Genomic DNA, 461,373 nt, shown 5'->3' on the forward strand with positions numbered 1-461,373 from the left:
CAAGCCTATGAGTTCATCAAGCTCGGATTTTGCTTGGGTTTTGGTGGGGCAATGACTTATACCGGCTCGCAGCGGATACGACGTTTGGCGCAGACCATACCACTTGAAGCCATCGTATTGGAAACCGATGCCCCAGATATCCCCCCGAGCTGGTTGGCGAATCACACCAAGCCACGGAATGAACCCAATCAATTACCACTATTTTTAAAAGTGCTGGCTGAGCTGCGCGCGGCGCCAGAAGACCTCCTCGCACAGCAAATTATCGCTAATACTCGGCGATCTTTATGGTTGGATGCTAAGGTATAGCTCTGTATATCATTATTCATAATGCTTTTATCTACATACCCAATCCATGTTTTGCCTTGTGATGCTTTTTGAGACGGATTAGAGCGCCGCAGTTTCAGATCGAAATTTCACTTTTCGCCACCAATTCGTTGCCGCAGTATCGTGGCTAGCCCCCGTTTGCATACTCAGTATTCCGCCGACCTTGTCGTGGCCTGTGCGCATTAGATGTATTTTGTAATTCAAAAAGTGGTATTTATTTGGTGGATGAATCTCAGTAAAAACTTTTGATGTGCTGACAAAAATATTAATTTGACCTGAGTAAATAGTTGTGTTCAAATCGCGTCAATAATAAAAAACGTGTTAAATCAATAGTTTAGTAGTTTATTATTTACTTATGGAGATGTTTGATATGCGTATGACTCAACTGGCTGTTGCAGCCGCACTGGTATTGTCTGCTGGCGTTTCTCAAGCTGCCGTGACTTATTCAAAAGACTTTACTTTTTCTCCAGCAGGTCTTTTTGCTTTTGAGCAATCGCTCAATGTGACTGGACCTTCTAAACTGACATTTACCTTAACTCCTGATGCAAATGCTAAGGGCGATTTGGCTAATTTATTTGGTTTTACATGGAGAATTGCGCCGACTGTTGATAATGGTCCATATGTTTCAACCGTTTTTGCACCCGGGCAAAAAACATATAGCAATACATTTGACTTAAACACCGCTGGAACTTACGGCTTCCTGTTTACTTCAGCTGGTGCTCATAACTGGACTGGCAAGTTGAATGTGAGTGTTGCTCCAGTTCCAGAGCCAGAAACATACGCATTGATGGGCATGGGTTTGCTTGGCCTGTTGGCAGCTCGTCGTCGCAAAATGAAACAAGCCGCCTAAGTTATAAGTGCGTGCTTTGAAATATCAACCCTGCCACGGCAGGGTTTTTTTTAACGAAGGCAAGTAGTTCGGAGTGATCTCCACAAGAAACAAAATCTCCGACGAGTGGTTAGCAATATCATTGAATCCTGTTTGTTTTGCCAATTCCATATCCGTATGATTCGCCAATTAATGTAGTGGGTTCTGATGTAGATTTTCAGTCGGCTAAACCACTGCAATATGGATTGAAAGATATATTGAATTGACTTTGGGATATGAAAATGAAATTGCTTAAAAAATTGGTTTCTGCCTCGTTCTTACTAACAGCTTTTGTATCTGCTCAAGCTGCGGTATACGATTTTGGTTCTTTGTCTACGCTGAAAACCATTAGCGCCAACGTCAATCCTGGTGATGTGAATGACACTTTCGCTTTTAGCTTGGGTCAGCAAAGTAACGTTACAGGCGCAGCAGTTTCTGTGCTTTTTGCAAATCCATTTAATCCATCTGTTCCTCTTTTGAACCTGAGTAATGGTAAAGTGGAATTGTTCCGTGCAGACAATAGCTTTGTAAATTCATTTACATTTGATAACAAAGCGCAAGCAGGCACAGCATTTAATGGGTTGGCTGCGGGTTCTTATTTCTTTAAAGTAACTGGCAAGGCAGATGGCGCATTTGGTGGTTCATATACACTTTCTTCTGCTGCGGTTACCGCCCCAGTTCCAGAGCCAGAAACTTATGCTTTGATGGGCATGGGTTTAGTGGGTTTGTTGGCTGCTCGTCGCCGCAAAGCGCAACAAGCTGCTTAATTGCTGGTTTGCATCATAAAAAAAGCCGCTTATTGCGGCTTTTTCTATTGGTGCTTGCTGAAAGTGACTTGCCTAGACTTTATGCGCATTGCCACACACTGGGCAGGCGGGGTCTTTTTTGTAGCGCATTTCACGCCAGCGAGCGCTACGTGCATCATAAAGTTGCAAGCGCCCAATTAAGGGCTCACCGCAACCAGAGATTACTTTGAGCACTTCCGCCGCTTGTCCAGTGCCGATCATGCCTACGAGTGGGGCAAACACACCGAAAGTGGCACAAGGGCTGTCGCTGGCTTCGCCTTCTTCACCAAACAAGCAGTGATAGCATGGGGCGTGGGCTTGGCGGGTATCAAAGGTGGTGAGTTGGCCATCGAATCGAACCGCAGCGCCCGAGACCAGCGGCTTTTTGCCCTGCACGCAGGCGCGATTTACTGCGTGCCGAGTATCAAAATTATCACAACAATCGACCACCACGTCGGCTGCGCTAATTAATTGGGCCAGACGTTCGTCATTCGCGCGTTCGGCAATGGCGTTGATGGTAATGTGCGGATTGAGCGCATTGAGAGTGCTTTTAGCCGAGGTGGCTTTATTAATACCAATGCTAGCTTCAGTGTGGACAATTTGCCGCTGAAGATTGGTTAGATCGACTTCATCATCATCAATGATGGTTAAGGTACCAATACCTGCGCTGGCCAAATAGAGCGCCAGCGGGGAGCCTAGGCCGCCTGCTCCAATAATCAAGACATGGGCATTGCAGATTTTCTCTTGCCCTTCAACACCAAGCTCATCGAGCAAAATATGCCGGCTATAACGAAGCAGCTTGTCATCATCAAGCTCGATATTGGCACTGCGGCTGGGGCAAAAGCTCATGGTCGTAAGTCGCCTGAAGGTAGGCTTTGATTATATCAAGCCAAACACTGGCTGGCTTAAGCCATATCAATTTCAGCGCGATCGGTTTTATTGCCCAATTACAAGTAGCGTCGTAACTCTTCGGGTGTGTCGTCGTGATCGCCATGTAAATGCTTGTCCCAGACCTGCACGTAGACATCACGGCTTTTAATATTGTGCTCGGGGATGGCCAAGTTATCGCAGTGAACTTCTTCGCAATAGTGTGCCAAGGCGCGTTTTAACTTTTGCAGAATGCTGTTGTCTAAATGAAAACCCGCTTCTAGCAAGCGATTTTCAAGTGCAATCAGGCTGTGTTGGCTGAGGTGGTACTGGATAGAAATGCGATTTTGGTCGGCAAAGACAAGGCATTGCACCCCATTAAGACGAGAGAGTAATCGCGCTGCCTGACTAGCTTGCTCAAGCGGCAAATTACTGAACACAATGTCACGATGTTTCAGGTCGCTCACGGTGTGTTTCATATCGCCCCCTTTAGATAAGGCTTATCGTGCTATTAGATTAAACCTTTTTTGACCTCTTTGCATGGGTTTCAACTCGGGTGTGTATTGGGAAAATTGAATATCCCAACGGTATAAGTTGGGCTTGGGGTATTTATTCCAAATCTTTTATTTTCAAGGCTTTGAAGTAGATACCCCCAAGGCTGCTGTTGCAGGCTTGGGGGCGGAGTGAAGCAATTAAGTACTTATTTGCTGGCTGGTTTATTCAGTAGCAATTGCTGTACTTTCAGTACATTCAATGCTTGCTGCAATTGATAGTCTGATTTTGAAGCTAACTCACGTGGGTTTTCTTCGCTATCCACCGAGCTGGCGGGTTTTGCCGTTGGTTTGATCGTGGCTTTGGGTTGCGGGGTAGCGACTACTTTGCCCGCATCTTTATCCGTTGGGTTGTCGAGGTGACGACCCAAATCTGCTTCGCGCAGACGGAAACCACTCTCTTCCTTGCCGTTCAGTGTTGCCTCTTCGACCGCGATATCGGGGGTAATGCCTTTCGCTTGGATAGAGCGGCCATTTGGCGTGTAGTAACGCGCCGTCGTGAGCTTCAGTGCGCTCTTGGCATCAATCGGCAAGATGGTTTGAACTGAACCTTTACCAAAAGTTTGCGTGCCTACGACCAGTGCGCGTTTGTGGTCTTGCAAGGCGCCAGCAACAATTTCAGAGGCCGAAGCTGAGCCACCGTTGACGAGAACGACCAACGGTACATTTTTAACGTCTTTAGGTAAGTTCTTGAAGTATTCCTTGCCTGATTCGCGCTGATAGAACTGCGAACTTGCAGTGAATTTCATTTTGGCATCGGCAGTACGGCCTTCGGTGTAAACAACCAAGACATCTTTTGGCAGGAATGCGGCAGATACGCCAACTGCACCGTCGAGCAAGCCACCTGGATCGTTCCGTAAATCGAGCACCATACCTTTGAGCGGTGCTTTATTTTCTTTATAAAGTGCTTCAATGGCCTGAGCGAGGTTTTCGGTCGTGTGCTCTTGGAATTGAGTAATCCGGATATAGCCGTAGCCTGGCTCTGCGAGTTTGAACTTCACGCTTTGCGTTTTGATAATCGCGCGTTTCAGCGTAACGACGATGGGTTTGCCTTCGCCTTTACGCATCAAGGTCAGTGTCACAGAGGTGCCAGCTTTACCGCGCATTTTTGACACGGCTTCATTGAGTGACAAGCCTTGAACCTGTAGCTCGTCGATTTTAACAATGTAGTCACCGGCTTTAATTCCCGCGCGATAGGCAGGGGTGTCTTCGATCGGCGAAACAATTCGAACCAGACCGTCTTCCATATTTACCTCAAGACCGAGTCCGCCAAATTCACCTTGGGTATTTACTTTCAAGTCTTTGAAGGCTTCTTCATCTAGGTAGCTGGAATGCGGATCCAGACCGGATACCATGCCTTTAATTGCTTCGGTTATGAGTTTTTTGTCTTCAACAGGTTCAACGTAGCTTTGTTTGATCAGGCCAAAGACAGTTGAAAAGGCACGCAGCTCATCAATAGGGAGAGGGTTACTACTGGTTTCTTTATCAGCGGTCGCATTAAATGACAGACTCAGTACGGCACCAAGACCGGCACCTGCGGCCAAAAGACTGATTTTTTGCCAGCGGCTGTAAGGCTTATTGGACATCCCTGTTTTTTCCTGTTCGTGCGGTGTTATTTGGCCCACTGCAATGGGTCGAGTGGGCGACTGTTTTGTCGGATTTCAAAGTATACGCCAGATTCTGCCATGCCACCGCTATTGCCAACGGTAGCAATTACATCGCCGGGTTTGACGCTATCGCCGACGCGTTTAAGGACACTTTCATTCGCGCCATAGAGGCTCATATAGCCTCCACCATGGTCGATAATCATCAGATTGCCAAAGCCGCGCAGCCAGTCGGCAAATACCACGCGACCAGAGGCAATGGCATGGACCGATTGCCCATTGGCCGCTTTAATCATCAAACCTTTCCATGTGCCACCTTCACCGCGCAGGGCGCCAAAGCGGCCAATCACTTCACCTTTGACGGGTAAGGCCAACTTGCCTTTCAGTGAGGCAAAATTGGCGCCAGCCAAAGCGGGATCTGGCAGCTTTTCATTCACTGGGCCAGATTCTTCTTTTGGCTCAGGCTCGGGTGTTGGTGCAGGTTTGCCGGCTGCTTTGGCTTGCTGGACCTGTTTTGCTTGCCGTGCTTCGCGTTCGGCTTTGGCTTTCGCTAGTTGCTCAGCGCGTTTTTTGGCTTCTTGTTGCTGCTTGGCCAACTGACGCGCGCGCTCGGCTTCCTGCTTTTTAATCAGGGCATTGAGTCGTTCGGTCAACTCGGTGAGGCGTTTTTCGTCGGCGGCCAGCTTCTGGATTTGATTGCGCTGACTGCTGATTTCTTTTGATAGTTTGGTAACAACCGCTTTCTTTTGCTCTTGCTCGTCGAGCAATTGCTCGCGTTGTTGCTGTTTGCTGCGCGCAATTTCTTGGAGCTCGGCATTTTTTTGCTGAATTTGCTCCGACAGCTGATTGAGCTCATTGAGCTGCCGTTCGAGTTGATTGGCTAATACTTGTTGCGAGCGAGCAAGATGCTTGTAGTAGGTTAAATCACGCGTAACTTGATTGGGGTCTTTCTGGTTGAGCAAAAGTCGCCAGGCTTCAAGTTGGCCTAATTTATAGTGATTTTTTAAGAGATCGCCGAGGCGCTTTTGGCTGGCGCGAATATTGACACGAGTACGGGCAATGTCGGCTTCGAGTTTGGCGAGCTCGTTTTGAGTTAATTCGCGCTCGTGCGCTAATTCATTGAGCACCCGATTGGCTTCGGAGATCGATTGTTCTGACTCTTTTAAGGCATCTGCCGCTTCATTGCGATTTGACTCATTGGCAGATAATTCTTTTTGTAGCTGCTGGATTTGCCCGCGCAGATCTTTTAGCTCAGCTTGCTTGGCTTCGCTCTCTTTGGTGCTGACGCGAATTGACTGACTGGCTGCTGGAGCAGCCAGAGTCAATGGGCTACAAATCAAGCTGGTGAAAATTAGCGAAACAAGTAAACGTACATGCACAGCTTTAGCTCAGAATACTGTCAGAGTGCATAACTTTACTTGATTCGCCCGATTCACTAAACCCAATTCATACTATTTACAGAAAATTGATCAGCGACTGGCCGGTCATTTCTTCTGGTTGAGACAAGCCCATCATGGCAAGCAGCGATGGTGCGATGTCTTTCAGTGCGCCACCCGGTGCGAGGCGGGCAGGGCGACCGATGTAGCAGAATGGCACTAAGTCGGTCGTATGCTGCGTATGTGGCTGACCTGAGTCTTTGTCATACATCATTTCACAATTGCCGTGGTCGGCTGTGATTAAGACTTCACCGCCAATCGCCAATTGAGCCGCTACGACTTTACCCACACACTCATCCAGCGTTTCAACGGCTTTTACTGCCGCATCAAAAATACCGCTATGGCCAACCATGTCGCCGTTGGCATAGTTACAAATAATTGCGGCGTATTGCTTGCTATTGATCGCCGCGATCATTTTTTCCGTCACTTCATGCGCTGACATTTCTGGTTTCAGATCGTAAGTGGCAACTTTAGGTGATGGCACCAAGATACGGTCTTCACCTGCGTATTCTTTCTCTTCACCGCCTGACAGGAAGTAAGTTACGTGTGGATATTTTTCAGTTTCTGCAATCCGCAATTGTTTCAAACCTAAACTCGCGACGTATTCACCAAAGCCGTTTTTCACTTTCTCTTTGGTGTAGGCCACAGGGTGGTTGTACGCTGAGCCGTAATCGGTCGCGGTGCAGAAGAAGCCAAATTGTGGCTGACGCTGTGGGTGCTCAAAGCCTTTGAATGTAGGCTCGGTCAGTGCTGTGGTTAATTGACGCGCGCGGTCGGCGCGGAAATTCATAAAGATCACTGCATCGCCATCTTCCATGCGAGTTGGCGTACCAATCACCGTTGCTGAAACGAACTCATCGTTTTCATCACGGGTATACGCGTCTTTAAGGCCATCTAGCGCGGTTTCAGCGCTATACAGACCTACGCCATCGACGATCAATTTGTAGGCTGGCTCAACACGTTCCCAGCGTGTGTCGCGATCCATTGCCCAGTAACGGCCAACAATGCCGACAATCTTCGCGTGATTGGCATCACAGACGCTTTGTAAGCGTTGCAGGTAGAGTTCGGCGCTACGCGGGGGCGTGTCGCGGCCATCGAGGAAGGCATGCACACGAATGTCTTTGACGCCCGCTTTGGCCGCCGCTTCGATCAGGCCAAATACATGATTTTCATGGCAATGTACGCCACCATCGGACATCAGACCCATGATGTGCAAGGCTTTGTTGTTCGCCAGAGCCGTGTCAAGGGCTTGTTTAAATACAGGGTTATTGCCGATGGTTTTGTCTGCCACGTCACAATCGATACGGCTAATGTCCTGTTGAACGATACGACCTGCGCCAATATTGAGGTGACCCACTTCCGAATTACCAAACTGACCTGCAGGCAAACCGACAAATTGTTCTGATGCGTTAATCGTCGTAAATGGGTATTGGGAGAATAAGCGATCAAAATGATGTTTGCGTGCGTGTAAAATGGCATTGTCATTCCCGCCGGTGCGGTAACCAAAACCATCAAGAATCAGTAGTAAAACGGGAGTGATTGATTGGGACATGGCAAATTCCTATGAGATTCACTATAAATTGCTGAAATTTTCTGCAAATCGCGGTTGCGAATTGATTTCAAACACGGTTAGTATTCTAACTCATGCTGATGTTATATCGCCGCTATTTGGCATAATGATGATTGTGCTCAACCCTGAAGCTGTTACAAAAATAAAAGATTACCGATGATAGACTCAATTGCACAGATGGATGATGAACACATCGACCAAGCTTCACGGGCGATGAAAGCAATGTCTCACCCTTTACGCTTGAAAATTTTATGCGTGTTAGCCGATCAAGAAGTCAGCGTTCAAGATATTGTCGATCGCGTGGGGACAACGCAATCCAATATTTCACAACATTTGGCGCTGATGCGCGAAAAAGGCGTGCTACGTACCCGTAAAGATGCAAATCGTGTTTATTACCGCGTTGGTGACGTGCGGACACTGGAAGTGATTTCTATGCTGCGCGATGTATTCTGTGGCTTCTAATTAAATATCGATACGCATAAAAATACGCCTCATGGGGCGTATTTTTTTATCTGCGTTTCGATCTGCTCTTTGCTGATCTTGCCCACATTGATCGCCACTTGTTTGCCTTTGGCATCAAAAAAAACCGTGAAGGGCAGACCGCCCAGATTGTTGCCTTGCGCGCGCATCAAGTCCATCGCGCTATTGCTGCCAATCAAGGTTGGATAATTGACGCCGATCTCTTTGGCAAATTTGGCGCTCGGTTCAGGGTCATCAATCGCGATGCCAATAAACTGCACCTTGCCTTGGTATTTTTTCTGTAATTGCACCATTTCGGGCATTTCCTGCCGGCAAGGGCTACACCATGTGGCCCAATAATTGAGCACTACCATCTTGCCTTGCCATTGCTTGGTGGGCTGTGGTTTGCCCGTTAAATCAGGAAAGCTCATGCCCCAAAAATCCGGCGCAGCCCAGCTTGCGCTACTTGCTACCAAGCTCAAGATCGCTAGCCATTGTTTAATCATGGTTGTGCTTCCAGTTTTTTAAGGGTCGTTAAAAACTCGTCTGGGCCTTGATAACCGATCACTCGGTTTGCTAACTCTTTGCCGTCTCGGCCGTAAAAAATCAGCGCGGGCGGGCCGTACAATTTGAAGCGAGCCAGCAGCGCCGCATCATCAGGGCTATTGGCGGTGACATCGACGCGAATCAACTCGTAACCTTGCAGTGCTGTTTGTACCGAGGTTTGGCTCAGCGTATTTCGTTCAAATTCGATGCACGACACGCACCAGTCGGCATAAAAATCGACCATCACAGGTTTGCCTTTCGCTTGGGCAAGGGCCTGATCCAGCGCACTGGTGCTGCGGACAGTTTGAAAAGCCAGAGCGTGTGGCTTTTCAATACCTAGGTGGGGTTCCCATAATGGACGCGATACCCAGATTGCCATTGCGAGCAATACTACCCCAAAGACGATTTTGACTCCTTTCATTACTCCGCCAGAAATCTTGGGTAAGATCGTCGAGCCGAAGGCGCCAATTGCCAGTAGCGGTGAGCCCAAACCAAGCGCCATCGCATACAGCGCGGCACCGCCAAGCAGTAGATCGCCAGTTTGACCAATATAGGCCAGCGCAGCCGCGAGTGGCGGTGCAATGCAAGGGCCGATGATCAACGCTGAGAGTAAGCCCATCAGTAGGACTGAAGTCCATTTGCCGCCCGGCAGCTTCATGCTGGCGTTATTTAGTTTACTTTGCAGTGCGCTAGGCAGCTGCACGTTAAATAAACCAAACATCGATAGCGCCATCGCGACAAAAAACAGCGCAAATAGCGCGATCACCCACGGCTGTTGCAGCGCGACGACCAAGAGTGTGCCCGTTGCTGCCGCCGCAACGCCAATAGCAGTGTAGGAGATCGCCATGCCTTGTACGTAAACAAAAGTGAGGCTAAACGCATGCCAGCGCTTGGCAGCTTTTTGTCCGATCACGATACCAGAGACAATCGGGATCAGAGGATACATGCAAGCAGTCAGGGCAAGGCCGATGCCCGCAAGAAAGAAAATGCCGAGCGTGCCAAAAAAACTGCCCCCGAAAAACATCTGGTCGGGGGCTGAGTTGTTGGCGTCGTTCGCTCCGAAGAGCTGCTTGAGCGCCGGGGTTTTGGATTCCCCCAGCTTGATCGTCTGCGTCTGTGGCGGGTAACAAATGCCCGCTTCAGCACAACCTTGGAATTTCAGTGTAATCGCTTGCTGCGCAGCAAGAGGTTGTTTGCTGGTGAGTTTCACAATCAGCTGATTGTGAAATACCGATACCTTGCCAAAGCTAGGGTCGTCTTTCATTTCGCCCGCCGGAATTTGGCTACTGAGCTCTAGCCCGGGTGCGCTGACTTTAATGCGGTCGCGGTATAAATAATAGCCCGGCGCAATCGTGAAACGAGCTTCGACAGTTTGGTCGTCAATTTGCACTAAAGTGGCGCGAAAGGCTTTTTCGGGCGGTAAAAAGTCAGCATTTGCCCAGCTGAGCATTGAAAAAAAGCCAAACAGCAAGCAAGTAATAAAACGATTCATTGTGCACGGCCATCCGTTTCTTGCGCTATCCATGCCAGATAGCTTGGCGCGCCAGCCACGATCGGTAGCGCGATAATTTCAGGTACTTCATAGGGGTGGTGGGTCAGTAGCCATTGTTCCAGTTGCGCATAACACGCTTGGCTGGTCTTAATCATTAGCGGAACTTCTGACGCAGTTTCGATTCCACCATCCCAGTGATACGTAGATTGTACCGCAGGCAATTGGTTCACGCAGGCCGCTAAACGGGCTGAAATAATGCCACTGGCCAGCGCCTTGGCACTGGTTTCGTCGGGGCAATTGCACCATACTACGAGCGATTGATGAGGAGTATTCATGCCGTATTTAGTTTTTGCCAGTTTATTGGCTTATCCATTTCTAGAAATTATGTCACTAATCTGGTTGGCCGATGCCATTGGTACTTTCCCAATGCTGCTCATCGTGTTGCTCAGCTTTGGCGCTGGCGTGTTGATGTTACGTCATCAGCGCCTTGGCATTGGCTTGACGCTAATGAACGATATTCGCACGGGGCGTTTGGGCTTGCATAGTCTGTTCAGTGTGGCTCGTTACTATATCGCTGCGGTGTTATTGATTGTGCCGGGCCTGATTGGCGATGTCATTGCTTTGATTTTACTCTTGCCATGGGGAAAGTCAGCACCAACGGTCAGTACGACAGGCGGTATGCCGCCGCAAGATGGCGTGATTGATGGCGAATACCGTCGTGTCGATCCTCAATCAGATGTTGACCATACCCAGCCACGTATTGATCGCTAATCATTTTTTCGCATGCTTTTGAATGGAATACCCCTGTCTGCTTATGTCTGCAGTTTAGTAGCAACGGGTTTTCTGGCTTTAGTTTCGGCTTTTTGCTCAATAGCCGATGCGATATGGCGAAAAGCTAAATTAGCCGAACTATCGGGTTAAGTCGGCATTTCCCATGCAGAGTATGGAGGCGAGGCGAGTTTTGCTTGTTTTGCCATTTCGCCTCATGCACTCGCGTCAGAGAAGGGCGGCTCGGAATGACTGCATCAGCCGAGCCGCCGACTCCGATTTAGCCGATCATTCTTACGCTTTGTAAAATCATCGGCTCAAGCTGGGCGATGACCACATTCAAAATTAATTGAATCACCAAAATCAGCAGCAATGGCGAAATATCTACGCCCCCAATGGGCGGGATGATCTTTTGGATCGGGCGCAAAAATGGTGCAGTTAAGCCAGTGAGTGTCGGCATTAGCGGGTTATAAGGCGATAGCCAACTCATTAAAGCTTGGCCAATCACCGCCGCAAACAGTAGATACAGCGACATTTTGATTAGCTCCAGCGTCGCTGTCAGCACGAGCGCGACGATGGATGCGCCAGATGAAAAATCAAACGGCCACGGCGTAATGGCCAGTAACACCGAATGCATCACAAAAGCGGTAATCCACGCCATCATCAAGCTGGTGGTGTCATAGCCTTTGATCGGCGGGATTATTTTGCGCACGGGCAACACGACCCAGTTGGTCAGCGCCAGCACAAATTGCCCCAGTGGGTGACGAAACGAGACTTTGGCCGCTTGCAAATAAAACCGCGCCAAGAGCAACAGAATCAGAAACTCAAGTAGGTTACGGATTAAAAAATCCAGCACACTGGTGAGCATGGCAAACTCCTTATGGCTCGATATCTCGACCTAATTCCTCGCCCAATTCACGCGAGCGGGCTGCGGCAGCTGATGCCGCGGCAATAATCGTCTGGCGCACTTCGCTTGATTCAAGTGCCTTGATTGCGCGTTCGGTCGTGCCCCCTTTGGAGGTGACTTTTTGCTGCAGAGTTCCCGCATCATCTTCGCTATTGAGTGCGAGTTTGACCGCGCCAGCAAAGGTTTGATAGGCCAGTTTATGGGCTACTTCAGGCGCAAAGCCTTGCGCGCGTGCGGCAGCTTGCAGTGCTTCCATAAAATAGAAAATATACGCTGGGCCGCTGCCCGAAATCGCGGTAATGCCATCAATTTGGTGTTCATCATCGACCCAGACTTGTTCGCCTATCGAGTCCAAAATGCGGCTGGTCAGTGCGCGGTCGGCTTCTGTTACGGCTTCGCTCGCATAGACGCCTGAAATGCCTGCTTGAACCAAGGCAGGGGTATTGGGCATAACGCGAATAATGCGTTGGTGCCCAGACATAAACCTAGATAGGGTATCGACGCGAATGCCCGCTGCAATCGAGATGACTAAGGCGTCGCCTATTTGGGGCTGAAGTTCGCTGGCAACAGCCTTGAGCTGCTGAGGCTTAACCGCAAATAATACCGCCGTGCTGTTTGGAATGGCTTCGCCGGGGGCTGAAGTGCCAATGCCATACTGAGACCCCAATGCAGCACGTTTGACATCATCAGGCTCCACCACATGGATTTCTTGGCCCGTAAAGCCTTGTGCCAACATACCGCCTATCATGGCTGTGGCCATATTGCCGCCACCAATAAATGTAATGATCATTGCTTTTCCTGCTGGTAATGGCGGGCGCCGAAAATCGCACTGCCCACGCGAACTAAAGTTGTGCCACTGGCAATGGCCAGTTCTAAATCTGCCGACATGCCCATCGAGAGCGTGTCGAGCTTAAATCCTTGATCTTGCAATGCAGCCTGACAGTATTTCAGGCTTTGAAATTGTTTGGCGAGCGTATCTTCATCGCTCGTGGCTTCGGGTATACACATCAAGCCTCGTAACTGCAGGTGAGGTAATTGCCTGATTGCAGTGGCCAGCTCGAGCAATTGATCAGGATGAATGCCCGATTTACTGGCTTCGCCCGAGACATTCACTTGAATACAGACATTCAGCGCCGGCAGATGTGCTGGACGCTGGTTATTGAGGCGCTCGGCGATCTTAAAGCGATCAATAGTATGAACCCAGTGTGCTGATTCAGCCACGATTCGTGTTTTATTGCTCTGCAGAGGGCCAATAAAGTGCCATTCAATGTCGCTGCAATCGGCAAGGTCGATGCATTTCTGCGCCAGTTCCTGCGCATAATTTTCGCCAAAGCAACGTTGGCCGTGGATGTATAATTCCCTTACGGCTAAGGCAGGGAATGTTTTACTCACGGCAAGTAAGGCTACTTCCGTCGAATTTCTACCGCAGGCTGTGCACGCAGCGTCTATCCTACCTTGTACGCCTTGCCATGCTTCAAATAACGTTGCCATAATGAACAAAATCTTGTCAGGATGCTTGTTGATGAGCCAGTGAAAATGGCGCGAAGCAGACCTGAGTCGTGAATAAGAGGAAGAATTATAAATGGAAATCTCGGAACTCTTAGCGTTTTCGGTCAAGAATAAAGCATCTGACTTGCACTTGTCGGCAGGTTTGCCACCGATGATCCGTGTTCATGGCGACGTTCGCCGAATTAATTTGCCCGCAATGGATCATAAAGACGTACACGATATGGTGTACGACATTATGAACGACGGACAACGTAAAGTTTATGAAGACACACTGGAGTGTGACTTCTCGTTCGAGATCCCCAATCTGGCTCGTTTCCGTGTCAATGCCTTTGTGCAAAATCGGGGTGCTGGCGCGGTTTTCCGTACGATTCCGTCCAAGGTTTTAACGCTCGAAGAACTCAACGCGCCTAAAGTCTTTCAAGATATTGCGATGAATCCGCGCGGGCTGGTGCTGGTTACTGGGCCAACGGGTTCGGGTAAATCGACAACATTGGCGGCGATGGTCAACTTCATTAATGACAATGAATATGGTCATATTTTGACGGTGGAAGACCCGATTGAGTTTGTGCATCAATCTAAAAAATGTTTGGTCAATCAACGTGAAGTCGGCCCACATACATTGTCTTTTGCGAACGCTTTGCGCTCAGCTTTACGTGAAGACCCTGATGTGGTGCTCGTCGGTGAGATGCGCGATTTGGAAACGATCCGCCTGGCGCTGACCGCCGCAGAAACGGGTCACTTGGTGTTCGGTACTTTGCATACGAGCTCTGCCGCTAAAACCATCGACCGTGTGGTCGACGTTTTCCCTGCTGCGGAAAAAGAAATGGTGCGGGCGATGTTGTCTGAATCATTACGCGCCGTTATTTCGCAAACGCTGCTAAAAACCAAAGATGGCACCGGCCGTGTGGCTGCGCATGAAATCATGATTGGTATTCCTGCGATTCGAAATCTAATTCGCGAAAATAAAATTGCCCAGATGTATTCGGCGATTCAAACTGGCTCGGCACACGGTATGCAGACGCTGGATCAATGCCTGCAAAATCTAGTTCAGCGCAATATTGTTTCAGTTGCAGAAGCCCGTAATAAAGCAGCTATTCCGGATAACTTCAAAGGTTAATCCGTTTGCAGGGAAAGTAAAAAATGGAAAAAGAACAAGCCGCTAAATTTATGCATGATTTGCTGCGCCATATGCGCGGCAAAAATGCGTCCGATCTGTTTATTACCGTTGATTTTCCGCCTGCGATGAAAATTGATGGTCGCGTAACCCCGGTTTCGAATCAACAGCTCACGGCTCAGCACACCAAAGAGTTGGCGAGAGCGATTATGAACGATAGGCAAGCCGAGGACTTTGAGGCGAATAAAGAATGTAATTTCGCCATTAGTCCGGGCAATATGGGGCGCTTTCGGGTCAACGCCTTTATGCAGCAAGGCCGTGTTGGCATGGTTTTGCGGACAATCAATTCGGAAATTCCGAAGCTGGCTGAGCTCAATCTGCCGCCCGTACTCGAAGATATCGCCATGACCAAGCGTGGCTTGGTGATTTTCGTCGGTGGTACAGGCTCGGGTAAATCAACATCGTTGGCGGCGATGATTGGGCATCGCAATGAAAATGCTTACGATCATATTATTACGATCGAAGATCCTATCGAATATGTGCATGAGCACAAAAATTCGATTATCACGCAGCGCGAAGTCGGCGTTGATACTGATTCGTGGATGGCCGCACTGAAAAACACCCTGCGACAAGCGCCAGATGTGATTTTGATTGGTGAGATTCGTGATCGAGAAACAATGGATTACGCAATTGCCTTTGCTGAAACGGGCCATTTGTGTATGGCCACCTTGCACGCCAACTCGGCCAATCAGGCCCTTGATCGGATTATCAACTTTTTTCCCGAAGAGCGCCGTCAACAGTTGCTGATGGACTTGTCTTTGAACTTGAAAGCCTTTGTGTCCCAGCGTCTGGTGCCGCATGCTTCCGGCAAAGGTCGGGTTGCCGCAGTTGAGGTGATGCTCAATTCGCCATTGATTTCAGAGCTGATTTTCAAAGGCGAAGTACATGAAATCAAAGAGTTGATGAAAAAATCGCGCGAATTGGGGATGCAGACTTTCGATCAATCCTTATTCGATTTGTTTGAAGCTGATCGCATTACTTACGAAGATGCTTTGCGTAATGCAGACTCGGTCAACGATTTGCGCCTGCAGATTAAGTTAAATGGCTCGGATGCGAAGCAAAGAGACGTTTTGTCGGGACTTGAGCATCTGGATATTGTTTAATTCAGGTGGCGTTTTATTGAAATGGCGTACAAATCAAATCCTGTAGGGTAATGAAACATTGAATTTTCTTCTGAAACAATCCGTTGTTGCGCTCATCTGTGCGGGGCTGAGTCATGTAGCCCAATCGGCCATGCTGGGTGATATTCATGTGCGCTCAGCACTAGGGGATCGTTTTGATGCGACTGTAACCGTAGCCGCGGCGGAAGATGAAGACCTGAACTCGGCTTGTTTTCGACTGGTGTCACCACAAGAAGAACGCGATGGCTCAAATGTTTTGCGGCGCGCCCAACTGATTTACCAGCATGAAACCAATGGTGGTCGATTACTGATTCGCGGCGAAGATACGACGCAAGAGCCACTCTTGATGGTGAGTATTCGGGTGAAATGCCCAGGTGAAGAGGAGCGTGTTTTTCAGCGCGACTATCGTATCTTGCTCGACCCTCGCGAATACCGCCCTCTGCTCTCCTTACCCACCTCGGGCGCAAATAAAAGTGCGAAGTTAGCGATCCGCCGTAAATTACCGCCGCTCGGATCTGCTTGGCTGAGTGAAGAGGGCGATTCAGTTGCAAAAATCGCAGCTAATTATTATCCGAATGATAAGGTGCGTCAGCAGGCCTTGGTGCAAGGCATTTATGAGCTCAACCCTGACTTGCCCCAAAATACCAATGCGCGCTTGGGCGGCGATTGGCGTATTCAATTACCTGGGGCCGTGAGTAAACCGACGCCCGTACCACGAGCGCCAGATTTAAGTCAGTTTACTTCCACCACGCCCAAAGACCTCGTGCCGCTGCCGCGTCTGAGTTTGGATTCGGATGTCTCTGCGGCAAGCTCAGCAGTCGATTCGAAAACGAGCACACCCACGCAAACTATCAATGCAGGAGGTGGGGAATTTAGATTACGCTTATCCGATAGTAATCTGGATACCCAGCGCAAGAATGATCTGACCCCTGAACAGACTTTGCAATTACGCGAGCGTTTACTCTCGCTGGAGTCGGACGAGCAAGCGGCTCAAATGCTGCAACTTAAATATCAGATCGCAGAGTTGGAAAAACAGCTTGCAAGTATCAAGGGCAATACAGGAAATACCGATAACAAAGCGATTGAGCTCAAGAATAATCTGGATGGGAATGACTCTAACGTAAGTGGTAGTTGGTTGTGGGGCTTGTTAGGCTTATTTTTTGCAGCCCCACTGGGCTTGTTGTACTGGCGTCGCCGTCAAGCACGTCAGGCATTGGCTGAAGAACCGTTCTCAATGATCTCGCCTTCTACTGCCTACATGGGGGGAGGTCAGCATTATGCTGCGAGTGCAGATAGCGGAATTTATGGCCGAATCAATACTTCTGGCGGCTTGGATACCGGTCAGATTGGCACGCCGATACATCGGGATCATCAAGAAGACTGGCATAGTGATGATGTTGACGTGGTTTCCCCAGGCAACGTAACCGAAGAAGCGCAACTGCTCCTCGATCACGGTTTGACGCCGCAGGCGATCAATCTACTCACACACGAGATTAGCCAATATCCAGCGGCGCTTGCATTATGGATGAAATTATTTGAGATATTTGCCGCCAATAAAATGGCTGAAGCATTCCAAGAGCGCGCAGTCGCATTTAGATTGCAGTTTGCTAGCGATGCTTTATGGCAAAAAGTACAGGAATTGGGACTTTCCTTGGATCCTGCCAACCCGCTGTATCGTTCACTGGATACCTCCTCGGATGAAGCATTGCAATTTGGCGTAGATTCCACCCTTGCTGCGAAAAATGAAGATTTGGACTTTGCCAATGCAATGTATATGGATGCGGGGCTAGATGCTCCCGTCGAGGTGGTCGGGCTTGATCAAGTGCCCACAGAACATTTTAATATCGATATGGAAGTCGATGAGCCAGAATTGGCACAATTGCATTTCAGCGACGAACAAACCAGCGTAGGTGAAGTGAACCAAAATGAATCCTTTGAATTAACTGCCTTAGATTTTGGTGATGAGGCGGTAGGGCGCATTGACATTCAGGAAGTGCAATCCCCAGACCCGGTGCCAGAATTGCCGCTGCTTGCACCCAAAAAGGCCGCAAGCATGGAGAGCTTCCAGTCTGATGATCCAAGTTTGCAGGCGGTTGCACAGTTGATTGAGGCAGGGCAACGCAAAGAGGCATTCAAGCAACTGGAAGAGATGCTTTACAAGGGCAATATGTCGCAGCGACTGACCGCATCGAAATGGCTAGATAGAATGATCGGATCCTTCGGGCAAAACTAATCATCCATGCCATCCAAAGGCCTCGAGTTATGTCTCGAGGCCTTTTTCTATTTTCGCCAGCCAATTGCTCGATGCCATGGCAGGGCGGATTTTTCACCCAGTCATTGTGCACATTTCACTCATCCGAAGATGGGGTGTTTTCGGTGTAAAATTGCGGATCTGGATTGGGGCTGCACGATTTCCTTGCCGCGATCATGCTTGCTGATTAAGGACATAAAAAATGACATTCTCTATTCGCGTGGGCCAAGGTTGGGATGTGCACCGTATGGTCGTAGAACGTCCGTTGATATTGGGTGGTGTGCACATACCCTATGAAAAAGGTCTGCTTGGCCATTCGGATGCCGATGCGCTATTGCATGCCATCACCGATGCAATTTTGGGCGGTGCGGGACTCGGTGATATTGGCCGGCATTTTCCGGATACGGCGGTGGAATTTAAAGGGGCAGATAGCCGGGCCTTATTGCGTGAGGCAGTAAGCAGGGTCTTGATCGCGGGGTGGCGTATTGGCAATATCGATGCTTCAATCTTGATCCAGCAACCGAAAATGGCCCCGCATATTCCTGCCATGGTGGCTAATATTGCTGCCGATTTAGGTATCGATCCGAGCTGTGTCAATGTCAAAGCCAAAACTTATGAAAAGCTGGGCCCTGTCGGGCAGGGTGAGGCGGTTGAAGCGCAGGCGGTTGCGCTGCTGATTCAGGTTTAATCTTTCTGGTCATTGGGGCAAGGGATAGGGGCGCAGATTGCGCCCCCTTTTTTCACTGCTCGCGCCGAACAAATCGCACAAGGCATTTTCGACCTTCTTCCAAGAGCCAAATCGATGACGCAACGACGATACATAATGGCCAATCACGCCAACTCATGCCATGGGTTGCGAATAATTGCTGTGCGATGGGCCAGTGAACCGCAATAATCTGCAAGGCCAGTACCGTGAGTAGCGAGGCCCAAAGCATCGCATTGCTAAAAAAGTGGCGATTTAATGCGCTATGCCGCTCATTACGGGCATTAAATACATTAAAAAACTGAAAAAGTACAAAGGTGGTAAAGGCCATCGTCGTGGCGCGTTCGGGGCTGCCGTTGGCCAATCCTAAATGCAGGACTGCCAATGTACCGACCATCATCGTCATGCCATATGCCAAAATCCGCGCTATCCGCGCGGCAGTGAGCACGGCCTCGCTTTTGCTGCGCGGGGGCTGCGCCATGATGTCGGCGCGGGCAGGATCGAGTGCCAGAGAAATCGCTGGCGGGCCGTCCATAATGATCGCGATCCATAAAATTTGTATGGCCGTAAACGGCGTGGGCAGACCTACGAGCGGCGCAAAGAACACCGTTAATACTGCACCAATGGTCGTGGAGAGTTGAAAACGAACAAATTTCAGGATGTTTTCATATAGCGTTCGCCCCTGATGAATCGCCGCAACGATAGTGGCGAAATTATCATCAGTTAAGACCATGGTGGCCGCTTCCTTAGCTACCGCGCTGCCGTTGAGCCCCATGGCGATGCCGATATCGGCGCTTTTAAGCGCTGCTGCATCGTTCACGCCATCGCCTGTCATCGCCACAATATGATCTTTGGCTTGCAAGGCGTTCACAATATTGACTTTGTGAGCCGGCGATACGCGCGCAAATACCGCAATATCATCGATCTGGGCCGCCAGTTGTGCGGTGCTCATTTTTTCAAGTTCGCTACCTGTTATGCAACGGCCTTGTAAACCCAATTCGGCGGCGATGGCCATGCCAGTGGCTTGATGATCCCCCGTAATCATTTTGACGGCGATCCCTGCATGTTGGCAGCGGGCAATGGCCAGCCGAGCTTCTGCACGGGGTGGGTCATAGAGCCCGATCAGTGCAATCATCGTGAGCTCGCTCATGTGATTCATCAGCGGCGTGTGTTCATTAAACTCATGCGTGGGAATAAAACGGCAGGCAATCATCAAGCCGCGCAAGCCTTGTGCGGCCATGGTTTGATACGCCTGCCCAATGGCATCGCGCCCAGCCTGTTGCAGCGTGGGGCACTGATCACCCTGTAATGTGTGGCTGCAGAGCCTGAGTAAAATATCCGGGGCGCCTTTAACAAAAATGGTGGTGCCTTCGCTACTGCGATGAAAGGTCGCCATGTATTTGTGCGCGCTGTCAAAAGGGATTTCTGCAGTGCGCGTTGGAATATCGTCGGTGTTGTGTGGCGCGAGCTTGCTGGCCAATACCAGCAGTGCAGCCTCCATCGGGTCGCCGAGCATGGTGTTGTTTTGCAGCTGGCTGTCATTGCAGGCCTGCAATGGGCGGGTGAGTGAGCTAAACGAGGGCAGGGCTTGCTCATCGTCGGCGGTGACATTGCCGGCAAGTTGATAGCCCTCGCCCGAGATGTGAAACAGGCGTGCTTGGAAATACAGTGCTCGGGCGGTCATCTGATTTAAGGTGAGCGTGCCTGTTTTATCCGAGCAAATGACCGTGGTGCAGCCCAGTGTTTCGACACTGGCGAGTCGTTTCACAATGGCATGTTGTCTGGCCATTTTATGCATGCCCAGTGCCAGTGTGACGGTGACAACCACGGGCAGCCCTTCGGGGATGGCCGCAACACCCAGCGCGATGGCACTGAGCAAAATATCGGGCAGCGGCGTGCCGCGTAACCATTCCAAAAAGGCCAATAAACCGACCAAGACAATGGCAATCAGCCCGAGTTTCTTACCCAGCATATCCAATTGTATTTGCAGTGGTGTTGGCGCTTCCTCGGTATTGGCGATGGTATTGGAGATTTGCCCCATTTCACTGTGGGCGCCCGTGGCGGTGACGACCATTTCGGCCCGCCCTCGCGTCAGCAGCGTATTCATAAAGGCCATATTTTGTCGCTCAGCGAGCGGGGCGTCGCGGTCAACTTGATGACTGCTTGATTTGGGCGTCGGCATCGATTCACCCGTCAAGGACGACTCATCAATTTCAAGCCCGATAGCCAGTACGAGTCGCCCATCCGCAGGAACACGGTCTCCCGCCTCCAAGAGCACAATGTCACCGGGCACGAGCTGGCTCGCTTCAATTAATCGATCTTGGCTATCCCGCCGAACGTGCGCTTTGGGGGGGAGCATGGCTTTGAGCGCGCTGAGGCTCTGTTCTGCTCGGTATTCTTGATAAAAACTCACCAAGGCATTGATGAGGACCACGGTAAAAATGATGCCGGCGTCTTTGGTGTTGCCAATGGCCGCAGATAAAATCGCCGCGCCGATAAGGACCAAAATCAGAGCGCTGCGAAATTGGCTAATAAATACACTGAAGGCGCTGCGTTCTTGAGCTTGCGGTAGTGAGTTTGCGCCAAAAGTAGCGCGATGACGCGCAACGGTCGTGTCATTCAAACCATGCTGAGCTTGAACTTCAAGTCGAGCCAGTATTTCGGCCAAGGGCAGGGCATGCGCATGGTGAAATGCCGCTGCCGTACGTGAATGATTGAGCGCCGGTTTCATTGCAGTACAACCAAGGTGACCATAGTTCAGTTTAGTGCGGGGAATGATTTCTAGGCGAAAACTCCGAGATCGGCCAGAATGAAAGGCAAATTAGCGTACCAATACGCACAGCGCTGCTGTTGCTGCCGTCGTTGTGAGTGTGGCGAAATGGGTTTTTATTTGGGTATATTTATGAGTTCATTATTAAATATTGTATTGGCAGCAATACTTCTGGTGGGTATGTTTTCGTCGGCGTTTGCCGATGTGGTTGATAGTTTTGCGCCCAAACATAAATTAGCCACTCAGCTCGCTCTTGTGTTGCAGGAGGCGTTCCCCAAAGCCAGCATTCGCGCTTTTTCTGGGCAACTGGTCGTCAGCGCTCCTGATCAGGCGGTTTTTGCGCAGATTCGTGCCATGGCTGATCAGCTCGACACACCCACCCGTAGTTTGCGAATTAGTGTCGAGCAAAGAGACTCTAGTCAGCGCAACGCTCAATCGCTAGATGCCAATGGCGCTGTGATTGTCAGTAATCAAGGCAGCCGTGCGGCAATCAGCGTGACGGCGGGTGAAGGCCAATCTCAGCGCACGCAGACACAGCAACAAATGCTGACGGTGCTCGATGGTGCTCAGGCCATGATTATGCTGGGGCAGCAACGATTTATACCGATGATTGGCTTTCGTTACCGCCCCGGCTACACCATCGTGCAGCATGGCGGGGCTTGGCAAAGTGCGGGGAGTGGGTTTTATGTGGCTCCTGCCTTATTAGGGGATGGCCGAGTGAGCCTTAAAATCGCGCCACAAAGCAGCAGTTTTAATCGCGATGGCAGTCTTGATTTGCACGCTACTTATAGCGAAGTTGAAGGTCGTCTGGGCGAATGGCTTCCTATTGGACAAACCAAAATGGAAGGCTCAAACGACAGACGTCGCATTTATGAGGTGGATGAGCAGCAAGTGCAAACCAGCTACACCGTGTGGGTGAAAGTTGAATTAAGCCGCTAACAGGGCGTCGTGCCCTGTCGCTGCTTAATGAGCAATAAATTGCAGGATTTCGGCTTCTTGCAGCGCATAAAACGGGTTGTAGCGCAGGCGTAGCATTTCGTTGCTGCTAATGGTGAGCAAACCTCGCTCACCTGATAGCGTCTGATTCAGGTGGACACTGCGCTGGTTGCGTGTCAGGCGCGGGTCACCAAAAAGCGGATCAGCGGGCTCAAATGGCATGGCGATGTGTGATAGCGCGTAAATATCCATCGGCCATGCATACTGCGTGGTGCGGCGCTCGAGCTGTTTTGAATCGGCATTGCGCTCTTCGATGCTCACTTGCTGGCTTTCAGGCGTACTGCGATTGCTGATCAATTGCAAACGATAAGGGTGTGTTTGCGGACTATCAATTAAATTGATCGCCCATTGCGCGGCCTGTGTTTTCAGCAAGGGCGAAAATTCGGCATTTCGATTCAAATCAAACAGCATCAGCTGATGCCGCCCGGTGCCCAATTGATTCATAAACAAGCTCACCACCGGCTCGGCCAACACCGTATTATCGACGGTGCTTAAAAATACATTGGTCGGCGGCCAATCATTGAGCGGCGCATGTTTTGCAAAGCCTTGCTGAATTTTGCTAGTCAGCAGATTGATTTGTACTGCGGCATTGAGTGGAAACGAGTTGTATTTATACGGGTTGTACTCCGGCAGGATGTCGCTCCACGCCGCAGCACTGACGCCACTAATGGGTTCCAGCTTGCTCGCTAAACTGGCATATTTGGCCGCAGCGGAAACTGCAATTGCGGGGGAAATCAGCGTCATACTGGCAATAGTAGGCAGGGCTTCACCGTCCAGTTTGGCCAATTGATATTCGCAGGCCAGCGTGGCTCCGGTGGAATAGCCAATGTAGTGAATGGGCTTTTTGCGTAGCGATAGCTCATTCATCGCCAGACGCACCGCTGCTGCCGCATCTTGCCAATGTAATTCGGTCAGCGCTGAGGGTGCAGTGCCATGAGCTGGCAGGCGCAAGCCCAGTACCGTGTAGCCTTGGGCGTGCAATTTCAGCGCCAAAGCGCGCAGGCTGTAGGGCGAATCCGATAGGCCGTGCACCAGCAGCACCGAGGCTTTATCCGGATCGCCCGTGAGTAGATAGCTGCGATTCCAATTAGTTTTATAGTGCAGCGGATTAGTGAGTGAATCGGGTGCATAGCGATTGATCTTGCGCTGATCGCTGCTGCTGGCCACATCAACAATATGGCTGGAGACGTCTTTCAGTAATTGAACTTCTAAGGCCTGATATTGGGCAAATGTTTTGATATCGGTACGCTCGGCGGTAAATTCATGCGCGGGCACATAGGTATGCCAGATCGACAGCTCGGGAAGTTGTTTAACCCAGAGCGCGATGAGGACCAGCACTGGAATGAGTGCGCCAAGCAGCAATAACAGTACCGTACGGACTAAAGGGTGTCGCAGCATATCGGATCTTTGTTGAGAATGATTCAATGCCAATATCTTAAAGCAACATTACAATGTCGGTGCGTTTGCTCAAGTGGGTGAGCGATTTACCCCGCAATTGCGGGTGAAAAACAACAAGTCGCAGGTATGACGCAAGCTGCGACGGTTTGAGTGGAGCTCAACATGGCGATTCTGGCTTTGGATCATATTAATTTTCGTGTACCCGCTGAGTTGCTGGACAGCATGAAGGATTTTTACGTCAATGTTGTGGGCTTGACTGTGGGCGATCGGCCTGCGTTTGGCACGGTAGGCTACTGGCTGTACGCTGGTGGACATCCCGTGGTGCATTTATCAATTTATAAAACGGCGAGCGGGATTGATCCTTGCGCTAGAAACGCCATCGATCATCTGGCGTTTCGTTGTGACGATGCTGCTGCGGCGCAATTGCAGCTCCAAAATTTAAACGTGGGTTTTTCGATTCGCCATTTTCCTGCGGAGGGCTTAAGTCAGATCTTTTTTGCTGACCCCGTTGGCAATACCGTAGAACTCAACTGCCCATATCAGGTTGCGGCATGAGCGAACGCAGTACCCACCCCCGCAGCGCGAAAATTATTCCATTTCCCACGCCAAAGCGCGGTTTGCGCGCGTGGTGGGCTAGGCTAGCGGCAAGTCGTCAAAACGCTACTCGACGGGATAGCACCAAAACCGCCTGTCCGCGCTGCCAAGCGCCGGTGCTAGTCACCGCTTGGCAATGCCCTAGCTGTGCGGTGCATTATTCGGTGCCGCTTGGCGAGATGGCGAGTGACGCTGAACCGCCGCTGGCAAGGTGGCGCCAAACCGTGATCTGGCTGGTGCTGATTGGTTTGGCGCTGCCGATGGTGAGTATTTTGCTGTGGTATCTGCTGTTTTAATTGTGCAGTTGGGCGAGCGCTTTCATCCCGATCAACTTAAATCCTTCGCGCTCAATCACGGCACGAAAGTCGGGGTTAGCAAATAAATCACGATCGGCCACGCGGGTTGGCCAATCGGGAGCAATCGCGCGCAATTCAGTACCATCGTTGGCCGGGTGACCAATCAGCGCATATACCCCAGGCGCGGTGAAGTAATGTTGCAATACCATGCTCGCCCAATGGAGCCGCTCGTCAGCGCCGAGATATTGGCCAAAAGGCAGCACAGCCCAAGCATCAATCGGATTGAGCTGGCCCGCTTCGGCCGCTGTTTTTAATTGCGCCGAAGTGCGTTCGCACCAATCGAGTGGCATGGTGCTTTCTTTGGCCAAGAGGCTGGCATCACTGTAGCGTGGCACCAAGATGGGCAAATTGGCGCTGTGCCCCAGTTGCAGCATATGCCCGACGACATCGGGGTGTAGCGCTGTCATCATATGACAATCAATATGCGTCAAGGGCAGGCCCAGCGTTCGGGCGCGTTTTAGTTGTGCCGCTAGCTCGATTTGGCTGTGAGCTAAATCTGCATTGGCATAGGTATCTGCCGCCAGAGGATAAAAATAGCCGTCTTCGGCGCATAACTTAGCGGGGGTATCTGTGCCCGTGATCGGCCCCCAGCGATAGCCTGCTCGCCATTCGCAATTGAGGACGAGGTGTAAACCCATGTCCGCCGATTCGCCCGCTTCCTGCACCGCTTTAACCGCAGCAGGGAACCAAGGACAGGTGGCCATGGCGGAGGCGGAGGTCATCGCGCTTTGCCCGTGTAGCTCGCGCCATGCGCTGACCGTGGCCTCACACATGCCAATATCGTCAGCATGCACAATCAGCAATCGGTCGGTGGCGGCAAATCCAAGGCGTTCTTGCAGGCTACTCATATTGAACTCCATTTGGTGAATACGAAATCAGTTTCCATTGGCTTGAAGGCTGGCGACGGCGGCTTTGCCATCGGCGTTGAGGATTTTGTTTATTTTGGCATAAGGCATGAGTACTTCAGCGCTGCATGCGCTCATTGCATGGGGAAGCTTAGGGGTAAACACCAAACCTCGCGCATCAGGATAAACCGTCCAGCGCTCTTCATCTTTGACGACTTGCAAGCATTCGGCATCGGTTGGTGGCCAAGCTTTGAGGATTAAATTGCGCAGCAAGGGCGTGGGTGCGGCGGTCATGGATTGATTGCCTTTCTTTAGCTCGACCCCTATGGGGCTGAGCCATTGCCAAGGGTTAATCTCTGCGCCACTTGGGCGGTTGATGGTGCGATAGGTCACGTCAAAATAGGGATGTGCGCCGGCGCAATCGCCGCTTTGAGTGTGTTTAATGACCAGCCATTGCGGCGCGATGAGTACGGCTTCTTCGCGATCGGTCAATTCGCCGAGTCGCCCATATTGGCCCAGACTGGCCAGATCACATTCCAGAGCCTCTGATTGCGCTTTACTCATTTCTGCTTTGAGCATTCGGCCAGAGCGAAAGCGCAGCTCGTCTTCTCCGAGTAGCGCAATGCGGCTAATGTTTTTGTGGCTGTCGGGAGGGTAGTTCGCAGTCATGATGCGATAGCTTTGCCCATTTAACGCCAGCGTCTTGCTGCGTAGCGTGGCGGAACTCAGCAAGGCTTGGCTGAACCCCTCGCTGGCGCAAATACCGGCTGTTTCGTAGCCTTTGGCCCAGCGTAGTGGGACAGCTTGCAAGCTAATTGGGCGAGTTTCATTGTCGTTGCGCCAGACGCCAGTGAGCAGCCCATTTTGTAGCTGCAGCAAAGTCCAGCGCGGGTTGCCGGCTTCATCGCCCTCAATCCAGTCGGGGATCGAGACTTTACCCGCGTGATTGCCATATAGGCGCAGTGATATCGTCGCTCGACTACCTTGGAGGTAATAGGCCCCGTAACTGCTGTTGTCGCGATATTGCAAGCAGACGGTAATGGGCTGTGCGCCGAGCTGCCCTTGCCAAACGCCCTGCCAAGCGGCGTCGTCTGCATAAACACAGTGGGTGAGCAGTGCGGCGGCCAAACCAAGTCGAAGCATGAGGTTTCCGGATGCGGGGCAGGGGTGTCTGTATTTTAGCGCGCAGTGCGCCAGTTGGCGGATATTTAGGCCGCGACTTGAGGTACAGCAAAGGGCTGATTGTGCAGCGTGTACAAAGCCAAGCCGTGTTCATCTAAACGCAAGTAGCCACCTTCACCCTGATGCCAGTCGGGAAGAACCCAGCGCTGCCCCTGTGGGTATATGTGTGTAGATGGCTTGTGTGTATGTCCGTGGATTAATACTTGGGTGGTGTATTTGATTAATTCGGCTTGAATGGCGGCGGAATTGACATCCATAATGGCCATCGATTTGCGCTGATTCATTGACATGGATTTGGCGCGCAGTTTAGCGGCTTCTTGATTGCGTAGCTTTTTTGGCAAGTGTAGCCAAATCCACTGCACAATCGGGTTTCTGGCTAATTTGCGATAGCGTTGATAATCAAGGTCGTCCGTGCAGTAGGCGTCACCGTGGGCGAGCAAGATTTGCTGCCCCGCCACTTTGATGATGCTGGGGTCAGGCAGAATAGTCAGGCCAGCTTCGCGTGCAAACCGTTTGCTAGGCAAGAAGTCGCGATTGCCCGCCATAAAAAATACCGCCACGCCTGCTGTCTGTAGCGCCGCAATCTGACGGGCAATGTCACCATAAAAGACATCGTCAAGTTGATCGTCACCGAGCCAATACTCAAATAAATCACCCAAAATATATAAGGCAGCCGCTTGACTGGCGGTGTCGCGCAGGAAAGTGCGAAACGCCGCGACGGTCGCTGCATCGGCAGGGCAGAGGTGCAAATCTGAGATGAAAAGTGTCGGGCGGTGCATAGACTTTACAGATTAAAAAAGCGCGGCAAACCGCGCTTTTGTTGGATTAAGACTCGGCGCCATTGAAGGGCGCCGAACTCAATTACTCGGCCAATACTTCAGCTTTAACGATCAATACGTCTTCTTTCGGTACGTCTTGATGGAAGCCATTGCTGCCGGTTTTTACTTTTTCAATTGCATCAACCACGTCTTGGCCTTCAATCACTGCGCCAAATACCGCGTAGCCCCAGCCTTGCGCTGATTTGCTGCGGAAATTCAGGAAGTCGTTGTCGGCTGCATTAATGAAGAACTGAGCTGACGCAGAGTGTGGATCAGGTGTACGCGCCATCGCGATGGTGTAGATGTCGTTTTTCAGACCGTTGTCAGCTTCATTTTGAATGCTGGCGCGGCCGTCTTTTTTCTCTTTCATGCCGGGCGCAAAACCGCCACCTTGAATCATAAAGCCATCAATCACGCGGTGAAAAATAGTGCCATCGTAGTGGCCATCGGTCACGTATTGCACAAAGTTAGCCACGGTAATCGGTGCTTTTTCTGCGTTCAATTCCAGAACGATGTCACCTTTGCTGGTGCTGAGTTTTACTTTAGTCATGCTGCATGCTCCTGATCGTGTATTGAATGTTTATTTGCTGGTTTTATTGGTTTTGCTGGCTTTGTCTGCTTTGGCCGCGCCCGCTGGCAATTCTTTGGCGCTGATCAGCATGACGTTTTCGGCTGGCTGATCGCCCGGTACGGTTTGCACTTTGGCAATTTGATCAACCACATCCATGCCACTGACCACTTTACCGAAAACAGCGTAGCCCCAGTTGTCAAAAGAAGGATAGTTCAAAGAATCGTTATTTTTCAGATTGATATAAAACTGGCTGGTGGCCGAGTGCGGCGCGCCCGTGCGCGCCATCGCCAATGTGCCTCTATCGTTTTTCAGGCCTTTTTCAGCGGCCATTTGGGCTTCATTCTGAATTGGGTCACGCGTTGGTTTTTGCACCATCTTGGCGTCAAAGCCACCGCCTTGCACGACAAAACCATTAATCACACGGTGAAAAATCGTATTGTCGTAATGTTTGTCTTTCACGTACTGCAGAAAATTCGCCACGGTTTTAGGCGCCGCTTCCGGATAAAGCTCGACGACCACTTTACCTTTGGAGGTGACCATCTCAACTTGTGGATTGGCGGCCAAGGCGGCCATGCTAGACAGTGCCAGTGCGGCGGCAACAACAAAGCGTTTCATCGATCTTCCTGCGAATTAGATATGTGTATGGGTTGAGGGTGAAAAATATCAAACAATCATACCACGAGGGCGGTGTAGAATTGTGCGTCTGATGGAGCCCCGCTATGTTGAAATTACCCACAATTGACCAGTTTATTGGCGAATTCGATACGGTTTTACGCACTTTGGCCGCGCCAGCCGCCAGCGTTCGCCCTCATCCCGATCGTGAGTTGGCTGAAGCCGATCTCACTGAGGCGGAAAAAACGCACGCAGCTGGTTTAATGCGCGTTAATCATTGTGGTGAAGTGTGCGCGCAAGCGCTGTACCAAGGGCAAGCATTAACCGCGCGTGAACCCGCCGCTCGCGAAGCATTGAAGCAAGCTGCAGCAGAAGAAGTCGAGCATCTGGCGTGGACGCGTCAACGCCTTGACGAGCTGGGCAGCCATCGCAGTGTCTTTAATCCATTGTGGTATGCAGGCTCATTCGCAATGGGCGTGACCGCTGGTTTGATTGGCGATAAATGGAATTTGGGTTTCTTGGCCGAAACCGAGCGTCAGGTCACCGCGCATCTGGAAAGCCATTTGACGCAATTGCCTGAGCAAGACGCGAAAAGCCGCGCAATTGTGACGCAAATGGCGATCGACGAGACGAGCCATGCCGAGCAGGCCGTGGCTTTGGGCGCCGCCGAATTGCCTAGCCCAGTGGCGAAATTAATGACTTTAACGTCCAAAGTCATGACCAATTTGAGTTACCGCATTTGAGTTAAATCAGAGCATGGCGATAAATCGATATGCCGTGTGGATTATTGACTATGTTTGCCGGTGCTAACGCGATATAAACGCGCTATGAATATTGCTATTTTTAGGTGAGCCGTATGTCGGGATCGTCAGGGATGTTAGCGCCAGCAGGGATTGTGGATTACGTCGAGCATAGCGCACTCGATAAAGTAGCTTTGCCGTTTCAACGCTTGTTTGTCATGGCGATGATCGGTGGGATGTTTATTTCTCTCGGTGGTTTGTTAGCGGTGGTGATTGCAGGCGGCTCGCCCGGCTTGCAGGCCAGCAATCCTGGCTTGCTCAAATTTGTATTTGGCGCGGTATTCCCGCTAGGCTTTATTGCCGTGGTGTTGACCGGGGTGGATTTATTTACCTCCAACTGCGCAACGCAAATGGTGCCTTTGCAGCGGCAGAAAATTACCGTCGTGGATGTGCTCAAAGTCTGGGTCATCTCTTATGGCGGTAACTTTATTGGTGCGCTGTTTACGGCTTGGGCTTTTGCTTATATGACTGGCCTATTCAAACCCGGTGAACCTGCGACGCTGTATTTATTGTCTCTGGCGCATCACAAGCTCGAAAACCCATTTGTAACGACCTTCTTTAAAGGCATTCTGGCCAATATTCTGGTGTGTGTCGCCGCATGGCAAGCGTATTCAGCCAAAGATACGATGGGTCGCATGATGGCGATCTGGCTGCCTGTGATGGCGTTTGTGGCGCTGGGGATGGAGCACAGCATTGCTAATATGTTTTTTATCCCAGCCGCCATGCTCGCTGGATTAGATGCGAGTTGGGGTGATTTTGTGTTTCATAATCTGATCCCCGCGACATTAGGCAATATCGTCGGTGGTGCGCTGGTGATCGGATTGCCCTATGCGTGGATTTATCAGCAAGGCGTCGCAGAGCACTAATAATGGGGTATTGCCCTGAAGATATTTAGTTGCATGGATTTGAGGGGGATACCCTTAACACAATTAAAAAAGGCCGCAGATGCGGCCTTTTTTATTACCAAATGACTTATTAATTCGCTTCGCGCACTTCAAAATCATGCGTGATCGGCACCACTTGACCCAGCATGATCGACGCCGAGCAGTATTTCTCTGCTGATAGCTTAATTGCACGTTCAACCACCTCGGGCTTAAGTGCTTTGCCCATCACAATAAAGTGCAGATGGATTTTGGTGAAGACTTTAGGATCGGTCTCGGCGCGTTCGGCATCAACCTCAACGACGCAGTCGCGCACGTCAGCACGGCCTTTCTTTAAAATATGGATCACATCATAGGTCGAGCAGCCCGTCATGCCCATCAGCAGCATTTCCATCGGGCGCGGGCCGAGGTTGCGGCCACCACCACTGGGCGGGCCATCCATCAGTACCGCGTGACCTGATTCCGATGTCGCCAGAAAACTTACTTCCTCAACCCATTTAACGCGTACTTTCACGGCAAACTCCTTCGAATATTTACAAGGCCAGTCGGGCTGGCGGGTGCTGCTATTTTAGCGGGAAATCAGTCTGCTTGTCCTTTACAGGGCAATGCATTGTTATAGTGCTGCCGTTTATCGCGACGCACCAAATTGGCTTGCCTTACGCGAGGATGTCATGGATAATCGCCGGTGACATCAAGCCTGCTTGGTGTCGTCTCCTCCATCCTCCATTTTTGGTGGATTTCGCGCAATCTAGGTCAAACTAGATTGCGTTTTTTTTGCACCATCGATGTGGTTTACACACATTGATTGCATAAACTCTTTGACAGAGTGGCAAGTTCTCCGCTAGAATTCGCGACTTTCTCAAATTCAAAAACGTGGACTAGCAGTCATGAAAACCTTTTCTGCCAAGCCGCACGAGGTGAAGCGCGAGTGGTTCGTTGTTGACGCCACAGACTTAGTGCTGGGCCGTCTCGCTGCCGAGATCGCCAAACGCCTGCGTGGCAAACATAAAGCCGAATACACCCCGCACGTCGATACCGGCGACTACATCGTTGTGGTTAACGCAGATAAGATCCGCGTTACTGGCGATAAAGCTCAATCGAAAAAATACTACCGTCACACTGGTCACCCAGGCGGTATTTACGAGCGTACCTTCACTGAAATGCAAAACAAATTCCCAGGCCGTGCTTTGGAGTTTGCTGTTAAAGGCATGCTTCCAAAAGGCCCATTGGGTTACGCAATGATCAAGAAGATGAAGGTTTATGCCGGTGGCGAGCATCCGCACGCTGCGCAAGAACCTAAATCGCTTGCAATCTAAGCAGAACGTAAAGGAATTGCATCATGGTAGGTAAATACAACTACGGTACCGGTCGTCGCAAGAGCTCTGTAGCTCGTGTGTTCATCACCAAAGGTACTGGCAATATCGTGGTAAACGGTAAAGCTCTGGATCAGTACTTCGCTCGCGAAACTGGTCGTATGATCGTACGTCAGCCACTGGAACTCACTAGCAATCTTGAAGCTTTTGACATCATGGTAAACGTAGCTGGCGGCGGCGAATCTGGCCAAGCTGGTGCTGTTCGCCACGGTATCACTCGTGCTTTGATCGAATTCGATGCGGCTCTGAAGCCAACATTGAAATCAGCTGGTCTGGTTACGCGTGACGCTCGTGAAGTTGAACGTAAAAAAGTTGGTCTGCGTGGCGCACGTCGTCGCAAACAGTTCTCAAAACGTTAATTCGTTTTTTGTACTGGACCAAGAAAAGCCATCCTTCGGGGTGGCTTTTTTATTGCCTGTTACTTGGCGTTTACTGTCTTTTACGCGTAATTTTTGTGCGCTAGCCTGCCTACGCGGGGTTATTTTGTTTTATGATCGTTCTGACACTAACTGAGGATAAAGGCATGATCAAAGTAGGGATTGTTGGCGGTACGGGCTACACCGGTGTTGAATTATTGCGTCTTTTGTCGCGCCACCCGGATGTTGAATTGCGCGCCGTTACTTCACGCAAAGAAGCGGGCATGAAAGTGGCCGAAATGTTTCCTAGCCTGCGTGGCCGCGTTGATATTGCTTTCTCTACGCCTGAAGATGCCAAACTCACTGAATGCGATGTGGTGTTCTTTGCTACGCCACATGGCGTAGCCATGGCGCAAGCGCGCGAATTGCTCGAAGCGGGCGTCAAAGTCATCGATCTGGCCGCCGATTTCCGTCTGAAAGACCCTGCTGAGTTTGCCAAATGGTACGCGATGGAGCACAGCTGTACCGATTTGCTCGCTGAAGCCGTGTACGGTTTGCCAGAAGTGAATCGCGCAGCGATCCAGAGTGCGCGTTTAATTGGTATGGCCGGTTGCTACCCAACCTCAGTGCAGCTGGGTTTGTTGCCCTTGCTGGAAAATGGCAAAAAATTGATTGAAACAACAGGTTTGATTGCCGATTGTAAATCGGGTGTTTCAGGCGCAGGCCGCAAAGCCGAAGTCGGCACCTTGTTTGCCGAAAGCGCGGATAATTTCAAAGCCTACGGCGTAAAAGGCCATCGCCACTCGCCTGAAATCATGCAAGGCTTGAGCGAAATTCACGGTGCACCCGTACAGCTGACCTTTGTACCGCACTTAACGCCCATGATTCGCGGCATTCATTCAACGATATATGCGCGTTTGACCGAAGAAGGTAAAAACACCGACATCCAGAAATTGTTTGAAGAGCGCTTTGCGAACGAAGTCTTTGTCGATGTGATGCCTGCTGGCTCTTGCCCAGAAACGCGTTCGGTTCGTGGTAGCAATACCGCCCGTATTGCCGTACACCGCCCAGGAAATGGCGATTTGCTGGTGATACTGGTGGTAGAAGACAATCTGGTCAAAGGCGCATCAGGTCAATCGGTGCAGGTGATGAATTTGATGTTTGGCCTCAATGAGCAGCATGGCCTCGACGTTGTGCCATTGTTGCCATAAGCGCAATGCCAATTAAGCGTCTTTACCGCGCCCATCGGGCGCGGCTCACCGCTACGCCGATGGCGCTACGCCCACAAGATACTTGGCGCATCAAGATACTGCGCGGGGTATTGCTTTGTAGTCTTTTATTGCTAACGTTTGGTGGTGGATACTGGCTAGCGCAGCAGCAATTGCGCTCTGAGCAAGCCAGTGCCAATAGTCAGCAGCAAAACGTGACGCAGAAAAACGAAACGCAAATCGCATCATTAAGCGCCGAAGTGGCCTTGCTTTCGCAAAAAGTCACCATCATGACTGCCGAGCGCAATACTTTGGTGCAGCAGCAAACCCAAGCGCAGCAAGATGTCGCTGCCTTGCGTGAAACGCTGTCTTTTTTTGAGTCGCTATTGCAAAGTAATGATCGCTCGCGCATAGCTAGCTTTGTCGCCTGCGATTTGCAAACAATAGAGCCCGGTAAATACCGCTATCGTTTGCTCTTGGTGCAGGGAATGAATCGCACTGATGAATTACTCGGGCGCTTGCAGGTGAATCTGCAATACAGCGAAGGCGGTAAAAAAGGGCGTATTAGCCAAGGTTTAGACCCGCAAATCCCCGTCAAAGCCAAGCACTATGCCAAGCTGGAAGGCGAGCTTAGCCCGCCAGCGGGGGCGAGTAATTTGGTGCTGGATGTGCAGTTTTTTGGCGAGCAGGGCAATCAGGTTCAAGCGAGTTGTCAGAAAAAAATCTAAGGAGACATCGTGTTTAACAAGAAAAAAGGCAGCACCAAGATTGATAGTCTGATTGGTCAGGGTACGACGCTGACTGGCGATGTGTCATTTGCGGGTGGTTTACGCGTTGATGGCGTCATCATTGGCAATGTCAGCATGGCCGATGAGAAAAACGGCACTTTGGTCGTGAGTGAAAAAGCGCGCATCGAGGGTAAAGTGATTTGCAGTCATTTAATCTTGAATGGCGAAATTCGCGGCCCGATTGAAGTGAGCCATTACGTTGAGTTGCAAGCCAAATCACGTATTGTCGGCGATCTGTCGTATAAAACCTTGGAAATGCATCCCGGTGCAATTATTGAAGGCCGTTTGGTGCACGTCCATAATGGCAAGCGTGAAGAAGTGGCCGCCGATTCTGTGCCGCGTACCGAGCCAAAAACCGCGTAAATATCTGTGATTGCCGCTTTGCTCGATTGACCTAAACTCGACAGAAGCGGATAATCCATAGTGTTTTAGTCAACTATTATCTTCGGAGCTGTGATGACCACCGATACCGACATGCCAATGCCTTTTGTTTTCACCGATAACGCTGCTGCGAAGGTGAGCGAGTTGATCGCTGAGGAAGGCAACCCAGATCTGAAATTGCGCGTATTTGTGACTGGCGGCGGCTGTTCTGGCTTCCAATATGGCTTCACATTTGATGAAATCACCAATGAAGACGACACGCCAATTACCAAAAACGGTGTGACCTTGCTGGTTGATCCAATGAGCTACCAATATCTGGTGGGCGCTGAGATTGATTATGTTGAAAGCCTCGAAGGCTCGCAATTTACAATTAAAAACCCGAATGCCCAATCAACCTGCGGTTGTGGCTCGTCATTCTCGGTTTAAGCTCTGCCGTTTGATCAAAGCGCCCTAATTGGGCGCTTTTTTTATGTCAGCAAGGAAATACATGGCCAGTTTATTGCTTCGCCGTATCGGCGCCATTGTCCAGCCAGCACATTTTGAACAATGGCTGGATGATCATCAGCGCGTGCGCCTATCGCAAATGGCCAATCCTGCTAGGCGGCAGCAATTTATCGCCGCGCGTAGCCTCGCAATTGAATTACTACAGGCTCAAGGGGTTGAACCGCAATTGCAACAGCATGCTGCTGGGCGCCCTGTGGCGAGCGCTTGGCATGCCAGTGAAGGCTTGTCGTGGAGCCACACCGAATATTGGGCTGCTGCGGCCTTAGGTGAAGGTCGGGTTGGCGTGGATGTGGAGCTCATTCGTACCCGTGCGACGCTGCTGAATATCGCTGAAAAATATTTCACCCCCAATGAGTATCTCTGGTTGGCGAGCCTGAGCGAATCCGCGCAGCCGCAAGCATTTGCCACCTTGTGGGTCGCCAAAGAGGCGCTATTGAAAGCACTGGGTACAGGGCTGGTCGGTGGCTTGGCGCGCTTTGAACTCACGTACAACGATGATGGGCGATGGCAATTGCGCAGCACCGACGAGCAAGCTTGGTATGTGCAGGTCTGGTTGATTGCAGGGCAGGCGATGCTGGCCGTGGCCAGTGATCGCCAGCAAACGTGGTCGTGCGATAGCCCTGATGTGCAGCTGGTACTCAATTGCCAGCATCATAATGGGCTCTGAGCTAGCGACTAGCGTTTACGCCTTCTATATTGATCTGATCAGCATACTAGGTGTTTGTAATGGTCAATATCCCACAAGGTGGCTCTGCGGTACAAAATCCAGATTTAAGCTGGAGCCAAGTGCAGGAAACGATTTTGATGCTGGGGATTGTTGTCGCACAAATTCGGCATGCCATGGATGACAGCAGCTCATCCTTAACGACCTTGGCTGATTCATTTGCGGGCACCGCGCATCACATTGAGGCGCTGAAAGAAGCGTTATTGGAAGTTGGCCATCAATTGCCGAGCGATTTAAATATCGAAGCGCGTGTCGCGGAAATTAATGAGCAAAATCTAAGGGCCGTGGTGGCGTTTCAATTTTATGATCGCCTATCGCAGCGCCTCGATCATGTCTGCGGTACCGTAAGCGCCTTGGCGGGCTTGGTTTCTGATCGCCAAGATCGCTATGTGCCCGAAAAATGGCTGAGTTTGCAGGAACGGATCCGCTCGCAATACACGATGGAGCAAGAGAAAATGCTGTTTGATGCCATCATAAAAGGGATGACGATCAATGATGCGATTGCCTTGGCTGGCAGCGTCACGCTCGCAGAATCGACCGCCTTGGAAGGCGATATCGAATTATTCTAATCGCACGGATGTAGCCAACAAAAAAGCAGGCCTCGGCCTGCTTTTTTATGGTGTTCAACTGAATCTAGCACGGGCATTTGCTGATTTTGCCACTTTTGCCCGGATAACGATTGTCGATCGCCGCGCGATAAAACTCGGCACGCGTCATCGGCGTGAGCTCGGGGTGTTTGAGCTGCATATGCTCGACATAACGATCATAGTCTTGCACACCCACCATCAAACGCAAACCTTGGCTAATGCGTTGTGCCACGAGTTTGAATCCTTGCATGTAAACTCCTATTGGGTATAGCGATGAAATCTATGTGCTGATTAGATTTAAAGGCCATACCCTGTATTGATTAGGCGTTGGCATTCGCTTCGCGCAATTGCGGCACGGCTTCAACGACGGTGTGATGCTCAACGGCCAAGGCTTTGCGAATAATGCGCAAACCCGCTAGCAGCATTACCACCACAATCGCCATGAAAATCGCGCACAGCGTGGCATCAACATAGTCATTGAAAATGATCTGCTGCATTTGCACTGCTGATTTGGCCGGTGCGATCAGCTCGCCTTTTGCTGCGGCGGCGCTAAATTTATCGGCATGTGCCAAAAAGCCAATTTTTGGGCTGGGGTTAAACAATTTGTGCCAACCTGCGGTCAAGGTCACCACCAGCAGCCACAAGGTCGGCACAGCCGTGATCCAGACAAAACGCTCTTTTTTCATTTTCACCAGTACGGTCGTCGCTAAAATCAGCGCCATGCCGGCCAGCATTTGATTGGCGATGCCGAATAATGGCCACAAGGTATTGATGCCGCCGAGTGGATCAATTACGCCTTGATAGAGGAAATAGCCCCAGCCGCTGACCGCCAAGGTCGTGGCAATCAGATTGGCTGTCCAGCTTTGGGTGTTGCCCAGCGCCGGAACAAAAGTACCTAGCAAGTCCTGAATCATAAAGCGGCAAACGCGGGTACCTGCATCGATGGTGGTCAGGATGAACAGCGCTTCAAACAAAATTGCAAAGTGATACCAGAACGCCATCGCCGTTGCGCCACCAAACACTTGGCTTAAGATGTGCGCCATGCCTACCGCCAGCGTGGGCGCGCCACCTGCACGGCTCAGGATCGTCGTTTCGCCGACGTCTTTGGCCATCTGGGTCAGCATTTCGGGCGTAATCACAAAGCCCCAGCTAGAAATCGTCGTCGCCGCTTCAATCGCGGTTTTGCCAATCACGGCCGCTGGCGCATTCATTGCAAAGTAAATGCCCGGATCAAGTACACACGCTGCGATCAGCGCCATGATGGCAACAAACGATTCCATCAACATCGCGCCATAGCCAATCGTGCGGATATGGCTTTCGCGCTCGATCATTTTTGGCGTAGTGCCCGATGAAACCAGCGCGTGGAAGCCAGAAACTGCGCCGCAAGCAATGGTGATAAACAGAAATGGGAACACATTACCGGCAAAAACAGGGCCAGTGCCGTCGATGAATTTAGTCACACTCGGCATTTGCAATTGCGGCGCAACGAAGAGAATCCCCAATGCCAAGCCCACAATCGTGCCGATTTTCAGGAAAGTCGACAGGTAATCGCGTGGTGCAAGCAGCAACCACACCGGCAATACCGAAGCGATAAAACCATAAATGATCAGCGACCAAGCCAGCGCTTCACCTTTGAGGGTAAATAGCGGAGCCAGCGTTGGATTTGCCGCAATATCGCCGCCGTACACAATCGCTGCCATCAGCAAAATAAAACCGATAATCGAGATTTCCGCGATATGCCCTGGGCGGATATAGCGCATATAAATGCCCATAAAGAACGCAATCGGGATCGTCATTGCAATCGTGAATGTTCCCCACGGGCTACCCACCAGTGCTTTCACCACCACCAGCGCCAATACCGCGAGCAAAATCACCATAATCAGCAAGATACCAATCATCGCGATCACACCGGCCGTGTGGCCCAACTCGGCTTTGATAATCTCGCCGAGCGATTTACCATCGCGACGCGTCGAGATAAACAGAATCAGCATATCCTGCACTGCACCGGCGAGCATCACGCCTGCCAGCAGCCACAGCGTCCCGGGCAGATAGCCCATTTGCGCCGCCAGTACCGGGCCGACCAGTGGGCCAGCGCCGGCAATCGCCGCGAAATGGTGGCCAAACAGCACCCATTTATTGGTTGGCACATAGTCCAGACCATCATTGTGTTTCTCGGCCGGCGTGAGGCGATTGTCGTCGAGCTTGAGGACTTTATTGGCAATAAAATTGCTGTAAAAGCGATAGGCAATCGCATAAGTCGAAATCGCAGCCACCACCAGCCAGATCGCGTTGATCGATTCACCGCGATTGAGCGCAATCGTGCCAAACGCACTCGCCCCCGCTAAGGCGATGATCAGCCAGATCATCTTTTCCTTGATGCTATTCATCTATTTTCCCCGTGAGTGTAAAGAAACTGGCTTTTTTTGTAGTTATTGCCAATGGGCTACATTTTGCGACTGAGGGTGGGTTAGCTGTCAAACTTGTCAGCTTGAGTGTGGCTTTTTAAAGGTGGTATGTGCTGGTTTGCAATGATCTATGACTTGGGCAAGTGCATGACGTATGGCTAGCAAAGGTTTATAGAATTTGATGTGTGCCATGATACTAAGCATGGGTATGCACGCGGTTAGTTTATCAAGTCGCCATCACTAGGGACGCGCGGGCTGCAGTGCGGAGTCGGGCAAGGTATCATGGCCGCCCACGCAGATTATCCATCCACAAAGATTATCTATATCGCCATGCATACTCTTGAGCAACTTCGTAGTGGCCAATTGGCCGGCATTACCCGACTTGACCTGAGTGCCGATCTCAAAGAATTTCCGCGCGAGATTTTTGCGCTGGCCGATAGCTTAGAAATCCTCAACCTCACCGGCAATCAGCTCGATAGCCTGCCCGATGATTTGCCGCGCCTTTCCAAGCTGAAAATCATTTTCTGCTCGGAAAATCAATTCACTGCATTGCCCACCGTGCTCGGGCAATGCGAACAACTCGAAATGGTCGGCTTCAAAGCCAATCAAATCCGTCATGTGCCCGCCGAATCGCTGCCGACTCAATTGCGCTGGCTGATCCTGACCGACAATCAAATCACACAATTACCCGCGCAAATTGGCCAATGCGCTCGGCTAAAAAAAGCTGATGCTGGCGGGCAATTTACTAACCGAGTTACCCAATTCATTAGCGCAATGCGTCCATCTGGAACTGATCCGCATCGCCGCGAATCAATTTACTGCCTTGCCTGAGGTCGTACTGCAATTACCCAAACTCGCGTGGCTGGCCTACGCGGGCAATCCATTTTGCGACGCGTTGGAAAGCGCCAGCCGCGCCCAATATCCGATCCGCGACATCGATTGGACGACGCTCACCTTGGGGCGCAAGCTCGGCGAAGGGGCTTCGGGCGTGATTTATCAAGCGGATTGGCATGATGGCGAGCAAATCGTGCCCGTCGCGGTGAAATTATTCAAAGCCGCCGTCACCAGCGATGGCGTACCGCACAGCGAAATGGCGGCCTGCATTGCCGCGGGCCAGCACGCGAACTTAATCGCTGTACATGGTCGGATTTGTCATCACCCAGAGGCTGCGCTGGGTTTGGTGCTTGATTTGATTGATGATCAGCACACCATCCTCGTCGGCCCGCCGAGCTTGGCCTCGTGTACGCGAGATATTTATCCTGATCATGTTCGCTTGAGCCGCGAGCAGGCAGACAATATCTATCAGGGTATTGCCTCAGCGATCAATCAACTCCATGCACATGGACTGATACATGGTGATGTATATGGGCATAATATTCTGAAAAACGAAGCAGGCCACGCCATCCTCGGCGATTTTGGCGCTGCGTCTTTTGTTGATTTGCGAAACACGGCGCAAGCCGATGCGCTACTTGAAATCGAGCTTCGTGCCTTGGCTCATTTGAAGGATGAGTTGAAACAGCGTGTGTTATTACAGCAAAAATGAAATGCAGCTAATACTTTGTATTTCTTGTAAATTCGAATCGAAAATTGTTGTGTGGTGAACTTCGCATGCGTTCAGAGTGGATTTCAATTGGGCCTAAACGGCAAAAAACAACAAATGCAACTACATTGCTTGCTCGCATTTTTGCAATGTTGTTGTGTTATGTGCTCGTTAAAATCGTCGTGGAGAATGACGATTGGTTTTTGTCGTTCATGTTGAGTTTGCTGTTATTGATATTTGGTTATGCTTTATGTTTAGTTTCAGAAATTAAGTTTAATGTTGTCAGCCGAACAATTGTTACTTCTGTTACATGGTTTGGTTGGCGAATTAAAAAGCGCATTGAATTACCAATTACGGATTTTTCTTATATTTATTTAATGTCCACTGGGAATGAAGCGAGAATTTGGCAAGTTAGTTTATTTAGCACTAAACATTCAGAAATTGGATTGTCGACCGCTATGTATGATAAAGAGCAAGCGTTAGCAGAGGCGGAGCGCCTATCGCATTTACTCGGAGTACCAAACCGAGGTTTTGTGACATTTAAAGGTGGTTTTTCGCAATAGCGATTGATTTATCTATGCTGTGGATCTTGCTCCAACTCAAATGCATCATTTGCTATGGCGTAGCTCGATAGCGCAAGGATTAGGGCGTTGAGGATGGCGTGGCCGATTTTCATGTTGTGCTCCTTAGCTAGATCACTCAAACCAGCCTAGTTCACAATTTTGCATTTAGCTGCGGCAAATAAAAAACCGACCCTGAGGTCGGTTTTTTATTGTGGGTATTGCTCTGTAGGTCAATATTAAATTGATCTACATGAATATACCCTTAGTTCTGCAACGCCAACATCAAGCCATTGAGGCGTTTTACAAATGAAGCAGGGTCTTCCAATTGGCCGCCTTCTGCGAGCAAAGCTTGGTCGAACAGCAATTGCGTCCAGTCACCAAACTTGTCACCCGCTGATTCCGCTTTGAGCTTGCTCACCAGCGGATGCGTTGGGTTCACTTCCAAGATCGGTTTGCTGCCTTTGACGTCTTGACCCGCAGATTTGAGCAGACGCTCCAGATTGGCGCTCATGTCTTGGTTTTCGACGACCAAGCAAGCCGGGCTGTCGGTCAGGCGGTGCGTGACGCGAATGTCTTTGACTGATTCGCCCAGCACAGATTTCATTTGCTCCAATACGTCTTTGAGTTCGGTCGCAGCGGCTTCTTGCTGCTTTTTCTCTTCTTCGTCGGTAAATTGCTCCAGATCGAGTTCGCCTTTGGCAACTGATTGCAGTTTTTTACCTTCAAATTCGGTCAAACCGCTAAACGCCCATTCGTCGACGCGATCGCTCAGCAGCAGTACTTCGATGCCTTTTTTGCGGAACACTTCGAGGTGCGGGCTGTTTTTGGCTGCGGCATATGAATCCGCGGTGATGAAGTAGATCTGCTCTTGGCCTTCTTTCATGCGGCCCAGATAGTCTTTCAACGATACGGTTTGCTCGGCGTTGTCGTTGTGAGTGCTAGCAAAACGGCATAGGCCCGCAATGCGCTCTTTGTTGGCGAAGTCTTCACCGACGCCTTCTTTGAGCACTTTGCCGAATTCCTTCCAGAACGTAGCGTATTTCTCTTGTTCAGCCGCTTCTTCCGAATTGGCCAAGCCTTCGAGCATGCCGAGGACTTTTTTCACGCAGCCTGATTTGATCTGCTCGATGTCTTTGCTGTGCTGCAAGATTTCGCGCGATACGTTCAGTGGCAAATCAGCCGAGTCGATCACGCCGCGGATAAAGCGCAGGTATTGCGGCAGCAGTTTTTCACTGTCTTCCATGATGAAAACGCGGCGAACATACAGCTTCACGCCATGACGACGCTCACGGTCGTACAAATCGAACGGCGCACGTTGCGGTACATACAAGAGCTCGGTGTATTCCTGGCGGCCTTCGACTTTGGCGTGGCTCCAGGCCAGCGGCGCTTCGTAGTCGTGCGCGACGTGTTTGTAGAACTCGGTGTATTGCTCTTCAGAAATTTCCGATTTGCTGCGCGTCCACAACGCATTGGCTTGGTTGACGGTTTCTTCACCTTCGGCCGGTTTGATCGAGCCGTCTTCGTTGTAACCGGCTTGCGCTGGCATCAAGATTGGCAAAGTGATGTGATCGGAATATTTGCGGATGATGCTGCGCAGGCGCCAGTCATTGAGGAATTCGTCTTCACCTTCTTTCAGGTGCAAGACTATTTCAGTACCGCGTGTTTCTTTGGCTACGTCTTCGAGCGTGAATTCACCGTCGCCGTTCGATACCCATTGCGTTGCGCCGGTTTCGCCAGCACGACGCGTGGTGAGGGTGACTTTGTCAGCGATGATAAAGGCCGAGTAGAAACCCACACCGAATTGGCCAATCAGGTGCGCGTCTTTTTGTGCGTCGCCTGAGAGCTGGCTGAAGAATTCTTTGGTGCCAGAGCGCGCGATCGTACCGATGTTTTTGATGACTTCTTCGCGGCTCATCCCGATGCCGTTATCGGCGATGGTGATGGTTTTGGCTGCGGCATCAAACGACACGCGGATTTTCAGTTCAGCATCATTGCCGTACAGGCTGTCGTTGTTGATCGCCTCGAAACGCAGCTTGTCGCAGGCGTCGGAAGCATTGGAGACCAGCTCGCGCAGGAAGATTTCTTTGTTGGAATACAAAGAGTGAATCATCAACTGCAGCAGTTGTTTGACTTCGGCCTGAAAGCCTAGGGTTTCTTTACTCATGTTTTATTTCCCTAATTTGTGGGTTACAGACAATGCCTACTAAATGGGGCTGTCAGGCAGCACTTCAAGACCTCTTTGTACGCAGGGTTTAGCGTGGCTTGGCGCTGCAGGCTTAGGTGAATGATTTAAAACGTTGTTTTGTGGGGAAAACCGAATTTACTGACAAGAGTTGTCGTAAAAAGCTTGTTATAGTGTCGTCAACAGCGGAAATCAGCCGAGGTAATCATGTTGCGACGTGTGGTGTTCAACCAAAAAGGCGGGGTGGGTAAATCCACCATTACGGTCAATCTGGCTGCGGTAGCTGCGGCACAAGGCAAGCGGGTATTGGTCGTTGATCTAGATCCACAGGGCAATTCAAGCCATTACCTACTGGGGGCATCGGCGGGTGATGTGAAGCCAACGCTGGCTGACTTTTTTGATCAGGTGCTCAATTTCTCGCTGTATGCCAAAGGGGCTGCCGAGTTTGTGCACGCGACGCCTTTTCCCAATTTATTCTTGATGGCATCCCACCCGGCGATTGCCGAGCAGCAAGTTAAGCTTGAATCACGCTACAAAATCTACAAATTGCGCGAAACGCTCGACGAGCTGACCGGCCAATTTGACGAGGTGTATATCGATACGCCACCCGCGCTTAATTTCTTTACGCTGTCGGCTTTGATCGCTGCCACTGGCTGCCTGATTCCATTCGATTGCGATACCTTCTCGCGCGATGCGCTGCTGGGGCTGATTGCCCGGGTCGAGGAAATTCGCCAAGACCACAATGGCGCACTCAAAATCGAAGGCATCGTGGTCAATCAATACCAGCCGCGCGCCAGCTTGCCGCAGCGTCTGGTGCAGGAATTGGAAGCGCAGCATTTACCGGTACTCAAAACGCGCCTGTCTAGCTCGGTCAAAGTGCGTGAATCGCATGATAAAGCAGCGCCCTTGATTGCGCTCGATGCGAAACATAAACTGGCTTTAGAATTTACTGCACTCTACGGCGAATTGTCTGGACAGCATAAAGCCGCGTATATTGCTGACAAATTGGGAAGTCTAGGAAGATCGCAATGACACCTGCATTAAGAACTGGCCGTGTGCTGATTGTTGATGATGAGCCGTTCAATTTAGAAATCCTCTCCGAGCATTTGCACGACGCAGGTTATGAAACTGCGACCGCCACCGATGGTGAAGACGCTTGGGAAGTTTTGCAGGCTGATCGCAAAGGTTTTGATACCATTTTGCTCGATCGCATGATGCCACGCATGGATGGCATGCAAGTATTGGCCAAGCTCAAGCAACACCCTGATTTCCAGCATATTCCCGTGATTATGCAAACTGCGGTTGGCGCGGCGGAAAATGTGCAGGAAGGCTTGGCCGCGGGCGCTTACTACTATTTGATTAAGCCATTTCAGCGCGAAATGTTGCTGGCGATTGTCGCTGCGGCGGTTGGTTTTCACCAAGAACGTGGCCAGCTTGAGCGTGAGATTTCCGAGCATGCGGATTCGTATAAATTACTGCTCAATGGGCAATTTAAATTCCGCACGCTCGATGATGCGCGCCAGCAGACTCTCTTGCTATCACGCGCTTGCCCAGACCCACAACGCGTGGCGCTCGGTTTGTCGGAATTGCTGGTCAATGCCGTCGAGCATGGTAATTTGGGCATTAGCTACAGCGAAAAAACCCGTTTACTGCAAACCGGACGCTGGCTCGATGAAGTCGAAATGCGCTTGAACGACTCTCAATACAAAAACCGCAGCGTGCTGGTTCATTTTGCCAGCGTCGAGGATGAAGTCCAGATTCGGATTGTCGATGAAGGTGCTGGGTTTGACTGGCAACCATTCCTCGAGTTTTCACCCGAGCGCGCGTTCGACCCGCACGGCCGCGGTATTTCGATGGCGCGGATGATGTCATTCGATAGCGTCGAATATCAGGGTAGGGGTAATGAGGTGCTGGTGCGGATTCGAAAATCTTAAACCAACTACAAACCAGAAAAAGAGTTCGTTTTACGAACTCTTTTTTATTTGAAAGGAGTCACCATGAATTCAGCACACTATTTTAGCCAAGCAGCGCAATCATGGGATCAAGACCCCATGAAATTAGCACGTGCTGATGCCGTTGCCTCGGCCATTGCTCAAGCCGTACCGCTGCAGACACAGATGGCCGCGATGGAGTTTGGCTGTGGTACAGGCTTGCTCAGCTTTGCGCTAGCAAAGCAATTGGGCTCGATTTTGCTGGTAGATAATTCCAGCGGCATGTTGGCGGTGCTGGAGGAGAAAATTGCAGCCCAGCAGATCAAGCATATGCAATTTGCCGAGCGTGATTTAACACAAGAGGATTTGCCTGAGCGCCAGTTCGACCTCATTTATTCAATGATGACTTTTCACCATATTGCCGATACTGCGCAAATACTCTCGACCTTGACGGGTTTACTGAGCCAACCGGGTTTTTTGTGTATTGCCGATCTTGATGCTGAAGATGGCTCGTTTCACGGTGCTGATTTTGACGGTCATAAAGGTTTTGATCGCGATGGATTACGCAAATTGGCCGAGCGAGCGGGTTTGAGCAATATTCGTTTTGAAACTGTGTTTACCATTCATAAAAATAAAGACATGGGGCAGGGCGAATTTCCGGTGTTCTTAATGGTGGCCGAGAAGGATTGAGTTTTGCCTTCAGACCATGGTGTGATGATAATCGGCAATAGAAAACCCGCTTATTAAAGCGGGTTTTTCTTGGGTATGGCCGTAAAGACCAGTTTCAGTATGACTTACAGCTTGATACGCTCAGCCAGATACGCCTTCACTTTCTCTGCGTCAGCGTCAATTGCATCAAAACGCTGTGGCAAATCTTCCAGGCCGACCAGGCCTGCTGGGCGTGCTGGTGGTTGGTTCAGCGCTTCTTGCATTGTGGTTTCAAACTTCGCTGGCAATGCGGTTTCCATAATCACCATCACGACGTTGTCGCGGCGATGTGCTTTGGCGGCTTTGTAGCCGTCAGCGGTGTGCGGGTCGATTTGGACGCCAAATTTCTCGAACACTTCGCGGATGTGCGCAACGCGGTCGGCGTGCGTGCTGGCTTCGGATTTAAAGCCATATTCATCACGCATTTGCGCAAACTCGGCTGGGCTGATTTCAAAGCCGCCGCCGGTTTCCACCGATTTCCACATCGCCGCTAGTTTGCTCGCGTCGCGACCAACCAAGTCAAACACAAAGCGCTCCAGGTTGGATGCTTTTGTGATGTCCATCGACGGGCTAGAGGTCTCGTAAGTGCGATCCAAACCGCGCGGGTGGTAGCCGCCGGTTTTGAAGAATTCGTCGAGTACGTCGTTTTCATTGGTCGCTACGACCAATTGGCCAATCGGCAAGCCCATCTGACGCGCGATATGGCCGGCGCAGATATTACCGAAGTTGCCCGATGGCACGCAAAAATCAACCACGTCGCCGACGTTCTTCCCCGCAGAATCAACTGCGGCGAAATAGCCTTTGAAATAGTAAACAACCTGCGCAACGATGCGGCCCCAGTTGATCGAGTTCACCGCGCCGATTTTGTATTTGGCTTTAAATTCAGCGTCTTTATTGACGTCTTTGACGATGTCTTGGCAGGCGTCGAAAAAGCCATGCACTGACAAATTGAAAATGTTTTCGTCTTGCAGGCTAAACATCTGTGCGCGCTGGAATGGACTCATTTTGCCGAACGGCGAGAGCATAAACACATTCACGCCCTTTTTGCCGCGCATCGCGTATTCAGCCGCCGAGCCGGTGTCGCCCGAGGTCGCGCCCAAGATATTCACTTGCTGACCCTTGGCAGCCAACACGTACTCGAACAAATTGCCGAGCAATTGCATCGCCATGTCTTTAAACGCCAGCGTAGGGCCGTTCGACAATTCTTGGATCACTAAGGTGTCGTCGAGCTTGATGATCGGCGTGATTTGGTCGGCATCAGCGGCGTTGCGGCCGTTGCAGTACACAGCAGCGGTGTAAGTTTTGTCGATTAGCGCTTTTAAATCCGCCGCTGGAATATCGTCCACAAAACGGCTGATCACGGCAAACGCCAGATCGCGGTAGTTTAGTTTCGACAGCGCTAGCAGTTCATCTTGTGAGAACTGTGGATAGCTTTCCGGAATCGACAAACCGCCATCGGCCATCAAACCGCCAAGCAGGATATCGCTAAATTGTTGGGCGGCAACGCCACCACGGGTAGAAATGTATTTCATGGGTATAGGCCCGTAGATATTTGTATGATTGGTCTGCGTGTTTATACCCATTTGGGTATTTCTTGCTGGTGTAGGGTGCAATAAGCAAGGCGCATTGCACCATCACCCTAGGTAATCGGCGCAATGCGCTTCGCTTATTGACGCCCTACTTAACCGTTGAGGTGTTCCAGACGCAGCTTCACCACTTTGCCATTGGTGCTTGGCAACAGCTCGATTTTGGCAATGGCCGCATTGATATTCTTTTCAATCGCGGTATGCGTCACGATCACGAGCTCAGCGCCGTCTTCTGCGCTTGCGGCTGGTTTTTGCAGCATCGCATCCACCGAAATCTGGCCTTCAGCCAAGATGGAGGTCACATTTGCCAATACACCGGGCAAGTCTTTGACCGACAAGCGCAGGTAGTAGCAGGTTTCTACTTCTGAGATCGGCAGAATTGGCAGGTTGGCCATCGCGGTTGGCTGGAAGGCCAAGTGCGGTACGCGGTGTTCTGGGTCGGCCGTGTGCAGACGAGTGATATCAACCAGATCCGCAATCACTGAAGACGCCGTTGGCTCAGCGCCAGCGCCCGGGCCGTAGTACATGGTCGCGCCGACTGCGTCGCCTTTCACCAGTACGGCATTCATCACGCCATCAACGTTGGCGATCAAGCGGCCAGCTGGGATCAACGTTGGCGACACGCGCAATTCGATACCGTTAGGGCGGCGGCGAGTCATGCCGAGCAATTTGATGCGATAGCCCAATTCAGCGGCGTATTTGATGTCGGCAGCGTCGAGTTTGCTGATGCCTTCCAGATAGGCTTTGTCGAACTGCACTGGAATACCAAACGCAATTGCGCTCATGATGGTGAGCTTGTGCGCTGCGTCGTGGCCTTCGATGTCGAAAGTCGGATCGGCTTCGGCGTAGCCAAGGCGTTGTGCTTCGGCCAATACGTCGGCAAAGGCCGAGCCTTTGTCGCGCATTTCGGTCAGGATGAAGTTGGATGTGCCATTGATAATGCCTGCCACCCATTCGATTTTGTTGGCAGTCAGGCCTTCACGCAGCGCCTTGATGACTGGAATGCCGCCAGCTACTGCTGCTTCAAATGCAACGATCACGCCTTTTTCTTGCGCGCGGGCGAAGATTTCATTGCCGTATTCAGCGATCAGTTTTTTGTTGGCAGTGACTACGTGTTTGCCATTTTCAATCGCAGCCAGCACCAAATCTTTGGCAATCGTTGTGCCGCCGATCAATTCAACGACGATATCGATGTCGGGATTGTTCACCACATCCATTGCGTTATCAGTCAAGGCAACGCCTTCACCAACCAGCTCACGCGCGCGATCGAGATCGCGATTCGCAGCCATGGTCACCACAATTGGGCGACCAGCGCGGCGGGCGATTTCTTCGCCATTACGCTTCAAAACGGTGGCAGTACCGCCACCTACAGTCCCCACGCCACACAGGCCTACATTGATTGCTTTCATGTTGTCTTTCCTGATTGATATTTTTAATTACGACTGATTAAACTTTGGCGGCTTGTTTTGCGGCAAATTCGCCTGTGCCGTGGCGTTTACGCCAGCCCGCGAGAAAGCGTGCGACACGGTTAATCGCTTCGGTCAGATCATCCAGATTGGGTAGGAACACCACGCGGAAATGATCGGGTTGATGCCAGTTAAAGCCTGTGCCTTGCACCAATAGTACTTTCTCTTCGGTGAGTAATTCCAGCATCAGCTGCTGATCGTCACTGACCGGGTAAATCGCCGGATCCAAACGCGGGAACATATACAGTGCCGCTTTGGGTTTGATGACGCTAACGCCAGGAATCGCGCTGAGCATTTCATATGCCAGATCGCGCTGTTTTGCCAAGCGACCGCCATCTTTGACCAAATCATCAATGCTTTGATAGCCACCGAGCGCGGTTTGAATCGCGTATTGCGCGGGTACATTGGCACACAAGCGCATGGTGGCCAGCATATTGAGGCCTTCGATGTAGTCTTTGGCAGGCTTTTTATTGCCCGATACAATCATCCAGCCAGCGCGATAGCCACAGGCGCGGTAGTTTTTCGACAGACCGTTGAAGGTCACAAACAGCACATCATCAGCCAGCGAGGCAATCGAGGTGTGCGTCACGCCGTCGTACAGCACTTTGTCGTAGATTTCATCGGCGTAAATAATTAGGCCGAATTCGCGCGCCAACTCAACAATTTGCAGCAGCAACTCATCAGGGTAGAGCGCGCCCGTAGGATTGTTCGGGTTGATCACCACAATCGCGCGTGTTTTATCGGTGATTTTGGCGCGCATGTCTTCGATCGACGGATACCAGTGATTGCTCTCATCGCACAGATAATGGCGTGGTTTGCCGCCCGCCAAGCTCACCGCCGCAGTCCATAGCGGATAATCCGGCATCGGCACCAACACTTCATCGCCATTATTCAGCAGCGCTTGCATGCTCAATACGATCAGCTCAGACGCGCCATTACCGATGTAGATGTCATCCACGGTCACGTCTTTGATGTTTTTCTGTTGCGTGTAGTGCATTACCGCTTTGCGCGCAGGAAATAGGCCTTTGGAATCCACATAGCCTGCGGCGTTGGAGAGGTTGCGAATCACGTCTTGAACAACTTCTTCTGGCGGCTCGAAACCGAAGGTGGCCAAGTTGCCAATATTCAGTTTGATGATGCGGTGGCCGTCTTCTTCCATCTGACGCGCTCGCTCAGGGATAGGCCCGCGAATTTCGTAGCAGATGTTCAGTAGCTTGTTCGATTTGAGGATGGCTTCCATCGTCGCGGCCCACGCAGAATTATTTAGGGGAAACCTCGTATTGTATCGAAACATTCGCCCAACGGAACAAACAATTAAGTATCAAAACGCACAGCACAGAACTTGGGCGATGAATTAAAATGCGCCAAACGATCAATAAGGGGTTCACCATGAAGTTGCATCAGTCCAAAGTCGCGCATCTGAACCAGATTACGGCGTACGATCATGAATCTGTGCACGTGAATCAAGAGCGCCATGCTGGCAGCATTTTGATTTTGCCCGATGCGGTTCAACCATGGCGGCCAACGCAATTTAGCGATTTGCAAGAGAGCGATTTTGCCGATTTGCTCGCCTTGGAGCCCGAGTTGGTGTTGCTCGGCACGGGGCCAACCATTCAGTTTCCTCACCCCAAACTCTATGCCGCTTTGTCGGCCAAGCACATTGGTATCGACACGATGGGCACGGGGGCTTTATGCCGTACGTTTAACGTCTTGGTGGCTGAAGATCGTCGGGTATTGGCGTTGGTTTTGCACGCGTAATATTGCTTTGCAGGCTCAGCCATTTGTCCTTGCCAAATAAGGGGCATCAAAGTCCCTGTTTCTGTCTTAACTGTATGGGATCGTAAATAAGGAAAAGTTACGTCTTGTTGAAGCAAAATACTCTTTGCTTCAACTCCATGCCGTGCATTGCTGCTCTTGAAGCTAGGCTCGTGCTTGAGTTTTGCTTTTGGCTTCATTCATTTTCGCTTTAGAGGGATGGATTGGTATTTTATTACCTTGGTCTTTTAGCTCTGAAGCGCGTCAATATTTCTCTGGTTTTTTCTGAGCTGCATGAATTGCCTTGTGCTGAAGGTGTGGCGACTTTCACGTCTTTTATGCCCAAATGTCACCATATTTCATGACATTTTTCAGACTCTGGTAAGATGGACTTGGTTTACAAAGCTGACACCGATGTGTCTAAAGCTGACGCGATGTGTTTGGGTTTGGTGTTTGTCGTTGATTGCAGTAATACCACTTTGAACCATCTTGATTGTTTGGCTTGATCAAAGAGACATGGCATGCCCTTTTTTGCGTTCAAATCAATTACACTGCGGCTGCGAATCGCATTCTTAATTGTTGCCGCGACGACACTATTTGCGGGCTTGGCTGCCATTTGGGCATTTCGTTCGGTTAATCAGACCTATAGCAATATTTCGAATGAAAGTTATCCCGCCACCCGTGCTATTGCCAATCTAGAAACCAATAGTCTGGAGTTGGCGCTATCTTTGCAGCATTTATCAGCAGCGACCGACAATCAAACCCGTCAAAAGGCATTCGAGCAATTGCAGCAATTGCTACAAGATGGACCTGAATATATTTCGGCTCTAAAAAATCTACAAAATACCCGTAGCAATGAATTAACAGATCAATTTTTAATTTTATCAAAGCAAGTCGTAGAAACTAATCGTATTGTTGAAGATTTAATCGAGATTGATGCCGAACATAAAATTCAATTGCGAGAGGTGGATCAAAAACGGCAAAGTTTCGAGGCTTTGATTAATCCATTATTGGATAAGGCCCAAGAAGATTTATTGTTGGCCACAGGTAAAACATCGTCCATGGCGGGGCAGGAATGGTCGGCATTGAATGAGCGTGAAAAAATTAATCGCGATGGCTTGTCTTTAATTCGCGCAGATGTATTTCGGCTTCAAACCTTAATTAGTGCGGAGGGGGAAGACGGTTACAAGAAAAAAAGCCCTGAGATACTCGCGCGATTGGAAAAAAATTTGCAGCAAATGGACCCAGACATTCGCTCCGAGGGACAAAAAATGCTGCAGATATTGCGTGCGCCGATGGGGCAGATAGGTCGCGAGGCCTCTGCAGCCATGCTGATTTTCTATCGAAGCCTGAGCAAAATCACGCAACGTCAGAACGATGAAGTTAGCCACAGCGGCGATGTGATTGCGCAAAATACCACGAGTGCAGTTGTGGCATTGGTCAATACTCAAGTGCAAACATTAACGGCCATTGAGCAAATAAAAAGTGATTATTTTCAGTTAGGTGGTGATTTGCGCCAAATGGCTTCAGCAGAGAATATGGCGCAATTAGATGCAAATGAAAAAGCATTTGAGCGCACCTTTTTGCATGCCATGCAAATGAGCCATCATATTAGTAGCACAAGAATGAAATCTAGCATGCAAGGTTGTTTGGCCTTATTTGCGGATTACAAAAAATTGAAGCAAGAAATCCATCAGTCAAGCGCCCGTCGAATTAATTTTAGTATTTTACTGGATAAAATTGTAAATGATAATCGACGAGTCACTAATGCTTTACTCAGTACCACTAAAAATCTGGCGCATGATGTATCGGGTAATTTGAATGGCAAGGTCTCCATGCTCGATACCGACTTAAAGCAAAGCACTCGACTATTATTTGCCTCAACGATATTGGGTATGTTGGTTGCTTTGGTCGTGGGCTGGATCTATGTGTCTCGCAATATCAGCCGGCGTTTGGAGCGGTTGGCGGGCTCAATGCGCTTGCTCTCACAAGGGCAGTTGGGTGATGAGATTGATGCGCGCGGTAATGATGAAATTAGCGATATCGAGCACGGGGTTGCTCAATTTCGCACCGTACTGCAACAGCAGCAAGCGCAAACCGAAGCTTTGCGCCAAGCACGCGATGATGCGCATGCCGCGGTTCAAATTAAAAGCGAATTTTTGGCCAATATGAGCCATGAAATTCGCACTCCGCTCACGGCCATCTTGGGTTACACCAATCTATTGGCAGAAAACGGCCTCAATAGCCAGCAGCAACAATATATTGCCCGCGCCCAAAACTCGGCTCAAATGCTATTAGGTGTGGTCAATGATGTGCTCGATTTTTCGCGTATTGAAGCCAATAAGCTGGAGATTGAGCAGCAGCCATTTAACTTGATGCAGCTGTTTAGTCAGCTGGCGGGGACAGTGGCCATACAGGCACAGGAAAAAGGTCTGTTTTTACGTTTTGAAATTGCACCTGATGTGCCGACGATGATTGAGGGCGATGCCCTGCGTTTGGGGCAAGTATTACTCAATTTGCTCAATAATGCGGTTAAATTCACCGAGCAAGGTGATGTTTGTTTGTCGGTCTTTTGTATTGAACACAGCAATACTGAAGTGCGATTGCATTTTGCAGTACAAGACTCGGGGATCGGTATTAGCCCTGAGGCGCAAGAGCGCTTGTTTAAACTATTTAGTCAGGCCGATTCATCGACCACCCGGCGCTTTGGTGGTTCAGGTCTAGGATTGGCCATTAGCCAGCAATTGATTCATCTAATGGGCGGTCATATCCAAGTACAAAGTCATGAAGGGCTAGGTGCGCAATTTAGCTTCGAGCTGGATCTGAATAAAGCGGGGGCCGATCAATTTAGCCCCATGCAATACGCGCCACGGCGGGCTTTGATTGCCGAGCGCAATCCAGAGATCGCTCGTCATCTAGCATTACACCTTCAGGCGATGGGTTTTGAGGCCACATTGCTCAATAATCAGGCGCAATTGCTGGCCTATTTTGCCGCTGGGCATGTAACCGATCTGTTGATTCTGGAAGTCAATTTATGTGGCGCGCAGCAGCATCCATTATGTGATGTACTGCAATCTCTGCATCAGGCTGGTTTGCCGATTATTTTATTGTGCTATGACCGCGATGATATTGCCGCGACACAAGAAAGCCAATTACGTCATTGCCAGTTATTAATTAAACCATTAATCCCAAGCCAAATACGTTCAGCCGTTGCGCAGTCACTGGCTGATGACGCAGCCGAGTTGCATGGCCAATTGCTGGATAAAGCCTCGCAATTTCCGCTGCAAGGCTTGCGTGTGCTTTTGGTTGATGACACCGATATTTTGCTGGATTTGGGCGCGACTATTTTGGGTAATATGGGCGCGCAAGTCAGCGCCGTATCGAGTGGTAATGCTGCGATTGCGGCGCTGATGTCGCAAGAAATCGATGTGGTGCTGATGGATGTGCAAATGCCTGGCATGGATGGTCGCGATACCACGCGCGCGATTCGAGCATTACCGGGGTTTGCCGACTTGCCGATTATTGCGTTAACGGCGCATGCGATGGAAGGCGAGCGCGAGCTTTGCCTTCAGGCCGGGATGAATGAGCATTTATCCAAACCGATCGATGCGGCCAAATTGCAAAACTGCCTTCGCGTCTATTTGCCTGCAACTCAGCCTGTGTCAGTGACTAGCTTGCCGACGGTAGAAGCAAGTACGCTAGTTACCGGCGTTGATTTTCTGGCGGCGATTCAGCGCATGGGCAGTTTGCGGATGCTGAAAAAAATGCTGCCTCGATTTGTCGAGCGTTTTGCTAATGCACCCACGGTATTGCGCGAGCTGATCGCAGATGGTCAGTTAGCTGAAGCCGAGCGTTTGGCGCATACCTTAAAAGGTGTGGCAGGGCAGGTCGAAGCCAACGAAGTTGCTGCCACTGCCGCCGATCTGGAGCAATGCTTGCATCAGGGGCAAGTGGACGTCACTGCGCAGATTGGCAAACTCGAGCTGTTATTGGGCGAAGCCTGTAGCTTGATTGAGCGCTGGTTGGCTGCCCATGAGCAGGAGCAGGAAGACAAGAGCTTGGCATAAACTCAATGCCAAATGGGTAATAGTGGCGTGCGAAGTGGGTAGTTTTTCGGCGTGATTTTTAGGCGCATGGAATATCCTAAAGTCATGAAATTTTAGGAGAATCATCATGCGTAAGTTAGTCAAAAAGCTGAACTTATTTAATAATAATTATTGCGAGCTGCGATTCAAAGCTCTGCGATAGCCTGGCAATTAAGCTGGGCTCAGGCAGCAGACAAATCGAGAAACTAGATTTATCCAGTCTCGGCAAAGCCGAGCCTAATCATTCGGGTTTTGAATTGGCGGCCTTCATGTTTTTTTCCCACCCCTACCGCCCCGTAGCCTTAGGCCACGGTCTTCGCTAGGGCGCCTTGTGCCGAGCTGCGCCACGCCTTGAGGGGAGCCTCGCTTCGCGAGTGGGGATGTCATTGAACCCCGCAATTTAGCGGGGCTTTGTTATGCCGGCGACAATTAGTCTTCTTCACCCAAAAAGCCGCCACTTTGATGCGCCCAGAGGCGAGCATAGATGCCGCCATGCGCCAATAGTTCGGCATGCGTACCTTGTTCGACAATCTGCCCCTGATCGAGCACGATCAAGCGATCCATCGCCATAATCGTAGAGAGTCGGTGAGCGATCGCGACCACGGTTTTGCCCTGCATCAGCGTATAGAGGCTGGCTTGAATCGCCGCTTCTACTTCCGAATCGAGCGCACTGGTTGCTTCATCGAGTAGCAAAATCGGCGCATCTTTCAAAATCACCCGCGCAATCGCAATCCGCTGACGCTGCCCGCCCGAGAGTTTTACCCCGCGCTCGCCCACATGGGCGTCGTAACCGACGCGTCCGCTTGGATCACTGAGCTGGGATATAAAATCATGCACTTCAGCGCGCTGTGCCGCGCGTATCATGTCTGCCTCGGAAGCATCGGGTTGCCCGTACAAAATATTGTCGCGCACCGAACGATGCAGCAGGGACGTATCTTGCGTCACCATGCCGATCTGATGGCGCAAACTATCTTGCGTAACGTGCGAAATGTCTTGCCCGTCGATGCGAATTTGGCCGCTGTGAATATCGTAAAAACGCAGCAGCAAATTCACAATCGTTGATTTACCCGCGCCAGAACGGCCAACGAGGCCGATTTTCTCACCCGGCTGGATGGTGAGATTGAGCTGATCGATCACCGCTTTTACGGCGCTATCGTGGCCGTAATTAAAGCGAACTTGATCAAATTCGATCAGCCCTTTGTTCACTTGCAATGGCGCAGCGTCAGTGTCATCGAGAACAGTCGACGGTTTGGCCAGCGTATTGATGCCGTCTTGCACCGTACCAATATTTTCAAATAACCCCGCCATTTCCCACATAATCCAGTGCGACATGCCACTGAGCCGCAGCGACATGGCCGTGGCGGCGGCCACCGCGCCAATGCCGACTTCTCCGCGCGTCCATAAATACAAGGTGGCGCCTGCTGTCGAGGCGATGAGCAACATGCTCAGAATATGGTTGGTGATTTCAAACAGGCTGACCAGCCGCATTTGACCATGCACGGTCTGCATGAATTCCTTCATCGCCGTTTTGACAAACCCAGCCTCGCGCTGCGTGTGCGAAAACAATTTGACGGTACTGATATTGGTATAAGCGTCGGTAATGCGACCCGTCATCAAAGAACGCGCATCGGCTTGGGCGCGCGACACACGACTCAGACGTGGCACAAAATACAGCATCGCCGCGATATACAGCGCCAGCCAGCCAAAGAAAGGAATCATCAGCCGCAAATCAAAGCCGCCAGCGACCGAGGCCATCGTGACAAAATAAATCACGACAAACACCAAGATATCGCAACTGGTCAGCACCGTATCGCGCACTGCCAAGGCTGTTTGCATGACCTTGGCTGAAATACGACCCGCAAATTCATCCTGATAAAAACTCATGCTCTGGCCGAGCATCTGGCGGTGAAATTGCCAGCGCAAACGCATCGGAAAATTACCCGCCAGTGTTTGGTGTTTGATTAGTGTTTGTAGCGCAATCAGGATGGGGCTGGCCAGCAAAATACCCAGCAAAAGTAATAAATGGTGTCGCTCATTTTGCCAAAGCGAGGCGGGCTCGGCTTTACTCAGCCATTCCACCACATTGCCCAGCATGCTGTAGAGCAAGGCTTCAAATGCGCCAGTGAGGGCGGTGAAAAAGGCCAGCAAGACGATGTATTTGCGCATGCCTGCCGTGCAGCTCCAGACAAAGCGCAAAAACGTCGTCGGGCGCTGTGGAATGGCATCGGGATAGGGTTGGATGAGTTTTTCAAACAAGGCAAACATGGGATGGCCAAACGGGAAATATGGAAAAATATTCTACCTGAAAATGACCGAGCTAATTGGTCGGATATTACGCTTTTTGCCCAACTGGATGTGAAGCTGCATTTTTGTTTTATGTAGGTATATGTTTAGGATCTTTTGTTAGTAATGTTTTCAACTATATACATGCTGATGTATGGATGGGTGTTGATTAAATTTGGAATACGAACGTAAAAAATGCCGCCCACACGAAGGCGGGCGGCAATGAGGCTGAAGCTGTTACAGGTGGAAGGCGTTGCGCTTATTTCTTCTGAGCCAGGCGTTTATTCCAGTCGGCCACGGCTTTATCGAGCGCCGCTTGTGCCGATTTACGACCCAAGATGGCGGCTTCAACTTCGGTGTGCAGCACGCGCATCATTGTGGTTTCATCTGGCAAGATGCCTGGTTCCATCAGCAAGGTTTTTGCATCACCAATCGAGCCTGCTGCAACGGCGCGGCCTTTGAGGACTGGATCTGCGCTTTTCGCGCCTTCAGTAAAGAAACCATCTTTAGCGGCCAGTTTGGTCGATGGGAAAGTCGTGCCAGTGGCTTTAGAGAAGGCCAGCTGATTGGCATCATTGGTAATAAAGGCACCCAATTTACCCGCTTCAGCAGGATTAGCCGCGCCTTTAGGGATAACAAAGTCCATCAGCCAACCACCAAAGGCAATCTTGCCTGCGCCAACGGGGAAGGGCGCAATATCGGTCACGTCATAGATCTTTTTCGCATCCGCTTGCGTGCGTTTCAGCGCCTGTGGTGCGGTGGTCATCATCGCCAGGCGGCCAGAATTGTAGCTGGAGATTTCCTGCTCAAATTCCATTTTGAATACATCGCGTGGAATCACGCCTTCTTTATAGAGCTGGGCAAATTGATTGAGCATCGCAACGTGTTGCGGTGAGTTAAACACGGCTTTGCCATCTTTGATGACAGGCAGACCCGCATAGACAAACCAGCCAGTAATGCCGCCGCCGCTGCCCGGTGCTAATTTTGGCGAGAATGCAGTGAGGCCAGTTTTCTGTTTGATGACGCGCGCTTGAGCAATAAATTCATCGTAAGTTTTGGGTTGGCCATTGACGCCCGCTTTGTTGAGGATGTCTTTGTTGTAGGCAATGATTGACACCGAGTTATACGAAGGGAAGGCGTAGATTTTGCCGTTGACGGTAACGTCTTTGATCGCATTTTCTTGATATTTGCTCGCGTCGATATAGGCGTCTACCGGCAAGATATTGCCTTGATTGGCAAATTCATGCACCCAAGGCACATTAAAGTTGACCAAGGCGGGTGGTTTGCCAGAAGCGATGGCGGCAATCAGTTTGGGCTGAATTTGATCCCAGTTCATGTCGACCCACTTGGCTTCTAGCGTGGGGTTTTGCGCGTTAAAGGCTTTGGTCACTTCGGTGAAGTAAGCGCTAAACGTTGGCGCCATACTCATCGTCCAGTATTCGAGTTGTATCTTTGGTGCGGCACTGGCGGCACCCGCTCCCAATAAACCTGCTGCAACGAGACTGCTAACGACGGCTGTTTTTTTGAACATGCGAGTTTCCTCTAAAAAGTTCGAGAGAGACAGAAAGCGAGGTCTATCTTCGGCCTCTTTATTACAAGCGGCTGTGACTTTTTGGCGCGGAATCTGGGCATTGCTACGGCGACAAATTACCTCGATTTGGGTATGATTACGCGCGTTAATATTATTAGCTCCTCAGCGGTGTGATTGAGGTATGCTTTTTAGTGTTTTATTCCAATTGGGTTTTATGCATATACCATAATTGGGTATGTGCGAAAGTGAATAAAAAAAACGGCAGCCTTGGCTGCCGTTTTTGTTTGGAATTGAGTGGCCTTAAGTCACTCGCTTATTTCGCGTTATTGATCACCACCACGCCGTCTTTTTTCACCTGACCGCGGAACATATAGTCCACGCAGGCTTTGTAATCGCCCGGTGTCGCGAGGCTAAATGGCATCTGGTAATCAACGAGCTGACAAGCCCAAGACACGCCGCCTGGATTGTTGGCGTTGTAGCCCCAGCTCTTATCGAGATAGGTTTTGGTCGCTGCGGCTGAGCCTGGCTGGAAGCCGCGTTGCGTTGCGCAGCTCAATTGCTCGCCAGTGATATCGACGCCCAGTTTGGCGGCAAATTGCTTGTAGGCTGCAATGCGGTTTTTCGCTTGCTGCACATCGCTACCGCCGCCACACTCGATCCCGCCATTGATGATGTTGATCGTTGAGCCAAAGCCTGGCTGCATATTGTTGGCGATATCCACGGAGTTAGGTACCCATGTGCCATCCACGACCCACGTCATTGGCGGTTTTGGTGATTGTGGGTACACCGCGAACCAGACCGCAGACGCAAAGTTCAGCCAGGTATCAGCCACTTTGCCCGGATTGTCGAGCAAGACTGCGGCGTCACCATACAGCGATTTACTAAATGGCCCGTAGTTGAAGTTGTACGACAACTGCTTGCTGCCGCGACCAAAGTAATCAAGGTTTTTGCCCTGGGCGTTTTGGCCGCAAGCATAGAAGATCGAGAAGATCGAGCTGCCAGCGCCAGTAAAGCAATCTTGGTACGCGCCCACGGCCGAGCCTTCGGCATAACCCATTTCACGCAGATACCACAGTGCTTGATTCCAAGTTGGAATGACGCTGCTTTGATCCATCGTGTCCAAAATCGGGTTGGCATTGGCTGGATACGCTTTTGCGCCAGCAGGCGTCAGCGTAGACCAGCTTGCCCCTGTTTCTTGGGTGAAGTGAGCAAATGACGTTGCGATCAATTTGGCACAAATTGCATCGGCATTGCGACCATCGGTGTAGTCATCACAATACGCAGGGAATTTGGCAATACCCCGCAAGAAATTGGTGTAGGTGTACGCTACGTTTCGAACTGGGAACAGCTGGTTGAACAAGCTTTCCGACACAATACGCTCGGCACGACGCGCATTGCTAGGATTGGCTGCGCGACCAGGTACGACTGCTTCCACCTCAGCATCAGGTAATACGCGCAGCGCTGAGCGGATGCGTGCGATGGCTTGCGTGTCTGTACCGGCTTGGCTCATCAATGCGGTTTCTGCCGCCGTCATTTGCGCGTCGCTCGGATAGCCTGCTGGTGCTGCTACATAAGTGATTTGTGGTTTGTACGATGCAACGGCTGGGGTTGCGGTAGCCAATGGCGTCGCAGTCGGAATGGCCGTAGGGGCGGGCGTTGCGCTTACTTGTGGGCTTGCTGTTGGCGTAATCGCTGGCGTTGCCGTTGGCGCCGGTGTTACACCACCCGCGTTGCACGTACCCAGATCGAGCCAGGGGGATTCCCAAGAGCTGCTAACAGTTTTAGGGGTGTCGCTGGCGGCGGCATACCATTGGGCTTTCCATGTGTGGCCGTTGTAGCTAACGATCGAGCCAGCGCTATAAACTGCCGCAGTCCAAGTCGGCGCTGCACAGCTACCTGCTGCTGGTGTTGCGGTTGGCGCTGCAGTCGGTGTAGCCGTTGGAATAGCAGTCGGTGCTGTCGTTGGGGCTATGGTGGGCGCGGCTGTAGGCGTGGCTGTCACTTGAGGTGTGGCAGTCGGTGCTGCTGTTACGACGGGCGTAGCCGTTGGTGCAATTGTTGGAGCCGTCGTTGGCGCGGCAGTAGCGCTGGTGGCGACGACAGTCCACAGTGTTGGGCTAGAAGCTGGATTCCAGTTAGCCCCCACATAAGCGGTGTGCGTGACCAAGGCGCTGTAGGTTTTGCCTTGATAGTCAACTTGAGTGCCAGCGGTGTAGGTTAATCCTTCTTGCCATGTTGCGGCAAAGACCGAGCTCATGCTCAATGCCATCAATAATGCGGCAGAGCGGGTGCGTAATGTTCTCATCCATCCATCCTTGTTTTTTAGGTTTAATGATGTGCTGCAATTGGTATTGTTGGCTGGATAAAAAGTGCTGTCAAATCAAAAAGATAAGTGTTTTTTGTGGCGGGGAATTGGTATTAGGCTGATGGCATATTTGGCATGATTGTGGGCTTGTAAGCTAAGCAAACCGTGGGCTGGGCGCCAAAACTTACGAAGGGTGCGTCGTTGTGCCGAGGACTTTAATGCCACCTGCCGTTGTAATGTGGATGCAGTATTTTGGTGCATATCCGCACAATAAATCGCAGCTTTGAATTGGCGTGCGCACTTAGCAGGAAAAGGCGTGCTGAAATAAAAAAACGGCAGCCTAAGCTGCCGTTCTGGATCGATCGGAAAGTTTAATTATTTGGTGTTATCAATCACCACTGCGCCTTTGTATTTCACTTGGCCGCGGAAGAAGTAATCTACGCATGCTTTGTAGTCACCCGCGTTCGCCAAGTTAAATGGCGTTTGGTAAGTGGCCAATTGGCAAGACCATGACACGCCACCTGGATTGTTGGCATTGTAATTCCAGCCTTTATCCAGATACGTTTTGGTTGCAGCTGCCGAGCCATCGGTAAAGCCTTTCGATGTGCCGCAAGTCAGTTGCTCGCCAGTGATGTCCACGCCGAGCTCTTTGGTGAACTCTTTGTACGCTGCAATACGGTTCAGAGATTGCGACGCTTCTGAGCCTTTACCACACTCGATACCACCGTTAATGATGTAGGTCGTTGCGCCAAAGCCAGGTGACATGCCGTTGGCAACGTCAACTTGGTTTGGTTTCCAAGTGCCGTCAACCACCCATGTCATTGGTGGTTTTGGCGATTGTGGGTAAACCGCAAACCAGATCGCAGAAGCAAAGTTCAACCAAGTATCCGCCACGACGCTTGGGTTATCGAGCAAGACGTTGGTGTCGCCATACAGTGATTTGCTGAATGGACCGTAGTTGTAGTTCCAAGACAATTGCTTAGAGCCGCGACCGAAGTAGCTTAGGAATTGGCCTTGGGCATTTTGACCGCAAGCGTAGAAGATCGAGAAGATCGAGCTGCCCGCGCCGGTAAAGCAATCTTGGTAACCACCCACGCCAGTACCTTCTTGCATGCCTTGCTCACGCAGGAACCACAAGCCTTGACGGAAGGTTGGGATCGCGGTGTTTTGATCCATAGTCGCCAATACGGCGTTGTTTTGATCCGCATAACCACGTGCAGTGGCTGGGGTCAGGGCAGGCCAGTTTGCGCCAGTTTCTTGCGCAAAGTGAGCAAATGACGTTGCCAGCAGTTTTTTACAAATCAGGTCTGAATCGCGGCCATCCGTATAGGTTTTGCAATACGCTGGGAATTTCGCTACGCCTTTGAGCAAGTTTTCGTAGGTGTATTTCACATTACGAACTGGGAAGAAGTAATCAAACTTCGCTTGGCTTAAAACGCGTTCAACGCGTTGAACGTTGTCTGGGTTGCTAGTTGCACCTGCTTTTACTGCATCAACCACCGCATCTGGGCGTACTTGCAATGCTTCGCGGATGCGAGTGATCACGCTGCTGTCAGCTCCAGCTTGGCTATACAGGGCTTGCTCGGCGGCAGTAAATTGCGCATCAGTTGGGTAACCCGCTGGCGCTGCAATGTAAGTAATTTGTGGCTTGTACGCCGCATTTGGCGCTGGTGTTGCTGTCGGCGCCGTGCTGGTCGTTGGTGTTGGCGCTGCGGTAACGACTGGAGTAGCCGTTGGCGTTGCGGTCACAACCGGAGTTGCGCTTGGCGCTGCTGTTACCACTGGCGTTGCTGTTGGTTTTGCTGTTGGTGTGGCTGTAACCACTGGCGTTGCCGTTGGCGCGGCAGTCACGACTGGTGTTGGTGCTGGCGTTGTGCCCGTTGCTGCGCAAGAACCGCCTACTTTCCACAGTGTAGGTGTTGAAGCTGGATTCCAGTTTGCGCCAACATAAGCGGTGTGGGCTGACAAGGCGGTATAGCTCACGCCGCTGTAGCTCACCACATCTCCTGCTTTATAAGTGCTGCCTTCGGCCCAAACGGCACAGCTGCCAGCGACTGGCGTTGGTGCTGCGGTCGGTGCGGCAGTGGGGGCTGTTGTCGGTTTAACTGTAGGAGCCGCAGTTGGTGCGGTTGTAGGGGCCGTTGTAGGTGCAGCGGTCGGCGCTGCGGTGACTACTGCAGTCGGCGCAGGAGTTGCGCCGCTGCTAGCAACCAGCTCCCATGGACCCCACTGTTCGGCGCCCGGAATATTGCCTTGTGCCCACCATTTGGCTTTGTAATCTTTACCCGCGTAAGTCACGACTTCGCCACCGGTGTAAACGGTCGTGCTATTCCAAGCTGGCGCAGCCATGACTTGAATTGAGCAGATCGCGGCAGGTATTGCAGCCAGCATCCAACGATTTAAATTCGACATACAGAGTCTCCATCCGTTTTGGTAGTGTTTCGAAACCTATGCACCCGCGATGTAGTTTTATTTGGCGAGTTACGAAATGTGAATATTAACCATGTTGAAATAGCGCTGACTAGTGTTCTGAATCGCTTTTTTGCCGTTTTTACTCGATAAATCAAACAATTAAATTTTTGTAAGATTCGAAAAAGATTGGGATCAATTTATTAGGTTTGTGCCTACGGGTTAACCCGTATTTTGACTGGTGGTGAGTGAGCTATTGGTTTGAACTGATTGGCTCTACTGGTATGGAATGATTCTTTGTATTGGCATTCCGTAAGCAGTCGAATGTCGACGTATCGCACGCAGATTTTAGTTTGCCAATGAGAGCGGCAATTGCTGCTCTGTGGAGTCTGACTTTGGCTCGCTAGGGCTGCGGCCAGTCGAGCTGCCAAGGCGAACTAAGTGTTTCAAGTTGCGTTGCTAGCGCGGTACTTTGAAAATGACTGCCCGATAACTTGGTACAAATATATTGATGGGTATTGCCATAAAAATCAAACGCAATAGCGTATGCATGCAGATACCCCCGGTCAGCGGGGCGGCCCGCATAGCGCTCATCACCGATGATGGGGCTACCTAGGCTTTTCATCGCGACGCGGAGCTGATGCGTGCGACCCGTCAATGGTTTGAGCAGAAATAGCCTCTCGCCATTGCCTAGGCCATAACTGAAAAATTGCGTGATTGCCAATTGGCCACCTTCGCGGACTAGTTTCCAGCTGCCATTGCGGCCTTTTTCCATTCCGCCGCGGATTTTGCCCTGTTTTTTACTGGGCTTTTTATCACTGAGCGCAAGGTAGTATTTTTGAATGCGGTGCTCGGCAAACAATGTCGAAAAATACCGCGCTGATTCGCTGCTGCGCGCCAATAGCAGTAAGCCCGAGGTCATTTTGTCGAGGCGATGTACTGTGTAGAGCTCGGCCAAGCCTGTTTGCGCTCGCACCAAATCGATCAGGCTGTCTTGCGTTTCGTTCTGGTGAAAATCCAAGCCCGCAGGTTTATTGATCAGGATAAAGTCGTCATGACTAGCGATGATTTCAATTGGCTCGATCATGACGAGGAGCCCAGTAAACGGTCACCAAAATTCACCAGCAAGACGCCCATAATCACTAGGGCGGCACCCAGTAGGCGAGGCCAGCTCAGATCGCGCAAGGGCATGCCCAGCCAGCCAAAACGATCAAATAGCAAACCAGCACACACTTGCCCGCCAATAATCAGCGCCAGCATCGACGCCGCACCGAGCTTGGGGGCTATGAGGGTGGTGCCAAAAACAAAAATGGCGCCGAGCACGCCGCCAACCAGCATCCACGGCTGTACTTTGGCCAAACCCATTAAGCCCGACATCTTTTGCCCTGTTGCCAACGACATGAGCAGCAAGGTCACGATGCCCACCGAGAAAGACACCAAGGCGGCCAGCAATGGGCTGCCGCCGATAAATGCGCGCAACTGGTTATTCACTGCGGCCTGCAAAGGCACGACGAGGCCAATAAATAGTGCTAATAAGGTGTAGACAGTTTGCATTTTCGATCTCGTGTGCACAGCAGTACGCGATTCTACTTGGGAATAGCAAAGCGAGCGGCAAGTTTTGCGTGAGTTTGCGCGCTATTTTGGGCGAATAGAAAGTAAAATGACTATGATTTAGACAAAGAATAGGTCGTGATTCATGCATCATATTTCCGCTCCCGAACTGAAAGCCTGGCTCGATGACGCCACGCTGGTGCCGCCGCAACTGCTCGATGTGAGGGAAAGTTGGGAGTTTGCACTGTGCCAAATCGCAGGCAGTATTCATATCCCAATGGGCAATATCCCTGGCGATCAAGCTCGGCTCGACCCTGATGCAACCTATGTGGTGATTTGTCATCACGGTGTGCGTAGCTATCAAGTCGCCGGTTTTTTGGAGCGCCAGGGTTTTGAAAAAATGATTAATCTGGATGGCGGCGTTGCGGCATGGGCTGCACAAGTTGATCCGGCAATGGCAACATATTGATGGGTATTGCTCTGCAGATCATTCATGGTAATGATTTGATGGCTATACCTGCTTGAGGTAATCGATGCTTCGCATTCCACTTTTTCTTGAATTACTTGAGCAAGAATTGCTAGATCAACCCGATCAGTACGCGGATCTGAAAGCGGTGATGCAATTTGAGCCGCATTCGCTGATGGCTTGGTTGCCTTTGCTGGATCTGGCGGAAAAGAAGCTGGGTAATTTAGAAACCGTGGTGCAATGGCTAACTTGCCCGCATCCAGAATTGAATGGCCAACCACCGACGATTCTGGTCGGTACTGTTGGCGGCGTTGAGCGCGCACGATCTTTGATCGAGCAATACCAGCCGCCACCGTGGCGGCAAGGATAAGCTCAGCAATGATTGAGTGAGGTTTACCAAATAAAACAGCCCGTGTAAGCACGGGCTGTATGTTATTTTAAGCTCAATTACTGACCAAGTGCTTTGGCAAAACCGTTGGCATATGGCAGACCTGTGGTGTCGCGCTCATAAGACCAGTAATGCAAACCAGCCAAGCCGTTGGCTTTGATGAATGCAGCTACATCCGGAATATCGCGGTCGGTTGAGAAATGCGCGCCCACGTCATCACTTGGAATTTCAGGCGTCAATTCGATCTGGTTATACGGTACGCCGTAGAAGTTGTGCAGATTCATTGCCGCTTGGATCGCTGATTGACCCATCTGGCAAGAGCCGCCACTGACCACACACACATTCGCTTTTGGTGCGCCGTAATCCATCGCCATCAAATTAATGATGTAGTTTTTCAGACCCGCCGCTTTAATTGCCGCCATGACCATTTGACCGTCGCTACCGAGTGGGTCTGGTGAGCCTGCACCTAAATCGGTGGCAACTGAAGCGCCATTGTTATTGGCCAATGTAGGAATCGTGAAGCTAAAGCGCATATTGGGGTAAGTCTGCTGCGCTGTTTTTACGCGCGCCACCATGCTGGCGATTTCAGCCGCAGTATTGCGACCGCCTTCGATGTCAAAATCCACCCCAACCATATTGGCCGAATTGTAATGACTCAGGAAGGTCGTAAAGCCTGCATCGGTCGCGCAAGTAAATTTACCCGCTGCGCCGCCTACAGCGACGATGTAAGTTTTGCCTGAGCTGATAAACGAGGGCATATTGCCAGCGGCAAAATCAACTGGATTCATGCCGGCAACATTTTCACCTGCAGGTGTTACCGCATTTGAGCCGCACTCACCAGTTACAAAAGCCCAAGTCAGCGTTTTCATGCCTGCTGGCATTGCTTGTGCAATCGGCAGCAATTTGCCAGAAGTATCGACGCCCTGCATCGCCAGATTATTCCAGTTGGTGCTTACTGTAACGTCTTTGTATGCGCCATAGCTGAACGACAAGGCATTACCTGGCTGCTGGCTTGGCGCTGGAGTCGTACTTGTGGTGGGCGTCGGTGTCGGTGATGTCGTCACGACTGGTGTTGGTGAGTTGGTCACAACCGGTGTTACTTTCGGTGTGGCCGTTGGTGTTGCAGTCGCTGGGCCACCGGTGCAGCTACCTAAATCAGACCAAGGTTGGCTAGTACCTGAGTGTGTGCTTGGGTCTTCGTTCTGAGTCCACCATTGCGCTTTGTAGTTGTGGCCGTTGTAGCTAGCAGTTTGTCCACCCGTGTATGCGGTGCCGCTATTCCAAGCTGCCACGCAACTGCCGGCGCTCACTGGTGTGGCAGTTGGTTTGGCTGTTGGGCTCGGGGTAGGTAAGCCAATCGGTGTGACCGCTGGCGTTACAGTTGGCGCCGGTGTTGCTGTTGGTGCAGGCGTGCTGCTGCTTGAATCGGGGCCAATTAGTTTCCACAGACTGGGTGTCGCGGCTGGATTCCAGTTTGCGCCCAGATAATCGGTCTGGGTCACCAGCGCCTGATAATCGTTGCCAGCGTAGCTCACAATCGTGCCTGCATTGTAAGTACCACCATCCACCCAAGCAGGGTAACCTGCATGAGCAAAGGCTGTAATCATGGCTGCCGGAATGGCCGCCGCGATAAAGCGGGTGAAATTAGACATAGTTCTCTCCATCCTGTATTCGGATTTATTAGCTTTCTAATTGAGGTTGAGTATCACAGTCATGCAGCGCAAGAGTGCTGCTAGGTAATACCAATTGTGGCGCTCGTAAGAACAAACTTACAGCGGCACGAAGCAGATTAAGCCGTTGGAGCAGATCGAAGTCAAGAATTGTTACAGGCGGGAGTGAGCGAAATTACATGAATAAAATCAGAATGTTATTTGCTACAACATTAACAATAGTTAATGTATTGCGCTGCAACATTTTTATGATTTTATTCAGATTTAGATTAAATATTTTATGTTGCGATGCAAAATAAACAAATTCTGATGTAGTGATTGAAGGATGTCGATTTATGTTTCTATCAAAATAGAATACAAAAAAACGACACCCACAAATTGCATATCCAAGCAGCGCTGAAGCTAATGGGGCGGGAAGAGTTTAATGCCCATAACCTTCCGGCTTGGCTTTGTAAAACTCGATCGTTTGCACATTGGCCGTGGTAGGAGCGGGGGCTTTGAGGATGTGAGGTTTCATTTTTCCCACCACATGCATCTCGCAGGGTTTGCAATCGAACACCAATTTATAGTTTTCCGAGCCTGAGCTCAGCGTCATCGGTTCGGCGCGAATCTGGCCTTTCACGCCAATAATACCTTTGCCTTGTTTCGGGCACAGATTGTAGCTAAAACGCAGGCAGTGCTTGGTGATCATTAGCGGTACTTCGCCGGCTTCTTCGTGTGCTTCGTAGGCCGCAGCGATTAGTTTGACGCCATGTTTTTCGTAGAAAGCGCGCGCCTTGGTGTTGTACACATTGGCAAGGAATGACAATGTTTCACCGGGGTATGGTACTGGAGGCTCAATTGCTGCCTTGCGTTCAGGGCGATACCATGCGGCAATGCGGGCTGCTTCGAGTTGTTCAACCACTTCGCGGCGCAGCGCATTAATTAGCGACGCGGGCGCAAACCAAGCTTGACTCAAATTGAGCGCCACATCTTCGGCGTAAAACATCGTGTTGCCGAGCTTGGCCAGATTATCGCGTAGCGTGCTCCATGCTTTATTGGCGTTTTGGGCAACTTCGAGTTTGAGCTCGGTATTGACCGTCGCGCTACAGCCATCAGCATCGGTGATCGTGAGTGATAAGCCCGAGGAGGTTTCATTCAAAGTGAGCCACGCGCCGATTTTGCGCTCGGCCGATTTTTTGTTTAAAGCTTGTTCCCACGCATGATCGCGGTTGCGGTGCAGCGGCGTGCCTGGTTTTAGGCCGACTAGCTCGCTCATCATTTCATTCGGAAATACACGCCAGATGCCGGCGTCTTTATTCACGCCTTCTACGGTATTGGCTTGAACGCCAATGACTTCGCGCTTTTTCATAAAGTTGAGGCCGTCGCCGTTCGCCATCGCGTCATTGTTGTCGGCGATTTCCAGCTCGAAATACTTATCAGCAACCTTGGTCACGGTGCCCAGCGGTACGCCAATGTATTTGGGCGAATCAAAAGCGCCGATGTCTTCTTTGCGACCCGTCGCAAAGTAATCGGTGTGGCCGCGGTGGAAAGATTTATCCACATCGGGGCGGAAGAAAATCTCGCTGCGACCACTTGAGGCCGGCGCAAATTCGCTGCGGTTTTCCATGATTTCGTCGAGCAACAAACGGTAATGCGCCGTGATATTTTTGACGTACTGCATGTCTTTGTAGCGGCCTTCGATTTTGAACGAACGCACGCCCGCGTCGATTAAGGCTTCCAGATTATTGGTTTGGTCATTGTCTTTCATCGACAGCAAATGCTTATCGAACGCCACCACGCGGCCTTGATGGTCGGTCAGCGTGTAGGGCAGACGACAGGCTTGCGAGCAATCGCCGCGGTTGGCGCTGCGGCCAGTGTGCGCGTGGCTGATATTGCATTGGCCGGAAAACGCGACGCACAGTGCGCCGTGGATAAAGTATTCAATCGTCGCTGCGTCGCCGACCACGTCGCTAATTTGGCGAATTTGCGGGATCGTCAGCTCGCGCGCCAATACAACTTGCGAGAAACCCGCGTCGGCCAGAAATCGCGCTTTATCTGCATTGCGAATATCGCATTGGGTGCTGGCGTGTAATTGAATCGGCGGAATATCGAGCTCCAGCACACCCATGTCTTGCACAATCAGCGCATCCACACCCGCTTCGTAGAGCTGAATAATCTGCTGGCGCGCAGGTTCAAGCTCGGTGTCGTGCAAAATCGTATTGAGCGTGACGAAGATGCGTGAATGATAGCGATGCGCAAATTTCACCAAGTCGGCGATGTCGGCAATCGAATTTGACGCATTATGCCGCGCACCAAACCCCGGTCCGCCGATATACACCGCATCCGCGCCATGCAAAATGGCTTCGCGGCCGATTTCAGCGTTTTTGGCGGGGGAGAGTAATTCGAGTTGGTGCGGCAATAGCATGGGGCTTCCGAGAGTATGGCATTAAGGCGCGGAAGTATAAGGTAATCAAGAGCTTGTGTGGAGATTAATGCAGGAAAAATGGCAATAATTTGGCTTTAGCGGCTACGATTTCGACGCTCGATTTTATCGCTGTACATGGCTTGGTCGGCATTGGCCAGCAGCTCATCGCTGGTGGTGGGCTGATCCGCGGAAAAAGGAGCGACGCCGATGCTAAAAGAAATGCCGTATTCTTGTTTCAATCCTTGGGCATCTGCGCTTAACTTCTCGATCCATCGCGCAGGGTTTTGCTGTGCGAGCAGGACAACAAATTCATCGCCACCCATACGAAATGCTTCGGCGCCGTCGTGGTGCAATTGCTTGGCGCAGAGTTTAAGTACCAAATCCCCCATATCATGACCAAATTGATCATTAACGGGCTTGAAGTTATTCACATCGATATATAGCAAGGTGCCGCTTTCTTGAGTGCTGAGTTTTTGATTGAGTCGATTGAATAAAGCACGCCGATTGCCCAGACCAGTGAGCTCGTCGCTATACGCTTGCAGGTATAGCGAGGCTTGTAATTGTTTGCTGGTGCTGATTTCGGCATTGAGCTGGGTGATGAGTTCTATCCGCTCTGAAATTACACGCAGAAAAGCAATGCCGATCAGAAAAAAACCTGTTGCAAAGAAAAGATCATCATAAGTATCTGCGATCAGACCCATCGTGCCCTTGCCCTTGTAGACTCCATCTATCCAATCGAGAAAATTTCCGACCCAGTAAATTGATACGCCCAAGAGAAAAGGGCGCAGCAGGGCTTCGTTATTGACATGACGCCAGATCAGAACAAAGACCAGTGAGGTGACGACTAGGCCAAATAAATCATGCGCATCAGGGAGTTGCAAAATATGCATCAGGCTACGAATCACAAATAAAATCGCGATCCAGTACCCGTAAGAGAGTTTATTCATAGCAAGCTCATCCCTAGCGCTGATTACCTCGTGCGGTTTCACTATAGCGCTCTACTTTGTATTAACTAGAAAATCCGTATACCCGTAGCAGGTATATTAATGAGGGCTAATTTAATTAAAGAGTTTGTTTGTATACCTTAGAGTATTTTGTGTTGTGTCTATGCTCGAAATAGCGGGTACTGCTCAATGCGAAGGCAATTCTCAGGTAAAGTTCCCTGATTCATGACTTTGTCTGTTTTCTGGATTTGTGTGTGCGGTATGGTTTATCGATTACAGCTGTGTTTGTGTGTGTTGCTTGTGCAAATTGGGATGCAGGCCCAGGCCACTGATCCGCGATCCTACGTCGTTGAAGCCGACGACACGTCGCGCACCTCGCTGAGATTTAAGGTGCAAGAAGCCGACACACCACGCGGCCCGAAAGAAGTCGAAAACACCACCAAGCACACTTATACCCTGCGGCATGCGCAGTATTTTGATCTGGCCGGGCACATGGCGACCGCCGCGATTCAGATTCCCTACGCCGTGATTGATCAAGATTTCAGCAACAGCCGCCGCAAAGGGGATGATCAATCAGGAATGGGTGACCCAATGATCGGTTTGGCCGTCGGCACATACCGTACGCCCGCGATCAGCCGGGAAGAATTGAAAACCTATGATGCGGATGGCTTGAGTAGTGGTTGCCAAGTTTATGCCAGCTTGCCGCTGGGCTCATATCAAGCCTTTCGCAGCAGCAATCCTGGGCAAAATCGCTGGATCGTTATCCCTGAGTGCCAGCTAGGTTGGACGCAGGGTAATTTGCTGCTCGAAGCGCTTGCAAACCTCAATTGGTTTTCAGATAACGACGAATATCGCGGTACGACTTTTAGCCAAGCCAATCAATACAATTTCAAATTCATGGCCAGCTACGGCTCGCTGCGCAGCAGTTATTTTGCCGGCACACTGGAATATAAAACTGGCGGCGAAACCAGCCGAGGCGGGCGCGCCGATCACAATGGCCTCAATAATTGGGTTGCAGGCGCGATGTTTTATGTCAAATTGCCTGGCAATAATAGTCTGAAACTCATCGGCGAATTACCTGTAAAAACGGCGGTGAATACGACCAAAGCCAGTGAAATCTCGCTGGTGCTATCGCATGTATGGCGGTAGTTTTTAGCTGATTTAGATTAGGCGCTTTAGGGTATGTTATTCAAGGTTAATATTTGATTGGGTTTTGGCGGTATACCCATTAAAAAGCCACGCATAATTTGCGTGGCTTTTATTTTGGAGCTTAATGTAATTTAAGCTTTATCGTACAGCTTTGCGCCGCCTTTAATGAATTCGATCGACTTAGTTTCCATGCCTTTTTTCAAAGCTTCTTCAGCTTCAATGCCTTGCTGCTCAGCGTATTCACGTACGTCTTGTGTGATTTTCATCGAGCAGAAGTGTGGGCCGCACATTGAGCAGAAGTGAGCGACTTTAGCGCTGTCTTTCGGCAATGTTTCGTCGTGGAATTCACGTGCGCGGTCTGGATCGAGGCCGATATTGAATTGATCTTCCCAGCGGAATTCAAAACGCGCTTTCGACAAGGCATTGTCACGAATCTGCGCGCCAGGATGACCTTTTGCCAAGTCGGCTGCGTGTGCTGCCAGCTTGTACGTGATAATGCCTTCTTTTACGTCGGCTTTGTTTGGCAGACCCAAGTGTTCTTTCGGCGTTACATAGCAAAGCATCGCGGTGCCGTACCAGCCGATTTGCGCCGCGCCAATTGCTGAAGTGATGTGGTCGTAGCCTGGGGCAATGTCGGTCGTCAATGGGCCAAGGGTATAGAACGGTGCTTCGTGGCACCATTCCAGCTCTTTATCCATATTTTCTTTGATCAATTGCATCGGCACGTGGCCTGGGCCTTCGATCATGACTTGTACATCGTGTTTCCACGCGATTTGCGTCAATTCGCCCAGGGTTTTCAATTCGCCCAATTGCGCTTCGTCGTTCGCATCCCATACCGAGCCAGGGCGCAGACCATCGCCGAGCGAGAAGGCTACGTCGTAAGCCTTCATGATTTCGCAGATTTCTTCGAAATGCGTGTACAGGAAGTTTTCTTTGTGATGCGCCAAGCACCATTTGGCCATGATCGAGCCGCCGCGTGACACGATACCGGTCATGCGGTTCGCCGTCATTGGCACGTAGCGCAGCAATACACCAGCGTGGATGGTGAAGTAGTCAACGCCTTGTTCGGCTTGCTCAATCAGTGTGTCTTTGAAGATTTCCCAAGTCAGATCTTCTGCTTTGCCGTTTACTTTTTCCAAGGCTTGGTAAATTGGCACGGTGCCGATGGGTACTGGAGAATTGCGCAAAATCCATTCGCGCGTTTCGTGAATGTTTTTACCGGTCGATAGATCCATGATCGTGTCGGCGCCCCAACGGATACCCCAAGTCATTTTGTCGACTTCTTCGGTGATTGAAGATGTCACGGCTGAATTACCGATATTGCCGTTGATTTTCACCAAGAAGTTGCGGCCAATAATCATTGGCTCTGATTCTGGGTGATTAATATTGTTTGGGATCACTGCGCGTCCAGCGGCGACTTCATCGCGCACGAATTCTGGCGTGATTTTTTCTGGAATATTCGCACCGTAGTTTTGACCTGGGTGCTGGAACAGCATCATTTTGGCGAGTTTTTTGCCTTTTTCGCCCAGCGCTAACAGACTTTCGGTGTATTTTTCGCGCTGCAGATTTTCACGGATTGCAACGTATTCCATTTCTGGCGTCACGATACCTTTACGCGCGTAATGCATTTGCGACACATTTTGTCCCGCTTTGGCTTTGCGCGGTTTGCGTTGCAACTCAAAGCGTAGGTCGTCTAGGCTCTTGTCGGCTTCACGGGCACGGCCGTATTCGCTGGTCATGCCATCGAGCAACTCTGTGTCATTGCGCTCTTCAATCCATGCTGCGCGGATCGGCGCGAGGCCTTTACGTACATCAATCGTTGCGTTTGGATCGGTATAAGGGCCAGAACAGTCGTAAACGTAGATCGGTGGGTTTTGCTCGCCGCCGAACATCGTGGGCGTATCAGCTTGGCTGATCTCGCGCATCGGCACTTGAATGTCTGGCCGTGAGCCTTCGACATACACTTTGCGAGAGTTGGGAAGCGGTTGGATCGCCGCAGAATCAACGACGGCTTCAGTGGCTAGAAATTCTACTTTGGCGTTCATACTCTTTCTCCAGTTCAAGCTCGCCAAGATGGCAGGCCTGCGCAGCTTGTTAGGCTGCAAATCAAAAATCGGTGTCGATTTCGCAAGGGGAGGAGATCAAGTGAAGCCAGTTGTTAGGGATCCAACGACGGCGCACTCGCTTTCCTACGCCGGTATTAACCGGATCAGGTTCAAGGGTATCTCTCATCCGATCAAAACAACTGATCAGAACCCCTAGCGATATGAATGAATGTGAAACTAAAAGAGTTGTGGGATAATTGCAAGATATATTCGATCAACAACGGCCAAAACTGGCCGCGCTTTGAGGTGACACAAACATGGATTGGGAAAAAGCACGCTATCTACTCGTTGAACAACAAATTCGTCCATGGAACGTTTTGGACTCCAACGTGCTCGATCGCATCCTTAACACTCGTCGTGAAGACTTCGTGCCTGCTGATAAAAAAGAATTGGCCTTTGTGGATGTTGAGTTGCCATTGGGCAATGGACAATTGATGCTCGCGCCAAAAGTTGAAGCGCGCTTCTTGCAAGAAATTGCGCTCAAAGCCAGCGACAAATTGCTGATTGTAGGCTCGGGTACCGCTTACCTTGCTGCTTTGGCCGCCGGTCTGTGCGCGCAAGTGGTGGTGATTGAGGCTGATACTAAACAAGCCGAATTGACCAATGCGGCGCTGAAAGCTGCGGGTATTAAAAATGTCAGCATTGAAGTGGGCGCGACCTTAGCTAGTAAGCAAGGCCCATTTAATGCCATCATCGCAGCGGCTTCATTCGAGGCTATTCCAGAAGAATTGAGCAAACAGTTGGTGGTTGGCGGTCGTCTGATTACTGTCATTGGGCAAGAGCCTATCATGCATGCCACAGTTGTTACGACACAAGGCAGTGGCGCGAATACAACGCGCGAAGTTTTTGATTACAACTTGCCACGCTTTCAAGCCGCTGCCAAGCCATTTGCGTTTTGATGTTTCAAAATTGATTTGCATGAAATTTGTGTGTAAAAACCCGCCTTGTTGCGGGTTTTTTTGCTTACAAAATAACAGTGCGGCTGTGTTGTTAGGTAGAATGCGCCTTTGCCGCATAATGTTGTTTTTCCATTATCTGTGGCCTTAAGCGAATTCATTTTAATTATTATTTTGAACCAAGAAGAAAATCCATGACCCTAGACTCGAAACCGAGCATGCCCGCTGAACATACAGCAGATGATGAAATCTCCTTGTTAGACCTCGCTTTGGTTTTGGCTAAGCATAAAAAACTGATTATTGGCTTGCCGATCATTGCTGGTTTAGTTGCTGCAGCTGTGAGCTTTAGTTTGCCCAATGAATATACCGCCACGTTCAAAATCGCACCGTCAAAAAATGCGTCAGTTTACAACTGGGTACTGACGAATGATCAGGTCTTGGAAGACATCTCCAAAGAAATGAAGCTGGCTGAGCATTACGATACCAAGGGACGTAAAGCAACGCGCAAGGAGATGGGGAAAAACGTTAAAGTAGCCCTCAATGCTAAAGATGCGTATTTGGATGTCAATGTCACCGATGAAAACCCTGAGTTTGCTGCCCAATTGGCTAATCGCATGGGGAGTGCCTTGCAAGAAAATCTCTATACGATGCGATTGCTTGATATCTCTAAAGGTCGTTACGATTTAGAGTTGCGTCGTGAAATTGCGGCTAAAAACAAAGCCAAATTTGATGTCACAATAAAAAAGCCAGAGATTGCAGCCACTATAGCTTTGCTTTCGCCTGCTGATCGTTATGGCATTACCAGTCTTGCCGCGATTCAGGCTGAATCGACCTTGCAAGGAGGTGTGTCAGATTTGATGCAAAATGAATTGGTGCGGATGCAAGACCAGCTTGGTAGTTTGCAGCGCTTAGTAGTTGATGGAATGAAAAAACAATCAGCTTCCGCCAATACGGGCTTATGGATTGCATCCGTTGATGCTTTGCAGCAACAATCGTATTGGGATGCTTTGATCGAGCGCTTAGATCGCCGTATTGATTTACTGAAAAAACAAGAGCGTGATGATCTAAAAATGACCGCTGCTGAAGTGCCGGATGAAAAATCAGGGCCGAAGCGTGGCTTGATTGTCTTGCTGACGGCCTTTGCTGCTTTGTTTGGCGCGGTACTGTGGGCATTTATAGCCGAAGCCTTTATTAAATCGCGTGAAAATGAAAATTCAACAGCGTTGATGAACAAGATTGCTACAGCATGGCGTGCAAAATAAGCATAGGTTGTATGGCTTAAATCTTGCTTCGTATCCAAATCAGTTTGGAATATTGCAATGACTATTTTAGTAATAGGTGGTGCTGGATTTATCGGCGGTAATTTTGTCCTCGATTGGCTCGCTGCTGGAGATGAAGCCGTGATCAAAGTGGATAAGCTGACGTATGCCGGTAACCTCGATACATTGCAAAGCTTGCAGGGCGATACCCGTCATCTCTTTGTTCGTGCCGATATTGGTGATCGTGAAGTCATTGGCCAATTACTGGCCGAGCATAAACCCCGCGCGGTTGTGAATTTTGCGGCTGAGTCGCACGTTGATCGATCAATTCACGGCCCTGGCGATTTCATTCAGACCAATGTCGTTGGTACATTCAATCTGCTCGAAAGCGTGCGCGCTTACTGGAATGAGCTACCAGCGGATGAGAAAGCGGCTTTCCGCTTTTTGCATGTATCGACCGACGAAGTCTATGGCACGCTGGCAGCGAATGACCCGCCGTTTAGTGAAACCAATACCTACGAGCCAAACAGCCCATACTCTGCATCAAAAGCCGCTTCAGACCATTTGGTGCGCGCTTGGCATCACACGTACGGCTTGCCGGTGTTGACCACCAATTGCTCAAATAATTACGGCCCGTATCACTTCCCAGAGAAGTTGATTCCGCGGGTGATTTTGAATGCCTTGAATGGCAAACCATTGCCCATCTATGGCGATGGCCAGCAAATTCGTGACTGGCTGTATGTGAAAGATCATTGTTCAGCGATTCGTCGTGTGCTCGAAGCTGGTACGGTTGGCGAAACCTACAACGTGGGTGGCTGGAACGAAAAAGCCAATCTGGACGTGGTTAAAACCATTTGCAGTCTGCTCGATGAATTGCAGCCCCGTGCCGATGCTCAAGGCTACGCCGAGCAAATCACCTATGTCACGGATCGCCCAGGACATGACCGTCGCTACGCCATTGATGCGCGTAAACTCGAGCGCGAATTGGGCTGGAAACCGGCTGAGACGTTTGAATCGGGTATCCGCAAAACGGCGGAATGATATCTGACGAATCAAGCCTGGCTGCAGAACGTCACCAGCGGTGCATACCGTGAGTGGGCGGAGAAACTGTGTGTGGTGAGTGGAGAGTAGGGAGTGGATAAACCGCATAAGCAATTGGAAACATGGCGGCAACCGATGCAATTAGTGAAAGATGTCTATGCACTGACTGGCCTGTTCCTAGGTGATGAGCTTTTTGGCCTGATCGGTCAGATGCGCCGAGCTGCAGTTTCTGTGCCATCAAATATTGCGGAAGGTGCAGCGAGAGGTACAAGTAAAGAATATTTGCACTTTCTCAATATCGCACGTGATTCCTTGAGTGAGCTTGATACTCAAGCTGAAATTGCTTTGATGTTAATGTATTTTTCTGAAGATCCGACGCTTTTTGAACAAATGAATTTGGTCGGTCGAATGCTGGGCGGCTTACATAAAAAAAATTGCACATAATTCTATGACGACTCCCAACTCCCTATTCCTCACTCCCCAGATCTTACTTACGTGTACAAACGGCCAGGTCGGTTTGGAGCTGCAACGCAGCCTTGCCGTTCTGGGCGAGGTCATCGCGTTTGATCGTGAAGACTGTGATCTGGGCAAGCCGTCCGCTATCCTTGAACTCGTGCGCTGCACACGCGGCGAAGAGTTTGATGTGGCCGTCGATCTACGTCAATCCTCTCCGACCCTTGGGAAGTGGATTGGTGTGACACTGAGTGAAGAAAACAAGCACCTACTTTGGATTCCCGAGGGCTTTGCCCATAGCTTTTTGGTGCTAAGTGACATTGCTAAATTTTTGTATAAAACGAAAAATTATTGGTTTCCAGAGGAAGAACGTACAATTTTGTGGTGCGACGATTATTTGAACATTTTTTGCTGCTGTCTCAATCCCCTGTTCATATTAAAAAAGATGAATATTTTTCTTTTTAAAAACAGATAATTTAAGTCAAATAGTTCGCAGTAACTGAATGGACGAAATGTTCTCGCTTACGTGTAAAACCAATAAATCAACATAATTTGCATATGAATTGCAACGTTTGATCAATGGCTTAAACGATGCTAGGTGGCAATATTTTATTGAGTAATGAGAGTTAAAAAATAAACCGGCGGTATCCAGTGTTTTATTATTATATTTTAAGGATTGTTCAAATTTTATGATGGCAGAGGTTTTGATTTTTTTTGAAAAATTAAAAAATAATAGCTTTTTAAAAGTGGCATCAGGGGATCTGCTATCCAAGGTCTTTATGGTGGCAGTTCAATTCTTTATCATTAATAAGCTAAGTGTGGCTCAATATTCCAATTTTTCGGTAATTTTGGCATCGATCATGCTGGGTTATCAAGTTAGTTGTGCTCCTATTGAGCGGATTTATATAACCCAATTTTCTCGATATGAAAATAAAATTTTGTTGTTAGGATTTTTGTTTTCAGGGGTAAGTGCTTTTTTTTCGGTGGCTTGGCTTTGGGGTAGTATAACAGCTAATGAGTGTTTCGTTATTTTTTTTGCTATATGCACATTGTCATATCAACAATTGCTGCGAATAAAAGCCCAGCAAAAAATGTTTTTCTTTTTATTTTCTTTTTCTGAGGTTATAAAAAATTGCATTTGGCTTGCCCTGGTTTTTTTGTTGGTTTCATTTGGTTTTGATGAACCTGTTGTTTTAATTGCGGCTCTAATAGTTGCAACATTGCCTTCGATATTGTGTTTTAAGGAGGTTGGTGAAAATAAAGTTGTTTGGAATCTTAGTGGTGTTGTTGATGACTTTTTAAATGTAAAATATATACTGCTTTATTCATTAATTGGATCCATAATTCCATATCTTCCGTTGATTATGTCTAAATCAGATTATTCTTCGACTGTTGTTGCTACTTATGGTGTGGCAATGAGATACCAGGCCATTTTAAGCATGGGGGCTTATGCTTTTAATGTTGTTTTTGTAGCAAAGCTAGCTTCGATGGATCTCGAGCAACGTAAAAGCGCCATAAAAAAAATCTACGCGTTCTCCCCATTACTTCTCATTGCATACTTTACTATTTCCAGTGGCGTATATTTGATTTCTCCGGTAGTTGATGGGGCGAGATATTTGTATGCCCAAAATGTTTTTTTACTATTGTCTGTGATTCCATTGGTTTCAGTGGTGGGGTCTGTATATATTAATTTTCTTCTGTTGGCTAATTTGACAAGGTTAGTTTTCTATTGTTTTTTTGTTGGTTTTTTTGTGAATTTTGCAAGTTATTTTCTTATTAAGAATATTGGCGGCTTGTATAGCCCTGCGTTGGCATCGGTTTGCGCATATTCCACAATAACACTGTTGATTGTTATTTGTTATTATTTTTCAAATAAAACGAGGAGGGAAAATTAATTGTGAGAGTATTAATAATAAATTACTACTATCGCCCGATGACTAATGCACATGCGTATCGATGGAGTGAAATAGCGGATTTTTTGGCTGCAGAAGGTCATTATATTGAGGTTGTTACAAGTCGATGTACTGGCAATTTCGTAGAATTGGATGTTGATGCCACTCTCAAAATTAACAGGGTAGGTTTTGGTGCAAATAATACTGATGTAAGTGTCGCAAATAATAAAAAATCTAAATATGATTTTTTCATTCGTCTTGCAAGAAGGATTTATCGAAAGGTTTACTGGCCTGATGCTCGTTGGCATTGGGTTTTATATCTAATAAAGTACGCGTTTTCTGCGAAAAATAAAAATTTTGATTTGATTGTGAGCTATTATCCATTTATGTCGAGTCATATAATGGGGGCTTTATTGAAATTTCTTAAAAAAGATGCTGTTGTGTGGATTTCCGATTATGGTGATCCATTTTCAGTGTCAAATACAATGCCTCCAAATAACTTTGCAATTTATAGTGCCCTTAATCACTGGCTGGAGAAATTGATAATCAATAACTCTGACTGTGTAACATTTACAAATAGTGAGACAAGAGATACATACAGTCGTGTGTTTGGTGGAGGGGGTAAATTAAGTGTAGTACCTCATTTGGTAGATTTAGATAAATATTATTCAACTGCTTTTGTGAGTAAAGAGGAAAAACCAATTAATGTTGTATATACTGGTGGCTTTCATAAATCTATTAGGGAGCCTTATGACTTAATAGATATTATGGAGGTGTTGGAAAAAGATACCCCTTCCAATTGTACCTTGACATTGTATGGACCAGATAACGGATTTTCCCTCGATCAGACAGGTATTGCTAATATTTTATACGCTGGAGAAATTAGTCGCAGAGATGTTATTGGTGTAATGAAAACTGCAGATGTTCTTGTAAATGTTGAAAATAAGAATTGCATGATGACTCCTAGTAAAATTGTTGAATATATTGCGACTGGGAGGCCAATTATAAATCTTGGGGATGCTGGAAAACATACCCCCCTACTTGTAGAATATGCAAAGATTGGGTATGCATTAAATTTAAGTGTGAAAGATGGCCCTGTGATTAATGCTTTTCGTATTAAAGAGTTTTTAGCGCAATCAACGATGTTGACCTGTCCAATTAGTGTGGTAAAAAATATTTTAAAATTTAATAGAATAGAAGAGGTTTCTTCTACATATTTGAATTTATATGAGGAAAGGAGGCGGGGGGGTGGATTACGTTAAGTTATTTATTGCGATATTGTCTTTTGCTATTGTTCTTTGTAGTTGGTCTAGCAATAAAGATTTGTTTTCTCCTGTTAAGATTTATATGCTGTACTCGGTGTTTTTTTATTCTGGCATATATGTTAATGAAGTTCAATGGCAAACTTTGTTTTGCTATTTGCTTACTATTTTATCTGTTGCTGTTTGCTTGTATTTTGAGCCGAAATTTAATGTGGAAAGTTTAAGCTCGAGTCATGTGTTGAATTGCAATAAAGTCTATGGCTTTATTTGGTTTTTAACAATTCCAGGAATTGTGGCAAAGTGTTATTTAATATATTTGTCTGGCGGTTTGGCTGAGTATATCTCGTCTCTTGTTTTTAGGGTCCGTGATTGGGCGGGATTGGGGCCTGTTACACTTTTATTTGGCATTGTTCCTGCTTTAAATTTGCTATACTTTAATTTTATTTTTATGGATACTCATAGAACAAAAACTAAAGTTTTTTTATATGGTGTTCATTTTTGTGTTTTTTTATCTATTGGTTTACTTACAGGATCTCGCTCTTTTATTGCAACGATTATTTTTGGTCAAGTTTTAAGTTATAATTATATTGTTAGGCCAGTTAAAATAAAGTGGGCCGCTATTGCTTTTGTTGGAATTTCTCTATTTGCCGGGGTACTGGGCGCTATTCGTGATGACTTTGGAAGCGTGGCAACAACAGGTGATCTTGATTTTGATAAAAAACTTGAATCAACCCATACAACGTATGGAATCATTCCTTTGGAGATAATTTTTTCAACAAATGTTGAGGAATTACAGCTTGGTGCGACATATTTAACGGTGTTTACTAACTTGATTCCTCGAGTTTTATATCCTTCAAAGCCAAACACTGGTGGGGTTGTATTTACTGAGGTTTATGCTGGAAATCAACTCCAAGGGCTATCTAATTTGGCAACTGGATCTATTACTGAGGGAGTAATGAATTTTGGTTTATTGGGCGGAGTTTTTTTTGGGGTTTTGATAAACTTATTGCTATTTATTGTGGGTTGTATTTTTTATAGGTTGATGGTTTTAAATAAAGGTTTAAAGTCATTTTTGGCTGTTAACGTTATTTTATATTTTTACCTTGTAATTGCTGTTTCGCGTTTTTCTTATTCGGAATTTACGGATGTTGTACTTACAACGTTAACTTCCGCATTGTTTCCTGTGTGGTTGGTCTATTTGTGGGTAAAATATAGAGGAAATGGAATTGTTCGTGGAAAAGTCTGTAATAATTAATGCAAGTAATTTAAATGTTGGTGGGGGGGCTCAATATGCAGCCTCAATAATAAATGAGATTGTGAATTCATCATCCTCTAGTGTTAGTGCTATTATCGTAAGTAGTGCGGTTAATCAGCAAGTCAAAATTCCAAAAAATTGGGAGGGGCGTGTTATTGAGGTGCCAATTTCACCAAATAGAGTTATGGCTTTTCAGTCAAGGAAAAAAATTCAAGAGATTATTGATGCGTACTCTCCAGATGTTTTTGTTACAATTTTTGGGCCCACTTATTGGAGGCCAAAAAATGTTATTCATCTAGTAGGATTTGCACAGGGATGGCTTATATATGATAATAGTGCTGCACTAAAGTTAATGCCTTTTTGGATGGCGCTAAAAAGGAGATTGCTGAATATTTTGCAAAAAAAATCGTTCGTTCGAAACTCGGATTATTTTTTTACTGAAACTATTGATTCTGCAAATCGATTGAGTGAAAAGTTTAAAGTTTCCCCTTGTAAAATATCTGTTGTTGAAAACACTGCTTCAGAGTATTTTAGAATTAAAGAAATGGATGATTCTAAAGTAATAGCAAAAAATATCCCAAGGGAGGTTGGTGATGTTATTTTATTGACAGTAGCTGTGCCGTACCCACATAAAAATTTATCTATTATAAATGATTTGGTGAGGCTACTTCCCTGTAATTATAAGTTTGTTGTTACTGTTTCTTCTGCGGATTATGATCGAATCTTTAATAGAAATGATGGACGAATAATTAATATTGGTCCTGTTAAAAATAGTGAATGTCCCTCAATTTATGATCAATGTGATGGTGTATTTTTGCCGTCTCTTATTGAATGCTTTAGCTGTAATTACCCAGAGGCCTTTGCTAGTAAAAAAATTATACTAACATCTAAACTTGGTTTTGCTACAGGGGTTTGTAAAGAAGCAGCTTTTTATTTTAATCCTCTGGATGCGAGGGATGTTGCAAGTACGATTGAACGTGCCTTTTTAGATTCAGCATTGATGAAGGAGAAAATAGATATTGGATTTGATATTCTGCATCAGTTACCTACGCCGACCGAGAGAATGGAAAAGTTAATTGCAGTTGCTTTGAGGTGCACTATAAGTAGTGTTGCATAAATCACTGGAAAAAATGCAATTTATCTTTCATAGTAGGCGGTTGTTTATTGGCTGCGCTACGGATGTGGGGAAGTATTTTTAATTTAGTTGCAAGGGACTGCTTGGGGGGCGGGGGCGGTGCTTTATTAAAAATATAAAATAAAATTTTAATCCTTACTTTGTGTTTGCATTTTGGTTGAATTAATTTTTATGTGTGTTTAATTTATGAAAATATTATTGGTTTCTCAGTATTTTTATCCGGAATCCTTTATTATTAATGATATTGTTCGTACCCTTGTTTTTCAAGGCCATTCTGTTAGTGTTGCTACGGGGAAGCCGAATTATCCAGATGGTAATATTTATCCTGGATACAGTGAGAAAAAATTCACGAAAGATTGGTTTTTTTCTTGTGTTCCGGTGTATCGAGCACCGCTAAGACCCCGCATGAATTCTGGGGCGAAAAATTTATTTTTAAATTATTTTTCCTTCGTTATTAATGGTATTCGTTTTTTTCCTAATGCAGTTAAAAATGAAAACTTTGATGTTGTGCTAGTTTTTGCAATGTCCCCTATTACTGCGGCTCTTCCTGCAATTTATCTTAAATGGAAGTTTGGGAAGCATCTTGCTGTTTGGATTCAGGATCTTTGGCCTGAAAGTTTGAGTGCCACTGGATTTGTTAAAAATAAATGGGCGTTGCGATTGGTTGGTTGCATGGTTCGTGCTATTTACGCGTTCACAGATACTTTATTAGTCCAGTCTCGAGCTTTTTATGAACCTGTGGCACGTTATGCAAAACCTAGTAAAATAATTTACTACCCTAATTCATATCTTGAATTGCCTATAAATGAAACACCTTCAACATTAATTCCAGCAGAGCTGTTATCTGTACTTAATGGGGGGTTTTGTTTGGTTTTTGCTGGTAACTTAGGCACAGCCCAATCGTTGGAAACCTTGGTTCAAGTCTCCGAAAGATTAAAGTATTTGAGTGAATTTAGGCTGATATTGGTGGGCAGTGGCAGCATGCTTAGCTGGATTGAAGAGCAAAAAGTACTAAAGAAATTGGATAATTTGGTTCTTGCTGGGCGGTTTCCTTCTTCCGAAATGCCACAAATTTTTAGTCGGGCCGCTGGGTTGTTGGTTACATTAAAGCGAGAGGAAATATTTGCCTATACGATTCCTAGTAAGGTTCAAGCTTACCTTGCAGCAGGACGTCCGGTGATTGCAGCGCTCGATGGTGAAGGTGCTCGTGTTATTGAGGAGGCTAATGCTGGCTTGACTTGCCCGGCAGAAGATGTAGATGGGTTGGTTCGATGTATTGAAACGCTCTTTCAAATGTCGCCTCTTGAGCGTGAAAAGCTTGGTCAATCTGGGCGGAATTATTTTTTAAAGCATTTTGAGATGGGGCGCCAATGCCAACGCTTAGTGGAAATTTTAGAAAGTCAAATTAATAAAAAAGGATCAGAAAAATGAAAATATTGGTATTAGGCGTGACTGGAATGCTCGGAAGTGCTGTGTTTCAATCTTTCTCTAATGATCCGCGCTATCAAGCATGGGGTACATTACGTAATGCACGCGGGTTAAGTCATTTTTCTAAGCAATTACATGAACAATTGATTTGTAATATTGATGCGCTTGATCAGGATGCATTAGTCCGTGTGCTTGATCGTGTTCGCCCAAATGTTGTGATTAACTGTGTCGGCTTAATTAAGCAACTTGCTGATGCAAAGGACCCGCTTTCTGCTTTACCAACTAACGCTATGCTGCCACATAGACTGGCAAAACTGTGTGGGTTGGTGGGAGCTCGTCTGATTCATATAAGCACAGACTGTGTGTTTTCTGGCTCTAAGGGGGACTATGTTGAGGCTGATATCTCAGATGCAGAAGATTTATACGGGAAATCAAAGTACATTGGTGAACTTCATGATGTTCCCCATGCAATCACAATGCGTACATCAATCATTGGACATGAGATGGGGTCAAATAGTTCTTTGATTGATTGGTTTCTTGCTCAGAATGGCAGTGTTAAAGGCTATGAAAAAGCGATTTTCTCTGGATTTCCTACTGTAGAGCTAGCGCGGATAATGAAAAACTATGTAATTCCAAATCCTAGTCTGTATGGTTTATATCATGTGTCGGCAGATCCAATTGACAAATTATCATTGTTGAAATTGGTTGCTAATGAATATAAAAAGAAGATAGATATTATTCCTGATTCTATCGTATGTATTGATCGTTCTTTGAATTCTACACGCTTTCGTCAGGCTACTGGATATGTGCCGCCAGCTTGGCCGGATCTTGTCAAAATGATGCATGGGCATTGTTAATTTTTAATTTTTCGAGTTTGGTGATAATTTATGTTTGAAAACAAAGTTTTGATGATTACGGGTGGCACTGGTTCATTTGGTAATACAGTGCTGAAGCGTTTTCTTGATACCAACGTTAAGGAAATCCGAGTATTTAGTCGCGATGAAAAGAAGCAAGAAGATATGCGCATCGCCTTGGCTAATGACAAAGTGAAATTTTATATTGGTGATGTACGTGATTACAGTAGTGTTGCACAAGCAATGGTTGGAGTTGATTATATTTTTCATGCAGCAGCGTTAAAGCAGGTACCTTCATGTGAGTTTTATCCAATGGAGGCCGTGAAAACTAATGTAATAGGTACAGATAATGTCCTAAGTGCGGCAATTGCCAATGGTGTAAAACGTGTAGTGGTTCTAAGCACTGATAAAGCTGTTTATCCGATCAATGCTATGGGAATTTCAAAAGCAATGTCGGAAAAATTGATGGTTGCTAAATCCCGGATGATTCCAGGAGCTGGTCCCGTGATCTGTGCAACTAGATATGGAAATGTGATGGCTTCGCGTGGTTCGGTAATTCCACTGTTTATCAGTCAACTAAAGAGTGGTGAGCCGCTGACGGTTACTGATCCAAATATGACGCGTTTTCTAATGTCGCTTGAGGATTCCGTTGATTTGGTATTGCACGCTTTCGAGCATGCAGAGCAGGGAGACATCTTTGTGCAAAAAGCGCCAGCTTCAACGGTTGAGGATCTTGCTCAAGCACTAAAAGAGCTGTTTTCAAGTGAAAACCCCGTTCGAGTTATTGGCACTCGGCATGGTGAAAAGTTGTATGAGTCGCTTATTTCTAGAGAGGAGATGGCTAAAGCCGAAGATATGGGGCGCTATTACCGAATTCCCGCAGATAATCGTGATCTTAATTACAAGAAATTTTTTGTTGAAGGTGAACAGCAGATTTCAGAATTGGATGATTATACCTCTCACAATACTGAGCGTTTGAATATTCAGGGTATTAAAAATGTATTGTTGAAATTGGATTACATTCAGGAGCAGCTTAATGCTTAAAGTTATGACACTGGTAGGTACGCGACCAGAGCTGATTAAAATGAGTCGTGTGATTACTGAGCTTGATAAACAAGTTCAGCATGTTTTGGTGCATTCTGGGCAAAATTATGATTTTGAACTAAATCAAGTTTTTTTCGATGATCTTGAAATTCGTAAGCCGGATTACTTTTTGGGTGCTGTTGGTGAGACAGCAGCGAAAACGATTGCGGAAGTGATTTCTAAGTCTGATGAGATTTTTGATAGGGAGAAGCCTGACGCACTGTTATTGTATGGTGATACAAATACATGCTTGGCCGTTATCGCTGCTAAACGTAGGAAAATTCCAGTCTTTCATATGGAGGCCGGAAATCGTTGTTTCGATCAACGAGTTCCAGAGGAATTGAATCGTAAGGTACTCGACCATCTGAGTGATATAAATATGGTACTCACTGAGCACGCTCGTCGCTATTTGATTGCAGAGGGTATTCGCCCAGAAACAATTATCAAGACGGGCTCACATATGGAGGAAGTCTTAGATTATTACATGCCGCGTATTCAGGCTTCGGATGTACTGCGACGAGAGAGCTTGATTGAGGGAAAATTCTTCATCATTAGTACGCATCGAGAAGAAAATGTAGATACCCCTGAGAATCTACGTGATCTATTAGAAACTTTGCGAGCACTTGCTGATAACTACCAATATCCAATTATTGTTTCAACGCATCCTAGAACACGAAAACGTTTAGAGGAGTTGGGTGAATCTTTGGATCACCCCTTGATCCGTTTTGTTAAACCATTTGGTTTGCTGGATTACATCAAACTACAAATGGAAGCATTCTGCATACTTTCTGATAGTGGAACCATCACGGAAGAAGCGTCTCTGCTGAGTCTCCCCGCAATTACAATTAGAAATGCTCACGAGCGGCCAGAAGGGATGGACGAAGGTACATTAATCATGAGTGGACTGAAAAAGGAGCGTGTGCTTGATGCTGTACGTGTAGTGACAACTCAGCATGATCGTTCTCAGCGTATGATCCCTATCGTAAAGGACTATCAGGGCGGGCCGGTATCACAACAGATCGTTAGAGTTGTGCTTAGTTACACTGATTATATTAATCGTACTGTTTGGTCAAAAAACTAAGTAATTTCGAGGTAATGAATGCGTATTTTGTTGACCGGCGCGTCCGGCTTTGTTGGGCAAGCATTACTAGACAGAATGCTCGTTTCAGGTGACCTTGAGCTGATCGCTGCGATACGTAAACCAGTGGCGCAGCTTCCTTCTGGTGTTACTGGCATACATATCGGTGGAATTGAGGGCGATACTGATTGGAGATTTGCATTAGAGGGGGTGGACTATGTGATTCATTGCGCCGCTCGCGCGCATGTGATGAACGATACTTCTCCTGATCCACTGGCCGAGTTTCGCAAGGTAAATGTAGAGGGGACATTGAATTTGGCAAGGCAAGCCTTGGCCGTTGGAGTTCGCCGGTTTGTTTTTATTAGCTCAATTGGCGTTAATGGTAATAGCACAACTTCTCCATTTTCTGAAAATGACAAACCAAATCCTGTTGAGCCTTATGCAATTTCAAAATTTGAAACTGAACTTGGCTTGCAGAAATTAGTGATAGGCACTGAAATGGAGTTGGTTATTATTCGTCCACCATTAGTGTATGGGCCAAATGCGCCAGGTAATTTTGGTCGATTAATTCGTACAGTTGCAAAAGGGCTTCCTTTGCCTTTAGGCGCAATTCAAAACAAGCGTAGTCTAGTATCACTGGATAATCTTGTTGATTTGATCTGGACTTGTATCATCCATCCAGCAGCTGCTAATCAGGTTTTCCTCGTGGGGGATGGTGAGGATTTGTCGACGACAGAATTGTTGCAACGCATGGCAAAAGCACTGGGCGTGTCCAGCCGCTTGATTCCGGTGCCGATGAAGGCGTTGAAATTCTGGGCTGGATTATTGGGAAAAGCCGATATGGCACAACGATTGTGTGGTTCTTTACAGGTGGATATTTCCAAGGCTCGTGCAGTGTTGGGTTGGACGCCTCCTGTTAGTGTTGATAAGGCGTTGCATAAGACGGCTCAGGACTTTTTAGCGCGCCAGCGTGACCGATCATGAGTTAATGAGGAATGCAATACTATTTGCTAAACATAAACATGTGTTGCTTTGTATTGTTCCTTGTGTAACGCTTTCGTCCAGATACCCGCCTATGCTTGTTCCTGTGCGACAAGTTACGCTTTTGTAACTCTTTGGGCTGCCCAGTTGTTAAGATTGCTAGAAATTGATTAGGTTATTGGATTAGGTTATTGCATGTTGAAACGTAGTTTTGATTTTTTATTGGCTTTGATTCTGCTTTTGGCATTTCTTATTCCTATTTTGCTAGTCGCAATTTTAGTTAAGCTAACTTCTAAAGGACCCGCTTTGTATTGGTCTGATCGCGTAGGTGTTCTGAATAAAATTTTCAAAATGCCAAAATTTCGTTCAATGCGGATTAATACACCAGCGGTGGCGACGCATTTATTGGCCGATCCCAAAGCGTGCCTAACGCCCATTGGTGGTTTTTTGCGCAAATCCAGCTTGGATGAGCTACCACAGTTGTGGTGTATTTTGATCGGCGATATGAGTTTTGTTGGGCCACGCCCCGCTTTGTTTAATCAGGATGATCTTATTGCGCTGCGTACCGAAAAAGGTGTGCATGAATTAGTCCCCGGCCTGACAGGCTGGGCGCAAATTAATGGCCGTGATGAGTTGCCAATTCCTGTTAAAGTTGGCTTTGATGTTGAGTATCTACAGCGCAGGTCTTTTTTGTTTGATCTGAAAATAATGTTATTAACTGCGTTAAAAGTTGTGCGCCGAGATGGCATTACACATTGATTTATGGCCTTTGACATTTTGTTGAATTGGATTTGTCTGCCTTATGTTTAGAAAAGCAATCGGTTTACCACGCACAGCCAAAAGCCTGATTATTCTGGCCGCAGATTTCGTTTTGCTCCCCGCCGCTTTATGGGCGGCCATCGCTTTGCGTATGGATGATTGGTCGTATCCGCGGCAATTTGCTTGGTGGGTTTTTTTGCTGCCTTCGCTTATTGCAACTCCTATCTTTATTAAGCTTGGTCTGTATAGAGCTGTTATTCGCTACATCGAGGATCGGGCAGTCATAACAATTGCTAGTGCAGTTTCTTTAGCAACACTCGGCTTTATTACCTCCTTGCAACTATTTCAAGTCATGGGTGTGCCGCGGGGGTCATTACTGATCTTCTGGCTATTGGCCATGGCTATCATTATCAGTAGTCGCTTTGTTGCACGAGCGATTTTGCGCCGCTTGGCACCGCTGTCAATGGAGCGCAAATCCGTGTTGATTTACGGTGCGGGTAGTGCAGGACGTCAATTGGCGGTCGCGCTCCGTACTGGGCAAGAATATGAGCCGGTGGGTTTTGTGGATGATGCGCGTGACCAGCAGGGTTTGCAGATTGGCGGTTTACGTGTACTTAGTAACGCCCAGATGCTCAATCAAATTGAAGCGGGAAATATCGATCAAGTATTACTGGCGATTCCATCTGCGCCACGTTCACGCCAGATCGAACTTGTTAATCAGCTTGAGCCCTTGGCAGTAGAAGTCCGGATCTTACCGGGGATGGCTGATTTGGTGAGCGGCGAGGTACGGCTCGCAGATGCACGTGAAGTCGGGGTTGACGAGCTTTTAGGACGTGAGCCAGTGCCACCAAATAAGGAGTTACTGGCTAGAAACATCGCAGGCAAAGTCGTAATGGTAACGGGGGCTGGCGGTTCGATTGGCTCTGAGTTATGTCGTCAAATTATCAAAAATCAGCCTGTCGCGTTGGTTTTATATGAATTATCTGAGTTCGCGCTGTATTCCATCGAGCAAGAGCTTAGTCATATGATTCGCGAGCAGGCGTTGCCTATTGCCGTTCATCCTGTGTTGGGGTCCGTGCAAAATGGCATGCGCTTGGCGGCGATTATGGCTCGCTATCAGGTTCAGACGGTTTATCACGCCGCGGCATATAAACATGTCCCTTTGGTTGAGTTTAATATCACAGAGGGTATTTTAAATAATGCTTTTGGCACCCGTTCAGCTGCGGCTGCGGCGATTGAGGCAGGTGTTGAATCGTTTGTGCTCATTTCCACCGATAAAGCGGTTCGTCCGACCAATGTAATGGGGGCGAGCAAGCGGATGGCAGAGTTGGCGTTGCAGGCGTATGCCCTCGACCCTACTGTTAAAACTCGATTTAGTATGGTGCGTTTTGGCAATGTACTGGGTTCTAGTGGCTCAGTTGTGCCACTATTTCGCAAGCAAATTGCGGCTGGTGGCCCCGTAAAGGTAACGCATCCAGAGATCAATCGCTTTTTTATGACGATTCCGGAGGCATCGCAACTGGTGATTCAGGCTGGTGCGATGGGGGGGAACGGCGAAGTATTTGTGCTTGATATGGGCTCGCCTGTGCGTATTGTTGATTTGGCACGACGCATGATTCACCTCAGTGGTTATCGGGTTCGCGATGATGCCAATCCAAATGGAGATATTGCAATCGAGTTTTCAGGTTTACGCCCCGGTGAAAAGCTCTACGAAGAATTATTGATCGGCGATAATGTCAGCGGCACTGAACATCCACGCATTATGAAGGCCAATGAGAGCTGTTTAACGTTGGACGAGCTTGAGCAAGTGATTGCCGACTTGGGGGTGGCCTGCGTGGCTAACGATTCACGCACAATTATCGAGATTTTACAACGCTGCGTCTCGGGTTTTAAACCCGATCAAGATGTGCGCGATCATTTGTATGAATTTTCTGATCATTTATAAGTGGTATTTCAATGCAGACCTTTCCTAGAGAGGTCTGCATTGAAATACTCTAGACGAGTACTACATCAAACTGTTCCTGCGTGTACGCGCTTTCTACCTGTAGGTAAATGGGTTTGCCAATGAAGTCCACGAGTTGGGCCAAGTTGGCAGACTCTTCATCCAAGAACATATCAATCACCGATTGCGATGCCAGGATGCGATATTCGCTGGCATTGAATTGTTTCGCTTCACGTAAAATCTCGCGCAAAATTTCGTAGCAAATTGTTTGCGGTGTTTTCACTTCGCCGCGACCTTGGCAGGTTGGGCAGGGTTCGCACAGGATGTGAGCGAGTGATTCGCGCGTGCGTTTGCGCGTGATTTCAATCAAGCCTAGGCTGGTGAAACTGCTGACGGTGATTTTGGTGCGATCGCGTGCCAACGCTTTTTTGAGCTCGGCCATTACCGCTAATTTGTGCTCTTCATTATCCATATCGATAAAATCGACAATAATAATGCCGCCTAAATTGCGCAGCCGTAGCTGCCGTGCGATGACTTGGGTGGCTTCCAAATTGGTTTTGAAGATCGTATCGTCAAAAGAGCGCGTGCCAACAAAACCCCCCGTATTGACGTCGACCGTCGTCATTGCTTCGGTCTGGTCGATAATTAAGTAACCACCGAATTTTAGGTTCACACGCCGACTCATGGCGCGCTCGATTTCGGCTTCAACGCCATACAATTCAAATAATGGGCGCTCACCAGCGTAGTGCTGAATTTTGGGTAATACATCAGACACGAAACGCGCAGCAAATTGGGTCATGCGAGCGAAGTTTTCGCGACTATCGACAAATACGGTTTCGATTTCTTCGGTTACCATGTCGCGTAATACGCGCAATTGCAGCGATAAGTCTTGAAATAACAGCGATTTGGCGGGCTTGGTTTGGGCGCTTTGTTTGATGTCGGCCCAAATCAGGTTGAGATAATCAATGTCAGCGCGCAACTCATCATCGCTAGCATGATCGGCATTGGTGCGGATGATGTAGCCGCAATGCTCACCGGGCAGCAGGCTTTCCATGCGTTTTCGTAATTGGTCGCGTTCGGCGTCGTCGCCAATGCGCTGTGAAATACCAATATGATTGTCTTGCGGCAAGAAAACTAAAAAACGGCCGGCAATGCTGATTTGGGTCGAAAGTCGTGCCCCTTTGGTGCCGATCGGGTCTTTAATGACTTGCACCATGACCGCTTGGCCTTCATGCAAAATACGTTCGATGCGCTGCGGCTCGTTTGGGTTTTGGCGCTGCTGAATGACATCGGCGATATGCAGAAAAGCGGCGCGCTCTAGGCCGATTTCGATAAAGGCGCTCTGCATGCCGGGCAGCACTCGTTTTACCATCCCCAAATAAATATTGCCGACCAAGCCGCGATGCGCGGTGCGCTCGATATGAATATCTTGCACAACGGCGTCTTCAATGGTGGCAACGCGGGTTTCTTGGGGCGTGATGTTTACGAGAATCTGCTCTTTCATATTCGGTTTTTTCTTTCAGAGTCAGCGTCGTGCTGGTTTGGGGTTAATAAGTAGTAGGGCGAGGTCGGTCAGCTCATGCCATACATCACCATCGCCGATGCCTTTGATCAGGCCATCAATTTTGCGCGCGTGTTGTAGGGCACTTTTTAGTCTTTTTGCATTGACGCGCTCAGCGGCACGCTCAATCAAGCGCTGTTTATTGCCCCAGATGCGCATCTCTTTTATGAGTTGAGCCGCGGGAGTGCCGCGCGAACGGCCTTGGGCAAATTTATAGAGTGTGCGGGTTTCTTCTGCCAGCGCCCAGAGCACCAATACCGCTGATTCGCCTTCAGCGCGCAGGCCTTCAATCATATGGCAAATACGGGCGGCATCGCCCGTTAATACGGCTTCGCCAAGGCTGAAAACATCGTATCGCGCGACGTTGGCAACAGCCGCTTCCAGATCTGCGAGGCTGAGTTCGCCTTTGGGGTGGAGCAGAGCGAGTTTCTGGATTTCTTGATGCGCGGCGAGCAAATTGCCTTCGACGCGTTCAACCAGCCATTCCATCGCATCGCTGGCCAAGCTTTGGCCTTGTGCTGCCAGACGTTGATTGATCCAGCTGGGCAGGGCACTGCGTTCAATCAGCTTGGCTTCGATCACTTCGCCCACTTTCGCGAGCGCCTGCATCCATTTACTATTCAGCGCCGTTTTGTCCAGTTTGGGTAAGGTGATAATGGTGAGTATGTCGCTGGGGATATTGTTCGTAAAGGCTTCCAGTGCCTTACCCCCTTCAATGCCGGGTTTGCCATTGGGGATGCGCAATTCAAGTAGGCGCAACTCGGCAAATAGCGACATCGATGCGCCGCTGGCTGTGAGTTGCGACCACTGAAAGTGCGCCGCATTCTCGACCGTCAATACTTCGCGTTCGCTAAAGCCCGCTTGGCGCGCGGCATCGCGAATCTGTTGTGCCGCTTCAAGTGCAAGCAGGGCTTCATCGCCATGAATCACATACAGCGGGGCTAATCCGCGCTGTAGTGATTTGGGGAGTTCGTCCGGACGCATTACTGGGCAGCAACGCCTGAAGCTGAAGAAGCGGCAGGAGTATTCGCTGTCTGATTTTTTTTCGCTGCCGAGTTGATTCGACGGATCATTTGCGAAGCGCCATCACGCTGCATTTCTTTGATCAGGTTGGCCTCTTCGCTTTCTTTCGATAATACGCTGCTTTCATCCCACGAGAGATTGCGTTGTAGCGTAAGGACATTGTCATCGAGCAAGGTTTCACCCGCTTTGAAGGCGCTAAAGCGGATGCGGTAGTAAATGCGGTACTCTGCAACTTGACCATTATTATTTACGCTAAGGACCTGTTTGTCGCTGGTTTCGCTCACGATCTGAATTTTAATTTCAGGATTTTGACTCGTGAGATTAACTTTCAGTAGCGTGAGTAATTTGCTGAGTTCTTGACCAGTGCCGCCATTGCCAATGACCTGAGCACTAGCAAATAGTGGTTTTGCGTTGGGCCCTTGACCGCGTAAATGAAAGCCACACGCCATCAAGCTCAAGCTGAGTATGGCGGCAAGTAGTGTTCTAAAGGTCAAAGGCATACTTTCTCCAACATATTATTTGTCAGTGTCATTCAGCAGGCATGAGCTTGCCCAAGCTGCTGAATGACGCTAGGTCTTAAGCGACGATATTGACTAGACGACCAGGTACGATGATGACTTTTTTCGGTGTACCTTCGAGGTGTTTTTTCACGCCTTCATCCGCCAGCGCAGCCGCTTCGATTTCTTCTTTGCTGGCACCGGCAGCAACGTGGATCTCACCACGCAGTTTGCCGTTGATTTGCACCATCAATTTGATTTCGTCTTGCGTTAATGCATCGCTTGCTGGTTCGGGCCAGCTAACGGTCGCAATGTCGCCACCGTAGCTCAGCTCGTTCCAAAGCGTATGGGCGATATGCGGCGCAGCCGGGTAAATCGCGCGCAGCAGGATGCCGAAGCACTCACGTACGACGGCATGGTTTGCGCCTTTGTATGCTTCCATCGCATTGAGCAACTTCATTACGCCCGATACCACGGTGTTGTATTGCAGACGTTCGTAATCCAGATTGATTTGCTTGAGCGTGTTGTGAACTTCAAAGCGCAAGGCTTTGTCATCTTTGCTAAGCTCAATACCCTCAAGGGTATTGCTCGCTGCTTTAATGGCATCAATCTGTTTAAAGCCATACGTCCATAGGCGACGCAGATAGCGATATGCACCTTCAACACCGCTGTCAGACCAAGCCGCGCTTTGCTCTGGTGGGCCAGCAAACATCGTGAACAGACGTGCGGTGTCGGCACCGAATTTCTCGATAATGTCCTTGGGCTCAACGACGTTGTTTTTCGATTTTGACATCTTCTCGATGCCACCCATGATGACGGGCTGGCCGTCTTCTTTGGCGATCGCTGCGAGAGGGCGACCTTTTTCATCGTGCTGAACTTCAACTTCAGCAGGGTAGAACCAGCGTTTTTTGCCGGAAGTATCTTCACGGTAATAGCAATCGCGCAACAACATGCCCTGCGTAAACAGGTTTTTGAATGGCTCGCCATAGTTGATTAGCCCCTCGTCGCGCATTGCCTTGGTCCAGAAGCGCGCATACAGCAAGTGCAAGACAGCGTGTTCAATGCCGCCGATGTACTGATCCATACCACCTGCCGCATCGGAGGTCGCGCCCATCCAGTATTTCGTGCCATCGCCGACCATTGCATCGCCATTTTTCGGGTCGCAATAGCGCATGAAATACCAACTTGAATCAACGAAGGTATCCATTGTGTCGGTTTCGCGTTTCGCTGGTGCGCCGCATTTCGGGCAATCAACGTTCAGGAAGTCGTCACGGTGTTTCAATGGGTTGCCCGAACCATCCGGAATGCAATCGGTTGGCAACACCACAGGCAATTGCTCGTAAGGTACCGGTACATCACCGCAGCAATCGCAGTGAATGATAGGAATAGGTGTGCCCCAATAGCGCTGGCGTGAAATGCCCCAGTCGCGCAGGCGCCAAGTGGTTTTCTTCTCGCCAGCATCTTTGGCGGCCAGATCGGCAGCCACGGCATCAACGGCGGCTTTGTGGGCCAGACCATCATATTTACCCGAGTTGATGGTTACGCCGCGAGTTTTGTCACCGTAGGATTCAGCCCAAGCATCCGTTGTGAAGGTTTCTCCTTCCACTGCGATGACTTGTTTGATTGGCAAATTGTATTTTTTAGCGAAAGCAAAGTCGCGCTCGTCATGCGCTGGCACCGCCATGACCGCCCCATCACCGTAGCCCATCAAGACATAGTTACCGATCCAAACTTCAACTTGTTCGCCCGTTAGTGGGTGTGTTACGAACAAGCCCGTTGGCATGCCGGATTTTTCTTGCGTCGCGATTTCCGCTTCGGAAACGCCGCCTTTTTTGCATTCTTCAATAAATGGCAGTAATTCAGGCTTGAGTTCCGCTGCGCGCGTTGCGAGCGGGTGCTCAGCGGCGACGGCGCAGAAAGTCACGCCCATAATCGTGTCGGCGCGGGTGGTGAAAACATACAGTTTGCCGTCTTGTACCAGATCGCCGTTAGCGTCTTTGATGTCGTGGCTGAATGCAAAACGCACGCCTTCCGATTTGCCGATCCAGTTGCGCTGCATCGCGCGCACCATATCGGGCCAGCCGGTCAGTTGATCGATGTCGCCGAGTAATTCTTCGGCGTATTGCGTAATACCGAAGTAGTAACCGGGGATTTCACGTTTTTCAACAATCGCACCCGAGCGCCAGCCGCGGCCGTCAACGACCTGCTCATTGGCCAGTACGGTTTGATCGATCGGATCCCAGTTCACGACCTGAGTTTTTTTGTAGGCAACGCCTTTTTCCAGCATTTTCAAGAAGAACCATTGGTTCCACTTGTAGTATTCAGGATCGCAAGTGGCGATTTCGCGCGACCAGTCAAACGCCAAACCTAGCGGCTTCATTTGCGACTTCATGTCGGCGATATTGGCGTAAGTCCATTCGGCGGGCGATTTTTTGTAGGCGATCGCCGCGTTTTCAGCCGGCAGACCAAAGGCATCCCAGCCCATTGGCATCAGTACATTAAAACCTTTCATCCGCAGATGACGCGCCAGCATGTCGTTAATGGTGTAGTTACGCACGTGGCCCATGTGCAATTTGCCCGAAGGGTAGGGCAGCATCGAGCAGGCGTAATACTTTGGACGGCTGGCATCTTCAGTCACTTCAAATGCACGCGTATCTTCCCAGTGGGCTTGCGCGGCGGCTTCGACGGATAGCGGTGAGTACTGTTCTTGCATGGTCGGCGGCGTGATCAAAATATCAAAAACGCGATTATACCTGAGCTAAAGCACTGCGGCGGCGGCATAAAGAAAACAACGTTCATACCGATATGCTTGTTAATGAAATATTTGCCCTCTATGCTTACAAGCAATGGCTAATATTCGCAATGCCAGTTCGCAATTGAGAGGTCGAGATGAAAAATAAACAACAAGGTTTTACGCTGGTTGAGCTGGCGATTGTATTAGTCATTATTGGCCTGATTTTGGGGATGGCCTTTAAGGGTAAGGACCTGATCGATGGCGCCAAAGTCAAAAATATGCAGGCGCAGTACAATAAAATTGTCGCTGCTTTTAATATCTACTACGAGAAATACGGCAACTACCCTGGTGATGGTTGTACTGTTGCAACCACTCCAGCAGAAGGCGGCGCGGCAACGTGTAGTGCACCAGGAACGCGCAATGGATTGTTAAATACTGCAGATGAAGTAGCTGCTTCTATGCGCTTATTGCAAAACGCTAATATTCTTACCAATGCTGATATCCAAAGCGTATTTGGGCAACCGTGGGTGATGTCAAATTCCGCTGACACCGTGGCGAATTTCGCCGCAAATACGAATTACATAACTTTAACCAGCACTAATACGGCCGCTGCCGATATTCGATTTGTCTGCGCTTTGGATCGATTGATGGATGATGGTGCGCCGGATAAAGGTATTGTTCGAAGTGGTGGGGTTTATTCGGCCACTGCGGATTGTTGGTCATTGTCTGGGCAGGTCTCAATGGGTATTCGTGTGTTGCCTTAATAATTCATGGTTGCAGTGAAAATACCCCTTGCTCAAGGGGTATTTTTTTAGGGGGTAGGTATGAAGCAAAAAGGCTTTACGCTAGTTGAGTTGGCGATTGTGTTGGTGATTATTGGTCTGATTTTGGGCATGGCGTTTAAGGGGAAAGACCTGATCGACGGCGCCAAGGTCAAAAACATGCAGGCGCAGTACAATAAAATTGTCGCTGGCATCAATATCTTTTATGAGAAATATGGGTTCTACCCTGGTGACGGCTGTCCAAGCGCAACGCCAGCGTCAGTTGCTGCTTGCAATGGTACCCGCAATGGGTTGATTGATAATGGCAATGAAGCTGCCGCCTTCTGGGTATTGCTGATTGATGTCACCAATATCCTGCAAAGTACCGATCGACGTAGTGTGCTGGGGCAGGATTGGACGGTTTGGAATCGCTCAAATGCTTTGTGGCTGGATTTTCAGGGCGCGGCCAATGCCGATATGCGCTTTATTTGCGCTTTAGATCGTTTGATGGATGATGGCAGTTCGAATACGGGTATTGTGCGTGATGGTGACCCAGCAACGACGCCTCCGTATGCCTCAACGAGCAATACCTATACCACCGCCAGTGATTGTTGGAGTTTGTCGGGTCAGGCGAATGTATTGATGAAAGTGATGCCATAAGGGTGAGTTGCAAAATGAAATTAAAGCAGTCAGGTTTTACTTTGGTCGAGCTGGCGATTGTGCTGGTGATTATTGGTCTAATTTTGGGAATGGCGTTTAAGGGGAAAGATCTGATCGACGGTGCCAAAGTGAAAAACCTTCAGGTGCAATACAATAAAATCATTTCTGGGATCAATATTTTCTATGAGAAATATGGCTTTTTCCCCGGGGATGGTTGTGTGAACGCTTCGCCTGCATCGGTGGCGGAATGCATGCCTGGTGGTGCAGGTTATAGCGCGGCGAATCGCAATGGGCGCTTAACGGGTAATGAGCAGGCCGCTTTTTGGGTGTTGTTGATTGATCGCACTAATATTTTGCAATCAGCAGATCGCCGCAGTGTCTTTGGTCAGGATTGGGGCTTGTGGGATGGCACTTTATCGGCGGGCGGTGCGGTCGCCAAAGCGGGAACTTGGCTGGATTTGCCCGGGGTGCCGCAGTCAGATCCGCGTCTGGTGTGTGCGCTCGATCGAGCGATGGATGACGGGGTGTGGAATACCGGTAGTATGAGAACGAATGGTGATCCCGCGGCTATCAATTACATTGCCACCACTGACTGCTGGTCTTTATCAGGGCAAAGTAATTTTCATATGGTGGTATTGCCCTGAAATCTAGATGCTGAATGGGGTTTGACTTAATACCTAGGTGTAGTATTTTGCTTGAGGCTGTCGCGCAGTAGGCTGAGTGTCACCTGCTTTTGTCGCGACAGCGCCAACTGATTGAGCTGTTCCAGTTGGAAATAGAGGCTGGGTAAATCGCGTGCGGCGTGATTGAGTAAGTATTCGCCCAAGTCATGCTGTAGCTCAAACCCAAGATGGCGAGAGCGGCGTTGTAATGCGGCAATTTTATCTTCGTCTGACAGTGATTTGAGCTGATACACCAAGCCCCAGCCCAGTCGGGTCGTTAAATCATCACGTAAGGCCAGCAGCATCGGGGGCAAAGTGCCGCTCACCAAAATCCGTCCGCCGCCTTCACGTAGCGTATTGTAATGATCAAACAGCGCGATTTGCTGCTCGGCATCGAGGCTTTCCACGTTATCGACCAATAATGCGGCATTGCCTTCAATCTGCTGGGGTAGCATTTCTTCGCGCGCATTCACAAAGTAGACTGGGTTGGTGTGATCTAATTTGGCTTCGCTCGCGCTCAAAAGATGGCTTTTACCCGCGCCACTTTCGCCCCAGATATACAAGGCGCGCACGTCACCCTGCGCCCACTCCCCAAGTTGAAAGAGCAGTTCGGCGTTTTCTCCGCGCACAAAATCATCAAATGTGCGTGGGGCGGGTAACAATAAATCTAAAAGTAATTGCTTCATTTAGGTGCGTTGCGAGCAAGAAATCACGTTGTGTGCCTTATCGGGCGAGTAAGAGGGCGGGTCTTGGCATTAAAGGCTTGCTTTGACATCGATTTAATCCGAAAACTAAGATCAACAGACGCGGCTAAATGCGATAAAATGCCACGTTTAGCAGATCTGGCGCTTATTTTAACCTACAGCGCCGCCCACTACGAGGCCTTTCCCGTGAGCGACCAAAATCTCAAGCAAAGTCTGAGCTACCGCGATGCCGGTGTTGATATCGACGCTGGTGACCAGCTCGTTGAAAATATTAAACCATTTGCCAAGCGCACAATGCGTCCCGAAGTGCTCGGTGGCATCGGTGGTTTTGGTGCGCTGGTTGAAATCAGCAAGAAATTTAAAGAGCCAGTTCTTGTTTCCGGCACTGATGGTGTGGGTACTAAATTGAAATTGGCATTCGAGTTGAATCGCCACGACACCGTGGGTATCGACTTGGTGGGCATGAGCGTGAACGATATCTTGGTGCAAGGCGCCGAGCCATTGTTCTTCCTCGATTATTTTGCCTGCGGCAAACTGGACGTCGATAGCGCGACTGAAGTGATCAAAGGCATTGCAGCAGGTTGCGAGCAAGCGGGTTGCGCATTAACTGGCGGCGAAACGGCTGAAATGCCAGGCATGTACCCAGTGGGTGAATACGATTTGGCTGGCTTTGCAGTTGGCGTGGTTGAAAAATCTAAAGTGATTACCGGCCAAGACATCAAAGCGGGCGACGTAGTGCTCGGTTTGGCATCGAACGGCGCGCATTCGAATGGCTACTCATTGATTCGCAAAATCTTGCATCTTGCTGATGCCGATTACGCGGCTGAATTTGATGGTGGTAAGAGCTTGGGTGACGTCGTTATGGCGCCAACACGTATTTATGTGAAGCCGCTGTTGAAACTCATGGAAACTATGACGGTCAAAGGCATGGCGCACATCACTGGTGGCGGCATTACTGAAAATGTACCACGTGTATTGCCAGAAAATGTCGTGGCGCAAATTGATGGCGCTAGCTGGACGATGCCAAAGTTGTTCCAATGGTTGCAGGCGCAAGGCAATGTAGCGCAACAAGAAATGTACAAAACATTTAACTGTGGCGTAGGTATGGTTGTCATCATGGCCGCTGAAGATGCTGCTGCTGCGACTGCGTTGCTGCAAGCTGAAGGTGAAACTGTGTACCAGCTCGGCGTTGTTCGCGCTCGTGTGGGTGATGAGCACCAGACCCAAGTCGCATAATTGACGTTAGTCTGAAAAAGGCGAGGTCAATGACCTCGCTTTTTGTTTTTATAGACTCGCAAATACCAAGATAAGGTATTGCTCTGAATATATTTTGGTATATGGGCTTGACGCATATACCCTCATGGATTGATGCATGAAGAACGTTGTTATTCTGATTTCCGGCCGTGGCAGTAATATGCAATCGATTGTGAATGCCCAGATTGCTGGCGCACATATCGCCGCGGTGATTTCCAATCGCCCAGATGCGGCGGGTTTGGCGTGGGCGGCTGAGCGCGGCATTCAAACAGCAGTGCTCGATCATAAGCAATTTGCCGATCGGGAAAGCTTTGATGGCGCTTTGGTTGAGCTGATCGATGCTTATGCGCCTGATTTGGTCGTGCTGGCGGGCTTTATGCGCATTTTGACGGCTGGGTTTGTCAATCACTACGCCAATCGATTGATCAATGTTCACCCGTCCTTGTTGCCTGCATTTACCGGCTTGAATACGCATCAACGTGCGATTGACGAGGGCGTGAAACTGGCAGGTTGTACCGTGCATTTTGTGACGGCGGAGCTCGATCATGGCCCAATCATCGCGCAAGCTGCGGTGCCTGTGCTTGATCAAGATACGGCGGACACTTTGGCTGCACGCATTTTGGTGCATGAACATCAGCTTTATCCGCAAGCGGTGGCATGGTTTGTGGCTGGGCAACTGCGTATAGCTGCGGGCAAGGTGAGTTTGCTGCAAACCGCAAGTGATCAACCATTTATTCAAAGCCCGACTTGCTAAGATGAAAGCAGTGCGCTGGTTTTTTTGGTCGGCTTTATTGCTTTCGCTCGTGCTGCATGTAGTCGCAGTACTGGGTGAGCCAGTCTATTTATGGATGACTGAAACCAAAAAAGAAGAACCTAAGGCCAAAGAAACCAAGCGTAAATTGCAAAGCCAACAATTAGCCGAAGACGACCCGCTCACCGAGCTCAAAAACGTCAAACCGGCCGAAAAGCAGGTGGTGTTTTTGCAGGTCGAGCCGTTGACGCAGCCTGCACCGAAGCCCGTCAAAGCATCGGCACCAAAGCGAAAACGGCTTGCGAGTACCGTGTTGGCCAGCGCTCCAGTAGCAAGTGCGCCCGCCGTGGCCAGTGAAGCGGCGCTTGCAGCACAGATGGCCTCTGCAACCGCGAGTGCACCGCTGGTGCAAAATGCGCTTGCTACTAGTGCTTCGAGTGCATCAAGTGCTACTGCGATCATTGCCTCTGCGCCAAATAGCATGAGTGCCAGCCGAGTTGCACGTGCGAGTGGCCCATCGGCCGCAACCAAGATCAATCACAGTGCTGCCCAGCGTTTCCCTAAGGAAGTGCAGATTGAATATCGCTATGCGGTGGTGACCGCCTATTTGAATTGGAAGCTAAGCAATAATGCTTACGATTTAGAGCTGAAAGTGCTTCCGATGGGCGTGCGTTTTATTAGCCGTGGTCGGATCGGTAAAGAAGGGGTGATGCCGGAGTATTTTGCTGATATTTCCAATGGACCAGATGTACCCAAAAACGAAGTTAAGTTTGATTGGGCGACCATGCAGGCAACCATCAATAATAAAGGTCAGATCACCGTTGAATCATTTGAGCCCGGCGATCAAGATGTGATGTCGGCCGCGTTGCATTTGGCGCTGATGGGCGGGGCGCAGCCTGAATACGAAATGTCGGTTTTTACGGGCAAAAAGCGTTACACCCATGTTCACTACGCCATTAAAGGTGAAGCACCGATTAAAGTGGGTGAGCATGAAATGACCGCCTTGCTGATGGCAGCAAAAGGCAATAGCAATCAAGCCGATTTCTGGCTGGCGCCCGATTGGAATAATCTACCAGTTCGGATGATTATTCATACCGAAAAGTATGGCCGCTTTGATTTATCGGCCTACAATCTAAGCCTAGATGGGAAAAAAGTATTAGAGACGATTGATCCGGGGGCGCGGCAGCAGCCACGCCGATGATCAGTTGGAAAAATGATGTCCATATCAGGTTCGCATGAGCGGGCGATGGGCAGGAAAACGCAATTGCACTCATGCAATTGCTCCGGCAACACAAGTTGGCGGATTGAATAAAGAGAGTATGTATGACACCAAAGCAATTATCCGCCACTTTAGATATTTTGAATTCTGCGCTCGGCTTTAATGCGCCTGCCGATGCGGTTGTTTCGCGCCATTTTCGTGAAAACAAGGACTTAGGCCCAAAAGATCGTGCGGTCATTGCCGAGACCGTGTTTGGCATTTTGCGCCACTTGCCACAGCTTGAATGGTTGGCGGGTAGTACGAATGAACGCTTAGCAAGTACCCGTGAATTATTGTTGGCGTTTTTTACGCGAATCAAGCATTTGAATGTCCGTGAGTTGCCATCGGTGTTTACCGATGAAGACAAGGAGCGCGCCGGTGCCATGAAGGGTATGGCGCTACGAGACGCGCCACTCAACGTTCGCGCAGCCATGCCCCAGTGGTTGGTGGATGCCATGCTCGCCGAAGGCAAAGACGAAGCCGCCATTTTGGCGATGGGTCAAGCCATGCTGCAGGCCGCGCCGCTCGATATCCGCGTGAATGGGATTAAAGCTAAGCGTGATGCCGTTGCATCCGAATTAAAAGCCGTTGGCGATATTAATACGACCCCAACACCCTATTCGCCATGGGGCTTGCGGGTTGAAGGCAAGCCCGCGATTAATAAATACAAATGCTTTATTGAAGGTCGCGTTGAAGTACAAGATGAAGGTAGTCAATTGTTGGGCCTGTTGTCTGGTGCGAAACGTGGCCAAATGGTGACTGATTTCTGCGCAGGTGCGGGTGGCAAAACCTTGCTACTGGGCGCAATGATGCAAAACACGGGCCGCTTGTATGCCTTTGATGTGTCGGAAAAGCGTCTCGCTAATTTGAAACCACGTTTAGCACGCTCTGGTTTGTCCAATGTGAATCCGCAATTGATTGCGTCAGAAACGGATCAAAAAATCAAACGTCTAGCCGGCAAAATGGATGTGGTACTGGTGGATTCGCCTTGTTCGGGAATGGGCACTTTACGCCGCAATCCTGACCTGAAAATGCGCCAGTCAGCGCAAAGCGTTGCGGAATTAAATGAGAAACAACGCGCTATTTTGAAGTCAGCGGCACGACTGGTGAAAAATGGTGGTCGTTTGGTGTATGCGACATGCAGTTTCTTGCAAAGCGAAAATCAGGGTATTGTGCGCGAATTTCTGGCGGCTCATCCAGATTTTCAATTGCTGGATGCGCGTGAGCTGTTGGCCAAAGAGCGAGTAGAGATTGAATTGGCGGATGAGTTTTTGCAACTAACACCACAACAACATCAAACCGATGCCTTCTTTGCTGCTGTATTGCAGCGGCTGAGTGTAGAAAAAGTCAAAGCGCAGGAAGAGTCGGCGATGTTGTCTGCCGAAGATGAAGCGAGCGAAGAAGTCTAATTCGTTGGGCTTTATGAAAAAACCCGCTGTAATGAGCGGGTTTTTTTTATTTTGGGCAATCGGATCATTGCTGAGCCTATTTCACCACGCGTAATTGCGGGCGACCGCTTGGGCGAGGAGGGGGCTCTTGCGGCGGTTCATCTGGGTGATTGCTAGATTCCGGTGCGCTTTCTGGTTCGCCATCCACGCCTTCATATTCAAAACCCATGCCTTCGCCATTTTCACGCGAGAAGATTGAAATGATCGCGCCTACGGGAATCTCAATATCGCGGGAAACGCCATTAAAGCGTGCTGAGAAGCTCACAAAGTCATTGGCTATGACGAGATTGCGACACGCGTTGTAGCTGACATTCAAGACAATTTCGCCGCCTTTTACATATTCCATCGGCACATGCATTTTGCCACGCACGGCCACGACGATGTAGGGCGTGAAGCCTTGGTCGGAACACCACTCGTGAATGGCGCGTAATAAGTACGGTTTGGTCGATACAGTTTGCATGGTCGGCCCCGCAAAAAATAATATGTTTCTATTGTAGCAGGCTTACATTACTTTGATGTAGCAGCCACGGCACAAAGCGAAAGACCCCTGCAAAGGGGTCTTGGATGTTGCTTATTTGCGCATTGCTTTTTCATTGGCGGTCAATGAATCGATAAATGCTTCACGGCTAAATAGACGTTCAGCGTATTTCATCACAGGCACCAGGCCTTTGGTGACTTCAATGCCGTAGTGTTCAAAGCGCCACAGCAGTGGTGCAATTGCAACGTCCAGCATTGAGAACTCTTCACCCATAATGAATTTTTGCTTGGTAAAGATCGGAGCAATTTGCGTCAAATTATCGCGAATAGCGACACGTGCTGCTTCAACCGCGGTTTTCTTCGCGCTGCTGTCTTCCAGTGTTTTAACGTGGATGAATAATTCACGCTCCAGATTAAACAGCATCAAGCGTGCGCGGGCGCGCATCACTGGATCTGCTGGCATCAATTGTGGGTGCGGGAAGCGTTCATCAATGTATTCGTTGATGATGTTTGACTCATACAGCTGCAAATCACGCTCAACCAAGACAGGTACTTCGTTGTACGGATTCATAATGGCCAAGTCTTCTGGCTTGCTGTGGATATCCACGTCCAGAATCTCAAAATCCATGCCTTTTTCAAATAGCACAATACGGCAGCGGTGACTAAATGGGCAGGAAGTACCAGAGTACAACTTCATCATGGCGTTTAAGTCCTTTGTGGGTTGTAAAACAATAGCCGCAATTGTAATGATATTGCAGTGCAATAGCTATAAAAACACCGATAAGATATTGATTTGTAATGGATAATTGTCTGTTTGTTGGTTGGGGGCTGTTGCGGGGCTTGTTCAGCGACTTGTGGGGTATTGGCCTGAAGTGATTGTGCTTGAAGGTATTTAGGCATATACCCATAGAAATAAAAAAGGGCGGAGAATCCGCCCTTTTGCTGAGTTACGCGATCTTAATGCACATCACGCCAAAATTCTTTCTTTAGCAAGTAAGTGATCGGGATCAGGAACAAGATCAAGAACAGTAAAACGCCATAACCAATTTGTTCGCGTTTTACTTGAGCTGGTTCAGCCATGAATGACAGGTAGTTCACCAAGTCACCTACACGTTGATCGTATTCGTGATTATCGAACGTGCCATTTTCTGCGCCGCGAGTCAAAGTGCCTGGTTTAACCAGTTTGAGCGTTTTTTCTGCGTGAGGGCCTTCGCCTTTCACTTCAAGAATTTGTTCGCCCTGCAATTGCCACAGTACATGTGGCATACCGACTTTATCAAATACCAAGTTGTTCCAGCCCGTTGGACGAGTTTCATCACGGTAGAACGAACGCAGGTAAGTGTATAGCCAATCTGTGCCACGCGAACGCGCAATCAAGCTCAGATCAGGCGGTGTGGCGCCGAACCAAGCTTTGCCATCTTTAGCTGCCATCGCTACTTTCATTTGATCGCCCACTTTATCGGTGGTGAACATCAAGTTAGCTTTGATCTGAGCTTCGGTTAGGCCAATGTCCTGCAGGCGGTTGTAACGCATTACAGCCGCACCGTGACAAGATAAGCAGTAGTTCACAAAAGTTTGCGCGCCACGCTGCAGGCTTTCTGCATTGCTTGGATCAATCGGTGCTTTGTCCAAATGAACGCCTTCGCTGGCAGCGAAGCTTTGGCCAGCTAAAGCCAAAGAGGCAATGGCGAGGAGGCTAGCGAGTGTTTTTTTCATGGCTGTCTCCTTAAACCAGATTTGCAAAGAGGTATGCGCCGCCAATTGCAATGGCAACATAAACCAGGAACATCATTTGCTGTTTGCTCGTTGAGAACGTCACACGCTCAGGTACTGGCGTGCAAGGCTTCTCGTTCTTGGTATAGAAAGGCATACCCAAGAAGAAAGCAAAATAGATAAATGACAGAATCTGAGCAATCACGGTGCGAACATTGGTCGATGGCATTGCGCCCAAGATACCCAGGCCGATGAATGCAATCAGGAACAGCACCAACATCACTTTGAAGCTCGTTGGACGATAACGGATCGATTTGATCGGTGAACGATCAAGCCATGGCAGGAAGGCGATCAGTACCACTGCACCGCCCATACCCAATACGCCCCAAACTTGGGTGCCAAGGAACGATGGAATCGCACGCAAAATCGCGTAGAACGGTGTGAAGTACCAAACTGGAGCAATGTGCGGTGGTGTTTTCAGCGCATCAGCTGGGTCGAAGTTTGGATGCTCCAAGAAGAAGCCGCCCATTTCTGGTTTGAAGAACAAGATCGCGCAGAACACAGCCAAGAACACCGCTACGCCGAAAATGTCTTTAACGGTGTAGTAGGGGTGGAATGGAATCCCATCACGTGGGATGTGTGTCACTGGATCTTTGTTTTTCTTGATTTCAACGCCATCTGGGTTGTTAGAACCCACTTCGTGCAATGCAACCAAGTGAGCAACAACCAGCGCCAGCAATACCAAAGGTACAGCAATCACGTGCAGCGCAAAGAAGCGGTTCAGCGTTGCATCAGAGACCACGAAGTCACCACGAATCAGCACTGACAGGTCAGGACCAATCACTGGAATTGATGCAAACAAGTTCACAATAACCTGAGCGCCCCAGAATGACATTTGGCCCCAAGGCAGCAAGTAGCCCAAGAAAGCTTCAGCCATCAAGATCAGGAAGATCAAGGTACCAAATACCCAAACCAGTTCACGTGGTTGTTTGTATGAGCCGTAGATCAAGCCACGGAACATATGCAGATACACCACAACGAAGAACATCGATGCACCTGTTGAGTGCATGTAGCGGATGATCCAGCCACCTGCCACATCACGCATGATGTATTCAACCGATGCAAAGGCCACCGAAATATTGGTACCAGGGATCAAGTTGCCATCTGGCTTGTAGTTCATGGTCAGGAAAATGCCGGTGACGATCTGGATAACCAGAACCAGCATGGCCAATGAGCCGAAGAAGTACCAGAAGTTAAAGTTTTTTGGTGCGTAGTATTCGGAAACGTGTGCTTTCCAGGTGCTGGTGAGCGGGAAACGCTCATCCACCCAGCCAAGTACCTTTTCCGGTAAACCTTGTTGTTGATTGCTCATGACTTAGCCCCTTATTTGTCTTCGCCGACCAGAATGGTTGCGTCGGTGAGGTATTTGTGCGGAGGGATAACCAAGTTGACTGGTGCTGGTACGCCGGTAAAGACGCGACCCGCCAAGTCGAACTTGGAGCCATGACATGGGCAGTAAAAGCCACCCACCCAATCCGGACCCAAATCAGCAGGCGCCAAGTCAGGACGGAAAGTTGGCGAACAGCCCAAGTGAGTACAAACACCCGTTGCAACCCAGATTTCAGGTTTAATCGAGCGAGTTGCGTTATGGCAATACTCTGGTTGTTCACTGGCATTAGACTTTGGATCTACGAGTTTAGGATCGTTTTTCGCTAAGTCTTTCAGCATCTCTGGGGTGCGTTTTACCACCCAAACAGGTTTGCCGCGCCATTCGACGGTAATTTTTTGGCCTAGCTCGAGTTTGCTGATGTCCACTTCAACAGGGGCACCCGCTGCTTTTGCGCGCTCGGAAGGAAAGAAGCTGGCGACGAACGGAATCGCCACACCAGCTGTCGCAACAGCGCCTACTGCGCTGGAAGCGACGACTAAAAATCGCCGCTTGCTATTATCTATTTGCTGCTCACTCATAACCCAATCCCTGATTTGTAGGAACGCAATATCGGAAACCGCCAAATTCTACCCGAAAGCACCATGGAACTTAAAGCGCATTGAGGCGTCTTAGCGACCATTTTGAAAAATAAAGTTCAAAAGCGAGTCTAATTGGTGACGTAGCGCGCTAATTCTTCATTTAATTTATCGGCAACACTCAAGGTAATGTCTTCTACTTTTTCATTTTTGCTTGAAGGGTAGCTGATTTGATAAACACGCGCGGTTAATTTCCAACCTTGCGGTGTTTGCATCAATGAATACTGAATTCTAGCCTCGGTCGGAATATTCGCTTTAGTGACCGCCGACATAAATTCAATTTGATTGGCTGAGCGTGACCGTATTTTCATGCCTTTGCTGCTACGGTAACGAATGATGTCTTCCATGATGGTTTTATTGCTGCGGCCGACAATGGTTGCGCTCGGATAACTTGGTTGCACATTTACGACAGGTTTGGTGGGCTCGGGCGGGGACTGCGTTGCGCAGCCGACGCACAGAAAGCTCAAAATACCCATTGTGAGCAGTGAGGTGAAATTCAATTTCATACGGGGTTATCCAAATCAAGGTGGATGTGCTCAAGGCCAAATTCTTCAGCCAGATGTTTACCTAGTGCAGCAATACCATAACGTTCGGTCGCATGATGGCCCGCTGCAATATAAGCAACGCCGCTTTCATTGGCTAAGTGCGTAACAAATTCGGAGGCTTCGCCGGTAATAAAGCAGTCAATATTCATATTGCTGGCTTCGCGGAAATAGCTTTGTGCGCCGCCGGTGCACCAGGCGACATTGCGAATGGTTTTATTCATATCGCCGAGCGTTAATGCTGGCCGTTTTAGTTGCAAGCCTATGTGCTGGCTAAAGGTGTCTAGTGACATTGGGACGGGCAATTCGCCCAGCCATGCCAATTCTTGCTCGCCAAAGCGAGCCGTGCCAATCAGGCCGAGTTTTTGCGCCAATTGCGCATTATTGCCCAACGTTTCATGAGCATCGAGTGGCAAGTGGTAGCCAAACAAATTGACATCGTTGAGTAGTAATTTGGCAATGCGTTGTTTTTTGGTGCGGGTGATGGTGGGGTCTTCACCTTTCCAGAAATAGCCATGATGAACCAAGATCGCGTCGGCACCTTGCTCGATGGCTGCTTCAATCAAGGCGAGCGAGGCGGTGACACCCGTCACAATTTTACTAATCTGTTCACGCCCTTCGACTTGTAGGCCATTTGGGGCGTAATCTTTGAATCGTGTCACTGCAAGCAGTTGTCCGATATAATTTTCTAACTCTTGACGTTGAATTGGCATAAAGATAAACGCACTATGAAAAAACTTTGGCTCATTTTCGCACAAACCACCACGATCGGTCTGGCGATCTGGTTTTTAGTGACTTTACTTAAGCCCGAATGGCGTATGCCAGTTGCACCGCCAACGCCGGTGGTTACTCTCAAACAAACTCAGGCCGTAGCCTCTGCCCCCGCAGAGTTTTCCTACAGTCAGGCCGCGAAAAAAGCCAAGCCCTCGGTGGTGAATATTTATACCGCGCAAGAAGCGCGCCAAGTGCGCAACCCTTTCTTGAATGATCCTGTGTTGCGGAAATTTTTTGGCGAACGTGGACAAGGCGGCAGGGGTGATGAGGCGCAACGACCGTCAAGTTTGGGCTCTGGCGTCTTGGTCTCTGAGCAAGGGTATATTGTTACAAACAATCATGTTGTTGAAGCCGCCGACGAAATTGAAGTGGCCTTGGCAGATGGGCGCACTGCTTCGGCCAAATTGATCGGTAGCGACCCTGACACCGATATTGCTGTGATTAAAATTGATTTACCCAATTTGCCAGCGATCAGCTTTGCTGATGTTGAAAAATTGGAAATCGGTGATGTGGTCTTGGCTATTGGTAATCCATTTGGCGTCGGTCAGACGGTGACGATGGGGATTATTTCCGCTTTAGGCCGTTCCGAGTTGGGCATCAACACCTTTGAAAATTTCATTCAAACTGACGCTGCGATCAATCCTGGTAATTCGGGTGGGGCATTGGTCGATGCGCGCGGTAATCTGATTGGGATAAATACCGCGATTTATTCCAAAACTGGTGGCTCTTTGGGAATTGGTTTTGCGATTCCGGCGACCACGGTGAAGCAAATTATGGAAGCGCTGATTAAAGACGGCAGCGTAACGCGCGGTTGGCTTGGCGTTGAAGTGCAAGATTTGACTGCCGATTTGGCTACGTCGCTAGGGGTAAAAGACGTCAAAGGCAGTTTGATTGCCGGCGTGGTGCGCAATGGCCCGGCGGCTAATGCTGGCGTTCGACCCGGCGATCTCTTACTGAGCATCGATGGCAAAGAGGTCACTAACTCGGCCAAAATGCTCGATATTATCGCCGCCCTTAAACCTGAGCAGTCAGTGCCGATGGTGTATGTGCGACAAGGACAGCAAGTCGAGACGACAGTTCAGGTCGGTAAACGCCCTAAGTTTAACCGTCGTTAGTGGGGTATTTGCTTTAATATGTTGCTGGATTTTTACTTGGGGTCTATACGGTGCGGGGGTATTCAGCTCGCTGACTTCGAAACTATTTGTTCGCGGCGGTGCTGCCGCTTGTTGCTCAAAAAGTGCAAAAGCATAGGCTGATTGTATTGCAGCGATTCAACAGAAACCGACAAGGGATGCTCTGCGGCTGGAGCGAAGCATGGTTAATTGCCTTGCAGCAGTAAGATTTCTGCCGCCGCTAGGTCTTCCTGTTCGCCAAGTAATACTACGACATCGCCATTTTGCAGCTGATAATCTTGGCTTGGTTGTACAGCCGGCTGATTACGTCGTCGGATACTGCGTACTTCGACGCGCAATTGTTCTAGCTTTAATTCACCGATGGTATAGCCGATAGCATAGGCATTTTGCGTCAGCTGTACGGTATGCAGGCGAGGTTGGTGGCGGTCACCATCCTCGTTTTCTTCGTGTATCCCGCGGTAAAATCCGCGTATGAGCTGATAACGTGCTTCGCGTACTTCACGGATGCGACGCACGACTTTATTGAGCGGAACGCCCAATAACATCATGGTGTGTGAGGCCAGCATCAGCGAGCCTTCCATGATTTCTGCGACCACTTCAGCCGCGCCAGCGTTTTTGAGTAAATCAATATCGCTATCGTCTTGCGTGCGCACAATCACCGGCAGCTCTGGCCGCAATTGGTGTACGACTTCTAAAATTTTCATCGCAGAATGGGTTTCTGCATAGGTCACAATCAAGGCGCGGGCGCGCATTAGACCCGCCGCGATCAGTACCTCGCGTTTGGCGGCGTCGCCAAAAACCACCGATTCACCCGCTGCACCCGCTTCGCGGACCATTTCTGGGTCGAGATCGAGCGCAAAAAAAGTGATATTTTCCGCGTGTAAAATGCGACCTAATGACTGACCACTGCGGCCGTAACCGCACAGAATCACGTGCCCGCTATTGGCCATGCTACGCACGGCGATCTGGTGCAAATTGGCTGCCAGATTCATCCATTCCGAGCTGGCTAGGCGCAATACCAATTTGTCGGAGTGCTGAATTAAGAATGGCGTGATCATCATCGAAACAATAATCGCCGCGATCGTGCTTTGTAGCAGAGTTGCGGGCATGAGATGCTGTCCCGCAGCCAAGGCGAGCAAAACAAAGGCAAATTCTCCGCCTTGCCCAAGTGCAAAACCCGTGCGCCATGAAGTGCCTGCCGAGTTGCCAAATAGACGTGCCAGCCCCGCAATAACCAAAACTTTGATTGGGCCGAGCACCATGACGAGGCCCAAAATTAAAGGCCATTGTGTTTGTAGAATCGCAAAATTCAGATTCATGCCCACGGTGACAAAAAATAGACCCAGCAGTAAATCGCGGAAAGGTCGGATGTCGTCTTCGACTTGATAGCGATATTCTGTTTCGGCAATCAACATGCCGGCTAAAAACGCGCCCAAGGCCAAAGAAAGCCCCGCTAATTCAGTCATCCAGGCGATGCCCAGCGTCGTGAGCAAAATATTGAGCATGAATAATTCGCTGGAGTGCTGGCGAGCAACCAAATTAAACCAAGGGCGCATTAATTTTTGGCCTAGCCACAGCAGTAATGTCAGGACTGCAATGATTTTGAGTGCGGCAAAGCCCAATGAAGCGGCTAATTGTTCGGCTGGTTGGCTCAAAACGGGGATCATAATCAGGAACGGCACAACGGCCAGATCTTGAAATAGCAAAATCCCAAAAGCATTCTGCCCATGGGGCGCATTTAATTCGTTGCGATCGGTGAGTAATTTGGACACCATGGCGGTTGATGACATGGCCATGGCCGCCCCTAAAGCCAAGCCCACTTGCCAGCTTAAACCGAGCAGCATGACGCCGCCGCCCACCAAGGCGAGTACACTCAATACTTGGCTCAGGCCAAGGCCAAATACAATGCGGCGCATGGCCTTGAGTTTGGCCAGATTAAATTCCAGCCCCAAGGTAAACATCAGAAATACGACGCCAAACTCAGCTAGGTGAATCGCTTCCTCACTGGAAGGAATGATCCCTAGGGCATGTGGGCCAATAAAAATACCAATCACCAAATAGCCGAGCATCGGTGGTAGCTTGATTTTGCGGCACAGTACGACCGTTAATACGGCGGTCGCCAATAAAAAGAGAAGATTTTTTAAAATTGAATCCATGCTGCGCGAGAGTGCCCTGTGGGGTAAGTGCTTTTAGTTTAGCTGTTTCAATGTGATAAATTGGGACGAGTGCTGCAAAACAGCAGATTGTTTGATGTAAGTATAACCGAAGCAAATGCTATTTATACCGCGCCGCTGTTACATCGCGCCGCGCTCTTTTATAATCCAGTCTCAATTTTTCCTAGCGATGCCTTGTTCATGCAAAGTGCACATCAAACTGCTCGTCGTGTTTTGGCCATGGAAGCAGCAGCCATCGAAGCGATCGGCGCTCGTCTGGATGATGGTTTGTTTGAGCAGGCCTGCCAGCTTGTCCTTGCTTGCCAAGGGCGAGTGGTCGTTATGGGAATGGGTAAATCAGGTCATATTGCGCGCAAAATTGCCGCCACCATGGCCAGTACCGGTACCCCTGCTATTTTTGTCCACCCCGGTGAAGCTGCACATGGTGATTTGGGGATGATTACGCGCCAAGATATGGTGCTGATATTGTCCAACTCGGGTGAAAGCGATGAAGTGCTGGCTATCCTGCCTAGCTTAAAGCGCCTTGCAGTGCCGATTATCTCGATGACGGGCGCGCCACAATCGACTTTAGCGCAAGAGGCGAATGTGCATTTGGACGCTGGCGTGGCCGAAGAGGCTTGCCCACTGAATTTGGCGCCGACTGCGAGTACGACGGCGGCCTTGGCGCTCGGGGATGCGCTGGCTGTGGCCTTGCTGGAGGCTCGGGGTTTTCAGGCCGATGATTTTGCCTTGTCGCATCCGGGCGGAAGCTTAGGGCGTCGTCTGTTGGTGCATGTGCGTGATTTGATGCATGCGGGAGATAAGCTGCCTGTCGTGCAGGAAACCATGCCTTTGCGTGATGCCTTGCTGGAAATTAGTCGCAAAGGCTTGGGCATGACTGCGGTAGTGGATGCGGCTGGCCAATTGCAAGGCGTGTATACCGATGGTGATTTACGCCGCACTTTGGATCGCGATGTAGACCTACGCGCAACCAAGGTGTCTGAGGTGATGACACGTAATCCTGCTACCATAGAGGCTCAGCGCTTGGCGGCGGAGGCGGCTGCAGTGATGGAAGGGCGCAGAATTAATGGCTTGCTGGTGCTAGAAAATGGTCAGCTGGTCGGTGCTTTGAATATGCACGATTTATTAAAGGCTAGGGTGGTTTGATTGGGTATGTCCCCCAAATCATTTTAGGCATTGGATTTGAATGATATACCCCATGTGGGTGGTAAATAATGACAGAACGCGCAAAAACAGTAAAATTGATGATCTTTGACGTTGACGGTGTGATGACCGACGGCGGCTTGTACTTTTCCGATTCTGGCGAAGAAATGAAAGCGTTCAATTCGCTCGATGGCCATGGCATGAAAATGTTGCAAAACAGCGGTGTTAAATTGGCCATTATTACGGGGCGCACGTCGCGCTTACTGGAGCACCGTACCCGTAATTTGGGGATCGATTACGTTTACCAAGGTGCGCACGATAAATTGGCGTCTTTTCAGGCTTTGATTGCAAAAGTTGGCGTCACGGCCGAAGAGTGCGGCTATATGGGCGATGATGTGATTGATTTGCCTGTCATGCGCCGCGTGGCATTTGCGGCCTCGGTACCCGCTGCGCCTGAATTGGTGCAACAGAACGCCCACTATGTCACGGGCCGTCAGGGTGGACATGGTGCAGTACGTGAAGTGTGTGAATTAATCATGGCAAGCCAAGGCACGCTGGATGCCGCTTTGGCACCGTATTTGCAATAGGGCCAGATTTTGCGCAGTTTAACCATATTGACCTTGCCGCTGATGTTGCTGTTGATGGTCGGCGCTCTGATCTGGTCATTGAGTCGGGTGGCGATGGATGCGGCGGTGGAAGAGAAAACCGACCCTAATTTGCCTGATTTATTTGCGACGCATGGTGTTTTGATGCGTTACGATGAAATGGGCAGCAAGCGTTCCGAACTGATTGCCAGTGAAGTCACGCATATTCCAACGCAAGATACGATGCTGTTTACCCAGCCCAAGCTGATCCAAACCGAGCCAGGAAAACCGACTATTACGGTAGTTGGTGTGCGTGGGAAAAGCATTTTGAAGGCGTCTCAGGTCTGGTTTTATGATGAAACGACCTTGCGCCGTGCGCCTTTTGGCGAGCAAGCTGAATTAATTGTGCACGGGCGTGACATTCGAATCGATCAAGGTACACAGCAAGCCCATTCCGATGCCCCTGTGGTGGCCGATATGGGCCCGCATCATGCCGAAGCAGTGGGTTTTGTCGCGGATAATGTCGCACAAACCTTAGTTCTTAAATCTCAAGTAAAGATGACCTATGTTCCGACCGCTCGTATTGCCCTTGTTGGCTCTGCTCCTCGTCAATAACGCTGGCGCTGAAACGGCTGACCGTGAAAAGCCGATGAATATCACGGCTGATAATTGCAGCTTGGATCAAAAAACACAGCAAAGTGTCTGCGTCGGCAACGTGGTTGTGACGCAGGGTACGCTGGTGCTGCGCGCTGATAAGTTAACGACTCGGCAAGATGAAAAAGGTAATCAATTTGCTCAAGGCGAAGGGCGTCCTGTCCGCTTTAAGCAAAAGCTGGATACGGGTGAAATGCTCGACGCTGAATCTCTGCGTTTTGATTATGACGGCGGTAAAGGCCTGATGACCTTGATCGACAAGGCTTGGGTGAAGCGCAATCAAGATATGGTGGTAGGTGATACCATTACCTACGACATGAACACCGAATACTACCAAGCGCAAAGTAAAACAGGTGGTCGTGTCAACATTACCCTGATGCCGAAAAAGAAAGAAGCCAGTAAATGACCACTTTAAAAGCGCAGCATTTACAAAAAAGTTATAAAAAGCGCACCGTTGTGCGCGATGTCTCGCTCGAAGTCAGCAGCGGTGAAGTCGTTGGTTTGTTGGGCCCTAATGGTGCCGGTAAAACGACGAGTTTTTACATGATTGTCGGCCTGGTCAAAATGGATCAGGGCATGATCGAGCTCGATGGCGTTGATGTCAGCCAATTACCGATTCATAAACGGGCGCGCTTGGGCTTGGGGTATTTGCCGCAAGAGGCGTCGATCTTCCGCAAAATGACGGTGGCCGAAAACATCAAAGCGGTTTTGGAGTTGCATTACAGCGATAAAACTGAAATCAACGATAGGCTTGATTTACTGCTACATGATTTGCACGTCGCACATTTGCGCGATAGCAATGCCATGAGCCTCTCAGGTGGTGAGCGCCGTCGGGTAGAAATCGCCCGCGCCTTGGCGTCTAATCCGCAGTTTGTCTTGCTGGATGAACCCTTCGCTGGGGTAGACCCAATTGCGGTGATCGATATCCAACGTATTATTGGCTTTCTCAAAGAGCGGGGCATTGGGGTACTGATTACCGATCACAACGTTCGCGAAACGCTGGGTATTTGTGATCGTGCCTATATCATTTCAGAAGGTGCGGTATTGACCGCTGGAAAACCCGCTGAAATCGTCAATAATGAAGAAGTTCGCCGCGTTTATCTGGGTGAACACTTCCGCATGTAGTTTTTTTGCCGTAGCTGGATATATGAAGCAATCCCTGCAGCTGCGCATGTCGCAGCAGCTCAATTTAACGCCCCAATTACAGCAGTCGATTAAGCTGCTGCAACTCTCCACGCTTGAATTTAATCAGGAATTAGATCAGTACTTAGCCGACAATCCATTACTCGAGCGTGACGAGCCTGAGGGCGATGCGGGCGAAGTGATCGAGTCTGTTACCGAGTCCAATGATACCGCTTCCGAAGAACTGGATGGATTGCGCTGGGACGATGTAAAAAGCGGCGCATCATTTGATGATGATGACGAGCATGACCCTACGCTGCGAGTGCCCATCGAGCTATCGTTGCGCGATCATCTGCTGGCCCAGGCTCGCCTGCTGGGTATTAGCGAGCGCGACCATGCCTTGCTTTCGCTTTTAATCGAGGCACTTGATGAAGACGGTTTACTGACCCAAAGCTTGGAAGAAATTTTCGAGCAACTACCTGCCGATTTAATTGCCGATTTGGAATTGGAACCCGAGGAGTTACTCACTGCACATCAGTATTTAATGCAGTTAGAACCATTAGGTGTCGGAGCTCGAACGCTTTCGGAATGCTTATTGCTTCAGCTCAAGGTTTACCCTGAGTCAGAGGTGCTAAATTTAGCTAAACGCTTGATTGAATCTAGTCTTGAATTGCTGGCGCTACGCGATTACACCAAGCTCAAAAAGTTATTGCATTGTGACGAAGAGCAATTACGTCAGGCGCAGCAATTGATACGGACACTCAATCCACGTCCCGCCGCCAATTGGGGGGGCGAAACGACCCGTTATGTCGTGCCTGATGTGTTAGTGCAAAAATTACGTGGTCGTTGGACTGTGAAATTGAATCAGGCGGCCCAACCTAAATTAAAAGTCAATGAAATCTACGCCAAATTGTTGCAAGGGGATGCTGGTGATAGTTTGGCTGGGCAATTGCAAGAAGCTAGGTGGTTGATTAAAAGCATAGAACAGCGGGGTAGTACGATTTTACGAGTGGCTCAAGCCATTGTCGCGCGGCAGCAAGCATTTTTTGAATATGGTGAAGTGGCGATGAAGCCACTCGTGTTACGCGACATTGCTGAAGAACTAGATTTACATGAGTCGACAATTTCACGTGTGACAACGCAAAAATTTATGCTGACACCACGTGGGGTTTTGGAGTACAAATACTTCTTCGGCAGTCATGTTGAAAACGAAAGTGGTGGTGAAAACTCGGCCACTTCGATCAAAGCTTTGATCAAACAACTGGTGCAGCAAGAAAATCCGAAGAAACCATTATCGGATAGTGCTATAACAGAAGAACTCGCAAGGCAAGGTGTCGCAGTAGCGCGGCGCACCGTGGCCAAGTATCGGGAGGCGTTAAATATAGCGCCTGCCAGTCAGCGCAAAAGCCTGTAAAGGCTATCAAAACGAAGGAGCAATAATATGAACCTCAACATCAGCGGTCATCATCTTGAAGTTACTCCAGCAATCCGTGAGTATGTCACTAGCAAAATCGAACGCGTTGTTCGTCATTTCGACAATGTGATTGATGCGACGGTGATTCTTTCGGTAGATAAATTACAGCACAAAGCCGAGGTCACAGTGCATGTGAGCGGCAAAGACATTCACGTTGAAGCGATTGAGGAAGATTTGTATGCCGCAATTGACGTTCTGATGGATAAATTGGATCGTCAAGTGGTTAAACACAAAGAAAAACAAACAGCACATCGTGGCGAAGCACTCAAACACCAAGCGGTGGTTGAAGAATAATTCGTTGCGTAGGCAATACAACGGGAACGCCGCGAGTCGTTCCCGTTTTTGTTTCCGGGGAAGGCAAGTACAATACCCCGACCATAAGGACCGCGATTGAGACCATGAGCCTGATTACCAAAATTCTGCCGACCAGCAATGTTTTTTTAGATCTGGACGTCGGAAGTAAAAAACGCGTTTTCGAACATGTAGGTATCGTGTTTGAAAATAGCCATGGCATTGCGCGCAGCGTGATTTTTGATAGCCTGTTTGCCCGTGAAAAACTCGGCTCAACAGGTCTTGGGCAGGGCGTAGCGATTCCGCATGGTCGTATTAAAGGCTTAAAAGAAGCGACCGGTGCTTTTGTTCGCCTTAGTACGCCGATTCCATTTGATGCACCTGATGGCAAACCTGTGTCATTGATTTTTGTTTTGCTCGTTCCGGCCAATGCGACCGACCTGCATTTGCAAATTTTGTCTGAATTGGCACAACTCTTTTCCGATAAGCAATTGCGCGAAGAACTCAATACCCTGCCCGAACCACATCAGGTATGGGAGCGGATCGCCAATTGGGAGCCCTACGGTTCCGAGATCGCTTAATTTGCTTGGGCTGGACGGAAAAATGCTGGCTCGTTACTATTGAAGCCTGCCTATCAGGCAGCCTGTTCATGAGAGCCTTATGCCACAAATCACTGCCCGCCAATTATTCATCGATAATGCCGAAAAACTGCGCCTCACTTGGGTGGCAGGGCAGTCTGGGGCGAATAATCTGTTATCCAACGACGCTAGCGAACAAAAACCTTCGCTATCGCTGGTTGGTCACTTAAATTTCGTTCACCCCAACCGTATTCAAGTCCTTGGTATTGCCGAGGTCGCTTACCTCAATGATTTATCGCCCGATGTACAGCTAAGCAGCCTTAATCAACTGTTTGCCAGCGAAATGGCCGCGATGATTGTGGCTAATGGCCAGATCGTACCCGCTGCTCTGCATGATGCTGCCGAGCGTCACCATGTACCCTTACTGACGAGCCCAGAGCAATCCCCATATTTAATGGAGGTATTGCGCTACTATCTAAGCAAGGCTTTGGCTGTATCAACACACCTACATGGGGTATTTTTAGATGTGCTGGAAGTCGGCGTACTGCTCACGGGTGAGTCGTCGATGGGTAAATCAGAGTTGGCACTGGAGTTGATTTCGCGCGGCCATGGCTTGGTTGCTGATGATGTGGTGGAAGTTTATCGCACCAACCCTGAAACTTTGGAAGGGCGTTGCCCGCCGATGCTGCGCGATTTTCTGGAAGTGCGCGGGATTGGTGTATTGAATATTCGAACCATTTTCGGCGAAACCGCGGTTCGCCCCAAAAAAACGCTGAAATTGATTATCCATCTGGCCAAAGCAGGTGGGGAGTCGATGGCGCCAGTCGATCGATTGCAAATGCAGGCGGCAACCCAAGCCATTTTGGATGTGCCGATTCGTAAGCTTGTCATCCCCGTTGCCGCAGGTCGCAATCTGGCGGTTTTGGTTGAATCTGCCGTGCGAAACTATATTTTGCAGCTGCGTGGGATTGATTCAACGCGTGAGTTTATCGAGCGACACCAGAAATTTATGGAGATGGGTGAATAATGTCTGGCTCACCTCATCAGCAAGTTGTGATTTTATCGGGCATGTCGGGGGCGGGTAAGTCTGTGGCCTTGCGTGCGCTGGAAGATTTAGGCTATTACTGCCTCGATAATCTGCCTGCGCCTTTATTGCCACAAGCGGTTTCCATGCTCGATCGTGATGGCTACCCAAAGGTGGCCATCGCTATTGATGCGCGCAGTGCGCATAATCTGACGTCGTTCCCTGAGCATCTGGATGCTTTATTGCAATTGGGCATGGATGTGCGTTTATTGTTCGTGGAAGCGAACGATGAAACCATTATTAAACGCTACTCGGAAAGTCGTCGCAGCCATCCACTGTCAAATGGCCAGCTCACAGTATCGGAGTGCATTGCCATGGAACGCGAGGTGTTGGGCGATATTCGCGAGCTCGGGCATTGTATGGATACTAGTGGCTTATCTGCGTCACAATTACGGATTTGGATTCGTGATTTTATTGCATCCGATCGCGCTAAGTTGACCTTGATCTTCCAGTCATTTGGCTTCAAACATGGCATTCCGCTGGATGCTGACTTTGTCTTTGACGCGCGTTGTTTGCCCAATCCCTATTACGATCCGGCGCTGCGCCCATTGACGGGTATGGACAAGCCTGTGGCGGATTTTCTGATGCGCCAAGCAAGCGTTGGCCCCTATCTGACGCATATTCTGGGCTTTCTGGAGCGCTGGTTGCCCGAGTTCGAGCGCGATCAACGTAGCTATGTGACGGTAGCCATTGGCTGCACAGGCGGACAGCATCGTTCGGTCTATTTGGCCGAAGAGTTGCGGCGGCATTTTGCCCGTTCGCGTCAGGTCTTGTTGCGCCATCGCGAGCAGCATGCTCGCTGATTCTTGGCGTCTGCTCAAATGGGGTGATGCCCTTTGTATTGTCGTTTTGCTTGCAGCGTGGTTGCTGATTACGGTTTGGAGCTGGTCGCAACCTCAAGCGACGCGAGTTCGTATCTATCAGGCGGGTAAAGTGTTTGCCGAGCTTGATTTACAAGCGTCCCATACCCTGCATGTCACGGGGCCATTGGGCGATACCGTCATTGAGGTCGCAACGGGTCGGGCTCGTATCGTTCGTGACCCTAGCCCACGCCAATATTGCGTGCAGGCTGGTTGGCTGCAACAAGCGGGGCAAAGCGCCATTTGTCTACCCAATCAAACCAGTATCGAGCTCATCGGCAATCAACCTCGCCCTTATGACAGCCTCAGTTACTAATTCGCCCTCACAACATGCGCTGCGAGTGCAGCCTAGCGATGCGTATATTGCGCGTCTTGCCGCGTATGCCATCGTTTTGGCCGTGCTGGAATCAGGTATTCCATCGCCAATTCCGGGCGTCAAGCCGGGTTTGGCCAATATTGTGACTTTGATCGCCTTAGAGCGCATGGGCTGGCGAGCGGCTGCTTGGGTGAGTTTGCTGCGGATTTTTGGTTCCAGCATTGTCTTGGGGGGGATTTTCTCGCCTGGCTTTGCGCTGAGTTTATCGGGTGGTATCGCCAGTTTGCTGGTGCTGGCATTGTGCCAATATCTGCCGCGCCGACATTTCGGTTGGGTGACGATTTCCCTGCTGTCAGCCTTGGGGCATACGGCGGGGCAATTGCTATTGGCACGACTTTGGCTTATCCCGCACAATGGGATTGTCTATTTAATCCCGCTGCTGGCTGGCATGGCCTTGGTGTTTGGCTTTGTTAATGGCGTGATTACCGAACGATTATTACGCGCTTATCCTGAGCGGCATAAAGTGTCTGCGGAGCAATTATGAGTAAAACCATCACACTGGCCTTTACCGGCGCATCAGGCTTGCCGTACGGGATACGCACTTTGGAGTGCTTACTGGCCGCAGGTTGCAAGGTGCGCTTGGTGTACACGCAAGTGGCGCAAATTGTGGCTAAGCAAGAGTTAGATCTAAATTGGCCATCGCGCGCCGCCGATTTGGCCGAAAAACTCCGCGAGCAATATCAGTTGGCTGATCCTGAGCAGCTGCAAGTCTATGGCCAGCAAGAATGGTTTGCGCCGATGGCTTCGGGCAGCAATCCGGGCGATGGCATGATTGTGGTGCCTTGTACCATGGGCGCACTCTCTGCGATTGCCAATGGCGCGTCGGATAATCTGCTGGAGCGTGCTGCGGATGTGATGATTAAGGAGCGAAAAACACTGATTATCGTGCCACGCGAAACGCCATTCTCCGCGATTCATTTGGAAAATATGCTCAAGCTGGCGCGGCTAGGGGTGGTGATTTTGCCGCCTAATCCGGGTTTTTATCATCACCCAACGCAGGTGAGTGATTTGGTCGATTTTGTTGTGGCAAGAATTTTGGATCAGCTTGATGTGCCGCATGAGCTGATGAAACGCTGGGGTGAGTAGGGTATTGGTCTGAATGTATTTATTTTATTTGGCTTAGAAGTAATACCCTAGTGAGTATTTAAATGCTTGAGGCTGACGCGCCTAAATAGCCACAATAAAGACAGCGCAGCGAACGTGAGCGCGATGACCAGCGCGATCCAAAATCCCTGCGCGCCATGCGCCGCAATTGGCCCAATGCCAAACGCTAGTGCATAACCCAGCGGCAAGCCGATCACCCAGAATGCCGTCATATGCAGCAACATTGGCAGCCGTGTGGCTTGATAACCGCGCAAAATCCCGCTGGCCACGACCTGCGTGGCATCTGAAAACTGGAATATCCCCGCCAGTACTAGCAATTGCGTCGCTAGCGCCAATACCGCGATGTCTTGGGTATACAAGCGTGCAATCTGCGCGCCAAAAATCATCGTAATCGCCGCACCGATTCCCGCAACGATCAGCCCCAAACGGACGCCATTTTGACCAATCAAGCGGGCTTGTTGCCAATTTCCAGCGCCTGCCGCATGGCCGACGCGCACTGTGAGCGCAGTGCTAATGGCCATCGGAATCATAAATAGCAAAGAGGCAAAATTAAGCGCAACCTGATGAGCCGCCACGGCAGTCGTGCCCAAGCGGGCAATCAACAGGGCGATCAGGCTAAAGGCGCTCACTTCAATAAAGAACATAATGCCTATGGGTATACCAAGCTTTGCCAATTGCCATTGGGCATTCCAGTTGATACCCCTTAATTTATCGAAGGGGTGCGTCCCGCGATAAATGGGGGCGTAGCAAATCCAAACGAACCACATCAATGCGCTCACCCACATGCAAAAAGCCGTGGCCCAACCGCAACCAACTGCCCCCAAGGCGGGAAAGCCCAAATGGCCGTAAATCAAAATCCAGTTCGCGGGAATATTGAGCGCTAATGCGATCAGGGAAATGATCATCATCGGCTTGGTTTGATTGAGCGCCGAGCTATAGCCATATAGGACGCGCGACACAGCGAGCGCAGGCAAACCCCAGCTAACGGCGGATAAAAAACGTCCTGCTTTATCCGCCACTTCACTGGCTAGGCCAAGATGGTTAAACACCGGCAATACCGCATGCGCAATCAGGATCGCGACCGTACCGGCCAACAAAGCCTGATAAAGCGCCTGCTGAGTCAACATGGGCAACGCGTCACGCTGATTGGCGCCGACCTTGGCCGAGGCCAGTGGGCTAATCGCGAGCAGTAAACCCATTAAGGTGACAATCAGTGTGGTCCAGATCGAGGCGCCAACCGATACCGCCGCTAAATCCGCCGCCGAAACATGGCCAGCCATCACCGCATCGACAAAAGCTGTGCCAGTTTGGGCGAGCTGACCCACCATAATGGGCCAAGCCAGCACTAAGGTGGCTTTGGCGTCTTTAAGTAAGGGCATAAAGTCCTATTGATCAGATGAATAATGCCCAACGGCAGGTTCAAAATGCGCTAATAAATCAGCAAAGCGTCTTTGAAACAGCAAGGCTTCTTCCAAGCTCAAATCAAAAATCACCAAGCTGCCATCGGGCATGTTTTGGCTGGGGAGTGAAAAAACACTGGCCGCAGCAAAAGCCAATTGCAAACGATGCGGCGCAATCTGTGGTGCGCAGCGTAGCAGTAAACGATTACGGTTGCGCCAATGCAGGCTGAGATGAAAGCGGGTTTGTGGGCGAGTAGGGCTGGTCACGGTAGGTAATTCTAGGCAATCGTACATGGGCAAACTCCAAATGGATTTGCCGGTAAAGCCAACTGGGCCTTACCGACGCTTTAGCGGTATTTCGACTGCGCCCCGCAAGTTGTCGATTAATAGGCGCATAGTGCTTATTTACTTTGAATTGTTTAATTGACCCAAAAACAAAAAAGCCACGGCGAGCGTGGCTGATGTTTCGGCACGCTTTAGCAGATTATTTAAAGCGCCCTGCAAGCTGTTTCAACTCAGCGCTTGGAAATGATTCTGCGCCGCAAAATCGGCGCGGTCAAGATACAGAATTACCCGTACATTTACTCCGGATTTTTCGAGTCAAGCCAAATGGTGACGGGGCCATCATTGGTGAGTGTCACTTTCATATCGGCACCAAATTGCCCGGTCGGCACCGCTTGGCCGATTTTTTGGCTCAGCGCCGCGACAAAAGCATTAAACATGGGCTCGCTCACCGCGCCTGGCGCTGCAGCGCTCCAGCTTGGGCGATTGCCTTTTTTATTGCTGGCATACAGCGTGAATTGACTCACAGCCAAGGCTTGACCTTGCGTATCGAGCAAAGAGAGATTCATCACATCGTTGGCGTCAGAAAAAATCCGCAGATTGGCTATTTTATTGACCAGCCATTGAATATCAGCCTCGCTGTCTTCATGCGTGACGCCGACCAGTAGCAGCAAGCCCGCGCCAATTTGACCGACGATTTGCTCGGCCACCACGACGTTCGCGTGGCTAACCCTTTGTACTAATACCCGCATTACCGTACCGCAAGTGAGGAAAGTTGACCGGGTTCGCTGGCAACTAAAGTGCGCTGAAATGAGCCTGTTTGATCCAACGATTGCATCCCCAGTGCCAGACGTTCGCGCAAAGTGGCAGCTTCACGCGGCACGAGCTGTTGCAGGCGAGCCAAGTCACGCATCAAGTGGCGCATAAAAACGGGGAGTCCATCGCTGTTTTCTAAGTGAACGTCCAGCAGCCTTGCCATGCCAGACATCAGCGCCATTTCGACCCGCAAAGACACGTCATCGCGTTGGCGCATCACGTTTTCAATTTCGGCTTTTTTGGCCGCGTCGAGCAGAATGGGGTTAGTGAATTTGCGCATGGTCATCGTTTTGGAGTTATTTGGCATTGCCAGCAAAATAAAGGTCAGGCTTTGTTAGCTGGTGTGAAGATTATATGAAACTTAATACCTGTCAGTCATAATATTTTAACTGCTAACCGATTAATGGCATTGTCATTGGTAATGGTCGGGTAAGCTATACGGCATTTCGCTAATAAAAAATGGCCAGAATGATATCTGGCCTAGTCGCTATCGAACTTGCTGTGCCCTATGTCTTGCTAGCGCACGGCAAGGTTAGAGAGATGTGGTTTGGGCGAGTCGTTGAGCTTGCCTTGGAAGGGCTCTTGGACTGTCGTGGTTTGCATCCGATCAACGATCAGTCGTTCACGCAACATAAGCGCTTCACGCGGCGCTGTGCGGTACAGTTGTTTGAGGTCGCGAATAATCTGATTGATCATCGGATGGCGCTTAGCGTGATTTAACTCGTGGTTACGCAGTTGCAACGCTAGGCCGTTCATTCTTACCATTTCAATGCGCAGTGATAGCTCGTCGCGGCAGCAAAAGAGTGCGTCGAGCTGCTTTTTTCTTGTGATTTCGAGCTGCTCAACTTGGATGTGTAACGGAAAGGACGGTTTTTTCTCGCTGGAAGGTCGTGCCAGATTCATGATTTTTAAAGACTTATTTCGCGCTTGATATGATCGCCGCTCATCGATTACTCGAAAAAATGACGATGTATTATTTTGGGCGCGAATTGTTACCTACAAGTCTCTAGCCAGCAATGCGGATTTTCTCTAATATCAAGGGCTTGCTGTTCGTATTTTGTAATCGATAAGGAAAACATAATGAAGCGGGTAGGTTTAGTCGGTTGGCGCGGTATGGTGGGCTCGGTCCTGATGCAACGTATGCAGGAAGAGAAAGATTTTGACGTGATTGATCCCGTCTTCTTCACCACATCGCAAGCAGGTCAAGCAGCACCTAATTTCGGTAAAGATGCTGGCACCTTGAAAGACGCTAACGATATTGCTGAATTGAGCAAGATGGATGTCATCATCTCTTGCCAAGGCGGCGACTACACGACCGCGATTTTCCCAAAACTACGCGCTAGCGGCTGGGAAGGCTACTGGATTGATGCAGCGTCGACGCTGCGCATGGAAGACGACGCTGTCATTATCCTCGACCCAGTGAATGACGATGTGATCCAAGGCGCTTTGGCTAAAGGCGTGAAAAACTACATCGGCGGCAACTGTACCAACTCGATCATGTTGATGGGTATGGGCGGCTTGTTCAAAGCCGGTTTAGTTGACTGGGTATCGTCAATGACTTACCAAGCAGCATCCGGCGGCGGTGCGAATCACATGCGCGAATTGCTCAAAGGTATGGGCGTGGTTTACAACTCGGTGGCCGATGAGTTGGCAACGCCATCGTCGGCGATTCTGGAAATCGACAAAAAAGTTGCCCACACGATTTCTAACGACGTACCGACTGAATTCTTCGGCGCGCCATTGGCGGGCGGCTTGATCCCTTGGATCGACAAACAACTCGACAACGGCCAATCGAAAGAAGAGTGGAAAGGCCAAGCCGAAGTGAACAAGATCCTTGGTACGGACGCAACGATTCCTGTTGATGGCTTGTGCGTGCGCATCGGCGCAATGCGTTGCCACAGCTTGGCTTTGACGATCAAACTGAAACGCGATCTGCCATTGGCTGAAATCGAAGCCATCATCAAATCGGGCAATGATTGGGTGAAATGGGTGCCAAATGATCGCGAAATCAGCGTGAAAGAATTGATCCCAGCGCAAATCACCGGCAAGCTCGACATCGGCGTAGGCCGTGTTCGCAAATTGAATATGGGCCCAGAGTACATCAGCGCATTCGTGATCGGCGACCAATTGCTGTGGGGCGCTGCTGAACCACTGCGTCGTATGCTGCGGATCTTGTTGGCAAAATAATCAATCATCATTGATTGAATAAAAAAAGGGATGCTGCTGCATCCCTTTTTTATTGGGTATTGCTCTGAAATCAAATTGCGAAAAGGATTTCAGAGTAATACCTGCAATAGTGGGCGCTACTTACATACCGGTATACATCGGCCCGCCGCTGCCCTCGGGGACGACCCAATGGATATTTTGCTGCGGATCTTTAATGTCACAGGTTTTGCAGTGCAGGCAGTTTTGCGCGTTGATTTGCAATTTTTGCTCGCCTTGTAACTCGACAATCTCATACACCCCAGCCGGGCAGTAACGGCTTTCTGGGCTGGCGTATTCATTCAGATTACAAATAATCGGCACTGCTTCATCGCGCAGTTGTAAATGGCTAGGCTGATCGTGTTCGTGCGAGACATTGGCCAGTGTGAGCGAATCGAGCTTGCTGAACGTCAGTACGCCATCAGGTTTGGGATACTTAATCGGCGTAACGGTGTTTGCTGGGCGCAATGTGGCGTTGTCGGGCGTGGTGCTGCGCAAAGTCCATGGCGTTTTAATGCCAAAGCGCGCCAGCCATAATTCAAAACCGGCATACATCGTGCCGCCCAAAGTACCGAATTTGGATAGCGCAGGTTTCACATTACGCACCGATTCCAGCTCGGCCCAGACCGGGGACGCGGCTAGTTTGGCGCTGTAGCTGCTCAATTCATCATTGCTGCGACCGGCCGCCAGCGCTTCAACCACGGCTTCAGCGGCGTAAATGCCGGAAAACATCGCGTTGTGTGTGCCTTTGATGCGGGGGAAGTTGAGCAAGCCTGCGCTACAGCCCATCAGCACACCGCCGGGGAAGGTCAATTTGGGTAATGATTGAAAGCCGCCTTCGGCAATGGCGCGCGCACCGTAAGCGATGCGCTTCGCGCCTTTAAATAGACCACGAATTTTGGGATGCGTTTTAAAGCGCTGTAGCTCATCAAATGGCGACAAATAAGGGTTTTGGTAATTCAGGTGCACGACATAACCGACGGCGACCTGATTATTCGGTAAATGATAGATAAACGCGCCGCCGCTGGTGTTGTTGTCGAGCGGCCAGCCTTGCGCATGTTGAACTTTACCGAGCTGATGCTGTTCCGGCGCAACTTGCCATACTTCTTTGACACCGAGGCCATAGTGCTGCGGATCGGCGTCTTTGCGTAAATCAAATTTAGCCTCTAAATCGCCCGCTAAGGAGCCACGTGCGCCTTCGGCAAATAGCGTGTACTTAGCAATAATCTCAATCCCACGCGCAAAATCGGCTTTGGGTTTGCCGTTTTTGGCAATGCCCATATCGCCAGTGGCGACGCCGCGCACCGCGCCCTTCGGATCATTCTCGTTATAAAGTACTTCGGCAGCCGCAAAGCCGGGGTAAATTTCCACACCGAGGCTTTCCGCTTGCTCAGCCAGCCAAGCGCACACTTCACCAAGGCGCACGATAAAACAGCCTTCATTATGCAATTGCGATGGCAAGAGCATTTGTGGCATGGGGTAGGCACTGTCTTCGTCGAGGATAAAAAACTCATCGCTGGTGACTGCGGTAGCGAGCTTGGGCGCTTGTTGTTGCCAATCTGGCAAAAGTTGATTCAGGGCGATCGGGTCGATCACAGCGCCGGACAAGATATGCGCGCCGACCTGTGCGCCTTTTTCCAGAATACAGACAGAAAGATCAGCATTGAGCTGCTTGAGTTTGATCGCCGCCGCCAAGCCTGACGGGCCTGCGCCCACGATAACGACGTCGTATTCCATTTGATCGCGCTGCAGATCGCTCATGACTAATCCTTATACCGATAGCTGTAAAAATTCTATATCTACTGAGTAGATTAAAGTTGTTAAGTTTTGTTAATTTACTTATATTCTACCTTTGTTTACAATATGCCGCAAAACCAACCGAAGACTAACGGTTTTAGTCTGTGTGTGTGAGCCCTAATTATGAAAATTTTGGTCAATATCAAGCGTGTGGTGGACTACCAAGTCACCGTGCGTCCAACTGCAGACGGCAAAGATGTCGAAACTGCGGGCGTTAAAATGAGTATCAATCCATTCGACGAAAACGCCCTCGAAGCGGCTGTTCGTTTGAAAGAGGCTGGTGTTGCGACTGAAGTGCTTGCGGTTGCGATTGGTGCCGCTGCAAATCAGGATGTATTGCGCCACGCCCTGGCGATGGGCGCGGATCGCGCCTTGCTGGTTGAAACTGATGCGCCAGTGCAAACACTGCAAACGGCCAAAGTTTTAAAAGCACTGGTTGAGCGCGAAGCGCCCCAACTGGTGATGACCGGTAAACAAGCCATTGACGACGATGCCGCTGAAACCGCGCAAATGCTATCTGCTTTGCTCGATTGGCCGCAAGCGACTTTTGCTTCGGACATTCAAATTGCTGATGGTCGCGCCACCGTCGTGCGCGAGATTGATGGCGGCCAAGAAACGATTTCTTTTGCTTTGCCAGCCGTGATCAGCGCCGATTTGCGTCTGAACGAGCCGCGCTTTATTAAATTGCCCGCACTGATGATGGCGAAGAAAAAGCCGCTGGAAAATATTGCTTTGGCCGATCTGGGCAATACTGCTGCGCCAAGCTTGACGCTGCAAGCGGTGAATGAGCCGCCAGCGCGTAAAGCCGGCCGCGTATTGAATAATGTTGCTGAATTAGTTGCTGCCTTGCGCGCAGAGAAGGTGCTGCCATGAGTATTCTAGTTATTGCCGAAATCGATAGCCACGGCATTAAAGCGGCGACGCGTTCGGCCATCGCGGCTGCTGGCCAATTTGGCGAAGAAGTTCATTTGCTGCTGGCTGGATCTGATTTGGCGGGCATTGCTGCTAAAGCTAAGTCTATCAATGGCTTGAGCAAGATACTGGTGGCCGATGCTGCTGAATACGCACATGGCGTAGCGGAAAACCTAACACCATTGCTGGTGAAACTGGCTCCGAGCTACAGTACCGTCGTGGCGGCGGCTACGAGCTTTGGTAAAAACCTCTTACCACGTGCCGCAGCCTTGCTCGATGCGGCGATGGTGTCGGAAGTCACCAAGATCGTGAGCGCACGCACTTTTGTGCGCCCGATTTATGCCGGCAATTTGAATGCAACGGTAGAAGCGCCAGCAGGTTTGGCCTTGATCACAATTCGCCCAACTGTGTTTGAAGCGGCGGCTGAAACTGGCGGCGATGCCGCGATTGAAAATATTGCCGCAACGGGTGACGCTGGGAAAACGACGTTTGTTAGCCGTGAGCTAGCCGTGTCGGATCGTCCAGAGCTCGCGACAGCGAAGGTGGTAATTTCTGGTGGCCGCTCGCTCGGTAGCAAAGAAGCTTTCCACGGCACGCTGGAGCCACTGGCGGCGCAATTGGGCGCAGCCATTGGAGCAACGCGTGCCGCAGTGGATAGCGGTATGGCGCCGAATGACTGGCAAGTCGGCCAGACGGGCACGGTGATTGCGCCTGATCTGTATATCGCCTTTGGTGTATCGGGTGCAGCCCAGCACGTGGGCGGCATTAAAGATGCCAAAGTAATCGTCGCGGTGAATACCGACCCCGATGCGCCGATTTTCCAAGTCGCTGATTATGGCCTGGTTGCTGATTTGTTTAATGTGGTGCCTGAGCTCACCGCAGCCCTCCAGCATTAAAACTGTTTAAGGTTAAGAAAATGTCAAAGTTTGCCCATGAAACCGTCCTGACCGTACGTCACTGGAATGATTCGCTGTTTAGCTTTACGACCACACGTGATGAGTCGCTGCGTTTCGAAAACGGCCAATTCGTGATGATCGGTCTGGAAGTGGATGACAAGCCGCTGGTACGTGCCTACTCAATTGCCAGCGCCAATTATGAAGAAAACCTCGAGTTCTTCAGCATTAAAGTGCCCAATGGCCCGCTGACCTCGCGTCTGCAGCACTTAAAAGAAGGCGACAAATTGTTGGTGAGCCGCAAGCCCACTGGCACGCTGGTGCTGTCGGATTTGAAACCAGGTAAAAACTTGTACTACCTCAGTACAGGTACTGGTTTGGCGCCATTTATGAGCTTGATTAAAGACCCAGAAGCCTACGAGCGCTTTGACAAGATCATTTTGGTGCACGGCGTGCGTACCGTGAGCGAGCTCGCTTATGCGGAATACATCCAGCACGATTTGCCAAATAACGAATACTTTGGCGATATGGTCAAAGACAAGCTGATCTACTACCCAACGGTGACGCGCGAGCCATTCCGTAATCAAGGTCGTCTGACTGATTTGTTTGAATCAGGCAAATTGACCGACGATATCGGCTTGCCACCGCTGAACCCAGAAACCGACCGGGCGATGTTGTGCGGTAGTCCAGCGATGCTGGAAGACACGTGCAAAATGCTGGATGCGCGTGGTTTCCAAGTATCGCCACGCATTGGTACACCAGGTGATTACGTGATTGAGCGCGCATTCGTAGAGAAATAATCTTTCAAAGCTTTGCTACAGCAGCGAGTGCCATATCAAACCCCGCAAGCGTTGCGGGGTTTTTTCTTGTGTTGTAGCTGCGTAGCCTCACAACGATTGCGTTTGCGCTAAACGCAAGCGCTGACTAGACTTTGACCTGAACGCATCTTTTAGGAATTGGGGCAGGGCATGCAAACTCAAATCAGTTTTGATCAGGGCCGCGGTCGTATCACTATGACGGGCAATTTTACGTTTGAATCACATCGTGAATTCAAACAAGCAAGCACTAGCGTGTTGGAACATCCTGGCTTAAATGAGATTGAACTGGATTTCGCGGCAGTGGATTATATGGATTCGGCCGCTTTGGGCATGTTGCTGCTCCTGAATGAACGCGCGAGTGGTCGCAAAGTGACTTTGATCCATTGCAAAGGCACGGTGAAGTCGGTGTTGGATATCGCCAATTTTGGCAAGATTTTTGAAATTCGCTAATCGATGTGTGCAAAATAAAAACCGGCCTAGGCCGGTTTTTTTATGGGTAATGATTAGATTTGTTCGTCAATGCCCAATTCTTGGATTTTTCTAGTCAGGGTATTACGTCCCCAGCCCAATAATTCAGAGGCTTCTATTCGCTTACCCCCAGTGTGTATGAGCGCGGCCTCAATCACCGCCCGCTCAAACATTGGCATGATTTCATCCAAAATGCGTGTATCGCCCCGTGTGATGCGCAAGTTAAGCTCGTGGCTAAGGGCTTGGCGCCAATCGCCGACCGCAAGCGGTGCTTGAGCAGATTGATCAATTAGCTCAGGCGGCAAATCAGCGGCCTCGACCACTTGGCCGGGCGCCATCACTGTAATCCAATGGCACACATTTTCTAGCTGGCGCACATTACCCGGAAAGGCAAAGCTCGAAAGCCAGGCCATGGCCGCTTCCGATAAACGCTTGGTTTCTACGCCCAACTCTTGGGCCGACTTTTGCAAAAAGTGTTTCGCCAAAATCGGAATATCCTGACTCCGTTCGCGCAGGGAAGGTAAACGCAGCCGGATAACATTAAGACGGTGAAACAGGTCTTCGCGAAATTGGCCTGCTTTAACTCGGTCTTCCAAGTTTTGGTGGGTGGCGGCAATCACGCGCACATTGGCTTTAATCGGTTGATGGCCACCGACGCGATAGAAGAAACCATCGGATAGCACTCGCAGTAAACGGGTTTGCAGATCCAGTGGCATATCACCAATTTCATCGAGAAACAGCGTGCCGCCTTCAGCTTGCTCAAAGCGGCCGGTGCGTTTGGCATCTGCACCCGTAAATGCGCCGCGTTCGTGGCCGAATAATTCCGATTCGAGCAAATCTTTGGGAATGGCCGCGCTATTGATGGCCACAAAGGGCTTGTTGGCGCGCTGGCTATGGCGATGCAGCGCGCGGGCGACTAATTCTTTGCCGCTCCCTGATTCGCCCGTAATCATCACGGTGGCGGCTGATTGCGATAGACGCCCAATAGCACGGAATACTTCTTGCATCGCGGGCGCTTGGCCGAGCATTTCGGGTAGATTGGTCGGCGCTTCGATGCTGTCGGCCAGTTGTTCGCTTTCTTGCAGCGCGCGGCGGATTAATGCAATCGCCTGATCGACATCGAATGGCTTGGGAAGGTATTCAAATGCCCCGCCTTGAAACGCCGAAACCGCACTATCCAAGTCAGAATGCGCCGTCATGATAATGACGGGGATTTGTGGCCAATCGCGCTTAACGATGTCCAGCAGCGCCAAGCCCGACTCGCCGGGCATGCGAATATCGCTCACGATCACCTGAGGTTGTTCGATTTGCAGGCGATTGAGGGCTTCAGTTGCCGATGGAAAAGTCGCATGCGCAATTTGTTCCCGACTTAATGCCTTTTCAAAGACCCAGCGAATCGAGCGATCATCATCAATTACCCAAACTGAATTCATGGTTTAGTCCTGTTTTTGCCATGCATTGAGCGGCAATGTAATCGTAAATGAAGTGAAACCGGGACGGCTTTCAAACTCGATCGTGCCGTGATGCTGGGCCACGTAGGTATGCGCTAAATGTAGGCCGATACCCGTACCGCCCGGGCGACCTGACACCAGGGGATAAAACAAAGTTTCGGTCAGATGCTCGGGAATCCCGGGTCCGTTGTCGGTGATCTCCAATTTCAATGCTAAAGGGTAGCGACGGCGGTTGAGTGTAACTTGGCGGGCGATGCGGGTACGCAGCACGACCTCGCCAATGCCGCTCATGGCTTGAATCGCATTGCGCACAATATTCAGTACCGATTGGATCAGTTGTTCTTTATCGGCAATCAGATCGGGCAAGCTGGTGTCGTAATCACGGCGCACAGCTAATCCACTAGGGGTTTCGGCCAGCACCAAGCTGCGAACACGTTCCAATACTTCGTGAATATTGAGCTCTTTCAGTTGTGGTAGGCGATGCGGGGTCAGCAGGCGATCGAGCAGGCTTTGTAAGCGCAAGGCTTCATCCACAATGACCTGTGTGTATTCTTTGAGCTGTGGGTCAGGTAACTCGTGGGCCAGCAATTGCGCCGCCCCACGGATGCCGCCGAGCGGATTTTTAATCTCGTGCGCCAGATTGCGAATCAGCTCGCGATTGGCTTGTTGCTGAGCTTGTAGGCGCTCTTCGTTCACGATCCGCCGTTGCTGATCAATGCGGCGAATCTCCAGCAATAATGCAGCGGCATCTGATTCGATTGGGGTGGCGTCGAGCGTGACGTACATTTCCCCTTCGCTACCAAATATGATGAGCTCATGCTCGGTAATCGAGATGTTTTGTGCCAGCGCGGCTTTGGCAGCCATGACCACGGCACTATCTTGGCCAAATGCTTGTGCCAGATAATTACCAACCACGGCGCGTAAACTAAATAAGCTATTGGCCGTTGGATTGGCATAACAAATTAAGCCATCGTGATCGATGGCGATGACGGCTGCATCTAAAAAGTCGAGACCAGCAAATGCGGGATGACTCATGAGGCAACTCCAATAAGTGGGTTCGCAAGATAATGCAGCCTAAAGCAAAAGTCAGGCCAGTTTTTTATACACGAAACGGTGGTCAGATACAAAAAAACGCACCTAATTGGTGCGTTTTTGCGAGGTGGTGCAGCTTTAGCGCACCCTTGATAATTCGGCTTGCAGTGCGGCGACGTTTTTCTCGTGCATCACAATGGTTTCACGCAAGCGGCCGATGCGATCGAGATACATTTTCGGGTTGGCTTTCTCATCGGCACTGCGATTGGCATCGGCTTCTTGCAGGGCTTTTTTGGCGTTGCCCAGCAGAATTTGCTCGCTGGCTAACTCTTCGCTCAGAATTTGTTTGCGATTGCTATCGCGGCTTTTTTGGGTCGCGGCATCGACTTTTGGAAAATTAACTGGCGAAGGCACGCTGACTTTATTGGTCGGGGTGCGCGTGCTATTGGCGCTGCTATTGCCACTGTCGCTGCGTCGTGGTGCCGCAGGTTCACTCATAATGCGCACAGCCCCTTTGATGGGGGTATTGGTGAAGGTGACATTGCCACTTTCATCGACATATTTATAAATGTCGGCCCAGCTCAGCGTGGTGGCGAGCGATAGAAAAAAGGTCAAAAGCGTTTTTGCGTACATGCCCGTAAGGTAACACAGTCTGGTAGTGTGATTGAAATTACTGTGCACTGGTGTCTGAATGTCCCAATGGTTTGTCGGGGGCAATGTGATCACGCACACGCTGTTTGAGTACTTTGGCTTCAGGAAAACCACCATCGGTTTTTCGATCCCAGATCAAATGCTCATCGCAATGAATCAGGAAAATGCCACCAGTTCCTGGTTGCAAAGCGACTTCGCCTATTTCGAATGCAAAGGTGCTTAATAGTTCCTGCGCCAGCCATGCGCTGCGGAGCATCCAGTTGCACTGGGTGCAGTAATGTATGGTGATGCGTGGCTTTTCCGAAATCAAAATTTCAATCCTTTATCACGCAGTTGCTGGGCTGTTGCGGCGGCGCTGGTGTGATGAATACCGTACCAGCCCACATTACACGCCCCTTGGGCATTGATTGCTGAGTCATCGATGAAAATCAAATCTTCCGGTTTCGCTGCGGGATGGTGTTGCAAGATGCGCTGATACATGAGGTGGTATATGGCTGGATCAGGCTTAATGATTTGTTCCTGGCCAGATACTACGATGTCGGTGATGCGTTGCAAGAAAGGATAATGCTCCCATGCATAAGGGAAAGTTTCGTTTGACCAATTGGTGAGGCCAAAAATGGGGTATCCCGCTGACTCTAAGGCCTCGAACAAGGCCATCCCTTCAGGTAGTAAGCCGGGCAGCATTTCAGTCCAGCGCGCATAAAATGCTTCGATCAGCTCGGCATACTCGGGAAACTCTGCAATCTTGGCAGCCGTTCCATCTGTCAGCGAGCGTCCACGATCTTGCTCGATATTCCATGTGCCATTACAGACATGCTGTAAAAACCATGCGCGCTCGCTTGGGTCTGGAATGAGCTTTTGGTAGAGATAATCGGGATTCCAGTCAAACAGAACGCCGCCAAAATCGAAGACAATGATTGCTTGCATGGGCTTGGGCTTGAAGGCAAAACGCTATTTTATGCGATTTTAATCGTGGGGTAACGAATTCTAGCGCTGACTGCTGTGGTTGATGCCGGGCCGCAGATAGCTTGTGCTCATGCTGCTGGTATTGATGACGCAATTGCGACCATTGGCTTTGGCGGCATACAGTGCCTCATCAGTGCGGCTGAGTAAATCATCGAGTGTTAAATCAATGATGCTTAGGGCCGTAACGCCTAAGCTGATCGTGGCATAGACTGGGCTATTACCATCCATGACAACGGCTTGTTCGGCAATCACTTGGCGCAATTTTTCGGCCACATTGCTCGCCTGAGCGAGATCGGTTTCGGGCAGCAAAATCACAAATTCTTCGCCCCCCCAGCGGGCAAAGGTATCGATCGCGCGTAAATGCTGTACACATAGTTGGCTGATGCGTTTTAAGACTAAGTCGCCAATCAAGTGGCCGTGCTGATCGTTTACTTTTTTAAAATGATCAATGTCGAGCAAGATAATCGAGAGCGGCTGTTTGTAGCGCCGAGTACGAACTATCGCTTCAGCACAGCGTCTTTGCCATTCGCGGCGATTAGGGACTTGGGTCAGCTCATCTGTCGTTGCTAGCTCAGAGAGCAACTCATTGGCATTGATTAAGGCCTGAGTTCTGGCATTCACCTCCGCTTCTAGGTGTGCTTTGTGATTCATGACAGCATTTTGTGTTAATGCGTAATATTGGAAAGTGAGTGCGATTGAAAAAATAAAGATTTGCAAATTCAAAAAGGTTTGAATCGTACTTTCGGCGAGAAAGCCACCGTAGCCAAAATGTGTGCCCAAAATACTAATCAGGCTGATCGCTAAAATGGCTTGATTGACGCCAGGTAGGCGATGTTTAACTGCAATCATCAACATCACGGGCAAACTCAACACCAGTAAATGCCGATCAATAAATATCGCGGCCGTCAGGATGATGCATAAACCCAACATCGCAGGCCAAATACCTTTAAGGCTAGTGTGAATGAGCTTGTTTTCCCAGTCGTAGTAAAAAGGCAAAAGCAGCAAAATGCCCGCAATATCCCCAAGCCCCAGAATACCGATGAGTTGTAGCCACTCTACGCTGGTATTGCTATTGAGAAGGCCGCTAAAGTGCCAAATGGTGGCCAGCAGCGGGGCAGAGAGCAATACTGGAATGGTGCAAACCTTGAGCCAGATTATTGGCAGAGCTTCAGGTGTAAGCCATAAAGAATCGCCATATTTCTGTCTTATTTGACGATAGAAATGCGCCGACACGAGTGCCTGCAGTGTATCGATCCCTGCGGCTAGGAGGGTGATTAGGCTAATAAATAGTGTGTCTTGGCTATAAGCGTAGTTGTATGGGAAATTAAGCAGCAGATGAGCAATAAACACAACGCCCGCACCAAGTCGCCCCAAGATCAAAATACTAAGTAATGCGATGCCAGAGGGTAGCCAGATAACGACCAAATTGGCCGATTGAATGCTGCCTAATTCAATGCATAGATAGCCTGTTGCTACATACATCGTTAGCAACAATAGAGCAGCCAAATAGCGAGAGTTGAATGGGCGCCAAGACATGATTGAAACTTTCATGTTGATGACAAATTCTATGCAGACTTTGAATGATTGTCTGTGCAAAGATGTAATTGAGATGAATGAGCGGTCTAGTCGCGCTGGCGGCCAATAAAAAACCCGCATCAGCCAAGGCTGTATGCGGGTTTGGAGTAATTTCAAGCCTGCAAGCAGGCCGAAAAATTACAATGAGTAATGCACGCCTCTAGCATATATGCGGGTTTGCTGGTGCTGTAGAAAAAACAGGGTGAAAAACAGGGTGAATCAGATCAGTTTTTTATCAAAACAGGGTAAATCGCGCCCCCAATGGGCTGGGCAGGGATATGCCCGCGCTGCATTTTCCAGACAGCCATAGAGGCCACCTATCAATGCCTAGAATTCTAGCGATTTGCATGGGGGTATATTTTTAGTGCGCTCTTGGTGGGTTTCGAGTGGTTTTTCATCCAGAACGGCTAGTTTTAGGCCGCTGGTGCTGCGTTCAATGATCATTTGATTTTTCAGTCGAATGATAGCGCCAGTGGCTCAGTGACAATCCAATTCATACCCCCCCCTATGTTTTTTTAGGAATCGTTTTTTCTTGGCTGGAGCGCGTTCACGGACGGTGGCCACCCAGAGATTTGACCCCCCCCTGGTGGTCTTGCGCTCCGGTACATGCGGGACACCCTAGGGGCTATGATCTCTTTTAAAAAGAGAAATACAGGGGCTATATCTGCGTGAACCTCAATACCACTGCGTTTTATATGCCCATGTACAGGGGGTGGGGCATTTGCTTTTTGTGGTGTTCCCAGTGTTCCCAGTGTTCCCAATTGTTTAGTGCATTGATTTATATGGTTATTATTTGGGTACGTCGAATGGGTGTTGTTTTGCAGTCGGTGTTCCCGTGTCCCCACATTGGTACATCAGCACCAGCTAAAACCCCCATCTTTGCTGGGTTTAGCTTTGCGTGAACATTTTTACTCATCAATTAACCACTGAAAACGGGGCAGAAGTGGCGCGATAATTTACGCCTATTCGCATGACAAATCAGCAGCTACTTAGATACCAGTGATGTAAAACAAATCGCGCCATTGCCCCATGCCTAGCCCTTGGGGGCGCATAAGCCCAGCCGCATAGCTGCCAATAGTAGAGAAACAAGCAGGGCGCTGCCTCCACCGAATCCACAGCTCGGAAGTTGCAACTTGATCGAGCAGGGGAGCAAATCAGCCACCGCTAAAGCGATCCGTACCGGAGTTGTGACTTTTGCCGACGGGGAATAAAAACCGCACTGGCGAAGCTGTGCCAGGTGAAGTTGCAACTTGATCGAGCAGGGGAGCAAATCAGCCCCTGCTGAAGCGATCCGCTCAAACCTGATTCGATTAATATTAGGCTAGGCCAGCGCCGATAGCGTTACCGTTGCCCCACGGTATAGCTCACGCCCATCATCGGCAGCACCAGCGGGGAGCGAGCCTAGGCTGATAAAGCAGGCCGTGCCGCTGCGACGATCCTGCACCCGTAGCCAGAGTAGATCAGGCCGCACCAGCCCCCAAAACTCAAATGACTGGGTAATCGGTACTTGGTGTGCTTGCGCCATCAAGATCACCGTGCGCAGGTAGCTGGGGTCTTGCTGGGGCAATTGAGCCAGCAAAAACCGCTTATCCTCAGTAGAGCACCATAAAGCCGCCGCGACTTCGGACACGATGTCACGCCATAGTGACGCTGTTGCTGGGCTGTGACTGGGCAGCAAAAACAAATCGCGGCATTGCTCACCATGCGCAGCTTGTGGGAGCGCAATCGCATCAGCTTCGAGCGCTGAACCGCTGGTGCTGGGTTGATAGCTTGATTCATTGGCCGACGCAAAAAAAGCCGCAAAGGCGGCCTTTTTGTCATCCACCGCTTGGCGAGCAAGGGAAGGGTTGTTATTCATCATCAGCCCCCAGCAAGGCTGCCGCGTTCACCATGTAGACGCGCACCTTGTCGCGGCCACTGGTGGGCAACCGTTCGGCGCGTGAAGCCCCGCCTTTCGAGTCAGGGTGCAAGATACCTAGCTCAAGCAGTAGCTTGTTCGCCCGCTTTAAATCCAGCCCCTCAAGAATGCGTGAGCGCCAGACGTTAGGAAGGACGAAGTACGTTGTTTCCGACAGCTTGGGCTGATTGGACTCGTCTATCGCGTCAATCTCCACCGTTTTGCGATAGCCGCAGTTATCAGGCCGAATGGCAGATTTTTCGTCAAAGGTTGTATTTTTCTCATCGTTCCAGCTCTGAAAACCAGATAAGCCGTAGCGCTCAAAAAACAACTTCACTTGCCGCAGTATCGCTTTATCCTCGCCATCGCCCGCACCGCCACGCCCGTGCAGCCAATCGGCATACATCACCCGCGCCGCAGCCCATGCCGTGCCAGTTGCCCAATCAGCGAGCCCAAGACTTGCCGCCAGCTCGCCAGCGAAGCCACATAGGGCGAAGTATTGCGCCGCATGGCTAACTTGATTAGACGCCCCCAGCGGTATCGCCTCTCTACTGAATTTAGCCATGGCCGCATGGATTTGAGCCTTTAGCTCGATACGATCAGCACCAGCGAGCCGCGCCAGGTATTCGCGCCCGATTGAGCCATGATTAGCCGCCGCCGTTAAAGCCATGTGCTTGCACAATGCAGGCGCATCCGTGAAGCCATGCAGATCATCAAATGCACCATGCTTGCGATCCGCAGACAGGCCGATAAAGCGCACCTCTTGCCCTGCATTGATCTTGCCGCCGCCCTCTTTAATCACGCTGGCCAGATCGTTCTCACCGTTTGACAAGATGAAGCAGCGCCAGCGGGTCAGATCACGAACCCCACCCGTGTCGCGGCCACGGGCTTTGCCCTTGCCTTGTGACAGCATATACACCATGCGCCCGACGCCCTTTGCATCGGCTTGGCTGATTTCATCGAGCAGCAGGGGAAGGTGATTAAATGCCGCCGTGGTGTATTCCAGCCCCGCAGCGGTCGCGCTCCACGTTTGGCGGTAATCCTCTGGTTTGCCATACACTGATGCCGCCAAATCGCACACGGTGCTTTTGCCTTTTTTCGATGCCCCGACGATATGAAACCCGCCCGAATCCAGCCCCGCCATGCCCATCAGCGGCGCAGCAAATGCCGCCCCCAGTGTCAGCAGCAAGAGCGGATTGCCCACCGCATACCGTGCCACACCATCGCGCCAAGCATCTGGATAGCCAGAGGCCAGCACAGGTACTTTGAGTGAGCCGTCATAGATCAGCCATTCACCCGCATCACCAATGACCTCGGCAGGCAGGACAAACGCCCCAGTTTCTTTAAACCAGCCCGTAGCAGGCACTAGCCGCCCCCGTGGCGCATCGCGTGCCGTTTGCAGGTATTGCACCAGCCAGCGCTTATGCTGCAATGTAAAACTTATCGCTAGCCCCATCGCGGTTAATTCGTCCAAAATGGCCGTGGACTGGTCAGACGATAGGCGCTTCCACGGTATCGTGTGCTCTTTGATATTGCCGTCCATATCTTGCAGCTCGACCCGCACAGCCCATTCCAGATCGTCCACATCGCGCACCTGTGCCACCACTTTAAGGTGCTCACTTAGCCACACATCACCACCATCACCCGCGCCATCGTCCGATTGATCGGGCACAAACCACACCCCGCGACTATTGAGCTTAAAGCTACCGCCGCTAACCTTCGGAGTAGTGCGCTTGCGGGGCTTTTTACCACTTGCACCCTTGGTTGCAAGTGGCGCTGGTGCTGCATCATTGGCCACCTGTTCGGCTTTGGCGTTGAGTGGTGTGGCACTGGCTGGGTTTTTGAGCAATTCAAGATCAGCCCCCAGCTTGGCTGCATCACCCGAATCAACAGATACTGAAGTCATTAATGAGCCCCGCCTTTATTTTGCTGTTCAGTTTTTGCGGTTTCGATTAATCGAGCCCTAAGCACCGCAGCCACTACCGCCAAGCCTGCGATTCCCTCTCTTAGCTCGCCTGCATCGAGCATTCCGCACATGGCGAGGCCTTCAAATAGCGATTCGAGCGCACCCATTTGTGTTTGGTGTAGGTTGGCCGTATTAATGCCTTTAGACACGGAACCGAGTTTGTATATATCAGCTGCTAGCAGATCGACGCCTCCCTCAAGATCCGCAAGTACAGTTTCAATAATAAAGTCGATGGAGGTTTCTTTATTCATCGTTGCGCCCCTTGGGTTAGCACATCGAGCCAATCACGCCCAGGTACAGACGGAAATAACACCCGCACCGTTTTACCCTCGGCAAGCAGGTTATCAGCCAATTGATTAGCGGCTTTTTGTCCGGTCTGGTTTTCGTCGTTATCCGCAAAAATCACCACATCGCGCACCAGATCAGGCAGCACCAGCGAGCCGACGCCAAAAGCCGATACACCCGCCCACACGGGCAAACCGTTGGCGCAATGCACCGCCAGCGCGGTTTCAATCCCTTCGGCCACGGCCATGCACTCAGCCGCTGGAAATAGCCGAATCGCCGCGCCTTTGGCATCGCCGGATTTTGCCGACCACTTTTTAGCGCTCGGTACTTTGGCCTTGTGGCCGTTAGCCTGTAGATAGGTCTTGTGTAGCGCAATCGTCGTGCCGTTTGGCGCTTGGACCGCTGCCACCATCGCGGGGAAGTCACCCAGCTTGACCAAATGCCCATTGGGCTTGTCCCAATACGGTATAGATGGATTAAATCGCAAAGCCTTGGGGTAGCCGGCTAATTCAAGGCCACGGTGACGCAAATACAGCCCCACGGTGCAGCCGTTGGTAATGGGGTGGCTACTATTCCATAGCGCCAAATTCTCGGCCTTGGCCTTTTCCCATGCTCGCCGCTGCTCGGCCTGCTCACGCGCTTGGCGCTCGGCTATGGCCGCTGCATCAGGCGCAACGGCCACGACAGCAGCACCACCCAAGCAATCGACCACAAATCGCGCCGCGCCGATAAAATCGGTTTGGCGGTAGTCAGCCAGCAGCTTGAAGCCGTCGCCACCTTCGGGGGCATGGGTATTACAGATAAAGCAGCCACGGTCATCTTTATCGGTGAAGCGGAAACGATCACGGCCACCGCAGACAGGGCAGGCGGTATGCTTACGGGTCAGGTATTCAGCCCCGATACCAGCGGCTTGCAGAATGTCAGGCCATCTGCCAAGGGCAGCTTCTTTTAGTTTGGATATATCAATACGATCAGCCATGATGTGCCCTCACAGATCGTATGCTTGTAGGTGTTCAATCGGGAAGGGGCTCACGGAAGCAAAATGCGCCAATTCGGCCTCAGAATAAGGTGTAGTGCGAGGTGGTGCGACGGGTAGTGCAACCCACTGGCCAGCCACCAGCACTAGCGCTGTTGAAACCAGAAAACGGCTAATTTGTGGGGTTAAACCGCTGTTTTGATAAATTTCAGGTTGAGCAGTGCCGCCGCCCAGAATGGTCGTTGTCATGATGGATAGTCTCCGATTGATTAGCGTTTAGATTTGGCTGTGCAAGGTGGGCGGCTTTTGCCGATAAAGTCGCTTCGGGTGTAGCGGCTCATTAGCAGCAATGAGGCAGCCCGACGGCTAGAGAACGCCCGCTCTTGTATCGCGGTATTGCGGGAAGGCTTACGCATGGCGCACCGCCTTGCCGTCGATCACTTCCACGACAGCACTTAGATATTCAATGGCGGCTAGACCGTTGAAACCCGCCGCACCGCTTTTGCGGTCATCGTTGAGCATTTTCAGTGCCGTGCGCAGCGCGGCCTCCACGCTCACCACTGCACCGTTCTTGCGGTAGTCTTGGGTTAAGGCATTGGTGAGGCCGTAGCTAACGGCAATCTCTTGCGACAGATCGAGCGTATTAGCCATGATTGCGCCCCCCGATAACATGGGACAGCAAGAACACGGCCACGGCCAAAGCCACGACAATGAGGGGCGTATTGCGTTCAAACGCAAGTACAGCGGTAATGAGGGTTAAATACTGGAGTAGGGTACGGGCGTGCTTAGGCATGGGGCGTGCCTCCAATTTGGGTTTAATTAACCCGCTCCACGTTTCCAGTCGTGGTGGCGAGCAAAGGGCAGGGTCTGGAAAAACCGGCAAATTGGAACCGGCATACCCGAAGGTATCCCCACCCCTGCTCGCCAATGAGAGGCGCACCAAGGGTAATGCAGACGTAAAAATACCGCTATGCAGCGGTTTGTCCGCCAATTTGTCCGAGTTTCCAGTCTCGGCTGCATGATTTAATGCAGCGAGGCCATTATCAGCACCAGCGGCCATGCCGTCAAGTATGGGGGCACGCAAGGTTGGATGATTCTGCATCATTAACCCGCCAGTTCCTGATGATTGCCAAATGCAGCAGGGTCATTAGCCGCGCCTTGTTTAGTGGCTACCTCTGTTGCCAGCTCGAACTTGAGGCTAGAAAACACCTGGCGCATATCGATCATGTCCGCGCCTTGACGCCGTTGTGTAGCGATAGCATCTTCAATAGCGGGATTAATTAACATCATTCACCCCGCGAGCTGCCGCTATGCGGCCTTGAATCCATTGCTCTACCTCGCTTTCGAGCCATGCAACAGCCTTGCCCCCGAGAGGGACTGACTGGCAAAACTCGCCAGCTTTCATCAGGTCGTAAATGCTGGTCTTAGAGAGTGCTGTACGACGTAATACCTCGGGCAGTCGAATCAAGACCGAAGGCTGCACGGGCTGGTGCTGAGCTGGCAAAGCGTGGCTTGATGTTCGACGCTCAAGCGGGTGACTCGAACCTGCACATGATTGGTTTTTCATACGCGCACCCCGCTAGTATCGTGGCGGGTAGTATTTTTGGCCGCATAGGCTTCAACATCGCTACGCAAATAGCGCACTTTGCCGTTGATCTTGAGGTATGGGCAGCCAACACCACGGCTGCGTTCACTGGCCAGCGTGCTTTCGGCCTTGCCAAGTAGCTTGGCGGCCTCAGTTGGGGTGATCTTTTGATGTGGATTTGTCATTGTTTCACTCCTTGGGAAGTTCGCCAGCGTTCTAACTGGCGCGATGGAGTGAAGATTAATGAGAGAGGGAAAACTAACCTTGGGTTGGTTGCGTCTTTTTATTGCGGATTTTTCTAATGTTGGTTGAGGTGCAGCCAAAACGGGTGGCGAGTACTGAGTTGATTGTATTTGCTGGCCTGCCGGACTCGATAAGCTCAGTCGCCGCTTTAAGGACTGCATCGTGGTCAATTGTGGTTGCTCGACCGCCTGTTGCCCCATTTTGCCTAGATGTGTTTTTGCGCCGTTCGACTTCCTGACTAAGCGCTGTATTCTCTGCTTGCTTACGTAGCAGATTGTTAGGTAAATCAGCCCCCGAAACCAATAAGGCCGCGCCCGTCATCTGGCCGATTGCAGATTGATAATCACCAGAGCGTACGGACGCAGCGGCATCATGCAAATTAGCTGCACCACTCAGCATCCTTAAATCGGCTTCGCTGATGCAGGATGTGCCACATAGACGTTGGGTTGTTGATTGATGCAGAGAAGCCACGGCTAAACGAGCCCAAACAGGGTTTTTAGCAAGGTCTTTACCCAGTGAAGGAAGCGCTCTGCCACGATCTAAAAACCATTGATTGTGTGCTGCAATTGCATCATCAAGCGCTAGCGCAATGGCCGCTACTTTTTCACGCTCACGGCGCAATAATGGGCAAGGGATGCAAATTGGAAACGCATCTACAGTGGCGCGCAATTGCTTGACCCGAGTCGTGCCAAAACGCAGATAGATCGACACAGGCTTGTATCTGCGAGCAGTGATTCTGCTTTCGAGTGTTTTGATTATTTCGCAGGCGATATTGGCCGCACCATATTTATCCCCATCGGGGAATGCCTCGGCGCGATCAATGCGATGCGCCAGGTAATCAAAGACCCATGCCCAGCAATCTGAAAAGCTCGCGTTCATTGTCTATTGCCTTCAATCAATAGACCTTCAAGGGGGATACAGGGCAGCGGGTGAAGGTTTCCCGTTTTCGTCTGGCCGGACTAGCCCCGTGCTAACGATTATACCCATATCGCTGCGCAGTGAACCAACTGGCCGACGGTGAATAAAAAGCGCACTGGCGAAGCTGTGCCAGGTGAAGTTGCAACTTGATCGAGCAGGGAATAAATCAGCCACCGCTGAAGCGATCAGCACCGAAGTTGCGACTTTTTCCGACGGAGAATAAAAACGGCACCGGCGAAGCTGTGCCAGGTGAAGTTGCAACTTGAACGGGCAGGGGAAGAAATCAGCCGACGGCGAAGCGATCCGTACCGGAGTTGCGACTTTTTCCGACGGCGAATAAAAATGGCACTGGCGAAGCTGTGCCAGGTGAAGTTACAACTGCATCGAGCAGGGGAACAAATCAGCCGACGTTGAAGAGATCAGCACCGAAGTTGCGACTTTTTCCGACGGCGAATAAAAATGGCACTGGCGAAGCTGTGCCAGGTGAAGTTACAACTGCATCGAGCAGGGGAACAAATCAGCCGACGTTGAAGCGATCAGTACCGAAGTTGCGACTTTTGCCGACGGCGAATAAAAATGGCACTGGCGAAGCTGTGCCAGGTGAAGTTACAACTGCATCGAGCAGGGGAACAAATCAGCCGACGTTGAAGAGATCAGCACCGAAGTTGCGACTTTTTCCGACGGCGAATAAAAATGGCACTGGCGAAGCTGTGCCAGGTGAAGTTACAACTGCATCGAGCAGGGGAACAAATCAGCCGACGTTGAAGCGATCAGTACCGAAGTTGCGACTTTTGCCGACGGCGAAGCGATCCGTACCGGAGTTGCGACTTTTTCCGACGGCGAATAAAAATGGCACTGGCGAAGTTGTGCCAGGTGAGGCTGCAATTTAACTTACAAGTTGGCGGCCTGCTTTTGGCTGTATCAAAATCGACCGTTTACGATACGATTTTGCGCCTACGGTTTTATTGGGTTTGAGTGTATCTATAAAATAGGGTTTGACTTAAAATACATAGCAGATATAAAATACACCTATTCGATACAGACAAACAGCGAGAAAAACACCATGAGCCGCACTTTTGCCTATTGCCGTGTTTCAACCACCGACCAAACTACCGACAACCAAGTATTAGCCATTCAAGAGGCCGGCCATACCGTCACCAAGTCGCGCACGATCACCGAGCAAATCAGCGGCAAGGTGTGCGCCATGCAACGGCCAGAATTTATCAAGCTAGTGGACAAGCTAGAGGCAGACGATAAGCTTGTGGTGGTCAAACTAGACCGGCTAGGACGCGACACTTCGGATGTGCTTTCCACTTTGGCACTACTTAAAGCCAAGGGCGTGCAAGTAATCTGCCTTGCACTGGGCAGCCTTGATCTAAACAGCGCAGCGGGAACAATGACACTCACAGTATTGGCTGCGGTCGCACAGTTTGAGCGCGACTTGCTGGTAGAGCGCACCCAAGCAGGACTTGAACGCGCCAAGGCCGAAGGCAAAACATTAGGCCGGCCGACTGTCTACGATGACGCCAAAGCCACCGAAATTCGGGAAGCTATAGCCAAAGGTATGAGCTTGCGAAATGCAGCTAAGGCGCACGGTGTATCACTGGGCACAGTCCAGAGAATCATGGCCGCATAAGCTGGTGCTGAAAACTTAAGTGTCACCGAAAGAAGCAAGTGGTATTAAAATGCCCTTGCTTTTTTGTTGTGAAAATCGTGCAATTTTGCACACTAAATCGCACCATTTTGCCGCCGAAAAATCAGACAAAAATATCATGCTCTAGTAAAAATGCGGCTTTCGCTGGTGCTGTATCAGCAAGATGGGTACACGGGTACACCGCTGGGAAAAGTGGGTACATGATGTGTGCCATAAAATAGTCCATACAAAACATATTGTTAGGCAATGTGGGGACACGGGAACACTGGGAACACCAAAAAAAACACATACCCACCCCCTAGTGCAGGGGGTGAGGGTGGGTAAGTGGTATTAGGCGACCTTTCTAAAAGTGGCTGAGAGCACCACCTTTTCATTCATGGTGGTATCTAAAAAATCTGCCCATGATTGCATCATGGCTAGCCGCTGGGTTTTGTATTCCGCGTGGCTATATGTGCCAGCCATGCCAGGTATTGCATGGCTCAATGCAGTCTCTACCACCTCGGGGGAGTGGCCTTGCTCGCGTAGGTGGGTGCTGGCTGTATGTCGATGGTCATGGATTACATAGTCGTCGATACCCGCCGCGATCAGGGCGGCATGGTGTGTGCCGTCCAGATTGTTGCCGTTCATGGCTCGCTTGGGGTTGGTCGGCATGGGCATTACCCACTCACTACCCCCGCTTAGGCGGTGCAGCTCGCGCAGCATCTCAATGGCTTGGGTGGGCAGGTAAACCCGATGCTCTTTACCTGTTTTCATGCGCCCATCAGGAATAATCCATTCCCCTGCATCTAGATCAAACTCCGACCATGCCGCCCCGCATAGCTCGCTTTTACGGGTTGCCAACATCAGTAGCAGGTGCAAGGCCAGCTTGTACCCTCTGTAGCCATCTGTTTGATAGAGGCAGGCAAGGTAACGCCTGATTTCTTGTGTCTGTAGCCAGCGGGTGCGCTTGCCCTTGGTGCCGATGCGCTCGGGTTTGATGTTCTTAGCTGGGTTGATCGTGCACCATTCGTGCTCAACGGCAAAATCGAATATGCGCACACACCAGCCTCTAGCATGAAGCGCAGCCTGTTCACCCCGATGCTCACGGATTGAGTGCAGCAACTCACGAAGGGTGGGGGTATCAATGTCATCCAATGCCATTTCACCCAGCGCGGGAAGCAAATTCTTGCGTACTGGTGAATAACCCTTGTCGGGGTGCTTCCAGTTTCGATCTACCCAGTCAGTCTTAAAGCGTTCAGCGGCCTGCCCAAATGTGGTGCGTGCGGCTTTGTGCTTGTCATTAAGGTGGGTTTGCACCTCTGCCTCGGTTTCGATCAGGCTTTTACCCGACAAAATCAGCGCCGTGGCGATCTCATTATCGAGTAGCTCGGCTGGTGTGCGGCCTTGCTCGGCTAATTGCCGCGCAATCGCATGAAGCCGCCGTGCTTGCTCAAGGCTAATGGCCGGATATTGCCCATAGTTGTACTTGATGCGCTTGCCACTGCGTACAAAGTCACACAGCCATGACTTAGTGCCTTTGGCTCGCACAAGCAGATGCAGGCCATCACCATCGGGCTTGGTGTATTCCTTACCCGTGGCCTTGGCTTTGCTGCATTGCAGATCGGTAAGCGGCATAGATTCCCCCTGTTTTTGGGCTTGATTCACCCTGATTATAGAACGGGGTGAATAACAGGGTGAAAATATTGCGGCTTTAGGCGTACCGTGCCGAACGTGTTGGGAATAAAAAACCCGCAAAAGCTAGGCTTTATGCGGGTTCTGTGGACTATCCCGAACTGGTCGGGACTATCCTAAATATTACAATGAGTAGTACATATCGAATTCAACTGGGTGTACGTTCATGCGTGAACGAGTTACGTCGTTCATTTTCAGTTCGATGTACGCATCGATCCACTCATCAGTGAATACGCCGCCACGAGTCAAGAACTCGCGGTCTGCATCCAAAGCTGCCAATGCTTCGTCCAAAGACGCGCATACAGTAGGGATCAATTTGTCTTCTTCTGGTGGCAAGTCGTACAAGTTCTTGTCAGCTGGATCGCCTGGGTGGATCTTGTTCTGGATACCATCCAAACCGGCCATCAACAATGCTGCGAAACACAGGTATGGGTTAGCCAAAGGATCTGGGAAACGCGCTTCGATACGACGGCCTTTGTCAGACGCTACGTGAGGAATACGGATTGACGCAGAACGGTTCTTCGCAGAGTAAGCCAATTTCACTGGGGCTTCGAAGTGAGGAACCAAACGACGGTACGAGTTAGTACCTGGGTTAGTGATCGCGTTCAATGCTTTAGCGTGCTTGATGATACCGCCGATGTAGAACAGGGCAGTTTCAGACAGGCCTGCGTAGCCGTTACCTGCGAACAAGTTTTTGCCGTCTTTCCAGATAGACTGGTGAACGTGCATACCAGAGCCGTTGTCGCCAACTACTGGTTTTGGCATGAACGTAGCAGTTTTGCCGTATTGGTGAGCCACGTTGTGTACAACGTATTTCAGGATCTGAGTCCAGTCAGCACGTTGAGTCAAAGTAGAGAATTTAGTACCGATCTCATTTTGACCCGCATTCGCTACTTCGTGGTGGAATACTTCAACTGGCACGCCCAATTCTTCCAGCACGATAACCATAGTCGCGCGGATGTCTTGGTGGCTGTCCACTGGAGGAACTGGGAAGTAGCCGCCTTTAACGCGTGGACGGTGACCCAAGTTGCCGCCTGCTGGTTCATCAGCAGTAGCCCAAGCGCCTTCGTCAGAACCGATCTTAACGAAAGTACCTGACAAGTCAGTGTTCCAACGAATGTTGTCGAAAATGAAGAATTCTGGCTCTGGACCGAAGAATGCAGTGTCACCAATACCTGAAGTTTTCAGATAGGCTTCAGCGCGTTTGGCCAAAGAGCGTGGGTCGCGGTCGTAGCCTTTGCCTGTCGCTGGCTCGATAACGTCACAAGTGATGAATACAGTCGGTTCATCAAAGAAAGGATCGATTTTTGCAGTTGATGCATCTGGCATCAACAACATGTCGGAAGCTTGAATGCCTTTCCAACCAGCGATCGATGAACCATCGAAAGCGTGGCCGTTTTCGAACCATTCTTCATCAACTACGTGTGATGGAACAGTTACGTGCTGCTCTTTACCGATAGTGTCGGTGAAACGCAAGTCAACGAAACGAATGTCGTTATCTTTAATAAGCTTGAGAACGTCGGCTGCCGCCATGGTGTCGCTCCTAGTTGGGACAAGAAAGGTGAAACAAATAAATGGTGCGTACGTTGTTGCGCACTGGACGGCGATACTACAAGCATGAACCGTGCCAAGCGGTAGAACGACTACCAGCTATTGTGCCACAAGTATTTGCGTTCGCGCATGCTTCTTGTTGGTGAATCTTTATGGTGCGGGCGGTGGTTTTGTGCACCAAAAAAGTGCGTCAACATTGTGCGGCAGTTGGGTGAATAAGGCATTAGAATTAAGTCATCAGTTTCGAGTGCATTCTTTCCCTCGCTCTGGTTGCTCGCTGCCCCGAATCAAACAGGGGCAAGGCAAAGTCGATTCAAACCAATAAAAAAATGAAGAGGTAAATCAAATGAGTGAAGCCAACGCAATTTTAGAAAACGCGCGCTCACGCGCGGGCACGCAAGGCTTGCCCTATGCGGGGGTGGTGACGCCGACGGAGGCATGGACTTTATTTCAAGCCCTGCCTTCCGTGCACATTGTCGATGTCCGCACCAACGCCGAATGGCAATGGGTGGGGGTTGTTCCTAATACCGATTTGATCGAATGGAAAAGCTATCCGGGCATGGCCAATAACCCCAATTTCCTCACCCAACTTAAAACCTTGGTTGATCCAGAAGCTGTGGTGATGTTTTTGTGCCGCTCTGGCGCCCGTTCGCACGATGCAGCCGTCTTGGCGGCGCAGCATGGTTATACCGCAGCGATGAATATCCTCGAGGGTTTTGAAGGGGATAAAGACAGTGATGGACACCGTGGTAGCAAAAATGGCTGGAAAGTGGCTGAGTTACCTTGGACGCAAGGCTAAGCGCGAAAGTCTGAGTTTGACGCTGTAAGCGATGCAGAGTGAGGTGTACACTACGCCTCACTTTTTTATTGTGCCTCGCGACTTCCTATGAATGTGACCCAGCCGACCTACGTTGTTATTGGCAACCCGATTGCCCATTCTAAATCACCGCAGATTCATGCCCAATTTGCCGCGCAGTTTGCTGGCCATCCGGCCGTAGCGACGTTCAGCTATGCGCGTTTGCTCGCGCCATTGGATGGTTTTGCCGCGAGTGTGAATGAGTTTGCTGCGGAGGGTGGGCGCGGCGCGAATGTGACGGTGCCGTTTAAGGAAGACGCATTTCGCTTTGCCGCGGCGCGGACTGAGCGTGCCGAGGCCGCCGGCGCAGTCAATACTTTGCAGCAGTTGCCAGATGGCAGTTGGTTGGGCGACAACACCGATGGGGCAGGTTTGGTCGCCGATGTGTTGCGGCATGTCGATATACGAGGGCGGCGTATCTTGCTGCTGGGCGCTGGCGGTGCTGCTCGTGGTGTGATACTCCCTTTATTGGCTGAAAGCCCTGCTTGTTTGACGCTGGCAAATCGTACCCTCGGTAAGGCGCAATTATTACTTGAGCACTTTCAGGCCAATACCGATATTCCATTGCAAGTGAGTGAATATCACGCCATTGCTGGTCAATACGACCTCATTATTAATGCGACTTCCGCTAGCCTTGGTGGTGAGCGCCTGCCTATTGCTAATGCGGTTTTTGCCCCTAATGCGCTGGCCTACGACATGATGTATGGCAAAGATGAAACGCCGTTTCTGGCGCAGGCGCGCGAAGCGGGTGTGGCGCAGCGGGTGGATGGCTTGGGTATGTTAGTGGGGCAGGCGGCGGAAGCTTTTCATCTCTGGACAGGCTTGCGACCAGATTTTGAGCCGGTATTGCAATGGATGAGATCTCAGCTTTGATTGGGGTATTTCCCCAAAATCCAATTATTAATTGATATTCAGTGATATACCCCCTAGGTTTTGAAGTATATGAAGAAAGTTGGTGTAAAGGGCTGGATTGGTCGTGGCCTTTTGTTGTTATTGGCCCTGTTTCTGGTGTGGAATGTGTGGATGCTGCTGCACATCACGGCCTGGCGCTGGATTAACCCAAGTAGTACCGCATTTATGGCGGTACAGCTTGAGCGTTTGCAAGAAACGAATCCTGATGCGCAGCTTGAATTTGAATGGGTGGATTACGAAAAAATCTCCCCCAATTTAAAGCGAGCCTTGGTGGCCTCTGAGGATGCCAAATTCCTGGAGCACGAAGGTTTCGATTGGGAAGGTATGCAAACGGCGTGGGAGAAAAACATCAAAAAAGGGCGCATTGTCGCCGGGGGCTCGACCATCAGCCAGCAATTGGCAAAAAACCTATTTTTATCGAGTAGTCGCAATCCGCTGCGCAAAGTCGAAGAAGCGATTCTGACGGTGATGATCGAGGCCGTGTGGGATAAGCGGCGCATCTTTGAAGTGTATTTAAACGTGATTGAATGGGGCGATGGGGTGTTTGGCGCCCAAGCCGCGGCGCAACATTACTACAAAACTTCGGCCGCCAAGCTCAGTAGCTCGCAAGCCGCAAAGCTTGCTTCAATGGTCACCAATCCGCGCTATTTTGATAAAAATCGCAGCGACCGACGTTTATTGCGCAAAACGGCGATTATTCAGCGCCGTATGGGCTATGCCGATATTCCGTAAGTGTGAAGTGGCCGATATTCATTCTGGCTGAAAGTTTATGCTATCTACGTTTTGAACGATAATAAGCAAAACCAAGGGGGCGAGGATGAAGCATAAGAGCTGGCGTAGCGATTGGGCGATTGGTGCAATCGTTGTGGTGCTTTTTAGTTTGCTCTGGCAAGCCACGCCACTGATCCGCAACCTGGAAAGCAAAGCCTATGATTGGGCGATGAGCGCAATTACCCGCGATCCGTCGCCACGAATTGCTGTCATTGGGATTGATCAAACCAGCTTGGATAATATCGGTCGCTGGCCTTGGTCGCGCGACGTCCATGCCAAACTGATTGATCAGCTCAAAGCCGGCGGTGCCGCGCAAATTATTTCGATGATTTTCTTTACTGAGGCCGAGCGTGATCGAGGGCTGGATTATCTCGAACGACTCCAGCAACAGGTGCTCGATAATCCTGCGGCTTACCCGGAAGGCTTTGCGCAAAGCCTGCAGCAAACCCTTGATGCATTACAAGTCGATCAGCAATTGGCACGCAGCATCGCCAAGGCAGGCAATGTGCTGCTGCCGATGATGTATTCGTTTGGCGCTCAGGCGGGTAGCCCAACGACGAATTTGCCTGAATTTGTATTGAAGACTGAAATTGATGCCACAGGTGATGTGGGGCAGGGTAAACCGCGTTCGGTCATCAATCCCGTTTCGCCCATCGCGCCCATCGGTGGGGCGGCCAAAGCCGTAGCACCCTTGAGCTTTGATCTGGATGCCGATGGCGTGTTGCGCGCAGTGCCCTTGGCTTTGCTCTATTACGACGCTATTTTTCCGAGCTTTTTCACTCAAGCCTGCGCGCAGGCGCTGAATGTGCCGCAATCGCAGATTAAGCTCGATTTTGGCCGTGGACTTGAAATAGGTGCCCTGCACATTCCTACTTCCCGAGAGGGGCAAGTACTTCCGCATTTTTATGCCAGTCAACAAGGTCAATCGGCATTTAGCGTTGATGCCTTTTATGATGTTTTGGCTGGGAAAATTCCAGCCACCAAATATCGCGACAAGATTGTGCTGGTCGGTGTGACGGCGGCGGGTTTGGGCGATACGGTCAATACACCAGTTGAAGCAAGCATCAGCCCCGTGCAGATGACGGCACAAGTGATTTCGGCACTGCTGGAACAGCATCTGTATCGCTCACCAATGTGGGCGCCGTGGTTTGGTGTGGCCTTGGTATTGTTGGTGGCCGCGTATCTGATTTTGATTCTGCCCCGATTACGAGCAAGAGCGGGTGCAATGAGCACCACATTGATTTTGGCAGTTTTGCTCGTGATTCATTATGCGCTAATGCGCTGGGTGATGTTGTGGTTGCCATTGATGGCTCCAGCTTGTTTATTGGTTTTGGGGCATTTGGCGCTGACGACCAAACGTTTTTTGCTGACCGAAGCCAAAGAAGAAAAATCCAGCGCCGAATCGGCCGAGTCAAATCGTATGCTGGGCTTGGCGCTGCAAAACCAAGGGCAATTGGATATGGCCTTTGACAAGCTGCGTCGTGTACCGCTGGACGAAGGCATGATGGAGGTGATGTATAACCTGGCACTCGACTTTGAACGCAAGCGTCAATTCAATAAAGCCGAGTCAGTGTATCGCTTGATGTATGCCCATGATGCCAAATATCGCGATTTAGCTGAGAAAATGAAATCCGCCAAACAAATATCCGAAACCGTATTGCTAGGTGGAGGTCAGAGCGGCGGCACGCTGATATTGGATGGTGGTGAGGTGGCCAAGCCGATGCTTGGGCGCTATCAATTAGAAAAAGAACTCGGTAAAGGGGCAATGGGCGTGGTTTATTTGGGGAAGGACCCGAAGATTTCGCGCGATGTTGCAATCAAAACCATGTCTCTGTCGCAAGAGTTTGATGAAGATCTGATCGACCAAGCGCGCGAGCGCTTCTTTCGGGAAGCTGAGACTGCAGGTCGGCTAAATCATCCCAATATTGTGACGATTTTTGATGCAGGTGAAGAGCATGATTTGGCCTATATTGCGATGGAGTTTTTGGCCGGCGAAGATTTAACACCGTATACCAAAGCGGGGCATTTATTGCCGATGTTAGAGGCGATTACGATTGTGCGGCAAATTGCCCAGGCGCTTGATTATGCACATCAGGCCGGCGTGGTGCACCGTGATATTAAACCGGCTAATGTGATGTACGATCGAAAAACGAAAACGATGAAAGTCACTGATTTTGGGATCGCACGGATTACCGATTCGTCGAAAACTAAAACAGGGATGGTTTTAGGTACGCCCTCGTTTATGTCGCCCGAGCAATTAGCTGGCAAGCATATTGATGGCCGCTCCGATTTATTTTCTTTGGGCGTGATGCTGTATCAAATGCTAACGGGATATTTGCCGTTTGTGGGTAATTCGATGGCTGAATTAATGTATCGAATTACGCAACAACCGCCGACAGATCCACGGAACTACAATCCAAAAATCCCAAGTGTTCTAATTAAGATTATGATGAAAGCCTTGGAAAAAAATGTTGATGAGCGCTTTCAATCTGGGGCAAAAATGGCCGCTGTATTAATGAAACTGGAAGAAGCAATTAAAGGAGCGGCGCATGCGAAGTCTGTCGGCCGCACTTGAAATATCAGGCCGTACCGATACCGGCCTAGTACGTGATCACAATGAAGATGCGATTAGCTTTGAGCCCGATCTTGGTTTAGTTATTTTGGCCGATGGTATGGGCGGTTATAACGCCGGCGAAGTCGCTAGTGGTATCGCAACACAAGTTGTCGCGGAAGTGATGCGGGCACAAATGATGGCCACGCCACCGCATGTGAAAACGGCTGGAAGCTTATGGCCGGTGGCGCATGAAATGTTGCTCTTGGCCATCGATCGGGCTAATGCGCTGATATACACTACTGCGCAAGAACATAGCCAATGTGCCGGGATGGGTACAACGCTTGTAACAGGCGTGTTTTATAACGATCACATCGCCATTGCTCATGTCGGCGATTCGCGGGCTTATCGGCTGCGTGGTGATGATTTCGAACAACTCACTCGAGATCATTCTTTCTTGCAAGAGCAGGTTGATGCCGGTTTATTGACGCCTGAAGAAGCAAGACATGCTCCCTATAAAAATTTGGTGACGCGCGCGGTAGGGATAGGCCCGGTGGTGCACACTGAGCTGCATGAATATGAAGTGCAGGCGGGTGATGTGTATCTCTTTTGCTCGGATGGTTTAAGCGATATGCTGCCGGATGAGTCATTGGCGCAGTTAATCAAATTGTTCAAAGACAATTTACCACAGGCCTGTAACGTCTTGATTGAACAAGCAAATGCAGAAGGTGGTCGCGATAATATTTCAGTCGTACTTGTAAGAGTGAATCGTGATTTTCCAGTGGAAAGTGGAATTTGGAACAAATTTACAGGCTGGTTTGGTACTAGCTCGTAAATGAAATGGAATCGTCGGTAATGGCAAAATTATTTCTAAGCCTAGATGGCAACCCAATTAAAGAATTTAGGCTCACGCGCCCGCGCACGACGATTGGTCGTCGTCCGCAAAATGATATTCAAATTGATAATTTAGCGGTATCAGGCCTGCATACTGCGATCGAAGTCGTGGGGCCGCTGTATTTTGCCGAAGATTTGCAAAGCACCAATGGTACTTTGCTCAATGGCGAAAAGCTAACTCGCCACCCTTTGAAAAGCGGTGATGAACTCACCATTGGCAAATATAAACTGACCTTTTGGCGTGAGCCTGCAGTTGCTGCCAAACAAGCTGATTTTGAAAAAACCGTGGTGCTCAATGCGCCAGTCGCGCCAGCTAAGGACGACATTGCTCCCGCAGCCCCAGTATCTAGCCCGCCGCGCAATGAACTTACCCCAGTTATCCGTGTTTTAACGGGGGCGAATGCTGGCCGTGAGTTGGTGCTAACCAAAAACACCACCTCACTGGGTAAAGCGGGTTCGCAAGTTGCACTGATTAGCAAGAAGGGCAATCAGTTTTATATTTCGCATGCGGAAGGTCGACAACGCCCTTTGGTGAATTCACGCGCGATCACTGAACAGCCGCAATTATTAGCCGAAGAAGACCTCATAGAAATCATGGGTGTTAGGATGGCTTTTTTCTTTAGGTAAATAATGACCTGTCAATTACGCGTGTTGGGCTGTAGCGGCGGGATTGGAGGCGATAATCGCACAACCGCGTTTTTACTCAATCAGAATATCTTAATCGATGCTGGCACTGGCGTTGCTGATCTGCAGCTGCATGAATTGCGAGCTATCGACCATGTCTTTCTGACGCATGCGCACTTGGATCATATTGCCTGTCTGCCATTGTTGCTCGATGCCGTTGTGGGGGCTCGTACTGCGCCAGTTTATGTTCATGCCACTGAGCAAACCATACAATTATTACGCAGCCATATTTTTAATTGGCTGATCTGGCCTGATTTCACTGTGATTCCTAGTGCCGAGCGACCTAGCCTTATTTTTGTACCGCATGAACTAGGGCAGGTCGAGCAAATGGGTGAGCTCTCGGTGACACCACTGCCAGCGATTCATACCGTACCCGCCGTGAGTTTTCTATTGTCTTCTAAAGCGTCATCAGTGGTATTTAGCGGCGATACCATCGGGGGGACGGATTTTTGGCAGGTCGTAAATCAAGTCGCAAGCCTAAAAGCCCTGATCATTGAAACTGCTTTTGCCGATAAAGAGCACGCGATTGCCGATGCCGCCAAGCATTTGTGTCCCAGCACTTTGGCCAAAGAACTCAAAGAATGGCAGGGCACGGCCGAAGTACTGATTACCCATCTCAAGCCCGGCGAAAGTGAAGTGACGATACGAGAAGTATTGGAGCTTGATCACATCCACCCCATCCGCCGTTTATTGCAAGGCGAAATCATCGAGTTTTAAGTTGGCGAGCCCAATTTATGATGGTCTACTTTGCCACCGACTATACTGATTACTCCTTGTCGCACGATGCCACTCTGATTTGATTGCTGCTGTTTGTAGGGGGCAATCAAGTCCTGTTGGGCAAGGGCGAGAGTGTTGTTACTTTATTATCCAGTGTGGGTATGGCAATGACTGAATTCGAGTTGCATCAGCGCCTCAATAAACTCAATGCAATTGGCGCAGCCCTATCTGCCGAAACTCAAATTGAGCGCTTGATTGAAAGTATTTTAATCGCGGCGATTGATCTAGTTCGCGCCGATGCCGGCACGCTGTATTTGGTCAAAGACGATGCGGTTCACTTCGAGATCATTCTCAATCCTCGTCTCGGGGTCGCGCAAGGAGGGACGAGTGGCTCTTTAGTCACCTTGCCGCCTGTGCCGTTGACTCTATGTAATGGGCAGCCCAATTTGAGCAATGTGGTGGCCTGTGCCGTTAATCAACGCTGCACCATTAATTTAGCCGACGCCTATTGCAGTCCTGAATATGATTTTTCGGGTACCCGTGAATTTGATCGTAATACGGGCTACCGCTCCAAAACGTTCTTATCTGTACCCATGTTTGATCATGAAGGTCAAATTATTGGGGTATTGCAATTGATCAATGCCTTGAATGAGCACTATGAAATCGAGTCATTTTCACAAAATGATCAGCATTTGGTTGAGTCATTAGCTTCGCAAGCCGCAATTGCGTTAAGTAATCGACGTTTGGTGTTGTCATTGCAGGAGTTGTTTGAAGCTTTTATCAATCTGATCAACTTGGCCATTGACGATAAATCACCCTATACCGGTGGTCACTGTCAGCGAGTGCCTGAGTTGACGATGATGCTGGCTGAGGCCGTCAATCGCTGCTCTGTAGGGGAAATGGCGGATTTTCATTTGACCGAGCATGATCGTTACGAATTAAAAATCGCAGGTTTGCTGCACGACTGCGGCAAAATTACCACGCCAGTGCATGTGGTGGATAAAGCCACCAAGTTACAGACTATCTTTGATCGGATTGGATTAATTGATACTCGTTTTGAGATCTTGTTGCGCGACCTTGAAATTGCTCAACTCAAAGGGCATTTGAATGATCTCGAATATGCCGCCCAGCGTCAGCAATTAATCGAAGAGCGGGAGTTTATTCGCGCGATTAATGCTGGGGCGGAAATGATGCCCGATGAGGCGTTGGCGCGTTTAGAGCAGATCGCCAAGCGCAGCTGGCTTGATAGCTATGGGCATGAGCAGACTTTTTTGACGGATGATGAGCAAGAAAATCTAGCGATTCGCAAAGGCACTTTGACGGCAGCAGAACGTAATATCATCAACCACCATATTGATGTCACGATTCAAATGCTGGAAGAATTGCCATGGCCTAGCCACCTGAAAAATGTGCCTGAATACGCCGGTGGGCATCATGAACGCATGGATGGGAAAGGGTATCCAAAAGGCTTGCGGCGTGAGCAGATGAGTGTACAAGCGCGAATTATGGGAATCGCCGATGTATTTGAGGCCCTTACTGCGCGCGATCGACCCTATAAAGATGGCATGAAATTATCGAAGGCGCTCGGTATTCTGACTCGGATGGCTTGCGAGCAGCACATAGATCAGGCGCTGTTAAAGATTTTTTTACGGGATGGCGTTTGGCTGCAATATGCTCAGCGTTTTCTCACTAGTCAGCAGTGCGATGAGGTCGATCTAGAGCAGCTCTTGCTACAATTAGAAGACTGTTAGTTGGGGTATGTTAGTCTAATCCTTTTATTTAATGGATTTCGAGTATATACCCTAGCTTAGGCCGCCTGAGCCAACAAAATGCACTCGCTCATAATCGACGCCGCGCTCTAATAGAGTGACTAAACGAATACGGTTTAATTGCTGCCCATCCCAATATTCCAGCAAACGACCTTGACGGAACCAGCCGGGTGGCAAGAGCAACGACGCGGGAGACTTCAGCGCTGGCGTGGCACCTAGCAGTATGGCATCTGTAAAATCGCCTTGGCCAAAACGAGCCGCATCCTGAGCACGCACGCTGGCGGCTTGTGGCGCTCCGGGTATTAATTGAATCCCAAGTTCCCTTTCTTGTTCACAGTCTGATATCCATCTGATTTTGCCAACCAACATGGTTTTCCCATCGGCGATGAGTAAGAGCTGCGACAAATGAACGCGTTGCTGGGTCAAATTGCGGTGCAGGCACATGCCCTGCGCCGTCTCGTTGCTGACCGCCCATTGCTGCGTTTCAATTTCAAGTGGCGCAACTGCTGTAGTCCGAGTACTGGTCTGGCCGAACATGCGAATTTGCATTAATTCGGCGCTACTCATTTGTTGCTCTGATTGCGGGGGCGGTGAAAAACGATCTTTAGCCAACCAGCGATGCAAATTACTTAAACCGAGCCCAACTTCAAGATAACGCTCGCCCGGACGGCGGGGTTGGCTGCGCTCGGTTGGGTGATCACACCAAGCTTTATACAGCTCGCGCAGCATTTCCTCGACGGCAACCGGGCCTAAATCATTGCCTAGGCCTAATTTTTCCGGCATTTCGCCCATACGCAATAATTTGATGCGTTTGCTTAAAACTTGTGCCAACGTTTGCGTTTCGATTTCCAATTCGCTGGCGGAGCGCTCAGCTTTGCGCCTTTCTGGTGCCGCAGGTGCCAGCATATCGATGCATAGTGGTGCGCGATTATGCAGGCCTTCCGCTTGCACAGTCAATCCGCTGCGAGTTGCAAGCAGCTCAAGGCGATTACTTAGCCAGATTTGCTGTTTAAATGAATATTGATGCGGATTTGCCGCGTCAAACAGTAGGGCATGTACAAACATAGATTCAGGCGTGCTGATACCACTAATTTGAATCATGCTGTCACGCGCTTTTAATTTTTCAATATGCTGCGCTTTGGCCAACTCGTAATATGAAAAAATCTGTCGCCACTGTTTATCACTGGGTTTGCGGTAGATGTGAGCATAATTGGCCAAGGTCCGCACGGAGTAATACAAGGTGCGTTCGGCCAGTAAGGGTAAAAACTCGGCAACGCCATCTTGGCCTTTGCACGCCGCGTGCCAGATGCGGGCATAGCTGGTTTCAAGCGCGCGCCAGAGCAGATTGATGGCATCCCAGATTCTTTGCTCAGCATCGTTGAGTGGCAATGCTTTGCCGATCAATTTGCTCAGCATCCCTTCTTGCAAGGTATGCGCAGACTCACGAAATTGTTCAACAATTTTTAAGGCATTGAGTGCCTCAATATTGCTTTGATTGAGCAGCGCCAATGCTTGAGTGATTTCACCATGTGCCACTGGCACATTAATCATGGGGAGCAGCTTGAGCCAGTCACGGGCGCTGCGCGCCTCCTGAAACGGTGGCTCGGCCTGTCCGCCCAAGGCGGGTAATGCACGCTGAATTAATAATTCAATCATGGCTTTAGCTGCTCAAGTTGCGCACGTAGTTGGGCAAGCTGCTCTTGGCTAATGCCATGAGGTGTTTTCATTGGATCAGCCTGGGCCCAAATCGGCGCTGGAAAGTGCGGGTCATCATGCCAGCGCGGGATAATATGCCAATGCACGTGGGGCACCATATTTCCTAGGCTAGCTAAATTGATCTTAGTGGGATTTAGCGCCGCGCGCTGCACAGATTCGACTGCCCAGACGATATTCATTAATTCTAGTCGTTCAGCAGCATTCAAATCGGTCATTTCAGCTTGGTGTCGATTTAAAATAACCCTGCAAAATCCTGGGTACTGTGCGTCGTTGACCATGATGACGCGTGCGAGCTTGTTTTGCCACACAATATCTTCGCCACTGGTATGGCATAGGGCGCATTCATGGTTCATGGGACAGGCTCTGACACAGTTATTTAATTAATCGATTATATACAGCTGGCTTGAAAATAAAATAGGGGGTCTATCACACTAGACCCCCTATTTATTTCATTATGATGAATGCTGCAAAAATTACAGTAAAACGCGCTCAATACCACCATTGCTAGCGTTGTTGACGTACTCCGGCATCCAGTTTGGGCCAAGTACTGTTTTTGCAATTTCAATCACGATGTAATCGGCCGTGGTCGATGAGTCATCATCGTAGCGGCTCAAACCCTGCATACACGATGGACAAGAAGTCAGGATTTTGACTTGGGCTTTGGGATCACCCGCATCGGCGCGTAGTTTTGCTGCGCCTTTTTCCATTTCTTCTTGTTTACGGAAGCGAACCTGGGTCGAAATATCCGGCCGTGCAACAGCAAACGTACCTGACTCGCCGCAGCAACGATCATTCAGATCAACACGTTGCCCCATCAATTGATTCGCAACTTCGATGCCTTTGTACGTCTTCATCGGCGTATGGCATGGCTCATGATACATATACTGGGTACCGCTCACACCTTCAAGCTTGACGCCTTTTTCAAGCAGATACTCGTGAATATCGAGCAGGCGGCAGCCCGGGAAGATTTCCTCAAAACGGTATTTGAGGAGCTGATCCATACACGTGCCACACGATACTACGACAGTTTTAATGTCGAGATAATTGAGCGTATTGGCCAGACGATGGAAGAGCACGCGATTTTCCATCGTGATCTTATCGCCTTTGTCTTGCTGGCCGCTGGACGTTTGTGGGTAGCCACAGCACAGATAGCCCGGTGGTAATACAGTTGTAGTGCCAACGTGCCAGAGCATCGCTTGTGTTGCCAAACCCACTTGGCTAAACAGGCGCTCGGAGCCGCAGCCTGGGAAGTAGAACACCGCTTCGCTTTCTTCATTCAGGCGTTTTGGATCGCGAATCACTGGTACGATATTGCTGTCTTCAACGTCGAGCAAGGCGCGTGCGGTTTTCTTTGGCAAGCCACCAGGCATAGGTTTATTGATGAAGTGAATCACCTGCGCCTTGATCGGCGCTGTGCCGAGGGTCGAAGGCGGCTGTTTGGTGACACCTTTCAATAAGCCGAAGCGTTTTGCCAGTGAATGTCCTAAACGTTGGGCTTTATAACCCCAGCCTATCATCATCGCGCGCATCAATTTGATGGTCGCAGGGTCTTTTAAGGTTAGGAAAGTCATGCCTAGCGCAGAGCCCGGGTTAAATTTCTTTTTGCCCTCTTTGCGTAAGAAATTACGCATTGCCACTGAAACATCGCCAAAGTCGATCTTCACTGGACACGGATTGACGCAGCGGTGACACACGGTACAGTGATCGGCCACATCGCCCAATTCCTCGAAGTGCTTAAGCGAAATGCCGCGACGAGTTTGCTCTTCATACAGGAATGCTTCAGTAAGCAAGCCAGTCGCCAGAATTTTATTGCGCGGTGAATACAGTAGGTTCGCACGCGGTACATGCGTCGTGCAGACCGGTTTACATTTACCGCAACGCAAGCAGTCCTTCACCATATTGCTGATATTGCCGATGTCCGATTGCTCCAGAATCAGCGATTCCGTACCCAGCAAAGAGAATGATGGCGTGTAGGCATCGGTCAAATCGGCGCCGGGCAATAGCTTGCCTTTATTGAAGTGGCCGTTTGGATCGACTTTTTGCTTGTACGCTTCAAATGGCGCGAGCTCTTCACGTGTCAAAAACTCGTACTTGGTAATCCCAATCCCGTGTTCGCCCGAAATCACACCATTCAAATCACGCGCCACTTGCATAATGCGCGCCACGGCATGATGCGCACGTTGCAGCATGTCGTAATCGTCGGAGTTAACGGGCAAGTTGGTGTGCACGTTGCCATCACCTGCGTGCATATGCAGCGCTACCCAAGTGCGGCCTTTTAATACTTTTTGATGCAGGGCGTGAATGGCATCCAGAATTGGCTTGTCGGTGCGGCCACTAAAGAGCGCTTCTAGATCCGTGAGCAATTCGCGTTTGTATGAAATGCGTAGCACGAAATCGCGCAAGGCGTGGAACACGCTTTGTGGCAACTCATTGGCATCAACGGTTTTTTCCAAAGGCATGCCCGGAAAGGCAGTTTGATAGAGTTCAAACGCATCATCCAGATTGCTATTGATCCACGACCAATGTTTGCGAGCTTGCTCGATAAAGGCCAGTGCGGATTCGCGACGATCACCGATCAGTACATCATGGCTCACGGGTGCATCGCTGGTATCGAAGGGCAGGCGGCCTTGGGCAAAGAACTCGGTTAATCCATCGAGTAATTCAAGTTTGTTGTGAATCGATAATTCAATATTGATGCGCTCAATCGCATCCGAATAATCGCCCAAACGTGGCAACGGGATGACGACGTCTTCATTAATCTTGAAGGCATTTGTATGTTTGGCAATCGCCGCCGTGCGGGCACGATCGAGCCAGAATTTCTTGCGTTGCTCAGGTAGAACAGCCACAAAGCCTTCGCCGCCGCGCGCATTGGCCAACTGCACAACATAGCTGCTGGCTTCGCCAAGCGCTTTTTCATCATCCGATACAATATCGGCGATCAGCACCATTTTCGGGCGACCTTTCGATTTGGCTTTCGTGGCATAGCCAACCGCGCGCACATAGCGCCAATCCAAATGCTCCAAACCGGCCAGTTGCACATTGGGGTGCGCATCGAGGTAGTCTTTGATCTCTACAATCGAAGGTACTGCACGGCTCACTTCGCCAAAGAACTCCAGGCACACGGTGCGAATATGATCGGGCATACGATGCAAAACGAAGCGGGCGCTGGTGATCAAACCATCAGTACCCTCCTTCTGTATACCCGGCAAACCCGCGAGGAACTTATCTGTTACGTCTTTACCCAGACCTTCTTTACGGAATTGCTTGCCTGGAATGACTAGAGTTTCTTCGCCGAGTTTAGTTTTGCCATCGGGCTTAAATTTATTGATGCGGAAAGTCGCTTGAGCCGCATCGTGGATCTTGCCGAGGTTGTGATCCATGCGCTCGATAAACAGCCAGTTGCCGTCTGGATCGACCATTTTCCAGCTCACCAGATTGTCGAGCGCAGTGCCCCACAATACGGCTTTTTTACCGCCGGCATTCATCGCCACATTACCGCCAATACAGGACGCATCAGCCGAGGTTGGATCGACCGCAAAGACCAGCCCAGCGTCTTCGGCTGCTTCCATCACGCGGCGTGTGACCACACCTGCGCCACATTGGATCGTTGATATTTCGTGATCCACTCCGGGAATGCGCATTTTCTCGACGCCATTGTGCAGGTCGAGTTTTTCAGTATTGATGACGGCGCTCAGTGGCGTTAATGGCACTGCGCCACCGGTATAACCCGTACCGCCGCCACGCGGGATAATTGTTAAACCCAATTCGATACAGGCCGCAACCAGCGGGGCCATTTCTGCTTCGTTATCGGGGCAGAGTACGACGAATGGGTATTCAACGCGCCAGTCGGTGGCGTCGGTGACGTGAGAAACGCGGGCTAAACCATCAAATTGGATATTGTCACGACGGGTTAATGAACCCATCTTTTTGAGCACTTTTTTGCGCAGAATGGCAATGTCGCGAAATTCACGCTCAAACTCATCAACGGCTTGGCGAGTGCGTGCCAACAGGATATTGACGCGCTCGTTTTCTTGGCGGCGTTTTTCGATTTCCGACAGACGATGATGCATCGCCTCGACCAATAATTTCAGGCGTTTGCTATTTTCTAACAAATCATCCTGTACATAAGGGTTGCGCTTTACGACCCAAATATCACCCAACACTTCGAACAGCATGCGAGCCGAGCGGCCTGTTTTGCGCTCTTGTCTTAATTCGTCCAATACGCGCCAGCCATCATGGCCCAGTAAGCGAATGACGATTTCTCGATCCGAAAATGAGGTGTAGTTGTAGGGAATCTCACGCAGGCGTTCGTGCGTGGTAGCGAGGGTCGCGGCGGTCTGGTCGGCCATGAATGGGCATCTCCGGCGGGAAATACGGCTAAAGAACGAATTTTAACGGAAAATGCGAGTCTAGAACTCGCATTTTTAATAGGGATTTAGCTTGAGTGCTGAGTTTTTGCGTTTTTTCAGTTTACATCGGGGGTGCAGCGGCACAAATCACTCGATTTCGACCGGCCTGTTTTGCTTGATAGAGATGACGGTCAGCACGTTGTACCAATGGTGTTAGTTGTGTGTCATTTTGATAGTGAGTCACACCAACACTAATGGTCATCTGCAAGCCATGCTCTATTTTTTCCCATGGCCATTGCTCAACCATACTGCGCAGTCGTTCTGCGACATCTTGAGCGGAAACCCCGTTTCGCGAGGGCAGTAAAATTAAAAACTCTTCCCCTCCCCAGCGGCAGACCAAGTCATCCTGACGACAACCCGATTTTAATAGGGCTGCAACTTGACGAAGTACATAGTCCCCGACTAAATGCCCCCAGCGATCGTTGACTGCTTTGAAAAAATCAATGTCGATCATTAATAATGCGAGCGGTTGACGATGCTCTGGGTTGGATCTGAGCATATTGCTACTGCGCGCTTCAAGTCCGCGCCGGTTTAACAGCCCCGTTAGCGGGTCTTGAGATGCGATGTGTTCACTGTGTTGCCGAGCCTCGCGCTCCAAGGAATTTTGCTCGCGCAGGGTTTTATTTTCATTGCGTGTTCTTTCTGCCTCTAATTTAGCCTCCATAATGTGGAGGCGTTGTGGGGAGGCTTGCCGCAAAATCAAATAGTGGTGCTCATAACCTTGCTGGTGAAATTTAAGCGCGTTTTCAAAATCGCCTTTTTGCTCCAGTGCTTTTGATAAGCCCAATTCAACTAAATACACCAAATGCGCTGCATTCATTGTTTGTGCAATGTTCAGGCTTGTGCGGAACAATTGTATCGCTGTGTCGATTTGGGCTTCTTCCAGCGCCAGCAGCCCCAAATTGTATAAATTATGCGCCTCACCCCAATTATTCTGGTGTCGTTGATTGAGCCCTCTGGCTCGCTCTAAGTAGGAGTGGGCCAAGGGGAAATCGCGCTCGGCCAGAGCTACACGGCCTAAGGTTCCCATTGCTGCGGCTTGATATTCGAGGTTTTTAGCCTGCTGGGCGTAAACCAGTGCTTGTTTGAGTGTTTTCTTGGCATTGTCAATTTGCTGCAATTCAAATTGATCGACGCCAATATTGATTTCGATGGCGGCCAAAATGGCGGGGTCTTGGCATTGGTAAGCGTAATCGCGCGCTTTAGTATGATGATTGAGTGCATGATAAAAATCATCGTGTGCAAAATAGAGTTGCCCCAGACCAATTTGACCCAGAATGTAGGTGTCTTGGGCATCAATTTCGAGTGCCGCATCAAGGCACTGAAACCAGGCATCTAGCGCATTATCATAGTCGCCCGTGGTATAGCAGGCGCGGGCTATTTCTTGTAGACAGTCGGGAATGAGCGTTTTGAATTGATGCAGGTTGGCCATGTAGAGGGCATGCCGCATCAAAGGGAGGCCTTCTTCGGTATTGCCTTGCAGGCTGATAATACTGCCTTGCAAGAAGATCGATTCGGTAAAGCCCAGATCGTAGCCTAGCTCGATCGCATGGACCGCCGCTTGTTGGGCGCAAGCCAAAGCTTCGCTAGCATGTTCTCGCAATAATGTTCTGGCGCGTAAATTTAGATTGCTAATGTCTTGTACTGTGCTCATGCTGGGCTTTATGATTTTTCGGGCGTGTTATAACAACTCTAGCCGTAATTCCATTGTTTCAAGGTCATTGTCTAGGGTGTTTTCGAGCAATTGCTTGCGCAAGGTGTGGTGCAAAGCGAGATGGCTTTCGGCCATTTCTGGCTCATTTTGGTGCTGATAAACTTCGGAGAGGGCTTGATGAATATGGTATTGCATATGAATGGCGCCCAAACTGCAGGCTTTATTCAATGCTTCTAGCAGTTGCTCCCGCGCCAGTTCAATATGATGGCTCGCCAAATAAACCTTACCCAAAGTAACCAAGCAACTGGCTTCGCCCCATTGATTAATGTGCATGCGATTGATTTTGAGTGCCACCATCAAGCTCATGCGCGCTTTTTCATATTCGCCATTTAAGAGTTGGATTTGGCCAATCAATGCATATATTTCGGCTTCATTGCGGTAATTATTATCGGCTTTCACTAAGGGGAGCGCGCCTTTGAGCACAACATGCGCTTCGGCCAATTTATCGCAGCTAATTAGATCGACCCCGATATTGATCAAAATCGCGGCTTGTAGATGGTAGTCATCCGAGCTGGCTGCAAGCTCTTCGGCACGGCGATGATGGGCAAGGGCGCTTTCAAAGTGATCATGTGCATAAAATAATTGCCCAAGCCCGATGTGCGCTTTGATGCGTGTCTCTAGGATAATGGCGCAATCGGGCAAAGTCAGGCAGCGCTGCCAGTGATCATTCGCCTTGCCATATTCACCCATCGTGTAATAAGTGCGGGCCAGTATTTGGAGGTACTCGCCTTCTTGTTGCCCGATCGTATTGTTTTCGGTGAGCGCACTGATTTCCTGCAGGTAGGAAAGGACTTCTTTGTAATGGCCAAAATCGTAGACGCAGCTCGCGACCAGGCAGAGTGCATTGGCCTCTAGTTCGGCCAGACTCAGTGATTGAGCATGTTTGCGCACTTCGAGGGCAATGGCTAATGCCTCAGCACTTTGTGAGTTGATTAGCTTGTTGGCGCGAGCCAGTCGGCGGTGGAGTTCAGCCTCATTCATTGTGGCAGCGTCGATCAATGCATAAAGTGCAAGAATACCACCGCGATTGTCATTTCACCGCAATGTGTTATGCCGCTGTGATCAAAATGGCACGGCAATCTTCTGGCGTTAAATCGAGGTTTTCGCCCAGTTTCAGCCGATTGTGACGGATCAATTGCGTGGCGACGCCATCGGCTGCTGCTTGTGGGTCAATGTCGTACAAACTCAAGCTAGTAGCTAAGCCCATTTGCCTGAAAAAGGCCTCAGTCGCCTCGATCGCGGCATAGGCTACATCTTGATCGTTTCCTTCTAAGCCCCAGACCCGGCGCCCGTATTGGGTCAGTTTGGCGGCTTTGCTGGCAAAGCGGTAGCGCCACAGTGCAGGCAGCACTATCGCCAGTGTGCGTGCATGATCCAGACCAAACAACATGGTGAGCTCATGCCCCATGGCATGGCTTGCCCAATCCTGTGGCTGACCAAGCCCCACCATGCCGTATAAAGCCTGATTGGCCGCCCACATTAAATTGGCGCGAGCGGCATAGTTTTCCGGTTCCGCCAGTGTGATCGGCCCAATTTCAATCAAGGTTTGCAAAATGCCTTCGGCTAATCGATCCTGTACACGCGCTTCATTGGGGTAAGTGAGGTATTGCTCGATCGTGTGGACAAAGGCATCGACGACACCATTCCCCACTTGACGCGCTGGCAGCGAATAGGTCAGGGTCGGGTCCAGAATGGCCAGTTTTGGAAACACCAGCGGGTTCTTAAATGACAGCTTGTCTTGGGTTTCGCGACGCGAAATGACCGACGCAAAATTGCTTTCTGAGCCTGTCGCTGGCAGGGTTAAAACGGCGGCCAGTGGCAGGGCAGACTTAAGCGGGACTCGATTGCCGATAATGAGCCAGCAATCGCCTTGGTGTGGTACTGCCGCCGCGACAAATTTAGCGCCATCAATCACCGAGCCGCCGCCCACTGCAACGATGTAGTCGAGTTGTTCGCTGCGCGCAAATTCAACCGCTTGCATCAGTGTTTCATATTCAGGATTGGGCTCAATGCCGGAAAATTCGCGCCAATGGTGCTGGCTGAGCGCGGCGCTAATTTGCGCGTAGGCGCCGTTGCGTTTAATGCTGCCACCACCATACAGCAGCAAGACTCTGGCTTGAGCTGGAATCAAGCTGGCTAGTTTAGCAATCTGGCCAGCGCCAAATTCGATTTGACATGGATTGTGAAAACTAAATGCATGCATAGCGGAACCTGCGAGCAAGTGGGCGAAATAGGTATTCTAGATGATGGGGTATGTGCTTGAGCTTTATTTCTGACTTAGCTTTGATGTAAATACTAGGGGAATGTATTTTCGAGCTGAGTTTCGAGTTGTTGCAGACGCTCAAATATTTCGGCTGAACCGAGTCGATTGAAATGTTCCTGATACAGTCGGTGATGTTTTTCAGCCATCAGGTGGTCATTAATCTGATCGTAGGCGCGAGCCAATACCGCGTGTACCACATGAATTTTGCTGGCGCACTCATATTTATGGGCTAATTCGAGCGCCGCTTCGAAGCTCTCTACCGCCGCATGATATTGCTGCTCAGCTTGTTGAATTTTGCCGGTTACAATTTTCCAGCTAATTTCACCCCAAGCCCAGTAGCGCACCATGCTGTGCCCCCGCTCTAATAATTGGGTGACTTCCTCGATGCGATCTTGCTCGAGCAAAATCAGCGTGCGATAACTTAATGCCTCGCCTAAATATTCAAAATGTGCGATTTCTTTGGCTAATGTTTCAGCTTCGGTGATGTAGGCGAGGGCTTGCTCATGCTGACCCAATTCACACAAGTCAGCGACCAAATTGATGAGCAGGCGCACATACAGCTCAGTGGGTATTTCATCGTTCACCCATTTCAGCGCGCTTAAATGATGGCGCAGTGCATCGCTGTGCATATGAAAGGCAAAATACAATTGACCCAGTGCAATATACGTATTGATGCGCGTTGCGGCAGAAAACCCTTTGTTTTCAAGGTTTAGGCAATCGCTCCAATAATCAATCGCGGTGGCAAAGTCCCCAGTCGTGTAATGCGCGATACCAATGTAATACAGCAATTGTCCGCGTTCGGCTTCTAAGTTTTCCGTCTCGGCGATCACTAGGATGCGATGCATAATTTCCAGCGCTTCATGGTAGCGGCCATAAGCGGTGATCATTTCGACCTGATGGTAGATCACTAAGACCTGAAACGCGGGGTCTAGGTCGGGCGTGATTAAATCCACGGCTTCATTGGCAAGCTGAAGTGATTTAATCGGGTCGACATAAATCAATTGCTTGCTTTGATCATAAAGCGCACGGATTTGAGACTGGTTTGAGCTCATAGGGGCAACTAATCGGGGATATGCAAAGATAACGCTTTCTGGATATTGCTTCAATGGATATTTCTACAAACTGACGAGCAGTTGTATGCGATCCAAGTGCGGCGCAAAAAAACACCCCAGCTGCGCTGGGGTGTTGATTGCTTTGGAATCCAAAATTAGGGATTCAAAATAGGCCGCTTATGGCAACGCTTTGAGTGACGCTGCTGCTGGTTTAGAGAAATTGTAGCCGTCTTTCTTATCCCAGTTAATCGACCAAGTCATCACTCCGCGATAATCAGGGTAGGCTTGTTTTGGTTTCACCATGCCGCAACCAACGAGCTTGGTCAGGCAAGTGAGGGTGTCGTTGACGACTTGACTGGTCACAAAGCCAGTATTGGCTGAGCTACGGCCGCTTGGTACGCCAAATGCAACTTGATCTGGGCGCAGGCCTTTGAATTCCCAACCCGTGCCGCCGACAGTTTTGAAGCCCTCGATCAGCATCAGCGAGCCGCCCACCAAACCATCAACAGTGCCTTCATTCAGTGCGCCGTTGGAGTAAGGCGTCCACAAGCCGCCATTGTTGTAGTACTGAACGTGGATGATGTTCAGATCATCACGCAGCCCATCAATAATGGGCAGGTAAGCGCCCCAAATGCCCGAGTAGGCGACATAGCCACCTTGAACATAGGGATGCTCAGGTGCCATCGACAGGTAGAAGCTTGGGCCCACTTTGGCTTTAAGCTGTTTCACCGCATCGATCAAATTATTGATGATGGGTGAGCCCAGATTGACGCCCGCGCCACTCTCCAGATCCAGATCGATACCGTCAAAGCCATATTTGGTAATGATGGCGTACAAGCTGTTGACAAAGTTGGCGACGTTTTCTTTGGTCGAAAGCGTCATGCGACCTTCTTGACCACCCAGCGACAAGACGACTTTTTTGCCCTGTGCACGTTTGGCCGCAACGTCAGCAATAAATTCAGCTTCTGTGCCTGCATTTTTGTCGAGGTTAAATGCAACTGCACCATTGCCTGCGTCATCTGCAAACGAAATCATGATGACATCCCATTCCGGCGCAACATCGCGGATGCGATAGGTGTCGCCTGATGGATTGGTGAAGTTATGCCAGTAACCGATCAGCGCGTGTTTTGGCAGACCGTTTGGATTTGGGGTTGGTGTTGGGCCTGCTGGGGTAACGACAGGCGTCACAACAGGAGTCACAACAGGCGTTACAACAGGCGTTACAACAGGCGTGCGAATTGGCGCGCAAGTTGTTTGCACTGTTGCCATGCCTGGTGCTGAAGTTGGGCAGATAAATGGTGCTGTTGGCGTTGGGCTTGGAGAGATGCTCGGTGTTGGTGTGATAATTGGTGTCGGTGTTATGGTCGGAATTAATTTCCAAACATCGCTCGCACCCGGTACTTCGCCTTGAGTCCACCATTTGGCTTCGTAAGTCGCACCATTGTAGGTCACGCGTTGACCACCGGTGTACACCGCTGCTTTATCCCAAGTGCCGCTGCCCGCTACTGGGGTAACGATAGGTTTGGCTGTTGGCGTCACAATCGGAGCGACCGTTGGAGCCGTCGTTGCAGCTGCGGTTGGGCTTGGGGTCGTGTTGCTTGTACCGGTTTCTTTCCACAGCGTTGGCGTTGATGCTGGATTCCAGCCTGCGCCAACGTAAGCGGTGTGAGTAACGAGTGCGGTATAGGTTTTACCGTTGTAATCAACGCTCACACCTGCGGTGTAGCTATTGCCTTCTTGCCATGTTGCAGCTTGTACGCCCGCAGCCATTAAGAGGCCGACTAATAGCGCAGCAAAATGCGTACGGCGTGATGATTGACGCTGTTTCATTTTTTCGCTCCATCCTTTGTTTATATTTGCGGCGGCAGTTTAGACCGCCGCATCGCCCTGATTTTGTATTCAGGTCACTCGGAATAGTAATAGATGGCCCTAATGCTGACAATGAATGCCAAGTGCCTGTGTGACTCGGCTAATTATTTATGTTGTTTGTTGGAAGTGTTGTGTACTTTTTGGGCTGGAATGTATCGGGGTATTGCCATGCACCTATTGTCCAATTTGGTTTTGGATGAAATACCATGATGGGTATATTGAGGGCGTAAAAAAGGGCAGCCTCGCTGCCCTTTTTGTAGGTGTGATCTGGATTACTTATACTTTCTTGCTTTCAATGGCGAGTCGAATCTCGTCCATATGATGTTCCAGATAATGAATACTTGTACCACCTTTGCCAAATGCCTTATCGAGCAAGAGTTGCTGGTGCAAGGGGATGTTGGTCTTGATACCTTCAACCACCATTTCCGATAAGGCAATTCGCATCCGAGCCATCGCCTGCTCGCGAGTATCACCATAAGTGATGATTTTACCGATCATGCTGTCGTAGGTTGGCGGAATGGTGTAGCCCTGATACACATGCGAATCTACCCGCACGCCTGGACCACCTGGCATGTGCCAAGTTGTCACCTTGCCTGGACTCGGAATAAATTTAACCGCATCTTCGGCATTAATCCGGCATTCAAATGAATGGCCTTTGAGTTTGACATCGTCTTGCGTGTAGCGCAGTGGCAAGCCTGCTGCAACGCGGATCTGTTCTTGCACGATGTCGATGCCAGTGATCATTTCGGTCACTGGGTGCTCAACCTGAACGCGGGTGTTCATTTCAATGAAATAGAACTCGCCATTTTCGTACAGGAACTCAAACGTTCCCGCGCCACGGTAACCGATCAATTGGCAGGCTGCTACGCAAGCTTCGCCAATTTTTTTGCGCTGTTCAGCCGTGACACCGGGTGCAGGGGCTTCTTCGATCACTTTCTGGTGACGACGTTGCATCGAGCAATCGCGTTCACCTAAATAGATCGCGTTACCGTGCTGGTCAGCCAAAATTTGGATTTCAATATGACGTGGCGTCTGCAGGAATTTTTCCATGTAAACCATGGGATTGCCAAAGAATGAATTGGCTTCTTGCTTCGTCAGCGCCACAGAGGAGAGCAGATCTTCTTCGGCATGAACGACGCGCATACCACGACCGCCACCGCCGCCAGCGGCTTTGATGATCACGGGATAGCCCACTTCACGACCGAGTTTTAAGATTTCTTCTTCATCATCAGGCAGGGCGCCGTCAGAGCCAGGTACACACGGTACGCCAGCTTTTTTCATGGCGTCTTTAGCGGCAACCTTGTCGCCCATAATGCGGATCGATTCGGGTTTTGGGCCGATAAATACAAAGCCAGATTCTTCAACGCGTTGCGCAAAATCAGCATTTTCAGACAAAAAGCCATAACCCGGGTGGATCGCTTGCGCTTCGGTCACTTCTGCTGCGGCAATCAGTGCGGGTACATTTAAGTAGCTTAATGCTGAAGGATTTGGGCCGATGCAGACTGATTCATCGGCTAATTTAACGTATTTGGCTTCACGGTCGATTTCGGAGTGAACCACGACGGTTTTGATACCCATTTCACGGCAGGCGCGCAAAATGCGTAAGGCAATTTCGCCTCGATTGGCGATGAGTACTTTATCAAACATATACAAACTCCGTGGGGAGTGAGGTTTAGGTGTGAGGCAGGGGTTTCACCGCCAAGCTCACACCTCACGCTGCACAGAATTAGCCAATAATAAACATCGGTTCGCCGTATTCAACAGGCTGACCGTTTTCAACCAAGATCGCTTTGATCACGCCAGAATGTTCGGCTTCAATTTCATTGAGCAATTTCATGGCTTCGATAATGCACAGCGTGTCACCTGCGTTGACGGTTTGACCCACTTCAACAAATGATTTTGCGCCTGGGCTGGCCGAGCGATAGAAAGTACCCACCATCGGTGATTTTTGCGTTTGGCCATCAACCACTGGAGCGGCGGCCGCAACTGGCGCTGCCGCAGGAGCTACTGCAGCTGGCGCAGGCGCAGCGGCAGGAATGTGATATTGCATAGGTGCTTGCATGAAGCCTTGATTGGCTACGCTGCGAGTAATGCGAACTTTTTCTTCACCCTCGGTGACTTCAAGTTCAGCGATGCCGGACTCTTCTACCAAGTCGATGAGTTTTTTAAGTTTACGCAGATCCATTTATGCAATCCTCTCTGTTAAAGTTGGAATGACTAAGCTCTTTGCGAGCTATCGTTGTTATGAGTTTATTGGGCTTTTAGCTTATTAATCGCGAAATTAAGCGCATATTCATAGCCTTGCGCACCCAAGCCACAAATCACGCCAGTGGCGAGATCGGAGAAATAGGAGTGATGCCGAAACGCCTCACGGGCGTGAACATTCGACAAATGTACTTCGACAAACGGGATTTTTACGCCAGCAAGTGCATCACGTAACGCAACGCTGGTATGAGTAAATGCAGCCGGATTGATCACGATATACGCAATCTGTTCTTGGTAGGCCGCATGAATGCGTTCAATCAGTTCATATTCGCGGTTCGATTGAAAAGTAATGACTTCAACCTGTTGGGCTGCGCCTTGAGCGATCAAATTCTGATTGATTGCATCAAGCGTCGTATTGCCATAGTGCTGCGGCTCGCGCAGCCCTAGCAAGTTCAAATTGGGGCCGTGCAGAACCAGGATTTTGTCGTTGAACGACATAAAGCAATCCTTGTATTCCCTGTGAATCGTCGGAGTTTGCCGCAACTTCGGCGAACTTGTCCAGAAAAAGCACAGAAAATATTTTTATTTCTACCGGCTTACAAGCGGAACTTTTCTTGAAATAATTTGTTACATCAGTATTGGCGCGGGTTACATGGGCGTTTGCTGATATAATTTGCGAAATTTTATGCTTGCCTTACAAGAGTCGTGTTGCGATGTTGATTTCTGATTTTGACTACCATTTGCCTGAACACCTGATTGCCCAGTTTCCGCCTGCAGTGCGGGGAACAAGCCGATTATTGCATGTAAATGGCGCGCAACTGGCCGATCATCACTTTACTGAATTACCGCAATTATTACGCGCGGGTGATGTTTTAGTGTTTAACGACACCAAGGTGATTAAAGCGCGTTTATTCGGTGAAAAGGCCAGTGGCGGCAAAATTGAAGCATTGATTGAACGCGTTCTCGATCAGCATCAAGCCTTGGCGCATATTAAAGCCTCTAAAGCCCCCAAACCTGGTTCGATCTTGCATTTTCAGGGTGGCTTTTGCGCAGAGATGACTGCACGGCAAGGCGATTTATTTAAGCTTGATTTTTCTGCTGCTCATCCAGATTTGACCGTGCTCGATATTTTGGAGCAATCTGGCCTCTTACCCCTGCCGCCTTATATTACGCATGTACCCGATGATGAAGATGCAAAGCGGTATCAAACGGTGTATGCCCGTGATCCGGGGGCGGTTGCTGCGCCAACAGCAGGGCTGCATTTTACCGACGAGTTATTAATACAGTTGCAGCAGATGGGGGTCAAAACTCATTTTCTGACCTTGCATGTGGGAGCGGGCACATTTATGCCCGTGCGCGTCGATGATATTGCCGAGCATGTGATGCACCATGAACGTTATCGTATTCCGGTTGAAACGCAGGAAGCCGTGAAAGCGGCTAAAGCGCAGGGGCATCGCGTGATTGCAGTGGGTACGACTTCGATGCGAGCGTTGGAAGCCTCTTCGCAAAATGGCTTTTTGGCTGAGCCAGAAGGCGATACCGATATTTTTATTACCCCAGGCTATGAATTTAAGGTTGTGGATCGGTTAGTGACTAATTTTCACCTCCCTAAATCAACCCTGTTGATGCTGGTCGCCGCCTTTGCTGGGCAGGAAAATATGCGTGCTGCATATGAATATGCAGTTCGTAATGAATATCGCTTTTTTAGCTATGGCGACTCAATGTTGCTTGAGCCGAAAGTGATGCGCTAGGGGACGCGCTAAGGTATTGCACGCCAGCGGGCGAAGATTTTTTTATCTTCGCCTTTTTTTTGTAGTTCGCTTAAACCTTGATCCAATGATTTGGCCCACTGCTTAGCTTGTGCTGACTTTGGGTTGAAGGCGACATACAAAGGCAATTGATCCACTTCCCCCCAATCCACAATCTCTGCTCGCTCACTTGGACTGATTTGCCGACTTAAGGTCTCTAATGTCCCCTCCGACAGTAGCATGAAGTCGATTTTTCCTGCGGCCAATTGCCTGAAGTTGGCCAGCTCGCTATTGGATTCGATTTTAATTAATCCGTGCTGCTTGAGTAATTCATCGGGGTACTCATAGCCCGTGGTAATCCCAAACCTTTTCCCCGCTACCGCGCTGTAATCGGCAGGTTCAGGCTCAATGTGTTTATTGGCAATTAAATGTAGTTTCATCACCATGAATGGCAGTTGTGGCCAAAGAAACTGAGGTGCGCGTTCAGCATTTTTTGCAATATCCAGTACTGCATCATATTGCCCTGCGAGGGTCAGTTTCAGGCAGCGGTTGTAGCTACCGCTTTCAAATTGGGTATCAATGTGCTGAGAAGCCAGCGCAGCCTGGATGAGCTCTACCGATGCGCCAGTGGGTTTGTTTTTATGCGAAAAAGAAAAGGGTTGCCACTCATTTTCTGCGCAAATGCGGATCAGCTCATTGGCATAGCAGCCTAGCGAGCTCGCGGCGAGTAGTAGGGGTAAGATGATCCGCATTCCCTTTATCCTTAAATCCCTGAATATTGCAGGGGTATTTCATTTAGCAGCATAGAATAAGAAAGTTACGGATTCCTAATATTTTGTTTTTATTGCGCAATATTCAACTTGCCAGAGTAGGGCTGCGCCGTTAATCTTGCCGCCTCGCGCTGGACTGTGTATCTGGCTGCTATTTTCAGGAAATCTCATGCAATTCGAACTTAAAACGACCAGTGCCGGTGCTCGCCGTGGCACTTTGACGCTAAATCACGGCATCGTGCAAACCCCCGTGTTTATGCCCGTCGGCACCTACGGCACGGTCAAGGCGATGACGCCTCGTGATCTGAACGACATTAAAGCGCAGATTATTCTCGGTAATACTTTTCATTTGTGGCTGCGCCCGGGTTTGGAAGTAATCGAGCAATTTGGCGGCTTGCATCAATTTATGGGCTGGGATAAGCCCATGTTGACTGACTCAGGTGGTTTCCAAGTGTTTAGCTTGGGCGCAATGCGCAAAATCACCGAAGAAGGTGTCAAATTTCAAAGCCCAATCAATGGCGATAAATTGTTTTTGACGCCTGAAGAATCAATGCGTATTCAAAAAGTGCTCAATTCCGACGTCGTGATGATTTTTGACGAATGCACGCCGTATCCAGCCGACCATAAAACCGCCGCTGAATCGATGCGCCTGAGCTTGCGTTGGGCAAAACGTTCGAAAGATGAATTTACCAAGCTAGAAAATCCGAACGCCTTGTTTGGGATTGTGCAAGGCGGTATGCACGAAGACTTGCGCAATGAATCTTTGGCAGGTTTGAACGAACTCGATTTTCACGGTATGGCGATTGGCGGTTTGTCAGTGGGCGAGCCCAAAGAAGAAATGGAGCGCATTCTGGCGCATACCGCGCCGCAATTGCCGGTGAATAAGCCGCGCTATTTGATGGGCGTTGGTACGCCGGAAGACTTGGTCTACGGTGTATCGCAAGGCATCGATATGTTTGACTGCGTCATGCCAACGCGCAATGCGCGCAATGGCATGCTGTTTACGCGGTATGGCAATGTCAAAATCAAAAATGCGCATTACAAAAAAGACACTCGCCCGCTTGATGAAAGCTGCGATTGCTACGCATGCCGCAACTTTAGCCGCGCCTATCTGCACCATTTATTCCGCAGCCAGGAGATTCTGAGCTCGCAACTCAATACGATTCATAACCTGCATTACTATCAGGTGTTGATGCAAGAAATGCGCGATGCGATTGAAGCTGATCAATTCCCGCAATTCGTAGCCAAATTCAATGCCGATCGTGCGCGTGGCGTGGATTGATTTGAGCTTTGTTTGAATAAAAACAGCGACCAATGGTCGCTGTTTTGTTTTGTATTCAACTTTTGATTAGCCACCCGCTAATTTCACTTTCCAGCGGTCTTGTAGTTTTTTTGCGATTAACTCCCGATGGTCGCCCTGTATTTCGATAGCCCCATCTTTAACAGTTCCCCCTGTACCACAGAGCGCCTTTAGCTCTTTAGCCAACTGAGCCAGTTCCATTGCTTCAATCGGTACACCCGCAACTACGGTCACCGCTTTGCCATTGCGGCCTTTGGTTTCGCGAGTAATTCGCACAATGCCATCGCCACGCGGTAGCGCCGTGGCCATTTTGCATTGGCATTGACTCATCGCTTGCTGGCAAGTGGGGCACATTCGCCCATGTTCGGTGGAGTAAACCAGCCCACCTTGATTTGATTTTTTCACTGATAAACTCATTCAATTACGCTATGTTCAGGCAGTGTAACGAGAAAATATCCAAAATGCCCATCGTTGAATTTATCCAGCCACACTGTGAGCCGATCTTAGTCGAAGTAGCCGCAGGCACGTTCTTGATCGATGTGGTTCGCCCTTTGGTGCGTGAAGGGCGTCTGGCGATGGCATGGCGTTGCGGGCAGGGTACGTGCGGGGCGTGTCAGGTGTACTGCGAACACGCACAAAGCGGGCGCTGGATCACCATTAGCAGCAAGGAGCGCAATGTCTTAATCCGCCATGCCGCCCAGCCGCTCAATATGACCTTAGATCTCTGCGATACGCCCAGACAAGTGCGGTTGGCCTGCCATTTGCTGATTGAATACGATTGCCAGATTCGCGTTAAAACCTAAGTCAGATTGAAAATTCCGGGCAGCTGAGATCAGGGGGCTGCTGTACGGTACGACCTTGTTTCATTTGATACATCCGACCATCTGCAATGCGAACCAGCTCATGGCAATGCGGGCTATCGTGCGGAAAACTGGCGTAACCAATACTGGCCGAGATCGATATCTGTTTACCATGCCACACGATAGCTTGCTGCATTTTTGCTTCGATTTGCATGCATAAGCTTTGATAGCGAGTCTCTTCACTCAGCCCAAAAATGAGCATGGCAAATTCATCACCGCCCCAGCGGGCCACTAAATCTTGACTGCGTACGCACTGTCTTAACCGTGTGCCTATTTCTTTCAAAATAGCATCACCTGCTAAGTGGCCATATTGATCGTTGATTGGCTTAAAGCCGTTGAGATCAAGATAAATCAGCGTAAAGGGCTCGTTTCTTTGGGCTGCTTGCGCCATGCGGCGGTCAAAACTTTGCCGATTGGAGCAATGAGTGAGGGCATCACACGTTGCCCAACGCGTGAGCAGTATGCGATGGCGTCGCGCTTCCAGGCTACGTAGCCGTTCACTGTGTTGCCAACGAAGCGCGAGCATCATCACGCCGCCCAGTAATATGGCTAGCGCCAACGGAATCGGGCCTTGCCAGCTACTCCAGCCCAATTGCTGTTCGGTGACTAGCTCAAAAGGTTGTGAGTCCGATGGAATACGCGAGCGTAGAGTGATTTTGGGAAACAGCAGTGTATCAAGCCGGTTCAGTGTCACATTTTTTACTTCAAATAACGCTTGATGTGGGGCGGAGGCATGCTGCATGCGCACTAGCCAACCCTCAGGCAATTCAGCCAGATTGGGCTGTAGTGAGCTGGCTTTAATGACGAGCCCGACATAGCTGGGCCAACTATTGTCGCTATGATTGATGTAATACGTTGGTAGCGTCATGCCATAAGCAATATCGCCTTCGATAAGACGAAATGGAGGCGTGCTGTAGGGGCGAGCATTGCCACCTGATTTTTCGCGGTTGGAGCGTAAAAAGTTGACGGCATCGATATCCAATCCCAATACATTGAGTGCGCTGGGAGGAAGCGGCTCCATAAAGGTGATCGGATAGTGAAAATCACGATATTTCAAGGGCAGATTACTGCGTTTACCATCGTAATCAAAGTCGTGAACCTGAAAATTGGGGTTGATACTACTGCGTATTTTTACTTCAAGATCATTGATTTGATCGTGCGGCACCCGCTGCATGATTTGCAGGCAATAGACATGTGGATTGCGTTTGATCAGCAGACGAGCGAAATCGCGCGTAGCCTCTTCGCTGGTATCGACCACTTGCGATTGAAATGCGGCAAAACTTTCGAGTGTGGTATCTGCTTCGGCTTGCAGGCGCGCTATTTTTTCACTGATTTCGTGATGTTCTTGCGCATGGGTAATGCGCTGGTCTTGCCACCAATACAAGGTGTAGAGGCTATACACACCAAGCGCTAAAGTGAGGCAGTAGCCGATGATTTTCAGGCGCTTTATTCGGTGCGGGGACATGGTGATGCGCGTTCCAAGGTTATCTTTCTTTCAATGTAACCTAACAAATGTTTATTTAGAAGTATTTGCTAATTTCATCGCCGCTCTAATGGTGGACAAGTGTCAGTTAGAGCGCCGTGAAATCGTGCATAGGCAAAGCCGTTGAGCCGCTTTAAGATGTGGAATCGTGAGCCCAGGTGGCGAGATTGAAGATGAATATTGAACGTGCACAACAAATCTACCGCGACTGGAATAGCCCGCTGCTGAGGCAGTTTTTCTGGTACTTGATTATTCCGGCCACCGTAGAAGTGCAGCGACACGATCCGGTGCATTTTAATTACGGCCCGCCCAATCGCCTGCCTTTTCGTTATCGCTATTTGTTTCAACTGCTCGCGACGATGGCCATGTTAGTGGGCTTGGCCTCGTTGAACCCCATGCTGGCTTGGCAAGGGATGTGGGCGTTAAAGCTGTATCTGATTTACGCAAGTGTGGTGAACGGCGTGTGGGTCCTGGCGTATTGGTCGATGAAAATGCCACGCTCTGTTGCGCCAAAAGAACGTGGCTAATTTGAGAGTCAAATGGGTATAGCGCTGCAAATATTATTGGCCAATGATTTTAGCTGTATACCCATGCATAATGATTAAACCCCGTACTGTTTAAACCAAGCCAGCATGGTTTTCCAGCCGTCCTGCGCCGCAGCGGCGTGATAACTTGGGCGGTAGTCGGCATTAAAACCATGCGCGGCGTCTTCATACACCATTAAATTAAACGGCTGGCGCTGGCGTTTTAAGGCCGCGAGCATTTGTGCTACGGATTCTTGGCTAATGCCTTGGTCTTTCCCGCCGTATAAACCCAAGACTGGTGATTTGAGTTGCGATGCAATATCAATTGGGTTGCGTGGGAAATTGGCGTTGGTGTCGCCGGTGAGGCGGCCATACCAAGCTGCGCTGGCTTTGACATTGGGGTTGTGCGCGGCGTACAGCCACGTAATTCGGCCGCCCCAGCAAAAGCCCGTTACCGCCAAACGTTGTTGGTCGCCGCCATGTGCAGCAGCCCATTGGGCGGTCGCGTCCAGATCGCTCATCACTTGCGCATCGGGTACTTTCATGACCAATTCTTTGATCAGCGTGTTGATGTCACTTATTTGGCGTGGATCGCCTTGGCGGTAGTACAGCTCAGGCGCAATCGCCAAATAGCCCTGTTTGGCTAAGCGACGGCAGATATCCTGAATATGTTCATGTACGCCAAAGATTTCCTGGATCACGATGACCGTCGGCAATGCCCCACTGGCATTCGCGGGCTTGGCGAGATACGCGGGCATCTCGCCAATGCGGATCGATTCGGTCGTTAGCCCTGTGCTATCGGTTTGAATGGTTGAGGCGGCAACAGGCTGGACGGCCAGCGCAAAGCCGGTGAGCAGGGTGGTTTTAAGAAAATCGCGACGGCTGGGCTGATTCATGCTGGCTTCCTTGATGATTAGGCGGGGCGCTTCAATACGATAGCAAATGGTGCGCGACTTGCGGATGAAATATGCGCTTAGCCCTTATTTTATTCACCTGCATGCGCAGTATTGCGATTTGGTAAGCAGAAACAATGTGTTAAGGTGCATTCCTTCACGCACAATCAATCCCATTTGGTATGTCACGTTTCCACCGCTCGACCCTAAACCGCGCCCAATGCATCGGCGCTCTGCTGTTTTGTGTGCTGTTGCCCAGCAGTTGGGGCGCAAAAATCGCGCTCGATGTCGGTCACAACCTGACCGCGACGGGCACAACCAGCGCTTTTGGCGAAACCGAGTTTAGCTACAATTTGGCCATTGTTGAGGTGGTCGCCAAGCGGCTGCGCGAAGCGGGGCATCAAGTCACGGTGATCGGCGCGGATGGGCAAATGCTGGATCTGAAGCCGCGCGCGAATGCGGCGATTGGGCATGATTTATTTATTTCATTTCATCATGATTCAGCGCGGGAAGAATACCTCGACGAATGGATTTGGAAAGATCAGCCGTATAAAATCACCCGCCAATTCCAAGGCTATTCGCTATTTGTATTTAGCGCTGATCCGCAATATGCCAATACCACCACGGCCATGTCGCCCAGCAACCCGCTGGCTGGCGTGGGGGCGCAATGGAAAACCAGCCTGGCCTGTGCCAGCCGATTAGGCAATGAATTACTCAAAGCGGGGCTGAAGCCCACGCTACATCATGCCCACGGTGTGGCGGGAGAAAATCGCGTCGTATTGGATGAATCGCGCGGGATTTACGAAGCCAATTTTGCGGTGCTGCGCCACAACAGTGTGCCCGCTATTTTGTTTGAGGGTGGGGTGCTGCCCAATCCGGAAGAAGCATTGCGGCTGAAAGAGCCTGCTCATCGCGCTAAAGTCGCTAACGCGGTACTCAAAAGTCTGGATTGTTTGCCACCTGTGGCAGTGTTATCCAAAAAATAATCCTATCTATGGGTATCTGTTTCTAGGTCAATTATGTATTGGTCTTGATTAAGATACCCTATTGATTTACGTTCATCTTAATTTGAGAATTCATGTCAGAACGTCGTTATCCGCCCAAAAAAGAAGACATCGCCTTATTTCCGCCCTTTGCCGGATTGGGGCTGTCGGCCATAACCGTGCCGATGAATGAAAGCGATTGCGCAGCTGCGCTCGCCGATTTATCGCGCCAGCCCTATCTGGGATTTGATTCCGAATCGCGCCCGATCTTTCGCGTGGGTGAAATCTCGCGCGGGCCGCATGTGGTGCAACTCACGACGCTTAGTCGCGCGTATATTTTTCAGCTTCATCGCCCGGCTTGCCGTGAGGTGTTGCTCAATATTTTAGCGAACCCAAAGCTGGTCAAAGTGGGTTTTGGTCTGTCATCCGATCGCGCTGATTTAAAGCGCAATCTGGGCGTGACGCTCGATGGGGTGTTAGATCTGAATGTGATTTTTGCGCGCGAAGGCTATACCAGCACCCTGGGCGTCAAAGGCGCGGTAGCGGTAGTCTTGCAACAAAAATTTAGCAAATCCAAGCGCGTTACCACCTCAAACTGGGCCTGCGATCGATTGCAGGATAATCAGTTGCTGTACGCCGCGAACGACGCGTATGCGGCCTTGAAAGTCTTCGCCGCGCTTGATTTACCTGCCGAGCAATTGCCCATACATTACCTGCCAGTGCGGGCTGTGGTTTAAGCGCTGGCTGGGTTTTGCGGCAAGGTTTTGATCATTGGATTGTAGGGAATCCCATGCCAGCTTTGCGGCTCGTCGCTACGTACAAAACCTAGTGTTTCATAAAAGCGCACCGCATTATTCGACGCCGAGACGCTGAGCGTATCGATCTGCGTCTCGCCCGATATTGCAGCGATGCCCGCGGCCAAAAGGGCGCGCCCCAAGCCTTGTTTCTGCCTATCGGGCTCGACAAAAAGTTGGTGAATATAGCCTTCGGGCGAGATTGAGATAAAGCCTAGCAATTGCGCATCCTGCTTGGCCGCCAGATACACAAAGCCCTTGGCTTGCAAGGTTTGCGCGGCAGCTACGGTGTTTTCGCGCAGGAAAACAATTTGCGCTTCTTCGCCCATCTCTGGAAAGAAAAATTCACGGGCACAGCGGCTGAGTAATTCAATGGCCGCCAGCAAGTCGAGCTCAGTACACGGCGAAATAGCGTAAGGTACAGTCATAGCGGGTAGATCCGTCGCGGGCAAAACGAAAGTCTAACCCTGTGAGGTGCAAACCCAGAAGTACACAAGGGGAGGGGATTAAAAGCGAACTGAAAAACTCCAGCTTTTCAGTACTTTGCGCGCCAGTTCGTCGTCTTGTAATTGATTGAGCCAAGTCGCCGATTCATCGGGCATAAAGCGCAAGATTTCTTCGGTACACCAATTTCTTTGCGCGTCATCCATATAGCCCAAGCTGTGTTTGGGGCTGGCAAAATGGCGAACGGCGATCTCCGCGTCAGAGCAATCGCACGGTGCGCAGCTTTTCTTGGCGTGGCAAGTGAGGTTGAGGTGAGAGAAAGGCGTCGTCATGAACGCCATTTTGCAAGAGAGTGCGCTACGCTGAGTCGATCTTTGTCAATTTTTCACGTTTTTTCAGCACAGATATCAGCCAAAAAAAGAGCCGTGATCCAGATGGATCGCGGCTCTGTGCTCGTGCGTGGGTAGCGCGGGCGGCTAATTATGGCGCAGTATTGAGCGGTTCAAAAGCGCCATCGGCCTTGAGCATCGTTTTGATGCCGCGTATCGCCTGCCGAATACGTGGCTCGTTTTCGATCAATGCAAAGCGCACATAATCATCGCCATAGTCGCCAAAACCGACGCCCGGGGACACCGATACTTTGGCTTCTTTGAGTAGATGCTTGGCAAATTCGATTGAGCCCATCGCCCGATAATGCTCGGGGATTTTGGCCCAAATATACATCGACGCTTTGGGTTTATCGACCATCCAGCCCGCTTCGTGCAAGCCTTTCACCAGCGCATCACGCCGATTTTGGTATTGCAGCGCGATGTCGCTCACGCATTGCTGATCACCTTCAAGCGCGGCAATTGCCGCAATTTGCAAGGGCGTGAAGGTGCCGTAATCGTGGTAGCTTTTGATTCGCGCCAGCGCCGCAACGAGATCGGGGTTCCCGACCATAAAGCCAATGCGCCAGCCTGCCATATTGTAGCTTTTCGATAGCGTGAAAAATTCGACGGCGATGTCTTTGGCGCCTGGGACTTGCATAATCGATGGCGCTTTCCAGCCATCAAATACGATGTCGGCGTAGGCCAGATCGTGCACCACAAAAATATCGTGTTTTTTGGCCAGCGCGATCACGCGCTCGAAAAAATCCAGCTCGACGCACTGCGCCGTCGGGTTGGAAGGAAAACCCAGCACCATCATTTTTGGCTTGGGGTAGCTGCCGCGAATCGCGCTTTCCAGCTCGGCAAAAAAATCAATGCCGGGCACGAGCGGCACCGAGCGTATCTGTGCACCCGCGATCACCGCGCCATAAATATGAATCGGGTAGCTGGGGTCGGGCACCAGCACCGTATCGCCGCGATCGAGCGTGGCCAACATTAAATGCGCCAAACCTTCTTTCGAGCCTATGGTGACAATCGCTTCCGAATCGGGATTGATATCAACCTGATAGCGGTTTTTATACCAGTGGCTGATGGCGCGGCGCAGGCGTGGAATGCCTTTCGAGGCCGAATAGCCGTGCGTATCGGGGCGCTGGGCGGCTTCGACGAGTTTGGCCACAATATGTGGCGGCGTAGCGCCATCGGGGTTTCCCATGCTCATGTCGATAATGTCCTCGCCACGGCGGCGGGCGGCCATTTTCAGCTCGGCAGTAATATTGAAAACATAGGGGGGAAGGCGGTCGATACGCGCGAAACGGCGTCGACCCGAGGTAGATGTACCTGATGTAGACATGAGTAATCCTAAACGTAAGCGCCCGGAACCGTCCGAGCGACGCGGGCCAGCAGGATGAGGCGGCTGACCTTGAATGCATCTTAATTGAAAGGCATATCTTCGTCTATGGCTGCTCTATTTGCTGCTAACTCGGGACGATTTTTTTGCCAAGCCAAGTGAAGTTAGGCAAGCTGCCTGCTTCTTATCTCGATGTCTGAAGGAAAAACCATGATTACGCTTGAGCAAATGGAAGAGATGTTTGCCAGTATTCGCGAAAACACCGATTGGGATTTGGCGCAGCCCTTGGTTTGGGGCTATTTTTTCACCGATAAATCGGATGAAAAACTGGCCAGCGTGATCCCTTTGCTTGAAGCGCAAGGTTATCGCTTTGTTGATTTATTCATTCCGCAGCTCGATGAAGGCGTCGAGGAGTATTTGGTGCTGCATGTGGAAAAAGAAGAAATCCACACGCCGCAATCACTGTTTGAGCGCAACCAGCAGTTTTATGACTTCGTTAGCGAGCAGCAATTGCTGAGCTACGACGGGATGGATGTTGGCCCCTTGGGCGAATAAAAAGTCGGGCGTGATTGATGGTCTTGCTGGGTATGTCTTTCAAAGCTATTTGATATTTGGTTTTGAAAGATATACCCAATGATGTATGCGATTGCTTAGTTCGCCAAACCCAGCTCTTGCACTGTCAAATGCAGCCGCAGGTCAAATTCATATTGCAGATAGTTAGGCTCCATATGCTGGCAGAGCTGGTAAAACGCTTTGTTATGCTCTTTCTCTTTCAAATGCGCCAATTCATGCACGACGATCATTTTCAAAAACTCAGGCGGCGTGTTTTTGAATAAAGTCGCAATGCGAATTTCATTTTTACTTTTCAGCTTGCCACCTTGCACGCGAGAAATCTGCGTGTGCAGGCCGAGCGCGTGATTGATGACGCTGATTTTGCTGTCAAACCCGACCTTGGAAATCGCCGCTGTATTGCGAAAATAATCGGATTTAATCTCGCTCACATACTCGTACAGCGCCTTATCGGTTTGAATGCTATGGCGCTCGGGGTATTTCTTGGCGAGCATCGGCGCGAGCTGATTTTTTTCAATCAGGCTTTGCACTTGGGCGACCAATTGCGCAGGGTAATGCGCGATGTATTTAAGTGAATTCATTACTTGTCTAGCTGGGTTTTAAGTAGCAATAAATCCTGCCAAGCCTTGGCTTTATCGGGCATATTGCGCAGTAAATACGCGGGGTGATAGCTCACCACCACTGGAGTCTGGCGATAGTGATGGATTTTGCCGCGGAGCGCCGAGATCGGTGCATCGTCATTCAACAGGCGCTGGATGGCAAATCGGCCGCTGGCAAATAGCACTTTGGGCGCAATGAGCTCAATTTGGCGCTGCAAGAAGGGCGCACATTGCGCGACTTCATCGGGCTGCGGATTGCGATTGCCCGGCGGGCGGCATTTAAGCACATTGGCGATAAAGACTTTGTCGCCGCGTTGTTGGCCGATGCTGGCCAACATATTATCGAGCAACTTGCCCGCTTTGCCGACAAAGGGCTCGCCTTGCGCATCCTCATCCGCACCTGGCGCTTCGCCGACGACCACCAACTGTGCCTGCGCGTCGCCCACGCCAAACACTGCTTGGCTGCGGGTTTCGCATAATTTGCACGCAGTACAATTTTTGACCGCCTCTTGCAGGCGCTGCCAATCCATTTGCAAAATAGCTTGCGTGCGCTCGTCGAGCTCTGCTGGCGCGGCGACCGCAACTTCAACCGGGCGCAGTGCGGCCGGCGTATTGCGTGCTTTCAACACCTGATGAATCGCTGCGGCTTCTTGCGACGGTGCTTTGGCCACTTTGCTCGGTGTGGCGGGCGCGGCTTCGATGGTTTCTTCCATCCGCTGATGCGCAGCTTGGGCGATCGGGCTGAAATTGGGGTTGGGCGCTGGCGGCGTATTTTCGATTGCAACTTGCGGCTGTGCTACATCGGCGTGTTCGGCCTCGGCCTCTAGCTGAGCCAAGACTTCATGGCGCACCCAGACGGGGTTGAGCCCCAGTTCATTGAGGATCAGCGCGCGGCGATTCATGCCTCCACCTCGTTGGCAACGAGCAGTATTTTGCCGCAAATAATCGCGTCTTCACGGCTAATGAGCTGGCCGTCTTCGGTGCGATGCTCGCAAGGGTAATAGTTTTTCCGCACGCCGTTTTCTTGCCAACCGTGTTGGCGATAAAACGCCCGCGCGCCTTGATTGCTGTGGCGCACTTCTAAAAATAACTGTTGCACACCTTCGCGCACCAAGGTTGCTTCGGCGTAGGCGAGGAGTTTCGAGCCGATATTTTGGCGCTGATACTGTGGCGCGACGGCAATCAGCAAGACTTCCGCTTCATCCAGCGTTGCCATGCAAACGATAAAACCACTTAAATGCTCGCCTTGCCACGCGCCAAAACACTCGTGCTGCTCTAGCGAATCGAGCCATTGCTTGCCAGTCCACGGATGGGGATTGGTTTCCTCATCCAGATCTGCGAGGGCGGCCACATCAGCGGCGCTCAGGCGCGAAAACGTCAGTTCATCTTGCGGCTGGCAGGCGGGCATGGCATTACTCATTTGGCGACTCGTTCATGCGTTTTAAGTGCCACTTTATCACGCAGGTAGATCAGATTCGCTTCACTAGCCGGCAGACCCTGACCGGCATCAAATTGTGACAATGCCAATTGCAACATCTCGCGCGCATGCGGTTGGCGCTCGGCGTCGATCTGGCTCAGATGCTCGCCAACGCGCGCATGCAGCGCCGCGGCATAGGTTTTGAAGCCGGTGCCAATGCCAAACCAGTCATGGCCTGTTGGGACTGGGACGTCTTCGGGATTGCACACTTGCGCTTCATGGATAGTTTTCCAGCCAGTGCCATCGCGCTCAAATGCCGCGCAATACACCTGATTCATGCGGGCATCGATACATACATAGGCACGTATTGCGCCAGAAGCCTGTGCTAGTGCTTCAAGCGTTGATATACCTACGACGGGGATATTCTGTGCATACGCCAAGCCTTGGGTAATGCCGCAGCCAATGCGTAAACCAGTGAAGGAGCCGGGGCCACTCGGGTAGGCAATGCCTGCAATGTCGTTCATTGTGAGCTGGCAATCGTTGAGCAGCTCGCGCAGATAAGGCAAGGTCAGCTCGGCGTGTTTTTGCCCCACGGGCCACTCGCGCGCGACAAGGCCAGAGTTGGTGCTGATCGCAAAAGACAGCTGTTCACTCGAGGTATCAATGGCTAAGTAGGGCATAGGGCGCGCAAATCAGGGGCAAAACGCTATTCTACCACGGCTCACGCCCCGGCTTAGTTTTGCCCAACGCTAGTTGGGTTGAGGTATTGATGGCGAATTTTATCGAGCTCGCCCGATTGCTTGAGCGTTTGGAATGCGTCTTTAAAGCGCTGAAACGCGGGCTGATTTACCTTGGGGTTAAACGCAAAATAGCAGCCGCCACCTTTGATAATGGTAAAGGCCGCTTCAAGCTGGCTGGGGTCAAAATTGAGTTGTTTGGCGGCGTAAATATGCGGCATCAACATCCCCGCCGATAGATCGAAGCGATTGGCGTACAGCATTTTGACCGAGCGAAATTCCTCAGGTGAGGTCGTATCGAGTCGATTCATATTGTAGCCCAGGCTTTGCAGCACCTGAGCCCCCGCCGCGCCACGCGCTGCGCCGGCCATGTATTTTTCGGCTTCTTTAAGCGAGTTGATTTTGATGTCGCCCCGGTTTTTCAGCTTGATAAAGACAATGTCGCAGTCATCGTAAGGGCCAACCCACAGGTACTGATTTTCCCGCTGCGGCGTGCGCACGGTGGTAAACAAGATGCTATTGGGGTCATTTTGTGCATTTTGTACCGCGCGCAGCCAAGGCTGACTTTCGCGTTTAATCACCAAGCCACTTTGCTCGATGATGCGATCTAATATTTGATTGGCCATGCCCTTGTAATTTTTCCCCTCGGTGTAGTTGTAGGGGGCAAATTCTTCGGTATAAGCATTAAGCGCCTCTGTACTAAACGCGCTATGGCTGGCCAGCAATAGCAAAAATAAGGGGAGGCGCATTCGATCATCTCTAAGCGGTATCATTCTATCTACCTTAGGCTGGTGCCTATGCTTACGCCAGCGCCATCGGATGAACGTAAGTTTTCTTTTTGCCGAGGGTGTGGGTTAGAACGCACTGCCTAGCAAACTAAGCTCGTCTTGTTGCGGCTTTCCATTATGATTTAGCCATGAAAAAAATTATCTTTCTGCTGTGTTGCCTATGCCATGCTCAGGTATGGGCGGCTCATGCTTATTCGCTGGGCGATACCGCCAAATACCCCGCTAATTTCACCTCATTTGCCTACGCTGACCCAATGGCCAAACCAGGCGGCGAGTTGATTTTGCCCAACCCCGATCGGCGGACCAGCTTTGATTCATTCAACCCCTTTATCATCAAAGGTACACCCGCCGCAGGGTTGGGCGCACTGATGTTTGAATCGCTGGGCACAATGAGTCTGGATGAAACGGCGACGATGTATGGCCTCTTGGCCAGTGATATTGCCGTCGCGCCCGATGGCAAATCAGTGACGTTTACGCTGAATGCTAAGGCGCGCTTTAATAATGGCGATGTGGTGACGGCGCAAGACGTGAAGCACAGCTTTGACACGCTCAACAGCAAACTCGCAGCGCCGCAATACACCTCACAACTGGCTGATGTGGCAGGTGTCGATGTGCTCGATGCCAAAACCATCCGCTATCGCTTCAAAACCGCCAATCGCGAAATGCCGCAAATTGTCGGCAGCCTGCCGGTGTTTTCGCATAAGTGGGGTGGGGGCCAGCCGCTGGACAAGATTGCGCTGGAAAAACCCATCACCAGCGGCCCATACCGCATTGCCGATTACAAACTCGGCCGCAGCATCAGCTACCAGCGCCGCGCCGACTACTGGGGCAAGGATTTACCGACCCGGCTAGGCCAATATAATTTTGACCGCGTCACCTACCGCTACTATCAGGATGAAGTCGCCAAGCTCGAAGCCTTCAAAGCGGGGGAGTTTGATTTCATCACCGAATACAGCGCGCGCAACTGGGCGCGGCAGTATCAGGGGCCGAAATTTCGCCGTGGCGATATCCTCAAGCGCGAGCTGCGTCACCACAACAGCAGCGGCATGCAGGGCTATGTGCTCAATTTGCGTAAACCGCAATTTGCCGACATCCGGGTGCGGCAAGCCTTGGGGCTGGCGCTCGATTTTGAATGGCTCAATCGCCAATTGTTTTACAGCCAATACACACGGCTCAATAGCTTTTACGCCAATGGCGAGCTGGCCGCCAGCGGCAAACCGAGCGAGGCCGAGTTGGCACTGCTCAAACCCTTGGCTAAGGATTTACCGCCCGCGGTATTCGGCGAATTGCCCGCGCCACCTAATACGGATCGTTTACCCAATGGCGCCCCCGGCTCGCTGCGCGACAATCTGCGCCAAGCGCGCGAGTTGCTCAAACAAGCAGGTTGGACTTACCGCGACGGCGCGCTGCGCAACGCGAAGGGTGATGCGTTTACGTTTGAAATCCTCGACGATGGTGGCGCCATGGCGCGCGTTTTCCCGCCGCTCGCGCGCAATCTGGCCAAACTCGGCATCACCGCCAAGCTGCGCAATATCGATTTTGCGCTGTACCAGCGCCGGCTCGATAACTTTGATTTTGATGTAACGGTCTTGCGCTTCCCCGACGTGCAAAGCCCGGGGCAAGAGCTGCTCGATTATTACGGCAGCAAAGCGGCCGATGTAAAAGGCAGCAGCAATGTGATCGGCATTAAAAATCCCGCGATTGATGCGCTAATCAATCACGTGCTGGCTGCGCCGAACCGCACCGCCCAAATCACCGCCGTCCACGCCCTCGATCGCGCCTTGCTCGCCGGCTACTACATCATCCCGCATTGGTACAGCGCCACGCATCGCGTGGCGTGGCGGGATCGATTTGCAATGCCGAAAGTGATGCCGTTGTATTATCAGGCGGGGGATTGGATGCTGGCGACGTGGTGGGTGAAATAATGCCGGAAAAAACAAGTTCGCATGAACAAAGAGCAGAATGCACAACTGGTTTAGATATTTCAGCGGATAAGCTGGATACAGAAACTGAAGAATTTGATGATGTACTCGGGCAGTCACTTTTTTGGCTGGTCATCGTTACATTTTTATTTTCCTTGCTTTTCTTTGCTGGATTCTTGTTTGTGCTCATCCTGTATGGTGGCTTTGTAGTTAGTATCTTTTTTTCAATTATAGGTTTTGTTTTTTCATGGTATTTGCTTAAGTTTTTAAAAAATAAATTAATTGTTACTCGTCAGGCTGATCTAAAGTTAGGGCGAAAATGGAAGTTGATTGTTTTATTTGCTTATGCAAGTGTTGGATTATGGTTTGTTTATGACCAGTATTTTGTTACCTATCCTAGCTTTGTTTCGGTTGTGCATCAGGGGCGTGGGAAAGGAATAAAATTCATTTATCCATATTGCAACGTGAATCATAATATTACTTGGAAAGATGAAACCGATAGGCTGTCAATTAAAGGTAGATGGTCAAATGATGGTGCAGTATTTTCTTGCGTTTCTTCTGAAAATCAAGAACTCTCTGATGATGTTGTTATATCAAGTATAGAAATAAGTTCGAGGCCAGAAATTGCAATTGCTTATCCAAATGGAATGACGATGGCGGATCGTATCGCCACGCAAGATAGAATGAATTTTATTTATGAGAGCAATGGTGTAAAAGTTTATCGTACATCTACTGCAGGTAATAAAGAGGATCAAGAAGTTGCATTATTTCAGGCGGATGATGGGGAGTTGGTTGCGGTTAAGTATTTTATAAATTTGCCAGAAAGTAAAAATATTTATCGTAGATTCGATAAGGAGCGTGAGGTGGAATTCTTCCTGAGATCTTCCGGTGAAGATGTGAATTTTTATCGAGTTTTTGATAAAAATGCGATGAATTATTTGCGTTCTCTCGTACGGTAGGGGGCGACGTAGGTCGTAGTAGCCTGAGGTGCTTTCCTACAAAATGTGATGCTTTTAGTGGGATTGGCGGCTGCGCGCCGCGGCACTGACTTTCTTTGCTTCGCCAAAGAAAGTCAGCAAAGAAAGGCGACCCGGGCGAAAAGCGCTCCGCGCTGCCCTTGCCGCGTCGTGAGCCAAACGATAAAACTGTTTGTCTCCCTCCTCGCTGCGGTTTTCGCTACACGGGAATTCAAGCCAAAATTCAGTGTTGCGGAGTATACGTGCTGGGGTATGTCTTTGTGGTGCCTGATATTGTTGATTTTGATTGAGATACTCGTGACTTTGTGAGTGAAGTGTCTCTTTTGGCAGATTAATGATAGGACGCGATTAATATGCTGTATTTGCTGGGTTTTTTATTTTTATTCATTTTCTTTGTTGTGTACGGTTTTCCTTGCCTTGTTCGTTTAATGACTGAGCGTAAAGTTGCTAATTCCGATACAAATGTATCTCAGCAAGATGAAGGTAGTGCAATCAAGTCCACGATTGAAAATGCGTCTGAAACCAATGAGTTTTTGGTCTTTTTGTATTATTTGATTTGTTTAGCGTCGATTGGCTTAGGTTTGGTTTTGATGGCGCTAGCGTTTATTCTGGGGCTGTATGGTGGAGTAGTAGCTATCAGCCTGATCGGATTGCTGATTCTGAGTCCATATTGTTATTTGTCTTGGCGCTTTTTGGTGTGGCTACGGCTTCGTTGGATGGGGGCTTAGGTTGGATGAATTGAAGGTGTTATCCGATTGCTAGTGTGTAATTACGCTGGATTGGCGGCTGTGCGCCGCGGCACTTACCTTTCTTGAACGGCCAAGAAAGGTAAGCTAAAGAAGGCCGCCCCTCATCAAGTTTTGCTGCGCAAAATGCCCTCGCTGCGGACAATCGGCAAGGCGGCGGGCGTTAACAAAACAGAGCCCGCCGAATTCCCTTGCCGCTTTTTCCTCGCTCGGCTTGATGACAGGGGAAACCGCGCAGCCCAGCGATCGCGTGCTATACCTGCCGTAGTGTTGCTCTGAAGATTTTTTCTGGATTGGTTTTGGTGGATATACCCACGCATCAATTAGTACGGATTGCCCGTGGAGACGCGCCGTTCGGGAGGCGGTTGGCAAGGTTTTAAGCCGCAACCTGTTTGAGCTGCGCGACGCTAGCGCGCAGCGAGTTTTGCGGCGCCTTGCCAAGCGCTGGACGGGCGGGGTTTCGCGGCGATCGGGCACGCGAGGGTTGCAAGGGACGGAGCAAGACCCGTCCCTTGCTCGTCAGGCCGGCGAAACGGCCGGTTTATCGCCTGCGATAGCAGGCTTAGCTTTGGGTTGAAAAAATGTAATGCCTGATTGGTCGGACGCGTTTTGGGCATAGCCGACCTGCAAACTGGATTAGAAAATATGCTGCAATACATTCTCAAACGTCTGCTCCTCATGCTGCCCACGCTCTTTGGCGTGCTGCTGGTCAGCTTTATTGTCATCCAATTCGTCCCCGGTGGGCCGGTCGAGCAGATGGTGTATCAGCTCAAAGGCCGCGGGGCGGCTGAATCTGCGGGCAATACATCGGCAGGTACTTCGGGGGGCGCGTATCAGGCGGCGCGCGGTTTGAGTGAGGAGCAGCTCTCGCAGATCAAAACGCAATACGGTTTTGATAAACCGGCACCCGAGCGCTTCTGGTTGATGCTCAAAAGCTATGCGAGCTTTGATTTGGGCGAGAGCTGGTTTCGCCATGCGAGCGTGACGCAATTGATCCGCGAAAAGCTACCGGTGTCGATGAGCTTGGGGATTTCGAGCTTGCTGCTGACCTACTTGATCGCGGTGCCGCTCGGTGTGGCTAAGGCGGTGCGGCAGGGGTCGCGCTTTGATGCGGCGACGACTTTGCTGTTGATGATTGGCTATGCGATTCCGTCGTTTGTGCTTGGCGTGGTGCTGCTGGTGCTGTTTGGTGGGGGCTCGTTCTGGCAGGTTTTTCCGCTGCGCGGCTTGATGAGCGACGATTGGGAAATGCTCTCGATACTCGGTAAGGCGATGGATTTGCTGTGGCATCTGGCGCTACCGGTAACGGCGATGGTGGCGGGGGGCTTTGCCAGCTTGACGATGCTGACCAAAAATTCCTTCCTCGAAGAAATCCACAAACAATATGTCACCACTGCACGGGCAAAAGGCGCGTCGGAAAAACGCATTTTCTGGCGGCATATTTTGCGTAATGCCGCGCTACCCTTGGTGGTGGGGCTGCCCGAGGCGATTATTGCGGCGTTTTTTACCGGTAGCCTGCTGATCGAAACGCTGTTCTCGCTTGATGGGCTGGGCCTCTTGGCGTATGAGTCGGTGATTCGGCGCGATTATCCGGTGGTGTTGGGGACTTTGTATTTCTTTACGCTGCTGGGGCTGATTGGCAAATTATTGTCGGATTTGGGCTATGTGCTGCTGGATCCGCGCGTGCAATTTGGCGCGGTCGGGGAGAAATCATAATGGATGAGATGATCAAATCCCCCGGCTATTGGTCGCGCGCGTGGGCGCGGTTTAAGGCGCAGCGCCGAGCGTATGTGTGTCTGTGGCTGTTTGTGTTTTGCTTTGTGGCAAGTTTGGCGGCCGAGCTGATTTCGAACGACAAGCCCTACATCGTGCATTACCAAGGGCAGACGTATTTTCCGCTACTCAAAGATTACCCCGAAACGACGTTTGGCGGCGATTTCCCGACGCCGACCGATTACCTTGATCCGTTCATTCGCGCGCAATTGAGCACTGAGGGCAACTGGGCGATTTTTCCGCCCAATCGCTATGGCGCCAATACACTCAATTATTTCGCCAGCCAGCCCAACCCCGCGCCACCTTCGCGCGACAATTGGCTAGGGACGGATGACAAAGGCCGCGATTTACTGGCGCGGCTGCTGTATGGCTTTCGGACGAGTGCGCTGTTCGCGCTGGCGCTGACGATTACCGGCTCGCTGCTCGGGATGTTAATCGGCGGCGTGCAGGGCTATTTTGGCGGGCGCGTTGATTTATTTGGCCAGCGGCTAAGCGAAATCTGGGCGTCCTTACCCGAGCTGTATTTGCTGATTATTTTCACCGCGATTTTTGAGCCTAGTCTCAGTTTGCTGCTGATCTTGATGACGCTGTTTGGCTGGATGGGTTTGGCCGATTACACCCGCGCCGAGTTTTTGCGCAACCGCAATCAGGAATACGTGCTCGCTGCGCGCGCGATGGGGCTAAGCAACTGGCAAATCATCCGCCGCCACGTGCTGCCCAATAGCCTGACGCCGGTGCTGGCGTTTTTGCCGTTCCGAATGGGCGCGGCGATTTTGGCGCTGACCAGCTTGGATTTTCTCGGCCTCGGTGTTGGGCTGCAAACAGCGTCGCTGGGCGAATTGTTGGCGCAAGGCAAGGCCAATCTGGATGCATGGTGGATTTCGATCTCGACCTTTGCCGTCTTGCTGGGGCTGATGCTGATGCTGGTGCTGATTGGCGAAGGGTTGCGCAATGCGCTGGATCCGAGGGCGCACTAAGCTTGCCAAGCGCTACAGCAACTGAAGTTACTGTAGCGCTTGGTTTGATCAAGTCGCGCTATTAGGCTGCGCCAAATACATCCGGTCCGAAAGCTTCATAATGAATGTTTTGTGCCGGTACGCCTTGCGCCAGCAGCCATTGGCGTTGTGCCGCCATAAAGGCCAACGGGCCGCACAGGTAAAAGTCGGCTTGCGCATGCAGCGCGCCGAGTTGTGCCAAATCCATCCTGCCGGTAAACGCGGCGCAGTTGCGAGTGGGTTCATCCAGCCAGAGTGCCAGTTCGCCGTGCTCTAGTGCATCCATGGCTTCGATCACTTCCGGCCAATGTGCAATTGCCGCTGTGCTCTGGTTGGCATGGGCAAAAATGATTTTTCGCGGCGACTGCTCGGCCACCAACTGGTGCAGCATGGCCAATACCGGCGTAATGCCAATACCAGCGCTGAGTAGATACACAGGGCGCGCCTCCGCCTGCAGCACAAACTCCCCGGCGGGTGGGCCTACTCGCAGTTTATCGCCAATTTGCTTAGTGTCGTGCAGCAGATTGGACACATTGCCCGCCGGGCCTTGCTGCGGCTGCTCGCGTTTGACGGTGATGCGCCACACATCCTGCGCGGCATGCGACAGGCTGTATTGCCGGCATTGATTAAGCCCTAAAGCCGGAACATCAAGTTCCACGCTGATGTACTGCCCGGGGCGGAAAGGGCGTAGCGGGCTGGCATCGCTAGTGCGCAGGTAAATCGCCATCGCGCCGTCGCCAGCCTGCTGTTTGTCGACGATGGTCATTTCATCCCAATCTTGGCCTGCTTGCCACGCGAGTTCCTGATAAATGCGCGCTTCACGGGCGATGAGGTCAGTGGCCATCAGCCAATAGGCTTCGTCCCATGCTGACAGAATCTCATTGGTCGCCGCTTCGCCCAATACTTCGCCGATTGACGCAATCAGATGGCGGCCAACGATGGTGTATTGCGCCGGAGTGATTCCCAGACTAACGTGCTTGTGCGCAATGCGGTTCAAAATTGGCTCGGTAATTTCGGTACGACCCAAATTAGACGCGTAGCCATACACCGCGCCAGCCAAAGCTTGCGCTTGATCGCCCGACGCTTGATTACCCATATTGAATAGATTTTTTAATTCGGGTTGGTGTGTGAACATCCGCTGGTAAAAATGGCCAGTAATGGCCGCGCCGTGCTCTTTGACGACGGGTAAAGTGGCCTGAATCAGCGGTAAGGCGTCTTTTGATAGCATGGGTATCTTCCTTTTGGTGAATGGGTCGCCCGATCTGAGTCGGGTTGAATTTCTAAAACATGAATTAAAAATGAATCTATTTGGTCAAAAAAATCAGCCGGCCTGATAATTGCCCAGCGCATGATGTGCCGCCAGCCGGATCACATAGCCCAGCTTGAAAAAACCGGCCATCACAGGCAACAGTAGATGCGCCGCGACTTGCTCTCCCAAGCTGTATTGTTCCGGGTAGAGATACGCTACAGCCAGCGCGGTACCGGCACCAGCGAGTGAGAGCAGCATCATGCCCCGTCCCAGATTCAACACCACGGGGGCTGAAAAACGCAGCGGATGGCGGCCCGGTTTTGCGGATTCGGTCGCAAGCACTGCTAAGGCCATGTTAGTGCTGGCCTGATCAACCGCCTGACCTGCGGTTGCCATTTCACGATATTGCTGCAGTGGATGCTGCAGTGGATGAGTATTCAACATCTTCTGCTCCTTGCTCTAGGTTTGCGGGGCTGGCCACCTTGCAGCGCCCAATGTTGCTGCAAGGTGGCAAATACGCTGCGTTCTTCAAAACGCACATGCTGTTCAAGTAATTGACCAAACTGCGCCAGACTCTCCTGATCGCTGGCGTGCTGTTGCAGCTGTCGCAGCTGCCGATGTTCATCCAGCAGACGCTCGATCAATGCGGTTTCACCAAACTGCGCCAGTTGCTGCAACAGCGTGGATTCTTCTTCCTGAAAATGTCTCTCCAGTGCCGGCATGGCTTGCTCAAGTAGCGACATTTTCAGCTGTACCGTGCCCGCATCAGCTTGGCGTAGCTGTTTGGCGAGTTTCAATGCGGAGTAATGTTCACGCGATAAATCAATTAGTTGGGCATCCCGGCGCATTGTTCTTCCCCTGAAGCAATAGATTCATATTAAATGAATGTTATAAAAAGAGTCAAATTATATTCATCAATTACTGTGCAGGCTTTATACTGCCCACTTCGGCTCATTGAGGCGCAACAATGCACATCACCCAGCACACTGACTATGCCCTGCGGGTATTGATCTATCTGGCGGCCAATCAAGACCGCTTGGTGACCATACAGGAGATCGCCGAGCGTTTTCAGGTTTCCCGCAGCCACATGATGAAAGTGGTGAACCAGCTGATCCGGCATGGTTATCTGAGCGGCACGCGCGGCAAAGGTGGTGGTGTGCGGCTGGCGGCGCCACCCGCGCAAATCGGGATAGGCCAAGTCGTGCGGCATATGGAACACGATTTGGCGCTGGTGGAATGTTTTGGTAGTGCCAGCCAGTGTTTGCTCACCGGCAATTGCCGGCTGCGCGGCGTCTTGGGCAATGCGCTGAATGCGTTTTTGGCTAGTTTAGATCAAGTGACGCTGGCTGATTTGCTGACTCCGGCCGAGCAGGGAATTCTGTTTTTCCCGGCGCGATGATTCAGCTGAGCGATGCAGAACTGGCTAGCTCGGCGCAGGTCAGATTTACCTGCCGCGATGATGCCTATTTTCCTATGACAAACTCAATCCCTAGCTGAGTGTCGCGAGTTAACGGTGCTGGGGTCGCTTGTACGCTGAAATTAATTCATGGGGTATTTAGCGGTATGTATTTTTAATACTTGGCTGTAGCTCTATACGGTGCCAAGTATCTTGCGAATTGGCGTTGGGATGCCTGCAGTTAGTGCCTCTGAAACAGTAAACCACTTTGCAGCCGATTCCCGTGTGGCGATACCTGCCACGGCGTAGGCGGGTTGCGGCGTGATGGTGAGCCGGTAGTGCGTAAACACATGCACAAAGTCGGGTAGGGCGGGGTCGAGTTCGATTTTTAGCCCGAGTTTTTGCGCGGCGATGTCGCTGGCGACCAGCGTACTTTCCACCTCAGGCAAGCTCCACAGCCCACCCCAGATACCGCTCGGTGGGCGTTTTTCGAGCAGAATTTGCCCTGCGTCGTTGCGGATGATGAGCATCACCGTGGATTTCTCTGGCACGGTTTTTTTGGGTTTGGGCGTTGGTAATTCCGCTTGACGATTGCTCAAGCGGGCTTGGCAATCAGATGACATTGGGCAAGTCAGGCACGTTGGTTTTTTCGGCGTACAGACCGTCGCGCCCAAATCCATCAGCCCTTGTGTGTAGGCTTCGATCCCTGCCACTGGGAGGAGGGAATTGGCCAAATCCCACAGCTTATTTTCGACGGCTTTGACGCCCGGATAGCCCTCAATGCTGGCCCAACGCGTCAAAACCCGTTTGACATTGCCATCCAGGATGGCCGCACGTGTGCCGTAGGAAAATGCCGTAATTGCCGCCGCTGTGCTGCGCCCAATTCCCGGTAATTCGGCCACTAAGCTCGGATCGCTCGGAAATTGCCCTGCGTATTGCGCCACAACGGCTTGCGCACATTTGTGCAGGTTACGTGCGCGGGTGTAGTAGCCCAGACCGCTCCACAGCGCGAGCACATCGTCGAGCGGCGCAGCGGCTAAGTCGAATATCGTGGGAAATTTGGCCAGAAATCGCGGGTAATAATCGAGTACCGTCGTGACCTGCGTCTGCTGTAGCATGATTTCAGACAACCAGACTTTATAAGCGTCGGCCACTTGCCATGGCAGGCCATGTCGGCCGTGCTCGCGCTGCCAGGCGATCAATCGGGCGGAAAAATCGCTCATTTCTTTTTCGCTGGAGGGGGCGTGGTTTTGGCGCTGGATTTGGCCGAAGAATTGGCTGCTGCTTTACGCTGAGCGGCTGCTTTTTTCTCGGCGGCGGCCGCTTTGGCTTTTTCTTGGGCTTGTTGCGCTTCTTGTTCGGCTTTTTGCTTGTGGACGATCTGCTCTTTTAAGCTGGCGTAGTCGGCTTTGTATTCGGGTGCATTGAGCGGACCAGTAAAACTAATAGGCAAGACCAAGCCTTTTAGACCCGATAATTCGGGGACATCAGGGTTGGCGCTGGCCTTCATCATGTAATTGAGCTGGCCTGCACCCAGATCGATTTGCCCGCCGCCAGTGAGCTTGAGAATACCTGCCCTGACATTCAGATCGTTATTGCTGGCCAGACCGTGTTTGAGCAACCAAGTGGCTTGCAATTCAGAGAACTGGGTGCGGGCGTCTTTGACGCTAAATGGCGCGGTTTCGCCATTCATGAGTTTGATTTGCTGGCTGGCGGTGCGCAGTAGCAAAGGAATATCAATGCCACGAATCGCGCCTTGCTTGAGGCGGATTTTAATATTGCCACCCGCTGTTTTGGATAAATCGCTGAGTTTGTTGCCGACTGCGGCAACGTCCAGTGTAAGATCACTGCGGCCTTCAAAGCGGCTATTGTCGATGGTATCGGTGAGCAAGGTGTTGATATTCATATTGCTCAGCGTTTGTTCGAGGCGGAAATAGGCAGGCTTTTTACCGGCATCAATTTCGGCGCGGCCATTTAATCGACCTTCGTACAGCGTGGCCGAAAGTGGATCGAGCACGAGGCGCTTATTGCTGGCCAATAGGGTAAAGGCCAGATCGTCGACGTGCAGATTTTGCAGCACCAGCTCACCGATTTTGACCGAGCCGAGGGCTTTGAGTTTTTCCAGCCACCAAAAATCGAAAGCAGCATTGTGGTTGACCGTTTTAGCGCCCTTGGCGACCACAGGCAAATAGGGGGTGAGGTCGAGTTTGGCTAGATCGATATTGACGCGAAATTGCGGATCTAGGAAGTTTTCCAAATTGATTTGCGAGCTAAGATGCTCGCCATCCAGTGTGCCGACGCTATCGAGGCTGAGATTTTCATCGCGCATATCCAAGTCGCCTCGACCGCTAAGGGCAAGGCGGATTGCGCCACGGGGCAGGTTGATATTGGTATAGCTGCCCGTCAGTGTGTAGGACGGTAGCCGCGCCAAATGGCCGCGATAGAGCTCAAGTGGGCTAACGAGCTGAACAGACAGATCTTGCTCAGGGCTTTTATAGCGTACATTGATTTGCGCTGAGTCGGTCCGCAAAAAGCCGCGCTGGCCACCGCCCATGGTCGGGATATTGGTGGTGGCGTTAAATTCACTTTGCTGGTCTTTCATGCCGATTTTGAGTTTGAGGCGGTGTAGCCCCAGCGCGCTCTCGGTCAGGCTGATATCGGGGACATCCAGCGTGGCATTCCAATGCTGTCCCGCCCGCACTGCGCTGGTGGTGATTTTCATATCGCCGCCAGCCAGACGCAGCGGCTGCCAGCTATAGTTCAGATTGCCAGTCGCTTGCAGGTGCGCTTCGCTGAGTTTGAGTTTTTCGTCGCTTTGACCACGCTGGGTCACATCAAACACAATATCAGCTACACGCAAAGTACGCTCTTTTTCCAGATAGCGCATGGCTGCGGTACCCACCACTTGGCCCTGCCAACTTGCGCCAGCTTTATTCTCGCCCAGCGTAATTTGGCCGTCGACTTTTAAGCGGCCATCTTTGGGGTCGGTCAGCTGATCGAGCGTGAGATCAAGATTGGAAAGACTTACCTCGCCGCCAAGAAAATCATCCTGCCAGTTTAAATGAGCCTGATTAAAACTCAGTTTGTCCAAGGCAAACTCGGTCGTGTCGCTATGTGGGCGCAGTAAATCTTCAAAATTATATGTGCCGTTTTCGTGGCGAACGATATTGAGCTCGGGCTGATCAATCTCGATGGCATGCACCACCGGTTTACCCGTTGTGATCAATGGCCACAAGCGAAACACCACTTTGACCCGATCTGCATGGGCAAAAACAGTACGTGCATTGGGCTCGGTGAGCGTGGTATTGCTGATCAGAATGGCGGGGCGGGGCAAGAGCACCATATGAGCGCTGCCGCTGATGGTCATCGTGCGCTGCGTATCGGCCTGCACCTGATTAATAATTTGCTCGCGTAATACGTCAAACGATAGGAAATACGGCAGCACGCCCAAGAGGGCGGTCAGCGAAATTGCCAGCAAAATTAAAATCCGTAGGGGACGGGAGTGTCGCCAATCCATATAAAAACAATCGTTTTGTCGCGCGAATCGACCGATTATCCATAAGAAAGCACTTAAACAAAAGCCTGTTGTGAAAAATGTCGATTCATTTTGTTTCGCATTTACTGTTCTTATCGCCAAATCGCTTTATGATTCGAGTTAGTTTATGGAGATAATCTCGTATGGCGCATCACACCGTAATTAAAGTTCGTGGTTATCATCTTGATTTATATGGCCATGTGAATAACGCGCGCTATCTCGAGTTTTTGGAAGAGGCCCGCTGGGGTTTGCTCGAAGACCGCACCGGCCTGGCCTGGTTTGCTGAGCGTCAGCTGGCGCTGGTGATTAGCCGCATCGACATTCGCTACAAGCGCCCTGCCACAATGGGCGATGTATTAATCATTGAAACCGAGCTGACCGAGCTACGTGAACGCGACGCCATTATTACGCAAAAAGTAGTCCGCCAAGATAATGGCAAATTGGTCGCGCAAGCGGAGGTGACTTTTGCGGTTATTCACCCCGATCAAGCGGGGGCTTTGCCAATCACCGGTGAACTGGCCGAACGCTTTGCCCCCATGATGAACTCACACACAGATACTCCGTCCACATGCTGAAACGACTTTTATTGATTATTTTGGCGGCTATTTTGGCCGCATGCTCGGCGATTCCAGCTAAATTTGAAGCGCCGCAAGTCAATCTGGCGGGGATTTCCGTCGCTAAACTGGGCGTGTTCGAGCAGCAGTTTGTCCTCAGCTTGCGCGTGAGCAACCCGAATGATTTTGATATTCCCATCAATGGGCTGACGGTGAATCTGGACGTGAATAATCAGCCTTTTGCCCAAGGTGTGAGCAATGAAAAAATCACCTTGCCGCGCTTGGGTGAAAAAATCGTCAAATTGAATGTGACGACGAGCTTGAGCAATGTCTGGAAGCAAGTGCAAAAGCTACAAAAAGGCGATGCGGCCTTGGCGTATAAAGTGTACGGCAAAGTGTATGCGCCTTTAGTGCCGACCGGATTTTCGTTTGAGCGCAAAGGCGAGTTGAACGGCTTGGGCGATTTTGCAGTTAAATCGGCTGATAAAATTTGATGGGTATTGGCCTGGGATTTAATTAATCCTTGCACTGCAAGGCTATACCCACGCACTCATTCCTAGGCTTTGCGCCCCTCACTGGGCAATTGGCCAAAACGTGCTTGCCATACTCGCCGAAAATCTCGTGCTGAGCCAAATCCCGCTTCATTGGCGACGGTTTCGATACTCAGGTTTGGATTGGCTAATAGTTGCTGCGCCAAAGCAAGTTTGAGTGATTGCTGATAGTCATGCGGGCTTAGCCCCGCGTATTGCACAAATAGCCGACTCAGGGTGCGGGGCGTCACGTGCACTTGGGCGGCTAGCTCGGCTAATGTCCAGCGGCGGCTTTGCGGTTGGCTTAGCAAATCCTGTGCCTTATGTACGGTGGGATGTAGGTGATTGCGATGCACGAGCCACGCCGATAATTGCGGATCGTTGCCACTGCGGCGCAACCAAATCACCATTTCGCGCGCGATGACTTGCGTCAGCTCAGCACCAAAATCGCGCGCGACCAGATGCAAGGCTAAATCAATACCAGCACAAATACCGGCGCTAGTGGCAATTGGCCCATCTTCGACAAACAGTCGGTTTTCCAGTACGTCTGCATTCGGTGCCGCACTTTGCAGGCGCGCAATCAATTCGTGATGGGTCGTACAGCGTCGCCCAGCGAGTAGCCCCGCGTCTGCCGCGAGCAGGGCTCCTGAGCAAATACACGCGAGCTGATGGCGAGCTGGATCAAAGCTATTTTGCAGCCAACGCACAATGGCGCGGGCGGCGGGTAGTTGCAGATTGGTTTTGGAGTTTTGCACGCCGATGAGTAGCACCAAGGCTTGATCGGGGATAGTCTCAGGCAGTGCCTCGAGCTGGTGCTGGCGCAGCCCGACCGATGACACCAGCTCAGCCTCGGCGGCCACCATATGCAGCCGCAATGGCGCGCCATGCTCGATGGCAATCTGCAGCACTTCGGCTGGCCCTGCCAGATCGAGCAGCATAAAGTGCTGGCTCAATACAAAATACACATCGCGCATGGCGTTCTCGCAAATTTATAGCTGAACACGACGTTGATTGTGTTCGGGATAAGGATATTCCATATATCGTGCAGTATTGCGCGCTATGCCTTCGCCATAAAGGCGCAAAACAATATACAGTGCCATTTCTATGCCTGCCGAGATGCCCGCGGAGGTCATTATTTTGCCATGATCGACGACATGCAAGTGATCGATTACCTCGATGGCCGGAAATGTTTCCTGCAGCAAAGGCAGTGCGCGCCAATGCGTGGTCGCGCTCAGGCCATCGAGCAGGCCGGTTTTGCCTAGGATCAAGGCGCCGGTGCAGACCGAGGCAAGGATGTCGACTTGGCCAGCGTGCTGTGCAACAAAGTCCAACATCGCTGGATTATTCATTTCGCGCCGTGTACCCATGCCGCCGGCGATGATGAGTAAATCAAGGTCTGGGCAGGTATCAAAGCTATAGTCCGGCAAAACTCTCATTCCGCCAGTGCACACGACGGTTTGCAGGCTCGGTGCGACAAGAACTACGTCAAATGGCGATGCATCGCTCACACGGCTGTTTTCATCAAGACGTGTGACCGAGAAAACCTCAAATGGCCCGCAGAAATCGAGTACTTCGACCTGATCAAAAATAACGATACCAATGCGTTTACGCTGCATATTCCAGCTCCAGAGAGGTGAGTACTTCATTGACGGTGCAGATACGCGCAAAGCGATCTGCCAATACCAGCTCGGTACGCGCTTTGATCTCATCGGCGCTATACCGCGTGCCATTGGCGTACTGCATGGCAAAGGTGAGTGTCGCCTCGGTCACAAAATCGACCGCAAAGCCCAGATCAGATGCCACCCTTGTTGTAGTTTCACAGCATTGTTCGGTGCGAATACCACAGACGATCAGTCGTGTAATCTGCTGCGCGTTGAGCCTCGGCAGTAGCCCCGATTCGGTGAGGGCATTGTGCACCCGTTTTTCAAACGTTGCGGCAGGCGTGTGGCTTAAAAAAGTCATCGGTTTGACCAGACCACTGTCTTTGCGAAAAACATCGTCGTTATCGGTATGCAGGATATTGACCACCGGCACCCCTGCGGCTTGGCAACCTGCTACGAGGGCCAGAACATGTTGCTGAAATTGAGCGAGACCTTCGTCGCTCCAGTATGGGCGATGTTCAAATGATTGCTGGATATCGATCAGGAGTAGAGCTGCGGACATTTTAGGCTTCCTGTGTTGGGTGTTGCAGTCAGTATCGTCCTGATAAAATATTAGGTATATGCCAGTTTATGACAATTTAGGGGACAAATATGGTCATTTTTTATTGTGCGACGTTCCCCGCATCACTCTATTGTTCAGCGAGTAGTCATTTTTGCCAGCCTATAATTGCCTCAATATCGGGAGATGGGGTGAAATGATGAAAGCAATCCAATATTTGATCATCGCGGCGGCCAGTTTTGGCCTGCTCGGATGCGCAGCGATGAATGAGTCCGAATGCCGAGTCGGCGATTGGTATGGTACTGGCTTACGCGATGGTCAATGGGGGGCACAAAACCGCATTGCTGATTATGCCGAGTCGTGTCAAAAGCTGGGCATAACGCCAAATCTAAATGAATATACGCGTGGGCGTAATCAAGGCTTGCGGGCGTATTGCACGCCAGATAGTGGCTATCGTGCGGGGCGAGCTGGTAATAGCTATGGCAATGTTTGCCCATCTGATTTGCAAGCGGGGTTTTTGTCGGGCTATGAGCGCGGCTATGCGCGTTATCGCTTGGAGCGCGATATCGATCAGTATCAAAATCAATTGATTAATTACCGCAGTGATCGTAAAAAGCTGGAAGATAAAATCGCCAAAGCGGCCACTGAGGACGAGCGTCGCAAATTGCTGCGCGATCTGGATCGATTATCGCGCCAGCAAATGTACTCACAGCAACAACTGGATCAATTGCTGTTTCAACAAGCCAATTGGCGCGATTAAGCTGCGGGTTTGAGCGGTAAATAGCCATCAAAGCGCGTGCTTTCACCCTCAAGCGCAAAGTCGGGCTTAACGCCTGCCAAATGTGGCGCATGACGCGGGCGTTTAACTGTAATGCGTTTGAGCGCAATTTGCCGTGCGGGGGCAAGTAGTGCGTCGGCGTCTTCATCGCCACCAATCAAAGTCTGAAATGCGGCCATGTCTTTTTTCGACTTGGCGCGTTTACCTGGCTCGGGGAACATCGGGTCGAGATACACCACGTCAAATTGCTGCTCCGCCAGCGGCCCCAAGCCTTGGGCGCGCTCAGCTAGCCAGCTTCGGCCATCGCCAAAATGCAAACACATGCGGGCGGCAATGTCGGCAGTGGAGGTATCTTGCTGTGCGCGGCGTAGACCATCCTTGAGTAGCAGATACGCCACTGGGGTACGTTCGATTAAGGTGACTTCGCACCCTAGTGTAGCCAAGACAAATCCATCGCGGCCCAATCCCGCTGTGGCATCGAGGATGCGGGGTAGATAGCCGCTTTTAATACCCACCGCTTTGGCGACGGGCTGGCCTCGGCCGCCGCCAAATTGCCGCCGATGCGCTGCGGCGCCAGTGACAAAATCCACAAACACCGGCGCATTTTCGTTTACAGCCCGCAAAGCTAAATGCTCGTCTTCCCAATGCAAATAATGCGTGGCATCGCTAGGCGGGGTATCCCACAGTGATAAGCCAATGGATTGGGCTTGGGCGCAAAGCTCTGGGGGGGTATGGGTAACAAGCAGACCGATCATATTAATGTACGAGTGTTTCTTCCAAATAAGAGCCGTAGCCTACACGAGGTAGACGTGAAATGGGGTCTTGGCGATAAAAGAGTTTGAGCTGCTCGTAGACGGCAGGGTAGGTATCGTTGAGCTTGTGGGGGTCTTCAAAAAAAACTTCGCTGCATACGGCAAAACATTCGGCCGGATTGGTGGCGGCATACAAATCGATCGGGCTGTATTCGCCAGTCCGAGCGCGATGTTGCAGATCGATAAAGGCATGGCTGAAGGCGGCTTTCCAGTCGCTGGGTTTCATGCCGTAATGCAGCGGCGGATCGCCATTGGGGTAGCCATTGCGCATATCGAGTTTATGCGCCAATTCATGAATGACCACATTCCAGCCATCTTGCCAGGGCGCTTCCATGACATCGTGCCACGAAAACAAAACAGGCCCGTCACTGCGAGCTTGCCCAGCTAATACTTGCTCGCCTTCATGAATCAGCCCATGGTGGTCGCGCTGGCGCGTTTTGCTGACAAATTGGCTGGGGTAAATAATGATTTCTTTCCAATCGTCGTAGGCGTCAAATCCCAGATTCAAAATGGGGAGCGCGGCCTGTACGGCGAGCACCACACGCATTGGGTCGCTAAATTCTATGCCTTTGGTGGGCGAGATGGCTTTGGTATGCAAAAACCAAGCCGCAATTTGCTTGAGCCGTTTGAGTTCATCGGCACTCAAGCCTTGCAGGATAGGCATCGTGGTGAGCGGTAGCCACAATTCATCGCTGATCGGGTGACGATTGAGCCACCAGTTGCGATACATCTCTTGAATAAAACGAATCATGTGCGGCTCTATGAGGTGATCGTTCTATAGACATGGGCACGCAAGACTTTATTTTCAATCGTTTTGGTCGATAATAAAGCGACGCGTCTGAATTCTTGCACACAATCTGTCACAAATACGTAACGTGTAAGAATCAATAGCATAATTAGTTTATGCTAATAAGTACTGCTGTCATGCGTTTGATCAATATTCCGACCTTACTTTTACTAGGTGACACCCTATGTCGATTCAAGCTCGTATTCTACTTATCGCGGGTGCGATTTATTCCGTAAGTATGATTATTCTACTTTTCATCGTGGGGGGGCGCGCTGATAGTGCGGGCGGTGATCTATTGCTGACCGTTCTTTCATTGGGCGTGTTGGGTTTGGGGGCGTTGATTGCGAGCTTGTTTTGGGCGATGAAAACTTCATTTGGCCAATTGCAATTTGTCCGTGATGCAATTCGCCAACAGGCGGGCGAACATGGTGATTTAACCTTGCGCTTACCTGTTTCTGGCGGTGAAGTGGGGGAGATTTCTCAGGCCTATAACCTTTTTGTAAGCAAGTTTCAAAACGTACTGCGTGATGTGCAGCGCGAAATGGAAGGCTTGGCGATTAGCCTGCATGAGCTGAGCTCGGTGACGGCTCAAATGGCCAAAGATACGCGCAGCCAATCCGATTTTGCCGCCTCATCCGCCGCAACCGTTGAAGAAATCACCGTCAGTATTAATCATATTGCCGATAGCGCGCGCGATATGGATCATGTCGCGAGCGAAACCCAACGCATTTCTGGCGACAGTGCCGATGCGGTTCAGCGCGTTTCCGAAGAGGTGGGTCAAGTTTCGAATGCCATGGTTTCTTTGGGCAAAACCATGGATGGTTTGGGTGAGCGTTCAGTCGAAATCAGCGGCATTATTGGCGTGATTAAAGACATTGCCGATCAAACCAATCTATTGGCACTCAATGCGGCGATTGAAGCGGCCCGTGCGGGTGAGCAAGGGCGTGGTTTTGCTGTTGTGGCAGATGAAGTGCGCAAACTGGCTGAGCGTACGGCACAGGCAACGGTTGAAATCGCGCGCAAAATCGAATCGGTCGGTAAAGATACGGATCGCGCAGTCAGCAATATGTCGACCACCTCCGAGCGCGTGACGCAGAGTGTGACTTTGGCCGATGATGCACGCACGCATATGCTCGACATTCGCGAACGCATGGATCATGTGGTGAGCTTGGTGCGTCAAATTGCCGACTCCACCACCGAGCAATCTTCGGCTGCGATGTCGATGGCGACCTCCGCCGAGCAAATCAATGTGATGACCATGGCGACGGACTCAGCCTTGCAGCAGGCGAGCAAAACCATTGTGTCACTTGATGATAGAGCCAAACGCCTATTGCAGATCGTCGGTAGCTACAAACTGGCGGATATTGAAGTTCTGCACTGGTGGCAGGCGGCCAGCGAGGCCAAGGCCGTTTCTGAAATCAAAGCCTTGCTCAATCAGCGTGATCACCATTGGGTGGATGCACAAATCGGCGGCGATAATCCGATGGGCTCGCTCAAACAGCGTGTCATGGCGGGTCATCCTCCGACTGCCGCTGCCATTGGCGGGGTCAAAATCCAAAACTGGGCGCGTGATGGCGTTTTGGCCGATTTAACCGATATTGCACACCGTGAAAACTGGTCTAGCATTTTGCCTGCGGTGCTCGACAAAATGATGCAAGCCAGCGGCAAATATGTGGCTGTTCCGCTGGGTGTGGCGCGCGTGAATATGATGTGGATTAACGCTGCGCTATTTAAGCGCACAGGCCAGAATGTACCTAAAACATGGGATGAATTCTTCACCGTTGCAGAGCGATTTAAGCAAGCGGGCATTCCTATGATCGCCATTGGCGAACAACACTGGCAAATTGCTACGATTTTTGAAGCCTTGGCCTTGGGGCAAGGCGGTGCCGATTTTTATGTGAATGCGTTTAGCAAACTCGACCAAAGCGCTTTAACAGGCCCCGCAATGATTCGGGCACTGGAAACGCTACGCCGGATGAAGCCGTATTGCACGCCTGATAATAATAGCCGCGACTGGAATCTGGCGACTGCTGATGTGGTCAATGGCCGCGCTGCATTGCAAATTATGGGCGACTGGTCAAAAGGTGAATTTGTGCAAGCAGGGAAAGTACAGGGCAGCGATTATTTGTGCATCCCATCACCAACCCTGAATGGCGAATACAGTTTTGCTGCCGATACCTTGACCATGTTCAAATTGTCGGATGAGAAAGCGATCAAGGCTCAAAATGATTTTGTGAGTCTGCTCATGAGCCAAGAAGGACAGGAAGTATTTAACTTGTATAAAGGGAATATTCCAGCCCGTACCGACGTGAATCTGAGCCGTTACGATGAGTATGCAAAACAATCTGCACGTGACTTTTCGGGTGCTGCCAGCAAGGGCGTACTGGTGCCTTCTTGGGCGCATAATATGGCGGTTCAAGATGATGTGCGGATGGCGTGGTTTGATATTGTCGAAGCCTTCTGGCGCAATGCCAATATGACGCCACAAGATGCTGCACGTCGTTTTGCTGATGCAGCGCGAGCTAGTCATTAAGATGGTTTTGCTAATAAAAAAGGCTGCCTAGGCAGCCTTTTTTATTTGATCAGCATGAATTATTCGCCACCAGCACCTTGCTCGGCCAGGCGTAATTCTTGCTGTGCATGTGGCGTGAACGGGTGCAAGTGCGAAGCAAATTGGCGACTTGCTGCGGCCCAAGAATAACGCTCAGCAAAGCGACGAACTTCAGCGCGATCCAGTTGCAAGGCGCCCATGCACGCTTGGTGCAGATCTTCATGCAGTGAACCCGGACCATCGTTGCCGATAACATCAATTGGGCCAGTCACGGGGTATGCGGCTACAGGGCAACCGCAAGCCATTGCTTCGAGCAATACCAGGCCAAAAGTGTCCGTTTTGCTAGGGAACACAAACACATCGGCACTGCTATACACCTCGGCCAATTCCGCTTGATTGAGTACCCCTAACCAGTGCACATTTGGGTGATTGCCAAACTGAGCTTTCAAACCCGCTGCCGCAGGGCCATCGCCGACGATCCATTTGCTGCCGGGTAAGTCCAGATCCAGAAAGGCTTGAACATTTTTTTCCACTGCAACACGGCCGACATACACGAAAATAGGCGAACGAGAGGCAAGTTTGTCGCGACGGCCTGGCTTAAAGATCTCCAGATCGACTCCGCGTGACCAGAGCACAACATTTTTGATGCCGCGCGCTTGTAGGTCTTCGACCACCACGCGAGTGGGAGCCATTACGGCTTCGGCGGAGTTATGAAAGCGTGCGAGCCAGGCATAAGTCCAAGACAAAGGAATGCCAAAACGTAATTGAACGTATTCTGGAAAGCGAGAGTGGTAAGCAGTGGTGTAGGGTAGCTTGTTTTTCAAACAGTATTTGCGTGCCGCCAAACCCAGCGGCCCTTCGGTGGCGATATGAATGGCATCGGGGGCAAATTCACGAATGCGTTGATTGACTTTGCTCCCCGGGAACATCGAGAGGCGAATGTCTGGGTAAGTTGGACAAGGAATCGTTTTGAATTCCAGCGGCGTCAGTAGATCGACAGTGTGGCCCATTTTCTGCAGCTCGGCTCGGGTCTGTTTGAGAGTACGAACGACGCCATTCACTTGTGGTTCCCATGCATCTGTAACGATCAAAATCTTCATGCCGCATTTCCTTGATAGATTGGAGAAAAAATTGGGCTAGGGAGTAGTGCCGCTAATTGTTCGGCTTGCTCCCCATAGAGCTTTTGCCACGTAATTATTCTGAGTTCGCCGTTGGCAAGCTCAACAAGGGCGGTCAGGCTTTCGACCCAATCGCCGTCATTGCAGTACATCACGCCATTGATTTCGCGCATTTCTGCTTTGTGAATGTGGCCGCAAATCACGCCATCAAGCCCGCGATTTTTGGCTTCGGCAGCCACCGCTTCTTCAAAATCCGTGACAAAATTCACGGCCTTTTTGACTTTGTGTTTCAGGTATTGCGAGAGAGACCAGTAGCCCAAACCCAAACGTGCGCGGGCTCGGTTAAACCAGTGATTGAGTTTGAGGGTGAGGCCATAGGCGCGATCGCCAACGATGGCTAACCATTTCGCGCATTGCACAACCGCGTCAAATTGATCGCCATGCAGCACTAAATAGCGTTTGCCATTGGCGGCGGTATGAATCACTTCATCTTCAATTTTGATCTCACCAAACATCAGTCCGATGAACTGACGAGCGGCTTCATCATGATTGCCTGGGATGAAGGTTACTTGTGTGCCTTTGCGTGCTTTACGCAACACTTTCTGAATGACGTCGTTATGGCTTTGCTCCCAATACCAGTTTCTTTTTAGAGCCCAGCCATCGATAATGTCGCCAACCAGATAGAGGTGGTCGCATTCGGTGTGCTTGAGAAAGTCCAGCAAATACTCGGCTTGGCAGCCAGAAGTACCTAGGTGAACGTCTGAAATCCAGATGCTACGGAACCGTAATTCATTTGCCATGAACTGCACTCCAATCAGGGTGTAAAACCATCTTGCCGCTGCTACATGACGGTATTGCTACCGAAAAATGAATGAAATATGACGAGCATTTAATCAATCAAATTGACCGGCTTGTCGCTTGAATAATGGAAAACCCTAATGTCTGAAAAACAGAATCGACCCGACTCTCCGTGTGTGGCTGTTTGCTCTACTGCCGTGGGAGATGATGTGTGTCGCGGTTGTGGGCGCACCATGCAGGAAGTGGCGATGTGGGTCGCTTTGCCGCCAGAGCAAAAAGATGCCGTTTGGCAACGGCTTGAGCAATTTTGGGCCAAAAAAGGCGTCGCACCGCCTTGGTTAGCCCGCGATAAAAAGGGCTAAGCATTTCATTCATAACGTAATAATTACCATGTCAATGTGGTATTTCTTACGTGAGTTAGCCCCACTCGGGCAGTAAGCTAATGACATTCGCAGATTGATTAGGATTGCGTCATGCACTTACTGGCTCGACAACTGAATGCGCTTGATCGTGCTGAATTAACGCCGACGAACTTGATTGAGCTAGACCCTGATTTGGCGACGTCGATCGCATTGCGCTGGGGCGAAGCCGCTTTGTCCGATGAATTATTAGCGCTGCTCATGAGCGATGCGGCGCAAACCAGTGGTGAGATGGGCCATCGCTTTACGCCAACCGTGGTGCGTGAGCTTATGCGCTTATCAACTGCTTATGCCGATTTACTACCTCAAATTGCGGCAACAAAAGACATTTGGGGAAATGAACGCGAAGTGAGTGAGCTTCCAAAAGGTTATTCCGATGGGTATATTCGTGAACGCAATAATAGTTATTCATCTAAATCAAATACATTGGGTGGGTATGTAGACGCCGCGCCTACAATTATGCCGGTGCGCGATGACGAGAAAGAATGGACTCCACTGTTGCAAGCGTGTTTTGCGGGTCGACTGGATCGTGTTGAAAAATTGATTGAGCAGGGCGCCCACATTCACTGGGCTGATAAAGATGGTTATCAGGCGCTGCATTTAGCGGCATTACAAGGCTATGTTTCAATTGTTGCTTTATTGCTCGAGCATGGTGCAGATGCCAATGCAATCAGTCGTCGCTTTGCTACTGCGCTGCACTTAGCGGCCGCTCGCGGGCATCTGGAGGTGGTTGATGCTCTGCTCGACGCTGGGGTTAGTATCAACCATGCTAAACATGATGGTTGGACTGCGCTGCATAAAGCGGTCGCCAGCGGGCATGATGAGGTCGTTGTACGTTTACTAAGGGCGGGGGCTAATCCGATGTTGGAGACCAAAGCCGGGCAAACCGCGATTGCCTTGGTCCCTAGTCATAAAATGAGAATGGCTGAGTTGCTCGAACACGCGATACCCAAACGTAAACTGCAGGTTTTGGCTGGCCGTGAAATTGTGTCGCAAGCTTGGATTGATTGGAATTGAGAACCACTTGCTTGCCAGCGAAGCCGGCCTTTGAAGCAAGCTATTTATGTGGTGGGTCTGCTGCGTTGATAGCGAAGCCGGCAGCTTTCTAATTGCAGTAGGTCGGTCAGTGTTTTCAACTCGGGGTCTACTTTTTGTGCGCGTTTATGACCCATATCGTTTTGCAATGCATTCAAAGTAGTTTGGTTGTATTGCAAATGATGCTCTAAGGCGAGGGCAAAGTTGCCCTCGGTTTCATACAGGCTTTCTAATAATTGATGTGCGTCTTGTATAAGGCTGGTGGCATTAAATTGCCGAGCTTTATCCAGTGCAATCAACAGCCATTGTTTTGCCTCGTCGTTTTTTTGCAGATACAAGTATAAGCGACCTAAACTGAGCGCATTGAGCGCGCTGCACCACAAACCACCGCCTTGCTGAGCGAACTGTAAACCGAGGTTTAATTCGGTCGTGGCTTCAGGCATTCGCCCCATTTCAAGGTGTACCATTCCTAGGTAAGTGTGAATTTCGGATTTCCAGGTGATATTGCTGGAGTCTTCGGCCGCTTGATGAATATGCTGTAACACCGCTAAAGCAGCATCAAAATATTTGAGTCGATACAGCGTAGAGGCGCGATTCATATGCAGCTCGATGGTCAACCGTGCATCTTTGATTTCTGTCGCATAAAACAGCGCTTTATCTTGGTATTGCAGCGCAAGGGCATAATTTTGGTGCGCTAAAAAAATGCCACCAATGCCGACGTAGGCCTTTACAAACAAGGGCGCATCTTTTAACTCGGCAGCAAACTCTAGGCAGTTAATCCAAAAATCTTGAGCTCTGGCATAGTTGCCTAAGCTTAAATAAGTATTGGCAATTTCATGATTGAGGCCACCTAGTAGTTCCACGAGGTGCATTTTTTTGGCCAAATTCAAAGCCTTGCGTAGATGCTGCAATGCTTGTTCTGGATTGGGTTGAACGGTGTAAAAGTAAGCGATGTTTCGTAATGCAATCACCATGCCGCGGTGATAATTAATAGCTTTTGCGGCTTGGTAGCTTTCTTGTAATTGGCCGAGTGTATAGGGCTGTTCGTCCAACTGGGCGAGATGCAGCGCCATATTTTGCTGGTCAATCAGTTCTGGGCTCATTGTGCATTGCTCCCAATCTCAATGCGATTTCGGCCATTTTTCTTCGCAAGATATAAAGCCTTATCAGCAGTGCCGACCATTGAGTCGCCGGTATCGCTCAGCTCTAATAATGCTAGGCCGATACTGCATGTGCATTTGAGTTGAGGATTGAGTAGTGCCCAATTTTCGGCTTCAATACGGGATCTGATACGAGATGCCACTGCCATTGCGCTCTTGAGCCCTGATTGCGGTAAAAGCACGGTAAATTCTTCTCCGCCATAGCGGGCCACAATGTCATTATTGCGCACCGAATCTTGCATGATGGCCGCTGCTTTTTGTAAAACTTTATCCCCCATTTGATGGCTATATTGATCATTGATTTTCTTAAAATGATCAAGGTCTATCATCAAAATGGCCAATGGGGTGTTATTGGCGTGAGCCGCTGATACTTCATTATTGAGGTGTAAATTCAATGCGCGGCGATTGAGCACACCAGTTAATGCATCGCGTTGAGCTTGTTGGCTCAGTGTTTCGAGTAGTGCTAAATCTGAAGCTCTAGTTTGCCGCAGCTCGGCATTTTCATGCCGCGTGCGAAGTAGCTCCAGCTTGACTTCAACAGCCTTCATCCGCCTTTCGGCATTCATGATCAGCCGATCGGATGCCTGCTGCTTAGCTTGTTCGATCACGATGATATGGTGCTCACGGTAATGATAAAGTGCATCTTGCGGTTTGGACTGGGCTGTGGCTAATTGTGCGAGTAGAAGATGAGCTTGTTGTAATAAATTGGGGGATTGAAAACTCAAAATGGTGCTGAGCGCTTGTTGTAGGTAATGCTCTGCATCATGGTGCGCTTGCCGAGCCAGGGCGAGGCGGCCTAGCGCAAGTAGATTCAGCGCCTGACTCCAGCGATATTGCACTTCGGTATTGATTTGGAAGGCTTCGAGCAAAGTGCGATTGGCCAGCTCATATTCATTCAATTCAAAATACGCTTGACCACGATAGCTGAGTAAATCGGCAAGCCATGGTTTTTGTTGGCTGTCTAAGACATAAGACTGAGCCGCTTGCGAAACGTGGATGACGGTTTCAAATTGTTGAAGCTGGACGAGGTCTGCAATGATATTGAGATAGCAGCGACTAATGGCCGTGTTATCTTGCAAAATGAGCGCGAATTCGAGTGCATCCTCGTGAAAGCGGAGCGCATCATTAAAATAGTTTTGAGCAAAGAACACATTGCCGATGCCGATATAGGCCTGTGTATAGAGCGAAATCTCATGTAATGCGGTTGCTTGAGTTAGGCACTTAATCCAAGACTTTAGGGCTAGCAAGTAGTGATTTTGCGAGAAATGTAAATCACCTGCTAAGTCGTGGCAGCGCCCCAGTAATGGCAGTAAACCTTCTTGTTGGGCAATTTGCTCGACGCGGCGCAGCGTTTTACGACCTTCATCAAGTTGCCCCAGCGCCCATAAACTACGTGCCCGCCAAAATAGCGCTTCGGCTTCACCTTCCCGATACTGGATACGCTGGGCTAGTGGCGCAATTAACGCTGCCATTTCTGCGGTTTTGGCGCAGTCGGGAACAAACCAAAGCAGAGCAGCTTTGATTTGTTCATCGATGTCATGGGGGGTGAGCGCCTGCATATCCACTCCTAAGCTATCATTTACTATAGTGCGAGTCGTTTGAATGCAAAAGAGTTGCTTAGCTTAGAGTCGCCTTTGGTCAATAGATATGAAGCTTGGTGGCAAATTAGACCGCTACTGGTGCTTTAATTGCCGGATGTGGATCATATCCTTCTAAGGTGAAGTCTTCATATTCGAAGGAAAACAGATCGGTTTTTGCAGGATTCAGTTTTAAAGTGGGCAGGCTGCGTGTTTCGCGCGAGAGTTGTTCTTTCACTTGGTCAAAGTGATTACGATAAATATGGCAGTCGCCACCGGTCCAGATAAAGTCACCCACTTGTAAATCGCATACTTGTGCCAGCATCATCACCAGTGTGGCATAGGACGCAATATTGAACGGCACGCCGAGGAAAAGGTCGGCGCTGCGTTGATAAAGCTGACAAGACAATTTTCCGCGCTGGTCGGCCTCACCGGCTTGGGCAGGTGCAACGTAAAACTGGAAAAATGCATGGCAGGGTGGCAGTGCCATATTTTCAATTTCACCAACATTCCATGCGGAAACAATAATCCGCCGCGAGTCAGGATTTGTTTTTAATTGTTTGATGACTTCGCTGATTTGATCGATGTGTCGACCATCCGCAGTTGGCCAACTACGCCATTGATAGCCATAAACAGGGCCTAATTCCCCGTCTTCACTCGCCCATTCATCCCAAATGCTAACTCCATGTTCTTGTAGCCAGCGCACATTGGTATCGCCACGTAAAAACCACAAAAGCTCATTAATAATTGATTTTAAATGTGTTTTTTTAGTGGTGACTAAGGGGAAACCTTCGGCAAGATTAAAACGCATTTGGTGACCAAAGACCGATACCGTACCGGTGCCTGTGCGATCTTCTTTAGCTACGCCCTTATCCATGACGTGTTGCAGCAAATCCAGATATTGGCGCATATATTGACCTTAATGACGTTGAAATAGAGGGGCGCGGCAAGGTGTTATCCTTTGCCGCTAGACTCAGATTTTAACCGAATTGAATCAACAATGAGTGTGATTAATCGATGCTTAAATCCGTTGATGAGGCAGGGAGTGTGACGATGAATTTAGCACCCTGACCAAATTGGCTTTCGCAGCGCACATGGCCATACATGCCTTCTACCAATTTCTTGACGATGGATAATCCCAAGCCCGTGGTGTGTTCTCCCCCTGTTGGGCGGGCGGAGAGGCGGCTAAATTTTTTGAATAACATGCCGATTTCGTGAGGTGCTATACCGGGGCCATGATCGGCCACCGTAATGTTGACCCCTTCTTCAGATTGATTGGCACTAATATCGATACTTTGATCATTGGGTGAGTATTTAACTGCATTTGAGATCAAATTATCCAAGATTTGCCAAAGTGCTTGTCGATCCGTTCTGACCTTGAGACCAGTCGGTGTGTAGTTGGCTGTTTGCTGCTTGCTCTTGAGTCGTTCGCGCCATGTAATCAAGGTATCGCTAATAATTTCATCGAGATCGACTACCTCAAACTGCATTTGGACTGAGCCCGCCTCGAGGGCATCGTGATCGAGTAAATTACTAATAATTCGCTGCATCCGACCTGCAAGCAGATGAATGCCATCCAGCCGGTCTTTGATTTTTTCTGTTGGCCACGTATCTAGTCTTTCATTCAGTAACCCGGCCATACCTTGAATGCTAGCCACTGGGTTTTTCAGATCATGTGCTGCGATAGCGAGCAGCTCATTTTTTTCTTGATTCAGATATTTGAGCGCTTCATTCGCGGCTTCAAGTTGCAGATTGCGCGTTGCAAGTTCTTGTGTGCGATCGGTCACTAGTTCTTCTAAATGCATGCGATGTGATTGCACTGTATGTGACATGTCGTTAAAGGTGCGAGCTAGCTCGCCGATTTCATCGCTGCGGTGCAGATCGAGTTGATCTGTCGATTTGCCCGCAGCTAGACTGCGAATCGCATTTTTTAATCGCTCCAACGGACGCGCAACATCATTGCGCAGCACCATGGCCAAAAGGCCGAGCTCGACGGCAAGTGCAAAAATCCCAAGGATCAGCACCATGCTTGCCGCCCAAGCTGCTTTTTCTTCTAATAGCCGCTTGGGGTAGACCGTAACAAATAGCCAATCTGCGCCTTTGATTGGGGCAATACCTAGCCATGCACGACCATCTTTACTTTCGATAAAGCGATCGCGTGGTGAAGCATGGCTGACCGCGCTATATATCGCCTGAAGTGCGGGAGCGCCTTTGCGCATATCAAGGCGGCCTTGCGTTTCATGAATTTTTCCCATGAACTCGGGGTGAGCGATCAAATAGCCGTCACGGGTAAAAATCATATTGTAGGTGCCGGCGATATTGACTGTATTGGTTCTGACAATCAATTGATCTAACAGTACATCTTGGCCGACGCTACCAATGAATTTACCTAAATAATCGATCGGCGTAATGACTGATACCATCCATTCGAGGGCCTGTTTGTCGTAATAAATCCCGGTCCAAATAGACTGGCGAGATGGATTTCGCTCTGGCAAGGCAACCAACTCGGCTTCAATATCTTCGGCAAAATCCGCTAATGAGCCGTTTCTGGCATAGTTGAGCCGTGGTAGATACATCAAGTTGGCATCAGAGACGTTTAAGTCAATGAACGTGTCGTAATTACGGCTGCGATAGGCGGGGCCATACTGGCTGAGGATTTGGTGCCCAAGTACAACTTGGCGCATAAATTCGGGAGTTTGCTTAGCTGTGGGCAATGCTGCGACAGTCGCTTGATGTTCAAAATCATCAAGCTCAGTTTTGACGCGCCACATCCCATCTTTATCTTGACGAAGCAGACCGTAAAATTGATTACTCACATCTAGATTTTGTATGAGGGCATAGCGGCGAACAAATTCGTCGCGAATCAATTTTGTATTTGATTCCGCATTAATAAATAGCTCGCTTTCAAGTTGGCTGCGAGTGTCAATATATTTGGATAAGTTGGCTAATGCTTCTTCTTGGAGGCGAACGTAGCTGTAGTAGTAACTCAGGGCAGAAATAAGGCAGGCAGCTAATGCGATGCGCAGCGCCATGCTGCGTAAGACTCGGCGAAATAAGCTGCTGGTAGCGTGGTTATGTGTATCCATGCCAATACAATAACAGCAGCATATGCGGGCTGGCAAAGACGATTACATTAAATTACGCAGATGTCGTTGAAAAGCAAACACTTAACTTTCTATTTTTGTATAGACCACGCGAATGATTTCAAGCTCTTCTGCGCCTGCGGGGGTGCGTAAATAGACAACATCCCCTTCACGACCTTTGATCAGGGCTCGTGCAACGGGAGAAGTCCAGCTGATGTGGTTGAGTTGTAGATTGGTTTCATCGACACCAACAATGCTCACCGTTTCTTCGCGTCCATCTTCTCGCAAATACGTTACTGTGGCACTGAAGAATACTTGGTCGGTGGCTTCCCGAGTTTCTGGGTCGATTACTTCGGCATTTTCAAGTCGTTTGCTAATGAAGCGAATTCGGCGATCAATTTCTCGCAGCCGACGTTTGCCATAGTGATAGTCGGCGTTTTCTGACCGATCGCCATTGCTTGCCGCCCAATTGACCACTTGAGTCACATGGGGGCGTTCTTTATGAACCAAGTCATATAACTCGGTTTTCATTTGTTGCCAGCCCTGTGGAGTCATGTAGTTTTTGCTACCTACAGGAACTTTGAGTTCTGCAGGTAGCTCATCTTCATCGAGCTCGACTTCCTTGGTAAATGCCTTACTCATGATTGTGCTCAGCGTGGTTTAACCTGACCCATCATGGTCAAATCAGCCCATTTCATCACTGCGAGTACTTCAGTTTCGGTTAATTCGTAAAATTGCCCGCGTTTGAGGCGACCAGGAAGGCGGAAATTGCCAAAGCGAATCCGCATTAAGCGACTTACCATCAAGTTATAGTGTTCGAACATCCGGCGAACTTCGCGGTTACGACCTTCTTTCAGAATAACGTGATACCAATGGTTTTGGCCTTCGCCACCACGATCTTCAATGCGGGTGAAGTTGGCCGGGCCATCATCGAGCTCAATGCCGTCTACCATTTCTTTCATTTGCTCTGGCGTGAGTTTGCCGTGGGTACGGACTGCATATTCACGTTCAACTTCGAAGCTTGGGTGCATCATCCGATTGGCGAGCTCACCCGAGGTTGTGAAAAGCAGCAGACCTGAGGTATTAAAGTCCAAACGACCAATGGCGACCCATTTGCTGGAAGAGATGCGTTTGAGCCGATCAAATACCGTCACACGGCCTTCTGGGTCATCACGGCTAACCAATTCGCCTTCCTGCTTGTGATACATAATTACGCGAGGTAAGCGATCTTGCCATTTGAGCGCGATGCGCTTGCCATCAATCCGTACGTCATCACCAGGGCTAACTTTTGCGCCCAGATCAGCGACTTTACCACCGATGGTGACGCGGCCAGCTTCAATGACTTCTTCCATTTCACGGCGTGAACCAATGCCCGAAAACGCTAATACTTTTTGCAGGCGTTCTTCACCGATTTGCTCTACGTTCAGGCGTTTTTCACGCAATTGCTTCTGAATCGAAATCTCATGCTGCGAGCCGTGACGCTGTGGCATTTTCTTGGCGCGTTTGACGCTGGGGCGGAATTTGCTATCGCGTATCGTGGTTTGAGTTTCACTGGCTGTACCCACTTCAGTCGCGGGTTTTACGCCTTGCACTTCACGTGCCACAGCCGTTTTGGCGATCGCTTGTGCCACCATACGGCTCATGCCACTGGTCGGCGAATTGCGCTTTTTGCTGGTGCTTGGTGTCAATGAACGACCCATATCAGGGCCAGAGGTGGTTTTCTTTTTCACATTTGAAAAGCGGGTTTCTTTAGACGCAGACTGACCACGTAGACCTGTTTTTTGTGCTGCGCGCTGTTGATCGCTCGCATTGGCTTCACGAATGGCCGGGTGCGGACGTCGAGCTTTAGTGGTTTTCATGGAAAGTTTTGCCTATTGAATAAGGTGTGATTATACCGCTTCTAGCTAGCTTGCGCCAAAACGAAGAAAGCCGCGCAAGGCGGCTTTCTTGGGCTAGCTGCGGTTTATTTTTCGCAGGTGAAAAAGGCGATGCTGCCAAGACTGGTCATGCCGAGATTAAATACTTGGCCTTCCATGCTTTTTTCTTCGCGATTGAGTTCCAATTTGCGTTGAATCTCAAACAGCACTTCGATTTCCTTAAACCATTTAAGGAGTCGGGTATCGTTATTGATGTAATTTTCAATGGCTTCTTGGTCAGGGTGGTGGCCAATCACAGCAATTTTGCCTTCCCCTGCGCTGCGCAATTGATAGGCGGGAGGAACATGAACTTGAGCATGAATGGCCAAATGGCTGGACAAATCTTCACCAAAGCGGCGTAGCTCGTTGGCAGTGCTGGATTTAAAGTCGTTGATTTCTAGTCCAGGTGTGTCACCTTGATCGGAAAGCATGCGAGCTAGATCGAGTAAAGTGGTGCCTTGGCGATCTACTATCGCATCTGAAATATCCGTCGCTGTGTTCATGTTTTAATCCTTAAAAACGTAGCAGAATGTCTAATGCTCTTAGGCTAGTTAATTTACCCCTGCTATGCAGTGTAAATATTGCGCAAAGTTGATTTAGATTAGTTCCTTGAGTTTATAGATGATCTCCAGCGCTTCGCGAGCGGAAATTTCATCAGGGATTATCCTATCTAGCATTTCGACAGCGGGGTGTGTTTGAAGTTCCGGCTCTGGTGCGAATGTGGGGGCAAACAAATCGGGTTGCAAGCCATGGCTGAGGCTGCTTTGTTCTAATTCTTGCAGTTTTCGTTTGGCGCTGCGCACCACTTCTTTGGGAACGCCTGCGAGGCTGGCGACGGCAACGCCGTAGCTTTGCGATGCAGGGCCTTCCTGTACGGCGTGCAGGAATACAATCCGATCTTTATGCTCGACCGCATCCAGATGTACGTTGGCAACTTGGGCGTAATCCTGTGCCAAGCGGGTGAGCTCGAAATAGTGCGTGGCAAACAGCGTGTAGCAGCGATTTTTCTCGATCAAGGCCTTCGCAATCGACCATGCTAGCGCGAGCCCGTCAAACGTCGATGTACCGCGTCCGACCTCATCCATCAGTACCAGGCTATGCTCGCCTGCATTATTCAGAATATTCGCCGTCTCTGTCATTTCGACCATAAAGGTCGAGCGTCCGCCAGCCAGATCATCGCTGGCGCCAATGCGTGTGAAAATCCGATCCAGCCGACCGATTTTCGCGGCCGTTGCAGGGACGTAGGAGCCAACATGGGCGAGTAGGGCAATCAAGGCCACTTGGCGCATATATGTCGATTTACCGCCCATATTTGGGCCGGTAATCAGCAGTAGTTTGCGCGCTAGATGAAAGTCGACGCTGTTGGGAATAAAGTCATCGATCTGGTCTTCAACCACGGGGTGACGACCCGCTGCAATATTGAGCATGGCTTCATCGCAAAACTCGGGCGCAATATAGCCTGAAAGCTGAGCGCGCTGCGCCAAGCAGACCAAGACATCGAGTGTCGCAACCGCTTGTGCAGCGAGGCGTAGAGTCGCGAGGTGCGCTTGCAGTGACTCGATCACGCCTTCGAATAATTGCTTTTCCAGTGCTAAAGCTCGGTCATTGGCCGATAGCGCTTTTTCTTCAAATTGCTTGAGCTCGGGTGTGATGTAGCGCTCGGCATTTTTCATCGTCTGGCGACGACGATAATCGTCAGGTACCTGCCCTAGGTATGAGTTGGTAACTTCAATAAAAAAGCCTGCTACACGGTTATACTCCACGCGTAGCGTCGCGATGCCAGTGCGTTCACGCTCGCGCGCTTCCAGCATGGTCAGGAATTCGCCGCAATTATTCTGAATGGCGCGCAGCTCGTCCAAATCCACCGAATACCCATCGGCGATCACGCCACCTTCGCGAATTACGACGCCTGGCTCGGGCATGATCGCCGCCGCCAGCTGCTGGTAAATGGCGGGCTCGGCCTGCATTGCGTGCGAGAGCCCATCAAATAAGCCACCCGATGGCATTTGCGCTGCCAGATCGGGCAACACCCGCAAACTATCGCGCAAGCTGGCTAAATCGCGTGGGCGGGCGCTTTTTAGCGCGATGCGCGACACAATGCGCTCAATATCGGCAATCTCGCGCAATTGTGCGTAGAGACTGTCGTTTTGGCCCGCATCGAGCAACGTACCAATCGCGCTTTGTCGTGCCAAAATTTTGGCGTGACTCCGCAGTGGGTGATGCAGCCAGTTGGCCAGCAAACGAGAACCCATACCTGTGGCGCAGTTGTCCAGCAATGAAAATAACGTTGGCGCGGTTTCGCCACGAATGGTTTCGGTGATTTCCAGATTGCGGCGAGTTGCGGCATCCAGCTCGATAAACTGGCTGTGACTTTCCACGCGTAAACCAGCCAGCGCGGGCAGTACGCCGCCTTGGGTGCTACGGACATATTCGAGCAGTGCGCCAGCGGCACCAAGTGCGAGCAGTGGTTCGGTAATACCAAAGCCCGCCAAATCATGTACCGCGAAATGACGCGTGAGATTGCGCTCGGCGCTGGCGGCATCAAATTGCCAGCTAGCTACGCGGCGCACCGGGATGCGCAATTGGTCAAACAGCGTGAGTTCAGCTTCATCGCTAATCAAAATCTCGGCGGGGCGCAGGCGCTCTAGCTCGGAAGTGAGCTTTTCAGCGTCGGCATCCATTAAGGCAAAATCGCCCGAGGCGAGCGAGAGCCAAGCCATGCCCATTTTGCCGCGTACCATCCGGATCGCCAGCAGGCGGTTTTCTTGCTTATCGTCCAGTAGCGCCGCATCGGTCAGCGTGCCAGGCGTAATCACGCGCATGACTTTGCGCTCGACCGGACCTTTGCTGGTGGCCGGATCGCCGACTTGCTCACAGATGGCGACTGATTCACCGAGCTTTACCAATTTGGCGAGATAGGGCTCGAGCGAGTGAAATGGGATGCCGGCCATTTTAATTGGCTCGCCCGCGCTGCTGCCGCGCGTGGTGAGCGTGATGTCCAGCAGGCGCGCAGCCTTGATGGCATCGTCAAAAAACAGCTCGTAAAAATCGCCCATGCGATAAAACACCAGCTTGTCCTGATGATCCGCCTTGAGTGCAAAATATTGCGCCATCATCGGCGTATGAGATGGAGCGGTGTTTTCCGTTGCGGTTTTTTTTGCCATTGTTTTCTTGGGTATATTGCTGAGGGCTAATTCTGTATTGATCTACAGAGCTATACCTTTGGTTTGTAAGGGTGCCACTCGGGCGTCCAGCCTATGCTGCCTGCTGGGGCGATAAATTCGTGATTGATGCCAAGGCCGGGCATCGCCGCGAGTTGACCATCAATATAAATCAAGGGGGTGGTTTCGCGCAGCCACGGCGCAATCGCGGCGGCTTGGCACTGTGCTTTGAGCGAACGGGTAGGGCGATTGGCCGCGAGTTTGAATTGCTCGCCGCCTTGGCGACCGCGCACACTGATGTTGGCCTTGCTGCAAAAAGCTTCGGCAATGCCGCCCGATTCGGTCGCTACCCAGCGCAATACGCCGCGCCAGTCAGGTAGATCATTTTCGCCATTGCATTGGACCTGAATCTCTTGTTCTGGCCCCGCTTGCAAGCTCGCTTGAGTGATGTGCAAATGACCTTGATAGCGACGCACGGCGGCATTGCGCCATACCAGTGCTGGGTGTGTATCGCCGGCGGCGTCAATTGCGGTGCGAATTAATTCATTAAAGGCGCGCAATTCCAGCACGATACCCGCTTGCGCTAACCAGTGACGCAGCACATTTTTTTGCCGTACTGCACTGAGCTTGAGCCAAGGTTCAAGCGCTAGGCTATTGCCAGACTGGCATTGCTGCAAATCGAGTTCGGCAATTTCGATCAGTAAGTCATTGACTTCGGATTGATGTATGGCGCTGCGAGTAATGGTAGTTAATGCTTTGGGCGATATACGCATGATAGTGGGCATTAAATTATGCCGAATATCATTGCGCTGATATTGGGTGTCCAGATTGCTTTCATCTTCTACCCACTGCAAATCATGGCTTTGAGCGTACGACAATAACTCGCTGCGGGGTAGCGTCAGTAGCGGGCGCAACAAGGCCATGTGCGGATTAAGTGGGCGCTGGCTAGGCATCGCGGCAAGGCCCGCGGGGCCACAACCACGTAGCAAATTGATCAAGACAGTTTCGGCCTGATCATTTTGATGGTGCGCCAAAACAATCGCGTCGCAAGCTTGAAGTTCGTATTGGGCATAGCGCGCTTTACGCGCCGCGCCTTCAATGCCATAGCCGCTATTGGGCTCGAGCGTGACGTGTTGAATCTGGCAAGGCACATTCAAATGCGCGGCAAATGCTTGAGCGGATTGGGCCCAAATGTCCGCGTTGGGTGAAAGCCCGTGATGAACGTGCAGGGCGCTTAATGCAAAGCCTAGCTCGTCGCGCAGCGAGGCTAGAAAGTGCAATAGCACGCTGGAGTCGAGTCCGCCCGATAGCCCCACGCTCAGGCGAGGTGTTTGGAAGGCACAACGGGAGCCGAAGCTCCCGTTGTCGTTTTGCTGCTGATCGATAAAGCGCGTAATCAAATCACGCGCTTCTGGCCAGTTCGCCTTAGGCGACGGCTTCTTCTTTGAATTTGCCATGTTCCATCAAGCGATCAAAACGTGAATCAAGTAGCTCGTCGATACTTTGCGCTTTGAGCGCTTTGAGTGAGTCGGCGATTGATTTTTTCAGGGTTGCCATCATCGCTTGCGGATCACGATGTGCGCCGCCAACGGGTTCTGGTACAACCTTGTCGATCAAGCCCAAGGTTTTCAGGCGAGTGGCCGTAATGCCCAACGCTTCAGCTGCATCAGCCGCACGTTCAGCGGTTTTCCACAAAATCGTCGCGCAACCTTCTGGTGAAATGACCGAGTAGGTTGAATATTGCAACATTTGTACTACGTCGCCGACGGCAATTGCCAACGCGCCGCCCGAGCCGCCTTCACCAATCACGGTGCAGATCACTGGCACGCGCAATTTGGCCATTTCAAACAGATTGCGACCAATCGCTTCCGATTGTCCACGCTCTTCCGCGCCTATACCTGGGTAGGCACCCGGCGTGTCGACAAAGGTGATCACTGGAATATTGAATTTTTCGGCCAGCTTCATCATGCGCAAGGCTTTGCGATAGCCTTCTGGGCGTGGCATACCAAAATTACGCGCGATTTTTTCTTTGGTATCGCGGCCTTTTTGATGGCCGATGACCATGACGCTTTGACCATTAAAGCGCGCTAAACCACCTACAATCGCCAAATCATCAGCAAATGCGCGGTCGCCATGCAGCTCTTGGAAATCGGTAAATAAGCCCGCAATATAATCGTAGGTGTACGGACGCTGTGGATGGCGTGACACCTGTGAAATTTGCCAAGGCGTTAATTTCGAATAGATATTTTTGGTGAGTTCAAGACTCTTTTTCTCGAGGTGAGAAATCTCAACCGAAATATCAACTGCCGAATCATCCTGCACGTAGCGCAGCTCTTCGATCTTGTTTTCGAGCTCGGCAACCGATTGCTCGAAGTCAAGGAAGGTGGTTTTCATGCTCTAAAACTCCAGAGGCGCCAATTTAGCGCAAGCAGGTAGCCCAGATGGCTACCCCAAAAATTTGGCGCAATCATACAACAAGCGTGCTGCAAACCCAAGCTATCGTGCAGCTAAAGTGTTATTGCTTTGCAGCAAATTGCCGCTTATTTGTTGCTAAATACGATATCTGCTTTGAGATCTGTTTTTTGCAAACCCTTACGAGACTGCAGGTTGATGACCAGTGGTGCCAAGGTATTGGCACGAATTGCTTCGCCTTCTGGTCGCGACAAAATCAGAAACAACATGGCTTCGGAAGCGTCTTTTAACTCGATAGAGTCACATTCTTCATCGTTTAGCGTGAGCACGTAGTTAAAGCCTAAGCGTTCGGCCGCGATAATTGAAAACGCCACGCTGGCATCATCAAGCGACTGTAGCCAGTAAATGCTGGGATTGGGTTTTTCTTCGTTGAGCAATTTGAAGTTTTTGCAATCGTCAAATCCCGGCAAGCCAGCCGGAAAATGAATAACCGTATTTGGATCGACTTCGATCGGGCCAAACTGACTTTGGAAAACTTCCATTGCGCATACTCCCCTATGAATAAGCTAAAATCATAGTCCAGCTTACTCAAAAGCGGGGCTAATTGGCTATTTTTTGTATGAAATTGGCCGCAAAGTGTATTAGAATAATCTGATAAAAGGTTGAATTGCTAAAGAATTTCTCTCTGCTGCCGATTATAGGCATAATGGTTAAATAACGGGACGATGACCGCCGGACATCACGGTAGGGGATACATCATGAAAATCGACAATTCGGGTAAGCCGCTTGCGAGTTTAGCGAGTAAAACGGCTGAGGTGCGCAGCAATGCCAGCGCCAAAACCGATGCTGCTACGCCAGTTGAAAGTAGCAGTGTCAATAGTAAGCTCTCAGGCGTAGCCAGTAATGAAGCCAGCTTTGATGCTGAAAAAGTAGCTGCAATTCGCTCTGCGATTGCAGAAGGCCGCTTTGCGGTTAAACCGGAAGCGATTGCCGATGGTTTGCTATCAAGTGTGAAAGAGCTACTGGCCCGCTAATCACGATGAGCAATGAAGGCTTGAGAAACCATTTATCGGCTGAACTATCCGGTGTGCAAGCACTGATTGTTTTGTTGACCCAAGAGCAAGATGCGCTAATCAAACGCCAGTTTGACGCGGTTCAAAAAATCATTGAAGACAAAAATCGCGCGTTGCAGGCTTTAGAGCTGGCAAGCAAGGCGCGCGCTCAGTATTGCTCACAAGCGCAATTGCAAACAATCGATCAAATTGAAGTAGCCTTAGGTGAGCAGATTCAGGTTTGGCAAGATTTACGCCAAAGTGCCAAGCTCGCTGAAATGATGAATCGCACCAATGGCCAATTGATCGAAACGCATGAAGAAGCGAATCGTTTCATTATGTCTAATCTGGCTGCGCAACGTAATCCTGATGTGGGTTACAGCGCTGATGGGCGTTTAAGTCAGTTGTCGGCAATTAGTCGCCCCTTCGATCGCGCGTAATTTCCTCCGTTCTATTTCTTCTATTCCTCATTTTGAGATTCATCATCCGAGCTCTATCCAAATGCTCGGGTGTATAGCTGGGATGCTGCTATTGGTATTTGCTCAATAGTTTTTTCAATTCAGTCCAAAATCGTAGCCCTGTACACACCCACACTGGCTTGAATGCGAGATTAATCAAGAACTCACCCTCGCAAAATGCATATGATTTGACAGCAATAGCGATTCGCAGAGAAAATCGGGGTTCTGAACGACAAGAGAGGCGCCTTGCCCAGGGCGTATTGCTGAGGAAATCATATTCCGCTGACGCAGTACTAGGGGGTGCAAGGCCGAAGTGTTTGACTATGTGATGAGTCAAGCGCTGGTTGCAGGGGCTGAATCCCCTGGACTGTCAGTAGCCCACTGTGTGCTTTGCCGCGCATTGAGGTACTGGAGTGCTCTTGGTGATGATTTATTCTGGCGCTATTTTGGCGCCTGTCATTGCCGCACTTTTCCTCTCTCCAATCGTTATTACTTGATTTGGAGAATCGCATGACCTCACTCAATCCCCGCCAGAGATCGCTCTGGACTGCGCTGATTACCCCCTTTTTACCTGACGAGTCACTCGATCTGAATGCCCTGACGGCTTTGCTGCGCGAGCAGGAAGCGGCTGGTGCTGGCGTGCTCTTGCTCGGCTCAACGGGTGAAGGTAGTAATCTGACTTTGGCCGAGCGTAAAGCCGTGTTACAGCACGCCTGTAGCCTGCAATTGCAAGTGCCGATCATGGTCGGCGTTGGTGGGCTTGATCTAGCTAGCCAGCTTGAGTGGCTGGCTTTTTGTGAAACCTTGCCGATCCACGCCTATCTGTTGGTGACACCGATCTATGCCAAGCCGGGTGCTGAAGGGCAGCGCCGCTGGTTTGCCGCGCTGATGGATGCAGTTAACAAGCCCTGTATGCTGTACAACATTCCATCGCGCGCAGGCGTGCCACTGTCGGATGTGGCACTGGCGGGCCTGATTGAGCACCCCAATTGCTGGGCGGTTAAAGAATCGGGTGGCAATGCCGCGCGCTTTGCGGAGCTAAAAGCCGCCTTTCCAAGCATCGCTTGGTATTCGGGCGACGATGTGCTGTTTGCCGAGCACGCAAAACTCGGTGCTGCGGGCTTGGTTTCAGTGGCGAGTAATGTCTGGCCGCAGCAAGTGGCGCGCTGGGTAGCGCAGGGCTTGGCGGGCGAGGTGATTGGTGATTTGCTGCGCAGCGCATCCGAAACGCTATTCTTGGCCGCCAACCCGATACCCGCCAAAGCAATCATGCATCACCAAGGGCGAATTACTTCGAATGAACTGCGCCTGCCGCTGTGTGCCGCAGATCTGAATTCGCTTGAGCCAATCCTAGCTAAAGATCGTGAAGTGGCCGAGCTAGTTTGATTAGATACCCCTATGAGTATTGCCGTCTAGCCCTTTTTGATCTTAATCTTGACGGCGATACTTTGTAAAAATTAGTGTTTTTTGGCTCTTTTCTTGATTCCAAATTTACGAGTTGTTTTATTCAATTGTTCGGAACTTGCGTAACTAATCAGATTTTTGCGTGGTTTTATTCTGAGAACGAAAGGTACAAATTGGGTTAGGCATCCGATGAGTGCAGACGCTGGCACCCCGATAAACAAGGTAAACACATATGCCATGGCCGCCCCTCCGCTTTGTTGCGCTTGCAAGCACTCTGCATGATTTGCCCACATCAGAAAAGGGATTGAGCCAAAAGCAGCACCAATACCAGATGATGGTTTACTTGTGAATGCAAATAAAATTGCAGGAACTAGCATAATGAATCCAGCAATAAATAGTTCTAATGCTTCGCAACGAGTAAAGGCAGCAACTAAACCTTGAAGGCCAAGTGTCAAGGCGATGCAGCCGAAGGCAATAACTCGAACAGTGCTAGTTTTCATTAGTTACGCTCGCAGGTGGATGGTCTATGGTTGCTTCAGTCTCCAGATCAAAGCCGTGCAGCATATGGTAGTTACAAAAAACCCGCTCGTAAGCGGGTTGGTGGTGTGCAGCTAATTAAACCGCCGTTTCGTCCAATTCTGGCAATGCGATTTGGTTGTCGGTGCTGAACTGGTAATCTTTGAATACATGTTCGGCAGTCAGAAGCTGGTAGCGACCATCGGGTAGTTTGTTGGTCGTGTCTTTGAGGCGATATGTATAGTGGCCGCAAGTCCAGCAATCGAAGTTGCGCATATGCGTACATAGGCAAGTTTTCTCGTAAACGTGAATTTCCGAGATTTTCTTGGCTGTTGGGTTTTCTTCGATGACTTTGTTGTAGGCCTGAATGTACGAGCAGCTGCCGTTGGCGTCGAGCAGGTAGCCATACGCTTCGCAGTTCGGGCGAATGCCTGAGCCAATGGCTGGCGTGTTTTTCAACATGCGCATTGGGTAGCCGGTTGGCGAAATTTGATTCACTTCGATGATGTCTTCCGACGCTTTGAAATATTCCTGTTTCACATCATCAGGCAGGCCGCATTCTTTGGTCACGGTAAAGCGCGTTGCCACTTGCACGCCGCCGCAGCCCATTTCGAGGTACTTGACTGCATCCGAGCCAGTAAATACGCCGCCTGCGGCGATCACTGGCATGTTGTCGTAGCCTTGCTCTTTAATCCAAGCCACCACTTCAGCGGCGATGTCTTCGAGCTTGAACTCGGCCCAATCCATACCAAAGCCCAAGTGACCACCGGCCAATGGGCCTTCAACCACGACGTAATCAGGCAGGCGATTGGTGCGTGCTGATTTTTTGATGAACAATTGCAGTGCACGCACTGAAGACACAATGATGCCGAGCTTGGCGGTCCGGAAACGCGGATGATCTTCGATCAGTGAAAACGACCCCAGGTGCAGACCCGCAGCCAGCGTAATGCCGTCGATGCCCGCATCGAGCGCAGCACGCATCCGCACACGCAAGGTTTCTTTCGGGCCATTCATCGTCAACTTTTCCATGCAGTTGATCAGAATCAGGCCGTCGCCTTGTTTGCGTTTCATGGTGGCTTCAACGTGCAGGCGCGTGGCTTCTTCTAATTGCGCCAGATCGAATTGCACCACTGATTTGTCGCTATTGGCGACATTGAATTTGTATTGTTTTAGCTTGTCTTTGACATGCTTGGTGTTGTAGCGGCGATCAGTAACCGTATTGATCATGGCATCTGAAATGTGGCCAATACCGCCGAGGCGACAGGCTTCGAGTGCCAAATCAGCAGTCGAAATATCGACACCCATGCCACCAATCATAATTGGCACGTACTTTTTTTCATTTCCTTCAAGGTCTTTAAAGGTCAGGCGAAAATCATCAACACGCTTCATTCAATCTAATCCACTGCTTCATGTACTGGTATTAAACAATTGTTTAATTTTCGGGCACACAAAATCGCTATTTTTCAGAAGGGGCAATCATATCCTTAAATGGCCTTGCGTGGGGCGGAACTAACATGACGAGGCGCAATAATTTCATCTTTGCTGCAGTTATTTCGAGGTAAATAATCCAGATTCATGCCCATGATTGTGCATTTTCGGTGCCGCTGGCGATTTTGGGTAAAATAGCCCGAGTATCGAATGCCGCCTGAAGGACTTGCATGTCTGAATCCCCATTTCTAAATCAATTAGCCACCGAATTAAGCGAGCGCGAGAGTAAAAGCCTGTATCGCCGCCGCCGCGTCCTCGATTCGCCACAAGGCGCGCGGGTGATGTGCAATGGCTGTGAAGTGCTTAATTTTTGTAGCAATGATTATTTGGGGTTGGCCAATCACCCAAGCGTTGTCGCTGCCGCGCAGCAAGGTGCGGCGGAGTGGGGCGTGGGCAGCGGTGCGGCGCATTTGGTCGCGGGGCATTTCACGCCGCAGCATACGTTGGAAGAGCGCTTTGCTGCGTTTAGCGGCAAACCCGCGGCGATTTTGCTTTCAACCGGATTTATGGCCAATCTGGCCGTCATCCCCGCCTTGCTCGGGCGCGGGGATGCAGTGTTTGCCGATAAGCTCAATCACGCTTCGCTCAATGACGCTTGCCAGCTGGCGCGCGCCGATTTCAAACGCTTTGCGCACAACGACGTCGCGCAGCTCGAACGTCTGCTGGCGCAATCGGATGCAAAACGAAAGCTGATCGCGGTCGATGCCGTATTTAGCATGGACGGCGATATCGCGCCGCTGGCGCAATATCTGGCGCTGGCAGAGCAATACGATGCGCTGCTGTATATCGACGACGCGCACGGCTTTGGCGTGCTCGGCGAAGGGCGCGGTACGCTGGCTGAATTAGGACTTGATTCGCCACGGATCATTTATATGGCCACCTTGGGCAAGGCGGCAGGCGTTGCAGGGGCGTATATCGCTGCAGAGCAAGTGGTCATTGATTATCTGATCAATACCGCCCGCTCGTATATCTATACCACCGCAGCGCCGCCGCTGCTGGCCTGCGCGCTGCACGCTAGCCTCGATGTGATCGAGCACGATAAGGCACGCCGCGAGCGCCTGCTCTCGCACATTCGTTATTTCAAACAATTTTTTGCGACCGAGCTTGTCGATGCTCCGTGTGAATTGCTGCCTTCGGATACCGCCATTCAACCACTCATTGTCAAAGATAACGCCACCGCAGTGGCGCTGTCGCAAGCCTTGCTCGATGCCGGTCTGCTCGTCGCCGCGATCCGCCCGCCAACCGTTGCCACGCCCCGCTTGCGCGTGACTTTATCGGCGGCGCATAGCGATGACGACGTGAAATTACTCTGCCGTGAAATCAAACGCGTTTTAATGGCCGCCGAGCAAGGGTGAAAGCAATGCCGAGCTTGAATCTCATCGGTGCTGGTCGCCTTGGCAATAGTTTGGCTTACCTTGCGCATGCCAGCGGGCAGTATCAAATTGCAGGTATTTATTCGCGTAGCGAGGCGAGCAGCATTGCCGCGCGTGAATTTATTGGCGCAGGGAATGTATTTGAAAATTTGGCGCAACTGCCGCCGGCGGATTTGTGGCTGCTTGCCGTGCCCGATGGCGCGATTGCTACTGTCGCCAGCCAATTGGCGCAGGCTGGGGTGGTGAATGCTGGCGCTATCGTGTTTCACGCCAGCGGCGCTTTGGCGGCCGATCAGCTTGCGGCCTTATCCCCGCTTGGTGCGCAGTGTGCCAGCCTGCACCCGGCGTTTTCTTTTGCCGACCCCGCCCGCGCTGTCGCGACTTTTGCTGGGACTTTATGTGCACTCGAAGGCGATGCAGCCGCTTGTGAGGCTTTGGCCCGCTTGGTGCATGCGATTGGCGGTGTGCCGTTTCAATTGCAAGGTGGCAAGGACGCCAAAGTCGCTTATCATGCGGCGCTCTCGATGGCGGCCAATTATTTGGTGACCTTGTCCGATTTAGCTTTGCAAACCGCAAATCAAGCGGGTATTGCCCCAGAGATAGCGAATCAACTGGTATTGGGGTTGATACGTCAAACTTTGGTGAATGTTGAACAGCTTGGCCCCGCTGCGGCGCTCACTGGCCCGATTGTGCGTGGCGATGCCGCGACGGTGGCGCAGCATTTGGCGGTATTGCCCAGCACGCATCAGGCCTCGTATCGGGCCTTGGGCGAAGCCACGGTGGTTTTGGCGGGCGATCGCCTGAGCGACGCGGCACGCAGCGCATTACTTAATACATTGCAAAGTGAGCCGCGCAGCACATAAAACAAAGACGCGAGCTTTTTCAGCCGGATTCAAACTAGGATTTGGCCCATCTAAATTGGCCAAAAGACACGCACGCAAGGCAAGGCCGCGTGCAGACTTGGGCCTGAAACAGCGCAACAGGATACGAAATGGAGTTAATGATTGAAACCAGCGGCCACGGCCCAGATGTTGTGCTGCTGCACGGCTGGGCGATGAATGGCACGGTGTGGAACGCCGTCGCGCGCGAGTTGGAAAACGATTTTTGCGTACATAAAGTTGATTTACCTGGCCACGGCGGCAGCGCATTTGACGAGGCGACGCAGGGCGATTTGTCCTTGCAACACATGGTCGATGCGGTGAACGCCGCTTTTCCCTATCCGGTGCAGGTCGTTGGTTGGTCGCTCGGCGGCGCGGTGGCGGCGCAATGGGCTTTGCAGCAGCGCGAAAAAGTTCGCTCCTTGACGCTGGTGGCCTCCAGCCCGTGTTTTATGCAGCGTGATGATTGGCAACCGGCGATGGCGCAAAAGGTGTTGGAGCAATTTGCTGCGGCGCTGCAAACCGATTGGCAAGGCACGCTCAAACGCTTTATCAGCCTGCAAGCGATGGGCGACGCCAGCGCGCGCGAGGTGACGCGGGAGTTGCTCGCCGATTTGTTCAAACACGGCGAGCCCAAATTGGCACACCTCGCGCATGGCCTCAATATCTTGCGCGACACCGATTTGCGCGGCGAGATTGGCCAGATTGATTGCCCCGTACTACTGCAATATGGCGATCGCGATACCTTGACGCCGCTGGAAGCCGGCATGTGGCTCGCCAAAGCCTTACCCGACGCGCAATTTAAGCTGCATTACAAAGCCGCGCACGCGCCGTTTTTGTCGCATTTTGCCGATTTCGTGCAAACCCAGCGCGAGTTTTTACTGAATAATCAATAAGGGTATTGCTCTGAAATCCAGATTGTAAAATGATTTCAGGGCTATACCTGCCAAGGATGTGCTGTGCCTACTTTAATGATCCAAGGTTGTACCTCCGACGCGGGTAAATCAACGCTGACCGCCGCGCTGTGCCGCTTGCTGATGCGTCGCGGCGTGAAAGTCGCGCCATTCAAGCCGCAAAATATGGCGCTCAACTCGGCGGTGACCGAGGATGGTGGCGAGATTGGTCGGGCGCAAGCGGTGCAGGCGGTGGCGTGTGGCTTGGCGGCGCATACCGATATGAATCCAGTCTTACTTAAGCCGTCGAGTGATTGCCGCGCGCAGGTGATTATTCAGGGCAAATCGATTGGCAATCTGGATGCGGTCGATTATCACGACTACAAGACGACGGCCAAACGCGCGGTGTTTGAGTCGTGGGGCCGCTTGGCGGCCAACTATGATTGGGTGATTGTTGAAGGTGCGGGCAGCCCGGCGGAAGTGAATTTACGCCAGGGCGATATTGCCAATATGGGTTTTGCCGAGGAAGCCGATTGCCCCGTTTGGCTGGTGGCCGATATTGATCGCGGCGGCGTGTTTGCGCATTTTGTCGGCACGCTGGCTTGCCTGAGTGCATCGGAACAGGCGCGGATTCAGGGTTTTATCATCAACCGTTTTCGCGGTGATATTAGCCTCTTGCAGCCCGGTTGCGACTGGCTGGAGGCCAAAACCGGTAAGCCGGTGCTGGCGGTGGTGCCGTATTTGCATGGCTTGGAAATCGCAGCCGAAGACGCATTGCCGCGCACAGTGGCGAATGTCGACGGCGAGTTTCGCATCGTGATTGCAACGCTGCCGCATATTTCCAATCACACCGATTTTGATCCGCTACGCCGCTTACCGAATGTACGTTGCGAATTTGCTAACCCCAATCAGCCTTTGCCTGATTGCGATTTGCTAATTATCCCCGGTAGCAAAAATACGCTCGGCGATTTGGCGCATTTGCGCGCGCAAGGCTGGGATGCACAAATCGCGCGGCATTTGCGCTACGGTGGCAAGCTGATGGGCGTGTGTGGCGGTTTGCAGATTTTGGGCGCGCAAATTGATGACCCTGAGGGTATCGAGTCGGGAGCTATTTCTGATCGAGGTCTTAGCCATATACCCATTAATACAGTGCTGGAGGCGGATAAGCAGCTTGTGAATGTCACTGGCCAGATTGCGGCGAGTGGCACGCCGATTCGCGGCTATGAAATCCACGTTGGCCGATCAAGCTGGATTGATGCAACGCAAGCTCAATGGCCACGCTTTGCCCACTTGGGCGATGGTCGCGCCGATGGTTGGGTCTCGCCCGATGGGCAGATTTTGGCGACGTATTTGCATGGCCTGTTTGATGAGCCAGCCGCGCTGCAAAGCTTGCTGGCGTGGGCGGGGTGCGCGCTTGAGACCGCCAATTTGCCCGCTGCGAATGTGCTGCTCGAGCGCGAAATTGATCGCCTTGCCGATGCGCTGGATGCGGCGCTCGATTGGTCGCGCGTCGCAGCCGCAGGATTGAGCTTGCCACACTAGCGGCAAGCCGTGCTCATGGCTCCCCTTAAATCCGGTAGGCTTGAATCGGATTGGGATTTTCAGGCGGCATTCACTATAAAGAGCAGTATCTAACTTGCTTTGGGGGCGGTATGCCTGGCCTAGTGAAGTCCCTATTGATGGCTGTATTGCTTGTCGCATTGACGGCCTGCTCACCGCCCAAAGCCAAAGAGCCTTTGCGCGTCGGTTTTAATCCATGGCCGGGATATGAGTTTTTATATCTGGCCAAAGCCAAGGGTTTTTATGAAAAGGCGGGCCTAGAGGTCAAGCTTGTTGAACTCAATACCCTTGGCGATGTGCGCCGTGCGTTTGAGCGGGGGCAAATCGATGTGATGGCCAGCACCTTGGTCGAGGCTGCGATTGCCACGGAAAACACCGGTAAAAAACTCAAAATCGTCGCCGTCGTTGATGCCTCAGATGGGGCCGATATGATGATTGCGCGAAAACCAATTAGCAGTGTGGCCGAGTTGGCTGGCAAAAAAGTAGGGATGGAAGGCGTTACGGTGGATGTGCTCAATGCGTATTTTGCATTGCAAAGCGCCAAACTCACGCTCAAAGATGTGCAAGTGGTGACCCGTACGCAGGATGATCTGATGATTGAGCTTGAATCGGGTCGCATCGACGCAATGCAAACCTACCCGCCTTATTCGATCAAGCTGTTGCAAAATGAGCAATACCAAAAGATTTTTGATTCATCAAAAATCGCAGGCAAAGTGATTGATGTGATTTCGGTCGATGCTACGGTGCTTGCCGAGCGAGCTGATGAGATCAAGGCGCTGGTGCACAGCTACTTTGCCGCGATGGAAGATTTTCAGGCTAACCGGCAAGTCGATGCACACTTGATGGGCTCTCGTTCCGGTGGTAATGCCGAGTCCTACTTGGCTGGGCTGGATGGTTTAAAGCTCATCGCCCGTAATGAGCAAATCAATTACCTCAAAGCCAATGGACAACTGCAGCAATCATTACAGGCTACCGGCATGGCGCTGCAAACTGCTGGCGTTTTGAAAAAGCCCGTTGATGTCAACGCATTTATGTCTGAACAAGCACTAGAGTTTTATCCATAAAATGCCAACTGAGCGCGCAAATTTGTCATTTTTTACCCGACTGCAATGGCAGCTTGTGTTGCCGATGTTGTTGATCTGGTTATTGCTTGGCGGATTGGGCTTGTATGGCTTGATTTCAGTGATCCGCGCTGAGTTTCAACAGCAGGTGCTAGAGCGGGCGCGAGCGATTTCACAGTCGGCACAATTTGCCACTGAATCGGCAAGTAATCTGGCCGGCGTGCAGCGCTTTGTGGCTTCGCTGGGGGCGGATGTGCAGGTTGAGCGTGTTTTGATCCTATCCGGTGCGCCAGCCAAAATCATTGCGGCAAACGAATTATCACTGGTCGGGCAGCGCGTGGATACTTTGCTCGATGCCGATCTGAAAAGGCATCTGAGCAATATGTTCATGCATGCTTTGCCCTATAACGATTTTCAGCATCCGCACCACGCCAATATCTTGGAATATGCCGAGCCCTTATTGCTCAATAATTTAGCGCTTGGGCCTGAGGTCGTTCAATCAGGCGTTTTGGTCTTGTTTATCCGCACCGAAAGCATTAATCAGGCAATCCAGACCAGTTTATTGATACTGGGTGCCATTTTTACGCTGCTGATGTTGGTGTTGGGGGCGGTGCTGATTTGGTTGGTGCAACGGCGAGTGTTGCACCCCATTGAAAATATGCTGCAGACCGTAGATCGACGTTCTGCCGGTGAAACAGCCTTGGTGTCTGCCTTAGCGCCCAATGAGCTGGGGCAATTGGGGCGGGCATTAAATCAAATGCTCTTGATGAGTGATGAGCAGCGTGCGCAGCTTTCGGCGCAAGAATTGATGCTGGCCGAACAACTCACGCAATTACAGCTGGCCGCCAGTGCGCTCAAAATGGGGGCGTGGACTTACCATCCACAATCGCATTGTCTGCAATGGAATCAAGCTCTGTTTGAGTTGTATGGCGTCGATATGGCCTCGTTCCCTGAGCCTGCCGATGTGCGGCAATTATGCATGGCCGCGGCGGATGTCGCGCAAGAGGATGCGCTGCTTGCTGCGCTTGACCACGCCAATCCAAGTTATAGCGTGGTGTATTCCATCGAGCGCAATGGACAAACGGTGTATTTGATGAGCGCTGGTAAATTAAGTGGCGATTATGTGATTGGCTTGTGCCTTGATGTGACTGAGCTCAAGCAAGCGCAACTGCGTGCGGAGGCGGCAAATCAGGCCAAAAGTGCGTTTTTAGCCAATATGAGTCATGAAATACGCACGCCGATGAATGCAGTGCTGGGCTTTGCGCAATTGCTGGGCGACTGTAATTTGGGCGAGACCGAGCGTGATTATGTGCGCCATATTTGGCAAGCAGGCGATGCCTTGCTCGCGCTCATCAATGATATTTTGGATTTCTCCAAAATCGAATCAGGTAATCTGGAGCTGGAGCACATTGCATTTGATTTGTATGGCGTATTGAGAAATTCGCACGATATCGTCAGTGTAAAACTCAGGGAAAAAGGCTTGCAGTTTGAAATGCAGCTGCCCGATGCGCCGGCGGCTCGTATTTATGGTGACCCAAGTCGGTTGCGTCAGATTTTACTTAACCTACTGAATAACGCCATCAAGTTTACCTATGATGGGTATATTAAGATGAGCCTTGATTGTAATGATGTTGACGAATATACCTCTGATGTAATTATTAAAGTCTGCGACACTGGGATTGGCATGGACGAGGTTGGGCTGGCGCGGTTATTTAAGCCGTTTAGCCAAGCGGATGTGAGTACCACCCGCCGATTTGGCGGCACGGGCTTGGGGCTATCAATTAGCAAAAAATTGCTTGAGGCTATGGGCGGGACGATTTCCGTTGCTAGTCAGCAGGGAAAGGGCAGTTGTTTTACGATGCAATTGAGATGTCAAAAAGCACCCGCAGCACCCGTCTTGCAATTTGCCAACCTTGCGGGCAAAAAAATCCTCGTCGTGCATGTGGGCGCGGAAATAGATCATTTATTGCTCTCGCAGCTTAAGCAATTGGCCTGTCACATCAGTACGGCCAATCTGATAGAGCCCATTGCAGTGGCTCAATATGATCTATGGCTATTTGACTTGGGCCCCCACATTGATGAAGACCAAGCCTTGGTGTCGTTGCGTCAACAATTGCATGCTTATCCCGCGCCAGCGGTTTTGATTTCTAGTGCGGGCAGTGGCAGCGCACGGCAGGCGCGCTTAGCCGGCTTTAATGCCTATCTAGGTCGCCCGCTGATTGCGGATCAGGTGGCGCAATGTTTGGCGGCTACCTTAGGTGCTCAGGCAAGTGGGGCCGCGCAAGAATTGCTCACCGTGCATCAGATTCGTGAAGCGCGGCAAAGTGCGCCGCAGATTTTGCTGGTGGATGATAATCCGCTGAATTTAAAAGTTGCGCAGTTGATGCTGCAAAAACTAGGCTGCAATGTCGACACGGCCAGTGATGGTCAGCAAGCGATCGATTGCGTGCAGCGACAATCGTACGCACTGGTTTTGATGGATTGCCAAATGCCGGTTATGGATGGTTTTGCCGCAACCCGAGCGATACGGCAGCACTATAGTGCTGAGCAGTTGCCGATTATTGCGTTGACGGCCAATGCATTTCAAGAGGATGCCCAGCACTGCCATGATGCCGGGATGAATGACTTTCTCAGTAAACCTGTCGCGCAGAATGAATTGCAAGTCATGCTGAGCCGCTGGGTTGCTTAAATCCATATTGCCAATGGTTGCCAATTATTCGGCCTAATCAATGGGAAACGTATCGCAATTTTCACCACGCGCACTATGATGAATTGTTGAATAACTGATAGATATAAATGGGTATGGATTTTTTACTCGACGACGTGCCCTCGATCAATGATGAAGTGTTAACGCCCTGGAAAGTGGCGGTGATTGATGATGAGCGCGATATTTTTGAAGTCACCCGTCTATCGTTGTCGCGCGTGAAGGTCGATGGTCGCCCGCTCGAATTGTTGTATGCCAATAGCGGTCAAAGTGGCTTTGATCTGATCAATTCCCACCCCGATATCGCGGTGGCATTTATTGATGTGGTGATGGAGTCACCCGAAGCGGGTTTATTGCTGGTCGATAAAATCCGTTCTGATTTAAAAAATCATGCATTACGGATTATTTTGCGCACGGGGCAGCCCAATCAGCATCCCGAAGAGCTGGTGATCGAGTCTTACGATATTAACGATTACAAAGCCAAAACTGAGCTCACCAATATCAAGCTCAAAACCTGTATTTATGCGGCTATTCGCTCTTATCGCGACATCATGACCATTAGCAATACGCAATTGGGCATGGAAAAAGTGATTTCCTCTTCGCAAGCGGTGTTGCGCAGCCGTACTTTGCATCAATTTGGCTCTGCCGTATTGCAGCAGTTACTCGATCTACTCAATATTCAAAGCAGTGAAGTGTATCTGGTGTCGCAATCGATCGATTTATATGGCGACAGGGTTAATCATGTGCTCGCCGCCACTGGCGACAATGTGCAGCTTGACGATCAGCTCAATGGCCCGCTTTTACCCGATCATGTGCGCGAATTGGTTAATTTTGCCAATGCTGGCGGGGAAAACAAGCTGCCCGATTTTGCATTTCTAGCCCGCTTTCAAGTGGGCGAGTTGGCCTCAAATGTGCTTTACGCCAGCTTGGCTCACCCCCTTGACCCGCTGCAAACCAAATTGCTGCAAATGTTTGCCAGTAATGTCGCCTTGGTATTTGAGGCGCTCTACACCAAAGAAAATATCCAGGAAACGCAGAAAGAATTGCTGCTGGTGATTGGCGACGCCATTGAGCAACGCTCCAAAGAAACGGGTATGCATGTTCGTCGTGTGGCGCTGATGTGCGAATTACTAGCGCGTAAACTCGGCCAGTCGCCGGAGTATTGTGAAACGATTCGTTATGCGTCCCCACTGCATGACATCGGCAAAATTGGTATTCCTGAAACCATATTGCATAAACACGGGAAATTAGATCCCGATGAATGGGCCGTCATGCAAACGCATGCCGAATTGGGTTATCAATTGCTGAAAAATACCAAACGCGTCATTGCCAAAATGGGCGCGATTATCGCCCGCGATCACCATGAAAAATGGGATGGCAGCGGCTATCCGCGGGGCTTAAAAGGGCAGGATATCCCTCTTGAAGCCCGCATTATGGCGGTGGTTGATGTGATTGATGCGCTGGCTTCGCGGCGCTCATATAAAGAAGCCTGGCCTGACGAGGCCATTATCACTTTGCTCAAAGCCGAACGGGGACGCCATTTTGACCCTGATATCGTCGATTTGGCTCTGGCCACTTACGATGAATTCGTGGCAATTCGTCGGCAATTACCAGATCGCAACGAGCATGTTTGATTTTGAAGGCAAGGAATCGGCGGTTATCTTGATCATCGACGATAGTCGCATGAATCAAATGCTGCTCAGTGCCATGCTCAAAGAGATGGGCCAAATTCATTGTGCCAACCACGGCGAAGAGGGCGTAATGTTGGCGCAAACGTTACACCCAAATGTCATTTTGCTCGATGTGGAAATGCCGGGCATGAATGGCTTTGAAGTGTGCAAAATGCTCAAACAGCAGCCTAATTTTGAGAGCGCGATTATTTTTGTCACGGCGCATAGTGGTTCTGAGCATGAGGTCAGGGCGCTGGATGCTGGTGCAGTCGATTTTATCACCAAGCCATTTCACGATGCGGTCGTTAAGGCGCGGGTGAGTGCTCACCTTCTGCTTAATTTGCAAACCCATTATCTACGCAATCTGGTAAATCTCGATGGTTTAACCGGCGTTTTTAATCGCCGACATTTTGATGAGATGCTGGCACAGGAATGGCGGCGCCATCTGCGCGCCCAGCAATCATTGGCGCTGGCTTTGTTAGATGTCGATTTTTTCAAGCGTTATAACGACGCTTTGGGGCATCAAGCAGGGGATGATTGCCTAAAGGCTGTGGCGCATTGCCTGGCAAAAAGTACGAAACGACCAGGCGAGATTGTTACGCGCTATGGTGGTGAAGAATTTGCCATTATTTTACCCAATACCAGTCAAGAAGAGGTTTTGGGTTTTGGTCATTACTTGTGTCAGCAGATTGCTGCTCTGCAATTACCGCACCCTGATCGCCCCGATTTGCCTTTCGTAACTATTAGTGTTGGCCTGAGTGCCGTGCTACCTACATTGCAAAGCGAACCTAAATCGCTGATTGCCGCAGCCGATGCCGCTTTGTATCGCGCCAAAGAGCAAGGCCGCAATCAGGCTTGTTTGGGTAAATCTTAGCCCTTGTCCAATGAGCAAAGCCGCTTAATCGCCCGCACTGTGTATTTGCAGCCGTACGGCGGCGATTAAATCTGGATAAAAGGTCAGAAAATCGCTTTCAAGTTGTGCATAGTGCAAGCGTAAATCATCGATTCCTGCCGCAAAGGCACTAGCGCGGCGAATACGATGGCGCGCAAAGCCAGCCAATACCATTTCAATTCGTTCCATGTCCTGATAGCCGCCCAGCCAATCATACTTGATCATACTAGGTGCAATTTCTTGCAACCTTTTGGGCAAAATGGCGTCGTATTTTTGCAATTCGGCATAACACTGCTGGCTAAAGTCGCTGAGTGTCTGGTGATGAAATTGTCGCCAATGGCGAGCCAGATAATGATCGAAAAATATATCGATCAGTATGCCGGCGTAGCGCTGGCGCTCGCTCGCAATGCGGCGTTTGGCGCGGATGACGATTTGATGGTGATCGGTAAAATGATCAATAAAGCGATGCAGCGCCATACCTGTTTGCATCGGCATAGGTAAATGACCTGCTAGTGCAGGTTTAAGAAAATCACCCAGCAGATTGCCAATGCGGGCTTGCTCATTATCGGGGGCAAGGTGTAAATGGGCTAGGTAATTCATTCGTGAAAGGAAAAAATCATGTTGAAGATGACGCTCGCAGAGCTTGAAGCCATTCGGCTGGAATGCCTCAGTTTAGTCAATCAGCGCTCGTTCGTATCGGCGGCTGTCGCGGTTGTACCGATTCCCGGTTTGGATGTCGGTGCAGATGTCGCGATTATGACGCGCATGATTGACCTGATTAACCAAAAATTTCAGCTGACCGCGCAAGACGTAGGTCGGCTTGATCCAAAAACCCAGCAACGTATTCTGGTGATTGTGAGCTCATTAGGCAGCACTCTGATCGGCAAATATTTATCCAAAGAACTCATCGTCTTGGCCTTAAAGCGTGTTGGGGTGCGGATGGCGAGCAAACAGGCGGCCAAATTTGTACCCTTGCTGGGCTCGGCCATTGCGGCAGGATTAAGCTACGGAGCGATGCGCTGGCTGGGCAATGCGCATATCGAAGATTGCTATCAAGTGCTCAAACGGGCGATCGAGGAGCAAGAGCGCATCGTCGATGTGCAATAAGGCTGCTGGCTAATTAAGGCCAAACAGTGGGAAAATAGCGGCCAGTTATTTACCGAAAAGCCACTCAATGACCACCATGCAAAATACCGTCGAGCATTTGATTGTCCACCAACTGCACAAAGAGCCTAATGGCCCCGCACGCGTCGCCTTGGGTTCTGCACCTTTGGTGGTCAATAGCGCCTCGCAACGCTTGATCGATCATTTGTGCGAGTTATACGGCACGCGTAATGGCAAAGGTTTTGGCAAATTTGAAGCTGATGATGCTGGCTACGCGATGCCGGGCTTAATTCGCCAATACACCGACGAGCGGATTGATTTTCATGCCTTATCACAGCAGATGATGGCGGAGTTGCAAACCCGTGCTGAAGCCGAGCCTCTCGCGAGCGGTGGCTATGTACTGATTGCGCAAGTGAGCAATCCGGCGATGCAGTTTCTGTTTGTCGCCTTGATCAGTGAAGTGATTGGTACAGCCATTAGCGATGACATGAATGTGGCCGATAGCATTCACCTCGATATGGATCACCTGCGCGTTGCCGGGCGGATTGATCTGGGCAGCTATCGCGCCGGCGGCGAGCGCTATGTCAGCTTTTTGCGTGGTCGCGGTGATGTGGCGGCGTATTTCAAATTGTTCCTCGGCTGCAATGATGTCCATACGCCATTGAAAGAAACGCAAAAGCTGGTAAAAGGCTTGGAAGCCTTTGCCAACGAGCAGGCCATTGCTGGCAATGAGCGCGACGAAATGTTCCAGCGCGCACATAGCTATCTTGATGCCTTGGGTGACGGCCAAGGCGAAGTCGATTTGGCGACCGTGGCCGAGCAGGTATTTCCAGCTGCGCCGGCGCAATTGCAAAGCGCTTTGCAAAATGAAGACTTGGGCATTAACGATGGCTTTGTGCCAGATCGTCGTGCGATCAAGCCACTGATGCGCTTTAAGGCCAATGGCCCACAGTGGAAGCTTGAATTTGATCGCGCCAGCTTGCGCAGCGGCGCGGTGATTTACGATAAATACAGCGATACGCTGGTGCTGTCGAATATTCCAGATGAATTAAAAAAGGCATTACTCGAACAATAATTGCTCAAACACCGCGGCTAAAGATGTGAATATGTCACGAAAGTGATATATACCAACGATGGGTATATTGATGAAGACTTATTAAATAAAGGTTTTTATCGATATACCCTTTTTTATTGGTGTTTCTCGCAGTTTTTCAGCCAGCGCTGTGCTGCGGCATACTGCGTTTTTATTCGATCAATCAAGGCGCTCGATCTGGGCGAGGCGTTTGAATGGAGGCGCAATGCAAGCAGCAGTAGACTGGATCAATGGTTGGGTCTGGAGCAATGGATTGATTTTTCTCTGCCTGGCGGCAGGTCTGTATTTTTCGATTCGAACCCGTTTTTTGCAGTTACGGCACTTTGGCGAAATGTTCCGCCTGATGTTTGATGGTAAAGCTTCCGCAGCGGGTGTTTCCTCATTTCAAGCTTTAGCGATGTCTTTGTCGGGGCGCGTCGGGATCGGCAATATCGCGGGCGTGGCCACGGCCATTGCCTTTGGCGGGCCGGGTGCCGTGTTCTGGATGTGGATGGTCGCATTTTTGGGCGCCAGTACGGCGTTTGTCGAAGCCACACTGGGCCAACTGTATAAAGAAGAACATCACGGGCAATACCGTGGCGGCCCCGCGTTTTACATCGAAAAAGGGCTGGGCTGGAAGTGGTATTCGATCATCTTTGCGCTGGCGACGATTTTCGCGTGCGGTATTTTATTGCCGGGAATGCAGGGCTACGGCATCGCGTCAGGGCTGCAAAATGCCTTTGGCATGCCGCCCGCAGTGACGGGCGCTATTGTGGTGCTGATGTTAGGGATGATTATTTTTGGCGGCGTGAAACGGATCGCCAGCTTTACCCAGTTTGTCGTGCCATTTATGGCGCTGGGGTATTTATTGATTGCGTTCACCGTCGTTGCGCTCAATATTTCCGCCTTACCCGATGTGCTGATGTTGATTGTCAAATCGGCTTTTGGGGCCGAGGCGGGTTTTGGCGCCATGCTGGGCTTGGCGATTCAATGGGGGGTGAAGCGCGGTATCTATTCCAATGAAGCAGGGCAAGGCTCAGCGCCACACGCGGCGGCGGCGGCCGAGGTGAGTCATCCGGCCAAGCAAGGTTTAGTGCAAGCGTTTTCGGTCTATATCGACACGCTGGTGGTGTGTTCTGCCACCGCGTTTATGATCTTGATTACTGGTAAATACAATGTCATTGGCCCCGATGGGCAGACTATCGTCAGTGGCGTGGCGGGGATTGAAGCAGGTGCGGCATATACGCAGGCGGCGGTGGAGTCGGTCTTGCCCGGCTTTGGTGCGGTTTTTGTCGGGATTGCGCTGTTCTTTTTCGCCTTTACCACCATGCTGTCGTACTACTATGTGGCCGAAACCAATCTTTCGTACTTGTGCCGCAAAATCAATGCGCCTTGGCTGTTTGTACTGCTTAAGCTGATCTTGCTCGCCGCCGCGCTCTATGGTTGCGTGCGTACCTCTGCGCTGGCGTGGGGCATGGGGGATATTGGCGTTGGCGTTATGGCGTGGCTCAATATTATTGCGATTTTAGTGCTGCAAAAACCGGCGCTGGCCTTGCTAAAAGACTATGAAACACAGCAGGCACAAGGCCTAGACCCTGTATTTTCGCCTGCGCAATCTGGAATTGCTGCGAGCGAAATTTGGAGCAAGAAAGCGCAGTTGATCAGCAATGCAGAGGAAAAAGTCATGCATGATTAGCCGATAAGCCTCTGAAAACGTTGAATTTGGCGGGAAGGCACAGAATGTTGCTTTTGTAGAACAATCGTTCTTTTTGTGCTTGCCGCCAAGCACATTCTTTTGTATTGTGAACGTACGTTCTATATGAGGTGAATGTCATGGCTTATCGTTTCCGTATTTCAGCAACTGCGTTCGTTCAACTGCAACAGCTACAAGTGCCAATGGCGCTCATCGAATATTTGGCCCAGCCCGCTTGGCGGGGTTCGGCACCCATGCTATCGAGCCGCATGCTTGCGCAAATGCCGCCATCATTGCGGATGATGGCGCAGCGTTTTCTCGGCTTGTATGTCACGGCCAATGGTGAAGGCGAGGTCACCAGCGTACAGCGCATGCAGCATCGCTTGGCCAGCGCCGCGCAGGCCGATCACTATGGACTGGTCGTGAATCAGCAGCCTGGCGCAGCACAGCACGAAATCAATTGGCGCACGCCTATCGGTGCCTAATGGGTATTGCTTTGTAGATCAATAATGATGTTGATTTGAAGCAAATACACGCTATGGGTATTGATGATGGTTGGGCGTAGCTGCCGAGTATTTGCTACACTCCACACCATTCGTCTGTAAAGGTTTAAACCCATGGCTCAATATGTAATGTCCATGCTCCGCGTGAGCAAAATCGTACCGCCCAAGCGCCAAATTATTAAAGACATTTCCCTGTCTTTTTTCCCCGGCGCAAAAATCGGTCTCTTGGGTCTGAATGGCTCAGGTAAATCGACCGTATTGAAAATCATGGCCGGCGTTGACAAAGAATACGACGGCGAAGTGCAGCATTTGCCCGGCATTAAAATCGGCTATCTGGCGCAAGAGCCAGAATTGACCGCCACCAATACCGTACGTCAAGAAGTTGAAAGCGGTTTGGGCGAAGTATTTGAAGCGCAAGCCAAGCTCGAAGCCGTGTACGCCGCTTACGCTGAAGAAGGCGCTGATTTTGACGCGCTGGCGGAAGAGCAAGCGCGCTTGGAAGCGATTATTTCCGCAGGCTCGGGCGAAAACGTCGAGCTGCAACTGGAAATCGCCGCCGATGCGCTGCGTTTGCCAGAGTGGGACGCGATTGTTGGCAATCTATCCGGTGGTGAAAAACGCCGTGTTGCGCTATGCAAATTGCTGTTGTCGAAGCCCGATATGCTCTTGCTCGACGAACCAACCAATCACTTGGATGCCGAGTCGGTTGAATGGCTGGAGCAATTCTTGGTGCGCTTCCCGGGGACCGTCGTGGCCGTAACGCACGATCGTTACTTCCTCGACAACGCTGCTGAGTGGATTTTGGAGTTGGACCGTGGCCAAGGTATCCCTTGGAAAGGCAACTACTCTTCTTGGTTGGAGCAAAAAGAAGCGCGTTTGAAGTTGGAAGAATCGCAAGAATCGGCGCGTCAGAAAGCTCTGAACAAAGAGTTGGAATGGGTACGTCAAAATGCCAAAGGCCGCCAAGCCAAATCCAAAGCGCGTATCGCACGCTTTGAAGAATTGAGCAGCTTTGAGCATCAAAAACGCAATGAAACCCAAGAGATCTTTATCCCTGTGGCCGAGCGTTTGGGCGATAAAGTAATTGAATTCAAAGGCGTTTCTAAAGCCTTTGGTGATCGCTTGTTGATAGATAATCTGAGCTTTAACGTACCAGCCGGTGCGATCGTCGGCATTATCGGCCCCAATGGCGCGGGTAAATCAACGCTGTTCAAAATGATCGCTGGCAAAGAGTTGCCCGATAGCGGTGAAGTTGAAATCGGCCAAACCACGCAAATGGCCTTTGTTGAGCAAAGCCGCGAAGGTCTGGAAAACAGCAAAACCGTATTTGAAGACGTTTCGGGTGGTCATGACGTGATCAACGTCGGCAAATTTGAAATGAGCAGCCGTGCGTATCTGGGCCGCTTTAACTTCAAAGGCGCAGATCAGGCGAAAATCGTCGGCAACCTATCAGGTGGTGAGCGCGGTCGTTTGCACTTGGCCAAAACGCTACTGAAAGGCGGCAATGTTTTGCTGCTCGACGAGCCATCAAATGATCTGGACGTTGAAACCCTGCGCGCACTGGAAGACGCTTTGCTGGAGTTTGCCGGTACGGCCTTTGTGATCTCCCACGATCGCTGGTTCCTCGACCGTATCGCGACACACATTTTGGCGGCTGAAGGCAATTCGCAATGGACTTTCTTCGACGGCAATTATCAAGAATACGAAGCTGATAAACGCAAACGTCTGGGTGAAGAGGGTGCGAAACCAAAACGTATCCGCTACAAACCGATTGCACGTTAATTAGCTTTAGTGTTCAGCTAAGTAAAAAGCAGCTTTGGCTGCTTTTTTTATGCGTCTAAATAACGCAAGCGCACTTTAGGCACTAGATCTTAGGTGTTGCATGTGTGCACGAACTTCGTGACGCAAATAGAAAATTTAAACAATGTACTTAAAATATCAAAATCATTCATTCAATTAACTGAGAATTATATGTTCTTACGAAAAACACTTGCGTCTATTTTGTGTGCGTCGACTATTTTGCTATCTGGTTGTATCCATACAGTCGATGCGATTAATTTAAAGCATCAACCAGCGCAAACAATCACAAAATTACCACAAGCTAGTAATCAAAAGGTCTCTATAAATGTATTTGATGCACGGGCAGATAAGTCAAAGGTTGGAACTAAAATTGACGGAATGGGAAACCCCGCAGCAGCAATTATCGCTACGGAAGATGTTGCATTTGTCATGAAAAAAAGCATCGAATCTGAATTGGTGCAGCGCGGATTTGCAATCAGCGACACTGCTCCGGTTGCTATGAATGTTAATTTGAATGCGTTTATGAGCTCATTTGATCTGGGCTTCTTGAAGTTGGACTCAAAGGCCGAAATAAAAATGTCAGTTAATATCGCTAATTCAGGTAAGAATTATCAACTTGACATTCAGGCTGTAGGTGGCGAGAAATTTATTCAAGTCGTTGATGGAGATAATGCGAGAATTGCACTAGAAATGGCGATTGATAATGCGCTGAATCAGCTTTTTGCAGATTCCAAAGTCATCGAGACCTTGACTGCGCGCTAAAAAATGAGCACTTACAATTTGCCGAAATAAAAGCCATTGTCGAGTGCCCATTGATCGATTTTGATGCTTTAAATACGAGTGGTTTCTAATTGCGCCAGCCGATTCAGAATTGACTGTTTTTCTTCGTCGCTGGCTTTGCCCCAGCGACGTAGCTCGTCCAGTGTGCGCAGGCAGCCGATGCAATGCTTGCCTGTGTCATCGAGTTGGCACAATTTAATGCAGGGCGATTCAATCATTTTTTTGCGCGCGTGCCTTGTCTTGTTCTTTGCGTAATTGCTTTTGCTGGCGGTGCAGCTCGGCGGCTTTGGCTGCATCGCTGCCGATGTGGGCTTCGCCGCGCTGCTTGGCTAAGCTAACTTGCTTTTGACGCTCTAGGAAACGTTGCTGTTGCTCTGGGGTATGCTTGCCAAAGCAATGTGGGCAGCAGGCGCCAAGGATATACTGCTCGCTTTTCTTTTCGTCTTCCGATAGTGGCATGCGGCAGGCGTGGCATTGATCGTATTGGCCTTTTTCCAGTTTGTGATTGACGGCAACACGCTCGTCGAACACGAAACATTCGCCTTCCCACATTGTGTCGGTTTCTGGCACTTCTTCCAGATATTTCAAAATGCCGCCTTCTAGGTGGTAAACCTCTTCAAAGCCTTGCTCTTTCAAATAGGCGGTCGATTTTTCACAGCGAATACCGCCGGTGCAAAACATCGCGACTTTTTTGTTTTTCGCCGGATCCAGGTTTTGCTTCACGTAATCGGGAAACTCGCGGAAAGTTTCTGTTTTGGGGTTGATCGCGCCTTTGAACGTACCGATTTGTACTTCGTAATCATTGCGCGTATCGACCAGCACCACGTCGGGATCGGAAATCAGCGCATTCCAGTCTTTGGGCTTGACGTAAGTGCCGACCACGCGACGTGGGTCGATCCCTTCAATGCCCATCGTGACGATTTCTTTTTTCAGTTTCACCTTGGTGCGGTGAAACGGCATAGTGTCGTCAAAGGAAAATTTCACGACGATATTTTCCAACCCCGGCTGTTTATCCAGCCAAGCGAGTAGTGCATCGATGCCTTCCTGTGTGCCTGCTACCGTGCCGTTGATGCCTTCCAAAGCCAGCAATAAAGTGCCACGAATGCCATTGCCCAGCATTTGATTGAGCAGCGGCTGGCGCAGCTCGACATAGTTTTCCAGCGAAACAAATTTATACAGCGCACACACAACAACTTGAGACATGTCCACAACTCCTCGCCGTTTTCGGCAAAACCTAGTACGCCCAACAGCAGTACCTAGGGTGGGGGGATTTTTGATCAGGCGCAATTATACGGTGATTATTGCTTGACGTGTGATGGAGTCTGGCGTAAAGCAAGTGCGGCCAAATTGTTTGGGGTATCTGTGTTGGCGCCTTATTTAACATGCACTACATACATATACCCATTGTTTTGTGGGTGGGCACATTTGTAATGCGGCTATTTAACTGATCAGTGGCGCGCCTATGGCAGACGCGTCACTGCGTTGCGCATGCAAATGCCATCTTCAGGAAAAAACTGAGGATTCATTCGGTTAAAGCGAATTTATTTCGCCATCATTCTGGAATAGTCTGGTAATCGTTACAGCAGTAGAAATTCATCATCAATCACTGCTAATTTATTAATCCAGTTGAAGGATATCAATATGGCCAAATATCAGTTTTTCGAGTTAACTCAAGATGGCAAAAAGCTCGTTCGCTATTTATGCACTGATCTCATCAATTTCACGCAAGAAAAAGATCGTTTATTGGCACAAGGTTTTGAAGTGATGGGCGATATGATTTATGCCGGAAATGAAGAAGAGGCAATCGCGCACTTTAATAGCGGTATGGTCTATCCATTGGAGGAATATAATAAGTCTAATATCGTTGGTGGATTGTTTTATTGCGTCAAAAGTTTGGCTGAATCGGCCAGTGGCTTATTACATCGCCGTTCTGATAATTAGTCGCCGAGTTGATATATACCAAAAATTATAAATAAAGAGATGAGAGAAAAAATGCAAATTATAAGCAATATTCGTGTACTAGGCATGCTCGCGGTCGCTGCCGTCATTGGCTTTATCCTGCATTTGTTTGTGGCCTCGGTATCGGCCAATCATGTCGGGGTTGAGTTTAATCGTATCGATGGTAAGGTTGAGCCGATTCCATTATCCAGCGGTTGGCATTTTATTGGAATTGGTACCAGCGTCGTAGAATTTCCGACCTTTACTCAAACTTATACCTGGACTCAATCAAAAACCGAAGGATCGCCTGCTGATGAATCAATGAATTTTCAGGTGGCATCTGGCGTGGTGATTAATGCGGATATTAGTATTTCGTACAGTATTGATTCGAGTAAAGCCCCTGTGCTGTATCAAAAATACAAACGTGGCTACGAGGAAATTACCAGCCAGATTATTCGCAATGCCATTCGTAATGCATTAAATAATTATGGCACGGCATATGATGCGGAAGGATTATTAGCTGGCGGTAAAATTCGCTTGGCTGAGCAGGTGCGGGCTAAAATTAATCATGAAATGAATCAATATGGCATTGTGGTAGAGCAATTTGGTTTTGTGAATGAATTGCGCCTACCCGCCAATATTCAAGGCGCGATTAATGCCAAAATTCAGGCCACCCAAGAGGCCTTGCAATCTGAAGCCCTGCTGCGCAAAAACCAAGCTGATGCTGCCAATGCAGTAGCGGTGGCAAAAGGTAAGGCCGATGCCAAAATCGCTGAAGCGCAAGGTGATGCGCGAGCGCTGGAAGTGGTCGGTGAAGCGATCAAGAAATACGGTGCTGAGGCCGCGCAGGTGAAAAACCAAACGTTGTGGATCGAGAAATGGAATGGTCAATTGCCTACGACCAGCTTGGGCACCAACACCACGGCGATGATCGGTGTGAAATAAGTTATCGCGGAGTGAATTGCGAAACGCGACGAATAAAAGCCCATCCAACGCAGGATGGGCTTTTATTATTTCAAGCAGCGTAATTGCTTCAATAATCGGGCAGCGTCGTGCTGCGCTCTTGCAAGATGGCAAACATGGTTTGGAATATCGCTGGAATACGCTCGCGCCCCGCCAGCTCGGCGGCCTCGGCGATTTCCAGCGCCATCCCCGGTTTGCTGTGATTGCGCAGCGCGCGGTTGATGATCTCTTCGTCCGGCAGCGGCACTTGCGCTTGCAATGCCAGAGCTGCGGCGTGTTGCGGTGAAATCGGGTTTTTATAGCTAGTAGCCGCAGTGCGATACACCTCGGCAAAGCCGTTATCCCATAGGAAATGCTCGATATCGCGGCTTGGCAGCACGGTGATGTGCTGTGCTTCATCGCGATCGCGCAGCAATTTTTGCGCGCGTTGCTGATATTTTTGCCCCGCATCGTCTCCATCGCACACTACATGCCAATGAATGCCCAGATGATCGGCAAATTTAATCAGCGGCGCGAGCCCGGCTTGGGCAAACTCGACGCAGCGGATGCCTTCCAGCGGGAAATTCACGCCGCAGATACGCGCTAATTCGGGCAGCAGCCAAAACTCCGTTTCACCTTCAACCAGCAGCCAGACGCGGGCAAACATGCTGCTGGCGCGGTTGCTGCGAATATGAAATGCCACTTTGCGCGCATCGGTCATCGACAGCGCGTTTTCCGCCAGCTGATACACATGCACATGATTGGGCCAGCGCACCAAACGGCGCAGCGCCTGCTGCGGAAAGCTCGCCAGCAGATCGCCGTGATTGGTGGTAATGATTTTTTGCAACGGCAATTGCTCGATCAGCCCCCACAACATCGCTAGCTGAATCGGGTGCAAATGCGTTTCGGGGTCTTCCATCACCAAGATCGGATCGGCTTCATGGCTGAGCGGATGCTCGCCGCGCGCATGCAACAGCGCGCCCAGCAGCATCAGTAGCGCCACGCGTCGTAGATTCGATCCCGAACGATTGGCAATCTCGACCAGACTATCTTCGTCGCGAAAATTGAGCGGCGCATTGGCAATTTGCTCGGCCAGCCTTTGCGTCGGTGCTTCAGCGGTAACGAGCTGCGCATTTTCGCTTAGCAGCTCTTGCATCGCCGCGAGGCCTTGGCGCAATTCCTGCGGATGCAATTGGTGTGGCACCGTCAAAATCCGCTCAAACACCGCGCGTACCGCATCGCCTGCCGGTAATTTGGGGTCTTCCGGCTGCGGGCTGGAGGCCAAGCGCGGGTGCTCCAGCCAATCGGTCAATTGCATATCGCGAAAGCGCAGTACCGGATGCAGGCGAATCAGCAAATCGGCCAGCGCATCGGTATCGGCATGCTCGATCTCCGCGCCATCGCCATTCACAAAATAGCGCCGCGCCCGAATCTCGCCATGGCCAAAACGCTCGGCAAAAAACCGCAGTGCCACACAGGCGGGTGGTGCTTCGCTCGCCTCAATCCCCGCTGGTGTCCACATGACTTCTTGCAATGCAGCCGGGGTATGGCCCTGAAAATACAGTGTGATATTGAGTCTGCGGGCAATACTGGCCCGACTATTGGCAACACGGTGGAAATCTTCGCTGGTAAACAAAGTCGCAACGGGCGCTGGCGCAGTCAGGCAACGGCACAGCGCCACGATCAAGCTGGTCTTGCCCCAGTTATTTTCCCCAAATAAAGCCGTCGCCGCCGCATCCAGCGTCAAATCAATCTGGCTAATGCCACGAAAATTAGTCACTTGCAGGCGAGTCAATTGCATGGGGCGCTCGATCGGAGTGCGAGGGGGATGGTGCGAGTCTAGCAAAAAATGGTGAGCTAGGGATTACAGCATCGGGAATGGTGATAGATAGGCTGGGTGTGGTCGTGTATCAAAATCAAACAGCAAAGATTGGCAGGATGAGTCAAATGTGGCCGTAGATCCAAGGGGAGGCGTTAAGTGCGTTATCTGGGCTAGGGGCTGCATTCAACTCAAAGCGGGAAGTAGGTACGATTAGCGTAGCGTAATCGTACGAAAGTCATTCCTCCGATTACGCTACGCTAATCGGAGCTACGGAGCTGGATGAGTCAAATGTAGCTGCAGATCCAAGGGGAGGCGTTAATTGCGTTCTTTGGGCTAGGGGCTGCATACAACCCAAAGCGGAAAGCTGCCGTAGGGTAATGAAACGCAAGCGTTGCGCACCATTTCGTCGCTCTGTCCCGCGTGCGCACGGCGCACCCTACACGGCTTTCAAAAAGTTACGCCATTTAGGTGTGCCTCAATACTTTGTGCGTTCTTAATATCTTCACCCGTGATGTCACCAGCTGATGGGCAGAGGGATATTCGCAAGATGCTATGTTCGCAGTGAATATAAACAGGAACGCCGAATATTTCACAATTACCGGGTTGTTCGATTAAGCACCCTGGAATTAAGTTTGGAAATTTACGAAACTCAGTTAATTCGTAAGTCTTTCCAGCTTCTCGTTGCTCTGGAATACTGCTATGGATTTTTGCTTTTACTCCAAGTTTCTCAAATATATGCAGAATATTAGTTTTGCCTGCATAAGCAATTTCCATTTCAAGTGATTCAAACAGCATGGGAGGGAAGCCGCAGCTTTCCCTTTTTAGTTTAAAATACGTCAGTTTATTCATTAATTTTCTTCGAAGTAAGGGCTGTACTTGGCCTACAACCACCTTTTTCGACCCAGAACAGACTTGCAATTGGCTAAATTCAGCCACTGCACTCGACCCAGAGCGTTGACTGCTTGTCGGCAAGGTTATGGAATGTCTGTTTCTGGCCCAGGCTGTGTAAAAACGCCAAGACCGACGTGGGTTATTTTGCCTAACCAATTTGAATCACGCGCGTGTTGCTTGAAGTAAACGTAAAACTTCATGAATAACACCACTAAAAACAGCAATTAAAAGGCCTTTCAGCCCTTCATTGCCACCAACATTGCTTGATTTCCCATTATGTTCATAACTCGCTTCATGTTATACGCGAGTATATGCAAACTCATCTCTGTACTGACGTGCTTCAAGGTCTTCATTAGGAAATGCGTTGCCCCCATCCAGGCTTTTAGCGTCCCAAAGGGATGTTCAACGGTCTGCCGTCGAACACGCATTGCATCTGGTTGCAATTCCAATCGCTGCTGCGCTTTTTCCAGTACGGCCTCATGCTCCCAGCGACTCACGCGCCGGTAATCACTCGGTGTACATCTGGTCTTGAGCGGGCAACGTGGGCAGTCAGAACTCCAATACCGGCTCATATAGCGCCCAGCTTCCAAGCTCACAAAACGATGAATTAGTCGGCTATTGCCTGGGCAGACATATTCATCACGAGCTGGGTCATAGTGGAATTCATCTTTGCCAAAGCGCCCATCTGCTTTAGCACCTGAGGTTTGCGGTTTCGGCACCAAAACCGTAATGCCCGCCTGTTCACACGCCAGTATTTCATCACCGTTGTAATAACCTCGGTCTACGACCACCTCTATTGTTTCTTGTGCGAGGACTGCTTTGGCTTGTTGGGCCATATTGGCCAGCTGCGTACGGTCATGCCCTTGATTGGTGACCTGATGCGCAATAATTAAATGGTGCTTGGCATCGACAACGGTTTGCACGTTATAACCCACAACACCACTGCCACGGCCGCTGGTCGCCATGGAACGGGCATCTGGGTCGGTGAGTGAAATCTGTTTGTCTGGCGTCTTGGCGAGTTGAGCCTCGACCTCATCCAGGCGGGCCATCTGCGACTTCAGTCGCGCCAACTTGTCCTGCAAGCGAGCGACCTTGGCTTCTGCAATATCGGGCTGTTGCCGGTCTGCAATTTCCATCTCCCGCAGGTAACTTGCAATGTTCGCTTCGATTTGCTCCCGTTGCTTCGCGAGTTTGTTGCTGGTGTAGTTGCGGTCGCGATGATTAACGGCTTTGAACTTGCTGCCATCAATTGCCACAATGGCGTTGCTAAATAAACTGAGTTGCCGACATAACTGGACAAACTGCCCGCAAACCTTGCAAATCGCTGGCCCATTATCTTTGCGGAAATTGGCGATGGTTTTAAAGTCGGGCATTAAGCGACCGGTGAGCCAAATCAGCTCTAGATTCCGGTGGGCTTCACGTTCCAAGCGACGGCTAGATTGGATTCTGTTGAGGTAACCGTAGATATACAGCTTGAGCATCGTGCTGGGATGGTAGGCTGGGCGGCCAGTGGCTTCTGGCTCAACCCCATCGAAACCGAGTGCCTTTAAATCTAGGTATTCAACGAACTGGTCAACGACCCGGACGGGGTTGTCCGCGCTGATATAATCTTCCAAGCATTCAGGCAGCAGCAATGTTTGGGTTCTGCTTTCACCTACAATGAATCTGGGCATAGAATCATCCTTGGCGGAGAGTTCCAAGAATTATACCGGTCGAGTGTTTATGTGTTTTTACACAGCCTGGACCCATTGCAGTCACTCAACCATCCGAGCCATTAACGGCTGGAAATAGGTACGAAACCACTGTATTTCATACTATCCATGGATAACTTATTATATGGAATTATTAATTGCGGCTTCAAAATATTTAATCGAATCGTCTTCCCCAAGCACTGATAGAGCCTGATTAACAATAATCCAACTATCATCTAGCTTTTCATTTATGTGGTATTGGTAAAGATTATAAATTGAACAATAGGCCATTTCCATGTCTGAGCTAAATTTGAGGTCTTGGTCTTGCAAGGCAGTAACTGGCTCTAAGTAGCGTTCCTTAATATTTAATTCGTCTTTACCTTTGATAACGGCTTCTATTGCATCGTGGGGTAAAGAGAAATCAATTTCTTGCATAGTACCTGCCGCTGTTTCACAGTACTCAGTCATTCCATTATTACTGACATAGCTTAGCCATAACTGATAAGCCATTTGACAAAGAGTGATATGAACTTTTTTGTTTTTCTGGCGGCAACTAAAAATATTTATTCGCTACTGGATGCATGTAACATCACCTATTAAGTTCACCGCACTCATTTAGTAGTAACTAGCAATTATTTCCGCTATTGGCCGAAAATTGACTGCTAAGAATGTTAGGTTAAATCCACTCTTCATTTGTCAATCTCTTGAGTTCATTAAATGCAGATAAAAACTCATCATATTTAAACTTGACGCTTTGATTTCTTTTGTCCCAGCTTACTGAAACTGGGACGTGGTTAATCACATGAGTGACCAAGCCAAACTTATGCCATATAACAGTTTCATTAGTTATCTCTTGTTCAACAGCAATGACCGTGCAACTCAAATCCATATCGTCTGGACAGATTAGCAAAGGGACAATAGTTGAACAATCTACACTACTAGGCATGAGTAATTCCCATGCTGCGTTTAAATCCTCATCATCAATTAACCATCCTTGTGCGGGGACAAGGTGGTTAGTTGTATCGGCACCATCAGGGTCAAATACGATACCGGTAATCCACATTTCAAGAGGAACATCATTGATTAAAAGTATAGGATGCGGATTCTTAGCAATCTTTGATTTGTGCAGAGTCGCAGATATTTTATCCATCAAATGTAAGCCCTTACTCTTTAATAGTCTGCTCTTGGCCGTCTGTCTGCCTGTGCCATTCCAACGATTCTAATTATTTTTAGTGCCTACGGCACGATGTTTTTGGTGCGCGTTCCGCCGCGCAGACAGGTAGGGGTATTTGCTTCGCCAAATACCCCTACACCCCAAAGGCGACCCGGGCGAAAAGCGCTCCGCGCTGCCCTTGCCGCGTCGTGAGCCAAACGATACGTCCGTTTGTCTCTCTCCTTGCTGCGGTTTTCGCTACACGGGAATTCAAGCCCCAGACCAATCATCACGCAATATACCTTCCATGGTGTTACTCCAAAAGCCAGATATTAAATAGTTCCTGTTGATATACCCCTGTATTAATTAGGACTGATTGCCCGTGGAGACGCGCCGTTCGGGAGGCGGTTGGCAAGGTTTTAAGCCGCAACCTGTTTGAGCTGCGCGACGCTAGCGCGCAGCGAGTTTTGCGGCGCCTTGCCAATTGCCGGACGGACGGGGTTTCGCGGCGATCGGGCGCGCTGGGGTTGTTAGGGGTGGGGCAAGACCCACTGCCGCGAAAATAAGCTAATTCTTTCATATTCAATCACTTGTAGGCTCGGTGATAGCGAGGCTTAATGCGACTTGGATTGCGTGGGGGGCCAGATCTATCGGGGCGTAATCGTTCGACTTGCTTGATTAATAAGACAATTATTTTATCGAACAAGGCACCAAACCGCTTAGGGTCACTCAACAAGCGAGGCAACTGGTGTCGCAGTTGCGAAGCGGCGTAACTTAAATTGGCATGAAATAAGGCCTGCTGCTCTGCAGGCAATGCTCGCAATGCATCTTCACAAGCTAGACTCGCCAGATTATGTAACAAAATGGCGGCATGAAACTCCTGTCGTACAGCCAGTGGGGTTTCACCACCAAATTGTTCCAGCTTTAAGCGGCACTTGAGATTGCGGAATGCCTCTTCAATTCGCCAACGACGGTGATAGAGCGCGGCAAATTCCGCGTGAGGATACTGCACTTCATTTAAGAGCGATGTGGCCAGTATTTCGATCATACCCGACTGAAGTATCACCTTAACCAGCCTGATTTTAAAGGGTTTAATGGCAATACCATGAGTATTGAAGGACTTATATTGCGCTCGATTAGGTGTAATGGTGATGACTTCGCTCATCCGATCTGAGCGCGCAAAGGCGGTGACCAGTGGATTGTAGGACGAGCTATAGAGTCGCATACAAAACGCTTGTTGGCGTTCAAGCAGCAAGGCAAACAGCCAATGCGCAGGATAGCCTCGATCAAGCACCAATAAATCGTCTTGTTTGAGGATGGGTAACTGCCGGAGCAGCAGCTCACGCTCGCTGACGCGATCGGCATCAAGATCCGCACACAGAATCAATCCAGTACTGGTTTCGCACAAGGCGGCAGCACGTGCCAAGGAATAAGGGGGCGCATTTGCGCCATCATAAACATTGAAGTGTTCAGGCTTGCGAATATCTGCATGGTTGGGCAAATACAAAGTGGTTGAGTCGGCGGCAATGATTCTCCAGCTATGCCAACGTTGAGCCAAATCGCTTGGTAAATCATGGTTGATTTGGTCGCGCAGCTCGATATAAGCAGACTCTTTGAGCTTCTTACGCGCCATTCGAAAGGCGTCGTCATTGGGTAAACGGCCATCAGGCAGATCCAAATGATCAAAGAACTGATCGACTTCGACTTGCAAAGATTGCTGAAGTCCAGCGAGCAAAATGCCCGCTACGCGTGGAAAGGTAAAAGTGGTGTTGCGAGTGAAATCTTGCGGGCGTTGACGGTGGCGGGAACGAAATTCAAGAGAATGAAGTAACTGCTGGATTTTATAGATTGATTTGGAATATAGGGAGGGTCGGATTCATAGTCTATTAGTTATATAAAACAATAAGATAACACATAATGCCATGATCGGGCGACCTGGGAAAGGCTTATTTTCGCGGCAGTGGGGGCAAGACCCACCCCTAACTCGTTTGGCTGGCGAAACGGCCGGTCTACCGCCTGCGCAGCAGGCCAAGCTTGTCTATTTAATCAGGAACGCAAAATCAGGAACGCAAGGTTTGTTACTAATCATAATCAACCCCATCCGTCAGCCCATAGTCAGCCCATAAATCAGTTAAAATGCCCCATCCCGCCTCGGACTTTGCCATGACTTCTTCAACGTCTCGTTTGAATTTATTTCAATCCAATCGCCTCGAAAATTTATTTGAACTGATGCAGGCGCTGTTTGCGGTGCCGCTGTCCGACCCGTTTGCGAACGAGAAAATTATCGTGTCGAGCAAGGGGATGGAGCGCTGGTTGCGATTTCAGTTGGCGCAGCGGGTCGGGATTTGTTCGGGGGTGGATTTTGCGCTGCCGGCGGGGTTTATCTGGCGGCTCTTGCAAGACGCGATGCCGGGTTTGCCGGCGGATTCGCCGTATAGCTCCAGCCCATTGGCGTGGCGTTTGTTTGGCTTGCTGCCCGAGTCGCAGGCGCGCGAGGCGAGCCCGATTGTGGCGGCGTATTTGGCCGAGGGCGATGCGCGGCGGCGGATGGCTTTGGCGGGCAAGCTGGCCGATGTGTTTGACCAATATCTGGTGTTTCGCAGCGACTGGATTGCAGAATGGGAAGCGGGGCGCTTAGTTGGCGATCTGGGGCCAGATGAAGCGTGGCAGGCTACACTCTGGCGGGAGCTGCGCGCCAGTATTGATAGCGACCCGCGTGATGCTGCCGGTTTCGATGCCAGTATTCCGCATCGCGCCGAGATGTTTGTGCGGCTGTTCGCCCAATGGGGAGAGAAAATGCCGCAACGCCTGCCCGAGCGGCTGACGGTGTTTGGCGTCAGCGGCATGCCGCCGGCGTATATCGATGTGCTGGGCGCACTGTCTGAGCACATCGACGTGAATTTATTTTTGCTTAATCCCTGCCGAGAGGATTGGGGCGCGATTGTCAGCCCGAAAGCGGTGGCGATCCGCGCGGTGAAGCAGCCGCAGGAAGCGCTGTATCTGGATATTGGTCATCCATTGCTCGCCAGTATGGGCAAGGCGGGGCGCGATTTTTTCCGTGCCGTGACCGAGCGTTTTCCGTGGAGCGTCGGCGGAGATGGCCCGCTGTTTACCGATCCATGCGAAAACTTGGCTGACACCAATTTATTGCGAACAATTCAATCGGATATTTTGAATTTACTGCCGCGCGACGCGATCAATCGCCAAGTGATCGCGCCAGATGATAGATCGCTGACCTTCCATAGTTGTCACAGCGCGATGCGCGAGGTGGAAGTGCTGCACGATCAGCTTTGCCATGTCTTGGCCAAAGACAGCACGCTGTTGGCATCCGACATTGCCGTGCTGCTGCCCGATCTAGGGCCCTACGCGCCGCTGATCGAGGCGGTGTTTGGTGGGGCAGCTGCCGCAGGCTCACCCGTGTTGCCATTTAATATTGCCGATCTGAGTACCGCGCAGGAATGCCCTGCGGTGGCGGTGTTTTTGCAATTATTCAATTTGCCCGACAGCCGCTGCAAAGCCGATGAGATTTTTGGCCTGCTCGAAACGCCGCAATTGGCGGCGCGCTTTGGCATTAGCCCCGACGAGCTGTTGACTTTGCAGCATTGGATTGCCGCCTCGGGTATTCGCTGGGGCTTGGATGAAGCGCACCGCGCCGAGTTTGCCGACCAGCTTGGCGATGCAGGCTTGGAAAGCATGGGCGCGGCCAATACTTGGCAGGCCGGGCTAGATAGCCTGATTTTGGGCGCGGCTTTGCCGCAGGCTTTGGCCGCTGAGGCATTGCCGCTGTGGCAAGGGCTGGCGCCGTGGGATGATCTGGAAGGCTCGCAGGTCGCGCTGCTGGCCAAGCTCAATGGCGTGCTCGCGACGCTTAAATCATGGCGCGAACAGCTCAAAGCCCCGCGTACACTGGCCGATTGGAGCGTGTGCGCGCAGACTTTGCTGGATGATTTCTTGCAATTTGACGATGCGGTCGAGGCCGAGCGTTTGCTGCTGCAGGCGATTCGCGAATCGCTCGCGCAGATTGCCGACGAGGCCACGCTGGCACAGCTGAATATTGAGGTCGAGCGCGGCGTAGTGCTCGATTGGTTGCGCCATCGCTTCGATACCTCGAGCCGTGGTTCGGGCTTTATGTCGCGCGGGATTACCTTCTGTACCATGGTGCCGATGCGCGGCCTGCCTTTCCGCGTGATTGCGGTGCTGGGCTTGAACGAGGCCGATTTTCCGCGTAATCCGGCTACCGCCGGTTTTGATCTGATTGCGCAAAACCCGCAATTGGGCGATCGCTCGCGGCGACTCGATGATCGGTATTTATTCCTCGATATATTGCTGGCGGCGCGCGATGCGCTGTATTTATCGTGGGTAGGTCGCGGCGTACGCGATAATGAGGCGTATCCGCCATCGGTATTGGTGTCTGATTTAATCGATTGCGTGCAGCAAGGGTTTAGCTTGCAAGGCAATGATGCTGAAAACGCGCTGATTGAACATATTTCACACGAGTATAGCCTGCAAGTCTTTAGCCCAATTGGATTTGAAGCCAATACCCAATGGCAATCTTTTAATCCGCTGTGGTGCGCTGCTGCGCAGCAGTTGCAGTCGGGTGAAGCGCCAGTAGCGCCTGCTTCTGCCGCCGCCTCGATTGATGCGGCCTCTGATGTGGCCGCTGATGTGATGTCAGCAGTTCAGATTCCCACGCAAATCACCATGGCCGATCTGGCCGAATGCCTTGCCAAACCCGCCGCATTTTATCTGCGCCAACGTGCCAATTTGGTGCTTGATGAAGTCGATGGCGCGCTCGATGATGACGAGCCATTTGATCTACGCGATTTTGCCAATCGTAAGGTACGCGATGCGGGCCTGCGCTACGGCGAAGACGCACCCACACTGCTGGCCGCGCAAGGGCGCGTGCCGCTGGGAACGCCGGGGCAAATCATGGTGGCCGATGAAATTGCCGCCAGCCTGCAATTGAAAGCGGCACTCGAGCACTATCACGCCGACGCGAGTTTGCCAGTTTTGGCTGATTTTCTGACTTTATCGCTGCCCGCATTGGGCGCTGAAGCAGGTGATGAAGGGGCCGCAGGCGCAGGTCAAACTGTGTCGGTGCAACTGAGCGTAGTGCTGCCCGATCTGTACCCGCAGGGTCAATTGATTGCCCGCAGTTGCCTGTATCCGCGCGACAAAATCAAATACTGGGTGCGCCATTTAGCGCTGTGCGCGCTGCAAAGCCAGCATGGAGAACTTGATAACGTCGCGCCGATTACGCGTGTGCTCTCGCCCGATAAAGTCTGGCTCTATCCCGCCATCGACGCGACGATCGCGCGCCAGACCTTGGCTGATTTGCTGCAATTTTATCGCGCCAATTGGCTGACGCCGCAGCCCTTCTTTGCTAAAACCGCGCTCAAATGGATCGCCAAAGAACCGGAAAAGCGCTGGGATGTGATCGCAGATGCCTGGCTCGATGGTTTTGATTCGGTCGGTGAATACAGCGATGCCGCGATTCAATTGCTGTGGCCAGACGATCCGCTGGACGAGGACGCGCCGACGCGGGATGACTTTGCCATGTGGTGCGAAGCGCTGCTGGGCTTAATGCAGCAATGCGTGAGCGAGCGTGGCCTAGCCAAAGACTTGGCTGAATTTTTGCAAACGAGCACGCAAGGGGAGGCGGTATGAGCCAGCACTCGGCAATTACACTGGAAGCTCTCGACGTTCATGCCGTGCCGCTGGCGGGGCGCAATCTGATCGAGGCCTCGGCGGGGACGGGCAAGACATTTAATATTACCGGCCTTTATGCTCGGCTAATTTTGGGCGCGGCAGATCCTGATGCCGACTCTGATACGAATGCGGCTGGCCAGCCTTGTTTTGACGCGAGTCGCGGCCTGTTGCCCGAGCAGATTTTGCTGGTGACCTTTACCAAGGCGGCAACGGCCGAGCTCAAAGATCGTATTCGCACTCGATTATCGCAGTTGGCACAAACCTTTGCGCAGGGCTCGCCGGTGCTGCTGGATGGCAAACCCGAGCCTTTTTGCGCCACCGTGTGGCAGCAGGTTCAGAGCGATGTTCGCGTCGATGCTGAGCAACTACTCAACCAACTGCGCCTCGCACTGGCCACACTCGATCAAGCGGCGATTTCAACGATCCATAGTTTTTGTCAGCGCTTGCTGACCGAGCAGGCTTTTGAAGCTGGCTTTGACTTTGATCGCGAAATGGTGAGCGATGAGAGCGAGGTATTGGCTCAGATAACTCGTGATTTCTGGCGTTCAGAGGTATACCCGTCGCCAACATTCTGGGCTGATTATTTACGCTCAATCTCGATTGCACCGCGTACCCGTGGCGTTAATGTCGAGACCTTAAGCCGTATCGCCGCGAGTTTGGCCAAACTTGATGTCGAGACTTTGCTGGCTTTGCCCGAGCAGCCCGATTTGCTGGCGCTGCAAACGCGCTGGAATACGGCAGTGGGCGCCGCGCGCCGCGCGTGGCATGAGGCTGAGATTGCGAGCTTGCTGCAAGCCAAATGGCGAGACGGCATTTACAAAAAAACCGCCAAGCTTGATTTCACCGCCGACACTGCGTGGGCAAGCGAGATCAGCGATTTTCTGGCCCAGCCGGGCTGGAGTATGCCGCCCGAGTTAAAGCTGCTGACGCACAGCAAATTGGCCGATGCGGTATTGAAAAAGTTTCAGGATCAAGCGCCCGAGCACGAATTTTTTGCCGCGCTGGAAGACCTGCAAGACAGCCGTGCGACACTGGAAACCGATCTAGCGGTGTACTTTAATCATTGGCTGCTGAAATTTGGCGCGTATGCGCGCGAGCAACTGGTGCTGCGCAAAGCACAAGCGGGGCAAATGTCGTTTGACGATAGCTTGACGCTGCTGGCGTCGGCGCTGCGCGATGAGACGCGAGCGAGCAATCTGATTGCCAAAGTGCACGCCAAATACCGCGCCGCGCTGGTCGATGAATTTCAAGATACCGACCCGACGCAGTTTTTGATTATTGATACCTTGTTTGGCACGCCGACGGCCGATGGTGATGTGTTGCCGTTTTTTATGGTGGGCGACCCCAAGCAGGCGATTTATGCCTTTCGCGGCGCGGATGTGTACGCCTATCTGGGCGCGCGCGAGGCCGCCAAAGGGCAATATTCGATCGACACCAATTATCGCTCGGACGCGCCGATTATTAGTTTTGTAAACCGCCTGTTTGCGCCCGAAACCGCGTTTGTCGAAGCGCAGATCCAGCATCCCACGATCAAAGCCAATCAATGTGGCGCATCGAAATGCCAAATCGCCGATGATCGTGCCGCCGTGCACGCTTTTGTCTGGCAGGCGAGCAAAAAGGACGCGGCGGAAAAAGACTGCTATCGCGGTGTGGCGAACGAAATCGCGGGGCTACTTAAATTGGCGCAGCAAGGCCAAGCCAATTTGGGCGCGCGCCCTCTGGCGCCCGGCGATATGGCGGTGTTGGTGAGCAATCATCATCAGGCCGCGCAAGTGCGCCGTGCGCTGGCTCAGGTCGGCGTGCCATCGGTTTCGCAATCGCGCGACAACGTCTTTGCCAGTAGCGAAGCGCAAGGCTTGCTCGCTTTGCTCAAAGCGGTGAACGAGCCCGCCAACGAGCCACAATTGCGCCGCGCCTTGGTCAGTGGCGTGATGGGCTATTCGGTGGCGCAACTGATTGAATTGCAGAATGACGATGCTGCATGGCTGGCGCAGATTGAGATGCTGCAGGCTTTGCGCGATGAATGGCGCAAGGCGGGCTTTATGGCGATGTTCCGCAGCTGGTTGGTCGGCAGCCAAGCGCCTGCGCGGCTATTGAGCTTTGACGACGGCGAACGGAGTCTGACCAATTTACTGCACGTAGCCGAATTGATCCAAAACGAAACACGCTCCCGACCAAGCCCGGCGCTACTGTTGGCGTGGCTAGAGCGGCAAGTGGCCGAGCCCAATGCCCAAGCGGAAGCGCAGCAAATGCGGCTGGAAAGCGACGCTGATCGCGTCAAGATTGTAACGATCCATGCGTCCAAAGGTTTGGAATATCCCATCGTGTTTTGCCCCTTTGCGTGGGCTGGCCGTAAAGAGCTGCTGCGCGATACGCGGCTGGTAGCGTTTCACGACGATGACGGACATTTGCATGTTGATGCCGGCACGATGGCGAAAAATGAAGCCATCGCTGCCGCCGAGATCGAAGCCTACGCCGAGCAAATGCGGCTGTTGTACGTCGCGCTGACACGCGCCAAACATCGCCTGTATCTGGCGTATCCGGCGTTTGAAAAATTGCATCACACCTCCAAAGCGGGCATGAAAAACGCGCCGCTGGCGCAAGTGCTGTTTCGCGACGACGGTATCCGCTTGCGCGATCAGGTCGGCGAATGGGATGTGGGGACTCTAGGCAAAGCCTTTGTGCATTTGGGTGCAGCCGATGCGCCGGTGTCAGTCGGTGCGTGGCCTGAGCCGGGGGGCAAATATCGCGCCAGCAATGCGCAAACCGATGAGTTGCAAGTGGCGCCATGGCGCAATCGGGCGCTGGCTGCACCGTGGCGTTTGGTTAGTTTTTCCTCGTTGTCACGCGGGCAGGCCAAGCATGCCCACGCCGAAAGTGCTGAAGATCATGATGGCGCCAGCACAGCGCTCGCGCTGACTTTGCCCCCGGTTGATTTGCCAACGCGATTTACCTTTACGCGCGGTGCTGACGCTGGCACGGCGCTGCACGGGATGTTTGAGCATTGGGATTTTGCCGCGCGCGAGCGGCAAGGCTGGAACGACATCATCACGCGCCAATTACAGCGGGCGGGTTTGCTGAGCTTGGATAGTGACGATATACCTGAGCAGGGTATAGCTTCAAACATCAATCAATGGTTGGGTGAAGTGATTGATACCCCTCTGGGTGATCTGGGCTGGCGTTTGGCCGATTTGCCCGCCAAAGCGCGCTTGAACGAATGGCCATTTTTAATGCATTGCCCCAAGCTCAATTTAGCGGCGTTTTGCCGTGTGTTGGCACAGCCGCAGTTTGGCGTTCCGGCTGAATTTATCGCCGCCAGCGAACGGCTCAAACCTGAGCAACTCACTGCCTATCTGAACGGCGTGATTGACTTGGTGTGCGTTCACAATGACCAGTATTTTATTGCTGATTACAAATCTAATTTCCTTGGCGACGAGTTTGCGGCTTACGGCCATGAATCGATGACCGAGGCGATGGCTGACGCGCACTATTATTTGCAATATCTACTGTATGTGATCGCATGGCAGCGCCATATGCGCGTGCGGCGTGGTGATGATTACAACTATGAGCGCGATTTTGGTGGTGTGCTGTATCTGTTTATTCGCGGCATGCATCCCGCACATGGCGGTGCCGGGGTGTGGTTTGATAAACCGTGCGCGCCATTGATCGCTGCGCTCGACGCTGCATTGGGAGGCCAATAATGCACTCAGAACTTTCAATGCGAAGCAGCTCGCCGTTTGCGCAGGCTTTTGTAGATTTGCTCCGCCGCCAAGTTCCCGATGCGCCGCCCGATTTGCTCGGCGTGGCGTTGCAAGCGGCCAGCGCCACCGAGCGGGGCGATGTGTGCGTCGCCTTGCCTAAGGCGGTGGATTTGAACGCTTGGCGCGCGACGGGTTTGGTTGGGGCTGCGGGCGATTTTGCGCCGCTGATTGCCGAATATGACCGCCTGTATCTGGCGCGCTATCACGCTTACGAATCCAGCCTAGCGCAGCAAATTCGGGATATGGCGGCGCAAGCCGTATCTGTACCCGCCGATTTAGCCGCGCAAATCTCGGCGCTGTTTGGTGAGGCTGACCCGCAAGACGTTGATTGGCAGCGTGTTGCCGCCGCAGCGGCTTTGCATAAAAAATTGATGGTGATTAGCGGTGGCCCCGGCACGGGCAAAACGACGACGGTGGTGAAACTGCTTGCCCTGCTGCAATCAGGCGAGACACCGCTGCACATTATGCTTGCCGCGCCGACGGGCAAGGCCGCGATGCGGATGCAGGAGGCGATCCGCCAAGCCAAAACCAAGCTCCCCGCAGCACTGGCGGCGCGGATTCCCGATCAAGCCAGTACGATTCACCGCTTGCTGGGCTCGCGCCCAAATACGGTGCAGTTCCGCCATCATGCCGCGAATCCACTGGTGCTGGATGTGCTGGTGGTCGATGAAGCATCGATGATTGATCTGGCCTTGATGAGCAAATTGCTCGCCGCCTTGCCCGCGCATGCGCGGCTGGTGTTGCTCGGCGATAAAGATCAACTCGCTTCGGTGGAGGCGGGGGCGGTGATGGGCGATTTATGCGATGGCGTAGGTTTGTCGCCGACGTTTGCTGCGCAATTGAGCGAAGTCTGTGGTCAAACCGTACAGCCTGAGTTTTCACCGACGATCATGGGCGATCACGTGATTACGCTGCAAAAAAGCTATCGTTTCTCTGGCGTGATCGGGCAATTGGCCAAGGCGATTAATTTTGAGCAGAGCAAAAAAGTGTTTGAGCTGCTACAGGCGGCTCTGTACTCAGCAACAGTCAAATCCGATACGCCACTGTGCTGGCGCGACAGCAATCCGGCGCAAGCGGGGCAAGGCTTGCTCGCGCCGATTTGGAGCGCGTATGCGCCCTATTTTGCTGCGGTGGCTGCGTATCAAGCGGCCGTAAGCGATGCTGAAGGTCAAGCTGACGCCGCTGCCGTTTTTGCTGCTTTTGAGCAGTTCCGCGTGTTAAGCCCGCTCAAGCGCGGTTTGGCCAGCGTTGAGCAGGTGAATTTGCTGCTGGAGCAAGCCTTGCAAAAACGCGGGCTACGTCAACCCGAGCAAACTTGGTACGCAGGCCGCGCCGTGCTGGTGCCGCAAAATATGTACGAGCTGGAGCTCTATAACGGCGATATCGGCCTGACTTTGCCCGATGCCAGTGGCAAGCTATGGGTGCATTTTTTGCAGGCCGATGGCGCAACGCGGGCGGTGGCTACATCGCGGCTGGTCGGCGTGGAAAGTGCGTTTGCAATGACGGTGCATAAATCGCAGGGCTCGGAATTTGCGCATGTGCTGCTGTTGCTGCCCAGTAGCGAGGCGGGCGCAGGGCAATTACTGAGCCGCGAGTTGGTCTACACCGCGATCACGCGCGCCAAATCGCAAGTTACGCTGTGGGGCGAGGCGGCAACGATCAGGCAAGCCGTGGCGAAAAAAGTCGAGCGCCAATCTGGGCTGGCGGAACGCTTGTTGAAATAGCGTTTGATGGGTATTGCTAGGAAATCAAATTTTCAATTGCTATTTAAAGCAATACCCTTGCTAGGTATCTAAACCCAAATCGTACGATTGCGCGGCGTGGTGATGGTGGGCTCGTCCCAAGTCATGCCCGCCTTGCGCAGCGCATCCAGGCCATCGAGCTGCGCAATCACATGGGCAAAATCACCGGCGAGTGGGCAGCGCAGCTCGATTTTTTGCTGCGTGCGCGGGTGGATAAAATCGAGCCCCGTGCAAGCGAGCAAGAGCCGATCGACTTCGAAGGCTTCGGCAAATGCGCGATTGTGGCGACCTTTTCCATAGGTGCTGTCGCCAATAATCGGATGGCTGATGTGTTTCAAATGGCGGCGAATCTGATGGCGCCGCCCAGTGATCGGGTTGAGCGCAAGCAAAGCGTAGCGGCTGGTCGGGTAGCGTTCAACTTCCCAGTTAAGGGTAAATTGCGCCAGCGAGCGATAGTGAGTGGCGGCTTCCTGCGGTGCTTTATGATCAATATTGCTGCGCGGATCAACGTCATCTTGCCGCACCGACAGCGCGTGCTCGATCAAGCCTGATTCGTCCGCCCAGCCACGCACCAGCGCCAGATAGCTTTTATCCACGCGGCGCTCGCTAAATGCTTCACCCATTAAGCGGGCCATGTCTGAATTGAGCGCAAACAGCAGTGCACCCGAGGTGGCTTTATCTAGCCGATGGATCGGATAAACATGCTGGCCGATCTGATCGCGTAGTTTTTGCAAAGCAAATTCGGTCTCGAAAAAATCCAGATCAGTTTTGTGCACCAACAGATTGCTTGGTTTGTGGATCGCTATCAACTCGGGGTCACGGTATAAAATTGGTAACATAAACATCACTTGATCAATGGTGCTTTAGCATAAAATTAACCTGTGTTATTCTTAACTCAGTCTTACAGGTATGGAATTAATTGAAATGACGGTGGCTGTGGCAAATCAGGTTTATAAGTGTGGACATGCACATCTGGCGGATCAGCTCGACGAGAGTAAAGAGCACTTGGCGACGCTGATGAATTCGGCCAAGGATACTTTATGTCCGGAATGTTGCCGTGTCGAATTCCAACTATTAGAACTCGATTGCCAAGCTTATGCCAACTTGCAGCACATGTCGTCGGAAATGTCGGCCTTTGTGATCGAGGTTTCGGGCATTACCGAGCCACTGAGCTCGATTTTGGCGCTCAACGATTATCACCAACGCGCGCCTTCGATCGATGAATTAACGCCCGGCGGCGAAGCTTTCGATTTGCCGCACTCGGTATGGCGTAAGGAATTTTGGTTTGCCAATACTACCGATCCGGTCCACGTGGTGATGTTGATGGATCACCTCAAGCAAGAAATGGATTGGCTGGCTTCCTATATGCCGTCTGGCAAGGCAGGGATGCATTTTGGTCGGTTTATCGGCTAACCTCCTCGCAAGTCGGATTAGTCTGCAATAAAAAAACGGCGCTTTAAGCGCCGTTTGTGTTTGCCTAGGGCTGTGGAAATAATTGCTCCCACAATGCCTGCACCGCATTCATCTCCAGTGTCAGCGGCTCGATCATGGCCAGACTCAGCTCGGTGCCGTTGAGCCGATGCGTATGTTGCAAGCGGCGCAGTTCGCGGTATGCGGTACGTGCATGCTCGGCCGCGTGGCTGCTGATCAAATGATGCTGCGCGGCCACATCAAGTAGCGCGATATTGCCTGCGTTGGCGGTGAGCTGCGGCAAGGTGCGCGCGTGAGCCAGAATCAAAAACTGCACAATAAACTCAATATCGACAATGCCACCTCGGCGATGCTTCACATCATGGGCAAGCGCCGGATGCGTTTCGAGCATTTTATTGCGCATTTTGAGTACTTCGGCCTGCAAGGCTGCGATATCTCGTTCCTTGCATAGAATATCGTGGCGGATTTGCTCAAAGTTTTTGCCAACGTGCGTGTCGCCCGCGCAAAAGCGTGCTCGGGTAATGGCCTGATGCTCCCACACCCAAGCCGATTGGTGCTGATATTCGCTAAACGCTTGCACCGTGGACACCAGCAAGCCTGATGAGCCATTGGGACGCAGGCGTAAATCAATATCGTAAAGCTGGCCAGCGGAGGTGAGCGAAGTGAGCCAATTGACGATGCGCTTGGCGAGGCGCGCATAGATTTCGGGTGCGTTGGCGTGATCGTCGTCATATAGGTACACAATATCCAGATCTGACGCAAAGCCCAATTCTTTGCCGCCCAGTTTGCCGTAGCCGATGATGGCAAAATTGGCTTGTTCGCGGTGCTTATTGGGCAGATCTTTCCACGCTTGCTCCAGCGCGACGCTCAAAATCAGATCGGCCAAATCGGACAAATGATCCGATAGCCGTTCCAGCGGCAATAATCCAGCCAGATCTTGCGATACCAGACGAAAGATTTGCGAGTGCTGGAAATGGCGCAGGCAATCCATACGCGCTTCAATATCATCCGCCAGCTCATTCATTTCCTGTCGCAAAATCCGGCCCAATTTATCCCATTCTGGTTCTTGATGCAGCAGGCGGAAATCGAGCAATTCATCGAGCAAAATCGGATGGCGGGTCAGGTATTCCGACACCCAAGGGCTGGCGCTATACAAGCTCGCGAGGCGTTTCAAGGTTTGCGGGTGTTCAGCGAGCAGCGCCAAATATGATTCGCGGCGGCTAATCGCATCGAGCAAATCGAGTAGGCGCATCAGTGTGGCGTCGGGATTGCCAAATTGAGCCGTGGTACTGATTAAGGACGGCAAAATGCTATCGAGACGACGACGGCAGCGATCGGGCATTTGCCGGTATTTGCTGCTGTCTTGCATGGCCGTAAGGCGACGCTGAATTTCGGCTGGATTTTGGTAGCCCAATTGTTGGTAGTAGGGGGTATTGCCATCACTGAAAGCATCAATGGGATCTTCAGTCTCATCCTGTGTGGGAGTATTTTGTTCTGGCTGCAGAAAGACTTCTTCAAAGTGCTTACTGACGATGGTGCGATGGGCGTCGAGCGCCGCTCTAAATTGCGCCCAATCGCCAAAGCCCATGCTAATCGCCAATTTATGCTGATCTTCCTCATTGCTTGGCAGCATCTGGGTTTGTGCGTCATCCAGATACATAATCCGGTGTTCCACATCGCGCAAAAACACATAGGCCGCTTGTAACTCGGTGACGACGTCTTGCGGCAAATTTCCTTGTGCTGCCAATTCATTCAAAATCGCTTGGGTCGCACGTGACCGCAGCGTTTTATTACGCCCCCCCCGTATAAGCTGGAAGACCTGGCCGATAAACTCGATTTCGCGGATACCCCCAGGGCCGAGCTTGACATTGTCGAGACGGTCTTTGCGCTCGACCTCGCGGCGAATCTGGCTGTGCAGCTCGCGCATTGAATGGTAAGCGCCGTAATCGAGGTATTTGCGATAGACAAATGGCGTCACCAGATCCATCAAGCCCTGTTCATCGCCGGTGAGCGCGCGGCCTTTAATCCATGCGTAGCGTTCCCACTCGCGTCCTTGGGTGAGCAGGTAGTTTTCCAGTGCGGCAAAGCTCGTCACCAAGGGCCCTGAGTCACCAAAGGGGCGTAAGCGCATATCGACACGGAAGACAAAGCCGTTGGCATCGGTATCGCCAATCAGGCGAATCAGGCGTTTGCCGATGTTGGCGAAATACTCATGATTGCTGATTTTGCGTGGCCCGGTGGTTTCACCGTCTTCGGGGTAGACAAAAATCAGATCAATATCAGAAGACACATTGAGCTCGCGCTCACCGAGCTTGCCCATGCCAACGACGATGAGTTGCTGCACTTCGCCGGTTTCTTCGCCGATCGGCTGGCCATAACGCTCATCAGGTTTGCTGACCCAAGCGAGCGCGGTTTCGACGGCAACTTCGGCCAGATCGGTGATCGTATGCATCGCTTCTTTCAGATCGGATAAGCCATTGATTTCGCGCACGACAAGTCGGGCCATCACGGCTTGGCGTAAATGCCGCAATTGCATCGCCAGCTCTTCTTCACTTTGGGCGGGTTTGGCGAGCAAACGCAATTGCATTTCGGCTTTGTGAAAGGCTTGCGTGGCGTGTTCGGCGGTTTCTTGTGCCAGAGCGGGGCGGCATAAAAAGAGGCGTTGCAGGTATCGGCTATGGTTTTGAGCTGAAATCAGTTGTGGATGCGCTTCAATGATGTTTTCTGTCATGGGTTGCCATTCAATTTCAGGTTAAAATACGCAGCAATAAATTACATATCTTCTCACCGTAGCACAGCTGGCTGTATTTGGGTGCTCGGTGTCTTATTCGGAATCTAGATGTCTTTGGCTTTTTTGCGTCAGCTCAAATCGCTGACTGCTCGTGTGACTGATTGGCATCTAAGATGGCTCAAACGCGCGTTCTTCACCTGTGTTTTGCTGTTGGCGCTCTGTGCTTTGACTTGGCAATTCTGGCTGCTGCCGCGTCTGAATGATTACAAGCCTTGGCTAGAGCAGGAAATCAGCACCAAGGTTGGTGCGCCTGTACAAATCGCATCGATTGACGGCGGTTGGCGCGGTATTCGCCCCAGTTTAGCTTTGCATCAATTTCAAATGCTCGATCAACACCAGCGCAGCGTGCTGGAGTTTGATCGCATGGAAGGCGATCTGTCGTGGTGGAATTTGCTCATTGGGCAGGTGCGCTTTAGCCATTTGTTATTGCAATCTCCGCAGCTGGATATGAAACGCTTGGCCGATGGGCGCTGGCAGATTGCGGGCATGACGCTGGCGGCAGAAGGCCATAGCGATAATCAATTGCTCAATTGGTTACTTAGCCAAGGTGAACTCACTATTGCGCAAGGGCGCTTGCAACTGAATGATCTACGCGGCGAATTTCCAACGCTCAGCGCAAATGATTTGCAGTTGAATGTGAGTAATTGGTTGGGCACGCATCAGCTCAATTTGCAATTTACCCCGCCCCAATTGTCGGGCAAGGTCGTGCAATTGAGTGCGCGGTTGAAGGGTGATGATGTCAACTTGTGGTCGCAGTGGTCAGGCTGGGTCAAGCTGAACTTGCCTCAAGCAGATTTGAAACAAGTTGCGCCATGGCTTACGGCCATGCTGCCTGATTTTAAAATGTTATCTGGGCTTGGCGCTTTGGGGCTCAAACTGGAGCTGGACGAGGGCGTACTGCAAGGGGTCGAGGCCGATGTCACACTCAAAGATTGGCGGCTAAAATTGGCCGAGCAACCCGAGCTGGTGCTGCCGTTGTTTGATGGCCGAGTGGTGTGGCGTGATATTCAGAAAAAACGCAGCTTGCAACTGAATGCCAAACAAATTGTCGGTGCCACAGGCTTGCTGTGTCGTCTGTGCGATCTGGAATACACCCAAACGAAGTCAGGGCAGACCTTGGATCTGCGCAATTGGTATCTCGAGGGGCTCAATGGGTATTTAGCCTATTTGCCAGAGCCTTTGCGCCAGTATCGGCAAGCCCATTTGCAAGGCGTCGTGAATCAATTGAGTTTTGAATGGCAAGGCGGCTGGCCATTCAAAGCGCAGGCCGCTATGCCTGAATTAGGAGCTATCAAAGGCGAGGCTAAGCTGAGTCAACTGGCTTGGCGTCAGGTGGCGGATTTACCATCAGTCAGCGGCATCAATGTCGATCTACAGTTTGCGCCTAAAGGCGTACGGCTTGCCTTGGAGGGTGAAAACGTTGATTTTGATTATCCAGCACAATTTTTGGAGCCACTCAAGTTTGGTCTGCTGCAAACCAAATTGGATTGGGTGCGTGATGGCAAAACCTGGACGCTCAATTTAGATGCGTTCAAGCTCGCCAATGCGGAAATGTCGCTGACGGCGCAGGGCAATTATGTCTGGCCAGGCAAGGGCGCTGGGCAAGTTGATCTGAAGGCCGACATCGAGCGCCTCGCAACATCACGGGTCTATGCTTACCTGCCTCGCGTGCTGACGGATGAAGTTTTGATCTGGTTAAAAACCTCGCTCTTAGCGGGTGAAGCACGCAAAGGGCAATTGATCTGGCGCGGCGATGTAGCGCAGTTTCCCTATACCAAAAATACCGATGCGGCCAAAGCGGGTCAATTTACCATTGTGACCCAAGGTGCTGGCGTGACAATCAATTATGGTGAGGGCTGGCCCAATATTACTGAGATCGATGGCTTGGTGACGATCGATGGGATGGCGCTGACCGTTGATGCGAAAAAAGGCAATATCACGGGCACCTCGCTGCGTGATGTGAAAGTGACCATTCCCAACCTAGAACACGATCAGCACGTTTTGGTGACGGGGCAAGTGAAAGGCCGTACCAGCGACTTTTTGAAGTACGTCGAAACCAGTCCGGTACGTACTGCAACCCATGGTTTTCTTGATACCTTGACCGCGCAAGGCGAAGGGCAGCTGGATTTAAAGCTGGATATTCCGGTGGCTGATATCGAAAAAACCAAAATCAATGGCACGTACGCTTTTAGCGCCAACCGACTTAATTTTGGCGGCGCGATTCCTGTGCTCGATAGTGCTAAAGGCGTCGTGAGCTTTACCGAGTCGACGATGAAAGTACAGCCCTCACATGCCAAAGCGCTGGGTGGCTCGGTGACGCTGCAAGGTGAGACCGATGCAAGCGGCGCGCTGGCGCTCAAGTTGGCGGGGCAAGCCGATCTGGCACCGACGTTAAAGCATTATTTCTCGCCACTTAGCCCTTGGTTGCAAGGCATCGTGCCTTTTCAAGCACTATTGCAGGTCAGTGAAGACAAGTACGATTTGGCGCTGAGCTCGGATTTAGTTGGTGGAGTGAGTCAATTGCCCGCGCCACTCGATAAAGTTGCCACTACCTCACGCGCTTTTCAACTCAAAGTTAGTGGTTCGAATGACTCTCAGCCCCGCATCGATTTTGCCTACGATAAATTGCTGCAAGGCGCGATACAGTTGAATCAAAACCCACAATTAACGCGCGGGAAAATCGTACTCGGTAGTGAATCGAGCGCGAGTTCGACGCCCAAATTGGGGGCGATTAATCTGGATGCCAAAGGTGTTGCGCTCACTGGTTTCTGGCCACAATTGAATGTAAATGACTGGCTGCCGCTGAAAGATAGCGCCTTGACTGGTGCGGATCATGTTGCGGGTTCGACGAAAAATGCGCCACCCATTTTGCTGCAAAATTTGGGTTTTGAGCGCGTTACCCTGTGGGGGCGGCAGTTAAATGACGTGCGTTTGGGCGGCCAGATTACCGAACATGGCGCGCAATTTAATCTGAGCAGCCAGCAAATTGCCGGTGAATTGCAATGGCAATCTCAACCTAGCCAAATCAAAGCTCAGCTCAGCAAGCTGTGGCTGCCGCTAAAATTGACTAAACCAGAATCGCCGGCGATCGAGAAATTGACTCCCTCTTTGCTCAATTCGCGCGAGGCTGCGCTGTTAAAAAATGCGGCTATGTCGGCAGAGACGCCTGATGAATTAATGCAGTTACCCGCGCTCAACCTGCTCGTGAATGATTTACGCTACAAAGACGTCGAGCTAGGTGTGCTCAAGGTGGTGAGTAAGCCACAGGGTACGCAGGGTATGCTGTTTGATGAATTGAGCATGACTAATCCCGATGGGGCTTTGATGCTCAGTGGGGCTTGGTCTAAGGTGGATGGCACGCAGCGCACACAAGGGAAAATCAAAATAGATTCGCCCAATATGGGTAAATTGCTCAAACGCTTTGGCTATCCTGAGGCCATGAAAGGCGCACCATTAAAGTTAAGTGGTGAAGGCCAGTGGCAGGGAGAGCCTTGGGCTCCCAAATGGCCAAGCCTGCAAGGCAAAATCAATCTTGACGTCGGCGCTGGCCAGTTTATGAAACTCGACCCGGGCGTTGGGCGTTTCTTATCGATTTTAAGCTTGCAGGCTTTGCCACGGCGCTTGAAGCTCGATTTTAGTGACGTATTTAGTGATGGCTTTGAATTTGACGCAATTCGTGGCGATGCTTTGATTGAGCAGGGCATCGCTAAAACCAATAATCTGCAAATTAATGGACCAGCCGCCAAAATCAACTTCACGGGCGACGCCAATTTCATCGCCAGTACCCAGCATTTGCGGGTGCGGATTGTGCCGAGTATTAGCGGTGCGGTTGCACTCGGGGTCACGGTCGTCAACCCCTTGGCGGGTTTGGCTACGTTGGCGGTGCAGTCGGTGATGGATAATCCGCTCGGTGAGTTGGTGGCTTACGAGTTTCAAATTGATGGCTCGATGTCTGATCCGCAAATTAAAAAGATCGGTATTCGCCCCGAAGGGATACGCCGAAATTAGCAGGTATTGCTGTGGAGTTATTTAATTTGTTCATCTTTGTATAAATACTAATGGAGGGTATATGCAATCGATTTCTGCGGCAGCCATTCAAATGGTTTCTAGCCCCGACGTGGCGGAAAATCTGCGCCAAGTTGCCGCGCTCATTGATCGTGCAGCTAGCGCAGGCGCGAAGTTGATTGTATTACCCGAGTATTTTGCAATTATGGGGCTCAGCGACAAGGATAAGCTGGCGCAGCAAGAGCCTTTCAAATTCGCTGGTGCTGCCTCCGAGCCCACACCGTTGCAAGATTTTCTCGCGCAGCAAGCGCAGCAGCACGGTATCTGGCTGGTGGGCGGCACGATCCCTTTGCAGTCAGGGCAAGTTGATAAAGTGATGAATACTTGCCTCGCGTTTAATCCGCAGGGCGAGTGTGTAGCGCGTTACGACAAAGTGCATTTGTTTGGTTTTGCCAACGGCAGCGAGTGTTTTCAGGAATCCGACACCATCAGCCCCGGTGCGCTGCCCGTTGCGTTTGATACGCCGTTTGGCCGCGTCGGTTTAGCTGTGTGCTATGACATCCGTTTTCCCGAGTTTTTCCGCGCTTTGCAACATGTCGGCACAGTCGATATCTGGGCTATTCCGGCGGCGTTTACCGCCACCACGGGGCGAGCGCACTGGGAAGTATTGCTGCGCGCCCGTGCAATTGAAAACCAATGTTTTATCATTGCATCGGGTCAAGGCGGCACCCATGCAAGCGGTCGTACAACCTATGGTCATAGCATGCTGATTGACCCGTGGGGCGCAGTATTAGCGGTGTGGCCAGAGGGCGAAGGCGTGGTGTCGGCTGAGCTCAAAGCGAGCCAGTTGCAACGCGTGCGCACAATCCTGCCTGCATTAAAGCATCGTGTGTTTTAATAGCCATTAATCTATTCAAAATAAGTCACTGTCTGGTTTGCCAGCCGATAAGTCAGGTTTTTTACAGGTAAAACAATGAGCGCCTCTTTCGATTATTTTGCAATTGCCGAGCAACAGCTGCTCACGCCTTTCCAGCTCGATGATCAGGCGATTAATAATGTGTTTGGCCAGATGCTGACGCACGACATTGATTATGCCGATTTGTATTTTCAATTCAGCCGTTCGGAAGCGTGGAGCTTGGACGAAGGGATTGTGAAATCGGGTAGTTTTAATATCGACCAAGGCGTCGGTGTCCGCGCAGTGAGTGGAGAGAAAACGGCCTTTGCTTATTCAGATGACATCAGTTTGCCAGCTTTGACCCAAGCGGCGCAGGCTACGCGCGCAATTGGTCGCCAAGGCGGGCAGGGTATTGCACCTTTAAGCCATAAAAATAAAGGATTGCAGCTCTATACACCAGTTGATCCGCTGGCCAGTCTGGATGAAGTGGCGAAAGTCGCCTTGCTGGAAAAAATCGAGCAAATTGCGCGCAGCCTCGATCCCCGCGTCGTGCAGGTAATGGCGAGTTTGGCGAGTGAGTATGAAGTCATCTATATCGCGCGCCATGATGGGCATCGCGCTGCCGATGTGCGCCCGCTGTGTCGCCTATCAATTAATGTGATTATCGAAGCCAATGGCGCGCGCGAGCAGGGTAGTGCGGGCGGTGGTGGCCGCTTTGATTATGCTTATTTCACCGATGCCGTATTGCTCGACTATGCCAAAAAAGCTGTCGATCAAGCGGTATTGAATCTCGATGCACGCCCCGCGCCAGCGGGTGAAATGACGGTCGTGCTTGGTAGCGGTTGGCCCGGTATTTTATTGCACGAAGCGATTGGCCATGGTTTGGAAGGCGATTTTAACCGTAAAGGCAGCTCGGCGTTTGCCGGTAAAATCGGTCAGCGCGTCGCAGCGAAGGGCGTCACTGTGGTCGATGACGGCACGATCGCCGATCGCCGTGGCTCGCTTAATATCGACGATGAAGGTAATCCAACGCAACGGACAGTGTTGATTGAAGACGGTATTTTGAAAGGTTATTTGCAAGATAGCCTGAACGCCCGGCTGATGGGTATGCCCGTCACTGGCAATGGCCGTCGCGAAAGCTACGCGCATATCACGATGCCGCGCATGACGAATACGCTGATGGAAAATGGCGACAAAGACCCGGCTGAAATCATTGCCTCGATCGATCGCGGGCTGTATGCGGTGAATTTCGGCGGTGGGCAGGTGGATATTACCAGCGGCAAATTTGTATTTTCGGCGGCTGAGGCTTGGTACGTTGAAAACGGCAAAATGCTCTACCCAGTGAAAGGAGCAACGCTGATTGGCAATGGCCCCGATGTACTGACGCGGGTGTCCATGATCGGCAACGACATGGCGCTCGACCCCGGTGTGGGAACCTGCGGTAAAGACGGTCAAAGCGTGCCCGTGGGCGTAGGGCAGCCTACGCTACGCATCGATGGCGGTCTGACAGTTGGCGGCACGGCAGGTTAATCGATGGCGCTAGAAATTCGTCCGATCGCGCTTGCTGAATATGAGCTGGCTTCGCAAGTTGCGCTGAATTCTTTTACGCATTTGGCCGCGCAATACCAAAGCGCCCAAGGTGTCGCGACTTTTGCTGAGGTTGCAAGCCCTGCGCAAATGCGCGCGCGTGATGCGGCGGGTGGCGCTACTTGGGTAGCGATCATACAAAGCACGATTATTGGATTAATACAGGTGCGCGCTGATGCACACATTACTTTGTTATTTATTTTGCCGGAGTTTCAAAGTCGGGGCGTGGGTCGCGCATTGATCAAGGCTGCGGATGCGCAGCAAAGATTGGAAACCGTGCATGCTAGCCCGAATAGTGTTATGGCCTATATGCGCTACGGCTTTATGCCGATAGGGGCGGAGCAGTTGAGTGAGACTGGGATACGGTTTGTGCCGATGAAACGAAATTGATTACGTACTAGAAGAGTCTAATGGTGGGGGTATTGAATTGAAGGCTATCTATTGCTTGGTCTTTAATTCAATACCCCTTGGTTTTCTTATACCGCTTGGTCGTTGGTTTCGCCGGTACGGATACGAACCACGTGCTCTACTGGGCTTACGAAAATTTTGCCGTCGCCGATTTTGCCTGTGTGCGCTGCTTTAATAATGCCTTCGATCGCGGTATCCACTTGATCATCAGACAACACCACTTCGATTTTTACTTTTGGCAAGAAATCCACGACGTATTCAGCACCACGATACAACTCGGTATGACCTTTTTGGCGACCAAACCCTTTTACTTCCGTCACGGTCAAGCCGGAAATACCCAACTCAGACAAGGCTTCGCGTACTTCATCGAGTTTAAATGGCTTGATAATCGCTTCGATCTTTTTCATTGCAACTTCCTTGTACGGGTCGAGAAATATTGCCTCAGAGTATAACGGCGACTGCCCAAGCGTGCCACGTTCGAATGGCAAAAAGCGGTATCAAGCAAGGGTTTACGAAAATAATCTGAAGTTTTTCGAATAAGTTATTGTGCTTTTTTGTGGCCTTCATCTATAATGCGCTCCTAGAACATTTCAGCGATCAAAACTTTGATTGCTAAATTATGCGAGCGTGGCGGAATTGGTAGACGCACTGGATTTAGGTTCCAGCGCCGTAAGGTGTGAGAGTTCGAGTCTCTCCGCTCGCACCATCGAATTATTTCAAAATCGTAGCAACATCCAAGTCTATTGCCGGGTGAGTCCATCCGGAGCACCTGTGAGGAATAACTGGTCATGCAAGCACAATTGGAAACCTTGAGCGCTTTAGAGCGTCGCCTGTCGATTTCAGTTCCACGCGAAGAAGTTAATAAGCAAATTGACTCGCGCGTACGTCGCGTAGCGAAAACTGCGAAAATTGATGGCTTCCGTCCAGGTAAAGCTCCATTGAAAGTGGTTTTGCAAAATTACGGTTTTCGTATCCAAGAAGAAGTATTGGGTGAAACTGTAGAGCGTAGCTTCGGTGAAGCTGTTGTGGCGCAAAACTTGCAAGTTGCTGGTTACCCACGTTTCGAGCCAAAAGAAAGCGGCGAAGCGGGTGATTTCGAATTCTCTGCAACATTTGAAGTGTATCCAGAAGTGACTTTGGGTGACTTGTCAGGAGTTGAATTGCAAAAACCAACGCTAGAAGTTGGTGACGCAGAAGTTGATCAAACGGTCATGATTTTGCGCACTCAGCGCACTCGCTACGAGCGCGTTGAACGCGCTGCAGCGGATGGTGATCGTGTAATTATCGATTTCAAAGGCTCAATCGACGGCGTTGAGTTCGCTGGCGGTTCTTCTGAAAATTACGCTTTCCTGATCGGTAAAGGCCAAATGCTGCCTGAATTCGAAGCCGGCGTGATTGGCATGAAAGAAGGCGAAACTAAAGACGTTACCGTTAATTTCCCTGCTGAATATCATGGTAAAGACGTAGCTGGCAAAACTGCCGTATTTGCAATTAGCGTGAAAAATGTAGCTGCTGCAAATATTCCTGAATTGGATGCTGAATTTGCGAAGAGCTTGGGTATTGTTGATGGCGACATCGAAAAAATGCGCGCCGAAGTTAAAGCAAACCTTGAGCGTGAAGTGCGCTTCCGTCTGAAATCACGCATTAAAGAAACTGCTTTGACTGCAGTGATTGATGCGTCTCCAATTGAATTGCCAAAATCATTGGTTTCTTTGGAAATCGGTCGTTTGGTAGAAGGCGCTCAAGGCGACTTGAAATCACGCGGTATCGACCCATCTACAGTACCATTCAACCCAGCATTGTTTGAAGCTCAAGCACGTCGTCGCGTTCACTTGGGTCTGACTTTGTCTGAGTTGGTTAAAGCTGAAAAACTGGAAGCTAAACCAGAACAAGTTAAAGCAATTGTTGAAGACTTGGCACAAAACTACGAAGATCCAGCTGAAGTCGTTGCTTGGTACTACGCGAGCCCAGAACGTCTGGCTGCGCCTACCAATATGGCTCTGGAAGATAATGTAGTTGAGTTTGTACTGTCAAAAGCTAAAGTAACAGAACAAGCTGTTGCTTTTGACGAATTGATGGGTCAGCAACAAGCTTAATTTAATTCATTAAGAGGTGGAAATGTCTCGTATGGAATTTGATCCGCAAAATATTGGTTTGGTACCGATGGTCGTTGAGCAAAGCGGCCGTGGTGAGCGCGCATATGATATTTATTCGCGCTTGCTCAAAGAGCGGGTTATTTTCTTGGTTGGCCCAGTGAATGATCAAATGGCTAACTTAGTAGTGGCTCAGTTGTTATTTCTTGAGTCAGAAAATCCAGATAAAGACATTTCTCTGTATATCAATTCGCCAGGTGGTTCAGTGACGGCGGGGATGGCGATTTACGACACGATGCAATTTATTAAGCCGGATGTGTCTACGCTTTGCGTAGGGATGGCGGCTTCGATGGGTGCATTTTTGTTGTCTGGTGGCGCTAAAGGTAAGCGTTACTCATTGCCTAATTCACGCATTATGATCCACCAGCCATTGATTGGTGGCTTGGCAGGCCAAGCGTCTGATATTGAAATTCATGCGCGTGAATTGCTAAAAACCAAACGTACCTTGAATGAATTGCTGGCTAGCCATACTGGCCAGAGTTTAGAAACAATTGAACGTGATACTGATCGAGATAATTTCATGAATGCCGAAGAAGCTCAGGCTTACGGTCTTGTGGATCAAGTCTTGGTATCACGAGCAGCACTGGCGGGTTAAGCCCTAAGCCAGCATTAACGAGGCCGCCAGCACCACTGGCGGCTTTTCTTTCTCTGCGTGTCTTGAAATTCGGAATGGCTGTTTATGTCTGATAAACCTAGCGATAAACTTCTCTATTGTTCGTTTTGCGGCAAAAGCCAGCACGAAGTGCAAAAGCTCATTGCTGGCCCGCAAGTATTTATCTGCAATGAATGTATTGAGCTGTGCACGGATGTGATTCAAGAAGAATCGGCGCAGCTTGGTGCCGTGGCGGCGCAAACTCCTGATGGCAAGCGTTTGCCGCTACCGACCGAGATTCGTGATGTATTGAATCAATATGTTGTTGGTCAGGAACGCGCTAAAAAGATTTTGGCTGTTGCGGTATATAACCACTACAAACGCTTGTCTACCAAGGGTAAGGGCGGGGATGGTGAAGTTGAGCTGGCCAAGTCAAATATCCTGCTAATCGGCCCTACTGGTTCGGGTAAAACCTTGCTGGCGCAAACAATGGCGAAGACATTGGATGTACCCTTCGTTATCGCAGATGCAACGACGCTGACTGAGGCGGGTTATGTGGGTGAGGACGTCGAGCACATCATTGCTAAATTATTGGCCCAGTGTGATTACGACGTTGAAAAAGCGCAACGTGGTATTGTTTACCTCGACGAGGTTGATAAGATTGCCCGTAAGTCTGAAAATCCGTCCATCACGCGAGATGTTTCGGGTGAAGGTGTTCAGCAAGCCTTGCTCAAATTAATTGAGGGTACAGTTGCATCAGTGCCGCCGCACGGTGGTCGCAAACACCCAAATCAGGATATGCCTAAGGTTGATACAACCAATATCTTGTTCATTTGTGGTGGTGCTTTTGAAGGCTTGGATAAAATCATCCGCAATCGTTCAGTTAAAGGCGGGATTGGCTTTGGTGCGGAAGTGACCAGTAAAGATGAAAGCAAAGGCATTGGTGCTTTATTGCACGAAGTAGAGCCTGATGACTTGATTCGTTTTGGTTTGATCCCTGAGTTTGTTGGACGCTTGCCTGTGGTTGCAACTTTAGCTGAGCTCGATGAGGCAGCTTTGATTTCTATTCTGACCGAACCCAAAAACGCCCTGATCAAACAATATCAAAAATTGTTTGAGATGGAAGACGTTGAGCTCGAGATTGAAGCTGAGGCATTGCTGGCTATTGCGAAAAAAGCGATGGAGCGCAAAACAGGTGCGCGTGGGTTGCGCTCGATTGTAGAGCAGACCCTACTCGATACGATGTTTGAATTGCCTGCAATGGAAGGTATTGCCAAAGTAGTGGTAACGCCTGATGTGATTTCAGGTAAAGCAAATCCAGTTTATGTACCAGTTGCGTCTGAAAAAACCGCTAGTTAAGCATTGATCTCTAACGCCCAGCCCCAATCAATCCAGATTGCGGCTGGGCGTATGTTTTTTTGCAAGTCGATTGAATTAATCGCATCTAGCCCACATATTGTCTGTATATCTTCGATCAGGTCATAAAAAATGTCTGAGCACACATTATTACCAGCAGAATCAACTTCCTTTCCTGTCTTGCCATTACGTGATGTGGTCGTGTTTCCACATATGGTGATTCCTTTGTTTGTGGGGCGCCCAAAATCAATCAAAGCCCTCGAAGCTGCGATGGATTCAGGTAAGCATATTTTGCTGGTGGCACAAAAAAATGCAGCAAAAGATGAGCCAGCATTTGCAGATATTTATCCGATTGGTACCGTTGCAACGGTATTGCAATTATTGAAACTGCCTGATGGCACTGTGAAAGTGCTAGTGGAAGGCTTGCAGCGTGCTCAGGTTGAAGAGTTGCTTGATGATGATGGCTTTTATCGAGTGGTGGCAACCCCATTGCCGCCTGCGCCAGAGGACAGTAATGAAACTGAAGCTATGCGCCGGACTTTGCTCGCGCAATTCGATCAATATGTAAAACTGAATAAAAAAATTCCACCTGAAATTCTTTCTTCATTGGCTGGAATTGAAACTGCTGGCCGTTTGGCTGACACGGTTGCGGCACACTTGCCACTGAAATTAGAGCAAAAACAAGCCGTGCTCGAAATGGAAGATGTGTCGGCCCGCATGGATCATTTGCTCAAGCAGCTTGAGTCTGAGCTTGATATTTTGCAGGTCGAGAAACGCATCCGTGGGCGTGTCAAACGTCAAATGGAAAAAAGCCAGCGTGAATACTATTTGAATGAGCAGGTTAAGGCCATTCAAAAAGAGCTGGGTGAGCTTGATGAAAATGCCGATTTGGATGAACTTGAAAAGCGCATCAAAGCAGCAGGCATGAGCAAAGAAGCTCGGGAGAAGACTGATGGCGAGTTGAAAAAACTGCGCATGATGTCTCCTATGTCAGCCGAAGCGACTGTAGTGCGTAATTACATTGATACGATTTTGGCGCTTCCTTGGAAAAAGAAAACCAAAATTAGCAAAGACATTGCCGAAGCTGATCAGGTGCTCGATGCTGATCACTATGGCTTAGAAAAAGTCAAAGAGCGCATTGTTGAGTATTTGGCGGTACAAACGCGAGTTGAAAAGCTTAAAGCACCAATTTTGTGCTTAGTTGGCCCTCCTGGTGTAGGTAAAACTTCGCTGGGTGAAAGTATTGCACGTGCTACGAATCGCAAATTTGTGCGCATGGCTTTGGGCGGTGTACGTGATGAAGCAGAGATTCGTGGTCATCGCCGTACTTATATAGGTTCGATGCCAGGTAAAATTTTGCAAAGCATGACCAAGGTTGGCGTGAAAAACCCTTTGTTCTTGCTCGATGAAGTAGACAAGCTAGGTAGTGACTTCCGCGGCGATCCATCTTCAGCCTTGCTGGAGGTCTTGGATCCAGAGCAAAATCATTCCTTCAGTGATCATTACTTAGAGGTCGATTACGACTTATCTGATGTAATGTTTGTGGCGACGGCGAACTCGCTCAATATCCCTGCGCCATTACTGGACCGGATGGAGATTATTCGACTTTCCGGGTATACCGAAGATGAAAAGGTCAATATTGCGCTGAAATACCTCGTTCCCAAGCAAATGAAGAATAACGGCGTTGCTGAGGGCGAATTGCAGATTGCAGATACCGCAGTGCGCGATATTATTCGCTACTACACACGTGAAGCAGGTGTGCGTAGTTTGGATCGTGAAATAGCGAAAATTTGTCGCAAAGTAGTGAAGGCACTGCTGCTTAAGCCATCAGACAAAAAAATTACTGTTAATGCGAAAAACCTCGATAAGTATTTGGGCGTTCATCGTTTTGAATTCGGCGTTGCAGAATTGAAAAACCAAATCGGTCAGGTGACAGGTTTGGCTTGGACTGAAGTTGGCGGCGAGTTACTGACTATCGAAACGGTAAAATTGCCAGGCAAAGGCAAAATGATCCAGACGGGGCAGCTCGGTGATGTGATGCAAGAATCCATACAAGCGGCCTTGTCAGTTGTGCGCTCGCGTGCAATTAGCTTGGGGATTGACCCTGAGTTTTACCAGAAAAACGATATGCACATTCACCTGCCTGAAGGTGCAACACCAAAAGATGGCCCATCAGCTGGTATTGCTATCGCAACCGCATTGACCTCTGTGTTGACGGGTATACCCGTACGCTGCGATGTTGCAATGACGGGTGAAATTACCTTGCGCGGTGAAGTCTTGCCAATTGGTGGATTGAAAGAAAAACTGCTCGCGGCACATCGCGGCGGGATCAAACAAGTCTTAATTCCAGAAGGAAATGTCAAAGACCTGATTGAAATACCCGACAATGTCAAACGAGGGCTTGCTATTCACTCGGTCAAGTGGTTTGATGAGGTGTTGGCCTATGCGCTGGAACGGATGCCAGTAGCTACCGTTGAGGCGGCGAGTGCTGAAGAGGCATTGGCAGCGCCAAACGTTGACACAAACCAACACAGCCTTAAGCATTAATTGACACTTATTTTGGGGTCTTGATATAAACATCAAGCAATGCACCAACCAGATTCATCTAATCAAAATTGAAAGGGGATGTAAGTGAATAAATCGGAACTCATCGACGCGATCGCCGAATCAGCAGGTCTGTCTAAAGCCGCTGCTGGTAAAGCTCTGGATGCAACCGTAGAAGCGATCTCCAACGCGCTTAAAAGTGGCGAAGAAGTAACGCTGGTTGGTTTTGGTTCTTTCTACGTGTCAGAGCGTGAAGAGCGTACTGGCCGTAACCCACGTACTGGCGAATCAATCAAGATCGCAGCTGCAAAACAGCCAAAATTCCGCGCTGGTAAATCATTGAAAGATGCGGTTCAATAATTGACCGTATCGACTCCCACTCATTGCTAAAGTGCGATCGGGTGATGAGTTAAGGAGTGGTAGTTCAGTTGGTTAGAATACCGGCCTGTCACGCCGGGGGTCGCGGGTTCGAGTCCCGTCCACTCCGCCAATATCACAAGGGCAAACGTTAAGTTTGCCCTTTTGTTTTATGCACAGAATGTTGCAACTCTTACAGACATAAGTGGCGCAATCTGGCATGATAACGCGCATGTAAAGCAGGAGTGCGTAGTCCATGTTTGAATTTGTTCACAATAATAAAACCGCAGTTCAGATTGTATTGGGTTTGGTTTCTGCAGGTTTGGTCATTGGTTTTGGCTTGAGCGGTTATAGCGCGATGGGCGAGAGTGACAATTACCTCGCAAAAGTTGGTAAAACTCAAATTACTGAGCGCCAGTTAGCTGAAGCGATTGGCAATCAAGCTGTACCAGACGATATGAAGCCGATGGTTGTTGAACAATTGGTTAGCCAGCAATTGTTGCAAGAAAAAGCCCAACAATTGCGTATGACTGTGCCAGACGCTGTATTGCGTGAAGCGATTGGTAGCATCCCCGCATTTCAAGTTGATGGAAAATTTGATTCAAAACGCTATCAAGAGTTATTAGCCGCGCAGCAAATGACGCCCACTCAATTTGAAGATAAATTGAAGAAAGATTTGGTATTGCGCCAGCTGATGGATGGCGTGATGCAAACCGGCTTTGTTTCAAATTCTGAGTTGCAACGCTTAAATAGCTTGATGGGCGATAAGCGTGAAGTGAGTGTTGCTACGCTATCTCCTGAGCAATATCTGGCGAAAGTAAGCGTTTCAGATGCTGAGATCAAACAATATTACGATGCAAATCTAACGCAATTTAAAGCCCCAGAAATGGTTAAGCTCGAATATGTGAGCTATTCACAAGCTGATTTGGCTGCTCAGCAGACGGTATCAGATGCTGAAGTGCAAAAGTACTTTGATGAGCATAAGAGTGAGCTGGCGAAAGAAGAGCGAAAAGTGCGTCATATTTTGCTCACCGCACCAAAAGACATGAAAGCGGATGACAAAGCGAAAGTGCGTCAACAGGCTGAAGTTATTCTGCTTGAAGTGAAAAAGAACCCTGCGCAGTTTTCTGCTATCGCTAAAGCTAAATCACAGGATCCTGGTTCTGCCGCCAACGGTGGTGACTTGGGTTACTTTGCCAAAGGTGCGATGGTTAAGCCTTTTGAAGAGGTTGCATTTAAACTCAAAAAAGGTGAAATTAGCGGCATTGTAGAAAGTGATTTTGGTTTCCACATTTTAGTTTTGGATGATGTAAAAGGCGCGAGTCTGGCCGATGTGAAACCGCAGATCGAACAAAAAATAAAGCAAGATAAAGCGCAAGTTGCTTATCAAGCTCAGGTAGATAAGTTTAGCGAATTAGTTTATCAGCAAGCCGATAGCCTGAAACCTGCCGCTGATGCCTTGAAATTGAAAGTAGTTCAAAGTGGCTGGGTAACGCGTAAAGCCGCTGAAGAGCCATTGCTCAATAACCCTAAACTGATCGAAGCGGTATTCTCGGATGATGTTTTGAAAAAGAAACACAACTCTGAAGCCATCGAAGTGGGTCGCGATCAACTGGTTTCTGCCCGCCTATTGGAATATAAACCATCACAAACACAGGCTTTAGCAGATGTATCAGCTGTGATTTCTAGCAAACTGAAGTTAGAAAAAGCGGCAAAACTGTTGGCCAGTGATGGCGAGGCTAAACTTAAGGCGCTCAATGCAGGTAATGCAGTTGAATTAGCTTGGGGAGAGGCAAAACCCTTCAGCAGAATTGGTGAGCAAGGCGTTGCAGAGGCTGATTTAAAAGCCATTTTCAAGGCTGATAACAGCAAGCCCGTTTATGTGGGTGCCAATGTACCCAATCGAGGTTATGTTTTCTATAAAGTAGGCAATAGCGTGGCTGCGCCAGCATTGACGCCAGAAAACAAATTCCGTATGGGCGAGAGCTTGGCCAAGATGTACGGTCAGGTTGAGCTTACTGCGTATCTCGATTCCCTGAAGAAAGATATCAAAGTGCAATACAGTCATCGACTGAAAAAGTCAGTTGAATAATAAAAAGCCCAGCATTCGCTGGGCTTTTTATTTAACTGGCTAACCAGTTAGGATCACATTGATTGAGATACGCCTGCAAGCCTTCCTGTGCTTCTTCGTGTGTTCGAATATGCGCCATTCTATGTGCGGTATCGGAGAGCATTGCATCATCGATTGGACGATGTTCAACCGAGGTAATAAAGCGTTTTGCAGCAGTTAAAGCGTGCGGGCTATTTTTGATTAATTCTGAGACCCAAAGATCGACTTGATTTTGGGCTTCTTGCGCCGAAGGTGGGCATTCGTGAATTAAGCCAAGTCGCTGAGCGGTGGTTGGGTTGAATTTTTCAGTGCTCAAGAAATAGCGCCTAGCCGCGCTGCTGCCAATCTTATTGATCACATAAGGACCAAATACGGCGGGGATTAAGCCTAGGCGAGTATCTGGAATGCTAAACCAGCTATTGGGGGTGCAGACTGCCATATCACAGCAAGAAATTAAACCAATGCCAGTGCCGATTGCGGGGCCATTGATATGGGCAATCGTGGGGATGGGAAGTCGATCGAGCGTGCGCAGTAGGCGAGCAATATGTAAGGCATCTTCAAAGTTATGATCGGGCCCAGCTTTTGAGCCACGAAGCATCCATTGATGATCGGTTCCGGCACAGAAAAAATCACCAGAGCCCGTTAAGATCAATACGCGAGCGGATGAGTTTTGACTGATCGCCGCTAAGGTTGCGGTCAGCTCGGCAACCATAATCTCATTGATGGCATTACAAACTTCTGGGCGCTGTAAACTCAGGGTAACGACGCCTGTTTCGCTCATTTGACAAAGGATCGTATCGCTCATTGACTGGCTCCTTCTCGCCGATGGCTACTTTGAGTTAAGCGGCAGGGGGTATGCCCAGCGCAGTAGTATGTTGCAATGCAATGTACACTGCCTCTACGGTTTAGTGCAAAATTGAGTACTTAGCCAGATATTTTCCGCACAATGTAATGACTAGTATTTCGAGACAAAATAATTGTTTGAAAGCTAGGCTGGATAGAGCGTAAAATCCTCGACCTTATTCGCCAAGCGAATGGTCTGTAACGAGGGAGTTTTTCATGAACGCAATAGCGCAGAGCAATGCGCCGTCACAAGATTCTCGCAATATCGCGGTATTGGTGTATCTACTGACGATATTTTTTAGCTTTATCCCTGGTTTAGTCATCTTCATCCTGAAAAAAGAGGATGAGTTTATTTTTGATGCGGGTAAAGAAGCGCTAAATTGGTCGATTACGCTGATGTTGGCCTCCCTGATTTTAGGTTGGATTCCAATATTAGGCTGGATGATGTTGGGCGTTTTATGGGTTTGTAATATTGTCTGCAGTATTCTGGGCGCTCTTAATGCGAGTAAAGGCCTGTTTTATCGTTACCCATTTACTTTGCGTTTGATTGCTTAATGAAATATTTGAGTGTGCTTTTTTGTTTTCTTGCTGGATCATCGTTGGCCAATTCTGTCTCGATGTCGGTTGGGAAGGCGCGTTTGAATGGTGAGTATTTTGCCGCCCCCAAAGCGCCTGCGCCGGCCGTGGTCTTGTTGCCTGGCTGTGGTGGGCTCTATGCCAAGGATAAGCAGCCTGCAGTGCGTTACGCCAGAATGGCGAGCCAGTTACAAGAGTTAGGATTTGCAGTGTTGATGCTCAATCCTGAGCGGTCAATCACGCTTAAAAACCGTTGCCAAGTGAGCAATATTCAGCAACAAAAAAAAGAAATGAAACGTCGCGCCAATGAGGCGCAGCTGGCCATTACTTGGCTGAAGGCTCGGCGCGATATTGATTCCAACCGAATCGCGGTCGTCGGTTGGGATAATGGTGCATCTGCTGCTTTATCACTGCTTAATCGCACCAATCCTGGCGTTCGATCTGCCGTCGTGTTTTATCCAAATTGTCGGCTTTTGCTCGGCGCGGATTTCAGAGTGGCGGCACCAACTATTTTATTAACGGGTGAACGCGATACGCTCACGCCGTATGCGCAATGCACGGAGTTGAGCCGTATTTCGGGTCAAAGCCTATTCCATCTAGTGAGCTACCCCAATGCGCGGCATGATTTTGACTTAATGCTCGATCATTTGGAGGATGAAGCACTCAACCTGCCAAAAAATCATTTGGCGCTAGATGTCATTGCTGAGTCTGATTCAGCGCAAGATGCATGGCGGCGCACATATAAATGGTTGTCGCGCTGGTTTGACCCCGAGCGGAGTATGGAAGGGGTGCCTCCGCGGAATCTGCAGTAGTGTTGATAGCGAGCTATGCATCAAAGTTGCTTGAGAATGAGCAATATTTACCGCGTCAACGAGTGGAAGCCTGTAAGTGTTGGCTTTAATTGCAGTAAAATAGCGGACTAAGTTTGAGGAGCAATGACTGATGAGCAATATCGATTATTCAACAATTCTGACTGGCATTGAGGGTGTGCGTATTGTTTCGTCCAACGAAAAATATGCGCAATCTGGCGCAGGCTTGCCAATCGTCGTGGTTGAAAACCAGCTGGGCTCTGCAAGTTTAGCTTTGCAAGGCTGCCATTTGCTCTCGTTTGTTCCTGCTCATGGCAACGATTTACTGTGGCTTTCCCCCTTGGCGAGCTTTGACCCTGATAAAGCAATTCGTGGTGGAATACCATTGTGTTTACCATGGTTTGGTGGCCATCCTGCTGGCTTGCAATCACATGGCTTTGCGCGCACCAGTGACTGGACCCTAGAAAAAGCGAGCAATCAGCCTGATGGCTCGACATTGCTGATTTTAAGTTTGAGTAGCACAACTGAAACCTTGGCGATGTGGCCACATGCTTTCCGCTTCGAGATGCAAATTGAAGTAGGGACTGAACTCAAGCTCACATTAAATGTCGATAACCTGAGTGATACCCCCGCACCGTTTACGTATGCATTCCATACCTACTTTGCTGTTGATGACTATACCCAGTGTCCAATTCTAGGATTGGAAGATTTAACCTATATCGACACAGTGGGTGAAGTACGTCGCCTGCCGCAAGAGGGGACTTTACAGCTCACTGGCCACACCGATCGCGTGTATTTGGATGTGCCTGAGGCGCAAACCATTGTCGATGGCGCGCGCCAAATTCATATACACGGTACGGCAAAAAGCGCAATTGTTTGGAATGCGGCAGAACATGCTCTGAATATCGCAGACATAGGTCCAGCTTATACTCGCTATGTGTGCGTGGAGCGCGGTGATGTGTTTGATAATGCGCTGACGATCGCCCCACAATCTCGTTTTAGCTCAGTGATGACGTTGTCTGAAACACGTTAATTGGCTACGCTTGGGCTGATGGCCTAGTTATCAAAACGCCCGTTGTTGACCGGGCGTTTTTTTTGGATGGATAACGATGAAATACCGTGATTTGCGTGACTTTATGTCGCAACTGGAAGCGCAAGGTGAATTGAAGCGAGTCCAAACCCCCGTTTCTGCCAAACTTGAAATGACTGAGTTATGCGACCGTATCTTGCGCAGTGCTGGGCCTGCCGTGCTGTTTGAGAATGTACCCGGCTATAGTATGCCAGTGCTCGGGAATCTTTTCGGTACGCCGCGCCGGGTTGCGCTGGGTATGGGGGCGCAGGATGTCAGCGCCTTGCGCGAAATCGGTACCACCTTGGCTTATCTGAAAGAGCCTGAGCCTCCCAAAGGGTTAAAAGACGCGTGGGAAAAACTGCCACTGCTCAAGCAGGTGCTGAATATGGCGCCCAAGGAAGTGCGCAAAGGCATCTGCCAAGAGATCGTGATTGAAGGCCCGGATGTTGATCTGGGTATGATCCCGATCCAGCATTGCTGGTCGGGTGATGTGGCCCCGCTGATTACCTGGGGTTTAGTGGTCACGCGTGGACCGAATAAAAAGCGGCAAAATTTGGGGATTTATCGTCAACAGGTCATCGCGAAAAATCAGGTGATTATGCGCTGGCTGGCGCATCGTGGTGGTGCGCTCGACTTTCGTGAACACGCCAAGCAAAATCCAGGCAAACCATATCCTGTCGCCGTCGTGCTGGGATGTGATCCCGCGACAATCTTGGGCGCAGTAACGCCCGTGCCCGATACGCTCAGCGAATACCAGTTTGCTGGCTTGCTGCGTGGTAGCAAGACCGAGCTGGTGCAATGTATCGGCTCCGATCTGCAAGTGCCGGCGACGGCTGAGATTGTGCTTGAAGGCGTACTCAAACCTTGTGAGGCAGGCTACGTCGGTGTTTCCGAGCATGGTGTGCCGATGAAAGAAGTGAACGGCTTTTTGCACGCGTTGGAAGGCCCGTATGGTGATCACACCGGGTACTACAATGAGCAAGATTGGTTTCCAGTATTTGAAGTCGATCGCATCACGACGCGCCCAGATCCGATTTATCACAGCACCTACACCGGCAAACCGCCTGATGAACCAGCGATCTTGGGCGTGGCGCTGAATGAAGTGTTTGTGCCGATATTGCAAAAGCAGTTTCCGGAAATCGTCGATTTTTATTTGCCGCCTGAAGGGTGTAGCTATCGGATGGCAATTGTGTCGATCAAAAAGCAATATCCGGGGCATGCCAAGCGGGTGATGTTTGGCGTCTGGTCGTTCCTGCGCCAGTTTATGTACACCAAATACATTGTGATCGTCGATGACGATGTCGATTGTCGCGACTGGAAAGAAGTCATTTGGGCGATTACGACGCGGATGGATCCGGTGCGTGATACCACTCTGGTGGAACATACGCCGATTGATTATCTCGATTTTGCCAGCCCGATTTCGGGTCTGGGTGGCAAAATGGGCTTGGATGCCACCAATAAAATGCCCGGTGAAACCCACCGTGAATGGGGTAGGGTGATCGAGCGCGATCCTGCGGCTGTGGCGCGGATTGATGCGATTTGGCAAGAGTTAAATATCTAAGCCAGTTTGGTCTATTCTAAAAACTATCTGTTCAGCACTTGGAATAAGCGCATGTTGCCATTGAACCGCGAATTTGAATTTACTCACGCCGATTTCGAAAAAATTCGGACGATGATCTACAACTATGCCGGCATCGCCTTGTCCGAATCGAAACACGATATGGTGTATGGGCGTTTAGCGAAACGATTGCGTGCGCTCAACCTGAAAACGTTTCAGCAGTATTTACAGGTGCTGGAACGCGGCGATCATAAAGAATTTGAGCTGTTTACCAACTCAATGACGACCAACCTCACCTCGTTTTTCCGTGAGTCACACCACTTTGATACGCTGGCCAAATACTTAAAAGATAAACGCAGCAATGGTAGTTTTAATGTGTGGTGCTCGGCATCTAGTACGGGTGAGGAGCCTTATTCGCTCGCGATTACGGCCTGCGAAGCTTTTGATAGCTTGCGCCCGCCAGTTAAAATCATTGCCACTGATCTTGATACTAATGTGCTCGAAGTGGGGCGAATTGGCATTTACCCGGGGGACGAAATCAAAAAGCTCTCGCCACAACGGGTGAGCAAATTCTTTAATTTACAAGCCGATGGCAAATACCAACTCAAGCAAGAACTGCGAGACATGATTACCTTTCGCCGCTTGAATTTGATTGAGCCCAATTGGACCGTGCGTGGGCCATTTGATGCCATTTTCTGTCGCAATGTGATGATCTATTTCGATAAAGAAACGCAATATAAAATCTTGCAGCGTTTTGCGCCCTTGATGAAACCAGAAGGTTTGCTCTATGTTGGGCATTCCGAAAATCTTTACCATGCCGCTGAGTTTTTCAAATTACAGGGTAAAACGGTCTACGAGCTAGCGAAACCCAATGCGGGTCTGGCAATGGGGCGTTAATGGAGCCAAGAGTTAGCTTTATTACCTTGGGCGTCGCTGATTTAGCCGTTTCGCTGCATTTTTATCGGGACATCCTTGGCCTGACCCCCCGTAAAATTCATGACGATGTCGTGTTTTTTGCCATGGGGGCGAGCTGGCTTGCTTTATATCCACGCCATTTGCTCGCCCTAGATGCGGGCGTGGCTGAAACTGGGCATGGTTTTCGTGGCGTGGCGCTGGCACATAATGTGCGGAGCCAGGCCGAAGTGGATCAACTGCTGCATATTGCCCAAGAGGGGGGCGGGAAGTTAATCAAGCCAGCGCAGCCGACGTCATGGGGGGGTTATGCAGGCTATTTTGCCGATCCCGATGGTCACTTATGGGAGGTGGCTTGGAATCCTGAATTTCCGATTGATTAGTCTTTGGGTATATTCATTAGCATCATTATTTGTAATGTCTTTATCAATATACCCCTGATTTTACTGTCCTCTGAGGCTGTACCAAATCTGCCCGATGAGCTCGCGCAGTGCAATGCTGCTGACCTGTAAGGCTCTTGCTTGCGGCAAAAAGCTATTCAGCGAAATTGGCTCGCGATTTATATAATCAGTTGGTGCTAGGTGCACAGTAAACCCCTGTTTCGTAAAACTACGTGCCGCACGTGCCATATGATCGGCCGAGGTGACCAGCGTAATTTTGCGAATGCTCGGGCCAAGTAGCTGGGCACTCTTTGCTGCATTTTCTGCCGTGTCGACTGAGCCGCCTTCGACCCACCGAACCGGGATTTGAAACTCGCCCTCTAATACTTGCCGCATATAGTGAGCCTCGCTCATTCCGCCTAGCGGCGCTCCGCCAGATACCAGAATAGGTAATCGGCTTAAACGAGCCAGCTTAGCGCCATAGCGGATACGACTTAATGTGACATTGTTCAGCGTTTCACCTTCCAGAATGTCATAGGCTCCAAAGCGTTTACCACCACCCAGAATCACGATCGCCTGACTGTCTGCGAGCGCGGCGGGGAAGGTCGTCGGTTTGGTCTCGATGAGTGACATTATACCGCTGGCCACGATCGGTAAAGAGAACAGCCACAGCAAACCCAAAGCCACCAGCACTCCTCGATGAGCCCAAAGCCCCAGCCGGGCTCGAAACAAGGTACATGCCAATGCGAGCAAAAGGAGTGCGCCGGGAGGCAACAATAGTGCGCGTAGGGCTTCTTTGATTAAAACTGACAGATCCATTTTTGCCTCGGAACACGACGCCAAAAATGACGTCACCATGAATACGATGGCATATTCTAAAGCAGGACTTTCAATCGGCGAAAAAAAAGCCCGGCGATGACCGGGCTTGGTGGCGTATGGGCGACTTAAAAACTATACCCTGCACCGATCCGAATGCGCCATTCGGCGTCCTGCTGTGCATTTGCGGTGTCACCTAAATAGCCGATTTCTGCATAAGGTTTGAATGCCGGCGTAACTTTGTAGCTTACGCCCAGATTGTTTTCAAAGTAGTTCGGGCTTTTGTTGACGTACTCGTAGTTATTGAGTTTGTAGTCCCAACGGAAATTGTAGTAGGTATCAATCTGCTCATTGACGGCTTTACGTAGCCATAAATCCATCCGCGTCGTGTTGTCGTGATCCAGATGTTTACTCAAATCTTTGGATTCGTAATCTTTATATTCATAACGCAGACGCGAATCAAAGCGCCAGCTGGGGGCAAATGCCCAGTTCGCTTGCAGGCCAATCTTATAGATGTCACCTTTACTGCGTACCACATCAATTAAAGCGCTAGGGATCAAGGTTACCGTGTCATTGAGCTTGTACTTATAGTAAATCTGATACTCGGTGTCTTTCCAATTGACCTGATCAATTCCTTCTCCACTTTTACTGGTGTTGTTCATTGTGTATTCAATGCTGCCACCAATTCCGTTGGCAAAATCATGGCCGAATAGAAAGCGTGATTCATAGGCTTCACTGCCAGTTTTATACTGGCCGCGAAAATCGATACTGAGGGCATGGGCTTGAAGTGTAATGGCGCTGCAGGCTAATGCGATTAAGGCTTTAAGCTTCATCTTGATCTCCAGATAGTTTGTGCAGCGGCGAATTTCACCTGTGTCCGATTGCACTTATAGGTTACGTTTGACTTAGTTATTTTTATTTGAAATGCAAATGAAATACAAATGAAACAAAAGACTAATCACAAAGAGGTGGTGTTTGTTGTGATTTAAGCGACAGTTTTAAGTCAGAAAGTGAGCGAATTAGCCTAAAGCAAGATCGGCTTTGTCGAATGGCGCTGCGGGTATTAAGGTATGGAAATGATTGAATTTTTCCAAGTATCCTCGTGCCATGATTTCTGTTCGTAAATTGTTTGTGCGCTTTAATGCGCGCTGGCATCGCCAATGGCCATGGTGGATGGCCTATGGTCTGGTCTTGCTATTGATTACTGCTTTGGGCTTTTACGTCTGGCAGACCATGCGCAATGAACAACACGTCCGCGAGGCTGCGTTTGCGCAAGATTTGCTCTGGCAAGAGCAAGAGTTACGTGTTCGCCTGCAAAGCAATCAAAATGTACTGGAAAATCTCGCCTACGCGCTGGCGGCCGATGCAATCGGCATCAATGATTTTCGTGCGCGTGCTGATAGTTTAATGAAGGGCAATCCTGAAATATTGGCGGTTGAATGGGTCGATGCCAGCGGCTTATACCGCGGCGGCATGCCGATTCATAGTGGCCGACCTGAATTCCTGCCCCAGTTGACCGAGCCGCAATTTATCGAGGCCCTCGATGGTGTCGCCACCTTGGGCTATCCGATATTTTCCAATGTGATCGAGCGCAAAGAGCCGCTAATGATTCAGTTGGTGCCGATCTTTCGGGGTACAGCCTTTCGAGGTGCGGTGTTGGCCACCTATAGTTTGGCGGGTATTTTGCAGCAGCGCGTGCCTTGGTGGCTGGTACAACGCTACCAATTGCAATTGGTCGATTCGCAAAATCGGGTTCTAGCGCCGAGTGAGTTTCATGCCAAGCTCGATGGCGATAATGTTCGCGAGGTCGCATTTGGCAATGTGGGCTCGGGCGTACGTTTGCTGGCCAAACCCGTTGGTGCTGGGCATCAACCGAGTAATTGGGGATTATTTGCGCTCTTGTTGGTGTTGCTTGGCTTATTAACGTGGTCTTTGCAATTACTGCGCTTACGCATGCAGGAGCGCCAATTGGCCGAGGCGGCCCTACGCGATGAGATTTTATTTCGTACCGCAATGGAAAATTCGCTGCTGACGGGTTTGCGCGCTACCGATACCAGTGGCCGACTGATTTATGCCAACCCTGCTTTTGCCCAAATGGTGGGCTGGTCGCTGGAAGAGTTACAAGGATTAAAGCCGCCATTACCGTTCTGGGCTCCGGAAGCACTCGATGAATGCGCCAAGGCGTATGAGGCAATTTTATCTGGCAATAATCCAGCCAGTGGTTTCGAGCTGCGTTATATGCGCAAGAATGGCGAGCGCTTTGATGTGCGTTTGTATTCGTCACGACTCATTGATAGCAAAGGTGAGCATCGTGGTTGGATGGCCTCGATCAATGACATTACCGAAATTAAGCGCGAACGCGAAGCATTGCAGCAATCACGCCAGCAATTGCGCACCGTATTGGAAGGCTTGGAGGCCGCTGTTTGCGTCAGCGATGTTGCGTCAGGCTCAGTACTATATCGAAATCGCCAACATTTGAAACGTTTTCCCATTCCGCAGACTGAAGGCGAACATTGTTGGGTGTCTTGGCGACGATCGCATGGGTATCAGCCTGGAAGCTATGAATTTGATGATGTTGATTTGATTACTGGTAGGCAGTATCAGATTGAGCAACGGCGCATCGATTGGCTCGGCGGGCGAGGGGCGCTACTGGAAATCTGCTCGGACATTACCGAGCAACGGCAGGCTGAAGAAGAAGCGCGTTTGCGTAATGAACGATTGCAGCATACCGCGCGCTTGGTGAATATGGGCGAGTTGGCTTCGAGTTTGGCGCATGAGCTTAATCAACCGCTTGCTGCGATTGCCAGCTACAGTACGGCATGCGAAACCATGCTCTACAAACCCAACCCCCCGATTGGCAAAGTGCAAGAAACCCTCGTAAAAATGACCGAGCAAGCTCGCCGGGCGGGGCAGATTATCCGTGGCATCCGGCAGTTGGTGGTGAAGCGCACGAGCCAGCAAGCGCCGTGTAGCTTCGCTGAATTGGTCGACGTGGTCTTGCCGCTGCTCACGCCACTAGCACAAAAAACCAAAGTCAAAATTGAAGTCAACCTGCCCCAGCCTTGCCCGAACGTGATGGGCGATGCGGTCTTATTGGAGCAGGTGTTATTTAATCTATTGAAAAATGGCCTCGAAGCCATGGCCGATACGCCGGAATCTGCACGTGCTATCGCCATACATGCCCTGCAAAGCCACGGTGATTTGGAAGTGCGCGTCATCGATCGTGGCTGTGGGCTGGCGGATCTTACCCAACTGTTTCAGCCTTTCTACACCACCAAAGGGGAAGGGATGGGCATGGGATTGAATATCTGCCGCTCGGTGATCGAGCAGCATAAAGGCAGGCTGTGGGCCGAAGCCAATCCAGGCGGAGGTACGCAAATGTGCTTTCGCCTACCTACAATAAAAACTGACGAAATTATTTTGGAGTCTCGTACATGAAAGCAATTCCTATCCCTATGGTCGCGATTATTGATGATGATGAAGCCGTACGCGATTCACTCAGTTTATTGCTAGAAACCGAGGGCTGGACGGCCCTCAACTATCCTTCGGCCGAAGACTTTTTGGAGGAAGGCGATGCCAGTCGCTTTGCATGTCTGATCGTTGACGTGCGGATGGATGGGATGAGTGGCTTGGAGCTGTTTACCGAACTCAAACAAGGCAATTATCTGCCGCCGGTGATTTTCCTCACCGGCCACGGTGATGTGCCGATGGCAGTCAATGCGCTTAAAGATGGCGCGACTGATTTCTTGCAAAAACCGTGTGATCAGCAAGAGTTGTTAGCGCGAGTGCGGCTCTGTATTGAAAAAGACATCGAGCGCCGCAGCGTGACGGCACACCAGCAAAAGGTCAGCGAGTTGGTCGCCGAGCTCACGCCTCGTGAGCGAGATGTATTAAAAGAGATCATGCTTGGACGACTCAATAAACAAATCGCCGATCGACTCGATATCAGCACCAAAACGGTCGAAGTCCACCGCGCACGTATTTTTATCAAAATGAAAGTGCATTCAGCGATGGAGCTGGCTGCAATGTTGAAAGAAATCCCGATGGATGAGTTGTTAAGCTAATACATGGCTATGTATATTATTGAAACATAGATAAATATTTGTTCTTAGCGGGATACCCATTAAAAAGCTCAGTCTGAGGACTGAGCTTTTTTTGATATGTGCGCCCAGCATGGGCGCATTCTTGCGGGTGTAAGTCCCGCCGTAAGTTGATCACAGCGAACGAAGTGAAGCGCAACTGCGTGAGGGTGACCGAGCGTGGGAAGGAAGCGTGGATCGAAACTGTGAGCCGATGAACAAGAACCGGATACAAGGCGTTGTCGAGCAGGGCGAGCGGCCATATGACCGCAAAGCTCTCGTGATCAAGGCTCAGGCGGCGTAAATCCGGCGGTTGTGCAGTGAAGGAATGCGTTCTTACCTGGGGAGATCTCGCTTTACGCCTGAAAGGGCAACGATGTTAATCGGCGCGAGAAGTCAGCAGAGGCCGTAGTAGCTGCCCGTTCGGAGCAAAGGGCCAAACGAGAAGGAGAGTCTGTTTTCATGTCGCATGGACGTGTAATGCATCAGAAGCCTGAATCATCAGGGCGCAATACCAACGGGCAAGGTGAAGCCAAACCCAAGGTACTGCGTGATGAAACACGGCTGGCGCGGCAAGAGTCAAACAGCTCAGGGCAAGACCTGCTACAGCAGGTGCTTGCGCGAGATAATCTGATTCAAGCATGGCAACGTGTTAAAGCCAATCAAGGCAGTGCTGGCGTGGACGGTCTGAATATTGACTCGACCAAGGTTTATCTGCAAACGCACTGGCCACAGATTCGGGAGCGCATCTTGCGAGGTAGCTACCGACCTTTACCGGTACGCCGAGTGCAGATTCCCAAACCGGATGGCGGCCAGCGAGAGCTAGGTATACCAACCGTCACAGATCGGTTAATCCAACAGGCACTGCTGCAAATTCTTCAACCCCTGATTGATCCGACATTCTCCGAGCACAGCTATGGCTTCAGGCCAGGTCGGCGAGCGCATGATGCAGTCCGTCAGGCACAAGCCTATGTGCAGGCAGGAAGGCGGATCGTCGTCGACGTCGATCTGGCGCAGTTCTTTGATCGAGTAAACCACGACATCCTGATGGATAGGTTAGCAAAACGCATCAAGGATGCCGCATTGCTGCGGCTGATAAGGCGCTACTTGCAAGCCGGGATTCTGGATGGAGGGATCAAACTGGAGCGACACGAAGGCACGCCGCAGGGCGGCCCTTTGTCGCCTTTGCTCGCCAATATCATGTTGGACGAAGTGGATCGTGAGCTGGAGAAGCGCGGTCTTTGCTTTGTGCGTTATGCAGATGACTGCAATGTTTATGTGCGTAGCTACCGAGCAGGACAGCGAGTACTGGCGGGTCTACGTCGCCTGTATGCCAAACTTCACTTACAAGTGAACGAAAGCAAAACTGCAGTTGCATCGGTATTCGGTCGCAAATTCCTGGGGTTCAGCCTCTGGGTTGGGCGGGGCGGCGTCGTCAATCGAAAGGTGGCGGACAAAGCGCTGGAGAAGTACAAACAGCGCATCCGGCAACTGACGCGACGAAACGGCGGTCGTAGTCTGGAAGAAGTGATTGAGAAACTGCGGATGTATATACCGGGCTGGAAAGGCTATTTCCAACTGGCACAAACGCCGAAAGTATTTCGAGAGCTTGACGAATGGTTACGGCACCGACTACGCGCGGTACAACTGAAGCAGTGGAAAAGAGGAAAGACCATCTACCGGGAAATGCGGCGACTTGGGAGTATCGAAAGCGAAGCCTTAAAAGTGGCTGCCAATTCCGGTCGTTGGTGGCATAACAGCTGTATGGCCTTGAATCGAGTATTGCCGATCAGTCACTTTGATCGTCTGGGTTTGCCCCGTCTTGCATAACCTCAATATCTCGAACCGCCCGGTGCGGACCCGCATGCCGGGTGGTGTGGCAGGGGTCGATCAGTTGCACTGATCGCCCCTATGCCGATCGGCATTTAGAAAATGGGCAAAACCAGAGTGCAACATTTCTAAAAATGAGTACTTCCTTAAAATGACGATAAGGTAATAACCCTAGGGCGTCAGCCTAACAGGAGATTACCTGATTTCGAGCAGTGCGTAGTGTGCGTATTCTGACTACAACCGAACGGATGACCGTTTTCGGCGACAACAAAAAATGACCTTACCGGAGATTCGATAATGCGCAACTTGAAATTGGGTTTGATGGCCGCCAGCATGGGCTTGGCTTTTTCTGTCCACGCAGCAGAAGTAGAAGTACTCCATTACTGGACTTCAGGTGGTGAAGCCAAGGCCGCTGCCGAATTGAAAAAAATGATGGAAGCTAAAGGCAATAAATGGAAAGACTTTGCCGTGGCCGGTGGTGGTGGTGAAAACGCCATGACCGCACTCAAAACGCGCGTAGTTTCTGGTAACCCGCCTGCTGCGGCGCAAATCAAAGGCCCATCCATTCAAGAGTGGGGCGATGAAGGCGTATTGACTTCAATCGACGGGGTCGCGAAAAAAGAAGGCTGGGATAAAGTATTGCCGCCTGTCGTATCGAATGTCATGAAATACAAAGGTCAGTATGTTGCTGCGCCAGTCAATGTACACCGCGTGAACTGGCTGTGGATTAACCCAGAACTGCTGAAAAAAGCCAACGCCAAAGTACCAAACACTTGGGATGAATTCTTTGTGACTGCTGCTGCGCTGCAGAAAGCCGGCATCCAGCCATTGGCCTACGGTGGCCAGCCTTGGCAAGACAGCACCGTATTTGAATCTGTCGCACTGGGTGTCGGTGGTGTTGATTTCTATAAAAAAGCGTTTGTACAGCTGGACCCTGCAACCATGAGCGGTCCAACCATGATCAAAGTGCTGGAAACGTACAAAAAACTCAAACCCTTTACCGATAAAAATGCGTCTGGCCGAGAATGGAATCTGGCGACCAGTATGGTAATTAATGGTAAAGCGGCAATGCAATTTATGGGTGACTGGGCTAAAGGCGAATTCTTGGCTGCAGGTAAAGTGCCTGGTAAAGACTTCCTTTGCGTCGCAGCTCCTGGCACTGCGAATGCGTACACCTTCAATATCGACAGCTTTGCTTTCTTTAAATTGAAAGACAAAGATGCCGTGAAAGGTCAGATGGATTTAGCCAGCACCTTGATGAGCCCGGAATTCCAAGAAGTATTTAACTTGAACAAAGGCTCAATCCCTGCGCGTACTGACTTGAGCATGGCGAAATTTGATGAATGCGGCAAAAAATCAGCCGAAGACTTCAAAGCCACGTCAGCCAAAGGCTCCTTGGTTCCTTCTTGGGCGCATGGCATGGCGATGCACTCATCGACTCAGGGTGCGGTTTATGACGTCGTAACCCAATTCTGGAATGACGACAAAATGAGCGCCAAAGACGCGGCTAGCAAACTCGCTGCTGCGGCAAAAACCAAGTAAACCCTCGCGTTTCTGTGACGTAATGACCATGGCCTGTACCGAGCGTGCAGGTCATGGCGAACTACGCCAATCAATTTGTAATACAGGGTTTTTCAGGAGTTCCCCATGTCTACGCCAACTGCCCATTACGGGTTTGCCGAGCGCTGGCTGCCGCGTCTTGTTTTGGCGCCTTCCTTCTTATTATCGTTGATCTTTTTGTACGGCTTTATCGCGTGGAATGGTTATCTGTCTTTCACCACGTCGCGCTTGCTGCCCAGCTATGAATGGGCAGGTTTAGTGCAATACGCTACCTTGTTTGACAATGAACGCTGGTGGGTTGCGGTGCGTAATCTGGGTATTTTTGCCGTGTTGTTCATCGGTGGCTCAATGGCCATCGGGATTACCTTGGCCATTTTGCTCGATCAGAAAGTGCGTTTTGAAGGTGCGATTCGTACGCTGTATTTGTATCCCATGGCGCTGTCGTTTGTCGTGACGGGCACTGCTTGGAAATGGATGCTTAACCCCGGCCTTGGGCTGGAAAAATTAATGCATGATTGGGGCTTTACCAATTTCACTTTCGATTGGTTGGTCAATTCCGATATGTCGATTTATACCGTGGTGATCGCTGGCTTGTGGCAATCATCAGGGTTTGTGATGGCCTTGTTCCTCGCGGGTTTACGTGGTGTTGATGATTCAATTATTAAAGCCGCGCAAATTGATGGGGCAAGCCTGCCGCGCATTTACTGGAAAATCATCCTACCAGCGCTACGCCCGGTGGTGTTTTCTACGCTGATGATTCTGTCGCACATTGCGATCAAGAGCTTCGATCTGGTGATGGCCTTAACGGGTGGCGGCCCCGGCTTTTCGTCTGATTTGCCCGCAACGTTTATGTATTCAATGGCGTTTACCCGAGGCCAGACGGGCTTGGGGGCTGCCAGCGCGATGATGATGCTGGCCACAGTGGCCGCGATTGTTGTGCCGTATTTGTATTCAGAATTAAGGAAAGACAACAATGGCTAATGCTGAACGGACTTCGTCAGAGCGTTTTTGGCGCTTTGCACTGTATGGCGCGCTGCTGTTTGCTGCGGCGTATTACCTGTTGCCGCTGTACGTAATGGTCACGACCTCGGTAAAAGGCATCGAGGAAATTCGCGCCGGTAATCTGATTGCGATGCCAACGGCGATTACGTTTGATGCCTGGAGCAAGGCGTGGAGCAGCGCGTGTACTGGTGTGTCATGTAATGGTTTATCTGGGTATTTCTGGAATTCGGTGCGGATGGTGATACCTGCAGTGGCGATCTCGACGATGTTGGGCGCGATCAACGGCTATATCCTGTCTAAATGGCGTTTTCCAGGCTCAAATCTGGTATTCGCGATGATTTTGTTTGGCGTGTTTATGCCGTTCCAAGTTTTGCTCTTACCCATGGCTCAAACCTTGGGCTGGTTGGGGCTAGCGAATACCACGACTGGATTGGTGTTCGTGCATGTGGTGTGCGGTACGGCTTCGACGACACTGTTTTTTCGCAATTACTACGTTGGTATTCCCGATGAGTTGATCAAAGCGGCACGACTTGATGGTGCGGGCTTTTGGCGAATTTTCTGGCGCATCATTTTGCCGATGAGCACGCCGATCATCATGGTGACGTTGATCTGGCAATTTACCCAGATCTGGAATGATTTCCTGTTTGGTGTGGTGTTTGCTTCGGGCGATGCGCAGCCGATTACGGTGGGGTTGAATAATCTCGCGAATACCTCGACCAGCGTGAAGGAATACAACGTCGATATGGCCGCAGCCCTGATTGCCGCCTTGCCCACGATCTTGGTCTATGTGTTTGCCGGTAAATATTTTGTTCGTGGTTTGACCGCGGGTGCAGTGAAAGGTTAATGGGTACTGCTCTGTGGATATTTAAATAAATAATCTTCAGAGCAATACATAGCTAGAGTATTTAAGTCTGGCCACAGGCCAGCGAATGCCAAGCACAATGGAGAATAAAAATGGGCGCTTTAGCCATCAAAAACGTCACCAAAAGTTTTGGCGATACAGATATTTTGAAAGGCATCAATATTGATATTGAAGCCGGTGAGTTTTTAATCTTGGTCGGGCCTTCAGGCTGCGGCAAATCAACGCTGATGAACATCATCGCTGGCTTGGAGCAACCGACCAGTGGTGAAGTGCATATCGCAGATCGCCTCGTGAATAATGTTGCACCGAAAGATCGCGACATCGCAATGGTGTTCCAAAGTTACGCCTTGTACCCCACGATGAATGTACGGCAAAACATTGCTTTCGGCATGGAAACCCGCGGCGTTCCCAAGGCTGAGCAAAACGAGATCATTGCCCGTGTCGCCAAGATGCTGCAGATGGATCATCTACTCGATCGTAAACCATCGGCGCTGTCAGGTGGCCAGCGTCAGCGCGTGGCGATGGGTCGAGCTTTAGCGCGTGACCCCAAGTTATTCCTGTTTGACGAGCCCTTATCAAATCTGGATGCCAAGCTGCGCGTGGAAATGCGCGTCGAGATCAAACAACTGCATCAACGCCTGAAAACCACAATTGTGTATGTGACGCACGATCAGATTGAAGCGATGACCTTGGGCGACAAAATCGCCGTGATGAAAGATGGCATCATCCAGCAATTTGGCTCACCGCAAGACATCTACGAGCGCCCATCGAATATGTTTGTCGCCAGCTTTATTGGCTCACCATCGATGAACTTTATCCCTTGCCACTTGGTGCAGCAGGGTGAGCAAATCGGTGTGACTTTGCAAGGCAATGGCGTGCCGCTGTTTGTGGCGCTGAATAATCGCCCTGAGTTGAAAGATCGCATCGGCCAAAAAGTGGTGCTGGGTGTGCGCCCCGAGCAATGGGATGTGGCCGAGAGTGAACATGCGCTGCAATGCCAAGTCAAAATCACCGAGCCGACCGGCCCAGATACTATGGTTTACAGCGAAGTGAACGGCGTAGAAATGATTGCCCGCATCCATCCACGCGCCGCAACTGGCCCGGGTACATCGTTGCCACTGATACTGGATGTGAAAAAAGCCGTGGTTTTCGATCCTGAGACCGAGCTACGCATTGCCTAAATGGATATGCACTGAGCAAAAGGCCTAAGCAATGCTTAGGCCTTTTTGTATTCTGCGCCGAGCTGCCCCTTGGCTAAATCTTGGAAGTAGTAAAATTAGACAACTAAATTATCGTGTTCGTCGAAAATCCAGCCATCTTCATAACACACCTCGAATAAATGTCCATCCAGATCGCGAAAGTAACCTGCAATGCCCCAATTATTGGCCGTAGCGGGTTTCACGATCTGCGCGCCGAGGCGTTCCGCATCAGCCAATACTTGCCCCACTTCGTCGGCCGAGTGGGCAATATACGCCAGCGCAAAGCCCGCAAAACCGTGATTTTCAACTTCGGCTGAATTACTGTCTTGAGCAAAATGGCTTCGAGATTGCAGCGCCAGCACTACGCCGCCTAGATCAAATTTCACAAACTCGGCATGGCTCGTGCGCGCTTTGGGCCAGCCAAGTGCTTCGTAAAAGGCCGTTGATTTGGCAATATCGGCTACGCCGAGCAAAATTAAATTCAGTCGAGGGCGCATTTGGAATTTGAGTAAAGTTGATATGGAACGATTGTTCTGTGTGTTGAGGGTAAAGTCAAGACTCAAACAATCCTAGGTAAGGAAAGTTGAGCGGCGGCCTATTTTTTAAATTTGAAACCTTGTTGCAGAATCAGTAAAAAATAGCCGCGTCTCGACGTCGAACTTGATGAATTCGTCCCTATCACGATGCGGGTCGTTATTGCAGACTAACTGGTGCAAAATAAAGTGAGTTAAAGGCTGTGCGTTTTATTTGGAGATTACGAAATAAGCGAAATAATGGCTTCAATGTTGAAACGCTGCAATTGCAGAAACCTGTGGCGGGACAAGCTAGTAGTAAGGGGTTTGATCTAGTTAAAGAATATAGATAGAAAAGTTTGCGCAAATCAGCTGATTTGAATATCTGCAATAGCGAGGAGCGGAACGAAGAATTGATTTGGGGGAAATAGAGGTGCTTTTGTTAAAGCTTTGATTTGATTGGCGCGTCCAGCAGGAATCGAACCTGCGACCTTCAGCTTCGGAAACTGACACTCTATCCAACTGAGCTATGGACGCTTTGAGAGGGCAGATAATAACTGCTTTGCTACTGTGCGTCTAGCAGGGTAAAGCTTGTGGTGCTTTGGATTAGCGGTATAATTGCACACTAGAAAAGCTGTATAAGCTCAATTATTAACGATTTCTACAAGGGATGACAGCATGGGCGGATCCAACGCGACTGCGTCGAAGGGCGTTGCTGGTATGATTCTGGCGGCTTTGATTGGCGTGCCATTGGTTGTTTATTTGCTGATTAAGTTATTTACGTCTGGTATGGCAACAAACCTGACGAGTACCACAATGACCAACGAAGCAGTTTCTGCCCGTTTGCAGCCAGTCGGTGCTGTGAAAATTGTAGAAGGTGGTGCACCTGGTTCTCGTAGTGGTAAAAGTGTATTTGAAGGTATCTGTATTTCCTGTCACGGCGCAGGCTTGGCTGGCGCACCCAAATTTGGTGATGCAGCTGCTTGGGGTCCTCGTATTGCTCAAGGTTACGATACGCTGGTAAAACACGCGTTGGGTGGTTTTAAAGCGATGCCTGCTAAAGGTGGTGCTGCGGATCTAACGGATGATGAAGTTAAACGCGCAGTGGCTTATATGGGCAATGCAGGTGGTGCTAAATTTGAAGAGCCAAAAGTAGCGGGTGCAGCAGCAGGTGCTGCGGTTGATCCAAATACCAAAGGTAAAGAAATTTATGCTTCAACCTGTGTAGCCTGTCATGGCAGTGGTGCAGCGGGTGCGCCTAAATTTGGCGATAAAGCTGCTTGGGCTCCACGCTTGAAAGATGGTGTTGATGCTGCGATTGCAATTGGTGTCAAAGGTCTGAATGCAATGCCACCAAAAGGTGGTTACAGTGGTTCGGATGATGAATTCAAAGCCGCAGCTACATATATGATCAACAACTCTAAATAATAGTTGTCTTGATTGGGAAAAACGCCGCATTTTATGCGGCGTTTTTTATTGGCGAATCAAACCATCCATTTATTCGATGTCGATCGTTTTGCTAATGTTGCGAGGTGAGTCCACATTATTCCCGCGTGTTAAGGCTGTGAAATAACTTAATAGTTGAAATGCCACGGTGTATAAAATTGGATTTAGGTGGGGTAGTTTCTGTGGCATGTGGATGAAATTAAAGCCATCACTCGAGCTTAATCCCACATCACTTAGTACAAAAAGTTCGCCTTGGCGAGCGCGTACCTCTTGTAAATTGGCTAGCGTCTTTTCCGCCATTAAATCCCAAGGTAAGCAGGCAATAACCGGTACTGTGCGATCAATCAGCGTGACTGGCCCATGCTTTAATTCTCCCCCTAAATAGCCCTCTGCGTGCAAATAGGCCACCTCTTTCATTTTCTGGGCCGCCTCTAGCGCGATAGGGAAGTGAGCGTTGCGCCCAACCATGAATAAGTTGCTGACCTTAGCCAATTGCAAAGCCCAATTTTTAAGGGGAATGCTCAGCTTGAGCGTATCCGCAACGGCTCTTGGCAATAGCTGCAATTCTCTATCAGCACTGGCGGTGCTGATGTGTTTCCCTTGGGCGAGTTTGAGCGCTACAAAATAAAGGCACATCAATTGAGTCGTAAAGGTCTTGGTGGACGTGGCCCCTATTTCTTTGCCTGCATGTTGACCAATTTGATGGGCGGCAAGTTTAGCAAGTGTGCTATCGGCCTGATTGGTAATTGCCAAGGTGTGATGATGCCCCAATTGAATGGCGTGTCTTAACGAGGCGATTGTGTCGGCAGTCTCGCCCGATTGGGATATGGCAATAAGCAAAGTATTAGCTTGTAATATATTGGGCAAAAATCGATATTCGCTACCGTATTCCACCTGAACGGGAAGTCCGGCAATTTGTTCTATCCAATACCGTGCGCTTGTGGCCGCGTGGTGACTTGAGCCACTGGCGAGCATCAGTACGCGCTCAAATTGATGCCCGCATCCAAGTTCAGTTAGGTAATCGGCCAGGGTGTCATTTTGATAATGCCGGACTAATTCTGCCAATACACGCGGTTGGGTTTCTATATCGGCCAGCATATGATGGGCGAAGTATCCGGCGGCATGGGCTGGGACTGGATCTTTTTTGATGGCTTTGCCGTCAGCGTTAAAGCAGGCAATGTGCTGACTGTTGAGTTCGGCAAATTCGCCGTCTTTTAATTCAATGAGCAAGGATGCACGTTCACGGATTAACGCGGGGTCCGTTGAAAAATAAGAGCCATCACTACCCTGGCCTAAATAAAGACTCGGGCCACGTGATCCGCACAGCAAAAAATCATGGCGAGCACGCTTAAATGCCGCGACTGCAAAAAAACCTTGTGCTTCGCTCAGCGCCAATTGAAATGCCATATTCAAATCTTTATGCACGCGGTCATACCAATCGATCAATGTGGCGATGAGTTCTTCGTGCGATTTGATGACTTGCTCGTAACCGAGTGAGCGCAGTTTGTTTTGAAGCGCTTCGGTATTTTCGATGCAACCCGTCAGAGAAATGGTCAGTCGATCCCGAAAGAGGATGGGGCTGCTATTGTGTTTGTACAGACTGGCGCAGGCCAAGCCGACATTAAAAGTGGGCGTGTTCTGCGGGTAGCTATTGCTACGGTAGACATCAATATCGTCAGCCAGATTGTAGGCAAGGCCAAAAAAATAGGGGTTTTCGGGTAGGTGTGACAGCGCCCGACTCAGTAGAGCCCCTGCGTGATGTTGCGATACCGCGCCGATCAGCGTATTCATCTTGAGTCATTAATTTAAATGGGATGATCTTTATCCTAGCTGCAGCGGTGCTGACTTAAAAGCAGGTGTTGCGTAACTCTCAGCTCTAGCAACAGTTTATGACTTGCTGTGCTCGTCGAGCATTTGAGTCAACTCGCCATCGGCGGCAAACTTGCGCGCAAATAGCTCAGTGCGTTGCTGCAATAAATCCAGATCCTGCTTTTCAAATGTGCGTGGTGACCATGCACCAGCTTGCCATTCTAAATAGCGCAGCGATTGCCAACTGATCTGCGATGCAATCGGTGAATGATGCAAAATGGTTTGAAAGAACATCTCATCGGGCACCAAGGTTTGACTAAAGAAAGCCTCTATCTTTGGGTGCTGATCTAATATTGCAAAAATCTCGGCCACCGCTTCCTGTGACAGCATCCACCACTGCGAGCCAGCGCAAACTTGCGTGATTGGGGCGGGTAATGTACGACGCAGGCCGCAGGCATTAAGTCCGCGCTGGATTTTTTGCACTAATTTGCCCAATGGTTTGCCATTGATGCGCTCCCAGTGCCAGGCCTGATAACGATAGCGCACATCAAAATCAGGTTTCGATTCAATAAAGCCTTTGGCCGAGGTATTGGCTAAGTAGTCTGCAATGAAACTATTACTTTTGAGCGGATAATCTTGGCCCGACAGCAATATCGCCCAATCAAAGCCGTCAACTTGTGCTGCGCGTAACAAATCCAGACTGGCTGCCACCAGTGAAAACCCGCCCCAGCGACACGCGCGACGCTGAATAAAGGTCACATTGGCCTGCGCTGGCATTGCGGCTTCAATAGCCTGATAGACCTCATTGGGCGTATTGGCATCGATGTGGAGGTAAAATCTAACGTGATCGGCATGCAAACGCTGCACGAGCCGGCCAATTTGTTTTGGGTGAGCATGAGCCAGAATCAAATAGGCCAGAGAAATCATCGTAAGGACATCCAATCAAAAATCGGTCTAAAGCGTTTAAATAGAGCGCAAAGTAGCAGGCAGTTTGGCGAGTAAAACCAGCATGACCATGCAGTAGGCAGAGCATTGACTGTCTGCTTGTGGAATGCAGCTATTTTACCAGTAGCGCAGCTAGCGCAAGGCAAAATCGGTGTGCTGAGGTAGAATAGCGACCTTCAGATTCGCCCTCTTTACGCTAAAAAAGTAGAGCAGGGCTTTAATCTTTGATTAAGTTGAGATTTCCCATGGCCAAAGCTGCTGCAAAACCCAATTTGCCCGAAAGTTATGAGGCTGGCGTTGCCGAGCTCGACGCGCTGATTGCGCAAATGGAAGGCGGCCAATTGCCGCTCGAAGCCAGTTTGGCGGCCTATCAGCGTGGCACCGAGTTACTGCGCTTTTGCGAGAGCAAGCTTGCCGCTGCTGAGCAACAAGTCAAAATACTAGAGGCAGGCGAGCTCAAAGCCATGCCCGATGCTGGAGCGTAATGGTAATGGCGACAGATTCCGTAATCGATTTCAAAGTTTGGATGAGCCAAGTTCAAGTGCAAATGGAAATTGCGCTTGATCGCTACTTGCCAGCCAGCACCCATATCCCCGAACGTCTGCACGACGCGATGCGCTATAGCGTACTTGACGGCGGTAAACGCGTTCGCCCTTTACTGGCCTTCGCAGCAGGCGCACTCGTCGATGCCGATCCTGCACGCTTGGAAGCGGCCGGTGCGGCGCTGGAAATGATTCATGCTTACTCGCTGGTGCATGACGATATGCCCGCGATGGACAACGATGTCTTGCGCCGTGGTAAACCTACTGTGCACGTAGCGTTTGGCGAGGCCACCGCACTGCTGGCTGGGGATGCCTTGCAAACTGCCGCGTTTGATGTTTTAAGCGCGACGACCTTGACAGATTCGCCGAGCGATCAGTTGAAAATGATCAATATCTTGGCGCGCGCATCGGGTAGTTTGGGGATGTGCGGCGGGCAGGGGATTGATCTGTATAGCGTTGGGCAAGAATTAACGCTGCCCGAGCTGGAAATGATGCATATTCTGAAAACCGGTGCCTTGATCCGTGCGGCGGTGTTGCTGGGCTCGTATTGCGGTACGCCACTGAGCGATGAAGCGCGTAATGCGCTTGATCATTACGCCAAATGCGTCGGGCTGGCGTTTCAGGTGGTGGACGACATTCTCGATTGCGAAGCCGATTCGGCAACGCTGGGCAAAACGGCAGGGAAAGATGCCGCCAATAATAAGCCTACGTATGTGGCTTTGCTCGGTATGAAAGGCGCGAAAGAAAAGGCTGAAGAGCTGAAACAGGCGGCGTTTGATGCGCTTGCGCCATTTGGTGAAAAAGCAAAATTACTACATGCCCTAGCTGGGTATATTGTTGATCGTAAATATTGATATTGCTTTCAAGGTTATACCCCTTGATGAGCTGGATAAGGTAATCCATGACTTACCCATTGCTTGATACCATTTCCTGTCCAATTGATTTGCGCAAAGTTGAGCGCAAAGATTTATCGCAGGTTGCGCAGGATGTGCGCCAATTTTTGCTCGACTCAGTGAGTCAGACGGGTGGCCATTTTGCGTCTAATCTCGGTGCGGTAGAGCTGACCGTTGCGCTGCATTATGTCTTTGACACGCCGCACGATCGATTGGTGTGGGATGTTGGTCATCAGAGTTACCCGCATAAAATCCTCACTGGCCGCAAAAATCGCATGACAACGATGCGCAAAAAAGGCGGTCTGGCGGGTTTTCCCAAACGCGATGAATCTGAATTTGATACGTTTGGCGTGGGTCATTCATCGACGTCGATCGGCGCTGCGCTCGGTATGGCTGAAGCGGCCTTGCTTAAAGGCGAGAAACGCAAAGCGATTGCCGTGATTGGCGATGGCGCAATGACGGCAGGGCAAGCGATTGAAGCCTTGTTTAACGCCGGACACCGAGATTTGACCGATTTGCTAGTGATTTTGAACGACAACGAAATGTCGATTTCACCGAATGTCGGCGCATTTAATAATTATCTGGCCAAGCTGCTGTCGGGCAAGTTTTACAACGGCATTCGCAATGCGTCGGGCAAAGTGTTGGACGTGATGCCGCCGCTCAAAGAGCTGGCGAAAAAAGGCGAAGAAAGCGTTAAGGGCTTCCTGACGCCGGGCACCTTGTTTGAAGAAATCGGCTTTAACTATATCGGCCCAATTGATGGTCATGATATGGAAACGCTGGTGTCGACGCTGTCGAACATCAAAGAGCTGCGCGGGCCACAGTTTTTGCACGTTGTCACCAAAAAAGGCAATGGGTATAAGCTGGCAGTGGCCGACCCTGTTAAGTATCACGCGGTTACCCCCTTTGTGCCGGAAGATGGCGTTTGCGGGAGCGGCAAACCGAGCAAGCCGAGCTTTACCCAAGTATTTGGCGATTGGCTCTGTGATATGGCGAAAGCCGACGACAAATTGGTCGGCATTACGCCCGCGATGCGCGAAGGCAGCGGCATGGTGCGCTTTCATCAGGAATACCCAACGCGTTATTTCGATGTGGGCATTGCCGAGCAGCATGCGGTGACGTTTGCGGGCGGTCTGGCTTGCGAGGGCTTGAAACCCGTCGTCGCGATTTACTCGACTTTCTTGCAACGCGCGTATGACCAGCTCATTCATGACGTCGCGCTGCAAAATCTGGATGTGACCTTTGCGATTGACCGCGCTGGCTTGGTGGGCGCCGACGGCCCAACGCACGCTGGTAGTTTTGATTTATCTTTCCTGCGCTGTATTCCGAATGTCGCAATTTTGGCGCCGGGCGATGAAAATGAATGCCGTCAAATGCTCTACACCGCGTATGAGCACAAAGGCCCAGCTTGCGTGCGTTACCCGCGTGGCAGCGGCATGGGCGTTAAAGTGGCAGAGGCGATGACGCTATTGCCGTGGGGCAAAGGCGAAATTCGTCGCGCCGCCACTGAGCAAGAAGGCAAAAAAGTTGCCATTCTGGCCTTTGGTACGGTGCTCGAGCCTGCCTTGCAAGCCGCTGCTGAGCTCAATGCCACGGTGGCAAATATGCGCTTTATCAAGCCAATCGATACTGAGCTGGTGCTGCAGTTGGCGGCGACGCATGATCTGATTGTGACGGTAGAAGACAACGCCATTATGGGCGGCGCGGGCAGTGCCGTGATTGAGGCGATGATGGCCGCTGGTGTTTGTAAACCAGTACTGCAATTGGGCTTGCCCGATAGCTATGTCGAACATGGCGAGCAAAAACAAATTCTGGCCGATTGCGGGCTCGATGCGGCAGGGATAAAGGGCAGTATTCAGCTCAGATTGCAAACAATCTAAGCGTAAATAATCTAAACCATAAAAAACCCGGCGCTGCCGGGTTTTTTATTAGTCAAAGAAATAATGCTTTTTCAAATCCGCCGTAATCTGCCATGTGCAGCTCATGCCAGCGGGGAAGGTGGCCAGATCTCCCGCGCTGATGGTGACGGGCTCGCCGCCTTTGGGCGTCACGATCACTTCGCCAGCACTCAGGTAGCAGGTTTCGCTGCTGTCATAAGTCCACGGGAAGGTGGAGATGGCTTTTTCCCAAATTGGCCAGCGGGGAATGCCGAGTTCTTCCTGCTGCTGTTGGCTGATAGCGCGTTCAATTTGAATGCGGGACATGGGGTTTCCTAAAAAAGATGGTGTGCCGTTATTTTATCCTTGCCGTTGGTCAAACACGTGAAATTTGCACTTGTCAGGCGGTGATGTTTTTACGATAATGAGAACGGTTACTAATAAGGTTCTCAGTCATGATCGTTTGTGTCTGCAACAATGTCAGCGATAAAGCCATCCGCAAAGCCGTCGAGCAATCCGGCGTGCGCACTTATATCCAGTTGCAACGCACGACGCAAACGGGCACTTGCTGCGGTAAATGCACTAGCTGTGCCAAACAGGTCTTGAAAGAGTCGGTTGATGCCTACGAAGAAAAAATGCAGGCCGATTTACAGGATTTGGCTTTTGCCTAGTTGCATGGGTATTGACTTGTAAGCATTATATTTATTAGCTTTGATGTATATACCCCGTTGCCAAGTTAGATGTGCAAAAGCCCGAGTTCATTACTCGGGCTTTTGTTTTGGACAGCGGTCAGGGTTAAGCCAACTTAACAAATCTGGCCGTGCCTACCTCGTGGCAGGTTTCGCTTAGGAAGCCTGCGATTGCAAATAATTTTGCAGCCCCATCGCTTTGATCAGGTTCAGTTGCTGCTCTAGCCAATGCGCGTGATCTTGCTCGGTGTCTTCCAAGAGCTTCAGCAGCATTTCACGTGTCACATAATCTTGCTCTGCTTCGCAAATTGCGATCACTTTTTTGAGCTCGGCAGCCACTTCGTATTCAGTTTTTAGATCAAATTGCAGCATTTCCTGTACGTCTTTGCCCACGCGCAGCGGCGTGCGAGCGGCAACATTGGGAATGCCTTCTAAAAATAAAATCCGCGCGATCAACAGCGTGGCGTGGCCGATTTCATCTTGGCGCTCGTGATCGATGCGCTCGTACAATTTGCCATAGCCCCAGTTGTGGTACATCTGGCTGTGTACGAAATATTGATCCACCGAGGTCAGCTCGGCGGCGAGCAGGTCGGATAATCCGGCGAGTACTTTGGCGCTTCCTTGCATGGTGTTCTCCTTGTCCGCTTATGCGCTGAACGCTTGTGATTGCAGGTAATTGGCGAGACTCATTTCTTTGATGAGCGTTTGCTGCGTTTCCAGCCAGTCGACGTATTCTTCTTCGTCTTCCAGAATCTCGGTCAGCAGATCCCGGCTAACATAATCTTGCGTGTCTTCGCAGATTTTAACTGCGTCACGCAGTTGACCCAGAAAACCCGTGTAGAGCTTGAGATCACAGCCGAGCATTTCCTGCACATCTTCGCCGATCAGTAATTTGCCCAAGTCTTGCAGATTGGGCAGGCCTTCGAGAAACAGCACGCGCTCGATCAATTTATCCGAGCGTTTCATTGCGGCTATGGATTCGTGATAGACCTGGTCGTTCAGCCCTTTAAAGCCCCAATTTTTGTAAATTCGAGCGTGCAAAAAGGTTTGATTGATTGCGATGAGCTCGTTGGCCAGAATGCCGTTGAGCGCCTTGATGACGTTTTTATCGCCTTGCATCGTGATTCTCCATGTTGGCTAAGCCAATCTAGTGATCAAAAGTCGTGTTATTTTGGCCGATTTGGGCGGCAAAACATAAAAATAGTGTACTCGTTTAGTCGGATAATTCAATGGAAATTACAAAATAAGTCATTGAATAGAAATATAAATAACAATAATTCTCATTTTTTATACTCCAATTGCGATGGCCTCAGTCAAATCATCTAGATGAAATTGTGCTATTGCATAGAAGTGGTCATAAAAAGCCAGTAAAATAGCCCGATATTTCCATAGGAGTGAGTTGTGATTCCCAGCCCAAAACAAATTGCTTTTGCTCATCAGCTAGCAGACGCCAGTGCCGCCGTCATTCGACCCTATTACCGCAGTGGTCTGGCGATTGATGATAAAAGCGATGCCAGCCCGGTGACGCAGGCCGATCGCGAGGCGGAGTTGGCGATGCGTGCGCTGATTAATGAATGCCGACCCCAAGATGGCATTATTGGCGAAGAATTTGGCACTGAGCGCGATGACGCCGATTGGGTCTGGGTGCTCGATCCCGTCGATGGGACCAAAGCATTTATTACCGGTCGCCCATTGTTTGTGACCTTGATTGGTTTGCTGTATCGCGGTGTACCCGTACTGGGTGTGATTAACCAGCCGATCGCGCATGAGCGTTGGGTGGGGGTCGTCGGGCAGGGCGCAACCTTGAATGATCAGCCGATTACCGTGAGCGAAATCGCTGAAATGTCGCGCGCGCGCATTGGTACGACTGGCCCGCAATATTTTAGCGATGCAGGCCGTGCCGCGTTTATGGATTTGCAAAAAAACGGGCGTTTTACCGTGTATGGTGGCGACGGCTATCAATATGCACTGGTCGCCACTGGCGGGCTCGATTTGGTGATTGAAGAAGGCTTGAAGCTGCATGACTTTGCTGCTGTTGCCCCTGTCGTGATTGCTGCCGGTGGCATCATGACCGACTGGCAAGGTGAAGCCTTGACGCGTACCAGCTCAGGTCGAGTGATTGCCGCTGCTACCCCTGCCATGTATCAGATTGCACTCAATGCAATGAAAGCTGTTTAATCATATACCCCCTCAGGAATAGCGATGAAACCTCTGATCTCTGCCGCTGAATTAAAAACCATCCTCCCGCAAGATAATCTGGTCATCGTCGATTGCCGTCATGATCTCGCCAATGTCGATGCAGGTCGCGCTGCATATTTGGCTGGTCACATCCCGGGGGCGCGATTTCTGCATCTGGATGAAGATTTATCTGCGCCAAAAAATGGTCGGAATGGTCGTCATCCTTTGCCTAACGCGGCGAGCCTGGCTTTGAAGTTAGGTGGCTTGGGGATCACGAAAAATACGCATGTCGTCGCCTATGACGCCAGTGGCGGGCCATTTGCGGCTCGCTTGTGGTGGCTATTGCGTTGGTTGGGGGCAGAAAACGTGCAAGTGCTGGACGGTGGCGTTGCCGCTTGGCTAGCCGCTGGCGGCGACATGGTGAGCGAATTAGCGCCGATCACGCCGACTGAGTTTGTGGCCAGCCCAAATGATGCGCTGCATGTCAGTGCTGATGAGGTCTTGGCCAATATTGCGGTGCCCCAATTTCAAATTGTCGATGCCCGTACTGCCGAGCGTTTTGTCGGCGTGGGTGAAACACTCGATCCGGCTGGTGGACATATTCCGGAGGCCGCCAATCGATTTTTTATGCTCAATTTGCAAGATGGGTATTTTAAATCGGCTGACGTTTTGCGCGAAGAATGGGTGGTATTGCTGGGTGAACTAAGCCCTGATGAGCTTGTGCACCAATGCGGTAGTGGGGTAACGGCCTGTCATAATCTATTGGCGCTCGAAGTGGCCGGGATGCCGGGTGGCCGTTTGTATGCAGGCTCATGGAGTGAATGGTGCAGCGACCCAACGCGGCCAGTAGAAAAATAGACAAAAGGAGCTAACGCTCCTTTTTTTACAGCCAGCGCCTGACTTTGGCGCAATAGGCATCAAATTCGGCACCGAATAATTCGCGCATCGCCTGTTCTTCTGGGGCAATCTGAAATCGGTTTAGATATCCCACAAACAGTGGCAACAGCGTGAAGGCAGCCAAATTGGCCTGCCAATCAGCCCAGCCAATCAGAACTAATAAAAACCCCAAATACATAGGATTGCGCGAATAAGCGTAAATCCCGCGTTGTACCAATTGGGATGCCGCTTTTGGCTGGCGTGGATCAAACGTCGTTTGGGCGCGACGAAATGCGTGCCCGCCCGCCAATACCACGGCGATGCCCAGCATGATGAGCATCAAGCCGATGGGGCCATTTAGCGGGAGCTGGACATTCAACTGCGGTAGCGCTGCGGCCAAGCCCGCTTGCAATATGGCGATGATCAATACCAAAGCCATGGGCATAATTTTAAGTTCAAGATGTTTGAGCATAAACGTCGTCGATATGAAATTGACCTCAGTGTGCGAGTTGAATCATTTGCTGATTAATGGGCGATTCATCGGTTTGAGGTGTTTTAAGTGATTGGATTTCTTGAGAATTGCTTGAGGTGGCCGCAATCTGTTTGCAATAAAAAAGGAGGCCGCAGCCTCCTTTTTTATTCAGTCTCACTGATTATTTGGCTTCAGCTTTGCCGCCACCAACGACTTCCAGCACTTCCCATTTACCATTTTTCACCGTGTAAACAGTAACCGCACCGTTTTTCAGGTCGCCTTTTTCATCAAAAGAGATGTTGCCAGTTGCGCCGCTGTATTCGGTTTTAGCCAATTCTGGCAGGTATTTAGCTGGGTCAGAAGAGCCTGCTTTTTGCATCGCGCCCACCATGACTTTAACCGCGTCGTAGCAGAATGGTGCGTACAGTTGCACTTCAGTACCAAACTTGGCTTTGAATTTCTCAGCAAATTCTTTGCCGCCTGGCATTTGCTCCGTCGGTACGCCTGGGATAGAAGCGATCATGCCTTCAGAATCTGCGCCAGCCAATTTGATGAATTCTGGCGTTTGAGTACCGTCACCGCCCATGACTTTGGCGTTGATACCCAGTTTTTTCGCTTGTTTCTTCAGTGGCGCGCCTTGTGCATCCATACCGCCGAAGAAGATCAGGTCAGGCTTGCTGCCTTTAATGGTCGTTAAAATTGCATTGAAGTCGGTTTCTTGGTTGGTCGTGAATTCACGGCGAACTACTTCTGCGCCAGCCGCTTTGGCTGCTTTTTCAAATTCGTCTGCCAAACCTTGGCCGTAGGCAGTGCGGTCATCAATGATCGCTACTTTTTTCGCGCCCAGTTTCACGGCATAAGAACCGAGTACTTTACCTTGCTGTGCATCGTTGGCCATAACGCGGAAGGCAGTTTTAAAGCCTTGTGCCGTGTAGGTCACAGCCGTTGCCGATGGAGAAATTTGTGGAATGCCGGCGTCAGAATAAATTTTTGACGCTGGAATCGTCGTGCCTGAGTTAAGGTGGCCGATGATGCCCGATACTTTCTGGTCTACAAAACGCTGCGCTACGGTCGTTGCTGTTTTTGGATCGGCTTGATCATCTTCTGAAATCAATTCGAGTTTGACTTTTTTGCCTGCGATATCCACGCCACCCGCTTCGTTGATTTCGTCGATGGCCATTTTGACGCCATTCTCGTTATCTTTACCCAAGTGAGCGATATTGCCGGTCAGTGGCGCTGCGTGGCCGATTTTGATGACATCGGCAGCAGGCGCGGCTTCAACTTTAGAAGCAGGTACTGCGCTGGCTTGTTCGGTTGTAGCGGCTGGCTCTTGTTTGCCACAAGCAGTCATGGCCAAAATTGCAGCAGCGATCAGGCTGTAACGAGCAATAGTCATTTGGAATTCCCCAGTAAGTGGTTTTGTCAGACTTTATAAGTATTGAGCGCAAGGTATTGCATTTCTCATGCAAGGCAATCAACTAGCCATTAGCATTAGAAAGTACAAGTATCTGCTTCGCAATCTGCCGTCTTGAATCAGGGTTATCCTGTATCTGTACCGCAACAGTTTGATGCAGGATGTCAGGTTACAGTTTTGGGGTTCAGGTTTGGTCGAATGAAACAGCTGCAAAGCCACGGTTTTGTTGATTTGTTGCAATGCAATTAAATGATTGGCACTTCACACTGAAAGCAGGCAAAAAGGCCACTTATACGGGTATTGTAGTAGTCGTAAATTTGCTACATTTTTTCTGCCAGGCGCAAAAAAAGGGAGCCTAAGCTCCCTTTTTTTAGTGGCGGATACGCAATGATTACTTAGCGCCACCCACCATTTCTGCCAATTCCCATTTGCCATTTTTCACGACATAAACGCCCACTGCGGCATTTTTAACGTCGCCTTTGTCGTCAAACTGGATAGGGCCAGTCAAACCTTTTGATTCGATTTTGGCCAGTACCGGCAAGTACTTCGCAGGGTCAGCCGAACCCGCTTGTTTCATCGCAGCCAGCATCAGCTTGGTCGCATCGTAGCTATAAGGTGCATACACTTGCACTTCTACGCCATATTTGGTTTTGAATTTTTCTTTAAATTCCAGGCCGCCAGGCATTTGATCGACTGATTGACCCGCTGACGAGCCATAAGTGCCTTCTGCATCAGCACCCGCCAGTTTCAAGAATTCAGGCGATTTTGTACCGTCCGCGCCCATCACAATCGCGGTTAGACCCAGTTTTTTGCTTTGTTTTTTCAGTGGTGCCGATTGTGCATCCATACCGCCGAAGAAAATCAGGTCGGGTTTTGCGCCTTTAATATTGGTCAGGATGGAATTGAAATCGGTTTCTTGATTGGTCGTGAATTCGCGTTTAACGATTTCAGCGCCAGCTGCTTTAGCCGCTTTTTCGAACTCATCGGCCAAACCTTGGCCGTAAGCAGTGCGGTCATCAACGATGGCGATTTTCTTGGCGTTCAGTTTGCCAACCGCGTATTGCGCCAACACTTGACCTTGTTGGCCGTCATTGGCAGTCAGGCGGAATGCTGTTTTGAAGCCTTGTGCGGTGTAGGCTAGGGCAGTCGCAGACGGCGAAATTTGTGGAATGCCGGCGTCGTTATAGATTTTTGACGCAGGAATGCTGGTGCCTGATGTCAAATGACCCACGACACCGGCAATCTTTTGATCCACAAAACGCTGTGCAACCGTGGTAGCGTTTTTCGGGTCAGCTTGGTCGTCTTCAGCGACCAGAACCACTTTCTTTTTGCTGCCGCCCAAATCCAGACCGCCTTCAGCATTCACTTCTTCGATGGCCATTTGTGCGCCGTATTCAACGTCTTTACCCAAATGCGCGATATTGCCGGTCAATGGCGCAGCCAAACCGATTTTGACAGTATCGCTACCGGTTTCAGTGGTGGCAGCAGGTGCGCTAGCCGCTTCGGTGGCTTGAGGCGTTTGCTGTTTGCAAGCAGAAAGGCCGAGAATGGCCGCAGCGATCAGGGTGTAAGAGGTCAATTTCATGATTTTTTGATTTCCGAGTGACAAACCAAGGGCGCAGCAATGCAGATTGCTACCGATTTGCTCTGATCATGACTGAGCTGGCGCGGAAGGAAAACTGGGGTATTCCTGTAGTTTGCGTTTTAAACGCTACTTATTGAGCTAGAACTGTGTGCGGTGCAGTCCTTGTTGGATTGCTAATTTGCTGCCGCCTGAACCTGAATTTGGCTTGAGTCAGTACTGGCGTGGCGATTTTAGACACTGAGATCCAGTTGTTGCAGATTGCCGCCGCTGCCATCTTCATTGAGGTAAATCCCCGAGCTGCGAATTTGGCCGAGATTCTGATTTTGAGCATTATTCAAATCAAAATCAGCACGGGCATAGCCCAAATAGATTGCGCCCACTTTCATCGCGGTGAGGCTATTGAGCTGATCCTGCCCACTGCTGTCTTTCAGCCACAGCTTGAGCTGGCCAAAGACTTGATCGCCGCTGTCGATCCAGCCATTTTTATCCTGATCGTATTGCGCCAAATCGGCAAAGCCATTGCCGCTTTGCGTGCCGAATAATTCTTTGCCGTTATTGATTTTTCCATCGTGATTAAGATCGAGCGCCAAATAGGCACTGCCAGCATTGAGTTGATGGATTGTGTCTGCTTTGCCGTCGCTATCAATATCAAATTTCATCGTTTGATCGGACAAAGTGACCGCCGGCGCGGCGTAGTTTAGTACCAGTGGGTCTTTTTTCGGCCGGGCAAGGCTGCCGCTGGCGATGCTGACATCAAGCGTCTGCTCGTAAGTCCGCGCTAGCTTGAGCTGCGCTGCAAAACTAATCTCGCGACCATCTTCGGTTTTGACCACGCCACTGGCGTTAAATTGGGTTTGCTCGGATTCACTTTCTTGCTGATGTAGGTCGATGCGCGTACCGCCTTCATTGGCGCTGTTTTGAATACTGCCTTGGGTATTGCTATCAAGGCTATCACCAGATTGGTTTAGATGGAAATACCTCAGGTCAATTTTCTGCCCGGTGAGTTTTTCTATCATTTGGATGATCAATTGCAATTTGGGGTCGTTATTAATCGCTGTTTGCTGATCGTCGATCATTTTCGCCGCGCTCGAAATGTTGACCGTCTCATTGGCGGGAGGTGGACTCATGCGCGGCGCTTCGATGGTGATGGCCATTTTCTGGCTTTGCTCGCGACTAACAGCTCGCTGGGCGCTGAGGGCAACATTGGATTCGACGATGCGCATTTTAAGCCTCTTTGCGGTGCTCAAAGCGGCAAAATTAAAAGCGAGTTTGCGCTGAGCCTAGCAAAAATATCGGCATAAAATCAGCGAATTACAGGTGTCCCAGCTCGGCCAGCGAGACCACCTGATGGGCGGCAACGATGAAATGGTCGAGTAGCTTAATATCGAGTAATTCCAAACCATGTTGCAACTGACGAGTGAGCAATAGATCGGCGCTGGAGGGCTCCGCACTGCCCGATGGGTGGTTATGCGCAACGATAATCGCGGCGGCATTGTGCGCAATCGCTTGGCGCGCAAGTTCACGCGGGTAGACGCGCGTTTCGTTGAGCGTGCCTTTAAAAACGGTTTCGGCGGCGATCAAGCGGTAGCCTGTATCCAGATACAGTGCGTGAAATTCTTCATGCCCGATGCCGCGCAAGCGCATCCGTAAAAAGTCGCGCACTGCGGCGGGGTTTTCAAATGAATCGCGGGCTTTGAGTTGCTCGGTGAGTGCGCGCCGGCTCATTTCGAGCACCGCCTGCATTTGTGCGTATTTGGCTTCACCAATGCCGTTGATGAGCTCGAAATCGGCCAGCTTGGCGGCAAATAGGTTTTCCAGCGAGCCAAAATGCACCAACAGCTCACGCGCTAAGTCGACTGCGTTTTTACCCGGTAGCCCGACGCGCAAAAAAATCGCCAGCAACTCGGCATCGGAGAGCGAAATTGCGCCATGTTGCAGCAATTTTTCACGTGGACGCTCACAGCTAGGCCAATCAGTAATCGACATGGGCGTTTTTTCGGTAAACTACGATGATTCTTTCTAGCAGAGGCGCGCAAGCTGTGAGCCCAATTAATCAGAAAAAAATCGTCCTTGGCATCACTGGCGGCGTGGCCGCGTATAAATCGGCCGAATTGACTCGCTTGCTGGTGAAGGCCGGCTACGACGTGCACGTGGTGATGACCGAGGCGGCGACGCACTTTGTCGGGACAGTGACGTTTCAAGCTTTGAGCGGCAATGTGGTGTACACCGATCAATGGGATGCGCGTCGCCCAAATAATATGCCGCATATCGATCTCACGCGCGGTGCAGCGGCAGTCTTGGTCGCGCCAGCGTCGGCTGATTTTCTGGCCAAAGTGGCGAACGGGCATTGCGATGATTTGCTCTCGACCTTGGTCGCTGCGCGCGATTGCCCATTGTTGGTCGCGCCAGCGATGAATCGTCAAATGTGGGAAAACGCACCCAATCAGCGCAATATTGCCCAGCTTAAAGCCGATGGTGTCGCGATCCTGGGGCCAGGCAATGGCGAGCAGGCCTGTGGCGAAGTGGGCGATGGTCGTATGCTCGAAGCAGAGCAATTATTCGAATACCTCGAAGCCTCATTGCAGCCCAAGCTGCTACTCGGCAAGCGAGTGCTGATTACTGCAGGCCCAACGTTCGAGCGCATTGACGCCGTGCGCGGCATTACCAATACCAGTAGCGGCAAGATGGGCTACGCCATTGCCAAAGCGGCGTATGAGGCCGGTGCAGACGTGGTATTGGTGTCGGGCGAAACCGCTTTGCCCACGCCGATTGGTAGCCGCCGCATCAATGTGCAGTCGGCGCAGCAAATGCAACAAGCGGTGAATGCCGAAGTCGATCAGGCGGATATTTTTATTGGTGTGGCGGCGGTGGCTGATTATTATGTGCTCAACCCATCCGAGCAAAAAATCAAAAAAGACGCGCATATCTTGACGTTGGAACTAGCGCCCAACCCCGATATTCTGGCGGGAATCACCGCGCGCCCGAATGCGCCATTCTGCGTCGGCTTTGCGGCTGAATCGGAAAACCTGCTCGAATACGCCGAGGCCAAACGCTTACGCAAAAAGCTGCCGCTTTTGGTCGCTAATCTGGTGCAAACCGCGATGGGGGCTGATCATAATGAAGTCATCTTGCTCGACGATCATGGTGAAACGCGTTTGCATAGCGCGCCAAAAATCGACATCGCGCGTAAATTGATGGCTCATATTGCGCGGCTGTATCCTAGTATTCAACAAGATCATTAAATACAGGGTGGGTGTATTGCCCTGTAAATCAATATAAACAATATTTTTAGATAGATACCCAAAGGAAAAGCAAATGGCTCAGCAAATGATGGACGTGAAAATTCTTGATCAGCGCCTGAAAGACAATTTGCCCGCTTATGCCACCCCGGGTGCCGCGGGTCTGGATTTGCGCGCTTGTCTGGATGCGCCAGTGGAATTAGCCCCCGGCGCGACGACGCTGGTACCGACAGGCATGGCGATCCATTTGGAAGACCCAACGCTAGCCGCAATGATTTTGCCGCGCTCTGGCTTGGGCCATAAACACGGCATCGTACTGGGTAATTTGGTGGGGCTGATTGATTCAGATTACCAAGGCCAGCTGTTTGTGTCGGTGTGGAATCGCGGCACTACCAGCTTTACGATTCAGCCACTGGAGCGTATCGCGCAATTGGTCATCGTGCCCGTGGTGCAAGTGGGCTTTAATATCGTGGAAGAGTTTACTGAGTCTGACCGTGGCGAAGGTGGCTTTGGCAGTACTGGTAAACATTAATCCCGACCATCAAGCGTGATGAACAGAGGCCCGATCGGGCCTCTTTCCGTTTTTCCCAACTGTGCATTGCACCATTTACGCGTAATCTGCCGTTTTTCGTTCGGGTTTGCGTCATGAGCCAAATTGCCCAGCATCAGCCGCATCATTATTTGGAAGATTTCCAAGGCATTGTGACGGGCGTGCTTTTGGTTGCGCTGGCAATTCAGTTTTTTCGCGCTGCCGGTTTGATTACCGGTGGCACGACGGGCTTGGCATTTTTGCTGCATTACAGTCTGCAGATCGAATATGGCATGACGCTATTTTTGATTAATCTGCCGTTTTACTGGTTTGCCATTGAGCGCATGGGCTGGGAATTTGCCATCAAAACCTTTTGCTCGGTGGCGCTGTTGTCATGGCTGAGTGAGTTGATGAAAAACTGGCTGCCATTGGGTCATCTTGACCCTTTTTTTGCTGCGATCATGGGCGGCTTGCTCGCTGGCGTGGGTATTTTGATGCTGATTCGACATAAGTCGAGCTTGGCCGGCGTGACGGTGCTGGCGCTTTTTCTGCAGCAGCGTTTTGGCTGGCGCGCGGGTAAAGTGCAGTTGGGCTTTGATCTGATGATTTTGACGCTGGGTTTTTTCTTGGTGCCGCGCGACTTATTGCTGTATTCGCTGGTCGGGGCCGTGGCGCTCAATGCGGTGATTTGGGTGAATCATAAACCCGGTCGCTATATGGGAATGTAAGGGTATCTTCATCAAGACCAATGAGTGATTGATTTTGATGAAGATACCTAGCGAGATTGAGGCATTAAATGCATTCAGCCGCGAGAATGTCCTTGGCTTGATGCAATGAATCGACAATTTCCAGCTCAAGCTGGCGTACCGATTCTTCCGCTGGGCGCAAATCGGGCACCATGATCACGCGGCAGCCTGCCGCATGTCCGGCTTGAGCGCCGAAATTGCTGTCTTCAAACACCACGCATTCCTCGGGTAAGACGCCCAATTGAGTAATGGCTTTCAAGTAAATATCCGGCGCGGGTTTCGGGTGTGTGATTTCATCGCCGCACACGGCAAACTCGACGCGTGACCATAATCCCGCCATTTTCAAATGATGTTCGGCAATACTGCGGCGCGTTGAGGTCGCGATGGCTTTGCGTACGCCATTGGCTTCAAGAAAATCAAACAGCTCTAGCACGCCAGGGCGTAAGTCGATGCTGTCGGCACTGCGTTCCAGATAAATCTCGTGGGTGAGCTCTCGCAAGCGTTGCGTGGGAAAATCCACGCCCAGGCGTTCAATCAAATAAGCTTGCGTTTTAGAGGAATGCATCCCGACCATGCCCAGCGGAATCGACTCATGAATATCATGGCCCAATTGCCGTGCGGCATCGTGCCAGCACGTCAGTGCCATGCGTTCGGTTTCAAGCAGTAATCCATCCATATCAAAAATGGCGGCAATAATATTTGGGTGTTTCATTTGCGAATTGCGGCTTTATCGAAAACAATGACATCAGTTTAACTGAGCCTGAGCGACCATGCCCGTAACTTCTACCGTCAAAGCTGAGCCTTGCCCGTGTGGCGGCGCCCAATACCAACAATGCTGCCAGCCCTATCATCAAGGCCATCGTGTTGAAACCCCCGAGCAATTGATGCGCTCGCGCTACAGCGCCTATGTGCTGGGATTGGAAGATTATCTATTGGCCAGCTGGCACGCCAGTACCCGCCCCAGCCAATTGGATTTGAATGAAGAGCCCAAGGCTAAATGGCTGGGCTTGACAGTGCATCATGCCGAAAGTGATGGCGATCAAGGCGTGGTGTCGTTTGTGGCGCGCTATAAAGTGGGTGGCAGGGCATATCGCCTGAGCGAACATAGCCGATTTGTGCGAGAAGAGGGACGTTGGTTTTATGTGGATGGTGAGGTGGCTGAATCTTAATGTGGCTGCAAAATGAATATGTATCTTTTGTGTCCTGTCCATTCATCTGGATTCTTAGGGGCTGACATGACATGTTAGTATTTATTGCGAACTGACTTTATTCAGTGGCAAGAATATAAATAATTGTGTTTTCGGAGATCAATCATGATGCGCAAGACCCTCGTATGTACTTTGTTGGCTGCTGCTGGCTTGATGGCAAATAGCGCAGTTTTTGCCGCTGAACCAGAAGTTGTATTAAGCGAATCAGTTCGCAATAAAGTGGAAGCAACTGTTGAATACATCGACATTGACAACCGCGATGTGAAATTGATGATGCCCGATGGCAATTTGGTGACTTTCCAGCGCGTTGATCCTAAAGTGACCAACTTTGACAAGCTACAATTGAACGACAAAGTCAATGTCGGTGGTGCTGAGTCGATTTCGATTGCTTTGAGCAAAGGCACTGCGGGTGTGCGTAAAGTTGAAGAATCTGAAGGTCGCGATGTAACGGCTGATGGCGTTGGTGTGGTGAAAATCCGTGCTTCATACAGCGACATCGTGGGCGTTGACTCGGTTAAAGGCAATGTTCAAGTTAAAACCCCAAGTAATGAAATCATCACGATTCCAGTTTCAAACAAAGAATTGCTGGCAAAAGCCGCGGTGGGCGACCAAGTGGTTACTACTGCACGCGCATCAGTTGTGGTCTGGGGTAACAACGACCATTAATTAACTGACTACATTCAAATGAATGTCGATCAGCCAAAAACCTCGCTCAGTGCGAGGTTTTTTTACGCGCACTGTTTGTGATGATTGTTTTTATATAAAAACAGGCCGTTCATGGATTGTGGCTTTTCTATTTTGCCGTCACTGCATAATATTGGGGCTGCATCGTTAATGCGCTTGTTTTATCATGCACCACCATTTACTGTTTTTGCCAAGGAAGAAACAATGTCTCTGACCCGTTCTGATTTTGACCAATACATGGTTCCTAATTATGCGCCTGCTGCTTTTGTACCTGTGCGTGGCGCTGGCAGCCGAGTTTGGGATCAGGAAGGGCGCGAGTATCTGGATTTGGCAGGTGGGATTGCGGTGAATTCTTTGGGGCATTGCCACCCAGTGCTAGTGAATGCTTTGACCGAGCAGGCCAATAAGCTGTGGCATGTTTCCAATGTATTTACCAATGAGCCAGCATTGGCTTTGGCACAAAAACTGGTTGATGCCACGTTTGCTGATAAAGTGTTTTTCTGCAATTCAGGCGCTGAAGCAAATGAAGCTGCATTAAAGCTGGCGCGTCGCGCCGCGATTGAGCGTTTTGGCGAACAAAAGCACAAAGTGCTTTCTACGCTCAATAGTTTTCACGGCCGCACTTTCTTTACGGTGACCGTCGGTGGTCAGCCAAAGTATTCCGATGGCTTTGGCCCTAAACCACAAGGCATTGAATATTTTGAATATAACAATCTCGAGAGCTTGAAAGCCCTGATCGATGACAACACCGCATGCGTGATCATCGAGCCGATCCAAGGCGAGGGCGGGGTAGTACCCGCTGATCTAGCCTTTCTACAAGGCGTGCGCGAGTTGTGTGATCAGCACAATGCGTTTTTGATTTTTGACGAAGTCCAAACCGGTATGGGCCGCACTGGTTCTTTGTTTGCCTACCAAGAGTACGGTGTTGTGCCGGATATTCTGTCTAGCGCCAAGAGTTTGGGCGGTGGTTTCCCTATCGGTGCCATGCTGACTTCTGCCGACATCGCCAAACATCTGGTCGCAGGCACACATGGCACAACTTACGGTGGTAACCCACTGGCTTGTGCGGTCGCTGGTGCTGTGCTCGATGTGATCAATACGCCTGAAGTCTTGTCTGGTATTAAAGCTAAACACGCGCAATTGAAAGCGGGTGTTGAAGCGATCAACCAGAAGTATGGTGTTTTCAAAGAAGTTCGCGGTATGGGCTTATTGATGGGCTCGGTATTGGCCGATCAATACAAAGATCGCGCTAAGGATGTCTTGAATCTGGCAGCTCAGCAGGGCTTGATGGTCTTGATGGCAGGCCCAAATGTCATTCGCTTTGCGCCATCTTTGGTCATTACTGATGAAGAAATTGCCACTGCATTGACTCGTCTTGATGCCGCCTTGGCTGCTTTTGTGGCATAAGCAGTTCAAATGAATGAGCCCGCCTTGCTGGCGGGCTTTTTTTTTGCGCGCTCAGTTTGCCATGGATTAGAGCCTGCGATTGGCCGAAGTTCATCTACTAAGCTTATCGCTTAGGTTTAATCGCGGTTTCGTCGCAGGGACGCGCGAGTCGGTGGGTGCGAATGTTTGGATAGGTACTCTGTAAGGGTATATCGATATAAATGTTTACAGAATTAATCTTGATTGATATACCCATTGATTTTTCGAATACTGCATTGGTCAAATTCGGATAAAGAAAGCCTAATCCCATGATGATCTTGCCGATTAAGTCGTGACAGCGATGCCGTTGGGGCTGACATCAGATGCTGTGCATCAATTTCACGACCCTGATCCGGCCTATCAGGCCTATTCACTTATATGTGTTGCTGTTTGTGCAACACTCTTGAAGCAAAGTAGTAGAAGAAAATTTGTCTGCTTCCCCTCCCAAAATGAGCGATGACGCTTGGCGGTTGTATTGCCCAAGTAAAATCGGGTAGATGATGTGATTGGCGCGTTCAGCATAAAGTGAATTCGAATTTCGCCCTGATTTTGTCAATGGTGATCGATGCCGCTATGAAGGGGCACAGTCGTGCAGGCGGCAATGCAGCAGGCAATTGCCTAGTTTTTGCTTGATTTACAGCGCATATGGCGCGAAAAGGCAGTAATTTGCTTTGCTCGCGCGTATTTATCGCGGTGAATAGCGGCGTGAAAAGGCTCACTCGGATCAGAGCTCTATCAAATGCCAAGGACACTGAGCCCGCCCACGATATTGGCCTGAACTCTATGTCTTGGACGTGGCTATGCGTTGTTTTGAGTCCATTTCAGAAATCGTGTTGCTACTAGGGCTTTTACTTATAGGGAAAAACGCAGTATTCCGCGCAACACCAAACAGGTAATTTGTCGCAATACCGAACTGTAACGGTAAAATTCACCTCGATCTGATATGGATTGAGTAATAAAACGGTCAGCAGAAATTCATCTACTGTCTGAATCGTACTTATAAACCTCCTCAAGGGTGGCGCGAGTGGATATTTTCCTACAACAAATTATTAATGGTCTGGTCGTCGGCAGCATTTATGCGCTGATCGCACTGGGCTACACCATGGTTTACGGCATCATGCAGCTGATCAATTTTGCGCATGGCGAAATTGTGATGATTGGTGCCATGGTGACCATTACTTGTATCAATCTGTTGGTGGGGGCAGGGGTGCAATTACCCGGTCCAGCACTTTTGCTAGCGGGATTGCTGATGGCGATTCCTGTCTCGATGTTTTTGGGCTATTCGATCGAAAAGATCGCATATCAGCCGCTACGTAAAGCGCCGCGCCTTGCGCCGTTGATTACCGCGATTGGTGTCTCTATTGTGTTGCAGCAAGCTGCGATGCTGATTTGGGGCCGTAACTACCGCCCATTCCCTCCGATTCTGCCTTCAGAAGTACATATTATCGGTGGCGCTGCCATTACTGATTTGCAGATTGCAATCATTGTGCTGGCCTTGCTTTTGATGGGCGGTTTGTTCTTCCTTATCGAAAAAACCAAGCTTGGCCGTGCCATGCGCGCTACTGCGCAAAACCCTGAAGTTGCCAAATTAATGGGCGTGAACGTCAATACCATTATTTCGATGACCTTTGTGATCGGCTCGGCATTGGGTGCGATGGCTGGTGTGATGGTCGCAGCCAATTACGATCAGGCGCATGCTTATATGGGCTTTATGATCGGTTTGAAAGCCTTTACTGCTGCCGTCTTGGGCGGGATCGGCAATATCGGCGGCGCCGTATTGGGTGGTTTATTGCTCGGGATTATCGAAAGCTTGGGTTCGGGTTACCTCGGCGATTTAACCGGCGGTGTATTGGGTAGTAACTACAAAGATATTTTTGCCTTTGTCGTGCTGATTATTGTCTTGGTGTTCCGTCCATCGGGTTTGATGGGTGAACGTGTTGCTGAACGCGCTTAACTGGAACAGGGAATCAAACGATGAATGCATTAGTGATGAAAAATACCCGCAATAACACAGTGTTGTTGGCGGTGTTAGCCGTGGTATTGGCTGTACTGCCTTGGGCACTAGGTGGTTTATTTGAGAATGGTAATTCTTGGCTGCGTGCGGTCGATTTTGCCTTGCTCTATATCATGCTGGCGCTGGGTTTGAATATCGTAGTGGGTTACGCGGGTTTGCTCGATTTGGGCTATATCGCGTTTTATGCGGTAGGTGCGTATCTGTTTGCGATTTTGAATTCGCCTCATTTACAAGCTGTCTTACCCGCTTGGCTGAGCCATCCACCCTTTTTGGTGATGATGGTGATGGCTGCCGTCGTCGCTGGGATTTTTGGTGTTTTGCTCGGCTCGCCTACGCTGAAACTGCGTGGTGACTACTTAGCGATCGTGACTTTGGGCTTTGGTGAGATTGTTCGTATATTCATGAATAATCTGGATCGCCCAATCAATATTACCAATGGCCCGCAAGGGATTAACAATATCGATCCCGTACAGATTGCGGGTTACGATTTTGGCCGTCCGATTGAGTTTTTGGGTCTGACGTTTGAGAAAATTCATCTCTATTACTATCTGATTTTAGCCTTCTGCGCATTGATCATTTTTGTGTCGATTCGCCTGCAAAACTCACGCATTGGTCGTGCATGGGTCGCAATTCGTGAAGATGAAATTGCCGCCAATGCGATGGGGATTAACACCCGTAATGTGAAATTGCTCGCATTTGCGATGGGCGCCAGCTTTGGTGGTGTTTCAGGGGCGTTGTTTGCCAGCTTCCAAGGCTTTGTATCGCCTGAATCCTTCGTGTTAATGGAATCGGTGATGGTACTGTGTATGGTGGTGCTTGGTGGTATGGGAAATATCCCCGGCGTGATTTTGGGCGCGATTATTGTGTCGATTACCCCTGAGTTGCTGCGCGATATTATCAATCCGCTGCAGATGGCGATTGCAGGTAAGAAAGTCGTTGATCCAGAAAACTTGCGCATGCTGATTTTTGGCTTGGCCATGATCATCATCATGTTGGTTCGCCCGGAAGGTCTGTGGCCATCAAAACGCCGCCGTGCTGAATTGCACCCGAAAACCAAAGGCATTGCGCTACAAGAAAAAGACAGCTTGCAAGATGCGGAGCGTAACCATGACTGAAGTGTTGCTAAGTATTGAAGGCATTAATAAACGTTTTGGTGGTTTGCACGCCTTGAGTGGTGTCGCGCTGACCATTAATAAAGGTGAGATTTACGGTTTGATCGGCCCAAATGGCGCGGGCAAAACCACCTTGTTTAATGTATTGACCGGTTTGTACCAGCCTGATGAAGGTAAATTTACTTTCCAGGGTAAAGATTTATTCCGCAAAAAACCCAATGTCGTGGTTGAGTCTGGGATTGCACGTACGTTCCAAAATATTCGCTTATTTGCCAATATGAGCGCCTTGGAAAACGTCATGGTGGGTCAACATGTACGCACCAGTATTGGCGTATTGGGGGCGGTATTGCGTCACCCGAAAGCGAAAGCTGAAGAGGCTGCGATTAAGGCCAAATCAGAATCGCTGTTGGCCTATGTCGGCATTGCCGATCGTGCGGAAGAGTTGGCGCGTAATCTGTCGTATGGTGATCAGCGCCGCTTGGAAATTGCCCGTGCATTGGCGACCAACCCCACTTTGCTGGCGCTCGATGAGCCTGCTGCGGGGATGAATCCCAAAGAAACCGATGACTTGAAAAAGCTGATGGAAAAAATCCGCGCTGATGGCGTTACCATTTTGCTGATTGAGCATGATGTTAAATTGATGATGGGCTTGTGCGATCGGATTGCGGTACTCGATTACGGCAAAAAAATTGCAGAAGGCGTGCCAGAACAAGTTAAAAATGATCCACGCGTGATTGAAGCCTACCTTGGAGTTGCGCCTGAATGAGTACCTTATTACAAGTTAAAGACCTAAAAGTGGCTTATGGTGGTATCCATGCCGTTAAGGGTATCGATTTGGAAGTCAAACAGGGTGAACTAGTGGCCTTGATTGGTGCCAATGGGGCGGGTAAAACCACGACCCTGAAAACCTTAATGGGCATGGTGAAACCGGCTGGTGGCGAAATATTGTTTGATGGTCAATCCACCGCAAAACTCGCACCGCATGAGTATGTTAAAAATGGCCTTGTCATGGTGCCAGAAGGGCGTGGAATTTTTAGCCGCCTGACGGTGGAAGAAAATCTGCAAATGGGCGCCTATAGCCGCAATGATAAGGCTGAAATTTTGCATGATATGGAACGGGTTTATCACCTATTCCCACGCCTGAAAGAGCGTCATAAGCAGCTGGCGGGTACTTTATCCGGTGGCGAGCAACAGATGGTCGCCATTGGACGTGCGATGCTGAGTCGACCCAAATTGCTGTTGCTGGATGAGCCATCGATGGGTTTGGCACCAATTATCGTGCAAAAGATTTTTGAAATTATCAAAATGATTGCCGCTGAGGGCGTTACGATGTTGCTGGTTGAGCAAAATGCCAAATTGGCTTTGCAAACCGCAGATCGTGGCTATGTGATGGAATCTGGCAAAGTCACTTTCAGCGATAGTGCAGACGCGCTATTGGCTAATGAAAAAGTGCAGCAAGCTTATTTGGGCGAATAATGAGCGCCTAGGTATCAAACTTAAAACCTCGCTGTGCGAGGTTTTTTTTCGCTAATGCGTTTGGGCAAGTAATTGAATATCACCGCCAGTAGCGGCGGTATTGGTGCAAATCGTATATTCAGCGACTAAACGATAGAGCGGCCATTTTCCGTCTTCAAAAGGCTGTATCAACGGCGTTAGGGCACCATCTCGCTGAGCCAAAAATTTTTCTGTTTGCCATGCGATTGATGAGTTACACATGACGGCATCAATCGGAGTTTGCAGCGGGTCAGTGGCGAATACCATTGAGCTGGCTTTTAGATGTTTTTGCCAATGACTCGCCATCACGGTCGGTTGAATCACGGGTTGATTTCCCGTTAGCAATGCAATGCCAATTTGTTGAACCAGATCCCAGTCGCTCGGGCCAAGGCAGGCGATACGACCCCGACCACGATAACGTAATTCATTTGTTTCGCCGCAGATACTGGGTAGATGAAGTACCTGATCAATCGGGCTGCGCCGTGCGGCATCTTCAAATAAGATCTCGAGGTCGGTGCCTTGGTCAAGATCAGGCCACAGATGGGCTATGGTGCGTAATTCTTCCAGCTTGGCAGGCAATGCTTGATAGTGGGGCTGGCACGGGTCGATATTTTTACACATTCGGCTCAAAGCCCAAGGCCCGCCCGCTTTTGGGCCAGTGCCGGATTTATTGACTCCACCGAATGGTTGGCTACCTACAATGGCGCCAATTTGGTTGCGATTGACGTAGTAATTGCCGATGCGAGTTTGATTGATAATGCTTTTAATATTGCGCTCGATTCGGCTTTGGATCCCCATCGTCAGACTATAGCCGAGCCGATTGATGGCATTGAGCATTGGAGTTAATTGTTGCGCATGGTAGCGATAAATGAACAGCACTGGGCCAAAAATCTCATCTTTGATTTCACTCAGCTTGGGTATTTCAATCAGCGTAGGCGCGACATAATGACCGTGAATACATTCATCCATGAGGTTCGATTGAAATACGGGATATTTTAATTGCTGAAAATGGTTGATTGCCGAATAGATTTTTTGCTCGGCAGTTTGATGGATAACCGGGCCAATCTCGGTTGAAAAGCGCGCTGGGTTGCCGATGACTAACTCGCGCATGCAGTTTTTCAGCCGATTGATGATGTGTTCGGCAATGTCGGTTTGGATGCAAAGCACGCGCAAGGCTGAGCAGCGTTGGCCTGCGCCATCGAATGCCGACGTTAAAATATCGCGAATAATTTGTTCGGTTTGGGCGCTGCTATCGACAATCATGGCATTGATGCCACCCGTTTCGGCGACAAGGACACGGTCAGCGCCAAATTCGGCCAATGCCCGGCGTATTTTGCTGGCCGTGGCGAGTGAGCCAGTGAAGCTTACGCCATTGCAGCGATGATCCATTGTGAGCGCAGCGCCCACTGCGGCGCCGCCGAGCAATAACTGCAAACATTCTGCAGGAACCCCCGCCAGATGAAAGCAGGCAATGGCTTGCGCTGCGATTAATGGTGTTTCTGGGGCGGGTTTGGCAATCACGACATTGCCTGCCAATAGGGCTGTGCAAATTTGCCCAACAAAAATGGCGAGCGGAAAATTCCACGGACTAATCGCGATAACAATGCCCAAAGGGGGCGGCGGCATATCGTTCCAATCGACTTGAGCTAGGCTGGCATAGTAGCGACAAAAATCGATCGCCTCGCGATATTCACTTTGGGCGTTACTGATCGTTTTGCCTGATTCTCGCACCAATAGATGAATGAGTACGCCCTTTTGTAACTCTAACTGATCTGCAACGGCCATGATTAAGCGTGCCCGCTCGCGCACCGATTTCTGCGCCCAAGCAACTTGATGGCATTGGGCATTGTGATATGCCATCTCAATTTGAGCTAAATCGGCTTCGATGACTTCGCCAATTTCATCGCGTTGATCGGCCGGATTGATACATTTAATGCTGGGTGTATTGCTATAGACAGTTTTTGGATAATCGTTTTCAGCGATATACCTGCCTAAGTATGCTGCATCAAATTGATTGGCTAATTCAAGAAAATGCGGCCAATGCAGTGGGTCTTGCAGACTCGGGGTTTCTCGGGGGCGAAATACTTTATTGGGGGGGGCTAATTTACTGGTGGAGGTATTTACTGGGTGTTGCTCAAGATTAGAATGAGTGAGTAATTGATGCACAAAGGATGTATTCGCGCCGTTTTCTAAGAAGCGGCGGACTAAATAAGGTAGTAAGTCTTGATGAGTACCAACTGGGGCGTAGAGGCGGCATGGCCGATCAATGCCTAATTCATTGGCAATCTGATACAGCGATTCGCCCATGCCAAACAAGGCTTGGAATTCGCAATTTCGATCGCCGGCCATTTGATGAATTTGCGCCACTGTAAATGCGTTATGCGTCGCAAATTGGGCAAAGATGCGATTGTCGGCTTGGAGCAAAACATGCGCACAGGCCAAATAGCTTTGATCGGTATGCGCTTTTTGAGTCCACACTGGGTATTCTGCCAAGGATGCTTGCTGAGCGAGCTTAATCTCGGTATCCCAATAGGCGCCTTTGACGAGGCGAACGCAGATTGAGCGCCTTAACTGCTTGCTGTGTTGGCTTAGCCATTTCACTACATGCAGGGCATTTTTCTGATAGGCCTGCACCGCAATTCCCAAGCCACTCCAATCAGCTAAGTCTGGCTCGCGCATCAGACGCTCAAATAAACTAAGTGTTAACAGTTGGCGCGCACTTTCTTCTGCATCGATGGTTAATCCGATTTCGTACTGCTTGGCCTGCAAAGCCAATTGATAGAGCTTGGGGTAAAGTTCAGCATGGATTTGCGCATAATGCTGAAAATCAAACTTAGCGTGCAAAGCCGAGAGTTTGATCGATGCGGCGGGGCCAAATTGCCCTGCGCCTTGACTGTAGACACCGATGCGATGAATGGCTTGTTCATAGCGTTGAAAGTAAATTTCAGCATCGGCAGTGCATAATGCCGCTTCACCGAGCATATCGAATGAATATCGAAAGTCACTATCTTGTCGCGCCAGAGCGCCGTCGATATTTTCCGCAATGATAAATTGCTGCGCTAGCCATTGCAGGGTCTTTTTAATTGCTTCGCGAATAATGGGTGTCGTCAACGGCGTGCGCAGATGTTCAGCTAGATCAAGCCCGTAGCTGGCAAGATTAATTAGCCAAGAATTATTTTTCTGATGATGAATTTGCCAATTCGCCGCATGCAGTTGCTCCTCAATTAAGGCGTCGAGTTGATAGGCATCGGGAATTCGCAGCGCCGCTTCGGCGAGTTTGAGCAAGGCTTGGCCAGCGGGGGAAGATAATGGATATTGCGCCAGCAGATTATCAATACCACCGAGCCCTGAACGTTCATTACGCAATTTTTGCGTCAATAAGCGAGCAATTGAATCAGCTCTGAGTTGTTGCTCCGCGCTTAAATGAACTGCTTGCGCAATCTGCCGTGCATAGCTGCTTTCCTCTACATACCTAGCTTGCGCGATGGCAATAAACTGCGGGTCAAGATCGGGGATTTCATCCTGCAAACGAATCATGGCGTGCTTCCAGTGGCTGGTTTTAACAGCTTGAATTGAACAGCAACGATGATGCAAGGAAGAAGTGCGGGCACTGCTGCGCCCGCATTCAGTTTAGACTTTGAAGCGATGTATCGTGGTATCGAGGCTTTGGGCTATTTCGCTCAGTCGAGTAGATAGATGGCTGGTACTTTGAGCCGCGCTATGGTTCTCTTCGCTCGCTTGCGCAATGTGTTCGACATGGCGGGCAATTTCTTGGCTGGCGGAGCTCTGCTCCTTAATCGCGTTGCTGATGCTGGCAATATGATCAACGGTACGACGCGATACGTTTTCAATCAAAGCTAACGATTCAGCTACACTTTGCGTGCTGCGTACCCCATTACTGACCAAAGTGCCTGCGACGCGCATCCCGTCGGCGGCATTACCCGTATCACGTTGAACAGCGTCAATTTTGCTGGTGATTTCTATCGTGGCCTGTGTGGTGCGTTCGGCCAGTTTACGAACTTCATCGGCAACCACTGCAAAGCCACGGCCTAAATCACCGGCTCGGGCCGCCTCAATGGCTGCATTGAGCGCTAATAGGTTAGTTTGATCTGCAATATCTTTAATCACCATGGCGATGCTGCCAATTTCATCAGAGCGCTGATTGAGCTGCACGATAATATCGGCGGAACGGGTGATCGATTCGGCGATCTGGCTGATCTCGTTTGCGGCTTGCTGTGCGGTGACAGCGCCTTCGGTCGCAGTTTGCGCCGCTTCGCGTGACTCTTGCTCCATGTTTTGGGCATTATCGGCAATCATATGAACGCTAACCGACATTTGTTCGATCGCTGCAGCCGTGGATGCAGAGGCCTCTGCTTGTAAATGCGATGCTTGTGTGATTTGTACCGCTGCAGAGTTTAATTCGCGTGCGGCAACAACCAGCTCGTTGGAATTGCGATTGGCCTGACCGATGACCTCGCACATGCCTGTAAACAGACGATTGAGCGCACTGGATGTCTTACCAATTTCATCGTCATTTTGTGTTTTCAAGCGGCGGGCAATATGACCTGTTTGATCAATTTCGGAAATGTCACGCTGCATTTGATTGAGCGGGGTGGTCACTGACTTGATACACACCAGTGTGGCTGCAATCCCTAATCCAATTGCAATGACCATCAAGATGATACTGAGGCGAACTTTTTCCGATTTAATATCATCAACTTTTGCTTCAATGCCATTTACGGCCTTAATCGCAGTTTTAGCTTGTTCACCCAAGTTATCACTCAAGCTGCGCACGGCATCTTTGTATTTGCCAAATGCATGATTGGCATCGGCCGTGGTCGCAAATTGACCCGCTTCAAGTTGACCTTCTACCTCAATAAAGCCTTGGCTATAGGCATTTAATTGCGTTTTTAATGTAGCCAATTGGGTTTTTTCTGCTTCATTCGCAATGGCTTCCGCATCCGAAATAGACTTCTGAGCTTCGCTCAAACTTTTATTCCATTTTTCTCGATATTCTTTGACTTTTTCAAGACTGGCCAAATTGATAAAAATATCTTTCTCAAACCGGCGCAAATCGGCGACATGATTTTTGGCATCGATGATATTCATACCGTATTGCAAGTCATTGTGAAGCAATTCACTCACAACGGCGTGCTGCTTATTCATGCCCACGAGGCCGACTACACCAACAATCACGAGCAGCATTAATGTAATGACAAACCCGACGGTAATTTTGGCGGCGATGGAAAGATGGTTAAGCATTGGGATTCCCACTCAATGAAAAATACTTCCTTGCAGTTTAGTTTGCGTTCAGCCAGAAGCAAGCTCTCCGGGTCAAGTGTGGGGTGGAGTAGACGATCAATAGCTGTAATAATTATGGGCTATGAAATGTATTGAATTAGGAATCGGTAATGACAGATGTTCAGGCGCTCACGCCATATGAATTATTAGGTGGCGAGGCTGTTTTAAGGCGCTTGGTCGATCGTTTTTACGACATTATGGAAAACGATCAGCGCGCGGCAGGCATTCATGCGATGCACGCGAAAGATACGACGCTGATTCGCGACAAACTATTTGAATTTTTGTCGGGCTGGCTCGGTGGCCCGCAGCTATTTATTGAAAAATACGGGCATCCGCGTTTGCGAGCCCGTCATATGCCATTTTCAATTGGTGAAGCCGAGCGTGATCAATGGCTGCTGTGCATGTATCAGGCCATGAGCGAAATTGCGATGAGTGATGAGTTACGCGAGCATTTAGAAGAGGCCTTCTTCAAAACGGCCGATTTTATGCGCAATCAATAAGCAGGGTATGTGCTTGAACACTTTGTGCAGATTGGGTTGTATGCCAATACTGTGGATGGTATTAAAAAGGTCGCCTCGGCGACCTTTTTAATTGGTGGATGAAATTAAAAAACACCGCCCGCAAAATCATTCTGTCGCCACGCTTCATACACGGTAATGGCCACCGCGTTAGATAAATTTAAACTGCGATTATCGGGATGCATCGGTAGGCGAATGCGGTCTTGCGGCTCAAATTCAGCCAAGATCTCGGCAGGTAGCCCGCGTGTTTCGGGGCCAAATACCAGCACATCGCCTAGTTTGTATTGCACCAAATCATAGCGCTGCGAGCCTTTGGTCGTGCCGGCAAAAAACCGGCGTCCTGCTAATGCGGCGCGGCAAGCGGCCCAATCTTCATGCACCTGCATTTCGGCATATTCATGGTAATCCAAGCCGGCGCGACGCATTTTGGTGTCGTCCAGCGGAAATCCCAATGGTTTGACCAAGTGCAGACGACAGCCCGTATTGGCCGCGAGGCGAATAATATTGCCGGTATTGGGCGGGATTTCGGGCTGGAAGAGAACAATTTCAAACATGAGTGATCTTTGTAAGCTGATAAATGGTATTGATTCGCATTGACGTCATCCGGCGCGCTTCTACACTGAAGTGCTGTACTGCCTAGATGAGGAAAACTGATGACTATCATACCAAAGGAAGTCTTACTTGCCGCAGCGATGATGGCAAAACTCGAAGGATTATTGCCAGAGCAAACGATGGCGATGGTGTTTCGTGCGCTGGATCATGAAATCCGCGCGCCTAGAGGCGGGTGTTTTAATCCGGCGCGGACTTTGGGTATTGGTAAGGCCATTTATGCTGCCTTATTTAATTTTCCATTCGATTTAATGATCGATACGCGCACATCGAATGGCTGGCGTTGGGAGACTCAGATTCCCGATTATGGTTATTGCGCGAGCTTTGAACAAATGTTTGTGCAGGCGCAATTGGATGTGGCGCAGCAACGTACGGTCAAGCATCGCCCGCATCAGGCTGATATTGCGCAAAACAGCGTCTAGTAAACTGTCGCTCGTTGGCCGTGGCTGTTAGAATCAAGGCAAATTTATTAATTGCGAACCAGCCATGAATCAAACTGCTACTCTGCTGATTAGCTGCCCTGACCGTAAAGGCTTATCGGCGGCGATTGCCAACTTTCTGTATACCTATAACGCCAATATCGTTCATTCTGATCAACACCAAGACAGCGCGGATAATCTGTTTTTGATGCGCATTGAATGGGATTTGGCTGATTTCACCTTAGATATGAGTGCGTTTTCGGCCGCGTTCCAACCGATTGCTGATCGTTTTGAAATGACTTGGAAAGTGGCCTTGTCGAATCGCCCGCAGAAAATGGCGATTTTTGTCTCGAAATACGATCACTGCTTGGTTGATTTGCTGCATCGTCACAAAAGCGGCGAGCTCAATTGCGAAATCCCGCTGATTATTTCTAATCACGAAGATTGCCGCGCCTTGGCTGAGTTTTACGGGATTGAATACCATGTAATTCCCGTCACTAAAGACAACAAGGTGGAAGCAGAAGCCAAGCAAAAAGCATTACTGGCTGAAAAAGGCATCGATCTGATCGTACTCGCCCGCTATATGCAGGTACTCAGCCACGAATTTACTGCCGCCTACCCACAGCGCGTGATCAATATCCACCACAGCTTCTTACCTGCGTTTGATGGCGCGAAACCGTATCACCGTGCGTTTGCACGCGGTGTAAAACTGATCGGTGCGACCAGCCATTATGTGACCGAAATCTTGGATGATGGCCCGATTATCGAGCAAGATGTGAATCGCATTTCACACCGCGATAATGTCGATGCGCTGATTCAAAAGGGGCGTGATCTGGAGCGCGTCGTGCTGTCACGTGCTGTGCGCTGGCACTTGGAGCATCGCGTCTTGGTGTATTCAAATAAGACGGTGATTTTCGACTAAACAAGTTGGTGCATTAAGTAGGGGTATATCCATCAAGACGTTTTAATTGTTTGTCTTGATGAATATACCCCATTTTTTTTATGGGTTCAGCGCCTGCAGCAGATCGTTCTCGATTTGCAATCGGGCCCGTTCGTCATTTAATACATTGCCGGTGACAAGAAAGTGATCTTCGGCCCGCTCGCCCAAAGTCATAATTTTGGCCGATTGAATCTCGATGCGATTGCCCGCCAGAATCCGCGCGATGGTCGAGAGTAAACCCGGGCGATCGCCAGCCACGACAGACAGAATATAAAATTTCCCGCGTTCATCGGCCCGAATTTGCACGTGGGTTGCTACGGGGAAATGTTTCTGTTGCCGAGAAATACGAGCCGAGGGCGCGGCCTGCAAGGGCAGTTTTTTCTCAATCCGCTGTGCCAGCTCAAATTCAACGTAATTGATCAAATCACGATACGACGTCGTTAAGCCATCAGGGATGTAGACGTAAAAGGTATCCAGCGCATAGCCATGCGTGGTGGTATGAATATGTGCATCAAAAATGCTATAGCCAGAGCGTTCGAAAAAGCTGCAAATCTGGGCAAATAAATCAGGCTGGTCGAGTGTATACACGACGACCTGCAAACCTTCGCCAGATTCCGATAATTTGGCCTTTACAATTGGCTTATTGCTATTGATATGTCCCAACAGCACGCGGGTGTGCCAAGCAATATCGCGTGCATCGTGACGCAGGAAGTAGACCGTATCGAGCAATTGCCAGAAAGGCTGATGCGCGTCTTCGCGAAACCCGTACAGCCGCAGCAAACGCAGCGCTTCGTCTTGGCGCTCATTGAGCCAAGAGTGGGCGGTGATGTTCTGGTGATTCAGATAGCGCACCGTGCCTTTGAATAGGTCTTCCAGCAGCTTGGCTTTCCAGGCATTCCAAACTTTCGGGCTGGTGCCGCGAATATCGGCCACGGTGAGCAAATACAGTGCGTTCAAATGGCGCTGATCTTTGACGAGCGCTGCAAATTCAGCAATGACATCGGGGTCGTACACATCCTGCTTCTGGGCAATCGACGACATGGTGAGATGGTGCGTCACCAACCAGACGATCAAATCACGATCTTCCTGCGGTAGCGGATGTTGCGCGCACCATTTTTCGGTAATCACCGCACCGATTTGCGAATGATCGCCGCCGCGGCCTTTGCCAATATCATGAAATAGCGCCGCTAAATAAAGTACTTCGGGGCGCTCGAACTCTTCGAGCAGGCGCGAACAGAGCGGATATTCATGCGTAAATGCATTCACCGCAAAGCGTCGTACATTGCGCAGCACCATCAATGTATGCTCGTCCACCGTGTACACATGAAAGAGATCATGCTGCATACGTCCAACAATGTCGCCAAACTCCGGAATATAGCGGCCCAATACGCCGTATTGATTCATACGCCGTAAAATGCGCGTTAAGCCGCGTGGCTCGCGAAAGAGGGCGACGAATAATTGCTGATTGTGTGGCTTAGCCAGAAAATCATCGTCAATTTTATGCCGCGCATGCCACAAGGCGCGCAGCGTTTCAGGTGCAATATCGCGCGCTTCACGGCGTTGTTCAAAATGCAAAAACAGCGCCAGTATGCTCGAAGGTTTGCGCTCGAATAAAGCGGGGTCGGTGATTTCAAGTAGGCCATCGCGTATCTGAAAATCATCACAAATCTGAATGGTTTCATAACCAATATACGAAAACAGCCGTGCCCTCAGCGCCTGTACCAGTACAGGCACGAGCTGAGTCACAATGCGTGCCGCCAGATAGTATTCGGCCATCAAGGCTTCGGATGCGCGCTGGGTAATCCGCCCCGCAGCGGATAGATCGTCAAAGCCAAACTCTTTGGCCAATGGGTGCTGGTAGTCAAATAAAATGCGGTCTTCGCGCCGTTTGGCGCGCCAATGTAAGGCAATTCGATAGGTACGCAAAACACGTTCGGCCTCGCACAGCTTTTGATTTTCTTCGACCGTGAGCATGCCCAAAGCGGCGAGCGCATGCCAATCCCGACCGAGCCGCTGGCTGGCGGCGATCCAGCCGATCAAGTGCAAATCACGTAGCCCACCCGGTGCTTCTTTAATATTGGGTTCGAGTTTGTAGGTGGCATTTTGAAATTTGCTATAGCGTGCTTGCTGCTCGATGAGCTTGGCATCAAAAAATTCTTTGGGGTCGATATGGCGATGCACCGTGTCCATGAACTCAGCAAAACGTTGCGTATCGCCGACCAAGACCCGCGTTTCTAACAGGGCGGTTTGCACCGTAATGTCTTTTTCCGCCTCGTTCAAGCAATCGGCGATGGTGCGCACCGAATGGCCGACTTCCAGCCCAATATCCCACAGCTCACCGACGAAGATTTCGAGCTTTTCCAATAGTGCAGGGCTAGGCTGATCGGGCAGTAAAATCAGTAAATCAATGTCGGATGAGGGGTATAGCTCACCACGCCCATATCCGCCAACTGCTGCAAGCAATACCTCGCTGGTAAACTCATGGCGTTCCCACAATTCGGTCAGCGTTTTATCAGTGAGATTGGCCAGTGCATTGAGCAGGGGCGCCGCTTTTGACGGCACATTAAAGCGCTCTTTGAGCGCAGCCTTTTCGCTGGCATAGGATTGACGAATGGCGGTGACAGAACGCATGGCTTTGACCTTTGGGCGCAAGTGGATGAGTTGTGTTCCGAAACGGCGATTTGATCGCTCTATTTAATTTTCAAACAAAAATGACTTACATAAAAAAGGGTATTGCTATGCAATACCCGTCGGCTGCTGACAAAGTGGGAAGTCACATTTTTCAAGTCTCGGCAAAGCCGAGCCTAAGAAATAAGGCATTGCAGTTCAGCCTTTATGTTTTATTCCCACCCCTCCCGCCCCCTCCTTGAGGGGAGCCTCGCTTCGCGAGTGGGATTTGTCATCAATCTGAAGGTATTGCTCTGCAATACCGGATTTAACTGGTTTTAAAGCAATTACCCGAGTAGGTATTTCTCAGGCTTGGGTGGCGTACCGGCTGATACTGTCAGGACTTCATAGCCTGTTTCGGTCACGAGTATCGTGTGTTCCCATTGCGCAGACAGGCTGCGATCTTTGGTAACGATGGTCCAGCCGTCGTTCATTTGTTTGATTTCACGTTTACCGGCGTTAATCATCGGTTCAATGGTGAAAATCATGCCTGCTTTCATTTCTGGGCCAGTTCCCGCTTTGCCATAGTGCAAAACTTGCGGCTCTTCATGAAACACTGAACCAATGCCGTGGCCGCAAAATTCCCGCACGACTGAATAGCCCGCTTTTTCAGCGTATTTCTGAATCGCCGCGCCGATATCACCAAAATGCGCACCAGGTTTAACTTGCTCGATACCGATCCACATGCAATCAAAAGTCACTTGTGATAGACGTTTTGCATGGCTAGGTACATTATCACCGACCATATACATCCGGCTGTTGTCACCGTGATAGCCGTCTTTGATGACGGTAATATCCAGATTCACCACGTCGCCATTTTTCAGCGGTTTGTCATTGGGAATGCCATGACAAATCACGTTATTCACCGAAGTGCAAATTGACTTTGGGTAGGGTATATAGCCAGGAGGGCAGTAATTCAATGGTGCTGGGATAGTACCCTGCACATTAACCATATATTCATGGCATAAGCGGTCGATCTCGGCGGTAGTGACGCCTGGAACAATAAATGGCGTAATGTAATCGAGTACTTCGCTGCCGAGTCGGCCTGCGACGCGCATTTTCTCGATTTCATCTGCAGTTTTGATGGTGATGGTCATGTATGCCTCAGTAAACCGAGTCAATCAACGCTCGGTTTTTTAAATAGTTGCCCAATTATAGCATTGTGAGCAATTGAGCCGTATTCGCTTTTAGTTTGCGCGAACAGGCGATGCGCTGTCCTGCTCTTTGGGTTGCAAAGCGCGTAAGGCCGAATCGGCGAGCTCATGGTACAAATTGACGCGAAATAGCCGTGATACATATGAGGCGATCATTGCGGCTGCCAAACTGGAAATCACCATATCATGGCCGTCGGTCATCTCCATCATAATGACTGCTGCGGTGAGTGGCGCCCGTGTCACCGCCGCGAGTAGCGCAACCATGCCTATGGCCATCAGTTTAACGGTTGAAGTATCGCTAAATAGGACACTAAACCAGCTGCCTACGCCAGCGCCTAGCGAGAGCGAGGGCGCAAATACGCCGCCGGGCAAACCGGTCATAAAGGTTAAGATCATGCCCGCCCATTTGAGTGGCGTGAAATACCAAGGCAGGGTTTGCGCGTGATTAATGGCCTCGCTGGTGATTTCTGCTCCGCTGCCATGAATCGGCGCGATTAAGCCGAAAATAGCAATCAACAAGCCGCATGCAGCGACAAAATAATAAGGGTGCTGACCACGCCAGATTTGCACAGCTTGGGGTAGCCACCGTTTTGTGTGGATGCAAACCCAAGCAAAAGAGCCGCCGACCAAACCACACATGGTGCTGACTACAATGACCGGCAAAATAATATCGTAATTGAAATTGGGCACATGAATCCGGCCGAAATAAACGTAATCACCCAAAATGGCCAGCGACACCACGCCCGCAATAATCACCGCGCCGAGTAATTTTCCCGAGGTTTGCTCTTCGACCGAGCGCGCGAGTTCTTCAAAAGCAAAAACGATGCCTGCCAGTGGGGTATTGAAAGCTGCTGCAATCCCTGCCGCGCCACCCGCTAAGATCAATTGGCGGCGAAATTGGGCACTATCTTTGGGAGAAAAACGATGCAAAGCATACATGATGCTGGCGCCAATTTGTACCGTCGGGCCTTCGCGCCCCAAGACAAAACCAGAGCCAAGGCCAATAACGATACCGAGAAATTTTGCAATCGCGATTCGAATCGACAGTAGTTTCTCGGTCAGGCTTACTGATTCAGTGAGTTGCAGTGCCGCTTTAGTTTGCGGGATGCCACTGCCTTGGGCGCCTTCGCCCATTTTCTGCATCACCCAACGTGCGGCAACACCGCCAAGCGGCACAATCATCAGTGGCGCCCAGCGCCATTGATGTTGCAGGCTGTTAAATAGTTCGAATGACCACTCTGCCGCTTTAGCTAATAAAACCGCCACCAAGCCAACGCAGGCTGCTCCCAGCCACAGCAGGATGGTTTGCCGGCTACGAAGTGAAAGGTACTGAAAACGAGCGAGAACGTGCCTAAACATAGGGGCGCATTTAATTGGCAAAATACATTGTAGGGAGCGCGTGATTTTACCGTCAATGAAATAGTGGCCAAATTAAATTCAATGTGAATATTGGCGGTTTTTCACTGAATTGGTGAATGCATATTGTTATGCCAATAAAAAAGGAGCCGAAGCTCCTGTTTGGGGTATTAGCCGATTATGGCTTGCGATGTTCAGGCAGTACGATGTTGACCTCAAGCACTTCAAAGTCATCTTTGCGATCAAGCTGAACTTTAATGTCTTCAGGATTGATCGAGACGTATTTAGAAATCACCTCGACCAATTCACGCTGTAATTGGGGCAAGTAATCGGGTGCTTCGCGACCATTGCGTTCGTGGGCGAGAATAATCTGCAAACGTTCGCGTGCCACACTGGCGGTTTTTTTCTTTTCGCCAAAGATATATTTCAGAATAGACATGGCTTAACCTCCAAACAACCGTTTCCAGAACGGCTGCTTTGGCACTTCAATAAAGCGCATTGGTTTTTCTTCGCCAAGGAAGCGGCCGATCACATCTTTGTAGGCTTCAGATACATCTGTGCCTGCATTGTGAATGGCTGGCGTGCCTGAGTTAGACGCCTGCAACACCGATTCAGATTCCGGAATAATCCCGATCAAGGAAATGCGCAGCAAATGCTGTACATCGTCGAGCGAAAGCATTTCGCCCGATTCCACGCGCGCAGGGCTGTAGCGGGTGATCAGCAAATGCGTTTTGACCGTGCCGCCTTCTTCAGCTTTTTTCGATTTGGCATCGAGAATACCGATGATGCGATCTGAGTCGCGCACCGATGAGACTTCTGGGTTGGTTACCACAATGGCTTCGTCGGCGAAATACAAGGCCAAGAAAGCGCCTGTTTCAATCCCGGCGGGGCTATCGCATACGATGTAATCAAAACCGTCGTGTTTTAGCTCGTTCAGAACGCGTTCAACACCTTCTTTCGATAGGGCGTCTTTGTCGCGAGTTTGTGAGGCCGGCAGTACAAACAGGTTGTCGCAGTTTTTATCTTTGATCAGTGCCTGACGTAAAGTCGCTTCGCCTTGGATCACATTCACAAAGTCATATACCACGCGACGCTCGCAACCCATGATCAGGTCAAGGTTACGCAAACCCACGTCAAAGTCGATGACGGCTGTTTTGAAACCGCGCAGGGCCAGGCCCGACGCGAAACTCGCACTGGTGGTGGTTTTACCCACGCCGCCTTTACCTGAGGTAACGACTACGATTTTTGCCACAATGTGTCCCCTAAAGTTAAAACTTATTTCTCAATAAATAGGTTGATGTAACAAAGTTGTTACAGCGATTTAATTCAAATTATTCAATGCTTCGATCATTAATTTGTCTTGATCGAGTGAAATTTGTGCTGGTTTTGAGCGAATTGCATCGGGCAGCGCTTCATCAAGGCTGCGATACACGCCCGCGACCGAAACTAATTCCGCTTCCATGCAGGTCGTAAAAATACGCGCATTAGTGTCACCTCGCGCACCAGCCAGTGCGCGGCCACGCAGTGGCGCATAAACATGGATATTGCCATCGGCAATGACTTCAGCGCCATTCGATACTAGCGCCAGTACAATCAAATCACCGCCTTTGGCATACACTTGCTGCCCCGTACGTACAGGGCGGGTAATGATTGTTGCGCCTTGCTGGGTAAGGGTTTCAGGTTGATGCTCTGGCGGGGTATGTTGTGCTGAATTACTGGGGGCGATTTCGCTATCGAATAAAACAACCAATCCTGCCTCACGCGCCGCGACCTGTTGATCCTGATTGCCGCCTTGCGCCGCAATGGGGGCGAGTGCATATTGGCGCAGCAAATTGACCAAGGCCACGATTTCGACTGCGCTAGGAATTTGCGGCAGGCTATTAAAATCGATCACGATTTGTTCGCCAGCGAGAAAATGATCGGTCCCGCCGAGTTGTTGCTGCAACGCCGCTTGCAGTACATCGCAATCGAAAGTAACAGGAACAAAGGCCGTCAAACGGGTTGTGGTGCTTTTAAATTCAAACAGGCTAGCCGTTTGTTCTGGATAGGCAAAACTCGTCATGGCGGGCGAAAAATAATAAATGCAATAAAGGCAGGAGTTTACCTTTTCGGCCTTGCGCTAGGAAGCTGTAAACACGCGTCAGGCTAGCAAAACAACTCTCTTTGCACAAATAGCTGCTTGAGCGGTCGATTTGACTCGAAATGCCACGGCAAATCGAGCCAATGTTGCTCATTAGTAAGCGCGGCGGGTTAGTCCCGTTTTGTGCATGATGGTGGTGGCCAATTCTTCAATCGACATGCGCGTGGTGTTCAGATAGGGCACGCCGACATGCCGCATCAGCGCTTCAGCTTCCGCCACCTCAAATTGGCAAGTATCGAGCTGGCAATAGCGGCTATCGGGTTTGCGCTCTTGCCGTATCTGACGCAAGCGTTCGGGGTCGATCGTCAGACCAAAAAGCTTATTGCGATAAGGCAGCAGCAAACGCGGCAGCGTGTGTTGGCCAAAGTCTTCAGGTGTGAGGGGGTAATTGGCGGCTTTAATCCCAAATTGCAAAGCCATATATAGGCATGTTGGTGTTTTACCTGAACGAGAGACGCCCACCAAAATTAAATCAGCCTCAGCTAAATCACGTGGCATTACGCCGTCATCGTGATTCAGTGAAAAATTCACCGCATTAATCCGATTATTGTATTCCTCAAAATTTGAAATCTCGTGCGAGCGCCCGATGGTATGTGACGATTTAACGCCTAATTCTTCTTCGAGCGGCCCGATAAATTTTTCAAAAAAATCGAGTGATAAAGCGTCAGCAACATGAATCTTTGCGCGGATTTTCAAGTCGGCAATTGTGCTGAACACTAAGGGTCTGCAACCATCAATCAGCGCTTGACGCCTGATTTTTAAGGCAACTTCTTCCGCTTTCTCGAGGGTGTCGACAAACGGCAAGACGATGCGATTGAAGGTGACGTCTTCAAATTGCGACAGCAATGAATGCCCTAATATTTCAACGGTAATGCCGGTGCGGCCTGATACAAAAAATGCAGTACGACGCATAGTAAATCCTCCCTTTCTTTAGAATAAACCTGCGTGCAAGGGAAAACCAGTACATAGAATTACTAACTTTGCGTTTGTAACGTTGCGTTTAACAATAAATAACAATTACTTCGTGGTTGCACTGCAACAAAATAGTTTATATTTTAATTTTACGTTTCTCCTTAGGGCCGGCAAAAATGACAGAAAAATACGTGATTGACTTTGCTCACCTGCGAATGACCGATGTAGAAAAAGTGGGTGGGAAGAATGCTTCTCTGGGCGAAATGATTTCGCAACTCACTGAAAAAGGCGTTCGTGTCCCTGGTGGTTTTGCGACGACCGCTGAGGCCTATCGTATTTTTCTGGCGCATGAGGGGCTGGCCGATCGCATTGATGCCGCGCTCGCTCAACTTGATGTCGATGATGTCAAAGCTCTGGCTGAAACAGGCAAGCAAATCCGTGAATGGATTATGGCTACGCCATTGCCAGCACAGCTAGAAGCGGAAATGGCTGAACATTATGCCAAGCTCGGTGAAAACGTGACGGTGGCTGTGCGCTCGTCTGCCACGGCTGAAGACTTGCCCGATGCATCATTTGCCGGTCAGCAAGAAACATTCCTTAATATCGTCGGCTACCAAAATGTCGTTGATGCCATGAAGCAAGTATTTGCCTCTCTGTATAACGATAGAGCGATTGCTTACCGCGTGCATAAAGGTTTCGATCATAAAATCGTCGCGCTTTCTGCCGGTATTCAGCGCATGGTGCGCTCGGACAAAGGCGCAGCCGGTGTGTTGTTTACGATTGATACCGAGTCAGGTTTTGATCAAGTTGTGTTTGTGACGGCCTCATATGGTTTGGGCGAAACCGTTGTGCAAGGCGCGGTGAACCCGGATGAGTTTTTCGTGCATAAACCGACTTTGCGTGCGGGTCGCCCAGCGATTGTGCGTCGTCATCTGGGTGGTAAAGCCATCAAGATGGAATTTGATACTGAATCGGTGGCGGGTAAATCGGTACGTACTGTCGATGTGGATTTAGCATATCGTCGCCAATTCTCAATTTCCGATGCTGAAGTGGAAGAACTCGCGCAATACGCACTGACGATTGAAGAACATTATGGCCGCCCAATGGATGTGGAATGGGGCCGTGATGGTATCGATGGCAAGTTGTATATCTTGCAAGCGCGCCCAGAAACGGTGAAATCACAGGAATCTGGCTCGGAAAAACTAACGAAATTTCGCATGCTGGAAACAGGTGAAGTTCTGACCGAAGGCCGTGCAATCGGTCAAAAAATTGGCCAAGGTCGTGTACGCATCATTCGTGATGTGTCGGAAATGGACAAAGTGCAAGCGGGTGATGTGCTGGTGTCGGATATGACTGACCCCGATTGGGAGCCTGTGATGAAACGCGCGGCAGCGATTGTCACCAATCGCGGTGGCCGTACCTGTCACGCGGCCATTATTGCGCGTGAGCTGGGTATTCCTGCTGTGGTGGGTTGTGGCGATGCGACACGCGCGTTGCGCGATGGTGATGAAGTAACCGTGTCATGCGCCGAAGGCGACACCGGTAATGTCTACGCGGGTTTGCTCAAGTTCGAGAAAATGGATGTTTCACTGACGACATTGCCAAAAGCGCCAGTGAAATTGATGATGAACGTTGGTAATCCAGAGTTGGCGTTTGAATTTGCGCAATTACCAAACGAAGGTGTGGGTTTGGCGCGACTCGAATTCATCATTAATCGCATGATCGGCATTCACCCGAAAGCTTTGCTGGCCTACCCCAATTTGGCTGAGCCGCTGAAAACTCAGGTTGAAGAGCGCATTGCCGGTTACCGCTCGGCGATTGATTTTTATATCGACAAAATCGCTGAAGGCATCGCGACTTTGGGTGCCGCTTTTTATCCGAAAAAAGTCATCGTTCGTTTGTCTGATTTCAAATCAAACGAATACGCCAATTTGCTCGGTGGGCCAGACTACGAGCCGCACGAAGAAAACCCAATGATCGGTTTCCGTGGTGCGGCGCGCTACGTGGATAAATCATTCCGTGATTGTTTCGAGCTTGAATGTCGCGCAGTGAAAAAAGTGCGTGATGTGATGGGTTTGACCAATGTCGAAGTGATGATCCCCTTCGTGCGTACCGTCAAAGAAGCTGAATGCGTGATCGAATTACTGGAACGCAATGGCTTAAAACGCGGCGAGAATGGCCTGCGCATTATCATGATGTGTGAAATTCCGGCCAATGCAGTACTGGCCGAGCAATTCCTGCAGCACTTCGATGGTTTCTCGATCGGCTCGAATGATATGACTCAGCTGACACTCGGGATTGACCGCGATTCAGGCGGCCCGGTATCAACGAGCTTTGACGAGCGCAACGATGCTGTGAAAGCGATGCTGAGCATGTCGATCAAGGCGTGTCGCAAGCTCAATAAATACGTCGGTATCTGTGGTCAAGGCCCGTCAGATCACCCTGATTTTGCACAGTGGCTGGTTGAGGAAGGGATTGAAACGATTTCCTTAAACCCAGATACCGTGATTGAGACTTGGTTGTTCTTGGCCAATGGCGGCAAGGCGGTTTAATGGGTATGTGCTGAAAAATATTATGGGCATTGGTGTTTAGATGAATACCCTGCTGATGTATAAAGCCCGCTTTACGCGGGCTTTTTCATCGCTTGATCGGTCAAACCGAGAGTGATTTTTAATAGCAGCGCAAAGTGGTGCTGCGTTCTTGGCGCACCGAGACAGATTGTTCGCGACCATTGCAGCTGTAGATGATATTGGCGTATTTCACATGACCTACCGCCGGATCGCCGCACCAGCCGTCATTGGACGCAAAGTTAAATGAGTTGCGACCATTGGCTTGACTAGCTAGCCTGCGCGTGAAATCACAAGAGCCGCCGCGATTGGAGCTATATACGGCAGAAAGGATGTGTATGCCGCGACCCCAATGATTGCCGCCGCCCGAGTTGCCGCCACCATTCATCATCCTGACCGCCTCTCGAAATCCATCGCGAAAGCCTTCCTGATATTGCGAGCTGCGGCCGCGCATCATTTCATCGGGCATGCGTGGGTCTGCTTGTACCAGCGCCGGGGCACTGAGTGCAAGACTAAGGGCAAGACACAGAATGGGTTTCATGCAGATCTCCAGTAATTGATATGTGCCATCATCATAAAAGCAGCATGGCAGATTCTCTGTGATATTTATGACAAATCAGCAGGCAATAATCACCATCATATCGCCCATTCCCGCGCGCTTGTTCAGTAACGAGTCAGCTAGTTTGTAGTGGCTGTTTGCAGTGATGCAATTGCGCGCAATTGCGTAATGAATATTTTGCAGAACAAGTTGCACTCTTATCGCGTGCATAAAACTAAGCAATCTAGTGGTATTTATTAAATAATTTTGGCAGTTTTTGATTGGCCAGCAACTCATTAATGGCCTGATTGACCTGAGCTGCACTGACTTGCCCGTTGCGCGAGATACCGCAAGATGCTTTCTCATTTTTAATTAATAAATAGGGGTGTAGGGCGACTTTAACTTCCCCCATCTTTTGCTGATATTCCAAGACATATTGGTCAATGATGATGTGATGCACATAGCCTGCTGCTAGTTTGCGCAAATTACTATGTACTGTTAGCGTGTCATCGCGGATAAATTGGGTGCCCAGCGCTTGTTGCACTTCGGCATAGTTAAATCCCAAAATCGTGCCGATGCGGATATTGGCAAGATCATTAAGCTGTTTTGGTCGAGTGAAGCGTTGATCGCTCACAATTAATTCTGCATGCGGGATAAACGGAGTGCTCCAGTCAAATGGGCCTGGTAACCAGCGCGGATTTTGATTGCAAATAATATCGACCTGGCCACTTTCCAATATCGGGCTGAGTCGTTTGCGCGGCAAGGCAATAAATACCGCGCTGCGATTTAATTGCTGCGCCAGCATATTTCCCAAATCAAACAAGAAGCCCGCTTTTAATTGCCCATTTTCAAATTGCGCCAGTGGCATTTCATTGCTATCGGATAGCAAGACGCGCAATGGCAGGCCCTGAGCCTGCACCTTGGTGGCGAGGACTATATTGCTGATTAAAAAGATTAAACTGGCTAAAGTTTGTTTGCACCAGTAGGGCATTTATTTTTCCTTAACGACTTGCTGCCGAGCTTTATGTTTGCTGGTTTTTGATCGTACTGCAAGCTGCGGTTTGCTAGTATGGTGACCACTCACGAGCGCGTGGGGGCATTGAAATTGAGGGGGGAGCGGCGTAGGCTAATACGATTGAGCGCCAGTTTGAGTCTCTGTGATGATCAATGCGGTGTCATCCTCAGTGGTAAATAGCTATCGCCCTGCGACATCTTCGTGTGGGCCGGGGTGTACCTGCGCGGCCTGTTTGCAAGCTAATCAGGCAAATGCGTCTGCTGCGCAAAAAGCGCCGAATGGACAACCGCTCACTTCCGAGCAAGTCGCACAGTTGAGTGAGCTGAAAAAGACCGATGCCGAAGTTCGGCGGCATGAACAGGCGCATTTGGCTGCATCGGGTGGTTTGGCAAAAGGCGGGCCGAGCTATAGCTTGAAAACGGGGCCAGATGGTCAGCAATACGCGGTGGGTGGCGAGGTACAAATCGACACCAGTCCGGGTAAGACGCCAGAGGAAACACTGCGCAAAGCCCGCATTATCCGGGCGGCCGCGCTCGCGCCAGCTGAGCCTAGTGGTCCAGATCAGGCCGTGGCCGCTAAAGCACAATCGATGGAGCAACAAGCCCTGCAGGAAATCGCTCAGCGCAGCCCTGCGCAACAAAAGCTGGCCTCGGCGTATCAGCAGCAACCACAATTAGGCTTAAGCCATTTCCAAAGCGCGGCGTGATAGCTGCTGCGCACATGGCTGAAATTAGGGGCTGTTTACGTTTGTCTGCTCAAACCCTCGTCGCTTTTCCTAAGTCCGCTTGAACGGCGTAAGCTGAAGTTTCTGGCGGCTTAAATAGGAGGGAATCATGGAAAATCCTGTCCATTCCATGGCTAATTTATTTAGCCAACTCGGTTTGGCGAGCTCAAATGATGCGATGACTTTGTTCGTGCGCTTGCATACGCTGTCGCCGACTATTGAGCTTGAAAAAGCACCATTCTGGAGCCCTTCACAGATTGCATTTTTGCTAGAAGCGCGCGCCGATGACTCAGATTGGAGTGAGCTGGTCGATCAGCTGGATGTGATGCTGCATCAGCCCACTTGGCATTGATCATTGAATTGGGGCATAAAAAAACACCAGCAAGAGCTGGTGTTTTTTTATTTGAAGCAGTTTTACTTGGCTTTGCGGCGGCGCGCGGCAAAGAGGCCCACCAAACCGATTCCCATCAATGCATAGGTTTCTGGCTCTGGAACAGGGGCTGTTACTTTGTTTAATTTCACATTATCAAGGTAAGTACCGAGGCTGTCGGAATTGCCAGTGGCCTTGAAAACGAGAAAGCTGTAATTGGCGCCAATTACTTGCTGACTAAATGTTTGCCAAGTGTTGGCTGACACGGCAGTTGGGTGCAAATCAGCAATCAAGCTATTGGCATTGGCTGCCTTGATGATTGAATCTGCGCTGGCATTTTTACCCAGTGTGTTAATCCAGAAAGCTTGCAAGCCATTGGTTTGCGCGCTGGTATTGGGGCGTGCGGTGAAATCAAAGCTCAGATTATAGGCTTGGCCTTTTTGAGTGTTCACTCGCTGATACATTTCGCTATTGTTGTAACTATCCAGTTCAACGAATTGATTGCCCGCTGCAGCAGAGCCAGTCACATTGCGTTGAATTTCGATGCCAGCACCAGCCAAAGTAAACCAAGTGTCACCTGCAGATTGGAATACGCCCCAAGTGTGATTGGCTAATTTGGGCGATTCAAAGCTACCATCTTTGATCAAATTTGCATTTGCAAAGGCGGGAATACTTAATGCAAGAGCAAGCAGTGTTTTGCGCATATTTCAAAATTCCATTGTATTTTTATTGAGCGTGAATTTTACCAAATACAAAGTTCGAATCAACGCCACTTGTCTGTTTTATTGCTTAAATTGCAGGAAAGTGCGCTTGTATTTGTAAGCAAAGATCGAGCTTCAATTTTCGGAATAAAAAACCCCGCCGTAGCGGGGTTGAATCATCGAAATTGAAAATTAGCTGTTATTTCAATCGCTCAGACCATTGTGGCGCAACAGTGCATCAATCGCAGGAGCGCGACCACGGAAGGCGGCAAATGATTCGGCTGCAGGGCGTGAGCCGCCCACGGCGAGGATTTCCTTGCGGAAACGCGCGCCTACGGCCGGGTTAACCACGCTGCTACCAGTTTGATCCGCTGCTTCTTCGAATGCCGCATAGGCGTCGGCGCTTAATACTTCAGCCCATTTATAGCTGTAGTAACCTGCCGCATAGCCGCCCGCGAAAATATGGCTGAATGATTGCGGGAAACGGTTGTATTCGGGTGGCAAAGGCAGTGCCAATTCTTGCTGTACGGCTTGGGCGAACGCAGTGAGATCACCCGCCGAAACGGCTTCTGATTTCTGATGTAGCGCCATGTCGAAGATCGAGAAATAGAGTTGGCGCTGCAAGCCAGAGCCACTGTGGAAGTTTTTCGCAGCCAGCATTTTATCGAACAGTGGGCGGGGTATCGCCTCAGAAGTCTCGATATGCTTAGTCAGTGCAGGCAATACCTGCCATTCCCATGCAAAGTTTTCCATAAACTGGCTCGGTAATTCAACTGCATCCCATTCCACACCGCTGATGCCCGATACTTCGAGCTCATCGACTTCGGTGAGCAGGTGATGCAGGGCATGGCCCATTTCATGAAATAGCGTAATCACGTCGTCGTGCGGCAGCATGGCGTCTTTACCATCCACGCCGCTGGCGAAATTGCACACAATCAGCGCGACTGGCGTTTGCACAGTGCCATCGGCTTTGAGTTTGCGACCACGCACATCATTCATCCACGCGCCGCCTTGCTTGCCTTCGCGCGCGTGCAGATCCATATACAAACCACCAACCAGCGAGCCGTCATTATTTTTCAATTCAAAATACTGTACATCGGTATGCCACACGGGGGCTTGTGCAGGAACGAATTGCAGGCCATACAGCTCGGAAATCAGCTTGAATAGGCCCGCCAATACCGTGGGTTCGGTGAAATATTGCTTCACTTCTTGTTCGCTGAACGAATACTTTTGCTCGCGCAGTCGCTCGGAAACCAAGGCCAGATCCCAGGCTTCAAGTTTCTCGATGCCAAATTCAGCTTTAGCAAACGCTTCCAGCTCGGCACGGTCTTCCAGCATATATGGCTTGGCGCGCACGGCGAGGCCTTTCAAGAATGAAATGACTTGTTCCGGGCTATCGGCCATTTTGGTCACGAGCGAAGTTTCGCCAAAATTCTCGTGGCCGAGCAATTGCGCGCTTTCCTGTCTCAGTGCCAATATTTCAGGAATCAACTGGCCGTTATCCCAATCCGCTTTGCCAAACTCAGAGGCGCGCGTGACATAGGCTTTGTACAATTGCTCGCGCAAAGCGCGGTTTTGCACGTATTGCATCACCGGCAAGTAGCTCGGCATTTTTAGCGTGATTTTGTATAAATCAGTTTTGCCGTCAGCCGCGGCTTGCGCAGCGGCGGCAGCCAGATTGTCGTCTGGTAGGCCAGCCAGTTCGTCTTTGGTCACGTACAGTGCAAAATCATCAGTTGCATCGAGTACGTTTTGCGAGAAGCGGGTGGTCAGCTCGGAGAGTTTTTCTTCGATGTCTTTGAAACGGTTTTTCTGCTCGGCAGGTAATTCAGCGCCTGAGAGCACAAAGCCACGGATTGCGTCGTCGATAATCACTTTGCGCGTGGGGCTGAGCGCAGCGTATTCGCGCTCTTTGACTGCTTTATACAGCGCAAACAGTTTTTCGTTTTGCCCCAATTCGGTAAAGAAATTTGAAATACGCGGGATGTTGCTATTGTAGGCGTCGCGTAATTCGGGGGTATTGACCACCGATTCCAGATGCCCAATCACACCCCAGGCGCGACCAAGTTGTTCGAGCGGGTCTTCCAATACCGCCAGACTATCCCAGCTAGGCTCGGTGATATTTTCCGCCGCAGCGATTGCCGCACTGGCATTGGCTAGCAGGGTATCGAGCGCAGGATTAATATGCTCAGGCTTTACTGACGCATACTGGGGTAGGGTAGATAAATCGAGCAGCGGATTGTTCGAATTATTCACGAAGGTCGTTGTCATAGGGCGCTCTCAGGTAGAATGCGGTTCAGAAGATCATATTTAGATGGGTGCGTTCAGCATGAATTCAAGCAAGCGCACCGTAACAAGGTGATAGGCATGGCAATTGAACAATTTGATGGCATTACACCCGAAATCGGCTCTGGCGCTTGGGTCCATGCGCAGGCCAGTGTGATTGGTGAAGTGAAGCTCGGTAGCAATGTGTCGATTTGGCCGGGCGCCGTGCTGCGCGGCGACGTGAACCATATTCATATCGGTGCTGATTCAAATGTACAAGATTGCAGCGTGCTGCACACGACGCATAAACGGCCTGACGACCCATTGGGGGCGCCGCTGGTGATTGGCGAGCGCGTCACGATTGGCCATGGCGTTATGCTGCACGGTTGCACGATCGGTAATGAATGCCTGATCGGGATGGGTACGATTGTCCTCGATCGCGTGGTGGTGCAAGACCATGTAATGATCGGCGCGGGATCACTGGTGCCACCGGGCAAAGTCCTCAAATCTGGGTATTTGTATATGGGACGCCCCGCCAAAGAAGTGCGCGCTTTAACTGAAGATGAAATTGCGCATTTCAAATATTCGGCAGCACACTACGTAAAATTGATGAGTAAATACCGCGACGCGTAGCCTGATAGGCCATCGTCTTCAAAAGGGTAATGATGAATAAACCAAAACCATTCGCGATGATTCGCGAGTTTCATTTGGCCGACTGGTTCACGCTGGGCAATGCAGTGTGTGGCACGGGGGCCTTGTTTGCTGTGATGTCGTATTTGCAGCTCTCCGATCCATTGCATTTGCACTTTGCCTCAGGCTTGATTTTTATTGCCTTGGTGTTTGATATTTTGGACGGGCGTATCGCACGCTGGCGGCAAAAATCATCGGCGCTGGGGCGCGAGCTCGATTCGCTGGCCGATGTGATTTCCTTTGGTGTCGCGCCAGCGGTGATGGGCTATGCCTGCGGGATGCAAGGCTTGTATGACCGGATCATCTTGGTGTTTTTTGTCGCTTGCGGCGTGTCACGCTTGGCGCGCTACAACATCACCGCCGAGACGTTGTCGGCGGGGGGCGATAAGGTGAAGTATTTCGAAGGGACGCCGATTCCGACTTCTTTGTTATTGATTTTGGTCTTGACCATTGCCGTGTCGCAAGGCGCGATTGGCAGTCAGCTGTGGTTTGGAACCGTGACCCTACTGGGGTTTCATCTGCATCCGCTGGCCTTGATGTTTGCGGTGTCAGGTTCGCTAATGATTAGCCGTATTCGGATACCTAAACTCTAAGTTAGGCATGTATTGCTTTGAATGTATTGTAAATATTAATGTTGAATCCAATACATCAGGGTGGTATTTGTAGTTTGTGTTGTAAAGGTCAATAGGATGTATGGTTAAAAAAAGTTTGAACAGTATTTTGCGCACTTGGCTTGCGGGGCTACTCGCTCTGTTGCCTTTGCTGGTCACTATGTCGTTGCTGGCTTGGGTGGTCAATTTACTCAATAGCTATATTGGGCCTAGTAGCGTTGTTGGGCGGATTTTCGCTTTTTTTGGCCAGAGCTTTGTGAATAATCCAGCCCTCGAATATCTGGTGGGGACTTTATTATTGATGGCCGCGATTTATCCACTGGGTATTGTGGTGCAATCGCGCTTGAAAAAGCCGCTGGCGGCCTTGGTCGATCGTACCGTACGGCGTATTCCTGTGATTGGCACTTTATATAATCTGACCGATCGTTTTGTCGGTTTGCTCGATCAAAAGCAAGACGCCGACATCGGTGCGATGAGCCCGGTGTGGTGTCTGTTTGGCGGTGATGGTGTCGCCGTTCTGGCGCTGATGCCCAATCCAGAGCCCGTGGAGATTGAAGGGCGCGAATATCAGGTGATCTTGGTGCCGACCGCCCCAGTGCCCATTGGCGGTGGTTTGCTGTATGTGCCCAAAGAGTGGATACGTCCGGCCAACATTGGGGTGGATAAATTAACCAGTATTTATGTCTCGATGGGGATTACGCCACCGCCAAATTTGGCCAAAATGGCGGGTACGAGTCCGACGATTCTTAACTAATGAGCTCTACGGGCATACCAAGCTGGATTTGCCCGTAGGATTTGGCGATGATGTTTTGGCCAAATAGTACGCCTTCGGGAAATTTGCGAAATTTCGCCAGCGTGCGCAAAGGCTCTTGTGTACGATCTTTTGCTGCACTGTGCGGGTCAAGTGTAATCATGACGCAACGCTCGCACGGCTTGGCGATTTCGAACTCCACGTCGCCAATGCGAATGTGCTTCCACTGATCTTCAGCAAATGGCTCGGTATTTCGCACGACCAGATTAGGGCGAAAGCGCAACATATCGAATTCTTGGCCTGCGCGACGATTCAGCTCCTTGAGTGAGCCTTCCCCAATCAAAAGTAGAGGATAACCATCGCTAAAGCTGATGGGTACCTCAGGGCGATTCTTGACGTAGCGATGAGACGCCAGGCCGATCCACATTAAAATCACATTTTGCTCTAGATAAGCTGAAAACCAAGCATTTGCTTCGAGTGAGCCGCTGCGGGCACTAAACAATACTTCCCATACATCTGCTTGTTGCTGGTGCTGAAATGCGCCATGGGGCACAAAAAGCTCACTCATATTGGGCGCACTGAAATGAACCCCATCTTCGCTAGGGCTTGCAGTGATTAATAGCAATTGCGGGTGTGTGCGCCCCGTGATGTATTGCCCTTCAGGCGTAGCAACCATCCAGTCTCGATCGAGTGGCAAGCCTTGCGGGCCAACCTGACTGTGTCGAAGTGCTTGAGCTTGGCCTGATTTAAGCGGATAGCGGTAAAGTGCAGCTAGAGAGGGCATCATTCTGAATTTTCCTGTAGAGCGCTGCTAGTGTACCAATAGTGCGGATGAATGTGCCGTTCGGCCTGCATTTGAATCTGCTGGCCGACTTGAAAGCGCAATGCACCTAGCTCGTCAGTGCGCAAAATGGTGGCATTGGCGGATTGATAGCGCGCAATAATCTCTGGTTTCGGATGACCAAATCGATTCATAAACCCCGCCGAGAAAACGGCGTATTGGGCTTGGGTGGCGGAGATAAATGGCTGCGATGACGAGGTTTTGCTGCCATGGTGTGGAACGAGGAGGATATCGCTCCTTGCTAAGCCCGCCGCAATGAGGGCAGCCTCTTCGGCTTTGCCAATATCTGCCGTAATCAAGGCACTGTATTTGCCATTGCTAATCCGCAGTACGCAGCCTTGGGCATTATCGGTCGCCACAGCATAGTTTGCGCTTGGCCAAATGATGTCAAATTGCACCTGATCCCATTGCCAGTGTTGTCCGGCGCTGCATTTGACGGGGCGATGCTGCTGGTATTGAGCTTGCAATAAGGCATGCTCGGCAGGCAAAGAGTGGATTAATTGTCCAATCGGCCAGCGGGCAAGCAGCGTTGGAGCTGCGCCGATATGGTCGTTGTCATTGTGCGAAAGTATCAGCGCATCTAGTTTCATGGCATTCAAGCTGCGCAAGCTTGGCAGCAGGGTGCTGTCGGTGTTGGGGAGTTGCCCCGTATCAAACAGCACCGCATGCGAAGCGGTTTGGATGAGCACCGATAAACCTTGCCCAACATCGAGTGCAATTAATCGAAACTCACCATTTGGCACCATGGGCGGTGCATATAACACCAAGGGTAATAACAAAACACCACCCAAATAGCGCGCAGCAAAGCCTTTCGGTAGCAGCAAAACCATCACGCCCAACATTGCCGCCGGCAACAAATACAGCGGTGGCGGGCTGTGTTGCCAGCTTGCGAAAGGTAAGCTGACACACCACGCTAGCCCTATGTCGCACCAAGCCATGATTTGGGCGCTAAAGTTGAGCACTAAGCCGCTGGGCTCAATCAGGCCGAGCAAGGCCAGCGGTGTCACTATCAAGCTGACCAAAGGGATGGCAAAGGCATTGGCCAGCGGTGAAATCAGCGGGAACTGGCCAAAAATGACGAGCAGTAAGGGTAGTGAACCTAAGGTGGCCGCCCATTGGCTATTGAGCCAGACTCGCCACTGTTGTGCTTCAGCAATTCGGCCTGCACAGGCCCAGAGCAAGATGCCAACAATCAGAAATGAAAGCCAAAATCCAATCGATAACACTGAAAATGGATCAATCAATACGACAATGGAAAGGGCCAGTAGCCAGACCGCGCTGACTGGACTGCGCTGATTTCGCCATAGACAAATTGCAGCGATGATCAGCATGGTTACCGTTCTTTGGGTGGGTATACTCATTCCGGATGTTATAGAGTATGAAATTGCAGCCAATACCCCTGCAATGATGCCAACTCTTTGCGACGCAAGGCGTGACGCGAAGATAGGCATTCTTCGCCATAAGAAGACAGCAACCCCGCCAATCAAACCGGCCAGCATGGTGATATGGAGGCCCGAGATTGAAATTAAATGTGTGACTCCTGTTTGCGAGAATCGCAGCCATTGATCTTTAGGGATTTGATTCTGATCGCCAATCGTGAGTGCTTTGATGACTCCTATGTAGGGGTGATGTCCCAGTTGTTGAGCAATGCGGGTACTTATTTGAGAGCGCCAGCGTAGGATTTGACTATCCCAGCTCAACCCCTCTATTGCTTGATAGGTTTTAACGGTAGCTGTGGCGGCAATATTTTGTTGTAAAAACCAGCTTTCTAAATCAAAGCCAGATGGATTGATTTGGCTATGAACTGGTTTTAATTTGGCGCTGATTTGCCAGCGTTGACCTGCTTGAAAGGGTAGATCCTTGCCATAGGCCGATACTTGGATCAGATCGGGTTGCCAATTGTGTTCAGGTATTGCTTTGTGGGGGCGAAATAAAAAAATCAGTCCATATTGAGTACTCTGGGGCAAAGAGGCAATTTCACCTTCTAGCGTGACCACTTTTCCGACTAATTCAATGGGGAGTCGTTGTGCGATACGTATGCTGGCACGGTACTGCGCCCATGTAAATCCGAGACAGAAAATGAGCCCGCAGATTGCCAAATTTGAGATGAAATAGCGGCGAATCAAAAGTCCTATAACACATGCAACTGTCACAATGACAACAATCGGCCAAGGGCAAAACTTGCTTTGCAGTTGGCTGCTGATCACACCCGCAATAAATGCACATAGGACGGCATAATAAGCAAACAAGGTGTTACAGCGCGTAGAAATTTGGCTAAGATTCATGCTTATTGCTAGCCGAATTACTAGTACATTACAAGTCGATGCTTGAGCATTGAATCAGACTGGGAGAGAGAAACATGCGCTGGGATAAAATGCGTGAAAGCCAAAACGTAGAAGAAGTAGGCGGACAATCATCTGGCCAAGGTGGTGGGCTGCGCCTAGGGCTTGGCGGTATTGCCGTTGTGGTCGTGCTGGGATTATTGCTGGGAAAAAATCCACTAGAAATACTGGGTTTGGTCACTCAGATGCAAGGAGGGGCAGTGCCACACTCCCAAACTGCAGCCCGACCCGTTGATGCTAAATCTCATGAGTTTGTAGCGCGGGTATTGGGTGATACAGAAGATACATGGCAGCAAATCTACCAATCCCATGGTCAGCAATATCAGTTGCCTAAATTAGTTTCTTTTCAGGGATCGGTAAAATCTGCATGCGGTAATGCCAGTGCCGCGATGGGGCCATTTTATTGCCCTGCTGATCAAAAGGTGTATTTGGACTACGCTTTTTTTGACGAGCTGCATCGTAAGTTTGGTGCGCCAGGTGACTTTGCTCAAGCCTATGTGATTGCTCATGAAGTGGGTCATCACGTCCAAAATTTGATGGGTCTCTCAGCCAAAGTCCACCAACAGCAACAACGCTTAAGTAAAGCCGAGGGCAATGCGCTCTCGGTGCGCTTAGAGCTTCAGGCCGATTGCTTTGCAGGTGTATGGGGGCATTCTGCCGCACAGCGAGGTTTGCTAGATGCTGCCGATATGGACGAGGCGTTGGCTGCAGCCAATGCCATCGGGGATGATACCTTGCAGAAAAGTGCTGGTCATGCTGTGGTTCCCGATGCATTTACTCATGGTAGTTCAGAACAAAGGATGCGCTGGTTTAAGCGTGGAATGGAAAATGGTGACATAAAAGCTTGCAACACCTTTGATTCGAATGTTGCGCTATAAAAGACCGCACTTTTCAGTTACATTATGCGCACAAGAATAGGAGGAGTAATGCAAATGCTTAAATATGGTCTCGCGGTATTGTTGGCGCTCAATTTGGTGGCCTGTGGCGATAAAGCTGAAAATCAGGCGGTTGTTCAAAACCAATCCCAATCCCAATCCACAGATCCGCGTTATCAAAATCCACTGCTGAACGCCAATCCTGAACAATTTAAGCAAATTTTGGCTGATTGCGGCAAATTAATGTTTGGTGAATTCGCTGCGCCAGCAGAAGTGCAAACTAAATGCAAAGAAGATATGAAAAAGCGGGCTGCAGAGCTGGGGTTAACTCTCACGGATGCCAATCTTTCAGAGCAGTTGGTTGCTGAGCGGTATAAGTTTACTCAGCGGCAAGCGGATAAAAAGTAATCACTTAAAGCAAGCCTTGTTCACTATCGACGAGCAAATCTAAGCTATTACTCAAACGTTTGCGTAAGGTTTTGCGTGATAGCAATTTTTCTTGAGCTGCAACTGGCAAATCGGTAAGTCGGAGAAGATTTTTTTGGATCAGTACGTCGACTAAGTCTTCGATGACTCGAATTAAGACTATGTCTGAATGGCTCAGGTCCGTATTTGTTGAGCCGAGAAAATGAAGAACGCTGGGGTCATTGTGTGCCAACTGCTCGGTGGCTCCAGCTCGTTCCTCTTGATAGATGGCGATGATTTCACCTCTTGCATTTCTTTCTACGAAAATCATGGCAGCCCTCTGATATATCCAAATAAAAAAACCACGTCTGAGCGTGGTTTTTTCAATTTTGGTGGTTAAACCCCTAGTTCTTCAACCCAATTGAGTGACTGCACATGTGCTTTATTGAGCATATCAGGCGTAATTTGCAGTTGTTCGCATAAGCGTGGGACTTCCGACATTTCGGGGTCTTCACATGCTTCTGCTAACTCGAGGAATGGACCATAAATCCCAGTTCTAAATAGCAAGGCATCGCTAACCGACTCGGGCAGAATCAAGGTTTCCAAGATGTTATCCATTGGCATGTCGAGCAATACATCAAGTAATGAGAACATACCAACAATAAACAGATTGTCCTTGTCCTGACCATCCAGTAAATGAGCACCAAGTAACTCGACAAGACGACCGCGTGTTACTGCCGTTTTTAGTAGAGCAGGTGGAGAACCTGTTTCAGCACCGGCGGTAACTAACAACAAGGTGAGCCAGCGATATAATTTTTGATAGCCCAAAATCGTTACGGCATGACGGAATGATTGAATCTCACATGACAAGCCAAACCCTGCTGAGTTGATATAACGCAGCAATTTGAAAGAAAGAGCAACATCACGTTTTAATGCGTTTTCAATGTCGCGTATTTCTGCATTGTTACGCAACATATTGAGCAAATTAAGAATGTTGGCATAACCGGGGTTGATTACTTTGGCCGATAAAGTCTCTGGATGAGCAAAGTAATAACCTTGGAAGCAATCCATACCAATGTCTAGGCATTGCTTAAATTCATCCTTGGTTTCTACTTTTTCTGCGACTTGCAAAATAGGATGGCGTCGCAATTCCTTTGAAAGCGCTGGAACTTGAGCCAATCCTAATTGCTGAATATCGAGCTTGATGTAATTGGCGAACTCAATCATCGGCGCTGTTTGCGGCGTCAAAATGAAGTCATCAAGGGCGATCCCAAACCCTTGTGCGCGCAAATCAGCAAGTCGGGTTAGCAACTCAGGCGATGGTTGAGTTGTTTCGACAATTTCTAACACAACTCGTTGAGGTTGAAGTAACTCGAGGAAGTTACTTTCCAACATGGATTCAGCGACATTGATAAAAGCAATTTTATTGCCGACGAGCCAATCAGTCCCCATGTTTGATATGGTGTTGACCAAAACATTGGTGCCCGCCTGCATATCGCTAGAGAAGTCAGCAGTGACTGCTTCCTTATTTAAGCGAAACAGCAGCTCGTAACCAATAATCTGCTGCTGCCGATTCAGAATAGGCTGGCGCCCGATAAATGCATGTTCTTGGTTCATATTTCCCGTGGCCTGAGCCGCTTCCTAAGATTTAATATTAGTTAGTGCTGATATTATATTGCAACATCAGTCCATTCAAGAGAACTGTTGAGCAAAACGAGAGGTCTTGATGGCTGAATTATCGGCATTAGCGGAAGCAAGCAGATCTTCCATATCCAAGACCAATACGATCGAACCATCACCAGATAAGGTTGCACCTGCAATACCTTTAGGGCGAATGTGCTGTAACGGTTTGATCACAACATCATCACGACCAATAAAGCTGTCAACAGCCAAAATAAACGAGTGTTCGGCAGATTGCATTAGTACACCAAATTGAGGGATCTGTACTTCTTGCCAGCCAATCAAATTGGCTAGTGATCTAACCGACAAAATCTCATCACGAACAACAATCGTTGCTCTGCCTGACACTTCTTGTACTTGCTCTTGGCGGATAGTAATAATTTCGCGAACCATGGCCAATGGAACTGCAAATGGTTGATCGCACACTTTTACTACCAATACGGGCAGAATTGCTAGGGTCAGTGGCAAAGATATGGTAAAGCGAGAGCCGTCCCCAACTACCGATTGAATATCAACCCGACCATTCAACTTTTGAATATTCGTTTTGACAACATCCATCCCTACGCCACGACCTGAAACACTCGATATTTGATCTTTAGTTGAGAATCCAGGCAAGAAGATGAGTTGCAAAGATTGCTTGTCATCCAAACTATTGGCAGTTTCTATGTCAATCAAGCCCTTCTCAAGAGCCTTTCTGCGAATTACATCTGGCCGCATTCCACGGCCATCATCGGTGATTTCAATTCGGATGTGGTCGCCAACCTGAGTTGCAGATAATTCAACTACTGCTTTTGCAGGTTTTCCTGAAGCAATGCGTTCTTCTGTTGTTTCAACCCCGTGGTCTACTGCATTTCTTACTAAGTGAACCAGTGGGTCGTTCAAATCCTCGAGCATGGTCTTATCAAGCTCGGTTTCTTCGCCGGAAATAATTAATTCAACATCTTTGCCCATTTGGCGAGCTAAATCGCGTGCCAAACGAGGGTATTTTTGGAATAAACGACCAATAGGCTGCATCCGTGTTTTCATCACAGCATTTTGTAGGTCACCAACCAAAAGATCCAATTGCCCAATTGCTTCATCCAGGGCTTTTAGTGTAACGCCATCCATTTTGCCCGACATAATATCGGTGCGAAGGGTCGTTAGCCGGTTTTTAGTTAAGCCAATTTCGCCCGACAAATTGAGTACTTGATCCAGTCGGACGGTATCAATACGAATGGTGGTTTCTTGTGTTGCCAATTGTTGGCTGTTTGTGGCTTGAGCACGTGGCGCAACGGGTGAAGCTGCTGCTGGTTTTAAGCTGAGCATAGGCTCAGAAATCAACTGCGTTGGATTTGCTTCTTCTACGGGCTCGATACGCACAGCTGTAGACTCTATTACAGAGGACGATTCTTTTTGATTGCTAGTTTCATTCAATAGGGAGTTATAGAGTCCTTGCCAATCGTGACCAGTTTGTTCTTGAGCATGGTTGACCGAAGTAGGGGCTGCAGGCTGAGACTGGATCGGTGTAGGTTCGATATTCAAAGTGGTTGGCGCTGCCGTGTTAGATGTTTGACGTCCTTCGAGAACATCGTCTAGCGCTTGTAAGAGTGCGGGATCTACGGGTGACGGAAGACGTGATTGTGACATCGCTCCAAACATATCGCGAACGACGCCTGTAGCGGCAAGGATTTCGTCCATAATTTCAGGATTGAGTTGTAGTTCGCCATTACGCAGTTTATCGAACAGGTTTTCTGTTCGATGGCACAGGCCAACCATTGCATCAACATTCAAAAATCCTGCACCACCTTTAATGGTGTGAAAACCGCGAAAGATATCATTAAGTAGTGCACGATCGTCTGGCCGTTTTTCAAGTTCAACTAACTTATTATCTACTTCTGAAAGTAGTTCTGAGGACTCTGTTAAAAAGTCCTGCAGTAAGTCTTCCATGCCTGCGAAATCACTCATGATTTTCTCCTTGGCCTTGATTTTAGAAGCCGAGGCTTTCTAATAAGTCGTCAACTTGCTCTTGATTTGTTACAACGTCAGTACGACCTTCGGATTTCACGACTGGTCCGTTTAAAAGGCCCGTGTCTTCCGTTTTTGCTGTTGGATTAAACATCAACAGAAAATCTAGCAAATGAGATTCCATCTCTTTTGCCATGACCAAGACTTTTTTAATTACTTGACCCGTTAGATCTTGGAAGTCTTGTGCCATCATAATCTCGAGCATTTGGTTGCTTACTTGCTCTGATTGCTTTGTCGTAGTTGCGAGGTGGGCTCGTGTTCTTTCAACCAAATGCTTGAATTCGTCTACAGACAATTCTTTAGCAAAAAAGCGATCCCATTCTCTAGATAATGCTGTGGATTGTTCGGTAATACTATCTTGCAATGGTTTGGCAACATCAAGTGCATTAAGGGTTCTTTCTGCTGCTTGCTCAGTCATTGTAGCGACATACGATAAGCGATCACGTGCATCAGGAATTGAGCTGGCAGCTGATTCAAGAGATTTATCTAGGCCTAACTCGCAAAGCGTGTCATGTAATTTACGTGTCAGATGGCCGATATGAGAAAACATTGATTTGGCTGGTTCGGCCATTTCTGATGTCGTTTGTGCTTCTGAAGTAGCCGCTTGAGCTGTGGGCGTTGCTGATTCAACAGTGTCAGTCTGATTTGCCTGTACGATGCTGTCGAAAAGTGCTTCTAAATCTACGGAATCACCGCCTTGCATTGCTGGATCACTCACAGTCTTCTCCTGTGCATAAATTTAATTTTTGTGCGGTAAATTACTTACTCATATTGGCAAAAATCTTTTTGAGCTTTTCATCGAGTGTAGCTGCTGTAAATGGTTTAACTACATAACCACTTGCACCTGCAGTTGCTGCTTCAATGATATTTTCTTTTTTAGCTTCTGCCGTCACCATCAACACAGGGAGGTGTTTGAGCTGGGCATCAGAACGAATTGCTTTAAGCAATTCAATTCCTGTCATATTTGGCATATTCCAATCGGTTACAACAAATTCAAATTGCCCGTTTTTTAGTTTATGTAGTGCGACCTGACCATCTTCAGCCTCGTCAACATTAGTAAATCCGAGTTCCTTTAGAAGATTTCGGACAATGCGACGCATGGTAGAAAAATCGTCTACCACGAGAAAACGCATGTTCTGATCTGCCATAACTTACTCCAAGTCAGCACTATAAAAATAATGCATTAATATTATTAAATAATTACAAATACTTAATTGGCCAAAAGAGGGCTTAAAGTATCTGCTAGAATAAATGGGTCAAACTTAGCTACGTAGGCATCAACTCCAACACTTGCACCCATAGCGCGATTTGCGTTTGAAGATAGTGAAGAGTGCATAACAACTGGAATACCTTGGAAGCGATGATCTGATTTAATATGTTTAGTTAATACATAACCATCCATTTCTGGCATTTCAGCATCAACAAGAATTAATTTGAGTTTATCTTTCAAATACTCGCCATCGTGAACAGCACGATTGGCAAGGTTTTGCAATTTATCCCATGCCTCTTTGCCATTGTTAGCTTGATGGTATTTCACGCCAATTTTATCAAGAACACTGACGATTTCTTTGCGTGCGACCAAAGAATCATCAACAAAAAACATAAACGTCTCAGGGCTGATATGTGAAGTAGGTAGGTCAGGAATAACGGGCTCACCGATCACGGTAGCTAGAATTTGTTCAACATCTAAAATTGATACTAATTTTCCATCTGGTAATTCAGTGATTGCAGTAATTAATGCCTGATTTCCTGCGAGCATAGTTTCAGGTGCCCGAACTTTGTCCCAGTCAACACGAATAATACGATCCACATCGTGAACCAGAAATGCTTGAGTATGTTTAGAAAACTCAGTCACGATCATTGTGCTGGTGGTGTCGCCTGTCGGCATTTCTTGGGTCGCAACAAACCGTGCAAGAGCGATGACTGGAATGATATTGCCGCGTAGAGACAATACCCCCTCTACGCCATGGGGCATATTAGGTGTTTTGGTTATTTTGGGTGTCTGGGAAACTTCACGAACCTTGAATACATTAATTCCAAATATTTCTCTAGTACCGAGCGTAAACAACAGAATTTCCATTTTATTGGAGCCTGCAAGCTTGGTGCGCGCATCAACTGTATCGAGTAAATTTGTTTGTTCAGACTTGCTCATGGAGGGCTCCAATACGAATGTTTCTAGTTGCTTGTTTCATTGCGCAATAAAAAATTTGCAATACTTTGCGATAATTTATGTGGCTCAAATTTAGCAACGTATCCATCTACACCGACTGACTGTCCTAGTTTTTGATTTGATAAGCCAGACAAAGATGAGTGCATTAGGACTGGTATACCTGCGAAGCGTGGGTCGCTTTTAATTTGTTTTGTCAGCATATATCCATCCATTTCTGGCATTTCAACATCGGTAAGTACTAAATGGATCATATCTTTAACTGCGACACCTTGAATTTCTGCTGCTTGTGCGATTCGAAGAAGCTCATCCCACGCTCTTTTCCCATTGATTGCATGTATGTGCCGGATGTCCATTGCATCGAGGGTCTGTTCAATCTGACTTCTTGCTACTAGGGAGTCATCAGCAAAAAATACAGTTTTATTGATCACTTTCTGATTTTGAATCACGGTTGATGTGTCGACCCGATTGCTATTTTGCGTTGTTTCTGCTAGCACCTTTTCTACATCAAGCATCATGACTAGCTTGCCATTTTCTAGCTCTGTCACCGCAGTGACTAGTCCACCCATTTGCATGGTTAGCATATCGGGCGGTACTCGCATAACAGACCAATCGAGTCGCAAAATAGTATCAACAGCTTCAACTAAAAAACCTTGGGTGTGACCGTTGTACTCAGATACGATCATAATTTCTGGTCGGCTTTCGGTTTGAATGCCTGCGTAGCGTGCTAAATCAATGACTGGCACTAATGAGCCGCGCAGGCTGACCATACCTTCTACGGAAGACGGCATGTCTGGAGCTTGGGTAATTTCAGGTGTACGCATTACTTCACGAACTTTGAACACATTAATGCCAAATGTTTCGCGTCGACCTGAGCGTTGATCTAAGCCCAGTGTGAACAGCAGAATCTCTAGCTTGTTTGTGCCGGCTAGTTTGGTCCGTGCATCAATATTTTTGAGAAGTTCTGACACGTGCTGGCTCCATGTTTTCGTCGTTGAGCAGAGCTTATGAATATCGGCATGTTCACACGTTTACTTTAGGGGAAACACGCTGTCATTCAGATTTGCTCAGGTTGATTCGATAGTCGCATTACAATCAATCGTAACCGCTGTGATTAAGCCATTTATAATGCAAAAATAGCAAAGCAACAAGGACGCATTTCTGTGGCAAGCGAAGACCAGCAAATCAATTCCAAGGAGCTTGAAGAGGCATTTGCTCTTTTTACCGAAGCTTCTCATCAATTATCAAATGCTTATGCAGTTTTGCAGCAGGATGTTGCGTCACTAACAGAACAGTTAGCCGTTGCAAATGGCAATCTAAAGCAGCAGTATGAAGAGAAGGCTGTGTTGTCCCGGCGACTCAGTTTGCTGCTTGATCGATTGCCTGCTGGGGTGCTAGAGGTCTCTGAGTTGGGCCTGATTGTTCGCTGTAATGAACGCGCACTGGACTTGTTGGGCCGCTCGCTTGACGGATTGAACTGGGATGAGTTTTTTTACCGCCATTTCACTGTAACTAGCGAAACTACCATCTACGAGTTTAATGCAGAAGCAATAAAAAAATATTTCACTATTGAACAGGTAAAGATTTCTGAAGAAGCCGTTTCTGTTGTGCTTTTGCACGACGTCAGTTCAGCAGTGGAGATGCGCGAAATTTTGGCGCGTAATGAGCGCTTAGTTGCAATGGGGCAGATGGCAGCTGGGTTAGCGCATCAGCTTAGAACGCCGATGGCTGCAGCTTTATTGTATGTTGGTCATTTACAAAGAGAGCAATTGCTAGAGGCTGATCGCATTAAATTTGCGGCTAAAGCAACTGAGCGTTTAAAGCGCCTTGAAGTCTTAGTGCAAAATATGCTGCTTTTTGTGCGCGGGCAGCCGCAGGAGGTCTCATCTGTGTCAATTGGTGAGGTGGTGCAAGACGCGTTGGCAGAGGTAAGGTCTATTTTTGAGCCATCAGGGTTGCAAATTGATCTGCAAAATAACTTGGTTGATACCAAAGTATTAGCCAACTTTAAAGAGCTCAGTGGTGCAATTGGCAACTTACTAGAGAACGCATGCCAAGCGTCTAAACCGGGGCAGCACGTTATCTGCAAATTAGAACTAAATGCGGGGCAAGTAGAAATCTCGATTATTGATTCGGGAGTTGGTATTCCAAAGGCAACCCTTGAGCGCCTATTCGAGCCATTTTTTACGACGCGTAAGGGTGGAACGGGTTTAGGGCTTGCAATCGTTCGTAATTTAATTTCAAGCTATGGTGGTGAGGTAAGTGTTACCTCAACTCCAAATTTCGGTAGTGTTTTTAAGATTTGCTTGCCTCGCGTGCTAGAGGCAACTAATGTGTCAGGACAAGGGTAAGTTTGTTTGCTAGTTGAACAAACCAGCGACAATTGCGAATGTTCGTTTTTTAAATTACAGCTTAGCGAAAGGTTGATATAAGCATGACTCCTACGGTACAAATTGAAGGCAGTGTAGGCCGAGTGATCTTGTCGGGGCAGTTTGATTTCAGTGCTCATCGTGAGTTTCGCCAAGTGTGTGAATCTATCATCACCAATCCAGACATTAAAGAAGTCCTCGTAGACTTTCAAAATGTAAACTACCTGGATAGTTCAGCACTGGGCATGTTGCTTCTGTTGAAGGAAAAAATTTCTGCGGCGAGCAAAACACTCGCTCTGGTGAACTGCAGAGATACCGTGAAGCAAGTACTAGAAATCGCTTGTTTCGGTAAGATTTTTACAATTCGCTGAAAATAGGCATTTCATGAAGATCTTAGTCGTTGACGATACCGAGGCGATACTTTTACTCATCTCTCGATTTGTTGAGGCTTTAGGTCATCAAGCTATCTTGGCTCGAAACGGCCAAGAAGCCATTGATGTATGGCGAGCTGAACGTCCAGATCTGGTATTAATGGATGTCATGATGCCCATTATGTCTGGCCCCGAAGCTGCGGTGCAGATCAAAGCTGAGTCGGGTGCAACTTGGGTGCCCATTGTTTTTGTGACTGGGGTCGGCGAAGAAAATGCACTGGCGGATGCAATTGAGCGCGGTGCAGATGACTACATCAATAAACCAGTCAATTTTCGTGTTCTTGAGGCCAAGCTCAAAGCCTTTGGGCGTACGCTTGACCTGAATCGCAAGGTCAGAGAGCAATCTCAGACCCTTGCTGATTACTATGAACATGCTGAAGAAGAAAAGCGGGTCGTTCGCCATTTGATGGAACAAATGGTCAATTCTGAACGACTTGCTGATCCACAATTTGAATATTGGCTCTCACCCGCCGAGAGCCTGTCTGGCGACTTGATTGCCGCTGCTCGCACTCCAGGTCAAGCTTTGCATATATTGCTTGCCGATGGTATTGGGCATGGGCTCACCGCCGCGCTCAATGTTCTGCCTCTGACTCAACCTTTTTACAGCATGACTGAAAAAGGCTATTCAATCAGCGATATTCTGTTTGAAATGAATAGCAAGGTTCGGCAGGTCTTGCCGATCGGGCGCTTCGTATGTGTCGCTTTAATTTCGATCGATGAAGTGGGCGGCACCGTTGAGGTCTGGAATGGTGGCATGCCACCTATTCAGGTTCTCAATGCGCAAGGAGAGGTGAGTCGCGTTTGCAATTCTGGCAACCTGCCTTTGGGCATTGTGCCATCTCATTCTTTGGATTTAGTGCCTGAACGGCTGTACTTCAAAGAGCCTGGCTTTATTGTGGCTTATTCGGATGGTTTGGTTGAGGCACGAAATAAACAAAAAGCAGAGTTTGGTCTTGATGCGCTGTTAGCGACGTTAGCTAAATCATCTAAAGATTCAATGATTGCGAATGTGCAAGCTGAGTTAAGTGAATTTCTAGCTGGTGAACAGCATCATGATGATGTTTCACTGGTGGTGGCGCAATTCGGAGTCGATGGTTTAGAGCTTAACAAAGCGGCCCCTGTTGAAACTAATGTTGAAAAATTTGAAGATATCTCGCCGCAATTTAGTCAAACGGCCGATTGTAATTGGCGCTATAGCTTGATTTTGAGTGCGCAAGAGCTGCGCTACCTCAATACCATTCCGTTTATGATGTCCTTTGTGAAGGAAATCAAAACCTTAACGCATGTTCAATCAGATGTCTTTTTGATTTTAACTGAGCTTTTTGTGAATGCGCTGGATCATGGTTTATTGTTGATGGATTCAAAAATGAAATCCGATCCTGATGGTATGGAAAGCTATTTGGCACAAAGAGCTGAACGATTAGCGAATTTGCAAGAAGGCAAGATTGAAATTGATTTGATGGGTTTGAAATATAAAGATTCTGAAGTTTTAAAAATCCGCCTCAAAGACAGTGGCCTCGGCTTTGATTGGGCTGATACCTACAATGCTAACGATAAAAGTGCGATTCCATCGGATAGCTTTGGACGAGGTGTCACTTTAGTTCGTGCCCTAGCGATGAAGGTGCAATATATAGGCTTGGGGAACGAAGTTGAAGTGTATTACATGCCACCCAAAGCAACTTAATTGCTCAAATATAATGACTCAGACTGGCTAGCCCAAAACAACCTAGCCAGCTCGCAAATAGCAAATGCCATGCTTTTGGCGTCTTTGCTGAAACAATCGCGATCCCCGCCATCCACGCAAATCCTCCTGCTACACCCCAATAGTGGGGCAAGTGCCCAATAATCCAGCTATTGATATACGCCAGTAGTAGCCAAGGTGCTGCAGCTACGCCGGCCTTCTGGAAGGGGCTGAACTCAGTAGTGGGGGCTAAAGCCGGTAAATTATGGAGTAATGGCGGCAAAAAAGCATCGCAATCATTTTTTAAGCCTTTGACTAAGGTGAGGCTGACTTCCGGTTTGATTCCTGCCGCCAATAAGATGCTGGGCAAGCCTAAACTCGCTTCTGATCCCGGGAGTGCGTTTTCTGCATCTAATGTGTCTGCGGTGTTGCGAGCTGGGTTTTTGCGGATGACTTGCCATATTTGCCAGGCCGCACCACCTAGCCCCAAGCACCACGCTGCAAATTGTTGACTCGCCGCTAAGCGTTGTACACCCGCCAGCAATGCCATCAGTGACCCAGAGAAAAGTAAGGCATCATTGAGTTTTTGCTGGAAAAACTCAGTCTGACAATTCGCAGCTTGCTGATAAAGATGCGCACCTTTGATTTTTAGTCTGATGAGTATATTGCTGCAAGCATTAATGCCAATGGTTCTTACGACCATACCTAGTGCATGTACTCGTGGGGTGCGGGTGGCGGGGGCTAGCGTTTGTGCTATTTCCAACCAATACCATTGGCGTGCATGGCCGGATTCAAGGTCCGATAATAATAAAATCAGCCAGCATTGCTCTGCGTCACTCAGTGGCTTGAAGAGACTCATTATCGAATCCAAAAATCCAGCGCGATTGCGGCAAATATGACCGCGCCCACGCGATTGTTGCTCAAAAATGCGGCAAAACAAGCTGAGCGATCGCGATGACGAATTTGCGGGTACTGCAACAATATCAACGCGCTCGCCAGTCCAAGTCCCAGATAATAAATCGTTCCCATCGGCACCCATTGACCGATCAAATACATTACGGCAATAAATCCGGCGTGGCATAGCATTACGGCAGCCACATCGTATTGGCCGAAAGTAATGGCAGATGTTTTGATGCCGATTTTTAGATCATCGGGTTTGTCAACGATGGCGTATTCGGTGTCGTAGGCGACGGTCCACAGTAAATTGGCCAACATCATCGCCCAAGCAAGCAGAGGGATTTCCCCGCGCTGCGCGGCAAAGGCCATCGGAATGCCAAAACTGAATGCGATGCCTAGGTAGGCTTGAGGCACCGGTAAAAAACGCTTGGTAAATGGATAGCTGGCGGCCAGAAATAGCGCTGGGATCGTCAGGCTCAGAGCTAGCGTATTGAGCGGTAAAGCAATCAGCAGGGCGAGCAAAGCCATTGCTGCGGCCAAGTATAAAGCTTCGCGTGAACGAATTTCACCCGCGGCCAAAGGGCGTGCTTGCGTGCGGGCTACATGCCCATCAAAGTCTCGATCAGCCCAGTCATTGATGACGCATCCGGCTGAGCGCATCAAAAAAGTACCCAAGCAAAATATGACGACCAAAGACCAATCTGGCCGGCCAGTGCCTGCAATCCACAGCCCCCATAGGGTGGGCCACAGTAGCAGCAAGGTGCCAATGGGCTTGTCCATTCGGGCGAGGCGGTAGTAAATCGAAAGTCGGTGCTGAAGTGTCATGGCGCAGAATGAAATGGCGGTGATAAAAAGACTTCGGTGACCAGCAATTGATCTTGGCCCGCATAAAAGATCGACCTTCTGGCCCATAAAGTGCGTGCCTGTGGCCCTGCGGCGGCCACCGCTTGTTGCCAGAGCGGATGACGGCGATTGAGCTGTCGCCACGCCAGTGCTGAGCGTTTGATCGTTGGGTCGGCAAATAATAGCGCACCGAGTGGCCGACTCCCGGTGCGGCCAAACAAATGAAACCCACGCTTTAAGCTGCCACGCTGGGTAATGCTATGCGCGTAGATCACGGCTTGGCCAGCTGAACACAATAAGACCTCGCGCGTCGCCACTAATGCATTCGTGAGGCCGAGTATCGCGCGTTCATCTTGGTGTGGCGGATAAAAACCTTGCCGCAAGACACGGACAGAGAACTGCGGAAAATGGGAGATTAAACGTCGCGTCAATGAGCCTCGCTCGCTAAGCCAGGGGCGTAAATCGCGCGGCGCGCGAACGAGCGGGGTGCGCCAAAAGGCGGTGTGGGGCATACAGATAGCTTCAGTCGGCAATGCCGCGATTATGCCACAAGCGCGCCTTGCCGTTTTACTCGTGCACTTGCTGCTGTGCAGATGCTGATTTGCTAACGGTAATTGTTATAAATATGATCTGGGTATATCAATAAAGGCCATTTAAATAAACATCTGGATTGATATACCCATGCATTATGATCCTAATAAGCTCAAGACTTGCTTGCTCGATGCATTGGCTAGCGCTTGCATCGCCAGACCGGCCTCGGCGCGAATCGCATTTTGTGCCAGAGCGGCGGTTTGAGAGGCGTAATCAGTATCGGCAATGCGGCTTTTGGCGGCGGATTGGTTCTCGACACTGGTTTGTAAATTATTGATGCTCGACTCAATGCGATTTTGGAACGCGCCTAAATTACTGCGTTCACCACTAATCGTTTGCAGATTTTGATCCAACAGCGACAAGCTGGCGCTGGCGGACGCGCTGCTGGATAAATCAATTTGGCCTGAAGTTGTACCCAAGGCATTGTTGCTAGCGAGGTTGCTGGTGTTCAGACTCAGTTGTTGATCAGCGTTGGCCCCGCCTTGAAAGTTGAAATTACCGCCTTGCAAAATGGCCTGCCCATTAAATTCGGTATTTTTTATGATGTCCTGATTGCTTTGGCTCAGTTGATTGACTTCGGCTTGCATCGCCTGCCGATCGCTCGCCGACAAAGTGCTATTGCCCGCCGCCACAGTTAGCTCGCGAATGCGGGCGGTATTGTCTGAAATTGAGGAAAGCGCGCCTTCGGCCGTTTGCGATAAGGACACGGCGTCGTTTAGATTACGAATCCCTTGGCTATTGCCTAAAATCTGGGCGGCGAAGCGCTCAACAATCGCCGAGCCTGCGGCATCATCGGCGGCAGAATTAATCCGCTTGCCAGATGAAAGCGCCGTCAGGTTTTTGTTTTGCGCCTCTTGCGCGCTATTGGTAAAACGCTGCGCTGATAGAGAGGGCAGATTGGTATTGGGAGTGACCATCATTTTGAGCCTCCGCTGGGGTAGTGATCAAAATATACAGCTTAAAAATAGCACTGAATCAATGCTTTAGCGATTATGGGTGACTGACGGTTTCGCTCGCTATCAGAGCATAAGACCGGTGTACTTGGGTTTAGTTTCAAACTAGGCCTGCGTCGCGGCAAACTGTTGCGCTGTATTGAGCAGGTGATTGTGCTGGAGTGCAGCGCTGATCTCACTTAGCATGTTGGCATGATGAAATCTTCAATTTTTCGCCCAACAACGCCGCAAATGACCGCATTTCGCGCTGGTTTTTTGGCGACCTTGCCGATGCAATTGGGCGTTGCGCCATTTGGGCTGATTTTTGGTACTTTGGCTGCGCCATCCGGATTGCCGCCGTGGGCGGCGTTGGCGATGTCGCTGTGTGTCTATGCAGGCTCAGCGCAGTTTTTGGCCTTGACGCTGCTGGCGGCGAGCGCGAGCTGGCCGGTGATTGTGCTGACTACCTTGGTTGTGAATGTCCGTCATGCCTTGTATAGCGCGACTTTGCAGGGGCCGTTGGCCTATTTGCCCTTTTGGCGGCGCGCTGGATTGGCTTATTTCCTAACGGATGAAACCTTTGCCGCCGTGCAGGGCGGGATTAATCAGCAGATCGCCCCCATCGGTGCGTATATGTTGGGCTCAGGCGTGTGTAATGGCGGAACGTGGCTGTTGTTTACCGCCATCGGGATTGGGCTTGGTCAAGCGATTCCTGAAATTCAACACTGGGGCTTGGAGTTTGCGATGGTGGCGACTTTTACCGGCATCGTCGTACCCATGCTGGTGTCGCGTGCGCAAATATGTGCGGCCTTGCTGGCGGGGCTCACTGCGCTGCTGTGTAATGGATTGCCCTATAAATTAGGCTTGCTGTTGGCCGTGTTTGCTGGCGTAAGTGCCGGGCTATATGCCGATCGCTGGGTTTCTCAGCCGCGCTGATTGCATGCTTTTGAGTCGCATCTTGAAGCCGATTGTGTTGCAGTTGGTATGGGTATATTAATAAAGATAAATAAGGTAAATGCGTAGATGGATATACCCAACTTAATTCTCATGCTGGCAGGAATGGCGCTGGTGACCTACGGCGTGCGAGTGGTGTTTTTCTTGCCTGGCGTCGGCGATCGTTTGCCACCCCGTTTACGGCAGGCCATGGCCTATGTGCCAGTGGCGGTTTTAACGGCGATTATTGTGCCGGAAGTATTTATCGCGCAGGGGCAATTGAATGCCCAGTGGCAAAATCCAGCGCTGTGGGGCATGCTGGCAACGGCTTGCGTGATGTGGAAAAGCAAGCGCCTCTTGCTGGCGATTGGAGTCGGGATGATGGTGTATTTCGCGCTACGCAGTCTGTTTGGCTACTAGGGTGCTGCGTATTGGGGAATAAATCCTGACAGGTATGGGGGCGGATCAGGTAAAATAGGCTAAATTCATTCAATTATTCAACGGCTTTGCTGTTAGGGGATCAATCCTAAGCAAGGCCGTTTGTGTTCAGTTGTCAGTACAATACTCGGGCAAAATGTCGAAATTCGCGCTTTGAGCGCGCTAGACCGAGCCCTATGGGCTGAGCTGAATACTGACCGTCATTCAAAAAGGCCGCATCCATCTATGTCACAAAAAACGCCATTTACCACCCTAGAGCAGCTTTCTATCGATTGGCACGATAATCTAGATTCGCTCGGTTATGAGTTTATGACGCCGATTCAGGCCGCCAGCTTGCCGCTGGTGCTCGATGGCCGAGATCTGATTGCCAAAGCCAAAACGGGCAGTGGCAAAACAGCGGCATTTGGTATTGGCGTGTTGCATAAGCTCAATCTGACGCTCTTTCGCCCACAGGCGCTGATTTTGTGCCCGACGCGCGAGCTGGCCGATCAGGTGAGTAAAGATCTGCGTCGCTTGGGTCGCCATTTACCGAATCTGAAGATTCTGACCTTGTGCGGTGGTACGCCGCTGGCGCCGCAGGCTGCATCGCTGGCACACGGCGCGCATGTTGTGGTGGGGACGCCGGGTCGGATTCAGGATCATTTGCACAAAGAAACGCTGATCGTAAAGCAAGTGAGCACGCTGGTGCTCGATGAAGCTGATCGTATGCTCGATATGGGCTTTGGTGGCGAAGTGCAAGACGTGATCAGCTTTTTGCCCAAATGGCGTCAGACTTTGTTGTTCTCGGCGACCTACCCCGAGGGGATTCGCAAATTGTCGGCCAGCATTCAGCGCAGCCCGGTCGAAGTGACGGTCGAGGCGTTGCACGATCAATCGTATATCGAGCAGGCGATCTTTGCGGTGAAGGACAACGCCGATAAACCCGATCTGATGAAGCGCATTTTCGCGCATTATCAGCCAGTATCGAGCGTGGTGTTTTGTAATACCCGTGCTGATTGTATGGCGCTGGCCGATTCGCTGGTTGAAGATGGTTTTGACGCGATTGCGCTGCATGGCGAGCTCGATCAGCGCGACCGCGATTTGATGCTGGTCCGTTTTGCCAATGGCAGTTGCCCGATTTTGGTCGCGACCGATATGGCCGCGCGCGGCTTGGATATTAAAGAGTTGTCATTGGTGGTGAATTACGAGTTGCCGTACGATCCTGAGGTGTATGTGCACCGTATCGGTCGTACTGGCCGCGCCGGCAATAAAGGCCACGCGGTGAGTCTGGTATCACCTAGCCAAGTGAAGCGCCAACGCCTGATCGAGGAATATCTCGATAACGAATTGCCCAAAGGGCGCGAAGAAAACCTCACCGTAGAAGGCGATTTTGCGCTGCCCGCCAAAATGGCGACGCTGTGCTTTGACGCGGGGCGCAAACAAAAAGTGCGCCCGGGCGATATCGTCGGCGCACTGACGGGCGATGGCGGCTTGGAATTTGAAGCCATCGGTAAAATCGATTTGTTTGAGTTTCAAACCTACGTCGCCGTTGATCGTCGCCATGCGATGCAAGTGATTAAACGCTTAGGTAATGACAAAGGCAAATTGAAAGGCAAAGCCGTGAAAGTGCGGATGATTTAAGCGGCTAGCTGATATCTATGCTGGGGTATGTGACTGAAGATTAATATTGGATTGATCTTTGCTTGCATACCCTTTGTTGTTTTTGGCCTTGGATTTAATCTGTCGCAAGACGGTTTGGCGACTTTATGCCTAAACTTCAATCAAAGATCATTACGACTTCGAAAGGAGAGCGCCATGTCGGCGACGCATTCTGGATTTGCTGCTAAATCTGAACGCCTGCGGATGATGAAGCGTCGCGCCACGGGTTTGCTGATCGCCATGGCGCTGCTGTTGGTGTGGGTGATTTGGCTACGTACGCAATATCCAGCATGGGGCTGGTTGGGCTTTGTTGAAGCTTTTGCCGAGGCCGCGCTGGTGGGCGGTTTGGCCGACTGGTTTGCCGTCACCGCGCTTTTTCGCCAGCCGCTCAATTTGCCGATTCCGCACACGGCGATTATCCCCAAAAACAAACACCGCATCGCCGATAGCCTGGGCGAATTTATCGAAGCGCATTTTCTCTCGACCGAGCGCATTATGGCCAAGGTGGGCGAATTTAACCCCGCGTTGCAGCTCTCGCGTTGGTTGCAAAACCCGACTAATGCGCGGCAAAGCGCCGAACAAATCAGCAATTTATTTCATTACATCTTGCAAAGCCTGACCGAGCCGGTGATGCAAGCGCGCCTGCGCCAGCTTTTGCACACCCAGCTGAGTAAGCTCGACCTTGCCGCGCCAGCGGGGCAAATTTTGGGCTTTATTCGGCAAAGTGGGCAACATCAACAGCTACTCGACGCAGTCCTCTCGCACCTCGATGAACAATTGCAAAAGCCTGAGCTGCAACAGCATTTGGCCGGCATCATCGCCGCCGAGCTCGATTACCTCAAATGGATCGCGCTCGATGAGGCGGGCGGGCGCTATCTAGCGCGCAAACTGGTTCATGCCGCAGCGCGTGAGGTGCAGGGCATGCGTGACAATGATAGGCATGCGTTGCGAGTTCACTTTGATGACACCTTGGCTCAACTGCAAGAGCGGCTAAAAAATGAACCCGAGCTGCAAGCGCGTCTAGCCGCCGCGCAGCACAAAATGCTGGCCGAGCCCGCGGTGATGAATGGCCTTGATGCCATTTGGGCGAATGTGGTGAGTGCTTTGGCGGCAGAATTAAAAGCGCCCGACTCCATGCTGCATAGCAAATTGGCCTCGGGCTTATCGCATCTGGCGCAGCGGCTTGAGCTCGATCCGAGTTTATCCGACTGGCTCAATCGTCATGCCCGGATTGCGGCGGGGCAATTAGTGAAACGCTACCGCCATCAAATCGGCCTCTTTATCGCCGAGCAACTGAAAGCGTGGGACGACGAAGTGATGGTTGAGCGCCTCGAAGTGAATGTCGGGGTCGATCTGCAATTTGTGCGCCTGAACGGTACGCTGGTGGGTGGGCTGATCGGTCTATTGCTGTATGGCCTGCATCAACTCATTATTTAGTTGATGAAGGCCGATTGACTCTGCTTTTTGCGCAAAATAACCAGGCATTATCAAAATACCAAGGGCAAATTTTGTCATCACCTCAATTTATTGAAATCAATCCGGACAATATCGCGCCATTTTGCGATTTGTATTTGCGCGTTTTTAATGCCGCACCGTGGCATGATGGCTGGATCATTGAAGCGGTCACAGAGAGATTGTGCTCATTCGGCGATTTTCCAAGGTTTTATGGTTTGGGCCTCGTGATCGATGAAGTGCCCGTCGCGCTGGTGCTGGGCTGGGGCGAGCGTTGGATACAAAGCTGGCATTTTCAAATCAAGGAAATGTGCGTCGCCAATGAGCTGCAAGGCCGTGGCTTGGGCAAGATGCTGATGCGTGAGCTGGAGTCTCGCCTGCTGGCGCAAGATTATCAGGCTGTGTTTTTATACACGGGCTCGCATGTGCCGGCGAAAGATTTTTATCAGACCTTGGGTTTCAAGCTCGATGAGCAAGACGTGCTGGGGAAAAGAATTGAACGTGCGTCGAGCATGTTGGCATAAATTGCGGCTTAGGCTCGCCGTTGGTAAAAAAGCGCTGCAACTTTGCTTGCCAAGGTCACAACTTCCCCCGATAATCCAGCCCATTAAGCAGGAGAGTGTATTTGTCTAGTGACAAAATACCACCGAAGGCGCAATGGCACCCGCGAATCGCTCAGGTATCAGGACTGCTTAATTCGAGCCGAAGTTGGCTCAAATACTCTGGAGAGCGATGCTCGGCGATCAAGCGCCCGCAGCATCCACCGAAGGGCTCAACAATCACAGCATGATTGGAAAATCTCAGGTGACAGGACAGAGGGGTGTTGCCCGCCAGGCGAAGAAACTGGCGGCCTATGAGGTTATACCCTAGGAAAGTCTCATGACCGCAACGACCCATACTGAAGCTGCACCCAAAACTACTCCCCTTTACGACTCGCACGTTGCTGCTGGCGCGAAAATCGTTGATTTCGCTGGCTGGGCGATGCCGATCCATTACGGCTCACAACTTAAAGAACACGAAATCGTCCGCACTGACGCGGGCATGTTTGATGTTTCGCACATGTGCGTCATCGATATCACCGGTGGTGAGGCCAAAGAATGGCTGCGCACGCTGATCGCGAATGACGTTGAAAAGCTCGGCTTTGAAGGCAAGGCGCTGTATTCAGGCATGCTGACGGCTGACGGCAGCGTGATTGACGATTTGATCGTATATCTCACGCATTACGGCTACCGCATGGTCGTGAACGCGGGTACGGCTGACAAAGACATCGCTTGGATGCTCAAGCAAGCCGAAGGTCGCAATGTGGTGCTGACTGTGCGCCGCGAGCTGGCGATGATCGCCGTCCAAGGCCCCAATGCCATCGAAAAAGCCTGCAAAGTGCTGCACGAAGAGTGGGAAAGCACGATCACAAGCCTGAAAGTATTCCAAGGTTTCCCGTTTGGCTCGGTTGAAGAGGGCTGGTTTATCGCGCGCACGGGTTACACCGGCGAAGACGGCCTTGAAATCATGTTGCCTGCCGACGAAGCGCCATTATTCTGGAAAGCCTTGCTCGGTGCTGGCGTTGCGCCAATTGGTTTGGGCGCGCGCGACACGCTGCGTCTGGAAGCGGGCATGAATTTGTACGGCCACGATATGGACGAAACCATTTCACCATTGCAAGCCGGCATGGGCTGGACGATTGCGTGGGAACCCGCCGATCGCAACTTTATCGGTCGCGCAGCGCTCGAGGCCGAACGCGCCGCTGGTGTAGCCATGAAGCAAGTTGGCTTGGTGCTTGAAGGCCGTGGCGTGTTGCGCGAAGGTCAGAAGGTCGTTGTTGAAGATATCGGCGAAGGCATCATCACCAGCGGTACTTTCTCGCCGACACTCAAGCATTCGGTGGCGATCGCGCGCGTTCCGGCAGGGACTGGTGCGACAGCGCAAGTTGATCTTCGCGGCACTTTGACCGATGTGCGCGTGGTGAAAATGCCTTTTGTGCGCAACGGCAAAAAAGTATTTGAATAAAACCGTAGGGTGCAATAAGGAAACGCCGCATTGCTCCTTGTCGTAAATCGGTGCAAAGCGCTTCGCTGATTGCACCCTATAATAGTTTAGTTGTCGTAGGGGTATATCCCTGTACACCTTTTAAATAAAGATTTCCAATTAAATACCCTAAAAAGGATAGAGTCATGAGCAATGTTCCAGCAGAATTAAAATACGTAAACAGCCATGAATGGTTGCGTCTGGAAGAAGACGGTACCGTAACGATTGGTATTACCGATCACGCGCAAGAATTACTCGGCGATGTGGTTTTTGTTGAATTGCCAAGCGTGGGTGATGTGCTGGACGCAGACGCAACTGCCGGTGTGGTTGAGTCGGTGAAAGCCGCTTCAGACGTGTACGCGCCGATTGCTGGTGAAGTGGTGGAAGTGAACGTTGAGCTCGAAGCATCACCTGAATTGGCCAATAGCGACCCATACGGTGCGGCTTGGTTCTTCCGTGTGAAGCCAGCGAATGTGGCGGATCTGGATGCATGTCTCACGGCAGCAGAATACACCAAAGAAATCGGCGCCTAATTCGCAGCGGCTGCAAAGCTCAATGACTGCGTTAAGTTCAGCCTCAAAATCCTCATTTACTTCAGTAAATTCCGGTTTTTCGGCCTCACTTGCCTTGTCCTTGAACTTTTCGCTCGCAGCTTGATTGGCTGCTTAGTGACTGAATATAAAAAATAAATCAGTTTGTAAAACGCAGCGCTTCGCTGCGTTTTGTACTGGTTCAAAGAATGACCCTGTAGGTACACCATGACGCTTTCTACTTTGTTTAATCGTGACGAGTTTGTGGCTCGCCACATCGGCCCAAATAGTGCCGACCAAGCTGCGATGCTGTCCGAAATCGGCGCAACGTCTTTGGATGATCTGGTTGGCCAAACCATCCCTGCTGATATCCGCTTTAACCAAGCGCTGGCACTGCCAGATGCTTTGCCAGAACACGAAGCGTTGGCGAAATTGAAATCGATCGCCAGCAAAAACATCATCAAAAAATCCTTCATCGGCTTGGGTTACTACCCCAATCTGACGCCGGGCGTGATTTTGCGCAATGTGCTGGAAAACCCGGGCTGGTACACCGCGTACACGCCATACCAAGCCGAAATCGCCCAAGGCCGCCTCGAAGCATTGCTGAATTACCAGCAAATGGTCATCGACTTTACTGGTCTGGAATTGGCCAATGCTTCCTTGCTCGACGAAGCCACCGCAGCTGCTGAAGCGATGGCCATGGCGCGCCGCGTTTCTAAAGTGAAAGCAGATGTATTCTTTGTTGATGCGCAGGTATTGCCTCAGACGCTAGATGTAGTAAGGACTCGCGCTAAATACTTCGGTTTTGAAGTTGTTGTGGGCGCAGCCGATCAGGCTGGCGCTGGCGATTATTTTGGCGCACTGTTCCAGTATCCGGGTGCCGATGGGGTCGTGGTTGATTTGTCAGGCCCGATTGCAGCGTTGAAAGCCAAGGGCGGCGTCGCGATTGTCGCGGCTGATTTGCTGTCGTTGGCGGTGCTCAAATCGCCTGCTGAATTGGGCGCGGACGTTGCCGTCGGTAACACGCAACGCTTCGGCGTGCCGATGGGCTTTGGTGGCCCACACGCTGCGTATTTTGCGTTTAAAGACGAGATGAAGCGCTCGGCTCCGGGCCGGATTATCGGCGTGTCGATCGATGCCAAAGGCAAAACTGCGCTACGTATGGCACTGCAAACGCGCGAGCAACATATTCGCCGCGAAAAAGCGAACTCGAATATTTGTACCTCGCAAGTGCTGCTGGCGAATATGGCCGGCATGTACGCCGTGTACCACGGCCCGTTGGGCGTAAAACGCATTGCGCAACGCGTGCACCGCTTGGCGGCACTGTTTGCTGCGGGTGTGATTCAGAATGGCGGCAAGGTCGTTCACAACGCGTTCTTCGATACTGTGCAAGTTGAATTGAGCAACGCAGCAGCCGTGTACCAAGCAGCGCAAGAAGCGGGTTACAACCTAAGACTAGTCAGCGATAGCGTATTGGGCGTGGCTTTTCACGAAGCGGCTTCGGCTGAAGATCTAGCCACCTTGCTCAAACTGTTTGCGGGTAAAGACGTTGATCTGGGTGCGCTCGATGCGGCAACTGGCGATGCGATTCCGGCTGAATTGGTGCGTACTTCAGCTTACCTGACGCACCCCGTGTTCAATAGCTACCACACCGAACACGAAATGCTGCGTTACCTGAAACGCTTGGAAAACCGTGATCTGGCGCTGAACCACTCAATGATTTCATTGGGCAGCTGCACTATGAAGCTCAACGCCACCAGCGAAATGATTCCGGTGACTTGGCCCGAATTTGGCAATATCCACCCATTCGCACCTGCCGAGCAAACGCAAGGCTACCAAATCTTGGTCGACACTTTGGCTGACCAATTGAAAGCCATCACTGGTTTTGCCGCGATTTGTATGCAGCCTAACTCGGGCGCGCAGGGCGAATACGCTGGTTTGCTGGCGATTAGCCGCTACCACGAAAGCCGTGGCGATGCGCACCGCAATATCTGCCTGATTCCAAAATCCGCGCACGGTACTAATCCGGCTACCGCGCAGATGATGAATATGAAAGTTGTCGTCGTTGATTGCGACGAGAGCGGTAACGTCGATGTGGCCGATCTGAAGGCTAAAGCTGAATTGCACAAAGACAACCTCGCGGCGCTGATGCTGACATATCCATCGACGCACGGTGTATTTGAAGCTGCGGTGAAGGAAATCTGCGCAACGATTCACCAGTTTGGCGGTCAGGTGTATATGGACGGCGCGAACTTGAACGCGCAGGTGGGGCTGACTCGCCCTGCCGATATCGGTGCGGATGTGAGCCACATGAATCTGCACAAAACCTTCTGCATCCCACACGGCGGCGGCGGCCCAGGTATGGGCCCAATCGGCTTGGCGGCGCACTTGGCACCATTTATGAGCAATCACGCCGTGGCACCGATTACGGTCGGTGATGCGAGCGTAGCGCAAGGCCAAGGCGCAGTCTCTGCTGCGCAATTTGGCTCGGCGTCGATTTTGCCAATTTCGTGGATGTATATCACGATGATGGGTGCGGCGGGCATGAAAAATGCGACCGAAATTGCTTTGCTGAACGCGAACTACGTCGCCAAAAAACTCGGCGCGCATTATCCAGTGCTGTATAGCGGTGCCAATGGTCGCGTGGCGCACGAATGCATTATCGACATTCGCCCATTGAAAGCTGCGAGCGGCATCACTGAAGTGGATATCGCCAAGCGCCTGATGGACTACGGTTTCCATGCACCGACGATGAGCTTCCCAGTGGCGGGCACGCTGATGATCGAGCCGACTGAATCAGAAGCCAAGCCAGAGCTAGATCGCTTTATTGCGGCGATGATTTCAATTCGCGGCGAGATTGCGAAGGTCGAAGCGGCGGAGTGGACCTTGGAAGATAATCCGCTGAAAAATGCGCCGCACAGTAAAGGCGACATCAGCGGCGAGTGGAACCGCGCTTATAGCCGCGACACGGCGTTCTTCCCATTGCCGTACGTGCTGGATAATAAATTCTGGCCATCGGTGAACCGGATTGACGATGTATATGGCGACCGTAATCTGATTTGTTCATGCCCAAGTATGGATAACTATAGTTAGTCATCCCCTATGCCCCTCTCTGAAAGGGGGGTAGGTACAAGGGCTGCAAGCACTACATTGCGTGTGTAGTCTTGTTTGCTGCAAAGGAGCCTTCGGGCTCCTTTTTTATACCGCCCAGAATATTTTTTAATAAAACAGTATAAAGGGATTGAAATTCTGACAAATCAGGCCGATATTCAAGTTGTAAGGAAAAAATTGTAAGGGTCTCCGTCGCGAATCGCGGACTTTGAATGACTTGGGAGGGCCACATCATGCTGCACATCTTTGATATGTCACTGGGCGAAGTTGAAAACGACGCTATTACTGCAACAGCAAAATCAGCTGCACCACAAATCCCAGCAGAGCTTCATGCCCAATGCCAGTTGCGCTTGCTGACAGTGGCTGAGGCGGAGGAGCAGAGACCTGTTCCACGTCCACGGCCTTGGGCTTTTTAATTTTTCTATATAGCAGCTTTATCGCTTGAATAAATAAACGGGGCCGATTGCCCCGTTTTGCTTTTGTGGCTTTTTTATTGCCGTTCAAACGGGGTCATGGCAAACGGCTTCGATATTGTGGCCGTCAGGATCGAGCACAAAAGCGCCGTAATAATTCGGGTGATAGTGTAGCCGCAAGCCTGGAGCCCCATTGTCGCGACCACCTGCAGCGAGGGCTGCAGCATAAAAAGCATCGACTAAGGCACGGTTATTGACGCGAAATGCGACATGGACGACAGGCTGATTGGGCTGACCAGCGCTGATCCAGAAATCAGGTTTGGGTGGCTCGCCAAAACCTGCCACATCCGTACTGCCCGTAATGGCTTTGGAAAATTCCATCAATTTTTCATAGCCAATTGCACCGAGAGTGGCTTCGTAAAAAGTGCGGCTTTTGGCAAAGTCGCTAACAACGACGCCGGTGTGATCAATCATCGTCTTTTCCTCTGCATTGCCTTGGTGCAGGCAAGTGTTTGATTTATTTGAACGTCATTTATTGATGAAAATGATTGTGATGTCAAATTATGAAAGCATCGTGTCGATTTGGTGAATGATTGTGCGAGGCTTCAGCCTTGCCCAATATCAAATTTCGCCCGATAAAACTGGCTTCTGCGCACTTTCCGCAATGGTGAATTTGGTACTTCTGTCTACAATTGGCTCAAGTTCAACATTTTGCGGAAAATTATCCCATGCAAATTACCGTCGTTAACCACCCTCTGGTTCAGCATAAATTGGCTTTATTGCGCGAGGCCGATGTCTCGACTAATAAATTTCGCCTCCTTACCGAAGAATTGGCTCGCTTGCTGGCGTATGAGGCGACACGCGATCTGCCTCTGGAAGATGTCTGCATTGATGGCTGGTGCGGCGAAGTGCAAGTTAAAAAAATCAAAGGTAAAAAGTTGACCGTAGTGCCCATTTTGCGGGCTGGCTTGGGCATGCTCAATGGCGTACTCGATTTAGTGCCTTCGGCCAAAATCAGCGTGGTGGGTTTGGCGCGTGATGAAGAAACACTGCAGCCTGTGCCGTATTTTGAAAAATTCGTCGGTGATTTGGGTGATCGTCTGGCTTTGATTATTGACCCGATGTTGGCGACCGGTGGCTCGCTGGTGGCGACGGTGGATATGCTCAAACGCAATGGTTGCAAGGAAATCATTGCGATCGTGATGGTGGCTGCACCTGAAGGTGTGAAGCTAATGAATGAAAAACATCCTGACGTGCAAATCGTATCGGCTTCGCTTGATTCGCATCTGAATGAGCAGGGCTACATCATTCCGGGTCTTGGCGATGCTGGCGATAAAATTTTCGGCACGATTAATAAATAAAGCGCTCTGCTAGAGGTCATGATGTTTCACGAAATTAAACAATTCATATCGGGCGCGCAGATTTTATTTGTCGCCTTTGGCGCGCTGGTGCTGGTGCCGCTGCTGACGGGCTTAAACCCTGCGATGGCGCTGCTGGGTGCTGGCGTTGGTACATTGATGTTTCAGGTGATCACCAAACGCCAAGTGCCAATTTTCCTGGGCTCATCGTTTGCCTTTATCGGCCCGATTATTTTCTCCATGCACACTTGGGGCCAAGCTGCGACGCAATTTGGTCTGTTTTTTGCCGGTTTGATGTATTTCATCATCGCTGGCCTGATCAAATGGCGCGGCATGGGTTTTATCCATAAATTGCTGCCGCCAGTGGTAATCGGCCCGGTGATTATGGTAATTGGTTTGTCGGTGGCCGTGGCGGCATCGGGCATGGCGATGGGGCAGGGCGGCGGCAAGCAGTTGGTGCCGTATGGTGTTTCGCTATTGCTGGCAACGATTTCGCTGACGACGACGATTATCGTTTCGGTTTTTGCGGGCGGTATGTTGCGCTTAGTCCCGATTTTGTCAGGCGTCGTTGCCGGTTATATCGCGGCGGTATTTTTGGGCGTGGTTGATTTATCTGGCATTGCCAATGCGCCTTGGTTTGCGATGCCGCATTTTGTAACGCCTGAAATTAACTGGGCTGCTGCGCTGTTTATGTTGCCAGTGGCGATTGCGCCAACGATTGAGCATATCGGGGGTGTCATGGCTTTGGGTAAAGTGACAGGTAGCGATTACACCGTGAGCCCTGGCCTGCACCGCACCTTGGGCGGCGATGGCTTGGGCGTCTGCTTTGCGGGCCTGATCGGTGGTCCTCCAATCACAACCTACGCCGAAGTGACCGGCGCGCTGATGATTACACGCAATTTCAATCCCGTGATCATGACTTACGCGGCTGTGTTGGCGGTGATCTTGGCCTTCTTTGGCAAATTTAACGCCATTTTGGTATCGATCCCGATGCCGGTGATGGGCGGGATTATGGTCTTGCTGTTTGGTACGATTGCGTCAATTGGCCTGAAAACGCTGATCGATAGCAAAGTCGATCTGATGTTGCCGCGTAATCTGGTGATTGTATCGGTGGTGCTGACCTGCGGGATTGGCGGCCTGATGGTGCAAGTAGGTAATTTCAACTTGGTCGGTGTCGGCTTGGTGAGTATTTTGGCGATTGCACTCAATTTACTATTGCCCAATCCACCCGCAGATTCAGCTGCTGAAATTTGATAGATGGGTATTGAGCTGTAGACTAATTTCGATGAAGTCTATAGCTTAATACCCAGGCGTAGTATTCAATGGCGAGCGAGTCTCGCCATTTTTTATTGTTTACACATTTGAAACTGAGCCACAGTTTTGCCATTAGAGCGCGGAAAGCGCTCAGGTTTGGTAGAATTGGCGGCTAAATCACTTTTATTGCCAGACCGAGTGTTATGAGCCAAGAAAACGCAGCGCTACCTACCAGTAATTTTGTCCGTCAAATCATTGATGCCGATCTGGCAAGTGGTAAACATCAAGCAGTCCAGACGCGCTTTCCGCCCGAGCCCAATGGCTATTTGCATATTGGTCACGCTAAATCGATTTGCCTGAATTTCGGCCTTGCTGGCGATTACAATGGCCTGTGCAATTTGCGCATGGACGACACCAATCCTGAAAAAGAAGAAGACGAATACGCCGCCGCGATTGAAGCCGATGTGAGCTGGCTGGGTTTTCAGTGGAATGGCAAAGTGCGCCACACTTCGGATTATTTTGACCAACTGCATGGCTACGCAATCGAATTGATCAAGGCAGGCAAGGCCTTTGTCTGCGACCTGAACGCTGAAGAAATGCGTGAGCACCGTGGCGACTTCCAAAAGCCCGGCCGCAATAGCCCGTTCCGCGATCGCTCGGTGGAAGAAAACCTCGATTTATTCGAGCGGATGAAAAACGGTGAATTTGCCGATGGCAGCAAAACGCTGCGCCTGAAAATTGATATGGGCTCGCCCAATCTGAATTTGCGCGACCCAGTGTTCTACCGCATCAAGCGCGCAACGCACATCAAGACCGGCGATAAATGGTGCATCTACCCGATGTATGACTATTCGCACTGTATTTCCGACGCTTTGGAAGGCATCACGCATAGCTTGTGTACGTTGGAGTTTGAAGACCATCGCCCGCTATACGACTGGGTACTCGACAACATTACGATTGCGGCTCACCCGCAACAGATCGAGTTTTCACGCCTCGAATTGCTGTATTCGATCACGTCGAAACGCAAATTAAACCAACTGGTGACGGAAAATCTGGTCAGCGGTTGGGATGATCCTCGGTTAACGACGATTAGCGGTATGCGTCGCCGTGGCTATAGTCCAGCGGGGATTCGCTTGTTTGCGCAGCGCATTGGCGTGAGCAAGGGCGAAAACATCATCGACTTTTCAATTCTGGAAGGTGCGGTACGGGAAACGCTGGAAACCGAAAGCCCACGTGTGATTGCGGTGCTCAACCCAATTAAAGTCACTCTGACCAATTTTGAAGCCGGCGTTACTGGCAGCCGCAGCGCGCCTTTCCATCCGCATCACGAAGAAATGGGCGAGCGTGATATTCCTATTTCACCAACCTTGTGGATCGAGCGTGATGACTTTGCCGAAGAACCGCCAAAGGGCTGGCAACGTCTGACCTTGGGCGGTGAAGTGCGTCTGCGCTACTCGTATGTGATTAAGTGCGATGAAGTGATCAAAGATGCCAACGGTGAAATCGTCGAGCTCAAATGCTCGATTGATCCGAAAACACTGGGTCAAAATCCAGAAGGTCGCAAAGTCAAAGGCGTGATCCACTGGATTTCTGCCGAGCATGCGATCGAAGCTGAAGTGCGCCTGTATGAGCGTCTGTTTACCGAGCCGCGCCCAGATGCGATTCGTGGCGACGATGGTCAGTATCTCGACTTTAAGCAATTCATTAATACTGAATCGCTCAAAACCATCACCGCCTACGTGGAAGCCTGCGTAAAAGACGCCGCGCCTGAAACGCGCTATCAGTTTGAGCGTCTGGGCTATTTCGTGACCGACCGTCATGATCACCAAGCGGGTGGCAAACCGGTATTTAATCGTACGGTGACTTTGAAAGATAGTTGGGCTAAGTAAATCGCCAGGCTTGGTGAGGCCAAGCCTGCGTTTTTCATCTCATAGCGTGTAATTGGGGCAAATTGAATGAAGCAGTTGTTGAAATTAGCGGTATTGAGCGCCAGTGTTCTGATGGCTGGCTCCGCGATGGCAGAAGAGACTGCCAGTGCGGCGGCGAAAGCGGATGTGACGATTGCCAAAGGCACAGATATTACGATTGCCAAAGGCAAAGTCGGCCAAGCGCCAGTGCAGGTTGTATATGACTATTTAGTTGACCGCATTAGCGATGAGAACGGTCTGGCTGATTATCAAACACTGCAAATCAACCAAAAATCCCCCAAAGCCGAAGACTACCAAAATGTCACGCTTGAAGTGATTAAGTCTGGTCTGGCTGATGATTCAGTTGCTACGCAGCGCTATCGTTTTGTAATGAACTTTACCGACGATACCCACGTTTGGCAGATCAAAAGTGTGAAACAGGAATGGCAATGCCGTCGCGGCAATAGCAAGGCGTGGACGCAAAAGCCTTGTAAATAATGCGTGATGCGAAAGCCAACGAGCGCAGCGCGCTCGTTTTTCTTTTTCAGCCATTTTTCGTCTATTTCCACCCTGACCCGATGGATTAACCTGCATGTCGAACAGCTCTGAAAAAGCGCCCACGGTGCGCCATTTATTTCACAATTTCTGGCAGTTGGCCAAGCCCTATTGGGTGTCCGAAGATAAATACCGCGCCTGGGGTTTATTGGCGCTGGTGATTAGTTTATCGCTGGGCTTGGTGTATATGAATGTCCAGTTCAATAGCTGGTACAACGAGTTTTACAATACGCTGCAAAATCTGGATGCCAAGGGCTTTAAATCCGCGCTGTATAAATTTGGCTACCTGGCTTTTGCCTATATCGTGATTGCGGTTTACGCGATCTGGTTTCAGCAAATGCTGGAGATCCGCTGGCGTCGTTGGGCTACCCTACATTTCACCCAGCGGTGGCTATCAGAAAATACCTTTTACCGTTTGCAACTGACCGATAAGGCTACCGATAACCCAGATCAGCGTATCGCTGAAGATGTTGGGCAATTTGTCTCGATCTCTTTGTCTCTCTCTTTAGGCTTATTGCGCTCGGTGGTGACACTGGTCTCGTTCATCGGTATTTTGTGGTCGCTTTCTGGTCCGTTCAAATTGATGCTGGGTAGCACGGCAGTGTCAATTCCTGGCTATATGGTTTGGGTGGCGATTATTTATGCGCTGATTGGTACGGGTATTACGATTTTGCTGGGGCGTCCACTGGTTGGACTGAACTTTATGCAACAGCGCTATGAAGCTGATTTCCGTTTTGGCTTGGTGCGCGTACGGGAAAATGCCGAATCGATTGCGCTTTACAATGGCGCTAAAGATGAGCAAGAGCGTTTGGGTTATCGCTTTGTTAATGTTGTGACAAATTTCTGGTCGGTGATGCGGATGAACAAACGTCTGACTTGGTTTACCTCATTTTGGGGGCAGTTAGCGATTATTTTTCCGCTGATCGTTGCCGCACCGCGTTTTTTTGCCAAAGAGATCCCACTCGGTGGCCTGATGCAAATTAATTCGGCTTTTGGACAAGTCTATGGCGCGCTCGATTTTATTATTGGCAGCTTTAGCACCTTAGCCAATTGGAAAGCGGTCATCGATCGTTTAACCACCTTCGAAGCGAGCATAGTCAACGCACAAGATTTGCCACGCATTGAGCCACAGCCGATTGCGCAGGGTTTGCAGCTAACTGCGCTGTCGGTCAGCAAGCCTAATGGTGAAGTACTGCTGAGCGATGTGAATTTGACGCTGAAGGCGGGTGATGCGCTGCTGATTCGTGGTAAATCGGGCGCGGGGAAATCGACACTATTGCGTGCAATGGCGGGTATATGGCCCTATGCCCAAGGTCAGTATGGTGTACAGAGCAATACCCGAACTCTATTTCTGTCGCAAAAGCCGTATATGCCACTGGGCAGCTTGCGAGCTGCTTTGTATTACCCACATGAAGCGGAACAAGATGACAGTCAAATTAGTGGTCTACTGACTTTGGCGGGTTTAAGTCATTTAATGCCGCGTCTGGATGAGGTCGATGCGTGGTCGCATGTACTGAGCTTGGGCGAGCAACAACGCATCGCCTTGCTGCGCGCGATGTTGGTTAAGCCCGACTTCCTATTTATGGATGAGTCGACGTCGGCGCTCGATGCCGAGGGAGAAGATCGGCTTTACCGAGCGGTTGCCGAATGTATGAAAGAGGGCGTGATGGTCAGCGTTGGGCATCGTGCCGGCCTCGTTGAATATCACGAGCAAGTATTGGAATGCCAAGGGCAGGGCGCTTGGGCGCTTTCCCCGCTTTAAAATATGGATAAAACCCCATTGTCGGGGCTGATTGGATTTGAAAATGTTAAAAAATGATACTTTCCTGCGCGCCTTATTGCGTGAGCCTGTTGAATACACGCCTGTGTGGATGATGCGCCAGGCTGGCCGCTATTTGCCTGAGTACTGCGCGACGCGCAAAAATGCGGGCTCGTTTTTGCAATTGTGCAAAAACACCGAGTTGGCGACTGAGGTGACGCTCCAGCCGCTGGATCGTTTCCCGCTCGATGCGGCGATTTTGTTCTCTGATATTTTGACCGTGCCCGATGCGATGGGCTTAGGGCTGTATTTTGCCGAGGGCGAAGGCCCGAAGTTTGAACGTACCGTTCGTACTGAAGAGGACGTGGCAAAGCTTTACGTGCCCGATGTTGGCACCGAGCTGAAATACGTCACCGATGCGGTGAGCTCGATTCGCAAGGCGCTGGATAATCGTGTGCCACTGATTGGTTTTTCGGGCAGCCCCTACACGCTGGCTTGCTACATGATTGAAGGCGGCAGCTCGAGCGATTACCGCAATATCAAAACCATGATGTATGCGCGTCCAGACCTGTTGCACCGTATCTTGGAAGTCAATACCCTCACAGTGATCGATTATCTGAATGCGCAGATCGAAGCGGGTGCGCAAGCGGTGCAGATTTTTGATAGTTGGGGTGGCTCATTGCCATTTGGTAAATATCAGGAATTCTCGCTGCAATATATGGCGCGCATTGTCGCAGGCTTGAAGCGTGAAAATGATGGCCGCAAAGTGCCCGTGATTGTGTTCACCAAAGGTGGTGGGCAATGGCTGGAGGATATCGCGGCGACAGGTTGTGATGCGATTGGCTTAGATTGGACGACAGATATTGGCGAGGCGCGTCGTCGTGTTGGCGATAAAGTGGCGCTGCAGGGCAATTTTGATCCAGTGGCGCTATTTGCACCACCAGCTGCGATCGAGGCTGAGGTAGAGCGCATCCTGAACAGTTATGGTGGTGGCACGGGTCATGTGTTTAATTTGGGGCATGGCATTTCGCAGTACACCAACCCAGACCATGCGGGGGCTTTGGTGGCGGCAGTGCATCGTTTTTCTGGCAAGAAATAACAAACCTTACAAGGTGTCTTTATTTTGTAATGTGATTATAAATCATAGACTTGGCGCATTGTGTTGAAGTGTTTGTCCGCAAACTTGCGCCAAGTTATGCACACAAAAAATCCCCTTGTTTTTTGCTTGTCAATAGGGGATCAAAAGAAAGTTGCAAATCCGTGTCAAAAAATAAGTCTTTGAATATATTGGTAATTTTTCTTTCGCTTAATTTTTGTGCAATCTAAACATCATCAAGTCTCCATTGGGTTTTTTCTGGTTTTAAGCACTTAGTCCACAAAATTATCCACAGAAACTGTGCATAACCGATTTGGAATATTTTTCTACATTGATTGAGCTGTTTTTACCGGCAGAACTTTGAGTTTATTTTGAGTTTGAGTGTTTTCCCGAGGATGACGTGAGCGGTAACTTTGTGATGGTGGCGCTCGATGTGCCGCTGAATCGTTTGTTCGGCTATGCCATTGGCAATCTTGATCCGCATGTCGGGCAGCGGGTTATCGTGCCATTTGGCCCGCGGCAACTGTCGGGCATCGTGATTGAGCGCCGGAGTGATGCGGGCGAATTTGTGGGTAAGACCCGCAATATTTTGGCCATACGTGATGATCTGCCAGCATTACCGCCTGAAACCCTCGCCTTGTGCCAGTTTGTGGCGGACTATTATCACCATCCTTTGGGGGCGGTACTTAGCAGTGCCTTACCTACCGTTTTTCGTAATGTTCCTGCATTTAAGTCGCCCGCGCCCGCTTGTGTGTATTACGCACCTGATGTTGCCATTTTGTTGGCGCAGATTAGCGCGCGCGCACATGCACAACGGCGCGTTGCGCAAGCATTAGAGCAGCCCTATACCCCCGCCGCATTGCGTCGACTGCATGATAGTGGTTTGAAATGGGCCAAACTGTGGGCGGAAAAAGGCTGGGTGCAAACGGCCGCCGAATCGACGGTCTTGGCTGAGCCAACCCCCAATTTACCGCTCAATGCTGAACAGGCAACGGCGGTCGCCGCCTTGAGTGCTGCGCATGGCTTTGCGCCATTTTTACTTTATGGCATTACAGGCAGTGGCAAGACCGAGGTGTACTTGCAAACCATCGCGGCCGTCTTGGGGCGTGGTGAACAAGTCTTGGTATTGATCCCCGAAATCAATTTAACGCCACAATTGGAAGGCCGTTTTCGCGCCCGTTTTCCGGGCGTGCAAATGTCGTGCCTGCATAGTGGATTGAATGACACCGAACGCGCAGTTAATTGGCTTGCGGCCTTGTCGGGCGAGGCGAAAATTGTGCTGGGCACACGCCTAGCAATTTTTACGCCGCTTCCGCATTTGGGCATGATTGTAGTTGATGAAGAACACGATCCTTCGTTTAAGCAGCAAGAAGGCCTGCGCTACTCAGCGCGGGATGTGGCGGTGTATCGCGCGCGGTCGGCCCAAGTGCCGATTGTGCTCGGGTCTGCGACGCCTAGCATCGAAAGTTGGGCCAATGCTAAAGCTGGCCGCTATCAGATGCTCACTTTGGCTGAGCGTGCCGTCCCCGGGGCGGTATTACCCAAAATCACGCTCTTGCCAGTTAAAAAAGCTGGCTTAATTGATGGCTTTAACCGCATGGCTTTTGCCGCAATGCATGAGGCGCTAGCGCGCGGTGAACAGGTTTTAGTATTTATCAATCGCCGTGGTTATTCACCGGTGCTGCAATGTGGTGAATGCGGTTGGATGGCTTCGTGCAAGCACTGTTCGGCACGTTTGGTGCTGCATTTGCGCGATCGCAGTCTGCGTTGCCATCATTGTGGCTTCGAAGAGCCCATCACTCACGCCTGCCCCGATTGCGGTAATCAAGATTTAAAACCTGTTGGGCAAGGTACCCAGCGCCTTGAGGAGTCGCTGGCGACCCATTTTCCGGGCAAAACAATCTTACGGATTGATCGTGATAGCACACGGCGTAAAGGCGAAATGGATGCCGCCTTGGCGCAGGTGCATTCGGGGGAGGCTGATATTCTCATTGGCACGCAAATGCTGGCAAAAGGGCATGATTTTGATCGGCTCAATCTAGTGATTGCCCTGAATGCCGATACTGGCTTATTTAGCGTTGATTTTCGCGCTGAAGAGCGTTTGTTTGCCTTGCTGACTCAAGTCGCCGGCCGCGCAGGGCGACGCGAGACACCGGGCGAGGTCATGATACAAACTGCGTTTGCCGACCATCCTTTTTATCATCAATTACTGGGCCGGGATTATGCTCCCTTTGCCAACCGGACGTTAATTGAGCGCACAGAAATGTTGTTGCCGCCAGCTGCAGCGTGGGTGCTATTTCGCGCCGAGGCGCCAGATATCGAGCATGCGCTGCAGATTTTGCAATTAATCCGAGCTTGTTTTGAGCGTTTAGCGCCGGAGTTCTTGCTGCCGCTCACTTTGAATCATCCTGTTGCCGCTACGATGGTTAAAAAAGCGGGGGTGGAGCGCGCCCAATTATTAATTGCGGCGGAGCAGCGTGCTCAATTGCAACGAGCGCTGCATCAAGCCATGCCTCATATCGAGGTAATCAAATGTGGCAAGGGTCGTTGGACTTTGGATGTGGATCCGATAGAGGTATAGGCTTGTACGTCTTGATTTGCATAGATTTGATGGTTATACCCATTAAGCAAAATCAATTTGACCATATCGTTGCACGATAATTCCTAGCCTAAGCCTAATTTAGCCGTCATTTTGTTTAGCCTTAGAGCGCTATACAGTGAATCACCACTCCCACAGCCCATTCTTTTGCGGTACTAATGAATTTAGCGCAATGAATTTTTACCGATTTTGTGCCAAGCTGACTATGCTGAAGTAAGGTCTTCAGTCTTGTTAGTATTGCTGCTGATTTGCTCATCCCATCTAGCCGGAGGCGAAAATGCCTTTTCAAACGCGAATGATCCTGTCTTCTTTGCTCAGTACCTTGCTGGGTCTGTTATTGGCCGCTGGACTGAATCTAGGCTTAGGATGGCATGTGAGCATTGCCATGGTGTTGGGGTTGGGCTTAGCCGCGGTCGTGCAGTGGGCCATGTTGCAGTGGCTCTGTAAACCCATGCTGCGATTTTTTGCCGCGATGAAACAATTACAACACGATGGCGGCAATTTAAACGTCCGGATCGCCACTACAGGTAATGATGAAATTGGGCAAGCGGCCGATGGCTTTAATCATTTTGCCGCCGATCTGCAAAGTACATTTCGTGAAGTGCAGCGCGATATGGAAGGCCTGTCTTTGGGTTTAAAGGAAATCACCGTCGTCACTGGCCAGCTTGTCAAAGATAGCCACACTCAAGCGGATTTCGTCGCTGTTTCAGCCGCAGCGGTGGAAGAAATCTCTGTGAGTATTACGCATATTGCGGACAGCGCGTTTGAAGTTGACCAAGCTGTCGGTGATACACAGCAGCTCTCAATCGATGGTGCACACACCGTTCATAGCGTTTCCGAAGAAGTCGGGAAAATGCAGGAATCTATCTCATCGTTGAGTGTTGCTATGGCCGATTTGGGGCATCGTTCCCAAGAAATTGGCAGCATCGTGAGTGTCATCAAAGATATTGCTGAGCAAACTAATTTGTTGGCACTTAATGCCGCGATTGAAGCTGCGCGAGCTGGCGAACAAGGGCGCGGTTTTGCCGTAGTGGCTGATGAAGTACGTAAATTGGCCGAACGCAGCGCAAAAGCCACGGTGGAAATTACCGAGCGGATTAATTCGGTCGGCAAAGATACGCAAATTGCTTTAAAGAATATGGATAAAGCCTCGAGCGGGGTGAGTGCAAGTGTTCAGCGCGCCAATGAAGCCAGTGCGCTGATGAATACCATCGGCCAGCGGATGGAAAACGCGGTGGAAGTGGTGCGGGGAATCGCTTATGCCACTCGAGAACAAACCGCCGCGAGTCACACCATGGCTCAATCATCTGAGCAAATTAACGCCATGACGCAATCGAGCGATTCGGCGTTGCAACAAACCAAGAAAGCACTGGAAACGCTGGATAATCGCGCGCGTGAATTGATGAGCGCAGTAGGGCGATTCAGACTGGAAGACATTAGTGTTTTGCATGGCTGGTTTGCTGCCAGTGGTTTTCGTGCCGTCGCTGATGTGAAAGCGCGACTAAATAAAATAGGCCATCACTGGTCAGATAATCACAGTGGTAAAGACGTACCCGGTATGCTGAAAAAAGCAGTTGAAGACGGTGATTTACCCACTGCAGCCGCTATTGGTGGGGTCAAAATTCAGGCATGGGCAGGGAAAAACGTACTCGCCAATCTTGATGGGATTGCCAGTAAACAGGGTTGGGCGCAGATATTACCTAAGGTGATTGATGACCAAATGCATGCTGATGGCCATTATGTTGCGGTGCCTCTAGGCGTTGCGCGTGTGAATGTCATCTGGGCCAATGTGGCGCTATTGCGTCGCGTGAACGTGAGCCAAGCTCCGCGCAGCTGGGATGAGTTCATCAGCTTGTGTGAAAAATTGAAAGCGGCCGGCATTACTCCAATCGCACACAGTGAAGTGAAATGGCAGGTTGCTACGCTGTTTGAGGCGGTATCTTTAGGTCTTTGTGGCGCGAGATATTATGTTGATGCTTTTAGTAAACTGGATCAAGCCACATTGTCTGGACCGCAGACTATTCGAGCGTTGGAAATGTTCCGCCGAATTAAACCGTTTTGCAGCGAAGATCCCGTTGGGCGCGATTGGAACTTGGTTGCCGCCGACATTATTAATGGGCGGGCAGCCATGCAGTTAATGGGGGATTGGGTGAAAGGTGAATTTGATACTGCGGGTAAAAAACCAGATATCGATTATGTATTCTGGGCCGCGCCTAATCTTGATGGTGAATATAGCTTTGCCGCCGATACGCTCACAATGTTCCGTCAAGAAGATCCAGTACGAGCTCAAGCACAAACGGATTTTGCTGAGTTGCTAATGACAAGCGAATGCCAAGTTGCCTATAACCATCATAAAGGCTCCATCCCGGCGCGAACTGATATTGACCGGAATTTACTCGATGCATATGGCAAAGCTTCCGCCGCTGACTTTGCCCAGTCTGCACAAAAAAACACCTTGGTGCCATCATGGGCGCACAATATGGCAGTGCAAGACAGCTTGAAAAAAGCATTGATCGAGGTGGTGTACGAATTTTGGCATAACGACCACATCACCGCGACGGCTGCTGCGCAAAAACTAGCGTCAACAGCCAGAAGTGCATAGCTGCCGCTCAATCGGCACATGCTTGGTGATGTTTATTTGATTCGAAGCTAAGATTTACTTGGGAAATATCACGAAAAAATAATACTTCTCTGCTTTAATAGTCAGGCTTGCTAAAACCCGAGCAATTTGCTGCTGGTTTTGGCTTTCAAATTGATTGCGTGATCAAAATTCGCGCCATTTAGCGCCTGCCGAGTAAAGCCCGAATGTCATTGAAAGAACAAGTAAAAACTACCCATTGGTTGTTTCAGCCAATCACCATCTTCTGGTTTCTCCTCACTATTTTCTGGTTTATATCCCTTTCTTTTCGAGACCTGATTCATCCAGATGAAGGTCGTTATGCGTCGATTGCAATGGGGATGTTGCAAACCGGAGATTGGTTAACTCCCCGACTAAATGGCATCCTATATTTTGAAAAACCGATTTTGCAATATTGGATTAGCAGCTTCAGTTTCTATATTTTTGGGTTTACTGATTTTGCCGCCCGGTTCTGGCCAGGCCTGTCGGGTATATTGTCGGTGCTGGCCGTTGGTTTTACTGCTCGAAAATTATGGGGCACGCAAGTCGGTCACCTTGCCGCTTTGGTTTGTGCGGGTACGACTTGGATCTTTGGCAATAGCCATTTCTTAACCTTGGATATGGGCGTTACTTTCTTTCTGACGGTGACGCTGTGCAGCTTTGTGTTGGCGCAACGTGATGAGGCAAACAGCTCGGAGCAGCGCAATTGGATGTGGCTCGCGTGGGCTGGGATGGCTGGTGCAACCTTATCGAAGGGGCTGATCGGTATTCTCATTCCAGGTATGACCTTGTTTTTATACAGCCTGATCAATTGGCAGTGGTCTTGCTGGCGAAAAATGCACTGGGTTACTGGCTTGTCGATTTTTCTCTTGCTAACTGCACCATGGTTTTATCTGGTTTCGGCCAAAAATCCAGGCTTTGCGCATTTCTTCTTTATCCGTGAGCATTTTGAACGTTTTCTGACGACCGAACATCGTCGTGAAGGCCCTATTTATTATTTTATTCCGATTTTATTTGCCGGCTTTTTACCGTGGACGGCTTGGATTCCAGCCTTAACGCGGGATGCGTGGAAAAAACGCGGTAGTCGCTTCCAGCTAGAGCGCTTCGTGCTGATTTGGTGTGTGTTTATCTTTGCTTTTTTTAGCAAGTCAGGCTCGAAATTACCCTCGTATATTTTGCCGATGTTCCCCGCTATGGCCTTGCTATTAGCGCCATATTTGGCTCGATCTTCGACAAATAGCATCAAAAAACATTTGTATTTACCGATTGCGATCTGGGCTTTGATATTGGTAGCGAGCCCTTTTGTTCATCATTGGTCATCCGAGAACTCACCGCGTGAAGTTTTAATTCACTTTGCTTGGTATTTAGCAGGCGCTGCAACCCTCTTTTTGATGGGGGCGGCGATCGCTTGGCGGATGTTGAGTCAAGGAAAAAATGAATTTGCGGTCATGGCGATTGCAATGGCAACGGTACTAGGGATCGGCATTGCCAGTGCGGGTCACAATTCATACGGTCAGCTTAAAAGCAGTAGCGGTGTTGTCGAGCAAGTGAAGAAATATATCACCCCTGATATGCAGATATATTCGGTCGCTACTTACGAGCAAACCTTTCCCTATTACTTGCAGCGACCAGTGACTTTGGTGCAATACGTCGATGAATTTGAATATGGCGAAACGACTGAGCCGAAAGTCTGGATTCCTACGATTGCAGAGTTTATTCCACAATGGCAGGCCGCGCCGCGTGCGATGGCCATGCTCAATAAGCAAACCTATGCACAATTGCAGCAGCAAGGCTTGCCGATGCAAGTGGTTTACCAAGATGTACGCCGTATGGTTGTGATCAAGCCGTCAACACATTCAAATTGAAACTTATGACTGATTTTTTACCATTTACTCGTCCAGACATCGATGAAGCCACTATTGCCAGTGTTGCGGATGTGTTGCGTTCCGGTTGGCTAACGACAGGGCCAAAATGTCGCGAGCTTGAAGCTGCACTGTCAGTTCGCGCTGGCGGGCGTCCTGTGCGGCTGGTTAATTCGGCCACCGCGGCACTTGAATTTGCATTACGTATTGCGGGTGTCAGCGCGGGTGATGAGGTAATTACAACGTCGCTCTCTTGGGTGGCGACCGCCAATGTGATTTTGGCGGTGGGCGCAACGCCAGTGTTTGTAGATATTGACCCGTTGACGCGCTTGATCGATCTGAAGTTGGTCGAGCAGGCGATTAGCGCTAAAACAAAAGCAATAATTCCTGTTGATCTGGCTGGCTTTCCCGTAGATAGGGAGGGGGTGTATCGCCTTGCAAACCAATATGGCATTCGTGTTGTGGAAGATGCTGCCCAGTCGCAAGGTGCGAATTGGCAAGGCCGCGAGCTAGGTAGTTTTGGTGATTTAGTGGCGTTTAGTTTTCATCCCAATAAAAACATGACCACAGGTGAAGGTGGGTGTCTGGTGATGAATAACGAGGATGAAGCTCGACTTTTCGAGAAGTTGCGCCTGCAGGGTGTTACTAGAGCACCTGACGGCACTTATGATTGTGATGTGCTTGGCGGTAAAGCCAATTTGACCGACATTGCAGCCGCGATTGGTTTGGGGCAATTGGCTCGACTGGATGAGTTTAATGCTCGTCGCCGTGAATTGGCGAAGTTGTATTGCACTAGCCTTGATAAGCTGGGGCTAGGCTTGCCGCCTGCCGAGTTTGAACAAAGTAACTGGCATATGTTTCAGATTGTGTTGCCAGAGCGCCTTGCTGCGCAACGCCCCAAATTGATTGCCATGATGAAAGAGGCTGGCATTGCCGTCGGGGTTCATTACCCCGCAATCCATACAACCTCTCTCTATCGTCAATTGGGTTGGCATGAAGGGCAGCTGCCTCATACCGAAGCGATCGCAGCCAGGATTCTGACGCTACCTTTATTCCCCGCAATGCAAAAAAGTGATATCGAACGTGTTTGCAGCACATTAACTCACGTGATGAGCCAACTATGAGTCTCCCTGTTTTATCTGTCGTTATTCCGGTTTACAACGAAGAAGATAGCCTCGCCGCTTTGTTTGCAAGGCTTTATCCTGCATTGGATGCATTAGCTAAGCCCTATGAAGTGATTTTTATCAATGATGGTAGCCGTGATCGATCTGCAGGAATTTTGACTGAGCAGTTTCATTTACGCCCAGATGTCACTCGCGTCATTTTATTTAATGGCAATTTCGGTCAGCACCGCGCTATTTTGGCCGGGTTTGAGCATGTCCGTGGCCAACAAATTGTGACGTTGGACGCCGATTTACAAAATCCACCCGAAGACATTGCTACTTTGTTAGTTGAAATGGATAAAGGGCACGACTATGTCGGCTCCATCCGCCGTCAGCGCAATGATAGTTTATGGCGTCATTGGGCTAGTCGAGCAATGAATCGTTTACGAGAAAAAATCACCCGTATCAAGATGACCGACCAAGGCTGCATGATGCGAGCCTACAGTCGGCGCATCATCGACACGATCAACCAGTGCAATGAAATGCACACCTTTATTCCCGCTTTAGCCTATTCATTTTCCCAAAAACCCACTGAAGTCGTGATCGGGCATGAAGAGCGTCATGCTGGTGAATCTAAATATTCGCTGTACAGTCTGATTCGCCTCAATTTTGATTTGATGACGGGCTTTTCCTTGGTGCCGCTTCAGTTTTTCTCCATGCTAGGCATGTTGGTATCCATTGGTTCAGGACTATTGTTTGCTTATCTATTGGGTCGCCGGCTGATCGTTGGGCCTGAAGAGGGGGGTATTTTTACTTTATTTGCGCTGGTGTTTTTTCTGGTAGGGATTGCCCTGTTTGGGATTGGCCTCTTGGGTGAATATATTGGGCGTATTTATCAAGAAGTGAGAGAGCGCCCACGCTATCTAATCGCTGCAGTGTTGGAGAAAAAGGCAAGTATCGATACAGAACAGGCCGATCCAGTATGAAAAGCGCCGTAGTTTTTGCCTACCATAACGTCGGCGTCCGCAGCTTAAAGTCTCTGCTGGCCTTGGGGCTTGAGATCAAATTGGTGGTTACCCATCAAGACAACCCGAATGAAAATATCTGGTTTGAATCTGTACGTGATGTGTGTGCAGAATATCAGATCGAATGCATTACGCCTGACGATCCCAATACACCTGAAATTGAACAAAAAATCACAGTTTTAGCTCCTGATTTTTTGTTTAGCTTTTACTATCGCAATATGCTTCAAGCCCCGCTTTTGGCGGCGCCGCGTTCTGGTGCTTTCAATTTACATGGCTCATTACTGCCAAAATACCGTGGCCGAGTGCCGATTAACTGGGCCATTATTCATGGCGAGACTGAAACGGGCGTAACGCTGCATCAGATGAATTTAAAGCCGGATAATGGCGCCATTGTCGATCAGCAAGCGGTCCCCATTTTGCCCGATGACACTGCTGATGAGGTATTTGGCAAAGTCGTGGTCGCGGCAGAGATATGTCTAATGCGCGCTATTCCGCAGCTGGTAGCAGGTCTTGCAACATTGACCCCGCAGGATCTTAGCCAGGGCGCATATTTCGGTGGGCGCAAAGCCGAAGATGGTCGAATCGATTGGTCGCACAGTGTGCGTCAAATTCATAATCTGGTTCGTGCCGTTACTCGCCCCTATCCGGGGGCTTTTAGTGATACACCGCTTGGCCGCTTGATCTTATGGCGTACTCGCGTGCTGACCGAATCAGGGCTTGCGCCGCAGCCATGCTGTATGCAGCTCGATGAGCAACAGCGCTTGGTGATTTACACCGCCGATGGCGGTTTGTTGCAAGTCTTAGACGGCGAAATTGGCGGTATCAAATTGGATGTGGCAAATGTGGCCCGCTATCTGAATGGTCGAATTAAGTTGTAATTCTGAGTCAAAACACAATTGAACTAGGGCGGGTTAACATGAAAAAAGTACTTATTCTCGGTGTGAATGGTTTTATTGGTCATCATCTGACTAAGCGCATTTTGGAAACCACGGACTGGGAAGTCTTCGGCATGGATATGTATGCTGATAAGGTGAGTGAATTTAGCGCAAATCCACGCTTCCACTTCTTTGAGGGTGACATCACGATCAACCAAGAGTGGATTGAATATCATGTAAAAAAATGTGATGTCGTTCTCCCTTTGGTCGCAATTGCAACGCCAGCGACCTATGTGCAAGCGCCGCTGCGTGTATTTGAACTCGATTTTGAAGCTAACCTGCCCATTATTAAATGGTGCGTGAAATACAAAAAACGCGTGGTCTTCCCATCCACGTCCGAAGTCTATGGCATGTGTGCTGATGAAGAGTTTGATCCAGAAAACTCAAACCTCGTGTATGGCCCAATTAACAAGCCACGCTGGATTTACGCCTGCTCAAAACAATTGATGGATCGCGTCATTGCCGCGTATGGTCAGCAAGAAGGGCTTGATTACACGTTATTCCGTCCATTTAACTGGATCGGTGCGGGCCTCGATAGTATTCATACGCCCAAGGAAGGCTCTAGCCGCGTGATTACCCAGTTCCTTGGTCATATTGTTCGTGGCGAGACGATTAAACTGGTGGATGGCGGTAGCCAAAAACGTGCGTTTACCTATATCGATGATGGTATTGCTGCGCTGGTTAAAATTATTAAGAACAAAGACGGTAAAGCGACACGCCAGATCTACAATATTGGCAATCCAAAAAACAATTACTCAGTGCGCGAATTGTCCGAAATGATGTTGTCTCTGGCCAAGCAATACCCTGAATATGCAGAAGGCGTAGCTAAAGTTAATGTGGTAGAAACGACGTCAGGTGAATACTATGGCAAGGGCTATCAGGACGTACAAAATCGTGTACCAAAAATTGACAACACCATGACAGATTTGGATTGGGCGCCAAGCACGAGCATGGAAGATGCATTAAAAGGCATTTTTGAGTTTTACCGCGATCAAGCGGCGGCAGTCCGAGATTTGGCAGACGTATGAAACCGCTGTTAGCTTTGAAAATTGACGTTGATACTTGGCGTGGCACTCGTGAGGGGGTGCCACGGCTCATGGCTCTGCTCAAGAAATACAATGCAGGAGCGACGTTTTTATTCAGTTTGGGCCCCGATCATACGGGCCGCGCCATCAAACGGGTATTTCGCCCAGGTTTTTTGAATAAAGTGTCACGCACTTCTGTTGTTGAGCACTACGGAATACGAACTCTTTTATACGGTACATTACTGCCAGGCCCAGATATCGGTCGGCGCGAAGTAGCCTTGTTGCGCTCGGTGCGCGATGCGGGTTTTGAAGTCGGCATTCATTGCTGGGATCATATCCGCTGGCAAGATTATGTTGCTGATAAAGATGCTCAATGGACGCAAAATGAAATGCAGCTGGCTGCTGAGCGCTTTGTTGAGATTTTTGGCGAGCCTGCAAAAACGCACGGTGCTGCGGGCTGGCAAATGAATGAAGCGGCTTACGCATTTGAGGCGGAGTTAGGCTTAATTTATGCGTCAGATGGTCGAGGTACACATCCATTTCAACCCGTTTCTACTGAAGGTAAGTTAATCGGCGTCCCGCAATTACCTAGTACCTTGCCAACGCTGGATGAATTGATTGGCTTGGATGGATGGACTGAGGCTAATGTACACGAGCATTTGCTCATGCTGACCGAGTCTAAAATTAATACCCCTCATGTGTATACGCTGCATGCTGAATTAGAAGGACAGCGTCTGGCAGATACATTCGAGAAATTGTTGCTTGGGTGGCAAAATCAAGGCTATCAATTGGTCAGTTGTAAAGCAGCGTTTGAATCGCTGGATATGAAGCAATTGCCGCGCCATCAAGTTTTGATGGGGGAGATTGCGGGCCGAAGCGGGGTATTGGCTTTGCAAGGCGGCGCTGAAAAGTAAGCCATTTCTAGTTTTTTTTTAGATTAAATAAAAAAAGCCCATCAGATGATGGGCTTTTTCTTGGGAATGAGCAAATTAAGCGAGTAGGTGTTTTACCGCATCACGCTCTTCAGACAATTCTTTTGCCGTTGCATCCATACGAGCACGGCTAAATTCGCTGATTTCCAAACCTTGGATGATGGTGTATTTACCATCTTTACAAGTTACTGGGTAACCGTAGATCAGGTCTTCATAGCCATATTCGCCATTTGCTGGCACGCCCATGGTAACCCAATCGCCTTCCGGAGTGCCCAATACCCAGTTGCGGATATGGTCGATCGCTGCATTGGCTGCAGAAGCCGCAGAAGACAAACCGCGTGCTTTAATAATGGCTGCACCACGTTGTTGCACAGTTGGGATGAATTCAGTTTCGAGCCATTTTTGATCGTTGATCAAAGTAGCTGCACTCGCGCCTTTCACTTCAGCGTGGAACAAATCTGGGTACTGTGTCGCAGAGTGATTGCCCCAGATGATCATTTTGCTTACATCAGTCACAGCTGTGCCGGTTTTCTGCGCGATTTGAGTCAAGGCGCGGTTATGGTCCAGACGCATCATGGCAGTGAAATTGGCTGGGTTCAGATCCGGCGCGTTTTTCATTGCAATGTAAGCGTTGGTGTTCGCTGGATTGCCAACTACCAATACTTTAACGTCACGGCTAGCTACTTTATTGAGTGCTTTACCTTGAGTGGTAAAGATTGCGCCGTTGGCTTCGAGCAAGTCTTTGCGCTCCATGCCTGGGCCACGTGGACGTGCGCCAACCAGCAAGGCGATGTCTACATCTTTAAAGGCAACTTCAGGATCATCGCTTTGTACGATACCTTGCAGTAATGGGAATGCGCAGTCATCCAATTCCATCACTACGCCGTTCAATGCTGGCAATGAAGGTGTGATATCAAGCAATTGCAAGATAACAGGCTGATCTGGGCCGAGCATCGCGCCAGAAGCAATACGGAATAAGAGGCTGTAGCCAATTTGACCAGCAGCACCAGTGACGGCAACGCGTACAGGTTTTTTCATTTTTGAACGACTCCGATTAGCGGCAAATACGCCAGCGACAAAATAGATCAGTGCTTGTAACTGCACAACTTAAGCAACAAGGCTTTGATGTTTAGCAAAACAAGTTTAGCACGATGAGACTTTTTTGGGAAAAAAGTGACGGTTTTGCTGGTTAAAATGTATTGTATCTTTTGTCTTATATAAGACTGTAGTAGACTCTGCGCCGACAACATGATAAAAAGCGCATGGAATGAAAAAATTAGCTGCACAGCCTTTGTATAAGCAAGTGATTCGCGAAGTGATGGCTGCGGTCGAAGCTGGCGAATGGCAGGAAGATGAAAGTCTTCCGAGCGAAGTGGAGTTGGGGCAGCGATTTGGGGTTAGCCAAGGTACTGTGCGTAAAGCCTTAGATGCTTTGGTGGCCGAATCAGTGTTGTATCGACGCCAAGGCGTTGGCACTTTTGTCGCTGGGATGAGCGACTTTCTGATGCGTGGTCGTTTTGCGCTACTCACTGACCCCAAAGGTGAGGTACCAAAGATTGAGTTGCTCGGTTGCGTCAAGATACACGCAGGCGAGCAGTTGGCTGAAATTTTAGGTTTGCGCCGCGGTGCCGCACTTTGGCAAGTACGTCGATTATTACGGGTTGCAGGGCAAATTGTAGGTTTGGAAGAGTTGCTATTGCCTGAGGCGAATTTCCCCGAATTGGAAATGCGCCGGATTCGTGAGCTAAAAGGCAATTTGCGGGAATTATGTTGGCGTGACTTTGGTGTGCGCCTGCAGGATGGAGAAACGCGTTACCGAGCAGTGTGTGCAGGATCTGCTGAAGCTAGGTTGTTGCAAGTGGAGCTGAATGAGCCTTTGTTGCAACTAGTGCGCTTGGCTAAAGATTTTTCAGGAAAACCACAGGTGTGGAGTGTGGCTTGGCTGAAAACTGAGGAGCTGGCTTTTGAACCCTCAGTCTCTGCGTAGATGATCGGGCAGTATGGTTATTTTCTAGGGTTTATGAGACTGGCGCATTGATTTGGGTCAGATTGTAAAAAGTAGTATCAAAACTTCATTTGGTTAATACAGAGGAAATGAGCGCATGCAAAAAGCACGCCCTAAGCATCTGAATTTAGCGGTCATCAAGTTTCCGTTGCCCGCTATAGTTTCAGGCTTACACCGCATTAGCGGTGCATTGTTGGCTTTATCAATCCCTTTCATGCTTTATGCCTTGGAAGGGTCTTTATCGAGTGCCGAGCGTTTTGCTGCATTCAAAGAATGCATCGCTCATCCAGTGATCAAATTATTTTTGCTGGTCGTGCTGTGGGCTTATTTGCACCACGCCTGTGCGGGTATCCGCTTTTTGATGATGGACATTCATAAAGGCGTTGATTTAAAACCTGCTCGCTTGACGGCAAAAATCGTTATGGCTGTGAGCATCACATTAACCGTCATTATTGGAGCGTTGACATGGTAAAGCGTCATGTTGTGGGTGCGCATTACGGTTTGCGCGATTGGCTGGTGCAGCGCGTAACTGCGGTGATTATGCTGGCGTTCACCATCGGTGTGGTGGCGTTCATTTTGTTGGCGAATGGCGCTTCATTTGAAGCGTGGCAACAATTGTTCGCCTGTACTTGGGTGAAAGTGGGTACGACGATCGCGATTACGGCTTTGTTGTGGCATGCATGGGTTGGTGTGCGTGATATCTGGATGGATTACATCCAGCACGTAGGCGTGCGTTTGACAATGCACGTACTGACGCTGCTATGGTTGCTCGGCAGCTTGATTTATATGGTTAAAGTAGTGTGGGGTGTTGCATGACCAAGGCTATTCCAGTTCGCAAGTTTGACGCCATTATTGTTGGCGCGGGTGGTGCAGGTCTGCGTGCCGCATTGCAACTCTCTGAAGCGGGTATGAAAACCGCAGTACTGTCGAAAGTATTCCCAACGCGTTCGCACACAGTTGCTGCGCAAGGTGGTGTTTCGGCCTCTTTGGGTAATTCAGAGCCAGATCATTGGCACTGGCATATGTATGACACAGTAAAAGGTTCGGATTGGTTGGGTGACCAAGACGCGATCGAATTCATGTGTCGTGAAGCACCAAACGTGGTGATCGAGCTTGAACATTTCGGTATGCCGTTTGACCGTAACTCTGATGGCACGATCTATCAGCGTCCATTTGGCGGCCACATGAGCAACTTTGGTGAAAAACCAGTTCGCCGTGCCTGTGCTGCCGCTGACCGTACTGGTCATGCCATGTTGCACGCTTTGTACCAGCGCAATGTACGCGCAAATACTCAATTCTTCGTTGAGTGGATGGCGCTCGATCTGATTCGTGACGAAGAAGGCAATGTACAAGGTGTTGTGGCGATGGAGATGGAAACATCTGAAGTCGTGATTTTCCAAGCTAAAGCAACCTTGTTTGCCACGGGCGGCGCTGGCCGTATTTTCTCGTCTTCGACCAATGCCTTTATCAATACTGGCGATGGTCTGGGTATGGCTGCGCGTGCAGGCATTCCGCTCGAAGACATGGAATTCTGGCAATTCCACCCAACTGGCGTAGCTGGTGCAGGTGTATTGATCACCGAAGGTGTACGCGGCGAAGGCGGCATTTTGCGTAACTCGGAAGGCGAGCGTTTCATGGAACGCTACGCGCCCAACGCCAAAGACTTGGCCTCACGTGACGTTGTATCACGTGCGATGGTGACCGAAATTAACGAAGGCCGTGGCTGTGGTCCAAATAAAGACCACGTTTTGCTCGACATTACCCACCTTGATCCAGACGTGATCATGTCGAAATTGCCAGGTATTCGTGAAATTTCGATCAAGTTTGCCGGTGTTGACCCAATTAAAGCGCCAATCCCTGTTGTACCAACTTGCCACTACCAGATGGGCGGTATCCCGACCAATTACAAAGGTGAAGTGGTGTTGGGCGAGCAAACTGTAAAAGGTTTCTACGCGGCGGGTGAGTGCGCATGTGCTTCTGTCCACGGCGCTAACCGCTTGGGTACGAACTCATTGCTGGACTTGTTGGTGTTTGGTAAATCATCAGGTAATAGCATGATTGACTTTATCAAGTCAGCGCCAAAAGACTTGCCAGAAGTGGCGATGAAAGACGTTGAGCGTTCGGTAGCACGGGTGGCGCGTTTGGATAACCAAACTAGCGGTACCAATGTGAACGAAGCGCGTTTGGCGATGCAGCGCACGATGCAAGCGCATTGTGGTGTATTCCGCTTTAACGACATGCTTAAACAAGGCGTTTCGAAGATTCTGGAAGTTGAGCAAATGGTGAAAAACACCGTGATTGCCGACAAATCCAAGACTTTCAATACCGCACGCCTTGAAGCGCTCGAGTTGGAAAACCTGATCGAAGTGGCCAAAGCCACGATGATCTCTGCTGAAGCGCGTAAAGAATCGCGTGGCGCCCATGTGCGTGATGATGCAGAAGACACTGCTGAGCGTCCAAATGGCCGTGACGATGCAAACTGGTTGAAACATACCTTGTGGCACCGTGAAGGCAATCAACTTGAATACAAACCAGTCAATATGAAGCCTTTGACTGTTGACACGATCGCGTTGAAAACGCGTTCGTACTAAGAGGATCGAATATGACTACTCAAACCGTCAAATTCCGTGTTTATCGCTACGATCCAGATAAAGACGCTAAACCGTATATGCAAGACATCAGCGTAGAAGTCGATACTACGACTGAACGCAAATTGCTCGATGCCTTGGTGAAATTGAAAGTCGTGGATGAATCATTGTCATTCCGTCGCTCTTGCCGTGAAGGTGTGTGTGGCTCGGACGCGATGAACATTAATGGCAAAAATGGTCTGGCCTGTATTACTGACATCGACACGCTCAAACAGCCAATCGAAGTGCGCCCGCTGCCAGGCTTGCCTGTGATTCGCGACCTGATCGTCGATATGACGCAGTTCTTCAAGCAATATCACTCGATCAAGCCTTACGTAATTAACGACAGCCCAGCGCCGGATCGTGAACGTCTGCAAAGCCAAGAAGATCGTAAAGAGCTCGATGGCTTGTACGAATGTATCTTGTGCGCTTGCTGTTCGACGTCTTGCCCATCGTTCTGGTGGAATCCTGATAAGTTCGTTGGCCCAGCTGGTCTGCTCGCAGCGTATCGCTTTATTGCGGATACCCGTGACGAAGCAACAAACCAGCGTTTGGATAATCTGGAAGACCCATATCGCCTGTTCCGCTGCCACAGCATCATGAACTGCGTGGATGTGTGCCCGAAAGAGCTCAATCCAACTAAAGCCATCGGTAAGATCAAAGATCTGATGGTTAAACGTATTAGCTAATAAAGTGGGTATGTGCCTGTAAATCTTCTAGCTATTGATTTGCAGGCCAATACCCATGTAGGGGGGCACGATGGATGAAGTAGAACTCAAGCGCATTATCTGGCGTTCGCGCCGCGGTTTGTTGGAGCTAGATTTACAGCTTGAACGTTTTGTGAATGAAGTTCTACCGACATTGAACGAGCAAGAACTGGCGGTGTACGAGCAAATTTTGATGCTGCCAGACTGGGATTTCTTAGAGTATGTGAACGGCAAATCGGTCTGTCCAGACCCCGAACTTGCCGTGATGATTGCGCGAATCAGCGCAGCAAACAATAACGCAGCCGGCATTGCCGAGCGCACTACAGAAGCGCTTTAACAGGAGCAACACGATGGAAAAGAAAGTCACGCTGACTTATAACGATGGCCAAAACACGCTGGAAATGCCTGTTTTGAAATCAACATTGGGTCCAGATGTAGTCGACATCCGTAGTTTTTCTAAAACTGGCATGTTTACTTTTGACCCCGGCTTTTTGGCAACTTCAAGCTGCGAATCGAAAATCACTTTTATTGATGGTGATTTGGGTCAGCTTTACTATCGTGGTTACCCTATCGAGCAGTTGGCTGAAGAGTCTGACTACCTCGAAGTGTGCTACCTGTTGATCAATGGTGAATTGCCAACTGCAGCGCAAAAAGCTGAGTTTCAAAAAACCGTGATGAGCCACACGATGATTCACGAGCAGTTGACGGCGTTCTTCAAAGGCTTCCGTCGTGATTCTCACCCAATGGCAATGATGGTCGGTGTGGTGGGTGCCTTGTCTGCGTTCTACCAAGACAGCCTGGATATCAATAATCCAGAACACCGCAAAGTAGCAATGTTCCGTTTGATCTCTAAGATCCCAACGATTGCTGCGATGTGCTACCGCTACAACCAAGGTTTGCCATTCGTTTACCCACGTAACGATTTGAGCTACACCGCGAACTTCATGCACATGATGTTCTCTACTCCATGTGAAAAATACGAACCAAATCCAGTACTGGTTCGCGCGCTGGACGTGATCTTCACGCTGCACGCAGACCATGAGCAAAATGCTTCAACGTCAACTGTACGTCTGGCTGGCTCGTCGGGTGCAAATCCATTTGCATGTATCGCTGCCGGTATCGCTTGCTTGTGGGGCCCATCGCACGGTGGCGCTAACGAAGCCGTATTGTTGATGCTGGACGAAATCGGTTCAGTGGAAGCCGTTCCAGCCTTCATGGAAGGTGTGAAAGCGAAAACGCATAAACTGATGGGCTTTGGTCACCGCGTTTACAAAAACATGGACCCACGCGCCAATGTAATGCGTCGCATCTGTCACGAAGTATTGAATGAGCTCGGTCTGCAAGATGATCCGAAATTCAAACTGGCGATGGAATTGGAAAAAATCGCGCTGGAAGATCCGTACTTCATCGAGCGTAAGCTGTATCCAAACGTGGACTTCTACTCAGGTATCGTTCAATCGGCCTTGGGTATTCCAGTACCTATGTTCACTGTGATCTTTGCGTTGGCTCGTACTGTGGGCTGGATTAGCCACTGGAACGAAATGATCTCTGATCCAGGTATGAAGATCGGTCGTCCACGTCAGCAATACACTGGCGCGGAAAAACGCGATTACGTACCAATGGACAAACGCGGCTAATCCCCGCGGTTCCTGCGCCCTTTTGTGAGTGCATAAGGGCGTAGCTGCATTGACCGGCCTTGCTGCGTTTGCCTATGGGCATCAGCTTGCAAGCAGGGCGGATAAAAACTGGATACACGGCAATGATGAAAGAACTCGAAACTAATTCTCAGCTGTTCGGCGGGAATGCTCCGTTTGTAGAAGAACTCTACGAACAATATTTGATTGATGCGTCTTCAGTTGACGCGCAATGGCGTACTTATTTCGATCAGTTGCAGCAAACGCCGGGTTCAGTAGCCCGTGATGTGGTGCGCGCGCCGATTGAAGAGTCATTCCGCCAATTGGCCAAGCAGTCTGTGCGTGCCGTCGGTGTAGTGGATGAGGCGGCGACTGAGCGCCAAGTTAACTTGCTGCGCATGATTTCAGCTTACCGCATTATGGGTAGCCGCGCTGCCAAGCTTGATCCGCTCAAGCGTATGGAAAAAGGCCCAATCGCTGAGTTGGAACCTAAATCGCACGGTCTGACTGATAGCGATATGGCGATCAAACTCGGCACCAATATTGTCGGCCTAGAGCGCGCAACGCCTACTGAAGTATTGGGCTTTTTGCAGCAAACCTACTGCGGCAATATCGGTCTGGAATACATGCACATCACCACTGGCGAAGAGCGCAAGTGGGTGCAAGACTTTTTCGAGAGCCGCCGCTCACAGCCAAGCTTTAATGTTGACCAGAAAAAACGCATTTTGAAACAAGTAACTGCCGCGGAAACGCTGGAGCAGTACTTGCACAAGAAATACGTCGGTCAAAAACGCTTCTCGCTTGAAGGCGGCGATAGCATGATTCCAGCGGTTGACTACCTCGCACAAGCAGCGGGTGCAGTTGGCGTGCAAGAAATCGTGATCGGTATGGCGCACCGCGGTCGCTTGAACATGCTGGTGAACATCCTCGGTAAATTGCCACGCGATTTGTTTGGCGAATTCGAAGGCCGTTACAACACGCAATTGGCTTCCGGTGACGTGAAATATCACATGGGCTTTAGCTCAGATATTCCGACTCCGGGTGGCCCATTGCATTTGACTCTGGCATTTAATCCTTCTCACCTTGAGATCGTGAATCCAGTAGTTGAAGGCTCGGTACGCGCGCGTCAACACCGTCGTAAAGATCTGACTGGTGATCAAGTATTGCCACTGTTGATACATGGTGATTCTGCGTTCATCGGTTTGGGTACCAACCAAGGTACGTTCAATCTGTCGCAAACGCGTGGTTACGGCACTGGTGGTACGGTTCACTTGGTAATCAATAACCAAGTTGGTTTCACGACTTCGGATATTCGCGATAACCGTTCAAGCTTGTTTAGCACCGACATCGCCAAAATGGTTGAAGCACCGATTTTCCACGTGAACGGTGATGATCCTGAAGCGGTGTGTTTGGTGACTGAAGCGGCGCTGCAATACCGTCAGAAATTCCACAAAGACGTGGTGATTGATCTGGTTTGCTACCGCAAACACGGCCACAACGAAGCAGATGATCCGTTTGTAACTCAGCCAATGATGTACAAAAAGGTTGCCGCTCACCCTGGCCCACGTAAAGTTTACGCTGATCAATTGATCGCTCAAGGTGTGGTAACGCAAGCTGAAGCCGATGGCATGATTCAGGCTTACCGCGATGCGCTCGATCGTGGCGAACACGTTGAACAAACGACGCTGACCGATTACAAACGCTCATACGCAGTGGATTGGACCAAATACTTGGGTACGCACTGGCGTCATCCAGTAACGACTTCAGTGCCACAAGCCGATTTGGTGCGATTGACTGAGAAATTTACTCAGTATCCAGCGGATTTCAAATTGCGCGGCAACGTTGAAAAGATCGTTAAAGAACGCACTTTGATGGCCAATGGTGAGGCGCCAGTGGATTGGGGTATGGCTGAGCATTTGGCTTACTCAACACTGTTGACTGAAGGCATGGGCGTACGCATTTCGGGTGAGGACTCAGGTCGCGGTACGTTTAACCACCGTCACGCCGTATTGCACGATCAAAACCGTGAAAAATGGGATCATGGCGTTCATGTTCCGCTGCAAAATCTGTCAGAAAACCAAGGCCATTTCTTGGTGATCGACTCGATTTTGAATGAAGAAGCGGTATTGGCTTTTGAATACGGCTACGCATGTTCAGCGCCCGATGAATTGACGATCTGGGAAGCGCAGTTTGGTGACTTCGCCAACGGTGCGCAGGTAGTGATCGACCAGTTTATTACTTCTGGCGAAACTAAATGGGGCCGTTTGTGTGGTCTGACGATGATCTTGCCGCACGGCTACGATGGTCAAGGTCCAGAGCATTCATCTGCGCGTGTTGAGCGTTACCTGCAATTGTGTGCTGAGCACAATGTGCAAGTATTGATGTTGTCTGAATCAGCGCAAATGTTCCACGCCTTGCGTCGTCAGATGCTGCGTCCATATCGCAAGCCTTTGATCATCATCATGAGCAAAAAGCTGTTGAAAGCGAAAAACGCGTGCAGCCCAATCGAGCACTTCACCAGCGGCGAATTCCGCCCAGTGATTGGCGAAGCACAAGAATTGGATGCGAAGAAAGTGAAACGCGTGATCTGCTGCTCAGGTCAGGTTTACTACGATCTGCTCGCTGGCCGCACCGAACGCGAAATGAAAGAAATCGCGATCGTGCGTGTTGAACAGTTGTATCCGTTCCCAGCTGAAGAGCTGCAAGCGGAATTGCAAAAATATCCAAATGCCAAAGAAATTATGTGGGTACAAGAAGAGCCACGTAATCAAGGTGCATGGCATCAGATCCGTCACCGCCTCGAAGCGGTGCTGGAGCCCAAACAGGTTTTGACCTTCGCGGGTCGCCCATCTTCGGCTTCACCTGCGGTTGGATATATGAGCAAACACAACGCGCAGCTCAAAGCCTTTGTAGAAGAAGCAATGACTCTGTAATCACGACGCGGCCTCCCGGTGGAGTGCCGCGTTTTTTAGCGTTTTGCCGCCGCTTTTTGAAGCGGGCACACGAAAACAAAGAATTTAAAATTGACTGGAGTGAACTCAATGATCATCGAAGTTTTAGTACCTCAGCTGCCAGAATCTGTTTCCGAAGCCACCTTGATTTCTTGGCGTAAAAAAGTCGGCGAAGCAGTTGCTCGCGACGAAAACCTGATCGATTTGGAAACCGACAAAGTCGTGTTGGAAATCCCAGCGCCACAAGCCGGCGTATTGGTTGAAATCGTACAAGCTGACGGCGCGACCGTGGGTAGCTTGGATGTGATTGCAAAAATTGACACTGCTGCTGTAGCCAGCGCTGCGCCAGCACAAGCCGCTCCTGCAGCAGTTGCTGCGCCAGCCGCTGCTGCGGTTCAAGCGGCACCAGCGGGTGGCGCGAACGCGATGCCTGCTGCGAAGAAAATCGCGGCTGACGCTGGTGTAAACGTGAACGACGTCGCTGGTACAGGCCGTGGTGGTCGTGTATTGAAAGAAGACGTGCAAAACCACTTGGCGAAACCAGCTGCGCCAGTTGCACCAACGCCAACGGGCGATCGTCCAGAACAACGCGTTCCAATGAGCCGTCTGCGCGCTCGTGTAGCTGAACGTCTGTTGCAATCTCAGCAACAAAACGCGATCTTGACCACATTCAACGAAGTAAACATGAAGCCGTTGATGGACTTGCGCAACAAGTACAAAGACAAATTCGAGAAAGACCACGGCGTGAAATTGGGCTTCATGGGCTTCTTCGTGAAAGCTGCAGTAGCTGCGTTGAAAAAATACCCAATCGTGAACGCATCGGTTGATGGCAACGACATCGTTTACCACGGCTACTTCGACATCGGCGTAGCGGTTGGTAGCCCACGCGGTTTGGTAGTACCTATCATCCGTAACGCAGACCAATTGTCTTTGGCTGAAATCGAGAAAACGATTGCAGATTTTGGTAAACGCGCGCAAGAAGGTAAATTGGGCGTTGAAGAGTTGACGGGCGGTACTTACACGATATCAAACGGCGGTACTTTCGGCTCAATGATGTCTACGCCAATTATCAACCCACCACAAGCTGCGATCTTGGGTATGCACGCCACTAAAGAGCGCGCAGTGGTTGAAAACGGTCAAGTGGTTGCTCGTCCAATCATGTATCTGGCGCAGTCTTACGATCACCGCATCATCGACGGCCGTGAAGCAGTATTGTCGCTGGTTGCAATCAAAGACGCGATCGAAGACCCAGCTCGTCTGTTGTTGGATATCTAATTGACGGTGGGGTATGTGGATAAAATCCATATACCCATTTGTTTGCATGAATATACCCATTGATTGCATGGTTGGTGGGTTGAGATAGGACTTAAAATGTCACAATCTTTTGACGTTATCGTAATTGGCGCGGGCCCTGGCGGCTACGTTGCGGCGATTCGCGCAGCACAGCTGGGTTTTAACACCGCGTGTATCGACGAATTCAAAAACAAAGAAGGCAAAGCCTCACTCGGCGGTACTTGCTTGAACGTGGGTTGTATCCCATCCAAAGCCTTGCTCGAATCATCTGAAAACGTAGAGCGTGTTGAGCATAAATTTGCTTCACACGGTATTACCGTTGAAGGCATGAAATTTGATGTTGGCACGATGCTGGCGCGCAAAGAAGGCATCGTGAGTAAGCTGACGCAAGGTATCGGCTACCTGTTCAAAAAGAACAAAGTCGCCAGCCTGCACGGCCACGGCAAGATCTTGGGTCGCAACGGTGATAAATGGCAAGTTGAAGTAGCGGACGGCGATAAAGTTGAAGTCGTTGAAACCACGCACATCATCTTGGCAACCGGCTCAACGCCACGCCAATTGCCACAAGCTCCCGTTGATAACGTGCTCGTTCTCGATAACGAAGGCGCGCTGTCGATTCCTGCCGTACCAAAACGCTTGGGCGTGATCGGCGCGGGCGTTATCGGCTTGGAAATGGGCTCGGTATGGAAACGTCTGGGTTCTGAAGTGACTATTTTGGAAGGTGCGCCAGGTTTCCTGATGGCCGCTGACGAAGCGATCGCCAAAGAAGCGCACAAGATCTTCACCAAAGATTTGGGCTTGGTCATCAAGACTAGTTTGAAAATTGGCAACATCACCAAAGGTGAAAACGACGTTACCGTTGAATACACCGACGCGGAAGGCAATGCCTTTACCGAAGTGTATGACAAGCTGATCGTGTCGATTGGTCGTTTGCCCAACACTTGGAATCTGGCGGCGGAATCAGTGGGCTTGCCACTCGATGAGCGCGGCTATGTGATTGTGGACGGCGATTGCCGTACTAGCTTGCCAAACTTGTGGGCGGTCGGTGACGTAGTACGTGGTCCGATGCTGGCGCACAAAGCGTCGGAAGAAGGCGTGGCTGTGGCTGAGCGTATCGCAGGTCAGCATCCTCACATCGACTTTAACAACGTGCCTTGGGTTATCTACACCAGCCCAGAAATGGCTTGGGTTGGTAAAACCGAGCAGGCATTGAAAGCGGAAGGCGTTGAGTATAAGAAAGGTCAATTCCCATTTGGCCCGAATGGCCGTGCGCTTGGCTTGGGTGAAACCGCGGGTTTCGTTAAAATGCTCGCTTGCGCGAAAACTGATCGTATCTTGGGCGTACACATCATTGGCCCATTTGCGTCTGAGTTGATTACTGAAGCTGTGGTTGCGATGGAATTTAACGCTTCGGCTGAAGACATTGCACGTATCGTTCACGCTCATCCTTCATTGGCTGAAGCGATGCACGAAGCAGCGCTAGGTTGCGATAAACGCGGTCTGCACTCTTAAGTTTTAAGCAAAAATGCCCACGCGGCGTTACCGCGCCTTGCCGTACTTGGTGTACTGTCTGCGGCGTTACCGCGCCTTGCCGTACTTGGTGTACTGTCTGCGGCGCGGTGCCTAGCGTGAACATCTTTGCGGCTTAAAGTAAAAATTTGTAGGGCGGGTGAGGGTGTATGCTCTCACTCATCATGCGGTACCAATTGGTGGGCGACTTCGTTGCCCACCCTACAACACTCTCCTCACAAAGGATAAATAGAGATGAATCTGCACGAGTATCAAGCCAAGGAATTGCTGGCTAAATATGGTCTGCCAGTACAACGCGGCATTTTGGCTGCATCTGGTGAAGAAGCTGCTGCTGCTTATGACACTTTGGGCGGCAAATTTGCCGTAGTTAAAGCCCAAGTTCACGCCGGTGGCCGTGGTAAAGCGGGTGGCGTTAAAGTGGTGAAAAGCCGCGAAGAAGCTGCCGCTGAAGCGACTCGTTTGATCGGTACCAACTTGGTTACTTATCAAACTGATGCAGATGGCCAGCCAGTTCACAGCGTATTGGTATGTGAAGACATGTACCCAGTACAGCGCGAGTTGTACCTTGGCGCAGTCGTAGATCGCAGCTCACAACGCATCGTATTTATGGTTTCAACTGAAGGTGGTGTTGAGATCGAGAAAGTTGCTGAAGAAACGCCAGAAAAAATCATCAAAATCGAAGTTGATCCATTGGTAGGCATGCAGCCATTCCAAGGCCGTCAAGCCGCTTTTGCTTTGGGTCTGGAAGGCAAACAAGTTACAGCGTTTACTAACCTGATCTTGGGTTCTTACAAAGCATTCGTTGAAAACGACTTTGCCTTGTTTGAGGTAAACCCATTGGCATTGCGTGAAAACGGCGAATTGGCTTGTGTTGACGGCAAAATCAACCTCGACTCAAACGCACTGTTCCGTCACCCAGAATTGCTGGCGCAGCGCGACAAATCACAAGAGAACGAGCGCGAAGTAAAAGCTTCTGAGTTCGAACTGAACTACGTGGCTTTGGAAGGCAATATCGGTTGTATGGTGAACGGCGCTGGCTTGGCGATGGCCACTATGGACATCATCAAACTCAAAGGTGGCCAACCAGCTAACTTCTTGGACGTTGGTGGCGGCGCAACCAAAGAGCGTGTAATCGAAGCGTTCAAACTGATCTTGGCTGATTCATCAGTACAAGGCGTGTTGATCAATATCTTCGGTGGTATCGTTCGTTGCGACATGATTGCTGAAGCGATCATCGCTGCAGTGAAAGAAGTCAACGTAACAGTACCTGTGGTAGTTCGTCTGGAAGGTAATAATGCCGAATTGGGCGCGAAGATCCTCGACGAATCAGGTCTGAAACTGACTTCAGCCCAAGGCCTGAACGACGCAGCCGAGAAAATCGTAGCTGCGGTCGCTGCTTTGTAATCTCAGCACAAAGGAAAAAAAATGAGCGTTTTAGTAAATAAAGACACCAAAGTGCTGGTGCAAGGTTTCACTGGCAAAAACGGTACTTTCCACGCTGAACAAGCGTTGAAAGTAGGCACAAAAGTAGTTGGCGGTGTGACGCCAGGTAAAGGCGGCTCAGAGCACCTTGGCCTGCCAGTATTCAACACCATGCGTGATGCAGTCGCTCAGACTCAAGCTGACACTTCTGTGATCTACGTACCTGCTGCCTTCGCAAAAGACTCAATCTTGGAAGCGGTTGATTCAGGCGTTAAATTGATCGTATGTATCACTGAAGGCGTGCCAACGATTGACATGCTGTACGTGAAAAAAGCGGTTGATGAAGCCGGCATCCGTCTGATCGGCCCTAACTGCCCAGGTATTATCACTCCGGGCGAATGCAAGATCGGTATTATGCCTTGGCACATCCACAACCCAGGTCGTATCGGTATCGTTTCACGCTCTGGTACATTGACTTACGAAGCGGTAGCACAAACGACTGCTTTGGGTCTGGGTCAATCAACGTGTATCGGTATCGGCGGCGACCCAATCCCAGGTTTGAGCCACATCGACGCACTGAAACTGTTCCAAGACGATCCTGATACTGACGCGATCGTAATGATCGGTGAGATTGGTGGTTCTGCCGAAGAAGAAGCGGCTGAATTTGCTAAGTCTTACGTGACTAAGCCTGTTGTTGGTTACATCGCTGGTGTTACTGCGCCTAAAGGCAAACGTATGGGCCACGCAGGCGCGATCATCTCTGGCGGTAAAGGTACTGCTGAAGAGAAATTCAAAGCCTTCGAAAACGCAGGCATCGCGTACACACGCAGCCCAGCTGAAATCGGCAAAACGATGTTTGAATTGCTGAAATCAAAAGGCATGATCTAATTCATTAGCTGAATTGATCTAAATAAAAAGCCACCTTCGGGTGGCTTTTTTCTTGATGTATATGGCTGAATCTCATGTTGTATCCGGCTTGTGGAGATATACCTGCTATTGCTTGGGTGGCTCGTCACCCTCACAAAAATCCACTACTTTGAGTTTGACCGTTGCATATTCTTGCTTGCCTGCCAAATCGGGCCATTGCATACCCAATAACACGCGGCAGCCGTTGGGCGACACCAGCATCTTACTGGTTACCGCATCGCTGAGTTTGATGGCTTTCTCGGCTTCACCAAACGGTGCTAAATAAAGCCCATGCCATTTGAAGGGGGGTAATTTACCGACTCCAACATCCCTGTTCGTATCGGCTGAAAACGACTCCCTGAATGCTCATAACCCCCTTGTGCCGGAGTCCATCCCTCAGGTCTACCGGGATATGAGCTCGGAAATTGTTTCTGCAGTTTGCCCTCTGAGAGTAACCAGACTTGCTGGGGACTATCTTTGGCCCAAAGGGCGCCTGCTGAAGGACGATTGAAAACCAAATAGCCTTGCTTGAGCCAGCGCATCGGGAAAATTGCGGCAGAATTACTCACCCGCTCATCTTCCAGCATCACTTTGGTGTAGCCCCGTTTCGGATTTGGATTTTCTTCCTTCCATTTTTTATAATTGCGAGCCTCTGTCCATTCGCCCTTAGACAAGACGCCATCATCTTCATAGAGCATCAAACCAAACCGACCGGGCTCGTATTCCAAGCCTGACTTGGGGAGATCTGCATAGTACTGGCAAGAAAACGGATTGATGTAGCCCCATTCAGTTGAAATCCACCCTGGGCGTTCTTCCTTGCGAAAAGGTTGATATTCCTGCAACGGTTGGCCCCAAATACCCATAGCATAAAAATCGCCGTAATAACCCTTGATTCCTTTTCTCTCAAGGTCGATTTGCACCCAACGCGAGCGTGGATCGAGGCAAGTTATTGCCCCTGTGATATTTTCATGCAGTATCTCTTTGCCTTCATTAAGCCTATGTTCAACTAACACGCGTTCGAAAGGATCACCAGCTAAATTCATATGCCTGCGCTGATGGCTACACAGTATCGTTTGATCATCCAGCCAGAAACAAAGTCCATCTCGCGGAAAGTCGACCACCTTGAGTACACCTTTAGGCACTGGTGGATCACCGCGAAAAGCATTCAAGAGCCCCGCTGAGGCCACGCTAGATACGGTCAGCAGCATACTGACCAGCATGATATTTAGTCCCATGTTTGGCTCGCTTCAATATCAACAGTGCGCACACCTTGGCGCAGAATTTGGGGTAAATCACTGATCGCGTAGACTTTTTGCGCTGGATTACTCAGGCAAGGTTCAGTGCGATATTCAATCGTGCGCCAAGCCGTAGGTGGGCCGTCTGCGAGTTGCAAGGGCTGGTAGCCACCTTTCCAGCGCACATCCATGCACTGAAACCCAAGACGCTGTCCGGTTTCAAATGCGCCCACGAGCGTATAAAAATCCAGCCAATTGCGCCCCGTGGCCATCGTGCCGCCCAAGTAGTAAATCACGTAGCGGTTCGTCCCTTCAGTCGTAACCGCCTTCACTGAGTAGCCGGTGTAGTAGCCATAGCCATAATTGAGCTGCTTGAAGCGCTGAAACTCACCGTAATTGACGCAGCCCGCCAGTACGGCGCTGAAAAATAGTACGCCCACAGCGCGGCCAATGCCGACCAATCTAGTCATAACATCAAAGGGATTGAGTAAGAAATGTTGCAATTATGCCGTAATCGAAGGCTGGATTAAATTTAAGCCTTACTGAGTGTGCTGTTGTCGACGTTGATAATCTGCGAACGCTTGCGCGAGCTTGGCTGATACTTGTGGCGGATCGCCTAATCCAAATTCCTGCTGCAATTTGGTTTTGTTGCTGTCCATATAGTTAATCACCTTGGCCAGATTGGCTTGCTGCTTGGCGAAGAAATTATTTTGCTCGGTGAGTAGTGTGGCACTGTGGGCAAAATGGCTGGCAAAGTCGCTGACCGCTGCGGCTGCGGCGGCGGGTTGTTGCTGCCAGAGCGCGCTTAATTTTTGTGTATCAAGCTGCGCCATATTGGTGACAGGGTCAATCGTTAGCCCCAGCACTGCCATACCCTGAATGCCTTGCTGCGCGCCGTGAAACGGGCTGGCGATGCTTTGGGCCAGTTCATAGCGGGCCACTTGCGCCGCTTGCGTGCTCGCCAGTATCTCGGGGTCTTGCAGGTCGGCGTCAAAATTGCGTCGCCATTGATTGTATTGATCGGCCAGATTTTGTAATTGCGTCTTCACGCTGGCAAAGTCTGCCGTCGCGTCGATTTTACTGAGTGATGTTGCCGCCTGTGCCAGCTCGTCCACACCGGTTTGCATATCGCTCAAGCGCGCCGACTGCGCGGGGTAAATCACGCCCAGCTGATTGATATACGACATCATTTGATAGGCGCTTTCGGGGTCGGGCAGCGCGAGATTACGGCCTATTGAGTTGATTGTGCTGGTCGCCGATATACCGGTGGTGGTATTGCTTGCGGCAACTTGACCTGATTGCTGTGTAGCCAGATACCCACTGGCCAAGCTGGCAATGTCAAAGGCTTGCTGTGGTTTTGCTAGCGCGCTGACAGTTTGGGTTTTGAATAGCGCGATTTGCTGCGCCAGTTGCTTGAGATCGTGCGTATTGATACTCATCAGCTTGCTCCCGCTGGGTCGTCATGTCATTAAAGCAAATTTTAGACCAGCTGGGCAGGCATTATTCTTCGATGGCGATCAGGCCTTTTTCAATCAGTTCATCGAGCAAAAAGCTAAAGTCGGTACCGGCTGAGCTATCGGGCGCGTAACTGAATACATCGAGGTTGTCGCCAACGGCGGCCATGATGTCGTCATTTTCATGAATGATGGTGTTGAGCAATTCGCGGGGAAAGTGCTTTTGCAGTTGAGCGTGGACTTTTTCGTGCGTTTCATGGCCGGCTTTGAAGCGATTGACCAAGTAGCGCCGCTCGCGGCGACGATCAAATTTTTCCAGCCCAAATAAAGTGCGCTCCAACATGCACGCGCCATTGAGCGCCAGATATTCTGCAGCGACGGGTATCAGCACCAAGTCCGCAGCCAGCAAGGCTGAAAACGACAATACCCCTAACATTGGGCTGCAATCGATGATGATAGGCGTGCCACTACCGGCCAGCATTTCGGCTTCTAGTGCGAGCTTTAAGCGCCAGAGGTGATCGCGATGGCGTACCAATTGCGAATCGACCCGCGCTAATTCCAGATGCGAGGGAATAAAGTGAATGCCTGGGCCCGAGGTTTGAATCAGATCGGTGAGTGGCGCTGTACCTTGATAAAAGCGATACATCGTTTGGCTGGCTTTGGGGGTGAGCCCCCAGGTGGCGGTCAGGTGAGCTTGGGGATCAAGGTCAATCACCAGTGGCGCAATGCCATTTTGTACCAGCGTGGCGGCCAGGTTGGCAGTGACCGTGGTTTTACCCACACCGCCTTTTTGGTTAAACACTGCAATTACCGTCATCTGAACACCGTCTTTATTTCCTACTGCGGACAACGATTATGCCATGACGTGCTGGCGATGGTATGAGTACAATGCCCCACCGTTTTATTGTGAGTACAGTCCATGACCAATATCAGCCTCCGCCTAGCCCAAGAGCTGCAATGCAAACCCGCGCAAGTCAACGCTGCCATTGCTTTGCTCGATGAAGGTGCGACCGTACCGTTTATTGCCCGCTATCGTAAAGAGGTGACAGGCGGTCTGGATGATGGGCAATTGCGGCTGCTTAACGAACGCCTGCGCTACCTGCGAGAATTAGACGATCGACGTGCTGCGATTATTGCGGCGATTGACGAGCAAGGTCAGCTGACCGCTGCGCTGCGTGCTCAATTGGCTGGGGCCGATAATAAACAGGCGCTGGAAGACCTGTACTTGCCGTATAAACAAAAACGCCGTACCAAGGCGCAAATTGCACGTGAGGCGGGCTTAGCCGTGCTGGCTGAGTCATTGTTAAAAAATCCTCAACAAGACCCAGAAAAACTCGCCGCGAATTTTGTCTGCGAAGGTTTTGCCGATACCAAGGCCGTGTTGGAAGGCGTGAAAGCCATCTTGCTCGAAAGCTGGGGCGAAGATGCGGCGCTGATTGGTCAGCTACGCAGCCATTTGCAAAGTAATGGTTTAGTCACCAGTAAAGTGGTGAAAGGGCAGGAAAACGCTGGGGCCAAATTTAGCGATTATTTTGATTTCAGCGAAAAATGGGCGGCGATGCCATCACATCGCGTGCTGGCTGTGTTGCGCGGCGCGAATGAAAAATTCTTAAGCATTGGCATTCAATTGCCCGAAGAAATCGAAAACGGTGCTCGCAGTAAAATCTGGAGCACGGCCGAAGAGAAGATAGCGCGGCACGTCGGAATTAGCGCCAATCACTCGGAAGGCTGGCTCGGCGATGCCGTCCGCGCTGCATGGCGAAGCAAATTGGGCGTGTCGCTGGAAAATGAATTACTGAGCAGCGCACGCGAGCGCGCTGAGCTCGATGCGATCAAAGTGTTCTCGCGCAACCTTAAAGATCTGCTATTGGCCGCTCCGGCTGGCCCACGTTGCACCTTGGGGCTTGATCCGGGCTTGCGTACGGGTGTGAAAGTGGCGGTGGTCGACGCGACGGGTAAATTGCTGGCCACTGATACGATCTACCCGCACGAACCGCGACGCGATTGGGATAAGTCGCTGCATACGCTCAAAATGCTGTGCGATCAGCATGGCGTTGAGTTAATCGCGATTGGCAATGGCACGGCCAGCCGTGAAACCGAACAGCTCGCGACCGAGCTGATTACGATGATTGAGAATAAAAAACCAACGAAAGTCGTCGTGTCTGAGGCGGGGGCTTCGGTGTATTCGGCGTCGGAATTGGCGGCCAAAGAGTTTCCCGAGCTGGATGTGTCGATTCGCGGCGCCGTGTCGATTGCACGTCGGCTACAAGACCCGCTGGCCGAGTTGGTCAAAATCGACCCTAAATCGATCGGTGTCGGCCAATACCAGCACGATGTAAATCAGAATGAGCTGGCGCGTATGCTTGATGCAGTGGTGGAAGATTGCGTCAATGCCGTCGGCGTGGATGTCAATACCGCCTCAGCCGCATTGCTATCAAGGGTATCGGGCCTAAGCCCAGTATTAGCAATCAATGTAGTTGCATACCGTGATGAGTATGGCGCGTTCAAAAACCGCAAAGCTTTGCTGAAAGTGCCGCGCTTGGGCGGTAAAACTTTCGAGCTGGCAGCGGGTTTTTTGCGGATTATGAATGGCGATAATCCACTCGACGCCTCAGCGGTACACCCTGAAGCATATCCGGTGGTAGAAAAGCTACTGCAAACATTAGGCAAAGATTTGCGCAGCACAATGGGTGATCGCGCGGCATTGCAAGCGGTGCAACCTGAAGTACTAGTCGATGCGCAATTTGGTTTGCCGACGGTAAAAGATATTTTGGCGGAATTGGAAAAGCCCGGTCGCGACCCGCGCCCTGAGTTTAAAACAGCGACTTTTGCCGCGGGCATCGAAAAAATCAACGATCTGCAAATCGGGATGGTATTAGAAGGCGTGGTGAGTAATGTCACTAATTTTGGCGCCTTTGTTGATGTTGGCGTGCATCAGGATGGCTTGGTGCATATTTCGATGTTGGCCAATACCTTCGTCAAAGACCCACATTCAGTGGTGAAAGCTGGGCAAGTGGTGAAGGTCAAAGTGCTTGAAGTCGATGTGCCGCGCAAGCGCATTGCGCTGACGATGCGTTTGAATGATGAAACACCCGTCAAAGCGGCCGCGCCTAAGCCGCAAGTAGCGCGGCATGCTACGCAACAAAAGCCGAGCGAGCCCAGTGCTATGGCAAATGCTTTTGCCGGCTTGAAGCTAAAGAAATAAAAAGAAATAAAGAAACCAAGGGGTATTGCCATGAAGTTCAATATTTAAATTGATTTGATGGCAATACACCCTTGATGTATGAGGTCGGGGTTAGACGCTTAACCCCAAGTGCTGGGGGTGATCCGAAATTACGCCGTCGATTCCCCACGTAATCAGCTGTTGATGTTCGGCGTGGTTGCTAGCGCCATAGATCCAAATTTTGAATCCCAGTTGGGTGCATTGCTCGATCAATTCGGGATGGCAAATTTCATAATCCAAAACCAGATGATTCAATTGCCTTGCATCTTGGCGCAGGCGCTCTAGAAACGCCAATGAATGGGGCGTGTGCGCCAAAAGTAATGCGCAATCGTAGGCTGATTGTTGCGACGCAGCGAGTGCGAGTGGATGATGGAATGAACTAATCAGCGCATTAGCTAACTGCGGTAAAGCCTGCAATACGCGCATTGCTTCGGCGAGACAATCACGCGATTTGAGTTCGATATTCCAATACGCATCTGGAAAGGCGAGAAGTGCTTCGGCCAGCGTCGGCACTTCATAACCTTGAATTTGGCTAAGCGCCTCCCGGCTCAGTTGTTGTACTGCAACACCATTTTTGGCAACACGATCATGAAAAAGGATCGCCGTATGATTCAGATCGATACGGACATCGGTTTCAAAACCATGAAAACCAATTGTTTTAGCCGCAGCAAAAGCGGCAATCGTATTTTCTGGATGCTGATGGTGGAGCCCACGGTGCGCAATCAGGTGCATAGTTTTCGGGTACACTTCGGTTGATGGTTGCTATATCAAATACACACTCATTTTAGAGACAAAACATGCGCTCTCGGTACCCATTTTTACGCACTGCAATAATCTCACTGCTGGCATTTTCACTGGGGCTCACTCACGCTGAAGAAGTGAAGCCTCGGCCGCGCGTTGGTTTGGTCCTCGGTGGTGGTGGCGCTCGCGGTTTTGCGCATATTGGCGTGCTGAAGGTGCTCGAAGAAAACAATATTCCTGTCGATTGCGTCGTGGGGACAAGTATTGGTTCACTTGTTGGTGCGGCATATGCTTCAGGCCGCACCACTGCCGATATGGCTGCGCGGATTAAAGCGGCCAATTGGGATGATTTGCTATCGTCTTCATTGCCCCGGCAGGTTAATTCAATTCGTCGTAAAAGTGACGATCAATTAGCCTTGATGAAACTGGAATTAGGCCTGAGTGATAATTTTGCGATCAAATTTCCTGATGCCGCGATTAGCACGCAGAAAATCGAATTTTTCTTACGTGACTTGACGTATGCCGGTACGGTGAAAGATTTTGATCAGTTGGCATTACCTTATCGTGCGGTATCGACCGATCTGGTAAATGGCGAAATGGTCGTGTTCAAGGATGGTGATTTGGTCACCGCGATGCGTTCAAGTATGGCCGTGCCTGGACTTTTTCCCGCAGTCATTCAAGGTGATCATATTCTCGTTGATGGCGGCTTGGTGCGAAATGTACCGGTTGATGTGGCCCGAGAAACTTGTGCGGATGTTGTCATCGCTATCGATGTGGGATCGCCTCCGCTCAAAAAAGATCAGATCAGTAATATTTTTGCCGTAGCTGATCAATATACCCGGCTGATGATGATTCAAAACGTCAAGCCGCAATTGGAGAGTCTAACAGAAAAAGACGTTTTAATTACGCCTAAACTAGGTGATCTCTCGTCGGCTGATTTCAAAAAATCGGAAGAATTTATCCAATTGGGGCAAGAAGCGGCTTTGGCCATCCTGCCCAAACTACAACGATATGCCGTGACACCTGAACAATTTGCACAATGGAGCAAATCGAGAACCGAAAAACATTTAGTCAATTTGCCGATTGCCACTGAAGCGATTGTGGGCGTTAAGCGGGTCAATCCAGAAGTCATTGAAAGTGTCCTAGATGTTTCAACGGGCAAACCGCTTGATTTACCGCAATTTCATCAAAAACTCGAAAAAGTATATGCAGGGGGCGATTTTAGCCAACTTGATTATGAATTGATTCGCAATGATCACTCATCTGATTTAATCGTGCGACCCATTGAGAAATCATGGGGGCCTAATTATCTAAATTTAGGTCTCAGTTTTGGTACAGATTTTGAAGGCTCTACGCCTTGGAATATTAGTGCTCTGTATCGCCGTACCTGGATAAATAGCTTAGGTGCGGAATGGAAAACTAATTTGACGATTGGTTCTTCACAAGAATTTAAAACAGAATTTTATCAACCACTACGATTAGATGGTTTGCTCTTTATTGCGCCTTATCTTTCTTATAATGAAGAGCCGCTTTCGCTTTGGTTTGACAAGACGCAGTATGCAACATTCAAATATGCGACATCTTCCTTGGGAGTCGATCTTGGTTCTACAGTAAGCAAATTTGGTGAATTGCGAGTTGGTGTTAGCGCTAATAAATATAAAATGACTCAAGATGTTGGGCCTCCGGTGCTCAGTACAGGCAATGCGACTGATTATGGTGTTAATGCGGCTTTGCTGTTTGATCAGCTAGATAATTATTTCTTTCCGAAAGAAGGGCAATATCTCAAATTAGATGCCTATGCCTCGATTGCAAATGACAAGCAGATTAACGAGTATGGGCGTATATCGGGTGAGTTTAAAGCTGCAGTGCCAACAAGTTCGGGGACGTCGCTGTTTACCGTGCGTGGCCAAGTTTATACCGGCGATATTCCATTTTATGCAGATGTTAAATGGCTCGGTGGGTTTTTGAATTTATCTAGTTTTAAATATCAGGAATTACTGACGGATAAATATTTGTATGCGTCCGCACAATATTATCAGACCATGGCGTGGCTCTCGAGTGGTTATTGGGGTGTTGCACTTGAAGCAGGGAAGGTATTTGATAAGTTAAATACGGCTCAATATCAAGATATTAATTTGTCTGCGACTGCTTATATTGCCTACGATAGTTATCTCGGTCCTATTTATCTGGGGGCATCGTACGGTAATAATGAAACGTGGAGTGCGTATTTTATGTTGGGGAAACAGTTTTAATTAATTCTATTAATTGATAGATTGTATTGAGTTATTGTTGATGAAGCTATTTGGTAAACTGTTTGGCGTAGAGTCCAAACAAGAAAAATTAGGAAATGATGCCGTGGTTGATCTCTTGCTGGATGAAGTAAAAAATGTTTTGGCTGCTTTGATTGATCCCGATACTGGAAAAGATTATTTGACTAGTAAAAACGTCAAAAACCTCGTCAATTCAGACGGTGCAATTAGCCTTGATTTGATTTTAGGTTATCCGGCCCAAAGCCAGTTTGCTGCGCGTGAGGCGCAGATTGTTGCCGCATTGTCGCAAATATCTGGTGTGAAATCAGTGGCGGTGAAGGTGAGTAGCGTCATTACTGCGCACGCAGTGGCGCGAGGCATTCCTTTGCAAAAAGGAGTCAAAAATATTATTGCTGTCGCTTCAGGCAAAGGTGGCGTGGGTAAATCTACGACTTCGGTTAATTTGGCGCTGGCTTTGGCTGCGGAAGGCGCAAAAGTGGGTTTGCTCGATGCTGATATTTACGGCCCAAGCCAGCCCACGATGATGGGCGTGGCCGATCTTCATCCAGAATCCATCGACAATAAATACATCAAACCGATTGAAAAGTACGGTGTGATGAATATGTCGATTGGTTTTTTGATCGACCCAGAGCAACCGATGGTGTGGCGCGGCCCGATGGTCACGCAGGCTTTGACCCAATTACTCAATGACACTTTATGGGGTGAATTGGATTACTTGGTGATCGATCTGCCACCTGGCACGGGTGATATTCAACTGACCTTGTCGCAAAAAGTGCCTGTGACGGGGGCGGTTATTGTAACAACGCCACAGGATATTGCGCTGCTCGATGCACGCAAAGGTCTGAAAATGTTTGAGAAGGTCGGCGTGCCCATTTTGGGGATTGTTGAAAATATGAGCATGCATGTGTGCAGTAATTGCGGCCATATCGAGCCGATCTTTGGTGAGGGCGGCGGTGCCAAGATGAGTGCCGACTATGGTACTGAATTAATTGGTAAATTACCCTTGGACTTGTCCATTCGTTTGAATACGGATGCTGGCAAACCCAGTGTGGTGGCCGAGCCTGATGGCGAAATTGCGGCGATTTATAAAGCCATCGCGCGTAAGGTTGCCGTTAAAGTGGCTGCCAAATCACAGGATTTTTCCAGCAAATTTCCAAAAATTGTGATCCAAAATACTTGATTTCATTGTGTGTAATATTCAAGAAAAGCACTGTATGCTCCAAGTCTGGTATGCTTGGAGCGAGCGCCTTGCTGTGAAATGGCAAGGAAGAATAAGACATACTCAATCATGAGTTTAGTAGAGACATAGATTACGATGACCGAGTTTCAATTAGGTTCGTTGATCGCTGCCGGCGTTTTTGTTGGTGCAGTAAGCGTTTATAACTGGTGGCAGGAATACCGTTATAAAAAGCAGGCCAATAAGGCCTTTGCCCGTAATCAGGACGATGTACTGATTAATGCGCCAAAAAACATGGTTCGCAAAGGCGATGCGCAGCGTTTGGAACCGGTATTTGATGCCCCTAAAGTGGATGTGACCGCGGGCCCGGCAACGCTGGAAGACGCAGTAAGTGCATCAACGCCTGAATATGATGTGCCCGAGTTTGCGCCACCCGCAGCGCCAGCGGTGCGCTATGACGAAGACATGCCAGATGATATTCCTGATCTGCCGCCTTCATACCGCATGGCGTATGCATCTAAACCGCAAGAATCACCTCAATCTACAGCCTATACCCCAACAGCAGTGCGTGAGGTAGAAGAAGCTCCGCGCTTTGTTGCTAGTGAGCCAAAAATGTCAGCGGCCACTGTGGATGCTGCGATCAGTAAGCCCGTATTTGAAGCTGAAGATGATAATTTACTCGTTTCTAGCCTGATCGATCCTGCGCTCGATTTTATTGCGGAAGTTCATGCGGGGCAGGCCATTGCTGCCGCTGAAGTGCCACCATTTCCGGCGACTAAGCGTATTCAAGTGATTGGCTTGAATCAGCTTGATCAGTGGGAGGCGGTCAATTCGACCAGTCGCAATCGTTATCTTGAGTTGCGAGTTGGGATGCAAATGGCCGATCGTCAAGGGCCGATTACTCAAGAATCGCTCAACGCCTTTTGCATGGCTGTGCAGCAGTTTGCCGATGATCATGAGGCCTTGGTGACTTTCCCGCAGCGCTCTAGCAAATTAAGTGCTGCGCGTGAGCTGGATGATTTCTGTGCATCGGTGGATGTATTGATCGGTTTGAATATCCCCGCTGGTGTTCGCCCGATCCCGATGGAAAAAGTGCGCCTGCATGCGGAAAACGCCGGCATGGTGCGCGCCAACGATGGTACTTTCCAATACCGTAGTGATTCAGGCAAAACACTGTTTGTGCTGGCCAATCAGGATCAAACGCCTTTGATGGCGACATCGAAAGGGCTGACCTTATTGTTTGATGTGCCGCGCGTGGCAGGTGGCATTGCCGTGTTTGATTATTTGACCGAATTTGCCCAAAGTCTGTCGCAAGCCTTGGCGCTTGATTTGGTCGATGACAATGGCAAAGCGCTTAATGCGCAAAGCTTGGCCAATATCCGTCGGCAACTGGCTGATTTGTATGCCAGCATGGATGATCGTGGTATCGCGCCTGGCTCCGTGGCGGCATTGCGTTTGTTTGCCTAATCAAGCTCGCAGGCCGTTGATAGCGCCGCTTCTTTGAAGCGGCGTTTGTATTTGAAACTTTGAAAAGTGTATTTGAACATTTCGCCGTGCAGTGCGGCGCAGGATAATCTCGATGGCCGATATTCAAACTCAAGCCGCACAATTGCGTGAGCTCTTAAATCGCTACGCGCATGAATACTATGTCCTCGATGCGCCCAGCGTGCCCGATGCTGAGTACGATCGCTTGTTTCGCGAATTGCAAGCTTTGGAGCTGGCGCATCCTGAGTTGCAAACAGCCGATTCGCCCACTTTGCGCGTGGGTGGTCAGCCATTGCCGCAATTTGATGCTGTGGTGCATGCAGTGCCGATGCTCTCGATCCGCACCGAAACCGATGTGAGTGAGCAGGGCGCACTCTCCTTTGATGCGTCGGTGCGCAAAGAGCTGGATTTGCTTGCGATCGAGCCGCCCGTTGAGTATGCCGCTGAGTTGAAATTTGATGGCTTGGCAATCAATCTGCGCTACGAAAATGGCGTGCTGGTGCAGGCCGCAACGCGCGGAGATGGCGCGACCGGTGAAGATGTGACGCAAAATATTCGCACGATTGGTCAGATTCCTTTGCGTTTGAAGGGCGCTCCGCCGCCATTGCTCGAAGTGCGCGGTGAAGTGTATATGCGCCGGGATGATTTTCAGCGCCTCAATGAAAAGCAACTTGCTGCAGGCGAGAAAACTTTTGTGAATCCGCGCAATACGGCAGCAGGCGCAGTGCGTCAGCTTGACCCTGCAATCGCTGCGCAGCGCCCTTTATCTTTTTTTGGGTATGGGCTTGGGGACGTATCTGCATGGGATGCTGCGCCTGATACCCATGCGGGTATCTTGGATAGCTTGGCTGAATTTGGTTTTCCAATTTGCGACGTGCGTGCCGTGGTGACTGGTGGCGATGGCTTGGCGCAATTTCATGCCAAAGTTGGTGCATTGCGTGATGAATTGCCATTTGATATTGACGGTGTCGTTTACAAGGTTAATTCGCTCGCTTTGCAGGCTGAGTTGGGTTTTCGCACCCGCGAGCCGCGCTGGGCTGTGGCGCATAAATATCCCGCGCAAGAGGCCTTAACCACGGTTGAAGCCATTGATATTCAAGTGGGGCGCACCGGTTCACTCACGCCGGTCGCGCGACTTGCGCCAGTTTTTGTCGGTGGTGTTACGGTCACGAACGCGACACTGCACAACCAAGATGAAATCGACCGCAAAGACGTGCGCGTGGGCGATACGGTGGTTGTGCGTCGCGCGGGCGATGTGATTCCCGAAGTGGTTTCGGTGGTGCTAGAGCGCCGCCCGATGGTGTCTGTGCCTGGGGCTGATTTGTTTACGCCCAATGAGACGCCGCAATTTGGGCCGTATCGCATACTCGAGTTGCACCCCGTTTGCCCAGTCTGCGGCAGCAAAACAGTGCGCGAGCCCGATGAGGCGCGCGTGCGTTGTACGGGCGGGCTGTTTTGCTCGGCGCAGCGCAAAGAGGCGCTAAAACACTTTGCCGGTCGCCGCATGATGGATATTGATGGCTTGGGTGAGCGCTATATCGATCAGTTGGTTGAGCTCGATTTCGTGCATAACCCCGCTGATTTGTATCGTTTGACCTTGCACGATTTTCTGGAAATGAAGCGTCAAGCCGATGAGCGCGATGGGACAGTGCCAGAAACGGTGAAAGCTGGGCAGGTCACGACCAAATGGGCCGAAAACTTGTTAGCGGCGATTGAGGCAAGCCGCAAGCCGCCATTGGCGCGCTTGGTGTTCTCGCTCGGGATTCGTCATGTTGGCGAGTCGACATCAAAAACCTTGGCGGACTATTTGGGTAGTCTCGAAAAAATCCAAACGGCACCCGCCGCGATTCTGCGTTTGTTGCCTGATATTGGCGCGACGGTTGCAATTGCAATTGCGGATTTTTTTGCCGAAGAACATAACCGCACGGTGATCGCACAATTGCTCGCCAGTGGTGTGGTGCCGCAAGGTGAGCGTGCACCGCATCCAGCGTTGCGCGAGCGGTTGACGTTGGCGGCGATATTGGCCGCGCTGGATATTCCTAAATTGACGCTGACCCGTTGCACACAGATTGTCAGCGGGATTAATCAATTAGCCGCGTTGTATGAATTTAGCCTAGGCCGCCTGCTAGACGCAGGCTTGCCTTTGGAGTTGGCGCAATCGCTGCACGCTTGGCTGCTAGCAAATCCAAGCACTTTGGCGCAGCTTGATCGCTTGCGTGAGGCATGGCTGAGTGAAATCCCAGCCGAAAGCGCCGCTGCGCAGGGGGTGTTGACGGGGAAAACGCTGGTGCTAACGGGGACGCTGCCAACCTTGGGGCGAGATGAGGCCAAAGCTTTGATTGAAGCCGCTGGCGGCAAGGTGTCGGGCAGTGTGTCGAAGAAGACCGATTATGTCGTGGCGGGCGAAGCGGCGGGTAGTAAATTGGATAAAGCTACTGAGCTGGGTATTGCTGTTTTGGATGAAGCAGCTTTGCTGGCATTGCTGGGGAGTTAAGTTTTTAGGTGGGTATATGGTTGTGGTTCAATAAATTAGTGGTCGGTGCTTTTATACCTGCAAGGAGTATTTGTTGGGTGTCAACCTCAGCGCTGATAGCGCCGCACTATTTGTGAAAATCGCCACTTGTTTAATAAATTAAACACAAAATTTAATATTTCTGCCATTGACTTGCGTGTTCATTTCATTGAACATGCAAGTTATGCGAAAGTCTGAAGCACTCCGTTTATTTGGCAGTCAAACCCGCTTAGCCGATGCGCTAGGCTTGGGGCGCTCTGCTGTGTCCCAGTGGCCTGATGAGTTGAGTTTGAAACAAACTGATCAGGTGATGGGCGCGGCCATGCGCTTGGGTCTGTTGACTGAATCCTCATCTCTCCAAGGAAATACCATGCAAAAAATCCGTAAAGCCGTGTTCCCCGTCGCAGGGATGGGCACTCGATTCCTGCCCGCCACCAAAGCCAGCCCAAAAGAAATGATGTCGATTGTCGACAAACCGCTGATTCAATACGCGGTTGAAGAGGCTTTGGCGGCAGGTATTACCGAGATGATTTTTATTACCGGTCGCCACAAGCGCAGCATCGAAGACCACTTCGACAAAGCGGGCGAGCTGGAAGCGGATCTGGAAGCGAAACAAAAAACCAAGTTGCTCGAAGTATTGCGCGGCATTATTCCTAAATCGGTAACCTGCATTTACATTCGTCAGCCTGAGGCATTGGGTTTGGGTCATGCGGTATTGTGCGCGAAGCCTGTCGTGGGTGACGAGCCTTTCGCCGTTATTTTGGCCGATGACTTGATCGATGGCCATGGCGTGTCAGAAATGAAACGCATGGTGGATGTGTTTGGCGATACACATTGCTCGGTGCTCGGCGTGGAAGAAGTCGCTCATGAAGATACCGGCAGCTACGGTATTGTCGAAGTAAGCGAAAATGCGGGCCGTTTGCGCGTTGGCAATATTGTTGAGAAACCAAAGCCAGAAGAGGCGCCATCCAATCTGGCCGTGGTCGGCCGTTACATCTTAACGCCACGCGTGTTCCATCACTTGCAGCACGTGCAGCCAGGTAAAGGCGGCGAGATTCAATTGACCGACGGTATCTTTGCCTTGATGCAAGAGCAGCATATTTTGGCGCACAAGCTCGAAGGCACGCGCTACGACTGCGGTAGCAAAATCGGCTTTTTGAAAGCAACCGTTGAATTGGGTTTGAAGCATCATGAAGTGGGTGCTGAATTTACTGCTTATATGAAAGACTTCTGCAAAACGTTTTAAGACTATTATTTAGACGTGAAAGGGCCTGAAATTGATGCCGTGTATTGAACAAATACAAGCGGATAAATGTTTCGGGCCTTTTTAGTTTATGAGCCTGTAAAGTATTTACTGTGCAATTGTAGAATGCCTTGTTAAGATGAATTTGATATCTTGATGTCATAGTCCTTACGACTTATCGCGAGAGATTTCTGTACTGTTTATTTACTGGCAAGGAGCAAACTGATGTCTAATCAAATTGATTCGCTACTGATTGATGAAACGAAAGATGCATTAAAAGAAACTGCACAGTTGATCGAGGCTGCAGCCAATGCCAACGGTGAAGAAGCAACTGCGCTGTATGCCAAAATTGCCGAAAATTTGCGTACTGCTAAGCATCGCTTGGTCGAGCTTGAGGGCAATGCACTTGAAAAAGCTAAAGTGGCGGCCAAACAGACGGATGAATATGTTCACACTCACCCATGGCAGGCCGTAGGCATTGGTGCCGCAGTAGGCTTGCTCGTTGGCTTTTTGGTGGCGCGCCGTTAATGAGTATGGGTTCTTCCATGAGAGAAGCATTGGGTGGCTTAATCGCCACCCGTTTCTCGTTATTTGGCCTTGAATTGCGTGATGAGCTTGACCGAGTGGCGATGATGGTGGGCTTGGCCATTGCCGCGGCTTTTTCCTTGGTGATGGCGCTGAGTTTTCTAAGTCTTTCTATCTTGTTTGGCTTTTGGGCTTACCGGATATGGGTGTGCGCGATTGTGGCGGTTGTTTTTTTGGGCATTGGGGCTCTTACCTGGCTCAAAGTGCGCCAATTGATGAATGCAGCGGCCGATCCTTTTCCATTTACGAGTGAAGAGTTTGCTAATGATCGCAAGTTGATTGAAGCGGCGTTTACCACGCCTAGTCGTAATTCGGAGGCCGAATAAATGGCCAATCAAACCCGCGAACAAAAGAAAATGCAGCTAGTGTATCGATCGCAATTGCATCGATTGCAACTGGAAACCCGTTTGCTGGAGTCGCGACGTCCAATCAATCTGGCCAGCTCGTTTATGGGCGGTGTGGCATCTTGGAGTATGTTGAGCAAACTGGCGGGCAATCTGGGCAAGATTCACCCTGCTTTGGGTCGATTGGCGCAAGGCATGAAGCTGATTGGCGTTTTGCTGGCCGTTGCACGGATGATGCGTAACAAATAAACCGAACACCGTGGGCTTGCGTATAATCATGCGACCCATGGAGTGAATGTTGCATGTTCAAATATCTAGAAGATTTCGTCGGAAATACCCCGCTTGTTAAGCTAAAACGGCTGCCGGGCCAAACTACCAATACCATTCTGTTAAAGCTTGAAGGCAATAATCCCGCCGGTTCGGTCAAAGATCGACCCGCGCTGTCGATGATTCGCCACGCCGAGGCGCGCGGCGATATCAAACCCGGTGATACCTTGATCGAAGCCACTAGTGGCAATACAGGCATTGCCTTGGCGATGGCTGCCGCGATGATGGGTTACCGCATGGTGCTGCTGTTGCCTAAAAACTCTAGCGTTGAACGGATTCAAACGATGAAAGCCTACGGGGCTGAAGTCATCTTGACTGAAGGTATGGAAGACGCGCGTGATCGTGCTGACGCCATGGCCAAGGCGGGTGAGGGTCTGATTTTGGATCAATTTGCCAACCCTGATAATCCACTGGCGCATTTTGAAACCACCGGCCCAGAAATCTGGCGCGATACCGCCGGAACGATTACGCATTTTGTCTCCAGCATGGGTACGACCGGTACGATTATGGGGACGCGCCGCTATTTGAAGCAGCAAAACCCAGATGTGAAAATTATTGGCGTTCAGCCTTGCGATGGTGCGCAAATTCCGGGCATCCGGAAATGGGCGCCAGAGTACTTGCCAAAGATTTGCGATTTCTCGCTGATTGATCAAGTGATGGAAGTGAACCAAGCCGATGCCGAAGAAATGACACGTCGTTTGGCGCGCGAGGAAGGTATTTTTGCAGGTATTTCATCTGGCGGGGCATTGGCAGCCGCTTTGGCACTGTCTGCTACGGTAGAAAACGCGGTGATTGTAAGTATTGTGTGTGATCGTGGTGACCGCTATCTTTCGACTGGGGTTTTTCCCGCATGAGCCCTGCATCGATAGAGATTTTAGGCCTGCTGGCTGGCACCTTAACCACGATCTCGTTCGCGCCCCAGGTCTGGCAGGTCTGGAAAAGCAAATCTGCTAAAGATATTAGTCTGGGCATGTATAGTTTATTTGTGCTGGGTGTTGCAATGTGGCTGGGGTATGGCTTGCTAGTCGGCTCTGCGCCTGTCTATCTGGCCAATACCATCACTTTAATCTTGGCCGGAGCTGTGTTGGTGATGAAAGTTATCTTTGATCGCCGAGACCGCCAAAAGCCACCACAGGATCAGCAATGACACCCGTTGATTTGCATTGCCATTCCAATATTTCCGATGGGTTGTTGCCGCCTGATCAAGTGGTGCGCAAAGCGCACGCTCGAGGCTGCCAATTGTTTGCACTAACAGATCACGACGATACGCGCGGCTTGGCGCTGGCCAAAGCGACAGCCGATGAATTGGGGATGCCCTTTATCAATGGCGTTGAAATATCGGTGAGCTGGGGTAAACACACGCTGCATGTCGTTGGACTGGGCTTTGATGCTGAAAATGAAACACTGCTCGCCGGTTTGGCGCACGTGCGTTCAGGTCGAGCCGAGCGTGCGGAGCGTATGGCGGCGGCACTGGAAAAACTGGGGATTGAAGGTATTTTGGCAGGCGCACGCCGCCATGCCGACAACCCTGAAATGATTAGCCGCTCACACTTTGCTCGTTTTCTAATCGAAACGGGCCGCTGCAAAGACATGAAAGCGGTATTTAAAAAATTCATGGTGCGCGGCAAGCCTGGCTTTGTCGAGCATGAATGGGCGCGACTGCACGATGCCATTGATTGGATCCGGGGCGCGGGTGGCGTCGCGGTGTTGGCGCATCCGGGGCGCTACGATATGGGCAATGAAACGATGCGCGTTTTGCTCACCGAGTTTAAACGCTTGGGTGGCGAAGCGATTGAAGTGGTCTCCGGTAGTCACGGACATGCTGATGTGGGGCGTTTTAATCATTTGGCCAAAGAATTTGGCTATCTTTGCTCGAGTGGCAGCGATTATCACGCCACTGGTGAAGGCGCACGTGAGCCAGGTTTAAATGCCGACTTGCCTATTGGTTGCGAGCCAGTCTGGGCGCGCTGGGCGCCTGATTTGGGGCCCGTGGTTGCCAGCCCTGTTTAATCAATCGATCTATTTACTAGAAAAATCACTATGTCGCAGTTTTTCTCGATTCATGCTGAAACACCGCAAGCGCGTTTGATCAAACAGGCGGCCGATATTATTCGCAAGGGCGGATTGATCGTGTATCCGACCGATTCATGCTATGCGATGGGCTGCTCGCTTGATAATAAAGATGGGCTTGAGCGGATTCGCAAAATCCGCCAACTCGATGAAAAGCACCATTTCACGCTGGCCTGTAGCGATTTGTCGCAATTGGGTAGCTACGCCAAGGTGGATAATCGCACTTTCCGTATGCTCAAAGCCGCCACGCCGGGTAGCTATACTTTTATTTTGCAAGCAACCAAAGAAGTGCCGCGTCGTGTGTGGCACCCGAAAAAGCAAACGGTGGGCCTGCGTGTACCTGATCATCCCGTCGCGTTGGCGCTGCTGGAAGAATTGGGCGAACCAATGCTCTCCACCACGCTGATGTTGCCAAATGAAGAATACCCAATGACCGACGCGTGGGAAATTCGCGATCGACTCGAGCATGATGTTGATTTGGTGATAGAGGGGGGCTACTGCGGTACTGATCCAACGACGGTGGTGGATTTGTCGGATGATTATCCAGTAGTGTTGCGCGAGGGCAAGGGCCCATTAAGCCCATTCGGTTTATGATGACTATTAGATTGTTCACTTTGAAAAATTAATAATAATTCGCCGATAGCGAACATAGCGCAAGCATGAAAAGGAAGTAATGGAACTGAATCTGATTCAAAATATCGCAATCTGGGCTTTGCCCGTGTTATTCGCGATTACCGCCCATGAAGCGGCTCACGCGTATGCAGCCAAGAAATTTGGCGATCCGACTGCGTTTTTGCTGGGACGTATGACATTTAACCCCATCAAACACATTGATCCGATCGGCACCATTGTATTGCCGCTGCTCTGTGTGCTATTGCCCGGTGGTTTTTTGTTTGGCTACGCCAAGCCGGTCCCCGTTAATTTTGAAGCCCTGCGCAATCCTAAGCGCGATATGCGTTGGGTGGCCGCAGCGGGGCCATTGGCAAATTTAGCGATGGCCATTATCTGGGCTTTGATATTCCGCTTTGCAACTGGTGCTTTGGATGGCAATGCCTTTCAATTGCCTTTGGCCTTAATGGCGCAAGCGGGTATTCAGATTAATGTGGTGCTGATGGTGTTGAATTTATTGCCGATTCCGCCGCTCGATGGCGGGCGTATTTTGGTTTCAGTATTGCCCAACCATTTGGCGTATAAAGTATCTCGCGTTGAGCCTTATGGGTTTTTTATCTTGATTGCCTTGTTGGCGACTGGCTTGCTCGGCAAAATCTTGGCTCCGTTTATGCATCTGGTGATGGGTTTTATCCAATTGGTGTTGTGAGTTAAATCATAAAGGGGCGTGTGATGAGTGATAAGGGACGTGGTGGAGTCTGGTTGCCGGTAGCCTTGATTGTCATTGGCTCGGGCTGGTTAATGCACCGCTTGGAGATATTCCCCAGCGTAAATTGGATTGTGATCTTGGCGCTGCTGGTGTCTGGTTTTGCGGTGCTTTTGCTTGAAGGGATCAATAAATCGAGCATCGTGATTGGCCCCATGCTCATTGCTGGTGGAGTGACGACTTTTTTTCAGCAACAGTATGATTTGGCCCGCTCGGTGCAGATCCCTTTGCTTTTGATTTTATGTGGATTATTAATGCTATTGGCGCGTTCAAATAAAATTGCGGAGCCTCCGCCCAAACCTTGGGAGCGTGCGCAGCAATCGCGTACGGTTAAGCAATTGCCTGAGCAGGAGTAAACATCCTGCCGATGCAGCGCCCCTGATCTAGTTAGCGCAAAAATAAAGCCATGAGCACGCTCATGGCTTTTTGTTTCTATTTTGTTTTTGGCGGTATGGATTTAGCCGTGATAAGTTTAATTTTTCAGCCTAGCCTGCTTTGAATGCTTATATTGAAGCATCGGATCACTTTGAAGTAGAGATATGTACCGTTATTTATTATTGGCGTACTTATTCATGCCTGCCAGTGCCTGGGCGGCACAAAATCTGGTACTGGTTAGCGATCCATGGTGTCCAGTAGCGTGCGCAGCTTCTGCGCCGCGACCAGGATATATGGTTGAAATAGCTAAAGCTGTTTTCGAGCCGGCTGGTTATCGGGTTGACTATCAGGTCGTTCCTTTTGCCCGAGCCGAAATGATGATTAACAACGGCGAGGCGGCAGGTTTTCTCGGGGTTTTAAAGTTGCCAAAGCGTCAACACTGGGTATTTCCTGCCTCTGCGCAAGCCACATCCCGTGTCTGCTTTTATACGCGTCCTTCCGATAGCTGGACTTACTCAGGGGACAAATCTCTGCATAAACTTAGCTTGGGTACGATCCGTGGTTACAGTTATGGCGCTGAAATTGATCAAAAATTGGCTCTGAGTAATGTCGATGAAGTCGGAGGAATTGATGCATTCAAACGCAATGTCAGCAAATTGATGGTCAATCATCTGGATGCAATCGTCGAATATGAGCTGGTCGCTCAATACCAATTTCACCAAGCCAAAACGCAATTGCGCAATGCAGGCTGCGGGCGGACCAATGATTCGTTGTATATCGGTTTTTCACCAAAGCGACGGGATGCGAGGGAGTTGGCGCAATTGCTGGATGAGGGGGTAAATGCACTGCGCAAGAGTGGGCAGCTAAAGCAAATACTACAATCCTATGGGGTAAGCGATTGGGTAGTAAAATAGGGTATAGCGTTCTGTGCTTTTATTTTATTAGGGTTTGGATTGATACCCTGAAAAAAGCCCGCAATTGCTCGCGGGCTTTTTTATTGCTTATACTTTTACGCAATCTACATAGTAGAGGGTGCCGCCAGTTCCTTTTTCCGCAACCAAGCCGTGAGTGTAGGTCTCAAAGCCTGGGAATTTGCCGTTAAAGGCGCGGACAAATTTGAGGTAGTCAACGATGGTTTTGTTGAATACTTCACCAGGCACCAAGAGCGGAATGCCCGGTGGATAGGGGGTCAACATGACGGCGGTGATACGGCCTTCGAGTTCATCGAGTGGTACGCGCTCGATTTCTTTGTGTGCCATTTTTGCAAATGCTTTCGATGGTTTCATCGCTGGCACGATGCCTGATAAATACATCTCGGTCGTCAATTTGGCCACGTTGTTTTCGCGGTAGATGCCGTGAATTTGCTGGCAAAGGTCACGCAAGCCGATGCGCTCGTATTGAGGGAATTGCACAACGAATTCCGGCAATACGCGCCACAGCGGTGCATTCTTGTCGTAGTCGTCTTTGAACTGCTGCAAGGCCGTTACCATCGTGTTCCAGCGACCTTTGGTAATACCGATCGTGAACATGATAAAGAAGGAGTATAGGCCGGTTTTCTCAATCACCACGCCGTGTTCAGCCAGATACTTCGCTACGATCGCCGCTGGAATACCCTGATCGGTAAAGTCGCCGTCCACATTCAAACCTGGGGTCAGAATGGTAGCCTTGATTGGGTCTAGCAAGTTAAAGCCTTCGGCGATGTCGCCGAAACCGTGCCAATTTTCACCCGCTTTGAGCATCCACGCATCGCGGTGATCCAGACCTTCATCGGTCAAATCATCGGGGCCCCACACTTTGAACCACCAGTCGCTGCCGTATTCTTCATCGACTTTACGCATTGCACGACGGAATTCCAGCGCTTCAGACAGCGACTCTTCAACTAGCGCTGTACCGCCAGGCGCTTCCATCATCGCCGCCGCCACGTCACACGAGGCAATAATCGCGTATTGCGGGCTGGTTGACGTATGCATCAAATATGCTTCATTGAAAATGTCGCGGTCCAGCTTATTATCGGTCGCATCTTGCACCAAGATTTGCGAGGCTTGCGAAATGCCAGCCAGCAATTTATGTGTCGATTGCGTCGAGAAAATCATCGAGTCTTTACAACGTGGGCGATCTTCGCCGATCGCATGGTAATCGCCGTAAAAGTCGTGGAATGCCGCGTGCGGCAACCAAGCTTCGTCAAAGTGCAGCGTTTCAATCACGCCATCGAGCAGGCCTTTGATTTCTTCGACGTTGTACAGCACGCCATCGTAAGTTGACTGGGTAATCGTCAAAACGCGTGGCTTGATATTTGGGTTTTCGGCCAATTTTTCACGGCAGAATGGGTTGGCTAGCATTTTTTGGCGGATTGATTCTGGCTCGAATTCGCTGCGTGGAATCGGGCCGATAATGCCGTAGTGATTGCGCGTCGGCATCAGGAAAATCGGCACCGCGCCCGTCATCATAATGGCGTGCAAGATCGATTTATGGCAGTTGCGATCGACCACGACGATATCGCCCGGCGCAACCGTTGAGTTCCAAACGATCTTGTTCGATGTTGAGGTGCCGTTGGTCACGAAGTACAAATGATCAGCGTTAAAAATGCGCGCCGCATTGCGCTCAGACGCCGCCACTGGTCCGGTGTGATCGAGTAACTGGCCGAGCTCTTCCACCGCGTTACACACGTCAGCGCGCAGCATATTTTCGCCGAAGAACTGGTGGAACATCTGGCCGACAGGCGATTTCAAAAACGCCACGCCACCCGAGTGACCCGGGCAGTGCCATGAATACGAGCCATCTTGCGCGTAATTGGTCAACGCACGGAAGAATGGTGGCGCTAAGCTATCGAGGTAAGATTTTGCTTCACGAATAATGTGGCGCGCCACAAACTCGGGGGTATCTTCGTGCATGTGAATGAAACCGTGCAGCTCACGCAATACGTCATTGGGTATATGACGTGCGGTACGGGTTTCACCATACAAATAGATAGGAATATCAGGGTTGCGGCGGCGAATTTCGGCCACAAAAGTTCGCAAATGTTCCAGCGCATTTTGGGTTTCTTCAACCGAACCACCGCCAAATTCTTCATCGTCGATCGACATGATAAAGCCACAAGCACGGCTTTGCTGCTGCGCAAAAGAGGTTAGGTCACCATAGCTGGTGTAGCCCACCACATCCGTACCCTCGGCCTCAATCGCGGCTGCCAATTCACGGATACCGGAACCGCTGGTGTTCTCCGAGCGGAAGTCTTCGTCGATGATGACGAGGGGGAAGTAAAAGCGCATGGTGGTTTCAATCTCAATTTAAATAACCAAAAGGAAAGGACAATGAAAATGTTTCATTGTCCTTGGCCTATTTTATCTCAAACAATATTGCAGCGTTGACTTGATTTTCCTATTCTATGGCACACATGTGACCCCATCTCCCCATGCCATCGCACCATATAAGGTTCCAGGTTTAAAGCCGGCTTGCCCACAAAAACCACTATTGGGACCTGTCACGCAGGTATAGTCTTTGCTATTAAGTGTTACCACTTGCCCTGCCGAATAAGCTGGGGTTTTATCAACATATGGAATGCCAACGCATTTAGTTGGTGCTGGCGTACTTACCGGAGCCCCTAAGCCAAGTGAAGTACTTCCTGTACCTATGTATGTGCTTGTAGTTAGTAATTGCTTCTCACCAAGTGCATTAGTCCAGCATACATTGACTGAATAATGTTTTACGCCATTTGAACCTGCTATGTCGTTTGCTTTCCAGTAGGTGTAAAACGCACTTGTGGAGCAATCGCTTGGTGTTGTCACTGCACCACTTGTAAGTGTTGCAGCGCCTTTAGTTCTGGCATTTTCAATATATCGTTGTGCGATAGCAAGTGCTTTTGAACGATCTCCCGCATGATTGACACTACGATATAAATTGCCAGTAAATCCAGAAAGTCCCAATAAGCCTATCGATAAAATGGCAACGGATACAAGCACTTCAATTAGGCTAATTCCTTGTTGATCAGTTTTGCTTGGCATTAGAAGTCTCTCCAGGTGCCGCTACTAAAATTGGCGGTGAGAGTTGAACCACTTGGAAGTCTAGCCTTTTTCGCATCAGCCACTACATCCCAAGACAATTGACCAACAACATCTCCAGCGAATGCTGCAGAGCCGATAATTTTCATTGAGCCGGCCGCTGTTGATTTTGCATTCCCATAAACATATAAAAAACCGTCAAAAGTTGAAGTTCCCCAACTCATGTTTAAGTCACCTTCTACAACTAGGGTAAGTCCATTGGGGTATTTAACTGGATCTGCGCCTAAGGCGGGCGATGGTGACGCATTGATACTGAAATTACCGCTGATAACTACCGTCGTTTTGCCTGCACAGACTCCACCTCCAGCTAAAGCCGTGTTTAGATCAACCTGGTCTTTATCTCCAGTCAGTACGCAAGTTGTTGCTTCAGCTTTGAAGTCAGACATGCTTTTATTGAAGTATTTCTTAAAGTGATTGTCTTTGCTAGGGTCGCTTTGAATATTGTATTTTGGGTTGTAGCGATCCGCGCTGCCATTACTAGAGCAACCAGTACCTGTTTGGCAGCCTGTTATATCGTCGGTAGTACCTACGCCACTATTGGTAGGTACACTTCCCAAACTTAAACCGCAATTGAATACACTATTTGCAGGGTTTCCTGAAATATTGGTGGTGCCATGAATACTAGGGCCATTCACACCTTCAAATTTACCATTGATCTCCATCGGACAAATTTTGCGCTGGCCAATTGTAAATTCGGTCATTACAAATGCATCAGAATAAGTACATGAGTCGGCGCAGCCACGACTAATCAATACAAAGCGTGGAGGGACACCAGGCGTTGCGGAGGTTATTGAATATAAATACACAGAGTATTCTTGTTTTTGTCCATTTAGGTCTGTACCATCGCTTGCTTTTGCCAAAGCCAACGCTTCGCTTTTAACTGGGATTAGGCCGCTTAAGCTAAAGTTGTGTACATATGTATCATTGGTATTGTTTAAATACCCTTTGTTATTAATTTTTGCTTTGTTGTCAAATGCAGATTTAAGGGTCCAGTCGCTTCCTCCTCCTGTGGGAGGGTCAAAATAGATTTTATAATTTTTTGTGTCGTCTGAACTTGAAATGATTCCCATGAAATTTTCTAGGCCAGATTGTGCTGCTTCTAATGCGAGTGATTTCTTGTATGCATTTGCGCTGGTTTTTTGTTCTATAATGATAGAGCGATTAGTGTAAAGAGTCATCAAACCCAATACAATCAAAATTACAATAGAAACTAATAGCGTTGCTACACCACGTTGTGTATGTACTCGAATTGGTATTGATTTAGCGTTCATAATTTAAGAGCCCGAATTCGCAGTTGTTTTAGTCGGCATATTTTGCAGGACGATTTGCTCTTCTAGTGCAAAAGTAATTTTTGCATCATTATTTAATTCGCCTTGAATTGTTATCCGGAGTAGTGGGCGGTTGGCGTCGTCTTCAATGCTTGGCTCAAATACGGTTATTTTATTGTTCGAATCCATCGTAAGTACTGCCCAATTTGAATTTGTCGCTGCATCTGCGGGGCAGGTGGTGATTGCCGTGGATTTATTGGTATACATATACAATCTATTGTTATCTAGAAGAAATCCACCGACACGTAATAATCCTCTCTCGTCGATGTAGCTATAAAGAACGCAATTCTCCTTGCTCAGTGTCCCATTAGTTTTTCCAGTATAAATATTGGAAACGGTTGCGGCACTCCCATAAGGTTTGTAACCAGCGCGCCGCAGATCGCGTTGAATAAAATCGGCTGTTGATTTTATTTCTTGCTGTAATTTGCTTTGAGATAGCATGTTGCTAGAGGTTTTTAGATTGCCGAGAAAAAAAGTAAATGCTCCACCTATTATTAATAGACCTAAAGCTAAGGAAACTAGAATTTCCACCAAGGTGAAGCCACCTTGGTTTTTCTGGTGTCTAACATGCATTTGGATAACCTGCTATTTTACTTGTGCCAGATGAGCTTAAACAAACACTGCCGATTACTGAGAGAGAAGTTTTTATTTTGCCTACATTACTTTGCTCAATATCTAAAATTTGTGTCGTAGTTAGTGATGAAACTCCATCTTTGTTTAAAGGTAGGCCTCGTACTGGGTCAAATGCAATTTCATCGAAACTTGTTGATGTTTTGGTGAAACTAACATTACTAGGGCTGCCTACTCTTTTAATCTCACAAAAATTAGCATCACTCGGAGATGTTTTTGTGCAGTCACAAATAGTCGTTTTGTTACTTAATCCATAGCATGTAGATTCAACGTGTAGTCTAACCATTTTATTAGTACGAATAGCTTCAGACCTGGCAAAAACAAGATCTTGTGCGAGATTCTCAGCGATTCCCTTTAGTCGAGTCTGATTAAGGAATAATGTGAGATTCGGAATTGCTATGGCAAGAACAATACTCAATAACGCAATCGTGATCATCAATTCAGTCAAGGTAAAGCCAGATATTGTGGTTTTAGTCACTTATTTGCTCCAGCAGCCAGATGCAGGGGAGTATGTCGTATTGCCATTCGTAACCCCAATTGATAATGTTGTGCAATTCGTATCATTGGCTTGAGATTTGCTTGTATCAGCGACCGCTTCAATACAATAGCTAGTCCCATCTGGTGTACCAGTGCAATTGGTACCATTAAAACCTACAATTGTGATGTCGTAATATTGATTGTCTGATTTGATAGTTTTAGTCGAGGTATTACCAGTAATCATGGCAAGACCATTATTTGCACAAGTTGCATCTCCCGATTTGCTATCAAATCGATCGGTATAACAGGTGTTGTTGGCTCTGAATTTTTCCATTTGCTGCTGAATTTGAGCTAATTTTGTCGTTGCGTCTGTCCGGCGGGATTTGCGTACATAATCCTGATATGACGGGATTGCAATCGCTGCAAGTATGCCGATGATTGCGACGACGACCATCAGTTCAATTAGAGTGAAGCCTTGGTGTTTGTGCTGCATATCTCTTTCCATCCTTATATATTTCTAATTTTCGCTATCGTAAGGTTCATTCCTTACATTGAGCAAGTCTGAATGTCCTTCTTCAGCAGAGCGGTCGCTATGCGCAGATAAGCGGTTGTTTTTGAGGTTTAAATTGGTATCCTATTTGAGCCGAGTTTCAGGTGAGCGGCTCGATGTAGTCGATCATGCACCGCAAGCCATTCCTTACTTGTGGGGGGTAATTCCAAGAGAAGTACATTAAATCCTGCTAGGTCAAGATGACGGAGGGTGGCATAGAGTGTTTGTGCATATGATTCAGCGTTTTGTGGCATGGCATAGCATTGTGCATTGAGCCAATTGGTCTGCTCGTGTTCTATTGACTGGTAATGTAGTAATGCGATGTTTTGTCCTTGGGCCAGACGTTGTTGAGCTAGTGCATGAAGTGCAAGCAAATCGCCTGTAATAAGTTGAGTTCTTGGAGCATAGTGCGAGTCAAGTAAGCCAGAAACACGTTGTTTGGCACTGTGCTGATTGGTGTGATGTTCTAGGCTATCGCCCAGTACCGCTTCGATGGCTTCTCGCGACACGCCACCGGGGCGAAGTAATTTGGGTTTGTCGCCCACCAGGCTCACAATCGTCGATTCAACGCCCACATCGCAAGCGCCGCCATCAAGGATTAATTGCAGTACTTCGGGGCTAAATTCGCTGCGCACATGATCAAACGTGGTCGGACTGACATGGCCGAATTGATTGGCGCTCGGCGCGGCAAGTCCACCGCCAAATTGCTGCAGTAATTCATGCGTGATCGGGTGCGCTGGCGCACGCAGACCCACCGTGTTTTGCCCGCCGGTGACCGAGTCTGATACATGCGGCTGGCGCTCTAAAATCAGCGTGAGCGGGCCGGGCCAGAAGTGCTCGGCCAGTAAATACGCCTCGTCGGGGATATTTTGCGCCCAATCGGCCAGTTGCTCAGCACCTGCAATATGCACAATGACTGGATGGTCGGCAGGGCGGCCCTTGGCGGCGAAGATTTTGGCGACGGCAGCGGGCTGGCTCGCGTCAGCAGCTAGGCCGTACACGGTTTCGGTCGGAATCCCAACGAGTTCGCCAGCACGCAATAGGTTCAGCGCGGTGTTGATTTGTTCGGTGGTCATGGCAGGTGAGCGGCTTGGATTCATCGTTGACGGCAAAACTGATTGATTTAGCAGGCAATTATAACATTGCATGGCCTGCATGCCGTGATCGAGTCTGTGTGGCTGATTTTATAGATCAAAATATGATGGGTATGTGCTTGAAATCTATATTTTGTTTAGATTTTAAGCATATACCCAGTGAGTGTGTTGATGGTGGACGGTTTAGAGGTAGAGCATCGTTCGGCCCACCTCTTTGGCGATCGCCTCATTTTTGAGTAAAGCGACCAGCTCCAGCGCAAATAAGCCGGCGGTGCCGGCGCCGCGTGAAGTGGTAATGAGTCCGTCGGTGACGACGTTGTAAGCGGTGATGTTGGCGCCACCGTCGAGTAGCGTGTTTTCGCAGCCAGGAAAGCAACAGGCGTTTTTATCCTGCAATAAGCCGATTTTTGCTAGCACCATGGGCGCGGCGCAGATCGCTGCGACCCGTTTGCCCGCACTGATTTGCGCTTGTAGCCGAGCATGTAGATCGATATGTGCGAGTAAAGCCTGCGTGCCAGGGCCGCCGCCTGGCAAGACGATCAGCTCGGGCGTTTGGCCTGCAACTTGATGAAATGGCGCGTCAGCATGAACGGAAATTTGATGTGCGCCTTGAATTTGTGTGCCCGCAGTCAGAGAAACCATTACCGTATCGATGTCGGCGCGGCGAAGTACATCAACGATGGTGATGAGCTCGACTTCTTCAAAGCCGGGGGCGACATAAACATGAACAGTCATGATTCTCTCCTAATGCATGGTGGGTATAGTCACGAAATTAATATTCATACTAAATTACGCGCTAATACCAACATGGGGTATGGGTTCGACTTAATAGATGGGTAAAGCCATAAATAGCTTAATCACAATCGCGTTGGCGATATCAATAAAGAAAGCGCCGACCATCGGTACCACGATAAACGCCAAGTGTGAAGGGCCAAAGCGATGCGTGACCGCCTGCATATTGGCGATGGCCGTCGGCGTTGCACCCAAGCCAAAGCCGCAATGACCTGCGGCCAATACCACGGCATCGTAGTTTTTGCCCATGACGCGGAAAGTCACAAAGATGGCGTAGGCCGCCATGGCCGTTGCTTGTACCACTAAAATCAGCAACATCGGCAGTGCCAAATTGGCCAGCTCCCACAGCCGTAAACTCATCAGCGCCATCGCCAGAAAGAGCGCCAAACTCACATTACCCAAAACTGAAATTTCGCGATCAAAAACTTCGTACCAGCCCAGTACCGACAGCACGTTGCGCAATAAAACACCATTAAATAACACGCATACAAAGGTCGGCAGCTCAAACATGGTTCCCGCCAGCGTTTCTGCCAGCATATGGCCGCCAGCCAGACTCAGTACGATCAATGCGAGCGATTCGATAAAGGAATTTACCGTAATCAAGCGGGTCGCTTGCGGCTCTTCAAACATGCTCGGTGCTTGATCTTGATTATGCTCAGCACCGGGTGCGGCTACTTTTTTGAGCAAAATTTTCGCTACCGGGCCACCAATTAAGCCACCCAATACCAAGCCAAAAGTCGCGCAGGCCATCGCCAATTCGGTCGCGCCCGCTATGCCAAACTGCTCACTAAATACTTTGCTCCACGCAGCACCTGTGCCATGACCGCCAGACAGGGTAATTGAGCCGGCGAGTAAACCTAAATGATTTTCAAGCCCAAGCAATTTGGCCAAGCTAATGCCAATGACGTTTTGCATGAGCAAAAGCCCCAGCACGACAAACAGGAACTTAATCATGATATTGCCACCGGCGCGCAGGCTGGCGAGGTTGGCGGAAAGGCCAATCGTGGCAAAAAAGGCCAGCATCAAAGGGGTCTGGATGCTGGTGTCAAATTTGACGCTAACCCCAGCCACTTGCTGAGCGAACAGCATCATCAGTGCAACCACTAGGCCGCCAGCCACCGGCTCCGGAATAGTAAATGCCTTCAATGGTGCGGTTTTATCGACCAGAACTCGACCAAAGAGTAAAACGAGTGAGGCGGCAACCAGTGTGCCGTAGGTGCCTATGGTGATGAGGTTGGTGCTCATACGTTCTCCGGTGAGCGGTGTTTGATGATGTCCACTTCTAGTATGAAACAATAAAAAATGGCTTGCGCATTGTGCAAGCCATTTTAGGTTAAATGAGTAAAACTAAGCTGTTAAATAATTGGCTTGTGACGGCGAATATTATTCAATTGCCGAGGTTTATGCCTCTAAAGCCAGCAATTCCGCCACAGTTTGACGACGACGGATTTGCGAAATGAGCTCGCCATCGATCATCACTTCGGCAATCAGCGGTCGAGTATTGTAGTTACTCGACATACTGGCACCATACGCGCCGGTGTCGTGCAAGACCAACCAATCGCCAATTTCCGCGCTTGGCAATTCACGTGGCGTCACCACGCCGCCTTCTTCTTGGGTAAATACATCGCCTGATTCACACAATGGGCCAGCCAAAACCGTGCCGCGCGTTTCGCCTTCGGCTGCGGCACCATTGGCACGCAACAAGCTGACTTCGTGATAGCTGCCGTACATGGCTGGGCGCATCAGATCGCTAAAACCGGCATCAACGAGGACAAAATGATTATTGCCAACGTCTTTTTTTGCGCGGACTTCGGCGATCAATTTGCCACTTTCTGCCACCAGGAAACGGCCCGGCTCGATTTCAAGATGAACAGGGTGGCCTAAATGCGCGGCAATTTCATTGCGCGCTGCGTCCCACAAGCTAAAGTAATGCGCGGTGTCGATGGTCTCACCGCCGACGCGATACGGAATCGACAAGCCACCACCGGCGGAAATCGCACGGATATCGCGGCCAGATTCTTTCACCTGCGCCACCATTGCGGCGCACACATCTTGTAAGTGGCTGTAATCCACGCCCGAGCCGATGTGCATATGCAGACCAACCAAGTCGAGCTCGTATTTGGCGATCAGCGCTAGCGCTTCAGGCAATTGCTCATGCCAGATGCCGTGTTTACTTTGCTCGCCGCCCGTATTGGTTTTTTGGCTGTGGCCGTGGCCGAACCCGGGGTTAACCCGCAACCATACGCGATGGCCACGATGTGCTTCACCGAGTTGTTCCAGCATTTGCGGGCTACCGCAATTGACTTGAATATCGAGCTCAACCACGCGCGCCAAGGTGGCGTGATCCAGCAGATCGGCGGTGTAAACGATGTCATCACAATGGAGGCCAGTTTGAAAACCTGCCGCCAGCGCTCGCTCGATTTCGCCCAAGGATACCGAATCTACCTTCACGCCTTGCTCGCGCATCAAACGCAAAATGTGGATGTTTGAGTTCGCTTTTTGCGCAAAACGAATGGTGTCGAACATTTTGAGCTGGCTAATGCGCTCGCGAATGGTCGCAGCATCATAAGTCCAGACTGGGGTGCCGTATTGTTGGGCGATCTGCGCGATTTGTGAGCCGTTGATGGGTTTCATAGTGATCCTGATTTATTTTCTATTGTGAATTTGATGTTGCTATTCAAACAGAGCGGGCAAACATGGTAAAACGATAAATTCTTGCCCTACAGCAATTTGGCTTATGTTTGATTACAAATTACTCGAAGCACTCGATATGGTTTTGCGTTGTGGCAGCTTTGATGCGGCGGCCAAGCGACTGCATTTAACGCCGTCGGCCATTTCGCAGCGCATCCGTCAGCTTGAAGAGCGGCATGGTGAAGTGCTACTGCGGCGTGAAAATCCAATTTGCGCGACCCCCAGCGGTGAAAAGCTGCTAGCGCATGTGCGTCAGGTGCGCGCGCTGGAGGCTGAATTGGGCGAGCAATTGGCGGAAGATCTCGATGAACAAGGCGCAACACAAGCATGGCGTACGCTGCGCATTGGCGTGAATGCCGATAGCTTGGCGCTGGGCTTAATGCCCGCACTATCGGGTTTATTGTCCGCGCAAAGATTATTGCTTGAATGCGTGGTGGATGACGAAGCCTATACGCTTGATTTGCTGCGGACTGGTGAAGTATCTGGGTGTATTAGTACGCAATCTAATTTGGTGGCGGGCTGTGGCGTATTACCATTGGGGAGTATGCAGTATATTGGCGTTGCATCGCCGCAGTTTGCTGCGCTGCATTTGGGCGAAAAACTGGATGCTGAGCGCTTGGGCAATGCACCGGCTGCGGTGTTTGGTTATAAGGAAAGCCTGCATCGTCGCCTGCTGCGCGAGCGTTGGGGTTTGTTGGAAGGGCAATATCCTTGCCATGTGATTCCTGAAAGCAATGCGCTATTTGCTGCCGCGCTGGCTGGTTTTGCTTATGCCGTTGTGCCGCGTCAGCAGGCGCAAGTGGCCTTGGCATCTGGCGAGTTGGTCGAAATTGCGGCCTTTTCCCATGAGGTGCCACTATTTTGGCATCACTGGTCGCGCCAAACGCGGCCAGCTCAATTATTTAGCCAAGCATTAATGTCTTTTGCTTCAACTCATTTAGGCCCGTCCAACATATGAACAGCGCTCCCATAGTCGTATTTTTAGATCGCGACACTTTGCCGGTGCCGCTCAAACCCATTAGCTCGCCGCACCGTTGGCAAAGTTTCCCTCACAGCACCCCCGAGCAAGTGATCGAGCGGCTGCAAGGGGCGAGTGTGGTCATTACGAATAAAGTCGTGATCACGCGCGAGATGATCGCAGCGCTACCTGAGCTGCGTTTGATTGCGGTTGCTGCAACGGGCTTTAACATTATCGATGTCGCCGCAGCGCGTGAGCATACGGTAGGGGTGTGTAATATCCGAGACTATGCAATACATGGCGTTGCAGAGCATACCCTGATGCTGATGCTGGCGCTGCGCCGACAATTACTCGCTTACCGCGCGCGCTTGTTGGCAGGTGAATGGCAAAAGGCAGCAGGCTTTTGCTTATTTCCTGAAAGCGCAGCCACCGCATCACATGATCTGGCGGGCAGCCGCATGGCGATCATTGGTTCGGGCGCGCTTGGGCAGGCGACGGCAAAATTGGCGCAGGCCTTTGGGATGCAAACTTATTTTGTCGAGCGCAAAGGGGCTGCACAGGTCCGCGTTGGCTATCTGGCTTGGGATGAGGCTATTCAAACCGCCGATGTGATCAGCCTGCATTGCCCGCTGAATGATCAAACTCGCAATTTGATCGGTGCTGCTGAACTGGCGCAAATGAAAACCAGCGCCATTGTGATCAATACCTCGCGCGGCGGCTTGATTGATGAAGCCGCTTTACTCCAGGCGCTGCAACAGGGGCAAATCGCGGGTGCTGGGCTCGATGTGCTGATCACCGAGCCGCCTCGTGCTGGCAATGCTTTGCTTGATATTGAGCTACCCAATCTAATCATCACGCCGCATGTGGCTTGGGCGAGTGTCGAGACGATGCAAACGCTGGCAGATCAATTGATCGATAATGTGGATGGATTTTTACAAGGTCAGCCGCGTAATTTACTCTAAGACTGTGAAATTGCCATTTGCAAAGTTATTAAGAAAAAGCGTGGAGATCCGCGCTTTTTTTGTGGCTGTGTAAATCAATAAGGCATTGTGCAACTTCATTCACATCAATCGTGAATAAGAAAATGTATAGGCTGTGAGTAAGTGAATTAAGTCACTGGCGCAATAGGCTTTTCTTGCTCTGCCTATTTTTTAGTCTATTGTGCCGACTTATCCCTGCTTATGCCCGTTATGGCAGGATAGTTACTTGGGTAAGGTGTGGGTAAGTGATTTAAGTTGCTGTTTTAGTGGTGTTTTTGTTTTGAGATTAAAAAATAGGCAATTATTCAGCCTAAAACGGTATCAATGTGACATTTTGATGCCATTTTTTGCCCATTAGGTTTCAATTTGCTTGTCTCTGGCGATTTATTAACTATAGTGCCGAGTTTTCCCACTTATGCCCGAATTCGCCGAATAGTTGCTTGGGTAAGATGTGGATAAGCGGATTAAGTGCTTGTTTAATTAGCCATATTATTGATTGATTAAAATTTAATCAATGTGCGGCGAGTTGGTCTGTTTTGCGTTGAGCTAATTTGCGGAAAATCCAGCTTTGCGGCTGTTCCACTCCGGTGCGAATGTAGTCGAGTAGCGCGATGCTCTCTTGTACTGCGTTATGCGCGATCCGCGCATGATGATCGCCGGCAAAAAGCAGTTCATCGCCAAACTGCAGCAGCGTCTCGCCCGATGGTAGGAGCGTGTCACACCCCGCGTGACGATGGAGTAGGGCGAGGCATTGCAACGTATTGCCATGATTTAATGCATCGTGGGTGTAGTGATCAATGCGCAGTGGTGGTTGCGGTTGGGCCAGCATGGCGTGGACTGCTGACGCATTTTTGGCATTAAATTGAACGCGCCAAATTTCGGGGACATGGCCTGCGCACAGTTGATTGAGTTGAGGCAGCAATTGCGCGGCCCAATCTTCCGATTGCTGCTGAATCAAGCTCATGGCATCGGCGAGTAAAGGGTTTTCCATCGCGCGCAGACATTCGTGCGCAATAATCTGAGCCCGAATCGAGGTGATATTGGGTTTAAAGGCCTGAAATAAGATGTGGTTATGCGTTAAATTTTGCCGCGCCACGGTATATAGATGCGGGTTTATTTCCCGCGCAGTGGCCAGTGCCGACAGATTATTGGCGTCATGGTCATGGCTAACCAGCAAGCCGACGGC

427 protein-coding genes, 3 tRNA genes, 3 pseudogenes and 4 riboswitches (2 of these 437 cut by a window edge) are annotated in these 461,373 nt (G+C 50.1%); of the genes and pseudogenes, 236 read left to right on the forward strand and 197 right to left on the reverse strand.

The window, feature by feature from the left end; genetic code table 11:
• From HQ393_RS01035 to HQ393_RS01045, 3 genes and pseudogenes are all read left to right on the forward strand, one after another.
• Positions 1–306, forward strand: partial view of a TatD family hydrolase gene (locus tag HQ393_RS01035; protein ID WP_179357022.1) — the 3' end only. It extends 492 nt beyond the left edge of the window; only the last 306 of its 798 coding nucleotides appear in the window; its start codon lies off the left edge, out of view; its stop codon occupies positions 304–306.
• Between the two features lie 388 nt (positions 307–694).
• Positions 695–1,174, forward strand: a complete 480-nt coding sequence (locus HQ393_RS01040; RefSeq protein ID WP_246307924.1) for a PEP-CTERM sorting domain-containing protein — start codon at positions 695–697, stop codon at positions 1,172–1,174.
• 332 nt (positions 1,175–1,506) lie between these two features.
• Positions 1,507–1,959: pseudogene (locus HQ393_RS01045) on the forward strand (FxDxF family PEP-CTERM protein); the annotation flags it as partial.
• 72 nt (positions 1,960–2,031) lie between these two features.
• Here the strand turns inward: HQ393_RS01045 and HQ393_RS01050 are convergent.
• The 5 genes from HQ393_RS01050 to gpmI all read right to left on the reverse strand — a co-directional run bounded on the left by HQ393_RS01050 (position 2,032) and on the right by gpmI (position 7,987).
• A complete protein-coding gene (locus tag HQ393_RS01050; RefSeq protein ID WP_179357025.1) occupies positions 2,032–2,826 on the reverse strand; it encodes a HesA/MoeB/ThiF family protein in 795 nt (264 codons plus the stop codon).
• Positions 2,827–2,924: 98 nt separating this feature from the next.
• Positions 2,925–3,323, reverse strand: coding sequence for a hypothetical protein (locus HQ393_RS01055; protein WP_179357026.1), 399 nt, complete (start codon positions 3,321–3,323; stop codon positions 2,925–2,927).
• 221 nt (positions 3,324–3,544) lie between these two features.
• Entirely contained in the window at positions 3,545–4,981 is a 1,437-nt protein-coding gene (locus HQ393_RS01060; RefSeq protein WP_179357027.1) for a S41 family peptidase, read from the reverse strand.
• Between the two features lie 26 nt (positions 4,982–5,007).
• Positions 5,008–6,378 (reverse strand): murein hydrolase activator EnvC family protein, encoded by a 1,371-nt coding sequence (locus tag HQ393_RS01065; protein WP_179357028.1) that lies wholly within the window; start codon positions 6,376–6,378, stop codon positions 5,008–5,010.
• A gap of 76 nt (positions 6,379–6,454) precedes the next feature.
• Positions 6,455–7,987, reverse strand: coding sequence for a 2,3-bisphosphoglycerate-independent phosphoglycerate mutase (gpmI, locus tag HQ393_RS01070; protein ID WP_179357029.1), 1,533 nt, complete (start codon positions 7,985–7,987; stop codon positions 6,455–6,457).
• A gap of 174 nt (positions 7,988–8,161) precedes the next feature.
• On the opposite strand from gpmI, the gene HQ393_RS01075 reads away from it, so the two are divergent.
• On the forward strand, positions 8,162–8,467 hold the full coding sequence (locus HQ393_RS01075) for an ArsR/SmtB family transcription factor (protein WP_246307925.1): 306 nt from the start codon (positions 8,162–8,164) through the stop codon (positions 8,465–8,467).
• Between the two features lie 29 nt (positions 8,468–8,496).
• Here HQ393_RS01075 and HQ393_RS01080 read toward each other — a convergent pair whose 3' ends face one another.
• From HQ393_RS01080 to cutA, 3 genes are read right to left on the reverse strand one after another with little or no spacing between them, the layout of a single operon-like run.
• Positions 8,497–8,970, reverse strand: a complete 474-nt coding sequence (locus HQ393_RS01080; protein WP_179357030.1) for a TlpA family protein disulfide reductase — start codon at positions 8,968–8,970, stop codon at positions 8,497–8,499.
• Positions 8,967–10,502, reverse strand: coding sequence for a protein-disulfide reductase DsbD (dsbD, locus tag HQ393_RS01085; RefSeq protein ID WP_179357031.1), 1,536 nt, complete (start codon positions 10,500–10,502; stop codon positions 8,967–8,969). The genes HQ393_RS01080 and dsbD overlap by 4 nt, the downstream gene beginning before the upstream one ends.
• On the reverse strand, positions 10,499–10,837 hold the full coding sequence (gene cutA / locus HQ393_RS01090; RefSeq protein WP_179357032.1) for a divalent-cation tolerance protein CutA: 339 nt from the start codon (positions 10,835–10,837) through the stop codon (positions 10,499–10,501). Before cutA ends, dsbD begins: the two co-directional genes overlap by 4 nt.
• Between cutA and HQ393_RS01095 the strand changes: the two genes are divergently transcribed.
• A complete protein-coding gene (locus HQ393_RS01095) occupies positions 10,836–11,273 on the forward strand; it encodes an FxsA family protein (RefSeq protein ID WP_179357033.1) in 438 nt (145 codons plus the stop codon). The genes cutA and HQ393_RS01095 overlap by 2 nt on opposite strands.
• A gap of 277 nt (positions 11,274–11,550) precedes the next feature.
• Here the strand turns inward: HQ393_RS01095 and HQ393_RS01100 are convergent, their stop codons facing one another.
• From HQ393_RS01100 to HQ393_RS01110, 3 genes are read right to left on the reverse strand one after another with little or no spacing between them, the layout of a single operon-like run.
• Entirely contained in the window at positions 11,551–12,138 is a 588-nt protein-coding gene (locus tag HQ393_RS01100) for a YggT family protein (protein WP_179357034.1), read from the reverse strand.
• Between the two features lie 10 nt (positions 12,139–12,148).
• Positions 12,149–12,967 carry a pyrroline-5-carboxylate reductase gene (gene proC, locus HQ393_RS01105; RefSeq protein WP_179357035.1) on the reverse strand — a complete coding sequence of 273 codons (819 nt, stop codon included), beginning with the start codon at positions 12,965–12,967 and terminating at the stop codon, positions 12,149–12,151.
• Positions 12,964–13,668: a YggS family pyridoxal phosphate-dependent enzyme gene (locus tag HQ393_RS01110; protein ID WP_179357036.1), complete on the reverse strand. Its 705-nt coding sequence runs from the start codon at positions 13,666–13,668 to the stop codon at positions 12,964–12,966. Before HQ393_RS01110 ends, proC begins: the two co-directional genes overlap by 4 nt.
• Positions 13,669–13,759: 91 nt before the next feature.
• Between HQ393_RS01110 and HQ393_RS01115 the strand changes: the two genes are divergently transcribed.
• From HQ393_RS01115 to ispF, 4 genes are all read left to right on the forward strand, one after another.
• Positions 13,760–14,803 carry a type IV pilus twitching motility protein PilT gene (locus tag HQ393_RS01115; protein ID WP_179357037.1) on the forward strand — a complete coding sequence of 348 codons (1,044 nt, stop codon included), beginning with the start codon at positions 13,760–13,762 and terminating at the stop codon, positions 14,801–14,803.
• A 23-nt stretch (positions 14,804–14,826) separates the two neighbouring features.
• Complete coding sequence (locus tag HQ393_RS01120; RefSeq protein ID WP_179357038.1) at positions 14,827–15,963, forward strand: PilT/PilU family type 4a pilus ATPase; 1,137 nt, start codon at positions 14,827–14,829, stop codon at positions 15,961–15,963.
• Positions 15,964–16,021: 58 nt separating this feature from the next.
• Positions 16,022–18,214: a type IV pilus assembly protein FimV gene (locus HQ393_RS01125; protein WP_179357039.1), complete on the forward strand. Its 2,193-nt coding sequence runs from the start codon at positions 16,022–16,024 to the stop codon at positions 18,212–18,214.
• Between the two features lie 220 nt (positions 18,215–18,434).
• Positions 18,435–18,920 carry a 2-C-methyl-D-erythritol 2,4-cyclodiphosphate synthase gene (gene ispF / locus HQ393_RS01130; RefSeq protein ID WP_179357040.1) on the forward strand — a complete coding sequence of 162 codons (486 nt, stop codon included), beginning with the start codon at positions 18,435–18,437 and terminating at the stop codon, positions 18,918–18,920.
• A 52-nt stretch (positions 18,921–18,972) separates the two neighbouring features.
• Here the strand turns inward: ispF and HQ393_RS01135 are convergent, their stop codons facing one another.
• Entirely contained in the window at positions 18,973–21,666 is a 2,694-nt protein-coding gene (locus HQ393_RS01135) for a calcium-translocating P-type ATPase, PMCA-type (protein ID WP_179357041.1), read from the reverse strand.
• 171 nt (positions 21,667–21,837) lie between these two features.
• On the opposite strand from HQ393_RS01135, the gene HQ393_RS01140 reads away from it, so the two are divergent.
• Positions 21,838–22,644, forward strand: a complete 807-nt coding sequence (locus tag HQ393_RS01140) for a hypothetical protein (protein WP_179357042.1) — start codon at positions 21,838–21,840, stop codon at positions 22,642–22,644.
• A 24-nt stretch (positions 22,645–22,668) separates the two neighbouring features.
• On the opposite strand, the gene HQ393_RS01145 is transcribed toward HQ393_RS01140, so the two are convergent.
• Positions 22,669–24,099 carry an alpha/beta hydrolase gene (locus HQ393_RS01145; protein ID WP_179357043.1) on the reverse strand — a complete coding sequence of 477 codons (1,431 nt, stop codon included), beginning with the start codon at positions 24,097–24,099 and terminating at the stop codon, positions 22,669–22,671.
• 162 nt (positions 24,100–24,261) lie between these two features.
• Between HQ393_RS01145 and HQ393_RS01150 the strand changes: the two genes are divergently transcribed.
• Together HQ393_RS01150 and HQ393_RS01155 are read left to right on the forward strand one after the other, a co-directional pair.
• A complete protein-coding gene (locus HQ393_RS01150; RefSeq protein ID WP_179357044.1) occupies positions 24,262–24,654 on the forward strand; it encodes a VOC family protein in 393 nt (130 codons plus the stop codon).
• Entirely contained in the window at positions 24,651–24,989 is a 339-nt protein-coding gene (locus tag HQ393_RS01155; protein WP_179357045.1) for a hypothetical protein, read from the forward strand. Before HQ393_RS01150 ends, HQ393_RS01155 begins: the two co-directional genes overlap by 4 nt.
• Here HQ393_RS01155 and HQ393_RS01160 read toward each other — a convergent pair.
• From HQ393_RS01160 to HQ393_RS01180, 5 genes are all read right to left on the reverse strand, one after another.
• Positions 24,986–25,897, reverse strand: coding sequence for a ChbG/HpnK family deacetylase (locus HQ393_RS01160; RefSeq protein ID WP_179357046.1), 912 nt, complete (start codon positions 25,895–25,897; stop codon positions 24,986–24,988). The two genes, HQ393_RS01155 and HQ393_RS01160, sit on opposite strands and share 4 nt — an antisense overlap.
• A 27-nt stretch (positions 25,898–25,924) precedes the next feature.
• Entirely contained in the window at positions 25,925–27,037 is a 1,113-nt protein-coding gene (locus HQ393_RS01165; RefSeq protein WP_179357047.1) for a hypothetical protein, read from the reverse strand.
• 65 nt (positions 27,038–27,102) lie between these two features.
• A complete protein-coding gene (locus tag HQ393_RS01170; RefSeq protein ID WP_179357048.1) occupies positions 27,103–27,855 on the reverse strand; it encodes a UDP-2,3-diacylglucosamine diphosphatase in 753 nt (250 codons plus the stop codon).
• A gap of 82 nt (positions 27,856–27,937) precedes the next feature.
• Entirely contained in the window at positions 27,938–28,444 is a 507-nt protein-coding gene (locus HQ393_RS01175) for a peptidylprolyl isomerase (RefSeq protein ID WP_179357049.1), read from the reverse strand.
• A gap of 30 nt (positions 28,445–28,474) precedes the next feature.
• On the reverse strand, positions 28,475–29,080 hold the full coding sequence (locus tag HQ393_RS01180) for a peptidylprolyl isomerase (protein ID WP_179357050.1): 606 nt from the start codon (positions 29,078–29,080) through the stop codon (positions 28,475–28,477).
• Positions 29,081–29,184: 104 nt separating this feature from the next.
• On the opposite strand from HQ393_RS01180, the gene coq7 reads away from it, so the two are divergent.
• Positions 29,185–29,820: a 2-polyprenyl-3-methyl-6-methoxy-1,4-benzoquinone monooxygenase gene (gene coq7 / locus HQ393_RS01185; RefSeq protein WP_179357051.1), complete on the forward strand. Its 636-nt coding sequence runs from the start codon at positions 29,185–29,187 to the stop codon at positions 29,818–29,820.
• 113 nt (positions 29,821–29,933) lie between these two features.
• Complete coding sequence (locus HQ393_RS01190) at positions 29,934–30,743, forward strand: formate/nitrite transporter family protein (protein ID WP_218871241.1); 810 nt, start codon at positions 29,934–29,936, stop codon at positions 30,741–30,743.
• A gap of 109 nt (positions 30,744–30,852) precedes the next feature.
• Here the strand turns inward: HQ393_RS01190 and HQ393_RS01195 are convergent, their stop codons facing one another.
• Positions 30,853–31,272 carry an OsmC family protein gene (locus HQ393_RS01195; protein WP_179357052.1) on the reverse strand — a complete coding sequence of 140 codons (420 nt, stop codon included), beginning with the start codon at positions 31,270–31,272 and terminating at the stop codon, positions 30,853–30,855.
• Positions 31,273–31,645: 373 nt separating this feature from the next.
• Here HQ393_RS01195 and rplM point away from each other — a divergent pair, with 373 nt between their 5' ends.
• From rplM to HQ393_RS01235, 8 genes are all read left to right on the forward strand, one after another.
• Entirely contained in the window at positions 31,646–32,074 is a 429-nt protein-coding gene (gene rplM, locus HQ393_RS01200) for a 50S ribosomal protein L13 (protein WP_179357053.1), read from the forward strand.
• Between the two features lie 23 nt (positions 32,075–32,097).
• Complete coding sequence (rpsI, locus tag HQ393_RS01205) at positions 32,098–32,490, forward strand: 30S ribosomal protein S9 (protein WP_179357054.1); 393 nt, start codon at positions 32,098–32,100, stop codon at positions 32,488–32,490.
• Between the two features lie 164 nt (positions 32,491–32,654).
• Positions 32,655–33,698 (forward strand): N-acetyl-gamma-glutamyl-phosphate reductase, encoded by a 1,044-nt coding sequence (argC, locus tag HQ393_RS01210; protein WP_179357055.1) that lies wholly within the window; start codon positions 32,655–32,657, stop codon positions 33,696–33,698.
• A 5-nt stretch (positions 33,699–33,703) separates the two neighbouring features.
• Positions 33,704–34,423, forward strand: coding sequence for a DUF6776 family protein (locus HQ393_RS01215; RefSeq protein WP_179357056.1), 720 nt, complete (start codon positions 33,704–33,706; stop codon positions 34,421–34,423).
• A 9-nt stretch (positions 34,424–34,432) separates the two neighbouring features.
• Complete coding sequence (locus tag HQ393_RS01220; RefSeq protein ID WP_179357057.1) at positions 34,433–34,846, forward strand: bactofilin family protein; 414 nt, start codon at positions 34,433–34,435, stop codon at positions 34,844–34,846.
• Positions 34,847–34,939: 93 nt separating this feature from the next.
• On the forward strand, positions 34,940–35,290 hold the full coding sequence (gene erpA / locus HQ393_RS01225) for an iron-sulfur cluster insertion protein ErpA (RefSeq protein ID WP_179357058.1): 351 nt from the start codon (positions 34,940–34,942) through the stop codon (positions 35,288–35,290).
• Positions 35,291–35,351: 61 nt separating this feature from the next.
• Positions 35,352–36,035 (forward strand): 4'-phosphopantetheinyl transferase family protein, encoded by a 684-nt coding sequence (locus HQ393_RS01230; protein ID WP_179357059.1) that lies wholly within the window; start codon positions 35,352–35,354, stop codon positions 36,033–36,035.
• 59 nt (positions 36,036–36,094) lie between these two features.
• Entirely contained in the window at positions 36,095–36,661 is a 567-nt protein-coding gene (locus tag HQ393_RS01235; RefSeq protein WP_179357060.1) for a hypothetical protein, read from the forward strand.
• 64 nt (positions 36,662–36,725) lie between these two features.
• Here the strand turns inward: HQ393_RS01235 and HQ393_RS01240 are convergent, their stop codons facing one another.
• Together HQ393_RS01240 and HQ393_RS01245 are read right to left on the reverse strand one after the other, a co-directional pair.
• The gene (locus HQ393_RS01240) at positions 36,726–36,929 is read right to left on the reverse strand and encodes a YbdD/YjiX family protein (RefSeq protein ID WP_179357061.1); all 204 of its coding nucleotides are present in this window, start codon (positions 36,927–36,929) and stop codon (positions 36,726–36,728) included.
• Positions 36,930–36,999: 70 nt separating this feature from the next.
• On the reverse strand, positions 37,000–39,066 hold the full coding sequence (locus tag HQ393_RS01245; RefSeq protein ID WP_179357062.1) for a carbon starvation CstA family protein: 2,067 nt from the start codon (positions 39,064–39,066) through the stop codon (positions 37,000–37,002).
• 300 nt (positions 39,067–39,366) lie between these two features.
• Between HQ393_RS01245 and HQ393_RS17490 the strand changes: the two genes are divergently transcribed.
• The 3 genes from HQ393_RS17490 (at position 39,367) to HQ393_RS01255 (ending at position 41,187) form a co-directional block, all read left to right on the forward strand.
• A complete protein-coding gene (locus tag HQ393_RS17490) occupies positions 39,367–39,915 on the forward strand; it encodes a leucine-rich repeat domain-containing protein (protein ID WP_218871243.1) in 549 nt (182 codons plus the stop codon).
• A complete protein-coding gene (locus HQ393_RS01250; RefSeq protein WP_218871246.1) occupies positions 39,812–40,627 on the forward strand; it encodes a protein kinase domain-containing protein in 816 nt (271 codons plus the stop codon). The genes HQ393_RS17490 and HQ393_RS01250 overlap by 104 nt, the downstream gene beginning before the upstream one ends.
• A 65-nt stretch (positions 40,628–40,692) precedes the next feature.
• The gene (locus HQ393_RS01255) at positions 40,693–41,187 is read left to right on the forward strand and encodes a hypothetical protein (protein WP_179357063.1); all 495 of its coding nucleotides are present in this window, start codon (positions 40,693–40,695) and stop codon (positions 41,185–41,187) included.
• A gap of 262 nt (positions 41,188–41,449) precedes the next feature.
• Here HQ393_RS01255 and htpG read toward each other — a convergent pair whose 3' ends face one another.
• On the reverse strand, positions 41,450–43,351 hold the full coding sequence (htpG, locus tag HQ393_RS01260; RefSeq protein WP_179357064.1) for a molecular chaperone HtpG: 1,902 nt from the start codon (positions 43,349–43,351) through the stop codon (positions 41,450–41,452).
• A 225-nt stretch (positions 43,352–43,576) separates the two neighbouring features.
• On the opposite strand from htpG, the gene HQ393_RS01265 reads away from it, so the two are divergent.
• The 3 genes from HQ393_RS01265 (at position 43,577) to HQ393_RS01275 (ending at position 45,990) form a co-directional block, all read left to right on the forward strand.
• Complete coding sequence (locus HQ393_RS01265) at positions 43,577–44,401, forward strand: ParA family protein (RefSeq protein WP_218871248.1); 825 nt, start codon at positions 43,577–43,579, stop codon at positions 44,399–44,401.
• On the forward strand, positions 44,398–45,303 hold the full coding sequence (locus HQ393_RS01270) for an ATP-binding response regulator (RefSeq protein WP_179357065.1): 906 nt from the start codon (positions 44,398–44,400) through the stop codon (positions 45,301–45,303). Before HQ393_RS01265 ends, HQ393_RS01270 begins: the two co-directional genes overlap by 4 nt.
• Before the next feature lie 63 nt (positions 45,304–45,366).
• Complete coding sequence (locus tag HQ393_RS01275; RefSeq protein WP_179357066.1) at positions 45,367–45,990, forward strand: class I SAM-dependent DNA methyltransferase; 624 nt, start codon at positions 45,367–45,369, stop codon at positions 45,988–45,990.
• A gap of 104 nt (positions 45,991–46,094) precedes the next feature.
• Here HQ393_RS01275 and thrC read toward each other — a convergent pair whose 3' ends face one another.
• From thrC to HQ393_RS01290, 3 genes are all read right to left on the reverse strand, one after another.
• Positions 46,095–47,540 carry a threonine synthase gene (thrC, locus tag HQ393_RS01280; RefSeq protein ID WP_179357067.1) on the reverse strand — a complete coding sequence of 482 codons (1,446 nt, stop codon included), beginning with the start codon at positions 47,538–47,540 and terminating at the stop codon, positions 46,095–46,097.
• Positions 47,541–47,689: 149 nt separating this feature from the next.
• Entirely contained in the window at positions 47,690–49,003 is a 1,314-nt protein-coding gene (locus HQ393_RS01285; RefSeq protein ID WP_179357068.1) for a homoserine dehydrogenase, read from the reverse strand.
• A gap of 37 nt (positions 49,004–49,040) precedes the next feature.
• Positions 49,041–50,300, reverse strand: coding sequence for a pyridoxal phosphate-dependent aminotransferase (locus tag HQ393_RS01290; protein ID WP_179357069.1), 1,260 nt, complete (start codon positions 50,298–50,300; stop codon positions 49,041–49,043).
• 149 nt (positions 50,301–50,449) lie between these two features.
• Here HQ393_RS01290 and HQ393_RS01295 point away from each other — a divergent pair, with 149 nt between their 5' ends.
• The gene (locus HQ393_RS01295) at positions 50,450–50,818 is read left to right on the forward strand and encodes an Mth938-like domain-containing protein (protein WP_179357070.1); all 369 of its coding nucleotides are present in this window, start codon (positions 50,450–50,452) and stop codon (positions 50,816–50,818) included.
• 518 nt (positions 50,819–51,336) lie between these two features.
• Positions 51,337–54,882 (forward strand): response regulator, encoded by a 3,546-nt coding sequence (locus HQ393_RS01300; RefSeq protein ID WP_179357071.1) that lies wholly within the window; start codon positions 51,337–51,339, stop codon positions 54,880–54,882.
• A 447-nt stretch (positions 54,883–55,329) separates the two neighbouring features.
• Here HQ393_RS01300 and HQ393_RS01305 read toward each other — a convergent pair whose 3' ends face one another.
• The 6 genes from HQ393_RS01305 to HQ393_RS01335 form a co-directional block, all read right to left on the reverse strand.
• On the reverse strand, positions 55,330–57,165 hold the full coding sequence (locus HQ393_RS01305) for an ABC transporter ATP-binding protein (RefSeq protein ID WP_179357072.1): 1,836 nt from the start codon (positions 57,163–57,165) through the stop codon (positions 55,330–55,332).
• Between the two features lie 277 nt (positions 57,166–57,442).
• Complete coding sequence (locus tag HQ393_RS01310; protein WP_179357073.1) at positions 57,443–58,714, reverse strand: ABC transporter substrate-binding protein; 1,272 nt, start codon at positions 58,712–58,714, stop codon at positions 57,443–57,445.
• Between the two features lie 313 nt (positions 58,715–59,027).
• A complete protein-coding gene (locus HQ393_RS17495) occupies positions 59,028–61,019 on the reverse strand; it encodes a glycoside hydrolase family 19 protein (RefSeq protein ID WP_218871250.1) in 1,992 nt (663 codons plus the stop codon).
• A gap of 375 nt (positions 61,020–61,394) precedes the next feature.
• On the reverse strand, positions 61,395–63,431 hold the full coding sequence (locus tag HQ393_RS01320; protein WP_218871252.1) for a glycoside hydrolase family 19 protein: 2,037 nt from the start codon (positions 63,429–63,431) through the stop codon (positions 61,395–61,397).
• A 400-nt stretch (positions 63,432–63,831) separates the two neighbouring features.
• Positions 63,832–64,515 (reverse strand): TIGR01621 family pseudouridine synthase, encoded by a 684-nt coding sequence (locus HQ393_RS01330; protein ID WP_179357074.1) that lies wholly within the window; start codon positions 64,513–64,515, stop codon positions 63,832–63,834.
• Complete coding sequence (locus tag HQ393_RS01335; protein ID WP_179357075.1) at positions 64,512–64,982, reverse strand: DMT family transporter; 471 nt, start codon at positions 64,980–64,982, stop codon at positions 64,512–64,514. The genes HQ393_RS01330 and HQ393_RS01335 overlap by 4 nt, the downstream gene beginning before the upstream one ends.
• A 142-nt stretch (positions 64,983–65,124) precedes the next feature.
• Here HQ393_RS01335 and HQ393_RS01340 point away from each other — a divergent pair, with 142 nt between their 5' ends.
• Both HQ393_RS01340 and HQ393_RS01345 read left to right on the forward strand, forming a co-directional pair.
• Positions 65,125–65,448: a rhodanese-like domain-containing protein gene (locus HQ393_RS01340; RefSeq protein ID WP_179357076.1), complete on the forward strand. Its 324-nt coding sequence runs from the start codon at positions 65,125–65,127 to the stop codon at positions 65,446–65,448.
• A 64-nt stretch (positions 65,449–65,512) separates the two neighbouring features.
• Complete coding sequence (locus tag HQ393_RS01345; RefSeq protein ID WP_179357077.1) at positions 65,513–65,815, forward strand: antitoxin Xre/MbcA/ParS toxin-binding domain-containing protein; 303 nt, start codon at positions 65,513–65,515, stop codon at positions 65,813–65,815.
• A gap of 77 nt (positions 65,816–65,892) precedes the next feature.
• Here HQ393_RS01345 and HQ393_RS01350 read toward each other — a convergent pair whose 3' ends face one another.
• The 3 genes from HQ393_RS01350 to HQ393_RS01360 all read right to left on the reverse strand — a co-directional run bounded on the left by HQ393_RS01350 (position 65,893) and on the right by HQ393_RS01360 (position 70,857).
• On the reverse strand, positions 65,893–67,485 hold the full coding sequence (locus tag HQ393_RS01350; protein ID WP_179357078.1) for a carbohydrate-binding protein: 1,593 nt from the start codon (positions 67,483–67,485) through the stop codon (positions 65,893–65,895).
• A gap of 439 nt (positions 67,486–67,924) precedes the next feature.
• The gene (locus HQ393_RS01355; protein ID WP_179357079.1) at positions 67,925–69,910 is read right to left on the reverse strand and encodes a peptidase U32 family protein; all 1,986 of its coding nucleotides are present in this window, start codon (positions 69,908–69,910) and stop codon (positions 67,925–67,927) included.
• A 95-nt stretch (positions 69,911–70,005) separates the two neighbouring features.
• Entirely contained in the window at positions 70,006–70,857 is an 852-nt protein-coding gene (locus HQ393_RS01360; protein ID WP_179357080.1) for a GGDEF domain-containing protein, read from the reverse strand.
• Between the two features lie 222 nt (positions 70,858–71,079).
• Between HQ393_RS01360 and HQ393_RS01365 the strand changes: the two genes are divergently transcribed.
• Positions 71,080–72,003 carry a transporter gene (locus HQ393_RS01365; RefSeq protein ID WP_179357081.1) on the forward strand — a complete coding sequence of 308 codons (924 nt, stop codon included), beginning with the start codon at positions 71,080–71,082 and terminating at the stop codon, positions 72,001–72,003.
• A 131-nt stretch (positions 72,004–72,134) separates the two neighbouring features.
• Here the strand turns inward: HQ393_RS01365 and thiC are convergent, their stop codons facing one another.
• Positions 72,135–74,048 carry a phosphomethylpyrimidine synthase ThiC gene (gene thiC / locus HQ393_RS01370; protein WP_179357082.1) on the reverse strand — a complete coding sequence of 638 codons (1,914 nt, stop codon included), beginning with the start codon at positions 74,046–74,048 and terminating at the stop codon, positions 72,135–72,137.
• A 124-nt stretch (positions 74,049–74,172) separates the two neighbouring features.
• Positions 74,173–74,273, reverse strand: a riboswitch (TPP riboswitch).
• Positions 74,274–74,365: 92 nt separating this feature from the next.
• Between thiC and HQ393_RS01375 the strand changes: the two genes are divergently transcribed.
• From HQ393_RS01375 to HQ393_RS01450, 16 genes and pseudogenes are all read left to right on the forward strand, one after another.
• Positions 74,366–75,007 carry a protein-L-isoaspartate O-methyltransferase family protein gene (locus tag HQ393_RS01375; protein WP_179357083.1) on the forward strand — a complete coding sequence of 214 codons (642 nt, stop codon included), beginning with the start codon at positions 74,366–74,368 and terminating at the stop codon, positions 75,005–75,007.
• A 191-nt stretch (positions 75,008–75,198) separates the two neighbouring features.
• Complete coding sequence (locus HQ393_RS01380; RefSeq protein WP_179357084.1) at positions 75,199–76,266, forward strand: Wzz/FepE/Etk N-terminal domain-containing protein; 1,068 nt, start codon at positions 75,199–75,201, stop codon at positions 76,264–76,266.
• A 57-nt stretch (positions 76,267–76,323) separates the two neighbouring features.
• Positions 76,324–77,301, forward strand: a pseudogene (gene rfbB, locus HQ393_RS01385) (dTDP-glucose 4,6-dehydratase); the annotation flags it as partial.
• A 96-nt stretch (positions 77,302–77,397) separates the two neighbouring features.
• Complete coding sequence (locus tag HQ393_RS01390) at positions 77,398–77,748, forward strand: four helix bundle protein (RefSeq protein ID WP_179357086.1); 351 nt, start codon at positions 77,398–77,400, stop codon at positions 77,746–77,748.
• A gap of 4 nt (positions 77,749–77,752) precedes the next feature.
• Positions 77,753–78,232, forward strand: coding sequence for a dTDP-4-dehydrorhamnose 3,5-epimerase (gene rfbC / locus HQ393_RS01395; protein WP_179357087.1), 480 nt, complete (start codon positions 77,753–77,755; stop codon positions 78,230–78,232).
• Positions 78,233–78,446: 214 nt separating this feature from the next.
• A complete protein-coding gene (locus HQ393_RS01400; protein ID WP_179357088.1) occupies positions 78,447–79,652 on the forward strand; it encodes a lipopolysaccharide biosynthesis protein in 1,206 nt (401 codons plus the stop codon).
• 38 nt (positions 79,653–79,690) lie between these two features.
• A complete protein-coding gene (locus tag HQ393_RS01405) occupies positions 79,691–80,911 on the forward strand; it encodes a glycosyltransferase (RefSeq protein WP_179357089.1) in 1,221 nt (406 codons plus the stop codon).
• Positions 80,898–82,166, forward strand: a complete 1,269-nt coding sequence (locus HQ393_RS01410; RefSeq protein ID WP_179357090.1) for a hypothetical protein — start codon at positions 80,898–80,900, stop codon at positions 82,164–82,166. The genes HQ393_RS01405 and HQ393_RS01410 overlap by 14 nt, the downstream gene beginning before the upstream one ends.
• Positions 82,144–83,283, forward strand: coding sequence for a glycosyltransferase (locus HQ393_RS01415; RefSeq protein WP_179357091.1), 1,140 nt, complete (start codon positions 82,144–82,146; stop codon positions 83,281–83,283). The genes HQ393_RS01410 and HQ393_RS01415 overlap by 23 nt, the downstream gene beginning before the upstream one ends.
• 204 nt (positions 83,284–83,487) lie before the next feature.
• On the forward strand, positions 83,488–84,732 hold the full coding sequence (locus tag HQ393_RS01420; protein ID WP_179357092.1) for a glycosyltransferase family 4 protein: 1,245 nt from the start codon (positions 83,488–83,490) through the stop codon (positions 84,730–84,732).
• Positions 84,729–85,586, forward strand: a complete 858-nt coding sequence (locus HQ393_RS01425; RefSeq protein WP_179357093.1) for a dTDP-4-dehydrorhamnose reductase family protein — start codon at positions 84,729–84,731, stop codon at positions 85,584–85,586. The genes HQ393_RS01420 and HQ393_RS01425 overlap by 4 nt, the downstream gene beginning before the upstream one ends.
• A gap of 30 nt (positions 85,587–85,616) precedes the next feature.
• Complete coding sequence (locus HQ393_RS01430; protein WP_179357094.1) at positions 85,617–86,627, forward strand: polysaccharide biosynthesis protein; 1,011 nt, start codon at positions 85,617–85,619, stop codon at positions 86,625–86,627.
• A complete protein-coding gene (gene wecB / locus HQ393_RS01435) occupies positions 86,620–87,747 on the forward strand; it encodes a non-hydrolyzing UDP-N-acetylglucosamine 2-epimerase (protein WP_179357095.1) in 1,128 nt (375 codons plus the stop codon). The genes HQ393_RS01430 and wecB overlap by 8 nt, the downstream gene beginning before the upstream one ends.
• Before the next feature lie 18 nt (positions 87,748–87,765).
• Entirely contained in the window at positions 87,766–88,728 is a 963-nt protein-coding gene (locus HQ393_RS01440) for a UDP-glucose 4-epimerase family protein (protein ID WP_179357096.1), read from the forward strand.
• Positions 88,729–88,920: 192 nt separating this feature from the next.
• Positions 88,921–89,484 carry a sugar transferase gene (locus HQ393_RS01445; RefSeq protein WP_246307926.1) on the forward strand — a complete coding sequence of 188 codons (564 nt, stop codon included), beginning with the start codon at positions 88,921–88,923 and terminating at the stop codon, positions 89,482–89,484.
• A gap of 43 nt (positions 89,485–89,527) precedes the next feature.
• Complete coding sequence (locus HQ393_RS01450) at positions 89,528–91,429, forward strand: polysaccharide biosynthesis protein (protein WP_179357097.1); 1,902 nt, start codon at positions 89,528–89,530, stop codon at positions 91,427–91,429.
• A gap of 49 nt (positions 91,430–91,478) precedes the next feature.
• Here HQ393_RS01450 and rng read toward each other — a convergent pair whose 3' ends face one another.
• From rng to leuS, 4 genes are all read right to left on the reverse strand, one after another.
• Positions 91,479–92,930: a ribonuclease G gene (gene rng / locus HQ393_RS01455; protein ID WP_179357098.1), complete on the reverse strand. Its 1,452-nt coding sequence runs from the start codon at positions 92,928–92,930 to the stop codon at positions 91,479–91,481.
• Between the two features lie 21 nt (positions 92,931–92,951).
• The gene (holA, locus tag HQ393_RS01460) at positions 92,952–93,971 is read right to left on the reverse strand and encodes a DNA polymerase III subunit delta (protein ID WP_179357099.1); all 1,020 of its coding nucleotides are present in this window, start codon (positions 93,969–93,971) and stop codon (positions 92,952–92,954) included.
• On the reverse strand, positions 93,971–94,510 hold the full coding sequence (locus tag HQ393_RS01465; protein WP_179357100.1) for an LPS-assembly lipoprotein LptE: 540 nt from the start codon (positions 94,508–94,510) through the stop codon (positions 93,971–93,973). Before HQ393_RS01465 ends, holA begins: the two co-directional genes overlap by 1 nt.
• Before the next feature lie 76 nt (positions 94,511–94,586).
• Positions 94,587–97,220 carry a leucine--tRNA ligase gene (gene leuS / locus HQ393_RS01470; RefSeq protein ID WP_179357101.1) on the reverse strand — a complete coding sequence of 878 codons (2,634 nt, stop codon included), beginning with the start codon at positions 97,218–97,220 and terminating at the stop codon, positions 94,587–94,589.
• Positions 97,221–97,396: 176 nt separating this feature from the next.
• On the opposite strand from leuS, the gene HQ393_RS01475 reads away from it, so the two are divergent.
• From HQ393_RS01475 to HQ393_RS01485, 3 genes are read left to right on the forward strand one after another with little or no spacing between them, the layout of a single operon-like run.
• Complete coding sequence (locus tag HQ393_RS01475) at positions 97,397–98,005, forward strand: type II secretion system protein (protein ID WP_179357102.1); 609 nt, start codon at positions 97,397–97,399, stop codon at positions 98,003–98,005.
• Positions 98,006–98,065: 60 nt separating this feature from the next.
• Positions 98,066–98,662 carry a type II secretion system protein gene (locus tag HQ393_RS01480; protein WP_179357103.1) on the forward strand — a complete coding sequence of 199 codons (597 nt, stop codon included), beginning with the start codon at positions 98,066–98,068 and terminating at the stop codon, positions 98,660–98,662.
• 14 nt (positions 98,663–98,676) lie between these two features.
• A complete protein-coding gene (locus tag HQ393_RS01485) occupies positions 98,677–99,306 on the forward strand; it encodes a type II secretion system protein (protein WP_179357104.1) in 630 nt (209 codons plus the stop codon).
• A gap of 26 nt (positions 99,307–99,332) precedes the next feature.
• Here HQ393_RS01485 and hda read toward each other — a convergent pair whose 3' ends face one another.
• Complete coding sequence (gene hda / locus HQ393_RS01490) at positions 99,333–100,010, reverse strand: DnaA regulatory inactivator Hda (RefSeq protein WP_179357105.1); 678 nt, start codon at positions 100,008–100,010, stop codon at positions 99,333–99,335.
• A 231-nt stretch (positions 100,011–100,241) separates the two neighbouring features.
• On the opposite strand from hda, the gene purM reads away from it, so the two are divergent.
• From purM to HQ393_RS01510, 4 genes are all read left to right on the forward strand, one after another.
• A complete protein-coding gene (gene purM / locus HQ393_RS01495; protein ID WP_246307990.1) occupies positions 100,242–101,264 on the forward strand; it encodes a phosphoribosylformylglycinamidine cyclo-ligase in 1,023 nt (340 codons plus the stop codon).
• Positions 101,265–101,400: 136 nt separating this feature from the next.
• Complete coding sequence (gene purN, locus HQ393_RS01500; protein ID WP_179357107.1) at positions 101,401–102,036, forward strand: phosphoribosylglycinamide formyltransferase; 636 nt, start codon at positions 101,401–101,403, stop codon at positions 102,034–102,036.
• A gap of 10 nt (positions 102,037–102,046) precedes the next feature.
• Positions 102,047–103,234, forward strand: coding sequence for a DUF3108 domain-containing protein (locus tag HQ393_RS01505; RefSeq protein ID WP_179357108.1), 1,188 nt, complete (start codon positions 102,047–102,049; stop codon positions 103,232–103,234).
• 122 nt (positions 103,235–103,356) lie between these two features.
• Entirely contained in the window at positions 103,357–104,700 is a 1,344-nt protein-coding gene (locus HQ393_RS01510; protein ID WP_179357109.1) for an RsmB/NOP family class I SAM-dependent RNA methyltransferase, read from the forward strand.
• A gap of 76 nt (positions 104,701–104,776) precedes the next feature.
• On the opposite strand, the gene HQ393_RS01515 is transcribed toward HQ393_RS01510, so the two are convergent.
• The 7 genes from HQ393_RS01515 to HQ393_RS01545 all read right to left on the reverse strand — a co-directional run bounded on the left by HQ393_RS01515 (position 104,777) and on the right by HQ393_RS01545 (position 110,209).
• Positions 104,777–105,199, reverse strand: coding sequence for a ClpXP protease specificity-enhancing factor (locus HQ393_RS01515; RefSeq protein ID WP_179357110.1), 423 nt, complete (start codon positions 105,197–105,199; stop codon positions 104,777–104,779).
• Between the two features lie 111 nt (positions 105,200–105,310).
• Positions 105,311–105,916: a glutathione S-transferase N-terminal domain-containing protein gene (locus tag HQ393_RS01520; protein WP_179357111.1), complete on the reverse strand. Its 606-nt coding sequence runs from the start codon at positions 105,914–105,916 to the stop codon at positions 105,311–105,313.
• Between the two features lie 257 nt (positions 105,917–106,173).
• A complete protein-coding gene (locus HQ393_RS01525; RefSeq protein WP_179357112.1) occupies positions 106,174–106,932 on the reverse strand; it encodes a cytochrome c1 in 759 nt (252 codons plus the stop codon).
• Positions 106,933–106,942: 10 nt separating this feature from the next.
• Positions 106,943–108,301, reverse strand: a complete 1,359-nt coding sequence (locus tag HQ393_RS01530; protein ID WP_179357113.1) for a cytochrome b — start codon at positions 108,299–108,301, stop codon at positions 106,943–106,945.
• An 11-nt stretch (positions 108,302–108,312) separates the two neighbouring features.
• On the reverse strand, positions 108,313–108,897 hold the full coding sequence (gene petA, locus HQ393_RS01535; RefSeq protein WP_179357114.1) for a ubiquinol-cytochrome c reductase iron-sulfur subunit: 585 nt from the start codon (positions 108,895–108,897) through the stop codon (positions 108,313–108,315).
• A 128-nt stretch (positions 108,898–109,025) separates the two neighbouring features.
• The gene (locus HQ393_RS01540) at positions 109,026–109,460 is read right to left on the reverse strand and encodes a hypothetical protein (protein ID WP_179357115.1); all 435 of its coding nucleotides are present in this window, start codon (positions 109,458–109,460) and stop codon (positions 109,026–109,028) included.
• Positions 109,457–110,209 carry a Nif3-like dinuclear metal center hexameric protein gene (locus HQ393_RS01545; protein WP_218871255.1) on the reverse strand — a complete coding sequence of 251 codons (753 nt, stop codon included), beginning with the start codon at positions 110,207–110,209 and terminating at the stop codon, positions 109,457–109,459. Before HQ393_RS01545 ends, HQ393_RS01540 begins: the two co-directional genes overlap by 4 nt.
• A 15-nt stretch (positions 110,210–110,224) precedes the next feature.
• Here HQ393_RS01545 and HQ393_RS01550 point away from each other — a divergent pair, with 15 nt between their 5' ends.
• Positions 110,225–111,385 (forward strand): Do family serine endopeptidase, encoded by a 1,161-nt coding sequence (locus tag HQ393_RS01550; RefSeq protein WP_179357116.1) that lies wholly within the window; start codon positions 110,225–110,227, stop codon positions 111,383–111,385.
• Positions 111,386–111,588: 203 nt separating this feature from the next.
• Here HQ393_RS01550 and HQ393_RS01555 read toward each other — a convergent pair whose 3' ends face one another.
• Positions 111,589–113,559 carry a monovalent cation:proton antiporter family protein gene (locus tag HQ393_RS01555; RefSeq protein ID WP_179357117.1) on the reverse strand — a complete coding sequence of 657 codons (1,971 nt, stop codon included), beginning with the start codon at positions 113,557–113,559 and terminating at the stop codon, positions 111,589–111,591.
• Positions 113,560–113,757: 198 nt separating this feature from the next.
• Between HQ393_RS01555 and HQ393_RS01560 the strand changes: the two genes are divergently transcribed.
• The 13 genes from HQ393_RS01560 to HQ393_RS01620 all read left to right on the forward strand — a co-directional run bounded on the left by HQ393_RS01560 (position 113,758) and on the right by HQ393_RS01620 (position 122,829).
• A complete protein-coding gene (locus HQ393_RS01560) occupies positions 113,758–114,723 on the forward strand; it encodes a KpsF/GutQ family sugar-phosphate isomerase (protein WP_179357118.1) in 966 nt (321 codons plus the stop codon).
• A 68-nt stretch (positions 114,724–114,791) separates the two neighbouring features.
• The gene (kdsC, locus tag HQ393_RS01565) at positions 114,792–115,307 is read left to right on the forward strand and encodes a 3-deoxy-manno-octulosonate-8-phosphatase KdsC (RefSeq protein ID WP_179357119.1); all 516 of its coding nucleotides are present in this window, start codon (positions 114,792–114,794) and stop codon (positions 115,305–115,307) included.
• A 9-nt stretch (positions 115,308–115,316) separates the two neighbouring features.
• A complete protein-coding gene (gene lptC, locus HQ393_RS01570) occupies positions 115,317–115,919 on the forward strand; it encodes an LPS export ABC transporter periplasmic protein LptC (protein ID WP_179357120.1) in 603 nt (200 codons plus the stop codon).
• Positions 115,870–116,364 (forward strand): lipopolysaccharide transport periplasmic protein LptA, encoded by a 495-nt coding sequence (lptA, locus tag HQ393_RS01575; RefSeq protein WP_179357121.1) that lies wholly within the window; start codon positions 115,870–115,872, stop codon positions 116,362–116,364. Before lptC ends, lptA begins: the two co-directional genes overlap by 50 nt.
• Positions 116,361–117,083 (forward strand): LPS export ABC transporter ATP-binding protein, encoded by a 723-nt coding sequence (gene lptB / locus HQ393_RS01580; RefSeq protein ID WP_179357122.1) that lies wholly within the window; start codon positions 116,361–116,363, stop codon positions 117,081–117,083. The genes lptA and lptB overlap by 4 nt, the downstream gene beginning before the upstream one ends.
• A 22-nt stretch (positions 117,084–117,105) precedes the next feature.
• On the forward strand, positions 117,106–118,494 hold the full coding sequence (locus HQ393_RS01585; RefSeq protein WP_179357123.1) for an RNA polymerase factor sigma-54: 1,389 nt from the start codon (positions 117,106–117,108) through the stop codon (positions 118,492–118,494).
• A gap of 27 nt (positions 118,495–118,521) precedes the next feature.
• Positions 118,522–118,848: a ribosome hibernation-promoting factor, HPF/YfiA family gene (hpf, locus tag HQ393_RS01590; protein WP_179357124.1), complete on the forward strand. Its 327-nt coding sequence runs from the start codon at positions 118,522–118,524 to the stop codon at positions 118,846–118,848.
• Positions 118,849–118,952: 104 nt separating this feature from the next.
• Complete coding sequence (locus tag HQ393_RS01595) at positions 118,953–119,426, forward strand: PTS sugar transporter subunit IIA (protein ID WP_179357125.1); 474 nt, start codon at positions 118,953–118,955, stop codon at positions 119,424–119,426.
• Between the two features lie 79 nt (positions 119,427–119,505).
• Positions 119,506–120,450, forward strand: coding sequence for an HPr(Ser) kinase/phosphatase (gene hprK, locus HQ393_RS01600; RefSeq protein ID WP_179357126.1), 945 nt, complete (start codon positions 119,506–119,508; stop codon positions 120,448–120,450).
• Entirely contained in the window at positions 120,450–121,310 is an 861-nt protein-coding gene (gene rapZ / locus HQ393_RS01605; RefSeq protein WP_179357127.1) for an RNase adapter RapZ, read from the forward strand. The genes hprK and rapZ overlap by 1 nt, the downstream gene beginning before the upstream one ends.
• The gene (locus HQ393_RS01610) at positions 121,300–121,683 is read left to right on the forward strand and encodes a NusG domain II-containing protein (protein ID WP_179357128.1); all 384 of its coding nucleotides are present in this window, start codon (positions 121,300–121,302) and stop codon (positions 121,681–121,683) included. The genes rapZ and HQ393_RS01610 overlap by 11 nt, the downstream gene beginning before the upstream one ends.
• Positions 121,664–122,227 carry a Gx transporter family protein gene (locus HQ393_RS01615; RefSeq protein WP_179357129.1) on the forward strand — a complete coding sequence of 188 codons (564 nt, stop codon included), beginning with the start codon at positions 121,664–121,666 and terminating at the stop codon, positions 122,225–122,227. The genes HQ393_RS01610 and HQ393_RS01615 overlap by 20 nt, the downstream gene beginning before the upstream one ends.
• Positions 122,224–122,829 (forward strand): flavin prenyltransferase UbiX, encoded by a 606-nt coding sequence (locus HQ393_RS01620; RefSeq protein ID WP_179357130.1) that lies wholly within the window; start codon positions 122,224–122,226, stop codon positions 122,827–122,829. Before HQ393_RS01615 ends, HQ393_RS01620 begins: the two co-directional genes overlap by 4 nt.
• A gap of 47 nt (positions 122,830–122,876) precedes the next feature.
• Here the strand turns inward: HQ393_RS01620 and HQ393_RS01625 are convergent, their stop codons facing one another.
• The 5 genes from HQ393_RS01625 to HQ393_RS01645 all read right to left on the reverse strand — a co-directional run bounded on the left by HQ393_RS01625 (position 122,877) and on the right by HQ393_RS01645 (position 126,248).
• Positions 122,877–124,226 (reverse strand): MATE family efflux transporter, encoded by a 1,350-nt coding sequence (locus tag HQ393_RS01625; RefSeq protein ID WP_179357131.1) that lies wholly within the window; start codon positions 124,224–124,226, stop codon positions 122,877–122,879.
• Positions 124,227–124,232: 6 nt separating this feature from the next.
• Positions 124,233–124,541 (reverse strand): hypothetical protein, encoded by a 309-nt coding sequence (locus HQ393_RS01630; protein WP_179357132.1) that lies wholly within the window; start codon positions 124,539–124,541, stop codon positions 124,233–124,235.
• A gap of 287 nt (positions 124,542–124,828) precedes the next feature.
• Entirely contained in the window at positions 124,829–125,281 is a 453-nt protein-coding gene (gene dtd / locus HQ393_RS01635) for a D-aminoacyl-tRNA deacylase (protein ID WP_179357133.1), read from the reverse strand.
• Complete coding sequence (locus HQ393_RS01640; RefSeq protein ID WP_179357134.1) at positions 125,281–125,625, reverse strand: hypothetical protein; 345 nt, start codon at positions 125,623–125,625, stop codon at positions 125,281–125,283. The genes dtd and HQ393_RS01640 overlap by 1 nt, the downstream gene beginning before the upstream one ends.
• A 236-nt stretch (positions 125,626–125,861) precedes the next feature.
• Entirely contained in the window at positions 125,862–126,248 is a 387-nt protein-coding gene (locus HQ393_RS01645; RefSeq protein WP_179357135.1) for a hypothetical protein, read from the reverse strand.
• A gap of 177 nt (positions 126,249–126,425) precedes the next feature.
• On the opposite strand from HQ393_RS01645, the gene asd reads away from it, so the two are divergent.
• On the forward strand, positions 126,426–127,532 hold the full coding sequence (asd, locus tag HQ393_RS01650) for an aspartate-semialdehyde dehydrogenase (protein ID WP_179357136.1): 1,107 nt from the start codon (positions 126,426–126,428) through the stop codon (positions 127,530–127,532).
• A gap of 120 nt (positions 127,533–127,652) precedes the next feature.
• On the opposite strand, the gene HQ393_RS01655 is transcribed toward asd, so the two are convergent.
• On the reverse strand, positions 127,653–129,308 hold the full coding sequence (locus HQ393_RS01655) for an electron transfer flavoprotein-ubiquinone oxidoreductase (protein WP_218871258.1): 1,656 nt from the start codon (positions 129,306–129,308) through the stop codon (positions 127,653–127,655).
• 159 nt (positions 129,309–129,467) lie between these two features.
• Between HQ393_RS01655 and HQ393_RS01660 the strand changes: the two genes are divergently transcribed.
• The 4 genes from HQ393_RS01660 (at position 129,468) to HQ393_RS01675 (ending at position 132,417) form a co-directional block, all read left to right on the forward strand.
• Positions 129,468–130,217, forward strand: a complete 750-nt coding sequence (locus tag HQ393_RS01660) for an electron transfer flavoprotein subunit beta/FixA family protein (RefSeq protein WP_179357137.1) — start codon at positions 129,468–129,470, stop codon at positions 130,215–130,217.
• Positions 130,214–131,152: an electron transfer flavoprotein subunit alpha/FixB family protein gene (locus tag HQ393_RS01665; RefSeq protein ID WP_179357138.1), complete on the forward strand. Its 939-nt coding sequence runs from the start codon at positions 130,214–130,216 to the stop codon at positions 131,150–131,152. The genes HQ393_RS01660 and HQ393_RS01665 overlap by 4 nt, the downstream gene beginning before the upstream one ends.
• Before the next feature lie 20 nt (positions 131,153–131,172).
• Positions 131,173–131,949 (forward strand): ferredoxin--NADP reductase, encoded by a 777-nt coding sequence (locus HQ393_RS01670; RefSeq protein WP_179357139.1) that lies wholly within the window; start codon positions 131,173–131,175, stop codon positions 131,947–131,949.
• A gap of 168 nt (positions 131,950–132,117) precedes the next feature.
• Positions 132,118–132,417, forward strand: a complete 300-nt coding sequence (locus tag HQ393_RS01675) for an STAS domain-containing protein (protein WP_246307927.1) — start codon at positions 132,118–132,120, stop codon at positions 132,415–132,417.
• A 53-nt stretch (positions 132,418–132,470) separates the two neighbouring features.
• Here the strand turns inward: HQ393_RS01675 and ntrC are convergent, their stop codons facing one another.
• The 18 genes from ntrC to HQ393_RS01765 form a co-directional block, all read right to left on the reverse strand.
• Positions 132,471–133,868, reverse strand: coding sequence for a nitrogen regulation protein NR(I) (gene ntrC, locus HQ393_RS01680; RefSeq protein WP_179357140.1), 1,398 nt, complete (start codon positions 133,866–133,868; stop codon positions 132,471–132,473).
• A 3-nt stretch (positions 133,869–133,871) separates the two neighbouring features.
• Positions 133,872–134,921: a nitrogen regulation protein NR(II) gene (gene glnL / locus HQ393_RS01685; RefSeq protein WP_179357141.1), complete on the reverse strand. Its 1,050-nt coding sequence runs from the start codon at positions 134,919–134,921 to the stop codon at positions 133,872–133,874.
• A gap of 135 nt (positions 134,922–135,056) precedes the next feature.
• Complete coding sequence (locus HQ393_RS01690) at positions 135,057–135,533, reverse strand: DUF4124 domain-containing protein (protein ID WP_179357142.1); 477 nt, start codon at positions 135,531–135,533, stop codon at positions 135,057–135,059.
• A gap of 55 nt (positions 135,534–135,588) precedes the next feature.
• A complete protein-coding gene (locus tag HQ393_RS01695; RefSeq protein WP_179357143.1) occupies positions 135,589–135,879 on the reverse strand; it encodes an Rdx family protein in 291 nt (96 codons plus the stop codon).
• A complete protein-coding gene (locus HQ393_RS01700) occupies positions 135,876–136,496 on the reverse strand; it encodes an HAD family hydrolase (RefSeq protein WP_179357144.1) in 621 nt (206 codons plus the stop codon). Before HQ393_RS01700 ends, HQ393_RS01695 begins: the two co-directional genes overlap by 4 nt.
• A gap of 60 nt (positions 136,497–136,556) precedes the next feature.
• Positions 136,557–138,071 carry a sensor domain-containing diguanylate cyclase gene (locus HQ393_RS01705; RefSeq protein ID WP_179357145.1) on the reverse strand — a complete coding sequence of 505 codons (1,515 nt, stop codon included), beginning with the start codon at positions 138,069–138,071 and terminating at the stop codon, positions 136,557–136,559.
• A 1,360-nt stretch (positions 138,072–139,431) separates the two neighbouring features.
• Positions 139,432–139,971, reverse strand: a complete 540-nt coding sequence (locus tag HQ393_RS01710; RefSeq protein WP_179357146.1) for a hypothetical protein — start codon at positions 139,969–139,971, stop codon at positions 139,432–139,434.
• On the reverse strand, positions 139,961–141,913 hold the full coding sequence (locus HQ393_RS01715) for a DUF927 domain-containing protein (protein WP_179357147.1): 1,953 nt from the start codon (positions 141,911–141,913) through the stop codon (positions 139,961–139,963). Before HQ393_RS01715 ends, HQ393_RS01710 begins: the two co-directional genes overlap by 11 nt.
• Positions 141,913–142,224 (reverse strand): hypothetical protein, encoded by a 312-nt coding sequence (locus HQ393_RS01720; protein WP_179357148.1) that lies wholly within the window; start codon positions 142,222–142,224, stop codon positions 141,913–141,915. Before HQ393_RS01720 ends, HQ393_RS01715 begins: the two co-directional genes overlap by 1 nt.
• On the reverse strand, positions 142,221–143,237 hold the full coding sequence (locus HQ393_RS01725) for a DUF7146 domain-containing protein (RefSeq protein ID WP_179357149.1): 1,017 nt from the start codon (positions 143,235–143,237) through the stop codon (positions 142,221–142,223). The genes HQ393_RS01720 and HQ393_RS01725 overlap by 4 nt, the downstream gene beginning before the upstream one ends.
• A 9-nt stretch (positions 143,238–143,246) precedes the next feature.
• Entirely contained in the window at positions 143,247–143,483 is a 237-nt protein-coding gene (locus tag HQ393_RS01730) for a hypothetical protein (protein WP_179357150.1), read from the reverse strand.
• 20 nt (positions 143,484–143,503) lie between these two features.
• Complete coding sequence (locus HQ393_RS01735; protein WP_179357151.1) at positions 143,504–143,650, reverse strand: hypothetical protein; 147 nt, start codon at positions 143,648–143,650, stop codon at positions 143,504–143,506.
• Positions 143,643–143,885, reverse strand: coding sequence for a hypothetical protein (locus HQ393_RS01740; protein ID WP_179357152.1), 243 nt, complete (start codon positions 143,883–143,885; stop codon positions 143,643–143,645). The genes HQ393_RS01735 and HQ393_RS01740 overlap by 8 nt, the downstream gene beginning before the upstream one ends.
• Entirely contained in the window at positions 143,878–144,339 is a 462-nt protein-coding gene (locus tag HQ393_RS01745; RefSeq protein ID WP_179357153.1) for a hypothetical protein, read from the reverse strand. The genes HQ393_RS01740 and HQ393_RS01745 overlap by 8 nt, the downstream gene beginning before the upstream one ends.
• Positions 144,339–144,524: a hypothetical protein gene (locus HQ393_RS01750; protein ID WP_179357154.1), complete on the reverse strand. Its 186-nt coding sequence runs from the start codon at positions 144,522–144,524 to the stop codon at positions 144,339–144,341. Before HQ393_RS01750 ends, HQ393_RS01745 begins: the two co-directional genes overlap by 1 nt.
• Positions 144,511–144,801, reverse strand: a complete 291-nt coding sequence (locus HQ393_RS01755; RefSeq protein ID WP_179357155.1) for a helix-turn-helix transcriptional regulator — start codon at positions 144,799–144,801, stop codon at positions 144,511–144,513. The genes HQ393_RS01750 and HQ393_RS01755 overlap by 14 nt, the downstream gene beginning before the upstream one ends.
• Positions 144,798–145,004, reverse strand: coding sequence for a helix-turn-helix domain-containing protein (locus HQ393_RS01760; protein WP_179357156.1), 207 nt, complete (start codon positions 145,002–145,004; stop codon positions 144,798–144,800). Before HQ393_RS01760 ends, HQ393_RS01755 begins: the two co-directional genes overlap by 4 nt.
• 73 nt (positions 145,005–145,077) lie before the next feature.
• Positions 145,078–145,941: a hypothetical protein gene (locus HQ393_RS01765; RefSeq protein WP_179357157.1), complete on the reverse strand. Its 864-nt coding sequence runs from the start codon at positions 145,939–145,941 to the stop codon at positions 145,078–145,080.
• Between the two features lie 398 nt (positions 145,942–146,339).
• Here HQ393_RS01765 and HQ393_RS01770 point away from each other — a divergent pair, with 398 nt between their 5' ends.
• Together HQ393_RS01770 and HQ393_RS01775 are read left to right on the forward strand one after the other, a co-directional pair.
• Positions 146,340–146,870 carry a hypothetical protein gene (locus HQ393_RS01770; protein WP_179357158.1) on the forward strand — a complete coding sequence of 177 codons (531 nt, stop codon included), beginning with the start codon at positions 146,340–146,342 and terminating at the stop codon, positions 146,868–146,870.
• A gap of 173 nt (positions 146,871–147,043) precedes the next feature.
• Entirely contained in the window at positions 147,044–147,616 is a 573-nt protein-coding gene (locus tag HQ393_RS01775; protein WP_179357159.1) for a recombinase family protein, read from the forward strand.
• A gap of 348 nt (positions 147,617–147,964) precedes the next feature.
• Here HQ393_RS01775 and HQ393_RS01780 read toward each other — a convergent pair whose 3' ends face one another.
• The gene (locus HQ393_RS01780; RefSeq protein ID WP_179357160.1) at positions 147,965–149,248 is read right to left on the reverse strand and encodes a tyrosine-type recombinase/integrase; all 1,284 of its coding nucleotides are present in this window, start codon (positions 149,246–149,248) and stop codon (positions 147,965–147,967) included.
• A 180-nt stretch (positions 149,249–149,428) separates the two neighbouring features.
• Positions 149,429–150,838 carry a type I glutamate--ammonia ligase gene (gene glnA / locus HQ393_RS01785; RefSeq protein ID WP_179357161.1) on the reverse strand — a complete coding sequence of 470 codons (1,410 nt, stop codon included), beginning with the start codon at positions 150,836–150,838 and terminating at the stop codon, positions 149,429–149,431.
• Positions 150,839–151,202: 364 nt separating this feature from the next.
• Here glnA and HQ393_RS01790 point away from each other — a divergent pair, with 364 nt between their 5' ends.
• The 8 genes from HQ393_RS01790 to HQ393_RS01825 all read left to right on the forward strand — a co-directional run bounded on the left by HQ393_RS01790 (position 151,203) and on the right by HQ393_RS01825 (position 159,992).
• A complete protein-coding gene (locus tag HQ393_RS01790) occupies positions 151,203–151,655 on the forward strand; it encodes a rhodanese-like domain-containing protein (RefSeq protein ID WP_179357162.1) in 453 nt (150 codons plus the stop codon).
• Between the two features lie 87 nt (positions 151,656–151,742).
• The gene (gene aroE / locus HQ393_RS01795) at positions 151,743–152,585 is read left to right on the forward strand and encodes a shikimate dehydrogenase (protein WP_179357163.1); all 843 of its coding nucleotides are present in this window, start codon (positions 151,743–151,745) and stop codon (positions 152,583–152,585) included.
• Between the two features lie 69 nt (positions 152,586–152,654).
• Positions 152,655–153,356, forward strand: a complete 702-nt coding sequence (gene mtgA, locus HQ393_RS01800; protein WP_179357164.1) for a monofunctional biosynthetic peptidoglycan transglycosylase — start codon at positions 152,655–152,657, stop codon at positions 153,354–153,356.
• 85 nt (positions 153,357–153,441) lie between these two features.
• Positions 153,442–155,970: a CHASE2 domain-containing serine/threonine-protein kinase gene (locus HQ393_RS01805; protein WP_179357165.1), complete on the forward strand. Its 2,529-nt coding sequence runs from the start codon at positions 153,442–153,444 to the stop codon at positions 155,968–155,970.
• A complete protein-coding gene (locus tag HQ393_RS01810) occupies positions 155,945–156,781 on the forward strand; it encodes a Stp1/IreP family PP2C-type Ser/Thr phosphatase (RefSeq protein ID WP_218871261.1) in 837 nt (278 codons plus the stop codon). Before HQ393_RS01805 ends, HQ393_RS01810 begins: the two co-directional genes overlap by 26 nt.
• A gap of 20 nt (positions 156,782–156,801) precedes the next feature.
• Positions 156,802–157,467 carry an FHA domain-containing protein gene (locus HQ393_RS01815; RefSeq protein ID WP_179357166.1) on the forward strand — a complete coding sequence of 222 codons (666 nt, stop codon included), beginning with the start codon at positions 156,802–156,804 and terminating at the stop codon, positions 157,465–157,467.
• Positions 157,468–157,470: 3 nt separating this feature from the next.
• Positions 157,471–158,241 (forward strand): MBL fold metallo-hydrolase, encoded by a 771-nt coding sequence (locus tag HQ393_RS01820; RefSeq protein WP_179357167.1) that lies wholly within the window; start codon positions 157,471–157,473, stop codon positions 158,239–158,241.
• A 167-nt stretch (positions 158,242–158,408) separates the two neighbouring features.
• Entirely contained in the window at positions 158,409–159,992 is a 1,584-nt protein-coding gene (locus HQ393_RS01825) for an HD domain-containing phosphohydrolase (RefSeq protein WP_179357168.1), read from the forward strand.
• A 51-nt stretch (positions 159,993–160,043) separates the two neighbouring features.
• On the opposite strand, the gene HQ393_RS01830 is transcribed toward HQ393_RS01825, so the two are convergent.
• The 11 genes from HQ393_RS01830 to aroQ all read right to left on the reverse strand — a co-directional run bounded on the left by HQ393_RS01830 (position 160,044) and on the right by aroQ (position 175,736).
• Complete coding sequence (locus HQ393_RS01830) at positions 160,044–161,666, reverse strand: cyclic-di-GMP receptor FimW-related protein (protein ID WP_179357169.1); 1,623 nt, start codon at positions 161,664–161,666, stop codon at positions 160,044–160,046.
• The gene (locus tag HQ393_RS01835; RefSeq protein ID WP_179357170.1) at positions 161,663–162,079 is read right to left on the reverse strand and encodes an HIT family protein; all 417 of its coding nucleotides are present in this window, start codon (positions 162,077–162,079) and stop codon (positions 161,663–161,665) included. Before HQ393_RS01835 ends, HQ393_RS01830 begins: the two co-directional genes overlap by 4 nt.
• Before the next feature lie 120 nt (positions 162,080–162,199).
• Positions 162,200–166,075 (reverse strand): DUF3683 domain-containing protein, encoded by a 3,876-nt coding sequence (locus HQ393_RS01840; protein ID WP_179357171.1) that lies wholly within the window; start codon positions 166,073–166,075, stop codon positions 162,200–162,202.
• A 121-nt stretch (positions 166,076–166,196) separates the two neighbouring features.
• Positions 166,197–167,789 carry a tetratricopeptide repeat-containing diguanylate cyclase gene (locus tag HQ393_RS01845; RefSeq protein ID WP_179357172.1) on the reverse strand — a complete coding sequence of 531 codons (1,593 nt, stop codon included), beginning with the start codon at positions 167,787–167,789 and terminating at the stop codon, positions 166,197–166,199.
• 27 nt (positions 167,790–167,816) lie between these two features.
• Positions 167,817–168,830, reverse strand: a complete 1,014-nt coding sequence (locus tag HQ393_RS01850; protein WP_179357173.1) for a tetratricopeptide repeat protein — start codon at positions 168,828–168,830, stop codon at positions 167,817–167,819.
• A 67-nt stretch (positions 168,831–168,897) separates the two neighbouring features.
• Positions 168,898–170,052, reverse strand: a complete 1,155-nt coding sequence (locus HQ393_RS01855) for an iron-containing alcohol dehydrogenase (RefSeq protein ID WP_179357174.1) — start codon at positions 170,050–170,052, stop codon at positions 168,898–168,900.
• A gap of 92 nt (positions 170,053–170,144) precedes the next feature.
• Positions 170,145–171,164 (reverse strand): tetratricopeptide repeat protein, encoded by a 1,020-nt coding sequence (locus tag HQ393_RS01860; RefSeq protein ID WP_179357175.1) that lies wholly within the window; start codon positions 171,162–171,164, stop codon positions 170,145–170,147.
• 177 nt (positions 171,165–171,341) lie between these two features.
• The gene (locus HQ393_RS01865) at positions 171,342–172,994 is read right to left on the reverse strand and encodes a chitinase (protein ID WP_218871267.1); all 1,653 of its coding nucleotides are present in this window, start codon (positions 172,992–172,994) and stop codon (positions 171,342–171,344) included.
• Positions 172,995–173,309: 315 nt separating this feature from the next.
• Entirely contained in the window at positions 173,310–174,680 is a 1,371-nt protein-coding gene (gene accC, locus HQ393_RS01870) for an acetyl-CoA carboxylase biotin carboxylase subunit (protein WP_179357176.1), read from the reverse strand.
• Between the two features lie 79 nt (positions 174,681–174,759).
• The gene (gene accB, locus HQ393_RS01875) at positions 174,760–175,218 is read right to left on the reverse strand and encodes an acetyl-CoA carboxylase biotin carboxyl carrier protein (RefSeq protein ID WP_179357177.1); all 459 of its coding nucleotides are present in this window, start codon (positions 175,216–175,218) and stop codon (positions 174,760–174,762) included.
• 65 nt (positions 175,219–175,283) lie between these two features.
• A complete protein-coding gene (gene aroQ, locus HQ393_RS01880; RefSeq protein ID WP_179357178.1) occupies positions 175,284–175,736 on the reverse strand; it encodes a type II 3-dehydroquinate dehydratase in 453 nt (150 codons plus the stop codon).
• A 215-nt stretch (positions 175,737–175,951) separates the two neighbouring features.
• Here aroQ and queA point away from each other — a divergent pair, with 215 nt between their 5' ends.
• Complete coding sequence (queA, locus tag HQ393_RS01885; protein WP_179357179.1) at positions 175,952–176,989, forward strand: tRNA preQ1(34) S-adenosylmethionine ribosyltransferase-isomerase QueA; 1,038 nt, start codon at positions 175,952–175,954, stop codon at positions 176,987–176,989.
• Between the two features lie 8 nt (positions 176,990–176,997).
• On the opposite strand, the gene HQ393_RS01890 is transcribed toward queA, so the two are convergent.
• Positions 176,998–177,738, reverse strand: a complete 741-nt coding sequence (locus HQ393_RS01890) for a substrate-binding periplasmic protein (RefSeq protein WP_179357180.1) — start codon at positions 177,736–177,738, stop codon at positions 176,998–177,000.
• A gap of 187 nt (positions 177,739–177,925) precedes the next feature.
• Between HQ393_RS01890 and tgt the strand changes: the two genes are divergently transcribed.
• A complete protein-coding gene (tgt, locus tag HQ393_RS01895) occupies positions 177,926–179,038 on the forward strand; it encodes a tRNA guanosine(34) transglycosylase Tgt (RefSeq protein ID WP_179357181.1) in 1,113 nt (370 codons plus the stop codon).
• A 66-nt stretch (positions 179,039–179,104) separates the two neighbouring features.
• Here tgt and HQ393_RS01900 read toward each other — a convergent pair whose 3' ends face one another.
• On the reverse strand, positions 179,105–179,461 hold the full coding sequence (locus HQ393_RS01900) for a translation initiation factor Sui1 (RefSeq protein ID WP_246307928.1): 357 nt from the start codon (positions 179,459–179,461) through the stop codon (positions 179,105–179,107).
• Between the two features lie 56 nt (positions 179,462–179,517).
• On the opposite strand from HQ393_RS01900, the gene HQ393_RS01905 reads away from it, so the two are divergent.
• Complete coding sequence (locus tag HQ393_RS01905) at positions 179,518–179,859, forward strand: 2Fe-2S iron-sulfur cluster-binding protein (RefSeq protein ID WP_179357183.1); 342 nt, start codon at positions 179,518–179,520, stop codon at positions 179,857–179,859.
• Position 179,860: 1 nt separating this feature from the next.
• On the opposite strand, the gene HQ393_RS01910 is transcribed toward HQ393_RS01905, so the two are convergent.
• Positions 179,861–181,381: a sensor domain-containing diguanylate cyclase gene (locus HQ393_RS01910; protein WP_179357184.1), complete on the reverse strand. Its 1,521-nt coding sequence runs from the start codon at positions 181,379–181,381 to the stop codon at positions 179,861–179,863.
• A 191-nt stretch (positions 181,382–181,572) separates the two neighbouring features.
• Between HQ393_RS01910 and HQ393_RS01915 the strand changes: the two genes are divergently transcribed.
• Positions 181,573–181,926, forward strand: a complete 354-nt coding sequence (locus HQ393_RS01915) for a hypothetical protein (RefSeq protein ID WP_179357185.1) — start codon at positions 181,573–181,575, stop codon at positions 181,924–181,926.
• A 74-nt stretch (positions 181,927–182,000) separates the two neighbouring features.
• On the opposite strand, the gene HQ393_RS01920 is transcribed toward HQ393_RS01915, so the two are convergent.
• Positions 182,001–182,819, reverse strand: a complete 819-nt coding sequence (locus tag HQ393_RS01920) for a dienelactone hydrolase family protein (protein WP_179357186.1) — start codon at positions 182,817–182,819, stop codon at positions 182,001–182,003.
• 179 nt (positions 182,820–182,998) lie between these two features.
• Here HQ393_RS01920 and HQ393_RS01925 point away from each other — a divergent pair, with 179 nt between their 5' ends.
• Together HQ393_RS01925 and HQ393_RS01930 are read left to right on the forward strand one after the other, a co-directional pair.
• A complete protein-coding gene (locus HQ393_RS01925) occupies positions 182,999–183,802 on the forward strand; it encodes an N-acetylmuramoyl-L-alanine amidase (RefSeq protein ID WP_179357187.1) in 804 nt (267 codons plus the stop codon).
• 92 nt (positions 183,803–183,894) lie between these two features.
• Complete coding sequence (locus HQ393_RS01930; RefSeq protein WP_179357188.1) at positions 183,895–184,536, forward strand: 3'-5' exonuclease; 642 nt, start codon at positions 183,895–183,897, stop codon at positions 184,534–184,536.
• Here the strand turns inward: HQ393_RS01930 and HQ393_RS01935 are convergent.
• The 3 genes from HQ393_RS01935 to alaC all read right to left on the reverse strand — a co-directional run bounded on the left by HQ393_RS01935 (position 184,533) and on the right by alaC (position 186,753).
• Complete coding sequence (locus tag HQ393_RS01935) at positions 184,533–185,021, reverse strand: GNAT family N-acetyltransferase (protein WP_179357189.1); 489 nt, start codon at positions 185,019–185,021, stop codon at positions 184,533–184,535. The genes HQ393_RS01930 and HQ393_RS01935 overlap by 4 nt on opposite strands.
• Before the next feature lie 78 nt (positions 185,022–185,099).
• Positions 185,100–185,369, reverse strand: coding sequence for a hypothetical protein (locus HQ393_RS01940; RefSeq protein WP_179357190.1), 270 nt, complete (start codon positions 185,367–185,369; stop codon positions 185,100–185,102).
• A gap of 148 nt (positions 185,370–185,517) precedes the next feature.
• Positions 185,518–186,753 (reverse strand): alanine transaminase, encoded by a 1,236-nt coding sequence (alaC, locus tag HQ393_RS01945; protein WP_179357191.1) that lies wholly within the window; start codon positions 186,751–186,753, stop codon positions 185,518–185,520.
• A 207-nt stretch (positions 186,754–186,960) separates the two neighbouring features.
• Here alaC and HQ393_RS01950 point away from each other — a divergent pair, with 207 nt between their 5' ends.
• Positions 186,961–187,305, forward strand: a complete 345-nt coding sequence (locus HQ393_RS01950) for a ribonuclease E inhibitor RraB (RefSeq protein ID WP_179357192.1) — start codon at positions 186,961–186,963, stop codon at positions 187,303–187,305.
• Between the two features lie 95 nt (positions 187,306–187,400).
• On the opposite strand, the gene HQ393_RS01955 is transcribed toward HQ393_RS01950, so the two are convergent.
• The 5 genes from HQ393_RS01955 to HQ393_RS01975 are packed head-to-tail and all read right to left on the reverse strand — an operon-like array spanning position 187,401 to position 190,822.
• Positions 187,401–187,901, reverse strand: a complete 501-nt coding sequence (locus tag HQ393_RS01955) for a M48 metallopeptidase family protein (RefSeq protein WP_179357193.1) — start codon at positions 187,899–187,901, stop codon at positions 187,401–187,403.
• A complete protein-coding gene (locus tag HQ393_RS01960; RefSeq protein ID WP_179357194.1) occupies positions 187,901–188,821 on the reverse strand; it encodes a uracil-DNA glycosylase in 921 nt (306 codons plus the stop codon). The genes HQ393_RS01955 and HQ393_RS01960 overlap by 1 nt, the downstream gene beginning before the upstream one ends.
• The gene (gene rimI / locus HQ393_RS01965) at positions 188,818–189,339 is read right to left on the reverse strand and encodes a ribosomal protein S18-alanine N-acetyltransferase (RefSeq protein ID WP_179357195.1); all 522 of its coding nucleotides are present in this window, start codon (positions 189,337–189,339) and stop codon (positions 188,818–188,820) included. The genes HQ393_RS01960 and rimI overlap by 4 nt, the downstream gene beginning before the upstream one ends.
• Complete coding sequence (gene tsaB, locus HQ393_RS01970; RefSeq protein ID WP_179357196.1) at positions 189,336–190,016, reverse strand: tRNA (adenosine(37)-N6)-threonylcarbamoyltransferase complex dimerization subunit type 1 TsaB; 681 nt, start codon at positions 190,014–190,016, stop codon at positions 189,336–189,338. The genes rimI and tsaB overlap by 4 nt, the downstream gene beginning before the upstream one ends.
• Before the next feature lie 53 nt (positions 190,017–190,069).
• Positions 190,070–190,822, reverse strand: coding sequence for a substrate-binding periplasmic protein (locus HQ393_RS01975; RefSeq protein ID WP_179357197.1), 753 nt, complete (start codon positions 190,820–190,822; stop codon positions 190,070–190,072).
• Positions 190,823–190,989: 167 nt separating this feature from the next.
• On the opposite strand from HQ393_RS01975, the gene HQ393_RS01980 reads away from it, so the two are divergent.
• From HQ393_RS01980 to HQ393_RS02000, 5 genes are all read left to right on the forward strand, one after another.
• The gene (locus HQ393_RS01980) at positions 190,990–192,786 is read left to right on the forward strand and encodes an extracellular solute-binding protein (RefSeq protein ID WP_179357198.1); all 1,797 of its coding nucleotides are present in this window, start codon (positions 190,990–190,992) and stop codon (positions 192,784–192,786) included.
• Entirely contained in the window at positions 192,756–193,742 is a 987-nt protein-coding gene (locus HQ393_RS01985; protein WP_179357199.1) for a hypothetical protein, read from the forward strand. Before HQ393_RS01980 ends, HQ393_RS01985 begins: the two co-directional genes overlap by 31 nt.
• A 446-nt stretch (positions 193,743–194,188) precedes the next feature.
• Positions 194,189–194,488: a hypothetical protein gene (locus HQ393_RS01990; RefSeq protein ID WP_179357200.1), complete on the forward strand. Its 300-nt coding sequence runs from the start codon at positions 194,189–194,191 to the stop codon at positions 194,486–194,488.
• Positions 194,489–195,151: 663 nt separating this feature from the next.
• Positions 195,152–196,222: an ABC transporter permease subunit gene (locus tag HQ393_RS01995; protein WP_179357201.1), complete on the forward strand. Its 1,071-nt coding sequence runs from the start codon at positions 195,152–195,154 to the stop codon at positions 196,220–196,222.
• An 8-nt stretch (positions 196,223–196,230) separates the two neighbouring features.
• Positions 196,231–197,256: an ABC transporter permease gene (locus tag HQ393_RS02000; RefSeq protein ID WP_218871356.1), complete on the forward strand. Its 1,026-nt coding sequence runs from the start codon at positions 196,231–196,233 to the stop codon at positions 197,254–197,256.
• A 61-nt stretch (positions 197,257–197,317) separates the two neighbouring features.
• Here the strand turns inward: HQ393_RS02000 and HQ393_RS02005 are convergent, their stop codons facing one another.
• The 3 genes from HQ393_RS02005 to HQ393_RS02015 all read right to left on the reverse strand — a co-directional run bounded on the left by HQ393_RS02005 (position 197,318) and on the right by HQ393_RS02015 (position 199,371).
• A complete protein-coding gene (locus HQ393_RS02005; protein ID WP_179357203.1) occupies positions 197,318–198,502 on the reverse strand; it encodes a globin domain-containing protein in 1,185 nt (394 codons plus the stop codon).
• Positions 198,503–198,595: 93 nt separating this feature from the next.
• Positions 198,596–198,967: a hypothetical protein gene (locus HQ393_RS17500; RefSeq protein WP_218871269.1), complete on the reverse strand. Its 372-nt coding sequence runs from the start codon at positions 198,965–198,967 to the stop codon at positions 198,596–198,598.
• Entirely contained in the window at positions 198,961–199,371 is a 411-nt protein-coding gene (locus HQ393_RS02015; RefSeq protein ID WP_179357204.1) for a hemerythrin domain-containing protein, read from the reverse strand. The genes HQ393_RS17500 and HQ393_RS02015 overlap by 7 nt, the downstream gene beginning before the upstream one ends.
• A gap of 119 nt (positions 199,372–199,490) precedes the next feature.
• On the opposite strand from HQ393_RS02015, the gene HQ393_RS02020 reads away from it, so the two are divergent.
• The gene (locus tag HQ393_RS02020) at positions 199,491–199,922 is read left to right on the forward strand and encodes an RrF2 family transcriptional regulator (RefSeq protein WP_179357205.1); all 432 of its coding nucleotides are present in this window, start codon (positions 199,491–199,493) and stop codon (positions 199,920–199,922) included.
• A 191-nt stretch (positions 199,923–200,113) separates the two neighbouring features.
• Here the strand turns inward: HQ393_RS02020 and mutY are convergent, their stop codons facing one another.
• Complete coding sequence (gene mutY / locus HQ393_RS02025; protein ID WP_179357206.1) at positions 200,114–201,142, reverse strand: A/G-specific adenine glycosylase; 1,029 nt, start codon at positions 201,140–201,142, stop codon at positions 200,114–200,116.
• Positions 201,139–203,436 (reverse strand): AsmA family protein, encoded by a 2,298-nt coding sequence (locus tag HQ393_RS02030; protein ID WP_281361478.1) that lies wholly within the window; start codon positions 203,434–203,436, stop codon positions 201,139–201,141. The genes mutY and HQ393_RS02030 overlap by 4 nt, the downstream gene beginning before the upstream one ends.
• 161 nt (positions 203,437–203,597) lie before the next feature.
• Here HQ393_RS02030 and HQ393_RS02035 point away from each other — a divergent pair, with 161 nt between their 5' ends.
• Positions 203,598–204,029, forward strand: a complete 432-nt coding sequence (locus tag HQ393_RS02035; RefSeq protein ID WP_179357208.1) for an acyl-CoA thioesterase — start codon at positions 203,598–203,600, stop codon at positions 204,027–204,029.
• A complete protein-coding gene (locus HQ393_RS02040) occupies positions 204,023–204,502 on the forward strand; it encodes an LEA/WHy family protein (RefSeq protein WP_179357209.1) in 480 nt (159 codons plus the stop codon). Before HQ393_RS02035 ends, HQ393_RS02040 begins: the two co-directional genes overlap by 7 nt.
• Before the next feature lie 62 nt (positions 204,503–204,564).
• Here the strand turns inward: HQ393_RS02040 and HQ393_RS02045 are convergent, their stop codons facing one another.
• Genes HQ393_RS02045 through HQ393_RS02055 form a run of 3 tightly spaced genes read right to left on the reverse strand, consistent with a single transcriptional unit; the run spans position 204,565 to position 206,701 of the window.
• Positions 204,565–205,512: a GlxA family transcriptional regulator gene (locus tag HQ393_RS02045; RefSeq protein ID WP_179357210.1), complete on the reverse strand. Its 948-nt coding sequence runs from the start codon at positions 205,510–205,512 to the stop codon at positions 204,565–204,567.
• Between the two features lie 15 nt (positions 205,513–205,527).
• Complete coding sequence (locus tag HQ393_RS02050; RefSeq protein WP_179357211.1) at positions 205,528–206,154, reverse strand: DJ-1/PfpI family protein; 627 nt, start codon at positions 206,152–206,154, stop codon at positions 205,528–205,530.
• Complete coding sequence (locus HQ393_RS02055; RefSeq protein WP_179357212.1) at positions 206,144–206,701, reverse strand: isochorismatase family protein; 558 nt, start codon at positions 206,699–206,701, stop codon at positions 206,144–206,146. The genes HQ393_RS02050 and HQ393_RS02055 overlap by 11 nt, the downstream gene beginning before the upstream one ends.
• Positions 206,702–206,894: 193 nt before the next feature.
• Between HQ393_RS02055 and HQ393_RS02060 the strand changes: the two genes are divergently transcribed.
• A complete protein-coding gene (locus HQ393_RS02060; protein WP_179357213.1) occupies positions 206,895–207,458 on the forward strand; it encodes a DUF2799 domain-containing protein in 564 nt (187 codons plus the stop codon).
• On the opposite strand, the gene HQ393_RS02065 is transcribed toward HQ393_RS02060, so the two are convergent.
• Both HQ393_RS02065 and HQ393_RS02070 read right to left on the reverse strand, forming a co-directional pair.
• A complete protein-coding gene (locus HQ393_RS02065) occupies positions 207,455–208,231 on the reverse strand; it encodes a class I SAM-dependent methyltransferase (RefSeq protein ID WP_179357214.1) in 777 nt (258 codons plus the stop codon). The two genes, HQ393_RS02060 and HQ393_RS02065, sit on opposite strands and share 4 nt — an antisense overlap.
• A gap of 1 nt (position 208,232) precedes the next feature.
• Positions 208,233–209,039 carry a M90 family metallopeptidase gene (locus tag HQ393_RS02070; RefSeq protein ID WP_246307929.1) on the reverse strand — a complete coding sequence of 269 codons (807 nt, stop codon included), beginning with the start codon at positions 209,037–209,039 and terminating at the stop codon, positions 208,233–208,235.
• Positions 209,040–209,259: 220 nt separating this feature from the next.
• Here HQ393_RS02070 and HQ393_RS02075 point away from each other — a divergent pair, with 220 nt between their 5' ends.
• Complete coding sequence (locus tag HQ393_RS02075) at positions 209,260–211,608, forward strand: extracellular solute-binding protein (protein ID WP_179357215.1); 2,349 nt, start codon at positions 209,260–209,262, stop codon at positions 211,606–211,608.
• Between the two features lie 59 nt (positions 211,609–211,667).
• On the opposite strand, the gene HQ393_RS02080 is transcribed toward HQ393_RS02075, so the two are convergent.
• Complete coding sequence (locus tag HQ393_RS02080) at positions 211,668–212,726, reverse strand: glycosyltransferase family 4 protein (RefSeq protein ID WP_179357216.1); 1,059 nt, start codon at positions 212,724–212,726, stop codon at positions 211,668–211,670.
• On the reverse strand, positions 212,723–213,544 hold the full coding sequence (locus tag HQ393_RS02085; RefSeq protein ID WP_179357217.1) for a UDP-2,3-diacylglucosamine diphosphatase: 822 nt from the start codon (positions 213,542–213,544) through the stop codon (positions 212,723–212,725). Before HQ393_RS02085 ends, HQ393_RS02080 begins: the two co-directional genes overlap by 4 nt.
• Before the next feature lie 138 nt (positions 213,545–213,682).
• Here HQ393_RS02085 and HQ393_RS02090 point away from each other — a divergent pair, with 138 nt between their 5' ends.
• Together HQ393_RS02090 and HQ393_RS02095 are read left to right on the forward strand one after the other, a co-directional pair.
• Complete coding sequence (locus HQ393_RS02090) at positions 213,683–213,904, forward strand: DUF1289 domain-containing protein (RefSeq protein ID WP_179357218.1); 222 nt, start codon at positions 213,683–213,685, stop codon at positions 213,902–213,904.
• A 111-nt stretch (positions 213,905–214,015) separates the two neighbouring features.
• Positions 214,016–214,978, forward strand: coding sequence for an ankyrin repeat domain-containing protein (locus tag HQ393_RS02095; RefSeq protein ID WP_179357219.1), 963 nt, complete (start codon positions 214,016–214,018; stop codon positions 214,976–214,978).
• 44 nt (positions 214,979–215,022) lie between these two features.
• Here HQ393_RS02095 and HQ393_RS02100 read toward each other — a convergent pair whose 3' ends face one another.
• The 11 genes from HQ393_RS02100 to fliW form a co-directional block, all read right to left on the reverse strand.
• Positions 215,023–216,099, reverse strand: a complete 1,077-nt coding sequence (locus HQ393_RS02100) for a tetratricopeptide repeat protein (protein WP_179357220.1) — start codon at positions 216,097–216,099, stop codon at positions 215,023–215,025.
• Positions 216,096–217,715, reverse strand: a complete 1,620-nt coding sequence (locus tag HQ393_RS02105; RefSeq protein WP_179357221.1) for a GGDEF domain-containing protein — start codon at positions 217,713–217,715, stop codon at positions 216,096–216,098. Before HQ393_RS02105 ends, HQ393_RS02100 begins: the two co-directional genes overlap by 4 nt.
• 106 nt (positions 217,716–217,821) lie before the next feature.
• Entirely contained in the window at positions 217,822–218,643 is an 822-nt protein-coding gene (locus HQ393_RS02110) for a thymidylate synthase (RefSeq protein ID WP_179357222.1), read from the reverse strand.
• A gap of 100 nt (positions 218,644–218,743) precedes the next feature.
• A complete protein-coding gene (locus HQ393_RS02115; protein ID WP_179357223.1) occupies positions 218,744–220,819 on the reverse strand; it encodes a sensor histidine kinase in 2,076 nt (691 codons plus the stop codon).
• An 81-nt stretch (positions 220,820–220,900) separates the two neighbouring features.
• Positions 220,901–221,458, reverse strand: a complete 558-nt coding sequence (gene greB, locus HQ393_RS02120; RefSeq protein ID WP_179357224.1) for a transcription elongation factor GreB — start codon at positions 221,456–221,458, stop codon at positions 220,901–220,903.
• Positions 221,459–221,466: 8 nt separating this feature from the next.
• A complete protein-coding gene (gene rluB, locus HQ393_RS02125; protein WP_179357225.1) occupies positions 221,467–222,675 on the reverse strand; it encodes a 23S rRNA pseudouridine(2605) synthase RluB in 1,209 nt (402 codons plus the stop codon).
• Between the two features lie 104 nt (positions 222,676–222,779).
• Entirely contained in the window at positions 222,780–223,235 is a 456-nt protein-coding gene (locus HQ393_RS02130; protein WP_179357226.1) for a hypothetical protein, read from the reverse strand.
• A gap of 93 nt (positions 223,236–223,328) precedes the next feature.
• Positions 223,329–225,896, reverse strand: a complete 2,568-nt coding sequence (mutS, locus tag HQ393_RS02135; RefSeq protein WP_246307930.1) for a DNA mismatch repair protein MutS — start codon at positions 225,894–225,896, stop codon at positions 223,329–223,331.
• 50 nt (positions 225,897–225,946) lie between these two features.
• Positions 225,947–227,350 carry a tRNA lysidine(34) synthetase TilS gene (gene tilS / locus HQ393_RS02140; protein WP_179357227.1) on the reverse strand — a complete coding sequence of 468 codons (1,404 nt, stop codon included), beginning with the start codon at positions 227,348–227,350 and terminating at the stop codon, positions 225,947–225,949.
• Positions 227,319–228,287, reverse strand: a complete 969-nt coding sequence (locus HQ393_RS02145) for an acetyl-CoA carboxylase carboxyltransferase subunit alpha (protein WP_179357228.1) — start codon at positions 228,285–228,287, stop codon at positions 227,319–227,321. Before HQ393_RS02145 ends, tilS begins: the two co-directional genes overlap by 32 nt.
• A gap of 146 nt (positions 228,288–228,433) precedes the next feature.
• Positions 228,434–228,847, reverse strand: coding sequence for a flagellar assembly protein FliW (gene fliW / locus HQ393_RS02150; RefSeq protein WP_179357229.1), 414 nt, complete (start codon positions 228,845–228,847; stop codon positions 228,434–228,436).
• A gap of 216 nt (positions 228,848–229,063) precedes the next feature.
• Here fliW and flgM point away from each other — a divergent pair, with 216 nt between their 5' ends.
• From flgM to dapA, 3 genes are all read left to right on the forward strand, one after another.
• The gene (gene flgM / locus HQ393_RS02155; protein ID WP_179357230.1) at positions 229,064–229,339 is read left to right on the forward strand and encodes a flagellar biosynthesis anti-sigma factor FlgM; all 276 of its coding nucleotides are present in this window, start codon (positions 229,064–229,066) and stop codon (positions 229,337–229,339) included.
• 5 nt (positions 229,340–229,344) lie between these two features.
• Positions 229,345–229,797, forward strand: a complete 453-nt coding sequence (locus tag HQ393_RS02160; protein WP_179357231.1) for a flagella synthesis protein FlgN — start codon at positions 229,345–229,347, stop codon at positions 229,795–229,797.
• 246 nt (positions 229,798–230,043) lie between these two features.
• Positions 230,044–230,242: riboswitch (Lysine riboswitch) on the forward strand.
• 83 nt (positions 230,243–230,325) lie between these two features.
• Positions 230,326–231,201 carry a 4-hydroxy-tetrahydrodipicolinate synthase gene (gene dapA / locus HQ393_RS02165; RefSeq protein ID WP_179357232.1) on the forward strand — a complete coding sequence of 292 codons (876 nt, stop codon included), beginning with the start codon at positions 230,326–230,328 and terminating at the stop codon, positions 231,199–231,201.
• A gap of 71 nt (positions 231,202–231,272) precedes the next feature.
• Here the strand turns inward: dapA and HQ393_RS02170 are convergent, their stop codons facing one another.
• The gene (locus tag HQ393_RS02170) at positions 231,273–231,719 is read right to left on the reverse strand and encodes a hypothetical protein (protein WP_179357233.1); all 447 of its coding nucleotides are present in this window, start codon (positions 231,717–231,719) and stop codon (positions 231,273–231,275) included.
• Positions 231,720–231,834: 115 nt separating this feature from the next.
• On the reverse strand, positions 231,835–233,124 hold the full coding sequence (locus HQ393_RS02175; protein WP_179357234.1) for a nitronate monooxygenase: 1,290 nt from the start codon (positions 233,122–233,124) through the stop codon (positions 231,835–231,837).
• A gap of 269 nt (positions 233,125–233,393) precedes the next feature.
• Between HQ393_RS02175 and bioF the strand changes: the two genes are divergently transcribed.
• The 8 genes from bioF to HQ393_RS02215 all read left to right on the forward strand — a co-directional run bounded on the left by bioF (position 233,394) and on the right by HQ393_RS02215 (position 244,236).
• Positions 233,394–234,578, forward strand: a complete 1,185-nt coding sequence (bioF, locus tag HQ393_RS02180) for an 8-amino-7-oxononanoate synthase (protein ID WP_179357235.1) — start codon at positions 233,394–233,396, stop codon at positions 234,576–234,578.
• Positions 234,579–234,583: 5 nt separating this feature from the next.
• On the forward strand, positions 234,584–235,459 hold the full coding sequence (locus tag HQ393_RS02185) for a Rossmann-like and DUF2520 domain-containing protein (protein ID WP_179357236.1): 876 nt from the start codon (positions 234,584–234,586) through the stop codon (positions 235,457–235,459).
• A 128-nt stretch (positions 235,460–235,587) separates the two neighbouring features.
• Positions 235,588–236,370, forward strand: coding sequence for a pimeloyl-ACP methyl ester esterase BioH (bioH, locus tag HQ393_RS02190; RefSeq protein WP_179357237.1), 783 nt, complete (start codon positions 235,588–235,590; stop codon positions 236,368–236,370).
• Positions 236,371–236,433: 63 nt separating this feature from the next.
• Positions 236,434–237,909, forward strand: a complete 1,476-nt coding sequence (locus HQ393_RS02195) for a cobyric acid synthase (protein ID WP_179357238.1) — start codon at positions 236,434–236,436, stop codon at positions 237,907–237,909.
• Between the two features lie 137 nt (positions 237,910–238,046).
• Positions 238,047–238,991: an ABC transporter substrate-binding protein gene (locus tag HQ393_RS02200; RefSeq protein WP_179357239.1), complete on the forward strand. Its 945-nt coding sequence runs from the start codon at positions 238,047–238,049 to the stop codon at positions 238,989–238,991.
• 22 nt (positions 238,992–239,013) lie between these two features.
• On the forward strand, positions 239,014–241,677 hold the full coding sequence (locus tag HQ393_RS02205) for a response regulator (RefSeq protein ID WP_179357240.1): 2,664 nt from the start codon (positions 239,014–239,016) through the stop codon (positions 241,675–241,677).
• Between the two features lie 107 nt (positions 241,678–241,784).
• Positions 241,785–243,326: an HD domain-containing phosphohydrolase gene (locus HQ393_RS02210; protein WP_218871271.1), complete on the forward strand. Its 1,542-nt coding sequence runs from the start codon at positions 241,785–241,787 to the stop codon at positions 243,324–243,326.
• A complete protein-coding gene (locus HQ393_RS02215; protein ID WP_179357241.1) occupies positions 243,274–244,236 on the forward strand; it encodes a diguanylate cyclase domain-containing protein in 963 nt (320 codons plus the stop codon). The genes HQ393_RS02210 and HQ393_RS02215 overlap by 53 nt, the downstream gene beginning before the upstream one ends.
• Positions 244,237–244,260: 24 nt before the next feature.
• Here HQ393_RS02215 and HQ393_RS02220 read toward each other — a convergent pair whose 3' ends face one another.
• A complete protein-coding gene (locus HQ393_RS02220) occupies positions 244,261–244,854 on the reverse strand; it encodes an acyl carrier protein phosphodiesterase (protein ID WP_179357242.1) in 594 nt (197 codons plus the stop codon).
• Positions 244,855–244,872: 18 nt separating this feature from the next.
• On the opposite strand from HQ393_RS02220, the gene HQ393_RS02225 reads away from it, so the two are divergent.
• From HQ393_RS02225 to HQ393_RS02250, 6 genes are all read left to right on the forward strand, one after another.
• Complete coding sequence (locus tag HQ393_RS02225; protein WP_179357243.1) at positions 244,873–245,361, forward strand: hypothetical protein; 489 nt, start codon at positions 244,873–244,875, stop codon at positions 245,359–245,361.
• 67 nt (positions 245,362–245,428) lie between these two features.
• The gene (locus HQ393_RS02230; protein ID WP_179357244.1) at positions 245,429–246,433 is read left to right on the forward strand and encodes a nucleoid-associated protein; all 1,005 of its coding nucleotides are present in this window, start codon (positions 245,429–245,431) and stop codon (positions 246,431–246,433) included.
• Between the two features lie 223 nt (positions 246,434–246,656).
• The gene (locus HQ393_RS02235) at positions 246,657–248,126 is read left to right on the forward strand and encodes an alanine/glycine:cation symporter family protein (protein WP_179357245.1); all 1,470 of its coding nucleotides are present in this window, start codon (positions 246,657–246,659) and stop codon (positions 248,124–248,126) included.
• 137 nt (positions 248,127–248,263) lie between these two features.
• The gene (locus HQ393_RS02240; protein ID WP_179357246.1) at positions 248,264–248,608 is read left to right on the forward strand and encodes a hypothetical protein; all 345 of its coding nucleotides are present in this window, start codon (positions 248,264–248,266) and stop codon (positions 248,606–248,608) included.
• Between the two features lie 132 nt (positions 248,609–248,740).
• Positions 248,741–250,408 (forward strand): energy-dependent translational throttle protein EttA, encoded by a 1,668-nt coding sequence (ettA, locus tag HQ393_RS02245; protein WP_179357247.1) that lies wholly within the window; start codon positions 248,741–248,743, stop codon positions 250,406–250,408.
• A gap of 117 nt (positions 250,409–250,525) precedes the next feature.
• Entirely contained in the window at positions 250,526–251,188 is a 663-nt protein-coding gene (locus tag HQ393_RS02250) for a YajG family lipoprotein (protein ID WP_179357248.1), read from the forward strand.
• 68 nt (positions 251,189–251,256) lie between these two features.
• Here the strand turns inward: HQ393_RS02250 and HQ393_RS02255 are convergent, their stop codons facing one another.
• Positions 251,257–251,424 (reverse strand): DUF1289 domain-containing protein, encoded by a 168-nt coding sequence (locus tag HQ393_RS02255; protein ID WP_218871272.1) that lies wholly within the window; start codon positions 251,422–251,424, stop codon positions 251,257–251,259.
• Complete coding sequence (gene trhO, locus HQ393_RS02260; protein ID WP_179357250.1) at positions 251,417–252,409, reverse strand: oxygen-dependent tRNA uridine(34) hydroxylase TrhO; 993 nt, start codon at positions 252,407–252,409, stop codon at positions 251,417–251,419. The genes HQ393_RS02255 and trhO overlap by 8 nt, the downstream gene beginning before the upstream one ends.
• Positions 252,410–252,847: 438 nt before the next feature.
• On the opposite strand from trhO, the gene HQ393_RS02265 reads away from it, so the two are divergent.
• On the forward strand, positions 252,848–253,147 hold the full coding sequence (locus tag HQ393_RS02265; RefSeq protein ID WP_179357251.1) for a hypothetical protein: 300 nt from the start codon (positions 252,848–252,850) through the stop codon (positions 253,145–253,147).
• Between the two features lie 51 nt (positions 253,148–253,198).
• Positions 253,199–254,089, forward strand: a complete 891-nt coding sequence (locus HQ393_RS02270; protein ID WP_179357252.1) for an SPFH domain-containing protein — start codon at positions 253,199–253,201, stop codon at positions 254,087–254,089.
• Between the two features lie 88 nt (positions 254,090–254,177).
• Here the strand turns inward: HQ393_RS02270 and HQ393_RS02275 are convergent, their stop codons facing one another.
• From HQ393_RS02275 to HQ393_RS02300, 6 genes are all read right to left on the reverse strand, one after another.
• Positions 254,178–255,887 (reverse strand): DUF2813 domain-containing protein, encoded by a 1,710-nt coding sequence (locus HQ393_RS02275; protein ID WP_179357253.1) that lies wholly within the window; start codon positions 255,885–255,887, stop codon positions 254,178–254,180.
• A 468-nt stretch (positions 255,888–256,355) separates the two neighbouring features.
• Entirely contained in the window at positions 256,356–256,757 is a 402-nt protein-coding gene (locus tag HQ393_RS02280; protein ID WP_179357254.1) for a hypothetical protein, read from the reverse strand.
• Positions 256,758–257,035: 278 nt separating this feature from the next.
• A complete protein-coding gene (locus tag HQ393_RS02285) occupies positions 257,036–258,472 on the reverse strand; it encodes an IS1182 family transposase (protein WP_179354970.1) in 1,437 nt (478 codons plus the stop codon).
• 159 nt (positions 258,473–258,631) lie between these two features.
• Positions 258,632–259,000 carry a hypothetical protein gene (locus HQ393_RS02290; RefSeq protein WP_179357255.1) on the reverse strand — a complete coding sequence of 123 codons (369 nt, stop codon included), beginning with the start codon at positions 258,998–259,000 and terminating at the stop codon, positions 258,632–258,634.
• Between the two features lie 166 nt (positions 259,001–259,166).
• Entirely contained in the window at positions 259,167–259,640 is a 474-nt protein-coding gene (locus HQ393_RS02295; RefSeq protein WP_179357256.1) for a hypothetical protein, read from the reverse strand.
• 589 nt (positions 259,641–260,229) lie between these two features.
• Positions 260,230–261,519: an IS4 family transposase gene (locus HQ393_RS02300; protein WP_179358367.1), complete on the reverse strand. Its 1,290-nt coding sequence runs from the start codon at positions 261,517–261,519 to the stop codon at positions 260,230–260,232.
• Positions 261,520–261,806: 287 nt separating this feature from the next.
• Between HQ393_RS02300 and recC the strand changes: the two genes are divergently transcribed.
• The 3 genes from recC to recD are packed head-to-tail and all read left to right on the forward strand — an operon-like array spanning position 261,807 to position 270,837.
• Complete coding sequence (gene recC / locus HQ393_RS02305) at positions 261,807–265,310, forward strand: exodeoxyribonuclease V subunit gamma (RefSeq protein ID WP_179357257.1); 3,504 nt, start codon at positions 261,807–261,809, stop codon at positions 265,308–265,310.
• A complete protein-coding gene (gene recB, locus HQ393_RS02310; RefSeq protein ID WP_179357258.1) occupies positions 265,307–269,053 on the forward strand; it encodes an exodeoxyribonuclease V subunit beta in 3,747 nt (1,248 codons plus the stop codon). Before recC ends, recB begins: the two co-directional genes overlap by 4 nt.
• Positions 269,053–270,837 carry an exodeoxyribonuclease V subunit alpha gene (gene recD / locus HQ393_RS02315; RefSeq protein WP_179357259.1) on the forward strand — a complete coding sequence of 595 codons (1,785 nt, stop codon included), beginning with the start codon at positions 269,053–269,055 and terminating at the stop codon, positions 270,835–270,837. Before recB ends, recD begins: the two co-directional genes overlap by 1 nt.
• A gap of 68 nt (positions 270,838–270,905) precedes the next feature.
• Here the strand turns inward: recD and HQ393_RS02320 are convergent, their stop codons facing one another.
• Complete coding sequence (locus HQ393_RS02320) at positions 270,906–271,700, reverse strand: pseudouridine synthase (protein WP_246307931.1); 795 nt, start codon at positions 271,698–271,700, stop codon at positions 270,906–270,908.
• Positions 271,701–271,764: 64 nt separating this feature from the next.
• Between HQ393_RS02320 and HQ393_RS02325 the strand changes: the two genes are divergently transcribed.
• Positions 271,765–272,268: a hypothetical protein gene (locus HQ393_RS02325; protein WP_179357260.1), complete on the forward strand. Its 504-nt coding sequence runs from the start codon at positions 271,765–271,767 to the stop codon at positions 272,266–272,268.
• A 64-nt stretch (positions 272,269–272,332) separates the two neighbouring features.
• On the opposite strand, the gene glnE is transcribed toward HQ393_RS02325, so the two are convergent.
• Entirely contained in the window at positions 272,333–275,017 is a 2,685-nt protein-coding gene (glnE, locus tag HQ393_RS02330) for a bifunctional [glutamate--ammonia ligase]-adenylyl-L-tyrosine phosphorylase/[glutamate--ammonia-ligase] adenylyltransferase (protein WP_179357261.1), read from the reverse strand.
• A 108-nt stretch (positions 275,018–275,125) separates the two neighbouring features.
• Between glnE and HQ393_RS02335 the strand changes: the two genes are divergently transcribed.
• The 4 genes from HQ393_RS02335 to HQ393_RS02350 all read left to right on the forward strand — a co-directional run bounded on the left by HQ393_RS02335 (position 275,126) and on the right by HQ393_RS02350 (position 281,954).
• On the forward strand, positions 275,126–279,085 hold the full coding sequence (locus HQ393_RS02335; RefSeq protein ID WP_179357262.1) for a YhdP family protein: 3,960 nt from the start codon (positions 275,126–275,128) through the stop codon (positions 279,083–279,085).
• A 61-nt stretch (positions 279,086–279,146) separates the two neighbouring features.
• Complete coding sequence (locus HQ393_RS02340) at positions 279,147–279,980, forward strand: carbon-nitrogen hydrolase family protein (RefSeq protein WP_179357263.1); 834 nt, start codon at positions 279,147–279,149, stop codon at positions 279,978–279,980.
• Positions 279,981–280,055: 75 nt separating this feature from the next.
• Positions 280,056–281,507 carry a metalloprotease TldD gene (tldD, locus tag HQ393_RS02345; RefSeq protein WP_179357264.1) on the forward strand — a complete coding sequence of 484 codons (1,452 nt, stop codon included), beginning with the start codon at positions 280,056–280,058 and terminating at the stop codon, positions 281,505–281,507.
• Between the two features lie 3 nt (positions 281,508–281,510).
• Entirely contained in the window at positions 281,511–281,954 is a 444-nt protein-coding gene (locus tag HQ393_RS02350) for a GNAT family N-acetyltransferase (RefSeq protein WP_179357265.1), read from the forward strand.
• 86 nt (positions 281,955–282,040) lie between these two features.
• Here the strand turns inward: HQ393_RS02350 and HQ393_RS02355 are convergent, their stop codons facing one another.
• A complete protein-coding gene (locus HQ393_RS02355; RefSeq protein WP_028448814.1) occupies positions 282,041–282,379 on the reverse strand; it encodes a P-II family nitrogen regulator in 339 nt (112 codons plus the stop codon).
• A 214-nt stretch (positions 282,380–282,593) separates the two neighbouring features.
• Here HQ393_RS02355 and HQ393_RS02360 point away from each other — a divergent pair.
• The 8 genes from HQ393_RS02360 to HQ393_RS02395 all read left to right on the forward strand — a co-directional run bounded on the left by HQ393_RS02360 (position 282,594) and on the right by HQ393_RS02395 (position 291,066).
• Positions 282,594–282,678: transfer RNA gene (locus tag HQ393_RS02360), tRNA-Leu, on the forward strand.
• An 82-nt stretch (positions 282,679–282,760) separates the two neighbouring features.
• The gene (gene tig / locus HQ393_RS02365) at positions 282,761–284,068 is read left to right on the forward strand and encodes a trigger factor (RefSeq protein WP_179357266.1); all 1,308 of its coding nucleotides are present in this window, start codon (positions 282,761–282,763) and stop codon (positions 284,066–284,068) included.
• Positions 284,069–284,090: 22 nt separating this feature from the next.
• On the forward strand, positions 284,091–284,720 hold the full coding sequence (gene clpP / locus HQ393_RS02370) for an ATP-dependent Clp endopeptidase proteolytic subunit ClpP (protein ID WP_179357267.1): 630 nt from the start codon (positions 284,091–284,093) through the stop codon (positions 284,718–284,720).
• A gap of 84 nt (positions 284,721–284,804) precedes the next feature.
• Positions 284,805–286,076: an ATP-dependent Clp protease ATP-binding subunit ClpX gene (gene clpX, locus HQ393_RS02375; RefSeq protein WP_179357268.1), complete on the forward strand. Its 1,272-nt coding sequence runs from the start codon at positions 284,805–284,807 to the stop codon at positions 286,074–286,076.
• A gap of 129 nt (positions 286,077–286,205) precedes the next feature.
• Positions 286,206–288,620: an endopeptidase La gene (gene lon, locus HQ393_RS02380; protein WP_179357269.1), complete on the forward strand. Its 2,415-nt coding sequence runs from the start codon at positions 286,206–286,208 to the stop codon at positions 288,618–288,620.
• Positions 288,621–288,704: 84 nt separating this feature from the next.
• The gene (locus HQ393_RS02385) at positions 288,705–288,977 is read left to right on the forward strand and encodes an HU family DNA-binding protein (protein ID WP_179357270.1); all 273 of its coding nucleotides are present in this window, start codon (positions 288,705–288,707) and stop codon (positions 288,975–288,977) included.
• 53 nt (positions 288,978–289,030) lie between these two features.
• Positions 289,031–289,107: transfer RNA gene (locus HQ393_RS02390), tRNA-Asp, on the forward strand.
• Positions 289,108–289,230: 123 nt separating this feature from the next.
• Positions 289,231–291,066, forward strand: a complete 1,836-nt coding sequence (locus tag HQ393_RS02395) for a SurA N-terminal domain-containing protein (protein WP_179357271.1) — start codon at positions 289,231–289,233, stop codon at positions 291,064–291,066.
• 31 nt (positions 291,067–291,097) lie between these two features.
• Here the strand turns inward: HQ393_RS02395 and HQ393_RS02400 are convergent, their stop codons facing one another.
• Positions 291,098–291,889, reverse strand: a complete 792-nt coding sequence (locus HQ393_RS02400) for an enoyl-CoA hydratase-related protein (protein ID WP_179357272.1) — start codon at positions 291,887–291,889, stop codon at positions 291,098–291,100.
• Positions 291,890–292,143: 254 nt separating this feature from the next.
• Here HQ393_RS02400 and HQ393_RS02405 point away from each other — a divergent pair, with 254 nt between their 5' ends.
• From HQ393_RS02405 to HQ393_RS02430, 6 genes are all read left to right on the forward strand, one after another.
• Positions 292,144–292,482, forward strand: a complete 339-nt coding sequence (locus HQ393_RS02405) for a DUF4870 domain-containing protein (protein ID WP_179357273.1) — start codon at positions 292,144–292,146, stop codon at positions 292,480–292,482.
• Positions 292,483–292,526: 44 nt separating this feature from the next.
• Positions 292,527–293,315 carry a dienelactone hydrolase family protein gene (locus HQ393_RS02410; RefSeq protein WP_179357274.1) on the forward strand — a complete coding sequence of 263 codons (789 nt, stop codon included), beginning with the start codon at positions 292,527–292,529 and terminating at the stop codon, positions 293,313–293,315.
• 130 nt (positions 293,316–293,445) lie between these two features.
• Positions 293,446–294,345: a D-hexose-6-phosphate mutarotase gene (locus HQ393_RS02415; protein WP_179357275.1), complete on the forward strand. Its 900-nt coding sequence runs from the start codon at positions 293,446–293,448 to the stop codon at positions 294,343–294,345.
• Positions 294,346–294,421: 76 nt separating this feature from the next.
• Entirely contained in the window at positions 294,422–295,945 is a 1,524-nt protein-coding gene (gene ubiD / locus HQ393_RS02420) for a 4-hydroxy-3-polyprenylbenzoate decarboxylase (protein ID WP_179357276.1), read from the forward strand.
• Between the two features lie 51 nt (positions 295,946–295,996).
• Positions 295,997–296,839: a CheR family methyltransferase gene (locus HQ393_RS02425; protein WP_179357277.1), complete on the forward strand. Its 843-nt coding sequence runs from the start codon at positions 295,997–295,999 to the stop codon at positions 296,837–296,839.
• Positions 296,839–297,237, forward strand: coding sequence for a VOC family protein (locus tag HQ393_RS02430; protein WP_179357278.1), 399 nt, complete (start codon positions 296,839–296,841; stop codon positions 297,235–297,237). The genes HQ393_RS02425 and HQ393_RS02430 overlap by 1 nt, the downstream gene beginning before the upstream one ends.
• 60 nt (positions 297,238–297,297) lie before the next feature.
• Here HQ393_RS02430 and HQ393_RS02435 read toward each other — a convergent pair whose 3' ends face one another.
• Positions 297,298–298,053 (reverse strand): YdcF family protein, encoded by a 756-nt coding sequence (locus HQ393_RS02435; protein ID WP_179357279.1) that lies wholly within the window; start codon positions 298,051–298,053, stop codon positions 297,298–297,300.
• Positions 298,054–298,178: 125 nt separating this feature from the next.
• On the reverse strand, positions 298,179–298,883 hold the full coding sequence (locus tag HQ393_RS02440; RefSeq protein ID WP_179357280.1) for an oligogalacturonate-specific porin KdgM family protein: 705 nt from the start codon (positions 298,881–298,883) through the stop codon (positions 298,179–298,181).
• A gap of 274 nt (positions 298,884–299,157) precedes the next feature.
• Here HQ393_RS02440 and HQ393_RS02445 point away from each other — a divergent pair, with 274 nt between their 5' ends.
• The 7 genes from HQ393_RS02445 (at position 299,158) to HQ393_RS02475 (ending at position 308,564) form a co-directional block, all read left to right on the forward strand.
• A complete protein-coding gene (locus HQ393_RS02445) occupies positions 299,158–301,488 on the forward strand; it encodes a PAS domain-containing sensor histidine kinase (protein WP_179357281.1) in 2,331 nt (776 codons plus the stop codon).
• Positions 301,485–302,114 carry a response regulator transcription factor gene (locus HQ393_RS02450; protein ID WP_179357282.1) on the forward strand — a complete coding sequence of 210 codons (630 nt, stop codon included), beginning with the start codon at positions 301,485–301,487 and terminating at the stop codon, positions 302,112–302,114. Before HQ393_RS02445 ends, HQ393_RS02450 begins: the two co-directional genes overlap by 4 nt.
• Positions 302,115–302,591: 477 nt before the next feature.
• Positions 302,592–303,959: a group II intron reverse transcriptase/maturase gene (gene ltrA / locus HQ393_RS02455; RefSeq protein WP_179357283.1), complete on the forward strand. Its 1,368-nt coding sequence runs from the start codon at positions 302,592–302,594 to the stop codon at positions 303,957–303,959.
• Positions 303,960–304,256: 297 nt separating this feature from the next.
• Positions 304,257–305,501: an ABC transporter substrate-binding protein gene (locus tag HQ393_RS02460; RefSeq protein WP_179357284.1), complete on the forward strand. Its 1,245-nt coding sequence runs from the start codon at positions 304,257–304,259 to the stop codon at positions 305,499–305,501.
• A gap of 105 nt (positions 305,502–305,606) precedes the next feature.
• On the forward strand, positions 305,607–306,500 hold the full coding sequence (locus HQ393_RS02465; protein WP_179357285.1) for a carbohydrate ABC transporter permease: 894 nt from the start codon (positions 305,607–305,609) through the stop codon (positions 306,498–306,500).
• Positions 306,493–307,365 (forward strand): carbohydrate ABC transporter permease, encoded by an 873-nt coding sequence (locus HQ393_RS02470; protein ID WP_179357286.1) that lies wholly within the window; start codon positions 306,493–306,495, stop codon positions 307,363–307,365. The genes HQ393_RS02465 and HQ393_RS02470 overlap by 8 nt, the downstream gene beginning before the upstream one ends.
• Before the next feature lie 110 nt (positions 307,366–307,475).
• A complete protein-coding gene (locus tag HQ393_RS02475) occupies positions 307,476–308,564 on the forward strand; it encodes an ABC transporter ATP-binding protein (RefSeq protein WP_179357287.1) in 1,089 nt (362 codons plus the stop codon).
• Positions 308,565–308,659: 95 nt separating this feature from the next.
• On the opposite strand, the gene HQ393_RS02480 is transcribed toward HQ393_RS02475, so the two are convergent.
• The gene (locus tag HQ393_RS02480) at positions 308,660–309,079 is read right to left on the reverse strand and encodes a VOC family protein (protein ID WP_179357288.1); all 420 of its coding nucleotides are present in this window, start codon (positions 309,077–309,079) and stop codon (positions 308,660–308,662) included.
• Between the two features lie 475 nt (positions 309,080–309,554).
• Positions 309,555–309,631 (reverse strand) — tRNA-Arg (locus HQ393_RS02485).
• 141 nt (positions 309,632–309,772) lie between these two features.
• Between HQ393_RS02485 and HQ393_RS02490 the strand changes: the two genes are divergently transcribed.
• On the forward strand, positions 309,773–310,522 hold the full coding sequence (locus HQ393_RS02490; RefSeq protein ID WP_179357289.1) for a c-type cytochrome: 750 nt from the start codon (positions 309,773–309,775) through the stop codon (positions 310,520–310,522).
• Between the two features lie 69 nt (positions 310,523–310,591).
• Here HQ393_RS02490 and HQ393_RS02495 read toward each other — a convergent pair whose 3' ends face one another.
• Positions 310,592–312,331 carry an isomerizing glutamine--fructose-6-phosphate transaminase gene (locus HQ393_RS02495; RefSeq protein WP_179357290.1) on the reverse strand — a complete coding sequence of 580 codons (1,740 nt, stop codon included), beginning with the start codon at positions 312,329–312,331 and terminating at the stop codon, positions 310,592–310,594.
• Between the two features lie 96 nt (positions 312,332–312,427).
• Positions 312,428–313,276, reverse strand: a complete 849-nt coding sequence (locus tag HQ393_RS02500) for a beta-1,6-N-acetylglucosaminyltransferase (protein ID WP_179357291.1) — start codon at positions 313,274–313,276, stop codon at positions 312,428–312,430.
• Positions 313,277–313,539: 263 nt separating this feature from the next.
• Here HQ393_RS02500 and HQ393_RS02505 point away from each other — a divergent pair, with 263 nt between their 5' ends.
• The 3 genes from HQ393_RS02505 to dxs are packed head-to-tail and all read left to right on the forward strand — an operon-like array spanning position 313,540 to position 316,609.
• Positions 313,540–313,779, forward strand: a complete 240-nt coding sequence (locus tag HQ393_RS02505; RefSeq protein WP_179357292.1) for an exodeoxyribonuclease VII small subunit — start codon at positions 313,540–313,542, stop codon at positions 313,777–313,779.
• 5 nt (positions 313,780–313,784) lie between these two features.
• Positions 313,785–314,690: a polyprenyl synthetase family protein gene (locus HQ393_RS02510; protein WP_179357293.1), complete on the forward strand. Its 906-nt coding sequence runs from the start codon at positions 313,785–313,787 to the stop codon at positions 314,688–314,690.
• A gap of 47 nt (positions 314,691–314,737) precedes the next feature.
• Positions 314,738–316,609 (forward strand): 1-deoxy-D-xylulose-5-phosphate synthase, encoded by a 1,872-nt coding sequence (gene dxs, locus HQ393_RS02515; RefSeq protein ID WP_179357294.1) that lies wholly within the window; start codon positions 314,738–314,740, stop codon positions 316,607–316,609.
• A 48-nt stretch (positions 316,610–316,657) separates the two neighbouring features.
• Here the strand turns inward: dxs and HQ393_RS02520 are convergent, their stop codons facing one another.
• Positions 316,658–316,933, reverse strand: coding sequence for a cupin domain-containing protein (locus HQ393_RS02520; RefSeq protein ID WP_179357295.1), 276 nt, complete (start codon positions 316,931–316,933; stop codon positions 316,658–316,660).
• A gap of 128 nt (positions 316,934–317,061) precedes the next feature.
• Between HQ393_RS02520 and HQ393_RS02525 the strand changes: the two genes are divergently transcribed.
• Entirely contained in the window at positions 317,062–317,277 is a 216-nt protein-coding gene (locus HQ393_RS02525) for a (2Fe-2S)-binding protein (protein WP_179357296.1), read from the forward strand.
• A 174-nt stretch (positions 317,278–317,451) separates the two neighbouring features.
• Here the strand turns inward: HQ393_RS02525 and bfr (HQ393_RS02530) are convergent, their stop codons facing one another.
• Positions 317,452–317,922, reverse strand: a complete 471-nt coding sequence (gene bfr, locus HQ393_RS02530; protein WP_179357297.1) for a bacterioferritin — start codon at positions 317,920–317,922, stop codon at positions 317,452–317,454.
• A gap of 18 nt (positions 317,923–317,940) precedes the next feature.
• Positions 317,941–318,414 (reverse strand): bacterioferritin, encoded by a 474-nt coding sequence (gene bfr, locus HQ393_RS02535; protein WP_179357298.1) that lies wholly within the window; start codon positions 318,412–318,414, stop codon positions 317,941–317,943.
• Positions 318,415–318,696: 282 nt separating this feature from the next.
• Here bfr (HQ393_RS02535) and hisN point away from each other — a divergent pair, with 282 nt between their 5' ends.
• Both hisN and HQ393_RS02545 read left to right on the forward strand, forming a co-directional pair.
• Positions 318,697–319,473: a histidinol-phosphatase gene (gene hisN / locus HQ393_RS02540; protein ID WP_179357299.1), complete on the forward strand. Its 777-nt coding sequence runs from the start codon at positions 318,697–318,699 to the stop codon at positions 319,471–319,473.
• Positions 319,474–319,497: 24 nt separating this feature from the next.
• Complete coding sequence (locus HQ393_RS02545) at positions 319,498–320,331, forward strand: sulfurtransferase (RefSeq protein WP_179357300.1); 834 nt, start codon at positions 319,498–319,500, stop codon at positions 320,329–320,331.
• Positions 320,332–320,356: 25 nt separating this feature from the next.
• On the opposite strand, the gene HQ393_RS02550 is transcribed toward HQ393_RS02545, so the two are convergent.
• The 5 genes from HQ393_RS02550 to radC all read right to left on the reverse strand — a co-directional run bounded on the left by HQ393_RS02550 (position 320,357) and on the right by radC (position 325,806).
• Complete coding sequence (locus HQ393_RS02550) at positions 320,357–320,821, reverse strand: methyltransferase family protein (protein ID WP_179357301.1); 465 nt, start codon at positions 320,819–320,821, stop codon at positions 320,357–320,359.
• 181 nt (positions 320,822–321,002) lie between these two features.
• Positions 321,003–322,217 carry a branched-chain amino acid ABC transporter substrate-binding protein gene (locus tag HQ393_RS02555; protein WP_179357302.1) on the reverse strand — a complete coding sequence of 405 codons (1,215 nt, stop codon included), beginning with the start codon at positions 322,215–322,217 and terminating at the stop codon, positions 321,003–321,005.
• 409 nt (positions 322,218–322,626) lie between these two features.
• The gene (locus HQ393_RS02560) at positions 322,627–323,820 is read right to left on the reverse strand and encodes a branched-chain amino acid ABC transporter substrate-binding protein (RefSeq protein WP_179357303.1); all 1,194 of its coding nucleotides are present in this window, start codon (positions 323,818–323,820) and stop codon (positions 322,627–322,629) included.
• A gap of 230 nt (positions 323,821–324,050) precedes the next feature.
• Positions 324,051–325,043: an SPM autocatalytic domain-containing protein gene (locus HQ393_RS02565; protein WP_179357304.1), complete on the reverse strand. Its 993-nt coding sequence runs from the start codon at positions 325,041–325,043 to the stop codon at positions 324,051–324,053.
• 88 nt (positions 325,044–325,131) lie between these two features.
• Positions 325,132–325,806 (reverse strand): RadC family protein, encoded by a 675-nt coding sequence (gene radC, locus HQ393_RS02570; RefSeq protein ID WP_179357305.1) that lies wholly within the window; start codon positions 325,804–325,806, stop codon positions 325,132–325,134.
• A gap of 62 nt (positions 325,807–325,868) precedes the next feature.
• On the opposite strand from radC, the gene coaBC reads away from it, so the two are divergent.
• The 3 genes from coaBC (at position 325,869) to HQ393_RS02585 (ending at position 328,316) form a co-directional block, all read left to right on the forward strand.
• Positions 325,869–327,062: a bifunctional phosphopantothenoylcysteine decarboxylase/phosphopantothenate--cysteine ligase CoaBC gene (gene coaBC / locus HQ393_RS02575; RefSeq protein ID WP_218871364.1), complete on the forward strand. Its 1,194-nt coding sequence runs from the start codon at positions 325,869–325,871 to the stop codon at positions 327,060–327,062.
• 73 nt (positions 327,063–327,135) lie between these two features.
• A complete protein-coding gene (dut, locus tag HQ393_RS02580; protein ID WP_179357307.1) occupies positions 327,136–327,591 on the forward strand; it encodes a dUTP diphosphatase in 456 nt (151 codons plus the stop codon).
• 113 nt (positions 327,592–327,704) lie between these two features.
• Positions 327,705–328,316 (forward strand): YitT family protein, encoded by a 612-nt coding sequence (locus tag HQ393_RS02585; RefSeq protein WP_179357308.1) that lies wholly within the window; start codon positions 327,705–327,707, stop codon positions 328,314–328,316.
• A gap of 64 nt (positions 328,317–328,380) precedes the next feature.
• Here the strand turns inward: HQ393_RS02585 and HQ393_RS02590 are convergent, their stop codons facing one another.
• Entirely contained in the window at positions 328,381–329,046 is a 666-nt protein-coding gene (locus tag HQ393_RS02590; protein ID WP_179357309.1) for an HAD family hydrolase, read from the reverse strand.
• Positions 329,047–329,104: 58 nt separating this feature from the next.
• On the opposite strand from HQ393_RS02590, the gene HQ393_RS02595 reads away from it, so the two are divergent.
• The 7 genes from HQ393_RS02595 (at position 329,105) to HQ393_RS02625 (ending at position 336,253) form a co-directional block, all read left to right on the forward strand.
• Positions 329,105–329,503 carry a YchJ family protein gene (locus HQ393_RS02595; RefSeq protein WP_179357310.1) on the forward strand — a complete coding sequence of 133 codons (399 nt, stop codon included), beginning with the start codon at positions 329,105–329,107 and terminating at the stop codon, positions 329,501–329,503.
• Between the two features lie 144 nt (positions 329,504–329,647).
• Complete coding sequence (locus tag HQ393_RS02600) at positions 329,648–330,208, forward strand: hypothetical protein (protein WP_179357311.1); 561 nt, start codon at positions 329,648–329,650, stop codon at positions 330,206–330,208.
• A gap of 222 nt (positions 330,209–330,430) precedes the next feature.
• Positions 330,431–331,633, forward strand: coding sequence for an aspartate aminotransferase family protein (locus tag HQ393_RS02605; RefSeq protein WP_179357312.1), 1,203 nt, complete (start codon positions 330,431–330,433; stop codon positions 331,631–331,633).
• A 1,042-nt stretch (positions 331,634–332,675) separates the two neighbouring features.
• On the forward strand, positions 332,676–333,605 hold the full coding sequence (locus HQ393_RS02610) for a branched-chain amino acid ABC transporter permease (RefSeq protein WP_179357313.1): 930 nt from the start codon (positions 332,676–332,678) through the stop codon (positions 333,603–333,605).
• Between the two features lie 20 nt (positions 333,606–333,625).
• Positions 333,626–334,780 (forward strand): ABC transporter permease subunit, encoded by a 1,155-nt coding sequence (locus tag HQ393_RS02615; RefSeq protein WP_246307932.1) that lies wholly within the window; start codon positions 333,626–333,628, stop codon positions 334,778–334,780.
• Positions 334,773–335,543, forward strand: a complete 771-nt coding sequence (locus HQ393_RS02620; protein ID WP_179357314.1) for an ABC transporter ATP-binding protein — start codon at positions 334,773–334,775, stop codon at positions 335,541–335,543. The genes HQ393_RS02615 and HQ393_RS02620 overlap by 8 nt, the downstream gene beginning before the upstream one ends.
• Positions 335,540–336,253, forward strand: a complete 714-nt coding sequence (locus HQ393_RS02625; RefSeq protein WP_179357315.1) for an ABC transporter ATP-binding protein — start codon at positions 335,540–335,542, stop codon at positions 336,251–336,253. The genes HQ393_RS02620 and HQ393_RS02625 overlap by 4 nt, the downstream gene beginning before the upstream one ends.
• Before the next feature lie 51 nt (positions 336,254–336,304).
• Here the strand turns inward: HQ393_RS02625 and putA are convergent, their stop codons facing one another.
• On the reverse strand, positions 336,305–339,808 hold the full coding sequence (putA, locus tag HQ393_RS02630) for a bifunctional proline dehydrogenase/L-glutamate gamma-semialdehyde dehydrogenase PutA (RefSeq protein ID WP_179357316.1): 3,504 nt from the start codon (positions 339,806–339,808) through the stop codon (positions 336,305–336,307).
• A gap of 93 nt (positions 339,809–339,901) precedes the next feature.
• Positions 339,902–341,533 (reverse strand): methyl-accepting chemotaxis protein, encoded by a 1,632-nt coding sequence (locus HQ393_RS02635; protein WP_179357317.1) that lies wholly within the window; start codon positions 341,531–341,533, stop codon positions 339,902–339,904.
• 149 nt (positions 341,534–341,682) lie between these two features.
• Here HQ393_RS02635 and HQ393_RS02640 point away from each other — a divergent pair, with 149 nt between their 5' ends.
• The gene (locus HQ393_RS02640; protein ID WP_179357318.1) at positions 341,683–342,072 is read left to right on the forward strand and encodes a group II truncated hemoglobin; all 390 of its coding nucleotides are present in this window, start codon (positions 341,683–341,685) and stop codon (positions 342,070–342,072) included.
• Between the two features lie 104 nt (positions 342,073–342,176).
• Here HQ393_RS02640 and HQ393_RS02645 read toward each other — a convergent pair whose 3' ends face one another.
• Entirely contained in the window at positions 342,177–342,644 is a 468-nt protein-coding gene (locus tag HQ393_RS02645) for a tRNA (cytidine(34)-2'-O)-methyltransferase (protein WP_179357319.1), read from the reverse strand.
• 99 nt (positions 342,645–342,743) lie between these two features.
• Between HQ393_RS02645 and HQ393_RS02650 the strand changes: the two genes are divergently transcribed.
• Both HQ393_RS02650 and purU read left to right on the forward strand, forming a co-directional pair.
• Complete coding sequence (locus HQ393_RS02650; RefSeq protein WP_179357320.1) at positions 342,744–343,121, forward strand: hypothetical protein; 378 nt, start codon at positions 342,744–342,746, stop codon at positions 343,119–343,121.
• Positions 343,122–343,185: 64 nt separating this feature from the next.
• On the forward strand, positions 343,186–344,040 hold the full coding sequence (gene purU / locus HQ393_RS02655) for a formyltetrahydrofolate deformylase (protein ID WP_179357321.1): 855 nt from the start codon (positions 343,186–343,188) through the stop codon (positions 344,038–344,040).
• Positions 344,041–344,118: 78 nt separating this feature from the next.
• On the opposite strand, the gene HQ393_RS02660 is transcribed toward purU, so the two are convergent.
• The 7 genes from HQ393_RS02660 to ppsR form a co-directional block, all read right to left on the reverse strand.
• Positions 344,119–346,689 (reverse strand): [protein-PII] uridylyltransferase, encoded by a 2,571-nt coding sequence (locus HQ393_RS02660; RefSeq protein ID WP_179357322.1) that lies wholly within the window; start codon positions 346,687–346,689, stop codon positions 344,119–344,121.
• 323 nt (positions 346,690–347,012) lie between these two features.
• Complete coding sequence (gene map, locus HQ393_RS02665) at positions 347,013–347,822, reverse strand: type I methionyl aminopeptidase (protein WP_179357323.1); 810 nt, start codon at positions 347,820–347,822, stop codon at positions 347,013–347,015.
• Positions 347,823–347,912: 90 nt separating this feature from the next.
• Entirely contained in the window at positions 347,913–349,238 is a 1,326-nt protein-coding gene (locus HQ393_RS02670; protein ID WP_179357324.1) for a chloride channel protein, read from the reverse strand.
• A 175-nt stretch (positions 349,239–349,413) separates the two neighbouring features.
• Positions 349,414–349,674, reverse strand: a complete 261-nt coding sequence (gene minE, locus HQ393_RS02675; protein ID WP_179357325.1) for a cell division topological specificity factor MinE — start codon at positions 349,672–349,674, stop codon at positions 349,414–349,416.
• A 3-nt stretch (positions 349,675–349,677) separates the two neighbouring features.
• Positions 349,678–350,487 (reverse strand): septum site-determining protein MinD, encoded by an 810-nt coding sequence (minD, locus tag HQ393_RS02680; RefSeq protein ID WP_179357326.1) that lies wholly within the window; start codon positions 350,485–350,487, stop codon positions 349,678–349,680.
• A 69-nt stretch (positions 350,488–350,556) separates the two neighbouring features.
• Positions 350,557–351,297, reverse strand: a complete 741-nt coding sequence (minC, locus tag HQ393_RS02685) for a septum site-determining protein MinC (protein ID WP_179357327.1) — start codon at positions 351,295–351,297, stop codon at positions 350,557–350,559.
• Between the two features lie 171 nt (positions 351,298–351,468).
• A complete protein-coding gene (gene ppsR, locus HQ393_RS02690; protein ID WP_179357328.1) occupies positions 351,469–352,287 on the reverse strand; it encodes a posphoenolpyruvate synthetase regulatory kinase/phosphorylase PpsR in 819 nt (272 codons plus the stop codon).
• A gap of 176 nt (positions 352,288–352,463) precedes the next feature.
• Here ppsR and ppsA point away from each other — a divergent pair, with 176 nt between their 5' ends.
• A complete protein-coding gene (ppsA, locus tag HQ393_RS02695; RefSeq protein ID WP_179357329.1) occupies positions 352,464–354,839 on the forward strand; it encodes a phosphoenolpyruvate synthase in 2,376 nt (791 codons plus the stop codon).
• Positions 354,840–354,957: 118 nt separating this feature from the next.
• On the opposite strand, the gene HQ393_RS02700 is transcribed toward ppsA, so the two are convergent.
• Both HQ393_RS02700 and HQ393_RS02705 read right to left on the reverse strand, forming a co-directional pair.
• Complete coding sequence (locus HQ393_RS02700; protein ID WP_179357330.1) at positions 354,958–355,395, reverse strand: hypothetical protein; 438 nt, start codon at positions 355,393–355,395, stop codon at positions 354,958–354,960.
• Positions 355,396–355,636: 241 nt separating this feature from the next.
• Positions 355,637–356,383, reverse strand: a complete 747-nt coding sequence (locus tag HQ393_RS02705) for a substrate-binding periplasmic protein (RefSeq protein ID WP_179357331.1) — start codon at positions 356,381–356,383, stop codon at positions 355,637–355,639.
• 169 nt (positions 356,384–356,552) lie between these two features.
• Here HQ393_RS02705 and HQ393_RS02710 point away from each other — a divergent pair, with 169 nt between their 5' ends.
• Positions 356,553–357,113, forward strand: a complete 561-nt coding sequence (locus HQ393_RS02710; RefSeq protein ID WP_179358370.1) for a putative metalloprotease CJM1_0395 family protein — start codon at positions 356,553–356,555, stop codon at positions 357,111–357,113.
• A gap of 127 nt (positions 357,114–357,240) precedes the next feature.
• Positions 357,241–357,483: a DUF2789 family protein gene (locus tag HQ393_RS02715; RefSeq protein WP_179357332.1), complete on the forward strand. Its 243-nt coding sequence runs from the start codon at positions 357,241–357,243 to the stop codon at positions 357,481–357,483.
• Positions 357,484–357,545: 62 nt separating this feature from the next.
• Here HQ393_RS02715 and HQ393_RS17505 read toward each other — a convergent pair whose 3' ends face one another.
• Positions 357,546–358,205 (reverse strand): PEP-CTERM sorting domain-containing protein, encoded by a 660-nt coding sequence (locus tag HQ393_RS17505; protein WP_218871273.1) that lies wholly within the window; start codon positions 358,203–358,205, stop codon positions 357,546–357,548.
• Between the two features lie 201 nt (positions 358,206–358,406).
• Positions 358,407–360,473, reverse strand: a complete 2,067-nt coding sequence (locus HQ393_RS02725; protein ID WP_179357333.1) for a M3 family metallopeptidase — start codon at positions 360,471–360,473, stop codon at positions 358,407–358,409.
• A gap of 96 nt (positions 360,474–360,569) precedes the next feature.
• Here HQ393_RS02725 and HQ393_RS02730 point away from each other — a divergent pair, with 96 nt between their 5' ends.
• The 3 genes from HQ393_RS02730 (at position 360,570) to HQ393_RS02740 (ending at position 362,522) form a co-directional block, all read left to right on the forward strand.
• Complete coding sequence (locus tag HQ393_RS02730) at positions 360,570–361,100, forward strand: gamma carbonic anhydrase family protein (RefSeq protein WP_179357334.1); 531 nt, start codon at positions 360,570–360,572, stop codon at positions 361,098–361,100.
• A 29-nt stretch (positions 361,101–361,129) separates the two neighbouring features.
• On the forward strand, positions 361,130–361,750 hold the full coding sequence (locus HQ393_RS02735; protein ID WP_179357335.1) for a CDP-alcohol phosphatidyltransferase family protein: 621 nt from the start codon (positions 361,130–361,132) through the stop codon (positions 361,748–361,750).
• A 100-nt stretch (positions 361,751–361,850) separates the two neighbouring features.
• The gene (locus HQ393_RS02740) at positions 361,851–362,522 is read left to right on the forward strand and encodes a DUF502 domain-containing protein (RefSeq protein WP_179357336.1); all 672 of its coding nucleotides are present in this window, start codon (positions 361,851–361,853) and stop codon (positions 362,520–362,522) included.
• Here HQ393_RS02740 and HQ393_RS02745 read toward each other — a convergent pair.
• Positions 362,515–363,306: an MOSC domain-containing protein gene (locus HQ393_RS02745; protein ID WP_179357337.1), complete on the reverse strand. Its 792-nt coding sequence runs from the start codon at positions 363,304–363,306 to the stop codon at positions 362,515–362,517. The two genes, HQ393_RS02740 and HQ393_RS02745, sit on opposite strands and share 8 nt — an antisense overlap.
• Positions 363,303–365,645 carry a DNA internalization-related competence protein ComEC/Rec2 gene (locus HQ393_RS02750; RefSeq protein WP_246307933.1) on the reverse strand — a complete coding sequence of 781 codons (2,343 nt, stop codon included), beginning with the start codon at positions 365,643–365,645 and terminating at the stop codon, positions 363,303–363,305. The genes HQ393_RS02745 and HQ393_RS02750 overlap by 4 nt, the downstream gene beginning before the upstream one ends.
• 74 nt (positions 365,646–365,719) lie before the next feature.
• Here HQ393_RS02750 and ypfJ point away from each other — a divergent pair, with 74 nt between their 5' ends.
• Both ypfJ and HQ393_RS02760 read left to right on the forward strand, forming a co-directional pair.
• Positions 365,720–366,580: a KPN_02809 family neutral zinc metallopeptidase gene (gene ypfJ, locus HQ393_RS02755; protein WP_179357339.1), complete on the forward strand. Its 861-nt coding sequence runs from the start codon at positions 365,720–365,722 to the stop codon at positions 366,578–366,580.
• An 81-nt stretch (positions 366,581–366,661) separates the two neighbouring features.
• Positions 366,662–366,985 carry a hypothetical protein gene (locus HQ393_RS02760; protein WP_179357340.1) on the forward strand — a complete coding sequence of 108 codons (324 nt, stop codon included), beginning with the start codon at positions 366,662–366,664 and terminating at the stop codon, positions 366,983–366,985.
• Between the two features lie 4 nt (positions 366,986–366,989).
• On the opposite strand, the gene HQ393_RS02765 is transcribed toward HQ393_RS02760, so the two are convergent.
• The 7 genes from HQ393_RS02765 to HQ393_RS02795 form a co-directional block, all read right to left on the reverse strand.
• Positions 366,990–367,313 carry a hypothetical protein gene (locus HQ393_RS02765; protein WP_179357341.1) on the reverse strand — a complete coding sequence of 108 codons (324 nt, stop codon included), beginning with the start codon at positions 367,311–367,313 and terminating at the stop codon, positions 366,990–366,992.
• Between the two features lie 65 nt (positions 367,314–367,378).
• Positions 367,379–368,599: an EAL and HDOD domain-containing protein gene (locus HQ393_RS02770; protein ID WP_179357342.1), complete on the reverse strand. Its 1,221-nt coding sequence runs from the start codon at positions 368,597–368,599 to the stop codon at positions 367,379–367,381.
• Positions 368,600–368,674: 75 nt separating this feature from the next.
• Entirely contained in the window at positions 368,675–370,606 is a 1,932-nt protein-coding gene (locus HQ393_RS02775) for a chemotaxis protein CheA (RefSeq protein ID WP_179357343.1), read from the reverse strand.
• A gap of 22 nt (positions 370,607–370,628) precedes the next feature.
• Positions 370,629–371,384, reverse strand: a complete 756-nt coding sequence (cheZ, locus tag HQ393_RS02780) for a protein phosphatase CheZ (protein WP_179357344.1) — start codon at positions 371,382–371,384, stop codon at positions 370,629–370,631.
• A 40-nt stretch (positions 371,385–371,424) separates the two neighbouring features.
• Complete coding sequence (gene cheY / locus HQ393_RS02785) at positions 371,425–371,814, reverse strand: chemotaxis response regulator CheY (RefSeq protein WP_179357345.1); 390 nt, start codon at positions 371,812–371,814, stop codon at positions 371,425–371,427.
• Between the two features lie 62 nt (positions 371,815–371,876).
• Entirely contained in the window at positions 371,877–372,818 is a 942-nt protein-coding gene (locus tag HQ393_RS02790) for a chemotaxis protein (protein WP_179357346.1), read from the reverse strand.
• A gap of 23 nt (positions 372,819–372,841) precedes the next feature.
• Entirely contained in the window at positions 372,842–373,804 is a 963-nt protein-coding gene (locus HQ393_RS02795; protein WP_179357347.1) for a chemotaxis protein, read from the reverse strand.
• 192 nt (positions 373,805–373,996) lie between these two features.
• Here HQ393_RS02795 and HQ393_RS02800 point away from each other — a divergent pair, with 192 nt between their 5' ends.
• The 3 genes from HQ393_RS02800 to HQ393_RS02810 all read left to right on the forward strand — a co-directional run bounded on the left by HQ393_RS02800 (position 373,997) and on the right by HQ393_RS02810 (position 377,317).
• Positions 373,997–375,184 carry a sensor histidine kinase gene (locus HQ393_RS02800; protein ID WP_179357348.1) on the forward strand — a complete coding sequence of 396 codons (1,188 nt, stop codon included), beginning with the start codon at positions 373,997–373,999 and terminating at the stop codon, positions 375,182–375,184.
• An 83-nt stretch (positions 375,185–375,267) separates the two neighbouring features.
• Entirely contained in the window at positions 375,268–375,573 is a 306-nt protein-coding gene (locus tag HQ393_RS02805) for an STAS domain-containing protein (protein ID WP_179357349.1), read from the forward strand.
• A gap of 13 nt (positions 375,574–375,586) precedes the next feature.
• Entirely contained in the window at positions 375,587–377,317 is a 1,731-nt protein-coding gene (locus tag HQ393_RS02810; RefSeq protein ID WP_179357350.1) for a SpoIIE family protein phosphatase, read from the forward strand.
• A gap of 4 nt (positions 377,318–377,321) precedes the next feature.
• On the opposite strand, the gene HQ393_RS02815 is transcribed toward HQ393_RS02810, so the two are convergent.
• The 4 genes from HQ393_RS02815 to HQ393_RS02830 form a co-directional block, all read right to left on the reverse strand.
• Entirely contained in the window at positions 377,322–378,173 is an 852-nt protein-coding gene (locus HQ393_RS02815) for a hypothetical protein (protein WP_179357351.1), read from the reverse strand.
• On the reverse strand, positions 378,173–379,036 hold the full coding sequence (gene ubiA / locus HQ393_RS02820) for a 4-hydroxybenzoate octaprenyltransferase (protein ID WP_179357352.1): 864 nt from the start codon (positions 379,034–379,036) through the stop codon (positions 378,173–378,175). The genes HQ393_RS02815 and ubiA overlap by 1 nt, the downstream gene beginning before the upstream one ends.
• Positions 379,033–379,566, reverse strand: a complete 534-nt coding sequence (locus HQ393_RS02825) for a chorismate--pyruvate lyase family protein (protein WP_179357353.1) — start codon at positions 379,564–379,566, stop codon at positions 379,033–379,035. Before HQ393_RS02825 ends, ubiA begins: the two co-directional genes overlap by 4 nt.
• 174 nt (positions 379,567–379,740) lie before the next feature.
• On the reverse strand, positions 379,741–380,565 hold the full coding sequence (locus tag HQ393_RS02830) for a flagellin N-terminal helical domain-containing protein (protein WP_179357354.1): 825 nt from the start codon (positions 380,563–380,565) through the stop codon (positions 379,741–379,743).
• 225 nt (positions 380,566–380,790) lie between these two features.
• On the opposite strand from HQ393_RS02830, the gene HQ393_RS02835 reads away from it, so the two are divergent.
• From HQ393_RS02835 to gcvP, 8 genes are all read left to right on the forward strand, one after another.
• On the forward strand, positions 380,791–381,513 hold the full coding sequence (locus HQ393_RS02835; RefSeq protein ID WP_246307934.1) for an AzlC family ABC transporter permease: 723 nt from the start codon (positions 380,791–380,793) through the stop codon (positions 381,511–381,513).
• A gap of 87 nt (positions 381,514–381,600) precedes the next feature.
• Complete coding sequence (locus HQ393_RS02840) at positions 381,601–381,930, forward strand: AzlD domain-containing protein (protein WP_179357355.1); 330 nt, start codon at positions 381,601–381,603, stop codon at positions 381,928–381,930.
• A 243-nt stretch (positions 381,931–382,173) separates the two neighbouring features.
• A complete protein-coding gene (gene dbpA, locus HQ393_RS02845) occupies positions 382,174–383,568 on the forward strand; it encodes an ATP-dependent RNA helicase DbpA (protein WP_179357356.1) in 1,395 nt (464 codons plus the stop codon).
• Positions 383,569–383,742: 174 nt separating this feature from the next.
• Positions 383,743–385,023 carry a DUF445 domain-containing protein gene (locus HQ393_RS02850; protein WP_179357357.1) on the forward strand — a complete coding sequence of 427 codons (1,281 nt, stop codon included), beginning with the start codon at positions 383,743–383,745 and terminating at the stop codon, positions 385,021–385,023.
• Positions 385,024–385,094: 71 nt separating this feature from the next.
• Positions 385,095–385,562 (forward strand): GNAT family N-acetyltransferase, encoded by a 468-nt coding sequence (locus tag HQ393_RS02855; protein ID WP_179357358.1) that lies wholly within the window; start codon positions 385,095–385,097, stop codon positions 385,560–385,562.
• 78 nt (positions 385,563–385,640) lie between these two features.
• A riboswitch (glycine riboswitch) is annotated at positions 385,641–385,739 on the forward strand.
• Between the two features lie 11 nt (positions 385,740–385,750).
• A riboswitch (glycine riboswitch) is annotated at positions 385,751–385,864 on the forward strand.
• A gap of 53 nt (positions 385,865–385,917) precedes the next feature.
• On the forward strand, positions 385,918–387,042 hold the full coding sequence (gcvT, locus tag HQ393_RS02860; RefSeq protein ID WP_179357359.1) for a glycine cleavage system aminomethyltransferase GcvT: 1,125 nt from the start codon (positions 385,918–385,920) through the stop codon (positions 387,040–387,042).
• Between the two features lie 164 nt (positions 387,043–387,206).
• On the forward strand, positions 387,207–387,593 hold the full coding sequence (gcvH, locus tag HQ393_RS02865; RefSeq protein ID WP_179357360.1) for a glycine cleavage system protein GcvH: 387 nt from the start codon (positions 387,207–387,209) through the stop codon (positions 387,591–387,593).
• 225 nt (positions 387,594–387,818) lie between these two features.
• Positions 387,819–390,683: an aminomethyl-transferring glycine dehydrogenase gene (gene gcvP, locus HQ393_RS02870; RefSeq protein ID WP_179357361.1), complete on the forward strand. Its 2,865-nt coding sequence runs from the start codon at positions 387,819–387,821 to the stop codon at positions 390,681–390,683.
• 300 nt (positions 390,684–390,983) lie between these two features.
• On the opposite strand, the gene HQ393_RS02875 is transcribed toward gcvP, so the two are convergent.
• Positions 390,984–391,205 carry a hypothetical protein gene (locus HQ393_RS02875; RefSeq protein ID WP_179357362.1) on the reverse strand — a complete coding sequence of 74 codons (222 nt, stop codon included), beginning with the start codon at positions 391,203–391,205 and terminating at the stop codon, positions 390,984–390,986.
• Positions 391,202–391,588: a VOC family protein gene (locus HQ393_RS02880; RefSeq protein ID WP_179357363.1), complete on the reverse strand. Its 387-nt coding sequence runs from the start codon at positions 391,586–391,588 to the stop codon at positions 391,202–391,204. Before HQ393_RS02880 ends, HQ393_RS02875 begins: the two co-directional genes overlap by 4 nt.
• Positions 391,589–391,842: 254 nt before the next feature.
• Here HQ393_RS02880 and upp point away from each other — a divergent pair, with 254 nt between their 5' ends.
• From upp to HQ393_RS02950, 14 genes are all read left to right on the forward strand, one after another.
• Complete coding sequence (upp, locus tag HQ393_RS02885; RefSeq protein ID WP_179357364.1) at positions 391,843–392,475, forward strand: uracil phosphoribosyltransferase; 633 nt, start codon at positions 391,843–391,845, stop codon at positions 392,473–392,475.
• Positions 392,476–392,496: 21 nt separating this feature from the next.
• Positions 392,497–393,726 (forward strand): uracil-xanthine permease family protein, encoded by a 1,230-nt coding sequence (locus HQ393_RS02890; protein WP_179358373.1) that lies wholly within the window; start codon positions 392,497–392,499, stop codon positions 393,724–393,726.
• Between the two features lie 203 nt (positions 393,727–393,929).
• Positions 393,930–395,615, forward strand: coding sequence for a glutamine--tRNA ligase/YqeY domain fusion protein (locus tag HQ393_RS02895; protein ID WP_179357365.1), 1,686 nt, complete (start codon positions 393,930–393,932; stop codon positions 395,613–395,615).
• A gap of 66 nt (positions 395,616–395,681) precedes the next feature.
• Entirely contained in the window at positions 395,682–396,131 is a 450-nt protein-coding gene (locus HQ393_RS02900) for a hypothetical protein (RefSeq protein WP_179357366.1), read from the forward strand.
• 94 nt (positions 396,132–396,225) lie between these two features.
• Positions 396,226–397,950 carry an ABC transporter ATP-binding protein/permease gene (locus HQ393_RS02905; RefSeq protein WP_179357367.1) on the forward strand — a complete coding sequence of 575 codons (1,725 nt, stop codon included), beginning with the start codon at positions 396,226–396,228 and terminating at the stop codon, positions 397,948–397,950.
• A 37-nt stretch (positions 397,951–397,987) separates the two neighbouring features.
• Positions 397,988–399,046 carry a uroporphyrinogen decarboxylase gene (hemE, locus tag HQ393_RS02910; RefSeq protein ID WP_179357368.1) on the forward strand — a complete coding sequence of 353 codons (1,059 nt, stop codon included), beginning with the start codon at positions 397,988–397,990 and terminating at the stop codon, positions 399,044–399,046.
• A 397-nt stretch (positions 399,047–399,443) separates the two neighbouring features.
• Positions 399,444–401,624 (forward strand): primosomal protein N', encoded by a 2,181-nt coding sequence (locus HQ393_RS02915; RefSeq protein ID WP_218871274.1) that lies wholly within the window; start codon positions 399,444–399,446, stop codon positions 401,622–401,624.
• Between the two features lie 295 nt (positions 401,625–401,919).
• The gene (locus tag HQ393_RS02920; RefSeq protein ID WP_179357369.1) at positions 401,920–404,244 is read left to right on the forward strand and encodes an extracellular solute-binding protein; all 2,325 of its coding nucleotides are present in this window, start codon (positions 401,920–401,922) and stop codon (positions 404,242–404,244) included.
• A gap of 203 nt (positions 404,245–404,447) precedes the next feature.
• A complete protein-coding gene (locus HQ393_RS02925) occupies positions 404,448–406,124 on the forward strand; it encodes a glycosyltransferase family 39 protein (RefSeq protein WP_179357370.1) in 1,677 nt (558 codons plus the stop codon).
• Positions 406,125–406,129: 5 nt separating this feature from the next.
• Positions 406,130–407,245, forward strand: coding sequence for a DegT/DnrJ/EryC1/StrS family aminotransferase (locus tag HQ393_RS02930; RefSeq protein ID WP_179357371.1), 1,116 nt, complete (start codon positions 406,130–406,132; stop codon positions 407,243–407,245).
• The gene (locus HQ393_RS02935; protein ID WP_179357372.1) at positions 407,242–408,210 is read left to right on the forward strand and encodes a glycosyltransferase; all 969 of its coding nucleotides are present in this window, start codon (positions 407,242–407,244) and stop codon (positions 408,208–408,210) included. Before HQ393_RS02930 ends, HQ393_RS02935 begins: the two co-directional genes overlap by 4 nt.
• A complete protein-coding gene (locus HQ393_RS02940; RefSeq protein WP_179357373.1) occupies positions 408,207–409,127 on the forward strand; it encodes a formyltransferase in 921 nt (306 codons plus the stop codon). The genes HQ393_RS02935 and HQ393_RS02940 overlap by 4 nt, the downstream gene beginning before the upstream one ends.
• Positions 409,128–409,165: 38 nt before the next feature.
• On the forward strand, positions 409,166–410,212 hold the full coding sequence (locus HQ393_RS02945) for a bifunctional UDP-4-keto-pentose/UDP-xylose synthase (RefSeq protein WP_179357374.1): 1,047 nt from the start codon (positions 409,166–409,168) through the stop codon (positions 410,210–410,212).
• Complete coding sequence (locus HQ393_RS02950) at positions 410,209–411,123, forward strand: polysaccharide deacetylase family protein (RefSeq protein ID WP_179357375.1); 915 nt, start codon at positions 410,209–410,211, stop codon at positions 411,121–411,123. Before HQ393_RS02945 ends, HQ393_RS02950 begins: the two co-directional genes overlap by 4 nt.
• A 75-nt stretch (positions 411,124–411,198) precedes the next feature.
• Here HQ393_RS02950 and HQ393_RS02955 read toward each other — a convergent pair whose 3' ends face one another.
• The gene (locus HQ393_RS02955; protein ID WP_179357376.1) at positions 411,199–412,179 is read right to left on the reverse strand and encodes a malate dehydrogenase; all 981 of its coding nucleotides are present in this window, start codon (positions 412,177–412,179) and stop codon (positions 411,199–411,201) included.
• Positions 412,180–412,408: 229 nt separating this feature from the next.
• On the opposite strand from HQ393_RS02955, the gene HQ393_RS02960 reads away from it, so the two are divergent.
• The 12 genes from HQ393_RS02960 to sucD all read left to right on the forward strand — a co-directional run bounded on the left by HQ393_RS02960 (position 412,409) and on the right by sucD (position 426,198).
• On the forward strand, positions 412,409–413,128 hold the full coding sequence (locus HQ393_RS02960) for a GntR family transcriptional regulator (protein ID WP_179357377.1): 720 nt from the start codon (positions 412,409–412,411) through the stop codon (positions 413,126–413,128).
• Between the two features lie 115 nt (positions 413,129–413,243).
• The gene (gene sdhC / locus HQ393_RS02965; protein WP_179357378.1) at positions 413,244–413,618 is read left to right on the forward strand and encodes a succinate dehydrogenase, cytochrome b556 subunit; all 375 of its coding nucleotides are present in this window, start codon (positions 413,244–413,246) and stop codon (positions 413,616–413,618) included.
• Positions 413,612–413,962 carry a succinate dehydrogenase, hydrophobic membrane anchor protein gene (gene sdhD / locus HQ393_RS02970; protein WP_179357379.1) on the forward strand — a complete coding sequence of 117 codons (351 nt, stop codon included), beginning with the start codon at positions 413,612–413,614 and terminating at the stop codon, positions 413,960–413,962. Before sdhC ends, sdhD begins: the two co-directional genes overlap by 7 nt.
• Complete coding sequence (sdhA, locus tag HQ393_RS02975; RefSeq protein ID WP_179357380.1) at positions 413,959–415,737, forward strand: succinate dehydrogenase flavoprotein subunit; 1,779 nt, start codon at positions 413,959–413,961, stop codon at positions 415,735–415,737. Before sdhD ends, sdhA begins: the two co-directional genes overlap by 4 nt.
• An 11-nt stretch (positions 415,738–415,748) precedes the next feature.
• Positions 415,749–416,462 (forward strand): succinate dehydrogenase iron-sulfur subunit, encoded by a 714-nt coding sequence (locus tag HQ393_RS02980; protein ID WP_179357381.1) that lies wholly within the window; start codon positions 415,749–415,751, stop codon positions 416,460–416,462.
• A 70-nt stretch (positions 416,463–416,532) separates the two neighbouring features.
• Positions 416,533–416,817, forward strand: coding sequence for an FAD assembly factor SdhE (locus HQ393_RS02985; RefSeq protein ID WP_179357382.1), 285 nt, complete (start codon positions 416,533–416,535; stop codon positions 416,815–416,817).
• A gap of 13 nt (positions 416,818–416,830) precedes the next feature.
• Entirely contained in the window at positions 416,831–418,117 is a 1,287-nt protein-coding gene (gltA, locus tag HQ393_RS02990) for a citrate synthase (RefSeq protein WP_179357383.1), read from the forward strand.
• A gap of 122 nt (positions 418,118–418,239) precedes the next feature.
• Complete coding sequence (locus HQ393_RS02995) at positions 418,240–421,047, forward strand: 2-oxoglutarate dehydrogenase E1 component (RefSeq protein WP_179357384.1); 2,808 nt, start codon at positions 418,240–418,242, stop codon at positions 421,045–421,047.
• 108 nt (positions 421,048–421,155) lie between these two features.
• Positions 421,156–422,340, forward strand: a complete 1,185-nt coding sequence (gene odhB, locus HQ393_RS03000) for a 2-oxoglutarate dehydrogenase complex dihydrolipoyllysine-residue succinyltransferase (RefSeq protein WP_179357385.1) — start codon at positions 421,156–421,158, stop codon at positions 422,338–422,340.
• A gap of 96 nt (positions 422,341–422,436) precedes the next feature.
• Positions 422,437–423,870 carry a dihydrolipoyl dehydrogenase gene (gene lpdA, locus HQ393_RS03005; RefSeq protein ID WP_179357386.1) on the forward strand — a complete coding sequence of 478 codons (1,434 nt, stop codon included), beginning with the start codon at positions 422,437–422,439 and terminating at the stop codon, positions 423,868–423,870.
• A 252-nt stretch (positions 423,871–424,122) separates the two neighbouring features.
• On the forward strand, positions 424,123–425,292 hold the full coding sequence (gene sucC, locus HQ393_RS03010) for an ADP-forming succinate--CoA ligase subunit beta (RefSeq protein WP_179357387.1): 1,170 nt from the start codon (positions 424,123–424,125) through the stop codon (positions 425,290–425,292).
• Between the two features lie 21 nt (positions 425,293–425,313).
• Positions 425,314–426,198: a succinate--CoA ligase subunit alpha gene (sucD, locus tag HQ393_RS03015; protein WP_179357388.1), complete on the forward strand. Its 885-nt coding sequence runs from the start codon at positions 425,314–425,316 to the stop codon at positions 426,196–426,198.
• Between the two features lie 105 nt (positions 426,199–426,303).
• Here sucD and HQ393_RS17870 read toward each other — a convergent pair whose 3' ends face one another.
• From HQ393_RS17870 to HQ393_RS03035, 5 genes are all read right to left on the reverse strand, one after another.
• The gene (locus tag HQ393_RS17870) at positions 426,304–426,438 is read right to left on the reverse strand and encodes a hypothetical protein (RefSeq protein WP_281361481.1); all 135 of its coding nucleotides are present in this window, start codon (positions 426,436–426,438) and stop codon (positions 426,304–426,306) included.
• Between the two features lie 56 nt (positions 426,439–426,494).
• Positions 426,495–427,451, reverse strand: a complete 957-nt coding sequence (locus HQ393_RS03020) for a hypothetical protein (RefSeq protein ID WP_179357389.1) — start codon at positions 427,449–427,451, stop codon at positions 426,495–426,497.
• Entirely contained in the window at positions 427,442–427,921 is a 480-nt protein-coding gene (locus HQ393_RS03025; RefSeq protein WP_179357390.1) for a hypothetical protein, read from the reverse strand. The genes HQ393_RS03020 and HQ393_RS03025 overlap by 10 nt, the downstream gene beginning before the upstream one ends.
• A 69-nt stretch (positions 427,922–427,990) precedes the next feature.
• Positions 427,991–428,890 carry a flagellar filament capping protein FliD gene (locus HQ393_RS03030; RefSeq protein WP_179357391.1) on the reverse strand — a complete coding sequence of 300 codons (900 nt, stop codon included), beginning with the start codon at positions 428,888–428,890 and terminating at the stop codon, positions 427,991–427,993.
• A gap of 61 nt (positions 428,891–428,951) precedes the next feature.
• Positions 428,952–429,722: a ParA family protein gene (locus tag HQ393_RS03035; protein ID WP_179357392.1), complete on the reverse strand. Its 771-nt coding sequence runs from the start codon at positions 429,720–429,722 to the stop codon at positions 428,952–428,954.
• A gap of 102 nt (positions 429,723–429,824) precedes the next feature.
• On the opposite strand from HQ393_RS03035, the gene HQ393_RS03040 reads away from it, so the two are divergent.
• A complete protein-coding gene (locus tag HQ393_RS03040) occupies positions 429,825–432,110 on the forward strand; it encodes a Tex family protein (RefSeq protein ID WP_179357393.1) in 2,286 nt (761 codons plus the stop codon).
• 90 nt (positions 432,111–432,200) lie between these two features.
• Here HQ393_RS03040 and HQ393_RS03045 read toward each other — a convergent pair whose 3' ends face one another.
• Positions 432,201–432,860, reverse strand: a complete 660-nt coding sequence (locus HQ393_RS03045; RefSeq protein ID WP_179357394.1) for a glycerophosphodiester phosphodiesterase — start codon at positions 432,858–432,860, stop codon at positions 432,201–432,203.
• A 149-nt stretch (positions 432,861–433,009) separates the two neighbouring features.
• On the opposite strand from HQ393_RS03045, the pseudogene HQ393_RS18085 reads away from it, so the two are divergent.
• From HQ393_RS18085 to HQ393_RS03120, 16 genes and pseudogenes are all read left to right on the forward strand, one after another.
• Positions 433,010–433,546: pseudogene (locus HQ393_RS18085) on the forward strand (patatin-like phospholipase family protein); the annotation flags it as partial.
• 171 nt (positions 433,547–433,717) lie between these two features.
• A complete protein-coding gene (locus HQ393_RS18090) occupies positions 433,718–435,121 on the forward strand; it encodes a BamA/TamA family outer membrane protein (RefSeq protein WP_438833120.1) in 1,404 nt (467 codons plus the stop codon).
• A gap of 40 nt (positions 435,122–435,161) precedes the next feature.
• Positions 435,162–436,319: an iron-sulfur cluster carrier protein ApbC gene (apbC, locus tag HQ393_RS03055; RefSeq protein ID WP_179357396.1), complete on the forward strand. Its 1,158-nt coding sequence runs from the start codon at positions 435,162–435,164 to the stop codon at positions 436,317–436,319.
• Between the two features lie 135 nt (positions 436,320–436,454).
• Entirely contained in the window at positions 436,455–437,783 is a 1,329-nt protein-coding gene (locus tag HQ393_RS03060; protein ID WP_179357397.1) for a cell division protein ZipA C-terminal FtsZ-binding domain-containing protein, read from the forward strand.
• A 112-nt stretch (positions 437,784–437,895) separates the two neighbouring features.
• Complete coding sequence (ligA, locus tag HQ393_RS03065) at positions 437,896–440,295, forward strand: NAD-dependent DNA ligase LigA (protein WP_179357398.1); 2,400 nt, start codon at positions 437,896–437,898, stop codon at positions 440,293–440,295.
• Between the two features lie 388 nt (positions 440,296–440,683).
• Positions 440,684–441,559 carry a UTP--glucose-1-phosphate uridylyltransferase GalU gene (gene galU, locus HQ393_RS03070; RefSeq protein WP_179358375.1) on the forward strand — a complete coding sequence of 292 codons (876 nt, stop codon included), beginning with the start codon at positions 440,684–440,686 and terminating at the stop codon, positions 441,557–441,559.
• Between the two features lie 222 nt (positions 441,560–441,781).
• Positions 441,782–442,084, forward strand: coding sequence for an ElaB/YgaM/YqjD family protein (locus HQ393_RS03075; RefSeq protein WP_179357399.1), 303 nt, complete (start codon positions 441,782–441,784; stop codon positions 442,082–442,084).
• Positions 442,085–442,101: 17 nt separating this feature from the next.
• The gene (locus tag HQ393_RS03080; protein ID WP_179357400.1) at positions 442,102–442,467 is read left to right on the forward strand and encodes a phage holin family protein; all 366 of its coding nucleotides are present in this window, start codon (positions 442,102–442,104) and stop codon (positions 442,465–442,467) included.
• On the forward strand, positions 442,468–442,734 hold the full coding sequence (locus tag HQ393_RS03085; RefSeq protein ID WP_179357401.1) for a hypothetical protein: 267 nt from the start codon (positions 442,468–442,470) through the stop codon (positions 442,732–442,734). It begins immediately after the preceding gene.
• 53 nt (positions 442,735–442,787) lie between these two features.
• The gene (cysM, locus tag HQ393_RS03090; protein ID WP_179357402.1) at positions 442,788–443,666 is read left to right on the forward strand and encodes a cysteine synthase CysM; all 879 of its coding nucleotides are present in this window, start codon (positions 442,788–442,790) and stop codon (positions 443,664–443,666) included.
• Positions 443,663–443,959, forward strand: a complete 297-nt coding sequence (locus HQ393_RS03095; protein WP_179357403.1) for a SemiSWEET transporter — start codon at positions 443,663–443,665, stop codon at positions 443,957–443,959. Before cysM ends, HQ393_RS03095 begins: the two co-directional genes overlap by 4 nt.
• Positions 443,956–444,822 (forward strand): 3',5'-nucleoside bisphosphate phosphatase, encoded by an 867-nt coding sequence (locus HQ393_RS03100; protein WP_179357404.1) that lies wholly within the window; start codon positions 443,956–443,958, stop codon positions 444,820–444,822. Before HQ393_RS03095 ends, HQ393_RS03100 begins: the two co-directional genes overlap by 4 nt.
• A gap of 30 nt (positions 444,823–444,852) precedes the next feature.
• On the forward strand, positions 444,853–445,476 hold the full coding sequence (locus HQ393_RS03105) for an L-threonylcarbamoyladenylate synthase (RefSeq protein WP_179357405.1): 624 nt from the start codon (positions 444,853–444,855) through the stop codon (positions 445,474–445,476).
• 79 nt (positions 445,477–445,555) lie between these two features.
• Complete coding sequence (locus HQ393_RS03110; protein WP_179357406.1) at positions 445,556–446,200, forward strand: site-2 protease family protein; 645 nt, start codon at positions 445,556–445,558, stop codon at positions 446,198–446,200.
• 23 nt (positions 446,201–446,223) lie between these two features.
• The gene (locus HQ393_RS03115) at positions 446,224–446,613 is read left to right on the forward strand and encodes a hypothetical protein (protein ID WP_179357407.1); all 390 of its coding nucleotides are present in this window, start codon (positions 446,224–446,226) and stop codon (positions 446,611–446,613) included.
• A 216-nt stretch (positions 446,614–446,829) separates the two neighbouring features.
• Entirely contained in the window at positions 446,830–447,546 is a 717-nt protein-coding gene (locus HQ393_RS03120) for a substrate-binding periplasmic protein (RefSeq protein ID WP_179357408.1), read from the forward strand.
• Between the two features lie 87 nt (positions 447,547–447,633).
• On the opposite strand, the gene HQ393_RS03125 is transcribed toward HQ393_RS03120, so the two are convergent.
• The 10 genes from HQ393_RS03125 to lysA all read right to left on the reverse strand — a co-directional run bounded on the left by HQ393_RS03125 (position 447,634) and on the right by lysA (position 458,192).
• On the reverse strand, positions 447,634–449,898 hold the full coding sequence (locus HQ393_RS03125; protein WP_179357409.1) for an arginine/lysine/ornithine decarboxylase: 2,265 nt from the start codon (positions 449,896–449,898) through the stop codon (positions 447,634–447,636).
• 114 nt (positions 449,899–450,012) lie between these two features.
• The gene (locus HQ393_RS03130) at positions 450,013–450,630 is read right to left on the reverse strand and encodes a type IV pilus modification PilV family protein (protein WP_179357410.1); all 618 of its coding nucleotides are present in this window, start codon (positions 450,628–450,630) and stop codon (positions 450,013–450,015) included.
• The gene (locus tag HQ393_RS03135; RefSeq protein ID WP_179357411.1) at positions 450,630–451,958 is read right to left on the reverse strand and encodes a pilus assembly PilX family protein; all 1,329 of its coding nucleotides are present in this window, start codon (positions 451,956–451,958) and stop codon (positions 450,630–450,632) included. Before HQ393_RS03135 ends, HQ393_RS03130 begins: the two co-directional genes overlap by 1 nt.
• Positions 451,959–451,961: 3 nt before the next feature.
• Positions 451,962–452,588 (reverse strand): PilW family protein, encoded by a 627-nt coding sequence (locus HQ393_RS03140; protein ID WP_179357412.1) that lies wholly within the window; start codon positions 452,586–452,588, stop codon positions 451,962–451,964.
• The gene (locus HQ393_RS03145) at positions 452,578–453,123 is read right to left on the reverse strand and encodes a GspH/FimT family pseudopilin (protein WP_179357413.1); all 546 of its coding nucleotides are present in this window, start codon (positions 453,121–453,123) and stop codon (positions 452,578–452,580) included. Before HQ393_RS03145 ends, HQ393_RS03140 begins: the two co-directional genes overlap by 11 nt.
• Positions 453,124–453,615 carry a type IV pilin protein gene (locus HQ393_RS17585; protein ID WP_179357414.1) on the reverse strand — a complete coding sequence of 164 codons (492 nt, stop codon included), beginning with the start codon at positions 453,613–453,615 and terminating at the stop codon, positions 453,124–453,126.
• Between the two features lie 128 nt (positions 453,616–453,743).
• Positions 453,744–454,772: an L-threonylcarbamoyladenylate synthase gene (locus HQ393_RS03155; RefSeq protein ID WP_179357415.1), complete on the reverse strand. Its 1,029-nt coding sequence runs from the start codon at positions 454,770–454,772 to the stop codon at positions 453,744–453,746.
• A gap of 177 nt (positions 454,773–454,949) precedes the next feature.
• Positions 454,950–455,501 carry a DJ-1 family glyoxalase III gene (locus HQ393_RS03160; RefSeq protein WP_179357416.1) on the reverse strand — a complete coding sequence of 184 codons (552 nt, stop codon included), beginning with the start codon at positions 455,499–455,501 and terminating at the stop codon, positions 454,950–454,952.
• Positions 455,502–455,591: 90 nt separating this feature from the next.
• On the reverse strand, positions 455,592–456,803 hold the full coding sequence (gene gltS / locus HQ393_RS03165) for a sodium/glutamate symporter (RefSeq protein WP_179357417.1): 1,212 nt from the start codon (positions 456,801–456,803) through the stop codon (positions 455,592–455,594).
• Positions 456,804–456,959: 156 nt separating this feature from the next.
• Positions 456,960–458,192: a diaminopimelate decarboxylase gene (gene lysA / locus HQ393_RS03170; RefSeq protein ID WP_179357418.1), complete on the reverse strand. Its 1,233-nt coding sequence runs from the start codon at positions 458,190–458,192 to the stop codon at positions 456,960–456,962.
• 103 nt (positions 458,193–458,295) lie between these two features.
• Between lysA and HQ393_RS03175 the strand changes: the two genes are divergently transcribed.
• Complete coding sequence (locus HQ393_RS03175) at positions 458,296–459,207, forward strand: ArgP/LysG family DNA-binding transcriptional regulator (protein ID WP_179357419.1); 912 nt, start codon at positions 458,296–458,298, stop codon at positions 459,205–459,207.
• A complete protein-coding gene (locus HQ393_RS03180) occupies positions 459,204–460,169 on the forward strand; it encodes a D-2-hydroxyacid dehydrogenase (protein ID WP_179357420.1) in 966 nt (321 codons plus the stop codon). Before HQ393_RS03175 ends, HQ393_RS03180 begins: the two co-directional genes overlap by 4 nt.
• Before the next feature lie 529 nt (positions 460,170–460,698).
• Here the strand turns inward: HQ393_RS03180 and HQ393_RS03185 are convergent.
• Positions 460,699–461,373 carry the final stretch of a potassium channel family protein gene (locus HQ393_RS03185; protein ID WP_179357421.1) on the reverse strand. Its footprint extends 1,041 nt past the window's final position, so only the last 675 of its 1,716 coding nucleotides appear in the window; its start codon lies off the right edge, out of view — the gene reads right to left on this strand; the stop codon is at positions 460,699–460,701.

It is taken from the genome of Chitinibacter bivalviorum (genome assembly GCF_013403565.1).
Classification (GTDB): domain Bacteria; phylum Pseudomonadota; class Gammaproteobacteria; order Burkholderiales; family Chitinibacteraceae; genus Chitinibacter; species Chitinibacter bivalviorum.

Coding starts and splice junctions, on each gene's coding strand:
- HQ393_RS01040 (WP_246307924.1), top strand. CDS start 695: ATGCGTATGACTCAACTGGCTGTTGCAGCCGCACTGGTATTGTCTGCT.
- HQ393_RS01050 (WP_179357025.1), bottom strand. CDS start 2,826: ATGAGCTTTTGCCCCAGCCGCAGTGCCAATATCGAGCTTGATGATGAC.
- HQ393_RS01055 (WP_179357026.1), bottom strand. CDS start 3,323: ATGAAACACACCGTGAGCGACCTGAAACATCGTGACATTGTGTTCAGT.
- HQ393_RS01060 (WP_179357027.1), bottom strand. CDS start 4,981: ATGTCCAATAAGCCTTACAGCCGCTGGCAAAAAATCAGTCTTTTGGCC.
- gpmI (WP_179357029.1), bottom strand. CDS start 7,987: ATGTCCCAATCAATCACTCCCGTTTTACTACTGATTCTTGATGGTTTT.
- HQ393_RS01075 (WP_246307925.1), top strand. CDS start 8,162: ATGATAGACTCAATTGCACAGATGGATGATGAACACATCGACCAAGCT.
- HQ393_RS01080 (WP_179357030.1), bottom strand. CDS start 8,970: ATGATTAAACAATGGCTAGCGATCTTGAGCTTGGTAGCAAGTAGCGCA.
- dsbD (WP_179357031.1), bottom strand. CDS start 10,502: ATGAATCGTTTTATTACTTGCTTGCTGTTTGGCTTTTTTTCAATGCTC.
- HQ393_RS01095 (WP_179357033.1), top strand. CDS start 10,836: ATGCCGTATTTAGTTTTTGCCAGTTTATTGGCTTATCCATTTCTAGAA.
- cutA (WP_179357032.1), bottom strand. CDS start 10,837: ATGAATACTCCTCATCAATCGCTCGTAGTATGGTGCAATTGCCCCGAC.
- HQ393_RS01100 (WP_179357034.1), bottom strand. CDS start 12,138: ATGCTCACCAGTGTGCTGGATTTTTTAATCCGTAACCTACTTGAGTTT.
- proC (WP_179357035.1), bottom strand. CDS start 12,967: ATGATCATTACATTTATTGGTGGCGGCAATATGGCCACAGCCATGATA.
- HQ393_RS01110 (WP_179357036.1), bottom strand. CDS start 13,668: ATGGCAACGTTATTTGAAGCATGGCAAGGCGTACAAGGTAGGATAGAC.
- HQ393_RS01115 (WP_179357037.1), top strand. CDS start 13,760: ATGGAAATCTCGGAACTCTTAGCGTTTTCGGTCAAGAATAAAGCATCT.
- HQ393_RS01120 (WP_179357038.1), top strand. CDS start 14,827: ATGGAAAAAGAACAAGCCGCTAAATTTATGCATGATTTGCTGCGCCAT.
- ispF (WP_179357040.1), top strand. CDS start 18,435: ATGACATTCTCTATTCGCGTGGGCCAAGGTTGGGATGTGCACCGTATG.
- HQ393_RS01135 (WP_179357041.1), bottom strand. CDS start 21,666: ATGAAACCGGCGCTCAATCATTCACGTACGGCAGCGGCATTTCACCAT.
- HQ393_RS01140 (WP_179357042.1), top strand. CDS start 21,838: ATGAGTTCATTATTAAATATTGTATTGGCAGCAATACTTCTGGTGGGT.
- HQ393_RS01145 (WP_179357043.1), bottom strand. CDS start 24,099: ATGCTGCGACACCCTTTAGTCCGTACGGTACTGTTATTGCTGCTTGGC.
- HQ393_RS01150 (WP_179357044.1), top strand. CDS start 24,262: ATGGCGATTCTGGCTTTGGATCATATTAATTTTCGTGTACCCGCTGAG.
- HQ393_RS01155 (WP_179357045.1), top strand. CDS start 24,651: ATGAGCGAACGCAGTACCCACCCCCGCAGCGCGAAAATTATTCCATTT.
- HQ393_RS01160 (WP_179357046.1), bottom strand. CDS start 25,897: ATGAGTAGCCTGCAAGAACGCCTTGGATTTGCCGCCACCGACCGATTG.
- HQ393_RS01165 (WP_179357047.1), bottom strand. CDS start 27,037: ATGCTTCGACTTGGTTTGGCCGCCGCACTGCTCACCCACTGTGTTTAT.
- HQ393_RS01170 (WP_179357048.1), bottom strand. CDS start 27,855: ATGCACCGCCCGACACTTTTCATCTCAGATTTGCACCTCTGCCCTGCC.
- HQ393_RS01175 (WP_179357049.1), bottom strand. CDS start 28,444: ATGACTAAAGTAAAACTCAGCACCAGCAAAGGTGACATCGTTCTGGAA.
- HQ393_RS01180 (WP_179357050.1), bottom strand. CDS start 29,080: ATGAAACGCTTTGTTGTTGCCGCCGCACTGGCACTGTCTAGCATGGCC.
- coq7 (WP_179357051.1), top strand. CDS start 29,185: ATGTTGAAATTACCCACAATTGACCAGTTTATTGGCGAATTCGATACG.
- HQ393_RS01190 (WP_218871241.1), top strand. CDS start 29,934: ATGTCGGGATCGTCAGGGATGTTAGCGCCAGCAGGGATTGTGGATTAC.
- rplM (WP_179357053.1), top strand. CDS start 31,646: ATGAAAACCTTTTCTGCCAAGCCGCACGAGGTGAAGCGCGAGTGGTTC.
- rpsI (WP_179357054.1), top strand. CDS start 32,098: ATGGTAGGTAAATACAACTACGGTACCGGTCGTCGCAAGAGCTCTGTA.
- argC (WP_179357055.1), top strand. CDS start 32,655: ATGATCAAAGTAGGGATTGTTGGCGGTACGGGCTACACCGGTGTTGAA.
- HQ393_RS01215 (WP_179357056.1), top strand. CDS start 33,704: ATGCCAATTAAGCGTCTTTACCGCGCCCATCGGGCGCGGCTCACCGCT.
- erpA (WP_179357058.1), top strand. CDS start 34,940: ATGACCACCGATACCGACATGCCAATGCCTTTTGTTTTCACCGATAAC.
- HQ393_RS01230 (WP_179357059.1), top strand. CDS start 35,352: ATGGCCAGTTTATTGCTTCGCCGTATCGGCGCCATTGTCCAGCCAGCA.
- HQ393_RS01235 (WP_179357060.1), top strand. CDS start 36,095: ATGGTCAATATCCCACAAGGTGGCTCTGCGGTACAAAATCCAGATTTA.
- HQ393_RS01240 (WP_179357061.1), bottom strand. CDS start 36,929: ATGCAAGGATTCAAACTCGTGGCACAACGCATTAGCCAAGGTTTGCGT.
- HQ393_RS01245 (WP_179357062.1), bottom strand. CDS start 39,066: ATGAATAGCATCAAGGAAAAGATGATCTGGCTGATCATCGCCTTAGCG.
- HQ393_RS17490 (WP_218871243.1), top strand. CDS start 39,367: ATGGCCGCCCACGCAGATTATCCATCCACAAAGATTATCTATATCGCC.
- HQ393_RS01250 (WP_218871246.1), top strand. CDS start 39,812: ATGCTGGCGGGCAATTTACTAACCGAGTTACCCAATTCATTAGCGCAA.
- HQ393_RS01255 (WP_179357063.1), top strand. CDS start 40,693: ATGCGTTCAGAGTGGATTTCAATTGGGCCTAAACGGCAAAAAACAACA.
- htpG (WP_179357064.1), bottom strand. CDS start 43,351: ATGAGTAAAGAAACCCTAGGCTTTCAGGCCGAAGTCAAACAACTGCTG.
- HQ393_RS01265 (WP_218871248.1), top strand. CDS start 43,577: ATGTTGCGACGTGTGGTGTTCAACCAAAAAGGCGGGGTGGGTAAATCC.
- HQ393_RS01270 (WP_179357065.1), top strand. CDS start 44,398: ATGACACCTGCATTAAGAACTGGCCGTGTGCTGATTGTTGATGATGAG.
- HQ393_RS01275 (WP_179357066.1), top strand. CDS start 45,367: ATGAATTCAGCACACTATTTTAGCCAAGCAGCGCAATCATGGGATCAA.
- thrC (WP_179357067.1), bottom strand. CDS start 47,540: ATGAAATACATTTCTACCCGTGGTGGCGTTGCCGCCCAACAATTTAGC.
- HQ393_RS01285 (WP_179357068.1), bottom strand. CDS start 49,003: ATGAAAGCAATCAATGTAGGCCTGTGTGGCGTGGGGACTGTAGGTGGC.
- HQ393_RS01290 (WP_179357069.1), bottom strand. CDS start 50,300: ATGGAAGCCATCCTCAAATCGAACAAGCTACTGAACATCTGCTACGAA.
- HQ393_RS01295 (WP_179357070.1), top strand. CDS start 50,450: ATGAAGTTGCATCAGTCCAAAGTCGCGCATCTGAACCAGATTACGGCG.
- HQ393_RS01300 (WP_179357071.1), top strand. CDS start 51,337: ATGCCCTTTTTTGCGTTCAAATCAATTACACTGCGGCTGCGAATCGCA.
- HQ393_RS01305 (WP_179357072.1), bottom strand. CDS start 57,165: ATGTTTGCCTTGTTTGAAAAACTCATCCAACCCTATCCCGATGCCATT.
- HQ393_RS01310 (WP_179357073.1), bottom strand. CDS start 58,714: ATGTTCAAAAAAACAGCCGTCGTTAGCAGTCTCGTTGCAGCAGGTTTA.
- HQ393_RS17495 (WP_218871250.1), bottom strand. CDS start 61,019: ATGAGAACATTACGCACCCGCTCTGCCGCATTATTGATGGCATTGAGC.
- HQ393_RS01320 (WP_218871252.1), bottom strand. CDS start 63,431: ATGTCGAATTTAAATCGTTGGATGCTGGCTGCAATACCTGCCGCGATC.
- HQ393_RS01330 (WP_179357074.1), bottom strand. CDS start 64,515: ATGATCGAGCCAATTGAAATCATCGCTAGTCATGACGACTTTATCCTG.
- HQ393_RS01335 (WP_179357075.1), bottom strand. CDS start 64,982: ATGCAAACTGTCTACACCTTATTAGCACTATTTATTGGCCTCGTCGTG.
- HQ393_RS01340 (WP_179357076.1), top strand. CDS start 65,125: ATGCATCATATTTCCGCTCCCGAACTGAAAGCCTGGCTCGATGACGCC.
- HQ393_RS01345 (WP_179357077.1), top strand. CDS start 65,513: ATGCTTCGCATTCCACTTTTTCTTGAATTACTTGAGCAAGAATTGCTA.
- HQ393_RS01350 (WP_179357078.1), bottom strand. CDS start 67,485: ATGTCTAATTTCACCCGCTTTATCGCGGCGGCCATTCCGGCAGCCATG.
- HQ393_RS01355 (WP_179357079.1), bottom strand. CDS start 69,910: ATGCTATTGCCGCACCAACTCGAATTACTCTCCCCCGCCAAAAACGCT.
- HQ393_RS01360 (WP_179357080.1), bottom strand. CDS start 70,857: ATGAATAAACTCTCTTACGGGTACTGGATCGCGATTTTATTTGTGATT.
- HQ393_RS01365 (WP_179357081.1), top strand. CDS start 71,080: ATGACTTTGTCTGTTTTCTGGATTTGTGTGTGCGGTATGGTTTATCGA.
- thiC (WP_179357082.1), bottom strand. CDS start 74,048: ATGAACGCCAAAGTAGAATTTCTAGCCACTGAAGCCGTCGTTGATTCT.
- HQ393_RS01375 (WP_179357083.1), top strand. CDS start 74,366: ATGGATTGGGAAAAAGCACGCTATCTACTCGTTGAACAACAAATTCGT.
- HQ393_RS01380 (WP_179357084.1), top strand. CDS start 75,199: ATGACCCTAGACTCGAAACCGAGCATGCCCGCTGAACATACAGCAGAT.
- rfbC (WP_179357087.1), top strand. CDS start 77,753: ATGACGACTCCCAACTCCCTATTCCTCACTCCCCAGATCTTACTTACG.
- HQ393_RS01400 (WP_179357088.1), top strand. CDS start 78,447: ATGATGGCAGAGGTTTTGATTTTTTTTGAAAAATTAAAAAATAATAGC.
- HQ393_RS01405 (WP_179357089.1), top strand. CDS start 79,691: ATGACTAATGCACATGCGTATCGATGGAGTGAAATAGCGGATTTTTTG.
- HQ393_RS01420 (WP_179357092.1), top strand. CDS start 83,488: ATGAAAATATTATTGGTTTCTCAGTATTTTTATCCGGAATCCTTTATT.
- HQ393_RS01425 (WP_179357093.1), top strand. CDS start 84,729: ATGAAAATATTGGTATTAGGCGTGACTGGAATGCTCGGAAGTGCTGTG.
- HQ393_RS01430 (WP_179357094.1), top strand. CDS start 85,617: ATGTTTGAAAACAAAGTTTTGATGATTACGGGTGGCACTGGTTCATTT.
- wecB (WP_179357095.1), top strand. CDS start 86,620: ATGCTTAAAGTTATGACACTGGTAGGTACGCGACCAGAGCTGATTAAA.
- HQ393_RS01440 (WP_179357096.1), top strand. CDS start 87,766: ATGCGTATTTTGTTGACCGGCGCGTCCGGCTTTGTTGGGCAAGCATTA.
- HQ393_RS01445 (WP_246307926.1), top strand. CDS start 88,921: ATGTTGAAACGTAGTTTTGATTTTTTATTGGCTTTGATTCTGCTTTTG.
- HQ393_RS01450 (WP_179357097.1), top strand. CDS start 89,528: ATGTTTAGAAAAGCAATCGGTTTACCACGCACAGCCAAAAGCCTGATT.
- rng (WP_179357098.1), bottom strand. CDS start 92,930: ATGAAAGAGCAGATTCTCGTAAACATCACGCCCCAAGAAACCCGCGTT.
- holA (WP_179357099.1), bottom strand. CDS start 93,971: ATGCGTCCGGACGAACTCCCCAAATCACTACAGCGCGGATTAGCCCCG.
- HQ393_RS01465 (WP_179357100.1), bottom strand. CDS start 94,510: ATGCCTTTGACCTTTAGAACACTACTTGCCGCCATACTCAGCTTGAGC.
- leuS (WP_179357101.1), bottom strand. CDS start 97,220: ATGCAAGAACAGTACTCACCGCTATCCGTCGAAGCCGCCGCGCAAGCC.
- HQ393_RS01475 (WP_179357102.1), top strand. CDS start 97,397: ATGAAAAATAAACAACAAGGTTTTACGCTGGTTGAGCTGGCGATTGTA.
- HQ393_RS01480 (WP_179357103.1), top strand. CDS start 98,066: ATGAAGCAAAAAGGCTTTACGCTAGTTGAGTTGGCGATTGTGTTGGTG.
- HQ393_RS01485 (WP_179357104.1), top strand. CDS start 98,677: ATGAAATTAAAGCAGTCAGGTTTTACTTTGGTCGAGCTGGCGATTGTG.
- hda (WP_179357105.1), bottom strand. CDS start 100,010: ATGAAGCAATTACTTTTAGATTTATTGTTACCCGCCCCACGCACATTT.
- purN (WP_179357107.1), top strand. CDS start 101,401: ATGAAGAACGTTGTTATTCTGATTTCCGGCCGTGGCAGTAATATGCAA.
- HQ393_RS01510 (WP_179357109.1), top strand. CDS start 103,357: ATGACACCAAAGCAATTATCCGCCACTTTAGATATTTTGAATTCTGCG.
- HQ393_RS01515 (WP_179357110.1), bottom strand. CDS start 105,199: ATGCAAACTGTATCGACCAAACCGTACTTATTACGCGCCATTCACGAG.
- HQ393_RS01520 (WP_179357111.1), bottom strand. CDS start 105,916: ATGATGAAGTTGTACTCTGGTACTTCCTGCCCATTTAGTCACCGCTGC.
- HQ393_RS01525 (WP_179357112.1), bottom strand. CDS start 106,932: ATGAAAAAAACACTCGCTAGCCTCCTCGCCATTGCCTCTTTGGCTTTA.
- HQ393_RS01530 (WP_179357113.1), bottom strand. CDS start 108,301: ATGAGCAATCAACAACAAGGTTTACCGGAAAAGGTACTTGGCTGGGTG.
- petA (WP_179357114.1), bottom strand. CDS start 108,897: ATGAGTGAGCAGCAAATAGATAATAGCAAGCGGCGATTTTTAGTCGTC.
- HQ393_RS01540 (WP_179357115.1), bottom strand. CDS start 109,460: ATGAAATTGAATTTCACCTCACTGCTCACAATGGGTATTTTGAGCTTT.
- HQ393_RS01545 (WP_218871255.1), bottom strand. CDS start 110,209: ATGCCAATTCAACGTCAAGAGTTAGAAAATTATATCGGACAACTGCTT.
- HQ393_RS01550 (WP_179357116.1), top strand. CDS start 110,225: ATGAAAAAACTTTGGCTCATTTTCGCACAAACCACCACGATCGGTCTG.
- HQ393_RS01555 (WP_179357117.1), bottom strand. CDS start 113,559: ATGGATTCAATTTTAAAAAATCTTCTCTTTTTATTGGCGACCGCCGTA.
- HQ393_RS01560 (WP_179357118.1), top strand. CDS start 113,758: ATGCAAAGTGCACATCAAACTGCTCGTCGTGTTTTGGCCATGGAAGCA.
- kdsC (WP_179357119.1), top strand. CDS start 114,792: ATGACAGAACGCGCAAAAACAGTAAAATTGATGATCTTTGACGTTGAC.
- lptA (WP_179357121.1), top strand. CDS start 115,870: ATGTTCCGACCGCTCGTATTGCCCTTGTTGGCTCTGCTCCTCGTCAAT.
- lptB (WP_179357122.1), top strand. CDS start 116,361: ATGACCACTTTAAAAGCGCAGCATTTACAAAAAAGTTATAAAAAGCGC.
- HQ393_RS01585 (WP_179357123.1), top strand. CDS start 117,106: ATGAAGCAATCCCTGCAGCTGCGCATGTCGCAGCAGCTCAATTTAACG.
- hpf (WP_179357124.1), top strand. CDS start 118,522: ATGAACCTCAACATCAGCGGTCATCATCTTGAAGTTACTCCAGCAATC.
- HQ393_RS01595 (WP_179357125.1), top strand. CDS start 118,953: ATGAGCCTGATTACCAAAATTCTGCCGACCAGCAATGTTTTTTTAGAT.
- hprK (WP_179357126.1), top strand. CDS start 119,506: ATGCCACAAATCACTGCCCGCCAATTATTCATCGATAATGCCGAAAAA.
- rapZ (WP_179357127.1), top strand. CDS start 120,450: ATGTCTGGCTCACCTCATCAGCAAGTTGTGATTTTATCGGGCATGTCG.
- HQ393_RS01610 (WP_179357128.1), top strand. CDS start 121,300: ATGCTCGCTGATTCTTGGCGTCTGCTCAAATGGGGTGATGCCCTTTGT.
- HQ393_RS01615 (WP_179357129.1), top strand. CDS start 121,664: ATGACAGCCTCAGTTACTAATTCGCCCTCACAACATGCGCTGCGAGTG.
- HQ393_RS01620 (WP_179357130.1), top strand. CDS start 122,224: ATGAGTAAAACCATCACACTGGCCTTTACCGGCGCATCAGGCTTGCCG.
- HQ393_RS01625 (WP_179357131.1), bottom strand. CDS start 124,226: ATGCCCTTACTTAAAGACGCCAAAGCCACCTTAGTGCTGGCTTGGCCC.
- HQ393_RS01630 (WP_179357132.1), bottom strand. CDS start 124,541: ATGTACGATTGCCTAGAATTACCTACCGTGACCAGCCCTACTCGCCCA.
- dtd (WP_179357133.1), bottom strand. CDS start 125,281: ATGCGGGTATTAGTACAAAGGGTTAGCCACGCGAACGTCGTGGTGGCC.
- HQ393_RS01640 (WP_179357134.1), bottom strand. CDS start 125,625: ATGCGCAAATTCACTAACCCCATTCTGCTCGACGCGGCCAAAAAAGCC.
- HQ393_RS01645 (WP_179357135.1), bottom strand. CDS start 126,248: ATGAATCTGGCACGACCTTCCAGCGAGAAAAAACCGTCCTTTCCGTTA.
- asd (WP_179357136.1), top strand. CDS start 126,426: ATGAAGCGGGTAGGTTTAGTCGGTTGGCGCGGTATGGTGGGCTCGGTC.
- HQ393_RS01655 (WP_218871258.1), bottom strand. CDS start 129,308: ATGAGCGATCTGCAGCGCGATCAAATGGAATACGACGTCGTTATCGTG.
- HQ393_RS01660 (WP_179357137.1), top strand. CDS start 129,468: ATGAAAATTTTGGTCAATATCAAGCGTGTGGTGGACTACCAAGTCACC.
- HQ393_RS01665 (WP_179357138.1), top strand. CDS start 130,214: ATGAGTATTCTAGTTATTGCCGAAATCGATAGCCACGGCATTAAAGCG.
- HQ393_RS01670 (WP_179357139.1), top strand. CDS start 131,173: ATGTCAAAGTTTGCCCATGAAACCGTCCTGACCGTACGTCACTGGAAT.
- HQ393_RS01675 (WP_246307927.1), top strand. CDS start 132,118: ATGCAAACTCAAATCAGTTTTGATCAGGGCCGCGGTCGTATCACTATG.
- ntrC (WP_179357140.1), bottom strand. CDS start 133,868: ATGAATTCAGTTTGGGTAATTGATGATGATCGCTCGATTCGCTGGGTC.
- glnL (WP_179357141.1), bottom strand. CDS start 134,921: ATGAGTCATCCCGCATTTGCTGGTCTCGACTTTTTAGATGCAGCCGTC.
- HQ393_RS01700 (WP_179357144.1), bottom strand. CDS start 136,496: ATGCAAGCAATCATTGTCTTCGATTTTGGCGGCGTTCTGTTTGACTGG.
- HQ393_RS01705 (WP_179357145.1), bottom strand. CDS start 138,071: ATGTCTTGGCGCCCATTCAACTCTCGCTATTTGGCTGCTCTATTGTTG.
- HQ393_RS01710 (WP_179357146.1), bottom strand. CDS start 139,971: ATGATGAATAACAACCCTTCCCTTGCTCGCCAAGCGGTGGATGACAAA.
- HQ393_RS01715 (WP_179357147.1), bottom strand. CDS start 141,913: ATGACTTCAGTATCTGTTGATTCGGGTGATGCAGCCAAGCTGGGGGCT.
- HQ393_RS01720 (WP_179357148.1), bottom strand. CDS start 142,224: ATGAATAAAGAAACCTCCATCGACTTTATTATTGAAACTGTACTTGCG.
- HQ393_RS01725 (WP_179357149.1), bottom strand. CDS start 143,237: ATGGCTGATCGTATTGATATATCCAAACTAAAAGAAGCTGCCCTTGGC.
- HQ393_RS01730 (WP_179357150.1), bottom strand. CDS start 143,483: ATGACAACGACCATTCTGGGCGGCGGCACTGCTCAACCTGAAATTTAT.
- HQ393_RS01735 (WP_179357151.1), bottom strand. CDS start 143,650: ATGCGTAAGCCTTCCCGCAATACCGCGATACAAGAGCGGGCGTTCTCT.
- HQ393_RS01740 (WP_179357152.1), bottom strand. CDS start 143,885: ATGGCTAATACGCTCGATCTGTCGCAAGAGATTGCCGTTAGCTACGGC.
- HQ393_RS01745 (WP_179357153.1), bottom strand. CDS start 144,339: ATGATGCAGAATCATCCAACCTTGCGTGCCCCCATACTTGACGGCATG.
- HQ393_RS01750 (WP_179357154.1), bottom strand. CDS start 144,524: ATGATGTTAATTAATCCCGCTATTGAAGATGCTATCGCTACACAACGG.
- HQ393_RS01755 (WP_179357155.1), bottom strand. CDS start 144,801: ATGAAAAACCAATCATGTGCAGGTTCGAGTCACCCGCTTGAGCGTCGA.
- HQ393_RS01760 (WP_179357156.1), bottom strand. CDS start 145,004: ATGACAAATCCACATCAAAAGATCACCCCAACTGAGGCCGCCAAGCTA.
- HQ393_RS01765 (WP_179357157.1), bottom strand. CDS start 145,941: ATGAACGCGAGCTTTTCAGATTGCTGGGCATGGGTCTTTGATTACCTG.
- HQ393_RS01775 (WP_179357159.1), top strand. CDS start 147,044: ATGAGCCGCACTTTTGCCTATTGCCGTGTTTCAACCACCGACCAAACT.
- HQ393_RS01780 (WP_179357160.1), bottom strand. CDS start 149,248: ATGCCGCTTACCGATCTGCAATGCAGCAAAGCCAAGGCCACGGGTAAG.
- glnA (WP_179357161.1), bottom strand. CDS start 150,838: ATGGCGGCAGCCGACGTTCTCAAGCTTATTAAAGATAACGACATTCGT.
- HQ393_RS01790 (WP_179357162.1), top strand. CDS start 151,203: ATGAGTGAAGCCAACGCAATTTTAGAAAACGCGCGCTCACGCGCGGGC.
- aroE (WP_179357163.1), top strand. CDS start 151,743: ATGAATGTGACCCAGCCGACCTACGTTGTTATTGGCAACCCGATTGCC.
- mtgA (WP_179357164.1), top strand. CDS start 152,655: ATGAAGAAAGTTGGTGTAAAGGGCTGGATTGGTCGTGGCCTTTTGTTG.
- HQ393_RS01805 (WP_179357165.1), top strand. CDS start 153,442: ATGAAGCATAAGAGCTGGCGTAGCGATTGGGCGATTGGTGCAATCGTT.
- HQ393_RS01810 (WP_218871261.1), top strand. CDS start 155,945: ATGCGAAGTCTGTCGGCCGCACTTGAAATATCAGGCCGTACCGATACC.
- HQ393_RS01815 (WP_179357166.1), top strand. CDS start 156,802: ATGGCAAAATTATTTCTAAGCCTAGATGGCAACCCAATTAAAGAATTT.
- HQ393_RS01820 (WP_179357167.1), top strand. CDS start 157,471: ATGACCTGTCAATTACGCGTGTTGGGCTGTAGCGGCGGGATTGGAGGC.
- HQ393_RS01825 (WP_179357168.1), top strand. CDS start 158,409: ATGACTGAATTCGAGTTGCATCAGCGCCTCAATAAACTCAATGCAATT.
- HQ393_RS01830 (WP_179357169.1), bottom strand. CDS start 161,666: ATGATTGAATTATTAATTCAGCGTGCATTACCCGCCTTGGGCGGACAG.
- HQ393_RS01835 (WP_179357170.1), bottom strand. CDS start 162,079: ATGAACCATGAATGCGCCCTATGCCATACCAGTGGCGAAGATATTGTG.
- HQ393_RS01840 (WP_179357171.1), bottom strand. CDS start 166,075: ATGGCCGACCAGACCGCCGCGACCCTCGCTACCACGCACGAACGCCTG.
- HQ393_RS01845 (WP_179357172.1), bottom strand. CDS start 167,789: ATGAGCACAGTACAAGACATTAGCAATCTAAATTTACGCGCCAGAACA.
- HQ393_RS01850 (WP_179357173.1), bottom strand. CDS start 168,830: ATGAATGAGGCTGAACTCCACCGCCGACTGGCTCGCGCCAACAAGCTA.
- HQ393_RS01855 (WP_179357174.1), bottom strand. CDS start 170,052: ATGCATGCATTTAGTTTTCACAATCCATGTCAAATCGAATTTGGCGCT.
- HQ393_RS01860 (WP_179357175.1), bottom strand. CDS start 171,164: ATGAGCTCAAACCAGTCTCAAATCCGTGCGCTTTATGATCAAAGCAAG.
- HQ393_RS01865 (WP_218871267.1), bottom strand. CDS start 172,994: ATGAAACAGCGTCAATCATCACGCCGTACGCATTTTGCTGCGCTATTA.
- accC (WP_179357176.1), bottom strand. CDS start 174,680: ATGTTTGATAAAGTACTCATCGCCAATCGAGGCGAAATTGCCTTACGC.
- accB (WP_179357177.1), bottom strand. CDS start 175,218: ATGGATCTGCGTAAACTTAAAAAACTCATCGACTTGGTAGAAGAGTCC.
- aroQ (WP_179357178.1), bottom strand. CDS start 175,736: ATGTCGTTCAACGACAAAATCCTGGTTCTGCACGGCCCCAATTTGAAC.
- queA (WP_179357179.1), top strand. CDS start 175,952: ATGTTGATTTCTGATTTTGACTACCATTTGCCTGAACACCTGATTGCC.
- HQ393_RS01890 (WP_179357180.1), bottom strand. CDS start 177,738: ATGCGGATCATCTTACCCCTACTACTCGCCGCGAGCTCGCTAGGCTGC.
- tgt (WP_179357181.1), top strand. CDS start 177,926: ATGCAATTCGAACTTAAAACGACCAGTGCCGGTGCTCGCCGTGGCACT.
- HQ393_RS01905 (WP_179357183.1), top strand. CDS start 179,518: ATGCCCATCGTTGAATTTATCCAGCCACACTGTGAGCCGATCTTAGTC.
- HQ393_RS01910 (WP_179357184.1), bottom strand. CDS start 181,381: ATGTCCCCGCACCGAATAAAGCGCCTGAAAATCATCGGCTACTGCCTC.
- HQ393_RS01915 (WP_179357185.1), top strand. CDS start 181,573: ATGAATATTGAACGTGCACAACAAATCTACCGCGACTGGAATAGCCCG.
- HQ393_RS01920 (WP_179357186.1), bottom strand. CDS start 182,819: ATGAATCAGCCCAGCCGTCGCGATTTTCTTAAAACCACCCTGCTCACC.
- HQ393_RS01925 (WP_179357187.1), top strand. CDS start 182,999: ATGTCACGTTTCCACCGCTCGACCCTAAACCGCGCCCAATGCATCGGC.
- HQ393_RS01930 (WP_179357188.1), top strand. CDS start 183,895: ATGTCAGAACGTCGTTATCCGCCCAAAAAAGAAGACATCGCCTTATTT.
- HQ393_RS01935 (WP_179357189.1), bottom strand. CDS start 185,021: ATGACTGTACCTTACGCTATTTCGCCGTGTACTGAGCTCGACTTGCTG.
- HQ393_RS01940 (WP_179357190.1), bottom strand. CDS start 185,369: ATGACGACGCCTTTCTCTCACCTCAACCTCACTTGCCACGCCAAGAAA.
- alaC (WP_179357191.1), bottom strand. CDS start 186,753: ATGTCTACATCAGGTACATCTACCTCGGGTCGACGCCGTTTCGCGCGT.
- HQ393_RS01950 (WP_179357192.1), top strand. CDS start 186,961: ATGATTACGCTTGAGCAAATGGAAGAGATGTTTGCCAGTATTCGCGAA.
- HQ393_RS01955 (WP_179357193.1), bottom strand. CDS start 187,901: ATGAATTCACTTAAATACATCGCGCATTACCCTGCGCAATTGGTCGCC.
- HQ393_RS01960 (WP_179357194.1), bottom strand. CDS start 188,821: ATGAATCGCCGCGCGCTGATCCTCAATGAACTGGGGCTCAACCCCGTC.
- rimI (WP_179357195.1), bottom strand. CDS start 189,339: ATGAGTAATGCCATGCCCGCCTGCCAGCCGCAAGATGAACTGACGTTT.
- tsaB (WP_179357196.1), bottom strand. CDS start 190,016: ATGCCCTACTTAGCCATTGATACCTCGAGTGAACAGCTGTCTTTTGCG.
- HQ393_RS01975 (WP_179357197.1), bottom strand. CDS start 190,822: ATGCGCCTCCCCTTATTTTTGCTATTGCTGGCCAGCCATAGCGCGTTT.
- HQ393_RS01980 (WP_179357198.1), top strand. CDS start 190,990: ATGAAAAAAATTATCTTTCTGCTGTGTTGCCTATGCCATGCTCAGGTA.
- HQ393_RS01990 (WP_179357200.1), top strand. CDS start 194,189: ATGACTGAGCGTAAAGTTGCTAATTCCGATACAAATGTATCTCAGCAA.
- HQ393_RS01995 (WP_179357201.1), top strand. CDS start 195,152: ATGCTGCAATACATTCTCAAACGTCTGCTCCTCATGCTGCCCACGCTC.
- HQ393_RS02000 (WP_218871356.1), top strand. CDS start 196,231: ATGATCAAATCCCCCGGCTATTGGTCGCGCGCGTGGGCGCGGTTTAAG.
- HQ393_RS02005 (WP_179357203.1), bottom strand. CDS start 198,502: ATGCTATCAAAAGACGCCTTACCGCTGATTCAGGCCACTTTACCCGTC.
- HQ393_RS17500 (WP_218871269.1), bottom strand. CDS start 198,967: ATGTTGAATACTCATCCACTGCAGCATCCACTGCAGCAATATCGTGAA.
- HQ393_RS02015 (WP_179357204.1), bottom strand. CDS start 199,371: ATGCGCCGGGATGCCCAACTAATTGATTTATCGCGTGAACATTACTCC.
- HQ393_RS02020 (WP_179357205.1), top strand. CDS start 199,491: ATGCACATCACCCAGCACACTGACTATGCCCTGCGGGTATTGATCTAT.
- mutY (WP_179357206.1), bottom strand. CDS start 201,142: ATGAGCGATTTTTCCGCCCGATTGATCGCCTGGCAGCGCGAGCACGGC.
- HQ393_RS02030 (WP_281361478.1), bottom strand. CDS start 203,436: ATGGATTGGCGACACTCCCGTCCCCTACGGATTTTAATTTTGCTGGCA.
- HQ393_RS02035 (WP_179357208.1), top strand. CDS start 203,598: ATGGCGCATCACACCGTAATTAAAGTTCGTGGTTATCATCTTGATTTA.
- HQ393_RS02040 (WP_179357209.1), top strand. CDS start 204,023: ATGCTGAAACGACTTTTATTGATTATTTTGGCGGCTATTTTGGCCGCA.
- HQ393_RS02045 (WP_179357210.1), bottom strand. CDS start 205,512: ATGCGCGATGTGTATTTTGTATTGAGCCAGCACTTTATGCTGCTCGAT.
- HQ393_RS02050 (WP_179357211.1), bottom strand. CDS start 206,154: ATGCAGCGTAAACGCATTGGTATCGTTATTTTTGATCAGGTCGAAGTA.
- HQ393_RS02055 (WP_179357212.1), bottom strand. CDS start 206,701: ATGTCCGCAGCTCTACTCCTGATCGATATCCAGCAATCATTTGAACAT.
- HQ393_RS02060 (WP_179357213.1), top strand. CDS start 206,895: ATGATGAAAGCAATCCAATATTTGATCATCGCGGCGGCCAGTTTTGGC.
- HQ393_RS02065 (WP_179357214.1), bottom strand. CDS start 208,231: ATGATCGGTCTGCTTGTTACCCATACCCCCCCAGAGCTTTGCGCCCAA.
- HQ393_RS02070 (WP_246307929.1), bottom strand. CDS start 209,039: ATGATTCGTTTTATTCAAGAGATGTATCGCAACTGGTGGCTCAATCGT.
- HQ393_RS02075 (WP_179357215.1), top strand. CDS start 209,260: ATGTCGATTCAAGCTCGTATTCTACTTATCGCGGGTGCGATTTATTCC.
- HQ393_RS02080 (WP_179357216.1), bottom strand. CDS start 212,726: ATGAAGATTTTGATCGTTACAGATGCATGGGAACCACAAGTGAATGGC.
- HQ393_RS02085 (WP_179357217.1), bottom strand. CDS start 213,544: ATGGCAAATGAATTACGGTTCCGTAGCATCTGGATTTCAGACGTTCAC.
- HQ393_RS02090 (WP_179357218.1), top strand. CDS start 213,683: ATGTCTGAAAAACAGAATCGACCCGACTCTCCGTGTGTGGCTGTTTGC.
- HQ393_RS02095 (WP_179357219.1), top strand. CDS start 214,016: ATGCACTTACTGGCTCGACAACTGAATGCGCTTGATCGTGCTGAATTA.
- HQ393_RS02100 (WP_179357220.1), bottom strand. CDS start 216,099: ATGAGCCCAGAACTGATTGACCAGCAAAATATGGCGCTGCATCTCGCC.
- HQ393_RS02105 (WP_179357221.1), bottom strand. CDS start 217,715: ATGCAGGCGCTCACCCCCCATGACATCGATGAACAAATCAAAGCTGCT.
- HQ393_RS02110 (WP_179357222.1), bottom strand. CDS start 218,643: ATGCGCCAATATCTGGATTTGCTGCAACACGTCATGGATAAGGGCGTA.
- HQ393_RS02115 (WP_179357223.1), bottom strand. CDS start 220,819: ATGGATACACATAACCACGCTACCAGCAGCTTATTTCGCCGAGTCTTA.
- greB (WP_179357224.1), bottom strand. CDS start 221,458: ATGAGTAAGGCATTTACCAAGGAAGTCGAGCTCGATGAAGATGAGCTA.
- rluB (WP_179357225.1), bottom strand. CDS start 222,675: ATGAAAACCACTAAAGCTCGACGTCCGCACCCGGCCATTCGTGAAGCC.
- HQ393_RS02130 (WP_179357226.1), bottom strand. CDS start 223,235: ATGAACACAGCGACGGATATTTCAGATGCGATAGTAGATCGCCAAGGC.
- mutS (WP_246307930.1), bottom strand. CDS start 225,896: ATGGCAAAAAAAACCGCAACGGAAAACACCGCTCCATCTCATACGCCG.
- tilS (WP_179357227.1), bottom strand. CDS start 227,350: ATGGCAAATTCAAAGAAGAAGCCGTCGCCTAAGGCGAACTGGCCAGAA.
- HQ393_RS02145 (WP_179357228.1), bottom strand. CDS start 228,287: ATGAAAACCACCTTCCTTGACTTCGAGCAATCGGTTGCCGAGCTCGAA.
- fliW (WP_179357229.1), bottom strand. CDS start 228,847: ATGGAAGTTTTCCAAAGTCAGTTTGGCCCGATCGAAGTCGATCCAAAT.
- flgM (WP_179357230.1), top strand. CDS start 229,064: ATGAAAATCGACAATTCGGGTAAGCCGCTTGCGAGTTTAGCGAGTAAA.
- HQ393_RS02160 (WP_179357231.1), top strand. CDS start 229,345: ATGAGCAATGAAGGCTTGAGAAACCATTTATCGGCTGAACTATCCGGT.
- dapA (WP_179357232.1), top strand. CDS start 230,326: ATGACCTCACTCAATCCCCGCCAGAGATCGCTCTGGACTGCGCTGATT.
- HQ393_RS02170 (WP_179357233.1), bottom strand. CDS start 231,719: ATGAAAACTAGCACTGTTCGAGTTATTGCCTTCGGCTGCATCGCCTTG.
- HQ393_RS02175 (WP_179357234.1), bottom strand. CDS start 233,124: ATGAAGCGTGTTGATGATTTTCGCCTGACCTTTAAAGACCTTGAAGGA.
- bioF (WP_179357235.1), top strand. CDS start 233,394: ATGTCTGAATCCCCATTTCTAAATCAATTAGCCACCGAATTAAGCGAG.
- HQ393_RS02185 (WP_179357236.1), top strand. CDS start 234,584: ATGCCGAGCTTGAATCTCATCGGTGCTGGTCGCCTTGGCAATAGTTTG.
- bioH (WP_179357237.1), top strand. CDS start 235,588: ATGGAGTTAATGATTGAAACCAGCGGCCACGGCCCAGATGTTGTGCTG.
- HQ393_RS02200 (WP_179357239.1), top strand. CDS start 238,047: ATGGCTGTATTGCTTGTCGCATTGACGGCCTGCTCACCGCCCAAAGCC.
- HQ393_RS02210 (WP_218871271.1), top strand. CDS start 241,785: ATGGGTATGGATTTTTTACTCGACGACGTGCCCTCGATCAATGATGAA.
- HQ393_RS02215 (WP_179357241.1), top strand. CDS start 243,274: ATGAATTCGTGGCAATTCGTCGGCAATTACCAGATCGCAACGAGCATG.
- HQ393_RS02220 (WP_179357242.1), bottom strand. CDS start 244,854: ATGAATTACCTAGCCCATTTACACCTTGCCCCCGATAATGAGCAAGCC.
- HQ393_RS02225 (WP_179357243.1), top strand. CDS start 244,873: ATGTTGAAGATGACGCTCGCAGAGCTTGAAGCCATTCGGCTGGAATGC.
- HQ393_RS02230 (WP_179357244.1), top strand. CDS start 245,429: ATGACCACCATGCAAAATACCGTCGAGCATTTGATTGTCCACCAACTG.
- HQ393_RS02235 (WP_179357245.1), top strand. CDS start 246,657: ATGCAAGCAGCAGTAGACTGGATCAATGGTTGGGTCTGGAGCAATGGA.
- HQ393_RS02240 (WP_179357246.1), top strand. CDS start 248,264: ATGGCTTATCGTTTCCGTATTTCAGCAACTGCGTTCGTTCAACTGCAA.
- ettA (WP_179357247.1), top strand. CDS start 248,741: ATGGCTCAATATGTAATGTCCATGCTCCGCGTGAGCAAAATCGTACCG.
- HQ393_RS02255 (WP_218871272.1), bottom strand. CDS start 251,424: ATGATTGAATCGCCCTGCATTAAATTGTGCCAACTCGATGACACAGGC.
- trhO (WP_179357250.1), bottom strand. CDS start 252,409: ATGTCTCAAGTTGTTGTGTGTGCGCTGTATAAATTTGTTTCGCTGGAA.
- HQ393_RS02265 (WP_179357251.1), top strand. CDS start 252,848: ATGGCCAAATATCAGTTTTTCGAGTTAACTCAAGATGGCAAAAAGCTC.
- HQ393_RS02270 (WP_179357252.1), top strand. CDS start 253,199: ATGCAAATTATAAGCAATATTCGTGTACTAGGCATGCTCGCGGTCGCT.
- HQ393_RS02275 (WP_179357253.1), bottom strand. CDS start 255,887: ATGCAATTGACTCGCCTGCAAGTGACTAATTTTCGTGGCATTAGCCAG.
- HQ393_RS02280 (WP_179357254.1), bottom strand. CDS start 256,757: ATGAATAAACTGACGTATTTTAAACTAAAAAGGGAAAGCTGCGGCTTC.
- HQ393_RS02285 (WP_179354970.1), bottom strand. CDS start 258,472: ATGCCCAGATTCATTGTAGGTGAAAGCAGAACCCAAACATTGCTGCTG.
- HQ393_RS02290 (WP_179357255.1), bottom strand. CDS start 259,000: ATGGCTTATCAGTTATGGCTAAGCTATGTCAGTAATAATGGAATGACT.
- HQ393_RS02295 (WP_179357256.1), bottom strand. CDS start 259,640: ATGGATAAAATATCTGCGACTCTGCACAAATCAAAGATTGCTAAGAAT.
- recC (WP_179357257.1), top strand. CDS start 261,807: ATGACTTCTTCAACGTCTCGTTTGAATTTATTTCAATCCAATCGCCTC.
- recB (WP_179357258.1), top strand. CDS start 265,307: ATGAGCCAGCACTCGGCAATTACACTGGAAGCTCTCGACGTTCATGCC.
- recD (WP_179357259.1), top strand. CDS start 269,053: ATGCACTCAGAACTTTCAATGCGAAGCAGCTCGCCGTTTGCGCAGGCT.
- HQ393_RS02320 (WP_246307931.1), bottom strand. CDS start 271,700: ATGTTTATGTTACCAATTTTATACCGTGACCCCGAGTTGATAGCGATC.
- HQ393_RS02325 (WP_179357260.1), top strand. CDS start 271,765: ATGGAATTAATTGAAATGACGGTGGCTGTGGCAAATCAGGTTTATAAG.
- glnE (WP_179357261.1), bottom strand. CDS start 275,017: ATGACAGAAAACATCATTGAAGCGCATCCACAACTGATTTCAGCTCAA.
- HQ393_RS02335 (WP_179357262.1), top strand. CDS start 275,126: ATGTCTTTGGCTTTTTTGCGTCAGCTCAAATCGCTGACTGCTCGTGTG.
- HQ393_RS02340 (WP_179357263.1), top strand. CDS start 279,147: ATGCAATCGATTTCTGCGGCAGCCATTCAAATGGTTTCTAGCCCCGAC.
- tldD (WP_179357264.1), top strand. CDS start 280,056: ATGAGCGCCTCTTTCGATTATTTTGCAATTGCCGAGCAACAGCTGCTC.
- HQ393_RS02350 (WP_179357265.1), top strand. CDS start 281,511: ATGGCGCTAGAAATTCGTCCGATCGCGCTTGCTGAATATGAGCTGGCT.
- HQ393_RS02355 (WP_028448814.1), bottom strand. CDS start 282,379: ATGAAAAAGATCGAAGCGATTATCAAGCCATTTAAACTCGATGAAGTA.
- tig (WP_179357266.1), top strand. CDS start 282,761: ATGCAAGCACAATTGGAAACCTTGAGCGCTTTAGAGCGTCGCCTGTCG.
- clpP (WP_179357267.1), top strand. CDS start 284,091: ATGTCTCGTATGGAATTTGATCCGCAAAATATTGGTTTGGTACCGATG.
- clpX (WP_179357268.1), top strand. CDS start 284,805: ATGTCTGATAAACCTAGCGATAAACTTCTCTATTGTTCGTTTTGCGGC.
- lon (WP_179357269.1), top strand. CDS start 286,206: ATGTCTGAGCACACATTATTACCAGCAGAATCAACTTCCTTTCCTGTC.
- HQ393_RS02395 (WP_179357271.1), top strand. CDS start 289,231: ATGTTTGAATTTGTTCACAATAATAAAACCGCAGTTCAGATTGTATTG.
- HQ393_RS02400 (WP_179357272.1), bottom strand. CDS start 291,889: ATGAGCGATACGATCCTTTGTCAAATGAGCGAAACAGGCGTCGTTACC.
- HQ393_RS02405 (WP_179357273.1), top strand. CDS start 292,144: ATGAACGCAATAGCGCAGAGCAATGCGCCGTCACAAGATTCTCGCAAT.
- HQ393_RS02415 (WP_179357275.1), top strand. CDS start 293,446: ATGAGCAATATCGATTATTCAACAATTCTGACTGGCATTGAGGGTGTG.
- ubiD (WP_179357276.1), top strand. CDS start 294,422: ATGAAATACCGTGATTTGCGTGACTTTATGTCGCAACTGGAAGCGCAA.
- HQ393_RS02425 (WP_179357277.1), top strand. CDS start 295,997: ATGTTGCCATTGAACCGCGAATTTGAATTTACTCACGCCGATTTCGAA.
- HQ393_RS02430 (WP_179357278.1), top strand. CDS start 296,839: ATGGAGCCAAGAGTTAGCTTTATTACCTTGGGCGTCGCTGATTTAGCC.
- HQ393_RS02435 (WP_179357279.1), bottom strand. CDS start 298,053: ATGGATCTGTCAGTTTTAATCAAAGAAGCCCTACGCGCACTATTGTTG.
- HQ393_RS02440 (WP_179357280.1), bottom strand. CDS start 298,883: ATGAAGCTTAAAGCCTTAATCGCATTAGCCTGCAGCGCCATTACACTT.
- HQ393_RS02445 (WP_179357281.1), top strand. CDS start 299,158: ATGATTTCTGTTCGTAAATTGTTTGTGCGCTTTAATGCGCGCTGGCAT.
- HQ393_RS02450 (WP_179357282.1), top strand. CDS start 301,485: ATGAAAGCAATTCCTATCCCTATGGTCGCGATTATTGATGATGATGAA.
- ltrA (WP_179357283.1), top strand. CDS start 302,592: ATGTCGCATGGACGTGTAATGCATCAGAAGCCTGAATCATCAGGGCGC.
- HQ393_RS02460 (WP_179357284.1), top strand. CDS start 304,257: ATGCGCAACTTGAAATTGGGTTTGATGGCCGCCAGCATGGGCTTGGCT.
- HQ393_RS02465 (WP_179357285.1), top strand. CDS start 305,607: ATGTCTACGCCAACTGCCCATTACGGGTTTGCCGAGCGCTGGCTGCCG.
- HQ393_RS02470 (WP_179357286.1), top strand. CDS start 306,493: ATGGCTAATGCTGAACGGACTTCGTCAGAGCGTTTTTGGCGCTTTGCA.
- HQ393_RS02475 (WP_179357287.1), top strand. CDS start 307,476: ATGGGCGCTTTAGCCATCAAAAACGTCACCAAAAGTTTTGGCGATACA.
- HQ393_RS02480 (WP_179357288.1), bottom strand. CDS start 309,079: ATGCGCCCTCGACTGAATTTAATTTTGCTCGGCGTAGCCGATATTGCC.
- HQ393_RS02490 (WP_179357289.1), top strand. CDS start 309,773: ATGGGCGGATCCAACGCGACTGCGTCGAAGGGCGTTGCTGGTATGATT.
- HQ393_RS02495 (WP_179357290.1), bottom strand. CDS start 312,331: ATGAATACGCTGATCGGCGCGGTATCGCAACATCACGCAGGGGCTCTA.
- HQ393_RS02500 (WP_179357291.1), bottom strand. CDS start 313,276: ATGATTTCTCTGGCCTATTTGATTCTGGCTCATGCTCACCCAAAACAA.
- HQ393_RS02505 (WP_179357292.1), top strand. CDS start 313,540: ATGGCCAAAGCTGCTGCAAAACCCAATTTGCCCGAAAGTTATGAGGCT.
- HQ393_RS02510 (WP_179357293.1), top strand. CDS start 313,785: ATGGCGACAGATTCCGTAATCGATTTCAAAGTTTGGATGAGCCAAGTT.
- dxs (WP_179357294.1), top strand. CDS start 314,738: ATGACTTACCCATTGCTTGATACCATTTCCTGTCCAATTGATTTGCGC.
- HQ393_RS02520 (WP_179357295.1), bottom strand. CDS start 316,933: ATGTCCCGCATTCAAATTGAACGCGCTATCAGCCAACAGCAGCAGGAA.
- HQ393_RS02525 (WP_179357296.1), top strand. CDS start 317,062: ATGATCGTTTGTGTCTGCAACAATGTCAGCGATAAAGCCATCCGCAAA.
- bfr (WP_179357297.1), bottom strand. CDS start 317,922: ATGCAAGGAAGCGCCAAAGTACTCGCCGGATTATCCGACCTGCTCGCC.
- bfr (WP_179357298.1), bottom strand. CDS start 318,414: ATGCAAGGCGATAAAAACGTCATCAAGGCGCTCAACGGCATTCTGGCC.
- HQ393_RS02545 (WP_179357300.1), top strand. CDS start 319,498: ATGAAACCTCTGATCTCTGCCGCTGAATTAAAAACCATCCTCCCGCAA.
- HQ393_RS02550 (WP_179357301.1), bottom strand. CDS start 320,821: ATGCTCAAACATCTTGAACTTAAAATTATGCCCATGGCTTTGGTATTG.
- HQ393_RS02555 (WP_179357302.1), bottom strand. CDS start 322,217: ATGACTATTGCTCGTTACAGCCTGATCGCTGCTGCAATTTTGGCCATG.
- HQ393_RS02560 (WP_179357303.1), bottom strand. CDS start 323,820: ATGAAATTGACCTCTTACACCCTGATCGCTGCGGCCATTCTCGGCCTT.
- HQ393_RS02565 (WP_179357304.1), bottom strand. CDS start 325,043: ATGCGCATCGTCGAATCCAATGTTGCCCTCAGCGCCCAGCGAGCTGTT.
- radC (WP_179357305.1), bottom strand. CDS start 325,806: ATGTCGATTACTGATTGGCCTAGCTGTGAGCGTCCACGTGAAAAATTG.
- dut (WP_179357307.1), top strand. CDS start 327,136: ATGGCTCAGCAAATGATGGACGTGAAAATTCTTGATCAGCGCCTGAAA.
- HQ393_RS02585 (WP_179357308.1), top strand. CDS start 327,705: ATGAGCCAAATTGCCCAGCATCAGCCGCATCATTATTTGGAAGATTTC.
- HQ393_RS02590 (WP_179357309.1), bottom strand. CDS start 329,046: ATGAAACACCCAAATATTATTGCCGCCATTTTTGATATGGATGGATTA.
- HQ393_RS02595 (WP_179357310.1), top strand. CDS start 329,105: ATGCCCGTAACTTCTACCGTCAAAGCTGAGCCTTGCCCGTGTGGCGGC.
- HQ393_RS02600 (WP_179357311.1), top strand. CDS start 329,648: ATGATGCGCAAGACCCTCGTATGTACTTTGTTGGCTGCTGCTGGCTTG.
- HQ393_RS02605 (WP_179357312.1), top strand. CDS start 330,431: ATGTCTCTGACCCGTTCTGATTTTGACCAATACATGGTTCCTAATTAT.
- HQ393_RS02615 (WP_246307932.1), top strand. CDS start 333,626: ATGAATGCATTAGTGATGAAAAATACCCGCAATAACACAGTGTTGTTG.
- HQ393_RS02620 (WP_179357314.1), top strand. CDS start 334,773: ATGACTGAAGTGTTGCTAAGTATTGAAGGCATTAATAAACGTTTTGGT.
- HQ393_RS02625 (WP_179357315.1), top strand. CDS start 335,540: ATGAGTACCTTATTACAAGTTAAAGACCTAAAAGTGGCTTATGGTGGT.
- putA (WP_179357316.1), bottom strand. CDS start 339,808: ATGATTCGTTTGCAGGATGAAATCCCCGATCTTGACCCGCAGTTTATT.
- HQ393_RS02635 (WP_179357317.1), bottom strand. CDS start 341,533: ATGCTTAACCATCTTTCCATCGCCGCCAAAATTACCGTCGGGTTTGTC.
- HQ393_RS02640 (WP_179357318.1), top strand. CDS start 341,683: ATGACAGATGTTCAGGCGCTCACGCCATATGAATTATTAGGTGGCGAG.
- HQ393_RS02645 (WP_179357319.1), bottom strand. CDS start 342,644: ATGTTTGAAATTGTTCTCTTCCAGCCCGAAATCCCGCCCAATACCGGC.
- HQ393_RS02650 (WP_179357320.1), top strand. CDS start 342,744: ATGACTATCATACCAAAGGAAGTCTTACTTGCCGCAGCGATGATGGCA.
- purU (WP_179357321.1), top strand. CDS start 343,186: ATGAATCAAACTGCTACTCTGCTGATTAGCTGCCCTGACCGTAAAGGC.
- HQ393_RS02660 (WP_179357322.1), bottom strand. CDS start 346,689: ATGCGTTCTGTCACCGCCATTCGTCAATCCTATGCCAGCGAAAAGGCT.
- map (WP_179357323.1), bottom strand. CDS start 347,822: ATGACCATCACCATCAAAACTGCAGATGAAATCGAGAAAATGCGCGTC.
- HQ393_RS02670 (WP_179357324.1), bottom strand. CDS start 349,238: ATGTTTAGGCACGTTCTCGCTCGTTTTCAGTACCTTTCACTTCGTAGC.
- minE (WP_179357325.1), bottom strand. CDS start 349,674: ATGTCTATTCTGAAATATATCTTTGGCGAAAAGAAAAAAACCGCCAGT.
- minC (WP_179357327.1), bottom strand. CDS start 351,297: ATGACGAGTTTTGCCTATCCAGAACAAACGGCTAGCCTGTTTGAATTT.
- ppsR (WP_179357328.1), bottom strand. CDS start 352,287: ATGCGTCGTACTGCATTTTTTGTATCAGGCCGCACCGGCATTACCGTT.
- ppsA (WP_179357329.1), top strand. CDS start 352,464: ATGACAGAAAAATACGTGATTGACTTTGCTCACCTGCGAATGACCGAT.
- HQ393_RS02700 (WP_179357330.1), bottom strand. CDS start 355,395: ATGAAACCCATTCTGTGTCTTGCCCTTAGTCTTGCACTCAGTGCCCCG.
- HQ393_RS02705 (WP_179357331.1), bottom strand. CDS start 356,383: ATGCCCTACTGGTGCAAACAAACTTTAGCCAGTTTAATCTTTTTAATC.
- HQ393_RS02710 (WP_179358370.1), top strand. CDS start 356,553: ATGATCAATGCGGTGTCATCCTCAGTGGTAAATAGCTATCGCCCTGCG.
- HQ393_RS02715 (WP_179357332.1), top strand. CDS start 357,241: ATGGAAAATCCTGTCCATTCCATGGCTAATTTATTTAGCCAACTCGGT.
- HQ393_RS17505 (WP_218871273.1), bottom strand. CDS start 358,205: ATGCGCAAAACACTGCTTGCTCTTGCATTAAGTATTCCCGCCTTTGCA.
- HQ393_RS02725 (WP_179357333.1), bottom strand. CDS start 360,473: ATGACAACGACCTTCGTGAATAATTCGAACAATCCGCTGCTCGATTTA.
- HQ393_RS02730 (WP_179357334.1), top strand. CDS start 360,570: ATGGCAATTGAACAATTTGATGGCATTACACCCGAAATCGGCTCTGGC.
- HQ393_RS02735 (WP_179357335.1), top strand. CDS start 361,130: ATGATGAATAAACCAAAACCATTCGCGATGATTCGCGAGTTTCATTTG.
- HQ393_RS02740 (WP_179357336.1), top strand. CDS start 361,851: ATGGTTAAAAAAAGTTTGAACAGTATTTTGCGCACTTGGCTTGCGGGG.
- HQ393_RS02745 (WP_179357337.1), bottom strand. CDS start 363,306: ATGATGCCCTCTCTAGCTGCACTTTACCGCTATCCGCTTAAATCAGGC.
- HQ393_RS02750 (WP_246307933.1), bottom strand. CDS start 365,645: ATGAATCTTAGCCAAATTTCTACGCGCTGTAACACCTTGTTTGCTTAT.
- ypfJ (WP_179357339.1), top strand. CDS start 365,720: ATGCGCTGGGATAAAATGCGTGAAAGCCAAAACGTAGAAGAAGTAGGC.
- HQ393_RS02765 (WP_179357341.1), bottom strand. CDS start 367,313: ATGATTTTCGTAGAAAGAAATGCAAGAGGTGAAATCATCGCCATCTAT.
- HQ393_RS02770 (WP_179357342.1), bottom strand. CDS start 368,599: ATGAACCAAGAACATGCATTTATCGGGCGCCAGCCTATTCTGAATCGG.
- HQ393_RS02775 (WP_179357343.1), bottom strand. CDS start 370,606: ATGAGTGATTTCGCAGGCATGGAAGACTTACTGCAGGACTTTTTAACA.
- cheY (WP_179357345.1), bottom strand. CDS start 371,814: ATGGCAGATCAGAACATGCGTTTTCTCGTGGTAGACGATTTTTCTACC.
- HQ393_RS02790 (WP_179357346.1), bottom strand. CDS start 372,818: ATGAGCAAGTCTGAACAAACAAATTTACTCGATACAGTTGATGCGCGC.
- HQ393_RS02805 (WP_179357349.1), top strand. CDS start 375,268: ATGACTCCTACGGTACAAATTGAAGGCAGTGTAGGCCGAGTGATCTTG.
- HQ393_RS02810 (WP_179357350.1), top strand. CDS start 375,587: ATGAAGATCTTAGTCGTTGACGATACCGAGGCGATACTTTTACTCATC.
- HQ393_RS02815 (WP_179357351.1), bottom strand. CDS start 378,173: ATGAGTCTCTTCAAGCCACTGAGTGACGCAGAGCAATGCTGGCTGATT.
- ubiA (WP_179357352.1), bottom strand. CDS start 379,036: ATGACACTTCAGCACCGACTTTCGATTTACTACCGCCTCGCCCGAATG.
- HQ393_RS02825 (WP_179357353.1), bottom strand. CDS start 379,566: ATGCCCCACACCGCCTTTTGGCGCACCCCGCTCGTTCGCGCGCCGCGC.
- HQ393_RS02830 (WP_179357354.1), bottom strand. CDS start 380,565: ATGATGGTCACTCCCAATACCAATCTGCCCTCTCTATCAGCGCAGCGT.
- HQ393_RS02835 (WP_246307934.1), top strand. CDS start 380,791: ATGATGAAATCTTCAATTTTTCGCCCAACAACGCCGCAAATGACCGCA.
- HQ393_RS02840 (WP_179357355.1), top strand. CDS start 381,601: ATGGATATACCCAACTTAATTCTCATGCTGGCAGGAATGGCGCTGGTG.
- dbpA (WP_179357356.1), top strand. CDS start 382,174: ATGTCACAAAAAACGCCATTTACCACCCTAGAGCAGCTTTCTATCGAT.
- HQ393_RS02850 (WP_179357357.1), top strand. CDS start 383,743: ATGTCGGCGACGCATTCTGGATTTGCTGCTAAATCTGAACGCCTGCGG.
- gcvT (WP_179357359.1), top strand. CDS start 385,918: ATGACCGCAACGACCCATACTGAAGCTGCACCCAAAACTACTCCCCTT.
- gcvH (WP_179357360.1), top strand. CDS start 387,207: ATGAGCAATGTTCCAGCAGAATTAAAATACGTAAACAGCCATGAATGG.
- gcvP (WP_179357361.1), top strand. CDS start 387,819: ATGACGCTTTCTACTTTGTTTAATCGTGACGAGTTTGTGGCTCGCCAC.
- HQ393_RS02880 (WP_179357363.1), bottom strand. CDS start 391,588: ATGATTGATCACACCGGCGTCGTTGTTAGCGACTTTGCCAAAAGCCGC.
- upp (WP_179357364.1), top strand. CDS start 391,843: ATGCAAATTACCGTCGTTAACCACCCTCTGGTTCAGCATAAATTGGCT.
- HQ393_RS02890 (WP_179358373.1), top strand. CDS start 392,497: ATGTTTCACGAAATTAAACAATTCATATCGGGCGCGCAGATTTTATTT.
- HQ393_RS02895 (WP_179357365.1), top strand. CDS start 393,930: ATGAGCCAAGAAAACGCAGCGCTACCTACCAGTAATTTTGTCCGTCAA.
- HQ393_RS02900 (WP_179357366.1), top strand. CDS start 395,682: ATGAAGCAGTTGTTGAAATTAGCGGTATTGAGCGCCAGTGTTCTGATG.
- HQ393_RS02905 (WP_179357367.1), top strand. CDS start 396,226: ATGTCGAACAGCTCTGAAAAAGCGCCCACGGTGCGCCATTTATTTCAC.
- HQ393_RS02920 (WP_179357369.1), top strand. CDS start 401,920: ATGCCTTTTCAAACGCGAATGATCCTGTCTTCTTTGCTCAGTACCTTG.
- HQ393_RS02925 (WP_179357370.1), top strand. CDS start 404,448: ATGTCATTGAAAGAACAAGTAAAAACTACCCATTGGTTGTTTCAGCCA.
- HQ393_RS02930 (WP_179357371.1), top strand. CDS start 406,130: ATGACTGATTTTTTACCATTTACTCGTCCAGACATCGATGAAGCCACT.
- HQ393_RS02935 (WP_179357372.1), top strand. CDS start 407,242: ATGAGTCTCCCTGTTTTATCTGTCGTTATTCCGGTTTACAACGAAGAA.
- HQ393_RS02940 (WP_179357373.1), top strand. CDS start 408,207: ATGAAAAGCGCCGTAGTTTTTGCCTACCATAACGTCGGCGTCCGCAGC.
- HQ393_RS02945 (WP_179357374.1), top strand. CDS start 409,166: ATGAAAAAAGTACTTATTCTCGGTGTGAATGGTTTTATTGGTCATCAT.
- HQ393_RS02950 (WP_179357375.1), top strand. CDS start 410,209: ATGAAACCGCTGTTAGCTTTGAAAATTGACGTTGATACTTGGCGTGGC.
- HQ393_RS02955 (WP_179357376.1), bottom strand. CDS start 412,179: ATGAAAAAACCTGTACGCGTTGCCGTCACTGGTGCTGCTGGTCAAATT.
- HQ393_RS02960 (WP_179357377.1), top strand. CDS start 412,409: ATGAAAAAATTAGCTGCACAGCCTTTGTATAAGCAAGTGATTCGCGAA.
- sdhC (WP_179357378.1), top strand. CDS start 413,244: ATGCAAAAAGCACGCCCTAAGCATCTGAATTTAGCGGTCATCAAGTTT.
- sdhD (WP_179357379.1), top strand. CDS start 413,612: ATGGTAAAGCGTCATGTTGTGGGTGCGCATTACGGTTTGCGCGATTGG.
- sdhA (WP_179357380.1), top strand. CDS start 413,959: ATGACCAAGGCTATTCCAGTTCGCAAGTTTGACGCCATTATTGTTGGC.
- HQ393_RS02980 (WP_179357381.1), top strand. CDS start 415,749: ATGACTACTCAAACCGTCAAATTCCGTGTTTATCGCTACGATCCAGAT.
- HQ393_RS02985 (WP_179357382.1), top strand. CDS start 416,533: ATGGATGAAGTAGAACTCAAGCGCATTATCTGGCGTTCGCGCCGCGGT.
- gltA (WP_179357383.1), top strand. CDS start 416,831: ATGGAAAAGAAAGTCACGCTGACTTATAACGATGGCCAAAACACGCTG.
- HQ393_RS02995 (WP_179357384.1), top strand. CDS start 418,240: ATGATGAAAGAACTCGAAACTAATTCTCAGCTGTTCGGCGGGAATGCT.
- odhB (WP_179357385.1), top strand. CDS start 421,156: ATGATCATCGAAGTTTTAGTACCTCAGCTGCCAGAATCTGTTTCCGAA.
- lpdA (WP_179357386.1), top strand. CDS start 422,437: ATGTCACAATCTTTTGACGTTATCGTAATTGGCGCGGGCCCTGGCGGC.
- sucC (WP_179357387.1), top strand. CDS start 424,123: ATGAATCTGCACGAGTATCAAGCCAAGGAATTGCTGGCTAAATATGGT.
- sucD (WP_179357388.1), top strand. CDS start 425,314: ATGAGCGTTTTAGTAAATAAAGACACCAAAGTGCTGGTGCAAGGTTTC.
- HQ393_RS17870 (WP_281361481.1), bottom strand. CDS start 426,438: ATGCTGGTGTCGCCCAACGGCTGCCGCGTGTTATTGGGTATGCAATGG.
- HQ393_RS03020 (WP_179357389.1), bottom strand. CDS start 427,451: ATGGGACTAAATATCATGCTGGTCAGTATGCTGCTGACCGTATCTAGC.
- HQ393_RS03025 (WP_179357390.1), bottom strand. CDS start 427,921: ATGACTAGATTGGTCGGCATTGGCCGCGCTGTGGGCGTACTATTTTTC.
- HQ393_RS03030 (WP_179357391.1), bottom strand. CDS start 428,890: ATGAGTATCAATACGCACGATCTCAAGCAACTGGCGCAGCAAATCGCG.
- HQ393_RS03035 (WP_179357392.1), bottom strand. CDS start 429,722: ATGACGGTAATTGCAGTGTTTAACCAAAAAGGCGGTGTGGGTAAAACC.
- HQ393_RS03040 (WP_179357393.1), top strand. CDS start 429,825: ATGACCAATATCAGCCTCCGCCTAGCCCAAGAGCTGCAATGCAAACCC.
- HQ393_RS03045 (WP_179357394.1), bottom strand. CDS start 432,860: ATGCACCTGATTGCGCACCGTGGGCTCCACCATCAGCATCCAGAAAAT.
- HQ393_RS18090 (WP_438833120.1), top strand. CDS start 433,718: ATGATTCAAAACGTCAAGCCGCAATTGGAGAGTCTAACAGAAAAAGAC.
- apbC (WP_179357396.1), top strand. CDS start 435,162: ATGAAGCTATTTGGTAAACTGTTTGGCGTAGAGTCCAAACAAGAAAAA.
- HQ393_RS03060 (WP_179357397.1), top strand. CDS start 436,455: ATGACCGAGTTTCAATTAGGTTCGTTGATCGCTGCCGGCGTTTTTGTT.
- ligA (WP_179357398.1), top strand. CDS start 437,896: ATGGCCGATATTCAAACTCAAGCCGCACAATTGCGTGAGCTCTTAAAT.
- galU (WP_179358375.1), top strand. CDS start 440,684: ATGCAAAAAATCCGTAAAGCCGTGTTCCCCGTCGCAGGGATGGGCACT.
- HQ393_RS03075 (WP_179357399.1), top strand. CDS start 441,782: ATGTCTAATCAAATTGATTCGCTACTGATTGATGAAACGAAAGATGCA.
- HQ393_RS03080 (WP_179357400.1), top strand. CDS start 442,102: ATGAGAGAAGCATTGGGTGGCTTAATCGCCACCCGTTTCTCGTTATTT.
- HQ393_RS03085 (WP_179357401.1), top strand. CDS start 442,468: ATGGCCAATCAAACCCGCGAACAAAAGAAAATGCAGCTAGTGTATCGA.
- cysM (WP_179357402.1), top strand. CDS start 442,788: ATGTTCAAATATCTAGAAGATTTCGTCGGAAATACCCCGCTTGTTAAG.
- HQ393_RS03095 (WP_179357403.1), top strand. CDS start 443,663: ATGAGCCCTGCATCGATAGAGATTTTAGGCCTGCTGGCTGGCACCTTA.
- HQ393_RS03100 (WP_179357404.1), top strand. CDS start 443,956: ATGACACCCGTTGATTTGCATTGCCATTCCAATATTTCCGATGGGTTG.
- HQ393_RS03105 (WP_179357405.1), top strand. CDS start 444,853: ATGTCGCAGTTTTTCTCGATTCATGCTGAAACACCGCAAGCGCGTTTG.
- HQ393_RS03110 (WP_179357406.1), top strand. CDS start 445,556: ATGGAACTGAATCTGATTCAAAATATCGCAATCTGGGCTTTGCCCGTG.
- HQ393_RS03115 (WP_179357407.1), top strand. CDS start 446,224: ATGAGTGATAAGGGACGTGGTGGAGTCTGGTTGCCGGTAGCCTTGATT.
- HQ393_RS03120 (WP_179357408.1), top strand. CDS start 446,830: ATGCCTGCCAGTGCCTGGGCGGCACAAAATCTGGTACTGGTTAGCGAT.
- HQ393_RS03125 (WP_179357409.1), bottom strand. CDS start 449,898: ATGCGCTTTTACTTCCCCCTCGTCATCATCGACGAAGACTTCCGCTCG.
- HQ393_RS03130 (WP_179357410.1), bottom strand. CDS start 450,630: ATGCCAAGCAAAACTGATCAACAAGGAATTAGCCTAATTGAAGTGCTT.
- HQ393_RS03135 (WP_179357411.1), bottom strand. CDS start 451,958: ATGAACGCTAAATCAATACCAATTCGAGTACATACACAACGTGGTGTA.
- HQ393_RS03140 (WP_179357412.1), bottom strand. CDS start 452,588: ATGCATGTTAGACACCAGAAAAACCAAGGTGGCTTCACCTTGGTGGAA.
- HQ393_RS17585 (WP_179357414.1), bottom strand. CDS start 453,615: ATGCAGCACAAACACCAAGGCTTCACTCTAATTGAACTGATGGTCGTC.
- HQ393_RS03155 (WP_179357415.1), bottom strand. CDS start 454,772: ATGAATCCAAGCCGCTCACCTGCCATGACCACCGAACAAATCAACACC.
- HQ393_RS03160 (WP_179357416.1), bottom strand. CDS start 455,501: ATGACTGTTCATGTTTATGTCGCCCCCGGCTTTGAAGAAGTCGAGCTC.
- gltS (WP_179357417.1), bottom strand. CDS start 456,803: ATGAGCACCAACCTCATCACCATAGGCACCTACGGCACACTGGTTGCC.
- lysA (WP_179357418.1), bottom strand. CDS start 458,192: ATGAAACCCATCAACGGCTCACAAATCGCGCAGATCGCCCAACAATAC.
- HQ393_RS03175 (WP_179357419.1), top strand. CDS start 458,296: ATGTTTGATTACAAATTACTCGAAGCACTCGATATGGTTTTGCGTTGT.
- HQ393_RS03180 (WP_179357420.1), top strand. CDS start 459,204: ATGAACAGCGCTCCCATAGTCGTATTTTTAGATCGCGACACTTTGCCG.